The organism is Streptomyces sp. NPDC093252 (genome assembly GCF_040683675.1).
Classification (GTDB): domain Bacteria; phylum Actinomycetota; class Actinomycetes; order Streptomycetales; family Streptomycetaceae; genus Streptomyces.
The window spans coordinates 1-329,455 of sequence record NZ_JBFBEM010000012.1 but is presented as its reverse complement, the minus strand read 5'-3'; the positions used below and the strand labels follow the sequence as shown (position 1 = coordinate 329,455).

The window sequence follows — 329,455 nt, the reverse complement described above, 5'->3', positions numbered from 1 at the left end:
ATGGTGATCCCGGGCGTGGCGATCTTCATCACCGTGCTGGCGTTCAACCTCTTCGGCGACGGCGTGCGCGACCACCCCCCTATCCCGCCTCATATCCGGCCTCAGATCCGAAGCCCTGTCCGCCTCACCCCGGCGACCGCTCCCCCCACCACTCCTTGAGCGCGGCCACCGCCTCCCCGTGCTCCATCGGCCCGTTCTCCAGCCGCAGCTCCAGCATGTGCCGGTAGGCGTCGCCGACCGCGGGGCCGGGCCCGACGCCGAGGAGCCGCATGATCTCGTTGCCGTCGAGATCGGGGCGGATCGAGTCCAGTTCCTCCTGCTCCTTGAGCTGGGCGATGCGCTCCTCCAGCCCGTCGTAGGCCCGGGAGAGCGCGGTGGCCTTGCGCTTGTTCCGGGTCGTGCAGTCCGAGCGGGTCAGCTTGTGCAGCCGCTCCAGGAGCGGTCCCGCGTCCCGGACATAGCGGCGCACGGCGGAGTCGGTCCACTCCCCGGTGCCGTAGCCGTGGAACCGCAGATGCAGCTCGACCAGCCGGGAGACATCCCTCACCAGGTCGTTGGGGTACTTCAGCGCCGTCATCCGCTTCTTGGTCATCTTGGCGCCGACGACCTCGTGGTGGTGGAAGGAGACCCGGCCGTCCGATTCGAAGCGCCGGGTGCGGGGCTTGCCGATGTCGTGCAGCAGGGCGGCCAGCCGCAGCGTGAGATCGGGGCCGTTCCGCTCCAGGGCGATGGCCTGCTCCAGAACGATCAGCGAGTGGTCGTAGACGTCCTTGTGCCGGTGGTGCTCGTCGCTCTCCAGCCGCAGGGCGGGCAGCTCGGGCAGCACCCGGTCCGCGAGGCCCGTGTCGACGAGGAGGGTCAGGCCCTTGCGGGGGTGCGTGGAGAGCAGCAGCTTGTTCAGCTCGTCCCGGACCCGCTCGGCGGAGACGATCTCCAGCCGGGCGTTCATCTCCTTCATCGCCGCGACGACCTCGGGGGCCACCTCGAAGTCGAGCTGGGCGGCGAAGCGGGCGGCCCGCATCATCCGCAGCGGGTCGTCGGAGAAGGACGCCTGGGGGGTGCCCGGCGTCCGCAGCACCCGGGCCGCCAGATCGGCGCGGCCGTCGTGCGGGTCGATGAACGTCCGCTCCGGGAGGGCCACCGCCATGGCGTTCACCGTGAAGTCCCGGCGGACCAGATCCTCCTCGATGGAGTCCCCGTAGGCCACCTCGGGTTTGCGTGAGGCCCGGTCGTAGGACTCCGAGCGGTAGGTCGTGACCTCGATCTGGTAGCCGTCCTTCTGGGCGCCGACCGTGCCGAAGGCGATCCCGACCTCCCAGACGGCGTCGGCCCAGGGCCGCACGATCTTCAGGACGTCCTCGGGGCGGGCGTCGGTCGTGAAGTCCAGATCGTTGCCGAGCCGGCCGAGCAGCGCGTCCCTGACCGAGCCGCCGACGAGGGCGAGCCGGAACCCGGCCGCCTGGAAGCGGCGGGCGAGATCGTCGGCGACCGGGGCGATCCGCAGCAGATCGTCGGGCTCGCGGTCGGCCACCCGGCCCGGGGCGGTGAGATTGTCTTCGTTGGCGTTCGGCACAACTGAAAAGGGTACGTGGCCCCGGGGACGCCCGGCGCCCCCATTATCCGGCGCCCGCAGCGGGCGAAACCGTCCTCCCCGATCTTGCGGAACGGTCCGCGGCACTTCCCCTCAGCGCGCATCGTTACCATGCGTGGACGCACATTCCGACGAGCACTGACGACGACGAGGGACGGGCGAAGCGCGTGGCCGATGCGGCAGACATCCCAGGGACGCGTCCCTCACGTGCCCGCCGATGGCTACGGCGCACAGGAGTCCTGCTCACGGGCGCGCCGCTGCTGGCGGGCCTGCTCCAGCTTCCCGCCGCACCGACCGCCCAGGCGGCCGGGCAGACCTCCCTGCCGACCGCCAGCGGCTCCCGCACGGTCAGTGTCGCGGTGGACTCGGTCACGCCGGGCATCCCGGGCGAGGGCGACACCGTCACGGTCTCCGGGACGGTCACGAACCAGGGCGAGCAGGCCGTCACGGACGCCACCGTGGATCTGCGGATGGGCCCGAAGCTCACCACCCGCTCCGACATCGACGACGCCGCCGAGCGCGAGGGGTACAGCCCGGGCGCCGACGGCACCCCGGTCGGCGGCGACCACTCCCAGGAATTCGACCGGCTCGCCCCCGGGGTCGCCCGGCCCTTCACCCTGTCCGTGCCGGTCGACGAGCTGGACCTGGGCAGCAGCGGTGTCTACCAGCTCGGGGTGGCGCTGTCCGGCCAGACCGCCGCCCAGCAGTGGGAGCAGGTGCTGGGCTTCCAGCGGACGTTCCTCCCCTGGCAGCCGGACGGCACCGACACCCGCACCAGGACCACGTTCCTGTGGCCGCTGATCTCCACGGTCCACATGACGGCGGAGACCGACTCCAACGAGCAGCAGACCCCGGTCTTCCTCAATGACGACCTCGCCCGGGAGATCTCCCCCGGCGGCCGTCTGGAGCAGCTCGTGGCGCTGGGCCGGGAGCTGGACGTCACCTGGGTGATCGACCCGGATCTGCTCGCCTCCGTCGACGCCATGACCCGCACCTACGAGGTGCGCGGCCCCGGCGGCACCACCACGCCCGGCACCCATCAGGCGGTCGCCAAGCAGTGGCTGGCCGACCTCCAGGGCGCGGTGGCGGGCAAGGAGGTCGTCGCGCTGCCCTTCGGCGACCCGGACCTCGCCTCCCTCGCGCACAACGGCACCGAGGTCACCGGCTCGCTCAGCCGCCTCAAGGAAGCCACCGACGTCATCGCCAACACCGTCGAGCCGATCCTCCATGTGCAGCCGGTCACCGACTTCGCCTGGCCGGTGGACGGCGCGGTCGACCCGTCGATCGTGAAGGTCGCCACCTCGGCTGGCGCGGACACCGTGATCGCCCGCAGTGACAGCCTGGAGGAGACCGGCGGGCTCCCGTACACCCCGTCGGCGGCCCGGCCGATCGGCGGCGGGACGACGGCGGTGGTGGCGGACGCGCGGCTGTCGACCGCCTTCGAGGGCGATCTGACGACCGCGTCGGCGGACTCGCTCGCCGTGCAGACCTTCCTCTCGCAGAGCCTGATGCTGAACCTCCAGTCGGACCAGCAGCGCAGCATCCTCGTCGCCCCCGACCGGATGCCGACCGCCAGCCAGGCCCGTGCCATGGCCCGGGCGGTGGCCACGCTCCAGAGCAGCGGCTGGTCCGAGGCGCAGAACCTCACCGCGACCGCCGAGGCCCGGCCGGACCCCGGGGCCACCACCAAGGTGCCGTCCGCCTCCCGGTACCCCTCCTCGCTGCGCAAGCAGGAACTGCCGGCCACGGCGTTCGAGGAGATCGCCACCACGCAGGACAAGCTCGACAACTTCAAGGTGATCCTCAGCGACGAGTCCCGGGTGGTGACCCCGTTCGGGCGGGCCATGAACCGGGAGATGTCCACCTCCTGGCGGGGCCGGGCCACCGAGGCCGCCAGCTTCCGCAACGGCGTGGAGAACTATCTCGACGCCCTGGTCGGCCAGGTCAGCCTGATCCAGAAGTCGGAGACCAAGCTCTCCGGCCGCAGCGCCACCATCCCGGTGACCGTGCAGAACAACCTGGTCCAGGGCGTCGACCATCTGGTGCTGCGGCTCACCTCCACCAGCCCGACCCGGCTGGAGATCGGCGGCAACGCCTACGCCGAGCAGCCGGTCTCGGTCTCCGGCGGGCACAGCCAGTCGGTCAAGTTCGACACCTCCGCCAACGCCAACGGCCGGGTGACGGTGATCGCCCAGCTCTTCACCGAGGACGGCCAGGCGTACGGGGCCCCGGTCACCTTCGATGTGAAGGTCACCGAGATCACCGCGACGGTGATGCTGGTGATCGGCGGCGGTGTCCTGCTGCTGGTGCTCGCCGGGTTCCGGATGTACACCCAGCGCAAGCGGGCGGCCCGCGCGTCGGCCGGGGAGCACCCGGACGACGAGCCCGGCACCGAAGACGGCGAGAGCGACGGCACCGACGGCACCGGTGGTACGGACGGCGACGACAGCGACGGCACCGCCCCGAGCGCCGGAACCGCCGGAACCGGCCCGGCGACCGCACCCCCGGCGGACACCGACCCCGCCGGGAACGCCGTACCCCCCGAGAACCCCGCACCCCCCGGAAACCGTCCTGACTCCCGGGACCCCCGCACGGAGGAGTCCGGCACCCGGCCGGGGGCACACGACCCTCAGCAGCCGAGTGACCCGGGCCCGGACACCGCAGCGGAAAGCCCCGGCCCGTCCCGGACGGGTGAGAGAGTGGACCGTTGAATGTCGTGGCCCGTCGGCCCGGGACGATGAGGTGGGGTAACGATGAACGCGCCGTACGAGGGTGACCGCGGCCGGGCCGCGGGCAGCTCGGGCCACCCCGAGGGCCCGCCGCCCGAGCCCGGCCTGCCGACGCCGCACCAGCAGGCGCCGGACATGTACCTCCAGGACGCCTACGACCAGGACCCCTACCGGGCACAGGACCTCACCGCGCAGGACCCGGTCGCCGAGGCCCTCTACGACCGTGCCTCGCACCCGCCGCCGCCCCCCGGCACCTACCCGCAGGGGCCCCTGTACGGGCAGCCGCAGCAGTCGCCGTACGCCCCCGATCCGCGGGTGTGGGCGCAGACGCCCGCCCCGGAGCCGGAGGGCCCCACCCAGTACCTGCCGCTCGGCGACGACCCCCGCACCACCCAGTACGTCGGGGTCGACGACCTCGTCACCCAGGCCGGTGACCAGCGCCCCGAGCACGACGCCTTCGCGCATCTCTTCCGCGACCAGCAGTACGGCGGGGTGCGCACGGACCATCCCGGGGTACCCGGCCCGGCCGCGGCCCCGCAGCACCCCTCCCACCAGGACTTCCAGGACTTCCAGGACTTCCGGGCCGACGGCTACCACCAGGGCGCCTACGCGCCCGGCCAGGGCGCGTATCCGCAGCCCGCCGCCCCGCAGCAGGCGCAGTACGCCGCTCCCCCGTACCAGCAGGCCCCGCCGCAGCAGTACGCCGAGGTCCCGCAGGCCGCCCCGCAGGGCGCCTACGGCGGCTCCCCGGCCCCCTACCAGCAGCAACAGCCCGAGTCCCCGGCGCCCGAGCCACAGTCGCAGCCGCAGTCGCAGTCGCAGGAAGCGCCCGCCGCTCCGGCCGCGCCGAAGAAGGGCGGCCGGGCGGGCGGCCTGCTGAAGTCCAGCGCCGTGATGGCCGCGGGCACCATGGTGTCCCGCCTCACCGGCTTCATCCGCTCGGCGCTGATCGTCTCCGCGCTGGGCGTGGGCCTGCTCGGCGACACCTTCCAGGTCGCCTACCAGCTCCCCACCATGATCTACATCCTGACCGTGGGCGGCGGCCTCAACTCGGTCTTCGTCCCGCAGCTCGTACGCGCCATGAAGGACGACGAGGACGGCGGCGAGGCGTACGCCAACCGGCTGCTGACGCTCGTCATGGTGGTCCTCGGCGCGCTCACCGTGCTCGCCGTGCTCGGGGCCCCGTACCTGGTGCGGGCGCTGTCGAACCCGGTCGCCACCAACGCCGCCGCCAACGAGACCGCCATCACCTTCACCCGCTACTTCCTGCCCACGATCTTCTTCATGGGCGTCCATGTGGTGATGGGCCAGATCCTCAACGCCCGCGGCCGATTCGGCGCGATGATGTGGACCCCGGTCCTCAACAACATCGTCATCATCGCCACCCTCGGCATGTTCCTGTGGGTCTACGGCAGCGCCGCCGACTCCGGGATGACCGTCGACAACATCCCCCCGCAGGGCGAGCGCCTCCTCGGCGCCGGTGTCCTGCTGGGCCTGGTGGTCCAGGCGCTGGCGATGATCCCGTATCTGCGCGAGACCGGCTTCCGGATGCGGCTGCGGTTCGACTGGAAGGGCCACGGCCTCGGCAAGGCGGCGATGCTCGCCAAGTGGACCATCCTGTTCGTGCTCGCCAACCAGGCGGGCGCCCTGGTCGTCACCCAGTTGGCCACCGCCGCCGTCTCCGACACCAACATCGCCGGTACGGGCTTCAGCGCCTACGCCAACGCCCAGCTCATCTGGGGCCTCCCGCAGGCCATCATCACCGTCTCCCTGATGGCCGCCCTGCTCCCGCGGATCTCCCGCTCGGCCCACGAGGACGACGCCGGAGCCGTCCGCGACGACATCTCCCAGGGCCTGCGCACCACCGCCGTCGCCATCGTCCCGATCGCCTTCGGCTTCGTCGCCCTCGGCATCCCCATGTGCACCCTGATCTTCGGCTCCTCCGGCACCGCCGCCGCCACCAACATGGGCTACATGCTGATGGCCTTCGGCATCGGCCTCATCCCGTACTCCGTGCAGTACGTCGTCCTGCGCGCCTTCTACGCCTACGAGGACACCCGCACCCCCTTCTACAACACGGTGATCGTGGCCGCCGTCAACGCCGGGGCGTCCGCCGCGTGCTTCCTGCTGCTGCCCGCCCGCTGGGCCGTGATCGGCATGGCCGCCTCGTACGGACTCGCCTATGTCATCGGCGTCGGCGTCGCCTGGAGCCGGCTGCGCAAGCGGCTCGGCGGCGACCTCGACGGCTCCCGGGTGCTGCGCACCTACGCCCGGCTCAGCATCGCCGCGGTCCCGGGCGCGCTGCTCGGCGGAGCCGCCTGCTACGGCATCACGCAGTCCCTCGGGCAGGGCGTCCTCGGCTCGTTCGCCGCGCTGCTCGGCGGCGGAGCCGTTCTCCTCGGCATCTTCTTCATCGCGTCCCGCCGCATGCGCATCGAGGAGCTGAACTCGATGGTCGGCATGGTCCGCGGGCGTCTGGGCCGCTGAGAGGGGTACGCGCACAACCATCGTCCGCCGCCGTGTGTCGTGCATAGCGCCGGACTGTGGGCACAATTGGTTTCGGCGTCGTACCAGACGCAACGGATGGGGAGGCAGGGACGACGGTGGCGGATCGGAGCAGGGCTGCCGTCGACGTGGCAGACAACGGCGGCGACGAGCCGCTGACCGCCGAGCCGGACCAGGCGGACCAGTCCACGGCCGACGGGGTGGACCAGCAGGAACCGGAAGCGGAGCACGACGAGGCGCAGGGGAGTGGCGGGAGCGGGCATCCCGGGCCTGCCTCGCCGCCCGAACTGCACAGCGGCCACAAACTCGCCAGGCGCTACCGCCTGGAGGAGTGCGTCACCCGTCTGGACGGATTCAGCAGTTGGCGTGCGGTGGACGAGAAACTCCGGCGGGCCGTCGGCGTCCATCTCCTGCCCGCCGAGCACACCCGGGCCCGTTCCGTCCTCGCCGCGGCCCGTTCCTCCGCGCTGCTGGGCGACCCCCGTTTCGTCCAAGTCCTCGACGCCGTCGAGGAGAACGACCTCGTCTACGTCGTGCACGAATGGCTGCCCGACGCGACCGAACTGACCGCGCTGCTCGCCTCCGGCCCACTGGAGCCGCACGACGCCTACCAGATGGTCAGCCAGATCTCCGCCGCCATGGCCGCCGCACACCGCGAGGGCCTCGCCCATCTGCGCCTCAACCCCAACGCCGTGCTGCGCACCTCCACCGGGCAGTGGCGCATCCGCGGGCTCGCGGTCAACGCCGCGCTGCGCGGCATCGGTTCCGACACCCCGCAGCGCACGGACACCGAGGCGATCGGCGCACTGCTGTACGCCTCCCTCACCCAGCGCTGGCCGTACGAGAGTGACGCCCATGGGCTGTCCGGGCTGCCGAAGGGCGTCGGCCTGATCGCCCCCGACCAGGTGCGCGCCGGAATCCATCGCGGGCTGTCCGAACTGTCGATGCGTGCCCTGGCCAACGACGGCGCCACCGCCTCCCGGCACGAGGCGCCGTGCACCACCCCGGAGGAACTGGTCAAGGCGATCAGCGAGATGCCCCGCATCCGCCCGCCGGAGCCGGCCTTCACCGCCCCGCCCGACTACCAGCGCACGACCTATCAGCAGGGCTCCTACGGCCGGTCGGCGCCGCGCCCCAACGAGACCCAGCCGGTGCACCAGCCGCCGCCCCCGCTCCAGAGCCGTACCGGCAAGGCCCTGAAGTGGGCCGTCTCGGCGCTGCTGCTGGCCGCGCTGGGCCTGGGGAGCTGGCAGCTCGCGGACGCCCTGCTGGAGCAGGGCGGTACGTCCGACGACACCAATCAGACCCAGACGACGGACAACGAGGACAAGACCAACGGCGAGGAGACGAAGCCCCCGCCGCCGATAGAGATCGCCGGTGCCCAGGAGTATGTGGCCCAGGGCTCCGCCCAGGCGACGGACGAGGTGCCGTACACCTACGACGGGGACGCCTCCACCTACTGGCGCACCAAGAGCTTCGTCGACGGACCCGAGATGAACCCGGCCTTCAAGCCCGGCGTCGGCATCGTCTACGACCTGGGCTCCGAGCGGGAGGTCACGGCGGCGGACATCGATCTGCTGTTCAGCGGCGACCACACCAAGGTCTCGCTGTACGCGACGGACTCCATGAGTTCCTCGGTGCCGATCTCGTCGATGACCGAGCTGGGCTCGGTCACCACCAGCGACACCTCGGCGCACGTCCAGATCGAGAAGCCGAAGGCCAGCCGGTACGTCCTCGTCTGGTTCACGGCGCTGCCGCACGCGCCGGGGGACGAGTTCAGCGATCCCGGCTACAAGCAGGCCATCACCGATCTGACGTTCACAGGCTGAGGACATCACGGAGGGGGGAGGCCGGATGGCGGACGGCGTCAGCTACGACGGCGTGAACGACCGGGACCTCCTCGCCCGTCATGTCGAGGGCGATCCGCACGCCTTCGGAGAGGTCGTCCGGCGCCACCGGGACCGTCTCTGGGCCGTGGCCCTGCGTACCCTCGGGGACCGTGAGGAGGCCGCCGACGCCGTACAGGACGCGCTGGTCTCCGCCTACCGGGCCGCGCACACCTTCCAGGGCAAGGCGGCCGTCACGACCTGGCTGCACCGGATCACGGTCAACGCCTGTCTGGACCGGGCCCGCAAGGCCGCCTCCCGCCGGACCTCGCCGGTCGACGACACCGAGCGGCTGGAGCAGCTCCTGGAGCCGCACGAGTCGGCGGCGGCTCCGGCCGAGCGCAAGGATCTGCACCGGGAGCTGATCAAGGCCATGGTCACCCTGCCGCCGGATCAGCGGGCCGCCCTCGTACTGGTGGACATGCAGGGCTACCCCGTCGCCGAGGCCGCCCGGATCCTCGATGTGCCGGTCGGCACGGTGAAGAGCCGCTGTGCCCGGGGCAGAGCCAGACTTCTGCCGCTCCTGAACCATCTTCGGCCGGACAGCCCCGGCGAGGACGAGGAGAGCAACGTACGGAACCGGACGCAGGGGACATCCGTCCCACCGGCAGCGGGACCTCCCGAGGCCGAGTCCCGTCAGATCGGACCGAGTGATTCAACTGCCGTGAAGGGCGGAGGTGGGCGAGCGTGACATCGACGACGGACATGACGGAACACCCGGACGTCAGCGAGATCGCCGACCTCACCGAGGGCCTGCTGACCCGGTCACGGAGCGCGGACCTCCACCAGCACCTGGACATCTGCACACCGTGCGCGGACGTCTACGCCTCGCTGGAGGAGATCCGCGGACTGCTGGGCACGATGCCGGAGCCGCCGGCCATGCCCGCCGATATCGCCGAGCGGATCGATCAGGCCCTCGCCGCCGAGGCCGCCCTCCAGGGCTCACCGGGCAACGGCACGCATGTTTCACGTGAAACACCGGATGCCGCGACTGTTTCACGTGAAACATCGCCCCTCACGGAAACGTCCCTGTCGCCCCCTACGGATACGCCCTCCTCGCCGGTCCCGGAGCCGCCCTCCTCACCCCTGTCGGAAGCGCCCTCGCCGCTCCCGGAATCGGCCCCGTCCTCTCTCCCGGAGCCCTCCCCCTCACCTCTCACGGAAACGTCCCCGCATGTTTCACGTGAAACATCGACCACCTCCGACCGCCCCGCCGGTCAGCCCCGGCCCTCCACCAGCGGCCCCGGGCGCAAGCGTCCCGACCGTGCGAGGCGCCGCCGGGTGACCGTGATCGGCGCCGCTTTCGCGGCGGCGGCCGTCGGGTTGGGCACCGTGCTGCTGTCGTCGCTCATGGGCGGCCCCTCCGGGCCCCAGACGAACGGCGACCCGACGACCACGGCCGCCGACACCTTCTCCGCGGAGAGCCTGGAGCGCCAGGTGACCGATCTGCTCGCCAGGGATCTGGTCCAGGGGGAGACGATGGAAGGTGGCGGGGATCCCCGCACTCCCATGGGCAGTGCCGAGGTGGGCGGCGATGTGGGCTCGCCCCGGGTGCTCCAGACACCCTCGGTGCCCGACTGCGTCCGCAGCGGCATCGGCCATGAGGATCCGGCGCTGGCCGTCGACGAGGGCGTCTACAAGGGAACCGACGCGATGCTCGTCGTCCTGCCCGACGCCAATGACGCCGGCCGGGTCGCGGCGTACATCATGGATTCCACCTGCATCAAGCGGGCCTCGACGGAGATCGCGAAGATCCTCTTCCAGACCTCCTACGCACACCCCTGAGAAGCGCCGGTCACCACCCTCCGTGTGCCCGGACACAGCGGGAATGCTGGACCCTTAGGATCCGTTGGGTGGGAAGAGGGTCCTGAGAAGGGCTCCCACGGGAAACCGACGAGTCCAGAGACGAGGAATCCAGCCGTGAGCGACGTTCGTAACGTGATCATCATCGGCTCCGGGCCCGCCGGCTACACGGCGGCCCTGTACACCGCACGCGCGTCGCTGAAGCCCCTGGTGTTCGAGGGGGCGGTCACCGCGGGTGGTGCGCTGATGACCACCACCGAGGTGGAGAACTTCCCCGGCTTCCAGGACGGCATCATGGGTCCCGAGCTGATGGACAACATGCGTGCCCAGGCCGAGCGCTTCGGCGCGGAGCTGATTCCGGACGACATCGTGTCCGTCGACCTCTCCGGTGAGATCAAGACCGTCACGGACACCGCCGGTACCGTGCACCGGGCCAGGGCCGTCATCGTCGCCACGGGCTCGCAGCACCGCAAGCTGGGTCTGCCGAACGAGGACGCGCTCTCCGGCCGGGGTGTCTCCTGGTGCGCCACGTGCGACGGCTTCTTCTTCAAGGACCACGACATCGCCGTGATCGGCGGTGGTGACACCGCGATGGAGGAGGCCACCTTCCTGTCGCGGTTCGCCAAGTCGGTCACCATCGTCCACCGCCGGAACAGCCTGCGTGCCTCCAAGGCCATGCAGGACCGTGCCTTCGCCGACCCGAAGATCAAGTTCGTCTGGGACAGCGAAGTCGCGGAGATCAAGGGCGACCAGAAGCTCACCGGGCTGACGCTGCGGAACGTCAAGACCGGCGAACTCTCGGAGCTGCCGGCCACGGGTCTGTTCATCGCGATCGGCCACGACCCGCGTACCGAGCTGTTCAAGGGACAGCTCGACCTCGATGGGGAGGGCTATCTGAAGGTCGAGTCCCCCTCGACCCGGACCAACCTGACCGGTGTCTTCGCCGCGGGTGATGTCGTCGACCACACCTACCGCCAGGCGATCACGGCGGCCGGCACCGGCTGCTCCGCCGCCCTCGACGCCGAGCGTCACCTCGCCGCGCTCGCCGACCAGGAGCAGGCGGAGCCCGAGAAGACCGTCGCGGTCTGACTTCACCCCTCTCCCTCCCCACACCTCACGTAAGGAGCCCGCTGTGGCCGATCTGAAGCATGTGACCGACGATTCCTTCGAGCAGGACGTCCTCAAGAGCGACAAGCCTGTTCTGGTGGACTTCTGGGCCGCCTGGTGCGGTCCGTGCCGCCAGATCGCCCCCTCGCTGGAGGCCATCGCCAAGGAGCACGGCGAGAAGATCGAGATCGTCAAGCTGAACATCGACGAGAACCCGGGCACGGCCGCCAAGTACGGCGTCATGTCCATCCCGACGCTGAACGTCTATGTCGGCGGCGAGGTCGCCAAGACCATCGTCGGTGCCAAGCCGAAGGCCGCGATCCTGCGTGACCTTGAGGACTTCATCGCCGAGTGACACCCGCGCCGGGCCGGGCGGGAGCGACTGCGCCGGGGCGATGTTTCACGTGAAACACGAAGGGGCCGACCCTCAAGGTCGGCCCCTTCGTCATGGGCGCACGAACGCGCCCAGGAGATCATCAGAGCGGCCGAAGCACCGGCTCTTTCCGCGCCCCGCCCAGCAGCCGGTCGATCGCCATCTCCACATCCTCCCGCCAGGACAGCGTGCTCCGCAGCTCCAGCCGCAGCCGGGGGGAGGTGGGATGCGGCCGGACCGTCTTGAAGCCCACCGCCAGCAGATGATCCGCGGGAAGCACACACGCGGGCTCGGTCCAGCGGGCGTCCCCGAACGCCTCGATCGCCTTGAAGCCCCGTCGCAGCAGATCCTTGGCGACCGTCTGCACCATGACCCGCCCCAGCCCCTGCCCCTGGTACCCCGGCATGATGAAGGCCGTCATCAACTGGACGGCGTCGGGGGAGACCGGGCTCGTGGGGTAGGCGGTGGAGCGGGGGACGTAGGCGGGCGGTGCGTAGAGCACAAAGCCCACCGGGGTCTCGTCCACATAGACGACCCGTCCGCAGGACCCCCAGTCCAGCAGCACCGCGGAGATCCAGGACTCCTTCTCCATCGCGGCCGTGCCGCCCTTCACCGCGGCTTGCCCGCTGACCGGATCCAGTTCCCAGAAGACGCACGAGCGACAGCGCTTGGGCAGGTCCTGAAGATTGTCCAGCGTGAGCGGTACGAGCCGGCGCCCCATGAAGGCTGTTCCTCGCTTCCTACGCCCGCGGCCTCGCGGGCGGCTGTCAGAGCGCTCCGTTCCCTGAGCAGACTGCCGACGAATCCACCGACCGCCGCCAGCCCCATCCCCGCGCTCATCAGTCCGGCCCGGCTCATCGTGCGCACGGCCACCACCTGCCCTGGAGCGGTCCCCTCGGATGGATGCGCCATACCCGTCCGCATGGTATCCACGATGCGATTCCGCTGATACCGCCAGAAAGCAAAGAGCGGGTCGCGTGCCGGTACACACCGGACACCACCCGCTCCCCCTTCCCTGCTGCCCGGACTTCCCGCCCGCACGATCCGCTTCCGGTCCGGTCGGCCCGCGACGGGGCCGGGCAGAGGGCGCCCGGCCGGTGCGCGGCTCACTCCGTCACGGTCTCGCCGTCACTGTCGTCGCCATCGTCGTCGTTCTCCAGCAGGCTCTGCTGGAGCAGCAGCCGCTCGCCGGGGGCGAAGGTGCTGAGAATGCGTTCCAGATCGTCCGGGGAGGCGAACTCCACGGTGATCTTGCCCTTCTTCTGCCCCAGCTCGACCTTCACCCGGGTCTCGAAGCGGTCCGAGAGGCGGGTGGCGAGGTCATTCAGAGCGGGCGAGACCCGGCCACCGGCCCGCGGCCCCTTGCCCCGCTGGGACTTCTGCGGACGCGACCCCATCAGGGTCACGATCTCCTCGACGGACCGGACGGACAGGCCCTCGGCCACCACCCGGTAGGCGAGCCGCTCCTGCTCCTCCTGGTCGTCCACGGAGAGCAGCGCACGGGCGTGTCCGGCGGAGAGCACCCCCGCCGCGACCCGGCTCTGGACCTTCGGCGAGAGCCTCAGCAGCCGCAAGGTGTTGGAGACCTGCGGCCGGGACCGGCCGATCCGGTCGGCCAACTGATCATGGGTGCAGTTGAAGTCCTTGAGGAGCTGGTCGTAGGCAGCCGCCTCTTCGATCGGGTTCAGTTGCGCGCGGTGGAGGTTCTCCAGCAGCGCGTCCAGGAGCAGCTTCTCGTCGTCGGTGGCCCGGACGATCGCCGGGATCGCCTCCAACTCGGCCTCACGGCAGGCCCGCAGCCGCCGCTCACCCATGATCAGCTCATAGCGGCCGGGACCCACCTGACGGACCACGACGGGCTGGAGGAGCCCCACCTCCTTGATGGAGGTGACCAGCTCCGCCAGAGCGTCCTCGTCGAAGTAGTCACGGGGCTGCCGGGGGTTCGGGGAGATCGCGTCGAGCGGGATTTCGGCGAAGTGCGCGCCCAGCGGCGGCGCCGGAAGCTGCGGCCCCCCACCCCCGAAGACCGACGGCTCCCGCTCCTCTGTTTCACGTGAAACAGGCGGCAGGGTCGCCACCTTCGCGGCGGCCACACCTCGGTCGTTCAGCATCGGTACGGCCGTGGGGGACGTGGATGCGGCGCCCCCCGCCCCGGTCGGCGCCGGGTTCCTCTCGGTCGGGGCAGCGGGGATCAGCGCACCCAGTCCTCGGCCCAGGCCCCTCCGTCGATCGCTCACTGGATCCCCTCCACCATGCTCGGGTCACTCTGGGCGCCGATATGGGCGTGGGTGGCGTCATAGGAGACGCCCACACCCCTCAGCGCGATTTCTCGGGCCGCCTCAAGATAGGAGAGGGCGCCGCTCGATCCGGGATCGTAGGTCAGCACCGTCTGCCCGTAGCTCGGTGCCTCGGAGATACGGACCGAGCGGGGAATGCTGGTCCGCAGCACCTCCTCACCGAAGTGGGTGCGCACCTCGTCCGCGACCTGGGACGCCAGTCGGGTCCGGCCGTCGTACATGGTGAGCAGGATCGTCGAGACATGCAGGGCGGGGTTGAGGTGCCCCCGCACCAGGTCGACATTGCGCAGCAGTTGGCCCAGGCCCTCCAGCGCGTAGTACTCGCACTGGATCGGGATGAGGACCTCCTGGCCGGCGACGAGCGCGTTGACCGTCAGCAGGCCGAGCGAGGGCGGACAGTCGATCAGGACGTAGTCCAGCGGCTGCTCGTATGCCTGGATCGCCCGCAGGAGCCGGCTCTCTCTCGCCACCAGGGACACCAGCTCGATCTCCGCACCGGCGAGATCGATCGTGGCGGGTGCGCAGAAGAGGCCCTCGACATCGGGGACCGGCTGGACGACGTCCGAGAGCGGCTTGCTCTCCACCAACACGTCATAGATGGAGGGGACTTCGGCATGATGGTCGATCCCCAGAGCGGTGGACGCATTACCCTGAGGGTCGAGGTCGACCACCAAGACCCGGGCGCCATGCAGGGCCAGTGAGGCAGCAAGGTTGACGGTTGTCGTCGTCTTACCCACCCCGCCCTTCTGGTTGGCGACCACCATGATGCGGGTCTGCTCAGGACGTGGAAGGCCCTCGCCGGCGCGCCCCAGAGCCTCTACTGCCAACTGGGCAGCACGACCGATGGGAGTGTCGTCCATCGGAGGCGGTGTTTCACGTGAAACATCCTCCCCCGTCGATTCGGTACGGGGACCGGGGACCGGATCGGTCATCGGTCCCGCGAGGTTGGCGTCGGACCGCAAGGATTCACTCTCCTCGACTTCAGGCTCGCAATGAACAGAGCCTCCCATGCCTTCGGGGTGGTGAACCAGTGAGGCCTGATCTTCTGTGGAGAAATCCACCTCTGTGGACAACTCCATGCCCCTTCGGAGGGACCGACCGCTCTCCCTGGCGGAGTTGGTCGTGTCCCGCAGGGCTCCGAGGGGCTTACGGTCGCGCGGTTCGGCCGCAGCGCGGCCCCGACTGATGATGCCGTGCAGCAGTGAGCGACGTTTCACGTGAAACACGATGCACAGCGCCACAGGCCGAACTGTCGCGACACTCCGTCTTACCGGGCTTTGGCACCTTGTGTGGAGTAGGGCACCCCTCGGGGTGATTCACCGCCCATATCCGTTTCGAGCGCACCCGGCACGTGAAGATGATCACCTTCCCGCGCACGTGAGGATGATCACTCCCAACACCGACGCCGTGCACGTCCCGCTCAGCGCCGACGCCGTGCCCGTCCCGTGCGGGCCGCCTTCGCCCGCTTGGCCGCGAACCGTACGCCGCCCGGACTCTCCCCGACCTCGACCCGCACCACCGTGGACTGCGGATCGACCACGCCCTCGCCCACATGCAGGATCGACGTCTCCACCGCGCCCAGCTTGGTGAGGGCGGTGGACGCCGCCTTCAGCTCCTCCTCGGCGGTGTCGCCCTTGAGGGCGAGCATCTCGCCGTAGGGCCGCAGCAGCGGGATGCCCCAGGTGGCCAGCCGGTCCAGCGGGGCGACCGCACGCGCCGTCACCACATGGACCGGCGGCAGCGTGCCCATGACCTCCTCGGCCCGCCCGCGCACCACCGTCACATGGTCCAGGCCCAGCAGCTCCACGACCTCGGTGAGGAAGTTGGTGCGGCGCAGCAGCGGCTCCAGCAGGGTGATCTTGAGGTCCTCCCGGACCAGGGCCAGGGGAATGCCCGGCAGCCCGGCCCCGGAGCCCACATCACAGACCGTGACGCCCTCCGGGACGACCTCGGAGAGCACCGCGCAGTTCAGCAGATGCCGTGCCCACAGCCGGGGCACCTCACGGGGGCCGATCAGACCGCGCTGCACACCCGCCTCAGCGAGCAGCTCCGCGTATCGGACCGCGTCCGTGAAGCGCTCGCCAAACACCGCCCGCGCCTCCTCGGGCGCCGGGGGAAGCTCCGCTGCCTCCGTCACGGGGACCGTCCTTCCATACCGCCGTCGACGCGCCGGGCGCCGACCATCAGGGCTGAGGATGTACCGGGGGACCGTCAGCCCTCGGGTTCCAGGCTGGTCAGGTCCAGGCTGACAAAGTTCGGCCCCGCCTGCGCTACAGACGGGGCCGTGGAACGGGGAACCGCTCAGGCGGGCAGTACGACGACGAACCGCTGCGGCTCCTCGCCCTCGGACTCGCTGCGCAGCCCCGCGGCCTTGACCGCGTCGTGCACGACCTTGCGCTCGAACGGGGTCATCGGCTGGAGCTTCACCGGGGCGCCGCTGCTCTTGACCTCGGCCGCGGCCTTGGCGCCCAGCTCGGCCAGCTCGGCCCGCTTCTGGGCCCGGTAGCCGCCGATGTCGAGCATCAGCCGACTGCGGTCCCCGGTCTCCCGGTGGACGGCCAGGCGGGTCAGCTCCTGGAGCGCCTCCAGCACCTCGCCCTCGCGGCCGACGAGCTTGTTCAGATCACGGCCGCTGTCGCTGATGATCGAGACAGAGGCTCGGTCGCCCTCGACGTCCATGTCGATGTCGCCGTCGAGATCGGCGATGTCGAGCAGACCCTCCAGGTAGTCCGCCGCGATCTCGCCCTCCTGCTCCAGGCGGGTCAGGGTGTCTGCACCCTCGGCAGCGGCGGAGGTGGTGCCTTCCGTCACGGGATGGACTCCTTCTTACTTCTTGGTCGGGGACTTGGGCCGCTGAGGGCCGCCCTTGCGCTGCCCGGACTGGGCCCGGCTGCGCGAGGAGCCGTTGCCGGACTTGGGCGTCTGCTTCCCACCGGCACCGCCCTGCTTGGCACCGGCACCAGAACCGGAGCCGGAACCCGAGCCGGATGCGGCACCGGAGCCGGAGCCGGACCCGCCGGGCTTGGCGTCGGCGGGTTCGTCGGACTTGATGAGCGAGGGCGAGGAGCCCTTCTCCTCACCGCCCGCGGGCTTGGCCCCACCGTGCTGGCGCTGCGACTTCGACTGCCGCTTGGGCTGCTGGCGCTTGGGGGTCGCCGCGGTGGTGGTCGTCGTCCCGTCCTCGTGCTCGACGGTGACGGCGTTGTCGCTCTTGATCACGGTGCCGTCCGCCTGGGCGGCCAGGCCGACCTTGCTGAGACCGGTGATGAACTTCCGCTCGTGATCGTTGCGGTCGCGGCCCTTGGCGACGATCGCCTTCACGATGACCCGCTCGCGCCGGCTGCGGGTCTTGCCGTGGTGCGTGACGTGCTTGTGGAGACGGTCCAGGTAGGCGGCCTGGGCCTTGGAACCCGGCGTCGGGTTGTTGTGGATGACATACATCTGCTGGCCCATGGTCCACACGTTGGTGGTCAGCCAGTAGACGAGGACACCGACGGGGAAGTTGATGCCGAAGACCGCGAAGATGACCGGGAAGACGTACATCAGCATCTTCTGCTGCTGCATGAACGGGGTCTTCACCGAGGTGTCGACGTTCTTGGTCATGAGCTGGCGCTGGGTGTAGAACTGCGACAGCGACATCAGGATGATCATGATGGCGGTGACGACCCGCACATCGGTGATCGAGGAACCGAGCGCCTCGACCTCGGCGGCACCGTCGGTGAACTTCGACGCCAGCGGGGCACCGAAGATGTGCGCCTTCTGGGCACTGGCCAGCAGCCGCTCGTTGATCACACCGATGGTGTCGTTATTGGCGATGCTGTTCAGCACGTGGTACAGGGCGAAGAAGAACGGTGACTGCGCCAGGATGGGAAGGCACGAGGAGAGCGGGTTGGTACCCGTCTCCTTGTACAGCTTCATCATCTCTTCGGACTGGCGCTGCTTGTCGTTCTTGTAGCGCTCCTGGATCTTCTTCATCTCGGGCTGGAGCGTCTGCATCGCCCGGGTCGCCTTGATCTGCTTCACGAAGAGCGGGATCAGACAGATACGGATCAGGATCACCAGGGACACGATGGACAGGCCCCAGGCCCAGCCCGTGTCGGGGCCGAAGATCGCCCCGTACAGCGAGTGGAACTGGACGATGACCCACGAGACGGGTGTGGTGATGAAGCTGAAGAAGCTGGCAATCGTGTCCACTAATCATGCTCCTTGGGCATGGGACGAGGTCTCTGCGGCCGGGCTCGAAGCAGAGGTCTCTTCGGTGGCCGGTTCGGCGGCGGAGGTCCCGCCCTTGCGTGCGCGCCATGCGTTGCGCAGCATCTCGTGCCACCGCGGACGCCTGCGCGGCGGGACGTGGTCCACGCCGCCCAGTGACCACGGATTGCACCGGAGGATCCGCCAGGCGGTCAGTGCCGTGCCCTTGATCGCACCGTGCCGGTCGATGGCCGTGTAGCCGTAGTGGGAACACGACGGGTAGTACTTGCACACCGGCCCGAGCAACGGACTGATGGTCCACTGGTACAGCTTGATCAGTGCCAGCAGCGGGTACTTCATCGCGCGCCCCCTCCCAGCAGCCGCTCCAGGGCGGCATCCAGGTCTCGGGCCAGCTCTGCATGGTCGGCGTCACCCGCACCGGGCAGCGCTCGTACCACTACCAGGCTACCGGGGGGCAACAGGGCGACTCTGTCGCGCATGAGGTGACGCAGTCTGCGCTTGACAGCGTTGCGTACGACCGCGCCACCCACCGCCTTGCTCACGACGAAACCCGCACGCACCGGAGGAGCGCTCTCCCCAGGCGCGTGCGGGTCCGTGGAACCGCTACGAAGGTGGACGACAAGCGTCGGGCGGCCTGCCCGGCGACCTCGCCGTACCGCGGTCGCGAAGTCCTCGCGCCGCCTCAGCCGGTTCTCGGTGGGCAGCACGACGGCATGACCTGACCGGGATCAGGCGGACAGACGGGCGCGACCCTTGCTGCGGCGGGACGCGAGAATCGCGCGGCCGGCACGGGTCCGCATACGCAGCCGGAAGCCGTGGGTCTTCGCGCGACGACGGTTGTTCGGCTGGAAGGTGCGCTTGCTCACTCGGGGGCTCCAGAAAGAAATCGGGGTTCGGCGGGTGCCGTCCTGGCTGTCACCGTGCGCCCACGAGTAGCTCGCGTTACGCCCGAGTGCACCGCTTTCCGTTCACCTGACGTGACCTGTGCCCATCGGAGGCAGGCGGCAGCAGCCATCGACAACTCGACCTGGTTACGGTACGCGCGGCTACGCCATCCGGTCAAACCAGCGGTCATTGAGCGACACTGTCCACAGCCTGGGGACAACAACTTGAACCGCACGGGTCGCCCTGACTACCGTGACTGGACTCCGATTCGTTCCCCCGACCCTGCCCGCGCGGGACCGCCCCGCCCGGCACCACCCGCCCCGTCGGATCCCCGACCCCTCCGCGAACCACACGTTCGTGGGACCCATGAGAGAGCGTGCCCTGTGGCTGACGTACCTGCCGATCTTGCCGCGGTGTGGCCACGAGTACTCGATCAGCTTCTCGGAGAGGGCCGCGGTCAGGGCGTCGAATCCAAGGACGAACGCTGGATCCGCCGCTGCCAGCCGCTCGCGCTGGTCGCGGACACCGCCCTGCTCGCCGTACCGAACGAGTTCGCGAAGGGCGTACTGGAGGGCCGTCTCGCGCCGATCGTCAGCGAGACCCTCAGCCGGGAGTGCGGGCGCCCCATCCGGATCGCGATCACCGTGGACGACTCGGCGGGCGAGCCCCCGCCCACGCCCCAGCGGTACGAGGAGCCCGAGCTGCCGTCCGCCCCCTATGAGGGCGGTTCCTACCAGGAGCCGTACGGCGGCGACGCGTACGGGGACGCGTATAAGGAGACGCCCCGCGAGAACGGCCCCTATGAGGGCGCCCCGTACGACGGCCCCGCGCGGGACACCGACTACGAGGGCTACAGCCGTCCGCGCCAGGACCAGCAGCACCCCGGCGCCCCCGGCGACCAGCTCCCGACGGCCCGCCCCGCCTACCCGTCCGAGTACCAGCGCCCCCAGCCCGGCACCTGGCCCCGCCCGCCCGCGCAGGACGACTACGGCTGGCAGCAGCAGCGCCTCGGCTTCCCCGACCGCGACCCGTACGCCTCGCACGACTCCTACGGCGGCGGACAGGACTACCGCGGGCAGGGCCGCGAGCGCCCGCCGTACGGCCAGCCGGACCGCGGCGGCTACGACCGCGAGCGCCCGCCCTACGACCAGCAGCGGGGCGACTACGACCCGTCACGCTCCGAGTACGAGCCCGGCGGACGCGGCGGCGGCTACGACCAGCGCGACGGGCGCCGCGAGATGCCGGACCCGTCCGGCGGACCTGGCGGACCTGGCGGGCCGGGTGGTCCGGGCGGACCCGGTGGTCACCGAGGTGGCCCGGGACTGCCGTCCTCGGGTGCCTCCTCCGGCCCGCTCGCCGCGCAGCCGGCGCCGGCCGCCGGGCCCGGTGAGCCGACCGCGCGGCTGAACCCCAAGTACCTCTTCGACACCTTCGTCATCGGCGCCTCGAACCGGTTCGCGCACGCGGCGGCCGTGGCGGTCGCCGAGGCACCCGCGAAGGCGTACAACCCCCTGTTCATCTACGGGGAGTCCGGGCTCGGCAAGACGCACCTGCTGCACGCCATCGGGCACTACGCGCGCAGCCTCTACCCGGGCACGCGGGTGCGGTACGTCAGCTCCGAGGAGTTCACCAACGAGTTCATCAACTCCATCCGCGACGGCAAGGGCGACAGCTTCCGCAAGCGGTACCGGGAGATGGACATCCTGCTCGTCGACGACATCCAGTTCCTCGCGGACAAGGAGTCGACGCAGGAGGAGTTCTTCCACACCTTCAACACCCTCCACAACGCCAACAAGCAGATCGTGCTCTCCTCCGACCGGCCGCCCCGGCAGCTCGTCACCCTGGAGGACCGGCTGCGGAACCGGTTCGAGTGGGGGCTGATCACCGATGTCCAGCCGCCCGAGCTCGAGACCCGGATCGCGATCCTGCGCAAGAAGGCGGTCCAGGACCAGCTCAGCGCGCCGCCGGAGGTGCTGGAGTTCATCGCCTCCCGGATCTCGCGCAACATCCGCGAGCTGGAGGGCGCGCTGATCCGGGTCACGGCGTTCGCCTCGCTCAACCGGCAGCCGGTGGACCTGGGGCTCACCGAGATCGTCCTCAAGGATCTGATCCCCGGCGGCGAGGACTCGGCGCCCGAGATCACCTCCACGGCCATCATGAGCGCCACCGCGGACTACTTCGGGCTGACGGTGGAGGACCTGTGCGGCACCTCGCGCGGGCGCGCCCTGGTCACCGCGCGCCAGATCGCCATGTACCTGTGCCGTGAGCTGACGGATCTGTCGCTGCCGAAGATCGGCGCACTGTTCGGCGGCCGGGACCATACGACCGTGATGCACGCGGACCGCAAGATCCGCAATCTGATGGCCGAGCGGCGCTCGATCTACAACCAGGTCACGGAGCTGACCAACCGCATCAAGAACGGCTGAGGGCCGCAACGGGGCGACGCCGTCCGGCGGGTCTCCGGGCGACGCGTCCGGCACGCCTCGACGGGGCGCTGTCCGACGCGGCCTCGGGGGAACGCCGTGCGGTACGTCTCCGGGCGACGCCGTCCGGCGCGTTCGCCGTTGCGGGGTTCTCCGTGATCGGGCGCCGAAGGCACGGCCGGCGGCCGGACGTCCGACCTACCTGACAACGCCTTCGCCCGCCCTGCCGCCCTCTGCCGCGCCTTCCCGCCCTCTGCCGCCGCAGCCGCCCGTGTGCCGTCACGCACCGACGACTCGGCCACCCGCAGCCGCGAAGGGCCTCCCACGCACCCGCGCGCACCACCGAATGAGCCTTCCCCCGACCCCCGCTCCGCCCCCACCCCCTGGCTCCACCCCTCCCAAGCACCCCGTCCCCGAGGCCCGCCCCGTCGTCCCCCCGCCACCCGGTGTTCGAATCCGGGCGAGGTTACGGCCACTCTCCACAGATTCAGTGACTTTCTGCCGTCCACATCCTGGGGACTGCCGAGTTGTCCAGATCCCATCCACAGCGCGGTCTGTTGAAAGACCATCAGACCAGGTCAACCCCCTGTGGATTGGTGGACAAACGATCTCCACAGGCTGTGGACAAGATCGCGGTCCACACCCTGTGCACAAAGTTGTCCACCGGCAACCCACAGGCCCGGAGCCGTTGTCCCCAATGATCGGCGGCTTCTCCACACCTCTGTCCACTGTTCGGCAACGCGACGCGCCTGATCACCGGGTCGAGTGAAAGGCGTCACACAAAGCTGCCGGGTTGGCCTGTGGGAAAGGCGGGTAAAGCTGGGGACGGTTCTGGGGAGAAGTCGCCTCTCCCTGTGCACGGGGTGTGCAGAACTTTCCGTTCTCCACAGCGGACCCCGGTTGTCCACCGCCCCCACCCACAGGCCCAGTGGACAAAATTTCCGCCCTGAGCTGGGAAAACAAGGTTATCCACGGTATCCACAGGCCCTACTACTACTCCCGACTAGAGAGAGCTGGGAATCCGTTTCGAAGCGGGTCCTGTGCACAACTCGCCCTCGGCAGCCCGACCGCCCCTCGTCACGACTTGACCCCGAGAGGCACCTACTGTCAGTGGTGTGCGTCAGACTGTTCCCCGGTGTCCTTCCCGTCACAGGGGTCGATGACACCGCGACAGACAGACGGGCCAGGCAGGGCGAGCAGGCCGGCAACAGCAGGAGGCGGCAACAGTGAAGATCCGGGTGGAACGCGATGTCCTCGCGGAGGCAGTGGCCTGGGCGGCGCGCAGCCTCCCGGCCCGTCCGCCGGCGCCTGTCCTCGCGGGCCTGCTGCTGAAGGCCGAGGACGGCCAGCTCAGCCTCTCCAGCTTCGACTACGAGGTCTCCGCGCGGGTCTCCGTCGAGACCGAGGTCGAGGAGGAGGGCACGGTCCTGGTCTCCGGGCGGCTGCTCGCCGACATCTGCCGGGCGCTCCCCAACCGCCCGGTGGAGATCTCCACAGACGGTGTACGGGCGACGGTGGTCTGCGGCTCGTCCCGCTTCACCCTCCACACCCTGCCCGTGGAGGAGTACCCGGCGCTGCCGCAGATGCCCTCCGCGACCGGCACGGTCCCGGGTGACGTCTTCGCCTCGGCCGCCTCCCAGGTCGCCATCGCGGCGGGGCGGGACGACACGCTGCCGGTGCTGACCGGTGTGCGGATCGAGATCGAGGGCGACCGGGTCACCCTGGCCTCCACCGACCGCTACCGCTTCGCGGTCCGTGAGTTCCTCTGGAAGCCGGAGAACCCGGAGGCGTCCGCGGTCGCCCTGGTGCCCGCCAAGACGCTCCTGGACACCGCCAAGGCGCTGACCAGCGGTGACAGTGTGACGCTGGCGCTGTCGGGCTCGGGCGCCGGTGAGGGCCTGATCGGCTTCGAGGGCGCGGGCCGCCGGACGACGACCCGGCTGCTGGAGGGCGACCTCCCGAAGTACCGCACGCTGTTCCCGACCGAGTTCAACTCCATCGCGGTGATCGAGACCCCGCCCTTCGTGGAGGCCGTCAAGCGCGTGGCGCTGGTCGCCGAGCGGAACACCCCGGTGCGGCTGAGCTTCGAGCAGGGCGTGCTGATCCTGGAGGCCGGTTCCAGCGACGACGCACAGGCTGTGGAGAGAGTCGACGCGCAGTTGGAGGGCGACGACATCTCGATCGCCTTCAACCCGACCTTCCTGCTGGACGGACTGAGCGCGATCGACTCCCCGGTGGCCCAGCTCTCGTTCACCACGTCCACCAAGCCGGCCCTGCTCAGCGGCAGGCCCGCGCTCGACGCCGAGGCGGACGAGGCGTACAAGTACCTGATCATGCCGGTGCGGCTCAGCGGCTGAGCCGGTCGGCGGGCTGCTCGACGGGCCGCCCGGCCCGCGCGAGCGCTGTACGGCGGGGCATACGTTTGAGCGGCTATGCCCACAGATGTGGACAAGCGTCCGGGTTTAGGCTCGGACGCGGGTACGGAAGTGCCTCACGGGTACTCGCGGGGACGAGTACCCCCTGCCACATCGCAACCTAAGGATCACTTGATGGAGCTCGGTCTCATCGGCCTCGGCAAGATGGGCGGCAACATGCGCGAGCGGATCCGCCGCGCGGGCCACACCGTCGTCGGATACGACCGCAATCCGGACCTCGCCGATGTCCACAGCCTCAAGGAGCTTGTGGACACGCTCCAGACCCCGCGGGTGGTCTGGGTGATGGTCCCGGCCGGGGCCGCCACCCAGTCGACCATCGACGAACTGGCCAAGCTGCTGGAGCCCGGCGACATCGTCGTGGACGGCGGCAACTCCCGCTGGACGGACGACGAGAAGCACGCCGCCGAGCTGGCCGCCGAAGGCATAGGCTTCGTCGACTGCGGGGTCTCCGGCGGCGTCTGGGGCCTGGAGAACGGCTACGCGTTGATGTACGGCGGCGCCGCCGAGCATGTCGCCCGGGTGCGGCCCGTCTTCGACGCGCTCAAGCCGGAGGGCGACTTCGGCGCGGTGCACGCGGGCAAGGTCGGCGCGGGCCACTTCGCCAAGATGGTCCACAACGGCATCGAGTACGCCATGATGCAGGCTTACGCCGAGGGCTGGGAGCTGCTGGAGAAGGCCGACTCCGTGACCGACGTCCGGGAGGTCTTCCGGTCCTGGCAGGAGGGCACGGTGATCCGGTCCTGGCTGCTCGACCTCGCGGTCAACGCGCTCGACGAGGACGAGCACCTGGCCGAGCTGCGCGGCTACGCCCAGGACTCGGGCGAGGGCCGGTGGACGGTGGAGGCCGCCATCGACCACGCGGTACCGCTCCCGGCGATCACCGCCTCGCTGTTCGCGCGGTTCTCCTCCCGCCAGGAGGACTCGCCGCAGATGAAGATGATCGCCGCACTGCGCAATCAGTTCGGCGGCCACGCGGTCGAGAAGAAGTAACCAGGGCGAAGAAGTACAGAAGAAGTTACAGATTTAAGTACATACGTACACAGAAGTAGCTGGAAGCAAGCACAGCACCAGCACTGATCCACAGCCTCGGGGGAGGTCGGCGCACCACCATGCACGTCACGCATCTGTCGCTCGCCGACTTCCGCTCGTACGCCCGGGTCGAGGTTCCGCTCGATCCGGGCGTCACCGCCTTCGTCGGTCCCAATGGGCAGGGCAAGACGAATCTGGTGGAGGCCATCGGCTATCTCGCCACCCTCGGCAGCCACCGGGTCTCCTCGGACGCCCCGCTGGTCCGGATGGGCGCCGAGCGGGCCGTGGTGCGCGCGCAGGTCCGCCAGGGCGAGCGGCAGCAGCTCATCGAGCTGGAGCTGAACCCCGGGCGGGCCAACCGCGCCCGGATCAATAGATCCTCGCAGGTCAGACCCCGTGATGTGTTGGGGATCGTACGGACTGTGCTGTTCGCGCCGGAGGATCTCGCGCTGGTCAAGGGGGATCCCGGGGAGCGGCGGCGGTTCCTGGACGAGCTGATCACCGCGCGCTCACCGCGGATGGCGGGCGTCCGCGCCGACTACGACCGGGTCCTCAAGCAGCGCAACACCCTGCTGAAGTCGGCCGCCCTCGCGCGGCGGCACGGCGGGCGGTCGATGGACCTGTCCACGCTCGACGTCTGGGACCAGCACCTCGCGGGCGCGGGCGCCGAACTGCTCGCCCAGCGGCTCGATCTGATCGCCGCCCTCCTGCCGCTGGCCGACAAGGCGTACGAGCAGCTCGCGCCGGGCGGCGGGCCGCTGGCCCTGGAGTACAGGCCGTCCGCGCCGGGCGGGGCGCACACCCGCGAGGCGCTCTACGAGCAGCTCACCGCGGCGCTCGCCGAGGTCCGCAAGCAGGAGATCGAGCGGGGCGTCACCCTGGTCGGACCGCACCGCGACGATCTGAACCTCAAGCTGGGCGAACTGCCCGCCAAGGGCTACGCCTCGCACGGCGAGTCCTGGTCCTACGCGCTCGCGCTGCGCCTGGCCTCGTACGACCTGCTGCGGGCCGAGGGCAATGAGCCGGTGCTGATCCTGGACGATGTCTTCGCCGAGCTGGACACCCGCCGCCGCGAGCGGCTCGCCGAGCTGGTCGCGCCGGGCGAACAGGTCCTGGTCACGGCCGCGGTGGACGACGACGTACCGGATGTGCTGGCCGGGGCGCGGTACGAGGTGGCCGAGGGGGCGGTGGGGCGGGTATGAGCGGCGACGGATCCTTGCCCAAGGCTTCGCGGCACCCTGGAGCGGGGGCTTCCTCCTCCGGGCCGGCCGCTGCACCCTCCGGGCCGGGGGCCCCGTTCCCCGGAGCGGGGGCGCGGGGCGGCGGCTCCGGACCCGGGGCCCGCCCCGCGCCCGGGCAGGTCGGCTCCGGAACCGGGGCCCGCCCCGGACCTGGGGTTTCGTCCCCGGGACCTCCGGGACCTCCGGGACTCCAGGCACCGGGCGCGCACGCCGGACCAGGGCCTTCACGGCCCGGGGCATGGCCTCCGCAGCCCGGCCCCGCCCGGCCCCCCACCCCCTCGCAGGCCGACCCCGTCGCTCCGCAGCGACCCGGCCCGACGCGTGCCCCGCGGCCCGAACCCGGCGCCTCCGCGCGCCCCGCCGCCCCCTCAAGGTCAAGCTCCCCCGGGCCCCCGCAGGCCAGCCCCACCAGGGCGGCGCAGCCCGACCCCGGAGGGGCGGCCCAGGGTTCCGGAGTCGATCTCGCCCGGGTCGCGCTGCGGGCGGCCAAGGAGGCGGCCCGCGCGCGGGGGGACGCGGCGCAGCAGAAGAAGCAGGCGCGCCGGGGCGGTGGTCTGCGCTCCGGCGCGCGCGCCGACGGACGCGATCCCATGGCCCTGGGCGCGGCCATCAACCGGCTGATCACCGAGCGCGGCTGGGAGACGCCGGCCGCGGTGGGCGGGGTGGTGGGCCGCTGGCCGGAGATCGTCGGGGGCGACCTGGCCAAGCACTGTGTGCCGCAGCGCTACGACGAGGACGAGCGGGTGCTGGTCGTGCAGTGCGACTCCACGGCCTGGGCGACCCAACTGCGCCATCTCGCGCCCGCGCTGGTCGCCCGGCTCAATCAGGACCTGGGGCACGGCACCGTACGGATGATCAAGGTGCTCAACCCGGGTGGTCCTTCGCGCCGGTACGGGCCCCTGCGCGCCCCCGGGAGCACCGGGCCCGGCGACACCTACGGGTGAGCGGCCGGGTACGCAGGGCAGGGGCGAGGGCTCCGGTGATGGTCCCGAGGTGCTCGCCGGGCCGCTGATCATGGGCGCGACAGCCCGGAGTGAGCGACCTCACAGGGCCGTGACAGTGATCACCGTGGCCCCCTTCCGCGTGGAGTTGATCTGAGAGTCAGGTCACGCCCACCGCTCCCATGCGACCCGCGCGCCGCCCCCGCACGACCCCTGCGCCGCCCTCGCGCGGGCGGTTGTCCACAGGCTGTGGACCGAATGTCGTACGAATCGCCCAGATCCCCCTTCTTTGAGCGCACACAGTTGCGAATCACGACCTGACCCCGGAGTAGCGAAGGGTTGACATCCGGAAGCGCTGAGTGGCTCCGTGAGCCTCTTGGAGCCCCCTTCCGCATATCGGGACCCGGAAGAGCATGGTTCAGGGCGGCACATGCGGACTCAGGTACCGGCAAACGCCCATCAGTGTCAGTGCTACCGGTAGACTGGGAGCTAATCCCGCCCCAATCGTGGGGACCGCCCGGGAAAAGCTGAGCAACGCTGATCAGGGCTTACCAACGCAACATGCCGCAGCCGCTCCGGCAACCTGCCGACGAGCCTGGCTCGTGCTGTGCCAGAAAGGGCGCTTCGTGGCCGATTCCGGCAACCCCAACGAGAACATCCCGTCCACCGACGCAGGCGCGACCGACCCGGCCGGCGCCGCGAAGGGTGAGGTCACCGCCTCGTACGACGCCAATGCGATCACCGTCCTGGAAGGGCTGGACGCGGTCCGCAAGCGTCCCGGCATGTACATCGGCTCGACCGGTGAGCGCGGGCTGCACCACCTGGTCTACGAGGTCGTCGACAACTCGGTCGACGAGGCGCTGGCCGGTCACGCGGACACCATCGACGTCACGATCCTCCCGGACGGCGGCGTGCGTGTCGTGGACAACGGCCGGGGCATCCCGGTCGGCATCGTCCCCTCCGAGGGCAAGCCGGCCCTGGAGGTCGTGCTCACCGTGCTGCACGCGGGCGGCAAGTTCGGCGGTGGCGGCTACGCGGTCTCCGGCGGTCTGCACGGCGTGGGCGTGTCCGTGGTCAACGCCCTGTCGTCGAAGGTCGCCGTCGAGGTGCGCACCGACGGCCACCGCTGGACGCAGGACTACAAGATGGGCGTCCCCACGGCCCCGCTGGCCCAGCACGAGGCCATCGGGGAGACGGGCACGTCGGTCACGTTCTGGGCGGACGCGGACATCTTCGAGACCACCGAGTACTCCTTCGAGACGCTCTCGCGGCGCTTCCAGGAGATGGCGTTCCTCAACAAGGGCCTGACCATCCGGCTCACCGACGAGCGCGAGTCGGCGAAGGCCGTGACCGGGGCGGACGAGGCGGGCGGCGACGCCAAGGCCGAGGCCAAGACCGTCACGTACCACTACGAGGGCGGCATCGTCGACTTCGTGAAGTACCTCAACTCGCGCAAGGGCGAGGTGGTCCACCCGACCATCATCGACCTGGAGGCGGAGGACAAGGAGAAGGCCCTCTCCCTCGAAGTCGCCATGCAGTGGAACAGCGGCTACACCGAGGGCGTCTACTCCTTCGCCAACATCATCCACACGCAGGAGGGCGGAACCCACGAGGAGGGCTTCCGCGCGGCGCTGACCAACCTGATCAACAAGTACGCGCGCGACAAGAAGCTGCTCCGCGAGAAGGACGACAACCTCACGGGCGACGACATCCGCGAGGGCCTCACGGCGATCATCTCGGTCAAGCTGAGCGAACCGCAGTTCGAGGGCCAGACCAAGACCAAGCTGGGCAACACCGAGGCCAAGACCTTCGTCCAGAAGGCGGTCTACGAGCACCTCACCGACTGGCTGGACCGCAATCCCAACGAGGCCGCCGACATCGTCCGCAAGGGCATCCAGGCGGCCACCGCGCGCGTGGCGGCCCGCAAGGCGCGCGATCTGACCCGCCGCAAGGGCCTGCTGGAGAGCGCCTCGCTGCCGGGCAAGCTGTCCGACTGCCAGTCGAACGACCCCACCAGGTGCGAGATCTTCATCGTCGAGGGCGACTCCGCCGGCGGTTCGGCCAAGTCCGGCCGCAACCCCGAGGTCCAGGCGATCCTCCCGATCCGCGGCAAGATCCTGAACGTCGAGAAGGCCCGGATCGACAAGATCCTCCAGAACCAGGAGATCCAGGCCCTCATCTCCGCCTTCGGCACCGGGGTGCACGAGGACTTCGACATCGAGAAGCTCCGCTATCACAAGATCATCCTGATGGCGGACGCCGATGTCGACGGCCAGCACATCAACACCCTGCTGCTGACGTTCCTGTTCCGCTTCATGCGCCCGCTGGTCGAGGCCGGGCACGTCTTCCTCTCCCGCCCCCCGCTCTACAAGATCAAGTGGGGCCGGGAGGACGTCGAGTACGCCTACTCCGACCGTGAGCGCGACGCGCTCCTGGAGATGGGCCGCCAGCGCGGCAAGCGGATCCGCGAGGACTCCATCCAGCGCTTCAAGGGCCTCGGCGAGATGAACGCCGAGGAACTGCGCGTGACCACCATGGACCAGGAGCACCGCGTCCTCGGCCAGGTCACCCTGGACGACGCCGCCCAGGCCGACGAGCTGTTCTCGGTCCTGATGGGCGAGGACGTGGAGGCCCGCCGCCAGTTCATCCAGCGCAACGCCAAGGACGTCCGCTTCCTCGACATCTGAGTCGGTCCCGAGCTGACCGCACCAGGAAGGATCCCCACCAGCCATGGCCGACGAGAACACCCCTGCCACTCCCGCCGCCCCCGTCCCGCCCGGGACCGAGGGTCCGACCCTGCGCGTCGAGCCCGTCGGGCTCGAAACGGAGATGCAGCGCTCGTATCTCGACTACGCGATGTCCGTCATCGTCTCGCGCGCCCTGCCCGACGTGCGGGACGGCCTCAAGCCCGTCCACCGCCGGGTGCTGTACGCGATGTACGACGGCGGATACCGCCCCGAGCGCGGCTTCTACAAGTGCGCCCGCGTGGTCGGCGACGTCATGGGCAACTACCACCCCCACGGCGACTCCTCCATCTACGACGCCCTGGTCCGGCTGGCCCAGCCCTGGGCGATGCGGATGCCGCTGGTCGACTCCAACGGCAACTTCGGCTCCCCGGGCAACGACCCGGCCGCCGCCATGCGCTACACCGAGTGCAAGATGGCGCCGCTGTCGATGGAGATGGTCCGCGACATCGACGAGGAGACCGTCGACTTCACGGACAACTACGACGGCCGCTCCCAGGAGCCCACCGTCCTGCCCGCCCGCTTCCCGAACCTGCTGATCAACGGCTCGGCGGGCATCGCGGTCGGCATGGCCACCAATATCCCGCCGCACAATCTGCGCGAGGTCGCGGCCGGCGCCCAGTGGTACCTGGAGCACCCCGAGGCGAGCCACGAGGAGCTGCTGGACGCCCTGGTCGAGCGGATCAAGGGCCCCGACTTCCCGACCGGCGCCCTGGTGGTCGGCCGCAAGGGCATCGAGGAGGCGTACCGCACCGGCCGCGGCTCCATCACCATGCGCGCGGTGGTCGAGGTCGAGGAGATCCAGAACCGCCAGTGCCTGGTGGTCACCGAGCTGCCCTACCAGACGAACCCGGACAATCTCGCCCAGAAGATTGCCGACCTGGTGAAGGACGGCAAGGTCGGCGGCATCGCCGACGTCCGTGACGAGACCTCCTCGCGCACCGGCCAGCGCCTGGTCATCGTGCTGAAGCGGGACGCCGTCGCCAAGGTCGTCCTCAACAACCTCTACAAGCACACCGACCTCCAGTCGAACTTCGGCGCGAACATGCTCGCCCTGGTCGACGGCGTACCGCGCACGCTCTCGCTGGACGCGTTCATCCGCCACTGGGTGACCCACCAGATCGAGGTCATCGTCCGCCGTACGAAGTTCCGGCTGCGCAAGGCCGAGGAGCGGGCGCACATCCTGCGCGGTCTGCTCAAGGCGCTGGACGCGATCGACGAGGTCATCGCCCTGATCCGGGCCAGCGACACGGTCGAGATCGCCCGCACCGGCCTGATGGACCTCCTCGACATCGACGACATCCAGGCCAACGCCATCCTGGAGATGCAGCTCCGCCGCCTCGCCGCCCTGGAGCGCCAGAAGATCGTCCAGGAGCACGACGAGCTCCAGGCGAAGATCACCGAGTACAACGCGATCCTCGCCTCGCCGGTCCGCCAGCGCGGCATCGTCAGCGAGGAGCTGGCCGCGATCGTCGAGAAGTACGGCGACGACCGCAAGACCCAGCTCATCCCCTACGACGGTGACATGTCCATCGAGGACCTCATCGCCGAGGAGGACATCGTCGTCACCGTCTCGCGCGGCGGTTACGTCAAGCGGACCAAGACGGACGACTACCGCGCCCAGAAGCGCGGCGGCAAGGGCGTGCGGGGCACGAAGCTCAAGGAAGACGACATCGTCGACCACTTCTTCGTCTCCACCACCCACCACTGGCTGCTCTTCTTCACCAACAAGGGCCGGGTCTACCGCGCCAAGGCCTACGAACTGCCGGACGCCGGCCGGGACGCGCGCGGCCAGCACGTCGCCAACCTGCTCGCCTTCCAGCCCGACGAGGCCATCGCCGAGATCCTCGCCATCCGCGACTACGACGCCGCGCCCTATCTGGTCCTCGCGACCAAGGCGGGCCTGGTCAAGAAGACATCTCTGAAGGATTACGACTCGCCGCGCTCCGGCGGTGTCATCGCGATCAATCTGCGTGAGCGCGAGGACGGATCCGATGACGAACTGATCGGAGCCGAACTCGTCTCGTCGGACGACGATCTCCTTCTGATCAGCAAGAAGGCCCAATCGATCAGGTTCACCGCGACGGACGAGTCCCTGCGCCCCATGGGCCGGGCGACCTCGGGTGTCAAGGGGATGAGCTTCCGCGAGGGCGACGAGCTGCTCTCGATGAATGTTGTTCGACCCGGTACGTTCGTGTTCACTGCCACTGACGGCGGGTACGCGAAGCGGACCCCCGTCGACGAGTACCGCGTCCAGGGCCGCGGCGGCCTCGGCATCAAGGCCGCCAAGATCGTGGAGGACCGCGGCTCGCTCGTGGGCGCGCTGGTGGTCGAGGAGAGTGACGAGATCCTCGCCATCACACTCTCGGGCGGTGTGATTCGTACGCGAGTCAGCGGGGTCAGGGAGACGGGCCGTGACACGATGGGCGTCCAACTGATCAATCTGGGCAAGCGCGATGCCGTGGTCGGTATCGCACGCAACGCCGAGGCGGGACGCGAGGCGGAGGAGGTCGACGGCGGCGCGGCCGGCGACGAGTCCGCGGAGGGTGCCGTCGCACACGGCACCGACGGCGACGAGTCCGTGGCCGGTGCCGCCCCGAGCGGTACCGTCGGCGCATCCGCCGAGGGTGCCGGGACCACCGGCACGGACGAGGGTGACACGCCCTCGGCCGAGTAGCACGAGGAGTGAGTCAGCGTGAGCGGAGCCACGGGCGCCGGGTCGTCGGCCGGTATCCCGGCCGGTAACTCGACCGGCGCGACACAGGGCGGCGGCGGTCGTGGCTCCGCCGCGAGGGGGATGCCTTCGGCGGGGTCGGGGGGGCCGGGGGCGTCAGTGCCGGCGGGGGCTGTGACGGCTTCGGCGCCGGCCGTGCCGCCGGGGGCGTCGAGACCTTCGGCTCCGGTGGCGGGTTCGGGGGCTTCGGGTCCTGTGACTCCGTCCATGGGGTCGGGGGCCTCGGCTTCTTCGGCTCCGGTGGGTTCGGCTTCTTCAACTCCGGCGGGGGGTTCGGCTTCGGCGGGTGGGCAGCCGGTGGCGTATCCGTCGACGGGGGGTCGGCAGGCGGGTGGTCAGACGATGGGCAAGGGACCGGCGGCCTCTGCTCAGGGAGCGGCTGGTCAAGGGTCGGCGGCCTCTCCGCGGATGTCCCAGGCGTCTCAGACACCACGGACGCCTCGGTCACCGGCTCACACACCCCACGACACACCCCACGCGCAGGCGACCACCCCGCAGATCACCGATCCGCACACCACCAATCTGCAAGCGATCAAGCCGGCCAAGGCCGACGCGCACACACCTGACACGCACACACCCAAAACCCATGGATCCCCCGCACATGGATCCCAGGCTCATGGATCCCAGGGGGGAACTGTGACGGACACCCGAGGCACCCAGCAGTACGCGGCGGCCGGCGCCGCACAGGCCGGGGCCCAGCCCGCCGCGCAGGGTGCCTCCCCCCTGCCGGGGGAGCGCCAGAACCAGCAGGCGGAGACGCCGTACCACCCGCCGGCCGCGTACCAGACGCAGGGCGGCGGGCAGGGGCAGCCGCAGGGGGCGGCCCCGGGTCAGACCGGTGCCGGTGCCGGGGTGCGTCGGCCGCGGACCGGGGCGCGCACCACACCGCGGGTGCGCAAGGCCCGGCTCCGGGTGGCGAAGGCCGACCCGTGGTCGGTGATGAAGGTCAGCTTCCTGCTCTCCATCGCGCTGGGCATCTGCACGATCATCGCCTCGGCGGTGCTCTGGATGGTCATGGACGCGATGGGTGTCTTCTCGACGGTCGGCGGCACGATCTCGGAGGCGACCGGCTCGAACGAGTCGAACGGCTTCGACCTCCAGTCCTTCCTGTCCCTCCCCAACGTCCTGATGTTCACGTCGATCATCGCGGTGATCGACGTCGTCCTGGCGACCGCGCTGGCGACGCTGGGGGCCTTCATCTACAACCTGTCGGCGGGGTTCGTGGGGGGCGTGGAGCTGACGCTGGCGGAGGACGAGTAACGGGATTCCCGCCGCTCAACCCTGTGCCGGGTATCCTCCGGCTATCGATTTTGGGACTGCCCCGGTCGTGCGCTAATCTTCAGGGGTCGGCGCGCGGGACATACACCGCAGAGCGCGGCGGGGCTATAGCTCAGTTGGTTAGAGCGCATCCCTGATAAGGATGAGGCCACAGGTTCAAATCCTGTTAGCCCCACCAGCGAAAAGGCCCCCGGTCCGGATGGATCGGGGGCCTTTTGCATGCCGGTAGCCGGGTTCGTTGGTTGGTTGGGCGTGGGCGTGGGCGTGGGCGTGGGCGTGGGCGTGGTGGTCGGTGGCCCTCGTTGCTGTTCGGTCGGGCCGGGGGCGGTCAGGTCGAGGGTTCGTCGTCCGGTCTGGTCGTCGGCTGGTCCGTCAGGCGCATTGAGGTCAGGCCCTTGCTGGGGGTGCGGCGGGTGCCGACCGTGCGCTTGCGGAAGCTGTCTATGGGGGACGGGATGACGTTGTCGGGGGTGCGGAGCGCGGTGATGACCTCGGTGAGATGGGTGCGCATGGCCGATTCCGCCGTGTCCGGATCCCGGCGGGCGATGGCGTCGCGGATGGTCTGATGGGCGTGCCAGCCTTCCGGTTCGGCGACGATGACGATCGAGACGAAGGCCAGCATCGTGCGGTACTGGAGGGGCTCCAGGAGTTCTGTGAGCACCGAGTGGCCGGCCATGGCGAGGAGCGTGCGCAGATAGTGGCCGTGGGCGCGGTTCACCGCCGCTCGGTTGTGCTGGTCGAGCGCCTGGAAGCCCTGCCGCAGACAGTGGTCGAGGCGGGCCAACTGGTCGGGGTGGTGGAACTCGGCCGCCCGCTGGGCCGCCCAGGGCTCCAGCCGGGCCCTCGCCTCGAAGACCTCCACGATCTCGTCGAGCTGCTCGACACCGAGGCGGGGGATGAACGCGCCCCGGTGCGGCTGGAGTTCCACCAGACCGCGCCCGGCGAGATTGCGCAGCGCCTCGCGTACCGGCAGCCGGGAGACGCCGAGCGCGGCGGCGAGGGTGTCCGCGACGATGTGCTCGCCGGGACTCAGCCGCAGATTCAGGATCTCCGAGGTGAGCAGTTCGGTGACCCGTTGTTCGAGCGTGCCGGCGGGGGGCGCGGGCGCGCCGGAAGGGGGCGGGGCGGGTCGGGATGGCATTGCGCCAGTATCACCGACGGTGGGGGACGGGGGGTCGGGGATGCCGTGGATACCGGGGATGTGTGAGAGGGCTGCGGTCGGGGGCGGGTGGGTCATGGGGACTCGGTGTGGTGGCTTCTGACAGTTGCTGGTCTCCGTAGGTCCACGACCGTGGATGCCAGGCGGTGCAGTCGGGTCGGCTGGTGGGCGGTCAGCAGGATCGCGGTGCCCGACGCGGCCGTCGTCCGCAGCAGGTCCTCCACCGTGTCGCTCCACTCCGGGTCCAGATGGGCGAAGGGCTCGTCGGCCAGGAGCAGGTCCGGGGCCGGGAGCAGGGCTCTGGCCAGGGCTGTGCGGCGGCGCATCCCTCCCGAGATCTCGTCCGGGCGCAGCGCCGCGGCGGTGCCGAGGCCGAGGCGGGCGAGGAGATCGTCGGCGCGGGTCGCCTCCAGGGGGGTGGGGCGGCGGCCGAGGCCGTAGAGGACGTTGTCGCGGACGGTGCGCCAGGGGAGCAGGCGGGGGTCCTGGAAGAGCGTGGTGCGGGTGGTGCCGGGGGTGTGGCGGACCGTGCCCGACGACGGGGGCAGCAGGCCCGCGGCCACCCGCAGGAGGGTGGTCTTGCCGGTGCCGGACGGGCCGTCCAGGGCGACCGTCTCGCCTCGGTGGGCGGTGAGGGAGATGTTCTGGAACGGGGTTGTGGTTCCGAAACGGATTGTCGCGTTGGTGATGGTGAGGAGGGGTTCTTCGGACTCTCCGGACCTTCCTCCGGCTTCTCTTCCGGCTTCTCCGCCAGCTCCTTCGGCCTCTCGTCCGGTCTCTCGTCCGCTCTCTCCGCCGGGCTTTCCTTCGGTCTCTCCTCCGGGCCTTCCTCCGGCCTGTCCGGTCTCTTCTCCGGACCTTCCTCCAGGCTCTTTGGTCCCTCCCACCCCTTCTGCCCCTCCGGTGTTCTCACTTCGCACGCTCGTGCACCTCCATGCCGTGACCTGGACGTTTGTCTGCCCCCGCCCGGCGTCTCAACGGCCCGATGTCCCAACGCCCTTGACGGGAGCGAGAAAGATTTTATCCAATGCGACCATGGTAAGCCTAACCTTCCTTCGGGCTCCAGGGCTCCGCTGTGCTGCCGTGCTGCTCACGGCCATGGCCACCGGCTGTGCTGCTTCCGCCGCTGACCAGGACGATGCCGGGGAACCGCCCCGGCTCCGGGTCGCCGCCGCCGGAAGCCTCGCGCTGGCCGCCCCGCTGTCCGGACTGAACGACTCCGCCGCGCTGGCCGACCATCTGTCCGGCGTCGAAACGACCCCGGTGACCACGCCGGACGAGTTCAAATCCCTGCTGACCTCGTCCCGTGTCGACCTGGCCGCGCTGCCGACGATCACCGCCGCCAACCTCTACAACCGGGAGGTCGGCATCTCCCTGGTCGGTGTGGTGGACGCCGATCTGCTCAAGGTGCTGGCACCCGAGGGCTCCTCCGGCTGGCAGGCACTGCGCGGACAGACGGTGTACATCCCCTTCCAGGGCGACGCCGGTGACATCACCTTCCGCAGCCTCGCCACCGAGAACGGCCTCACCCCCGGCGAGGACTTCGAGATCTCCTACACCCGCTCCATCCCCGAGCTGATGACCGCCGTGGCCACCGGCACCGCACGCCACGCCCTGCTCCCCGAGCACTTCGCCACCCTCGCCCGCCAGCAGGCACCCGCCGGTCAGGACGGACTCACCGAACTCCTCGACGTCCAGGAGGAGTGGGGACGCGCCACCGGGGCCGGGTCGCTGCCGCAGTCCGCGATCGTGGTGCGGTCCGGATTCGCGGAGGAGCATCCTGGGCTCGTCGAGCGGCTGCGTACGTACTTCGCCGACAACACCGCCGGTCTCGCCGACGGGGACGTGGACAGCGCCCGTACCGAGGAACTGGCCGAGGCCACCGGCACCGACGCCGCCCTGGTCACCCGGCTGCTGCCCACGCTGAACCTCGGCTTCAGCGCGCCCGGCCCCGCCCGGAACGACATCACCACCCTGCTCACCGAGGCCGCCGACCTCGCCCCCCAGTCCGTGGGCGGACGCCTCCCCGAGGGGCAGTTCTACGGTGAATGACAGCGGGGGCGTGCTGGCCGGGGAGGAACGCCCGACGGGCCCCGGGGTGACCGGGCAGGCGCGACCTGCCGTCGGCGGAGCGGTCCGGCGCCGGGGGAGCCGCCGACGAGGGCGGGGCCGGTCGACGGCACTCGGGTCGACCGGGCAGGAACGTCCGGCGGCACCCGGGTCGACCGGGGACGAGCATCCGACGGGACCCGGGCCGACCGGGCAGGCGCGTCCGGCGGCACCCGGGTCCCGGCGGCGCCCCCTCCCCCGGCGCGCCCTTGCCGCCGTCCTCACCGCTCTCGCCCTCACCGGTCTCTGGGCCCGGGCCTCCGGAGGGCTGCCCGAGGTGGTGCTCCCCTCCCCCTGGGACACCCTGCGGGAACTGGGCGAACTCGCCGCCGACGGCACCCTGTTCACCGCCCTCGGCACCACCCTGCTCCGCGTCCTCCTCGGGGTCTCCCTCGGCGTGGCCGCCGGGGTGCTGGCCGGTGCCCTGTCCGCCGGTTCCCAGGTCGTCGCCGGGATGCTCGATCCGGCCCGGGTGCTGCTGACCGGCGTCCCGCCCGTGGTCACCGTGATGCTGGCCATGATCTGGCTCGGCCCCGGCGGCACGGTCGTGGTGCTGGCCGTGGTCGCCGTCGTCCTGCCCCAGACCCTCGTCGCCACCCAGGACGCCCTCCGGCGGGTCGATCCGGACCTGCTGGAGATGAGCCGGGGCTTCCGGGTGCCCTGGCACTGGCGGGTCCGGCATGTCGTCCTCCCGTCCGTGGTGCCGCCGGTCGTCGCCGCGGTCGCGGTGACCCTCGCCGGAGGGCTGCGGCTGGGCCTGATGGCCGAGGTGCTGGCCGCGCCCGACGGGGTCGGCGCCGCCGTCTCCCGGGCCCGCGGCTATCTGGAGACCGCCGAGGTCTTCGCCTGGGCCACCGCGGCCGTCCTCTTCGCCGTAGCCGTGGACACCCTGGCGCTACGACCCCTCCGGCGCCGGACGGCCACCTGGTTGCCGACCGCCGCCCCCTGACCCATCACCACCCACCCCCCACAGTCTCCAGGAGCCTGTATGCACACCGCCCCTGAATCCGTCGCCGCCGACCCCGACTGTCGGCAGGTCCCTGTTCCCGGCCCCCTGTCCCGGGCCGAGGCCGCCGACGCCGTCGAACTCCTGCTGGCCAAGGTGGCCCGGTTACGGACCCTCGCCGGCGACCGCTACCCCCTCTACGCCCACCACGGCGACTGGATCCTCTCCCGGCGCGGCTCCTGGACCCCCGGTTTCTGGGTCGGGCTTCTGCGGCTGACCGCCCGGATCACCGGGGACCGCCAGGACCGCCGACGCGCCGAGGCCGCCGTCGCGGGGCTCACCGAACGGCTCGGCGACGACACCGTCACCCGCTCCATGACCTTCTGGTACGGCGCCGGAACGGACCGCCCCGACCTCACCCACGAGGCCGCCCGCCGTCTGCTCGCCACCGCCGACCGGGACCATGGACTCGTCCCGATCGGCACGACATGGGAGCGGGAGAACGGCCGGCACCTGGTCGAGGTCGACTGCTGGGGACCTCTCGTCCGTCTCCTGAGCCGGTACGCGGACGAACTCGACCCTGAGTCAGAGGAAGCGACACGGGCGCGGCGAACGGCCGTCGCGCAGACCCGGGCCTGTCTGCGTCACTGTGTCCGGGCGGACGTCAGCGATGGTCGACTCCCGATGATCGTGGAGCGGTTCGGGATCCGTCCCTCACCGGAGATGTCCCCGCAGACCCCGCCGACCACTGCCGCCCGTCCCGCCGCCTGGGCGCTCCTGGGACTCGCCGAGTCCGCCGCCGCCCTGTCCGGGACCGACCCCGCCCTTGCCGTCGACTGCGCCCAGACAGCCGTACGCCTTCGCGCTCGGCCGCTCGGGCAACGAGCGGGCCCGGTGGGGGAGGACTTCGTCTCCGACACCTCCACCGGCTCCTCTACCGGCTCCTTCGCCGTTACCTCTGCCGTTACCTCCGCCGATACCTGTGCCGATAGCTCTGCCGACGCCATCGCCGCCGTCGCCCTCCACCGGCTCCCCTTCTCTCTCCCACTTTCTCCGCCCTCCCCTCTCCTCGCCCCTCGCTTCGCTTCCTCGGCGCGGCTCCGTACCGCGCGACTGGTTCGGGAGCAGCTCCGGGCCGATGGGACGTTCACCGGCACGCGCTATCGCGTCGCTGACGGACGCGTCGCCGAGGTCGAGTCCGTCTGGGGCTACTTCTTCCTTCTTCTCGCGCTCGCCATCGACGCCGAGCTGATCCGCAGCGACGAGTTCTGATCAGAGAGACCCCACCACCCTCCACACACCCCCGTCTCGGAGGTTCCGCCGTGAGTCGGACATCCCTTCAGCCCAGCACCGCGCCACCGCACCGAGCAGCCAGTCCGCTGCCGCTCTACGGATACGCCCTCCATCTGCCCGCCTCCCCGCCACCAGGACTCGCGTCCACGCTCGCCGTCGTGCGTGATCACATCACCCGGTTCGGGGGAGAGACCGTGACGACGAGCGTGGGGGCGGAGCCCTCCGTGGATACGGACTCGGACTCCGTGTGGCTCCGTCTCTCGGCGCCGCATGTTTCACGTGAAACATCGCTCGGCCATCGTGTTTCACGTGAAACATCGCCGGGCCGCCATGTTTCACGTGAAACATCGAACTCCGACGCCTCGCCGTCCCACACCGCCCTCCTCCACCTCCGTGGTTGGGGCGAGCTGGGAAGCGCCGAACTCTGGGGGCCGTACGGCGAAACGACCGCGCAGGCCGTCACCGGGCTGATGGCCGTGCAGGGGAGGGCGACCGGAGGGCCGCGGAGGCTCGGAGTCGACTATCTGGCGGCGGTGGGCGGTGTGGTCGCCACGACAACGCTGCTCGCCACCGCACTCGGTGAAGCGCGCGGCATGCCGATCGACCATGCCGAACTGGGTCTCGCGCATACGGCGTTGTACTCGCTCGGGCAGTATCTGGCCGCCGCCACGACGGACGAGGAACCCGAAGCCGTACCCACCCGGCCCTACTCGCCCGGTGAACAGCCGCCGTTCGTCTCGGCGGACGGGATCCGGTTCGAGGTGGAGGCGCTGGACTCGGCTCCCTGGCAGGCGTTCTGGCGTCAACTGGGCGTCCCGGCACGGCAGATCGCCGAGAGCTGGGGGCCCTACATGGGCCGGTACTCACGGGCGACCGCTCCGGTCGACCCGGCGCTGGCCGAGGCGGCCGTCCGGCACACCTACTCCGATGTCCAGCGCACCGCCGAGATCACGGGCATGAGCGTCAGCCCCGTACGAGCGCTGCATCACCGGATGACGGACGAGGACGTGGTCGAGGACCATGCGCCGTGGGCGCTGGCCGGTGAGCTTGATGTGCTTGACGAGTTCGGTGGGTTCGGTGAGGTCGGGGGCGGACGGAGTGGCTCCCGGTCCGAGGGGGCGCGGCTCCCGCTGGCCGGGCTTCGGGTCGTGGAGTCGACCCGGCGGATTCAGGGGCCGCTGGCCGGGCTGCTGCTCGGCGCGCTCGGCGCCGAGGTGATACGCGTCGAGCCACCGGGCGGCGACCCGCTGCGCGGGATACCGCCGATGGCCGGGGACACCTCGGCCCGGTTCCTGGCACTCAACCGGGGAAAGTCGGTCCACGAGATCGACTTCCGTACGCCGCGCGGACGGCGCGAGGTGCTCGATCTCGTCGCCGATGCTGATGTCTTCCTGCACAACTGGGCGCCCGGCAAGGCCGCCCAGCTCGGTCTGGATCACACCGACCTGGCCGCCGTCCGCCCCGGCATCGTCTATGCGTGGGCCTCCGGCTGGGGCCGGGACGCGCCTGCCGCGCGACTCCCCCTCGGTACGGACTTCATGGTGCAGGCGTGGTCGGGCGTGGCCGATGCCCTGCGCACCGAGGACCGGGCTCCGGCGCCTTCCCTGGTGACGCTGCTGGATCTGCTGGGCGGCTTCATCGCCGCCGAAGGGGTCGTCGCCGGGTTGCTGGCCAGGCGGCGCGGGGCCGGTGGTGTGCGGGTGGACACCTCGCTGCTGGGCGCGTCGCGGGTACTGCTCGGGTCCCGGCTGCGGGGGCGCGGGCAGGTGGGCGAGCGGGCCGGCGCCGCTGGCGATGCGGGGGCGGGCGGTGCCTGGCCGGGTGGAGTCGGATCGGGTGGTGCCCGGACGGGCGATGCCTGGCCGGGCGGAGTCAGCCCTGGAGGTGCCGGGCCGCACGCCGGGGGAGACGCCGTTCCCGTCCGTACCGACCTGCGTGCCCTCCCGGCCGATCCCTTGTTCGGCCAGGTGTTTCTGCGCCGGGGATGTGCCCTGGTGATGCCGCCCTGGAGGTTCTCGTGATGAAGTCCATCGCCCCTGCCTACCCCGACCTCGTGCCCGCGGCGTTGCGCGCCGAGTGGCGGGAGCGTGGGCTGTATCCCGGGGTTCCCGTGTTCGACCTGTTCCGTCAGCGGGCCGCCGCCCAGCCCGATGCCGTCGCCGTCTTCGACGACAGCGGGGAGACCACGTACGGCGAACTGCTCGACGCCAGTCTGCGGCTGGCCGCCGGGCTGCGAGGGCTCGGGGTCCGGGCCGGGCAGACCGTGGCGAGTCAGTTGCCGAACTCCTGGCAGGCGGTCGCCGTGGATCTCGCCGTGGCCGCGCTCGGCGCGATCGTGCTGCCGTTCCCCGCCGGACGGGGCGACCAGGACATCCGCGCCCTGCTGATCCGCTCGCGGGCCGCCGCGCTGATCGTCCCCGCCCGCTACCAGGACGTCGACCCGGTGTCCGTCGCGACGGCCCTCCTCCCCGAACTGCCGACCCCGGTCCATCTGATCGCACAGGGCGGTGGCCCCGACTGCCGTACCGCCGCCCGCTTCGAGGACCTGCTCGCTCACGACCCGCTCGGCGAGCATGACCTGCCCGAGGTGCACGCCGACGACGTCGTACGGCTGCTGGTGTCCTCCGGGACCGAGTCCGAGCCGAAGGTGGTGGCGTACTCGCACAACACGCTGGTCGGCGGGCGCGGACGGTTTCTCGCGCGGCTCCAGGTCGACGGGCGGCCGATGCGGGCGATGTATCTGATGCCGCTCGGGTCGTCGTTCGGCTCCGGAGCGGTCTTCTGCGTGCTGGCCGGGCTCGGGGGGTCGCTGGTGCTGCGGCGCCGGTTCGAGGCGGGGGCCGCGCTGGCGGCGATCGACCGATGTCGGCCCACCCATGTGCTGGGGGTGCCGACCATGTTCCAGCACATGGTGGCGCATCCCGCGCTCGGCTCCACCGACACCTCGTCCGTGGAGTGCGTGATCACCGGCGGCGCGCTGATCGACGCGGCCACCGCCCGGCGCTGCACCGACCATCTCGGACGCCGACTGGTCAGCCTGTACGGCTCGGCGGACGGCGTGAACTGCCACACCGGCGTCGACGATCCACCGGAGATCTCACGCGAGACCCTCGGCCGTCCGGACCCGGACATCTGCGCCATCCGGATCCTGGACGAGGACGGGCGCGAGCTGCCGCAGGGCGAGCCCGGCGAGATCGTCGCCCTGGGGCCGATGACCCCCCTCTGCTATGTCGACGCGCCCGAGCTGAATGAGCGTTACCGCTTGCCCGGCGGCTGGGTGCGTACCGGTGACCGGGGCTGGATCGACGCCGACGGTCGGCTGCGGATGGCCGGCCGGAAGAAGGACATCATCATCCGCGGCGGCGGGAACATCAGCCCGGCCCAGTTGGAGGGGCTCATCGCCGGACACCCCGAGATGCTGGGGGTGGCCTGCGTCGCCGTGCCCGACGATGTCCTCGGCCAGCGGGTGTGCGCCTGTCTCGTGCCGACCGGGGAGCGGGCTCCGACCCTGACCGAGCTGACCGGGTTCCTGCGGGCCGGTGGACTGGAGCCGCACAAGCTGCCGGAGTATCTGCTCGTCCTGGACGAACTGCCGCTGGGCGCGGCCGGGAAGGTCGACAAGAAGGCCCTCGCCGCCCTGGCCGAACGGCACTTCGCCCGACTCGGCGGCCCGGGACGGCCCAACGGGGTGGTGCTGGACGGAGAGCGGGATCTGCGGGGGCGGGGGGTGACGACTCCGGTCGGTAGTGCGGTCGGTAGCGCGATCGGCGGTGCGGTTGCTGGTGCGGTTGCCGGTGCCGGTGCCAGCACGGGCGCGGGGGCGGGGGCACGGCGGATGGCATCTGCCGGGTCGTCCGGTGCCGCGGTGCCGGGGACGGCATCTGCCGGGTCCACCGGTGCCGGATCTCGGGGGATTGCATCCGCCGGGTCCGCCGGTGCCGGGGCGCGGAGCATGACAGCCGCCGCCGGGTCCGGTGCCGGATCTCGGGCCCCGGCGCCCGCCGGTTCCTCCTCCGGTACCGCCTCGCAGGCCACGGAGTCTCCCCTCCCTTCCCGGACCATCACCGAACTGGCGGCCACCGTGCGGGACTTCGTGGAGCAGGAGATCCTCCCCGCCGAGCCCGTGCTCCAGGGCGACGGGCCGGACGCGCGGCGGCTGCTTCTGGAACTGCGGGCCCGAGCACGGGAGGCCGGTCTCTGGGGGCTCGGATTCCCCGTGGCCGTCGGTGGACCCGGTCCGGCGCTCGCGGACTATCTGCTGATCGCCGAGCAGGAGGGCCGCTCGGAATTCGGGCCGTCGGTGCTCGGCGGCGAGACCATCGTCGACGTACGGATGCTGCGGGCGCACGGCAGCCCGCGGTTACAGGAGGAGTACGTGGGGCCGCTGGTCCGCGGTGAGCTGGCGGTCAGCTTCGGGATGACCGAACCCGGCCGGGCCGGTTCACAGCCGCAGGCCGTGGCGACGCGGGCCGTGCGTGAGGGCGACGGCTGGACCGTCACCGGACGCAAGTGGTTCATCTCCAACGCCGGTTTCGCGGACTGCACGGTCACCATGGCCCGTACCGAGAACGGCCTCTCCGCCCTGCTGATCCCCACCTCCGCCCCCGGCTACCGCAGGGTCCGGCCCCTCAAGGTGTACGGCCGGGACACCGGGCAGTGGGAGATCGAGCTGGACCGGGTCCATGTCCCCGGGTACCTGATGCTCGGCCGGGAAGGCGAGGGCCTCACGGTCGCCGGGGAACGGCTCGGCCTCGGCCGCACCCTGCGTTCCATGCACTGGCTCGGAGCCGCCCAGCGCGCCTTCGACCTGATGTGCCGACGACTGCGCGAGCGCGAGGTGCACGGCGGACTGCTCAGCGAGCGCCAGCTCATGCGCGAGCACGTCTTCCTCTCCTACCTCCAGATCAGCGGGGCCCGTGACCTCACCCTGCGCGCCGCCCAGGCCCTCGACCAGGGCAGGGACGCACGGGTGGAGGTGGCTGCCGCCAAGGTCGCGGCCTCGCGGGCGGCGAACGACGTGGCCGACCGGGCGGTGCAGGTGTTCGGCGCCGAGGGGCTCTCGGACGATCAGCCTCTCTCCGCGATGGCCCGACGGCTGCGCACCACCCGCATCCTCGACGGCCCCGACGAGGTCCACATCACCAGCGCGGCGAGCCGGCTGCTCCAGACCTTCGCCTCCGCCCCCTCGTTCGACTTCACCCACTCGGGCAGCGGCCCCCTCCCCTCCGGCGCAGATCCCACTCACCCCAGCGACCCCACCCACCCCGACAGCACTCTCGACCAGCTCCTGGAGGCGACCGCCCCGTGACCCCCCTCAACCCCGCCCCCACCTCCGGCGCCGTCGTGGAGGCCGCCCGCGCGCTGGTTCCCGTCCTCCGGGAGCGGGCCGTGCGGGCCGACGCCGAGCGGACCGTCGCCGCCGAGACCGTCGAGCTGCTCGACGACGCGGGCCTCTTCCACCTCCTCACCCCCACCGAACTCGGCGGCCTGGGGCTCGACTTCGGGACCGCGCTGCGCACCACCGCCCAACTGTCCCGTGGCTGCGCCTCCACCGGCTGGCTGCGGGCCGTCATGGGCGGCAACACCTGGGCGGTGGCCCAGATGGACGAGGCCGCGCAGAAGGAGGTCCTGCGCGAGCCCGGCCGGCGGATCGCCCTCCAGTTGAGGGCGAGCGGCCCGGCGGCCGAGCGCGTGTCCGGCGGCTACCGGCTGCGCCAGGTACGCGGACGGTTCTGTAGCGGCATCGATCACGCCCACTGGATCCTCGCGGGTCTCGACATCGAGCCCGGCGAGCCCGGCCAGGCCGCCGTGCCCCATGTCGTCCTGATCCCGGCCGAGGACCTCACGGTCGTGGACGACTGGCACACCCTCGGCCTGCGCGGCACCGGCAGCCGCTCCTTCGTCATCGAGGAGACCTTCGTCCCCGAGCATCGGGCGCTGCCGCTCAGCGAGCTGGATCCGCTGACCGCGACCCGCCCCCGCCCGGACGGGCCGGTCTACCGGATGGCGTTCACCGCGATCGGCACGGTGGCCCTGACCGGCGTGCTCCTCGGCACCGCCCGCGCCGCCCTCGATCTGTACACCGCGACGGGACGGCACAGCAGCGCCGTCGACGTCCCCGAGCTGACCGGGACCGTCGACGCGGCCGAGGCGCTCCTCCTCACCGATCTCGCCCTGCTCACCGGGGCGGCCGTGCCCGGCGGCAACCGGGAGGAACGGGCCCGGATGCGCCGGGACATCGCCTGGGCGGGCGCCCGCTGCCGGGATGTCGTCAACACCGTGTTCCAGCACGCCGGTTCGGGCGGGGTGTACGACAGCGCACCCCTGCAACGCGTGTGGCGGGACGCGCATGCCGCCGCACTGCATCCGACGTTCGATCTGACCCGCTGGGGCGGGCACTACGCGGCTGTCGCGGCGGCGGAATCGGAGACGGAGTTGGAGTCGGAATCGGAGTCAGGGTCAGAGAGGGCGGGTGCGGTGGAGGGGATGGCTGCGGCGCCCGAGGCCGGTGGGGTTCATCGGGCAACGCCCTGACCCAGCCGATGTTTCACGTGAAACATCGGGCTCCCCGTTGTTTCACGTGAAACGTCAGGCCGTCCCGTGTTTCACGTGAAACATCAAGCGCTCCTTGTTTCACGTGAAACATCGCCGGATCCGCCCCTTCGCCGTAAGCCCACCCCACCCCCACCACCCCGCCACCTCTCGAACCCCTTCCGTCCCCTCCCTCTTCTCCCTCCCCTCCCTCCCCTCCCCCTCCTCCCTCCCTTCCCCTCTCTCTCAAGGAGCTGACCATGAGCACCCCCACCCCTGCCCCCACCCCCCGCACCCTCGATGAACTCAGCGACATCGTCACCCCCTACGCCATCCGGATCGCCGCCACGCTCCGCCTCGCCGATCACATGGCGGCGGGTCACACCAAGGTCGCGGATCTGGCCGAGGCGTCCGGCACCCGTCCCCGGCCGCTCGCGGCGATCCTGGAGTATCTGAGCCGCCGAGGCGTCTTCGCCCGTCTCTCCCCGCAGGAGTTCGGCCTCAACGCCGAGGCCGAGCGACTGCGCGACGACCACCCCGGCGGGCTGCGCTTCCGGCTCGACCTCGATGAGGTCGGCAGCCATGTCGAGACCGCCCATCTCTCCTACATCGACTTCGCCCGCCGTGACGCCGAGTCCGGCTCGGCGTACCAGGCCCGCTACGGCACCGACCTCTGGACCGCGCTCGCCCAGGACCCCGCCCTCGGGGTGTCGTGGGACCGATTCATGAGCATGATCACCCAGATCGCCACCGACCAGGTGGTCACCCGCTTCGACTGGAGCCGTCGCTCCCACCTCGTGGACGTCGGTGGCGGCAGCGGCACCCTGCTCCTGGCCGTGCTCGCGGCCCACCCCGAACTGTCCGGCACGCTGGTGGAGATCGACCCGGCGGCGAGCGCGGCCCGTGAGGCGATACAGGCGGCCGGGCTCGGCACCCGCGCCACGGTCGCCGAACAGAGCTTCTTCGCGCCCCTCCCCGACGGCGGCGATGTCTATCTCCTCGCCCAGGTGCTGCACGACTGGGACGACGCCGACGCGGTCCGCATCCTGCGGCGCTGCGCGGAGGCCGCCGGGCCCGACGGCCGGGTGCTGCTGGTGGAGCGCCTGCCGCATCTCGACACGAGCCGACTGCACGCGAGCTGGATGGATCTGCGGATGCTGATGCTGTTCGGCGGCGGGGAACGCACCGAGGAGCAGTACCGCACGCTGATCACCGACGCCGGGATGTCCCTGGATCTGACCCAGGTGGTCTCCTCCGGGGCGCTGGGCGGCGAGATGGTGCTGCTGGAGTGCTCGGTACGGCGGTGAGCGGAGTCATGCCGAAGGCAGCGTCCTCCGTCCTCGTCCTGGTCGCCCACCCCGATCTGCGCCGCTCCCGCGTCAACGCGGCGCTGGCCGACGCCGTACGCGGTCTGCGGCACGTCACCGTCCACGACCTGTACGGCGCCTACGACACCGCTGGCGGCGATCGTCGCGGTGCCCGCTTCGACGTGCCGCGCGAGCGCGCGTTGCTGGGCGCCCATGACACGGTCGTCCTTCAGTTCCCCTTCTACTGGTACTCGACGCCGCCGCTGCTCAAGCAGTGGCTGGACGAAGTGGTGCCGTACAGCAGGGTGTACGGCGGGAAGGGTCTCCGGCTGGCCGTGACCACCGGGTGCACGGCGCACAGCTACGGCCCTGACGGCCGTACCGGATTCACCATGGCGGAGCTGCTGCGTCCGCTGGAGGCCATGGCCCGGGTCACCGGGATGCGGCTGGACACCCCGTACGTCGTGTACGGGGCGGGAGGGCTCAGCGACGACGCGCTGAAGTCGGCCGCCGAGCGCTACGCGGAGCTGCTGTCGGCGGGATGACGCCCATCGGGATCCGGTCGCCACACGCGGCCGGACCTGGGCAGGGGCTCAGGCTTCAGAAGTAACCAAGATCGCCTGCCGGCGGGACCGGCACAGACGGAACGTGAGGAACAAGGCAAGAGGAGAGCAAACCATCAGCAAGCGAGAGGAGTGAAAGGGGACCAGGGGGAGCCAGAGGGAGGACCTGCTGGGTCCTAGGAGGGCCAGATAGAGCCAGTGGGAGCCGGTGGGAGTCTGGAGCACCGGATCGGGTGGAGCAGCCGGGAGCGATGGATCCGGGCTGCTCACCGCTGGAGCGAGACCGTACGAGCGGCGGCGGTGTCGACGCCGCCCGGGACGCGGCCGACACGGTCGCCCCGCTGAATGGCGTTCCCCTGCTTGCCGATGGAAATCGTCTGACCTCGGTGACCTTGCTTGCCGACCGGGGCCTTCTGGCCGTGGCGACCTTGCTTGCCGATGGGCGCCTTCTGGTCATGGCGCCTCTGCTTGCCGATGGGGGCTTTCTGGCCACGGTGACCCTGCTGAGAGGCGGGAGTCTTCTGGCCGTGCTGCCCCTGTCGGCCTGCGTCGGCCCGGTCCCCTCCGCTGTCCCGGCCCATGCTCTTGCCCGTGCCCGCGTTCTTGCCGCCGCCTGCGGGCTGCGCGGAATGCTGTCCGTCGTCGCAGTGATCGGTGGGAGCGTTGGTGCCACTCCTCGTACCGATGTCGCTGTGGGCGTCCCGGTCGCTTCCGCTGTCGCTGCCGTCCGTGAGGGCGCGATGGCGGCAGCTCGGCGTTTTGCCGTGGGCCTCCGCCCCGATGCGCTGTTTCATCGTGGGTGGCAGGGACCGGGCATGGGCCCAGGCCCAGGGGGACGCCGCCGGCAGTGCCGTGGTGGCGGCCTCGGCGCTGGTGTGCGCGGCCTCGGTGCTCGGGGTCGTCGCCGTCGCGGCGGCGGCCGAGGTGGTGATGAGTCCCAGCGCCGTGCACAGCGCGAGGAAGGCGGTGACGATGGCGGTCCACAGCGTCATGACCTTGTTCCTGGTCATGGCCCCTCACTTTCAGGTTGGGCGATTTGCGTACTTTCCTCATGATGTGTATGGAGGCCGTGAAGTGGTGGACCGACGCTCAGGGCGCGTCGATCGTCTGATGAACACCACACGGATGGGTGCAAGGCCCTGAAAAACCCAGAAAAGGACGCGAAAAATGGAGGAGGCGGCGAAACCGCACACAAAGTGACCGGCCGTAGGGGTGTGATCACCCTCCGGTCCGAATGTCGGCGCTCCCTCCCGACGCGGTCGTATCGGGGCCTCGGGCGCCGGGAGTTGGGGGCCACCGCAGGTCACATACCGGTATCGGCCGGTGTGTATAGTCGGGCGGCAGAGGTCCCCTACGTCAAGGAAAGACGAGGTCGCGCGGTGAAGAAGCTTCTCCTGGTCGTACTGGCCGCCATCGGCGGGCTCCTCGTGTACCGCCAGATCCAGGCGGATCGCGCCGAGCAGGATCTGTGGACGGAGGCGACCGACTCCGTGCCCACGGGTTCGTGAGCATCGACAATCAGTTCTGAGCGATCGGCGCTCGGTGTTCATGCACCGATGCCCGGTCCTGAAAGACCCCGACCGCCCACGCGGTCGGGGTTTTGCGTGTACGGGGCCGTGTGGCGCGGCAGGATGGCCGGGGTACGGAGGACTCGGCGAGTGGTGAGTAGGGGTGGCGCGTGATACGGCGGCGGCGTACGGCGTGGACGGGCGCGACGGCGGCGCTGGGAACGGCCCTTGTCCTGCTGGCTCCCCATCCGGCGCATTCCGCCGGTACTTCTCTGCCCACGGAGGGCGGGTACGGCTTCGCCGAGGACGCCCGTACCGTCGAACCCACCGGGTCCACCACCGGCGCCGAGCGCCTGGAGGCCGGTGTCCCCTACCGCAGCACCCTGCCGTCCGAGGGAAAGATCTACTTCCGTCTGGAACTCGACGCGGAGTCCACCACCTACGTCGCCGCCACCGCCGTACCCCCCGACGACGCCGAGGTGGCCTCCGCCGACGGCATCAGGGTGACGGTGGAGGACACCGACGGCGGTTCGTGCTCGTACGACACGGAGACCATCGGCGCCATCCGCGGCCCGCACCCGATCGTGGCGTGGGGGGTCCGCGAGGCCGGGCCGGGGAGTCATCGCTGCAAGGGCGCGGGTACGTACTACGTCGTCGTGGAGCGGGTCGCCACGGCCTCGTCCGCGCCGGACGCCTGGGATCTGGAGCTGGCCGCGGTCACCGAGCCGGAGCTGTCGGAGCCCGGCGCGACCCGGGCGCCCGAGAGCTGGAACTCGGCGACCCCCAAGGCGGTCACCGGCGATCCGGTCCGCCGCCCCGGCGGCCCGGGCTTCGCCTCGGCGGCCCGGCTCGGCGAGGGCGTCTGGGAGGACCGGATCGTCCCGGGCCAGACCCTCTTCTACGAGGTCCCGCTCGACTGGGGCACCCAGCTCTCCGCGACCGCCGAACTGAGCGGCTCGGCCGAGCAGGGCTCCTACACCTCCGGCGCGCTCGATCTGACCCTGCACAACCCGGTGCGCGCTCCCGTCGAGGACGCCGGCGCCGGTTACAGCGGGCGGCAGGCGTCCGCCGCGCTGCAACCGCTGCCGCCGGTCGGGTACGACAACCGGCACGCGACGGCGGGGCGGGTGAACGGGATGCGCTTCGCGGGCTCGTACTACCTCGTCGTCCATCTTTCCGAACAGGTGGCCGAACGGTTGAGTGCCGGGCCCTTCGGGCTGACCCTGCGGGTGGGCGTCGACGGGGCGGCGCGGCCGGGGCCCGCCTATCAGGGGGAGCCGGTGCCGGCCGACGTCTTCACCGCGGAGGACGCGTCCGACGGCTCCGACGACGACGCGGGGGGCGACGACCTGGCCGGGCCGGTGGCGGGCGGGGTGTCCGGGGGCAGCGGCAACTCCGGTGACTCCGGCACCATGGCCGCGCTCGCGGCAGGCGGTATCGGCGCGGGGACGGTTCTGCTGGCCTGGCTCGCCGTGTGGTCGCTGCTCGGACACCGACGGGGCGCGGGCACCCGACGAACCGGAACGCCGGGCACCGGACGGCGCGGGGCGGGCGCCCGAGGGGGTTCCGGGCGCAGGACCGCCGTCTGACGGGGGTTCACGCGGGCTTGAACTCGAAGGGGCGTGCGACCCCGTACGCGGGGCTGGGCCGTCTGGTACGCGGCGGCTGTCCGCCCCCGGTGGGCGGGGGGCTGGCGGCCGGTGCACGAGGGCGGCTGGCCAACTTACGGGGACGGGCGGCCGGCGTACGGGGACGGGCGGCCGGTGAGGGGGACGGACGGTGGGTGTACAGAAACGGGCGCCGGTGGAAGGGGAACGGGTGGCTCAGATCCGGGTCAGTGCCCAGAAACCCACGGCATAGCAGGCCAGGGCCAGGAGCAGCACGGGGATCGCGACCTTGGCCGGGGGGCCGGTACGGGCCTTGCGTCTGCGGTCCGCGCGGTGCCGCGGAATTGCCTGCGCGGGAGTGGGAACCTGCGGGTCTTGAGCGGTGTATGAAGCAGTAGAGGCTTCGATACGCGGGCGGGGGGTCAGGACGTGGGTGGATTCGAGGGGGTGAAGCGCGGAGGCGTGCAGGGGTTGGGGCTGGGATGGTGGCTGGGGGTGCGGCTGTGGCTGGTGGTGGGGGTGTGGTGGGAGATGCGGGGGAGCCGAGGGCTGCGCGGGCGGCAGCGGCTGAGGTGGCGACTGGGCGGGCGATGGGACAGGCGCCGGGGCAGCCTGGGCCCGCAGCGGGGAGGACGTGGTCGACTGCGGCGGCGGGAGATGGAAGCTTCCCGTGTCCGACATGCTGACCGGCGGCGCGAGAGAGGGGTGCGATACCGGGGCGTGCGGGTCGGTTGTCTGTGGTGCGGGTGCCTGGGGATAGGGGGGATGGGGGGTATGGGGGTCGGGCGCCGGGGGTGGCGGGGCGGCCTCCCGACGAGGATCCCTCCCGCCAGTGCCAGTGCCAGTGCCAGTGCCGATGTCGCCGCCGCCGGTCCGTGGATCGAGGGACACCGACCCGGTCCCGGGCCAGACCCCGAGAGACCCGCCGCCACCCCTGCCCCCGCCCCCGACGCTGCTACCAGCGTCAGCCACTTCTGCCCCTGCCCCCGCCCCCGGACCCGGTCCCGCTCCGGTTCTCGTCCCCGCCCCCGTTCCCGTCCCGGGATCGATCCCCGAAGCCGGTTTCAGCGGCCCCTCCGCGGCGAACCCGCCGGGCAGTGGCCCGAGTTGGTCGAAGATCTCGATCTGCTCGTCGTCGGGACCGGGCTCCGGCAGTAGCTCCATGGCGGAGGCCAGCGCCTTCCGGGCCCCCGTGGCGGTCCGGAAACGGGACTCGGGATCCGGCTGGAGCAGCGTGGCGACGACCTGCCAGAGCGGCTCGGGAATCCCCTGGGGCGCACCCGGGGTGCCATGCTCGGCAAAGTACTGGATCAGCGCCTTGGCGTCCGGCTTGGCCCCTTCCAGCAGATACAGGGCGACCAGTCCGACGGCGAACAGGTCGGCCGGGAAGTCCGGTTCGGCGCCCATCATCTGCTCGGGGGCGAGATACCCGGGGGTGCCGACGACGAGGTTGGTCTCGGTGAGCCGGGGCTCGCCGAAGCGCATGGAGATGCCGAAGTCGGACAGCCGGAGCCGGGGGCGTGCGGTGCCGGTGGCCTCCAGCAGGATGTTGGCGGGCTTGATGTCCCGGTGCACCACACCCTCGGCGTGCACGGCGGCGAGCCCGGACAGCAACTGGTCGAGCAGAGTGCAGACGAAGGAGGGAGGCAGCGGGCCGTAGTCGCCGACCAGGTGGACCAGTGATCCCCCGGCGACCAGGTCCATGGTGAACAGGACCTTGTCGTCGTCGGCGGCCCAACTGGCGGGGGCGAGGACATGGGGGTGGTCGATCCGCAGGGCCTGTTCGCGCACGAAGCGCAGCAGGGAGTGGGCGTCGCTCTGCTGAAGCACCTTGGCGGCGACATAGCGGCGGCGGCGGTGGTCCCACGCACGCCAGACCGCGCCGACGCCTCCGCGTCCGATCGGGTCGACGAGTTCGTACCGTGCGGCGAAGACCTCACCCATGGCTGTGCGTTGCCCCTCCCCTCGGGCGGAACGGCTTGTTCCCCTCTGCTTCCCCCATCAGGAGTGCGATGACCCCTTCACTGCGGCCAGAGTCTGACCTGCGCGGCCAACTCCCGAGGCCGCCCCCCTCAAGAAAAGTCCATCCCCCGTGCACGCGTCCCCCGTGGTCGTGCCGTCGTCCATCCGTTGCCGCCGACGTCCCCCGTAGCGTGTCGGCGTCCCCCGTGCCGCGTCCCCGTCCGCTGCCGCCTGTGTCCCCTGTGTCCCCCGTGCCACGCGCCACGAGGTGCCCCCGCACCTCGGACCACGTGGCCAGAGCCGCGCATCCGCCCACTGAACGGCGTCGACTCCGCTTTCCGACTCCGTCCCCCGACTCCGCGTCCTGATTTATCCGCGTCGTTGGGTGAACCGGAGGCGGAGGTCAGTTCTGGTGGGACTGGTAGTGGGCCACGGCGTCGGATGTGCGGCCGGCGCCGTAGACGCGGAGGAACTCGGCGAGTTCCGGATGGCTGGGGGCCAGCGTGTCCGCGGCGTCGATGATGTCACCCGCGGCGGCCACCGACCGCAGCAGGGACTGGATCTCACGGACCACACGCTTGACCGTCGGAGCACCTGAACTGCTCGTGGTCTGTGTGGTGTTGCTCAGCACCGAACCCCCTTGTGACTTCTTGATCTCGTCCATGCGGTCCGTGGCCTCGGCCGCGCTCACACTGCCGTCCGCGACCTGGCCGGCCAGCTCCTGAAGGAGCTGCACCCGCTGGACCACGGCCGGATTTCCGATCTTCGCCCGCTGACCGCTCATCAACTGGGACAGCATCGGCGCGGAGAGTCCGAGGACCCCCGCGAGACGGGCCTGGTTGAGTCCCAGGTCGTCGATGAGCTTACGGAAGAGCGCCCCCAGCGGCTCCCCGTACCAGTTCCGCTGCAGTTCCCGCGCTCTTGCGGTGGCTTCCTGCTGTGCGGCGTCCATTGCGTCTCCCCATCGCTTTCCCCAAAACGACGGTTCGCTGTCGCGAACCACGACAGGCATCTTACGGAGAGTGGTCGCCTGCGGGGACCCCCCAATCTTTTTGCGAGAAACCGGGGGCGACCCGGTACTCTGGTCAGCGGCGCCTGCCGGGTGTGGTTCGAACCGGTGTGACGCCTCTCTTCCGGGGCCTTAGCTCAGTTGGTAGAGCGCTGTCTTTGCATGGCAGATGTCAGGGGTTCGACTCCCCTAGGCTCCACACCGTCGTATCGGCCGGACACCTCCACGGGTGTCCGGCCGGTTCCGTTTTCCGGTGGGGCGGGGGTCGATGGCGGGTGCGGGGATCGTTGCGGTGATTTGCGCAAACATTTGCAGCTTTGGGGTTCGGGTGGCGACTCCCGGCGACGCGTCTCGTCCGGTGGCTTCCGGGCGGCGTGGGCGGGGTTCTTATATCACCAGGCCAGCGGGGTTTGTGTAGCCGGTGTGATGCGGTGTGTCAATAAGTCTGTACGGAACCTGCACATGTCAGACGTTGCAAAAGTCATCAGGAGCGTGCTCGCAAAACGCCCGCTCGGGGTGAAGGCGGTGAACACCGGTGAACGGCGGTGAACCGCGCCGAAGGGCGGGAGACGGTCAAGTCGCCCGCCCTTCGGAGGCAGTTGGCCGACGCCGGCCAGCCGGACACGGTCGGACGGTCTACCGGCCGTCCTCGTCCCGCTTCGCCGCGTCCTCCTCGGCCTCCTCGGCCTCCTTCGCCTGGACCTCGGGGTCGAGGGCGGACCGGCCGCTGCCGTCGACGGAGGTGAGCCGGCCGGACTCGGGGACCTCGGTCGCGGCCGGGGGCTCGACCAGCCAGTCCGGGTTGGCCTGCCTGTCCCACCACTTCCAGGCGGCGAAGGCGCCGCCCGCCACCAGGCCCACCAGCGCGAGCACCTTCACCGCGTGCCCGGCCCTGGAACGCCGTTCGTGCTTGCGGACCAGTTTCTGGATCTCGTCGGCGGTCACCCCGCCGCGCAGCGCGGCCAGGGCGGCGGAGCCCCGTACCGCGGCCTCGTCCCTGACCGGCACGGCGGCGGCCACCGCCTGCTCGATGCGCGGACGGGAGTACTCGGCGGCCTGCCGGGCGGCGACCCGGGCCTTGAGGGCCGCTTCCTGGGCGGCGTGGTCGACTTTCGGCGGCACATGGGTACGGGCCTGTTCCAGGCGGGGCACGAGATGGGCCTCGTACTGGACGCGGGCCTGGTCGGCGGCCTGCGACACCTTGGGCGCGAGCCGTACGCGTGCCTCGTGCGCGTAGTAAGCGGCCCGGTCCTTGGCCGTGTCGGCGTAGGGCGCCACCACTTCCGCGGCGTGCAGCACGCTGTCCTTCGCCGAGCCGGTCGCGGCGCGCACGCTCTCGATGCGGGTCACGGGAATCCTCCTCCTCGGTGGCGTACGGTATTTCGACTTTCCACCCTTTTACGGATCATGCCTGCTGGACGGGCGGGCGGCATGCGAGGGCGGGCATCCGGGTCACGCGCACGGACGCCGTGCGACGCCGTACGCCGCGCCGGACCGTCCGGACCGTCCATGGGGCGATCGGCGGCCACCGGGAGCAGCCACCCGGAACCGGGGCGGAAGGCGGGCGGAACAGGGGGTAAATCCGGGGCAACAGGAGCTTGTCGTCGACAATGCCATGGATCGTCGCCGAACGCGCCCGTGCCGGGGCGGCCCGTCCGGGTCCAGTTCCCCCCTCCCCCGGATGCCGCCGCCGAGAATCTGCCCGGTCCCCCGGGTACCCCACCCCCGGATGCCCCCTCCCCCCGGCGCGAGCCCGCAGCGGCCGGGCGGCGGGCGACGTGGCGCACGGTCCGTGCGAGGATCGGGGAGTCACAGGAAGACGACGGAAGGCAGATCGTGGCCGAGCAGCTTTACGCCACCCTGAAGACGAACAACGGCGACATCGAGATCCGGCTCTTCCCGGACCACGCGCCGCAGACCGTCAAGAACTTCGTGGAACTCGCCACCGGCGAGCGCGAGTGGACCCACCCCGCCACGGGCCAGAAGTCCTCGGACAAGCTCTACGACGGCACGGTCTTCCACCGGGTGATCGACGGATTCATGATCCAGGGCGGTGACCCGCTGGGGAACGGGACCGGCGGTCCCGGCTACCAGTTCAAGGACGAGTTCCACCCGGAGCTGAAGTTCACCAAGCCCTACCTGCTGGCCATGGCCAACGCCGGTCCGGGCACCAATGGCTCGCAGTTCTTCATCACGGTCGCGCCGACGGCCTGGCTGAGCGGCAAGCACACCATCTTCGGCGAGGTCACGGACGCGGCCAGCCAGAAGGTGGTGGACACCATCGCCACCGCCCAGACCAACCCGCGCACCGACCGCCCGGTGAACGACGTGGTCATCGAGTCGGTCGTCATCGAGAAGCGCTGACGACCGGCGCCTGACGCGGCACGCGGCCCGGGACGACCACGGGGAGCCGCCCGTGACGTCCCGGTGGACGCTCCCTCCGGCCCATCTCGGGTGTTCCCTCCGGGGACCGCCCGAGGTGGGCCGGAGGGAACAAAAAGCCCCGCTCATCCGTAATGATGAGCGGGGCGTCGCATTGCCCGCCGAATGACGGCCTCCGAATGATGCCCGCCGAGCACACGTGAGGGGATCGCATGGACCAGGCGCCGGGCAGCCCGCAGGGCCCGGGGGAGCAGCCGCCCCCGCCCGCACAGAGCCTGCCTGTCTGCTACCGGCACCCGGACCGTGAGACGGGTGTGCGCTGCACCCGCTGCGAGCGGCCGATATGTCCCGAATGCATGGTCAGCGCGTCGGTGGGCTTCCAGTGCCCGGAATGTGTGCGCAATGGATCCGGCACCGGACACGCGCCGAACGCCGCGATGCCCCGCACCCTCGCGGGCGGCACGATCGCGGCCGACCCCCGGCTGCTCACCAAGATCCTGATCGGCATCAATCTCGCGGTGTTCATCGCGGTGCAGGCGCGGTCCTCGCTGCTGGACAGCCTGGTGCTGATCGGCCAGTGGCCGCCGGCGCCCTGGCCGGCCACCGAGGGCGTCGCCGAGGGCCAGTGGTACCGGCTGGTGACGGCGATGTTCACGCACCAGGAGATCTGGCACATCGCGTTCAACATGCTGAGTCTGTGGTGGCTGGGCGGCCCGCTGGAGCAGGCCCTCGGCAGAGCGCGCTATCTCGCCCTCTATCTGGTCTCCGGCCTGGCGGGCAGCGCCCTGACCTATCTGCTGGCGGCGCCCGGTTCGGCCTCCCTCGGGGCCTCGGGCGCGATCTTCGGTCTCTTTGGGGCCACGGCGGTGCTGATGCGCCGGCTGAGCTACGACATGCGGCCCATCCTGGCCCTGCTCGCGATCAACCTGATCTTCACCTTCACCTGGAGCGGTATCGCCTGGCAGGCCCACATCGGCGGCCTGGTCGCGGGGGTGATCGTCGGGTACGCGATGGTGCACGCCCCGCGGGAGCGCCGGTCCCTGGTGCAGTACGGGACCTGTGCGCTGGTGCTGGTCGTAGTGATCGGGATCACGCTGCTCAGATCGGTTCAGCTCGGCTGAGCTGCTGTTTTCCACAGCAGGTGCCCGATCTTGTGCATAGTGTGCGGGAACTGCTGTGCCCCCTGTCACCGACCGGCGTTTATGCAGGTCAGGCAGAGGGCGAACAGACTTGCGACGAGTGGTGTGACGGTCGTACCGGCGTCAACCCGCCAGAGGTTATCCACAGATCTTCGTCTTTTCCCCAAGGGAGATGTGGAAATTCCGTAAGGGCTGTGGATAACTCAGTGGATACCCCTGGGCAGAGGTGCCGCGGGTGCTACTTCCACTGGGTGGAGACACCGAATCCGGCCGCGATGAAGCCGAAGCCGACCACGATGTTCCAGTTGTTGAGCTGGTCGATGGGGAGTGAACCGTCGGTGACGTAGAAGACGACGATCCAGGCCAGCCCGATGAGGAACATCGCCAGCATGACCGGCGCGACCCAGGCCCGGCTGTTGAGCTTGATCGTCGTCGCCTGCTTCGAGGACGGCGGCGGCGTGTAGTCGGCCTTCTTGCGGATACGTGACTTCGGCACGAGGGTCTCTCCTGTCGATGCGCTGCGTGGCCGCGCAGGGAACTCGGGTCGGGCTCGGGGCAGCGTACAAGGGGACACTGAGTGCTCCCCCGGGCGTCCGTTAGCGTAGTGCTTCCGTGGCTCCGAAGGAGATAAGGGTACGTTGAGCAATTCCGCCGACTCCACCGGCACTGGTTCCGCCAGCGGTTCCGGCGCTGCTTCCGGCAGTGGTTCCGCCCACGGTTTCGGCAGTGCTTCCGCCCATGGTTTCGGCGGCGGTCCCGGGAGCGGTCTCGGCAGTGGGCCCGGGAATGGTCCCGGGGGCGGTTCCGGAGGGGGTTCCGGAGGGGGCAACCGCAGGGGCCGGTTCCGGCCGGTGCGGGTGCTCACGGTGGGCGTCTTCGCTCTCGCGGGCCTGATCTTCTTCACCAGCTTCAACACCGCCAAGGGCACCGACATCCGTACGGACGCCTCCCTCCTCAAGCTCTCCGACCTGATCCAGGAGCGCAGCCGGGAGAACGGCGAGCGCGACGAGTCCAACGCGGCCCTGCGCGACCGGGTGGAGGCGCTGGCCGAGCGGGACGACGGCCGCACCCGGCAGGAGGACGACGAACTCGCCGCCCTGGAGCACGAGGCCGGCACCCGGGAAGTCACCGGCGAGGCCCTCACCGTCACCCTCAACGACGCCCCGCCGGACGCCACCGCCAAGCTCCCCGGCTATCCCGAACCGCAGCCCGACTACCTGGTGATCCACCAGCAGGACCTCCAGGCCGTGGTGAACGCGCTCTGGGAGGGCGGCGCCGAGGGCATCAGGGTGATGGATCAGCGGCTGATCTCCACCAGCGCCGTGCGCTGCGTGGGCAACACCCTGATCCTCCAGGGCCGGGTCTACTCACCGCCCTACAGGATCACCGCGATCGGTGACCCCGAGAAGCTCCAGCAGGCCCTCAGCGCCAGTCAGGCGATCCAGAACTACATGGTGTACGTCAATGTGTACGGGCTCGGGTGGAAAGTCGAGGAGAACGGGGCGGTGACTCTGCCCGGCTACTCGGGCACGGTGGACCTGCACCACGCACAGCCCGTGGAGTAGCCAGCCGGGCCAGCCGGGCCAGCCGCGCCAGCCGGGCCAGCCGGGCCAGCCGGGCAGCCGGGCCAGCCGGGCAGCCGCGTCAGCCGTAGGCCCGCCCCGGACCCACCCCGGACCCGCGACGCGGTGGTGCTCAGCGACGGGACGACCTGATTCACGTACCGGATCGGCAAGGGGCCGTACCGGACGCTGCCCGGGGATGTCGAGGTGAGCGACCCCGTGCTGGGGGGAGGCCGGCCACACCCGCCCGGGGCGCTCTCTCACGCTGACCACCTGCGAACCCGAGTGGGGGCGCAGCCACCGGCTGATCGTCTGGGCGCGTCTGGACTCCACCCAGCCTGTGGAGGCCGGGAAACCGGAGGCCCTGCGCCGTTAGTCTGGTGCGGGTACGGCGTGAGTGGTGGTGCCGTGGGTCGACGGAAGGGACGGCATGTACGGCTGGATCTGGCGGCATCTGCCGGGGAACGCGTGGGTGAAGACACTGGTCTCGCTCGTGCTGGTCGTTGCCGTGGTCTACGTCCTGTTCCAGTACGTCTTCCCGTGGGCGGAACCGCTGCTTCCCTTCAACGATGTGACGGTGGACAACCAGTGAGCGCGCGCATTCTGGTCGTGGACAACTACGACAGCTTCGTCTTCAACCTGGTCCAGTACCTCTACCAGCTCGGCGCCGAGTGCGAGGTGCTGCGCAACGACGAGGTCGCCACCGCGCACGCCCAGGACGGCTTCGACGGCGTCCTGCTCTCCCCCGGCCCCGGCACCCCCGAGCAGGCCGGTATCTGCGTCGACATGGTCCGCCACTGCGCCGCCACCGGGGTCCCCGTCTTCGGCGTCTGCCTGGGCATGCAGTCCATGCAGGTCGCCTACGGCGGGGTCGTGGACCGCGCGCCCGAACTGCTGCACGGCAAGACCTCGCCGGTCGAGCACCGGGGCAGGGGCGTCTTCGCCGGACTGCCCTCGCCCTTCACCGCGACCCGCTACCACTCGCTGGCCGCCGAGCCCGCCACGGTCCCCGCCGAGCTGGAGGTCACCGCCCGCACCCACGACGGGATCATCATGGGCCTGCGCCACCGGGAACTGCCGGTCGAGGGCGTGCAGTTCCATCCCGAGTCGGTGCTCACCGAGCACGGCCACCGGATGCTGGCCAACTGGCTCGTGGAGTGCGGCGACCGGGACGCGGTGGCCAGATCGAGCGGGCTCGCCCCGGTGGTGGGCAGGGCCACGGCGTGACCGCGCTGCGCCCCGAGCGCGAGTCAGGGCCCGCCCACGGCGACCACGGAGACAGCTCCGGGTACCGGGCCGGCCCGGCGTTCGACGGCGCGCACCCGGGCGACGGCTACGCGGGCGCGTACGACGGCTCGGCACAGCCGTACGAGTACGGGCCCCCCGGAGGGCCGGGACCGGGGCTGCCGCCCGACGGATACAGCGCTCCCGGTGCCGGTGGCGGAGCCGACCCCGGCGTCGCGGAGACGCAGCTCCTGCCCCCGGTCGGCGCCCACCCCCCGTACCGCCCGCCGCAGACACGCGCCCCCGCACCCGGCCCCCCACCGCAGTACCTCCCCCCGCCCGGCGACGACGAGACCGTCGCCCTCCGGATACCCGAGCCGCCCCCCGCCCGCATATCCGCCTCTGCTGCCCCAACCGCCCCACCCGGCACCGATCCCGCCCCCGGCGGCCGTGCGGCCCGCAGAAAGGCCGCCAAACGGCGTAACGGGCGCCGTGGCGCCCAGGGCGCGGGCACCCCCGCCCCCCACGCCGACGACAACGCCCCCGCCCCCGGAAGCGCCTCCCCCGGCACCCCCGCCCCCCTCTCCCGCGTCGAGGCCCGGCGGCAGGCGCGGGCCCGCAAACCCGGGGCGGCCGTGGTCGCCAGCCGGGCCGTCGGTGAGGTGTTCATCACCACCGGCGTCCTGATGCTGCTGTTCGTCACCTACCAGCTCTGGTGGACCAACGTCCGGGCGCACGCCCAGGCCGGGCAGGAGGCGAGCGATCTCCAGGACGACTGGGCCAACGGAAAGCGCAACCCCGGCAGCTTCGAGCCCGGCCAGGGCTTCGCCATCCTGCGCATTCCCAAGCTGGACGTGGTGGTGCCGATCGCCGAGGGCGTCAGCAACGAGAAGGTCCTCGACAAGGGCATGGTCGGCCATTACGGCGAGGGGCAGCTCAAGACCGCGATGCCGGGCGACAAGGCCGGAAACTTCGGGCTCGCGGGCCACCGCAACACCCACGGCGAGCCGTTCCGCTTCATCAACAAGCTCCAGCCCGGCGATCCCATCGTGGTCGAGACCCAGGACACGTACTACGTCTACAAGATGGCCTCGATCCTGCCGGTGACCTCGCCGAGCAACATCAGCGTGCTGGATCCGGTGCCGAAGGACGGCGGCTTCACCGAGCCGGGCCGGTACATCACGCTGACGACCTGCACTCCCGAGTTCACCAGCAAGTACCGGATGATCGTGTGGGGCAAAATGGTCGAGGAACGGCCGCGCAGTGAGGGGAAGCCCGATGCGCTCATCGGCTAGGGAGTGTCGGACCCGCCCCGGGGCACGGGCCAGGGCAGAAGCAGCCAAGGGCAGAAGTTAAGGGCAGATGACTGTGGCAGCGACCACCGGCGACACCGAGCAGCACACCGAGGCACCCGGTCCCGGACCGGCGTCCCAACCCGGCCGCCGCAGGCCCGGCGGGATCGCCATGGCGGTCAGCGTCTTCGGTGAACTCCTCATCACGGCCGGGCTGGTGCTCGGTCTCTTCGTCGTCTACTCCCTGTGGTGGACCAATGTCCTGGCCGACCGCAAGGCCGGTGAGGAGGGCGACAAGGTCCGCGACAACTGGGCCTCGGACCGCTCCGGCTCAACGGGCGGCCCCGGCGCCCTGGACACCAAGGACGGCGTCGGCTTCCTGCATGTCCCCGCGATGGGCGAGGGCGACATCCTGATCAAGAAGGGCACCGACACCGAGCTGCTCAACGACGGGGTCGCCGGTTACTACACCGACCCGGTCAAGGCCGCCCTCCCGACCAGCGGCAAGAACGGCAACTTCTCCCTCGCCGCGCACCGCGACGGCCACGGCGCCAAGTTCCACGACATCCACAAGATCGACAAGGGTGACGCGATCGTCTACGAGACCAAGGACAACTGGTACGTCTACAAGGTCTACGCGATGCTCCCGGAGACCTCGAAGTACAACGTCGACGTCCTCGCCGCGATCCCCGGGGGGTCCGGCAAGAAGAAGGCCGGCAAGTACATCACGCTGACCACCTGCACCCCGGTCTTCACCAGCCGCTACCGGTACATCGTCTGGGGCGAGCTGGACCGGGTGGAGAAGGTGGACGAGGACCGGACCCCACCGAAGGAACTCCGCCAGGGCTGACGCCCCCCTTCTCCCCGGGCACGGAAGAGCCCCGCCGGTACCTCGCCCGGCGGGGCTCTTCACGTCCACTCACTTCCACGGAGGAACCCGGGCCCAGGAACCCGGTAACCGACCCGGAGGGTCAGTCCCCGTCCCCACCCCCGATGAACCCCCCGCCGTTCCCGTTCCCCCCGTTGTTCTGGCCGAGGCCCGCGGTGGTCAGGGTGATGGGTGTGGCGGCGGGGTCGTCGACCTCCTGGCCGCCGCCCGGGTCCTGGCTGATCACGAACGCCCCGTCGCTCTGGTCGCTGCCCTGGGCGAACTGGATGTTGGTGAAGCCGGCCTGCTGGAGGGTCTGCCGGGCCTGGGCCACCGTCGCGCCGGTGACGTTCGGGACCTGCACCTTCTGCTGCTGCTCCTCGAACTTCCCGATCTCGATCGCCACCGTCGAGCCCGGGTCGACCGGGGTGCCGCCCGCCGGGGTGGTCTTGAGGACCTTGCCGTTCTGGTTCTGGTCCTGGGTCGGGGCCTCCGTGCAGGTGCCGGTGAGGTCGTTGGCCTCCAGTTGGGCCTGTGCGGCCTCGCAGGTCTGGCCGACGACGTTCGGCACGACGGCCTGCTCGACCTCCTTGGCGATCACCAGGGTGACCGTGGAACCCTTCTCCACCTCGGAACCGAGCTTCGGCTGCTGCTCCAGAACCGTGTTCGGCTCCTCGGAGGACTCCCGGGTCTCGGTCTTCACCTCGAACTGGAACTCGTCGGCCTCCAGCTTGGCCGTGGCCTCGTCCAGGCTGTCGCCGACGACGCTCGGCACGACGACCTTCGGGGCGCCGGTGGAGACCACCAGGTTGACCGTCTGGCCCTTGTCGACCTCGGTGCCCTGCGGCGGGTCCTGGTCGCAGACATTGCCCTTGGGCTGGTCGTCGCAGGGCTTGCTGCTGACCGAGATCTCCAGCTCGGCGTTGGTCGCCTGTTTTCTGGCGGCGTCCTCGGCCAGGCCGACGAAGTTGGGGACGGCGACCGTGCTGTTGCCGACGCCGTCGCCCGCGAACACCAGGCGGCCGAGCAGGATCGCGCCGATCAGCACTATCACCGCGGACACCACCAGCAGCACCGTGGAGGTGTTGTTCTTCCGCTGGCGGCGGCGGTCGGGGCGCTCGTCGTAGCCGTAGCCGCCGTCGTCCGGGTTGACCGGCGGGAGCATCGTCGTGGCGCCGCCGTCCGTGGCGCGCAGGGCGGTGGTCGGCTGGTCGTCGGGGTAGCCGCCGTAGGCGACCGCGCCCATCGCGGCGGTCGCGGCGACCGGCTGGCCGTCCAGACACGCCTCGATGTCCATGCGCATCTCGTCGGCCGACTGATAGCGGTAGTTGGGGTCCTTGACCAGGGCCTTCAGTACGATCGCGTCCATCTCCGGAGTGATCTCCGGATCGAAGACGCTGGGCGGCTGCGGCTCCTCGCGGACATGCTGATAGGCCACCGCGACCGGGGAGTCCCCGACGAACGGCGGCCGGACCGTGAGCAGCTCGTAGAGCAGACAGCCGGTCGAGTAGAGGTCGGAGCGGGCGTCCACCTGCTCGCCCTTGGCCTGCTCCGGGGAGAGGTACTGGGCGGTGCCGATGACGGCGGAGGTCTGGGTCATCGTCATCCCGGAGTCGCCCATCGCACGGGCGATACCGAAGTCCATGACCTTGACCTGGCCGGTGCGCGTCAGCATGACGTTGGCCGGCTTGATGTCCCGGTGGACGATCTGGTTGCGGTGCGAGTACTCCAGGGCCTGGAGGATGCCGATGGTCATCTCCATCGACCGCTCGGGCAGCAGCTTGCGCCCGCTGTGCAGCAGCTCACGCAGCGTGGAGCCCTCGACGTACTCCATCACGATGTACGGGATCGAGACCCCGTCGATGTAGTCCTCGCCCGTGTCGTAGACCGCCACGATCGCGGGATGGTTGAGCGAGGCGGCCGACTGGGCCTCCCGGCGGAACCGGGCCTGGAAGGACGGGTCGCGCGCGAGGTCCGCGCGCAGCGTCTTCACCGCCACGGTGCGGCCGAGCCGGGTGTCGTGCCCGAGGTAGACCTCGGCCATGCCACCACGACCGAGCACCTGGCCCAGTTCGTACCGGCCGCCGAGGCGACGCGGCTCTTCCATAGCTTCCTACCAGCCCTCTCCGTCGGTCCCGTCTCGTACACATGTACGGGACGGAGGCTGCCGTCCGGGCCCTACCGTACCCGGATGGGATTGTGTGACCCGGCCAAGCCGGTGACCCGATACCGGACCGGTATCGCACCGCGCACCGCCGCGAAGGGTTCGTGACCTGGGTCACTGCTTGGCGTTGACGACCGCCTCCATCACGCTCTTGGCGATCGGCGCCGCCAGACCGCCACCGGAAATGTCACCGCGATTGGCGTTCTCGTCCTCGACCACCACGGCCACCGCCACGGGTGAACCGGAGTCGGTCTTGGCGTACGAGATGAACCAGGCGTAGGGCTTCTCGCTGTTGTCGACACCGTGCTGGGCGGTACCGGTCTTGCCGCCGACCGTCACCCCGTCGATCCGCGCCGACTTGCCCGTGCCGTCGTTGACGACGGTCTCCATCATCGACTGGAGGATCTGCGCGTTCTCCGACGACAGCGGCCGGCTCAGCTCCTCCGGGTCGGTCTGCTCGATGGTGTCCAGGCTCGGCGCCTGGAGCTTGTCGACCATGTACGGCTTCATCAGCTTGCCGTCGTTGGCGATGGCGGAGGCCACCATCGCCATCTGGAGCGGGGTCGCCGCGGTGTTGAACTGGCCGATCGAGGACAGCGCGGTCTGCGAGGGGTTCATGTCGTCCGAGAACACCGAGGCGGTGGAGCGCACCGGGGTGAACTGCTCGGTGGTGAACCCGAACTCCTGCGCCGTCTCCAGCATCTTCTCGTTGCCGAGGTCGGAGCCGACCTTGCCGAACACCGTGTTGCAGGACCACTGGAGCGCCACCCTGAGGGTCGCGTTCTTGCACGGGATGTTGCCGTCGTTGGGCAGCTCGGTGGTGGTGCCCTCCATGACCCAGGGGTCCGGCGAGTCGGTCTTCTCGTCCGCGTCCGGGTACAGCCCGTGCTCCAGCGCCGCCGCCGCGGTGACCACCTTGAACGTCGAGCCGGGCGGGTAGACCTCGCGCAGCGCCCGGTTCAGCATCGGGTCGTCCGGGTTCTGCTTCTTCTGGAGCTTGCCCCACGCCTCGTCGTCCGAGTCCGAGTATCCCGCGATCGTCGCCGGGTCGTACGACGGGTACGAGGCCAGCGCCAGGATCTTGCCGGTGGACGGCTCGATCGCGGCGACCGCGCCCTTGCCCCGGTCGGCGAGCCCCTCGTAGGCCGCCTTCTGCGCGGCGGCGTTGAGGGTGGTGACGACGTTGCCGCCCTCCTTGGGGTCCCCGGTGATCATGTCCAGGGTGTTGCGGAAGAACAGCCGGTCGTCGTTGCCGGTGAGGATGCCGTCCTCGATGCTCTCCAACTGGTTGGCGCCGAACGCCTGCGAGGTGTAGCCCGTCACCGGCGCCCACATCGGGCCGTCGGTGTAGGTGCGCAGATACTTGAAGTCGCCGCCCTTGGCCTCGCGGTGGCCGGTGATCGCCTTGCCCTCGACGATGATGTTGCCGCGCGGGGTGGCGTACCGCTCGATGGCGACCCGGCGGTTCTTGGGGTCGGTCGCGAGTTCGTCGGCCTGGACGTACTGGAGCCAGTTGTCCCGCAGCAGCAGGGTCAGGACCAGCAGTCCGCAGAAGATCGCGATTCGGCGCAGGGGCTTGTTCATGACGGGCGGACCACCTGGGTCATCTCGGCGTCGGGGTGGGGCGCGGGCGCGGGCGCCGGGCGGCGGGCGGTGTCGCTGATCCGGAGGAGAAGGGCGATCAGTGCCCAGTTGGCGATCACCGAGGAACCACCGGCCGCGAGGAACGGCATCGTCATACCGGTCAGCGGGATGAGGCCCATCACACCGCCGGCGACCACGAAGACCTGGAGCGCGAAGGCGCCGGACAGGCCGATCGCCAGCAGCTTGCCGAACGGGTCGCGGGCGGCGAGCGCGGTGCGCACCCCCCGCTCCACGATCAGCGCGTAGATCATCAGCAGCGCCATCAGACCGGCCAGGCCCAGTTCCTCGCCGAAGGTGGCGAGGATGAAGTCGGAGTTGGCGGCGAACCGGATCAGATCCGAGTGGCCCTGGCCCCAGCCGGTGCCCAGGGTGCCGCCGGAGCCGAACGCCCACAGCGCCTGCATGGCCTGCTCGGAGTGGCCGTACACGCCCTCCTGGCTGAGCGTGTACTCGCGCATCGGGTCCAGCCAGGCGTCCACCCGCTGCTGGATGTGCGACTCGAAGGAGGCCACACCGACCGCGCCGACCGCCGACATCAGCAGACCGAAGACGATCCAGCTCGTCCGCTCGGTGGCGACGTACAGCATGATGATGAACATTCCGAAGAACAGCAGCGAGGTGCCGAGGTCCGTCTCGAAGACCAGGATCAGGATCGACATCGCCCAGACCACCACGATCGGGCCGAGGTCACGGCCGCGCGGCAGATACAGCCCCATGAAACGGCGGGAGGCGAGGGCCAGCGCGTCCCGCTTGACCATCAGATACCCGGCGAAGAACACCGCCAGCACGATCTTGGCGAACTCTCCGGGCTGGATGGAGAACCCGGCGACCTCGATCCAGATCTTCGCGCCGAAGCGGTCGGCACCCAGGCCCGGCACCAGCGGCAGCAGCAGCAGGAACAGCGCGCCCACCATGGAGATGTAGGTGTAGCGCTGGAGGACCCGGTGGTCCTTGAGGAAGATCAGCACCACGATGGCGAGGGCGATGCCCATCGCCGTGTACATGAGCTGGTTCGGTGCCGCGCTGCCCGCCTGCCCGATGTCCTGGAGCAGCGGCGACTGGTCCAGGCGCCAGATGGCGACCAGGCCCAGCCCGTTCAGCAGCGTCGCCAGCGGCAGCAGCAGCGGGTCCGCGTACGGGGCGAACTTGCGGACGGCCAGATGGCCCGCCCCGGCCAGCAGACCGAGTCCGAGGCCGTAGCTGAGCAGGCCCGCCGGTACCTGCTCGTTGATGGCCAGCCCCACATTGGCGTAGGCGAACACCGGGATGGCGACGGCGAAGACCAGCAGCGCCAGCTCGGTGTTGCGCCGGCTGGGCGCGCCGATGGCGCCGATCGTGGACGTGTGCTGCGTCGACGGGTTGGTAGGACTGCTCATCGTGTGACAGGGCCTCTCACGGCGTGCTCACTGCGTACCGCAATTGGAGACGACCTTCTGCTCTTCCTCCGACAGGCTCGGGCCGGGGCTGGGAGTGGTCGCGGGCGGGGACGTGGACTGGTCGGGATTCGGAGACGAGGACTCGGCCGGATTGGTCGAGGAATCCGGCGTCGGCGTCGGGGTCGGTGTCGCCTTTGACGTGAACGAGGAACGGGTGGTTCCCGTGGTGCCGCCGGCCTCGCCCTCGCCGGACGCGGAGTTCTGGGCGCTCTCGGCCGCCTGCCGCTCCGACTGCTTCTTGCACGCGGACGCCTGGAGGGCCAGTTCGTCGATCTTGGACTGGGCGTTGTCCAGCCCGCCCTCGGCGATCGTGGCCTCCACCATCTTCTGCTGGTAGGGCGGCAGGTACTTGAGTTCGATCTCGGGGTGGTCGCGCTCGACATCCGAGAGCGAGACCCAGGCCAGGTCCTGGCTGATCCCCCGGTACAGCGCCACATGCTCGCCGTTGGTGCCGACGTAGTACTGCGTCTGGGTCCAGCGCCAGCCGCCGTACAGTCCGCCGCCGAGCACCGCCAGCGCCAGCACCCCGTACACCGACCGCTTCAGCCAGCGGCGGCCCCTGCGGGGCTTGGCGAAGTCGTCGTCGCCGTAGCCGAAGCCGTCGGTGGGGATGAAGCCGGTGGTGTCGCCGGAGCCGGGCGGGCCGAACTCGCCGCCGCCCTGGCCGGGCACCTGGCGGCGGCCGAGTCCGGAGGCGCGGCCGGCCGGGGTCTGCATGATCCCGTTGTCGGCGAGCTGGCTCTGGTTCTCGGCCACCGCGCCGACCACCACCGGGGCGTCGGACAACTGCCCGGCGAGGGTGTCGGTGGTGTCCAGGTCCAGCACGTCCGCGACGATCACGGTGATGTTGTCGGGGCCGCCGCCGCGCAGCGCGAGCTGGATCAGCTCGGCCACGGTCTCCTGGGGGCCCTGGTAGCTGGCGAGGGTGTCCTCCAGGGTCTGGTGCGAGACCACCCCGGACAGGCCGTCGGAGCAGATCAGGTACCGGTCGCCGGCCCGGACCTCACGGATCGACAGATCCGGTTCCACATGGTCGCCGCTGCCCAGCGCGCGCATCAGCAGGGAGCGCTGCGGATGGGTGGTGGCCTCCTCCTCGGTGATCCGGCCCTCGTCCACCAGCCGCTGCACCCAGGTGTGGTCCTGGGTGATCTGGGTGAGGACGCCGTCGCGCAGCAGATAGGCGCGGGAGTCGCCGACATGGACCAGGCCGAGGCGCTGGCCGGTCCAGAGCAGGGCGGTGAGCGTGGTGCCCATGCCTTCGAGCTGGGGGTCGACCTCGACCATGGCGCGCAGTTGGTCGTTGGCGCGCTGTACGGCCGTGCCGAGCGAGGTGAGGAGGTCCGAGCCGGGGATGTCCTCGTCGAGGGCGACGATGGTGGAGATCGCCTCGGAGGAGGCGACCTCGCCGGCGGCGGCGCCGCCCATGCCGTCGGCGATGGCGAGCAGTCGGGGCCCGGCGTAACCGGAGTCCTCGTTGCCCTCCCGGATCATGCCCTTGTGCGATCCGGCGGCGAAGCGCAGTGACAGGCTCATGCCCACCTCGCCCGTCGGCTCCGGGTACAGCCGGTCGTGTCGAGCCACACTGCCCACCCTCCGGTCGGGAGCGCGCAAGGGTCCCGGGTGGGGACTGTCGCTGCGTGCTCGCTCCGCTCGCGCTCATTCATGACGTGGCACTACTTCCGCAGCTCGATGACCGTCTTGCCGATGCGGATCGGCGCACCCAGCGGAATCGGGGTGGGCGTCGTCAGCCGGTTCCGGTCGAGATACGTGCCGTTGGTGGAGCCGAGGTCCTCCACGATCCACTGGCCGTCCCGGTCCGGGTAGATCCGGGCGTGGCGGCTGGAGGCGTAGTCGTCGTCCAGGACGATCGTGCTGTCGTGGGCGCGGCCCAGGGTGATGGTCTGGCCCTGGAGCGCGACCGTGGTGCCGGTGAGGGTGCCCTCCGTCACCACCAGCTTGGTGGGCGCGTTGCGCCGCGACCGGCCACCGGCCGGCTGCTGGCGCTGGGGCGGTGGGGTCTGGCGGGCCGTCTGCTGCCCCCGCCCCGATTCCCGCCGGGACCCGCGCTGAGTGACGCGCGTCCCGAACAGATCGCTGCGGATGACCTGCACGGCCACGATCACGAACAGCCACAACACGGCCAGAAAACCCAGCCGCATGACCGTGAGGGTCAGCTCTGACATTGCCCCCGGATCACCCTTCGGCTTGCCTGTAGATAACGGTGGTGCTGCCCACGACGATCCGCGAGCCGTCGCGGAGCGTAGCGCGGGTGGTGTGCTGTCCGTCCACCACGATGCCGTTGGTGGACCCGAGATCCTGGATCGTCGAGGGCGTTCCGGTCCGGATCTCGCAGTGCCGGCGGGAGACGCCGGGGTCGTCGATCCGCACGTCGGCCTCGGTGCTGCGGCCCAGCACCAGCGTCGGGCGGGAGATCTGGTGGCGGGTGCCGTTGATCTCGATCCAGTGCCGGGTGCGCGCGCCGCCACCGGGGGAGGCGGGCTGCGGATAGCCGTACCCGCCGCCCTGTCCGGCCGGGCGGCCCCCACCGCCGGGCGGGGGCGCGGCGGGCATCGGAGGGGCGCCTGCGGGCTGCGGCGGATATCCGGGACCACCGGGGCCGCTGGGACCGCCGGGGCCGCCCGGTCCGCCGGGGCGCTGCGGGCCCGCTCCCGGGCCGGGCGGGAGCGTGAGGGGGCCGGAGGGGCCGGGCTGGCTGGTGGAGGAGGCGAGCGTCCGGCTGCGCACCCGGTACAGGCCGGTGTCGAGATCCTCCGCCTTCTCCAGATTGACCTTGATCGGTCCCAGGAAGGTGTAGCGCTGCTGCTTGGCGTAGTCGCGCACCATTCCGGCCAGCTCGTCGCCGAGCTGGCCGGAATAGGGGCTGAGGCGCTCGAAGTCCGGCGCGCTCAGCTCCACGATGAAGTCGTTGGGCACGACGGTCCGGTCGCGGTTCCAGATCGTGGCGTTGTTGTCGCACTCGCGCTGGAGCGCGCCGGCGATCTCCACGGGCTGGACCTCGGACTTGAACACTTTGGCGAAGGTGCCGTTGACCAGGCCTTCGAGCCGCTGCTCGAACTTCTTCAGGACTCCCATGGGGCACCTCCTCCGTCGTTGCCACTGTGGGTACTGCGGGTAGTGCGGGTACTACAGATGGTGCGGGCACTGCGGCCGGCGCGGCGGCCGTCGCGCTCTGTGCCGCGCCGCCCACCGGTACTGCTTACTTGGTACTGCTTACTGATCGTATCCACGCGCCGCTCAATCGGCTGGTTCCCCCTGTCGGGCCGGTCGAAGGGTTTCGACGCCTGCGACCGTTCCCGCTGGAGTGCCTCTTCGAACTCTTTGCGGTTCCGGAGCGTGGTTCTGCCCAAGGATCGTAGAGGCGGACGCGATCCAGTGTCCCGCACCCGGCTGTGGACTCTTCCCGGCTCCCGGGAAGAGCGGGGGTACCGGTACGAGGTTGATACGCGGGGCGGACGGGGCTGTGGCCATGGGCTTCGGGCACCGGTAAGGGATGTGAACCGACCCGGTCCACCGTGCTAATGTTCTGCGTGTCGGAAGGCCCCAGCCCGAAAGAGCCCAGCGCCGGAAGACACACCCAATGCGCGGGTGGCGGAATAGGCAGACGCGCTGGATTCAGGTTCCAGTGCCCGCAAGGGCGTGGGGGTTCAACTCCCCCCTCGCGCACCATGAGAGACCCCAGTTCATCTGGGGTTTTTCTGTTTTTCAGGGGCTGGTGTGACCCACGGTGTGACCAACGCGTCCCCGTCTTCGCCGGTTCGCCGACACCTTCTCCGGGTTCTGTCCCGCCTTCATGATCTACGTCACCTGGCTGTGACGCAGATCATGGATGCGGAAGTCCTCCGGGGCCGAAGCCGGGTCTGCGGTGTGGGGGACGTGCCGCGCACTCTTGGCGTCGGGAGATTTGGCCTGGTTCGAGGGGTGCGACCGGGTCTCCGGAAGCCGGTGGAGGTCACCTGGCATGTCATCGGTCACATCGCACAGCCTCACGTTCCCGATGTGCGGGGTGATGTGTGGCCGGATCTTGGTCTCGTGCCCGGCCGTGGCCGTTCCCTCTGCCTCGGTTGCTGCTCCACTTGTCGAGCCGCGTGCTGGGCTTCCTGCCCGAACGGGCAGGAGTTTTCCGCTTCGCGGTTTGTGCCACTCGCGTGGTGTTCGTTCCATCCTGCAAGGACGCGTTCCTGGGCAAGCGGTTCAGTCCTCAGCGGTTCGCCGTCGGTGTCCGGGTGCCGGACTGTCACCACGTCGTCGCCGGCAAGCGGACGGCGCGCGGCCGGTGTGGTTCTACGGGCTCACCGATCGTTCGTGGGCCTGCGTGATGTTCCGTGACGGTGGCACGGCGCGCGTCTGGCAGTCCGGCCCCCGTCGTCTCTGGGACGAAGCCGAAGCCGCCTACCGGTGGTGGGAGCGGGAAGGGAGACCAGGGCATGAGCGGTTCGGGCTCACGGTGACAGCGGGACGGCAGACCGTCTGGCTGGACGAACCGGAACGCTCCTGGCCCGTCTGAGGAGAGGGCGCGGGTGATGGGGGACGGGCGGAAATCGGCTTGGTCGCGCATGATCGACGGATGACCAACGCATGACCAACAGCGCCCGGAAACATACGGAAACAGGGGGTGCGGACGGGTGCGGGAGGGCCCCGGCGGTGAGGTGTCTCACGGCCGGGGTCCTCCGTGGTGGGCAGGGGGTTGCACGGAGGTGCGCCGCCCGTGTCACCTGCGGGCGAGGAGGACCGCGCCGGCGACGACCAGTCCCACCGCGACGGCTGCCGCGCCGTAGCCCAGGCGGTGTGCCCGGAGTCCGGGGAGGAAGCGGTCGACGGCGTAGCGGCCCGGCCCGGTCAGGGCGACGGCCGCGGCGACGGCCGTGATCAGCAGCTCGAACTCGTAGCCCTCGGGGGCGAAGAAGCCGCCGTCCCACTTCAGGGCGACGGCGTTGAGCAGGGCGCCGAACACCGCTGCGGCGGCCAGTGGGGTCAGCAGCCCGAGCAGCAGGCCGATGGCTCCCAGGGTCTCGCTGAGCCCGGCTATCAGGGCGAAGGTCTCACCGGCGGGGTAGCCGCTCATCGAGAAGAACGCGCCGGTGCCCTCGATGCCGCCGCCGCCGAACCAGCCGAAGAGCTTCTGGGCTCCGTGGGCGAACATGATCGCGCCGGTCGCCAGCCGCAGCAGCAGCAGACCGGCGTCGTAGGCGTGCGCGGTGGCGGCGTGGTCGCCGGCGTGGTCGCCGTCGTGGGGGGAATCGGCCCTGGCGGAGAGTGCGGGGGGTGCCGGGACGGGCGGGGCCATGCGATGTCCTTTCGTGATCGAGTCGTCGTCGTGGCGGGGGTGGGGCGGGGTGGGGGGTCAGCCGACGCCGATTTGCTGCATGAAGGTCTGGGCGTCCCAGAAGAGGAACTCCTCGTCCATGACGCCGCGCTTGTTCCACAGGCCGACGGTGACCATGTTGATGGCGAACTTCTGGCCGGTCGGCTGGATGAAGCCGCCCTGTCCGTCCGGCATCGGGCGGGAGAAGGTGCCCCGGGACACCCCGGTGACGGCGGTGAGGTTGTCCTTGGCGATACGGATCGGGTGCTGGGAGATACGGGTGTCCGGCGCCCAGACGAACTGGGCCTTCAGGTCCTCGATGTGCCGGTCGATGCCGTCGGTGTAGTGGCCGTCGGGCCAGTGGACGCGGATGGTGTCGGAGTGGCTCTCGCCGAGACGGGACCACTGCTGACCGGAGTAGACGACGAAGTCCAGCTCGTCGAACCGCTTGAGGTGCAGCCGTTCCTGGTGGGTCAGGCGCTTCGGGAACGGATATTGCTCGCTCGGGTCCTGGGACGGGTCTCCCAGCAGGTCCGGGTTGTTCGCGGCGGCCGTGGCCAGGTCGGTGCCGCCGGCGACGGCGGTGAGGGCTATCGCGCCCAGGGTCGCGGCGCTGCCGGTACGCAGCAGGGAACGGCGGTCGAACATGGTGGTTCCTCAACTTTCGGGGAGAGAAAGGGAGTTCAGGGGGCCTGAAGGGCTTTGGGCTGTTCCGCCCTGGATTTCGGGCGCACCGAGGTGGGGCTCGGGGGTGATCCCCCTGCCTGTGAGGAACCTACGGCGAAGATATTGAAAGTTCAAGATAGTGCTTGGAATTTGAATCAGTCGGAGGGTGTGCGGGACCGCCCGCCGCCGGGGTACGGGCGGGGGCCGGGCGGGATCCGGGTCAGGCGCGGAGGTAGGCGAGGACCGCGAGGACGCGGCGGTGGGTCTCCTCGGCCGGGGGGAGGTCGAGCTTGGCGAGGATGCTGCCGATGTGCTTGCCGACGGCGGCCTCGGAGACGACGAGTTCACGGGCGATGGCGCTGTTGGACTTGCCCTGGGCGATCAGGCCCAGCACCTCGCGCTCCCGGGGCGTGAGCCGCTCCAGGGGGTCGCGGCGGCGACGCAGGAGCTGGCGGACGACCTCGGGGTCGACGACCGTGCCGCCCGCGGCGACCTCGCCGAGGGCCTCGGTGAACTCCTCGACCTGCCCGACCCGGTCCTTGAGGAGATAGCCGACGCCGGTGCCGTCGCCGGAGTCCAGCAGGTCGGAGGCGTAGGTGCGCTGGACGTACTGGCTGAGGACCAGGACCGGGAGGGTGGGGCGGGCCTCGCGCAGCCGGACCGCCGCGTGCAGGCCCTCGTCCTGGAAGCCGGGGGGCATCCGGACATCGGTGAGGACGATGTCCGGATCGTGCTCGCCGACCGCAGTGATCAGGGACTCGGCGTCGCCGACCGCCGCCACGACCCGGTGGCCGCAGCGCTCCAGCAGGGCGATCAGCCCGTCGCGCAGCAGCACGCTGTCCTCGGCCAGTACTACGCGCAGGGCTCGGTCCACTCGCAAGGGATCTCCACGGACAGGAGGGTCGGTCCGCCCGGCGGGCTGGACAGCGAGAGTTTGCCATCCAGGACGGAGACCCGGTCGGCGAGGCCGGTCAGCCCGGTGCCGGAGGCGGGCGAGGCGCCGCCCCGGCCGTTGTCCCGGACCCGCAGCAGCAGCCGTCCGTCCCGGTGGCCGCCGCTGATCCCGGCCCGGTCGGCGCCGCTGTGCCGGGCCACATTGGCGAGCGCCTCGCACACCACGAAGTACGCCGCCGACTCGACGGACTGGGGGAGCCGTCCCGCGAGATCCAGATCGACGTCCACGGGGACCGCGGAGCGGTCGGCGGCGTCGGTGACCGCGGCCACCAGCCCGTAGTCGGCCAGCACCTTGGGATGGATGCCGTGGATCAGCTCGCGCAGCTCCGCCAGGGCCTTGCCGGCCTCCTCGTGGGCCGTGGCGAGCTGGTCGGCGAGCGGGCCGGGCGGGACGTCCAGGCGGGCCAGGCCCAGCGTCATCGTCAGGGCCACCAGGCGCTGCTGCGCCCCGTCGTGCAGATCGCGCTCGATGCGGCGGCGCTCGGCCTCGAAGGCGTCCACCAACCGGACGCGGGAGCGGGAGAGTTCGATCACGCGGGCGCCCAGACCGGCGTCGCGCGGGGCGATCAGCAGCCGGGTCAGCTCGGCGCGGGCCCCGGCGGCGAGCCCCAGGACATAGGCGCACAGGGCCAGCAGGATCACACCGAGGACGGCGACCCCGCAGGCGGCCGGCCAGCCGGTCACCGTCCACGCCTTGAGGATCTTGGCCTCCTCGCCGCCGCCGATGAACGCCATCTGGAGCGGGGTGGTGACCAGGGAGAGGGGGGAGAGCAGGGCGATGGTCAGCACCAGGGCGTCCACCGGCCACAGCAGCACCGCGAACAGCAGCGCGTACCCCAGTTCCCGCCAGGTGGACTGCTCGCGCAGCCGGGAGCGCAGCCAGGGCCACGCCCCGCGGGCGGGCACCGGGCGGTGCGGGCCGGGTGCCGGGTCCAGGTCGACCAGGCCCAGCCGCCGCCGCTCCAGCCACGCCACCGGCAGCCCCACCAGCGCGGTGAGCACCAGCAGCGGCAGCCCCACCAGCACGATCGCCAGCACCCCGCCGACCGCCACCGCGACCGTGATCCCGACCAGGGTGACCAGCCCGGCCAGCGCCCCGGTCAGCAGATAGGCCACCGACCGCCACGGCCACAGCGACAGCGCGAAGCCGGGGCCGGACATCGCCTGCCAGACGGTACGGGGGTGCATTCCGGCGGTCATGCCGGTCACGGTAGGGCCCCGGGGCGGGCCCGCACCATCGGTCCAGGGGGCGGGACGGGGGTAGGGCCAGCCCTACCCCCGGGTTTCCGCCACCGGTTCGGCAGGCTGCTGCCACCGCAGACTGCTGCCAAGGTGAAGCCGCAATTCCGCCGCGGTCCGGACCGCACCATGACTCGAACGACGCTTCGGCGTTCAGCTCCGGCGCTTCGCCGCGTGCGGTGGGGGGCCGTACCAGTGTGGGGGGACGGGGAGACACGGTGGGGGAACACGCGCGACAGATCGAGTTCCGGCTGCTCGGGCCGGTGGAGGCGAGGGACGGCGCGCGGCGGGTCGCGCTCTCCGGCTCCAAGGTGCACACGGTGCTCGCCACCCTGCTGCTCGCCCGCGGGCGGGTGGTCAGCGACGAACGGCTGAGCGAACTCCTGTGGGGCTGGCAGCCGCCCGCGACCATGAACGCCCAGATCTACACCTATGTCTCCCGGCTGCGGAAGCTGCTCGGGCCCGGTGTCGATCTGGTCCGGCGCCCGCCCGGCTACCAACTCCTCACCGGGGGCGCCCGGATCGACGTCGAGGAGTACGAGCAGCTCGACCGGACCGGGCGGGCCGCCTTCCGGGAGGGGCGCTACGAGGAGGCCGCGGCAGCGCTGCGGGGGGCGCTCGATCTGTGGCGGGGGCCCGCGCTGGCCAATGTGACACCGCAGCTCGCCGAGGCGGAGCTGCCCCCACTGGAGGAGGCCCGCAGCAGCTCCCTGGAGTACCGCATCCAGGCCGACCTCGCTCTCGGCCGCCATGAGCGGACCGTGTCCGAACTCACCGGACTGGTCGCCGAGTTCCCGCTGCGGGAGCGGCTGCGGGCCCAGCTCATGACCGCGCTGTACCGGTGCGGGCGGCAGGCCGAGGCGCTGGGGGTGTTCCACGAGGGGCGCCGGGTGCTGGCCGAGGAACTGGGGGTGGATCCGGGGCGGGAGCTTCGGGAGGTGTATCAGGGGGTGCTGGAAGGGGAGTTGCCGGAGGGGGAGTTGCGGGGGGCGTCGCGGGGGGCTTTCGGGGGGCCGGGGGGAAGGCGGGCGGCGCCCGTGACGCTGGCGCCGCCGCCGGTGGAGTTCATCGGGCGGGAGCGGGAGTTCGAGGAGTTGCGGGCCCGGCTCAGTGGCCCCGGGCGGACCCGGCGGCTGCTGATCACCGGGATGGCCGGGGTCGGCAAGTCCGCGCTCGCGGTGCGGCTCGCGCACGCGGTCGCCTCCGGGTATCCGGACGGGCTGCTGCATGTGCGGCTGCGGGGGGCGGACGGGGTGGCGAAGCCGGTGGCGGTGGTGCTGGGGGAGTTGCTGCGGGCGCTCGGGGAGGGGGCGGTGCGGGGTTCGGGGGTTTCGCGGGGTGCCGGGGTTTCGGGGGGCGGGGCTCATGAGGTGGACGATCTGGTGCTGCGGTACCGGACGCGTACCGCCGGGCGGCGCGTGCTGGTGCTGCTGGACGACGCCGGGCAGGGGCAGGATCTGGAGGCGCTGCTGCCGTCCAGCGATGTCGCGGCCGTGATCGTCACCAGCCGGGGGCGGCTGCCGGCCGTGCCGGGGCCCCGGACGCTGGTGCTGGAGCCGCTCGGTACCGGGGAGTCGCTGGACCTGGTGACGGCGGTCGCCGGGCGGGAGCGGGTGGAGCGGGAGCCGGAGGCGGTGGCGGGGGTGATCGCGGCGTGCGGGGGGTTGCCGCTCGCGCTGCGGGCCGCCGCCACCCGGCTGGCCGCGCGCCCGCACTGGCCCGCGGCGCGGCTCGCCCGGCGGCTGGCGGATCCGCGGTTGCGGCTGGGGGAGCTGGTGGTGGGCGAGGTGGGGGAGAGGGCCACGCGGGGGGTGCTGGAGGCGGCGTTGCGGGAGCGGCCGGTGGTGGAGCAGGAGGTGGTGCGGGCGCTGGCCGCGCAGGGGGGTGGGGCGTTCACCGCGGCTGAGGCGGCTGTGGAGTTGTGTGTGGGGGAGGAGGTCGCGGAGGAGGTTCTTGAGCGGTTGGTGGAGGCTGCGGTGCTGATGATGGTGGGGGTTGGGGTTGGGGTGGGGGTTGGGGTTGGAGGTGGGGGGCGGGTTCGGTATCGGTTTCATGAGTTGATGCGGTTGGTGGCTTTGGGGGAGTTCGAGGGGGTTGGGTGTGGGGTTCGGTTTACGCGGGCCGGGTGAGGGGTGAGGGGTGAGGGGTGGGGGGATTGGGAGGGGTGGGTGGGTGCGGGTGGGTGGGGGCTGGTCGCGCAGTTCCCCGCGCCCCTGGGAGGGGGGTGGTGGGGGTTTGGGGGTGGGTGCGGGGTGGTGGGGGGCCGGTCGCGCAGTTCCCCGCGCCCCTAGGGAGGGGGGCTGGGTGGGTGGATCCCCGCGCCCCTGGGGGGTGGGGGTGGGTCTGGGTTTTGGTGGTGGGGTAGGGCTGGCACTACCTGGAGTGTCTGGGCCGGTGCAATGTGCTGGGTGGGTGTCTCGCGGTTGAGTGGGGGGAGCCGGAGAGACGAGGGGGTGGGTGGTGGAGTACTTCGGGATGTGGGGGAGTGCGGGGATTCTGCTCGCCGTGCTGCTGCTGCCCGCGCTGGAGGCGGCCGTGCCCGTGGTGGGGGCGTTGCTGCCGGGGCAGACGGCGGTGATGGCCGGTGGGGTGCTCGCCTCGCACGGGCACGTCAGTGTCCTGGCCGCTCTGCTCGCCGCACTGGGCGGTGCGCTGCTCGGGAACCTCGCCGGATACGCCGTCGGGCGGCACCGGCACCGGCTGGTGCTGGCGTCGCTGCGCCGGGGCGGGCGGTTCGGCGGCCACATGGAACGCGCCCTCGCACTGATCGAACGACGGGGCGGCTGGGCGGTGTTCGCCGGGCGGTTCACCGCCGTACTGCGCACCCTCGTGCCCACGCTGTGCGGGGCGCTGCGGATGCCGTTGCGGCCGTATCTGCTGTGGACGCTGGTCAGCAGCGCGCTGTGGGCGCCCGCGTTCGTGCTCATCGGGTACGTGGCCGGGCCCGCCGCACCCGGTTGACGCCGGGCCGCGCAGGGTGCTGCCAGTGCAGGGTCCTGCCAGGGCGCGACGGGCAGGACAGGGCAGGACAGGACAGGACATCGAGAGAGGGACGAGTCCAGTGGGGGACAGAGGGATGAGCGACGACGCTGTTCGGTTGCGGGGGGTCAGCAGGCGCTACGGGGCCGGGGACGGCGTGGTCGCCGCGCTGGACGGGGTCACCCTGGGGTTTCCCCGGGCGACCTTCACCGCGGTGATGGGGCCCTCCGGGTCGGGGAAGTCGACGCTGTTGCAGTGCGCGGCGGGGCTGGACCGGCCCACGGCGGGGTCGGTGAGCGTGGGGGACACCGAGCTGACCAAGCTGAGTGAGACCAGGCTGACCCTGCTGCGGCGGGAGCGGATCGGGTTCGTGTTCCAGGCGTTCAATCTGCTGCCCTCGCTGACCGCCGAGCAGAATGTGGCGCTGCCGCTGCGGCTGGCCGGGAAGCGGGTGCCGAAGGCGCGGCTGCGGGAGGTACTGGCGCAGGTCGGGCTGGGCGACCGGGCCCGGCACCGGCCCGGCGAGCTGTCCGGCGGGCAGCAGCAGCGGGTCGCGCTGGCCCGCGCCCTGATCACCCGGCCCGAGGTGCTGTTCGGCGACGAGCCGACCGGCGCGCTGGACTCGGTGACCAGCCGTGAGGTGCTCACCCTGCTGCGGGGCATGGTCGACGGGGAGGGGCAGACCGTCATCATGGTCACCCACGACCCGGTCGCCGCCTCCTTCGCCGACCGGGTGGTCTTCCTGGTCGACGGCCGGGTCAACGGCGAACTGGTCGGGGCCGGTGCCGACGAGATCGCCTCCCGGATGACCAAGCTGGAGGCCGCACCGTGCTGAGCACCGCCCTGCGCACCCTGCGCACCCGCTGGGTCACCTTCGTCGGCAGCTTCGTCGCCCTCTCGCTCGGCGTCGGGCTGATCGCCGTGATGGGGCTGGCCCTCGCCTCCTCGCTGGACGCCCCGGACCGGGGGCCGGAGCGGTTCGCCGCCGCACCGGTCGTCGTCCAGGGGCAGAACACGCTCACCGTGCCGACGCCGATCGGGGAGCGCAGCCAGGATCTCGCCGCGCCCCGGCCCGTGCCCGGGGAGGTCGTCGCCGGGCTGCGGGAACTGGGGGCCGTGGTCGAGGACCGGTCGTTCCCGGTGCGGGCGCAGGGCGGGCCGGAGGAACTGGTCGGTCATCCGTGGGCGGTGGCCGCCTTCGCTCCGTACGAGATCGTCTCCGGGCGGGCGCCGCAGGGCGCGCGGGAGGTCGTCGCCTCCGGGGACTGGGCGCGGGTCGGGGAGCGGGTCCGGACCGACCGGGGCGCGGTGACCGTCGTCGGGACCGTGCGCGGGCTCGGCTTCGAGGACGCCCTGTTCTACGCGGACGAGCGGGCCGCCGAGATCGCTCCCGTCAGTCTTCAGCTCGTCGTGGACGCCGGTGCGGCGGCCGTGCGGGAGGTCGTCGACGGGACGGGCGCGCGGGTGCTCACCGGGGACGGCCGGCGGTTCGCCGACGCCGATCCCGACCGGGACAGCGAGGCGCTCACCGCGATGAACGCCATGTTCGGGACGGCGGGCGGGGTCACCGGGTTCGTGTCGGTGTTCGTCGTCGCCTCCACCTTCGCCTTCGCGGTCGCCCAGCGGCGGCGCGAGTTCGGGCTGCTGCGGACCGCCGGGGCCACCCCGGGCCAGATCCGCCGCATGGTCGTCGCCGAGGCGCTGTTCGTCGGGGTGCTCGCCTCCGCCGCCGGCTGCGTCCTCGGCTCCTACGGGGCGCCGAAGCTCGCCGCCTGGGCCGTGGACGAGGGGCTCGCACCCCGCTGGTTCACCATCGGCGACTACACCTGGCCCTACCACCTGGCCTTCTGGACGGGCCTGCTGGTCGCCCTGTGCGGCGTGGTCGCCGCGTCCTGGCGGGCCGGGCGCACCGGCCCCACCGAGGCGCTGCGCGAGGCGTCCGTGGACACCCGCGCGATGACCCGGGGCCGCCGGCTGACCGGCGCCGCACTGCTGCTGACCGCCGCCGCGACACTGGTCCTGGCCCTGGTGACCAACCCGGGGGAACTCCTCCAGCGCAAGACGTACGTCAGCCGCCCCATGCTGCTGATCACCGCCGTCGCCCTGCTCGCGCCGGTCGTGGTGCGCCCGCTGACCCGGCTGATCGCCTGGCTGCCCGCCCAACTGCCCGGCGCGGCCGGCATGCTGGTCCGGGAGAACGCCGCCGCCGGGGTGCGCCGCACCGCCGCCGTCGCCGCGCCCGTGCTGGTCACCGTCGCACTGGCCGGTTCGCTGCTCGGCGCCACCGCCACTCTCAACGAGGCCAAGGCCACCGAGGTCCGGGACCGGACCACCGCCGACTACATCGTCACCCCGGCCACGGACACCGGCCTCGACGCGGCCACCGTCCGGCGGCTCGCGGCGGTGCCGGGCGCCGAGACCGCCCCCGGGGCGTCCGGCGCGGTGTACGTGCTGGAGGAGGGCGTGGCGCTGATCCGGTCCGACGCGCGGGCCGTGGAGCCGGACGCGCTCGCGGCGACCGCCTCGCTGCCGCTGGCCGCCGGGCGGGTGGACGACCTCGACGACGACTCGATCATCGTCAACGAGGAGTGGGAGCGGCACACCGTCGGCGACCGGGTCGACATCTGGCTCGGCGACGGCACGAGGAAGTCGCTGACCATCGCCGCCGTCATGACCACCGGCACCGGCAACAACGGTGTCTACGTCACCCCGCGCAACGCCCCCTCCGCGCCGGTCGACCGGGTCGACGTCCGGGTGGCGGACGGGGCCGACGCGGCGGCCGTGGGCGAGGCGCTGCGGACGGCGGCGGGGGCGTCCGGGGCCCGGGTGCTCGACCGGGACGCCTGGGTCGCGGCCACCTACCCCGAGACCAACCGCACCACCACCATGGGCTTCTTCCTGGTCCTCGGGATCGCCCTGCTCTACACCGGTATCTCGCTGGCCAACACCATGGTCATGGCCACCTCCGACCGGGTCCGCGACCTCGCGGTGCTGCGGCTGGCCGGGGCCACCAGGTGGCAGGTGCTGCGGCTGGTCGGCGCGGAGGCGCTGATGGTCGTCGTCGTCGGCGGGGTGCTGGGCGCGCTGGTCGCCGGGCTGAACCTGCTCGGGATGTGGGGCGCGCTCGGGCTGCTCTCGGTGTGGACGCCGATCGAGATCCCCTGGGGGACGCTCGGCGCGGCGGTCGGGGCGTGCGCGGTCCTCGCGGTCGTGTCGGCGGTGGTCCCGGCGGGGGTGTCGCTGCGGCGGCGGGCGGTGGAGCTGGCGGGGGTGCGGGAGTGAGGACGGGTGCCGCCCCGGGTCCTCCGGCCGGCGGGGCCGCCCTTTCGCCGGGTTCTCGGGTCTGCGGGGCCGCTCTCTCGCCGGGTTCTCGGGTCTGCGGGGCCGCTCTCTCGCCGGGTTCTCCGGTCTGCGGCGGCCCTCTGATCTGACCCCCCTGGTCCGGCGTCGGCGGTTCATCCCCCGTTCCGTCCGACGCCTCTCCGCGCCGCGCCGAGACCCCCGTCCCGCGGCGCGGGGACCGGCGGCGGGAACGCCTGAGCCGCGTTCTCGCCGCCGGGTTCACCGCGTCCGCGGTCCAGTCGTCCCCAGCGCCGCCCTCAGCAGGGCCTCCGCCGTCGCCGGGAGGCGGGTCGTGCCCCGGGTGCGGGGGGCCAGCAGATAGACCACCCGGCGGGCCGGGTCGCGGTGGGCGCCCATCCCGCAGACATAGCCGTGCACCACGCCCGCCATCCCCCACACCGTGGCGCCGCCGGGGAGGCGGAGGCTGTCCAGGCCCGCGCCGCAGAAGGCGCGTCCACCGCGGGCGTAGGGCACGTCCGGGACGCGGAACATGGGGGCGAGGCTCTTCGCGGGGAGGAGTTCGCCGCCGAACAGGGCCACCAGGAAGCGGTCCAGATCGGGCACGGACGAGATCATCTCGCCCGCCGCGCCGTGCAGGGTCGGGCTCTGCTCGGTGACATCGGTGCCCTGCTCGTGGCCCCGGACGCACGGGCCCGGCAGGGCGGGGTCGGTGCCGGGCAGGGAGGTGGCGGTGAGGGACAGGGGGACGAGGATCCGGTCCTCGATCTCGCGGGCGTAGGGGCGTCCGGTCACCGCCTCGATCAGCATCCCGGCCAGCACATAGTTGGCGCGGGTGATCTGCTGGCCGGTGCCGGGGCGGAAGGCGAGGGGCTCGCGCAGGGCGAGGGCGATCAGCTCGGCCGGGGTGAAGGTGTCCCGGCGGTGGCGGAGGAACCAGGGCGTGTCGTGGTGGCGGACATCGCTGTCGTCGGCCAGGCCGCTGGTGTGGTCCAGGAGGTGGCGGACGGTCACCTCGGGCGGGAGCGTGCCGGGCAGATGGCGGGCGGCCGGTTCGTCCAGGGCGAGGAGGCCCTCCTCGGCCAGCGACAGCACGACCGTCGCCACGAAGGTCTTGGTCAGCCCGCCGATCCGGAACCGGTGGTGCTCGGTGACCGGTTCGCCGGTGGCCGGGTCGGCGACCCCGCGCGCCGCCGACCAGCGCCCCCGCGGGGACTCGGCGCGCACCAGCACCGCGGTGGCCTCGTCGTCCGGGCGCCGGCCCGCCGCCCGGTCCAGGGCGGTGTGCCGGGCGCTCATCGGGCGCGCTCCACGGGCTCGTCGTCGGCGCGCGCCCAGTCGGCGATCATCTCGCCGTCCCCGAGCCCGCCGCCCGCCCGGCGGACGGTGTCGGCGACGAAGGTGTTGATGTGCTTGCCGTTCTCGGAGTTGGTGAGGACGATCAGGCCCTCGCCGCTGCCCGCCCGGGTGAAGGTGCCGACCCGGTAGCCGACCGTCCGGCCGCCGTGCCCGTACTCCAGGTCGCCGCCCGTGGTGTCCACGACCGTGCCCAGGCCGTAGAAGCTGCCGGGGTGCCAGACCGTCAGCATCTGCTGGGCCAGGGGGCGGGGGATCAGGGCGCCGGGTTCGCCGCGGTGGGCGCGGCGGATCTCCCGGGCCACCGTGGCGAGATCGGCGGCGCTCGACCACAGTCCGCCCGCCGCGACCTCGCTGCGGACCCGCCAGCGGCCCGGGATCGGGGCGCCGGACGGGTCGTGGCCCACCGCCACCGGGTGCGGGGCGGTCGCCGGGTGGTCCTGGTCGAAGGTGCTGTCGGCCAGGCCCAGGGGATCCAGGACCAGACGGGCCATCAGCGCCCCGAAGGGCTCGCCGGTGACATCGGTGAGGAGCTGTTCGAGGACCGAGAAATTGATGTTGGTCTTTCTGAAGACGCGGCCGGCCGGGTGCTCGGCGCGGACCGGGGCGTCGGGGGCGGGCGGGCGGCCGGCGAGGATCTCGGGGATCGTCGGCATCGGCTCGGTGGGCAGATGGCTGGTCGGGGCGACATGGCTCAGGCCCGACTGGTGGCTGACCAGCTCGCGCAGGGTGATCGGGGCGCCGCCCGGGACCCGCCAGGTCGTCAGATAGCGGTGGATGTCGGCGTCCAGATTGAGGACCCCGTCGGCGACCAGGCGGAGCACGGCCAGCATCGTGACGTGCTTGCTGACCGAGGCGACCTGGAAGGGGGTGTGCGCGGTGACCGGGTCGGGGCGGTCGGCGGCGGTCGTCCCGAGGGCCGTCAGCAGGGGCGGCGCCCCGTCCCGCAGCAGGGCGACGGCCACGCCGGGGACGCGGTGGGCGGCCATCAGACGGGTCAGGTCGGCGGTGAAGGAGGCGGGCAGGGGCACGGGGCGCCGACCGGGAGAGGGCGGGGCGGGCGGGGTGTCGGGGGTCATGCGCTGTCCTTCCGTCGTCATCAGCGAGTCGACGGCCGCCGCGAGGGCGGACAGCGTGTCGTACTCGTGGAGCATCCGCAGGGTCAGCGGCAGGCCCCTGCGGCGGGCCGCGCCGATCACCCGGACGACCAGCAGGGAGTCACCGCCGTAGGCGAAGAAGCCGTCGTCCGCGCCGACCCGCTCCAGGCCGAGCACCCGGGACCAGATCTCGGCGATGGCCCGCTCGACGGGGGTGGCGGGGGCCCGGTGGGGGCGGTCCCCGCCCGGGTCGGGGGCCGGGAGGGCGGCCCGGTCGGGTTTGCCGTGCGCGGTGAGCGGGATCCGGTCCACGGCCACGATCCGGGCCGGTACGAAGGCGGCGGGGAGGGTGGCGGCGAGATGGTGGCGCAGGGTGTCCGGGGTGGGGTGGGGATGGTCGGCTACGGGGTGGGGCTGGTCCGGTACGGGGTGGGGGCGGCCGGTCGCGGGGTGGGGTCCGTCGGCCATCGGGCGGGGCTGGTCCGGGGTGGTGCGGAGAGGGCCGGTTGCGGGGTGGGGCTCGTCCCTCGGGGGCCGGGGGCCGTGCGTCACCACGTAGGCCACCAGGCGCTGTTCGCCGCGTCCGTCCCGCCAGGGGACGACCAGGGCGTCCCGTACCCCGGGCCGGGCCAGCAGCGCGGCACGGGTCTCCGCGGGGGCCACCCGCACCCCGTTCACCTTCACCTCGTCGTCCACCCGCCCGACGTACCGCAGCAGCCCGTCGCCGGGGCCCACGACGGCCAGGTCGCCGGTGCGGTAGAGGCGGGCGCCGGGCGGGCCGTGGGGGTCGGGGACGAAACGGCCGGCGGTGAGGCCGGGGCGGCCCGCGTAGCCCTGGGCCAGCCCGGCGCCCCCGAGGTACAGCTCACCGGTCACCCCGGGCGGCACCGGGCGCAGCCCGGCGTCCAGGACCCGGGCCGAGGCGTGCGGGAGGGGGCGGCCGATCGGCACCGGGCCGGGGCCCGTACCGGGCGGGACGCGATGGGCGGTGGCGTCGATCGCGCACTCGGTGGGGCCGTAGGTGTTCCACAGGTCCACGGCCGGGGCCAGTTCCCGGACCCGGGCGGCGAGTCCGCCGTCGAGCTGCTCGCCCGCCGAGGCCAGCAGCCGCAGGGACCCGCAGCGCTGCCAGCCGTCCGCCCCGGTCAGCAGCCGCAGCACCGACGGCACCACCTGGAGGACGGTCACCCGCTGGTCGGCGACCGAGCGCAGCAGGGCGGCGGGGTCGCGTTCGGCGCCGGGCGGCGCCAGCACCACCGTGCCGCCGCAGGCCAGCGGGGCGAACAGCTCCCAGGCCGCCGCGTCGAAACCGGCGGAGGTCTTGTGCAGGACACGGTCCTCGGGGCCGAGGCCCTGGGCGCGGATCGCCCAGTCGACCCGGTGGGCGAGGCCCCGATGGGTGATCTGGACGCCCTTGGGGCGGCCGGTGGAGCCGGAGGTGTGGACGAGGTAGGCGAGGTGGAGGGGGTGAGTGGGGTGGTGCGGCTCCGCACCGGTGTCCTCCCCCTCCCCCGAGTCCGCCGGCACGTCGTCCAGATACAGCGTCCCCGGGTGGTCCAGGGCCGGGGGGACCGTGTCCCGCCGGGTGAGGAGGAAGGGGGCGGCGGCGTCGGTGAGGAGGAGGGCGAGGCGTTCGCGGGGGAGCGCCGGGTCCAGGGGGACATGGGTGCCGCCCGCCCGCCAGATCGCCAGCAGCGCGGCCACCAGGGCGGGTTCGCGGTCCAGGAGGACGGCCACGGGGGTGCCGGTGGTGACGCCCCGGGCGCGGAGGTGGCGGGCCAGATGGGCGGTGCGGGCGGTGAGCTGGGCGTAGGTGACGGTGGTGGTGCCCTGGATGACGGCGGGGGCGTCCGGGGTGGCGGCGGCGCGGGCCGCGATACGGGCGGGGAGGGTCGTGCCGCCGGGGGCGGGGGCGGGGGTGCCGAGCGCGTCCAGCAGGGCGCGTTCCCCGGGCGGCAGGAAGTCCTGGGTGCCGGCCGGTCCCTCCGGGTCGTCGGCCATCGCCGTCAGCACCTGCCGGTACATCGCGCCGATCCGCCGTACGGAGGCCTCGGTGAGGACGCCGGAGCGGCTGCTGAGGGCGAGATGTCCGGCCAGGGTGGTGACGGCGAGATCGAACTCCGTGCCGCCCTCCGCGAGGGTCGGCGCCACATCCACCAGTTCCCGGTCGACCTGGCGGAAGTCGAGGTGGTTGAAGGAGACGGTGACCAGCCGGGCGCCGCCCGCCCGGCGCTGGATCTCCGGCATCGGCAGCCGCCGGTGCGGCCACAGCGCCACCTCCCGGTCGAACACCGACCCGATCAGCTCCAGCCAGCTCCCCCGCGCCTGGGCCCGGTCGTGGGCGAAGGGCACGGTGTTGAGGTACATGCCGTGCACCCGGTCCGCGCCGGTCAGCTCCGGGCGGGCGTCGCAGACCAGCCCGGTGGTGAAGGAGCGGGCGCCGGTCAGCCCGCTCAGCACGGTCAGATGGGCGGCCAGCAGCACGCTCTTCAGCGAGGCGCGGGCCCGGCTCGCGACCGTCCGCAGCCGCTCCTCCAGATCGCCGATCGGCAGCCGCACCCGGACCCGCCGCTCCTCCTCCGGTGTCCCCCGGGGCACGCCCCAGCCCTCGGGCAGCACGAACGGGGGGTGGTCGGCGACGATCCCGGCCCAGTACGCCCGGTCCGCCGCCGAGGCCAGGGAGCGCTGCTCGGCGGCGATGAAGTCGGCGTACCGGACGGCGGGCCGCGGCTCTTCCCCGTCGGTGAGGTCCTCGCCGTCGCGGGCCCGGCGGTAGCAGGTCAGCAGCTCCATCAGCAGGTTGGCGAGGCTCCAGCCCTCGGTGATCGCGTGGCAGCGCACCAGCGACAGCCACCAGCCGCCGCCCCCGCGCTCCGGGTGCGCGGCCAGCCGCAGCAGCGGCGGGGCGCCGAGGGTGAACGGGCGGGCCCGCTCGGCGGCCTGGAAGGCGCGCAGGGTCTCGCTCAGGGTGTCCGGGTCCTCGGCGGGGTGCACGGACACCGGGATCCCGGCCTCGGGATGCACCCGCTGCACCGGCACCGAGCAGGACTCCAGGTCGAAGGAGGTGCGCAGCGCCTCGTGCCGCCGGACCACCGCGCGGGCGGCGGCGCGCAGCGCGGACGGCTCGAACGGCCGCTCGTCGCGCACCCGGTAGGAGGTGACCCCGAGATAGCGGCGCAGTCGGTCGTCGGCCAGCATCTCCACCACCATCCCGGTCTGCGTCCGGGACATCGGGTAGGCGTCCGTCAGCCCGTCCGGCAGCCGCTCCCGGTCCTCGGCGCCGAGCAGCGCGAACGGCGCCACCGTCTCGGGCGCGGCGGCCGGTGCCCGCTCCCCGGCGAGGGCGGCGAGCGCGGCGACCGTGCGCCGGTCGAAGACATCGCGGACAGCGAGGTCGAAGCCGTCCTCGCGCAGGGCGCCGACCAGGGTGACCGCCCGCAGGGAGTCGCCGCCCAGGTCGAAGAAGCTGTCCCGGGCGCCGACCCGGTCGCGCTCCAGCACCCGGCGCCAGACGGCGGCGATCCGCTCCTCGGCGCCGGGGCGGGGCGGGACATGGAGGTCGGGGCCGGTGGCGGTGGGCGCGGGCAGGGCGCGGCGGTCGATCTTGCCGTTGGCGTTGAGGGGCAGGGCGTCCAGGGTGGTGAACGCGGCCGGGACCAGGTGGCCGGGCAGCAGCCGACGGCAGTGCGCGGCGAGGCCGGGCACCTGGGCGGGGTCGGTCACGCAGTGCGCGATCAGACGGGCGTCCGCGCCCTCGGGGCGGTCCACGGCGACGAACGCGTCCCGGACCGCCGGGTGGGCCAGCAGCACGGCCCGGACCTCGCCGGGTTCGACGCGGAAGCCGCGGATCTTGCTCTGGTCGTCCAGGCGGCCCAGGAACTCCAGGTGCCCGTCCGCGCGGCGGCGCACCAGGTCGCCGGTGCGGTAGAGGCGGGCGCCGGGGACGGTGGTGTGCGGGTCGGGCGGGAAGCGGTCGGCAGTGCGGGCGGGGTCGCCGGTGTAGCCGCGGGCGATGCCGGTGCCGCCGATGTACAACTCCCCCGGCACACCGGCCGGGACCGGCTCCAGGGCGGCGTCCAGAACGTAGAGGGTGGTGCCGGGGAGGGGGAGGCCGATCGGCAGCGTCCCGGCGGGGGCCGCGTCGGCGGGGGCCGTCGCCGGTACCTCGTGGACGCTCGCGCCCACCGACGCCTCCGTCGGGCCGTACTCGTTGATCAGTCGGGTCCGCGGGGCGAGGGCCCGCCAGCGGTCCAGGGTGGCCCGGGTGAACGGCTCGCCCGCGACGACCAGCACCGGGGCCAGCGCGGCGGCCTGCTCCGGCGTCAACTGATCTGCCAGCAGGTCCAGATGACGGGGGGTGAGCTTGACGAAGCTGTACGGGGATCCGGCGGCCAGGGCGCTGCCCAGGTCGGCCAGGTCGACCCCGGCGGGGACGGTGTGCACGGGCTGTCCGGTGACCAGGGGGGCCCAGAGGTTGGGGACGACGAGGTCGTAGGCGACGGAGGAGAAGAGGGGGGCGCCGCCGGTTCCCCGGGAGGCCAGTTCCCGGGCGGCCCAGGCGATGTGGTTCGCGAGGCCGCGGTGGGTGATCTCGACGCCCTTGGGGGTGCCGGTGGAGCCGGAGGTGAAGATGACGTAGGCGAGGCGGTCGGGGTCGTCGGGGGCCCGGTCGGGCGGGGTGGCCGGGAGGGCGGTGAGGGTGTCGTCGGGCGGGAGGGTGGTGGCGTCCAGGAGGAGCGCGGCGCCCGCCGCCCGGGTGATCAGGGACGTCCGGTCGGCGGGGTGGGACGGGTCGAGCGGGACATGGGCGCCCCCCGCCTTCCCCACCGCGAGCAGCGCGGCGATCAGGTCCGGGCCCCGGTCCAGGCGGACCGCGACCCGGGATTCCGCCCGCACCCCGCGCCCGCGCAGCCAGTGGGCGAGCCGGTTGGCGCGGGCGTCGAGGGCGGCGTAGGTGAGGACGGGGCCCCGCTCGGTGCGCACGGCGGTCGCGCCGGGGGTCGCGGCGGCCCGCCGCTCGAAGAGTTCGAGGACGGAGGGGAGGGCCGCGGCCGGTGCGGCGGGGGTGTTCCAGGTGACCAGTTCGCGGTGGCGTTCGGCGGGCGGGACGGGGGAGAGGTGGGCGGGGCCGTCGGGGTCGGTGGCCATCGCCTCCAGCACCGCGCGGTACAGGGCCGCCACCCGGGCCGCCCGGTCGCGGGTGAGGAACCGGGTGCTGGTCTTCAGGCCGATGCGCCGGGAGACGGTGGTGACGGCGAGATCGAACTCGGTGGTGCCGGGGGCGCGGACGCTGTCCGGGTCGACGGCCGCGCTCTCCAGCCGGCCGAAGTCGACATGGTTCAGCAGGACGTTCACCGGGCGCCGCCCGCCCGCCAGGCGCTGCATCTCCGGCAGCGGGAAGCGCCGGTGCGGCCACAGCGCCGCCTCGTGGGCGAAGGCGCGGGCGACCAGGTCCCGCCAGGTGCGGGCGGTGCCGTCGAAGACGAACGGCACGGTGTTGAGGTGCATGCCGTACACGCGGTCGGCGTCGGCCGTCTCGGGCCGGGTGTGCACCACGACCCCGGCGGTGAACGCCGGGTGCGGGGTGAGCGCGGCGAGCACCTTGCCGTGGGCCGCGACCAGCACGCTCTTCAGGGCGGCGCCGGACGCGGTGGCCAGGGCGCGCAGCCGGTCCTCCAGATCGGCGAAGGGCACCGACACCCAGAAGTGCTCCACCGGCCCCTCGGGATCGCCCCAGCCCCCGGGCAGCGAGAACGCCGGGGGCCCGTCCAGGATCCGCGCCCAGTACGCCCGGTCGGCGGGGCTCTCGAGGGCCCGCCGCTCCCCCGCCACCGCGTCGGCGAACCGGACGGCGGGCGGGGTGTACGGGGCGGGGGCGCGGCCCGCGCACAACGCGGTGTAGCAGGCCAGGAGTTCCCGGATCAGGGAGTGGTAGCTCCAGCCCTCCACGATGCCGTGGAACTCGGTGACCGACAGCCACCAGGCGCCGCCGTCCGCGCGATGGGCGGTGAGCCGCAGCAGCGGGGGCGCGGTGAGGTCGAGGGGCCGGGCCCGCTCGGCGGTGTGGAAGGCGTCCAGGTCGGCGGTGATCTCCTCGGCGCCGAGTCCGCGCAGGTCCCGCACGGTCAGCGGGATCTCGGCGGCCGGGTGGACGAGCTGCACCGGGAGGGAGCAGGTGGTGAGGTCGAAGGAGGTGCGCAGGACATCGTGGCGGGCGGCCAGCAGCGCGGCGGCCCGGCGCAGGGCGTCCGGGTCGAGGGGGATGCCGTCGCGCATCCGGGTGGAGGCCGTGTTCTGGTAGTGGCCTCCGCCTCCGCCTCCGCCTCCGGCGCCTCCGCCCTCTTTGCCTCCGCCGCCCCCGAGGCCCCCGCCCCCGAGGCCCCCGCCCCCGAGGCCGTCGGCTCCGTCGCCGTGGGCGATCCGGTCGACGGTCATGCCGATCTGGGCCTGCGTCATCGGATACGCGTCGGCCAGGCCCTCCGGCAGTCGGGCCCGGTCGGCGGCGGAGAGCAGCGCGAAGGGCCGTACCGGCGCCGTGACGACCGCCCGGTCCCGGCCCGCCGCCAGCGCCGCCAGCGCGGCGACCGTGCGGTGGTCGAAGACGTCCCGTACGGCGAGGTCGAACCCGGCCGCGCGCAGGGCGCCCACCAGGGCGACGGCCCGGATGGAATCGCCCCCGGCGTCGAAGAAGCCGTCCTCCACGCCGACCCGGTCCGTGCCGAGCACCGTCCGCCACACCGCCGCGATCCGCTCCTCGGCCGGGGTGCGCGGGGCGACGAACCCGGCGCCGGTGCCCAGGTCCTCCCGGCCGGGTGCGGGCAGCGCGTGCCGGTCGAGCTTGCCGTGGGCGGTCAGCGGCAGGGCGTCCAGCAGGACCACGGCCGCCGGGACCAGGTGCGCGGGCAGCGAGGCCGCGAGCCGGGCCCGCAGCTCACCGGGGGCCGGGGCCCGCTCCCGGTCCACGGGGACGGCGTACGCGATCAGCCGCCCCTCGCGGGCGACGACGGCCGCCGCGCGCACGGCGGGGTGGGCGGTGAGGGCGTTCGCGATCTCGCCGGGTTCGACCCGGTGGCCGCGGATCTTGACCTGGTCGTCGGTGCGGCCGAGGAACTCCAGTTGCCCGTCCGGCCGTCGGCGGGCCAGGTCGCCGCTGCGGTAGAGGCGGGCGCCGGGCGGGCCGAAGGGGTCGGGCACGAACCGTTCGGCGGTCGCCGCGGGCCGGTGCAGATAACCGCGGGCCACCCCCGGCCCGCCCACATGGATCTCACCGGGCACCCCGAACGGCACCGGGGCGCCGTGCCGGTCCAGCAGATGCACGGCGGTGTCGTCCAGCGGACGCCCGACGACACTGCCCGCGCCGGGGGCCAGGTCGGCGGGGGTGAGGCGGTGGTGGGTGGTGTGGACGGTGGTCTCGGTGATGCCGTACAGGTTCACGAAGGCCACCGCGCCCGGTTCCCTGCGGTCGGCGCGTTCGGTCCAGGGCCGCAGGTCGCCCGGGTCCAGCCGCTCGCCCGCGAAGAGCACCGCCCGGACCCGCAGTGCGTGGTCGCCGAGGGCGGCGGTCAGGCCGCGGAAGGCGGACGGGGTCTGGGAGAGGACGGTGACGCCCTCGGCGGCGAGCAGCGCGAGGAAGTCCTCGGGCGCGCGGGCCACGGCCGCCGGGACGACCACCAGCCGCCCCCCGTGCAGCAGCGCCCCCCACATCTCGAACACGGACACGTCGAACGCGTACGAGTGGAACAGCGACCACACGTCGTCCGGCCCGTACCCCAGCGGGCCCCGCGCCTGCTCCAGGAGCCGGACCACATTGGCGTGGGTGACGGCGACGCCCTTGGGGCGGCCGGTGGAGCCGGAGGTGTGCAGGGTGTAGGCGAGGTGGTGGGGGTCGCCAGGGGCGGTGGGGTCGGTATCGGGGTCCTTGCGGTCGTCGTGGTCCAGGAGCAGCAGGTCGGGGTCCGGGGGGAGCCGGTTCTTGAGGGCCGTCGTGGTCAGTACCGTCCGCGCCCCGGTGTCGGTCAGCAGACGGGCCAGCCGCTCCGGCGGGTGCGCCGGGTCCAGCGGGACGTACGCGGCACCGGACTTCAGGACGCCGAGCAGGGCGGGCAGCAGGGTGCCGTCCCGCTCCAGGCAGAGGCCGACGAGCCGGTCCGGGCCGGCGCCCCGGGCGATCAGGCGGTGGGCGACGCGGTTGGCGCGGGCGTTCAGCTCGGCGTAGGTGAGGGTCTCGGGGCCGGCGGTGACGGCCGGGGCGTGCGGGGTGCGGCGGACCTGCTCCTCGAAGAGTTCGTGCAGGCGCCGGGCGACCGGGCGGCCGGGCCTGCGCGGTCCGGCGGCGGCCAGCAGGGCGGCCCGCTCCCGGTCGCCGAGCAGGCCGAGGCGGGACAGCGGGGTCGCGGGGCGGGCCACGGCCGAGGCGAGCAGCCGGACGTAGTGGTCCAGGAGCCGTTCGGCGGTCGGGCGGTCGAAGAGGGCGGTGGCGTACTCCAGGCGGGCGGCGAGGGTGCCGTCGCGGGCCTCGTTGAGCACCAGGGAGAGATCGAAGCGGGCCGGGGGCGCGGCGGCGGGCACGGGGGTCATGGTGACGCCGGGCAGCCGGTAGGCGTCGGCGGACTCGGTACGCAGGGTGAACAGCACCTGGAAGAGCGGGGTGCGCGAGCGGTCCCGCTCCGGCTCCAGCTCCGCGACGAGCCGCGGGAAGGACACGTCCTGGTGCTCGAAGGCGTCCAGGACGCTCGCGCGGGTGGCGGTGAGCAGCTCGGCGAAGGCCGGGTCGCCGCCGAGGCGCCCGCGCAGCACGAGACCGGTGACGCCGTACCCGAACAGACGCTGCCACTCGGGCCGGTTGCGGGTGGACAGCAGGGTGCCGACGGGGATGTCGTCCTGGCCGGTGTACCGGGCCAGCAGCGTCTGGAACGCGGCGAGCAGCACGGTGAACGGCGTCGTGGTGTGCCGGGCGGCCAGCGCCCGGACGGCGTCGGTGAGGGGGGTCGGCAGGGTGGCGAGGACCGCGCCGCCCCGGTGGTCGCGGACGGCGGGCCGGGGCCGGTCGGTGGGCAGGTCCAGTGGGGGCAGGCCGTCGAGTGCCCGGCGCCAGTGGGCGAGGTTGCGGCGCCCGGCGGGGCCGTCGAGCAGGGTCCGCTCCCAGGCCGCGTAGTCGGCGTACTGGAGGGGCGGCGGCCCGGGGTCGTCGCCGGGGCCGGAGGAGTAGCGGGCGCTGATCTCCTCGGCGAAGAGCTGCGCCGACCAGGCGTCGCAGGCGATGTGATGGACGGTCACCAGCAGAAGGTGCTCGTCGGGGGCCAGGCGCAGCAGCAGACCGCGGATCGGGTGGTCCCGCTCCAGGTCGAAGGGGCGCCCGGCGAGGTCCGCGATCCGGGCGCGGGCCGCCGGTTCGCGGTCGGGGGGCGGGAGGTGCCCGAGGTCCTCGACGGGCAGGGGGGCGGCCGGGCCGGGCGGGTCGACGATCTGGACCGGCTCGGGGTCCTGCCAGCGGTAGCGGGTGCGCAGGATCTCGTGGTGCGCGTGGACGAGGCCCCAGGCGCGGGTCAGGGCGGGCACGTCGAGGGGGCCGGTCAGGCGCAGGGTGAGGGGGACGAGGTACTCGGTGCTGGTGGGGTCCAGTTGGTGCAGGAACCACATCTGGCGCTGCCCGGTCGACAGCGGCAGCGGGCCGTCGCGGCGGACCCGGGCGGGGGCGTCGGGGCGGGCGGCGGCGGGGGCGGTGCCGGAGAGGCGGCGGCGCAGGAGTTCGGCGCGGAGGCCGTCCGGGTCACGGGGTGCGCTGGCGGCCATCGTCGGTCTCCTTCGGCGGGGTGTCGGTGGGGGCGCGGGGGCGCGGGGGCGGCGCGGGGTCGTCGTGGAGGGCCGGGGTGGCCGCCGCGGCGGCGGCCAGCACCGCCATCGCCGCGCCGAGCAGCCCGAACACCGGGGTCGCGCCGAACGCGTCGAGGGCCAGGCCGCCGACGAGGACGCCGAGGACGTTGGCGCCGGTGGCGACGAGCTGGGAGGTGGCCGCGACCCGGCCCTGGAGGGCGTCCGGCGTGGTCCGGATCTGCTGGACGGCGGCGGCGACCCCGAACACCCCGGTGAGATAGCCGCACCCGGCGAACAGGGCGCCCAGGGCGAGGGGGTGGGAGGTCGTCACCATCGCGCCGATCAGCACCGCCCAGTGGGCCAGCCCGCCGATCAGGACCGTGCGCAGGGTGATCCGGCGCAGCCACCAGGTCCCGCCGAGCGCCCCGGCGATGCCGCCCGCGCCGCCCGCCGCGACGATCACCGCGACCGCGCTCCGCGCCCGCCCCTCCTCCTCGACCAGGACGTACAGGGCCAGCGGCAGGATCTGGAGCAGCAGATTGCCGCCCGCGACGAAGCCGAGCGCGGCCCGCAGGAACCGCTGCCGCCACAGCCAGCGCAGCCCCTCGGCGAGTTCGGCGCGCGGCGAGCCCGGCGGTGCGGTGCGCCGCTCCTGGAAGCGGCCCCGGATCAGCAGCAGCGCCGCCAGCGAGGCCAGCCCGGCGAGCGCCGAGAACAGGAACGGGGCCCAGCGGGCGGCGCTCTGGAGCAGCACCCCGCCGGGCTGGCCCAGCAGGACGGCGGCGCGGCCCCGGGCCTCGTTGCGGGACAGGGCGGTGGCGAGCTGCTCCGCGGGGACCACGTTGCGGACCGCGCCGCGCTCCGCGAGCCGGTACACCACGGCGAGGGACGTCTCCAGGAAGGCGACGGCGGCCAGCAGCACCGCCGAGAAGCGGCCCGCCGCCAGCACGGCCACCACCCCGGCCAGCGCCACCGCCCGCGCCGCCTCGCACCCCAGCATCAGCCGCCGCCGGTCGACCCGGTCCACCAGCACCCCGGCCGGCAACTGCACCAGCAGCAGCGGCAGCAGCGCGGCGAACGACACCGCCGACATCACCAGCGGGTCCCCGGTGTGCCAGAGCACGACCAGCGGATACGCCACCCCGGTGACCCGGCTGCCGAGCAGCGAGAGCGCGGCACCGGACCACAGGAGGAGGAAGGGGCGGTTGTGGCGCAGGGGGACGTGGGGGGCGCCCGGGGTCAGCCGTCCCATGGTTCGGCCATGGCCACGGCGATCCTCCGGGGGCCGGTGAAGGGCTCGCGGCCGTGGGCGGCGAGCATGTTGTCGACGACGAGGAGGTCGTCGCGCTGCCAGTCGAAGCGGGTGGTCGCCGTCCGGTAGGCGGCGCGCAGATGGGCCACGGTCTCGTCGGCGATCGGGCCGCCGTCGCCGTAGTAGGTGTTGGTGGGGAGGTCCTCGTCGGCGAAGATCTCCCGCAGGCCCTCGCGGACCTCGGGGGCCAGTGAGGTGATGTGCCAGAAGGTGGCGTGGTTGAACCACACCTCCTCGCCCGAGACCGGGTGGACGCGGGTCACCGGGCGGGTCGTCACGGTGCGCAGCCCGCCGTCCGGCCGCCACTCGGCGGTGATGCCCCTGCCCCGGCAGTACGCCACCACCGCGTCCCGGTCCGTCGTGCCGAAGGTCTCCTGCCAGGGCACCCCGAAGTCGGCGTGGAAGTTGCGCACCACCCGCCAGCCGCCGCGCCGGGCGAACTCCTCCCGCACCGCCGGATGGATCTCCCGGCGCACCGCGCGGATGTCGGCGAGCGGGGTCGCGCCCCGGGTGAGGGCGGGCTCGATGCAGTAGAAGTACAGCGTCCGGGGCCAGACGGCCTGGTAGGAGTTCTCGTTGTGCAGGAAGATCTCCTCGTCCGCCGGGTAGTCGGTGGAGGTGTAGACCTGGCCCTTGATGGTGGAGCGCGGCGAGGAACGCTCGGCGTACGTCAGCGGCTCGCTGCCGGAGAAGGCCCGTACCGCCGCGTCCAGACCGTCGACGCCCCCGACGTCGAAGCCGCGCAGCAGGAGCGCGCCGCGCTCGGCGAGGACCGTGCGGAGCTTGTCGCGGTGGGCGCGGATGTGGTCGAGCACCGGGGTGCCCGGTGCTGCGGTGTACTCGATCGCGGTCATGGGACCGTCACCTCTCGTGAGTGCTCGGTGGAGGGGCCGCGGGCCCCGGGTACGGGCGGACGGCGACCGGTCCGGGCGCACCGGCGGCCGGGTGGGCCAGCGCCGCGAACACCCCGTCGGCCGGCCGGAGGTCCCGCACCAGCCAGGCGCCGGACCCGGGCGGGACGACGACCCGGACCGGACCGGGGTCGGCGGGGTGGACGTCGATGGCGCGCAGTGCGGTGACGATGCCCGTGCCGACCGCCTTGACCACCGCCTCCTTCCGGGTCCAGCAGCGCAGGAAGGCGTGCGCGGGCTCGGCGGCGGCGAGGACGTGGGCCGCCTCGGCGGCGCCCAGCGCGTAGTGCGCCGCCGGGGTGGTGTCCAGGGCGCGGCCCGTCTCGATGTCCACGCCCACCGGCCGCCCCGCCGTCACCGCGAGCGCCCAGTACGGGCCGGACCGGGACAGGCTGAACTCCAGGTCCGTGACCGGCCGGACGAGCCGGGGGCGGCCGTGCTCCGGGTGCGCGCAGCGCGGACAGGGATGCCGCCCGAACTCCAGGGCGGGCGCGGGCACCCCCAGATATCCGGCCAGCACCCGGCGCATCGCCCGGTGGGCGGCGGCGTACCGGGTCGCGGCCGGTTCGGGCAGCCGCCGCGCCCTGCGCGCCTCGGCCGGTGACAGCGGGTCCGGTGACAGCGGGTCCGGGTCCGGTGCGTCCGGCGTCGGCGGGCCCGGCGCCGACGGGTCCGGGGACCGGTCGTCGGGTCCGGGCGGGCTGGGGGTGCGGCCGTGCCAGACGTCCACCGCGTTGGTCCGCTCCCGCAGCCGCCCGTACGCCCTCGCCTCGCTCATCGCCGCCTCAGTCCGACATGGCGACCAGGACCCGGCGGTCGCCGGTGAAGGGGCGGCGGCCGTGGCCGAGGAGGACGTTGTCGATCAGCAGCAGATCGCCGGTGCGCCAGTCGACGTCGACGGCGTGCTCCAGACCCCGGTCGCGGATCTGGAGGACGTACTCGGCGGGGATGGGGCTGCCGTCGGCGAAGGTGACGTTCTGGGGGAGTTCGTCCTCGGGCAGGATCTGCGCGAGCGCGGTCGCGGTGTCGTCGCCGAGGCCGCCCGGGTGCCACTGGTCGGCCTGGTTGAACCAGACCTCCGTCCCGGTCACCGGGTGCCGGGTGGTGGCCGGGCGCAGCGCGGTGACCCGCAGTGTCCCGTCCGCCCGCCACTCCCAGGTGGCGCCGGTCGGGGCGAGGAACGCCTCCACCTCCTCGCGGCTGGTGGTCTCGAAGGTGTCCTGCCAGCTCTTGCCGAAGCCGTACCCCTCGTGCAGGTTCTGCACATAGCGCACCCCGCCCGCGAACGCCTCCCGCACCTCCGCGTCCAGCGACGCCAGCCACAGCGCCGCGTCCACCACCGGGGTCGCCCCGCCGCCGCCCGGCTGGACCTGGCAGTAGAAGGCGAGCCGGGCGGGCCAGGCATGGGCGTAGCTCATCTCGTTGTGCATCGAGATGGTGTATTCCTGCGGATACTCCGTGGAGGTGTAGACATTGCTGCCGACCTTGGTGCGGGGCGAGTTGCCGTGCACATAGGCCAGCCGGTGGGGCAGCAGCAGGTCCAGGACGCCGTCCAACTGCTCCGGGGTGACCTCGAAGCCGCGGAACACCAGCGCCTTCTCCTCGGTGAGCAGCCGGGTCAGCGCCTCGGGGCCCATCGCCGTGAGCCGGTCCACGAGTTCATTGGCGCTGCCCAGGCCCTCGGTCTCGATCTCCAGCGGGGTCCAGATGTCGGTCTGTGTCATCGGGGCGGGTCTCCCAGGGTGTTGGTGGTGAGGGCGTGCGAGGTGAGGGCTTCGGTGATGTCGGTCACCAGGTCCGCCTCGCGGTCCGCGAGGTAGAAGTGGTCGCCCGGGTAGGCGCGCAGCGTGAAGTCCCCGGCGCCGGTCAGTTCGGACCAGGCGAGGACGCCGTCCCGGTCGCAGCCGGGGTCCTGCTCGCCCAGGCAGGCGGTGATCGGGGCCCGGGTCGGCAGCGGGGGCGCGGCGGGGCGGTAGCCCTCGATCAGCCGGTAGTCGGCACGCAGCGCGGGCAGCAGCAGTTCGCGCAGTTCCGGGATGTCGTAGACCTCGGAGCCCAGGGAGCCGAGCCGCCGGACCCCGGCGATCAGGGTGTCGTCGTCGCGCAGATGCAGTCCGGTGGGGCGGGCGCGGTGCGGGGCGGAGCGGGCCGAGACGAACAGCCGTCGCGGGACCACCCCGTGCCGCTGCTCCAGGCGCAGCGCGGTCTCATAGGCGACGGAGGCGCCCATGCTGTGCCCGAACAGGGCGAGCGGCCGGTCCAGTCGGGGCAGCAGGGCGGCGGTGACGGCGTCGGCGAGGGTGTCCATGTCCTCGGCGCAGGGTTCGGCCAGCCGTTCCTGGCGGCCCGGGTAGCGCACCGCGAGGAGTTCGACATCGGCGGGCAGATGGTGCGGCCAGTTGCTGAAGAGCTGGGCGTTGCCCCCGGCGTGCGGGAAGCACACCAGCCGCAGCCGGGGCGGGCCGCCGGACGCCGGGGGGTGGACCCGGAGCCAGGGGTCGTCAGCGGGAGGGAGGGACGGGGGTGGTGGTGTCATCGGCGCGCTCTCCTCTCGGGTCCGGTGGTGTCATCGGGGCTCTCTCGTTTCGGGGCGGGGGGTGTTGAGGACGCTCTCTCGTGTGGGGCCGGGGTGTCGTGGAAGGGGTTTCGGTTCGGGGGCGGGCGGACGTCATCGGTGTGCTTTCGTAGCGGGTCCGGCCGGGTCGTCGGCGTGCTCCTCTTTCAGGTCGGGTGCCAGTGCCGCCGCCACCGCCAGGACCGCCATCGCGACCGCGATGCCCCGGACGGTCGGCAGTGCCCCGAACGCGGCCAGCAGCAGTCCGCCGCAGAACGAGCCGAGCGCGTTGGTGCCGGACGCGATCAGTCCGGCGGTGGCGGCGACCCGGCCCTGGAGGGCGTCCGGGGTGACCCGGATCTGGTGGACGGCGGCGGCCACGTTGAACACCGCCCCGACGAACCCGGTGCCCGCGTACAGCGCCCCCAGGTGCACCGGCACACCCGTCAGGCTCATCGCGCCGATCAGCGCCGCCCAGGCCACGGCCCCGGCGATCAGCAGGGTGCGCTGCCGCAGCCGGTGGTGGATCCGGCCGCCGGCCAGCGCGCCCAGCAGACCGCCGACACCGCCGAGGCCGACCACCACGGCGAGCGTCGCCGACGGCAGCCCGGCCTCCTTGATCCGCAGGATCAGCGCCAGCGACAGCATCTGGAACAGCACATTGGTCACGGCGACATAGCCCAGCGCGGACCGCAGGAACCGCTGCCGCCACAGCCAGCGCATGCCCTCGGCGACCTCCCGCCGCAGCCGGGCGGCACCGCCCTTCGCGGGCCGCCGCTCCTGGAAGTCCTTCCGGATCAGCAGCAGCGACAGCCCCGACAGCAGATACCCGACCGCGCCCGCCCCGAACGGCAGCCAGCGGGCCGCCGCCTGGAGCAGCACCCCGCCCGGCTGGCCGAGCAGCCCGGCGGCCCGCCCCCGCGCCTCGTTCTGCGCGAGCGCGGCCGGCAGATGCGCCGGATGCACCAGATTGCGGACGGCGCCCCGCTCGGCGAGCCGGTAGAACACGGCGAGGGACGCCTCCGCGAACGCGGCGGCGGCCAGATGCGCCACCGTCATCCGCCCGGCCGCCAGCGCCAGCGCCACACTGCCCACCACCGCCGCCCGCCCGCCCTCGCACCACAGCATCAGCCGCCGCCGGTCGACCCGGTCCACCAGCGCCCCGGCCGGCAACTGCACCAGCAGCAGCGGCAGCAGCGCGGCCGTGGACACCACCGACATCGCCAGCGGCGACCCGGTGTGCCAGAGCACGATCAGCGGATAGGCGACGGTGGTGACCCGCGCCGCCAGGAACGACAGACTCGCCCCCGACCACAGCAGCAGGAAGTCGCGGTTGCGGCGCAGCGGGCCGTCCGGCGGGGCGGGCGGCGCCCCGGGGGCGGCGCCCTCGGCGACCGTCATGCCCGGCACCACTCCAGGACCGCCATCGCGGAGTGCATCTTGTTCTCCGCCTGCTCGAAGGCGATGCTCGCCGGACCGTCCAGCACCTCGGCGGTCACCTCGTCGCCCCGGTGGGCGGGCAGATCGTGCAGGAACACCGCCTTCGGGCTGCTCTCCCACAGTGCGGCCGTCACCTGGAACGGGGCGAACACCGACCGCCAGTGCGGGTCGGGCTTGCTGGTGCCGGTGGTCTGCCAGCGGGTGGTGTAGACGGCGTCGAGCCCCGCGGGCAGGTCCGCCATGTCGTGCCGCTCCCGGAACACCGACCCGTACCGCCCGGCCTGCGCCGCGGCCCGCTCCCGGTAGGCGGCGGCCAGCCCGTAGCCGGGCGGGGTGCGCAGCTCCAGCTCGGCGCCGGGGAAGCGGGTCAGGGCGAGGGCGAGCGCGGCGGCGGTGTTGTTGCCCTCGCCGACGTACAGCACCCGCAGGCCCTCGACCCGGCCGAAGTGCCGGTACAGGGTGGTCAGATCGGTGAGCGCCTGGGTGGGGTGCTCCTCCGCGCTCATCGCGTTGATCACGGCCATCCGGTCCTGCGCGGCCCAGGCCCGCATCTCCGCCGGGTCACCCGCCGTCCGCGCCACCAGCACCTCCAGCATCCGGGACATCACCCGCCCGGTGTCCTCGCTGGTCTCCCCGGTGTTCAACTGGAGGTCGCCGGGCCCGTACGACACGATCCGCGCGCCCAGCCGCAGGGCGCCGCTGGAGAAGGCGGTCCGGGTGCGGGTGGAGGTCTTGCTGAAGTAGACGCCGACGATGTCCCCGTCCAGCGGGGCGGGGCGGCCCGCCGTACCGGCGGAGAACGCGGCGCCCCGGGCGACCAGCGCGGACAGATCGGCGTCGGACAGGTCGTCGATGGAGATCAGATGCCGGACGGATGCTGCCATGGGTTCCTCCAGGGAGAAGGGCGGGGCGGGATGCGGGTTCCGGGGCGGGCGGACGTCATCGCGGCTCCCCGGCGGAGCGGCTCCCGGCGGCGCGGTCCTCGTCCGTGACGACCGGGGCGAGGACCTCCGGCAGGGCGCCGCCGCTGCCGGGCGCGTCCGGGCCGCCCGCCGCGCGCCAGCCCCCGGCCAGCCGCCCGGTGCCGAACGCCCCGTCGTCCCGGCCGAGTTCGGCGGTGAGGTGCTTGACGACCGCCTTGCCGGAGTCGGCGTTGGTCAGGGCGACGAACCCGGTGCCGCCGTGCAGCCGGGAGATCGCCATGGTCCAGTAGCCGGACGGCTCGCCCCCGTGCCCGAACTCCAGGTCGTCGCCGCTGTCGTCGACGATCGTGCCGAGCCCGTAGAACGTGCCGGTCTCCCCGGCGAGCAGTTCCCGGGCCAGCGCCTCGGGCACCAGCGCGTCCGGTGCGCCGAGCAGCGCCCGCCGGACGGCGACGGTGAACCGGGCCGCGTCGGCGGCCGTCGTCCACAGGCCCGCCGCGGCCAGATGCGCGCGCCGCCGCCAGCCGCCCTCCAGCGGGTCGCCGTGGGCGTCGTGCCCGAGCGCCACCGGGAGTCCGGCGGTGAGCGGGCGGTCCTGGTCGAAGCCGCTGTCGGCGAGGCCCAGCGGATCGAGGACCGTGCGCCGGGCGAGCGCCTCGAAGGGCTCCCCGGTGGCGTCCTCCAGCACCTGCTGGAGCACCCAGTAGTGGGTGCTGGACTTGCGGAACACCTCGCCCGGCACCAGTTCGCGCCGCACCGGGGCACTGCTCACCGGGGGCCGCCCGGTCAGCAGGTCCCGCAGCGACGGCAGCGGCTCGCCCGGCCGGAACCCGACACTGCGGTGCCGGGCCAGGCCCGCCCGGTGGCCGAGCAACTGGCGGACGGTGACCGGGCCGGGCGCGGCCGGGTCGTCGGCCAGGTGCCAGGACATCAGATGGCGGGCGATGTCGTCGTCCAGGCCGAGGACGCCCTCGTGCGCCAGCCGCAGCGTGATCAGCGCGGTGACGTGCTTGCTCAGCGAGCCGACCTGGAACAGGGTCCGCCCGGTGACCGGTTCGGCGCCGCCCGCGCGCAGCACCCCGTGCCCCTCGACGGCCGTGATCTCGCCGTTGCGGAGCACGGCGAGGGCGGTGCCGGGGACGTTGTGGTCGGCCATCACCGACGCCAGCCCCTCGACGGCCGTTCCCGCCGGGGCGGTTCCGATCAGCGCGGCGGCCTGCGCGACCGCCGCCGGGTCGTTCCCCGACGCCTGCCCGAGGAGCCGGGCGAGGAGTTCGGCGGGCACCTGGACGGTCCCCGAGGGGGCGCTTTCCGGTGCCGGTGCCGGTGCCGGTGCCGATTCCGATTCCGGTTCCGGCCGGGCGGCCCGGATGTCCTCGTCCACCGCCGCCGCCAGCTCGCTCAGGGTGTCGTGCTGGTACATGCGGTAGATGGAGACCGGCAGTCCGTCCGCGCGGGCCGCCGCCAGCACCTTGATCATCAGCAGGGAGTGCCCGCCCAGCCCGAAGAAGCTGTCGTGCACGCCGATCTCCGCGACGCCCAGCACGTCCGACCAGATGGCGGCGAGGGCCCGTTCGGTCGGGGTGCCCGGCGGCCGGTGCTCGGTGCCGGTGCGCAGGGCGCCCCGGTCCGGGACGGGCAGCGCCCGCCGGTCGACCTTGCCGTTGGCGTTCAGCGGCATCGCGGCCAGGGCGACCGAGGCCGCCGGGACCATGTACGCGGGCAGCCGCTCCGCGCAGTACGCGGCCAGCTCGTCCGGCCCGGCCGTCCCGGTGCCGTCCGCCGTCCAGTAGGCGACCAGCCGCCGGTCCCCGGGCACCGGCTCGTGCACGGTGACGAACGCCTCCCGCACGGCCGGGTGGCCGCTCAGCACGGCCTGGACCTCACCGAGTTCCACCCGGTGGCCGCGGATCTTGACCTGGTCGTCGATCCGCCCGAGGAACTCGACGGCCCCGTCGGAGCGGTGGCGGACCAGGTCCCCGGTGCGGTACATCCGGGTGCCCGGCGGGCCCCAGGGGTCGGGGAGGAAGCGGTCGGCGGTGAGGTCGGGGCGGCCCGCGTACCCGCGCGCCACACCCGTGCCGCCGACATACAGCTCCCCGGGGACCCCGACCGGCACCGGGCGCAGGGCGTGATCGAGGACGTGGGTCCGCATACCGGGCAGGGGGCGGCCGATGGGGACCACCTCCTCGCCGGACGGTTCGGTCACCGGGTGGATCGTGGCGCCGACGGAGGTCTCGGTGGGGCCGTACTCGTTGATCAGGCGTCCCGGGCCGAGGATGTCCAGCGAGCGGTCGGCGGCCGTGCCGGGCAGGGCCTCACCGGCGACCACCATGACCGCCGCCAGCTTCTCCGCCTGCTCGGACGTCATCTGCTCGGACAGGAGCTGGAGATGACCGGGCGTGAGCTTGACGAAGCTGTAGGGCGCCCCGGCGGTCAGCGCCCGGCCCAGCTCACCCGGGCCGGTGTCCTGCGCCACCGTGAACACCCGCTGCCCGGTGACCAGGGGGGCCCAGAGGTTGGGGACGACGAGGTCGAAGGCGACGGAGGAGAAGAGGGGGGCGCCGCCCGTGCCGCGCCCGGCCAGCTCCCGGGCGGCCCAGGCGATGTGGTTCGTCAGGCCGCGGTGGGTGATCTCGACGCCCTTGGGGGTGCCGGTGGAGCCGGAGGTGAAGATGACGTAGGCGAGGCGGTCGGGGTCGAGGTCGGGGCCGCGCTCGGGGCCGCGCTCGGGCGGGGTCGCGGGGCGGGCCGGGGCCGCGTCCGGGGTCAGGACCTCGACGCCGGGGTAGCGGTCCGCGTACTGCGGGGCGGTGAGCGCCACCCGGGCGCCCGAGGCCGCCAGGATCGCCGCCACCCGGCGCGCGGGGTAGGACGGGTCGACCGGGACGTACGCCCCGCCCGCCTTCCACACCGCGAGCAGCGCGGCGATCAGCTCCGGCCCCCGGTCGAGCTGGACCGCGACCCGGGCCTCCGCGCCCACGCCCCTCGCCCGCAGCGCCCCCGCGAGCCGCTCGGCGTGCGCGTCGAGCTGGGCGTAGGTCACCGTCCGCTCCCCCAGGGTCACGGCGGGGGCGTCCGGGGCGAGGGCGGCCCGCTCCTCGAAGCGGCGCAGCACGGAGGGGGCCGTCGCCTCCTCGGGCGGGGTGGCGCCGGCCGCCGGGAAGCCGGGCTCGGGCAGGGGCACCGCGCGGGCGTCGCCGTCCGGGTCGCCGGCCATCGCCTCCAGCACGGCCGCGTACAGCGCGGTCAGCCGGTCGGCGTCCGGGCGGGACAGGGCGTGGGTGTGGGTGGTCAGCACCAGGTACCCGGCGACCGCCGACACCGCGAGATCGAACTCGGTCGCCGCCTCCCCGGCGCTGTCGGCGAGGTCCACCCGCCCGGCGTCGACATGGTCGAAGTCCTGGTAGCTGAAGCGGACGTCGAGCAGCCGGGGCACCCCGGCCGCGTGCTGGATGGCCGGCATCGGATGGCGCCGGTACTCCCACATGCCCGCCTCGTGCGCGAACACCTCCCGCACCAGCTCCGCCCGGCTCCGCTCGCGCCCGGCGTCGAAGGCGAAGGGCAGGGTGTTGAGGTACATGCCGTAGACGCGGTCGGCGCCCGGCGCCTCGGGGCGGGCGCTGAAGACCAGCCCGGAGTGGAACCGGCGCTCCTCGGTGAGCAGGCTCAGCGCGGTCAGATGCGCGGCCAGCAGCACGCTCTTCAGCGGCACCCGGGTGCGGGCGGCGAGCGCGCGCAGCCCCGCCTCGTACGGCTTCAGCTCCACCGCCACCCGGTAGCGCTCGCGGGGGGCGCCCCGGTCGCCCGCCCAGGCCGCGGGGAGCGCGAACCGGGCGTGGCCGTCGGTCACGGCCCGCCAGTGGGCGCGGTCGCGCGGCGAGTCCAGGGAGGCCAGTTCGGCGGCGACGAAGTCGGCGTAGCGCACGGCGGGGAGCGGGGCGCCGGACGGTTCGGCCCCGTCCCGGATCCGCCGGTACTCGTCCAGCAGTTCCATCAGCAGCGCGCGATGGCTCCAGCCCTCGGTGATGGCGTGGCAGACGGTCAGCCCGAGCCGCCAGCCGTCGTCCTCGACGTGGGCGGTCATCCGCAGCAGCGGGGCCCGTTCCAGATCGAACAGGTCGGCGCGTTCGGCGGCCAGGAACTCCGCGACCGCCCGCCGCCGCCCCTCCTCGTCCAGACCGCGCAGATCGGCGACGGCCACCGGGATCGCGGCGTCCGCGTGCACCACCTGGAGCGGCTGGGCGTGCCCTTCGAGATGGAAGGAGGTCCGCAGCATCTCGTGCCGCCCGGTGACGGTCCGCACGGCGGCGCGCAGGGCGTCGGCGGCGAACGGCTCGGCCTCGGTGATCCGGAACGACGACACATTGTGGTAGGCGTGCTGGGTGCCGTCGGCCATCATCTCCAGGACCATGCCGAGCTGGACCTGGGTGAGGGGGTAGGCGTCGACCGCGTCGGCCGGGAGCGCGGCCCGGTCCTCGGGGGCGATCAGCGCGAACCGGGCGACAGGGGTGTCCACCTCGGTGCGGGCGGGGCGTCCGGTGAGGTGCTCGGCGAGCCCGGCCACCGTCCGGTGCTCGAAGACGTCCCGGACGCCGACGTCGAAGCCGCCCGCGCGCAGTCCGCCGACCAGGGCGACGGCCCGGATGGAGTGGCCGCCGATCTCGAAGAAGTCGTCCTCGACGCCGATCCGTTCGCGGCCCAGCACCTGCGCCCACACCCGGGCGATCCGCTCCTCGGCCGGGGTGCGGGGCGCGGTCGCCGCGACGGTCTCCGGCGCGGGGCCGGGGGCGGGCAGGGCACGCCGGTCGACCTTGCCGTTGGCGTTCAGCGGCAGCGCGTCCAGCGGCACCAGGGCGGCGGGCACCAGGTAGTCGGGCAGCCGCTCCGCCAGATGGGCCCGCACGGCGGCGGGTTCGGCGGTGGCCGGGGCGTAGTAGGCGGCCAGCTCCCCTTCGTGGACGGTGACATACGCCTGCGCCACGGCCGGGTGCCCGGTCAGCACCGCCTGGATCTCGCCGGGCTCGATCCGGTGGCCCCGGATCTTGACCTGGTCGTCGATCCGCCCGAGGAACTCGATCGCCCCGTCGGGGCGGTGGCGGACCAGGTCGCCGGTGCGGTAGAGACGGGCGCCGGGGGCGGTGCCGTACGGGTCGGGGAGGAAGCGGTCGGCGGTGAGATCGGGGCGGCCCGCGTAGCCGCGCGCCACTCCGGTCCCGCCGATGTACAGCTCGCCGGGGACCCCGACCGGCACCGGGTGCAGGGCGTGATCGAGGACGTAGGTCCGGGTGTTGGGCAGCGGGCGGCCGATGGGGATCACCTCGTCCCCGGCGGCGGGTTCGGTGACCGGGTGGATCGTGGCGCCGACGGAGGTCTCGGTGGGGCCGTACTCGTTGATCAGCTCCGTGTCCGGGGCCAGCGCCCGCCAGCGCTCCAGGGCGGCCCCGGTGAACGCCTCGCCCGCCACCACCAGCACCGGCGCCAGCTCCCGCGCTTCGGATGCGGTGAGCTGCCGGGACAGGACGTCCAGATGCCCGGGGGTGAGCTTGACGAAGCTGTACGGGGCCCCGGCGGTCAGCGCGCTGCCCAGGTCGGCCAGGTCGAGGTCGTGGCCGACGGTGTGCACCGGCCGGCCGGTGACCAGGGGGGCCCAGAGGTTGGGGACGACCAGGTCGAAGGCGACGGAGGAGAAGAGCGGGGCGCCGCCCGGGCCGCGTGACGCCAGCTCCCGGGCCGCCCAGGCGACATGGTTCGTCAGGCCCCGGTGGGTGATCTCGACGCCCTTGGGGGTGCCGGTGGAGCCGGAGGTGAAGATGACGTACGCCAGCCGGTCCGGGTCGTCGGTCCGGGCCGGTCGGGTCGCGGGGAGGCCGGTGAGGTCCGGCAGTTCGGTGAGGGTGACGGCCGCCCCGGCGGTGGCGGCGATCGCGGCGACGCGGGCGGCCGGGGTGCCGGGTTCGACGGGGACATAGGCGCCGCCCGCCTTCCACACCGCGAGCAGCGCGGTGACCAGCTCCGGGCCGCGCTCCAGCGCCACCAGCACCCGGGTCTCGGCGCCGACGCCGAGCCGCCCGAGGTGGTGGGCCAGTTGGTCGGCGCGGGCGTCGAGGTCGCCGTAGGTCGTGGCCCGTCCGGCGTGGCGGACGGCGACCGCGTCGGGGGTCCGCGCCGCCCGCTCCTCGAAGCGGGTCAGGACGTCGGTGGTGTTCTCGGCGCGGGCGGTGTCGTTCCACTCGGTGAGCTGCCGCTCGCGCTCGCCCGCCGGGAGGAGGGCCGCGCGGGCGTCGCCGTCCGGGTCGGCGGCCATCGCCTCGACCACCCGGCGCAGCATCGCGGCGAGCCGGTCGGTGCCGGCCCGGCTGAGCAGGCGCGGCGAGGCGGTGAGCACCAGATGCCCGATGCGGGCGGAGACGCCGAGGGAGAACTCGGTGGGGCTGTCGTCGATGCTGGCGAGGTAGTCGACCCGGTCGTGGTCGACCTGGTCGAAGTCGTGGTAGCTGAACCGCATCTCCACCAGCCGCTCGCCGTCGGCGAGTTCGCGCTGGATGACGGGCATCGGGAAGGCGCGGTACGGCCAGAGGGCGACCTCGCGGGCGAAGACCTGGGCGACCAGGTCCCGCCAGGTGGCGGCGGTGCGGTCGTGCGGGAAGGGCAGGGTGTTGAGGTGCATGCCGTGGACCCGGTCGGCGCCGAGCACCTCGGGGCGGGCGTTGCACACCAGCCCGGTGAAGAACCGCTCCTCCTCGGTGCACATGCCGAGGGTCTTGAGGTGGGCGGCGTGCAGCACGCTCTTCAGGGAGGCGCCCGCCCGGGTGGCGAGGGCGCGCAGCCGGTCCTCCAGGTCGTGGAAGGGCACGGCGACGCGGTGCGGGGCGCCCTCGGCGTCCGGGTCGCCCCGCCAGGCGGCGGGCACGGACAGCCGGGCGTGGTCGTCGACGACCTTCTGCCAGTGGGCGCGGGCCCCGGCGGAGCCCAGCGCGTCCCGTTCGGCGGCGATGAAGTCGGCGAAGCGCGGGCCGCCGGCCGGTGCCTGGGCCCGGTTCGGTGCCTGGGCCGGCATCTGGGCCGGTGTCCGGGCCGGTATCTGGGCCGGTGCCGGGTCGCCGCCGCCGTCGTCGTCCCGGGCCGTCTCGTATTCCCGCAGGATCTCCATCAGCAGGGAGTGATGGCTCCAGCCGTCCAGGATGGGGTGGCACTCGGTGTTGGTGAGCCACCAGCTCCCGTCCCCGGCGACATGGGCGTGCAGCCGCAGCAGCGGCGGGGCGGCGAGATCGAACAGCGCGGCGCGCTCCCGGGCGACGAACGCCGTCAGCTCGGCGAGGAGTTCGCTCTCGGGGAGGTGGGAGAGGTCGGTGACCCCGACGCCCATCTCCGCCTCGGCGTGCACCAGTTGCATCGGCACCGAGTAGCCGGTCAGGGCGAAGGAGGTGCGCAGCACGTCGTGGCGGGCGGTGACGGCCGCGGCGGCGGCCCGCAGCGCGGCGGCGGAGAAGGGCCGTTCGTCGCGGATCCGGAACGCGGTGGCGTTGTGGTACGGGTGCCTGCCGTCGTCGGTGAGCATCTCGACGACCATGCCGAGCTGCACCTGGGACAGCGGGTAGGCGTCGGCGAGGCCCGCCGGGAGCCGGGCGGTGTCCTCGGCGCCGAGCAGCGCGAACGGGGCGACCGCGCGGCCGGGGTCGGTGGGCGCGGGCCGCCCGGTGACCAGTTCGGCGATCCGGGCGACCGTGCGGTGCTCGAAGACGTCCCGGACGGTCAGGTCGTAGCCCGCCGCGCGCAGCCGGCCGACGACGGCGACCGCGCGGATGGAGTGGCCGCCCAGGTCGAAGAAGCCGTCCTCGACACCGACCCGCTCCACCCCGAGGACCTCCGCCCAGACGGCGGCGATCCGCTCCTCGGCGACCGTGCGGGGCGCGACGAAGGTGTCGGTGCCGAGCGCGGCCCGGTCCGGCGCGGGCAGGGCGCCCTTGTCGAGCTTGCCGTTGGTGGTCAGCGGCAGCGCGGGCAGGACGACGACGGCGGCCGGGACCATGTAGGAGGGCAGCCGGGCGGCGGTGTGGGCGCGCAGGGCGCCGGGCTCGGGGTCCGTGCCGTCGGCCGGGGTGACGTAGGCGACCAGGCGGGGGTCGCCGGGGGTGTCCTCGCGGACCTGGACGACCGCGTCGCGGACGGCGGGGTGGGCGGCGAGGGTGGCGGCGATCTCGCCGGGCTCGATCCGGAAGCCGCGGATCTTGACCTGGTCGTCGATCCGGCCGAGGAACTCCAGGGAGCCGTGCGGGCGGCGCCGGGCCAGGTCGCCGCTGCGGTAGAGCCGGGAGCCGGGCGGGCCGTACGGGTTCGGGACGAACCGTTCGGCGGTGAGGCCGGGGCGGTGGAGGTAGCCGCGGGCGAGCCCCGCCCCGGCCACGCAGATCTCGCCGGGGACCCCGAGCGGGACCGGGCGGCCGTGCCCGTCCAGCAGACAGATCCCCAGGTCGGGCAGGGGGGCGCCGACGGGGCTGGTGTGCGGGGCGGCGAGATCGGCGGCGCTGATCCGGTGGAAGGTGGTGTGGACGGTCGTCTCGGTGATCCCGTACATGTTGACCAGCGCGGTGCGCTCCGGGCCGAAGCGGTCGGTCCAGGGCCGCAGATCGGCCGGGTCGAGGCGTTCGCCGCCGAAGACGACCGCGCGCAGCGCCAGCCCTTCTGGGGCGGTCGCGGTGAGCGCCCGGAAGGCGGTCGGGGTCTGGTTGAGGACGGTGACCCGCTCACGGGCGAGCAGCGCGGCGAACTCCTCCGGCGCGCGCACCACCGCATCGGGGACGACCACCAGCCGCCCCCCGTACAGCAGCGCGCCCCACATCTCCCACACCGAGAAGTCGAAGGCGTAGCTGTGGAACAGGGTCCACACGTCGGAGGCGGTGAAGGCGAAGTGCTCGTGGCCGCGGTCCATCAGGCGGGACACATTGGCGTGGGTGAGGGCGACGCCCTTGGGGCGGCCGGTGGAGCCGGAGGTGTAGATCGTGTAGATGAGGTGCTCGGGGCTGCCGGGGGCGTCGGGGGCGGTGGCGGGGCGGGCGGCGAGGGCGGCGGCCTCGGCGGGGTCGTCCAGGAGCAGGGTGCCCGTCTCGCTCCCGGCTCCCTCGATGACCCCGTCGAACAGGGGGGCGTGGGCGCGGGTGGTGACGACGAGGGGGGCCCGGGCGTCGCGGACGATGTACGCGAGCCGGTCGGCGGGGTTGGCCGGGTCCAGCGGGAGGTAGCCCGCACCGGACTTGAGGATGCCGAGGAGGGCCGGGATCAGCTCGGGGCCCCGGTCCAGGGCGAGGCCCACCAGGGTCTCCGGACCGGCGCCCCGGGCGATCAGGGCGTGGGCGATCCGGTTGGCGCGGGCGTCGAGCGCGGCGTAGGTGAGATGGGTGTCCCCGAAGGTGACGGCCACCGCGTCCGGGGTGCGGGCGGCCTGCTCGGCGAAGCGTTCGTGGACCCGCCGGGTGACCCGGACCGGGCGCGGGGCCGGGCCGGTGACCAGGGCGAGTTCGGGGGCGTCCAGGATCTCCAGCGCGGACAGCGGGGCGCCGGGGTCGGCGGCGACCGAGTCGAGCAGCCGCAGCAGATGCCCGCGCAGCCGCTCGACGGTCGCCCGGTCGAACAGGGCCGTGGCGTACTCCAGATGCCCGCCGAGGGCACCGTCGGCGCCCTCGCGGAGCTGGAGGTCCAGATCGAACTTGGCGACCCGCCCCGACCCCGCGAACGGCTCGGCGTCGACGCCGGGCAGCGCGAACGCGGCCCCCCGGTCGCCGTGCAGGGTGAACGCCACCTGGAACAGCGGGGTGCGGGACAGGTCCCGCTCGGGGGCGAGGGCCTCCACGATCCGGGCGAAGGGCACGTCCTGGTGGTCGTAGGCGTCCAGGACGGTGGCGCGGGTGCGGGCCAGCAGCTCGGTGAACGCCGGGTCGCCGGAGAGGTCGCCGCGCATCACCAGGCTGTTGATGCCGTACCCGATGACCTGCTGGAGTTCGGGGCGCCCGCGCCCGGAGACGACGGTGCCGACCGCGAGGTCGTCGCGGCCGGTCCAGCGGGACAGCAGGGTCTGGAAGGCGGCCAGGAACAGCATGAACGGGGTGCAGTCCCGGTCGGTCGCCAGGGCGCGCAGCCGGTCCGCGAGCGCCGGGGGCACGGTGAACGGGACGGCGTCGCCCGCGCCGTCGCGGACCGCCGGGCGGGGCCGGTCGGCGGGCAGGTCCAGCGGGGCGAGCCCGGCGAGCCGGCCGGTCCAGTAGCCCAGGTGCCGCTCGATCACCGCACCGCCGGCGCGCTCCCGCTGCCAGGCCGCGAAGTCGGCGTACTGCACGGTGAGGGGCGCGGGCGCGGCGCCGCCGTACAGGGCGCTCAGCTCCCGCCCGAAGACCTGGGTGGACCAGGCGTCGCAGGCGATGTGGTGGAACACCACGGCGAGGACGTGCTCCTCGGCGCCGAGCCGGATCAGCAGCCCCCGCACCGGCCGGTCCCGGGCCAGGTCGAACGCCCGCCCCAGCTCCGCCTCCACCAGCTCCCGCACGGCGTCGTCGTCACCGGCCGCCGCGTGCTCCAGGGGGTGGGGGCGGGGCGGGTCGATGAGCTGGACCGGGGTGTCGCCGCGCAGCGCGTAGCGGGTGCGCAGGATCTCGTGCCGGTCCAGCACCCCCTGCCAGGCCCGCTCCAGCGCGGCCACGTCCAGCGGGCCGCGCAGCCGCAGCACCAGCGGCACCAGATACTCCCCGCTGCCCGGCTCCAGCCGGTCCAGGAACCACATCTGCTCCTGCCCGTGCGACAGCGGCAGCGGGCCGTCCCGGTCGGCGCGCGCGATGGTGTCCCGGCGCGGGGCGGCCGGTCCGCCGCCCGCGAGGCGCCGCCGCAGCAGTTCGGCCCGCAGCGCCGCCGCGTCACCGGCGTCCGGCCGGTCCCGCCGGTCGTCCCGCCGGTCGTCCGGGCGGTCGTCCGGCCGGTCCAGGGCCCGGGTGTCCTCGGTACCGTGCTCGGTGCTCATGCCTGGTGCTCCTTGGTGGGTTCCGCGGGGGTGGCCGGCGGCGGGCCGGCGGGGTCGGTGGGGTGCACGGAGTCGAGGAGTTCGGCGTCGGAGAGCGCGGCGATCTCGGCCGTGATCCGCTCCTCGACGGTGGCCGCGAGCCGGGCCACGGTCGGGCCCTCGAAGACCGTGCGGACGGCGAAGTCGATGCCGAACTCCTGCTGGATCCGCGAGATCAGCCGGATCGCCAGGATCGAGTTGCCGCCGACGCGGAAGAAGCTGTCGTGCGCGGACGGCCGGGCGCCGAGCAGTTCGGTCCAGATCGCGGCGATCCGCTCCTGCACCGGCCCCGACGGCTCCACCGGGACCTCGCCGTCCGCCGGGCCGCCGCGTACCGGCTCCGGCAGCGCCCGGCGGTCGACCTTGCCGTTGGCGTTCACCGGGATCGCGTCCAGCGCGGTGAAGGTCGCCGGGACCATGTAGGCGGGCAGCCGGGCCGCGCAGTGGGCGGCCAGGTCGGGCAGGGCCGCGCCGGGCCCGGCGGGCACCGCGTAGCAGGCGAGTTCGGGTGCGCCGGACGCCGGGCGGCGGACGGTGACGACGGCCTCGCGCACCTGCGGGTGGGCCTCGACCACGGCCCGGATCTCACCGGGCTCCACCCGGTGGCCGCGGATCTTCACCTGGTCGTCGACCCGGCCGAGGAACTCCACGTTCCCGTCCGGGCGGTGGCGCACCAGGTCGCCGGTGCGGTAGAGGCGGGCGCCGGGGACGGCCCCGTACGGGTCGGGCGGGAAGCGGTCGGCGGTGAGGTCGGGGCGGTGCGCGTAGCCGCGGGCCACGCCCGTGCCGCCGACGTACAGTTCGCCCGCCACCCCGACCGGGACCGGGCGCAGCGCCGGGTCCAGGACGTACATCGTCATCCCGGGCAGCGGGCGGCCGATCGGCAGCACGTCCGGCGGCGGCACCGGGCCGTCGTCCGGCACCGGGTAGACGCTGGTGCCGACGGACGCCTCGGTCGGCCCGTACTCGTTGATCAGCCGCATCCCGGGGGCCAGTGCGCGCCAGCGGGTCAGGGCGGCCCGGGTGAAGGGCTCCCCGGCGACCACCGCGACCGGGGCGAGCGCGCCCGCCTGCGCCGGGGTCAACTGCTGGGCGAGGATGTCGAGATGGCCCGGGGTCAGCTTGAGGAAGCTGAACGGGGCCGCCTCCGCCAGCCGCTTCCCCAGCTCCGCCAGATCGGTCTCCTGCGGCAGCAGGAACAGCCGCTGCCCGCTGGTCAGCGGCGCCCACACATTCGGGACGACGAGGTCGAAGGCGATCGACGAGAACAGCGCCCCGCCCCCGCAGTCGCCCCCGGCCAGCTCCCGCACCGCCCAGGCGACATGGTTCGCCAGACCCCGGTGGGTGACCTCGACGCCCTTGGGGGTGCCGGTGGAGCCGGAGGTGAAGATGACATAGGCCAGGCGGTCCGGGTCGCGGGTGCGGGCGGGCGCGGTCGCCGGGCGGGCGGCGATGACGGCCGCGTCCCGGTCCAGGCACAGCACCTTCAGCCCGCCGCCCGCGTACCGGTCCGCGTACGCCGCCGAGGTGACCAGCGTCCGCACCCCGGCCGCCGCGCACATCGCCGCCACCCGCTCCGCCGGGTGCCCCGGGTCGACGGGCACGTAGGCGCCGCTCGCCTTGCCGACCGCGAGCAGCGCGGTCACCAGGTCGGGGCCCCGGTCCAGCAGCACCGCGACCCGGGACTCGGCGCCCACGCACAGGGTGCGCAGATGGTGCGCGAGCCGGTTCGCGGACACCTCCAGCTCGCCGTAGCGGACCGTGCGGCCCGCGCCCTCCAGGGCGGTGCGCTCCGGGGTGGCGTGGGCGTGCCGCTCGAAGCGGTCCAGGACGGTCAGGCCGTCGCCGGCCCAGGCGGTGTCGTTGAGCCCGGCCGTCAGCCGGTGCCGCTCCGCCGCGCCCAGCAGCTCCGCCTCGCCCAGCGGGGTGCCGGGGTCGGCGGCCACCGCGTCCAGCAGGGTCAGGAAGTGCCGGGCCATCCGCTCGACGGTGGACCGCTCGAACAGCGACGCCGCGTACTCCAGCACCCCGTCGAGACCGCCCTCCGGGGTCCCCCGCATGAACAGCGACAGATCCGTCTTGGCCACCTGCCACGCCTCGGTGAACGCGGCCAGATCGGCGTCCCGGGTGACGACGCTGGTGACGCCCTCGCTGTGCAGATCGAAGGCGACCTGGTAGAGCGGGGTGCGGGACAGGTCGCGCTCCGGCTGCACCTCGTCCACCAGCCGCTCGAACGGCAGCTCCTGATGGGCGAACGCGTCCCGCGCCGCGTCCCGGACCCGCTCCAGGGCCTCGGTGAAGGGCACCCCGGGCCCCAGACCGCACCGCACCACCAGCGAGTTCAGGAAGAACCCCACCATCGACCCGGTCTCCGGCCGGGTCCGCCCCGCGACCGGCGTCCCCACCGGCACGTCCCACTGCCCGCTCCACCGCGCCACCAGCGTGGCGTACGCGGTCAGCAGCGTCATGAACGGTGTCGCCCCGTGCGCCCGCCCCAGCGCGGTCAGCGCGGCGGCCGTCGCGGGCGGCACCCGCAGCGGGACGACCGCTCCGCGCGGGTCGCGCACGGCGGGCCGGGGCCGGTCGGCGGGCAGCTCGATGGGGGTGAGGCCGTCCAGCACGGACCGCCAGTGCGCCAGCTCCGCCCCCATGGCCTCCTCGGTGAGCCGGGCGTGCTGCCAGGACCCGTAGTCGGCGTACTGGAGCGGCAGTTCCGGCAGTACGGCCGGACGCCCCTCCAGTCGGGCCGCGCACAGCTCGCGCAGCTCCCGCTCCAGCAGCACCGTCGACCAGCCGTCGCAGGTGATGTGGTGGAGGGTGAGCAGGAGCAACTGATCGGCACCGGCCCCCTCCGGGCGCCGATCGGCCCCGTCGGGGTCCGCGGCCCCGGCGCCACCGGCCCCCTCCGGGCCGGGGTCCCGCACCAGCAGTCCCCGCCACAGCGGCCCCGCCGCCAGGTCGAAGCCGCGCGCGAACTGCTCCGCGAACAGCGCGGCCACGCCCGCCCGGCCGCTCTCCTCGACCCGCAGCTCGATCCGGGAGGTGCCCGGCGCGTCGATCACCTGCCGCGCCTCACCGCCCTCGGCGGGATAGCGGGTGCGCAGCGGCTCGTGCCGGTCGGCCAGCGCGTCCAGCGCGGCGGCCACGGCGTCCGGCGGCAGCGCCCCCGGCAGCCGCAGGAACAGCGGGGCCACCCACTCGGGGCTGCCCGGGTGCATCCGGTCCAGGAACCACAGCCGCCGCTGCCCCGACGACAGCGGCAGTACCCCGTCCCGCCGCACCGGCACCACCGCGTCCCCGTCCGCCGGTTCCGCCTCCCCGGCCGGGCCCAGCAGCCGGGCCTGCGCCTCGACGGTCGTCGCCGTGAACAGCCCGCGCAGCGGGAGCCGGGCGCCGGAGGCCGCGCGCAGCCGGGCGGCCAGCCGGGTGAGCTGGAGCGAGGTGCCGCCCAGCGCGAAGAAGTCGTCGGCCGCGCCCACCCGGTCCCGGCCCAGCAGCTCCGCCCACACCCCGGCCACCAGTTGCTCGGCGGGGGTGCGCGGGGCGGTGAACTCCGGGGCGCGGGCGGCCCGGGGCACCCGGGGGTCGGGCAGCGCGGCCCGGTCCGCCTTGCCGCTGGGCAGCAGCGGGAACGCCTCCAGCACCCGGAACACCGACGGCACATGGCTCTCCGGCAGCCGCCCGGCGAGGAACGCCCGCAGCCCGGCCGCGTCCACGTCCCCGCCCGCGGTGACATGGGCGGCGAGCCGCTTACCCCCGCCGCCGCCGTCGCCGTCGCCGTCGGCCTCGTACGCGGTCACCACCGCGCCCGTCACCGCCGGGTGCGCGGTGAGCGCGGCCTCGATCTCGCCGGGCTCGATGCGGACGCCGTTCACCTTCACCTGGTGGTCCAGGCGGCCCAGGTACTCCAGGGTCCGGTCCGCGCGCCAGCGGACCTGGTCGCCGGTGCGGTAGAGCCGGTCGCCGGGCACGGTGGCGTACGGGTCGGGCACGAACCGCTCGGCGGTCAGCTCCGGCCGTCCCGCGTACCCGCGCGCCACGCCCGCCCCGCCCACATGCAGCTCCCCGGGCACGCCCACCGGCACCGGCGCCCCGGCCGGGTCCAGGACCAGCGCCCGCATCCCGGGCAGCGGACGGCCGATCGGCACCGGGCCCTCGCCGGGGCCCGTCTCCACCGGGTGGGCGGTGGCGTCGATCGAGCACTCGGTGGGCCCATAGGTGTTCCACACCTCCAGCTCCGCCCCGGCCAGCTCCCGCACCCGCGCCACCAGCGGGAAGTGCAGCGGCTCACCGGCCGAGAACAGCAGCCGCAGCGCCCCGCACCCCGCCCACGCCGCCGCTCCCTCCGCCACCAGCAGCCGCAGCACGCTCGGCACCACCTGGAGCACCGTGATCCCGTGCGCGGCGACCGCCGCCAGCAGCGCCGCCGGGTCCCGCTCGGCGCCCGCCGGGGCCAGCACCACCGTCGCCCCGCTCACCAGCGGCGCGAAGATCTCCCAGGCGGCGGCGTCGAACCCGATCGTCGTCTTCTGCAACACCCGGTCACCCGGCCCGAGCCCGTGCCGCTCCACCGTCCAGCCGACCCGGCCCGCGATCCCGGCATGGGTCACCACGACCGCCTTCGGCCGCCCGGTCGAGCCCGAGGTGAACACCGCGTAGGCCGCGCCCCCCGGGTCGGCGGCGGGCACCGGCAGCGGGGCGTCCGGCCGCGCCGGGTCCGGCAGCGCGCCCGGGTCCAGCCGACGGGCGCCCGCCTCGGCCACCGCGGCGGCGGCCTCCCGCCCGGCCAGCACCAGTTCCGCCCCCGAGTCCCGGAGCAGCCCGGCCAGCCGGGCGGCCGGCTGCGCCGGATCCAGCGGTACGTAGGCGGCCCCGGCCCGCCACACCCCGAGCAGCGCCACGACCAGGTCCACGCCCCGGGGCAGCGCCACCCCGACCGGCGTCTCCGGCCCGGCGCCCAGCTCCCGCAGGCAGCGGGCCACCCGGCCGGACACGCGGTCCAGCTCCTCGTACGTCACCGCCCGCCCACCGGCGACGACGGCGACGGCGTGCGGGGTACGGAACGCCTGCTCGGCGAAGCGTTCCGGAAGCAGTTCGGCGTTCACGGCAACTCCTGTCACAGACCTGGGTGCGGGGCGGGCGCGGGGGCGTCAGGCGGCGGACGAGTCGTGCATCCGGCGGCGCAGGCTCAGCGGGCGCATGTCCGTCCACACCTCGGAGATCCGGGCGAGGCACTCCTCGCGGGTGCCCTCGGTGCCCTCGGCGTGCCACCCGGCGGGGAGCTGCCGTCCGGCGGGCCACAGGGAGTACTGCTCCTCGTCGTTGACCACCACCTGCTGACGGGGGCCCTCGGGCTCGGCGGGGGGCTGGGCGAGGGTCGGGGCGGGGGTCTCGGCGGAGGTCTGGGAGGTGGTCTGAGAGGTGGTCATGGGGGCTCCTTCGGAGGGTGCGGATGGGGAGGAAAGGGGTGTTTCTGGGGTGGCGCTGGGCGCTGTCTGCCGTGGCGGCGGTCCGGGGGTCCGTCAGTCCGGCGGTCCGGCGGTCCGGCGGTCCGTGGGTCCGGGGGTCCGGGGGTCCGGGGGTCCGTCAGTCCGTCAGGAAGTCGTCCACGCGGATGCCGAGCCCCCGCCGTTCGGCCTCCTCGCGGACGAACTCGGCGAGGGCCACGTCCAGGACGCCCAGGCCGAACGGCGAGTAGATGACCGGGCGGGTGCGGTCGGCCGGCAGGGCGGCGGTGCCGCGCAGCAGGGCGCCGATGGTGGCGTGCACGAACTCCCGGCCGCCGCTGACCTGCTGGGCGAGGTCGAGGGAGGTGCGCTCCCGGCAGACGTGATCGGCGTCGTCCACCACGTTGATCGCGCCGAGGATCGTCTCCGGGGTCAGATCGCGCAGCGAGATGTGCAGCACGGTGGTGTCCGGGCCGCAGGCGGTCAGGTCCAGGTGCGGGGTGGCGGCGGTGGTGGCCAGCGAGATCAGCCGGTGCCCGGCGAGGGCGGCGGGCAGATCGGTGACCGGGTACGCCTTCACCCCGGGGGCCGCCTCGGCGGCGCGGATGGTGAACGCCTCGGCGCGCGCCGGGTCGGTGTCGTAGAGGGCGGCCTCGCGCAGATCGGGCAGGGCGGCGGTGAGGAACCGCAGGATCTCCAGATTGATCACCCCGCAGCCGATCAGCAGCACCGCGTGCGGGGCGGGCCGGCCCCGGGTCAGCTCGGCCGCGGCGAGGGCGGCGGAGGCGGCGGTGCGCCGGGCGGAGACCACCGCGGCCTCGGCGAACGCCACCGGCCGTCCGGTGTCCAGGGAGTTGAGGACCAGCGCCGCGCTGGCCCGCTCCGCCCCGGCGGCGACATTGCCCGGGAAGGAGGCGATCCACTTCATCCCGGCGACGGGCCGCTCCCCGCCCCGGTAGGCGGGCAGCCCGATGATCCGGTCCCGGGCGTGCCGCTCCTCCGGGAAGCGCAGGAAGGTGGAGTGCGGCAGCGAGGTCAGCCCCGCGTCGTGCAGCCGGTAGGCGTCGGCGACGAGGTCGATGACCTCCCGCTCCCGCCCGGACAGCACGTCCGTCACATCGGCACGGCGCAGGATCAGCATGGGGGTTCCCTCTCTGCGGGGTCGGGACGCCGTCCGGACGGCACCTTCGGTACTCGGCCGATGGTGGGTTCCGGCCCTATATGGCCCCTATACGGGCCGCACGGCCTCGACGTCGTAGAGCGGGGTGCCGGTCAGCAGCGGGTCCTGGGTGACGCGGACCTCGAAGCCGTGGCCGGTCAGCAGGGCCCGGATCCGGGACAGCCGCCCGTCCGCGTCGTCGTGCACCTCGGCGACCACCGCCCCCACCCGGGGCCAGTGCCCGGCCTCGATGCCGGTCAGCACCTCCAGTTCGGCCCGCTCCACATCGACCTTCAGCAGCTCGACCCGGTCCACCCGGTGGCGGCGCAGCAGCTCCGAGACGGTGACCACGGGCACGGTGAACTCCACGCCCCGGTGCAGTTCCCCGACCAGTTCCGCCGCGTCCTCGGCGTCGACGCCGCTGTTGCGCAGGTAGGCGAGGGTGATCTCGTCGTCGGCGGCGCGGTCGGCGTGCAGCCCGGAGTTGCCGGGCGCCTGCGGGTAGTAGGTGAACGTCCGCCGGCCCGGCCGGTCGGCGACGGCCGTGCGGTCGGCCCGCCAGCCCGGGGCGGTGTGCTCGGCGAGATTGCGGGTCAGGCAGGTGTGCAGGGCGGGCGCGGGTTCGGCGGCGACGATCCGCACCCCGGGGCGGAGCCGGGCGCAGTACACCGACATCAGCCCGATGTTGGCGCCGATGTCGAGGACGGTGTCGCCGGGGCGGAGCCGTTCGGCGGCCCGGTGGTAGAGGCCGGGCGGCAGCATCTCCCGCCACATCGCCACGGCGGCGGGCCCGTTGGTGCACCACACGGCGGGTCCGCCGGGCAGCCGCTGCACCTCCGGGACGTCCTCGACCCTGCCGGTACCGGCATCGGCACCGGTAGCGGCATCGGTACCGGTAGCGGCACCACCGACCGTTCCGGTCATCACGCACCGCCCGTCCCGAGCGCCAGCAGCGCCCGCAGATCGTCGTCGCCGACCAGCGCCACGGCGGCGACCGGGGTGTCCGGTGCGTCGAGGGAGGTCTCCAGCAGCCGGAGCCAGGTGGTGCCGAACCGCTGGGGGGCGGTGGCGTCGAAGAGGTCGGTGTTGTAGCGCAGGACGGCCCGGAAGCCGGTGGCGTCCTGGAGGATCTCCACGGTCAGATCGAGCTGCCCCTCCTGCTGCGGGACGTCGTACAGCTCGGCCCGCAGTCCGCCGAGCCGGACCGGGCCGCCGCCGCGCAGGGTCTCGTACAGGCCCTCGACGGGCAGCCGGTCGGCGGCGACCAGGGTGCAGGAGATCCGGAACAGCGGGCCGCCCGCCGGGCCGCCCGGGATCAGCTCGACGGGCAGGCGGGCGTGCGCGAGACCGGCGCGGAGCTGGTGCCGCGCGGCGGTGACCGTCTCCAGCAGGGTCGTCGCCGGGGTGAACCGGGCCGCGACCGGCAGGGCGTTGACGTAGTAGCCGACGGCCTCACGGGTGCCCGGGGTGAACCGGGTGGTGGCGGGGCAGCCGATCAGGAACGCCGGTCCGGCGCCGGAGCGGTGCAGGGCCGCCTGGAAGGTGCCGAGCAGCCAGGCGAACGGGGTGATCCCCCGCCCGGCCGCCGTCGCCCGCAGCCGGGCGGCGGTGGCGGTGTCCAGGGCGACCTCGTGGGTGGCGCCGTTCAGGGTCCGGCGGGCGGGGCGGGGCCGGTCGGCGGGGAGTTCGGCCGCCGCCAGCCCCGCGCACACCGTCCGCCAGTGCCCGGCGGCCCGCTTCCCGCGTGGCGAGCCGACGAACTCCGCCTCCGCCCGCACCTGCGCGTCCCACCCGGCGGGAGTACCCGGGAGCGCGGAGGTATCCGGGAGTGCGGTGGCGCCCGGGAGCGCGGAGGTATCCGGCAGGGCGGCGGCGCGCGCGCCGGTGCGTGCGCCGTAGAGCGCGAACAGGTCCCGGACCAGCAGCCACTGGCTGGTGGCGTCGCTGACGAGGTGGTGGGTGACGGTGACCAGGACGCCGTCGTCGGGCGCCCGGCGCAGCAGCACCGCCCGGAACGCCGACGCGGCCAGTCGGAAGGGCTCGCGGCCCGCGTCCGTGGCCGCGCGCAGCAGCTCGGGTGCGCCGCTGCCGGGCGGCAGGTCCCGCACCTGGAGCCGTACCCGCTCCGGGGGCCCGGCGTACCGGACGGGGCCGTCGGCGGCGGCCGGGAACCGGGAGCGCAGCAGCTCGTGGCGGGCGGCGAGGGCGTGCAGGGCGTCCTGGAGGGCGTCGACGCGCACCGGGTCGCGCAGCCGGACCGCGAGCACCACGTTGTACGCGGAGCTGTCCGGGTCGAGCTGGTGGGCGAGCCAGAGGGCCTCCTGGCCGGTGCTCAGCGGCAGCGGCCCGCGCTCGGGCACCGCGGGGGTCCGTCCCGTCGTTCCGTCGTCCACCCGGTCACTCCTTCCAGAGGTGGAACACATCACCGAAGTTGGCCCGCACCCAAGTGTCCGAGTAGATGGTGCTCAGATAGCGGTCGCCGCCGTCGGGGAAGACCAGTACGCAGTGCGAGCCGGGCGGGATCCGGTGCCGGATCTTCCACAGCGCGGCCACCGTCGCCCCCGAGGAGCCGCCCGCGAGGACCGCCTCCCGGGCGATCAGCCGCCGGCAGGCCACCACGCACTCCAGATCCGAGATGTGCACGACGTCGTCGGCGGCGTCTGGGTCCATCAGCGGTGGCACCACCGAGGCGCCGTGCCCCGGGATCAGCCGCTGGGTGGACTCCAGCCCGAAGATGGCGCTGCCCAGCGCGTCCACCGCGACGACCCTGGTGTCCAGGCCGCGGGCGCGGATGTGGTCCCGGCAGCCGCGCAGGGTGCCGAAGGTGGAGACGGAGGCGAAGAGATAGTCGACCTTGCCGTCGAGGCTGTCCACGATCTCCCGCATGGTCGTCTCGTGCGCCCGGGGGTTGTCGAGGCTGGCGTACTGGTTGGGCCAGTAGGCGTGCGGGATCGACGCGACCAGCTCCCGCACCCGGCGCAGCCGCACCGGGAGGAACTCGCCGGTCACCTGGTCGCGTTCGGTGACGATCTCGACCTCCGCGCGGAACGCCCGGAGGATGGCGAGGTTCTGCTCGGTGGTCTTGCCGTCCACCACGCAGACGAAGCGCAGCCCGAAGTAGCGGCAGATCTGGGCGAGTCCGACGGCCAGATTGCCGGAGCTGGACTCGACGATCACCGAGCGGCCGGGCTCCACCTCGCCGCTCTCGATCGCGCCCAGCAGCATGCCGAGCGCGGACCGGTCCTTGATGGAGCCGCCCGGGTTGAAGCGCTCGATCTTCCCGAAGACCCGGGAGGAGAAGTGCGGTATGAGCCTTTCCAGTTCGACCAGCGGGGTGTTCCCCACGGTCGACAGAATCCCTGGGAACACCCCGGGGAGGGTTTTCTCGGGCATGGCTGGCCCCTCCCTGTCCTAGGACGCGTCCCGGTGGGCCAGCTCCGTGGCGAGATGGGCGGTGATCGCCTCGATCGTCGGGTGGTCCCAGGCCAGGGTGGGTTCCACGACCAGTGCGTAGCGGTCCTCCACATCCCCGCAGAGGGTGAGCGCGTACACCGAGTCCAGGCCCAGTTCGGCGAGGTCGGCGCCCGGGTCCACATCGGTGGCGGGTCGCTCCAGGTAGTAGGCGACCCGGTCGACGAGCCAGGTGTGGATCGCCTCGGGCGCGGTGTCGGCGGCGGACGCGGTGTCGGTCATGTGAGTCAACTCCGTGAACGGACGGTCGGACGGTCGGACGGCGCCCGACCGGAGAGCCGGGTGCGGAACAGATCGAAGGTGCGGTGGCCGTGGCGGCGGGCGGTCAGCTCGGTGAACAGCGCGTCGGCCAGCGGCTCGGGCAGCGGCCCCTGGACCAGCCCGAGGCGCTCGCCGAGCCGGTGCAGGGCGGCGGTGACCCAGCGGGGGTCGGCGAGAAAGGCATCGGGACCGGGGTCGGAATCGGGACCGGCATCGGGACCGGGGTCGGAATCGGGACCGGAATCGGGGCCGGGACCGGGGTCGTGCGGGTCGTGGGCCGTCCGCCAGACGCCCAGGCAGGCCGCCCCCGCCGTCAGCAGCGCGTAGCGCTCGGCGAGCAGGAAGGCGCGGCGCCCGGCCACCGGGGTGCGGTCGCGCGGCGGGAGTGCCTCCGCCCGGCGCGCCAGATCGGCCAGCGCCCCGGCGAACCGCCCCGCGAGCGCGGCGAGTTCGGGCGGGCCGGAGGCGGCGAGGGCGTCGGCCCACTCCGGGAGCCGGGCGGTGAGCCCGTCGGCGCCGCGCGAGGTCAGCTCCAGACGCCCGAGGTCCAGCGGGGGCAGCGGACCGTGCGGCCGGAACAGCTCGGCCCCCGCCCCCGCCCCCGCGCTCGCTCTCCCCGCCACCGCGGGCCGCCAGGACCGCTCGGCCAGCCGGGCGAGCTGCGGCACGATGTTCGCCAGGCACACCGCGCCCCCGGCGTGCGCCAGCGACACCACCGGCAGATCCCGCGCCGCCTTCTGGAACCCGGCGTGCGGCCCCTCCCGCAGATAGCCGCGCGCGCCCAGCAGCGTCCCGAGCCGGTAGGAGCTGTCCTGGAGCAGCTTCGGCACCAGATACTTCACCGCCGCCGACCGCACCCCCGCCTCCTCCGGTACGAGATGCAGGGTGCGGGCGGCCACCGTCGCCAGGGCGTCGCAGACCAGCAGATCGGCGAAGGCGGCGGCGAGGTGCGAGCGCACCGACGGCAGCGCGTCCATCGGCGCCCCGTACAGTCGGCGCCCGGCGGCGAAGTCCAGCACGGTCCGCATCTGGCTGTCGCCGATGCCGACGACCATGCCCGGCAGCACGCACCGGGTGACCTGGAAGACCTTCAGCACGGTCTCCAGGGCGGCGCCCTCGGCACCGAGCAGGGCACCGCCCGGGACCGGCACGGAGTCGAAGGAGACCCCGCCCAGCAGACAGCCCCGCACCCCGGAGACGGGATGGCGCCCGGAGCGGTCAGTGCGGTCGGTGCGGTCGGTGCGGTCGGTGTGGTCGGTGCGGTCGGTGCGGTCCTCGGGATCGTCGGCCAGGTCGATCAGGAGATGGGAGTGGCCCCGGCTGCCCGGCCGGTCCGAGGTCCGGGCGAACAGAACGGCGGCCTCGGCCCGCCCGATGTTGTTGACCAGGTGCTTCCCGCCGTCCAGGACATACCCGCCGCCGGGCGCGGGCCGGGCGGTCAGGGCGATCCGGGCGAAGTCGCTGCCGTGGTCGAGTTCGGTGTACGCGGCGGCGATCCGGCCGCCCCCGCACAGCAGGTGCGCCGCCCACCGCCGCTGCTCGGCGCTGCCGTCCGCCCAGATCGGCAGCCCGGCGATGAAGCTGGTGACGCCGTTGCCGATGGCGAGGGAGGCGTCCCGCCGGAACAGCGCCCGCAGCAGCAGCGCGAACCGGTCCGCCCGCGCGAACCGCCCCCCGAACTCCTGCGGCACGAACTCGGCGCCCAGCCCGAACGCCGCGAGCGCCCGCTCCCCGTCCGCGAGCAACTCCCCCCGCTCATCGGCGGCGAGGACGGCCCGCAGCCCGAGCGGGTTGCCGGGGTCGTGGGCGTCACCGAGCAACTCCTCCATCCGGGCCAGCCGTTCGAGGGCCGGGTCCGGGGGAGCGGGGGTCAGCAGATCCGTCATGTCGTGGTCCCGGTGGGCTGGAGGAACGGAGTGAACAGGGACGGGGACGGGAACGAGCCGTCCGCCTCCCCCGAGGGCAGGGCGTCCAGCGCCGGTCCGTCGAGGTCGTCCAGGTCCGGGGCGCCGGTCAGGCGGCGCAGCAGCCGGGCGAGGACGGCGTCCAGCCAGACCGCGTCCCGCCACAGCGGGCCCCCGGCGGAGCCGGTGTTCTCCAGCCAGAGGTGGAGCGCGGCGGCACCCGCGTAGAGCAGGGCGTAGCGGCGGGCGGCGCCGAAGGCGGCCTCCGGGACGGCCCGCGCGGTGTGGCGGTGGGCGGCGAGTCCGGTGTGCAGCTCGCCGGCCAGCGCGAGGAGTTCCCCGGCCCGGCGGGCGACGGACGGCGGGGCCAGCGCCGCCGTGCGGGCCACCGCGTCCGGCAGCGACTGCACCACGCCGGACCCGGACCGGGCGTACAGGCTCAGCCGCCCGGGGTCCAGCGGGGGCGGCGGCGCCGGGTCGCGGCGGGCGGCGGCGGCCACCGCGCCGGGGTCGGCGAGCCCGCGCTCCCAGCCCCGCACCAGCACCGGGAACTGCCCGATCAGCGCGGACAGGTTGACGGCCGTACTGCCGTCGAAGATGCCGACGATCCGGTGGTCGCGCTCCAGCTTCTGGAAGGCCCCGTCGGCGAACCCGTCCACCAGCATCGCGCGGGCCCCGAGCACCCCGCGCAGCGCGCCGATCACCTCGTCGCCCAGCGTCGGCACCAGATACTTCACCAGCGCCGACACCGCGCTCTGCTCCTCGGGCAGGGTGTGCAGGGACCGGGTGGCGACCAGGCTCACCGCCTCCATGGCCAGCAGATCGGCCCGGCACTCGGCCAGGGTGCGGGCGGTGTGCGGGAGGTCGGCGAGGGCCCGGCCGTAGAGCCGGTGGCCGTGCGCGAAGCCGGTGGCGATCCGCAGGGCGTTCTCGGTCATCCCCAGCGACATGGCCGAGCACAGGGTCCGGGTGATCTGGAAGCCCTTCAGGACGATCTCCAGCCCCTCGCCCTCCGCGCCGACCAGGGCGTCCGCCGGGACCTCGGCCCCGGTGAAGGCGACCCCGCTGATGTCGGCGCCGCGCACGCCGTGGGTGCGGACGGCGGGCAGGGTGCGCCAGGTGCCGTCGGCGAGCCGGGCGCGGTCGACCAGGAGGAGGGAGAAGCCGCGACTGCCGCCCTCGGGCCTGGTCCGGGCCAGGACGCACCACAGATCGGCCCGGGAGGCGTTGTTGATCAGCCATTTCTCGCCGTGCAGCCGCCAGCCGTCCGCGGTCCGCTCCGCGCGCAGCTCCCCGGCGAGGAGATCGCCGCCGTGGTCGCGTTCGGTGACGGCGAGGGAGACGACGGCCCCGGCGCGGATCCGGTCGCCCAGGGCGGCGGCCTGCCCGGGCCGTCCGGCCACCCAGACCGACACCGCGCCGAGGTAGGTCTTGTGGTGGGCGAGCGCGGCGGTGAAGTCGCGGCGGGACAGGGTGCGGATGAGGTGGAGCAGTTCCTCGGCGGACCGCAGCTCACCACCGTGCCCGGCGGGCACGAACCAGCGCGGCACCCCCAGCGCGTCCAGCTCCCGGCAGGCCGCGTCCGGGAACGCCTCCGCCCGGTCGAGAGCACCGGCCCGCGCGTGGGAGAGGGCACGGGCGGGGTCGCGGGGGTCACCGAGGCGGGTGTCGAGGGCGAGGGGGGTGCTCAGGGGCGGGGTTGGGACCGGGGTTGCGGTCGAGGCCGAGGCCGAGGTTACGGCCGGGGCCGGGGTTGACGTCAGGAGCGGGGTGGGGGCGGTGTTTGGGGGCTGGGGCTGGGGCTGGTCTGGATCCGGGGCCTGGCCCGGGGTCGCTGCCGTGCCTGGCGTCGGGGTCGCGCCGGAATCCCGGGTCGCTGTCGTGCCCGGGGTCGCTGTCGTGCCCGGGGTCGGGGTCGCGTCCGGGGTCGGGGCTGCGCCCGGGGTCGCTGCCGTGCCTGGCGTCGGGGTCGCGCCGGAATCCTGAGCCGCTGTCGTGCCCGGGGTCGGGGTCGCGCCCGGGGTCGCTGCCGTGCCTGGGGTCGGAGTCGCGCCCGAATGCCGGGCCGCTGCCGTGCCCGGGGTCGGGGCTGCGCCTGGGGCCGCTGTCGTGCCCGGGGTCGGGGTCGCGTCCGGGGCCACTGCCGTGCCTGGGGTCGGGGTCCCGCCTGAATCCCGGGCCGCTGCCGTGCCCGGGGTCGGGGCTGCGCCCGGAGTCGGGGCCGCGCCCGGTGTCGAGGCCGCGCCCGGAGTCGCGCCCCCGCCCGGATCCCGGGCCGGGGGCGTGGTTCCCGTGCCGACCGGGGACCGGAACGCGGTGCTCAGCGTGGCCGACAGCTCCTCGTGCAGCGGTGCCAGTTCCCCCGTCTCGAACAGGGTCCGCATCCGGACCCGCTGGATCTTGCCGCTGGTGGTGCGGCTGATGCGGCCCGGCCGGACCAGCACCACCGCGCCGACCCGCGCCCCCAGACCCCGGGCGAGCCCGGCCCGTGCCCGGCGGGCCAGGTCGGTCAGTTCGGCCGGGCGCAGGCCCCGGCCCCGGATCTCCTGCACGGCGACGATCTCCTCACCGCCGCCGTCCGGGGGCGTCGAGGCGAAGACGGCCGTGGGGAGGTCGGTGAAGCGGGGGTCGAGGGCGCGCAGGGCGCGTTCGAGGTCGTGCGGGTACAGATTCCGGCCCCGGACGACCAGCGTCTCCTTCAGCCGCCCGGTGACATAGAGCCGGGCGGAGTGCAGCGCGCCGAGGTCGCCGGTGCGCAGGAAGGGGCCGTCCCCGGCGGCGGTGCGGGCGCCGAAGACCCGCTCGGTGGCGCCGGGCCGGTTCCAGTAGCCGAGGGCGACGCTGCCGCCGCGGATCCAGATCTCCCCGACCGCGCCGCCGGACAGCTCCGCCCGGGTCCCGGGGTCGACGATCCGGACGTCGAGGCCGCGCACCACACCGCAGCTCACCAGGTCCCGGGCCGGGGTGTCCCCGTCGGCGCGGGTGAGCCGGCCGCGGGCCAGCGCGTCGGCGTCGGCGCGCAGCACGGCCGGCGGTTCGGCGGCGGGTGTGCCGGAGACGTACAGGGTGGCCTCGGCGAGGCCGTAGCCGGGGAGCAGGGACTCGGGGGCGAAGCCCGAGGCCGCGAACCGGTCGGCGAACCGGCGCAGGGTGCCCGGGTCGATCGGCTCGGCCCCGTCGCAGGCGTACCGCCAGCTCGTCAGGTCCAGTCCGGCGGTCTGCTCCTCGGAGAGCCTGCGGGCGCACAGGTCGTAGGCGAAGTCGGGGGCGCAACTGATGTCGGCGCGGTGCCGTTCGATCAGCCGCAGCCAGCTCACCGGCCGTTTCAGGAACTCGGTGGCCGCCATCAGCACCGCCGTGCCGCCCAGGTACAGCGGCATCAGCATCATCGCGATGAGCCCCATGTCGTGGTACGGCGGCAGCCAACTGCACCAGGTCAGCCCGCCGTGCCAGCCGTGGCTGTCGCGCATCAGCCGCAGGTTGTGCACCAGCGCCCCGTGCGACACCATCACGCCCTTCGGGTCGCCGGTGGAGCCGGAGGTGTACTGGAGGAAGCAGAGGTCGTCGGCGCGGGGCGGACGCCCTGCCCAGCGCGCCGGGTCCCCGGCCGTCTCCGCCTCCTCGACGGTGGCCACCGCGAGGCCCGCCCCGCTCCCGCCCCCGTCCCGCCACTGCCGTACGGCCCGCTCCCCCTCCCGGTCGGTCAGCAGCAGCCGGGCCCCGGTGTCGGCGGCGATCGCGCCGGTCCGGGTCTCCTGGCGGCCGAACCCGCCGGGCAGCGGCACCGGTACGGCCACCGCCCCCGCGTACACGCACGCCAGGAACGCCCGCAGGAACCCGGTGCCGGGCGGGCAGGCGACCAGCACCCGGTCCCCGGCGGCGACCCGGCCGCGCAGCCAGTGGGCCGCCGCCCGCGCCCGCCGGTCCAGCTCGCCGTAGCTCAGCGTCTCGTCCGCGCTCCCCGGGACGCAGAACCGGATCGCGTGGTGCGCCGGGGCGTCGGCCGCCCGGCGGCGCACGGCATCGGCGAAGCCCTCGAAGCCGCTGCTCTCCAAGCCGCCGCTCTCGAAGCCGCTGCTCTCGAAGCCGCTGCTCTCGAAGCCGGTGCTCTCCGAGCCGCCGCTCTCGAAGCCGGTGCTCTCCAAGCCAATGCCCTCGAAGCCAATGCTCTCGAAGCCGGTGCTCTCGAAGTCGGTCACCCCAACTACTCACCCTCTGCGGCAGGTCGGGCCGCGTTCGATCGGTCGCCCGGCAGCGGACGGCTCTCAGCACACCCCGGTGCGCTATGCCGTTCCTATATGTCGGCTACGAGGTGAAATCTCCCGGAGAGGGGTCAGCCGCAGCCGCCCGCGTGCCCGTCGTCCACCGACCGCTGTCCCCCGGGGAGCGGCTCCTCCCGGTCGTCCGGCCCCGGCACCCGGTCCGCCAGCCCCGCCACGAAGGCCGGAAGCCGGTCCACCCCCCAGTACTTGTCGTAGTGGTCGGTGAAGAACGGCACCCCGAACACCCCGTCCCGCTCGATCTCCAGCAGCACCCGGACGCCCTCCGCCCGCCGGCCGGGGTCGTCGGCGGCCGAGGCCAGCTCACCGCCGTCCAGGCCCAGTTCCGGACCGAAGCCCTTGATCACGGACCGGTCGCAGATGTCCTCGCCCCGCTCCCAGCGCGCCCGCGCGGCCAGCGCCACGTACTCCCGGCCCCTGCCGTGCGAGGCCGCGACCAGATAGCCCAGGTGCGGCACCTCCCACACCGGGTCCCGGTCCACCGGCCAGGTGAACGACAGCCCCCGCCCGGCGGCCAGCCGCCGTACGTCCTGGAGGATGTACCGGTGCTTGGCCGCCGACATCGGCGAGTACGGGAAGGTGCCGCCCGCCGCCGCGAGCAGCCGTTCGCTCTCCGCGTCGGGCTCGAAGAACGGCACCCACTCCACCGCCGCCGCCACCGCCGGATACCGCGTCAGCAGATCGTGCCGGGCCAGCCAGGAGTAGGGGCTGCGCAGCGAGAAGTAGAACCGGGGCGGACGGCGGCGCCGGGCGCCACCGGCACGGGCACCGCTCACAGCGCGATCCCGCCGTCCACCTGGAACACCTGCCCGGTGACATAGGACGCCTGGGGCGAGATCAGGAACGACACCAGCGCGGCCACGTCCTCGGCCGTCCCGAACCGCTTCAGCGGGATCCGGGAGCGCATCTCCTTCGCCGTCCGCTCCGGCAGTCCGGCGGTCATGTCGGTGTCGATGAAGCCGGGCGCCACCGCGTTGGCGCGGATGCCGTGCCGGCCGGCCTCCTTGGCGAAGGACCGGGTGAACCCGATGATCCCGGCCTTGGACGCCGCGTAGTTGGTCTGGCCCGCGTTGCCCGCCACCCCCGCCACCGACGACAGGGTGACGACCGCGCCGCCGCCGCGCCGGATCATCGGGAAGGCGACCGCCCGGCACAGGTTGTAGGTGCCGTCGAGGTTGGTGCGGACCACCGCGTCCCAGTTCTCGTCCTCCATCAGGACCAGCGGCTGGTCCCGGGTGATCCCGGCGGAGGTGACCGCCGCCGCGGGGGCGCCCAGCTCCTCCTCGGCCGCGGTCACGAAGTCCCGTACGGCCGCCCGGTCGGTGACGTCCAGGCGCCGGGCCAGGACCCGGCGGCCCAGCTCCCGCACCTGCTTGCCCACCACGGCCGCCGCCTGGTCGTCGGAGCGGTAGCAGAACGCGATGTCGTACCCGTCCCGGGCCAACCGCTCCACCACCGCCCGCCCGATCCCGCGCGAGCCCCCGGTCACCAGCGCCACCGGGGCGGCGGTCCCTCCGCCGTCCCTCGTCCCGTCCGTCATGACCTCGTTCCTCTCGCTCCTCATATCGTCGACAGGGCGGGCTCGGGGCCCGGCAGGAGCGTGGCCACCTCGCGCAGCGCCACCACGAACGACCCCACCCGCAGCACCTCGCGCCCGCCGGCCAGGGTCGCCCCCGCCAGCACCGCCGTCTCCCCGGCGGCCTTCACCAGCCGCACCCGGTGCTCCAGCACATCGCCGGGGAACACCCGGGCGCCGAACGCCACGTCGTTGATCGCCCCGGCCAGTTCGACCTTCCCGGCCAGCACATCCGGGTTCGGCTGCTCCCACACCGACAGCAGCACCGCGGACTGCGCCCACGACTCCACCACCAGCGAGAACGGATAGGCGTAGGCGTCCCGCCCGGCGTCCTGCCCGAGCGCGTCGTAGCAGGACTCGGTGCCGGACACCGCCTTCAGCGCGGTCAGGCTCTCCCCGGGGACGACCCCGGTGACCCGGTCCACCAGCAGGATCGGCCCGCGGTGCGGGATGGTGCTCTTGATCCGCTCCAGGCCGTACGACGTCGGTGCCGGTGCCGGTGCCGGTGTTGATGCCGGAGCCGGAGTCGATGTCGATGTCATGTGCCGCTCTCCTTCCCGTCCCCGGCCGGGGCGTCGTCCGCCGGGCGGACCCGGTAGCGCAGCCGGATGTCGGCGACCCGCCCCCGGTTGGTCGCCACGGCCGCCCTGAACAGCAGCCCGGCCACCCCGTCCGTCAGGGAACCCGCCCCCGGCGACACATCGGCCCGCACCCGGTCGCCGGGCAGCACCGGGCGGTGGAAGCGGCAGCGGTCCATGGCGACGAGGTCCAGTTCGGCGTCCGGCGCCGGGCCGTTGCCCCGCGCCCACTGCCGGACCGTGCGGTCGGCCGCCTCGATCAGGAACACCCCGGGCAGCACCGGGAACCCGGGGTAGTGCCCGTCGACGACCGGCCCGTCCACGGGCGCGTCGAACGCGGTGACCGCCCCCTCCGGGCCGCTGCGCAGCACCTCCAGCGGGCCCAGCGGCGATGCGGCGCCGTCGCTCATGACGCCTCCCCGAGCTTCGCCGTGAGCAGCTCGTAGGTCCCCTGGAGGGAGGTGATCGCGGTGAGTTCGCGCTCGCCGAGGCGGACCCCGTACTCCTTCTCCAGCCGGACGATGATCTCCAGCGCCATCAGCGAGTCGACGTCGAGATCCTCGGAGAAGTGGGCGTCGTCGGTGACCTCGGCCACCTCCAGGTCGAGGACCTCGGCGACCAGGTCGCGCAACTGCTCCTTGTCGAGCCGGGGCGCGGCGGTGGTGTCGGTGTCGGACATCGGGCTCACGGTCCTTTCGGGAAGGGATGGGTGTGCGGGACGGATTCAGGAAGCACTGCCGGTGCGCAGCAGCACCGCGCCGGTCTGGCCGTCCGGATCGACGGAGGTGACCAGGACGGGCGAGTCGCCCGCCGTGACCGCGGCGGCGAGCTGGACGGCCGCCGAGGCCGCCCCCAGATCGCCCAGGAGCCTGCGCAGCCGCAGCCGGGGCGGCCGGTGTTCGCCCAGGAGCCGGGCCAGCGCGGCGTCCTCCCGGGCGCCGAGCGGTCCGCCGCAGTCCGAGGGCACCACCAGGGCCACGTCCTCGGGCCGCAGCCCGGCCTCCTTGAGCGCCTCCGCCACCGACCGGGCGACGGCCTCGTCGGCGCGCTCGGGGTCGGTGAAGGCGATGAACCGGGCGGCGAGCAGCGCGGCGAGCGGCTCCCGGCCGTGCGCGCGGGCCCGGCCGCGCGGTTCCAGCAGGAACAGCGCGCAGCCCTCGCCGAGCGGACCGGCGGGCTGCCGGTGCGGGGCGCCGGTCCGGGCCCGGTACTCCAGCCAGGCCCGGTCGGTGGAGAACTCCTCCACCGCCCCGCACAGCACCGCCTCGCAGTGCCCCTGGCGCAGCAGCCGGGCCGCGTAGTTGAGGGCGAGGAGCCCGGTGGGGGCGCCGCCCGCGACGGTGGTGTTGGGGCCGCGCAGGGTGTGCCAGATGGCGCTCTGCCCGGCGGCCCGGTTCATCACCGTGTTGGGGAACAGCGCCGGATCGACGTGGTACGGCTTGTCGCCGGTCAGCGAGGACCGGGTGAAGTCCATGATGCTCTGCACACTGCCGTGGCCGGTGCCGAGCACCATCCCGACCGCCTCCGGCACATCCGCGGCGAGCCCGCCACCGGCGGTCTCCAGCAGCATCCCGGCGGTGGCGACGGCCAGCCCGGTGGCCCGGTCCATCGCCCGGGTGCCCTTGCGGCCCAGCACCGCGCGGGGGTCGAAGCCGGGGACCAGCCCGGCCCGTTCGTAGGGGCCGAGTCCGGCGGGCCGGTCGGCGGCGGTCGCCGTCACCGCGTCCAGGTTCCCCCGCACGCCCTCGGTGAACGGCCCGGTGCCGAGCCCGTACGGGGTCGCCGCGGACCAGCCGGAGACGACCAGGGTGTCCGGGTCCGCGCCGGTGGCGAGAGTGACGCTCATCGCTGTCTGCTCCTGGGGTTCGGTGGGGTTCGGTGGGGTTCGGGTCCGGGAGGGGTCCGGTCAGTCGCCGGGGTGGCGGCCCCACGCACCGGCCGCCGCGTGCAGTTCGCCGCCGTCGACGCCGATGGTGTTGCCGGTCAGCCAGGAGGACTCGGTGCGGGAGAGCAGGGCGACGGCGTCGGCGACGTCCTCGGGGCGGGTCAGCCGCCCGTGCGGGTTGTCCTCGGCGGCGCGGTCCACGTAGGCGGCGTGCTCGGGGATCCGGCGCAGCGCCGGGGTGAGGGTGGTGCCCGCCCGCAGGGCGTTCACGGCGACGCCGTGCGGGGCGAGTTCGCAGGCGAGCTGGCGCACATGCGACTCCAGGGCGCTCTTGGCGGCCGAGACGGCACCGTAGCTGGGCAGATGGCGGGAGGTCCCGGCGCTGGTGAGCGCGTACACCTTGGCGCCGGGGCGGAGCAGTCCCGCGGTGTGCAGGTCCTGGGTCCAGTGGACGAGGCTGTGCGCCATCACGTCGAGGGTCATCGCGAGCTGGCGGCCGGTCACCGGCTGCTCCCAGCCGGGGCGGGGCAGGAACGGGACGAGCGTCCCGAACGCCAGGGAGTGCACCAGGATCCGGATGCCGCCGGTGGCGCCGGTGAGGTCGGCGAGCGCGGGCACCAGCCCGTCCCGGGTGGCGCGGGCGGCGGCGTTGGCGTTGACGAAGTGCGCTCTCACGCCCCGGTGTTCCACCTCGGCGACCAGGTCCGCGACCTCGTCGGCGCGGGCGGCGGTGTCGAAGTGGACGCCCGCGATGTGGACGCCCTCCCCCGCCAGCCCGAGCGCGATGGCCCGCCCGATGCCGCTGGACGCCCCGAGGACCAGGCACCAGCTCCCTTCCAGCGACTTCAGCATGCGACGGCTCCCGAGGTGGTGGAGGTGGACAGGGGGACGGAGGAGGGCGCGGGGCGGACCCGGGTCAGGGCGATCTGTCCGGTGCCGGTGGCGCAGACCACCAGCGCGTCCGGGTCCGGCCCGCTGACGGCACGGGCCAGCAGGAGGGCGGGCCGCAGGCATCCGATGCGGGGCGGCTCCGCCGGGGGAGCCGCCCCGGATCCCCCGCGGGCGACCGCTTCAGCGACCGTCTCCGCGCCGCCCCCGGTGGCGGGGGAGCCGCCCGGCGTGGCGGCGGCCCTGGTGATCGTTTCCGCGCCGACCCCGGTGGCGGGGGAGCCGTCCGGCGCGGCGATGGCCTCGGTGACCGTCTCGGCGACGCCCCGGGCGGCGGGGGATCCGCCGGGCCCGGTGACGGCTCTGGCGATCGTTTCTGCGCCGACCCCGGCGACAGGCGGCCCGCCCGGCCCGGCGGCACCCCCGGCGATCGTCTCCGCGCCGACCCCGGTGGCGGGGGAGCCGCCCGGCCCGGTGACGGCCCTGGCGATCGTTTCCGCGCCGACCCCGGAGACTGGGGACCCGCCTGGCCCGGCGACTGTCTTCGCGCCGACCCCGGTGGCGGGGGAGCCGCCCGGCGTGGCGATGGCCTCGGCGGCTGTCTCGGCGACACCCCGGGCGGCGGGGGACCCGCCCGGCCCGGCGGCGGCCCTGGCGATCGTCTCCGCGCCGACCCCGGTGGCGGGGGACCCGCCCGGCCCGGTGACGGCTCTGGCGACCGTTTCCGCGCCGACCCCGGTGGCGGGGGATCCGCCCGGCCCGGCGGCGGCCCCGGCGACCGTTTCCGCGCCGACCCCGGCGACAGGCGGCCCGTCCAGCCCGGCGGCACCCCCGGCGGCCGTCTCCGTGACACCCCGGGTGACGGGGTAGCCCAGCTCGGCGAGCGCTTCCGTGACGACCCCGGCCACGGGGGACCCGTCCAGGTCGAGATGGACCCGCACCGGCACCCCGCCCAGCTCGGCCAGGGCCGCCGCCAGCAGTCGCCGTGCGCGCTCCCGGCCCCGGGCGGTGTCCGGCGCGTCCGGCGGTACGAACAGCGACCGCGTCCGGACGACGGCCCGTGCCGCCCTCGCCGTGGCGGCCGGTTCCAGCGCCAGCACCACCGCCCCCTGCTCGCCCCGGCCCCCCGCACCGGGCGGCGGTTCCTCGACGGCCGCGAGCAGCAGCCGGTCCGCCCGTCCGGCGGCCACCGCGAGCGCGCCGGTGGCCAGGGCGTCCAGTGCGGCGGTCCGTTCGGTGGCGACGGTCAGCGCGAACCCGGTGGCGCCCAGCTCCGCGGCCGGCCGGTTGCCCAGCACATTCACCGCGAAGTACGGCGCCGAGGACGGCGGTATCGCCGCCGCGCCGGAGCCGGTGACGGCCGCGTCCAGCGCGTCGAACAGCCCGGCCGCCCCCGCGTTGGTGGCCAGCAGCAGCGCGGGCCGCCCGGTGGGCACGCCCCCGTCCGCGAGGGCGCCGCGGGCGGCGGCCAGGACGTACTGGGCGGCCCGGGGCAGGTACTTGTAGCCGCGCGGCCCGAGCCGCTCCCGGTGGTCGAACCAGCCGTCGTCCACCGCACCCGTGCCGGTGAGCGCGCGCACGGCGGTGTCCCCCCGGGGCGAGACGACCCCGACCCCGGTGACGGCCAGCTCCCGCGCACCCGCGTTCATACCGCCCCACCCCCGCCCGACGACAGCACCAGCGACGCGTTGTTCCCGCCGAACCCGTACGCGTTGACCAGCACCCGCCGCGCCCCGGCGGCGAGCCGTACCGGTGCCTCGGGGAGCGGGACCGGGCACGCGGGGTCCTGTTCCTTCAGGGGCACATTGGGCGGCACCAGGCCGTGCCGGACGATCAGCGCCGCCGCGACCGCGCCCAGCGCCGCCGACGCCCCACCCGCGTGCCCGAGCAGCGCCTTGAGGCTGTAGAGCGGTACGCGGTCCAGCGCGGCGCCGAGCACCCGGCGCAGGGCACGGCTCTCCAGGACGTCGTTCAGCCGGGTCCCGGTGCCGTGCGGCACCACGCAGCCGACGCCCTCGTACCGGCCGCCGAGGGCGGTCCGCATGGCGCGGACGATCTCCTCGCCGTCCTCCCGGGGCGCCGTCGGGTGCCCGGCGTCGCAGCTCCAGCCCGCGCCCTCCAGTCGGACGGCGTCCGCGCGGCGTCCGGCGGGTTCCAGGACGAGGATCCCGGCGCCCTCCGCGAAGACGGTCCCGGCGCGGTCGGCGGCGAAGGGGCGGCAGCGCTCGGGGTCCACGGCGCCGAGCCGGTTGAAGCAGCCCAGGGCCACCCGGGAGTACGCGTCCGAACCCCCGGCGAGGACCACGTCCGCCTCCCCGGCGCGCAGCAGATCGGCGCCGACGGTCAGCGCGTACGCCCCGGCGGCGCAGGCGTTGGCGATGTCGTGGGCGGTGCCGAACAGGCCGAGCCGCCCGGCGAGCCCGGACGCCAGCCGGAACGGGGGCCGCCAGGCCCCGCCGTCGCCCCGGCCGGGTTCACCCCCACCCGCCTCGCCCCGGCCGCGTTCGTTGGGGCCGGGCTCGCCCATGCAGGAGCCCAGCACCACCGCGACCCGGGCGTCCGCCAGGTCGCCGGGCGCGTACCCGGCGTCGGCGAGGGCCTCGTCGGCGGCCAGCGCGGCGAAGGCGGCGGCCCGTTCGACGCCGGGCGGGGAGCCGGGGACGGGATCGGGGACGAGGCCGATCAGCGGGAGGTCCATCCGGGCATCCGGGTCCGGCGCCCGGTCCGGCAGCCGGATGCCGGCCTCCGTCATGGCCCGCCACAGGGTGTCCGCGCCCGCCCCGTGGCAGGTGACCGCGCCGACCCCGGTGACGGCGATCCCCGCCCCGTCCCCCCGGCTCATGCCGACCGGCCCTCCAGGGCCGCGGTCATCCGGTCGTCGAAGGGCACCAGGGACCAGTCGCGCCGGTTCTTGATGACCGCGTACCCATGGGTGATACGGCCGGTCGCGGTCTGGATCAGCCGCCCGTCGCGCACCACATAGGTGTCCATGCGGGAGTCGTAGGTGAAGCCCTTGAAGACGCTCTCCACGGTGAGGACGACATACAGCTCCTCCTCCATCCGCGCCTCGTCCAGGATCGTGATCCGGGAGTGCGGGACGACCGGGATCCAGTTCCGCTCGTCCAGCATCGTCTTGATGGACACCCCGCGGTCGGCGACCAGCCGGTCCTTGGCCTCCTCCATCAGCCGCAGATAGCCGGACATCTGCTGCCGCTCGGTGAAGTGGCAGTACCAGTAGGGGATCCGGAAGGTCCAGGCGTGCGCGTTGCGCCCGGCGGTCAGCTCCTTGAGCAGGTCGCCCGCCGCGGGGTCGGCCGCCACGGGGGTGACCGCCCGGTCCGGCCGGGCGGACAGCCGGTCGACGGCGAACGGGGCGAGCGCGGGCGGCACCGGCAGCTCCCCGCCGCCGCGCGGATCGAGCCGGAGCTGCACCCGGACGGTGGAGGTGACCGCCTTCAGCAGGGTGTCCCGCCGCACGTGCAGGGTGACCGCGAAGAGGAGTTCGCCGTCCCGGGCGCGGCGGTGCGGGGCGACCTCGGCGACGGCCGTGTCGTCGATGTGGAAGGCGTGCAGGATGCGGGTGTCGAGGTCGACCAGGTCCGTGCACAGCCCGTAGTCCTCGTAGAGGGTGCCGGGGGCGAGCCCGGCCTGCCGCAGATGGTTCAGCACGGCCTCCTCGACCAGGTAGTTGACATGCTTGAAGCCGATCCAGGTGCAGATGTTGGAGCCCTCGTAGCGGGGCCGGATCTCCAGCCGGCTGGGTTCCGCGAGCGCGGGGACCGAGGCGGCGGAGAGGTCAGCGGTACGCGTGGTCACGTCAACTCCGGTGCGTAGGGGTGAACTGGTGGGTGGCCGCGAGGGCGGCGCGGGCTCCGGGCAGGGCCTCGGCGAGCAGCGCGCGCACCGCGTCCGCGAAGGGCCCGGGGCGTTCGGCCATGGCGAAGTGGCCGCAGCCGGCCAGCAGCCGCAGCCGTCCGTCGGGCAGCGCCGCGGCGAGGGCGCGGGCGTCGTCGGGCGGGGCGGCGATGTCGTCGGCGCCCGCCACCACCAGCACCGGCAGCCGCAGCGCGGCCACCTCCAGCCGGGGCGAGCGCAGATAGGCGCCGAAGAACTGCTGCCAGCCGTACGGTCCGATCCGGTCGCGCACCCGCAGGGCCATCGCGGCGCGCAGTTCGGGCGAGATCCGGTCGCCGACCGCGATCCGCAGCCCCTCCTCCAGGATCCGGTGGAAGCCGTTCAGATAGCGCTCGGCGTCCTGCCAGCGGAAGTCCTCGGGCGCGGCCCGGTAGAAGGGGGCGACGACGACGGCGGCGCCCGGGCGGTGCTCCTCGGGGCGCCGGACGAGCGCCTCCAGGGCGGGCCCGGCGGCGAAGGAGTGCGCCACGATCGCGTCGGCGCCGCCGGGCACCCGGTCCAGGGCCCGGGTCACCTGGTCGGCGGGGTCGTCGTCCCGGCTCCACACCGGGTCGCCCTCGGTGCCCCAGGGCAGCACGGCCTCCCAGACCTCGACCCCGGCACCGGCCCGCCGGGTGAACTCCTCCCACACGGTGGGGCTCCCGGCCAGCCCGTGCAGCAGCAGCACCCGGACGCCGCCCGGGGCGGCCCGGCGCCGCCGGACCAGGGCGTGCCGGTGCCCCCCGGCCCCGATCACCGTCCGCCGCCGGAGGCGGAAGCGGAAGCGGAAACGGAGGCGGAGGCGGAGTCGGAAACGGAGTCGGGCACGGGCACGGGTGCGGGCGGGTGCGGGTGCACGGGCGGGGTGAGGAGCAGGGCCGCCGCCGCGTCGTCGGCGCCCGCGTCGCCGGTGCCCGCGCTGGCCAGGACGGGCACGGCGCGGTCCGCCAGCCAGACCGTGGCCGCCACCGTCTGGAGCACCCCGAGCGCGCCGGACGCGGAGCCGTACAGCGCGGCCAGATCGTGCACCGGGGCCCCGCCCGCCGCCGCGCCCAGGGCGGGGGCCGGGGCCTGGAGGCCCTCGGGGTGCTCCGGCACGCACCACAGCCCGACCGGCCCCGCCCTGCGCGACCGTACCTCCGCGACCGCGTCGGCGTGCCGGGCGCGGCGGGCGTAGGGGCCGGTGGCGGCGAGCGGCCGGACCGCGCGGGCCGCCGCCGAGGCCGCCGACTCCAGCACCAGCGCCGCCGCCCCGTCGAAGAGGCCGGGCGCCGCGTCCGCCGGGGTCGCCGTCACATGGCGGACGGCCGCGTTGTCGGGTTCGACGCCGATGACGAGGACCCGCTCCACGCGCCCGGCGGCGATCAGCAGCCGCCCCCAGTGCACCGCGTCGAGCCCGGAGGTGGGCCCGTTGCACAGGGTCAGATTGGCGCCGCGCAGCCCATGGGTGATGGCCACCCAGGAGGCGACGACATTGCTGGAGGTGGCGGGCAGCATCATCGGACTGGTCGCCAGATAGGTGCCGGCGGCGATGGCCGAGACCGTCTCGCAGACCGTGTCGGCGTTGCCGTGGTTGGTGCTGACGACCACCCCGGTGCTCCCGCCCGGCACGGCCGGGGTGCCGGCGTGGTCGATGAGGGCCGCGTCGGTCAGGGCGTCCCGGGCGGCGACCAGGGCGAGTCGGGTCGCCCGGTCCTTGTAGCGCAGGCCGCGTCCGGTGAGCCGGGACACCGGGTCGGGTGCGGTGCGGTGGTCCGGGGGCGGCGGCCCGAGCAGCCCGCCGGGACCGGCCAGCCCCCGGATCGCGGTACCGAGCCCGGTGATCACCACGCCCTCGGCGGAACCGGACAACGCCCGTGCCCGCTCACCCACGCCCCTCACCCCCGTTCCCGTCCTCGGCAGAGCCCTCCGCCTCGATGACCGCGACCGCGTTGAGCCCGCCGAAGCCGAAGGAGTCGATCTGGGCGAGCCGCAGCGGCCGTTCGGCCTGTTCGGCGGTGCCCCGCACCAGCCGGAAACCGGCCACCGCGTCCACCGGATCGTCCAGATACACCGTCGGCGGGACGGTCCCGGTGCGCAGCGCGTCCACCGCCGCGACCAGACTGTGCAGCCCGGACGCCCCGGCGGTGTGCCCGGTCATCGACTTGATCGCGGTCATGTACGGCGACGGGCCCAGCCCCGCGAACACCGTGCCCAGCGCGGTCGACTCGGCCTCGTCGTTGAGGGGCGTGCCGGTGCCGTGCAGCATCACCAGGTCGATGTCGGCGGGCCGCACCCCGGCCCGCCGGTGGGCCTCGGTCACCGCGGCGGCGATGCTCTTCGCGTCCGGCGCCGACGGGTGGTACGCGTCGCAGTTGACGGCGACGCCGCGCACCCGGGCGTGGACCCGGGCGCCGGGTCCGGGACCGTCGGCGGAGCGGCGCAGCACCACCGCCACCGCGCCCTCGCCCTGGAGCATCCCGCGCCGGGCCCGGTCGAAGGGCCGCACCCGGTCGGGCGCCTCGGGATAGCAGCGGTCCAGCAGCCCGTAGGTGCTCTCGGTGAGGGTGTCGACGCCGGCCACCACGACCGTGTCGGCGGCGCCCAGGTCGAGCAGGTCGCAGCCCAGGGCCAGCGCGTACAGCGACGCCGAGCAGGCGTTGGCGACGGTGTGGGTGTCGGCGGCGCCGAACCGGCGGCGCAGCATGGTCCCGAAGTGCAGGTCGGCGGCGTCGAAGGGGACGCCGTCGCGCCAGGACAGCTCCACCGACCGCAGTTCGCGCAGGGTGGTGCCGACCAGCACCGGCACGGCGGACAGATCGCCGCCGAGTCCGGCGTCGGCGGCGGCCTGGGCGACGGCCCGCTCCAGCCAGCGGGTGGCGCGCAGCGGCTCGTCGACGCCCTCGGCGGGCCGGTCGTCGATCTCGTACGCCATCTCGGCCCGGAAGCGGGTGCGGTCGTAGCCGCGCAGCGGGGCGAGGCCGCTGCGCCCGGCGGTCAGCGCGGCGAAGATCTCCCCGGGGTCGCCGCCGATGCTGGCGACGGCGCCCATCCCGGTCACGGCCCAGCTCATGCCGCGCTCCGCTCACGGCCGTCGCGGCAGGCGCCCAGGATCAGCACGGCGTTGTTCCCGCCGAAGGCCAGGGCGTTGTTCTGCACGATGTCCAGCTCCGCCGCCACGGCCTCGTTGGGCACGCAGTCGACCGCGCACTCGGGGTCGGTCTCGCGGTGGTTGATGGTGGGCGGGATGAACCCCTCGGTGAGGGCCAGGGCGCAGGCCGCGGCGGCGACCGCGCTGGCCGCGCCCATGCTGTGCCCGATCATCGACTTGATGGAGACCGTGCGGGGCATGGCGTCGGCCCCGAACACCCGGCGGATCGCGCCCGCCTCGGTGACGTCGTTGGCCTTGGTGCCGGTGCCGTGCGCGGAGACGAAGTCGATCTGGTCGGGGGTCACGCCCGCGTTGCGGTGGGCGATCTCGATGGTGCGGGCGATGCTGTCCCGGTCCGGCGCGACCGGGTGCAGGGCGTCGCAGGCCAGCCCGTAGCCGAGTACCTCGGCGTAGATCCGGGCGCCGCGGGCCAGCGCCGAGTCCAGGCTCTCCATCAGCAGGATCCCGGCGCCCTCGCCGGTGAGGATGCCCTCGCGGTCCTTGTCGAAGGGGCGGCACACCTCGGGGGCGACCGTGCCGAGCCGGTAGAACCCGGTGAACGTCTTGCGGCAGGCCGCGTCCGCGCCCCCGCACAGCGCGATGTCGACGTCGCCGCTGCGCAGGGCGTCGTAGCCGTAGCCGACGGCGTAGTTGCCGGCCGCGCAGGCGGTCGGGATGGTGACCGCCTCGACATCGGTCAGCGCCAGTTCGCGCACGATGCCCGCGGACAGCCGCCCGGCCGGGATCCGCCGGGCCACCGCGGGGTCGTAGCTCTGCGGTCCGCCGGCCATGGCGGCGGCGGCGAGCTGGTCCAGGTCGTGGGACTCGCCGTCCGTGGTGCCCACGGACACCAGGGACCGGCGGGCCCGTACGTCGTCCTCGGCGAGCCCGGCGTCCGCGAGGGCCATCCGGGCGGCGGCCACCGAGAACTGGCCGGCCCGGCCCAGTTCCTCCGGCCGCTGCCCGGTGATCCAGTCCTCGGGCCGGAAGTCGGTGACCTCGCAGCCGTTGGCGTGGGCGAAGCCCTCCGTGTCGAACACGGTGATCGGTGTGACCCCGCTGCGGCCGGCGCGCAGTCCGGCGGCGAAGTCCCGCACCCCGACGCCGATGCTGGTGACCACCCCGAGTCCGGTGATCACCACCCGGCGTCCGGCGGTGTGCGTCGAAGCGCTCATGCAGCTCACCCCTGCTCTGGCTGTCGCTGTCGCGGTCGCGGTAGCGGTAGGGACCTGGACAGGGGGTGCTCAGTGCCGGGCGGCCTCGGCGACGACGGCGTAGACGCCCTCCAGATTGACCATCCGGCTCAGTTCGGCCTGGTCGATGGTGACCTTCTGGGTGCGCTCCAGGGCGGCGAGGATCTCGATGGCGCGCAGCGAGTCCGCGTCGTGCTCCTCCTTGAAGAGGCTGGTCTCGGTGACGTCGTCCTCGTCGATCTCCAGAATGTCGCAGACGATCTCCTTGATCTCCTGCTTGCGGTCGGCGTCCAGGCCGTCCGTCAGGCGCACGTCGCTCATCTCGGCTCCAAAGAGGGATCGGTTCCGGAGTCGGGGTGACTCCGCCATCCAGCGATGGAGAGAGGGTGGAATCGGCCGCTATACGGGGCCTATATGCGGGCGGGTCGGCGCTCGGGTCTCGGAGGCGGCGGGTCTCAGAGGCGGCGGTCTCGGAAGCGGCGGGTCCCGGAGGCGGCGGGTCTCGGAGGTGGCGGGTGTCAGAGGCGGCGGGTGTCAGAGGCCGCCGGCCGCCGCGGCGGTGATCCGGCGGCGGGCGCGGCCCTTGGCCGGGAGGTCGGGGTAGTCGGGGAGGTCGTCGGGGCCGTCCAGCCAGCCGAGCTGGGCGGCGCGCAGTCCGGCCTGGAAGCGGCTGCGGGCGCCGAGCCGGCTCATCAGCTCGGCGGTGATCCGGCGCCCGGTGCGCACCGAGACGCCCAGCTTGCGGGCCACGACCTCGTCGGTGAGCCCCTCGCCGAGCAGCCGCAGCACGGCCTGTTCCTGGGGGGAGAGTTCACCGAAGCCGCGCTCGCGGTGCTGGGGCCGTCCGCTGACGAAGGGCAGGGCCTCCTCCCAGACCCGCTCGAAGAGTTCGCACAGGGCGACGATGATGCCCCGGCCGTGCAGCACGAGGGCGCCGGCGGCGGAGTCGTCCGGGTCGATGGGCAGCACGGCGTGGGCGCGGTCGAAGACCAGCATCCGGGAGGGCAGGGAGGCGGCGGTGCGGACCTGGTCGCCGTGGGCGTGCAGCCAGCACAGGTGCTCCACGGTCGCCGGGTCGTTGTGGACGCTGTCGAGATAGACGCTGCGCATGACCACCCCGCGCCGGGCGAGCGCCTCGCACAGGGGCTGGCTGGCCCGGCGGCTCTCCTCGGTGTGGGAGCCGGCGGCGGCGAAGGTGAGCAGTTCCCGGGAGCAGTTCTGGGTGAGGCCCTCGATCCGGGAGCGGGTCTCCTCCAGCCCGTTGAGCCGTTCGATGACGGCGCTGCGCAGATCCTGCTGGGCGGCGTTGTGGTCGTCGATGAACCGGGCGATCTCCACCCGGGCCTCGTTGAGCTGTTTGTGCCGTTCCATCAGGTCGTTCTCCTGGTGGGACAGCAGGGCCTGGAGGGCGACCTCGGGGCTGACCGCGCGCAGATTCTCCGGCCCGCCCCAGGAGGGTTTCACCAGGGACAGCCGGACGCATTCGTCGAGACCGGAACGGACGAGTTCGGGCGGCCAGCCCAGGGAGGCGGCGAGTTCGTTCACCGTGCACCCCGGCTGGCGCAGCATGGAGCGGTAGATCTCCGCTACATGGGACGGCAGGCCCAGCGGATCCAGCATCGATGATCATCCCCCTCTGACCACACACGTTGCCGCGCGCCATTATGTGGACGCTGTAATTAGTGTGCAACGGAAATGTGCTCAGACGGTCGGGGGCGGACAAGTACGGGACAAGTGCGGGACACATGCGAAAGGGCCCACTCAAGGAGCAGGCCCTTTTGAGACATTTCATGGCCGGGTATCAGCCATAGGTGGTTTTCAGTGGAACCTGTCGGTTCGGCTCGCGTCGGGGTGGATCAGTCCCAGATCGGGTCGTCCGTCACGGGCGGCGTACCGCCGGGCAAGGTGTCCCAGATCGGATCGAAAGCCATGATCCCGCTGATCGTCCCCCGGTCGTCGGCGACGGCGTTCGCGACACCCGCGCTCCCGAGCGCGGCGGTGATGCCGAGGGTGACGGCGGCGGCGTGCAGCAGCATCCTGCTCATAAAGTAACTTCCCCCTTGATTTCCGGTACCTGCATTCCCTGCAATTTCGCGTGGAATTCCATGGAACACAAGGCCGGAGACATTCCCGCTGGGGGTTCCCCGTCCCGGCCCGCGTTCACCCCCGTATTCTCGCCGGGCCCGGCCGCGCACCACCATGAGGGGTGATATGCAGAAACCTGCGCTGGCAGTGTGCTGACACCGGAACGCAATCCCCCGCTTTGCTGCCGGGGAAAGGGGGGCCACCGGGACCGGCGGTTGACCTGGAACTTCACCGGCGGCGGATGGCTGGAACTGACTGTTCCGCGCCCGCCCCCGGGCCGCCCCCCGCCCGTCCCTGCGGCCCCGTCGAACACCCGTATGACCAAGGCCCGTGCAGGTTCATGCCAGCGGACCCGGACCCCCGGTCCGTCCCGCCCCTCCCGTCCCGCCCCGCCCGCCCCGCCCCGGGTCTGACGGGAAACGGCCGGCGGTTGTACGGTTCCCCGACGAGTCGACGGACGAGTTGGCGCACGAGTCGACGGACGTGTCGACGCAACGAATACCCGCGGGTGTGCGCGGGCGACGGGGGAGGCGATGGCCATGGGTGAGGCCGAGGCGCGGATTCCGCGGGTGGCCGGTTTTGCCGGGCCGCCCGCGCGGGGACAGGCGTCGCCGAAGGAGGCTGGCCGGGCGCTGCGCGAGCGGGTGCCGCGGCGGTCGCACGCCCTGCTGGACATCGACGCCGGGCGGCCCGGCGCGGTGGCGGCGGTCGAGGAGTCCAGCCTGGGCCGGATCCCGGAGCTGGCCCCGATCCGGGTGGGCCGGATGGCGGCCACCCCGTTCGCGTTCCTGCGCGGCTCCGCCGGGCTGATGGCGTACGACCTCGCCCGGACCCCGACGACCCGGATCGGCGCCCAGATCTGCGGCGACGCCCACGCCGCGAACTTCGGTCTGTACGGGGACGCCCGCGGTCGGCTGGTCATCGACCTCAACGACTTCGACGAGACCGCCCACGGCCCCTGGGAGTGGGACCTCAAGCGGCTCGCGGCCTCCCTGGTGCTGGCCGCGCGGGAGGCGGGCGCGGGCGAGGACATCTGCCGGGCGGCGGCGCGGGACGCGGTCGGCGCGTACCGGCGGACCATGCGGCTGCTGGCCCGGCTCCCGGTGCTGGACGCGTGGAACGCCATCGCCGACGAGGAACTCGTCTCGCACACCGACGCCCACGATCTGCTGGGCACCCTGGAGCGGGTCTCGCAGAAGGCGCGGGCGAACACCAGCGGACGGTTCGCGGCGAGGTCCACCGAGCCGACCGGGGACGGCGGGCGGCGGTTCGTGGCGGCGCCGCCGGTGCTGAGCCGGGTGCCGGACGCGGAGGCGGCGGCGGTGGTGGCGTCGCTGGCCGGGTATCTCGCCTCCCTGCCCGAGGACCGGCACCCCCTGCTCGCCCGGCACGCGGTGCACGATGTGGCGTTCCGGGTGGTCGGTACGGGCAGTGTCGGGACCCGCTCGTATGTCGTGCTGCTGCTGGACCATCGCGGGGAGGCGCTGATACTCCAGGTGAAGGAGGCGCGGCCGTCGGCGCTGGTGCCGCATCTGCTGACCGCCGGGTTCGAGGTGCCCGAGGTGGCGCACGAGGGGCGCCGGGTGGTGAGCGGGCAGAAGCGGATGCAGGTCGTCAGTGACATCCTGCTCGGCTGGACCACGGTGGACGGACGGCCCTTCCAGGTCCGCCAGTTCCGCAACCGCAAGGGCAGCGTCGACCCGCACGCCCTCTCCGCCGACCAGCTCGACGACTACGCCCGGATGACCGGCGCGCTCCTCGCCCGCGCCCACAGCCACAGCGCCGACCCCCGGCTGCTCTCCGGCTACTGCGGCAAGAACGAGGAGCTGGACGAGGCGATGGCCGCCTTCGCCGTCGCCTACGCCGACCGCACGGAGGCGGACCACGCGGACCTGGTGACGGCGGTGAAGTCGGGGCGGGTGGCGGCGGAGCGGGGGGTGTGAGGGCAGTCGTCCCCCGGCCGGGGCCCGTGGCCTACGCTGAGCGGATGACGACCCCGGAAGCTGAGGACGCGCGGCCCGAGGCGCGCCTGGAGAAGGCCGTGCGGGCGGCCGAGCAGGCGCTGATCGAGTACGAGATCGCGGTGGAGACCTTCCGGGTCGAGGTGGACAACTTCTCCCGGCTGCACCACCAGAGGCTCGGCCCGATGTACGCCCGCCTCGAAGAGCTGGACGCGCAGATCGCCGAGGCCCGTGCCGCCCGCAGCGGTACCGCCGAGGACCTGGCCACGGCCCGGGAGCTGCGGGCGCGGGTCATGCCCATGCCGGACGTGGAGGAGCTGTTCCACGGCTGGATGGACGGTGAGGGGCTCTTCCCCGAGGCCGTCGCGATGCTCACGGACCAGCCGGTACGGCCCCCGCAGCGGGTCCGCCCCAGCGACGGGGCCCGCCGCCGCTACCGCGAGCTGGTGCGCAGCGCCCATCCCGATCTCGCCCAGGACGAGGGCGAGCGCGCCCGCCGCGAGGAGTTCCTCACCCGGGTCAACGCCGCCTACGCGCGCGGCGACGAGACCGAGCTGGCCGAACTGGCCGAGGAGTGGGCCGCCGGACCCCGCCCCCAGGACCTCGCCCCCATCGGCAGCGAGGAGCTGTACGCCCGCCTGGAATGGCTCGCCCGGCGCAAGGAGCTGCTCAGCGCGGTCGCCAAGGAGCTGGAGGAGAGCGCCATCGGCTCGATGCTCCGGCTCGCCCCGGACGACCCGGACCGGCTGCTGGACGAGATCGCCGACCAGCTCATCGCCGAGGTGGCCCGCCGCGAGGCCGACCTCGCGACCGAGACGGCGGCGGCTCCGTAGGGTCCTCGCGATCGAGACGGCGGCTCCGTAGGGGCCCTGGCGGTCGGGACCGCACCGTCCCACCCCGGTCCGGTAGCGTCGGTTCCATGAACTTCGGAGCTGGTGTGCCCACCGTGCAGGTCGGGGACCTCAAGGACGGCGACTTCCTGGTGGACGTACGGGAGGACGACGAGTGGCGGGCCGGGCACGCCGCCGGGGCGCTGCACATCCCGATCAGTGAGTTCGTCGCCCGGTACGGCGAGCTGACGGAGGCCGCCCCGCAGGACGCGCGGGTGCATGTGATCTGCCGCTCCGGCGCCCGCTCCGCCCAGGTCACCCAGTACCTCGCCCAGCAGGGTGTCGACGCCGTCAATGTGCACGGCGGGATGCAGATCTGGGAGGCCGAGGGCCGCCCCGTCGTGACGGACGGCGGCACCCCGGGCTTCGTCCTCTAGGACCCGCCCCGCCCCAGGCACCGGAACCCCCTGTATCCGCCTCCCCAGCGGATGGGCCGCGAGCGGCCCGCCGAGGGCCTCCTCGTGGGCGCCGGGCCGATCCCGGCCTGGCCTGCGGGGGTGTGCGGGGCGGCGCCCGGCTGAGTACCGTTCGCGTTCGAGCACGGTCGGCGCGCGGTGCGGGACGGACGGACACGGAATCGGGGCGGGGCGGAATGGACGCGGACGAGGCGGCACCCCAGGGGCCGGGTGCGCCCCCGGCGGCACCCGAGAAGCCGGGTGCGCCTCCGGACCCGTCCCCGTCGGCCTCCCGGACGCCGGGGCCATCCCCGGACCCGTCCCCGTCGGCCCCCCAGCGTCCGGAGGCATCCCCGGACGCGCCACTGGACGCACCCCCGCCCCAGCCGCCCCGGAGCGACCCCGCCCCTGACCCCGCCACGGGTACCGCCATCGGTACCGCCACCCCCGATGGCCCCGGCATATCCGGCATAGCCGGCCTCCCCCTCCCCTACCGGATCGGTGTCGCCCTCGCGCTCGCCGCCGTGGCCGTCGCCGTCTGTGTCCACCTCGGGATGGTGTTCCTGCACGTCGCCCCGCCGAACACGGTGAGCAAGCAGCATGCCGCCACCATCGACGACTGGGTCTACCCGGAGTTCGAGCAGAACTGGAAGCTGTTCGCCCCCAACCCCCTCCAGCAGAACGTCGCCGTCCAGGTCCGCGCCCAGATCCGCACCCCGGACGGCGCCGTCCGCACCACCTCCTGGTACGACCTGTCCGCCGCCGACGGCCGCGCCATAGACGGCAACCCGCTGCCCAGCCACACCCAGCAGAACGCGCTCCGCCGCGCCTGGGACTACTACGCCGCCACCCACGACGGCGACAACCGCGTCACCGGCCCGCGCGGCACCCTCGCCGAGACCTATGTCCGGCGGCTGGTGGTGCTGCGGCTGGTGCGCGAGGGCGCGGCGGGGGAGGGCGGGTCCGTGGAGCGGGTCCAGGTGCGCTCCAGCACGACCAATGTGGCGCCGCCGCCCTGGAGCGAGGAGGAGATCTCCCTGGACCCGGTGCACCGGGTGCTGCCCTGGTGGCAGGTCCCCGCCGGAGAGCGCACGGGGGACATGGGATGAACCGTTTCTCGCTCGCCGTCTCCCGCGCCATCTGCCGGGTCACCGAACGCCCGCTCGGCCCGTACCAGAGCGCGGTGATCCGGATCGGGTTCGCGGCGACCTGGCTGCTGTTCCTGCTGCGCGAGTACCCGCACCGCGCGGAGCTGTACGGCCCTGACGGCCCCTGGAGTCAGGAGCTGGCCGAGGAACTCGTCGGCATGAACGGCGCGTTCACCGCCCTGCTCTGGTCCGGCAGCCCGCTCTGGTTCGAGACGGTCTACGCCCTCGCCGCGCTCTCCGCCCTGCTCCTGCTGCTGGGCTGGCGGACCCGCACCATGTCGGCGCTGTTCATGGTCGGGGTGCTGTCGCTCCAGAACCGCAGTGTCTTCGTCGGCGACGGCGGTGACAACGTGCTGCATCTGATGTGCCTGTACCTGGTCTTCGTGCGCTGTGGCCGGGTCTGGTCGCTGGACGCCCGCAGGGCCCGCCGGACGGCGGCGGCCCGCGCCCGCGGGGAGCGCCCCACCGACCGCACCGGCCCCGCCCTCTGGACCCTCCTCGCCCTGGCCCTCCTGTCCGTGACCGTCTCGGGCCGGCTGGACAGCGAGTGGACGGTGCCGGTGCTGCTGTGGGGGGTGCTGGCCGGTACCGCCCTGTGGTGGGCCGCCGGGCGCCTCCCGGAGGGCGCCCCGCCGCGCACGCTCCTCGACATCCTGGCCAACATCCTGCACAACGCCGCACTGCTGGTGATCATGGCGGAGGCGTGTCTGATCTACGCCACCGCGGGCTGGTACAAGATCCAGGGTTCGCGCTGGCAGGACGGCACCGCCGTCTACTACCCGCTCAACCTGGACTACTTCTCGCCCTGGGCGGCCCTGGGCGACCTGCTGACCGCCAGCGGCACCCTGGTGATGCTGATCACCTACGGGACGGTCTTCGTCCAGATCGCCTTCCCGTTCGCCCTGCTCAACCGGCGGGCGAAGAACGTCCTGCTGGCCGCGATGATCACCGAGCACGCGGTGATCGCGGTGGTGCTGGGCCTGCCGTTCTTCTCCCTGGCGATGATCGCGGCGGACCTGGTCTTCCTCCCGACCCCGTTCCTACGACGCCTGGGCCGCCTGACCTCCCGCCTGACACCCCGCCGGGCAAGAAAAACGCACGAGCCCGAGGACAAGGACAAGGCCAGGGACAAGGCCAGGGACGAGAAGGAGGACACCCCCACCACCCCCGTAGGCTTCCCGGCATGAACGACCCGCTGAGCGTCTGGCACCGGGCGGCCGACTCCTCGGTCCTGCTGGACGGCTTCCACGCCCTCAAGCACGCCCTGCGCTTCGGTGCCGCCGTCCCGGTGGCGGTCACCACGGACCGTACGGCGACCCTGGCGCTGGCGGCCGACCTGGCACCGGACCTCACCGGCCGTCTGGCCGCGCTGCTCACCGAGGTCCCGGAACCGGCGTACCGCGCGCTGGTGCCGCGCCCGCATCCGACCGGCGTGGCCGCCCTCGCGGTACGCCCGCCGCGGGCGGCCCAGCGGGAGCGGCTGGCCCGGCTGCCCCGCCCGGCCCCGGTGGTGGTCCTCGACAACCCGCGCAACCTCGGCAACGCGGGCGCGGTGATCCGGCTGGCGGCGGGCTTCGGCGCGACGGGCGTGATCACCACGGGCACGCTGGACCCCTGGCACCCGACGGTGGTGCGGGCGGCGGCGGGCCTGCACTACGCGACGGCGGTGGAGCACCTGGAGGTGGCCGACCTGCCACCGGGCCCGCTGTTCGCCCTGGACCCCGAGGGCGAGGACCTCCGGGATGTGAAGCTCCCCGACGACGCCGTCCTCGCCTTCGGCTCGGAACGCACGGGCCTGTCCCCCGAACTCCGCTCCCGCCCGGCCCATCACCTGGCTCTCCCGATGACCCCCCAGGTCAGCAGCTACAACCTGGCGACGAGCGTGGCGATGACCTTGTACCACTGGAGCCTTGGGAATCGCCCCGCCTGAAGGGGCCGGGAGCTTCCCGCGCGGGGGCAAGGGGCCTACGTGCGCGGCAGATTGGCCCCCGCTCCAGCAAGGGCCGATCGCCGTTCCCCCTCCATACGTCGGGGGTACCGTTCTGAGTGACCAGGTCAGAACGGAGTCAGTATGCCCCGGCACGTGGACGATCACATCGGCGCACGGATTGCCGACTACCGGAAGCTGCGCCAACTGACGCAGACGGGACTAGCGCAGCGCGCTTTCGTTTCTCGGGGAACAATCGCCAAAATAGAGGCTGGGCTAACCCCTGCGACACCGACAACTGTTGCGGCGGTGGCGCGAGTGCTTGAGGTTGACGTAGCAGTGCTGAATGGGCAGCCATACATTTCGGAAATGCGACAGGACAAGCTAGATCGCATGATCATGCCACTGTCTGACGCGCTCGATCTGTACGACCTCGGGCCTGATCTGGAGATCACCCCTCGACCGATTGCCCAGATCGCAAATGATGTCAGGGAGCTATGCATCGCTGCCTGCGCGACGGAATATCGGGGTGTGGGATCCAAGCTGCCCGGCCTCATAGGTGAGCTGACAACGGCCGTGAGCCTACTCCCTAGTGGGAGCGACCGTAGCGAAGCAGCGACGTCGCTTAGTTGGGCCTATTGGGTGGCTTACGAGTTTGCCTATCGGCTGGGTTATCACCAACTTGCCATGATCGCCCTGGAGCGAATGGGATGGATGGCGGAGCAAGCGCAGGATCCCTTGTTGCTGGCACTCCGCTTGGGCAAGCGCAGCAGCATGCTGCTGCGACGTGGGAACAATCAGTTGGCGTTGAGGGTGTTGGAGCGGGGGCACCAGTTGATTGATCAGCATGACCACCCTGAATCGATTGAAGCGCTGGCGGTTTCGGGGACTCTGCGCCTGGCTGGCGCTATCGCGGAAGCGCAAGCGAAGAACGAGGATTCGGTGAAAGGTCAACTTGAGCTTGCGCGCAAAGCGGCAAAACAGATTGGCCGGGACGTACCTCGCGTCTATTGGACGTCATTCGGTGTGACGAATGTGGCTCACTTCGATGTCGCCACAGCGGTTGAGTTGGGAAATCTCGGAGACGCAATGAAATCAGCCCGCAGGCTCCGCTTCCCTGTCGACCACCCCAGAATGCGTGTGGGGCGATATCATATCGAAATGGCCAGGGCTTACTCGCAAATGGGAAAGCCTGACTTGGCGGAAAAATCCCTGCACGATGCAAGGGAAGTCGCCCCCCAACAGGCTAGGTACCACCCGTTGATGCGGGAGACCATCGCTGTCTTGGTGCGTCGGCAACGAAAGGCGCCACAGGGGCTTGCATCGCTTGCGGCGTGGGTCGGCATGTAGTCCTGTCAAGGGCCGCGGTGTTCCCGGATCGGGAACACCGCGGCCCTTCCATGTCGGCACTCTGAGGTGAGCACAGGAGACCCCCGCGACCGCTCGAACGGTCCGGGGGCGTGGCCAACCTGAGAGAGCAGGTCAACATGGTGAAGCTTATCCGCCCGTTCGTGGGCTGGGTGCTGGGTGTCTTACTACCGGGGAAGGGGAAGCGTCGGGCGGGTACCCGTCTGGTCCCTGAGGCTCCCGTGCAGCGTTCGGACGCGCCTCGTCCGGGCGTTGCACGGGACCGTGCGCCCAGGTCGCCGTTGGTGGTCCGCCCGTATGTGATCGCTGCGGACCGGGAGCGGGGACGTCAGAAGCGGCGCAGGGTCGCCCTGGTGCTGGCTGCCGATTTCGGCGTGGATCTCGACCGGCATGTGGTCGGCGCCGAAGGGGTGGGGGCGTGACCGGGCCGACCGGGGGTGCCCCGGATGAGGACCGGATGTCGTCCGAGTGCGCGGTTGCGCAGCGTCCGGAGTACGCGGACGGGCACGACCGGTGCCGTCTCCTGGAGGACATCCCGATGCCCCACAGCGGCGGCAAGGTGACCCTGGTCCCGCGCTGCACGTGCCCCTGCCACGACCGGACCGGGGAGGGGGCGCGGTGAACGCCGGTACTCCGCCCACGCCGGGCAACTCGCGCATGACGGTCGAGATCTACCGGGTGGGCCCGGACGGCACGCGGACCGGGCCCACGCGGCGGCGCACGTACCAGCGCGGTCCGGGGCCGCTGACGCTGGTGTCGGACCGGTGGCCGCCGTGCCGTTGCCCGCGCTGTCTGTCGGGTCGGGGCCCGCGGCCCTGAGCGGCGTCGAGACGTGCCGAGAGCGCCGGCTGCCCCTGCCGGACGGGACGGCAACGCCCTGGGCGTACGCGTCGCACGGGCCTCCATGACCTACCACGCCCGTGCCGGGCACCCGAACACCCGACCGCCCCTTCGCGGCTGGGCATGACCCCACAGAAAGTGCGCGAGATGAGCAACGACGACGACCTGTTCGGCCTGATCGGGGATCTCGGAGCGGCGGTCAACGCCGCCAAGGACTCCGACCTCGACCCCCAGTTGCGGGCACTCGCGCAGCAGGCCGCCGAGAAGGCGGCGGCCGAGCTGGCGCGGCACAAGCCTGACAACCCCCAGTAGACCCCCGTCCGGCCACCTGACGACGGCGGTGGCCGGACGGTTCCACAGGTCCGGCAAGCAGCACGCCATCGACTTCGCCGCCGCGTAGTCGCTAGCTCAGCGCGCGGCGCAGCGTCGCCAGCGGGTCGAGGTCCGGGAACGTGCGCCGGATCTCGATCTGCGCCTGCCCGATGAGGTCATCGAGCAGCACGGGCGCCGCGCCGTACAGCAAGTCGTGCAGATACGGCACGACGGCGGATTCGTCGGCGGGCAAACACACTCTCACCCTCAGCGGCGCACCCTCGCTCTTGTACCGTCCCGCCGGTAGTCCGACCTTTTCCGGGTGGACGCACACCGGCGTCCCGTCAGCCGTGTACCGGTGGCCGTCAGCGGGACGGAACGGGCATTCCCCGGTCGGACGCTCGAAGACGTCGAACTCCCCCACAGGGAGACGGCGCGAGGGGCAGATCCCGCAGGCGAGGTGCAGGACATCACCGTTGACGAAGGACTCGGCCACGCAGCGAGCCTAGTCCTCCGGCAGGACCGGGAGCCCTTGTTCCCGGACGGGACCCAGCGGACTTTGACGGGTATCGGCTTCCTCGGGACTTCTGTGTGTGCGGCACTCCATCAGACAGCCTTGCGCGGTACGTCTTGCCGCAACATCTCGCGTGCTCGCTCATGAAGGGCCCGTGCGGCAGGATTCTTGAGGAACGGTTTGAGCGATCTTCTCATTGACTTGATTCTCTGATCAGCACGGCCGGACTGTACGAACGGGTAGTCGTCCATTACCTGACTCCACGTCGCACACGCAGCTTCCAGATGGCCCATGCGCATCTGCCGTTCTGCGAGTGTTGCCCCATCCAGGACTGCCCGGCGACGATGACGCTTGTTCTGCAAAGAGGCATATCGCTTCAGCGACTGCACAGAACCGGCCGTATCCCCCATCCCGTATTTCACTTGTGCGATGTCGTACTCCAGAACGGCGTCCCGGTAGTGTCCCATTACCACCCTGCTGGAAGCACTGGTCCTGCCGATCTCCGTTTCCGCTTCCCGAAGGAAGGTCAACGCTGACCTTTGGTCGCCTGTCAACGCGCTGGCATATGCACGCTGTCCCGCCAGAAATGCCCGCAGGTTGGACTCGATCGACTTTCCTTCATTCATTGCCGCAGAAGTCAGCCCAAGCGCAGTTCGGTTGTGCCCCAACTGAAGGGCCTGGGAACTCATGCCATGGAGTGCAAGGGAGTATGCATTCCTGTCGCCCGCCGCCCTCGCCAGTTCCATCGCCTTCAGATAGTAGCGCTGCCCTAGATTTTGCTGCCCCTCATCAACGGCCATATACCCTGTCAGATAGCAGAGGTCGGAGGCAGCGGAGAGCATTTTGGCGCGCACAGAGTCCGACCCTTCCGCGGTCAGATACGGTGCAACCGTGTTCACGATGAACGCTGCCGCTGTCGGGCGGGCATCCCGGCCGCCAAATTGGTAATCAAGATCGGAGAACTGTTGCGTCATGGCAACAACCATCGCGATCTCGCCATCCCCAATGCGTCGCACCTTGCCCGATTCAGCGGCCGTGATTCTCTCCACGGCATCATGCCAGTTGGGAATCATCATTGCGGTCGAGAAAATACCGGCGCCGAGCACGCTGCGACGAGCCGCGTCCATATCAAGCCTCCCAAGTTCGACGAGTTCCTGAACTATCCCCATTTCTGAGGTTGCGGGTACGGCGGGTGCAGGGAAGCCGGCTTCGGTATGCGAAACCGCCCGATTCAGTCGGCGGGCCAACGCCTCAAGGACAATGGGGCGAACTGGCTCACGAGGTAAGTGTCCCTTGAGCCATTGATTTACGGACGGCTCTTTGTACTTGAGGTGCATACCTCTTTCTGCGCCGATCCGATTCACCGACAGCGCGAACTGCCGTTGCGTCCACCTGGCCTCCCGATGCAGCCTGTCCAAATTCAGATTGGGAGTCTTCATTGACTCTCGCCCCCCGGCGCTGGCGTGGATCTTAATTTCTTAAGCCCTGGTACTGGCTCAACGGTACCGCTCTGCGTCACGAGCCAGTTGCCTAGAGTCATGAGAGCGACATGTAAGGCGTGCGGGGAGTCACCGGACACGACAGGTGATCCGGCTACACCCCTACTGCCGGGCGACCAGCACGGCGTACCTCCTCCCCCCGCGCGAGTCCCCCACTGCCCGTGGCTTGAGCCACCAGCAGCGGGAAGGGGTCCGACTCGTGCGCGCACCCCCCCGCCGCGGGGGTCGGGACCCACAACCACCCTCCCCCGGACAAGGAAACGCACATGGGCGCCACTCTCCCCAAGGGTTGGACGTACTTCCAGTCACAGCCCTCCCTCCAGGGCGAACCCGCGCACTGGTATGCAACCCCGCCGTACGGCGCGCACGTATCCGTGCTGCACGAGAAGTACGGGGCGCGCAAGTCCAGCGACCCGGCATGGAGACTCGCTCACACGGTGTACGCGTCGACCTGGACGAAGCTGTGCCAGGAAGCAGCCGAACAGGTCGCGCTGTACGAGCAGCTCACCGAGGGCGAGCGGTGAGCGTCCCCGCACGACGCGCGGACTACTGTGCGAGCGCGCTTCCGGCCACCGCCACCGCCACACCGGTCCCCGACGTCCGTGCCAGTGCGGCACTCATGAAGTCCGGCAGACCCGATTCCGATCGGGCGGCGAACGGCGCCTTGCGGTTGAGTGCATCCGGTGCTGCTTGATCTCGGCACCCCTCGGTCCGGCCCCGTGAGCGTCGAGACGCGCCGGGAGGGCCGGCTGCTGCACCAAGTGCTCCGCGCTGCCGGACGGGACGGCAACGCCCTGGGCGTACGCGTCGCACTGGCCTCCATGACCTACCACGCCCGTGCCGGGCACCCGAACACCCGACCGCCCCTTCGCGGCTGGGCATGACCCCACAGAAAGTGCACGAGATGAGCAACGACGACGACCTGTTCGGCCTGATCGGGGATCTCGGAGCGGCGGTCAACGCCGCCAAGGACTCCGACCTCGACCCCCAGTTGCGGGCACTCGCGCAGCAGGCCGCCGAGAGGGCAGCGGCCGAGCTGGCGCAGCACCGGCCCGACAACCCCCGATAGACCCCCGTCCGGCCACCTGACGACGGCGGTGGCCGAACGGGCCCGCAAGGCACCCAAACGACAAGGAGAGTGCAGAAGCAAGCTGCGGCTACGCAGCCCCGACCCCTCCACTACTCAGAAGTATTGAGGCCAGCCTACGGAGGCTGATCGATGACTGACCCGCCCAAGCCCCTGGCACTGCACATGCCCCTACTCCAGCCTGCCCCCGTCGAGGGGTGCGCCGTCTGCGGTGCGGCGGCGACCGCTCGCGACTCCGCCCGGAGACTGGGCAGCGCCGTCAGCGAACGGGCGGCGGACGAGACGATCCGGCAGCACCCGCACCGACGCGCGACAGACCAGACCGCCAACGGCGACGGCGACAGCCAGACCCTCGCCCGGTTACGGGAACTGGTCCGTGAGGACAACCGGAAGCGCCGGGAGGGTGGCCGCCCGCTGTGACAAGCCGCAACCCCGGTCCGGCGCCCGCGCGGGCGGCCCGGCCGCACCCGTTCTTCCGCACCCCGCACGAGATCGTCATCGGCACGGTCGTCTTCGATCTCGACTACGAGATGCCCGGCACGGTGCGAAATCTCGACGGCCGCTGGGTCGATCTACAGCGCCCCACGGGACTCGTCTGGCGCGTGCACTTCACCCGGCTGAGGCGGGGCACGGAACGCGAGGTCCGCGAACTGGTCGCCCTGGCCAAGCTCCAGCGTGCACGCGAGCGGGGGCGGTGGTCGTGAGGCGCTTTCGGGATTTCGCCGCAGCGGTTACCGGGCCACTGCTGATCGCCGTGCTGAGCGGGTCCTGCGGATTCGCGCTCTGCATGGTGCTCCGCACCTGAGTTCCCCCCACGAGTGTCGGCAGAGAGCCGATGAACCAAGGCCGGTGCGCGTCCACCGAACGGCCACACCGGCGAGTCCGGCCCGTGCCGGACATGGGCATCCCCCCTTGTAGCTCAGTGGTAGAGCGCGAGCACCTCGCACAGCGCCGGCTCCCCGCTTTCGTTGCCGTTCGCAGGGAGCTTCGAGGCTTCGAGGCCCCGGTTCGATTCCGGGCAAAGGGTCTGCCCGCCCTGCAAGGGCACGGTCCAGGAACACTCGAGCGCCACCAGGGCGGGCGCCCGATGCACCACAACTCGGATCAGAGGAGTGAGAGCGTGACCGCACCTTTTCTTGAGGCGCCGGCCGACGGAGACGCCCCAGTGGCGCCCCGGTTCCTTTGGCTGGACCTGACCCGCAACTGCCAGCTCGAATGCACCCATTGCTACAACGCCTCAGGCCCCTCCGGCAGCCACGGCGACATGAGCCGTGAGAACTGGCTGAGCGTCCTGGACCAAGCTGCGGGGTATGGCATCCGACTCGTGCAGATGATCGGAGGCGAGCCGACCATGCACCCGCACTTCGCGGAACTGGTGGAGCACGCACTCGACGTCGGCCTCAAAGTCGAGGTCTACAGCAATCTCGTTCACGTCGAGGCCGACTGCTGGCGGCTGCTCCAACGTGAAGGCGTGAGCCTCGCCACGTCCTACTACGGGCCTCCGGCCCAGCACAACAGCGTCACGAAACGCCCCAGCCACGCCCGTACGCTCACGAACATCAAGCGGGCCGTTGCGAAGCGCATCCCTCTCCGCGCATCCGTAGTCGTCCTGGACCCCTCTGAGACCGGAGCGGAGGCCACGGCGGAGTTGCACGCGCTTGGCGTGAAGGACGTCCGCGTGGACCACACCCGGCCGTTCGGCCGGGCAGCCGAGGGGCGGAAGCCGCACACCGGTGGTCTGTGCGGGCGATGCGGCGACGGGCGTGCATCCATCGGACCGGACGGACAGGTCTCCCCCTGTGTCTTCTCCACCTGGATCGGCGTGGGCAACGCCCGGCACACCCCGCTGGCCGCTATCCTCGGCGGGCCCGAAATGGCGGACGCCCAAGCGGCAATCCGGCAGGGACGGGGGCTGACCCGCTCGATGAGCTGCGGGCCTGACAGCCCGTGCGGCCCCGATGACCAACAGCCTCCCTGCGGGCCCGAAACCGACGACGAGTGCACCCCCGGATACCCGGGAACCGAGTGCAGCCCGAGGAACTGAAGGATCATGAGTGCCGAGCCCGAGCCCGAGCCCGAGCCCGAGCCCGAGCCCGAGTCAGAGATCAGGGCCCTGATCCGGCCCCACACGGGCGTGGTGCGCGACATCCGGCGCACGGTGCGGGGGTTCAGCACGGACCTGACGGCACGGGTGGACGCCGTGAAGGGGCGCTTCTTCGTCAAGGCGGTGCGGAACCGTCCCGGTGGGAGAGCGGACTCGTTCGCCAGAGAGGCGCTGATCAACCCCTCCGTCCGGCAGTTCTCCCCCCGACTTCGGTGGGAGGTGCAGGACGCCCGTTGGATCGTGCTCGGGTTCGAGTGGGTCGAAGCTCGATCCGCCAGTCTGCTGCCGGGCTCGGTGGATCTGCCGGGCGTTGTCGAACTGGTCGATTCCATCGGTGGAATCGACGTGCCCCGTCAGGCCCGGGACTGGGCCGAGACCCGCTGGGACCGTTTCGCCACCAGCGCGGGCGAGGCCGCCTGGTTCCAGGGTGACGCGTTGCTGCACACGGACGTGAACCCGAGCAACCTTCTCGTGGGGGAGCGACGGTTGTGGCTGGTGGACTGGTCCTGGCCGACCAGGGGTGCCGGTTTCATCGATCCGGCGATTCTGGCGCTCCAGCTCATCGCCTCAGGGCACAGTCCGGCCGAAGCCGAGTCGTGGGCGGCCCAGTGCAAGGCGTGGGGCAGGGCCGACCGGAAGGCGATCGATGCCTTCGTGGCCGCTACGGCGCGCATGTACCGCTTCCGCGCCGCCAAGAGCCCTGACGCATCGTGGTTGGCGGCCATGGTGGTGGCGTGCCGAGCCTGGTGCGAGCGCCGAGGCGTGCGTCTCGCTGAGTGACCGGCCTCCTCGCGCCAAGGCCGTGGCCCGGACGTTTCGGATGTCCGGGTCACGGCTGCACCTGCAAGGTCACCCTTCCCGCCGTACCTCGATCACCCGGAACCGGCTCGCCACGAACGCCCCGTCGGTCAGCGCCGCGTTCGCCGCCGGGTTGCCGCCGGAGCCGTGGAAGTCGGAGAACGCCGCTGTCTGGTTGACGTACACCCCGCCGGTCAGATTCAGGGACAGTTGCGCGGACTCCTCCAGGCAGACGTCCTCGACCGCCCGCTCCACCTCCGCGTCCGTCGTGTACGCCCCGACCGTCATCGCGCCCTTGTCCCGTACGGTCCGCCGCAGCAGTTCCACCGCGTCGGCCGCGGAGTCGACGGCGACGGCGAAGGACACCGGCCCGAAGCACTCCTCCAGGTACGGGGCCTCGTCGTCCGGCTTGGCCGCGTCCAGCTTGACGATCACCGGCGTGCGGACCACCGCGTCCGGGAAGTCCGGGTGCGCCACCTCGCGGGAGGCGAGCGCGACCTCGCCGAGGCCCGCCGCGCCCTCCAGCCGGGCCCGGACGTCCGGGTTGACGAGCGCGCCGAGCAGGGCGTTGGCCCGCGCGTCGTCGCCGAGCAGCCCGGACACCGCGCCCGCGAGATCGGCGACGACCTCGTCGTACGTCCTGGGGCCCTGGTCGGTGGCGATGCCGTCGCGCGGAATGAGGAGGTTCTGCGGCGTGGTGCACATCTGGCCGCTGTAGAGGGAGAGGGAGAAGGCGAGGTTGGCGAGCATGCCCTGGTAGTCGCCGGTGGAGTCGATGAGGACCGTGTTGACGCCGGCCTTCTCGGTGTAGACCTGGGCCTGGCGGGCGTGGGTCTCCAGCCAGTCGCCGAAGGCGGTGGAGCCGGTGTAGTCGATGATCCGGACCTCGGGGCGGGTGGCGAGGTCCTTGGCGATGCCCTCGCCGGGGCGCTCGGCGGCGAGGGCGACGAGGTTCGGGTCGAACCCGGCCCCGGCGAGCACCTCGCGGGCGACGGCGACCGTCAGCGCGAGCGGCAGCACCGCGCGCGGATGCGGCTTGACCAGGACGGCGTTGCCGGTGGCGAGGGAGGCGAACAGGCCCGGGAAGCCGTTCCAGGTCGGGAAGGTGTTGCAGCCGATGACCAGGGCGATGCCGCGCGGGGCGGCCGTGAAGGTCTTGGTGAGGGCGAGCGGGTCGCGCTTGCCCTGGGGCTTCACCCACTCGGCGGTGCCCGGCGTGCGGGTCTGCTCGGCGTAGGCGTAGGCGACGGCCTCCAGGCCGCGGTCCTGGGCGTGCGGGCCACCTGCCTGGAAGGCCATCATGAACGCCTGCCCCGAGGTGTGCATCACCGCGTGCGCGAACTCATGGGTGCGGTCGCTGATCCGCTTCAGGATCTCGATCGACACCAGCGCGCGCACCTCCGGCCCGGCGTCCCGCCAGGCGCGCTGCCCGGCCTTCATCGCGGGCAGCAGGACGTCGAGGTCCGCGTGCGGGTAGCTGACGCCCAGCTCGATGCCGTACGGGGAGGTCTCGCCGCCGACCCAGTCGTCCGTGCCGGGCTGGCCGAGGTCGAGGCGGGTGCCGAGCAGGGCGTCGAAGGCGGACCTGCCCGCGGCGGCGTCCAGGCTGCCGTTCTCCCCGTACGCCTTGGGGTGCTCGGGGTGGGGGGACCAGTACGCGCGGGTGCCGATCGCCTCCAGGGCCCGGTCGAGGGTGGGGCGATGGCGGGTGATCAGTTCGTTCGCCGAGAGGGCGGCGGCGGGCGGCATGGGGGACCAACTCCTCGTCCTGGGCAGAAACAGGGGCAGAAACAGGGGCGGGGGCAAAGGACAGGAAGGGACAGGAAAGGCACGACAGAGCTAGAGTAACCGAACGATCGGTCGGTACAAGGGGGTCCGGCGTATCTGTGGACAACCCGGTGCGGGAGGATCGCGCACATGACAGCACTCGACCTCAGCAGCCCCGTGGCCGTCGCGGGCGCCGGCACCATGGGCCAGGGCATCGCCCAGGTCGCCCTGGCCGCGGGCCATCCCGTACGGCTGTACGACGCCGTACCGGGGCGGGCTCGGGACGCGGCCGGCGCGATCCTGGCCCGGCTGGACCGGCTCGTCGCCAAGGGACGGCTGGGCGGCCCGGAGCGCGACGCCGCCCGCGCGCGTCTGCGGCCCGCCGAGGGCCTCGCCGAGCTGGCGGACTGCGCCCTGGTCGTGGAAGCCGTCCTGGAGGACCTGGACACCAAGCGGGACCTGCTGCGGGCCCTGGAGGACATCGTCACCGAGGACTGCCTCCTCGCCACCAACACCTCCTCCCTCTCCGTCACCGCCCTCGGCGGCGCCCTGCGCGCCCCCGGCCGCCTGGTCGGCCTGCACTTCTTCAACCCGGCGCCGGTGCTGCCGCTGGTCGAGGTGGTCTCCGGGTCCGCCACCGACGTGTGGTCGGCCACGCGCGCGTACGAGACGGCCCGCGCCTGGGGCAAGACCCCGGTGGCCTGCGCCGACACCCCCGGCTTCATCGTCAACCGCATCGCCCGCCCCTTCTACGCCGAGGCGTTCGCCGTCTACGAGGCCCAGGGCGCCGACCCGGCCACCCTGGACGCGGTGCTGCGCGAGAGCGGCGGCTTCCGGATGGGCGCCTTCGAGCTGACCGACCTGATCGGCCAGGACGTCAACGAATCCGTCACCCACTCGGTCTGGACCGCCTTCTTCCAGGACCCCCGCTTCACCCCCTCCCTCGCCCAGCGCCGGCTGGTCGAGTCCGGCCGCCTCGGCCGCAAGACCGGCCAGGGCTGGTACGACCACCGCCCGGACGCCGAGCCCGCCGAACCGCACACCGCGGAACCGGCCGCGCCGCCCGCGTATGTCGTCGCCGAGGGCGATCTCGGCCCGGCCTCCGAACTGCTCGCGCTGATCCGCGAGGCGGGCATCCCGGTCCGCGAGGAGGACGAGGACCACGGCACCCGGCTGGTCCTGCCCGGCGGCGGCCAGCTCGCCCTGGCCGACGGACAGACCTCCGTCGAGTTCCGGGACGTCGTCTACTTCGACCTGGCGCTCGACTACCGCAGGGCGACCCGCGTCGCCCTCTCCGCCTCCCAGGACACCACCACCCGGACCCTCGCCGAGGCGACCGGCCTCTTCCAGGCGCTCGGCAAGAAGGTCAGCGTCCTCGGGGACGTCCCCGGCATGATCGTCGCCCGCACGGTCGCCCGGATCGTGGACCTCGCCCATGACGCCGTCGCCAAGGGCGTCGCCACCGAGGAGGACATCGACACCGCGATGCGGCTCGGGGTGAGCTACCCCCTTGGCCCCTTCGAATGGAGCCGCCGCCTGGGCCGCAACTGGGCGTACGCCCTCCTGGACGACCTCCATCTGCGCGATCCGTCCGGCCGCTACGCGCCGTCCCTCGCGCTCTACCGCCACGCCTACGCCACCGACAAGCGGGAGGGCAGCACCTCATGACCGCCGCCAAGCGCGACACCTACACCCCCGATACCCTCCTCTCGGTCGCCGTCCAGGTCTTCATCGAACGCGGCTACGACGGCACGTCCATGGAGCACCTGTCCCGCGCGGCGGGCATCAGCAAGTCCTCCATCTACCACCATGTCTCCGGCAAGGAGGAACTCCTGCGCCGCGCCGTGAGCCGCGCCCTGGACGGCCTCTTCGCCATCCTGGAGGAGCCCCCCGCGCGCGAGGGCCGCGCCGCCGACCGCCTCGAACACGTCGTCCGCCGCATGGTCGAGGTCCTCATCACCGAACTCCCCTACGTCACCCTGCTGCTGCGCGTCCGCGGCAACACCGACACCGAACGCTGGGCCCTGGAGCGCCGCCGCGACTTCGACCACCAGGTGGCCGAACTCCTCAAGGCCGCCGCCGCCGACGGCGACGTACGCGGGGACATCGAGGTCCGTCTCGCCACCCGGCTGGTCTTCGGCATGGTCAACTCCATCGTGGAGTGGTACCGCCCGGACTCGCGCGGCGCGGACGCCCATGAGGTGGCGGAGGCGGTGTCGCGGCTGGTGTTCGAGGGGCTGCGCCGACAGCAGACCTGAGGGCCTTGAGGGCCTTGAGGGCCGTGAGGGCTTTGGGGGTGCTGGGGGTCCTGGGGGTCCTGGGGGGGCCTTGCGAGTGTGACGGCCGTGGCAGCCCTGACGGTCGTGGAAGAGGGCACCAATGGGCAGGGTGCGGGCGGCTGTGACGCAGGACATTGACAGGTGTTCCGGGCGCATGGATGGATGACGGGATCGACTGTCCGTATCCGTCGGCCCCCCGAGGGCACCGACGGCCCCAGCGACGGAGACACCCGTGAACGCAGTTCCCCGACCGGCGGCGCGCCGGTCGCAGGGCTGCCCCACGGCCCCCGCGCATCTGCTGAGCCTGTTCGCCGCCGACCGGGCCGTCGATCTGCTGCGCGTGAACAGCGCGCTCTGTACCGCGCGGGGCTGAGCCCGCGGCCCGGGACCGACAGCGTGTCCCGGCCGGCCCCCGCCTCCCCGGCCCGCGCCGGGTGAAGCGCGTGCGCGGCGCGTTCGGAGCGCCGCCGCTTCCAGCCCCGTCCCGGTACCGCCACGCCAGTGGCCCCGGTCGATGGCGCACCGCCCCGGTCCGGGGCACACCCTTCCCCACCGGGAGCGAGCGAGGGCGGTTCTGCCCGCCGGAACTCCTCCTGAACGGGACTGACGCCATGCCCTCGGACGACCTCAACAACCTGTTCCTCGTGCTCACCGGCCAGCGGATGCCCGAAGCCGACCCGGCGCTGATGGAGCAGTACCTGGTGCTGCCCCAGCGCGAGCTGGAGGAACAGCTCGGGCAGGTCGAGGAACTCCTCACCCGCGTTTCCCAGTCGGTGTCGGACCAGACGACCGGCGAGTTCGGCGAGGCGTACCTCCGGGCGATGCAGTCCCTGGCGTCGCCGGAGGGGCTGTCGGTGCTGGCCGGGCTGCGGGACACGGCCCGCGAACTCGGCGACACGGCCCAGGAGTCGGCGTACCAGGTCGCCTACACCAACCTGATGATCATCCTCCAACTGGGCCTGTTCCTGGTCGAGTTCGCCCTGACCTTCCTGATGGCGATCTGGAATCCCGCGGGCGCGCTGCTGCGGCAGTCGTTCCTGAAGGCGCTGTACCGGGCGATCCTCAAGAGCCTGGTGGCCCGGGTGGTGGCGTCGATCCTCGTCCAGGAGGTGATCCAGGTCGGCCTCGCGGTGGCGATGGACCGGCTGGCCCAGTGGATGCTGGCCCGGCAGGGGATGCACACCACCCAGGGCAACACCTACCTCTTCCAGGCGATCGGGTTCGGCGCGGTCGCGGGGCTGGTGGCGGTACCGATGCAGTTCGCCGCGTCCTGGCTGGCGCAGAACCTGAACAAGGTGCTGAACCGGAACCTCCGGGGCTCGGTGTCCGGCCTCGTGGACGAGGCCCTGACGCCGGGCGGCGGTCCGAAGGGTTCGGGGGGCGGCGGGGGCGGCGCGGGCGGTGTGCTGCCGGACAGGGTCTTCGCCCGTGACCTCGGCGACCGGGTGACGGACACGGTGGGGCTGCTGGCCCGCGGCGCGGATCCCGACCCGGTCGGCGGCACCTTCGTACGGGACATGGGCGAGATCTTCGGGCGGCGGTTCGGCGACGAGCTGGGGGACGGTCCGGCGCGGGAACTGGGGGAGGGGTGGGCGTCCGCCTTCCTGACCCACCTCGGGCGGGACGACCTCGGCGACGCCCTGCGCCGGGCGCTCGACGGGGGGCTGCCCGCGTCCTACGGGAGCGGTGTCACACGGGCGCTGTCGTCCGGGGTGGCGGATCTGCTGGGCCGCAGCCGGCCGGCCAAGTTCCTGGACTTCGTCGTCCAGGGTGTGGTGGGTGACGGTCTGACGGGGCTGGGCGCGGAGATGGTCTACAACGCCATCGCGTTCCGCCAGTTCAGCGTGAGCGGGGGTGGGTTCCTGACGTCGATCACCAGTGAGCGGACGGCGTCGGCGCTCGATCTGAAGGCGACGTGGCTGGCGGGGAAGGTGCGGACGGCGTTCGAGGGGGGGCTTTCGATCGGGACGCCGGGGGCGCCGGGGACGCCGGGTGCGGGGACGCCCTCGACGACGGCTTCGACGACGGCTTCGGGGCCTGCGCCGGCTTCGACGCCGACGCCTGCGCCGGTTCCTACGCCGACCTCGGTTTCCGAGCCGAGCCCGACTTCGACTCCGGTTCCGGTTCCGGTCCTGACCTCGACCTCGACCTCGACGCTGACCTCGACTCCGGTCCCGACTTTGGCTCCGGTTCCGGTCCCGGTCTTGGCTCCGGTTCCGGTTCAGATCTCGACTCCGGCTTCGACTCCGGTCCTGACGTCGACTTCGAGCCTGCCCTCGGTTCCGGTCCCGGTTCCGGTCCCGACTTCGACTCCGATTCCGGCCCCGACATCGGCCCCGGCCCCGACTTCGACTCCGACTCCGACTCCGGCCCCGAGTCTGACCGGGGTTTCGACCCCGATCCCTACCCCTACCTCAGCTCCGACCTCAGCTCCGACCCCGGTTCCGACCCAGGCTCAGATTCCGACCTCAACGACCCAGACGCCAACGACCCCGACCCCAACCCCGACTTCCACCCCGACCCCCACCCCCACCCCCACGCCAACCCCGCCCCCACCCTCGCCCCAGCCCGCAAGCGCCACCCCGGCGGCCGAACCCACCCCCGCAGCGCCCGCAGCGATGAACACCGGCCCCGGAATCACCGAGGGCATCGATGTCGGCGCCCTCCGCCCCGGGGGCGTGGACGGTGACCCGGGCGGCCCGGTGCCCCCGGTGGTCAGCACGGACGTGGATGACAGCGGACCGCTCCCCGGCGACCGGCGCCTCACCGCCGCCGTCGACGCCGCCGCACACAGCGCCCGCACGGAATTCGACGCCCGCACCTCCTCCCCCACCCCCGCTCCCACCCCCACCCCCGTCCCCTCCTCCACCCCCACCCCCCTCGCCCTCATCAACTGCGTGATCCTCGTGGAGCACCTCGCCCGCCACCTCTACCCCGCCAACAGCCTCGACCTCTTCCAGCGCCCCGACCGCACCCCCGGCGGCACCGGCATCCGCCTCCCCGCGACCCTCGACGACAACCACCTCGGCACCAAGCGCGCCGCCCCGCGTCTCGCCCCCGGCCCGGTCTGGACCACCGTCACCCAGGGCAGCACCCTCACCGACGCCCTCGCCGCCGCCGGTCCCGGCTCGACCGCGCTGATCCTCGCCCAGAGCACCACCGGCCCCGGCCACGCCTACGCGGCCCACCAGACCGACACCGGCACCCGCTGGATCGAGATGCAGGCCGAGGGCGGCCCGAACATCGACCACCGCTCCCGCGACCGGTTCCCCCCAGGCACCCAGGCGGTCGTCATCGGCCCCGACGGCACCATCCGGCCCGACGCCCTGCCGAGCGTCCCCCGCCCCACCACCAGCACCACGGCCGACGCCCTCACCGACCCCCCGGCCACCCGCGCCCACGGCGCCCTGCCCCCCTCCACCCGCACCGGGCCCGGCATACTCCCCGCCCTGCGGGCCGAACTCCGCTCCCTGCTGGACGACCGCCCCGGCACCCCACCCGGGACGCCGACCGGCCACCACCTCCCCGACACGACCGCCCTCGCCGTGGACCGGGCCGCCGAGCGCCTGGATCTCGTCGCCGCCCTCGGACTCACCCTCCCCGGCGCCGATCTCACCGCGCTGCGCGCCGCCGTGGCCCAGGCCGCCCACGACCCGGCCCCGAACCCCACCCCGGAGACCGTCCAGCGGCTGGAGACCGAGGCCGTGTCGGTGACCGACCTCGCCGATCAGCGCCTGCGCGGGTTCCGCCGGGAGAACCTCCCGCTCGCCGAGGTCTACGGCATCACCCCGCACCACCGTTTCACCCCGCAGGACGCCGCCGCCGTGGCCCGCCTGGAAACCCTCGCGGCGCCGACCCCCGACGACCACCACCCCCACCACCGCCGGCGCGCCCTCCTCGCCCTCGCCGAGCGGGCCGGCATCGGCACCAGGACCGGCGCCGTGGTCGACGCGGTCCTCCCGCACGCCCGGCTGTCCCGGCTGCTTGCCCTCGGCAGCCTCGCCTTCACCCTGCACGGCCGGGACTTCGACACCGGGCACCTGGCCGTCCTGCACACCCTCACCGACCCGCTCGCCGCCACGCATCCGCGCCCCCGCGACCTCCAGAGCCTCGTGCGCGGCTATCTGCCACCCACCGACCACGCCCCCGTCACCCTGGCCGACGCCCGGGCCCTGACCGAGCTGGTCGCGGCCCGGCCGGAGGGCGCCGGACGCCTCACCCCCGCCCGGCTGCGCGCCCTGTGGGAGACGGCCACCGAGACCGCCCGTACGGACGCGGCGGCCGTCGCCGGGTCGGCGGCACTCGCGGTCGAGGGCACGGACCCCTTCGCGGCCCTGTCCGAGCAGGCCACCGAGGAGCACGCCACCCTCCGGACGTCCCTCGCCGAACTCCAGGTCCTGGCCGGGCAGCCCTGGCGTCCCGGCGAGCACGACCGAACGGTCCGGCTGCGCGGGCTGTCGGCCCGGCTGCACGACCGGGTGGAGGACTTCCACACCGCGCGCGCCGAGGAACTCGACTCCTCCGCCCGCCCCCGGCTCGACACGGCCCGCGACCACCTCCCCACCGACCGCCGGACGGAACTGGACGCCCTCACGGACCGCTGGGACGAGGCGACCCACCGCCGCACCACCCCTGCCACCGCCTCCACTGTCCACGACCTCCTCGTCCTCACCACCGAACTCGACTCCCTCACCACCGAACCCGAGCCGCAGCCCGTACCGGAACCGGCAGGTCCCACCACCCGCCGCCTCCCCGGCCGCGTCCTGCACGCCCTGCGGCACACTCCCGAACAGCCGCTCCCCTGGGGCGAGTGGGGCCGGGTGGCCCGTGTCGGACCGTTCCCGCTCGACGCCCACGAGGAGTTCGCCACCTGGGGAACCGCCCCGCTGCCCGAACCCCTCCGCGCCCCCGCCCGGACCGCTCTGGCCACGACCCTCGCCACCCTGGGCACGGTGGCCGCGGGCCGCCTCCTGGCCTCGCCCGAAGGGCTCCCGCTCACCCTCCCCGGCCTCCGTCACCCGGTGACCCTCCGGCTCCGGATCGGCGGCCTAGACGGCGATTCCGGCGCCCACTACCGGCGCCCCGAGGACATCGGCTCCGCGCAGACCGGGGCCCGTCCCTCCCAGGCCCTGGATCTGCCCCAGATCATGAACCCGTCGACGTTCGACGGCTTCGGCGACCACCGGTCCGTCTCCCTGCCGCTCGGCCCGGTCGCCACCGCCACCGGCAACCCGCGCCTGCCGGGCTTCGCCCTCGGCCCCACCCTCTCCGCGAACGGCTCCCGGAGCCACGGCACCTACACGGGCGCGGTCATCCAGACCGTCCGCCAGGTCTGGCACCAGCAGTTCGCGTACTTCGAGGCGACGGACAGCACCTGGGCGATCTCCTACCCGAACCCGAACCCGAACCCGAACGAGAACCCGAACGAGAACCAGAACCCGGCCCCCGACGCCCCCCTCACCACCATCACCCTCCCCACCCCCACCCTCCTCGCCTTCCCGGACGACGAGTCCCCCCTCACCACACCCGAAGGCCCTTCCTGGACCACCGAGGTCCGCCCGCCCCTGACCCTGCCCTCCCCGTCCCCGCCCGCCACCTCCGCCGCCTTCCACGCCGTGCTGGGCCGGGTCACCACCCTCACCGAGGCCCTCTCGGTCGACGGCGGCCCCCGCCCCGCGGCGGCCCGCGTCCTGGCACGGTTCCCGGCCGCCGGACCCACCCTCGTCACCGCCGTACAGGATCTGTTCTCGGACGACTTCCTCTACCAGGTGCACGAGCACGTACTCGGCGCCGGATACACCTCCGCGGTCTTCCCCGTCACGGGTACCGGCACCGGCGACACCGGAGGGGACTGGGCGGCCTTCCGGCTGACGTCCCAACTGGTCTCGGCGCAGCACATCGACCTCAGCTCCGGCTATGTCCAGCAGGACGCCCGGCACCTGTTCTGGTCCGGGGAGTCGGAGGGCGCGAGCAGCGGGGTCTCGCTGGGGCTGTCGGGCGGTCTGACGCCGCCCAGCGCCACCACCGCCTCCGGGACCGTTCTCAGCGGGGGAGTGCGGGGCTCGCTCGGCGGCTCGCTGTCGGCCGCCCGCTCGCTCGCCGCCTCACGCGGCGGCGGGGACTGGCGGTACGTCGCCTATCCCAGCGACACCCATGTCTACCGGCTCCGGCTGGACCTCACCACCGACGTCCGGTCGTCCGTCCGGACCGCCACCGGCACGGTCACCCACGCCCTGACCGTGTACGTACGCGTACCCGAGCGCGACAGCGCCCGCTTCGAGGAGGAACTCTCCGCCGCGACCACCACCCCGGACGCACCGACCACCACCCCGGACGCACCGACCACCACCCCGGACGCACCGACCACCACCCCGGACGCACCGACCACCACCCCGGACAACGGGACACCGCCCCCCACCACCCCCCACCCCCTCCCCCCGCCCGGTGTCCTCCACGGGCTCAGCCGCGGCACCTCCGTCGTCGATCTGCTGGCCGGTGCCGACCGGCTGGTCCCCACGGCCCTCGCGGAGATCGACCACGCCCTGCGCGACCCGCGCCTCGCGGCGGTGGTGGCCCCCCTCCCCGCCCTCACCCGGCACACCCTGGAACGCGAACTCGGCCAGCGCTTCTCCCTGGCGGCCCTGCTGCCGTACACCAGCCAGGCTATCAGCGACCGGGCCGGTTTCCGGCGCGGCTTTCCGGTCGTCGGCGGCGACGTGTGGATCGACGTACGGCTCACCATGGCCCCCGCCGGACCCTGGAGCACCGACCGCATCCCCTGGGCCCGGATCGACCACTACCCCATCTCCTACAGCGACCTGGGCGCCCGTGAGCGGGTGGCGGCGCAGTTCGGCGGCGGGGCGGGCGGCGGTCTGACGGTCCGGCCCCCCGGGCTCGCCCTGACCAGCGCGGGATTCTCCGGCCAGTACGGGGGCTCCCTCGCCGGTTCCTCGGCCCTGACCGTCCGCGCGGGCGCCTGGGCGTCGCTGGGGTTCGTCTACGAGGGCCCGGCGCTGGCGATGACCGTCCCGGCGGTGTACCGGCTCCAGGTCGCCGTGGACTTCGTCCCCCGCCAGCCCCACGGCACCGCGTACCAACTGGGCCGCCACCTCCTGGACCGTATCGGCGACACCGTGACCCGCCGCCCCACCACCGCCCAGCCCCAGCAGCCCCCGACCCGTACCGTCCACCGCACGGCCGAACTCCCCGGCCTGATGCGCCACGTCATGGCGGAGGGCCTGGCCCCCAGAGGCACCACCCCGCTCCCCCTCCCCACCCCCACTCCCACCCCCCTGGGCTCGGCGGTGACCCGCCGCCTCCCGCCCCTGTCCCCCGGCACCCCCACCCCCGTCCCGCCGCCCCCCTCCTGGTCCCGTCTGGCGGGCGAGACGGCGGAGGTGCTGCGCCCCGACGACCTGCCGGTCGAGATCCTCGGGATCCGCGCGCTGCGCGCCACCGCCGAGGCGCTGCTGACCGAGGCGGGCATCGCGCCGCACAGCGCGGCCGACGGCCTCGACTCCCTCAACGAGGACGATCTGATCGGCCGTTCGATGTGGGGCGGGGGACCGGTGGCGCACACCTTCACCGTCGTCCGGGCGGGAACGTTCGGGGACCGCCACGCGGTGGTCACCGTGGCGGGGCGGCCGTACTCGCTCACCCCCGAGCCGGGCCGGGTGGAGCTGCGGCAGAGCGACATCATGGACTCCGAGCCCGCCCTGGTCCTCGGCGGTACGCGGAGCGTCTCGCACTCCGTCTCGGGGCGGCTCGGCGATCTCGCCGGGCAGGAGGCGTCCGGGGGAGTGTCGGGGAACCGCACCCTGCGCAGTGTCCAGAGCACGGCCATCGAGTCCCACGAGGTCCTCACCGGCCGCTGGATCTCCCACGAGCCGCGCCCCTACACCCCCCACCGCGGGCACATGCTGTGGACGACGACCGTCCGCACCTGGCAGGGCAACATGGCCGGGAGCTGGTCGGCGGCGGAGCACCGGGCGCAGACGCTGGTCGAGGGCGGGGTGGTGGTCCTGCGCCCGGAGGCGCGGCAGCCGTCGCAGCCGCCGCCGCCCGGGGTCCCCGAGCGCCTGTCCCCGGCGGAGGTCCCCCTGATGGCGGCGGGGGACACCCTGGAATGGACGGGCCCCCATCCGGGCGGGGACCTCAACCCCGTCCTGGCGATGGTCGGCGAGGTCCTGGCCGCCGTGGACAGCCGCCTCCTCCACACCCAATGGCACACCCCCACCGACACCACCGGCACCACCGGCACCACTGCGCCCCCCACCGGCACCACTACGCCCCCCACCGGCACCACTGCGCCCCCCACCGGCACCACTGCGCCCCCCACCGGCACCACCGGCGACGCGCCCCCCACCGGCCCCCGCCGCACCGGCCTGCCCTCCACCCTGCACACCATCCTCGGCCACGACGCCCTGCTCGCCCACCGGGACACCCTCCTCGGCCCCGGCCTGGTCCTGCACCTGTCCCACTCCCTCCCCGGCCTCACCGCGCAGTTCAGCCTCGTCCTGCGGGCCGCCCCGCCCCCCGGCGGCGAGGGCTACACCTACCGGGGCACCACCGACGCCGAGGTCTCCACGTACCGCCTGCACACCCACCGCAGTGTGCGGTCCGGCACCGCGACGCTCGGCTACGGCGCGGGGGCGAGCGCGTCCACCTCGGCGATCCCCGCCACCCCGGAGGTGAGCAGCTACGCCGGGGCGGGCTTCGACGGCAGCCGCTACCGGTCGAGCCAGTGGGGCGCCGGGGACATCCTGCGGCTGCGGGACGTGACGGGGGTGACCGGCGGCAGCCACCGCTACGAGGGGCGGCTGCGGATCACGGCGACGCTGTACCGCGACTACGTCCCCTCCAAGGCGCTGCACGCCCTCAGCCTCGGTCTGGCGTCCCCGGCCCTGACGCTGGGCCGCAGCCTGCGCCTGACCCTGGCCCCCGGCACGACCACCCCCACGACGGCCACGGGCCACGTGGACGTACGGGACGGAGTCCTGATCCCGGCGTCACTGAGCCCGACCACCGCCCTCCCCCACACAGCCGTCCGCGTCGACACCCCGGAACCCCGGGACACCCCGCAGGACCCCCACCAGGGCATCGAGCTGGCGACCCGCACCCCCCAGGATTCGCGCCCCCTGCCCGTGACCCGGGAGCACATCCTGACCCGGGGTGTCCTCCCGGCCGGAGTGGACGCCCAGGCGCTGCGCCGGCTCTTCGACGACTCCCTGACGGCCCTCACCACCCCCGGCGCCGCCCCCGCGGCCGTCTCCGAACTCCTCACCGCCGCCGGACTCCCCTTCGAGGCGTTCGCGGCGGTGCTCGGCCGCCATCAGGTGATGGCGGGCTTCCACCTCACCCTCGGCGACGGCCACACCTTCCCGGACCTGATCCGGGACAACGGCCCGCTGACCACCCTGCGCGGCGCACTCCACATCCGGCACCGCTTCTACGACCCGGTCCCCCTGGGCTGGGTCACCGCCCGCCACACCGCCGAGACCCTCCGGATGTCGGAACACGTCCTGTCCTACGGTTCGGGCGACGACGGCACGCTCTCCGCGAGCGGCGGCCCCAGCTTCAGCACCGCCACCCACACGGTCCCCGTCACCCCCGGCGGCTCCCTGGGCCAGAACCACGACCACGGCGGCGGGGCCTCCGAACGCCTGGTCCAGCCGGTCGCCGTCCGCCGGGAGACGCCCTACCTCCGCGTCAACGCGGGCCTCCTGGTGACGATCCGGGTGGACGCCGCCCAGCGGCAGGGCCCGCTCGCCCACTCCTCCGGCTCCACGCAGCTCACCTACCGCCTGGACCGGGCGACGGAACTCCTCATCGACCCGGAAACCGCCCTCACCCTCGGCGTCCCCCTCCCCACCACGGGCATTCCCACCCCCCACGGCCGCTACTTCCCGCACCTGCCCGACGGCCCCGACCTCACCCGCCTGCGCGCCGCGCACGCCCTGCCCCGCTACGGCGACTGGTCCCCCGTGGCCGCGGACTACGACCCCCACACCGACCGCGTGGTCCTCACCACCTCCCCCTCACAACCGACGCCCCTGACCCTGGATCCGGAACAACTGGCGGCGGCCCTCCTGGACGGCACCGACGCGCAGGACAGCCGTCCCGTCATCCTGGTGGCGGGCGGAGTCTCCCCCGCCTTCGCCGCGGCCCTCGCCCGGGCCCTGGGCCGCGATGTGCTGTCGACCACGGCGGGGATCCGCCAGGACACCGACCTCCACGCCCTCACCCCGGACGGCCTCCCGGCCCCCTGGACCCACTACCGCCCGGACGGCACCACCACCACCCACCACGGCGACTCCCTCACGGAGGTGATGGAACACCGACTCGCCCCACCCCACCGGACCCACCGCACGCCTCCGCCACCGGGCACGACGACCCCGAACCCACCCGTGTGGTGGCGCCCCCCGCCCCCGCCCCCGACCCCGGCGTCCGGCACAGCGGACCACATCGAGGCGATCCTGACGGGGGCGGTGTCCCACTGAGGGCGCGGGCGCCATCCGGCGGTGTCCGAGTCGGTGGGGCCACGGCCTACGTCCAGGTGATCCTGACGGGAGGACCCTCCCGCTGAACACCGTCACCGTCACCGTGACTGTCCCCGTCCCCGGCGCGGCAGCGGACGCAGCGGCACGGGGGCCAGCCCTGCGAGACGGCGGTGAGCGGGCCGGGGGCGGCCCGGTACACACGGCGCCGGGTGCGGCCGACCCGCTGCCCGTCGGGGCGGACGCGGTACGTCTCGATGGTGATGCGGGAGGTTCCGGGTTCGGGAGGGAATCCGGCGTTCACCGGGCGGGCTCCCCGTCGGCGCGGTGCTTCCCGGTGCCGGGTACCGGGCCGCCGAGTCTCCGGTGCAGGGTCATGGAGACAACGGTGACGGAGACAACGGTCATGAGAACAACCGTCATGGAGACAATGCGCACTGTCGTCAGCTCCTCGCAGGCTGATGGCCACGCCCCCGGACCGTTCGCGCGGTCGCGGGGGTCTGCTTCCGCTACTGCTTCGCTGACTCAGCGTGCCGAAACGGCAACGCTCCGCTGTCCCCAAGGTGGGGATGGCGGAGCGTTGACCGGAGGGTGAGGGCCGTGCTAGATGCCGCTCCAGGTGGCGAACGCGCGGAGCTGGTCCGGGGCGCGCCTGCGGGCCCGCAGCAGCGTGCCGACCGTCTCGTGCACGTCCGGGTGGTAGCGGGTCAGTTGCGGGGCTGTCCGGCGGGCCTGCTCCAGGGAGTCCAGCGCGGCGTCGTGGTGTGCGGTCCAGGCTTCCGCGTTCGCCTTGCGGATCAGGAATCCGGCGACCCTGGTGGGCTGGTAGGAGTCGGGCAGACGGACCCCGGTGGCGACGCGCAGCGCCTCCTCGTGGTCGTCCCGGTACATCGCCACGTCGAGGCGGCCGAGCGAGACGTTCAGGTCCCCGAAGGCGAGGGCGTACCGGGTCCCCGGTGGATCGGCCGCCGCGTCCGCCGCCGCACCGGCCTCGGCCAGTTGACCGGCCTGCCCGAGCCACTCCTCGGCGGCGGTGTGGTCGCGCTGGACGGCGGACAGGGCCGAGGCCCGCAGCAGCAGCGTGCCGCGCACCGCCATGGTGGACGGGTCGCCGTCGTCGTCCAGATCCCGCAGGGCCCGTTCGACCAGGGCCACGCCCCGGTCGGGGCGGGACGCCTCGGCGTGGGTGATGACCGCCCGCTCGTAGCGCTCCACCGCGACCTGACGCGGATCGCCGGAGTGCGGGGCGGCCATCGCCATCCGGGCGAGCGCCAGCCGTGCGAGGTCCATGAAGCCGAGCCGGTAGGCGATGATCGCCGTGGTGCGCGCCACCTCCGCCTGCATGTCGTGGGCCCGTTCCCGGTCCCGCCCCGGCGCACTGTGCGTCTGCACGGCGACCGCCGTGTCGGAGATCAGCTCCGGCAGCGCCTCGGCGGCGGCGCCGAACTCCCCCCGGGCGCGCAGCTTCGCGACGCGTGCGGTGCGCTCCGCGAGGTCGTCCGGCGAACACGGCGGGGTGTCCTCCGCCGGCGGGATGTCCCACGCGTCCAGGGCGCTGGCGATCGGCGCGAGCAGCCGGTCGAGCCGGTCCTTCTGAAGCATGTGGATGTAGGGCTGTCCGTGCAGCACGGACAGCGTGACGCCGAGTGCGCGGGCCACCGACGCGAGGACCGAGGGGCTCGCGGGCTGCTCACCGTTCTCGACCCGGGACAGTTGACTGGTGGATACGTGGGCCGTCCGGCCCAGTTCGGCGAGGCTGAGGTCCCGGATGGCGCGGAACTCCCGGATACGGGTTCCGACGTGCCTCTCTGTCTGGTCGGGCATGCTGACTCCCCTGGCGTACTGACATCTCGCAATGTACGCCTGGATCACGGCCGGGAGTACCGCCAACTGCCCACACCACGGACAGGGTTGCCGCGCCCGCCCTCCGGCCCGGCAGCTCCGTCCCTCTCCTCCGCGCCCCGCACCAACACCCCCGCCGGCCAGACCGGAATCCCCGCCCCTCACCCCGGCGGCTCAAGATTCTCCTCCTCGAACACCAGCAGCGTCCGGGTGCTCAGGATCTCCGGGAGCGCGTGCAGTTGGGTGAAGACCAGCTCCCGCAGCGCCCTGTTGTCGGCGACATGGACCAGCAGCAGGACATCGAAGTCGCCGCCGACCAGGGACATGTGCGCGGCGCCGGGCAGTTCGCGCAACTGCTCGCGGACCGTGCGCCAGGAGTTCTGGACGATCTTCAGGGTGATGTACGCCGAGGTGCCCTGCCCGGCGCGTTCATGGTCGACCCGGGCGCCGAAGCCGCGGATCACCCCGTCCTCCACCAGGCGGTTGATCCGGGCGTAGGCGTTCGCGCGCGAGACATGCACCCGCTCGGCCACCGACCGTATCGACGCGCGGCCGTCCGCCTGGAGCATGCGCAGGATGTCCTGGTCGATGGCGTCCAGCGGGCGCGGCGGCGGGATCTCCGCGTCCGGGGCGGGCACGGCGGCCATCGGGGGGTCGCCCGAAAGGTCCCCCGGATGGTCCCCCGGAAGGTCTCCGTTCTCCGGGCCGTCGGCCATTTGTTCAGATGACATCTGCCCCCGCCTCCGTCAGGTGGACGTACTGCGTCCATCTCAGGCTGTGGAGAACCGTTTGTCCACAGCCTGCGGCCGTCCGTAGCCAAAATGTGCCGACTACCGAACAATCGGTAGGGGAGGCGCCGCTCCCCACATCGCCGCTCCCCACCTACGCCCCACCTACGCCCCACCCACGCCTCACCCACACTCCACTCACGCTCCACTCACGAGGAGGTGCCGCACATGACGGTCATGGAGCAGCGGGGTGCCTACCGGCCAGCACCGCCGCCCGCCTGGCAGCCGCGCACGGACCCCGCCCCCCTGTTGCCCGATCCCGAGCCCCACCGTGTCCTCGGCACCCCCCGGGCCGCCGGGACGGACCCCGCCCTGCTGCGCCGCCTCTACGCCGAGACGGTCAAGGGCCGCCGGTACAACGCGCAGGCCACCGCCCTCACCAAGCAGGGGCGGCTCGCCGTCTACCCGTCCAGCACCGGGCAGGAGGCGTGCGAGATCGCCGCCGCGCTGGTGCTGGAGGAGCGCGACTGGCTCTTCCCGAGCTATCGCGACACGCTCGCCGTCATCGCCCGAGGGGTGGACCCCGTAGCGGCCCTCAGCCTGCTGCGCGGCGACTGGCACACCGGATACGACCCCCGCACCCACCGGGTCGCCCCGCTCTCCACCCCCCTCGCCACCCAGCTCCCGCACGCGGTCGGCCTCGCCCACGCCGCCCGCCTCAAGGGGGACGACGTGGTCGCCCTCGCCCTGGTCGGCGACGGCGGCACCAGCGAGGGCGACTTCCACGAGGCGCTGAACTTCGCCGCCGTCTGGCGCGCCCCGGTCGTCTTCCTGGTCCAGAACAACGGCTTCGCGATCTCCGTCCCGCTCGACAAGCAGACCGCCGCCCCCTCCCTCGCCCACAAGGCCGTCGGGTACGGCATGCCGGGCCGCCTGGTCGACGGCAACGACGCCGCCGCCGTCCACGAGGTGCTCACCGACGCCGTACGCCGTGCCCGCGAGGGCGGCGGTCCCACGCTGGTCGAGGCGATCACGTACCGCATGGAGGCGCACACCAACGCCGACGACGCCACCCGCTACCGGGGCGACGCCGAGATCGAGGCGTGGCGCGACCACGACCCGGTGCTGCTGCTGGAGCGCGAGCTGGAGGCGCGCGGTCTGCTCGACGAGGCCGCGAGGACCGCCGCGCGGGAGGCCGCCGAGGCCCTCGCCGCCGATCTGCGGGCCCGGATGAACGCGGACGTGGTCCTCGACCCCACGGATCTCTTCGCCCATGTGTATGCCGAGCCCACCCCGCAACTGCGCGCGCAGGAGGCCCTGCTGCGCGCCGAGCTGGCCGCGGAGCACGAAGGGGCACCGGAATGACCACCGTGGCACCGGCCGTGAAACCGGCCACCATGGCCCAGGCCCTCACCCGCGCCCTGCGCGACGCGCTCACCGAGGACCCGGCCGTCCATGTCCTCGGCGAGGACGTCGGCACACTCGGCGGAGTCTTCCGGGTCACCGACGGGCTCGCGAAGGAGTTCGGCGACGACCGCGTCACGGACACCCCCCTCGCCGAGGCCGGCATCCTCGGCACAGCCGTCGGCATGGCCATGTACGGGCTGCGCCCGGTCGTGGAGATGCAGTTCGACGCGTTCGCCTACCCGGCGTTCGAGCAGCTCCTCAGCCATGTCGCCAAGATGCGCAACCGCACCCGGGGCGCCCAGCCCCTCCCCCTCACCATCCGCATCCCCTACGGCGGCGGCATCGGCGGCGTCGAGCACCACAGCGACTCCTCCGAGGCGTACTACATCGCCACCCCCGGCCTGCACGTCGTCACCCCCGCCACCGTCGCCGACGCCTACGGGCTGCTGCGCGCCGCCATCGCCTCCGACGACCCGGTGGTCTTCCTGGAGCCCAAGCGGCTGTACTGGTCGAAGGACTCCTGGAACCCGGAGGCGCCGCGGAGCGTTGAGCCGATAGGCCGCGCGGTGGTGCGGCGCTCCGGCCGGAGCGCCACGCTCATCACGTACGGCCCGTCGCTCCCCGTGTGCCTCGAAGCCGCCGAGGCCGCCCGGGACGAGGGGTGGGACCTCGAAGTGGTCGATCTGCGCACCCTGGTGCCGTTCGACGACGACACGGTCTGCGCCTCGGTGCGGCGGACCGGGCGGGCGGTCGTGGTCCATGAGTCGGGCGGGTTCGGCGGACCGGGCGGAGAGATCGCGGCCCGGGTCACCGAGCGCTGCTTCCACCAACTGGAGGCACCGGTGCTGCGGGTCGCCGGGTTCGACATCCCCTATCCGCCGCCGATGCTGGAGCGGCACCACCTGCCCGGCGTCGACCGGATCCTGGACGCCGTGGCGCGTCTGCAATGGGAGGCCGAGAGCTGATGGCACAGGTGCTGGAGTTCAAGCTCCCCGACCTCGGCGAGGGGCTCACCGAGGCGGAGATCGTGCGCTGGCTGGTGGAGGTCGGCGAGGTGGTCGCCGTCGACCAGCCGGTGGTGGAGGTCGAGACGGCCAAGGCGATGGTCGAGGTGCCCTGCCCCTACGGCGGGGTGGTCACGGCCCGCTTCGGCGAGGAGGGCACGGAACTGCCGGTGGGCGCTCCGCTGATCATGGTCGCGGTGGGGGCGGACGCGGGCGGCTTCGCCGGGGGGCCGGGGGCGGAGGGTTCCGCCGGTCACGGGTCCGGCGCGGGCTCGGGATCGGGCTCCGGCTCCGGCGCTGCGGCAGATGCCGGTGCCGGAGTCGCGGCCGTGGCTGGCGCTGGTGCCGGTGCCGGTGCCGGGGTCGTGGTCGGCGTCGGGGGCACCCCGCCCCTCGCCCCCGCCAACGGCACCCGCCCCGCCGCCGGGGACTCCGGCGGCGGCTCCGGCAACGTCCTGGTGGGCTACGGCACCACCGACGCCCCGGCCCGTCGCCGCCGCGTCCCCCCGCCCGCGCATACCGCCGTGGCCGCCTCACCCCGCCCCGAGGCGGCCACGGCGGCCCCGGCGGCTCCGGTGGCCCCGGCCGAGGGGCCCGTCCCGGTGATCTCCCCGCTGGTCCGCCGCCTCGCCCGGGAACACGGCCTGGATCTGCGCGAGCTGACCGGCTCGGGCCCGGACGGGCTGATCCTGCGCGCCGACGTGGAGTACGCGGCCCGCGCCGCGCAGGTCCGCGCCCGTGCGCCCCAGGTGACGGCACCGCCGGTCCCCGCCCCCGTCGCGGATGTCTCCCGCGTCCCCCTCAAGGGCGTCCGGGGCGCCGTCGCCGACAAGCTGTCCCGCAGCCGCCGCGAGATACCGGACGCCACCTGCTGGGTGGACGCCGACGCGACCGAGCTGATGCGGGCGCGCGCGGTGATGAACACGGCGTCGGGACCCAGGATCTCGGTCCTCGCCCTCCTCGCCCGGATCTGCGTCGCCGCCCTGGCCCGCTTCCCCGAGCTGAACGCGACGGTGGACATGGCCGCGCGGGAGATCGTCCGGCTGGACCGGGTGCATCTCGGGTTCGCCGCCCAGACCGACCGGGGTCTGGTGGTCCCGGTCGTCAAGGACGCCCAGAACCGGGACGCGGAGGGGCTCACCGCCGAGTTCGCCCGGCTGACGGAGACGGCCCGCGCGGGCACCCTGACCCCCGGCGACCTCACCGGCGGCACCTTCACCCTCAACAACTACGGAGTCTTCGGCGTAGACGGCTCCACGCCGATCATCAACCACCCCGAGGCCGCGATGCTCGGCGTCGGCCGTATCGTCCCCAAGCCCTGGGTGCACGAGGGCGAGCTGGCGGTCCGCCAGGTCGTCCAGCTCTCCCTCACCTTCGACCACCGCGTCTGCGACGGCGCCACGGCGGGCGGCTTCCTCCGCTTCGTGGCGGACTGCGTGGAGCAACCGGCGGTGCTGCTCCGCACCCTGTGAACGGAGAAGGGCGGCGTCCACGCCGTTCCCTGTGATCACCCCGGGCCGCATACTCGGGGGGTGACCTCAGCGGAGCGTTCCGGCAGCGGGTACGAGGGCGCGTCCGGCGACACGTACGGCGACACGTACGGCGACGCGTCTGACGCCGCGTACGACGCCGTCGTGCTCGCCGGAGGTGCCGCGCGCCGCCTCGGGGGTGCGGACAAACCGGGCGTGCGGGTGGGCGGCCGGGCCCTGCTCGACCGGGTGCTCGCCGCCTGCGCGGACGCCCGGACCACCGTCGTCGTCGCCGACCCCCGGCCCACCGCCCGCCCGGTGTCCTGGGCCCGCGAGGACCCGCCCGGCGGCGGCCCGCTCGCCGCCCTCGGCGCCGGAATCCGGCACACCACCGCCGACCGCCTCCTCGTCCTCTCCGCCGACCTCCCGTTCCTCCGGGACACCACCGCCCGGCGGCTCCTGGACGCCCTGACCGGCTCCGGCGCGGACGCGGCGCTGCTGACCGACCCCGACGGCCGGGACCAGCCGCTGGTCGCCGCCTACCGGGCCGCCCCGCTGCGCCGCGCCCTCACCGACCTGGCCGCCGGACACGACGGCACCCTCACCGGCCTCCCCCTGCGCCGCCTCACCCCCACCCTGCACCTCACCCGGATCGCCGACCCGGTCGCGTCCTTCGACTGCGACACCTGGGACGACATCGCCGCCGCCAGAGCACGCATCAGGGAGCATGGGCTCGTGCTGGAAGAATGGATCTCCGCAGTCAAGGACGAACTCGGCATCGAGCTGGACGTCGACTTCCGCGCCCTGCTGGACGTGGCGCGGGACGCCGCCCACGGCGTGGCCCGGCCCGCCGCGCCGCTGACCACCTTCCTCGTCGGCTACGCCGCCGCCCGGGCCGGTGGCGGCCCCGAAGCCGTCGCCGAGGCATCCCGCCGGGCCACCGCCCTCGCCCTGCGCTGGGCGGAGGAGAACGCGGACCCCGAGACCCCGGCCGCCCCCGCCCCCGGCAGCACGGGCGGCGCCGGATGACCGCCCCCGCCGACGACTTCGACGTCGACGAGGTGCTCGCCCTCGTGAAGCGCACCGGCCACCCCCACGCCCACCCCCACCCGAGCCCGCGCACGGTCCCGGCGACGGTCACCGCGGCAGCCCCCCGCCACCGCGCCGCCACCCCCTGGCCCGAGGCCCGTGAGACCGCCGCCCGCGCCGCCCGCCCCGGCCCCGGCGCCCCCCGCCGCACCCCCGCCCCCGTCCCCCTGGACACCGCCCTCGGCCGCACCCTCGCCACCCCCCTCGCCGCCCTCACCGACCTGCCCTCCTTCGACACCTCCGCCATGGACGGCTGGGCGGTCGCCGGACCGGGACCCTGGACGGTCCGCGAGGACGGCGTCCTGGCCGGGCACGCCCCCGCCGCGCCGCTCGCCGACGGCGAGGCCGTCCGGATCGCGACCGGCGCCCGGGTCCCGCCCGACGCCACCGCCGTCCTGCGCAGCGAGCACGGCCGGCCCGACGACAAGGCCCGGCTCCACCCCACCCGCGAGATGAGCCACGGCCAGGACATCCGCCCGCGCGGCCAGGAGTGCCGCACCGGCGACCAGTTGCTGCCGCCCGGCACCCTCGTCACCCCGGCCGTGCTCGGCCTCGCCGCGGCGGCCGGGTACGACACCCTCACCGTCGTCCCCCGCCCCCGCGCCGAGGTGCTGATCCTCGGCGACGAACTCCTCACCGAGGGCCTCCCGCACGACGGGCTGATCCGCGACGCCCTCGGCCCCCTCCTGCCCCCCTGGCTGCGCGCCCTCGGCGCCGAGGTCACCGCGCTCCACCGTCTCGGCGACGACGCCGACGCCCTCCACAAGGCCATCACCACCAGCGACGCCGAACTGATCGTCACCACCGGCGGCACCGCCGCGGGCCCGGTCGACTTCGTCCACCCCACCCTGGACCGGGTCGGCGCCGAACTCCTCGTGGACGGGGTGCGGGTCCGCCCCGGGCACCCCATGCTGCTCGCCCGGATCGGCCCCGGCCGCCATCTGGTCGGCCTGCCCGGCAACCCGCTCGCCGCCGTCTCCGGCCTGCTCACCCTCGCCGAACCACTGCTGCGCACCCTGGCGGCCCGCCCGGCCCCGCAGCTTTACGGCCTGCCGCTCCGGGACGCCGTACAGGGGCATCCGGACGACACCCGGCTGGTGCCGGTGCTGCTGCGCGGGGAGGCGGCCGTACCGCTGCGCTACCAGGGCCCGGCGATGCTGCGTGGCATCGCGGCGGCCGACGCCCTGGCCGTCATCCCGCCGGGCGGGGCGGAGGCCGGGCAGAAGACGGAACTCCTGGACCTGCCCTGGACCGGGACGAGCCTCACGCCATGTTTCACGTGAAACACACCCCCCCAAGCCCAGCCCGCCCCCGACCCGGACCCCGCCCCGCGGCTACTCCACCGCCGGTACCGGCCTGCTCACCGTGATGACCCGGTCGCCGGGGCGCAGGGCCGACAGGCGCTGGTCGGTGTAGTCGAGGACCTGCTTGCCGCGGACCGCGGCCACCACCAGGTCCGCGCAGTCGCGCGGGGAGCGGCCGATCTCGTCCTCGCGGACGCCCCGTTCGATGAGGTCCAGCCCGCTGCCGAGGGTCATCAGATCCTCCAGCAGCCGGGCCACGGACGGGCTGATCATGGACACCCCGAGCAGCCGCCCGGCGGAACTGGAGCTGGTGACCACGGTGTCGGCGCCGCTCTGCTGGAGCAGCGGCACGTTCTCGTCCTCGCGCACGGCGACCACGATGGTGGCCCGCTTGTTGAGCTGCCGGGCGGTCAGGGTGATCAGCGTGGCCGTCTCGTCCCGCTGCGGAGCGACGATCACCTGCGCCGCCGTCTGCACCTCCGCCTTGCGCAGGGTGTCGGTGCGGGTGGCGTCCCCGGTGACGGAGACCAGCCCGTCGTCCGCGGCGGCGCCGGTCGCCTTGCGCTGGGCGTCCACGACGACGATCTGCTCCCGGGGGATCCCCTGCCCGGTCAGGGTCTGCACGGCGTGCCGCCCCTTGGTGCCGTAGCCGATGACCACGACGTGGTCGCGGGTGCGGGAGCGCCAGCGGTGGATGCGGACCTGCTGGCGGGTGCGCTCGGCGAGCACCTCCAGGGTGGTGCCGACCAGGATGATCAGGAACATCACCCGCAAGGGGGTGATCACAAAGATGTTGGTGAGCCGGGCCGCGTCGCTGACGGGGGTGATGTCGCCGTAGCCGGTGGTGGAGAGGGTGACGGTGGCGTAGTAGGCGGCGTCGAGGAGATCGACCGAGCCGTCGGAGTTGTCGGTGTAGCCGTCGGCGTCGACATAGACGATCAGCACGGTCAGCCCCAGGACCAGCATGGCCAGGGCGAGCCTGCGCAGCACCTGCTGGAGGGGCGGGCTGGTGCCCAGGGTGGGCATCATGATGGACCGGCCGGCCTCGGCGTCGTCGCGCGCCTCGACCCGGGAGCGCGACCACAGGCTGCGGAAGATGGACAGCCCGGTCCGGTGGACGCCGGGTCGCTCGTCCCCGCTCATCGTGTGCCCCCTGTGACGGTGTGCGTCGCCGAGATCGTTGCGGTCGGCACCATGGTGCTGGACGCTACCTCACGGTCCGGGCGGCGGCGCGCGGCGGTGGGGGAGCGGGACAGTAGGTTCGGGGGCATGGATCCAGGGCGTTCGGAGGCTTGTCGTGCGTGATCACGTGGTTGTCGTCGGCTTCGGCACCAAGGGGCGGTCGGCGATCCGCGCGGTGTGCGCGGCCGGGGTGCCCAAGGACCGGGTGGTGGTGATCGACCCCAGCGGCAAGGCCATCGCGGCGGCCGAGGCCGAGGGCTACGGGGGTGTCGCCGGGGACGCCACCCGCAGCGCGGTGCTGCTCAAGGCGGAGGTGCAGCGGGCCGGGAAGATCATCGTGGCCCCGCAGCAGGACGACACGGCCGTCCTCGTCACCCTCACCGCCCGGCAGTTGAACGCCGAGGCGAAGATCGTCGCCTCGGTGCGCGAGGAGGAGAACGCGCCGCTGCTGAAGCACTCCGGCGCCGACGAGGTGATCACCAGCGCGGGCGCGGCGGGCCGCCTGCTGGGCCTGTCGGTGCTCAGCCCGGCCGCCGGTCTGGTCATGGAGGACCTGATGCGGCAGGGCAGCGGACTGGACATCGTCGAACGGCCGGTCACCCGCGCGGAGACCGGCCGCCGCCCGCGCGAACTGGACGACCTGGTGGTGAGCGTCGTCCGCGGCCACCGGGTGCTGGCCTACGACGACGAGGCGGTCGGGGCGCTGGAGCTGACCGACCGGGTGATCACCATCGTGCGCACCGAGCCGACCACGGACGAGGCCCCCGGCTGGATGACCCGGGGGCCCGAGCGGCGTCCGTGACGCGGAGGCCGAAGGGCGCTACTTGCGGTTGTAGAGCCGCATGGTGACCGGCCCGAAGATCAGCACCAGTACGGCGGCCCACCCCAGCGACCAGGCGATGTCGGCGCCCGGCCAGTCGCCGTCCATCAGCCCGCGCACCGCCGACGCCAGATGCGTCACCGGGCTGTTGTTCACGAACGCCTGGAGCCAGCCCGGCATGGTGTGCGGGTCGACGAAGACATTGGAGAGGAAGGTCAGCGGGAAGATCACCATCATGCTGACGCCCATCACGGACTTCTCGCTGCGCAGCAGCAGCCCGAACATGGTCCAGATCCACGAGAAGGCGAACGAGAAGACGATCAGCAGCGCCACCCCGGCGAGGATCCCGAGCGGCCCGCCGTCCGGCCGGTAGCCGATGATCATGCCGACGGCCAGCATCACGACCGACGCCATCAGATAGCGCAGGGCGTCCCCGAGGAGATAGCCGACCATCACCGCGGGCCGCCATATCGGCAGCGAGCGGAACCGGTCGAAGACCCCCTTCTCGATGTCCGTGTTGACCGCGACACCCGTGTACATGGTGATCATCACGACCGACATCACCAGGATGCCGGGCAGCAGGAACTGGATGTACTCCCGCGGCGAGGACGCCAGCGCCCCGCCGAACAGGTACGTGTACATCAGCACCAGCATGATCGGGAACGCGGTGACGTCGAAGAGCTGCTCGGGGACGTGCTTGATCTTGAGGATCGCGCGCCAGCCGAAGGTCAGCGACGCCGACCAGGCGCTGGGCCGCGGTGGTCGCTCCTTGGCCACCAGCAGATGCGCCAGCGACTCGGCGCTGACCGGCGCCAGATCCTTGGTCTCCGTGGTCGTCGCGGTGCTCATGCCGCCACCCCGCCTTCCGTCGTGGCGGCCTTGGAGACGCCGCTGCCGTCATCGTCCTTGCTGGTGGTGTGGGTGTCGTGCCCGGTCAGGGCGAGGAAGACCTCGTCCAGGCTGGGCTGGCCGAGGGAGAAGTTGTCGACCGTGATCCCGCTGCGGGCCAGTTCCGCGAGCGCCCGGGAGGCCCGCTCGGCGGCCCCCTGGCCGTTGCCCGCGCCGCCGACCCGGGCGGTCAGCGCCACCGGGTCGGGTTCGAGCTGCACCTCCGCGTCCAGCGCGATCCGCAGCACCTGCCGCGCCTCGTCCCGCTGGGCCGCGTCCCGCAGCCGCAGATGCACCGAACCGGCGCCGACCGACGCCTTCAGCTCGCCCTTGGTGCCCTCCGCGATCACTTTGCCCCGGTCGATCACCGCGATCCGGGACGCGAGCTGATCGGCCTCGTCCAGATACTGCGTGGTCAGCAGCACGGTGGTGCCATGGGCGACGACCGCGCGGACGATGTCCCAGACCTGGTTGCGGCTGCGCGGGTCGAGCCCGGTGGTCGGCTCGTCGAGGAAGAGCAGATCGGGCGTGTTGAGGATGGAGGCGGCGATGTCGATGCGGCGCCGCATACCGCCCGAGTAGTTCTTGACCTGCTTCCCGGCCGCCTCGGTCAGCCCGAACGCCTCCAGGAGCTGGGCCCCGCGCGCCTGGGCGGCCTTCTTGCCGTGCCCGAGGAGCCGCCCCAGCAGCACCAGGTTCTCGGCGCCGGTCAGATCCTCGTCGACCGAGGCGTACTGCCCGGTCAGGCTGACCCGCGCCCGGACCGCGTCGGCCTCCCGGACGACGTCCCGGCCGAAGACCTGGGCCCGTCCGCCGTCGGGCCGCAGCAGGGTGGCGAGCATTTTCACGGTGGTGGTCTTACCGGCGCCGTTCGGGCCGAGGACGCCGTAGACCGTGCCGGTGGGCACCGCGAGGTCGACACCGTCGACGGCCCTGGTCTCGCCGAACGTCTTCACCAGGCCGGCGGTCTCGATCGCGAGGCCGGAGGTCGGCTGGCTCATGGTGGGTTGTCCTTCCGGAGGTCCTTTCACGGACTTGGGTCACGCATGGGGAGACCTTTACCGTGACCCAGACTCATCGGTTTCGCACAGTCTTTTCCGCCGGGACGGGACCAAAGACGGAGGGCCGGGCGGGGGGCGTAGGGCCGGGGGACCAGAGGGGGGCCGTCCCGGCAGGGGTCGGGGACGCCCGTCCCGGCAGGGGGTCGGCGGGCATCCGTCGGACCGGTACCCCCTGTGCCCCGGTACCCCCTGTGCCCCGGTACGCCCTGTACCCCCTGTACCCCTTGTCCCCCCAGCGCCCTCTGTGCCCCGGCACCCCCACCCCACCCCCACCCAGCGGTAGCGTCCCCTCATGCATGCGATCACGATTTCCGAACCCGGTGGGCCCGAGGCGCTCGTATGGGGCGAGGTCTCCGATCCGGTGCCCGGTGCGGGCGAGGTGCTGGTCGATGTCGTCGCCAGCGCCGTCAACCGTGCCGACATCCTCCAGCGCCAGGGCTTCTACAACCCCCCGCCCGGCGCCTCCCCCCACCCCGGCCTGGAGTGCTCCGGCCGGATCTCCGCGCTCGGCCCCGGTGTCTCCGGGTGGTCCGTCGGCGACGAGGTGTGCGCGCTGCTCGCGGGCGGCGGCTACGCCGGGAAGGTCGCCGTCCCGGCCGGCCAGCTCCTGCCCGTCCCGGCGGGCGTCTCCCTCGTCCACGCCGCCGCGCTCCCCGAGGTGACCTGCACGGTCTGGTCCAACGTCTTCATGCTGGCCCACCTGCGGCCCGGCGAGACCCTGCTCGTGCACGGCGGCTCCAGCGGGATCGGCACCATGGCGATCCAGCTCGCCAAGGCCGTCGGAGCCCGGGTAGCGGTCACCGCCGGGACCCGGGAGAAGCTGGCGCGCTGCGCCGAACTGGGCGCCGACATCCTGATCAACTACCGCGAGCAGGACTTCGTCGAGGAGATCGCGAAGGCCACCGACGGGACGGGCGCCGATGTCATCCTCGACAACATGGGCGCGAAGTACCTCGACCGCAATGTCCGCGCCCTCGCCGTCAACGGCCGCCTCGCGATCATCGGCCTCCAGGGCGGGATCAAGGCGGAACTGAACCTCTCGGCGCTCCTCGGCAAGCGCGCCACCATCAGCGCGACCTCACTGCGGGCCCGCCCGCTGGACGAGAAGGCCGCGATCGTGGCCGCCGTACGCGAGCATGTCTGGCCGCTCCTGGAGAACGGGCAGGTCCGTCCGGTGGTCGACCGCGAGCTGCCCATGAACGAGGCCCCGGCCGCGCACCGCCTGCTGGAGGAGAGCACCCATATCGGCAAGGTCCTCCTGGTCACCCCGGCATAGCGCGGGGCGCCGCGCCCCTCCTCTCACCCCCGGCGCAGCCGCAGCCCCAGAAAGGCGAGCCCGAGCCCGATCCCGATCAGCATCAGCCCGCTTCCCAGCGGCAGAATCCGCACCACGGGCCCGGTCCGCCGCCCGGTGTCGGCCACTTCGGCCCCGTCCAGCCCTCCGCCCCCGACCCGCGCGGGGCCGGTCGAGGACGGGGCCGAGGGCTCCCCGGAGGACGCCGCCGGGAAACTCGGCGAAGGAGAAGGCGAAGGCGAAGGAGAAGCGGGAGGAGCCGGAGAGGCCTCCCCCTCCCGCCCGGGCCGCTGCCGCCCCTCCCCCGGGACACTCCCGGCCCTGCTCTCCGCCCCGGAGGGCACCCCGGACGCCACCACCACCGCCACCGGACCCCGCCCCACCCCCTCACCACCACCACCCTGCGCACAGGACACCCCCACCCCCACCACACACAGCCCCACCGCCCCGAGCCCCACCCCCACCCGGGACCCGACCGTTGGCCTGGACGGCGAGGGACGTGTCACGGGACAAGCGTCACATCCCCGGCCCGGACCGGCATTTCCCCGGCGTCCGGGCGGGCGATGCGGCGGATCGGCCCGCACGGGGGGCAGGGCGGTGATGGGGTGGGGGTGTGCGAGAGAATGACGGCATGGAGATGCCGAGGAACGATGGGTCGCCGGAGAACAACCAGCGGATCCTGGTCGTGGGCCAGGACGGCATGGCTCTGGGCGGCGGCGGAGATGACGAGGAATCCCGCGAGATCCCGGTCACCGAGATGGTCGAGCAGCCCGCGAAGGTCATGCGCATCGGCAGCATGATCAAGCAGTTGCTCGAAGAGGTGCGGGCGGCTCCCCTGGACGAGGCCAGCCGGGTGCGGCTGAAGGAGATCCACGCCAGCTCGGTCAAGGAGCTGGAGGACGGTCTGGCGCCGGAGCTGGTCGAGGAGCTGGAGCGGCTCTCCCTGCCCTTCACCGACGAGGGCACCCCGTCCGACGCGGAACTGCGGATCGCGCAGGCCCAGCTCGTCGGCTGGCTGGAGGGTCTCTTCCACGGGATCCAGACGACGCTGTTCGCCCAGCAGATGGCCGCGCGGGCCCAACTGGAGCAGATGCGCCGGGCGCTCCCGCCGGGCATGGGCCCCGAGGGCCCCGGCGAGGACCCGCGCACGGGAGGCCCGTACCTCTAGAACACCCCCCGACCACCCCAGGGCCCGGCCCCACGGCCGGGCCTTTCCCATGCCCACCCGGAGCCCGGAGCCGGGGAGCCCGGAACCCCGGAACCCCGGAACCCGAACCCGGAGCCCGACGGACCCCGGAACCCAGACCCGGCGTGACGCGCCCCCTAGCGGAGCGTCACGCCGGGTTACCCGTCGACACACTCAGTTGGATCTCCGGCATGTCCTGCGGGTCCACATCCGTGCCCGGGGCCGGGAACTGCTTCATGACCGCGCCCTCGCCGTAGGTGTTCTCGTCGACGGTTTCGAGCTGCTGGCCCCAGCCCGCCGCCTGGAGGCACTGCTTGACCGAGTCGATGTACTTGTACCGGAAGTCCGGCATGCGGACCTTGTCCGGGTCGTTGTACGCCTCCTCCGGCTCCGTGCACTCCGTCGTCTCGATCGTCTTGGCCGTGTCCGGCCCCCGGTACCCCGGCTCCTGCTCCGCCGACGCCGAGGCGCTCGCCCCGCCGCCGCCCGTCGTGTCGTCCCCCGTACCGCCGTCGCCGCGCAGCGCCAGGACCGCGATCAGACCGCCGACCGCCAGCAGCGCGACCACCACCGACCCGATGATCACCGGCCGGTTCCCCCGGCCCCCGCCCCCGCCCCCACCGCCCGGCTGCTGCTGCGGGCTGATGGCGTACGCGGGCGGTGTGGCCGGTGTCCCCCCGTAGCCCGCGGCCGGTGTCTGGTAGCCGGCCTGCTGCTGGGGATAGCCGTAGGCCGGAGCGGCCCCGTACGGCTGGGGGTGCTGCTGCTGGGGCGGGACCGGCTGGTACGGCGTCTGGACCGCGCCGTGCGGTGCGCCCGGCCCGCCGCCCGTCTGCCCCACCGGCGGGAACACGGCGGAGCCGACCCCCGCACCGCTCTGCGCCGCGGCGCCCGGCACGATGCTGGGCGGCGCGGCGTGGAAGGACCCCGCGACCCGCAGACACTCGTCCCGCATCGACTCGGCGGTGGGGAAACGCTCGTTCGGGTTCTTCTTCAGCGCCCGCGCGATCAGCGCGTCCACGGCCGGGGGCAGCGCGCGATTGACGGCGGAGGCCGCCACCGGCTCCTCCTGCACATGCGCGTACGCGATGGCCAGCGGCGAGTCCGCCTCGAACGGCAGCCGCCCGGTGACCAACTGGAACAGCATGATGCCGACCGAGTAGAGATCGGAGCGCGCGTCCACCCCGCGGCCGAGCGCCTGCTCGGGGGAGAGGTACTGCGGGGTGCCGACCACCATCCCGGTCTGGGTCATCGACGTCACCCCGGACTGCATGGCCCGCGCGATGCCGAAGTCCATCACCTTCACCACACCGCGCTTGGTGACCATCACATTGCCCGGCTTGATGTCCCGGTGGACCAGCCCCATCTCATGGCTGATCTCCAGCGCCGCGAGCACATCCGCGGTCACCTTCAGCGCCTGGTCCGCGGACATCGCCCCGAACCGCCGTACGTCCTCGTCCAGCACGGACCCCAGCGGACGCCCCTCGACGTACTCCATGACGATGTACGGGGTCGTCATCCCGTCGACCTCGTCCTCGCCGGTGTCGAAGACCGAGACGATATTGGTGTGCGTGAGCTTCGCCACCGCCTGGGCCTCGCGCCGGAACCGCTCCCTGAACGCCTGTTCGCGGCCGAGTTCGGTGTGCAGGGTCTTGATCGCGACCTGTCGGTCGAGCACCGCGTCGTAGGCGAGATGCACCGAGGCCATACCGCCCTGGCCGAGCAAGTCGCGCAGTTGATAACGTCCGCCGGCGAGCGCCCGCCCCGCGTACCGGCCCTGTGCGCCGTCCTGCTGGCTCATCGTTCCGCGTCCCCCATCGGCACAGGCGACAGTGGCCGTGCCCCCGCGCTTCACCGGTGATCGAATGTGTTATTCCCGGCCAAGTCTGCCCCAGGCCACTGACACGTCAAGCGCGGTGCCCGTTCCGTGACCGTACGCGAAAGAAGCGTCGCGGAAGCGTTACAGCCCCCCGGCCCCGGGCGCACAGGATTTGCACGACGATATGGCCGCGGGGTTTCATGACCGGCCCCGCCGGTACCGCGGACCCGCAGGCACCGGACGGGTCCGGGCCGGGTCCGGGCCAACCGTCTCGCACCTCCGGCTCCCCCGGAGGCTGTAGCGTGGCCGACGGAGACCGTAACAACACCGCGCGTTCCGCGGGCAGAAACGACGGCGAGGACTGATGGCACAGCAGCGCGCTCAGGGCCCGTCCGACCCCGAGGCGGCTGGCGGCGGTATGTCAGACGCGCCGGACCTGTGGGGTAACGGCGGGCTGGTCGGCGACGGCCGGTACCGGCTGACCGGCAGACTCGGCCGGGGCGGTATGGCCGAGGTGTTCGCGGCCGAGGACGTACGCCTCGGGCGCACGGTCGCCGTGAAGCTGCTGCGTTCCGATCTCGCCGAGGACCCGGTGTCCAAGGCCCGCTTCACGCGCGAGGCGCAGTCGGTCGCCGGGCTCAACCATCACGCCATCGTCGCCGTGTACGACTCCGGCGAGGACATGATGGGCGGCCAGAGCGTGCCGTACATCGTGATGGAGCTGGTCGAGGGGCGCACGATCCGGGATCTGCTGCTCAACGCCGAGGCCCCGGGGCCCGAGCAGGCGCTGATCATCGTCTCCGGGGTGCTGGAGGCGCTCGCCTACTCCCACCAGCACGGCATCGTGCACCGGGACATCAAGCCCGCCAACGTGATCATCACCGACACCGGCGCGGTGAAGGTGATGGACTTCGGCATCGCCCGCGCCCTGCACGGGGCTTCCACGACGATGACCCAGACCGGCATGGTCATGGGCACGCCCCAGTACCTCTCCCCGGAGCAGGCGCTCGGCAAGGCCGTCGACCACCGCTCCGACCTGTACGCGACGGGCTGTCTCCTCTACGAACTGCTCGCGCTGCGCCCGCCGTTCGTCGGCGAGACCCCGCTGTCGGTGGTCTACCAGCACGTCCAGGACATCCCGACGCCGCCCTCCGAGGTCTCCGACGCCTCCCCGCCGGAGCTGGACGGCCTCGCCATGCGCGCGCTCGCCAAGGAGCCCGACGACCGCTTCCAGACCGCCGAGGAGATGCGCGGCCTGATCCAGTACAGCCTCCAGATGCTGTACGACCAGGGCGGCCACACCGGCACCTGGAACACCGGCCCGGTGGAGGCCCACGACGGCCGGCACACCCCGCCGATGGGCACCTCCGGCACCGCGGTGCTGCCGCATCCCGGCGACGGCACCTCGCAGATCCCGCAGCCGATCATCCCGTCCTACGGCGGCGGTGGCCGGGACGACGGCGGTTTCGAGGGGCACGGCAACCGCGGTCGCGGCTCCGGCAAGCTCTGGATACTCGCGGTGCTCGGCGTGATCGCGATCGTCGCGGGCGTCGCCCTGGCGCTGAACAACGGCAACACCGCGGGCGACGGCGGGGGTTCCAGCCCGTCGCCCACCACCTCGCGCAGTGTCGAGGAGGAGAGGTCGTCCAGCCCGTCGCCCAGCGACGAGGAGTCCCGGCAGCCGACGAACACCGGCACCCAGGAGAACAACGGGGGCGGTGGCAGCGACTGGGACTACACCCCGTCCCAGCAGCCGTCGCACACCCCGTCCCAGGAACCGTCGAACGAGCCCACGGACACGGAGCCGACAGACACGGAGCCGACGAACACCGCGTCGTCGGACCCGGGGAGCCCGGACCCCGGCAGCCCGGACCCGGGGAGCCCGGACCCCGGCGGCACGGAGCCGGGAACGGACAGTGGCGGAATCGGCCTCCCCGGCGGGCCGGAGGGCGCCACCGGCTGACGGGCCGGGCGGCTCCGACAACTGATCACGCGCGCGTGGCACCCCGAACCGGGCTCCACGCGCGCGTGCCGCGTTCGCGGGCCTGCCCGCCCACTACCGGTGCAGGTTCTCCTGCGATCTGCCGGCGGGGCCGAGCCGCGCCCGCAGCCCGTCGTCCGTCGAATGGACCGTCGCGAACTGCGGGGTCACCCGCAGATAGACCGGGCTGTAGGGCTCGCCGTCCACGACGCGGGGGGCGGGTCCCAGTCGGGAGAGTTCGCCGGGGGTCGGCTCCGCCGCCTCACAGGCACCGACGATCTGCACCGACCAGTGCCCGTGCGGCCCATCCGGCCCGCCTTGCCCATCCGCCCCGCCCGGCCCATCAGTGCTGTCCGGCCCATCCGAGCCGTCTGTCAGCGGCGTCCCCAGCGGCCCCAGGCTGTCGGCGCCGTACGCCACCACCTGGCCCTCGCACGCCTGCGGGTAGCCGCCCCGGCCGGGCAGCCGCAGCAGCACCCGGCCGTCGCTCACGATGTGCCGCGCGGGCACCAGGAAGGGCAGCGCCCGCATACTGGCCGCGACCCGGCCGTAGGCGATACGGCCGAGGAGATCGGTGGCGAGGGCCAGCTCGGCCGGCGTGTCGTCGGTGGGCATGCCCACCACTGTGCGTGAGCGCGCGATGCGGCGATAGGGGCGGCGGCCCCGAAGGGCCCGGGACGTAAGTCCCGAAGCGCCGCGCCCCCCGACGGGAGTTCCTACGGCCTCTCCGCCTGCATACGCGCCACATAGGCAGCCGCCTGGGACCGCCGCTGCATCCCCAGCTTGGAGAGCAGGCTGGAGACATAGTTCTTGATCGTCTTCTCGGCGAGATGGAGTTCCTCGCCGATCTGCCGGTTGGTGAGCCCCTCCCCGATCAGATCGAGGATCCGGCGCTCCTGGTCGGTGAGGCGGGCGAGCCGGTCGTCCCCCTTGGCGCCGCCCCCGTCGCGCAGCCGCTCCAGGACGCGCGCGGTGGCCACGGGGTCGAGCAGCGACCGCCCGGCCGCCACGTCCCGCACCGCGGTGAGCAGCTCGCTGCCCCGGATGGCCTTCAGTACATAGCCGGAGGCACCGGCCATGATCGCGTCGAAGAGTGCCTCGTCGTCGGCGTACGAGGTGAGCATCAGGGCGTTGATCGAGCGGTCCGCGGAGCGGATCTCACGGCAGACCTCGACCCCGCTGCCGTCCGGGAGCCGTACGTCCAGCACCGCCACATCGGGGCGGGTGGCCGGGATGCGGGCCAGGGCCTCGGCGGCGGTACCGGCCTCGCCGACCACCTCGATGTCCTGCTCCACGGCGAGCAGCTCATGCACGCCACGCCGGACCACCTCATGGTCATCGAGGAGAAATACCCTGATTTTTCCGTCTTCACCCACGGCGTCAGTGTCACACACGAACCCTTCCCGTGCCCGGGGTGCGCGGGATAACGTGCCGTTGTTCCGGCCCCCTGCGACGCTGTGACCAGGAATTGTTCCCGGCTGACCCGATTTACTTGGAAATCCAAGCAAAATCCCAGGTCAGGTGGGGTTTCACAGAAATGTGGAGCACTGGGTAACGTGATGGTCGCGGGGTGCTCGCCGGGGCACCTGTCACGCCGATTTCCGACCGGCCGCACACACCCCGTGCACCGGCAGGACGATGGGCGAGCCGCACTGGCTACCCGGCGAACCCGGGAAGCCGGACCGACGGAGGAGCACACGTGACCGTGGAGAGCACTGCCGCGCGCAAGCCGCGACGCAGCGCCGGTACCAAGAGCACGGCCGGTAAGCGATCGACCCGGACGTCACCGGGAGCCACCGAGCCCGAACTGGTGCAGTTGCTGACACCCGAGGGCAAGCGCGTCAAGAACGCCGCATACGACAAGTACGTCGCCGATCTCACCCCCGAAGCGCTGCGCGGCCTGTACCGCGACATGGTGCTGACCCGCCGGTTCGACGCCGAGGCGACCACCCTCCAGCGCCAGGGCGAGCTGGGGCTGTGGGCGTCGCTGCTGGGCCAGGAGGCCGCCCAGATCGGCTCCGGCCGGGCGCTGCGCGACGACGACTACGTCTTCCCGACCTACCGCGAGCACGGGGTCGCCTGGTGCCGCGGGGTCGACCCGACGAACCTGCTCGGCATGTTCCGGGGCGTCAACAACGGCGGCTGGGACCCGAACACCAACAACTTCCACCTCTACACCATCGTCATCGGCTCCCAGGCGCTGCACGCCACCGGCTACGCCATGGGCATCGCCAAGGACGGCGCCGACTCCGCCGTGATCGCCTACTTCGGCGACGGTGCCTCCAGCCAGGGCGATGTCGCCGAGTCCTTCACCTTCTCCGCGGTCTACAACGCGCCCGTCGTCTTCTTCTGCCAGAACAACCAGTGGGCGATCTCCGAACCCACCGAGAAGCAGACCCGCGTGCCGCTCTACCAGCGCGCGCAGGGCTACGGCTTCCCCGGTGTCCGGGTCGACGGCAACGACGTCCTCGCCACGCTCGCGGTCACCAAGTGGGCGCTGGAGCGGGCGCGCGAGGGCGAGGGCCCGACGCTGGTCGAGGCGTACACGTACCGGATGGGCGCGCACACCACCAACGACGACCCGACCCGCTACCGCCACGACGACGAGCGGGCGGCGTGGGAGGCGAAGGACCCGATCCTGCGCCTGCGCCGCTACCTGGAATCCTCAAACCACACCGAAGAGGGATTTTTCACGGAACTGGAGGCGGAGAGCGAGGCGTTGGGCAGACGAGTGCGCGAAGTGATCCGGACCATGCCCGACCCGGACCGCTTCGCCCTCTTCGAGCACGTGTACGCGGACGGACACGCGCTCGTCGACGAGGAGCGCGCCCAGTTCGCGGCGTACCAGGCGTCGTTCAGCGATGTGGAGGGGGTCTGAGATGACGGTCGAGAAGCTGGCGGTGGCCAGAGCGATCAACGCGTCGCTGCGGCGCGCGCTGGAGTCGGACCCCAAGGTCCTCGTCATGGGCGAGGACGTCGGCAAGCTGGGCGGGGTCTTCCGGGTGACGGACGGCCTCCAGAAGGACTTCGGGGAGAGCCGGGTCATCGACACCCCGCTCGCCGAGTCCGGCATCGTGGGCACGGCCATCGGCCTCGCCCTGCGCGGCTACCGCCCGGTGGTGGAGATCCAGTTCGACGGTTTCGTCTTCCCGGCGTACGACCAGATCGTCACCCAGCTCGCCAAGATGCACGCACGCGCCCTGGGCAAGATCAAACTCCCGGTCGTCATCCGCATCCCCTACGGCGGCGGCATCGGCGCGGTCGAGCACCACTCGGAGTCCCCGGAGTCCCTGTTCGCCCATATCGCGGGCCTGAAGGTGGTCTCCCCCTCCCATGCCTCCGACGCGTACTGGATGCTCCAGCAGGCCATCCAGAGCGACGACCCGGTGATCTTCTTCGAGCCGAAGCGCCGCTACTGGGACAAGGCCGAGGTCGACACCGAGGCCATCCCCGGCCCGCTGCACAAGGCGCGGGTGGTGCGCCCGGGTACCGATCTGACACTGGCCGCCTACGGCCCGATGGTCAAACTCTGCCAGGAGGTCGCGGACGCGGCGGCCGAGGAGGGCAAGTCCCTGGAGATCCTGGACCTGCGCTCGATCTCCCCCCTGGATTTCGACGCGATCCAGACCTCGGTGGAGCGGACCCGCCGCCTGGTCGTCGTCCACGAGGCCCCGGTGTTCTTCGGCTCGGGCGCGGAGATCGCCGCCCGGATCACCGAACGCTGCTTCTACCACCTGGAGGCGCCGGTGCTGCGCGTGGGCGGCTACCACGCCCCGTATCCGCCGGCCCGTCTGGAGGAGGAGTACCTGCCGGGCCTGGACCGGGTGCTCGACGCCGTCGACCGCGCCTTGGCGTACTGAGGAGAGGGTCGTGACGACGATGACCGAAGGGTCCGTACGCGAGTTCAAGATGCCCGATGTGGGCGAGGGGCTCACCGAGGCCGAGATCCTCAAGTGGTTCGTCCAGCCCGGGGACACGGTGACGGACGGCCAGGTGGTCTGCGAGGTCGAGACGGCCAAGGCCGCGGTGGAACTCCCCATCCCCTACGACGGTGTGGTCACCGACCTGCACTTCCCCGAGGGCACGACGGTGGATGTGGGGACGCCGATCATCGGGGTCCGGGTCGGGGAGGCCCCGCCCGCGGACCCGGCGCCCTCGGTGGAACCGGCGGCTCCGGAGCAGCCGGAGGAGCGCCAGGCGGTCCTGGTCGGCTACGGAGTGGCGGCGTCCTCGACGCGCCGCCGCCCCCGCAAGCAGCAGCCCGCTGCCGCGCCGCCACAGCCCGAACTGAACGGCCACGGCACACCGCCCTCGCCTCCGGCCCAGGAACTCCCCGCCCCGAACCGCCCGCTGGCCAAGCCCCCGGTGCGCAAGCTGGCGAAGGACCTGGGCGTGGACCTGGCGTCGGTGGCCCCGTCGGGCCCGGACGGGATCATCACCCGCGAGGACGTCCACGCGGCGGCGGCCCCAGCACCCGCGCACCCGGAACCCTCCGCCGTACTACCGGAACCCTCCCCCACCCCCCCGGTGTCCCCCCTGGAAACCCGCATCCCCGTCAAGGGCGTCCGCAGGGCGACGGCGGCGGCGATGGTGGGTTCGGCGTTCACGGCCCCGCATGTCACGGAGTTCGTGACGGTGGATGTGACACGCACGATGCGCCTGGTGGCGGACCTGAAGGAGGACAAGGACTTCGCGGGCCTGCGGGTGAACCCGCTGCTCCTCATCACCAAGGCCCTCCTGGTCGCCATCAGAAGAAACCCGGAGATCAACGCGTCCTGGGACGAGGCGAACCAGGAGATCGTGGTCAAGCACTACGTCAACCTGGGCATCGCCGCGGCCACCCCGCGCGGCCTCCTCGTCCCGAACATCAAGGACGCCCACATCCAGACCCTCCCCCAACTGGCCCGCTCCCTCGCCGACCTGGTCGCCACGGCCCGCGACGGCAGGACGACCCCGGCGGCGATGCAGGGCGGCACGGTCACCCTCACCAACGTCGGCGTCTTCGGCGTCGACACCGGGACGCCCATCCTGAACCCCGGCGAGTCCGCGATCCTCGCGGTCGGCGCGATCAAGCTCCAGCCATGGGTCCACAAGGGCAAGGTGAAGCCCCGCCAGGTCACCACGCTGGCGCTCAGCTTCGACCACCGCTTGGTGGACGGCGAGCTGGGCTCGAAGGTGCTGGCGGACACGGCGGCGGTACTGGAGCGGCCGAGGCGGTTGATTACCTGGTCGTAGGGGTGAGAGGGGGAAGGGCGCCCGTCCGGAAGGACCGGTGCCCCTTCCCCCGCCTTCGTCTGTCGGCCGACGTGTCCCAGATGGGTATGCCATCTCCCTCGCACGGATTTCCTGTGCCCCGGCATGCCCCGGCACAGCCGACTCTGTCCTAGGACAGCCCTAAGGGAGACGCCATGCCCGACGCCCCTCACCCGTACATGCAAGTCGCCGAGCGCATCCGGCGTCGCATCCTTGATGGTGCGCTCGGGGAAGGGGAGAAGCTGCCGCCCGTGCGGGAGTTGGCCAAGCGGGAGGGCGTGTCCGTTGCCACCCTTGGCCGCTCCCTCGATCGGCTCCAGGTCGAGGGGTACATCACCACGTCCCGCCGGGGAACCTTCGTCGCCAACGCGCCCGAGGTCGCCCCCTCCGGCTACGACCGGATCACGCGCGTTCTGCGTACCGGATCGGTGCTCGCCGAGGGCGAGACGATGATCGTCACGAAGGCGGAGCTGATCCGGCCGCCGCAGTACGTCGCCGAGATCTTCGATCTGGAGGACGGCGCCCAGGTCGTCCACCGCGAGTGGCACACCGGCAAGGGGCAGCAACGTACCGGCCTCTTCGTGACCTGGCATCCGGCTCACTTCGCCGCCGCCGTGCCCGAGTTGCTGTCGACGTCCCGCGCGTCCTCTCCCGGACTGCTGCCGAGGATTCAGCAGGCCACCGGCAGGCGGGTGGTGGCGGGACGCGACGATCTGCACGGGCGGGACGCCGACGCCCGGGAGGCCGGGTTTCTCGGGGTGCGTGTCGGCTCCCCCATCCTGGCCGGTGCCCATCGGCTCTGGGACGACGAGGGGGTCGTCGAGTACGGGGAATGGTGTCTGCCCTACCGGCTGGCCGTCGGCTATGAGTACGGATTTGAGGCGGCGGTTCCGGAGGTTTCCTGAGGTCCAGAGGCCCAGCGGTGTCGTCAGCGGGCGTCGAAGGCCCAGAAGACGCCTACCTCCTCCGGGGAGACGACGATGAAACCGAAGTCGCCTGTGTAGTCGGTGAAGGGCCACCAACCGGAGACGCGGTCGCCGAGTTTGGTGACGTTGGTGTGGTAAGTGGCCTCGTCTCCGTAGCGGGCCAGGAGGAGGTGGGCGTCTGCGGCTCTGCGGGTGGCCGTTTCCGGGGTCCGGGGCGGGTACGACTCCCATTCGGCGGCCATGATCTCCAGCAGTCGGGTCGCGTGCTCCCTCGTCGTTTCCCGCAGGTGGTCGGCCAGCGTGTCGGGGGAGAGCGGGCGGAACGGGAAGGACGTACGGCCCTCCTCGTGCGTGTCCCAGTCGAGGGTCCGCCAGCCGCGCGGGTCCTCGGTCCGGCGGTTCAGGACGGTGAGCGCGTCGCTCCGCCAGTCCGCCGGTGTTCTCGGGCCGGTCGCCACGAAGGTGTACACATCGTCCAGGAGCCGTACGGCGGCCGACTCCCAGGCGTCGCGGGTCGGGTCCGTTCCGGAGGTCACCGCGCCGCCGCCTTGCCCAGCCAGTGCCCCTCCGTGCTCCACCCCACCAGGCTCCGCCCCCCGCCCCCGTCGGGGGTGCCGCCGTTCAGGGTGCGGTCCAGGCCCGTGAGGGCCGGGGTCAGATGGGGGGCGCGGTAGACCGAGGCTTCCCAGAGGAGGTCCAGGGTCCTGGTCTGCTCGGACGGGGTGGCGAGGGAGAGGAAGTAGAGCATCTGGCGCCAGGCGTACGCCGTGTCCTTGATGGTGGGGAGGGGGCGCGGGCTGCCGGGCAGGCGGGACGCCAGCCGGCAGACGTGGAGGAAGGCGCGGTGGGCCAGGTCGGCCCAGTCGCCGGGCGGGGTGGCGCCCGCGCGGGCGGTCAGGACGGCCAGGTTGTGGGTCGTGAGGATCTGCGCCTGCTCGATGATCTTTCCGTTGGCCGCCACCGAGCGGGAGGCGAAGGGGGTGCGGGGGTGCCCGGGGGGCGCGGTGTGGAGGGTGCCGAGGGCGCCGCCCCTCGTCGCCTCCGCCCTGGCGCGGCACAGGTCCGCGAACGCGGGGGACGTCGTCGCCCGCCCGGACCGGGTGAGTGTCGCCGCCTCCTCGATCGCGGAGTTGCGCAGGGACCCGTAGTCGATCGCGTAGTAGCGCTCGTAGAGGGTGCCCCGGAGGTGTTCCGCCGCGATCCGTGCCGCCACCATGAACTTCGGGCTGAACGTGCCCATGAAGATGTCCGCCGCCAGCTCCTCCGTCAGCGGGGCGCCGAGGTCGGACTCGCGCGCCAGGACCGACAGTTCGCGGATCAGCGGGTTCGGGAGGATCGTGCCGGGGAAGGCGGTGACGGCCAGGGTGGTGAGGCGGCGGAGGGCTGTCTCCGGGGGAGACCCGGGCGTGCCCGAGCGCGGTCCCGTCCGTTCCGGCGCTACCGCGCCCACCCACGGCAGTTCCTCCACCCGCACCTGGCGTTCCAGGTTGAGCAGCAGCAGGGAGCGGCGGTTGCGGAAGGCGCGGTATGTGGCGGCGGACAGGGTGCGCAGCGCCGGGTCCGGGTACGCCTGTGCCGTGGTCGCCGCGACCAACTGCGGGACCAGTTCCGCCAGCGCCTCCGCCGACGGCACCATCCCCCGCTCCACCAGCACCTCCAGCGGCGCGCTCAGCGCCGACTCCACCGGGCGCCGCAGCGCCGCCGGGACGGCGGTGGCGGGCGGCAGTCCGGTCGCCGCCGCCTCCGGGGCGGTCACCGGGGTGAGCAGCGCCGCCGGGTCCGCGATGCCCGCCTCCGCCGGGAGCGCCGCGAGCCGCTCGACCAGCAGTGCCGCCAGGTCGTGGTGGGACGGCAGTGACGCCTGGGCCGCCTGGTCGCGGCGCAGGGCGGTGTGCTGCGCAGAGCCCGGCAGGCCCCGGCGGCGCACCATCGCCGGGACGGCGGCCCGCAGCAGGCCCAGCTCCCTGGGCGGCACCCGGCGCCCCTCGGCCGCCTTCTCCAGCGCCGTCCGCAGAATCCACAGGTTCTCGCCGCGCCTGCGGTGCTTGGCGCAGTGCGGGTGACGGGCCGCCAGGTCGCGGTAGCGGGCCAGCAGCAGCGCGGCCCGCCGCTGCCAGTCCGCGTCCGGACGGCGGGCCAGCACCTCGCCGTCCTCGGCGGTCTCCAGCCAGTGCGCGAGCAGTTCGTCACCGAACGGCGCCCATACGGCGAGCGCCTCGCGCTGGGTCTCCACCGCCGTACTGGGCCGCCGCGCCGCCAGCGCCCGGGACGCCTCCCCCGCCGTGGACCGGTGCACGGTCGCGGCATCCGGCGCCGGGCGCTGTGCGGGGCGGGGGGTGAAACGGAGCCGCTGAGCGAACGGGGCCAGCTCCGCCACCAGGTCCAGCGCCGCGTCCGTCCGGCCCGCCCGCGCCAGCCACGCCACCGTCAGCAGCGCCCCCTCCTCCGGTACGGCCACCTCGTAGTGCCCGCTGTCCAGCAGCGCGCCCAGTTCGGTGAGCCCGGCCTCGGTCAGGAAGTGCGTGAACAGCGCCCCGCGCTCCGCCGGTATCCCCGCCCGTGCCGCCGCCCGGGTCTCGTACGGCTGGAGGGGGCCGCCCGCGCTCGGTTCCCCGGTGGCGAAGCCGCCGCGCACCACCTGGGGGGTGACCCAGGCGGGCAGGCCGCTGACCGGGGTGCGGGAGCCGATGAGCAGCTTGCCGTTCGCCATGCCGGCCAGGACCGACCGCCAGGCGCGGCCCTTCGCCTCGGCGCGCTGCCGGGTGGCGGGGTCGGGGTGGGTCCGGGCGGTCCGCAGGGCCCTGGCCAGTTGGCCGTAGCCGTATCCGGGGTTGGCCTCGGCGGCGGCGGCGGTCGTGGTGTTCTCGTCGGTCGCGTCGGTCTCGTTCATAGCCGGCGTGGCGGGTTCCGCCCCCGCGCCCTCCGGGTGTAGAGCCCGGTGCTCTGCTGCTGAGCTACACGCCGTCGGATCCGACGCTAGAGGTGGGGCAGGTCGGTCGACAATCGTATTTTCCGGGGTGGGGGCGCGGGGTTGGTGCGGGCGTCGGGGATCCGTCGCACCGGCGACGGATCCCCGTACCGCGCCCCCGTACCGCGCCCCGCCCCCGTACCGCGTACGGTCACGCGCCCCCGACCGCTGTCGCCGTCCGGGGTCAGAGCACCGCGAAGCCGTAGTTGAGCAGCTTCTTCGCGTCCGACTCGCGCTGTGCGGCGGACGTGGAGGTCAGGACCGTGCCGATGACGGTCTTGCCGTTGCGGGTCGCGGCGAAGACCAGGCAGTACTTCGCCTGGGTGCCGGAGCCGGTCTTGACCCCGATCGTGCCGCTGTAGTTGCTGAGCAGGGTGTTGGTGTTGGTCCACGTGTAGTCGCGGTAGCCGCCGCTCTTCGTGGTCACCCGCTGCTTGGTGGACTTGGTCTTCACGACCGTGCGGAAGGTGCTGCTCTTCATCACATTGCTGGCGAGCTTGGTCAGATCGCGCGGCGTGGAGTAGTTCGAGCCGTTGCTGATGCCGTCGAACGAGTCGAACTTGGTGTTGGTCATGCCGAGCTGCTTGGCCGTGGTGTTCATCTTGCCGATGAACGACTTCACCCGGGCCGCCCGGGTCGAGCCGCTGCCGAACTTGTCGGCGAGCGCGTACGCCGCGTCGCAGCCGGAGGGCAGCATCAGCCCGTAGAGGAGCTGACGCACGGTCACCTTGTCGCCGACGATCAGCCGGGCCGAGGAGGCGTTCTTGGAGACGATGTAGTCGCTGTACGCCTTCTGGATCGTCACCTTGGCGTCCAGGTTCAGATTCGGCTGGGCGAGGACCACCTTGGCGGTCATGATCTTCGTCGTGGAACCCGTGGCGGCCTTGGTGTCGGCGGCCTTGGTGTAGAGCGTCTTGCTGTTCGCGTTGTTCATCACGTAGCCGCCCTTGGCCACGATCGAGGGCTTGGTGACGGCTTGCGCGGGAGCCGCGGAGAAGGCGGCGGCTGCGAGCATCGCGCCGGAGGTCACGCTGACCGCGGCGGCTCGGCGGAGCCGGGTGCCCTGAATGCCGGTTTTCAAGTGAGATACCCCGATGAAGTTGAATTCCCCTGTTATGCGGCCTTGAGGGAAAGGGGAAGGAAAAGGGCCGCACGTGTGTGACTCGTGAGAAGGGCGAACGGTTGCGCGCCGGATGAAGAAATCTCGGCGCATCGGGCGTCGGCGGCCGAACTGTGGCGGGGCGGGGCGCGGTCCGCATGCTGGACGGGGGCTCCTTGATGCGTACGTGTTGTATCTATCCTGTCGGCATGCCGTCCTCCTCCGTCACCACCGCGCCCGAAGCGCACCAGGAACCCCGGGAGCACCCGGAACACCGGGAAGACCACGCACACCAGGAGAAGGCCCCGCCGCGCCGGATCAAGCAACCGCCCGCCGCGGAACGGGTGTACGCCCATGTGAAGGACGGCGTCCTCGCGCGGCGCTACGAGGGCGGCGCCCTGCTCACCGAGGGCGAACTGGCCGAGGCCGTCGGGGTGTCCCGCACCCCGGTGCGCGAGGCGCTGCTCCGGCTGGAGGCCGAAGGGCTGATCAAGCTCTACCCCAAGAAGGGCGCCCTGGTGCTGCCGGTCTCCGCGCAGGAGATCGCGGATGTGGTGGAGACCCGGCTGCTGGTCGAGGAGCACGCCGCCCGCAAGGCCGTCCCCGCCCCGCCGGGGCTCATCGAGCGGCTCGCCGCACTCCTCGAACGGCAGCGGGCGCAGGCCGAGGCCGGGGACTTCACCGCCGCCGCCGTCACCGACCGCTGCTTCCACGCCGAGATCGTCCGCAGCGGCGGCAACGAGATCCTGTCCCGGCTCTACGACCAACTGCGCGACCGGCAGTTGCGGATGGGCGTCGCCGTCATGCACTCCCACCCCGACCGGATCGCCAAGACCCTCACCGAGCACGCCGAGATACTGGACGCGCTGCGCTCCGGCGACGCCGAGGCGGCCGTCGCGGTGGTCCACCGGCACGTCGGCTGGTTCTCCCACCTCGCGCGGGGTGAGGTGCGGTGAGCGCGGACTCCGGTCCAGCGGAGGGGGAGCCGGGCTCCGGTCCGGCAGGGGGTGGCTCGGGCTCCGGTCGGGCCAAGGGCGGCCCCGGTTCCTCCGGCGGCAGCGGCATCTCCTCGTCCGGCAGCGGCTTCCTGCCCGGTGACCCCCCTGGCGGGCGCCGGGCCGTCGCCGTCTGGTGCACGGGCGTCGCGGTGTACTTCGTCGCCGTCATCTTCCGTACGTCGCTGGGGGTGGCCGGGCTCGACGCCGCCGACCGGTTCGACGTCAACGCCTCGGCGCTGTCCACCTTCTCCATACTCCAGCTCCTGGTCTACGCCGGGATGCAGATACCCGTCGGTCTGCTGGTCGACCGGCTCGGCACCAAGAAGGTGCTGGCCATCGGCGCCGTCCTGTTCACCGCCGGACAGCTCGGCTTCGCCCTCTCCCCCTCCTACGGCACGGCCCTCGCCTCCCGCGCCCTGCTCGGCTGCGGCGACGCCATGACCTTCATCAGCGTGCTGCGGCTCGGCAGCCGCTGGTTCCCCGCCCGCCGCGGGCCCCTGATAGCGCAACTCGCCGGACTGGTCGGCATGGCCGGCAACCTGGTGTCCACCCTCGCCCTCGCCCCGCTGCTGGACGGCATCGGCTGGACCGCCGCGTTCGCCGGCAGCGCGGTCGCCGGAGTCGTCGTCCTGGTGCTCCTGCTGCTCTTCCTCAAGGACCACCCCGAGGGCCACGACCCCGAGCCCGCCCCGCATCTGGGCGCCGCCTACGTCCGCCGTCAGATCGCCGCGTCCTGGCGGGAGCCCGGCACCCGGCTGGGTCTGTGGGTGCACTTCACCTCCCAGTTCCCGGCGATGATCTTCCTGCTGCTGTGGGGGCTGCCGTTCCTGGTGGAGACGCAGGGGCTGAGCCGCGGCTCGGCGGGCGCCCTGCTCACCCTGGTCGTGCTCTCCAACATGGCGGTCGGCCTGGTCTACGGCCAGATCGTCGCCCGGCACCACGGCGCCCGGCTGCCGCTCGCCCTCGGCACGGTCGGCGCGACGGCCGTCCTGTGGGCCGTCACCCTGGTCTGGCCCGGCGCGCATGCCCCGCTGTGGCTGCTGATCACCCTGTGCGCGGTGCTCGGGGCCTGCGGACCGGCGTCGATGATCGGCTTCGACTTCTCCCGCCCGGCGAATCCGCCCGAACGTCAGGGGACCGCCTCCGGCATCACCAACATGGGCGGTTTCGTCGCCTCGATGACGACGCTCTTCGCGGTCGGGATGCTGCTCGACGCCTCCGGCGGGAACTACGGCATCGCGTTCTCCGCGGTGTTCGTGCTCCAGGCGCTGGGGGTGAGCCAGATGCTGCGGCTGCGGGGGCGGGTGGCACGGATCGAGCGTGAACGGCTGGTCGCGAGCCGGGTGTCGTCGGTGCATGTGCCGGTCTAGACACAGGGGTTGGACGCAGGGGTTGGACGCAGGGGTTGCGGTTCTGGGGGCTGCTGCCCCCAGACCTCCGCTGCGGCCCGCGCGCGAGCCTCGCCTCGTCCTCGAACGCCGGACCTCGCCTCGTCCTCCATCCCCGGACCGGCTGTCCGGCTGTCCGGCGTCGGGCGGAGCCTACTTCGTCACCGTGAAGTGCTTCAGGATCGCCGCCGTCAGCTTCGGGTCGCCCTCCAGCTTCAGCCGGTCGGCGACCGACTCCACCGTGATCCGGCCGCAGGCCAGCCGGACATAGGTCTCCCAGTCGAGGCCGAGCGTGGCGGCGGGGCCGAGCGCGGGCGCGGTCTCCAGGGTGCCCCGGCCCTGGATGTCGACCCGGATCGTGCGCAGGAACTCGATCGGGCCGCTCACATCGAAGACGATCGCCGAGCTGCGCGGGGCGTCCGCCTTCCCGGCGACGATCTCGGGCAGCGCGTCGAGCAGCACGTCCCGGGCGACCTGGGCGCCAGGGGAGTCGAGATTGCCGGGGACACCGAGGGCGGTCCGCAGATCCTGCTCGTGCACCCACATGGCGAAGGCGTGCTCGCGCATCGACTCCTCCAGCGTCAGTTCCGCGCCGAGCGGGCCGCGCACCTTGGTGCCGGGGTCGCGGGACTCGTTGCGCAACTGGCGGTTGCGGCGGATGACGGTGTACTCCAGTTCGGCCGTCATCTCCGGGGAGGTGTGGTGGCGGCGGACGTCGACCTGCATCTCCATGTAACGCTGGTGGTCGTTGGTGACATGGAAGAGGTCGCGCGGCAGGGTGTGGATCGGCCGCGGGTCACCCAGCATCTCGTTGTTCAGGCCGATGACATGGGACACGACGTCCCGGACGGACCAGCCGGGGCAGGGGGTCCGGCGGTTCCAGTCGGCCTCCACGAGCGGCTGCACCAGCTCGGATATCGCGTCGATGGAGTGCGTCCAGGCGTCGGCGTAGGGCTGGAGGGTGGGATGCAGACTCACGGAACGGGACCCCTCGGCGGTCGTGTCACGGGCAGGTGGTGGCGGCATTGCCGGTGGGAGGTGGCTGTCGGCGGCGTCTCGGTGTCGCGGTCTCCGTCGGTCCTTCGCTGGGCTCGAACCGGGGAGGACCCCCAAGTTACGCTGCTGGGAGGCAGCCCGGCAGTGCTTTCGTGTGACGATCGTAGGCCCGTGTGGACGGCTCGAATGCCAGGACGGTGGTAGTGTGCGCGCCTCTCTCCTCCAGATCGCAATAGACGAGGGCGAATCGGTCGATTCGCGTAGGGAACGGGTCGCCGCGCTGGTCAGAGCGGAGGCGGGGGCCGCCGACCTGGTGGTGCTGCCGGAGCTGTGGACCATCGGGGCGTTCGCCTTCGAGGAGTTCGGCCGGGCGGCCGAGCCGCTGACCGGGCCGACGCACGAGGCGATGGCACGGGCGGCGGCGGACGCGGGGGTGTGGCTGCACGCGGGGTCGATCCCCGAGCGGGCCCCCGACGGCACCCTCTACAACACCTCGCTCGTCCTCTCCCCCTCCGGTGAGCGAGCGGCGGCCTACCGCAAGATCCACCGCTTCGGGTTCGACAAGGGCGAGGCCGTGCTGATGGGGGCCGGGCGGGAGCTGGTGACCGTACGGCTGCCGGAGACCGTGATCGGGGTGGCCACCTGCTACGACCTCCGTTTTCCTGAGCTGTTCCGCGGGCTGGTGGACGCCGGGGCCGAGACCCTGGTGATCCCGGCGGGCTGGCCGGAGCGGCGGCGGGGGCACTGGACGCTGCTGGCCCGGGCACGGGCGGTGGAGAACCAGGCGTTCGTCCTCGCGTGTGGAACGGCCGGGACGCACGCCGGAGTTCCCCAGGCCGGTCACTCGATCGTGGTCGGCCCGTGGGGGGAGGTCCTAGCGGAGGCCGGAACGGGGGAGGAGGTGCTCCGGGTGGAGTTCGACCCGGCGCAGGTGGCCCGCACCCGCGAGCAGTTCCCGGCACTGAAGGACCGGGTCCTGGGGATCCGGCCCCCGGACTGACCGCCCCCGGCCGCCTTGTCCTGAGCGCCCCCTGCCCCCGCCCCCCACTCCCCCCACCCCCCTCACCCCCGCTCCCTGTCCGCCAACTGGATGACGCACACCGTCACCGCGATCAGCAGCGCCGGATCGGCGTCCTCCCGGACCACGTCCACCCCGTAGGTCTCCCGGACGTGCAGAAAGCGGCGGGAGACGACGGCGAGCAGCTCACCGTCGTACTCGATGGCGAACTCGCGGTCGAGGATCTTGCCGCTGACGTCGAGTTCGGTGCCGTCGGTGAGGGCGACCCGGTAGTGGTTGCGGAGCAGGGAGAGGCGTTTGCGGCGGATGCGGGCGAGGGGCTCGCCGTCGCGCTCGATGACCATGGTGTCCCGCAGCGCGAACATCTTCTGCCGGATGTCGATCAGTACCCGCCCCTGCGGATCCTTCAGCTCGAACGTGTCCCGCAGCCGCAGCGCCTTCCCGTCGACCAGGAACGCCCTGTGGCCCCGGTCGTCCTCGATCCAGTAGTCGTCGCCGATACCGAGCAGCCGCTCGCGTACGAGGAATCTCATGCGGAACGGGTTCCCCCGCGGCCTCCGTCCACCGCCGTGACCCTGCGTTCACACCCGAATGGCAAGCTTGAAGGATGAACGACGAAGCCGCCCCGGAGCCCACCCCCGCCCCCACTCCCCACCGCAGGGCGCGGGTCAGGGCGCCCGAGCTGCTCGGCGACGGCGGCTGGCTGAACACCGGCGGTACCGCCTACACCCTCGCCGACCTGCGCGGACGTATCGTCATCCTGGATTTCTGGACGTTCTGCTGCATCAACTGCCTGCATGTCCTGGACGAACTGCGGGAGCTGGAGGAGAAGCACCCGGACACGGTCGTGGTGATCGGGGTGCACTCGCCGAAGTTCGTGCACGAGGCGGATCACGCGGCCGTGGTGGACGCCGTCGAGCGGTACGGCGTCGCGCACCCGGTGCTGGACGACCCGCGGCTCGCGACCTGGAAGCAGTACGCGGTGCGGGCCTGGCCGACGCTGGTGGTGATCGACCCGGAGGGGTACATCGTCGCCCAGCACGCCGGTGAGGGGCATGTGCACGCCATTGAGCGGCTGGTCGCGGAGCTGGAGACCGAGCACGCCGCCAAGGGCACCCTGCGGCGCGGCGACGGCCCGTACATCGCCCCCGAGCCGGAGCCGACGGTGCTGCGGTTCCCCGGCAAGGCGCTGCCGCTGCCCGGCGGAACGTTCCTGGTCAGCGACACGACCCGGCATCAGCTCGTGGAGCTGGCGGCGGACGGGGAGAGCGTGCTGCGCCGGATCGGCGAGGGCACGCGCGGCCTGGCCGACGGCCCCGCCGACCGCGCCCGCTTCCAGGAGCCGCAGGGGCTGGCCCTGCTCCCGGACGGCACGGTCGTCGTCGCCGACACCGTCAATCACGCGCTGCGCCGCTTCGACCCGGCGACCGGGGCGACGACGACCCTGGCGGGGACCGGCGCCCAGTGGATGCAGGGCGACGCCGTCTCCGGTCCGGCCCGCGAGGTCAGCCTCTCCTCGCCCTGGGACGTGGCCTGGTGGCAGGGCCGGGTGTGGATCGCGATGGCGGGCGTGCACCAGTTGTGGGCGTACGACCCGGACGCGGGGGCGGTGGCGGTCACCGCCGGGACCACCAACGAGGGGCTGGTCGACGGGCCCGGCACGGAGGCGTGGTTCGCCCAGCCGTCCGGGCTCGCGGCCACCCCGGACCGCCTCTGGCTGGCCGACGCCGAGACCAGCGCCCTGCGCTGGGTGGACCCCGACGGCTCCGTCCACACCGCCGTCGGCACCGGCCTGTTCGACTTCGGCCACCGCGACGGCCCCGCCGACCGGGCCCTCTTCCAGCACCCGCTGGGCGTGACCGCCCTGCCCGACGGCTCGGTGGCCGTCGCCGACACCTACAACCACGCCCTGCGCCGCTACGACCCCGCCACCGGCGAGGTCACCACCCTCGCCACCGATCTGCGGGAGCCCAGCGACGCGGTGCTGGCCGGGGAGGACCTCCTGGTCGTCGAGTCCGCCCGCCACCGGCTGACCCGGCTGCGCCTGCCGGAGGAGGCGGTGCGCGTCGCCCCGGTCGCCCACCGCACCGCCCGCGAGGCGACGGACGTGGCGCCCGGCGCCCTCCGCCTCGACGTGATCTTCCAGGCCCCGGCCGGCCAGAAACTCGACACCCGGTACGGCCCCTCCACCCGGCTCCTGGTCTCCTCGACCCCGCCCGAGCTGCTCCTGAAGGGCGAGGGCGCGGACACCGACCTCACCCGCGCCCTGCGTCTGAACCCGGATGTCCCCGAGGGCGTGCTGCACATCGCCGCGATGGCCGCGTCCTGCGACGACGACCCGGCCAACCCCTACCCGGCCTGCCATGTCCACCAGCAGGACTGGGGGGTGCCGGTGCGGCTGGTGGCGGGGGGAGCGGGACGACTGGCGCTGGTGCTGGCGGGGCTGGACGAGGAGCCCGCCCCGTAGAGCGGCCCGATGGCCGGGCGTCTGGGCGTCGTACGGTGCCGCTGTGCGTCAGCCCTCCAGAAACGCGATCAGCGCATTCCCCAGCATGTGCGGATCATCCACCCCGCACAGCTCGCGGGCGCTGTGCATCGACAGGATCGCCACGCCGATGTCGACCGTGCGGATGCCGTGGCGGGCGGCGGTGATGGGGCCGATCGTGGTGCCGCAGGGCATGGAGTTGTGGGAGACGAAGGACTGGAAGGGGACGCCTGCCTTCTCGCAGGCCGCCGCGAACACCGCCCGGCCCGAACCGTCCGTCGCGTAGCGGTTGTTGACGTTGACCTTGAGGATCGGGCCGCCGTTGACCCGGGGGTGGTGGGTCGGGTCGTGGCGCTCGGCGTAGTTGGGGTGGACGGCGTGGCCGGTGTCGGAGGAGAGGCAGATCGTTCCGGCGAAGGCGCGGGCGCGGTCCTCCCAGGTGCCGCCCCGGGCGAGTACCGACCGCTCCAGGACGCTGCCGAGCAGCGGGCCGTCGGCGCCGGTGTCGGACTGGGAGCCGTTCTCCTCGTGGTCGAAGGCGGCGATCACGGGGATGTGGGGGAGGGCCTCGCCGCAGGCGGCGACCGCGGTCAGGGCCGCCGTCGCGGCGTGCACGGACAGGAGGTTGTCCATGCGCGGGCCCACGACCAGCTCCTGGTCCCGGCCCAGCAGCGCGGGCGGCTCGACGGGGTGCGTCATCAGGTCCCACCCGGCGACCGAGCCCGCCGCGAGCCCGGCCTCCTGCTCCAGGAACGCGATCAGATCGCCGTCCCGGACGTCGTTGCCGAGCCCCCACACCGGCTGGAGATGGCGCTGCTTGTCCAGTTTGAGGCCCTCGGACGACACCGAGCGGTCCAGATGGATCGCGAGCTGCGGGACGCGCAGCAGCGGGCGGTCCACGGTGACCAGCCGTGCCGTGCCGTCCCGGAGGGTGAGGCGGCCGGCGATACCGAGGTCCCGGTCCAGCCAGGAGTTCATCAGCGGGCCGCCGTAGATCTCCACCGCGATCTGCCGCCAGCCGTGCCCCCCGGTGTCGGGCAGCGGCTTGACCCGCAGATTGGGGGAGTCGGTGTGCGCGCCCACGATCCGGAACGGGGTGTGCGGTGCCGCCCCCTCCGGTACGTACCAGGCGATGATCGCGCCGCCGCGCAGCACATAGCGCCCGCCCGTGCCCGCGTCCCAGGCGTCGGTCTCCGCGACCTGCCGGAACCCGGCCTTCTCCAGCCGCTCGGCGACGGCCGCGACGGCGTGGTACGGCGACGGCCCGGCCGCCAGGAACGACATCAGGTCTTCGGTGTGGCCGCGGTCGAGGCGGACGGGTTCGCTCATGGGTTCACCTTAACGACGTACCGGGGCCCGCTTCCCTGGGTGGGAGCGGGCCCCGGTGAGGACGGTGTGGAGACCGGCCGGTAGGCGGGTTCAGGGGGCGGCCGGGGTCAGAACGCGGCCTCGTCCAGCTCCATCAGGTCCAGGTCCACCGTCTCGGAGATCTTGCGGGCCAGGGTGACACCCGGCAGGACGTTCGCCGCGAAGAACTTCGCCGCCGCGATCTTGCCGGTGTAGAAGGGCACGTCCTTCGCGGACGCCGTCGGCAGCTTCTCGGCGGCGACGGCCGCGCCGCGCAGCAGCAGATAGCCGACGATCACATCGCCGGAGGCGAGCAGCAGCCGGGTGGTGTTCAGGCCCACCTTGTAGATGTTCTTGACGTCCTGCTCGGTGGCCGCGAGGTCGGTCAGCATCAGACCGACGATCGCCTCCAGCTCGACGGCCGCCTTCGCCAGGTGCTCGCGCGCCCCGGCCAGCTCCGCGCCGCCGGTGCCCAGCGCCAGGAACGTCCTGATCTCCTCGGCCAGCGAGTTCAGTGCCGCGCCCTGGTTGCGGACGATCTTCCGGAAGAAGAAGTCCTGCCCCTGGATCGCCGTCGTCCCCTCGTACAGGGTGTCGATCTTGGCGTCGCGGATGTACTGCTCGATCGGGTACTCCTGGAGGAATCCGGAGCCGCCGAGGGTCTGGAGCGACTGGGCGAGCTGCTCGTAGCCCTTCTCGGAGCCGTAGCCCTTGACGATCGGGAGCAGCAGGTCGTTCAGCGCGTGCTCGGCGGACGCGTCCTCGCCGGACGCCTCCTTGGCCAGGATGGCGTCCTGCACGGACGCGGTGTGCAGCACCAGGGCGCGCATGCCCTCCGCGTACGCCTTCTGCGTCATGAGGGAGCGGCGGACGTCGGGGTGGTGGGTGATGGTGACCTTGGGCGCGGACTTGTCCATGAAGTTCGCCAGGTCGGGGCCCTGGACGCGCTCCTTGGCGTACTCCAGGGCGTTGAGGTAGCCGGTGGAGAGGGTGGAGATCGCCTTGGTGCCGACCATCATCCGGGCGAACTCGATGATCCGGAACATCTGCCGGATGCCGTCGTGCCGGTCGCCGATCAGCCAGCCCTTGGCGGGGTGGCGGTCGCCGAAGGTCAGCTCGCAGGTGTTGGACGCCTTGAGGCCCATCTTGTGCTCGACGTTCGTCGCGTACACGCCGTTGCGCTCGCCCAGCTCGCCGGTCTCGACGTCGAAGAGGAACTTCGGGACGAGGAACAGGGACAGGCCCTTGGTGCCGGGTCCGGCGCCCTCGGGGCGGGCCAGGACGTAGTGGAGGATGTTCTCCTCCAGGTCGTGCTCGCCGGAGGTGATGAAGCGCTTCACGCCCTCGATGTGCCAGGAGCCGTCCTCCTGCCGGACCGCCCGGGTGCGCCCGGCGCCCACGTCGGAACCGGCGTCCGGCTCGGTCAGCACCATCGTGGAGCCCCAGGTCCGCTCGACGGCGATCGAGGCGGCCCTGCGCTGCTCCTCGGTGCCCTCCTCGAAGAGGATGCGGGCGAACGCCGGGCCGGAGGAGTACATCCAGATCGCCGGGTTGGCCCCGAGGATCAGCTCCGCGTACGACCAGATCAGCGAGGGCGGGGCGGTGGTGCCGCCGATCCCCTCGGGCAGGCCGAGACGCCAGTACTCCGAGTCCATGAACGCCCGGTAGCTCTTCTTGAAGGAGTCCGGCACGGGTGCGGTGCCGGTCTCGGGGTCGAAGACGGGCGGGTTGCGGTCGGCGTCGGCGAACGACGCGGCCAGTTCGTTCTCCGCGAGCCGGGTCAGCTCCGAGAGAACGCTCTTCGCGGTGTCGGTGTCCATCTCCTCGAACGGGCCGGTGCCGTACAGCTTGTCGCGTCCCAGTACTTCGAAGAGGTTGAACTCGATGTCGCGGAGATTCGACTTGTAGTGCCCCATGGCGATGGCTCCGTAGAGATCGGCGAGGCACTCACTCCTCGCGCCCCGTTCACATATCCAGTGCTGACTACGATGATGCTACCCGCCGGTAATAAGATGCAACCCCCACCCGGCCACCGGTGAGCGGGGTCCTTCGGGCCCCCGGCCCGCGCCCGCTCGGTACGCTTGCGCGCATGTACGGATACGGGCAGCCGATGGACAACGGTGGCGCGCAGTACGCCCAGCCGCAGCAGATGCCCGGCGGCGTCGGGGGCTACGGGCAGCAGCAGCCGCTGTATCCGGAGCCGTCCCCGCCCTCGCTCGCCGACGCGGTGCGCGCGTTCACCACCGGGCAGATGCCGGCCGAGGACTTCCAGCAGGTCTTCGCCACCTCGAAGGTGTACTGCCCGCGCGGCGACAACCCCGGCTTCCTCGCCCTGCACAACACCCAGCAGCCGGTGATCCCGATGTTCTCCTCGCTGAAGGAGCTGCGCCGGTACGCGGGCAAGGAGTCCAAGTACTTCGTGATCACCGGTTCGGAGGTGATCGATCTGCTGCCGACCGGCTACGGCTTCGTCCTGGACATGGAGGGCGAGCACCGGATGGTCTTCGACGCCAAGGCGGTCGAACAGATGGTCGACTTCGCGATGCGGCGGATGTACGGCTGAGCCGACCGTCACCGTCTCGTCGCGGTCCGCGACTGTTTTCGGAGCCCGGAGGGAATGCCCTCCGGGCTCCCTCCGTTACAGGTGGCAGAAAGTTCAACCATCAACTAAAGTGAGCGCGTACACAAGGAGGTACCGACATGCCCGCTGTAACCGTCGAGAACCCGCTGACGCTGCCCCGAGTGGCCGCTTCCGCCGACGCCGTGGCCCGACCCGTGCTCGCCGTCACCACCGCGCCCGGTGGCTTCGAGGGCGAGGGCTTCCCGGTGCGTCGTGCCTTCGCCGGGATCAACTACCGCCACCTCGACCCGTTCATCATGATGGACCAGATGGGCGAGGTGGAGTACGCGCCGGGCGAGCCCAAGGGCACCCCCTGGCACCCCCACCGCGGCTTCGAGACCGTCACCTACATCATCGACGGCATCTTCGACCACCAGGACAGCCAGGGCGGCGGCGGCACCATCACCAACGGCGACACCCAGTGGATGACGGCGGGCTCTGGCCTGCTGCACATCGAGGCCCCGCCGGAGCACCTCGTCGTGTCCGGCGGTCTCTTCCACGGCCTCCAGCTCTGGGTGAACCTCCCCGCCAAGGACAAGATGATGGCGCCGCGCTACCAGGACATCCGCGGGGGCCAGGTCCAGCTCCTCACCTCCCCCGACGGCGGCGCGCTGCTCCGCGTCATCGCCGGTGAGCTGGACGGACACGCGGGCCCCGGCATCACCCACACCCCGATCACCATGATCCACGCCACGCTGGCGCCGGGCGCGGAGATCACCCTGCCCTGGCGCGAGGACTTCAACGGGCTCGCCTACGTCCTCGCCGGGCGCGGCACGGTCGGCGCCGAGCGGCGCCCGGTCAAGCTCGGCCAGACCGCGGTCTTCGGCGAGGGCTCCTCGCTCACCGTCCGCGCGGACGAGAAGCAGGACGGGAACACCCCCGACCTGGAGGTCGTCCTCCTCGGCGGGCAGCCGATCCGGGAGCCCATGGCGCACTACGGACCCTTCGTCATGAACACCCGTGACGAACTCCAGCAGGCGTTCGAGGACTTCCAGAAGGGCCGGCTGGGCACCATCCCGGCCGTGCACGGGATGACGGAGGGCGGTTTGTAGGGCTCGCTGGAGCCGCATGTGGACGGGTTCGGTCCGGGCGGGGCCGTCCGCGCTCTACCGTCGTGATGCTCGTCGGCGGCTGCGTGACCACCTGTGCCAGTGGCCTGTGAATATCCGTTCCACAGTCATCGTCAGTGCCAGTCCTGCGACGGCGAACCCGCAGGACTGGAAGAACAGGCTGCTGAGACCGGACCCCCAGAACGCCAGGCAGGCTGAGAGGCTACCGACTGTGAAAACCCCAGTCCCTATGAGCCCAAGTAGTACATAGAGCGGTGCAAGGGCATTGCGTAGGCTCCCAGTCGACTCGGACGGTGATCGCGCACCGTGAACGTGCACTGTCACGTGCTGATCGCGGCCAGCCTGATACACGTGCCCTTCGTCCTCAGCGTGGGCATGCATCTGCCAGCGGGAGTGTTCGTTGCCGGGTTGGCCCTCGGCCTTCATCGCTGGTTTCTCCTCAGGCTGGCGGACAGCATTACGTACTTGGGACGGGATCACAGAGGGCCGAGCCAACGAGCCATCTCAAGACCAAGGTCTCCGATGAACTTGAATAGGGCGTCAGCGGGGTCCCGAATGGCGTAGTAGAAGAAGATGCCGACGCTTACGGGTACGTACAGCCAGGGAACCGCATCGATCAGGTGAGAGCTGTAGGAGAGGCGCTCACGAAGAATGGTGAAGCCGGTGGCACCGACGATGACAGCTCCGAGGGAGAAGACCACGGGCCACCAATGAGACGGGTCGGTCCTGTCTGTCCATACGGCGCGTGTGCTGGCACCCGCGATCGCGAGCGGAAGGAGTGGGACCAAGGCGAGTAGCACGCTGAGTAATGTCTCCCAGGTCCCGTCCCAGGGACTTCCTCCCTGGTCGGTGTACTCCCAACCGTCGTCCCCTTGATCGCCATAGTCATCTGCATCGGGCGCCGCGCCATGAAAGTGATACTCCGTGATGTGCTGGTCGCGGCCCGCTTGGTAGACACGCCCCTCATCCTCTGCCTCGGCGTGCATGTGCCAAGGAGCGTTGTCTTCGTCGTCCCAATGGCCTGGGCTCATCGTCCGCTGATGAACTGGTTTCCGCCTGCTTGGTTCACCTGACTGTGATCGTGGGCCTCTGCGTGGAAGCTGATGTTTGCTGGGGATGTGCTGGCCTCCCCTAGCCGCGACAGGAATGCCTCGAACTCCGCTGCAGCCGCTGCATCATTCAGGAAAAGCGTCAACATGCGCCCTTGCCATGCGGACTGAAGAGCCTGTCGGACCTGCTCGACCTCGCTGGCCGGGGTGGAAAGAAGAGTCGATCGGGTCGTGTCGAGGTCCTGTTCCAGTTCACTGGCAGAGTCGGGGCGAAACTGTCGCCACAGAGTGACAACCCCTGATCGAAGCGTGCTCCATCCGTCTGTCGCCATGGCCGATACCACGGCTGTACCGCTGGCGGAGGCCAAGGCAATGAGCGTCGGGTCCACGGTTTCCCCTCCTCAGTTGTATCCACACGTTCGACTGATAGTGAATCAGTAACTTCGCCGTCTGGGTGGCACTCAAGAGAATGATCAACGAGCCGAGGGGCTCGACACATCATCGATGGCGTAGGCGCAGGGAACTCGCCTGGGCGGAGCGGAATCGGCCGGGTTTGTGGTCATGTCCTGCCCGGTGAACTGCGCTCGCTATGTCCATCCGTTCAGTGACACCTGTGGACCGTCGGTGAGGTAGCGGTCGAGGGCGCTGGCGGTCGTGTCCACGAAGGCGCCGGGGATGGCGTCGGCATCGACCCAGCGGACCTGGGAGTGCTTGCGGGGTTCGCGGTTCTCGGGTTCGCCGGTCCATTCATGGGCGGCGAAGACGATCGTGAGGAAGCCGTTGGGGGCTTCGACGCCCCAGGCGCCGTGGATGATGTGGGCGACATTGAGGGACTCGGGCTTCACGGTGAGGCCCGTTTCCTCGTGGAGCTCGCGGACCGCCGTTTCGGTGATGGGCTCGCCCGGCTCGCTCTTGCCGACGGGAAGGTCCCACAGGCCCTGGGCGAACTTGGCGTTCTCGCTGCGCTGGAGGAGGACGACGCGGTTGGTGGCCTTGTCGTGGACGATGACGGCCGCGACCAGCAAGGTCATTGATTCGAGCGCAGGCTTGAGGGCTTGGGAGCGGTCGTCGGTCTGTTGGGCCACGATGTTCCCTTCGTCGGGCGGGTTGTTGGGCATGTTAGGCGAGGGCCTCGCGCGCGCGGCGGGCGAGATCGGCAGCACCCGGGACGCGGCGGCGCTGGTAGACCGCGAGGGTGGACCGGATCGAGGTGATCGCCTTGCGGGTGCGGTCGGAGGTCATGCCCTCCATGAGGACGAGGGCTTGGGTCCAGGCGGCGACGGCTTCGTCGGCGCGGGTTTGGGCGGCAAGGCTGTCGCCGAGGTCGGCGTGGGTGAGGGCGTGGACGCGCTTGTACTTTTCGGGGTCCCAGCGGGTGAGGGCGTCGCGGTGCTGCTGTTCGGTGCCGATGTGGTCGGCGAGGTCGGTCAGGGTGCGGGCGGTGTGGCTGGCTACGGTGCCGGCAGCGGGGCCGCTGACGCGGGAGTAGCTGGGCTGGTGGTCGTCGTCCCGGAGGAGGGCGTCTTCGGCGGCGAGGAGGGCACGTGCGGCCGACGGGCTCTCGTTGGTGGCGGCGTAGGCGCGGGCGTGGGTGATGTGGAGGAGGGCCTCGGTCTGGCCGTCAACGTGGCCGAAGCCGCGTCGCAGGGCGCCTTCGACGAGGTCGACGCAGTGGTGGGGCTGTTTGAGGCTCAGGGCCTGGTGGGCGAGGGCGCGCATCATCCAGGCGGCGTGGCCGTGGGGATCGGCTTCGCAGGCGAGTTGGTAGCCGACCTGGTAGTAGCGCTGGGCGGCGCCTTCGTGGCCCAGGTCGTGGTGTTTCCACCCGGCGAGGTAGGCGAGTTCGGCGACGGCGCCGAAGGCGGCCCGGCGTAACGGCTCCGAGGGGAAGCGTCCACGGAGCATCGGGGCGGCGGTGTCGGCGAGGTAGGCGGTGACGGTGGTCAGGCCGTGGCCGCCGCCGAGGCGTTCGTCGGCTGCGCTGAAGGCCGCGGTGATGTGGCGTACGACGTCGATGTCCTCGGCTCCGATGAGGGAGCGGCCGGTGCGGGCGCGGAGCATCCGGGAGGTGGCTTCGTGGTCGTGGAGGAGCGGCATGGCGACGCCGGCCGTTGTGAAGGCGGCGATGGCAAGGAAGCGGCGGCGTTCGACGTCGGCACGGCCGAGGTCGGTGACTGTCTCGACCGGGTCGCCGTTCGAGGTGGCCTCGGCGTCGCGGGGCTGAAGGCCGATCTGGGCCTGGGTGACGACGTGGCCTAGGCGGCGGGAGAGGGCTTCGGCAAGGTACTGGCCGGCCTGACCTGAGGGCGCGCGGGTGCCGTTGGCCCAGTGGGAGATGGCGGACTTGTTGGTCTGGAGGAGTTCGCCGTTCTCGGCGGCGATGCGGCGGACGTCCTTGGCAAGGGCTTCGTACGTGCATCCGGCAGCCTGGATCGTCTCGAACAGGCGGGAGTTGGCATCGGTCGGCGCTGGCACGTTCCTCCGTCCCGGAGCTGTAAACCGCGTATACCGCTTGGGCTCGGTCACACCGTACCCACTCTGCGTAGCGGGCGGTTCACTTATCGACAGCCGCCCCACTCTCGGGCCGGGCGGCCCCCACGTTTCTTACGCCCTACCGGGCTCGGGCATTCCTATGCCCTGACCCGGACGATCAGAGACGGAGACACGGTGACCACCATCGACACCGCGACCATCACGGTCGAGCTGCCCGACGCCTTCGACCCGCGCTGGAGCCGCTTGCCCGGCATCCAGGTGGACGGTCGGCGCATCACCATCGACCCGGCCGAGTACTTCTTCCGCTTCGAGTCCAACACCTGGCTCGTCGCTGACTGGGAGCTGGTCAAGGGCCAGCTTCTGGACGTCGACGAGACGACCGAGAGTGCGGTCGAGCAGTTGGCGCTCGACTTCGTCAAGAACCACGGAGAGTCCACCTCCGACGCCGCCCGCGTCCTGGCCACCGCGTACGAGGTGTACGCGTACCTCCTCCGCGACGAGCACCTCACCGGCCTCGGCCTCCCGCAGATCACCGCCGACCACCTGCGGATGCTCCGCGAGGCCGCCACGCTCATGGCGCTCAACAAGGTCGAACTGGACGGGCACATCGCCAACGTCGGCCCATGCTGGTTCTTCCCCGCCGCCACCTCCGTCGTCTTCGACCTGGACGACGAGACGGGCGGGATGCTCGACGAGGTCTACCACGGCGGCTGGTTCAACGAGCACCGCCGCGTCGAGTCCATCAAGGCCCACGCCGCCCTCGGCGGCCGGCTCGTGCACGGCTGCCAGTCCGTGCCGGACCAGTCCGGCGGCGTCGTCGCGCCCTACGGTGCCTCGATGGCCAACTTCCGTGACGACCTCGCCGCGTTCAAGGCGGGCTGGATCGAGCAGGTCTACGCCCACCGCGTGACCACGGCCGAGTAGCCCTCACCCCCGTACGGCTTCGGGGCGGACAGGCACGTTCGCCCGCCCCGGAGCCCACCAACCCCTGGAGACAGCCCCATGGACCAGAGCCTGACCGCCGCCCTGCTGGACGACCTGTGCGCCCTCATCCGCAAGCCCCTTCCCAAGCGCACGGAGATCCGCGTCTGGGGCCTGTCCGGAGTCGAACGCGTCACCTTCCCCGACGGCACCACGGCCGTCTTCAAGTACGCCAAGGAGCCCTTCGACCGCGAGGCCCACACCCTGCGGATCGCCCACCAGCGCGGGCTGCCGGTCCCCGAGCTCCATGCCACCGCCATGCAGGACAAGTGGCTCGGGATGCTCATGGACGATCTCGGCACCCCGGTACGGGACGCCGACGACCTCGACGGCGTCGCCGCCGCCGTGACGCTCCACACAGCCCGCCCGGCAATCGGCCTGCCCTTCCTGGACGGCGCGGGACTCGCGGCCCTGCCGAGCCAGGCCCTCGAACACCTCCAGCGGCTTCGAAAGGCCGACCGGTGGACGGACTGCGACGACATCGAGACGGCCCTGGGGAAGATCTCCGCAGCAGCCGAGGCCCGTACCCAAGGGGCAACGCTCGATCCATTCGGCTGGGTGCACTCCGAGTTCCACCCCACGAGCGTCCACATCGGGGAGGAGGGCTGGCACCTCCTCGACCTCGCCCGCGCCTTCACCGGCCCTGGCCTGATCGATCTCGCCTCGTACCACGGCACCACCGACGCGCCGAGCCCAGTCCGACTGCGGGCGTTCCTGGAGCAGTATGTCGCCGCAGGCGGGCACGAGGACGCCCTCGCCGCCCGTGGCGGCCTGACCGCTGAGGCATGGGCCCTGGGCTGGCACCGCATGTGGGCCGTCGAGTGGTTCATGGAGCAGGCCATCCGCTGGATCAACGACCCGACCAGCGACCCCGCGTACATCCCCGTCGTCCGCCGCCACCTCAGCGACGTGGTCCAACTCCTGGAGGTCTAGGTGCTCGCCCAGATCTCCCCCTGGTACGCCCACGCCGCCCAGCGCCTCGCCACCGCCCCTGCCCACGCCCTCACACCTCCCGCACGGATGGAGTGGAGCACCCACCCCGGTCTGGGCCCCGGCGCGGAGATCCTCGGCCGGGACCTGCGCAGCAAGCGCATCCTGGAGCTGGGCTGCGGCCCCGGCCACAACGTCGCCCACCTCGTCCAGCACCACCAGGCCCGCGTCACCGGAGTCGACCTCGTGGGCCTCCAGGTACGGCGGGCGCGCTCACACTACGGCCACATCGACGGCGCCGCCTTCGCCGCCGGCCACGCGCTGCACCACCTCCAGGCCACCGGCCAGACCTTCGACGCGGTCTACTCGGTCTTCGGCGCCGTCGGCTTGGTCGCCCCTGAGCTCCTGCTCGCCGCTATCTCCCGCCACCTCGTGCCCGGCGGTGTACTGGCCTTCTCCGTACCGCACCCGGCACGGGCCGGAAGACATCCTTCGACGGACGACCGCCCCCGCGAGGACTACGTCACCCTGCCCGACCGCACCCGGCTGCCCATCGCCCGCTGGGAGTACGACGCCGACCGCTGGGCCGCCCATCTCTCCCGGACCGGCATGCGGATCACCTCGGCCATCGAGCTGCGGCACCCGCGCCTCGACCCGTGGCCCACCACCTTCCTGATCACCGCCCGGAAACGCTGACCGACGGAGGCAGCCATGTCCCTGCCCTACCTCCTCCTTGACATCGACGGCGTCCTCGTACCATTCCCGGCGCCCGACGGCAGCACCCCACGCACCCACGTCCGCCACACCGTCCTGCCCACTGGCCGCGACCCTGACAACCCGGTATCGATCTGGCTCCACCCTGCCCACGGCCCGTTGCTCGCTGGCTTCCTTGCCGGTGGTCTCGTCGCCCCCGTGTGGTGCACGAGCTGGCGCAAGGACGCCACCGTCATCGTCGGCCCGCTCCTCGGACTGCCGGAGTTCCCGTATCTCGACCTCCCCCGCCCTCAGATCACCACCAGCCACCCGAATGGCTACCTCTGGAAGCGTGACCACGTCGAACCGTGGCTCGGCGGGTCAGCGGTTGCCTGGGTGGACGACGACTTCACCCACCTCGACCACGCCTGGGCCGCCGAACGGACCACCCGCGGATGTCCCACGCTGCTCGTCGAGCCGGACCCGTACGTCGGCCTTCAGGAAGCACACCTCGTGCAGATCCAGGAATGGGCCTCCCGCTACCGGATGGCGACGGGGTCTCCCGAAGCCGCGTAGCCAGGCCGGACCCGTAGGCCCGTCGCTTTCCTCAGTGGGGCTCCGCCTAGGCGTTCCGGTGGGCGATGAAGCGGGCTACCGCGGCGTCCAGTCGGGCAGCCGTCCTCCTCACGCCTTCCAAGACGGCGCGGGCTTCGGTCGCCTCCTCTCCGGAGTTCAGGGGCCCGTCGGCCGATCACCGGCTGACGCCCAGTCATCGCCCTTCATCGCGCCCTCTCGGCGGAGCCCCGGCACTCACCCGGGCGGGCCGTCCGGACAGGACAGCCCGCCCGCCGCGTGATCCGCTGAAGGGATGCGCCTGCTACCCGAGCCCGTACGCCGCCTCGCCGCCTGGTGCGCCGTCATCCTGCTGGCGGTGGCCGTGGCCTGGATCGGGATCCGGCTCTGCTCGGTGCTGCGCACCGCTGTCGTCCCGGTCCTGCTCGCGCTGCTCGGCACGGCGCTGCTGCGCCCCTTCCACCGGCGGCTGGTCGGGGCCCGTGTCAACCGGTCGCTGGCCGCCGCCCTCACCTGCGTCGCCGTGGTCGCCGTCGTCGGCGGCGCGGTCTATATCGTCGTCGCCGCGCTGATCGACTCCGGCGACCAGATCATCTCCTCCCTCAAACAGGCCGCCACCTCGCTCGCCCAGCACTTCGGCGCGGCCGGCACCTCGCTCAACGACCTCGCGACCAACTCCCGCGATCTGCTCAGCAAATTCGGCGGCACCGCGGCCTCCGGGGTGATCAGCGGGGTCAGCGTGGTGGGCGAGACCATCGCCCTGGCCGTGCTGGCGCTGCTGCTGGTCTTCTTCTTCCTGCGCGACTCCGACCGGGCCGCCGGGACGCTGCGCTCCCTGTCGCCCCCCGGGACCGCCGACACCATCGAGGCCATGGCCCGGCGCGCCTTCCGGGCCGTCGAGGGCTTCATGCGCGGCACCACCGTGATCGCCTTCATCGACGCCGTGTGCATCACGATCGGGCTGCTGATCCTGCGGGTGCCCGGCGCGATGGGGCTGGGCGCGCTGGTCTTCGTCGGCGCGTACATCCCCTACCTCGGCGCCTTCATCTCCGGGGCGGTCGCGGTGCTGGTCGCGCTCGCCGACCGGGGGTTCGTGATCGCGCTGTGGGCGCTCGGGGTGGTGCTCGCCGTCCAGGTGCTGGAGGGGCATGTCCTCCAGCCGGCCATCCAGAGCCGGACGGTGCAGATGCATCCGGCGGTGGTGATGCTCGCCATCACCGCGGGGGCGTCGGTCGCCGGGATCCTCGGCATGCTGCTCGCCGTCCCGCTCACCGCGGCGGCCTTCGGGGTCATCAGCGAACTGCGCGACCACTACGCGCCGGGGGCGGGTGCGTCGTAGGACCGTGCGACCGGTCCGTCGTGGGGGCGCCCCGGTCCAGGAGGGCAGGGACCCGGACCGGGGCGGTTCCCGTGAGGGGCGTACGGCGGTGGAGGTTCCGGACCTCGCCGGGTCCGGGGACGGGGCATCCGGCCCGTCCCGGGTCCTGCGGCGAGGCATCCGGCCGCCGATTCACGGGCTGCGTCTTCGACGATACGGACGGTGAGGGGATGGGTGCTGTGTGTGAGGGGTCAAACGCCCGGAACGAGGGAAACGGGTGCGGACCCGTCACCCGGGGTCACCTGGCGTGCGCCCGGGGCACGGTGCGTGACGGGGGCGGCCCCTGCTCATGCGGTTGGGTCGCCGGGTCAGCCGGCCTCGTCCTCGTCGGGGAGGCCGTAGTCGTCCAGCTCGTCCATCTCGTCCAGCTCGTCCAGCTCCAGGGCCAGGAGGTTGTCGGCGGCAGGCGTGATCCCGGGGGCGTTCGTGCCCTCGGCCTCGCGGAGTTCGAACCAGATGCTCTTGCCCTCGCCCCGGGGATCGACGCCCCAGGCGTGCGCCAGCAGCTCGATCAGGATCAGACCGCGGCCGGAGGAGGCCAGCTCCCCGGGGCGGCGCTTGTGGGGCAGGTCCTCGCCCGCGTCCGTGACCTCCACCCGCAGCCGCCGCCCACCGGGCTCCCCGCTGATGTCGGCGACGAGCAGCGCGTCGGTGTCGGTGTGCACCAGGACATTGGTCAGCAGCTCGGAGACCAGCAGGACGGTGGAGTCGACCTGGTCCGCCGACGCCCAGTCGTGCAGCAGCTCCCGGAGCTGCTGCCGGGCCACCGCGATCCGCTCCGGCTCGGCCTGCGCGACCGTCAGCATGGTCCGCCGGACCGGGGTGAGGACGGCCGCCGGACCGCCGAGCCCCGGGGCGTCGCTCTGCCGGTGCAGGAGCAGGACGGCGATGTCGTCCTCGCGGCGGTCGGCCAGCGGGCCGGTGGTGTGGTGCGAGGACGGCCCGTGCACCGCCTGGACCAGGGCGTCGGCGAGGGTCTCCAGATCGCCGGTGTGCTCCTCCAGGGTCGCCCGGATCCGCTGCCAGCCGGTGTCCAGGTCATGGCCGCCGGTCTCGATCAGCCCGTCCGTGCACAGCGCCAGCGTCTCCCCGGGCTGGAGCGCGAAGGTGGTCGTCGGATAGTCGGCGTCGGGGTCGATGCCCAGCGGCAGCCCGCCCGAGGTGGCCCGCCGCAGCACGGTCCCGTCCGCCATCCGGATCGCCGGGTCGGGGTGGCCCGCGCGGGCGATGTCCAGGACGCCGGTCGCCGGGTCGGCCTCGACATAGAGGCAGGTCGCGAAGCGCGGGTCGGCGCCGGAGTCGTCGTGGTGGGAGCCGATGCCGTGCAGGAAGCGCGAGGCGCGGGAGAGGACCGCGTCCGGGCGGTGGCCCTCGGAGGCGTAGGCGCGCAGCGCGGTGCGGAGCTGGCCCATCAGCCCGGCGGCGCGCACGTCATGGCCCTGGACGTCCCCGATGACCAGGGCGAACCGGCGGCCCTCGCCGGGCAGCGGGATCACGTCGTACCAGTCGCCGCCGACCTGGAGGCCGCCGCCGGTCGGGACATAGCGGGCGGCGACCGTCATTCCGGGGATCTTCGGGCCGAGCGTGGGCAGCATGGAGCGCTGGAGGCCGTCGGTCAGCTCCCGCTCGGACTCGGCGACCCCGGCGCGGGCCAGCGCCTGGGCCAGCATCCGGGCGACCGTCGTCAGCACGGACCGCTCGTCGGGGTTGAAGGCGACCGGGTAGGCGAAGGCCGCCATCCAGGCGCCCATGGTCCGCCCGGCGACCGTCAGCGGCAGAAACGCCCAGGACTGGCGGCCGAAGCCCGCCGCGAGGGGCCAGGTGACCGGGTAGCGGGACTTGTACTGCTCGGGCGAGGAGAGATAGACGGCCCGGCCGGTGCGGCAGACCTCGGCGGCCGGATAGTCGGTGGCCAGGGACATGTGCGAGAAGGGGTCCTCGTCGCCGGGCTGCTGTCCGTGGTGGCCGACGATGGTCAGCCGGTCGGCCTCCACCCCGAACACCGCGAGCCCGTCCGGGGTGAACCCCGGCATCGACAGCCCGGCGGCCACCCGCAGCACCTCGGCCGTGGACCGGGCCTCGGCCAGCGCCCGCCCCGCGTCCAGCAGGAACGCCTCCCGCGAACGCCGCCAGTCCCCGGTGACGGCCCGCCGCCCGGCCGGGGTGCCCGGGGTCGGCTCGGTGACCTCCTGAAGCGTCCCGATCAGCTCGTAGGCCCGTTTCTCCGGGTCGAAGGACGGCTTGGAGCGGCTGCGGACGATCCGGATGATCCGGCCCCGCTCGTCCATGACCCGGATCCGGACCTCGGCGAGGGTGTCCTCGGCGACCGCGAGCTGTACCACCCCGGTGATCTCGTTCCAGTCCACGGGGTGCAGCCGGGCTCTGACCTGGGCCTCGGTCAGGACGCTCGGTTCCGCGGGCAGCCCGAGCAGCCGGGCGGCCTCGGCATCCACCGTGACCTGCCCGATCGAGGTGTCCCAGTGCCACAACCCGGTGGCGAGGGCGGCGAGGACCTGCCCCACTGCCGGCAGGGGCTCACCAGTGCGCATTGCCCCACTGTAAGAACAGCCGATCGAACAGTGCCACTGATGCCGCCCGCCAGTGGCGTACGGCACGGTCGTCCGGGGGCGGGCACGGGGGCCGTAATGCAGGGGAGGGGCGGTCCGGGCGGCCGGTACCCTGGGGGGCACCCCGGAGGCGATGTTTCACGTGAAACACGGTGAGACAGACCCTCCACCACCCGCACTTCCCCATAGACCCGATCTACACCCGTATACACCCGTATACACCCGATATACCTCCGATCAGCGAAGGCTGGATGAACGACGATGCATCGGTACAGGTCCCACACCTGCGGCGAGCTGCGATCCTCTGACGTCGGCACCGACGTCCGGCTCAGTGGCTGGCTGCACAATCGGCGCGACCTGGGCGGCATCCTCTTCATCGATCTGCGCGATCACTACGGGATCACACAGTTGGTGGCCCGCCCCGGCACCCCCGCCTACGAGGCCCTGGACAAGGTCTCCAAGGAGTCGACGGTCCGGGTCGACGGCACGGTCGTCTCCCGGGGCGCGGAGAACGTGAACCCCGATCTGCCGACCGGTGAGGTCGAGGTCGAGGTCGGCGAGGTCGAGCTGCTCGGCGCCGCCCAGCCGCTGCCCTTCACCATCAACGCCGAGGACGGGGTGAACGAGGAGCGGCGCCTGGAGTACCGCTTCCTCGACCTGCGCCGCGAGCGGATGCACCGCAACCTGATGCTGCGCACGGCGGTCATCTCGGCGATCCGGCACAAGATGACCGCGCTGGGCTTCAACGAGATGGCGACGCCGATCCTGTCGGCGACCTCCCCCGAGGGCGCCCGCGACTTCGTCGTACCGTCCCGGCTGAACCCGGGCAAGTTCTACGCCCTCCCGCAGGCGCCGCAGCAGTTCAAGCAACTGCTGATGATCTCCGGCTTCGACCGCTACTTCCAGATCGCGCCCTGCTTCCGCGACGAGGACGCCCGCGCGGACCGCTCGCCGGGCGAGTTCTACCAGCTCGACGTGGAGATGAGCTTCGTCGAGCAGGAGGACGTCTTCCAGCCGATCGAGCGGCTGATGACGGAACTCTTCGAGGAGTTCGGCGGCGGGCGCACGGTCACCTCCCCCTTCCCCCGCATCCCGTTCCGCGAGGCGGCGCTGAAGTACGGCTCCGACAAGCCGGACCTGCGGGCGCTGCTGGAGCTGGTCGACATCACCGATGTCTTCGAGGGCTCGGAGTTCAAGGCGTTCGCGGGCAAGCACGTCCGGGCGCTGCCGGTGCCCGCCGTGCAGGACCAGCCCCGCAAGTTCTTCGACCAGCTCGGCGAGTACGCCATCGCCCAGGGCGCGAAGGGCCTGGCCTGGGTGCGGGTCGGCGCGGACGGCGCGCTGACCGGCCCGATCGCGAAGTTCCTCACCGAGGAGAACGTCAAGGTCCTCACCGAGCGCCTCGGCCTCGCCCCCGGCCACGCGGTCTTCTTCGGCGCGGGCGACTTCGACGAGGTCTCCAAGATCATGGGCGCGGTCCGGGTCGAGGCGGCCAGGCGCGCCGGGCACTTCGAGGAGAACGCGTTCCGCTTCTGCTGGATCGTCGACTTCCCGATGTACGAGAAGGACGAGGAGACCGGCGCGATCGACTTCTCCCACAACCCCTTCTCCATGCCCCAGGGCGGCCTGGAGGCCCTGGAGACCCAGGACCCGCTGGACATCCTGGGCTGGCAGTACGACATCGTCTGCAACGGAGTCGAACTCTCCTCCGGCGCGATCCGGAACCATGAGCCGGAGATCATGCTCAAGGCGTTCGAGATCGCGGGCTACGACCGGGACACGGTGGAGGAGAAGTTCGCCGGGATGCTCCGCGCGTTCCGCTTCGGCGCCCCGCCGCACGGCGGTATCGCCCCCGGCGTCGACCGGATCGTCATGCTCCTCGCCGACGAGCCCAACATCCGCGAGACCATCGCCTTCCCCCTCAACGGCAACGCGCAGGACCTGCTGATGGGCGCCCCGACGGAGCTGGACGAGGCCCGGCTGCGGGAGCTGCACCTTTCGGTGCGGAAGCCGCAGCCGAAGTAGGACGCGCGACGGCGAACGCCGAACGCCCCGCCCCGGCTCGCGCCGGGTGCGGGGCGTTGTGCTGCCCGTGGTGGATCAGCGGGCGACGAACTGGGTCAGGATGGCCTGGACCTCGTAGATGTCGACGCCCTTGGTGAAGGTCTTCTGGACCGGGGTCGGCGAGCCCGAGACCCAGATCTTCAGTTCCGCGTCAAGGTCGAACGTGCCGGCCGTCTCCACCGCGAAGTGCGTGATGCTGCGGTACGGGATCGAGTGGTACTCGACCTTCTTGCCGGTGATGCCCTGCTTGTCGACCAGGATGAGACGGCGGTCGGTGAACAGGATGGTGTCGCGGATGAGCTGGTACGCGGCGTGCACCTGCTCGCCCTGGCCCAGGAGCCGGGTGTAGTCCTGGGCGGCCTGGGCCGGGTCTATGGCGTGCGCGTTACCGAAAAGAGCCATGGTGGTGTCCCCCCATTTGAATGATCGTCCGGAATGTATATCTTGCGGGCGGGGGGTTTGGCCATGGGGGATCGGGTACCGGTTGGACCCCGGTGCCGGGTGGTCGGTCCCGGTGGTCGGTGGTCGGTGGCCAGCGGTCGGTGGTCGGTGGCTAGCGGTTGGTGGCCAGCGGTCGGTGGTCGGTGCCTGGTGTCCGGTGGTCGTCAGGCGGATTCGGTGGGCTCGCCGCCGAAGCGGTCCTTGTAGGTCTCCAGGTCGTCGTCCGTCAGCTTGGCGAACAGGACCGGGGGGACCCTGAAGGGGGTGCCGGGCGGGAGGGTGGTCAGGGACCTCGCCTCGGCGGGGGTGACCCAGGTCGCGTCATCGCCGGGCAGGGTGAAGGCCGCCCGCATCTCCGCCGACGTTGACGGGATGATCGGCTCCGAGACCACCGCGTAGAGGTGGATCAGGTTCATGGCGGTGCGCAGGGTGAGGGCCGCGGCCGGCTGGTCGGTCTTGATCTCCAGCCAGGGGGCCTTCTCCTCCAGATAGGAGTTGCCCGCCGACCAGAGGGCGCGCAGCGCCGCCGCCGCCTTGCGGAACTGGAGGGCTTCGAGCTGGGTCTCGTAGTCCGACAGGAGGCGGGCGATCTCCTCGCCGAGCTTCGCCTCCGCCTCGCCGGGCTCGCCGCCCGCCGGGACCTCCTCGCCGAAGCGCTTCCTGGAGAAGGACAGCACCCGGTTCACGAAGTTGCCGAGGGTGTCCGCCAGGTCCTTGTTCACCGTCGCCGTGAAGTGCTCCCAGGTGAAGGACGAGTCGTCCGACTCCGGGGCGTTGGCGATCAGGAAGTAGCGCCAGTAGTCGGCCGGGAGGATGGAGAGCGCCTGGTCGGTGAAGACGCCCCGCTTCTGGGACGTGGAGAACTTGCCGCCGTAGTACGTCAGCCAGTTGAACGCCTTGACGTAGTCGACCTTCTTCCAGGGCTCCCGGACGCCGAGTTCGGTGGCCGGGAACATCACGGTGTGGAAGGGGACGTTGTCCTTCGCCATGAACTCCGTGTAGCGGACGGGGTCGGGGCCGGTGTCGGCCTCGTACCACCAGGACTTCCAGTCGCGGGTCTCACCGTCGGGGGCCTGGTCCGACCACTCCTTCGTCGCGCCGATGTACTCGATCGGGGCGTCGAACCAGACGTAGAAGACCTTGCCCTCGGCGGCCAGCTCCGGCCAGGTGTCCGCCGGGACGGGGACGCCCCAGTCCAGGTCGCGGGTGATCGCGCGGTCGTGCAGGCCCTCGGTCAGCCACTTGCGGGCGATGGAGGAGGCGAGCTGCGGCCAGTCCGCCTCGTGGGCGGCCACCCACTCCTCCACCTCGTGCTGGAGCTTGGACTGGAGGAGGAAGAGGTGCTTGGTCTCGCGGACCTCCAGGTCCGTGGAGCCGGAGATCGCCGAGCGCGGGTTGATCAGGTCCGTCGGGTCCAGGACGCGGGTGCAGTTCTCGCACTGGTCGCCGCGGGCCTTGTCGTAGCCGCAGTGGGGGCAGGTGCCGACGACATAGCGGTCGGGGAGGAAGCGGCCGTCCGCCGGGGAGTACACCTGACGGATCGCGCGCTCTTCGATGAAGCCGTTCTCGTGGAGGCGGCGGGCGAAGTGCTGGGTGATCTCGCGGTTCTGGGGGGAGGAACTGCGGCCGAAGTAGTCGAAGGCGAGGGCGAAGCCGTCGTAGACCGCCTTCTGGGCGTCGTGCGCCTGCGCGCAGAACTCGGCGACGGGGAGGCCCTGCTCCTTCGCCGCGAGTTCGGCGGGGGTGCCGTGCTCGTCGGTGGCGCAGATGTAGAGGACGTCGTGGCCGCGCTGGCGGAGGTAGCGGGAGTAGACGTCGGCCGGGAGCATGGACCCCACCATGTTGCCCAGGTGCTTGATCCCGTTGATGTACGGAAGGGCGCTGGTGATGAGGTGTCGAGCCATCCGGCTGCTCCAGGTTCTCTGCTGGTCTGTGCTGGTGAGGGGTGGGGAGGTGAGGTGGGGAGGGGTGGGGGTGTGTGGTGGTGGGTCGGTGAGCCTTCAAATCGTAGCCGACAGGGGTGGGCCGCCCGCTTCTCGATTTCCGGGGGACTGGCGGAGGGGGAGGAGGGGCGGCCCGGGGGAGTGGGAGGGGTGGGGGTCAGGGGCGCCAGTTCCTGAGGATGCCCTCGTGGACTTCCTTGTCGGTGAGTTCCAGGGGGGTCTCGCCGGCCAGGAAGTAGGAGGTGTTCGGGGTTTTGAGCTTGCGGAGGTAGTCGAACGCCTTGTTCTCCGGGTCGCCGAACGCGACGAAGGAGAAGTGGATCTGGGGGTGTGACTTCGCGGCGGCGGTCAGGGCCTGGGTCGCGGGGGTCTTGGCGTCCGGGGCGCCGTCGGTCTGGAAGACGACCAGGGCGGGGTGGGCGGTGCCTGTTTTGTCGTAGTGGGTGAGGATTTCTTCTACGGCTGCGTGGTAGCTGGTGCGGCCCATGCGGCCGAGGGTGGGGTGGACTTCGTCGATCTTGGTGTGGTGGTCGGTGGGGGTGAGGTCGGTGGTGCCGTCCAGTTCGGTGGAGTAGAAGACGACGTGGACGGTGGGGGTCGGCTCCGCCGGGGGGAGGTGGGGGTGGGTGGTGAGGGCGTAGGTCTGGGTGGCGAGGGCCTGGGCTGAGCCGTCCTTGTAGTACGGGCGCATGCTGGCGGAGCGGTCCAGGGCTAGGTAGATGTGGGTGGGGGTGAGTGTGGGGGCGGGGGTGGGGGTGGTTGTGGGGGTGGGCGGCTCGGCTTCGCCGTCGCCGGGTGTTTTCCCACCCGCACCGCCCGTGCGGGTGGCGATGGCGGGTGCGGGGTGTTCCTGTGGGGCGGGCTCGCCGTTGGCGGCTGCGGGTTCGGGGGTGGGGGTCGGCTCCGCCGGGGTGGGGGAATCGGGGGTCGGGTCCGATGCCTCGGGGGTCGGGGTCGCTGATTCGGGGGTCGGGTCCGATGCCTCCGGGGTCGTGGCAGTGGTTTCCGGGGTGGGCTGTGGGTCCTCGGTGGGGGCGGGGGGCTCCTCGGCGACCGGGGTCGGCGGCTCTTCGGTGGCTGCCGGGTCCTTGACCTCGGGGGTTGCCTCGGCGGCGGGGGTCTCGGGCTCGGTGGCGGGCGTCTCCGGTTCGGGCTTTGCCTCGGCGACCGGCTCGTCCAGCTTCTCGGCGGCTGCCTTCGGCTCGATGGGCCCGGGTTCGTCCACCGGCTCGGCCTTCGGCTCTGCCGCCTCGGGGCTGGCCTCCGGCTCGTCGGCGGCCTTGGGCTCGGCCTCCGGCTCGTCGGCTGGCTCGGCCTTCGGCTCCGCCTGGGCAGGCTCCGTCTCCGCCGGAACGGCCTCGGTCTCCGGCTCGGCGCTCTCGGGCTGCTCCGCCTCCGCGATCTCCGCCTCGGCGGTGACCGGCGTCGCCTCCTGCGGTTCAGCGGCGACCGGCGTGGGCTCCTCGGCCTCGGCCGCGACCGGCGTCGCCACCTCCGGCTGAGTAGCTGCCACCTCCTCCGTCTCAACGGCGGTCGGAGTCGTTTCCTCCGCGTCACCCGCGACCGGCGTTGACGCCTCTGCCTCACCAGCGACCGCCGCTGCCTGCTCCGCCTCACTCGCGGCCGGAGTCGAGGTCTCCGCCTCACTCTCGACCGGCGTTGACGCCTCCGCGTCACCCGCGGCGGCCGGAGCCTCCTCCTCCGTCTCGGCGGCGGCCGGAGTCGCTTCCTCCGTCTCGCCTGCGGCCGGAGTTGCTTCCTCCGTCTCGGCGGCGGCCGGAGTCGCTTCCTCCGCCTCGGCGGTGACCGGCGTCGCCTCCTCCGCGTCACCCGCGGCCGGAGCCGCCTGCTCCGCCTCAGTGGCGACCGGCGTCGCCTCCTCCGACTCACCTGCGGCCGGAACCGATCCCTCCGCCTCGCCCCCGACCGGCGTCGATCCCTCCGCCGCGTCCGCCCCCGGCGTCGCCTCCGCCGCGTCCGCCCCCGGCGTCGATCCCCCGGTGCCCTCTCCCCCCACCGGCTCCGCCGGCCTCGGGACCGTGACATTGTCGAAGGCCGCCGAGACCAGGTCGTGTGCCTGTGGGGAGGACGACCGGGGTTCCGGGACCTGGACCGGGGTCGGTTCCGGGGACGGGGAGGGGATCGTGGGCGTCTGCGCCGGGGCCTGGGTCTGCGTGCGGGTCCGCGACTCCGTTTCCGTGTCGCCGCCCCCGCCCCCGCTCCCGCCCGCTTCCGCCGAGGTCTCCGCTCCGGCGCCGACCGTTGCCGCCGTTGCGGTGTCCTCCGTCGGGGGTGCCAGGGTGCTCGTCGCGGGGGTGCCCGCACCCTCCGGCTCGGCGGATCGCGCTCTGCGTGAGCGGCTGAATGCGTTCCGCAGGAGAGTGAGAATGCCCATGTGCGCAACCCTTCGCGTGAGTTGATGCCCGTCGATCCCTGGCCAGGACGGACACGTAAGGTTAGCGGCCCGATGGGGTGATCTTGGGGAGGGATCGGGTGGGCCGCCTCACCCGCACCCGCCACCCGCATCCGCCCCCGAACTCGCCACCCGGACCCGCTGCCCGGCGCCGGTGTCCGCACCCGCGCCCACCCACGCCGCACCCTCCCCCACCTGCGCCGCACCTGCCCCGCTCCCGCCCCCCACCCCGCCCCCCACCTGCCCCGCTCCCGCCCCCCACCCGCGCCGCACCCACCCCATCTGCCCCGCACCCGCCTCCCACCCCCCTGCCACACCCGCCCCCTGCCGCACCCACCCCCACCCCACCCCACTCTCACCCCCACCTCCGACATGTACATGTCGGCCATACATGTGACTGATCTACGCGCCTAGCGTCACCCGTCGCTCGGATACCTTTACTTCACTCGCCGTTCACGCGTCGGCTCCGCTCCCGCACAAACGTGCTCCTACCGTCCGTCACGCTGGATAAATGGGGAAGCAAGGGGAGAACCACGTGCGTATGCAGTTGCCCATCATCAGGACCTCCGACGACTCGCACCCCGGGGGCCGTTCCGCGCTCACCTGCCGCTTCCGCTGCGGGGACGCCTGTTTCCACGAGGTGCCCAACACCACCGCCAATCCGTACGTCGGCGATGTCATCGCCACCGCGCTGAGCCGCCGTACCGTGATGCGGGCCGCCGCGGTCGTCACCGCCGCCGCTGCCGCGGGGACCGCCGTGTCGACGGCGGTGGCGCCGGAGGCGCAGGCCGCGCCCGCCGAGGGGTGGGGCGGCGCCAAGGACCGGTCGGCCAAGGGGCTGCGGTTCACGCCCGTCGCGCCGAACACCCACGACGCCGTGACCGTCCCGGACGGGTACCGGCAGAACATCGTCATCCGGTGGGGGGAGCCGATTCTGCGCGGCGCCCCGGCCTTCGACCCGGACAGGCAGACCGCCAGGGCGCAGGCCGGGCAGTTCGGCTACAACAACGACTTCCTCGCCCTGCTCCCCGTGCCGGGCGAGCGCGGGCGGCAGATCCTGGTCGCCAACCATGAGTACACCGACGAGGTGCTCATGTTCCGCGACTACGACTCCGCCAACCCGACCCGCGAGCAGGTCGAGATCGCCTGGGCCGCGCACGGGCTGACGGCCGTCGTGGTGGAGGAGGATCGGAGGAGTGGGAAGCTGACCATCGTCCCGCGGCATTCGCTCAATCGGCGGGTCACCGCCACCACCGAGTTCCGGGTGACCGGGCCCGCCGCCGGGTCGCCGTTGCTGCGCACCTCCGCCGACCCGACCGGCACCAAGGTCCTCGGCACCCTGAACAACTGCGCGGGCGGCGTCACCCCCTGGGGCACCACGCTGCACGGCGAGGAGAACTTCAACCAGTACTTCGCCAACGCCACCCGCCCCAACGACAAGCGCTACGGTCTCGGCGCCGCCGCCAGCGAGCGCAAGTGGGAGCGTTTCGACAAGCGCTTCGACGTCGCCCAGGAGCCCAACGAGCCGCACCGCTTCGGCTATGTCGTCGAGCTGGACCCCAGCGACCCGGACTCCACCCCGCGCAAGCACACCGCGCTGGGCCGCTTCAAGCACGAGGGCGCCACCGTCCGGCTCACGGACGACGGCCGCCCGGTCGTCTACTCCGGCGACGACGAGCGCTTCGACTACTTCTACAAGTTCGTCGGCAGCAAGCGGATGAAGAAGGGCAGCGGGCGCAGCGTGCGCGAGCACAATCTGTCGCTGCTGGACGAGGGCACGCTGTATGTGGCGAAGCTGACCGGGGACTCGCCCGCCATCGAGATCGACGGGAGCGGCAAGCTCCCGGCCGACGGTGAGTTCGACGGGTCGGGTGAGTGGGTGCCGCTGGCCACCGCGACCAGCAAGGGCGCCGTCTCGCACGTCGCCGGGATGACCGCCGACGAGGTGTTCGTCTTCACCCGGCTCGCGGGTGACAAGGTCGGCGCCACGAAGATGGACCGCCCCGAGGACGTCGAGCCCAACCCGCACTCCGGCAAGGTCTACCTCGCCCTCACCAACAACTCCAACCGCGGCATCGGCACCAACGCCAAGGCGGACGAGGCCAACCCGCGCAACGCCAACAAGCACGGGCACATCCTGGAGCTGACCGAGCGCTGGAACCGGGCCGACTCCACCAGCTTCGCCTGGACGCTCTTCCTGGTCGCCGGTGACCCCAAGGACCCCGCGACCTACTTCGCCGGGTTCCCGAAGGAGAAGGTGTCGCCGATCTCCTGCCCGGACAATGTCGCCTTCGACGACCACGGCAATCTGTGGATCTCCACCGACGGCAACCAGCTCGGCTCGCACGACGGCCTCTTCGGCGTCGCCACCCGCGGTGACCGCAAGGGCGAGCTGAAGCAGTTCCTCACCGTGCCCAAGGGCGCCGAGACCTGCGGCCCGATCATCCAGGACCGCCGCGTCCTGGTCGCCGTACAGCACCCGGGCGAGCTGGACGGCGCCTCCGCGGAGAACCCGCTGAGCGCCTGGCCCGACGGACCCGGCAGGATCAACCGCCCGGCGGTCGTCGCGGTCTACCGCACCGACGGCAGGGACATCGGCGTCTGAGGCAGCCGCAGAAGGTCCGGGGGAAGGGCTGGGACCGGCGTCGCCATCTGCCGTACGGCGTCGTGTTCCAGCCACTCCCGGTACGCCGGGGCGAGTCGGGCGACCTCCCAGTACGCCTCCTCCAGCGCGGGGAAGACCCCGTCCAGCTCCGTCTCGGTACGGGCCGCGGTCAGCAGCCGCACCCCGATCGGGTCGCCGCGCAGCGGCCGTACGGCCATGTCGGGGCCGGCCGCGGTCGGCTGGCAGACGGTGATCACCTCGCCGGTGGCGACCAGCGCGCCGGCCGTGTGGTAGTCGCCGTGCTGGACGAGCGGGCTGACCCCGGCGGCCCGGAACATCCGCTGCACCGCGTCCCACTCGCCGTCCACCGACGAGTCGATCATCCAGCGGTCCCCGGCCAGGTCACGCGGGTCGACCGCGGTCGTCGCCGCCGCTGCCGGATGGTCGGCGGGCAGCGACACGAACTGCGGTTCGCGCTCCACCAGCACCCGCAGCCGCAGCTCCGGCGGGATCCGCAGCGGGCAGCCCTCCACCTCGTGCACGAAGGCGAGGTCGAGCTGGCCGTCGGCGACCATCCGCAGCAGGGCGTTCGGCGAGACGTTCATCTGGAGGGTGGGGTCCTGGCCCTGGCCGCGCAGCCGGCGCAGCCAGCCGCCCAGGGCCTTGCTGGCGGTCGAGCCGATCCGCAGATCGGTGCCGCCCGCCGCCGCGGCCCGCGCCTCGGCGACCAGGGAGCGCATCTCGGCCACCAGCGGGCGGGCCCGGCTCAGCACCAGACGGCCCAGGGGAGTGGGGCGGCAGCCGGACCTCGCCCGCAGGAACAGGGCGCCGCCCAGCTCCTGTTCGATCCGCCGCAACTGGGTGCTCAGCGACGGCTGGGCCACGCCGAGCTGGCGGGCGGCCCGGTGCAGACTGCCCGTGTCGGCTATGGCGCACAGTGCGCGGAGGTGTCTCACCTCAAGCTCCATGCCCTCGGAGGCTAAGGCGGAAGCCGGGGTTGCACCAGACGTACAAATCCGCTGCAACGGACGTCAACCGGGACTCCGGGCGCGGTGGTCGCTCTCCCGATAGGGTGGTGCTATCACCTGCTGACATCATCACAGCGGCCCCACAGGCCCGGAAACTCTCGTGTTGAACGACTCACCCCCACCAAGGAGTCTTCGATGCGTATCTCGTCCCCCGGCTCGTTCCCCGGCTCGTCCGCTCCGCTCCGTACGGCGGTCGTCCTCGCCCTCGGCATCGCGACCGCCGGGTTCGGTATGACGGCCCCCGCGGCGGCGGCCCCCGCCCCGCTGGAGTCCCCGAGTACTTCCGTCCCCGCCCACTTCCTGTCCAAGTCCGCCGAGTCGGACGCCAGCCGCGCCTTCTTCGAGGCCGTGCTGAAGTCCGTCGCCGAGCAGCGGGCCGCGAACCCGAGGTCGGCCGCGGCGGTCACCGTCACCTACGACGCCTCGCGCGCCCCCACCTTCGCCGCGCAGATCGCCCGCTCCACCCAGATCTGGAACAGCTCCGTCGCCAACGTCCAGCTCCGGCAGGGTTCACCGGCCAACTTCAGCTACCGCGAGGGCAATGACCCGCGCGGCTCCTACGCCTCCACCGACGGGCACGGCAGAGGCTTCATATTCCTCGACTACCGCCAGAACCAGCAGTACAACTCGACCCGGGTCACCTCCCACGAGACCGGCCATGTCCTCGGTCTGCCCGACAACTACTCGGGCCCGTGCAGCGAGCTGATGTCGGGCGGCGGCCCCGGCACCTCCTGCACCAACGCCGTCCCCAACGCCACCGAGCGCGCCCGCGTGGAGCGGCTGTGGGCCAACGGTCTGGCCGCGGCCATGGACAAGGTGCTGGAGAAGAGCCGCTAGGGAGGGGGCGTCGGCCCGCCCCCTGTTCCGCCGCCGTCCGACGACAGCCGTCAGATGACCGCCGTCCGACGACCGCGGCACGAGCGACCTCTTTTCCGGCAGCCCCCCACCCGGTACGGCCCGCCCCCTGCACGGGGCGGGCCGTACCCGGTTGAGGGGACTCACGGGCGGGGGGAGGTGATCGCGCGGGCCGCGGCGACCTCCTGGCGCAGGGGCTCCAGCACACTGCCCGCGGGCCCGGTGAGATCGGTGCGGACCGGGTACAGCACCTCCACCTCCCGCAGTCCCTCGGACAGTTCGCGCAACTGCCGGGCGATCTGCTCGACCTCCGCCGGGGCGGGCGGGTCGGCGCCGTGCTTGACGCGGACCCGGGCGGCGGTCGTGGCGTCCACGATCCGCTCCACGGCGACGACCAGCGGCCACCAGGCGGCGGCCCGGCGTCCGGTGGGCGGGGGTTCGGTCAGCGCGCGCTGGAACTCCGTCCGGACGACGGACAGATCGCGGTAGAGGCGGCGGCGCATCCGGGCGCGGGCGGCGGGGTCGGTGTGGGCGCCGAAGGCGGCCTCGACATACCCGGCGCTGTCGGCGACGGCGTCCGCGACCCGGGCGCCGACGCGGGTGTGCCAGCTCTCCGGCCAGAGCAGATACCCGGCGATCAGCGCGATGGCGCAGCCCATGAGGGAGTCCAGCAGCCGGGGCAGCAGCAGGGCGGTGCCCTCGCGGTTGAGGGTGTCGGACAGCAGCAGGATCACCGGGGTGATGGCGGCGGTCTGATACCCGTAGCCCCGGGGGGTGAGGGCGGGGATCAGCGGGGCCAGGACCAGCATCACCGGTACGTCCCACCAGCCGCGCGGCACCTGGGAGAGCACCGCCGCCGCGACGACCAGCCCGGCGACCGTGCCGAGCGCGCGCAGCAGGGCCCGGGAGAACACCGAGCCGAAGTCGGGCTTGAGGACGAAGGTGATGGTCAGGGCGACCCAGTAGGAGCGGGGGACGGGGACGAGGGAGACCAGGGACTGGGCGATGCCGATGCACAGGGCGAGGCGCAGCCCGTAGCGCCAGGAGCCGGCGGAGAGGACGGCGGAGCGGGCGGCGCGGGCGGCCCGTACCCGTGGTCCCGCGGGGCGGCCGAGTCCGTCGCCCATGCCGTTCCCGTAGGGGTCGACGTCGGGGGAGGTGACGACCTCGGCGGCGTGCCGCAGGGCGTGGTCGAGGGCGCGGGCGGTCTCGGTGCGGGGCTCGGGGAGGGTCAGCCCTATCGGGCCGCGGTAGCCGGTCTCGACGGCGTCGGCGAGATGCCGGGCGGTGGCGGGGATGCCGGGCGGCAGCGGGGTGCCCGAGAGATGGGCGGCGGGGGCGGCCTCGACGACCGGGGTGATGGCGTTGAGCTGGGCGATCAGCCGGGTGAGGTCGGCGCTGCGGCCGTGGTGGCGGGTGCGGTGGCCGAGGACCAGGTCGTATGCCTGGTTGAGGGACTGGGTGGCGGTGTGCCGGGCGTCCTCGTAGCCGTCGGCGCCGCTGGTGGCGAGGAGCGCGGCGACGGAGCGGTAGGCGTCGGCGACGGCGGTGCGTTCGGGGACTCCGGAGCGCAGCGGCCAGGCGATCAGCGCGAGCAGCAGCACGAGCAGCCCGCCGCCGGTCATCAGCAGTGGCGCGGCCCACCAGGGCCCCGGCATCGGCAGGCCCGCGCCGATGACGGTGTTGAGCAGCAGGAGCAGCCCGGAGACGGAGGCGACGGCGCCGATGGACGAGATCATCCCGGAGACCAGGGCGACGGCGGTGACGGCGGCGACGGTGGACCAGCCGTGCCCCTGGACCAGCGCCCCGAGGGTGATGCCGATGGCCCCGAAGAGCTGCGGGATGGCGATGTTCAGGATCCGCATCCGGTAGGCGTCGGCCGTGTCGCCGATGACCCCTGACAGCGCGCCCATGGACGCGAGCGCCCCGTACGCGGGCTGCCCCACCGCGAGCCCGACGGCCAGCGGCAGCGTCATGGCGACCGCGGCGCGGGCGACGGCGGGCCGGTTGACCGGCGCCTGCTGCGGCCTCAGATTCCGGACCAGCCAGTCGGGAGGGGTGAGGCCGCGGCTGCTGGGGGGCTGGGGAGGCATGGGTCATTATGGCCACGGGGGCGGTATCGGGCCGGGTGGGCGGACTGGCTGAGGGGTGGATTGGCGGACGGGTGGACGGGTGGACGGGTGGACCGGCTGACCGGCTGACCGTCGGACGGCTGACCGGCTGACCGGCGGACGGGCTGCGGGTGAGGGCTACTCCGGTGCGTGGAGGGTCAGCTCGGCAAGCACCGCCCGGTGGTCGGTCCCGGCCGGGTCCAGGAAGCGGGTGGCGCGGGCGGAGAAGTCGCGGGAGACGAGGACGTGGTCGATCTGCGCGCCGAGCGGGGGCGCGGTGCGGGCGGGCCAGGTGGGGGTGCGGTCGTGGCCCGTGAGCCGGGCGGCGTCTCTCATCCCGGCGTCGAGGACGCGCCGGAAGGCGGCGTGGTCCTGGGTGGCGTTGAAGTCCCCGGCGAGGATGGCGGGCGCGTCGGCGTGGGCGCGGGCCCAGTCCCGCAGGACGTCCAGCTCCTCCCGCCAGACGTCGAGCCCGGCGGGCAGCGGGGGCATGGGGTGCGCGAGCTGGACCCGTACGTCGTGCCCGCCGACATCGGCGACGGCCCCGGGCATGCCCAGGGTGCCGGGGAGGGGTTCGGCGGGGGTGAGGGGGAACCGGCTGAGGATGAGGGACCCGGCGGAGCCTTCGCCTTCGACGGCGGCGCGGTAGGGGTATGTATGGGCGGGGTGCCGGTCGCTGGGGCGCCGGTCGGCGGAGTGCCGGTCGGTGGGGTGTGCGTCGGCGGGGTCTTCGCCGGCCAGTTCGGCGCGCAGGCGTCCGTCGCAGTGCCGGTCGCACTCCTGGACGAAGACCAGGTCGGGCCGCTCGTCCCGGACGAGTCCGATCAGCGCGGCGGTGCCGCCGCCGAACTCGACGTTGGAGGTGAGCACCCGGACGGTGGCGAGGGGCGTCCCGCCGGGCCGCTCGACCGTCCCGTACGGCTCGATGTACCAGGCGAGCAGCCCCAACAGGGCGACACCCCACACCACCCCGGTCCACCACCGGGCGAGCCCCGCGAGGAGCAGCCCGAGCCCGGCGGGGGCGAGCAGCCAGGGCAGGAAGGCGAGGAGCTGGGGGACGGGGGTGACGCCGTCGGCGTCGGCGAGCCGGAAGCCGAGCACGGCGGTGACGGGGACGAGGAGGAGAACGGCGAGAACGAGCCGGGGCCCCCGGCGGGGCACGCCGGGCGCGTGGGCGCCGGGGGGCGGGGGCGCGGTGGTGGCGGTGTCCACGGCGGGGGCCCTTCGTGCTCGCGGGGGTGGGGCTCGGGTGTTCTCCGGGACCTTGCTCGGGTGCTTCTCGGATCGTTGGTGGGTGCTTCTCGGGTGCTTCTTGGTGGAAGGACGTGGGGGTGGGGGCGGGGGGTTGCGCGGGGCACCGGGGGCAACGGACGGTGCTACGACGCGAGACGGGCCATCGCCTCCCGGACGGCGGACAACCGCGCCCGGTTCTCCTCCACCCACTGCGGCCCGACCTCGACCGGCACCCGCACCGCGACCCGGGTCGACGGCGAGTCCTGCACCGTCACCTCCACCGGGTCGTCCGGTATCACCTCGACCCAGGCGGTACGGTCCCCCGCCGGCCACTCGGCCCCCTCCTCGGCCTCCAGGGCGTCGAGACACCGCTCCCACTCGTCCAGATCCTCCACGGACACCTGGATCCCGACCCGCCCGGCGACGAAGCCGCTCTCCACGACGATCTCGGCCGCGTAGTACCGCTCGTCCCCGACGAGGAGGGGGTCGGCGCAGATCACCTCGACGGAGACGCTCTGTACGGGGTCGCCGAACCGGAGGAGTTCGAGTGTCGGTGTTTCGCCGACTGTCATGACTGCCCCTTGTGCACTCGTCGGACCTGATCGCCGCTGATCCTCTCCTGGGCGGGTGCGGCGGGGGCACCGGGGGCGGGGGTCCAGTCGGGGGTGAGGGCGCCGGATGCGAGCAGGGCCCGCCTCAGGGATTGGCGGGTGGGGCGGAGGTTGGGGGGCACTCAGCGTGCAGCAAGCCGGACCCCCGGGAGTCCGGCTTGCTTGCGGAGATGCTTGAGCATGGCGGCCAGTTCCAGCCCCGACCGGTCAGGCTGATCAGGCTGGAAGGCCAGCGTTCACGTACTCCTCGAAGGGCACCGACTCCGCGATGGCGATGCTCTGGTACTCGACAAAGGAGGAGACATCTCCCTCGAACACTTGGCGGTTGATCTGTGTCCCGTCCGCCTCATAGTTCATGAGGATCACCTCCGACCGGTCGAACATCCAGAAGTCCTGAACGCCCTCCAGAGGGTTTGGTCGGTCGGTCACATCGAGGATGCGAATGTGGTCGCCGACCCGGGCGTGCACCCGGTAGTAGCGGCTGAACTCGAAACGCAGGTAGGCGGAGAGCGGTCGGGTCACGATATGCACGCGGCCGTAGTGCTTTCCCTCGCCGCGATGGCGTGAGACGCGTTCCGTGTACGTGGAATCCGTGTAGGGCTCCAGCGGCCGTCCTTCGCGGAAGGCTGCGAATTCCTCGGCCTCTTGGGGCACGAGGTACTGCGGGAGGGTTTCGAGTCGCCATGCTTCGTGTTTGATCTCCTCGAATCGACGACTCCAGCTCTCGCCGGACAAGAGCATGCGCGGCCCCCTTCAAGGCTTGAGCAAGTGGTCAGGCACTGGTCCCGAGATCACCAGTGGCGCGGGCCATCACCATGAGTACCGGTGATGCCGGGGACGGCTGGCTGCGGCCGATGTCCTGGTAGCCCCAGGACCGGTAGAGGGCGTGGACCTTTCCGTCTCCGGCCGCCGGGTTCACCATGAGGGTGACGTAGGGCTCCTTGCGGGTGGCGAGCAGGGTGTCGTGGAGGCGTCTGGCTGTGCCGGTGCCGCGCCATGCGGGGCGTACCCCGATTTCTTTGAGCGCTATCGCCGGGTGATTGGTGAATTCGGTCGCAGGTTCCGGTGAGGTGCGCTGCCAGTAGCGGTTGCCGTGTTCGATGGTGTTGCCGTAGGCGTAGCCGACCGGGAATGCGTTCGCATACGCCAGGACCGCAGTGAATCCGGGCTCGTTTCCGTGCCGGTCCAAGCGTTCACCGAAGGCGGTCACGGCGTAGTTCGGGAGATGGAGCAATGGTGCACGCACCTCGGCGTAGACGTCGATCAGGTCGCCGCGAATGTCGTCGAGTGTGGTGAAGGCGCGGAACTCGATCGTGGGTGTCGTGGTCATCGGGTGGTCCTCCAAGCGGCGACATGCTCGGTCCAGTCGTGGACGAGAGGGCTTCCAGGTGCCTTGGCGCGCAACGCGGCCCCGAACTCCTGAAGCATGCGGGACACCCGGGCGTGCTGGGTAGCGGCATCGGCTGGCACGGTCATGGCGGTCGCTGTGGAGGCGTCGGCATCGCCTTGCGCGAGCTGGGCGTGGGCGAGGCGGGTCGTGGTGATCGCCCGGGACCGGATCATGTGGGGCCGGAGGGCGACCAGGCAGCGGTGGGCGTGGTACTCGGCCGTCGGGTGATCGCCGAGCGACAGATACGCCGAGAGGGACAGCGAGTCCAACTCTGCCTGGTCGTAGAAGGCCAGCATCCATACCGGCCGGAAGTCGTCGGATTTGGCGCGGAGCATGGCGTCCTGCGCCTGTTCGAGAGCGCGGCGGGTGCCGGTGCGGTCCTGCGCGGTGCCCAGGATGGCCGCCTGCCGGGCGAGGCCGAGAGAGGCAAACAGCGGGTCCCGGCGGGTGATGTGCAGGCCGCGGGCCACGTCGTTCGCGGCGAGGGCGTCCGCGGGGCGGCCCATGTGCCGGTACATCGTCCCGGCGTGGCTCCAGATACGGAACTTGATCGCCTGGTCGCCGGACATCTCCGCGAGGGACTGAGCCTCACGCATGTGCCTTGTCGCCACGTCGTACCGGCGGCCGTCGATCGCCGCCCACATCGCCGAGGAGCGGAACGCGGCTGCCGCCGCGTACAGATTGCTGCGGACGCGTTGGGCCGCACTGCCCGCGTTCTGGAGGTTCAGAGCCTCGTCGGCGAGCGCGGCGGCTCGCTGTTCGATGCCGAGCTGTCCGCCATGGCGGTGGTCGCTGGCGATGATCTCGGCGAATCGGTGCTGTAGACGCTCGACGTCGCTCATGCCGATGCGGCGGGGTGCCGCCGTGCCGGGAGCCGCTGCGGCAGCGGCAGCCGCCGCGATGCCGCCGACGAGCGAGCGCCGATTCATGTCGGGGTCCTCCTGCGCGGGGTCGGGGGCGGACGGCATCCGGCCCCGGGGTACGAAGCCGAGTGCGGTTGCAGGCAGTCCGGAGACGTCCTCAAGGGCTTTGCGTGCTGCCGACTTCGGCCATCGGACCCGGCCCGCCTTCCATGCCCGTACCGAGGAGCCGTCGAGTCCGCCGGGGCGGCCGGTTAATCGCTCCTGGGCTGTGTTCACGGCCTCGGCGAGGGTGTTGGAGCTGTGCCCGTGCTCCTTCATCCACGCCTCAAGTGCCGTGTTGCGCGCGGTGTTCATGTACTCAACGTAGCCGTGTGATCCCCGGGCGTCAGGTGGAAAGGCCGTGATCGCCCTAGGGTGTTCCTCGCGATATCCCTCTCATCGTCCTAAGTGTCCTGGTGTGGAGGGGGGTTACCTGGTCATCGGACGCCCTAGTGGGCGCCGACGTCTACCGCGAGCACCACTGCCGAGGGACCGACGATGGCGAAGACCAGCGCACAAGTTGCACCGCAGCGATACCAGGAGCGCTACCCGGCGACGCCGGAGGCCGCCGCTCGGGCGCGGCGGGACATAGTCCTCGCGCTGGAGACCTGGGGGCTCTCGCTCCTGGCCGATGCCGCCCGGCAGATCGTCTCCGAACTGGTCGCCAACGCGGTCGAGCACACCGACGCACCGCACATCGGTACGTCGATCACCCGGACCGGCGACCGGTCCGCGCGCCTCGTCGTGACCGACAACTCACCGACCAGACCGGTCGCTGGCTCGCCGGACACCGAGGACGAACACGGCCGGGGGCTGCTGCTCGTCGCCGCCCTCGCCCACACCTGGGGCTGTGATCCGGTGCATGGCGGGAAGCGAGTCTGGGCCGAGTTGCGGGCGGACGGTCCGTGACAGCCGTCGGCACGGCGGACGGCACCCTGCCGTCCCTGGACCAGCTCGGTCCACGGCAGCAGATGGCCATCGACTGCGCCCGCTGTGCCCGCCGCCTCGGGATGGACGGCCGGGTGTGGGGTGAGGTGCGGTACCGGGGTCGTCCGTTCAGGCTGTGGGTCTGTGTGCCGAATTGCACTGCACCGCGCAGGTAGCCGCGCGCCCAACGGACCAACCACCTGTCCTCCGGGCGGACCGAGCACCCGTCGTGTCGGGTCCCGGAGTTCAATCACCGCACGAAAAGCCCCTTGCATAAGGAGACTTGAGCATGAGCTTCGTAAGCGTCGAGATCATCCCACCAGCCCCGTGGGGGCTGCGCCGCATGGTGCCGCTGGCCAACGGTTCACCCTCGTCATGGCGTTACGTCGGGATCGACCGGGCCACGCAGACCGGCCGGTGGGTCGGGGACGACGGTGAGATGACGCCGGCCGAACTCGGCAAGCACGGTACGAGTGTGAACACCTACCCGCCGACCCAGATCAGCAAGGACGGGAAACAGGATCCGGATTCCGGTCATGACGCGACCCAGGACTAGGGAGAGCACACCATGGACAGGCGCCCGGTTCTGGTCTGCACGGAGTTCGAGGACGCGACCGCCGATATGGTCATCGCGGAGCTGAACCGGCGCCGGGTGCCCGTCCTCCGGTTCGACCCGGGGCGGGACTTCCCGGCGTCCGCGACACTGGCCGCGCAGGTAGGGCCGGTCGGCTGGTGCGGCCGACTGTCGGTGGGGGAGCGTACGGCTGATCTGTCCGCCGTACGCTCCCTCTACCACCGTCGGCCGAGCCCCTACCCGACAGGGCGCGGCGAACAGGCGGTCCGGTTCGCCGCGCATGAGAACCGGCGCGGCCTGGGGGGCGTACTGGGAGCGCTGCCGGGGTGTCTGTACCTGAGTCACCCGCAGGCCATCGCACGGGCCGAGTACAAGCCCGCGCAGTTGGCCGTCGCGGTCGATGTCGGATTCACGGTCCCGGCGACCCTGATCACGAATGACGCAGGGGAGGCGGGGGCGTTCTGCGCCGGGCAGCCGACTCTCTACAAACCTCTCCATGCCGGAGCGTACGAGGTCGATGCCCGGCCTGCGGGCATCTGGGCGGCTCCGGTCGGGCCGTGCGAGATTGACGACGCGGTGAGTCACAGCGCCCATCTGTTTCAGGCGCAGGTGGCCAAGGTGGCGGACATCCGGGTGGTCGTGGTGGGCGAGCGGGTCCTCAGCGCTCGGATCACCGCGCCGCCCGGGGTGGTGGACTGGCGGGCCGAGTACCGCAACCTGACCTATGAGGCGGTGGCCTGCCCGGAGGAGACGAAGGGGATGCTGCTGCGGTTCCTCGCTGGCTTCGGGCTGCGATTCGGCGCCTTCGACTTCGCTGTGGACGCCGACGACACATGGTGGTTCCTGGAGTGCAACCCCAACGGCCAATGGGCCTGGCTCGAAAGCACCGCCGGGCTTCCTGTGGCCCACGCAATTGCCGATCTGCTGGAGAACGGAGCGAGCCGACATGACTGACCCCCTTTCCTCATCCTCGGAACACGCACGGGCGGACCTCGCGCGTCGGCTGTCCGGGCCCGGCGTTCTGCGCAGCCCCGCGTGCGGGGCGGCAGTCCGTTCCGTGCCTCGTGAGGCGTTCCTCTCGCGGGGCTGGTTCGAGTACGAGGAAGGCGGCTGGTACCGGCCCGCGACCGTCCATGCCCCGGGCGGGCTGGCCCGGGTCTACGAGGACGACACGCTCGTGACCCAGGTTGCCGGAGGTGTCTTCCCCGACCAGGTCGAAGGGCGGATCGCTGCCGCTCCGTCCTCTTCGTCAACCCTGCCGAGCCTGGTCGTCCGCATGCTCGAAGAGCTGAGGGTGTCGGAGGGGGCACGCGTTCTGGAGATCGGCACCGGCACCGGCTACTCAACCGCTCTGCTGTGCAGTGTCGTCGGCGAGGACAACGTCACCACGGTCGAGGTCGACCCCGAGGTGTCCGCCCGTGCCGGAATCGCCCTTGCGGGGGTCGGGTTCCGGCCTGGGCGCGTCGTCGCCGACGGACTGCGCGGCCACCAGGAGAGCGGCCCGTACGACCGTGTCCTCGCCACCTGCGGTGTCCATACCGTGCCGTCCGACTGGCTCGCCCAGACCCGGCCCGGCGGGGACATCCTGGTCACGGTCGGCGGGTGGATGAACGCATCGGAACTCGTCCGGCTCACAGTCGGCGATGACGGCACGGCCGACGGCCCGGTGCTCGGCGGGCACGTCTCGTTCATGCTGGCCCGCCCGCAGCTTCCACCCCCGCTGGGCATACTGCCGGGGCTCGATGAAGGAGCCGCGGTGCCTGCCGGGATCGGTGCGGATGTGCTTGACGACTGGACCGCCCGGTTTGTCGCGCAGTTCGCCGCGCCACGCGCACAGCGGCTCACCCTGGACCGGGACGGCCGGACCGAACACATCGTGATCGATGTGGACGCCAGGGCGTGGGCGGTCCTGTTTCAGGACGAGGATGACCGGTGGCTGGTCAGACAGGCGGGCACGGTACGTCTCTGGGACGCGATCACCGGGCACCTCGCCGGGTGGCAGGCCGACGGATCCCCGTCCGCCGACAGGATGCGCCTGCACGTCGGCCCCGGCGGGCAGCACCTCACCTGGATCAGGTGACAGCCCGCCGGGGCGCGCCCCCGTCACACCTCGGACCTCTCAGAACATCGTGTTGTCGTTCGCCGAAGTCTCCGGCACCGCCTGCACGCTCTTCCAGTGCTCGACGATCTTGCCGTTCCGCACCCGGTACATGTCGATGACCGCCTCGCCCCGCGTGCCCGGCACCGCCGTGACATGGCTGTGGACGGCGACCAGGTCGCCCTCGGCGATGACCCGCTTGGTGTCGTAGGTCAGTTCGGGGTTCTCGGCGAGGTACGTGCTGACGCCCTGCTTCACCGCCGCCGCGCCGTCGCCGAGTTCGGGGGCGTGCTCGCGGACATCGGGAGCGACGTACCTGTCCACCGCGGTGACGTCCCGGCCCTTGTACAGCCGGTTGACGTACTTCTTCACCAGCTTCTCGTTGCGCGCCGTCTCCCGCTTGGAGACCGGCGTGCCCGGCTGCGGGGAGCTGAGCGTCGAGAACATGTCGTTCCCGCTCACCGTCGTCGCCGGGACCGGCTGCACCACGTCCCAGTGCTCGGCGATCTTGCCGTCCTGGAAGCGGTAGATGTCGAAGAGAGCCACTCCCCGTGTCCCCGGTACCTGGACCGGGTTGCCGTGCACGATCACCAGGTCGCCCTCGGCCACGACCCGCTTCACGTTGTACTGGAAGTTCGGGTACTGCGACCGCATCCACCCGGCGAAGCCCTTGAACGCCGCCGCCCCGTCCGCGATGTTCGGGTTGTGCTGGATGTAGTCGTCCCGGATGTACTGGTCCACGAGGCCGTAGTCGCCGTTCGGGATCACACCCGTCAGGACGCGTACGGCGACGGCCTTGTTGTACTCGGTGTCGTACGACGACGGCGTGGACTTCGCCACGGCGGCGGGCGATGAGGCGCGGGCTGCGGACGCTGCGGGGACCGCGCCCCCTGCCAGGGCCGCCGTGACGACCAGGGCGAGCGCGGCGACCCGGGTCCGCGGGCGAGAGACGTGCATGGGGGAGTTCTCCGTTCGAGCGGATGGGGGAGGGAGAACGGGGAGAAGCCGGGGCTTCACCGCGGCGGCTTCCCGATTCCCGATCCCTCTCACGCTCTCCCGCCGGACCGTCCCCTGCCCAGACGATCAGCCAGGTCTGCCTCTTGTGCGGTTTCCCTCTGCACATACGGACACCGGGCCGGGACCGGCTTTGGGCGATCATCCGGCGTGACCTGTTCGGTCGCTGTCCGGGCACTGTGCAACGGCTGTCCGCGATCGCAATCATGATGCCGGGTGCCGGGTGCCGGGTGCCGGGTGCCGGGTGCCGGGTGCCGGGTGCCGGGTGCCGGGTCATGGGGGAGGGGGCAGGGGGCAGGGGTCCCGGGTTCCGGGTCCCACGTGAGCGGACGCGTCACCGCACCACGTCGAAGACCTGCTTCTGGATCCCGTTCCCGTACGCCTCCTGCTCCACCAGCCGCAGCTTCTGCGTGTCCTTGTCCGTGGCGCTGAACAGGCGCTTGCCCGCGCCCAGCAGCACCGGGAAGACCAGCAGGTGGTAGCGGTCGATCAGGCCCGCGTCCGAGAGGGCGTGGTTCAGGGACGCGCTGCCGTGGACGATGATCGGGCCGCCCTCCGTCTCCTTCAGCGCCGCCACCTCGTCCAGCGAGCGCAGGATCGTGGTGTCGCCCCAGTTCGTGACCAGGTCGGTGTCCTTGAGGGTGGTCGAGACGACGTACTTCGGCATCGGCTTGTACTCGGCGAACTCCTCCATGTCCGGCCACACCGGGCTGAACGCCTCGTAGCTCGCCCGGCCCAGGAGTATCGCCGCCGCCTCCTGCTGCTCCCGGCCCTTGATCTCGTACGCCTCCGGGAGGAACTCGAAGTCCTTGAAGGTCCAGCCGCTGTTGCGGTAGCCGGGCTCTCCGCCCGGTCCCTCCATGACGCCGTCGAGGGAGATGAAGGCGGTGCTGATCAGGGTGCGCATGGGGGCTCCTCAGGGCTAAGGCTACGGCTGCTGCCGCGCTGGTTCCGTGGTCGGTTCCGTGGTCGGTTCTCCTCCAGGATCGTGCCGACAAATAAAATTGTCAAGACAGTGGGAGTTTTCGGAGAGAGGGAGGGGCTGCGGCGGGGGAGGGGGAGGGGGAGAGGCGTGGGGTGCGTACTGGGGTTTCGGGGGGAGCGCCCCTCTCCGCCGTGCGAACCGGCACGCCAGCGCCACCACCCCGCCCAGCGCCAGCAGCAGCCACGACACCGTCCGCAGGGTCGCCGTCAGGGCGTCGTACACCGCCCCCGCCGCCGGTTCCGGCATGCCCGCGGGGAGGTCGGCCAGTGTCAGGCGGCGGCCCAGGGCCACCGCCACCCCCAGCACCGCACCCCCCGCCGCGACCCCCAGCGACATCGCGGTCAGCGCCCGTCTGCGGCGGGCGGCCAGCGCGATCCCGGCGACGGCCAGCGCCACCGCCGACAGCGGCAGCCACACCGCGGCGACCTCCAGCACCCGCAGCCCCTTTCGCAACGGGGCCAGATCCGCCGCCGGGAGCACCGCCACCTCGGCATGCTCCACCGGCATCCGCGGGCGGCCCACCAGTACGTTGTCCTCGGCCAATTGCCGTTCCACCGCGTCCGCGACCGGCGCCAGATCGACGGTCACCGGGCCCCGCTCCCCCCGGTTCACCGCGTCCAGCACCGCGTCATGGGTCGCCCGGTTCGCCTCGTCCCACCCCGCCTGGAACGCGTCCGTCCGGGTGAAGGAGCGCACCGCGTCCCGCAGGAACGGCGCCAGCCCGCCGTTCCCCGCCCGCTCCGCCAGCCCCGTACCGAGGGTGTCCGCGACCACGGCCTCCACCGCCGGATCCGACGCCAGCGGCGCCACCGTACGGACATAGCGGTCCCCGCTCACCAGCCCGTACGTCACCCAGCTCGCCAGCACGGCGGGCGGCACCAGCAGACAGGCCAGGACCAGGAGCGCCGCCGCCGCACGGCCCCGCAGGCGGGCGGTGCGGGGGCGGGTGCGGGGGCGGCGCGGCGGTCTCGGCGGGGGCATGGCTCCAGGCAACGCGGTGCCGGTGCGGGGCGCGAGCGCTGTACGGCCGTACGGTCGTACATTGCCCCAGCGCCCGGGAGACGCGGTCAGGAGACGCGGTGGCCCTCCGCGTCCTCGTGCGTGTAGTACCGGTAGAAGAGGACCACGAACACCACCGCCGCCACCGCCAGGGACATGAACACCGACCGCAGGATGCTCGCCCCGGCCTCGCTGTACAGGAACCCGAACGCGCAGCCGCCGAACGCCGCCCACAGCACCGCGTGCACCTCGCGCCGCAGCTTCGGGGCCGTGCGGAGCAGGGCGTAGGACAGCGCGGCGAAGGCGAGGGCCGCGACAAAGCCGAGCAGGACGTTCCAGCCGGTGATGGGTCCGCCGGAGCGGTTGTTGGCGGCGACCCAGTAGCCGTAGATCAGTCCGGTGCCGGCGGGGACCGCCCAGAGGGCGATCCGGTGGGTCCGGGCGCTGAGCACATCGGGCAGCCGGGTTCCGGTCCCGGTCCCGGTCCCCGGGGTCGTGCCGGGTGCGCGGGCGGGCCCGGGTGCGGGTGCGGCGTGAGCCATGAGCGCGCTCCTCTCTCTTCGCCCCCGCCTTCCAGAGCACACCTGCGGGCGGCGACAGGCAAGTCCAGCGGTGGGCGGGACCCGGACTCGGATCCGGACCCGGTAGGGCGGTCATGAGGGACCTATGGCCGGATGCGCGGGCGTCCCCGGCGTGTTTCGCTGGCCCTATGAGGTCCGGTGGCGACCGGGCGCTGAGACCCGTGAGCAACGACGGGACCGGTCGGCGCCCGCTGGACCGGCTGCCGTGGACGGGCCGGTCGGGACTGTGGCATCAGTACCGCACCCTGCGCGTCCGCGGTCGCAGCGTGACCTGGGTGCCACCGCTGCTGCTCCTCATCGGCATCGTCACCATCGACTACTGGACCGGCACCGAGTTCCGGATCATCTCCTGGGTGGTGCTGGTGCCCGGCATCGCGGCGGCCCTGTGCCAGGTCTGGACGACCGCCGCCTTCACCGCGCTGGTGCTGGCCACCTATCTCTTCGTGGAGGCATTCTGGCCCGACCGCTTCACGCCCCGCCTCTCCGACTTCACCCTCATCGCCATCGGCGGCGTCCTGGCGACCCTGGCCTGCGCGGTCCGGGTGCGCGGCGAGGAACACGTGCTGCGGATGCGGGACGTCACCGAGACCGTCCGCCGGACCGTGCTGCGCCCCCTGCCCCCCGGCTGGGGCGGGCTGGAGCACGCCGAGGTGTACCTCGCCGCGGACACCGAGGCCCGCGTCGGGGGCGACTTCTACGACATCCAGCCCGGCCTGCACGGCACCCGGGTGCTGCTCGGCGACGTCCAGGGCAAGGGGCTCGGCGCGGTCGAGGCCGCCTCCGCGCTGCTCGGCACCTTCCGCGAGTCCGGCTACCACGAACCCGCCCTCACCACGGTCGGCGAACGCCTCGGCATCCGTATGGCCCGCCACCGGGGCCGGGTCCGCGACCTCGGCCGCGACGACGAGGACCGGTTCGCCACCGCCGTCCTGCTGGAGTTCCCGGAGGACGACCCGGACGCCCTGCTCCTGATCAACTTCGGCCATGAACCGCCGCTGATCGTCGGCCCCGGCGGCGTCCGCGCCCTGGAACCCGGAGACTCCCTCCCGCTCGGCCTCGCCGAACTCGAACCCCCCGCCACCGCCCGCCCCCTCACCGCCCACCGCATCGCCCTCGCCCCCGCCGAGACCGTCCTGCTCACCACCGACGGCGTCACCGAGGCCCGCGACGCCGACGGCGTCTTCTTCCCGCTGACGGACGCCGTCGCGGCGGCGGTCCGCGCCGATGTGCGCTGCGTCGAGCCGGGGCGACTGGTGACGGTGGTACGGGAGGGGGTGCTGCGGCACTGCGGGGGGCGGCTCGCGGACGACACGACGGTGTTCGCGGTGCGGCGGGGGTGGGGGCGGATGGGGGGTGGGGGGTCGTAGGGGCGGGCGCCGGGCGCCGGTCCCGGTCCCGGTCCCGGTCCCGGTTACGGGGTCCGGTTACGGGGTGAGGGTGCGAACCGGTCCGGGCGGCGCAGCCGGGGCAGACCCCGGACCACCGCGATCCACACCTCCTGCGCCAGATCGTCCGCGAGATGCGGATCCCCGGTCATGCCCCGGACGTACCGCCGCACCGGGGTGTGCCAGGCGTCGACCAGTTCGCGGAACGCCGCCCGTTCGCCGAGCTGGCAGCGCACCACCACCCGGGTCAGCGCCTCGTCGTCGGCCACGCGCACACTCCTCTCGGACGGTGTCGTACACCCGGACAGTCGGTGCGCAGCACCGGCAGGTTCAGGGCGACTTGGGGATTCGCGGAAGGCGAGCGCGTTACCGTGCTGGGTGGTACGTGATCGTGGAGGAGGGGCCTCATGGGTGGAACCGTGCTGCTGATCGCCGGGGCGCCGGTGGGGCGGGGGCGGCTGGTGGAGGCGGCCGGGGTGCTGCCGGTGCTGTCCGCCGTGGCACCGGGGGTGCTGGCGGGGGCGGAGTCGGCCCATGTCGTGGAACTGGCCGATCCGCTGGAGCCGCAGGCGGTGCTGACCCGGCTGCGGGCCGCCGCCGCCGCGCCCGACCCGCTCACCCTGTTCGTCGCCGGGCAGCTCCAGCTCGACCGGCGGCAGCGGCTGCCGCATCTGGCGCTGGCCCGCACCACCCCGGCGACCGTGCGCTACACGGCGTTCCCCTGGCACTGGTTCCGGGAGGAGCTGCGCCTGCGCACCCCCGGCAGCACCACCCTTCTGCTCGACCTCCACGCCGACCCCGAGTGCTGGCAGCACTTGGGCGAACACCCCCTCGACCTCGGCGGGGGACACGCGGTCTACGGGCGGATCGCGCCCCCGCCGGGCCGCCGTTCCGTCGGGCAGCCGTCGTACATGAGGGCCGTCGCCACCATTCTGCGCAGCGGGTACCGGCCACCGCTGGAGCAGCTCCATCAGCAGGCCCTCGCCCGGATCGCCGAGGAGAGCGAGGGGGCGCGCGAGCCGGGGATCGTGCTCGGGGTGGGGCCCGAGGTGTCGGGGGGTGTGTTCGGGGCGGGGCCCGGGGTGCCGGGGGGCGTGTTCGGTGGCGTACCTGGTGGCGTACCCGGTGGTGTATCAGGTGGGGCACTTGGGGGCGTGTCCGGCGGCGCATCCGGCGGCCCACTCGGATCCCCATCCGGCGGCGCACCCGGTGGGGATCCGCACTCCGCGCTGGCGGACGCGGTGCGTGCCGGGCGGCACCGGGACGCGGACACGCTGGCCGAGCGGTGGGAGCAGGCGGCGGTACGGGCGCACGGGGCGGGGTCGGGGGAGGCGCTGCACTGGGCGGAGGTGCGGGCGGATCTGGCGATGCTGGCGGGGGACCCGGTGCGGAGCTGCCGGACCTGGCTGACGGTGGCGGCGGCCCGGCTCGGCGCGGGGGAGGCGGCGGACGCCCCGGCGGTGGAGGCGGCCGTGGACCGGGCGCACCACCAGTGGGGGTGCATCCGGGACACGACGCGGGCCCGTGAACTCGGGCCCGCGCTCGCGGAGTTGCGGGGCAGGGTTCCGGGGCGGCGGGCGGGGGCGCTGGACCATGTGCGGCGGCAGTTGGCGGAGTTGCAGGGGGCCTGAGGCGCTCCTCCCGGGTGGTGGTGGGCGGCTGCGGAGGCATCAGGGGTCAGGGGGCAGGGGTCAGGGGTCGATGTCAGCCGGAGGGGTTCGGGGCGGAGGCGCGGCGGGCCGTGTCCCGGTGGGTGACGGCCCGGGTCACCTCGTCGATCGCCGTGCGCAGGAGGTTGCCGTAGGCGCCCGGCGGGAGGCTGGGGGCGTAGCGGCGGGCCTCCGTGAGCTGTGCGGCGGCGGCCTCGAACGCGCCGAGGCGGCGGTAGTTGTCGGCGAGATTGAGGTGCAGGGAGGGGCGGAAGGCGTCGCGTGCCAGCCCGGGGTGGTGCCGGTCCAGCCGCTCCTGGGTGAGCGCGTCGGCGGCGTCCAGGGCGCGTACGTCCCAGGCGAGGGCCTCGGCGGGGTCGTCGTGGAGGTCGGCGAGATGGTGGGCGAGGGTGCAGCGGTGCAGGGCGTCGCCGGTGACGCCGATCTCCGTCCACAGGGTGTGGAGGGCGGCGCGGGCGGCACCGGGGTCGGCGGGGGCGGTCGCGAGGGCTGTGGCTATGGCGGCCATGGTGGGGTCGAGGGTGGGTTCGGGGGCGGATTCGGCGGCAGGGGTGGGGGTGGGGGTGCTCATGGGGTGGGGGTGGTTCCTTTCGTGCGGTCTCGGGGGCTGCCGGGCTCCCGCCGGGCGGGGGCGGGTTGGCGTACGGGCATCGCCCAGGTCGTGAGGTCGCCCCGGTCGGCTGAGCGGACGGTGGCGGGGGCGCCGGGGCCGCGCAGGTCGAGCAGGACATCGGGGCCGAGGGCGGTGCTGATCGCCGGATAGAGGGTGGTCACGGCGAAGGCGATGTCCAGGCGGGCACCGGTGACGGCGGAGAGCGGCGGAGTGGGCGCGCCCGGTGTGAGACGCAGGGTGATGACGTCCTCCGGGTGGGTCTCCAGGGCGCGCAGGAAGGGCTCCTTGGCGAGGGTCGCCCGCGTGGTGACCTCGGGCAGCGCCGCCACCATCGCGTGATGGTCGGGGAAGGCGTCGGGCAGGGCACGGCAGTACGGGTCCTCCCGGCCGGTCCGGCCCAGCCGCAGCCGTACCCCGTCCGGGGCGGCCGTCTCGACGCGGACCAGCGGGCTGCTGCGGATCCCGGGGACCGCGGCCCGCAGATCGTCGCCGTCCAGGGTGGCGGCCCAGGGGACCCGCGTCGCCGGTGCGGCCGGGGCCAGGGTGCGGGTGGCGAGGCGGTAGCGGTCGGTGGCCGTGAGGGTGACCGCCTCGGGGGTGGCCTCCAGCCGCACGGCGCCGAGGACGGGGTGGCGCGGGTCGTGCGCGGTCGCGGCCAGCACCTGCTCGATCGCGTCGGCGAGAACGGGGCCCTTCAGGGCGGCGACGGGGTGTGCGGCGGCGGTGCCCTCCGGGCCGGTGAGCGCGGATTTCAGCCGGTCGGCCCTGCGGCGGACGTCGGCCGCCTCGCCGAGCACCCGGACGACATGGGCGTCGATGAGCCGGGCGGCCTCCTCGGGTCCGGCGTCCAGGATCACGGCGATGTCGGGCAGCGGCAGCCCGATCTCGCGCAGCCCGCGCAGGGCGACCGCCCGGGGCACCTGGTCCGGGGCGTAGTGGCGGTAGCCGGTGACCGGGTCCACCTCGGCGGGCGGCAGCAGCCCGGAGTCCGCGTAGAAGCGCAGGGCACTGGGGGTGAGACCGCTCCGGCGGGCGAAGCGCCCGATGGGCATCAGGGGGTCGGCGTTCGGCACCCGGCCATGGTCGACCTTCGACCGGGTCGAAGGTCAAGCGGGGGGAGGGGGTGAGGGGGGGAGGGAGAAGGCCGGGGGCCCGGGGGTGCCGGGGGTGCCCTGGGGCCCGGGGGTGGCGACCCCGGCCCTACCGCCGTACCGACTGCGTCACCCGGTCCCCCCGGTCCGGTGACGCGTCCCCCTGAGCCGGTGTCGATGTCGATGCCGGTGTCGGGGTCGCCTTCGCCGGGCCCGCGTTCGCCGCCGCGATCAGGGCCGTCGTGGCGATCAGGGCTGCGGCGAGGGCCCTGGCGTAGGGGGCGGGAGGGCGTCCGTTGCGGGCGGGGGTACGTCCGGGCACGGGAACCTCGCAGGGGGGTGAACAGGGGGGTGACAGTCGCGTGTTAAGCGCCCTTAATCCAGGGCCTAACGTAGAGGTTCGGGACGGTCGACCGGAAGAGGGGCAGGGGGAGTTACGCCATTTCGCCGATGGGCGGGCGAGCGGGTCACCGGTGCGGGGGCGGCGAGGCGGGGGCGGCGAGGCGGGGCGGAGCCCAAGTCGCCTATGGGTAAGTGGACTTACTGGCATGATTAAACGCATGGCGAACCGGGACGACCCCGAGACCATCGGGCGCAGGGTGCAGCGGCTGCGGCACGAACGCGGGCTGACCCAGCGGCAATTGGCCGAACCGGCGTACACCCCCGCCTACATCTCGACCCTGGAGGCGGGCCGGGTGCGCCCCTCCGACGAGGCGCTGCGGCATCTGGCCGACCGGCTCGGCGTCGGATTCGACGAACTCGCCACCGGCCGCCCCGCCCGCCTCGCCACCGATCTGCGCCTCAGGCTCACCGAGGCCCAGCGCACCCTGGCCACCGGCGCCGCCGAGGAGGCCGCCGAGCAGTACACCGCGCTGCTCACCGAGGCCACCGCCCACGCCCTCCCCGCCGAACAGGCCACCGCCCTGCTCGGGCTCGGCGAATGCGGTCTGGACACCGGGGACATAGTGGCCGCCCGGCGCTCCTTCGAACGGGCCGAGCAGGTGCTCGGCGAGGCCGATCTGCCCCTGCCCGCCCGCGTCCCGGCGGTGCGCGGCCGGGCCGTCTCCCACTACCTCGCCGGCGAGCTGCGCTACGCGGTCTACCTCCTGGAGTCCACGCTCGACGAGCTGAACCGGGGCGGGCTCCACGACCCCGACGCGCTGCTGCTGCTCTACGCCAGCGTCATAGGGCCCTACATGGACATGGGGGCGCACGCGCGGGCGGCGAAGGCGGCGGAGTTCGCGCTCGCGGTCGCCCCGCGGTCGGGGGACCCGGCGCTGGTGGCCCGGATGCACCGGCAGGTGGCCCGCACCCTGCTCGCCGAGGGCCGTATCGCCGAGGCCGACGCCTCCCTCGCCAAGGCCGCCGAGATGTACCGCCAGCTCCAGATCCGCACCGAACTCGCCAACTGCCACTGGATGCGCGGGTACGTCTGCGCCCAGAACGGCGAGCTGGAGCGCGCGGAGGCCGAGTTGCGCCAGGCACTGGACATGCTGTCGGCGACCCGCGCCGCGCTCTACCGCAGCCAGGCCGCGGTGGAGCTGGCGGACGTCCTGCACCGGCGCGGCAAGTCCGGCGAGGCGGCGGCGCTGCTGCGGGAGGTGCTCGGCGACCTCTCCCCCGAGCGCGGCGCGGTCCACGCGGCGGCGGCCCACCGGCTGCTCGGCATCATCGCCGAGGACGCCCGCGACACCGAGGCCGCCGAGGAGCACTACGTCCGCGCCCTCAGTCTGCTGGAGCGGGCGGGCGCGGCCGGTGACCTGGCCGACCTGTGCCGGATGCTGGGTGATCTGCTGCGCCGCACCGGCCGGGTGGAGGCCGCGCTCGACGCCTACCGCACGGGCCTCGGCCACCGCACCGCCCCGGGGACCACGACCCTGGGCCCGGCACCGGCACAGCCGCCGCTGTGAGCCGGTGAGGCCCGCCCACCCCCTCAGACCTGCGCCCGGCCCTGCTTCCGCACCTGCGCCAGGCGCTCCGCGCCCAGTTCCGCCGCCGTCCAGGTGGACTCGGTCAGGATCTCGCCCAGGCCGCCGTTGGTGATGGTCAGGGCGTCGTCGCCGACGCGGACGGCGGCCACCTCCAGGGTGAGGGTGACCGGCTCGCCGCCCAGGTCCCGGGTCACCTCCACCCGCAGGCCCTGCCGGGCGTCGCCCGCCTCCGGCAGCGGTACCCCGGTCACCGTCACCGTCCGCCGCTCCCCGCCCGGCCCGGTCGCCACGAACTTCGCGCAGTCGCCGCGCGGCAGCTTCCGCAGCCACGTCAGGGCCCGGTCCACCTCGGCCGGGGCGCGGCTGGTGACCTGGTAGCGCAACTGCCCGTCGGCGTAGTCGTCGTCCAGCCCGATCGCGGCCCGTGCCGGGACGCCGAGCAGATCGTCGGCGTACAGCGCGTCGAGCAGCCGGCGGCAGTGGGGGGTGGTGGTGGCGGCCTTCAGGAAGCCGTCCCGCCAGGTCGCCGCGCCCCGCGTCGGCATCCACGGCTCGCCGAGGTCGGTCTCGCTGATCAGCGCGGAGCGCGCTTGCGCGTCGGTCAGGGCACGCACCCCGTCCGGCGCGGGTGCCTTCCCGGCGGGCTTCGACGCCTTCGCCGCCGGGCTCTCCTTGAGATACGGCCGGGGCGGCGCGGTCTCCTGGTAGGCGCAGCCGCTCGCCACCAGCAGCAGGGTCGTCCCGAACGCCGCGGCGAGGACCAGGGCACGGATGGCCGGAGGGCTGGGGATCGGGGGTGCCATCGGGTGCCTCCAGGGGGCGGGGCCGGGGTCTCCACGGCACCACCACCCCCGCCCGCCCACCAGCGCGCCGGTCCGTACGGGTGACCGGCGCCCCTACGCCGCGCCCTCCCCGCGCACCGCCGCCAGATACTCGGCGATGGCGTCGCGGTTGCGGGCGAGGAAGTCGATACGGGCGGTCATCCGGGTCAGCTCGTGCTCCAGGGTGGCCAGCATCTCGGGGGTGGCGTCGGAGAAGTAGATGGTCCGGGGCTTGTCCAGACAGGGCAGGATCTGCTTGATGATCCGGGTCGGCAGCCCGGCGTCCAGCAGCCCCCGGATCTGGAGCACCCGGTCGACATGCCGTTCGTCGTACTCCCGGTAGCCGTTCGCGGCCCGGTCGGCGGCGATGAGACCCTGCTCCTCGTAGTAGCGCAGCAGCCGCCGGGAGGTGCCGGTGCGCTGCGACAGCTCTCCGATACGGATACGGCTGTGGACGCGGCTGTGGATTCCGGGGCGGGCCGGGGGGCTCTGGGGCGGGTGCATGGCGGCGGCGTCCTCCGGGTGGGTCGGTTGAGGGGCGGATGCGGTGGGTTGGACGGGTTCGGCGGGTTCGGCGGGTTCGGCGGGTTCGGCGGATTCCCTGGATTCCGTGGATTTCTTGACCCTCACATGAGTGTGAAGGTTCGAGCCTAGGTGAGGGCACCGCCCACCGGACCGGCTCAGCCCTCCGCACCCGCATCCATCACCCGAGGTGAACCCCGTGGAACAGCAGCTCTACGACTACAGCCCGATCACCGACCGCCCCCCGCTCCACTGGCCCGGCGGCGCCCGGGTCGCCTTCTACGTGGGCCTCAACATCGAGCACTACCTCCTCGACCGCCCCGCGACCAGCACCTTCCCCGACACCGCCGCCTTCGTCCCGGACCCCCTGAACTACGGCTGGCGCGACTACGGCCCCCGGGTCGGGATCTGGCGGCTGATCGAGAGTCTCGACCGGCACGGGATCCGGGCGAGCGCGCTGCTCAACTCCGACGCCGGGGAGCGCTATCCGCAGATCGTGGCGGCGGGCCGGAGCCGGGAGTGGGCCTGGCTCGCGCACGGCCGGAACAACTCCACCTTCCAGACCGGGATGACCCGCGAGGCCGAGCGGGAGTATCTGACCGGGGTGGTCGACAGCATCGAGCGGACCACGGGCGTCCGCCCCCGGGGCTGGATGGGCCCGGCCCTCACCGAGACCCTCCACACCCCGGAACTCCTCGCCGAACTCGGCCTGACCTACGTCCTGGACTGGACCAACGACGACCAGCCCTACCCCCTCCGGGTCCCCGGGATGCTGAGCGTCCCGTACACCGTCGAGCTGAACGACATCAGCCTCTTCCTGGGCAAGGGCTACACCGGGCCGGAGTTCGTGCGGGCGGTCAAGGACCAGCTCGACCAACTGCGCGCCGACTCGGCGGCGGAGGCGGGCGGAAGCGGCCGGGTGATGGCGCTGGCCCTGCATCCGTTCGTGATCGGCCAGCCGTTCCGGCACCGGTATCTGGACGAGGCCCTGGAGTACATCGCCGGGCACCCGGATGTGTGGCTGACGACGAGTGACGAGATCGCCGGCCACTACGCCGGTGCCGCCGCCCGTACGGACCCGGCGTCCTCCCCGGTGACGGCGGCGACATAGAGATCGACGTACCGCTCCACATCCACCTCCAGGGCCACGTCCACCAGCGCCTGGGGGCGGGTGCCGTCGTGGATCTCGGACTCGCCGTGCCGGGCGCGGAGATCGACGATCGTCTGACCGCGGGTCGGGCCGGGGCCGAGGGAGACCTCGACGGGGAGCCGCCGGGTGGTGATCCCGCCGGGGTCGGCGACCGCGCACACCGCGCCCGCGTCGCCGAGCCCACCGGCCGGGTCGTCCCCGTCCGGGCCCTCGGGGTCGGGGGCGGAGGGGCGATGGGCGAGCAGTTCCCCCGCCAACCGGGCGCCCGGCTCGTCGCTCTCCCGCAACCGCCGTACCACCCGCCCCGGGACCTTCACCCGCATGAACACATCCAGCCCGTACATGGTGATCGGCACCCCGGCGGTGAGGAGGACGGCGGCGGCCTCGGGGTCGTGCCAGACGTTGAACTCGGCGACGGGGGTGGCGTTCCCGGCGGCGACGGCCCCGCCCATCCACACGATCCGTTCGATGTGGGCGGTCACCTCGGGGTGGGTGCGCAGGAGCAGGGCGATATTGGTGAGCGGGGCGGTGGGGACGAGGGTGACCGGGCGGGGCGAGGCGAGGATCTCGCGCCGCAGAAGGGAGACGGCGTCCAGGTCGCAGGGGGTGCGGGTGGGGGCGGGGAGGCCCAGGTCGCCCATGCCGTCCTCGCCGTGCACATGCTTCGCCGAGCGCGGCTGCTCGATCAGCGGGCGGGCCGCTCCGCGGGCCACGGGGATGTCGGGGGCACCGGCCTGCTCCAGCACGGTCAGGGTGTTGCGTACGACGCCGTCGACATCGGTGTTCCCGGCGACGCAGGTCACCGCGCGCAGATCCAGGCCCGGGTGGCGGACCGCGAGGAGCAGGGCGAGGGCGTCGTCGACGCCGGTGTCGCAGTCGATGATCACCGGGATGGGCTGACCGGTCACGCGTACTCCTTGGACATGGGTTGACTTGGGTTGAGATGAGTTGACTTGGGTCGACTTGGAGTGGCTGGGTTTGACTTGGATCGGCTCGGGTTGGGTCGGGTTGGGCTGGGTGGGTCGCCCCCGGCCTCGGGCTGACCCTCGGGCTGGCCTCCGGGTGGCCTCGGGGCGGACGACGACATCCTCTCCCCATCCTTTCCCTTCCCGCACCGGTCCCTCGCGGACGCGACGCCGACGTGCGGGGCACGGACCCGGGGGTGATGCTGGTGGGGTCCGGCACGGCCGGGGGCCCGGATGGACAGCGGGTCCTCGACCCCTGATACCGGAAGAGGTGCGTCGACATGACCTCTGGGAGGCGCTCTCGCGGACTGCTGTGCGCCGTGCTGCTGCTCCTGGCGACCCTGCTCGCCCCGGCGGCGTCGGCCACCCCCGCGGCCCCGACCCCCGCGGCCCCGACCCCCGCGGCCCCGACCCCGTCCCCGACCCCGTCCGGCACTCTCGATCCCGACCTCACCGCCCGCCTCGACCGGGCCATCGCGGACGTCCAGCGCGAGGCGGCCATCCCCGGGGTCGTCGTCGGCCTCTGGATGCCGGGCAAGGGGGACTACGTCCGCGCCACCGGGGTCGCCGACAAGGCGACCGGGCAGCCGATGGCCGACGACCTGTACGTACGGATCGGCAGCGAGACGAAGACCTTCACGGTGACGGCCCTGCTCCAGCTCGTGGACCAGGGCCGGGTGGGGCTGGACGACCCGGTCTCGCGGTACGTCCCCGGCGTACCGGACGGCGACCGGATCACCCTGCGCCAGCTCGCCGGGATGCGCAGCGGCCTGTTCCCGTACACCTCCGACCCCGGGTTCGACCACACCCTCCTCAGCGACCCGGACCGGCGCTTCACCCCGCGGGAGCTGCTGGCGTACGGCTTCAAGCATCCGAACACCTTCGCGCCGGGGGCGAAGTTCCAGTACTCCAACACCAATCTGATCCTGCTGGGTCTGGTGGTGGAGAAGGTGACCGGGAGGCCGGTGGGTGAGGTGATCGAGGAGCGGGTGGTGGCCCCGGCCGGGCTGCGGCACACGCTCTTCCCCGACAACGCCGCGATCCCCGACCCCCACCCCCAGGGCTACACCAACCAGACCCTGAACGGGTCCACCACCGTCTCCACCAACTGGGACCCGACGTGGGCCTGGTCGGCGGGCGCGATGATCTCGACCCTGGACGATCTGCGGAGCTGGGCGAGGACGGTCGCCACGGGCACCCTGCTGACCCCGGCGACCCAGGCCGAACGCCTCGCCACCCTCCCCACCGGAGTACCCGGCACCGGCTACGGCCTCGGCATCTTCGACAGCGGCGGCTGGATCGGCCACAACGGCTCCATCCCCGGCTACGAGACGGTGACGGTGTACCTCCCCGCCGAGCGGGCGACGCTGGTGGTGATGCTGAACACGGACATCACCTACCGGGGCCAGGAGCCGTCGTCGCTGGTGGCGCGGGCGGTGACGCAGGTGGTGACGCCGGATCATGTGTACGGGCTGCCGGTGCAGGGGCGGTAGGCGGGGCGGGGAGCCGGGCCCCGGCGTTCGTCGCGGGTGCTCAGGAGGAGCGCGGCGCTGGAGGAGCGCGGCGCCGGACCAGGGCGCCGCGCCGGTGGGTGGGCGGGGAGGGTCGGGTACCCGGGCGGGATCATCGGCCCCGGGCCCGTACAGGACTCCCCGTCCTCCCGTGTCCCCCGTTCTCCCCGTGTGTTCCCCCGGATCCGTGGAAGGCCGGCATCCGCTCCGGGTGGTGCTCCCGGCCCGATGGGCGGGGACGGAGCGTGACGCGGGGAACCCCGGATCACCCGGGCGAGCGCTCCCACGCCCGCCGCGCCCCACTGTTGCCCCGAACGGCCGTACGCCGCCATGCTGTTGCGGCTGACCGCAAACGCTCAGTTCACCGGGGGAGAGCGACATGCTCCGCGTCCACTTCACCGCCGCCGATCTCGCCGCGACGCGGATGTGCCGGGTGTCCGATCCGCTCTGGGACATCGCGATCAGCCTGCACCGGCTCCAGACCCGCCAGGGCCGCTGGGCGCACGCCGACTGGTACCGGGCCACCCGGGAGCAGTTGCGGGAGAAGGGGCTGGAGCGGGCCGTGCGGCAGGTGCTGCTGCCGCTGTACCCCCGCGCCGCCTACTTCCCCGACTTCCTCACCCCCTTCGCCGCCACCGAGGGGCTCGACGCCGGGCTTGAGGCGGTGCTCGCGGCGCCGGAGAGCCGGGTGCGGGAGGAGATCGGGCTGCTGGACGAGGTCGTCGGGGCGCCCGACTGGACCGCCCGGCTCGGGGAGCGCGCCGCCCGGGAGGACCTCGTACGGCTGCTGCGGGCCTATCACGACGTGGCCGTCGCCCCGTATGCCGATCGGGTGCACGCGCGGGTGGAGGCCGAGCGGGGGGTGCGGGCGAGGGCGCTGCTGGACGGGGGCGCCGAGGGGATGCTCGCCGGGCTCGGGCCCTGGGCCCGGTGGGAGCGGCCCGTGCTGCATGTCGAGTACCAGCCCTCCGTGGACCGGGATCTGCGGCTCGGGGGGCGGGGGTTACTGCTCGTGCCGTCGTACTTCCTGCTTCAGCGGCCTCTGTCGTTCGCCGATCCGGGGCTGCCGCCCGTGCTGGTGTATCCGCTGGTCCACGAGGCGCCCGCCCGGCCCCGGGGGGCCGCGCCGCTGGCCGCGCTGGTCGGGTCCGCCCGTGCCGGGGTCCTGCACGCCGTCCGGCACGGCGCCACCACCGGCGAGATCGCCCGCGCCGCCGGGGTGTCGCTGTCCGCGGCCAGCCGGCACGCCACCGTGCTCCGCGACGCCGGGCTGATCAGCAGCGTCCGGCAGGGGGCGGCCGTGCTGCACACCCTCACCCCGGCCGGCGCCTCCCTGCTCCGGTCGGCGTCGGCCCCGGCCGCTCACTCCGGCCACTCCGACGACCCCGTCGAGCGCAGCACCCCCCACAGCGACGGCTGACACGGACGCACGTCAGCGCCGCCCGCCCGGGCACCCTCCGTACCGCCCCCGCCGCCCGCCCGGGCACCTCCGTACCGTCCCCGCCGCCCGCCCGGGCACACCGCCGAGAACGCGCCCGACGCCGGCCGATCCCGTACCCGACGGCCCTGATCGACCGTCACCCGTGGCGCGGTCCTGGCCTCTATCCCAGCCACACCGTGGTGTCCGGCCCCACCCGCCCGTCGCCGGTCAGCGGACCGCTGGTCAGCAGGACCTCGCCGGGCGGGAGGGGGACGGGCGCGGCGGAGAGGTTGGTGAGACAGCGCCAGCCCTCGGTGCGGGCGAAGGCGAGGACGTCCGGCCCGGTCCCCGGCTCCGCCGCCCAGACGAGGGACTCCCCCTCGGTCAGCTTGCGGCGCAGCCGCAGGGCCGCGCGGTACAGCTCCAGCGTCGAGCCCGCCACCCCGTCCTGCGCCTGCGCCGAGAGGGCCCCGAAGCCCGCCGGCTGCGGCAGCCACGCGCCGCCCGCCCCGAACCCGTACGACGGCCCGTCCACCGTCCAGGGCAGCGGCACCCGGCATCCGTCGCGGCCCTTCAGGGCGTGCCCGGTCTGCTCCCACACCGGGTCCTGAAGGGCGTCCGGGGGCAGATCGGCGACCTCGGGCAGGCCCAGTTCCTCGCCCTGGTAGAGATAGGCCGAGCCGGGCAGGGCCAGCATCAGCAGGGTCGCCGCGCGGGCCCGGCGCAGCCCGGCCGCCGGGTCGACGGGCGGTTCCTGCCCGCCGGACAGCAGCCAGGCGTCCGCGCCGGTGCCCGGGGGCAGCATCAGCCGGGAGGCGTGCCGGATCACATCGTGGTTGGACAGCACCCAGGTCGCCGACGCCCCGGCGGCGCGGGCGGCGGCCAGCGACTCGGTGACGACCCGGCGCAGCGCCCCCGCGTCCCAGGGGGTCTGGAGATACTCGAAGTTGAAGGCCTGCCCCAGTTCGTCCGGGCGGGCGTACCGCACCCGGCGCCCGCTGGGCACCCAGGCCTCGGCGACCGCCGTCCGGGGCGGCCGGTAGCGGTCGAAGAGCCGCCGCCAGTCGCGGTAGATCTCGTGCACCTCGTCCCGGTCGAAGAACGGGTGGGTGCCGGGCGGCAGCCGGGTCAGGGCGGCGTCGCCGCTGAGCGCCGGATCGCCCAGATCGCGCAGGGGGTCCCGGAGATCCTTGACCAGGGCGTGCGCCACATCCACCCGGAAGCCGTCCACGCCCCGGTCCGACCAGAACCGCAGGGTGGTGCGGAAGTCCTCCCGGACCTCCTCCCGGTCCCAGTTCAGATCGGGCTGCTCGGGGGCGAAGAGATGCAGGTACCACTGGCCGCCGTCCGGCAGCCGCCGCCACGCGCTGCCGCCGAACACCGACAGCCAGTCGGTCGGGGGCAGTTCCCCGTCCGCCCCGCGCCCGTCCCGGAAGACGTACCGCTCGCGGGCCGGGGAACCGGGCGGCGCGGCCAGTGCCTCCCGGAACCAGGCGTGCCGGTGCGAGGTGTGGTTGGGCACCAGGTCCACGATCACCTTCAGCCCGAGCCGGTGCGCCTCGGCGGTCAGGGCGTCGAAGTCGTGGAGGGTGCCGAGGCGGGGGTCGACGGCCCGGTGGTCGATGACGTCGTAGCCGCCGTCGGCCAGTTCGGACGGGTAGAACGGGCTGAGCCAGAGCGCGTCCGCGCCGAGCCCCGCGATATGCCCGAGCCGCGCGGTGATCCCCCGCAGATCACCCGTCCCGTCCCCGTCGGCGTCGGCGAAGCTGCGCGGATAGACCTGGTAGACGACGGCCTGCCGCCACCAGTCGGGGTCCCGGGAGGAGAGATCGGGCCCTTCGGGGGGTTGGTGGCCCTCGGGGGGTTCGGGGCCCTCAGGGGGGTCCGAGTGCTCGGGGGCCTCAGGGTGCTCGGGGTGTTCGGTCACGCCCGGAAGTCTGTCCAGCCCGCCGGGACGGTGAAACCGCAGGCACGCGGGGGAAGGCTGCGGGCGTACGGGACCTCTTGCGGGAACCCCCGGTACGGGGACCCCTTCCGGGGGACCCCCGGTCAACCCGGGCAACCGCCCCGCCCCTGGTCGAAACCCGCGCACGGCCCGTTCCCGCCGGTTCACCCGCCCCGGCACTCCTCGCGCCATTCACGCTCGGCATCCGTATGCCTACGCTGTGATGGTCGGTATGGACGGCATCGGGGGTCGCATGGGGTTCGGGTTCGGGCAGCGGCGTGGTGGGCAGTTGCCGGTGGAGTTGACCAGTTTCGTCGGCCGGGGCGCGGAACTCGCCCAGCTCCGGACGGCGCTGGAGCAGTCGCGGCTGGTGACGCTGGTCGGCCCCGGAGGGGTCGGCAAGAGCCGTACGGCGCTCCGCGCGGCCGGGGCCGCCGCCCCGCGCTACCCGGACGGCGTACGGCTGGTGGAACTCTCCGCCCTCCGCGACCCGGAGCTGATCCCGGCCACCCTCGCCGGGGTGCTGGAACTGCCCGAGCAGCCCGGGATGACCCCGCTGGACGCGGTGGTGGAGCATCTGCGCGGACGGCGCCTGCTCCTGGTCCTCGACACCTGCGAACACCTGGTGGACGCCTGCGCGATGCTCACGGACATCCTGCTGCGCGAGGCGGGCGGGCTGACCGTCCTCGCCACCAGCCGCCAGCCCCTGGACGTCCCCGGCGAGCACTGCATCCCCCTCGCCCCGCTGGCCCGGGAGGACGCGGCGGACCTGTTCGTGCAGCGGGCGGCGGCGGTGACGGCCGGGTTCGCCGGGACCGGCGCCGACCGGGAGCGCACGCTCGCCCTGGTGGACCGCCTGGACGGCATCCCGCTGGCCCTGGAACTGGCGGCGGTGCGGCTGCGGGCGGTCCCGCTCGCCGAACTGATCGCCCGCCTTGACCGCCGCTTCGAGGTGCTGACCGGGGGCCGCCGCACCCGTCTCACCCGCCACCAGACCCTCCGTACCGCCATCGACTGGTCGCACGACCTGTGCACGCCCGAGGAACGCCTGCTGTGGGCCCGCCTCACGGTCTTCGCGGGCTCCTTCGAACTCTCGGCGGCCGAGCGGGTCTGCGCGGACGCCGAACTGGGCGCCGAGCAGGTGGTGGAGGCGCTGATCGGGCTGGTGGACAAGTCGGTCGTCCAGCGCATCGGCGAGGACGGCGGGCGCTACCGCCTGCTGGACACCATCCGCGAGTACGGCGCGGGCCGCCTGGAGCGCGTCCCGGACGCGGGCCGGGGTGTCCGCCGCCGCCACTTCACCCACTACGAGCGGCTGGTGTCCCGGTTCTGGGACGAGTTCCTGAGCCCGGAGCAGGTGGCGCTGCACCGGGCGGTGCGGGAGGAGATCACCGACATCCGGGCGGCCCTGGAGTGGGCCTGCGCGGGCGACGAGGGCCGGGCCAAGGACGCGCTGTGGATGGCGACCCGGCTGGGCCCCTACTGGCGGGCGGCCGGCACGCTCTCCGAGGGCCACCACTGGATCGACAAGGGCCTGGCCCGCGTCCCCCAGGACTGCCCCGAACGGGCCTGGGGCCTCCAGATGACCGGCATCTTCGGCGTCTGGACCGCCGACCTCGACACCGCCCTCGACCGCTTCCCCCGGGCCCACGAACTCGCCGTCCGCATCGGCGAGGACCGCGTGGAACGCTCGGCCGCCGCCTACCTCGGCGCGATGACCGCACTGGGCGGCGACATCGAGACCGGCCTGGCCGAACTGGAACGCAACCGCCTGCGCATCGTCGAATCCGGCGACGGCCTCGCCATCGGGGTGGTCCACTACGAGGCCGCCCTGCTGCGCGCGGTCCTCGGCGACACGGACGGCGCCCTGGACCTGTGCCGCACCGGCCTCGCCTACCTCTCCGGGGTCGGCGAACGCCAGCTCTACGCCTCCACCCAGAGCACCCAGGGCATGATCCTCTGGCTCAGCGGCGACCACGAGGAGGCCGAACGCTGCTTCCGGGACGGACTGGAGGCGGCCGGGGAGATCGGCGAGGTGCTGGTGGCCGCGCTGGCCTGTCTGGGCCTGGCCTGGTGCGCGGCGCAGCGGGACCGCCCGGTGCGGGCCTGCTGGCTCCTCGGCTACGCCCAGCACGCCCGGCGCCTGGGCGGCGACCCGGTGGCGCTGCTGCCGAGGCTGCTGGAGGAACTGGAGTCGGTCGACAAGGCGGTCCGCGCGGCGCTCGGCTCCGCCGAGTACGAACGGTGGCGGGAGGCCGGGGGCCGGATGTCGGGGCAGGAGGTCCTGGAAGGAGTCCGCGCGGACATCGATGTCCCGATCCCCCCGCAGCCGACGGCTCCGCCGGGCGTCCGTCTCCCCGCCCGCTCCCCCGACTCCCTCACCCGCCGCGAACGCGAGGTGGCCGCGCTGGTGGCGCAGGGCCTGTCCAACCGGGAGATCGCCGAACGCCTGGTCATCTCCAAGCGGACGGTGGACGCGCATGTGGAACACATCCTGGCCAAACTGGGGATCGCGTCCCGCACGGAGATCCCGGAGATCCCGGCGACGACCTAGCCGCTCGGCGTACGTACGTATGGGCCGCCCGAGCGGTACGTGTACCGATCTTCCCGGCTCCTGGCCGTCCCGCCCCCGCGGGCACGGCAGTCTGGTGTGAGCCGCCCGGGGGACGGGCGTGCGGGTCGCCGGCAGTTGGTCAACCCCCACGGCTGTCATGGCAAGGCCCCCGCACCACACCTCCCCTCGGCGGCACGCAGCGGGGCTGCCCCTGGTCGGCGGGGCAGCCCCGCTTTCATGCGCTCCCCCGGCCCCCGGTGTCCATCCGGAAGAAGACGGTCTTGGAGGCGGGGCCGGGACCCCCGTGGACGGTCGTCGTCCCCCACCGGTCGGCACAGGCGTCCACCAGCAGCAGCCCGCGCCCGCGCTCCGCTTCAGCACCGGCTCGGCACAGGGTCGGCACCCCCGGCAGATCGTCCCGCACGGTGACGGTGACGGAGGCGTCCGAGACGGTGACCTCCATGTGGATATCGGGGGTCCGGGTGTGCTGGTAGACGTTCGTGACCAGTTCGCTGGTGCAGAGCCGCGCGGACTCGGCGAGGGCGGCATGCCCGGTGGAGCGGAGCAGGGAGGCGACCAGATCGCGCAGTACCCCGGGGGCGGTACGGGCGTTGGCTGTGGTGAGGCGGTAGGAGGTGGGGGGTGTGAGGGGCATGGGGGTGACTCCCAACGCGGTTGTGGCTGGGTGGTGTTGGGAGAGACGGTAGCGTATGCGTAGCACGCTTGTTACCGACATTCAGAAATGGTTTTACGGCCTCGTCGGCCGACAGAATGGGGAGCCTGATGCCACCGAGGAAAGTGCCGACCGCGCGGCAGCGCCGACTGGGTGCGGAGCTGCGCAAGATCCGCGAGCACTCGGGGCTCACACTCATCCAGGCCGCGACCGAACTGGGCACGGACCGGACGACCATGAGCAACATCGAGTCGGGCCGGTTCGGGGTGAGCAGCGAGCGCGTACGCACCTGGGCCGCGCACTACGGCTGCCCCGACGCCGAGTATGTGGGAGCCCTCGCGGGCATGGCGGAGGAGCGGGGCAAGGGGTGGTGGGAGGACTATCGCGGGGAGTTGTCGGCCGGGCTGCTCGATCTGTCGGAGATGGAGCACCACTCCGCGGCGCTACGAGTGGTGCAGATCATGCATATGCCCGGCCTGCTTCAGACCGAGTACTACGCCCGCGCCGTGTTCTCCGTGGCGGTACCGCCATTGAGTGACACGGACCTGCGGCGACGGCTCTCGCACCGGCTGAAGCGCCGTGATGTCCTGGATCGACCGAAGGCGCCGAGCTGTACTTTCCTGATCCATGAGGCTGCTCTACGGATGGTGTTCGGCAGCCGGGCCATCGCCCGATCCCAGCTCACCCACCTCTTGGAGGAGTCCGAACGGGACAACGTGTCCGTGCGCGTTGTGCCCTTCGCCATAGGCGGTTTCCCCAATGCGGGAAGTTCGACACTCTATGCATACGGGGCGGTTCCCCAGCTCGACACGGTCCAGACGGACACCCCGCACGGCCCCGCCTTCCTGGACGCCGAGACCCGCTTGTCCAACTACCGGGCTGTCCTGGACCGGACCGAAGAGAGGTCGCTCGACGCCGGTCAGTCGCGTGACTTCATCCACGAGATCGCCCAACAGGTCTGAAGACAGGAGAACCATGAACATCCAGTGGCAGAAGTCGTCCTTCTCGACGGACGCGGAAGGCAACTGCCTCGAACTGGCCACGCACGGCGGCGAGATCCTCCTGCGGGAGAGCGAGGACCCGGAGTCGATAGTCACGACGACCCCGGCGAAGCTTGCGGCGTTTCTGGCCGGGGTCAAGGCGGGGGAGTTCGACCACCTGGTCTAGAGATGGCTCGGGCTCTTTCATCGGTCGGCAAGCAGCATGGAGGTGTGAGAGACATGACTCTGCACTGGCAGAAGTCGTCGTTCTCGACGGACGCAGAGGACACCAACTGCCTCGAACTGGCCATGCACGGCGGCGAGATCCTCCTGCGGGAGAGCGAGGACCCGGAGTCGATAGTCACGACGACCCCGGCGAAGCTTGCGGCGTTTCTGGCCGGGGTCAAGGCCGGAGAGTTCGACTACCTCGTCTAGACCGGGCCGCAGCTCCGGCCGGCGGATCATGGCTGGTCGGGCATCGGCATGAGGCCGTACGACGATCGGCACGGGCGGCAGGCGAACAAGGTGCCGTGCGCCCCGGGCCCCGATCCCTGCTCGATCACCTCGATCAGCCGGACGCCCCGCGCGTAGTTCTGGTGCCACGCGCACCAGCCGTACCCGGAGGGGTCGCGCGGGGCTGCCGCTGAGGATTGAGGGCTCTCGGCCATGGCGACTCCAACCGGTCGGGCATCCCCGGAGGGAGCCGTCGTGCCCATCGACGCTAGGCACGTACCAAGCGTCGGCTCCAGCAATGTGCACCGATGTTCACCTCACTCGATGTCTCCTTGACCGGCGTCAGCGGACAGTGAACCGTGATGTACATCGCTGAACACCAAGACCGCCGGAGGCGATCGTGGATATGGGACCGGGCGGTCCCGCACGGCGAGTACACGATCACCTAGCGGAAGGCACCCGGCCGGCTCATGCCCCTGTCCCCGTCGTCCTCGGCCCAGGCCGCGCGCGAAGCCGTCGCGCAACGCCTCAAGGAGCTGCGCGCCGATGCCGGGATCTCCGGGTCCGAGCTGGCCGGGCGGTGCGGCTGGTCCCACTCCAAGACCTCCCGGATCGAGGGCGCCCGCACCCCGCCGTCCGCCGACGACATCCGGCGGTGGTGTGCGGCCTGCGGCGCCGCCGGGCAGGCCGCCGACATCGTCGCCCAGTCCCGTACCGCCGAGTCCCTGTACACGGAGTGGCGGCGCAAGGTCCGTACCGGGCTGAAGCAGCTCCAGCGGAGCTACGTACCGCTGTTCGAGGCGACCACCCTCTTCCGGGTCTACTCGCCGACCATGGTGCCAGGACTGCTCCAGACCGAGGGCTACGCACGCGGCCTGATGACCTCGATCACGCGTTTCCGGGACGTCCCCGACGACACGGCCGACGCGGTCGCCGCCCGACTGGAACGGTCCCGTGTCATTCATGCGCCCGGCCGCCGATTCGTCCTCGTCATCGAGGAGGGAGTGCTCCACCACCAGCTCGGCGACCACGACGCCATGGCCGCCCAGCTCGGCCATCTCCTGACCGCGGGCGCCCTGCCCCAGGTGTCGCTCGGCATCATCCCCGCCGCGACGGCCGCGCGCCCCATGTGGCCGCTGGAACTGTTCCACGTGTACGACGACACCCTCGTGTCGATCGAACTGCTCGCGGCCCGGGTACAGGTGACCCAGCCGTCCGAAGTCGCCCTCTATGTCGCGGCATTCGAGGAGCTGCGCCGCATGGCCGTCTACGGGGCGCAGGCCCGCGCACTGATCCTGCGGGCCATCAAAGCCCTCCACTGACCGCCGGCAGGGTCGAGCGGACTCAGGTGGCCTACGCCTCCCCGACCCCCGAGATCTCGTACCGCCTCACCTCCGCCCCCAGGATCCGGGCCGACTGCTCCGGCTCCGGGCCCGTGTCGCGGAAGTGGGTGAGGGCCTCCTCGGACTCCCAGCGTTCGTAGACCTGGATGCGGTCCGGTTCGAGCGGGTCGGGGGAGAGGGTGAAGTCGAGGCAGCCGGGTGTGGCGCGGGCCTGTGCGATGACCGGGACGCATCCGGTCAGATAGGCGTCCCGGTCCTCGGCCTCCACCCGCAGGTGTCCGGCGATGATGAGCATGGTGTTTCCTTCCCGGGGGTGGAACGGGGTCGTCGGAGGGGTGGACCGGGGTGCGGGGGCGGACTCATCGGTCACGACGGACACCGCCTGCACCGCTTGCCCCGGAGCGCGCTCCAGCACCGGCCGTCCGCCGTCCGCCGTCCGCCCCGGACGACGAGCATGCGCTGCCGCCCGCGGGGCCCGGGCGTGGCTGATATCCCGTCGTTTGCGGGGGAGTTGAAAGGATGCCGACAGGTGTGGGCGTAACGGGCGGCGGGCAGGGAGACCCCGGACCGAGAGGGGAACCATGCCGTCACCCGAGCCACCTTCATCCCGAATACGGCGCCCGCCGGCGCGGGCGCCCGAACCACAGCCGGTGGCGGGGCCGCCCACCGCCGCCGCCGTCTTCCTGGTGCTCACCCTCGAACCGGGCGGAGCCGCCGTCGCGCGGGAGGTGCTGGGCGCGGTCGAGGGGCTCACCCGGTCCTTCGGATTCGGCCACCCCGAGGGGCGGCTGACCTGCGTCGCCGGGATCGGCGCCACCGCCTGGGAGGCCGTGTACGGCAGTCCGCGTCCGGCCGGACTGCACCCCTTCCGGGAACTGGCCGGGCCCCGCCACCGCGCCCCCGCCACCCCCGGCGACCTGCTCTTCCATCTCCGCGCCGACCGCCCCGACCTCTGCTTCGCGCTCGCCGCCGAACTCGTCCGGCGGCTCGGCGACGCCGCCCGCGTCCAGGACGAGGTGCAGACCTTCGCGTACTACGACTCCCGCAACCTGCTGGGCTTCGTGGACGGCACCGAGAACCCCGTCGGCGACCTCGCCGCCGACACCGCCCTCGTCGGCGACGAGGACCCCGCCTTCGCGGGCGGCTCCTACGTCCTCGTACAGAAGTACCTCCACGACGTGGAGGCATGGGGCAAGCTCACGGTGGAGGAGCAGGAACGGGTCATCGGGCGCACCAAACTGACCAATCTGGAACGGGACGACGCCCCCGGCTCCCATGTCGACGTCAACACCCTCACCGCGCCCGACGGCACCGAACTGCGCGTCCTGCGCGGCGCGATGCCCTTCGGCCGCCCCGGACACGGCGAGTTCGGCACGTACTTCGTGGTCTACGCCCGCGATCCCGAGGTGCCCGCGACCATGCTCCGCCGGATGTTCCTCGGCACGGACGGGGCCGCCGCGCCCGATCCCATCCTGGACTTCTCGCGCGCCGCGACCGGCACCGCCTTCTTCGCCCCTTCCGCCCGGTTCCTGAAGGAGGCAGGCGGGGACGGGGACTGACGGCCGTCGGCCGACGACTGCCTACCCGGCGCGGCCGTCCTGGCCGCCCAGGGCAGATCACCAGCAGGCGGAGACCTTCGTCGGCCGGTCGGTCGTCACCAGGTCGGGCGGGCGCTCACTCCGCCGTCCACGACCAGGTCCGTGCCGCTGATCCAGCTCGCCGCGTCCGAGCAGAGGAAGACGCAGGCGTTGCCTATGTCCTCGGGGCGCCCGAGGCGGACCAGGGGCGCGGCCTCGGTCCAGCGGCGCACTCCCTCGGGCCAGTCGGCGGCCAGCCCGGGGCGGTCCACGAGGCCGGGGGAGACGGTGTTGACCCGTATGCCGTCGGGCCCGTACTCCAGCGCGGCCGAGCGGGCGAACATCACCAGCGCGGCCTTGGCGGCGTTGTAGTGCGCGTGCCCGGTGGCGGGGCGGTGCGCCTCGATGGAGGCGATATGGACCACCGCACCTCCCCCGCCCCGCTCCCGCATCACCCGCGCGGCGGCCTGCGTGCACAGGAACGCGCTGGTCACATGGGCGTCGTACATACCCCGCCAGTCGGCGCCGGTGAGATCGTCGAGGGGGGTGACGGGCTGGATCCCGGCGTTGTTGACCAGCGCGTCCAGCCGCCCGCCGCGCCAGGCGGCGCTCTCCTCGACCAGTCTCCGGCAGTCCGCTTCGCGGGTGAGGTCGGCGCCGACGGCCAGGGCCCGGCCGCTGCCGCCGTCCATCGCCCCGATCCCGGCGACCAGCGCGTCCGCCCGCTCCCGGCCCCGGTGGTAGTGCACGACCACATCGGCCCCGGCCCGCGCGAACTGCCGGGCGATGCCTCCCCCGACCCCACCGCTGGCCCCGGTGACCAGCACGACCCGGCCGCGCAGATCGGGGTGGGGGGAGGGCGGGGAGGGGGAGGAGGAGGGTGGGGAGGGGGAGGGGGAGGAGGGTGGGGGTGGGGTGTGGGGTGGTGCGGGGTCGCGAGGGGTGTCGGGCATGGGTGCGGGGCTCCGGGGGTGGGGTGGGGTGGCGCGCGGTCGGGCCCGGCGTCCGGCGGGGGCAGGGGCGGGGGCGGGGGACCTTCGGGGCCGGTCGTCCGGCGGCGGCAAGCGGGGGCAAGCGGCGGCAAGGGGCCTCGGGCCCCGCCCGTCATCCGGCCGGGGTGTCGTCGTCCGGCCCCGTCATCCGGCCGGGGGCGTCGGCGCGGTGCAGGGAGCGGATCAGGTCGGCATGGCGGGCGTGGTGGGACGCGAGGCGCTCCACCTCCTCCGTGTCGGCACCGTCGTAGTCCTCGGGGAGGAAGCCCGGGGCCATCGTCGTACCGAAGAGCGACCAGCGTCCGCCAGGGGCGACCCGGGCGCCCATCCAGGCTCCCGCGGGCACCACGGTCTGCACCTCGCCTCCCGGGCCGCCGAGCCGGGTCAGACGGTCGGTGCCGTCCGGGAACAGGGTCAGGAGGGTGAGGGGGTCGCCCTCGTAGAAGTGCCAGACCTCGTCGGTGGGGAGGCGGTGCAGCGCCGAGAAGTCCCCGGCGGAATCCTTGGTGGAATCCCCGGCGGAACCCTCGGCGGGACCGTCGCCTCCGTCGCCGCCCGTCAGCAGGACGATGATGGCCGTGCCCGACGGGCGGCCGTCGGGGCCGGGCGGGCCGGCCCACGTCTGCCGGAACAGCCCGCCCTCGACCGGCAGGGGCCGCAGCCCGTAACGGGCGGCGACCTCCTCGGCCGAGGGCGCTCCACCGGAGCGGGAAGAGCCTGCGGGGCCGGAGAAGCCAGCGGGCCCGGAGGAACCGGAGGGGCCAGCGGGGCCGGTCAGAGTCCGAACTCCTGCGGGGCCAGACCCAGCACCCCGCACGCCTCGCGCAGCACCTGCTCCTCCGCCGGGGCCACATAGCCGTCGGCGCCCGCGACCACGATGCCGGTCTGGATGACGGCCCGCGCCTCCGTGGGCTTCTTCCCGGCCTGGGCGATCACCTGGAGGACCTGGGTCTTGCCCTGCGGGAAGTCGAAGGCCAACTGGTCGACATGCTTGTTGAACCGCTGGCGCAACTGCTCCGGCGGGAAGTTGGCCAGCACGTCATTGGTGAGGATCAACTGCTCCACATGCTGGCGCTCGGCCGGGTCGACATGGCCGTCGGCCGCCGCGACCAGCGCGCACATCGCCATGCTGGCGTCCCGGTAGGCCCCGCTCTTCAGCTCGGCCTTCAACGAGGTGAGCTGCGACTTGAGCGCGCTGACCAACTGGGCCTTGGAGCCGCCACTGCCGCTGGACGAGCCGCCGTGCCCCCCGCCGTGCCCGGACTGGCCCTGGCCCCCGAATCCGCCGAGGCCACCGCTCTGACCCGGCTGCCCGTGCCCACCCTGCCCGCTGGAGCCGCGCCCCTGTGCCTGCTGCTGAAGGCCCTTGGCCTGATCCTTGATCCGGTCCCACATCGCCATGCCAGCCACCTCGGCCTCTGCCGTCTTCCGTCATCACACTTCTGTCGTCGTTCTGGCAACGTCTGCCCGCCCAGAGGAGTTCCCTCACCTCCCGCGCCCCGCCGAACCCCGATCAGCCGCCCGCATCCGGGCTACGCGTCCCGCGCCCGCCCCACCCCCTCACCCACTCAGCCCCCACCCACTCGTGCCACCCCCCGCGCCGGGCCACCGTGGCACTACCGGGCCGGACCCGCGGACCGGTGGCAGCACCGGCACCCGGAGGCACCCATGGCGGACGGCAACGGCGCTGACGACCGGCCCACCCCCACCCCGAGCCCGAGGCCGACACCTGGCCCCACCCCGAAACCCACCTCCGACGACATCACCGACCTCCGCTCCCGGCTCGCCGCGCTGGAGCGGACGCGGGGCGAGGAACCGGCTCCCCGGCACCGGGCCCGGTCGGCGCTGGCCGCCGTGCTCATCGTGCTCGGCTGTCTGCTCGCGCCGCTCGCCATCGTCGCGACCTGGGCCGCCGACGAGGTCGGCGACACCGGCCGGTACGTCGACACGGTGGCGCCGCTGGCCGGGGAACCGGCCGTCCAGGACGCCGTGGCCAACCGGGTCACCGACGCCCTGATGGCCCACATCGACCTCTCCACCCTGCTCTCCGGCGCCCCCCGCACCGACCGGCCCCGGCTCGAAGCGGCCCTCGGGAAGCTCGGGAACTCCCTGGAGAGCGCCCTGCGCAGCTTCGTGTACGACAAGGCGCGCGAGGTGGCCGCCTCCCACGCCTTCCAGACCCTGTGGACGGACGCCAACCGCCGCGCCCACGCCGCCCTCGACAAGGCCCTCACCGGCAAGGGCGGCGGTGCCGTCGAGCTGAACGGCAACACCGTCACCCTCGATCTCGGGCCCGTCGTCGACCAGGTGAAACAGCGGCTCGTGGATGCCGGACTGACCGTCGCCGGGCGCATCCCCGCCGTCCACACCGACATCACCCTCGTCACCTCGGACGAGGTCGGCAAGGTGCGGACGTACACCCGGCTGCTCCAGCTCGCCGGCAACTGGCTGCCGGTGCTGGCCGTGCTGCTGATCGCCGGCGGGGTGCTGGCCGCGGTGCGGCGGCGCCGGGCGCTGGTCGCGGGGTGCCTCGGCGCGGCCGTCGCCGTCCTGGTGCTCGGCATCGGGCTCGACGCCTTCCGGGCCGTCTATCTCGACGCCCTCCCGGCCGGGGTCTCCCAGCCCGCCGCGGGCGCGGTCTACGACACCCTCACCCGCTATCTGCACACCGGGGTGCGGGTGGTCGCGGTGCTCGGTGTGGTCGTCGCCCTCGCGGCCTGGCTGTCCGGTCCCGGGCGCCGGGCCGCGCGGGTACGGGGGCTGTGGCGCGACGGCATCGGCGCGGTGCGGGGCGTCGCCGACCGCGCCGGGCTGCGGACCGGGCCCGTGGGGCCCTTCGTCCGGCGCCGTCGGGCGTGGATCGTCTGGGCGCTGGTCGTGGTGGCGGTGGTGGTGTATCTGGTGTGGTCGTATCCCACCGGGTGGGTGGTGGTGGGGATCGCGCTCTGCTTCGTTCTGGCGCTGGCGGTGGTGGAGTTCCTGGCGGCCCAGCCCGCCGAACCGGCCGGGCCCGCCGAGCCCGCCGAGCCGGTGGGACCCACCGGCCGTCCCGAGCCCACCGAATCGGCCGAGCCGGGCGAATCGTCCGGGCCGGGCGAATCGTCCGGGACCGCTCGGGGCGGCGGCGTTCAGTAGCGGAGCGCCCGCCCCACCTCCGCCTTCACCGTCCCGGAGAGATTGTGGGTGCTGCGGGCCGTCGCGGTCGCCGACTTCCCGGCCGCCACGTCGGAGACGGTGACGACGACCAGGTCGAGGAGATTGCCGCCCGCGTCCTTGAAGTCCACCTCGACGGCGAAGGACTTGGTGGCGTCGGTGGTGTTGCGGGCGGTCACCTCGACCGTCGTCCGGCCGTCGCTCGCCGTGGCCGGGGCGGCGAGGGAGACCTCGCTCCCGGCATCGACCCCGCCCTTGACCTCGTCCAGCTTGGTGCGGGCCTCGGCACTGGCCGACGCCAGGGCGTCCGCCCCCTGCGACGCCAGGGACTCCGCCGCCGAGGCGGCGCTGCTGGCCGCGCCGGTCGCCCGGGAACCGACGGACGAGGCCGCCGACGCCGCCTTGCTCGCCACCTCCGACGGGGAGGAACCGCTGGAGCAGCCCGCCGCACCGCCCGCCGCGACCGCCGCCGCCAGCAGGGCGAGGGCCGCCCGCCGTACCCGATGACCTGCGTGTGCCCACCGTTGTGTCACTGCGCGCGCTCCCTGCTCTGCCCACCCCCGGCCGGTGCTGTCCCCACAGTGATGCGCCACCGGACGCCCTCCGCACGCGCGGGCACCGCGCCCCGTCACCCGAACGGCCGTCCGCGACTGGCCGGACCACCCGATCGGCCGCACCGTCGAAGGGTCGGAGCACCGCGCCGACCCGGGCCCGCCGCCCCCGGCAGGGCCCGCCGTCCGGTGCCCGGGAACGGAGTCCCGCCATGACCGCACAGCCCCACTCCGGAGCACCCTCACCCACCGGCTCCCACGCGCCCAACAGCCCCTGGGCCACCGGCGGTGTCACCTTCGCCGGGGTGCTGATGCTGCTCAACGGCCTGCTGGTGATCTTCCAGGGCATCTCCGCCATCGCCGCGGACGACATCTACACCCGGGTCGGCGACTACGTCTACAAGATCAACCTCACCGGCTGGGGCTGGATCCTGCTGGTGCTCGGGGTGATCTCGGTGATCGCGGGCTGGGGCATCCTCTCCGGCGCCACCTGGGCCCGGGTGGTCGGTATCGCGCTGGCCTCGCTGAGTCTGGTCGCCCAGTTCCTGTTCCTGCCGTACCAGCCGCTGTGGTCGGTGTTCATGATGGCCATCGACGTGTTCGTGATCTGGGCCCTGGCGATGTACGACCCGCAGGCGCCGCCCGCCCGCCCCGACCAGCAGCCCTGACCGCCCCCAGGGGCCCGGGGCGGCCCAGGGGGCTTGGGGGCCGCCCCACCGGACGGTGAACCCACACCCCCACCTGGCGCATTCGTTCGAGTCACGCCCCTCGATAGGGTGAAACACCGTCAATCCTGCGACGCGTGATCACCCATCTGAAACGCGCCGCACTGCTCCTCGCCACCACCCTGCTCGCCCTCACCGCCGCCGCGCCCCCGGCCGTGTCCACCCCCCTGTCCCCGGCCATGTCCCCTGCGGGGGCCCAGGCGCGCACCCTCTCCCTCGCGGCGGCGGTGCAGGTGCTGCCGCCGGCCGCCGAGTCCCGCGCCGGTTACGAACGCACCAGCTTCAAGCACTGGAACGCCGGCCGGATCCCGTCCGACGGCTGCAACACCCGCGCCGAGGTCCTCCTCGCCGAGGCGGTCGAGGCCCCGCAGGTGGCGGCCGGCTGCAAGCTCTCCGGCGGGCGCTGGTGGTCGTACTACGACGCCCGGTGGATCACCTCCGCGTCCGCCCTGGACATCGACCACATGGTGCCGCTCGCCGAGGCATGGGACTCGGGTGCCTCCCAGTGGACCGCCGAACGCCGTGAGGCGTACGCGAACGACCAGGGCGCCGACCCGTCCCTGGTCGCCGTCTCCGCCGCGTCCAACCGCAGCAAGTCCGACCAGGACCCGGCCGAGTGGCTGCCGCCGGCCGTCGAGTCGACCTGCCGCTACACCGCGGAGTGGGTGGGCACGAAACTCCGCTGGGGCCTGACCGTCGACACCACGGAGGGCCACGCCCTGGCGCAGGTCGCGGAGGGCTGTCCGGCGACGACGGTGACGTACGACCCGGCGGCCTAGCCGACGGCGTTGGCGACGACGGACGGGCTCAGCCCCGGAAGACCTTGTCCCGGTGCCAGTCGCGGTGTCCGGCCGCGACCGCCGGGGCTCCCGGCCGGGGTCCGGTCAGCGCCCGCCCGGCGAGGTCGAGGACCTGCCTACGGGCGGCCTCTCCGGCGCCCGTGAACGCGGCCGAGACCAGCACCCGGTGCCCGCCCTCCGCCGCCTCGTCCTCCCCGGCGCCCACCATCCCGAGCACCCCCTTGTCGAAGAGCTTGTGGTGCAGCGCGCACAGACTCAGCGCGTTGTCCAGGGTGTCCGGTCCCTCGAACGCCCACCACCGCACATGCGCCGCCTCCAGTCCCACGGAACGGCCTTCGAGCCGCCCGTCGTAGCCGCAGAACGCGCACCGGTGCTCGTACGCCGACAGCACCAGGTCCCGGATCCGCGGGTCGCGCCGCTGCACCCGCCCGTACCCGTACCGGTACCGCCGCTCATCCGCCTCCGCCCCCACCGGCTCCGGCAGCAGGCCCACCGCGTCGCACAACTCCTCGTGCAGCGAGGGCGGGAAGTGCCGGTCCAGCAGCAGCCGCACCAGATCGCCGAGCAATCGCGGCTCCCGCTCCAGCGCCCCGCGCAACTCCGGTACGAGCCGCCCGGTGGCCCCCGACTCCCGCAACGCCCGCACCCCGGTGCCGGGACTGCCCGGCCCGAGGTCGGTCCGCACCTCCCACAGCCCGTCACTCACCAGATGATGGAAGGGGTAGGCCGGGGTCGTCGGGCGGGGCGGCCCGAACTCGGCGAGCAGCCGCCGCAGATCGTCCTCGACCGCGCCGTACCGCAGCCCGGCCCCCGCGTCCTCCCGGAACCGGGCGAGCGCGTAGAGCAGCAGCAACGGTTTGTGCGGGGCCCGCGCCCCGTCCCGGCTCCACTGCCGCAGCCGCGCGGCCCGCTCCAGCCAATCCATTCTTCTCCTCGGAGGGAATCCTCGCCTTTGGGCGGGGAGGGAATCCGGTCTCAGGACTGCTCTGACCCGCAGGCTACGACGGATGTTTTTGCTGCTCGATGTACTGACGGACGATCGACAGCGGAGCCCCTCCACACGATCCGGCGAAGTAGGAGCCGGACCAGAACCGGCCGTGCGTGATGAAGCGGTTGACACGGCCGGTGAACTCCTGGCGCAGGTAGCGCGAGGACACACCCTTGAGCGAGTTGACCAGGTTCGAGAGGGCGACCTTGGGCGGGTAGTGCACCAGCAGGTGCACATGGTCGCCCTCCCCGTTGAACTCGATCAGGTCCGCGCCGAAGTCCGTGCACACGTTCCGCATGATCTCCTCGCAGCGCGTCAGCATCTCGTCGTTGAAGACCTCACCCCGGTACCTGGTCACGAAAACCAAGTGGCAATGAAGGTTGTGGACGACGTGACGACCACGGCGAATATCGGCATTTGGTTCCCAGCGTGGTGACATACACCAAGCGTAGTATGATCGACGGATTCGACCGGAAGGAGGTGGGCTGGATGATCCGTGCGTACAAGTTCCTCATGCGGCCCACCGTGGGCCAGGCCGCCGCGCTCGCCGCGATGCTGGCCGATCACTGCTCGCTCTACAACGGCGCGTTGCAGGAACGCCGTGACGCCTACCGGCACACGTCGAAGACGAGCATCGGATACGGCCGGCAGTCCGCACAGCTCAAGGAGATCCGCGCCTTCGACCCGGAGCGTCAGGGCCGCTGGTCCTTCTCCTCCCAGCAGGCGACGTTGCGCAGGCTGGACAAGGCGTTCCAGGCGTTCTTCCGTCGGGTCAAGGCCGGTGAGACGCCCGGCTACCCGCGTTTTCGGGGTGTCAACTGGTTCGACACGGTGGACTTCCCCAAGGACGGGGACGGCTGCCGCTGGGACTCCACTCCCAACGACCCTGTCACCCGCGTCCGGCTCCAGGGTGTCGGGCACGTCAAGGTCAACCGGCACCGGCCGGTGGTCGGCAAGGTAAGGACCGTGTCCGCCAAGCGCGAAGGCAAGCGCTGGTACGTCGTCCTGACCGCCGAGCAGCCGCAGCCCGAGCCGCTGGCCCCGACCGGCAGCGTGGTCGGCATCGACATGGGCATAGCGTCGTTCCTCACCACGTCCAACGGTGAGCACGTCGACAACCCACGCCACGCCCGCAAGGCCGCCGCCGAGCTGGAGGCCGCACAGCGGGCACTGTCCCGGTATCCGCGCCGCAAGGCGAAGGACCGCACCGGCAACCACCAGCGGGCTGTGGAGCGCGTCGCGGCCCTGCACGGCAAGGTGCGACGTCAGCGCCTCGACCACGCGCACAAGACCGCGCACGCCCTGGTCGCCGAGCACGATTTCATCGCGCACGAAGACCTCAGGATCCGCAACATGATCAAGACCGTCACACCGAAGCCCGACCCCGGCAAGCCGGGCGCGTTCCTGCCCAACGGGTCCGCCGCCAAGACAGGTCTGAACCGCTCGATCGCTGACGCCGGTTGGGGGGTGTTCCTGACGATCCTGCACGCCAAGGCTGAAAGCGCCGGACGGGACGTGATCGCCGTGGACCCCCGCAACACCTCCCGGACCTGCCCCGAATGCGGGCACGTCTCAGCGGAGAACCGGCCCACACAGGAGAAGTTCCACTGCATCTCGTGCGGCCACACAGCGCACGCCGACGTCGTGGGAGCAACCAACGTTCTACGGGCCGGGCTGGTCCGTCGCGACGCCAACCCGGCTTAGCGAGAAGCCACCCCGTTCACGGAGTGGAGGAGTCACGGCCGATGATGCTAGCCGTGCGCGCGGCGGACCGCCCCGCCCCGGGCCCCTTCTGCTCCTTGCCGCTACGCCGATCCCGTCCCCCGGCGGCGCAGCCACCAGGCGCCCCCGCCCAGGGCCACCAGCACCGCCGCCGCGATGCCGATCACCGCTCCCGTCGACATGCCGTCGTCCCCGGCGTCCGTGTCCGCCGCCGCCTGTTCGGGGGAGGCCGTCACCGAGGGGGCGGGCTCCGCCGTGCTCGGGTCGGTGCTCGGGCTGGGGCTCGCGGCCGGGCTCGCCGGGATGGGGGTCGCGCCCGCGGCGGCCGGGGCCAGCTTCAGGGTGGGGGCCGGGTGGCCGTGGCCGCCGTCCTCGCCGGTGTCCTCCAGCTCGATCCACCGGTCGATCTGGCCGTCGGCGTACGACTGGAGCGTCTTGAAGACGAGTTCCTCCGCGTCCGGCAACTGGCGGACCGTCACCGAGAACGCGGCGTCCGCGCCCACCGCCAGCTCCGGCCCCGACACGGTGTAGCCCCGGCTGGTGGCGGCGTACGACCAGCCCTCGGGGCCCTTGTCGAAGGTGATGTCGGCGGGGGTCAGGCCCTCGGGGAGGATCACCTCCAGCTTGCTGATGCCGGACGTGTCGGACTCGGACGCCGCGTGGAAGTCGAGGGTGACGTTCTCGGCGAGGGCGCGCGCGTTCTGCGCCTCGACCTCGGTGTGGGCGAACGCCGGGCCCGTGGCGACGGCCACCGCCGCCACCAGCGTCGCGCCCAGGGTGGTCAGCCGTCGCGCGGTGGTGCGGTGGGGCGGGGTGGTGGGGTCGGTGGGACGGGACACGGCGGGCTCCGGGGGTCGGTCGGTTGTGGGGCTCTCGGGTGGGGGCCGAGCTGTCGGGTGGACGGGTGGGGGCTGAACTGTCGGGCGGGTGGTGGCGGTCCGCGGTGGGGCCGTCCTCTCAGGAGTCGGGCGGCGGGGGGTCCGAGTTCCCGGGGTTCCGAGTGACCTGGGTCACGCGTCCGTGGGCGAGATCGCGACGCCGGGCGGGGTGGCCGGGCGGGGGACAGGGGGGGCGGGTGGGGCGAAGGGGGCTGCGGGGGACGGGGGGCGGTGAGTTCGGGGTGGGGGAATTCCCTTTTTCTGAGGGCCCCTGAGGGGCGCGGGGTTCTTCAGCGCTTTCATTCCGGGTCCCGCAATACCCCGAAAGTGGCGGACCCTCGGTCAATGACCGGCCGTAAATATGAACATACGTCCAGGGCTCTGGGGAATGAATAACGCCGTGAATCCACGCCCCCGGTGACCAGAAATCGTGCTTTCGGCGCCGCCCAATACCGGGGAAACTCGAAGCAGCCCGAGAGGTCGAAATGGATGGAGAAAGGGGGTGAGGTGCCGGATGATTCCGTTGGATCGGTTTCTCGCCGACTGTCTGCACGAGGTGCGGACGGCCGGGGAGGACGGCGCCGTCCCGGTGCCCCCCGACGCGGACGGACGGCGCGACGCCCGGCACAGATTCGTCGCCGCCGGCCTGGCCGCCCTCCGCGCGGACCACGCCGGAGCGGGCTGGACGCAACTGAATCTCGCCCCGCCGGACGCGTCGGCGTACCCCGCGCTCTACGCCCGGCTCGCTGAGATCGCCCGGGAGGAACTCGGTTCCGGGGCCGCCGTGAATTTCTTCTTCATGCACAAGCCCCCGGGAATGCGGGTGCGTTTTCAGGCGTCCGCCCCGCGCACCACCGAAGAACTCCACCGGCGCGTGACCCGGCGCATGGCCGAACACCCCGAAATCTTCGGCAATCCCCGGCGCGCGGTCTACGAACCCGAGTCCTATCTCTTCGGCGGCCCCGGCGCACTGCCCTGGGTGCACTCCCTCTTCACCGCCGATTCCCTGGCCTGGCTGGATCATCACGCCGCCCGCCCCCTGACCGCCCCGGCCGACTGGCGCCACTCCCTCACCCTGCTGCGCGAACTCCTCGACGGCCTCGGCATCGTCGGCTGGGAGCACCGGGGCGTCTGGGGCACCCTGCGCGAGGAGGCGGGCCGCGCCCTCGGCGGGGAGGCGGCCCGGCAGCGCGGGGTGGACCGGGCGATCGACGGCATCCAGCGCCTCTGGCGCCTGGACCGGGACCGGCTGACCGCCGGACTCCCCGAACCCCGGCGCCGCGCCCTGGACACCCACCGCACCGCCGTCCACCGCGCCGCCCTGGACTGGCGCGAGCGGTACTTCGACGCGGGGGACGACACGGGGGACGGGGCAGGTCCGTCCATCGGTCCCCGCCGGGCCGCCGCGTACTGCGTCGTCTTCCACTGGAACCGGGCCCGCTTCTCGGCCGCCCTCCAGCGCCTGCTGACCGAGGCCCTGGCCACCGAGGGCACTCCGACCGGGGGCACTCCAACCAAGGGCACTCCGACCGAGGGCGCTCCGACCGAGGGCACCCCCGCCGAACCGGCTCCGCCCGCGCACCGACCGGTGGTGGGGGTGAGCGGCCATGACCGATAGCCGTACGGAGACCGGGTGTACGGGTGGCCCGCCGAGCGGGTGCGCGGGTGGCGGGTGTACGGGGGGTGGCTGTACGGCCGGGTGTACGGGTGGCGGCTGTCCGGACGGCTGCTCCTGCGCCCCGGCCCTGACCCCGGCCCAGTCCCCGACCCCGTCCCACCCCCTCCCCGCCCACGGCACCGCCCTCCTCCGTGCCGCCGGGCTCCCCGCCTCCGTCTGGGCCGCCGCGGGCAACCCCGCGCTGTCCGCCCGCGCCGCCGCCCACCACCGCGCCCGGCACGACCTCGCCGACCGGGCCCGCGCACTCGCCGACGACCTCGGCACCACCGTCGTCCCCCGACTCCCCGCCGGCACCCCGGCGCGCGGCGCCGTCCTGGCCCTGCGCCGCCGTCTGCACGCGGGCGCCGCCCCCGGCCCCGCCGACGACCGGCTGCTGACCGGCGTCCCCGAGGTCCCGGCCGCGCTCCGGCACCGGGCCCGCGAACTGTCCGCGGCGGACCGGGCGCTCGCCGAGGAGTACGAGGCGCTCGGCGCCGCCACCGCCGAGGAGTGGGAGCGGGTCGGCGCGCTGTGCTGGGACGCGGTCCGTACCCGGCCCGTGCTGCGGGTCTTCCTCGACTCCACCGCCCCCGAACTGACCGGCACGGCCGGGCGCCGGCTCGCCCGGGGCGAGCACTGGTCGAGCCCGCGGCTGCGCAAGACCTGCACCTTCCTGTGGCGGGCGCTGGCCCGCGCGGCGGCGAAGACGACCCCGAGGGACTGGGTGGGCCAGCTCGCGGCCCTACCGGTCGTACCGGGTGCAACCGGCGTACCGGGTGCACTGAACCTCCCCCTGCTCCCCCCGGGCGCCCACCTCACCGACCTCGCCGCCGAGGTCTCCCACAACGTCCACACCCTCCGCACCCGCCTCACCGCCCTCGACCTCACCACCGCCGACCCGGCGACCCTCATCACCGTCACCGCCCTGCACTTCACCACCCCCGGCACGGAATCCACCCCCGGCACGGAGTCCACCCCCGGCACGGAGTCCACCCCCGGCACGGAGTCCACCAGCGGCAGCGCCACCCCCACCCCCACCCCCGGTCACCTGACCTGCGCTGTGCTCGACCCCGACCGCCCTGGCACCCTCCGCCGGGTGCGGCTCGTCCGGACCAGGCCGCTGGACGCCGTCGTCGCGCGGCTCGCCGCCGGGCCCCGGCCCCTGGGCGAGATCGAGACGGAGCTGCTCGGGGGGATGACCGGCGACCGGGCGGACACCGCGAGACGGGCGCTGCGGGACTTCCTCGCCCATCTGCACCGGCTCGGCGTCCTGGAGAGCTGCGCCGTGCCCCGCCGGGTGCGCGGCAACTGGACCGCGCCCGGCCCCGTCCTGCCCCACCCCACCCCCTGGCCCGGCGGCGCCCCGGCCGTCCCCGCCGACTGGTTCCTCGACTCCTACCGCCGCGCCGAGGCCCCCGGCCCCCGCCGCCCCCTTACCGTGCCCGCCGAGTCCCCCGGCCCCCGCCGCCCCCTCACAGCGCCCGCGGAGGCCCCCCGCCCCCGCCGCCCCCTCACCGTGCCCGCCGAGGCCGCCGACGCCGTCCAGGCGGCGCTGCGCACGGTCGCCCGGATCGACGCCCTGCGCCGGGCGGACACCCCCGGGACCCCCGGCGACCGGCCGGACCCCCTGCCCGGCCTCACCACCGAGCCCCGCCCCCTGGCCTCCTTCCTCACCGCCCTGGACGAACCCGGCCCCGGCGAGGAGCGGCCCGCGCCGACCGCGACCGCCGCCGCCTCCCTCTACTCCGGCTGGCCCCCCGCCCGCACCCCCGGCTCCGGCTACGCCCAGCTCCTCGCCCATCTGGCCGGGCGGCTCGACGCCGGGTCCGTCGACCTCGACGACGCCCTGCTCGACCGGCTCGGCGCCCCCAAGGCGCAGGAGTCGCTGCCGCCCTGGCCGCTGGACTGCCTCGTCCGGCCCCTCGCGGCGGACGGCGGGCCCCTCGCCGTGCTGGAGTCGGCGTCCCCGGCCGGTGTCCTGGACGCCCGGTTCGCCGACACCCTCGACGCCCTCACCCCCGGCGGCTACGGCAACACCGCCCGCTACCGGGCCTTCCTCGCCGCCGTGGAACGCGCCGCGCGCGTCCGGTTCGTGGAGGTCCTCGTCCCGCCGCTGGCCGAGCGCGCCGCCAACGCCGTACGCCGCCCCCTGCTCACCTCGCTGTGGACGGGCGACCCGGACCCGGCCCCGTACCACGGCACCACCTCGCCGGACGGGGCCCGGCACCTGCCGCTGGACCGGATCACCCTGCGCCGCGAGGGCGACCGGGTGATCGCCGAGGCGGACGGGGTGCGGATCGTGCCGCTGCACCACGCCACCCGCACCCCGGTGCCGCCGTACGACCAGGTCCTGCGGGTGCTGCTGACGGCCCGGCACCCCGGGACCGCCGCGATCCTGCGGCTCGACGGGCTGGCGGCGGCCTTCCCGGCGGCGGCCCGGGTGCCCCGGCTGACGGTGGGCGGCGGACGGGTGGTCGTCGCCCCGGCCACCCACCGGGTGCCGGACGCGCTGCTGTGGGACCCCGAGGCCGACGACCGGGACAAGCTGATCCATCTGGCCGCGCTTCGCGCCCGCACCGGCATCCCCCGCCACGGCTTCGTCCGGCCGCACCCCGCCCCGGGCCGCCCGTCCGAGTCCCAGACCCCGATGGACTTCGACGCGCTGCCCGCCCTGCGCACCCTCGACCGGCTGCGCGCCCGGCACGAGGGGGGCGGACTGCTGATCGAGGAGGCGCTCCCGGCGCCCGGCGCCCACCTCCTGACGGACCCGGCCCACCCCGGCGACGGCCCCGGCGCCGCCCAACTGCTCCTGAGATCCCCGTACACCCCCGACCTCCTCCCCGGCAGCGGCGTCGACGCCCTGGTCGACGCGGCAGCAGCCGCGCTGCGCGGCTGACCCCAGAACGCCCCGGAATCCGACCGGGGTCGGCACCACCCCAAAAAAACCGCTCGAACCGAATGGAGAACGTCATGCCTTCCATCGACACGAACGACCTCGACAACCTCATCACCGACCTGGAGACCCGGATCACCGACACGGAGCTGGGTGAGACCGCCGCCGCCAACACGGTCGGCATCTGCACCATCCTGGTCTGTAGCGTCCTCAGCGTCTGCTGATCCCGGCTCACGCCCTCACTGACTCACGCCCTCAATGAGCCACGAACTCACTGACCGACGGACTCACTGAGCCGCTGAGCCGCGGGTGCGCCCTCGACTTCAGTCGCCGGCGCACCCGCCCCAGCCCCCCCTCGCAGCCCCCCGCCTCGCAGCCCCCCCCGCAGCCCCCCGCGCAGCCCCCCGCGCCGTGAACTCCCGGGAGAAGCACGCCAGATGGCCCCACCCGCCACCACCACCGCCCCCGGGGCCACCGCCCCCGGGGCCACCGCCCCCGGGGCCACCGCCCCCGAGGCCACTGCGCTCACCGCGCTCGCCGTCACCGTGCTGCGGGACTGGACGCGGGCCAGAGCCAGAGAGCGACCGGCCGCCGCCCCCGACACCGCCGCCCCCGACACCACCGCCCCACACACCACCCCCGACACCGCCGACCCGGGCGTCCCCGCCCTCGCCGCGCTCCTCGCCACCGCCCGCCCGGACGACCCGGAGACCACCGCCGTCGCCGCCGCCGCGGTCGCGAGCTGGGCCCGTACCGCCGGACGCGGCTCGGGCCACCCCGGTCTGTTCAGCGGCGGGCTGGCCGGCACCCTGGCGGGCCTGCGGCTCGGCGCCCTGCTGCACCCGGCCCTGGACCGCCCGGCCGACCGCCTCCACGCCCATCTGGCGGCCCCCCGCCCCTACCGCACCACCGAAGTCACCATCACCGACTACGACTTCATCATGGGCCCCGCGGGCACCCTCCAGGCGCTGCTGCTCACCGACGCGGCCCCGCCCCCCGCCCTCCTGGACCATCTCACCCTGCTGTGCGCGGATCCGGACCTGAGGCGGCTGCGCGCCGGACGCGACGCCCGCTTCCCCGAACTGGACTGGCTGGAGGGCCGGGTGAACACCGGCATGGGCCATGGCGCCGCGGGCCTGCTGACCGCCCTCACCGCCGCCGCCCGCCGCACCGGGGACCCGCCCCCCGCCCTCACCCGCGCGATCGGCCACCTCGCCCACTGGCTGACCGCCCAGTCCTTCCCCGACGCCCGCTCCGTCACGAGCTGGGACGGCGCCGGACTCGACGGCCCCCCGCCCCCGGGCGCCCGCGCCCGCCAGGCATGGTGCTACGGCGCCCCCGGCATCTGCTGGGCCCTGTGGGACGCGGCGGACGCGACCGGCGACCGGGAGACCGCCGACTGGGCGGCGGGGGCCTTCACCACCCTGTGCGACCACTACGACGAGTCGTTCCACCTGTACGGCGACCCGCCCACCGACCGCCTCGGCTGCTGCCACGGCGCCGCCGGGGTCCTCGCCGTCGCGGACGCCTTCCACCGCCACGCCCGCCACCGGGGCGCGGCGGCCCTGCGCACCCGCCTCACCACCCATCTGACCGACCGCGCTGGGGAGCTCCCCGCCCTGGCCGCCGCCGACATGGGCCTCCTCGGCGGCGCCCCCGGCGTGCTCTGCGCGCTGCTCACGGCGGCGGATCCGGAGGGCCGCTCCCGCACCTGGCTGCGCTGCCTGGGCCTGCGCTGACGCCCAGTGGTGCCCCGTCACACCTCCTGCGGCTGGAGGAACCGGGCCAGCAGATCGTCCAGCGAGACCAGGCCGGTGAGCCGGCCGTCCGCGTCACGGACGACACCCAGCGAGGCCCGCCGGGTGCGCAGCAGCTCGATGGCGTCGGCGACCGTGGTGGTTTCGGCCAGCTCCGGCACCGGACGGGCCAGGGCGCGGGCGTCGGAGGTGCGGCCCTGGGCGCGGGCGACCAGGGCGTCCCGGGCGTGCACCGAGCCGAGGACGGCGCCGTCGGCGTCGCGGACCAGCAGCCGGGTCCGGTCGGAGCCGGCCGCGACCCGCAGGACCGTGTCGATGCCGTCGCCCGCGTCCACCGAGGTGATCCCGGCGGCCGGGACGCTCAGCGCGCTCACCGGGGTCTCGGGCTCGGTGAGGGTCCGGGTGAGCAGGTCCGAGTCGGTGCCGCTGATCAGGCCGAGCCGCTCGGACTCGGTGACCAGATGGGTGAGCTGCTCCCGGTTGTGGACCGAGGCCAGCTCGTCGCGCGGGGTGACCCGGCACAGCCGTACCAGCGCGTTGCTGATCCGGTTGAGGACCAGGATCAGCGGCCTCACCAGCCGCACCACGCCCCGGAAGAGCGGGGAGAGCAGCATCGCCGACCGCTCGGGGTGGGCGATGGCCCAGGACTTGGGGGCCATCTCCCCGACGACCATGTGCAGAAACACCACGATGATCATCGCGATGGCGAAGGCGACGGCGTAGCTGAGCGCGCTGGGCAGGCCCAGGCGGTGCAGCAGCGGGTCCAGTTCGTGGGAGATCGCGGGCTTGGAGACCGAGCCCAGTCCCAGGGTGCACACGGTGATGCCGAGCTGGGCGCCGGCCAGCATCAGCGACAGCTCGCGCATCCCGGCGAGCGCCGCCCTGGCACCGCGCTCGCCCCGCGCGACCGCCTTCTCGATCCGGTGCCGCCGGGCCGCGACCAGCGCGAACTCGGCGGCGACGAAGAAGCCGCTGCCGATGAGCAGCAGCACGGTGACGAAGAGGGCCATCGGGAAACTCATGACAGGCCGTCCTTCGGGTCGTCGTCATCGCCGTCATGGCTGTCATGGCTGTCATGGCTGTCATCGGCGTGATGGCCGTGATGGCTGTGATGGCCGTTGTCGTCGTCCGGGGGCTGCGGGAGGTGTACGAGCCGTACCCGGGCCGGGACATGGCGGTCCAGGGTGCGGACCTCGATGGCGGCCCGGCCGCCGCCGGCCGGCAGGTCCACGGTGAGCCGGTCGCCGATCGCGGGGAAGCGGCCGAGGCGGTCGACGATCAGTCCGGCGACGGTGTCGTAGTCGTCGTCCTCGGGCAGGGTGATGCCGGTGGCCTCCGCGATCTCGTCCAGGCGGCGGCGGGCGTCCACCAGCCAGCCGCCGGTGGGGTCGGGGACGGCGGGCGCGGTGACGGTGTCGGACTCGTCGGCGATGTCGCCGATCAGCTCCTCGGCGATGTCCTCGTACGTGACGATCCCGGCGACTCCGCCGTGCTCGTCCAGGACGACCGCGAACTCGTCGTCCAGCTCCCGCATCCGGGCCACCGCGTCCGGCAGCGGCAGGGTGTCCGGCAGCAGCAGCGGGCGCCGGGCGAGGGTGCGGGCGGTGGTGCCGGTGAGCCGCCCGGCGGGCAGCGCCATCAGCTCCCGTACGCCGAGCACCCCGGCGATGTCGTCGGGGTGGTCGCCGAGGACCGGGTAGTTGGAGTGGCCGTGGCGGCCGATCAGGCCGATCGCGTCGGCGGCGGAGGCGTCCTCCCGGACGAAGACGGCGTCGGCGCGCGGCACCATCACCTCGTCGAGGGTCCGCTCCGAGAACTCCAGGGCGTGGTCCAGCAGGGCGGCGGTGTCCGGGGGCAGCTCGCCCCGCTCGTGGGACTCGCCGATCAGATGGCCCAGCTCCTCCAGGGTGGCCCCGTGGTGCAGCTCCTCGACGGGCTCGATGCCGATCCGGCGCAGCAGCCGGTTGGCGGCCCCGTCGAAGATCCGGATCACCGGCCCGACCATCTTGAGGTAGGCGAGCGTGGACGCGGACAGGGACTTCGCGAGCCGGTCGGGCACGGCGATGGCGAGGTTCTTCGGCGCCAGCTCGCCCAGCACCATCTGGACGACGGTCGCGCCGACGAAGGCCAGCACCACGGAGATCGAACCGACCGCGCCCTCGGGCACCCCGATCCCGGTCAGCACCGGGCCGAGCAGGGCGGACACGGACGGTTCGGCGATGAAGCCGACGACCAGTCCGGTGACGGTGATGCCGAGCTGGGCGCCCGACAGCATGAACGACAGCCGTCCGAGCACCTTCAGCGCACGGGCCGCCGCGCGGTCACCGCGCTCGGCCTGACGGGCGAGGGCGAGCCGGTCGGCGGAGACATAGGCGAATTCCTGGGCCACGAAGTAACCCGTACCGGCGGTGAGCACGAGTACGGCCAGCAGCCCCAGCCAGGCTTGAACGGCACTCATCGAACACCACCCCGCCGGGTGCCGCGCTCTGCGTCCTGACTGCTATGGCGGGATGGTCGGGGACTGTGCCCCGGGGGGTCCGTCGGTCTGGCGGACAATGCGGCCACTCCTCAGTTTGCTGTGGAACCTTGCAAACGATTCTGGCCACCATCGGGTTCCCGGGCAGCCCGGGACACCCCGCCGGACGGGCGCGGTGCACAGCGCCCGTCCGGCCGCGGCGGCGACGACGACACGCACGGTCACCACCGCCGCGTTGTGGAGGAACCGGGCGTGGTCCGGATTCCCTAGTGCGCGGCGTCCCGCACCACGACCCCGGACCCGGACGGCAGACCGGCGGTCGCGGCGGCGGCCGAGGCGTAGTTCTGCTCGACCCGGGCGGCCTCGGCGGCGTTCGGGGTGACGCTGTTGCAGCTCACGCCACCCGTGGAGCCGGACATCAGGGAGGAGCAGGGTCCCGGCTTCACATCCGGCAGCCCCAGGCTGTGGCCCAGCTCATGGGTCACGATCCGGACGACGTTGTAGCCCGCGGTGACGCCCTCGCGGCCGACCCAGACGGTGACCGTGCCGGTGGTGCGGACCGGGCCGAGGTTGGCGCGGGGCCAGCCGTTGTCCGCGGTGACCCGGATGTTGACCCGCTGACCGGCGGTGGCCTTGACGAGCCGGACATTGCTCACCGAGCTGTTCCAGATGCCGACGGCCTGCGTGACCTGCGGCTTGAACTCCGCGGCGGTGCTGTCGTCGTAGGTGAGCGTGGTCACGGCCGCGACGGCGGCCGGAGCAGCCGCGGCGGGCACGGCACCGAACGCCACGACCGGAACGGCGAACACCGCGCCGACGGCGATACCGGTGAAGGTACGTCGAAGCATGATCCGATTCCTCACTCTGCGGGCCCCTGTGGGGGGTGTGGGGGATGGGGGGTGTGCATGGAGCGGGGGTGGAGACGGGTGGGGCGGGGTGGGGCGGGGTGGGGCGGATGGAGGCTCAACGACGTGTCCATGACAGCGCCGGGAAGGATGATAGGGCGGGCGGGACGCGGGGGGAACCGGGCCCGGCCAGAAGGGAGTTGGGTCACCCCGGGAACTCAACCCCCCGTCCGTCCGACTCCTGAGGCACGCCCCTCGATCGCCCCCAGCCGAGCAGGAGTCGTCACGATGCAGCCAGAGATATCGCCGGAGCAGTCACCGGAGAAATCGCCGGAGCCACAGCCTGAGGCGTTGGCGGGGACCGCCGAGCAACCGGCGGCGGGGACGCGCCCCGTCGATCGCCGGGTGACCCTGCGCTCCGACCTGCGGGCGGCGATCCCGGACGCGGGCGCGGCCGTCGCCGTCACGGCGGCGGTGTTCGTCTTCTTCTGGGCGCGGATGGAGTCGGGGACCTCCGACACGGTCGCGGTGATGCCGTTCATGAGCGACCCGGCCGAGTACTGGATGTATCTGCTCAGCCAGGCGTTCGGCTGGTCGGGCCTGCTGTGGGCGTGGGGCACGGTGATGCTGGGCCTGGTCCTGTCCGGCCCCGGTGTCGGCCGCCGCCACCGCACCCTGGAACGCTGGCACCGCACCACCAGCCTCACCACCATGGCCCTGATGGCCGCCCACGCCCTGATGTTCGCCGCCGAACTCGTCCGCTACGAGGAGAAGCTCGGCTGGGCCGCCCGTCTGTGGACCGGCTTCGCCGACTCCTTCGTCCCCGGCTGGTACGACTCCGGCACCGGCCGCACCGCCATCCCCATCGGCCAGGGCGCCCTGTACCTCGCCATCCCCCTGGGCCTGCTCTTCTACGTCCGCCACCGCATCGGCACCACCACCTGGCGCCGCCTGCACCGCTTCGTCATCGTCGTCTATGTCCTCAGCGTCTGGCACACCCTCCTCTACGGCACCAACGTCTGGTACGGCTCCTGGCCGCGCACCGCCCTCTGGCTCCTCCAGATCCCCGTCGCCGCCCTTCTCCTGCTCCGCCTCCTGCGCCCCGCCCGCCCCTCCGAACGCCTCCCCGCCCCCGGCGGGAACGTCCGCCTCCCCGCCTGGACCCTCCGCGCGGCGGGCCGCCTCACCGCGGCGGCCGTCGTCATCGCCCTGGCCGCCGTGGTCGTCACCGGCCGGGACGGCGGCCGGGACCGCCCGGCCGAACCCCCGACGACCCAACCGCACGTCCACGAGACGGAGTAGACGGGGCGGGCGGAGCGGACGGGGTGGGCGGCGCGCACCGGCGTACAGTGGCCCCAGGCCGTGACTGGCGCTGAGGTGGAGCACCACCGGGGAGCGGCCCGACCGGATGTCGTGGCTGCCGTGCGCCTGGGCGAGTGGTCCGCACTTGCCCGGAGGGCAACCACCATGTCCCAGCCCCAGACCGACACCCACACCACCGCCCGTCTCATGGACGGCACCGTCCCCGCCCGCCGTATCGTCGCCGAGGCGACCGCCACCGCGGCGGAGATCGCACGGCGGACGGGCACCACTCCCTGCCTCGCGACCGTCCTGGTAGGCGAGGACCCCGCCTCCGCCACCTATGTCCGTATGAAGCGCGCCCGCTGCGCGAAGGCGGGCATCCGCTCCCGGCACATCCCGATCCCCGCGACCACCACGACCGCCGAACTCGTCGCCACCCTCACCGCCCTCTCCGACGACCCCGACGTCCACGGCATCCTGCTCCAGCACCCCTGCGGCCCGCACATCGACGAGCGCGCCGCCTTCGAGGCCATCGCCCCCGCCAAGGACGTCGACGGAGTCACCACCCACTCCTTCGCCGCGATGAGCTTCGGCCTCCCCGGCGGCTTCGTCTCCTGCACCCCGGGCGGCATCATGCGCCTGCTCGCCGAGTACGAGGTCCCCCTCGCCGGGCGGCACGCGGTGGTCGTCGGCCGCAGCGCGATCCTGGGCAAGCCGGCCGGCATGCTCCTGCTGGCCCAGGACGCCACGGTGACGTACTGCCACTCCCGGACGGCGGACCTGGCGGCGATCGTGCGGGAGGCGGACATCGTCGTCGCGGCCGTCGGGCGGCCCCGGCTGATCGGCGGCGCCGACCTCAAGCCCGGCGCGGTGGTGGTCGACGCCGGGTACAACCCGGGCAACATCGGCGACGTCGACTTCGACACCGCCCGCACCCGGGCCGGGCTGATCACCCCGGTGCCGGGCGGGGTTGGCCCCATGACCATCGCCGTGCTCCTGGCCCAGACGGTACGGGCCGCTGCCGCGCAACTGGGCGTGCGGGGCGGTGTCTGAGGGGCGGCGCCTCGTTGATTGACAGAGCTGGCTAATGTCGTTAGCTTGAATGTATGGCTAATGACGTTAGCCTGCTCATCGACCGCCGCCCCACCAGTTCCCCCTTCCCCCTTCCCCCTTCCTCCCCCCGGAGATCCCCATGGACGACGACCGCCCCTCTCCCCCTTCCGGAATCTCCGGAACCCCGGGAATCTCCGGAACCCCGGGAACCCCCAAAACCCACCACCTCCACCTCGACGGCGGCACCCTCGCCTACGACGTGGCGGGAACCGGACCGCTGATGGTGCTCGCGCACGGCATGGGGGACGGCCGGGCCGCCTACCGGGCCGTCACTCCGGTGCTGGTGGCGGCCGGGTACCGGGTCGCGACCGTCGATCTGCGGGGCTGCGGGGAGTCCAGCGCCCACTGGCCGGAATGGAGCCGTACCGCCCTCGCCGGGGACCTGATCGCCCTGATCCGGCATCTGGGCGGCGGCCCGGCCGTGCTCGTCGGGCACTCGATCTCCGGCGGTGCCGCCACCATCGCCGCGGCACGCGAACCCGCGCTGGTCTCCGCGGTCGTGGAACTGGCGCCGTTCACCCGTGCGCAGTCGGTGCGCCCCGGCGATCTGCGGGTGAGGCGGTTCCGGCGCGGCATGCTGCGGCTGCTCGGCGCCGGGCTGTTCGGCAGCGCGCGGCTGTGGCGGTCGTATCTGGAGGTCGCCTATCCCGGGGTGCGGCCGGACGACTGGGGGCGGCGGCTGGACCGGATCGACGCGCTGCTGCGCGAGCCGGGGCGGATGGCGGCGCTGCGGGGGATGGGGCGCAGTGACCCGGCGGACGCGGGCGCGCGGTTGGGCGCCGTACGGGCGCCGGTGCTCGTCGTGATGGGCACCGCGGATCCCGACTGGGCCGACCCGGGCGCCGAGGGGGCGGCGATCGTGGCCGCGCTGCCGTCCGGGCTGGGGCGGCTGGAACTGATCGAGGGCGCGGGCCACTATCCGCACGACCAGTACCCCGAGCGGGTGGCGGAGCTGATCCTCGCCTTCGTACGCGAGGAGCGCCCGCCGGGTGGTGATGTCAGTATCTTGTGATCTCCTGTCAAGAATTTTCATGCACTCTTCTTGTCTGTGCACGAACAAGTCCATAGTTTGATGCTCGCCCGTACCTCGAAACCAATCCCCCATGGCCATGCGAGGAATCCGTGAGCATCTCCAGGCGAACCGTCATCAAGTCGGCCGTCATCGGCACGGCCGCCGCCGCCACCGCAGGCACCCTCACCTCCGCCCCCGCCGTCGCCGCGTCACCGCCGGGCGATGTCGTCGGCAAGATCACCGTCGGCTATCAGGGCTGGTTCGCCTGCATCGGCGACGGCGCCCCCATCAACACCTGGTGGCACTGGAGCCAGAACGCCTCCCAGCCCCCGTCCCCCACCAACACCACCCTCGTCTCCTGGCCCGACCTGCGGGACCTGACCCGGACCTACAACACGGCGTACGCCAACCTCGGCAACGGACAGCCCGCGGCGCTCTTCTCCTCCTGGGACCAGCAGACCGTGGACACCCACTTCCAGTGGATGCGCGACCACGGCTGCGACACCGCCGCGCTCCAGCGCTTCAACCCCTTCGGCGCCGAGGGACCCACCCGCGACGGCATGGCGCAGAAGGTCCGGCAGTCGGCGGAGGCGTACGGCCGGAAGTTCTACATCATGTACGACGTCACCGACTGGACCGCGATGCAGAGCCAGATCAAGGAGGACTGGACGAACAAGATGCGGGCGCACACCGCGTCCGCCGCCTACGCCCGCCAGAACGGCAAACCCGTCGTCTGCATCTGGGGCTTCGGCTTCAGCGACCCCGGCCGCCCCTTCACCCCCGCGCCCTGCAAGGACGTCGTCGACTGGTTCAAGGCGCAGGGCTGCTACGTCATCGGAGGCGTCCCCACGCACTGGCGCAACGGCATCGAGGACTCCCGCCCCGGCTTCCAGGACGTGTACCGCTCCTTCGACATGATCTCGCCCTGGATGGTGGGCCGGATCACCGATGTGGCCGGCGCGGACCGCTTCCTGCGCGACCTCAACACCCCCGACCTCGCCGACTGCGCCGCCCGGGGCGTCGACTACCAGCCCTGTGTCATCCCCGGCGACCTCCAGTCCGGCCACCGCCGCCACGGCGACCTGATGTGGCGGCAGTTCTACAACCTCACCGGCCTCGGGGTGCAGGGCTTCTACATCTCCATGTTCGACGAGTTCAACGAGGGCAACCAGATCGCCAAGACCGCCGAGACCCAGGCCCAGATCCCCACCGGGTCCGGCATCCGCGCCCTGGACGAGGACGGCACGGCCTGCTCCTCCGACTACTACCTCCGCCTCACCGCCGACGGCGGCCGGATGCTCAAGGGCCAGCTCGCCCTGACCGCCGTACGCCCCACCGTCCCCTACCCCGGCGGCCCCCAGCCCCCCACCGGCGACCTCGCCCTGCGCCGCCCCGCCACCGCCAGCGGCCACACCCAGGTCTACGCCCCCGCCAACGCCGTCGACGGCGACCCCGCCACCTACTGGGAGAGCGTGAACAACGCCTTCCCCCAGTGGCTCCAGATCGACCTGGGCACGCCCCTCACCATCACCCGCCTCGTCCTCACCCTGCCCCCCAACCCCGCCTGGGCAACCCGCACCCAGACCCTCTCCGTCCTCGGCTCCACCAACGCCACCACCTTCACCACCCTCTCCCCCACCACGGGCCGCACCTTCAACCCGTCCACGGGCAACACGACCACGATCACCCTCTCCGCCCCCGCGACCACGCGATACGTCCGTATCCACATCACCGCGAACACGGGGTGGCCCGCCGGGCAGTTGTCGGGGGTGAGTGTGTACGCCACCTGAACGGGGGCGGGAGCCCTGATTCGGCGACGACAACCCCGGTGCTGCCGGGGCCGGGGTTGTCCACGCCCGCCGTAGCTCTCTGTAGCTCGATACCCGGACACGCCTTGACTCCCGTCAACGCCTACTTGAACATGCCTACTGGACCAGTCCACCAGTCGACGGGAAGTCAGTTATGGCACTGCCGAAGTACGACCAGATCGCAGCCGATGTGCGGGGGCGCATCGTCCGGGGCGAGATCAAGCCGGGCGACGCGCTGCCATCCGAGCGTGAGTTGACGGAGCGTTGGCAGGTCGCGCGTGCGACTGTGGTGCGGGCGCTTGAAGTTCTCCGTAACGAGGGTCTTATCGAGACACGGCAGGGCACGGGAAGCAGCGTCCGGCAGCGGACACCCCTCGCTCGCACGGCCGGCGAGCGATACCGAACGGCCGTGGCCACCGGCCACATCTACACGGCCGGTGAACACGCCGACATCCTCGGGGCGGACATGGTGCCCGCTCCGGACGATGCGGCAACGGCACTCGGCGTCAACCCGGGCGACCAGGTGGCCCGCAGGGAGCGGGTGACCTTCGAGGGTGAGCAGCCGACCTCCATGAGCTACTCGTGGTTCACGTCCGCCGTCGCCGAGGCCGCACCACGGCTGCTTCAGCGTGAGCGCGTACGGGAGGGGACGACCCGCTACGTCGAGATGCAGACCGGCCGACGACCGCACACCGGTCGCGACTGGTGGACTTCGCGACTCGCGACGGACCGGGAACGGGAGTTGCTGAAGCTCCAGGCTCCGGCGGCCGTGGCCGAAGTGCGCCATGTCTCCTACGACGCGGACGGCCAGCCGCTGGCCTACGAGGTGGCCATTACTCCGGCGGGCCGATGGGCGCGCACGGAGGAGTATGCGATGTCTGACTGATCGGCAGATGTCGAACTGGTTTACGGGCCCTCGCCGTTGGCGGGGGCCTTTTCTGCGCCGGTCTTGACATGACTAGTCCACCGGTGGACTATGCATGTGTGCGGTGAGTGACGACGTAGTGACGCGTCACTGATTTCGCCGTGGTGATGTGCGGCTTCCATAAGACCCCCGCGACGGGCCAACGTCCGGGGGCGTGGTCAACCTGGAGAGCAGGTCAACATGATGCAGCCTATCCGCATGCTCCTGGCTTGGGTGCTGGGCGTCTTACTGCCTGGTAAGGGGAAGCGTCGGGCGGGGGCCCGTCCGGTTTCTGAGACGTCCGCGCGGTGTCCGTACGTGCCTGGCTCCTGTGCCGCCGTGAGGGGTGGCGTGCGCCGGTCGCCGTACGGGCTGTGCGGCCTGCTGGACGAGGCCAGCACGGCGTTGACCCGGCCCTATGCGCTCGCTTCTGAGGGCCGGGGAGGCACGCGGTGAACGTCGGTACCCGGCCCGAGCCAGGCGACTCGCGGATGACGATCGAGACGTACCGGGTCGGCCCGAACGGCACTCGGAAGGGCCCCGTCGTGCGGCGGGTGTTCTACGGCGTTCCCGGGCCGCTGATGCTGGTCTCCGACCGCTGGCCGCCGTGCCGCTGTCCCCGCTGCCGGACCGGCGTGGATGCGCAGCCCGGCACTCTCGGGTTCACCGGACGGGAGGTGTGACGCGATGTTCCCGGACAAGAGACAGCATCGTCGGCGCTGCGGTGCACGGAGCCGGATGCCGGTCGATCTGGGCGCGTTGATGCTCGCGCACCTACCCGGCACCAGTGATCCCCGGGAACTGGGCGATGCCGGCCATGGGGAGGTGTGGGTGGAAGACGGCGTGCCTGGGAGCGTGGCCGCCCCGGAGGACGTGGCCTGCGTGCTCCACGACGGGCATCAGGGCTGCCGTACCTTCGAGTACCGGGAGGCGGGCGGGTTCGAGTGCCTCGCCGAGGGTGACCCGCGCGGCACTCCGTAACACCCGTGTTTCGGGAGGGGCCCCGCACCCCGAGTGGGTGCGGGGCCCCGAGCCAGGGTCGGCCGATCTCGCCGGGCGCGACTGCTGACGCGGCACGCCTGCGGACCGCAACGCGATTGTCCTCGAACCCCGGACCGAGGACAGCACCGGCGTACCGTGGTGGAGGAGCGTCCCTCACACGCACTCGGTGACGACGTCTGCGGCAGGCACTTGGCCGCTGGAGTGACTCGCGTCCCCAACTCCGTTGTTACCGGGGCTAGAACGCGTAGGGGTCCTCCTTGAGTGCATCAGCGATGTGATGGAGGACGTCCCGCACCCCCATTGGAGCGCCCGGCAGTTCGTCACCTTCACGGGCCACGGCTGACAGCAGATTCAGGCTGACCACGGATGACATTTCGTTGATGGCGTGGATGAGTCTCGTCCCCTCCTCCTCTGCCGCCTGCCATGACTTCTCCTTGAGCAGACAGGCCAGCAGACGTACAGCGGCAACGTTCCGATACCCGACCTCAGCAGTACCGGCAGGGGTCAGTGCCCTCTCCAGGATGGGGATCGCCTGACGTGATTCCCCGGATTCATGCAGCGCCCTGCCCTGCTGCCGGTCAATCTCCTGCTCCGTGATCCACCATGCCCAGTGCGGCCCGTCCTCCGGTGCGCCTTCCTGAAGGAGCGAGCGGGCACGCCCGAAGGTCCTTTGAGCCTCCGAGCCGAGCCCCGATCCGGCAAGGCCCTGTGCCTCCCTGGCCCGGAAAATGGCCTCAACGGTAGGTACGAGCGGCCCTCTGTCGAGGACGGACCTGGAAATCGCCAATTCCTCGCGCGACCGCCCGACCCAGCCCGACAGCATTGCCTGATTCTGTAGGGAGATCAGCTCGATCGAGCGATCGCCGCACAGGTTCGAGAGAAACAGGGCCTCCTGGTTGAAGCGCCACGCTGCGTCGAACCTCCCCGCGTTGAACAGAGCCCACCCGGAAATCTCAGCCAACTCTGCCGCGGCCGACTGGATGTCGCGCTCTTCCCTCTGGGTATGAATGCCTTCGCCTATGCGGCGATGCACCGACTTGTAGGAGCTGGCGGCCGTTTCGGCGATGGGTAGGCCGTTCATCTTGTTGTCGAGGGCGATGAGATGCCGGGACATTTCGCGAATGGTGTGAGCGAAATCCCCTGCATGCTCCTGCCGCAGGACAGGTTGGTGTTCGCTCGATCGTGCTCCAGCGGTCCGCCGCTCTCGCGCAGCCGCCTCTGTTAACTCGCCTTGTGTGCCGAGTAGTTTGTCGAGTCCTTTTGCCAGGGAGAGGGACGGTCGCTGTTTTCCGTTGAGTACCCGGCTCAGATACGACACGTCGTAGTTCAGGATTCTGGCGGCACCCCGCAGGCTCACGCCCTGAGCGGCCAGGGCCGCGCGCGCCCGGGTCGGAAATTCGTCCATGGCCACTCCGGAAGGTGTTGACCGTTGACTGTCGAGTCTAGTCAACGCCGGTCAACTCCCGCAGTTCGCGGCGGTTCGACAGCGTGGGGAGAGCAAGGACCCCCGCGACGGGCAAACGTCCGGGGGCGTGGTCAACCTGACAGAAGCAGGTCAACATGCTGAAGCCTATCCGCCCGCTCCTGGCTGGGGTGCTGGGCGTCTTACTGCCGGGCAAGGGGAAGCGCCGGGTCGGTGCCCGTCCGGCCGCGCAGCCAGTCGCGCGGTGTCCGTACGCGCCCGCTGCCTGTGCCGCCGCCTGGTCTCGTGCGCCCCGGTCCCCGTACGGGCTGTGCGGCCTGATGGACGGGGCCGGTACGGCGTTGATCCGCCCGTACGTGCTCGCTGGCGAGGGTGGGGAGTGGGCCCGGTGAACGGCGGCGTCCGCCCCGAGCCGCGCGACTCGCGCATGACCATCGAGACCTACCGGGTCGGCCCGGACGGCAGGCGGAAGGGTCCTGTCGTCCGGCGTGTGTTCCGAGAGGTTCCCGGGCCACTGATGCTGATCTCCGACCGCTGGCCGCCGTGCCGCTGCCCCCGCTGCCGGGCCGGCGTGGGCGCTGAGCCCGGCGCTCCCGGGCCCGCCGCAGTGGGCGACCCGCGCGGCACGCCGTAGCACCCGCGTCCCGGGACGGGCCTCGCACCCGCGTTCCAGGAAGGGCCTCGCACCCGGAGTCGGTGCGAGGCCCCCGAGAGGCGGGTGCTAGCCGAGTGCCCGGTAGGTGCTCCAGCCGCTCGCGATTTTCGTCCGTGCCCCGAACGACCCCTTCCCGTCGCCGTTGTTGCGCCACAGGGTGCCGCCGGTGTCGCGGGAGATCAGGTCGGGGCGGCCGTCGTCCGTGATGTCGCCGACGCCGATGACCGCGTTGTAGGAGCCGCCCCAGTTCGTCAGCACCTTGGTGCGGGGTGCGAAGGTGCCGTCGCCCTTGCCGTTGTAGCGGTAGACGGTGTTGGACGAGTCCTGGGCGAGGAGGTCGGGCCTGCCGTCGCCGGTGAGGTCGCCGGTGCCGATGATTTTCTTGTAGTTCTTCCAGTTGTCGTAGAGCTTGATGCGGGCGGAGAGCTTTCCGGTGCTCGTGCCCTTGTAGAGGTAGACCGCTCCGGTGGACGCGCTCCGGACGATCAGGTCGGGCCGCCCGTCGCCGCTGACGTCGCCGGGCGAGGTGAGGGCGTTGTACTGGGTCCAGCCGCTGGTGCCGAGGGTGGTGTACGGCGTCGATGGCTTGGGCGCGGCTCCGCAGCCGGGCTTGTACAGGCGCAGCGCGCCGCTGCTGTAGCGGACCAGGACGTCGTTGCAGCGGTCGCCGCTGAGGTCGCCGAAGGGGACGGCCGTGATGGTGGTGGGCCAGCCGGTGCCGGTGAGTTTGGTGCCCAGCTTGCCCGTGCCGGTGGAGGTGTGGAGGGTCAGGCCGCCCGAGGAGGTCAGGGTGAGGAGGTCGCCGCGGCCGTCGGGACCGTCGGGGCCGCCGAAGTCCCGGCGGACCGCGGCCCCGCGGGCCAGGGTGCCCTTGCCGCTGGTCACCGTGATCGGAGTGGCGGTGCCGATGCCGGTCGCCCGCAGGGTCCAGGAGAAGCCGCCGGTGGGGAAGTGGGCTCCGTTGGCTGTCGTGCCGTTCCAGGTGACGGCGGCGCGGGCGGGGGTTCCGGTGCCGGTGAGGGTGCGGGTGGCCCTGCCGTTCGCACCGCTCTGGAGGGAGGTGAGGGTGAGCGACCAGGAGGTGACCGGGCGCGAGAGGACCCAGCGGCCCTGGAAGGGGGTGCCGGGGGCGACACGGTCCCCGGCCGAGGAGTCGAAGGCGGTCACGGGGGAGGGGGCGATGCCGGTGGTGGCGACACGGGTGCGGTCGTAGTCGTCGAACCAGGCGACCAGGCCGGTGTACTCGTCGACCGTCCAGCGGAACCGGCGGTCCATGGGTGCGTCTGTGCCCGTGCCCGTGCCCGTGGTGGGCAGGCCGGTCGCGAGGGTGCGGGTGGTGCCGGTGGTCGCCTCGGTGAGTACGAGGGTGTTCGCGCCGTGGTCGTGGCGGACGGTGAAGCCGTCGCCGAGCAGGACATCGCCGGGGGCGACCGCCCTCGCCGTACCGGCCTTGCTGTCGTACACGCCCGCCGAGGCGGTCCCGCACGCCCAGTACACCCAGCGTCCGGCCGCCTGGAGTTCGCTGGGCACGCAGGCCAGTCCCGGCACGGTCACCGTGCTCAGGGTCCGCTGCCCGGGGAGGTCGTACGAGGTGAGCTTGCCCGGGGTGGTGGTGGCGCTCCACAGGGTGGGGCCGTTCAGGGCGGCGGCCCGCACGGACCGCTTCAGGAGCTGGCCCTGGCCGAACTCGCCGACGTACTGGGACGGGGCGGTGCCACCGGAGTCGTAGACCGCGTAGTCGTCGGAGACGTCGACGATGCGCCCGCCCCGTCCGCCGAACTCCAGGGCGCCGCCGGTGCCGAGCCGGACCAGCCGGTCCTCGGTGCTGCCGGACTCCGGGTTGCCCCCGCCCCCGTCGAGGTGGACGTCCTCGGCGTCGAGGTTGCCCCAGAGGGTGTTGCACAAGGTGCCGGGGTAGGCGCAGCGGGCGGCGGAGACGCGTGCGTCCGGTACCGGCTCGGATGCGGTCAGGGTCGTGGCGTTGTCGGTGGTCAGGCTGCGGAGGGACGTGGTGATCGCGCCGGCGGTCGGGTCGTGCTCGGCGACCCGCAGGCTGCCGCGGCTGAGCGCGATGCCCCGCTTCGTGTTCTCGGTCGCCGGGATCTGCCAGACCTTCCGCATGAGCGGGGTGCCGTCCGCGTCCTCGGTCACCCGCCACACCCACCAGTCGGCGGCGCCGGTGCCGCCGGTGACCAGCGCGCCGCCGCCGCCCGCCGCGAGCGTGTGGTTCCCGGCGCTGGTCAGCAGGGTGCGCTGCACCGAGGGGTCGTTCACATCGACCGCGAGGAGGCGCGAGCCGAGGGCGGGGGAGGTCAGGGGCAGCAGCAGCCAGTCGCCGACGAGGACCGGGTCCCCGTCGAGTTCGCCCGGGTTGGCGGGCAGGCGGACGACCCGCTCGGCGGCGGTCGGGTCGGTACGGGACTTCAGGTGCAGCTCGGCCGTGTTCGGCGCGTACCAGCCGATGCGGTCCTCGCTCAGCAGCGGGTGGGTGGTGGCGGGGAGGCCGGTGAACACCTTGGTGCTCACGGCCGTGGCGAGGTCGATGTAGTAGAGCGTGGTGCGTCCGCCGTCCGAGCCGAGCACACCCGCCGAGTCCGCCGCGTGGACGCCGTTGCTGCCCAGGTTCGTCGCCTCGCCGGTGACCCGGCGGACCCGCCACTCGCCGCCGGTGCGGTCGAGCAGCGAGGAGGCGGTGACGATCGTGCGTCCGGCGAGGGCCCGGTAGGTGCCCCGGGCGCTGTCCCAGGTGACGGCCTCGGAGCGGCTCGTCGCCGGGTCCCAGAGGGTGATCTGCGCGGTGGGCGTCGCGGTCGGCAGGGCGACCAGGTCGGAGTCCGAGCCGAACCAGGCGGTGCGGCACGCCGAGTCGACGCCCGTGCAGCCGGTGCCCGGGAGGTAGACGGTGCCGTCGGCGTTCTCGACGGTGACGGTCCCGCCGGTCGCGTGGTCCGTCCACAGCAGCCCGGTCCGGCCGGTCTGCCGGTGCAGGAATCCCGTGTCGCCCTCGATGAGGGGGCGGTCGGTGCGGGGGGTGGTGGAGGCGGGGGCGGTCAGGGTGGTGGTGGCGGTGGTGTGGGGGGTGGTGGCGGTGATGCCGGTGGTGGCGGTGGTGGCGGTGATGCCGGTGGTGGCGGTGGTGGCGGTGATGCCGGTGGTGGCGGTGGTGGCGGTGATGCCGGTGGTGGCGGTCGCCGGTGGGGCGGCGGCGGCTTGGGGGTCCGGCAGGGTGGTGACGGGCGTGGTGGCGATGGACGCGGCGGTGACGGTGACCATGACCGCGAGTGAGGAGACGGCGGCGGCGAACCCGCCCCGTCTCGGGGCGTGTCTGCCCACGTGTGGATTCCTCCCCTGTGAGGGCCCATGCCCTCGCACAAGTGGCCGAATCGTAGCAAGGGGGGTGGCTGGTCGCCCCGGGGCGGGTGGGGGCCGAACTGCCGCCGAGGGGCAGGTGTTTGCCTGTCGGGGGCGGCGGGCCCGCCGCTGGGGGTAGGGCGACTCAGTGGGCCCGCCCGCCGTTGCCGGAAGGCTGACTCAGTAAGCCCGTCGGCGTCGGTAGTAGGCCACGGTGACCACCGCGAGGAGCGGCCCCCAGGCCAGCAGTGGCAGATAGCAGGCGGTCATCAGCCAGTAGTGGCCGCCCTCGGGGGATCCGGCGGCGCCCATGTTGTCCGCGTCGTTCCAGCTCAACGCGCCGGTCACCGTGATGAGGGTGACGAGGGCCGCGCCGAGCGAGGCGGGGATCACCGCGACCGGTACGGGAATGCGCCGACCGCCCAGGAACGGTACCCAGCCCGGTAGTTCCTCGCCCCAGCGGTGGATCAGGCCCAGGGTGAGCAGGCCGAGCACCTCGGCGAACAGACTGAGTCCGATCAGATAGGGGGACCCTTCGCCGGGGAAGTTCTCCGGGCCCAGGACCTCATCGGTGAATCCGGAGTCCCAGCCCAGGGCAACGGCGATACGCCACAGCCCGGACGGCACCAGGGTCAGTGCGGCGGCGTGTGCCACCAGGCGGATGGAGCGGGGGACCTGCGGTGCGGGCGGTCGGGTGGACGCGGGCGGGGTGTCAGTCATGGTGGCCCGCTCGTCCGGGCTGCGCGGAAGGGCGGGCTGCGGCAACCTCTCGGGGGCGGCGGTGGCGGCGGGGGTCGCTTGGGCTGCGGGGGCGGGTTCGGCCGCGTCCTGCCCGAAGCGGGCCGCGATGGTCGCCGTGACTCCGGACGTGAGGTCGCGCATGCGGAACTCCCTTGCTCTGGGGTGTGTCGGTGTCTGTGTCGGTGTCGCCTTGATCGGTGGACCGGCTTGCTCGGCTCGATCGGTGGATCGGTGGATTGCCTTGATCGGTGGATCGGCTCAAGCCTCACCGTCGGCGCCTCTGGATCCCATCCGCCGGTCGGCACAGAGATCGCGCGGTCGGCCGGTCGCTCTCCGCCGTTCGGCAGAGAGCCCCGCCGGATCGGTGCCCCGTACGCTGATCACCATGGGGGAACCGACCGGGCCCGCCGTCACGGTGCTGGGCGCTGTGCCGTTCATCGCGGCTGCTGGGACGCTGGTGTGGGCCGTCGCCCGCCGCCGTGCCGGGGTTCGTGGGCGGCTCGGCCGACTCGCCCGCCCCGCCGCTGTCTGCGCGGCCCTCTCCCTGATCACCGGCTTCGCCGTACCGACGGCCGGGGGCGATGGCGATGCCGGGGCCGGGGCCGGCTGGAAGCTGGCGGAGAGCGCCGTTCTCCTGCTTCTCCTGGCCGCCGTCACCCGCTGGTCGCCGCCGCGTGAACTCCTGGTGGTCGTCCCGCTGATCGCCCTCGCGGTGACCCTCTGGCCCCTGCCGCTGGTGACGGGGGAGTCCTTCCTGGAGGCCATCGGGATCGCCGCCTTCTGGCTGGTTCCCGTGATCGCGGCGGTGGCGGCCGGTGCCTACCCCCGCCGTCAGGAACTCCGGCGCCGGCGTGCGGTGGCCGAGACCCGCAGCGCCCTGCGCCTCCACCTCTCCCGCGACCTGCACGACTTCGTCGCACATGACATCAGCGGGATCGTCGTCCAGGCGCAGGCGGCCCGCTTCGTGGCCGCCACCGATCCCTCCCAGGCGGTGCTCGCCCTGGAACGCATTGAGAGGGCCGGTCTGAGCGCCCTGGCCGCGATGGACCGCACGGTGCAGATGCTGCACGGTCCGGAGGAGTCCACCACCACGCGCCCGCTGCCCGATGTATCCCAACTACCCTCCCTCGTAGCCGACTTCACCGCAGCAGGGGGCACCGAGGCACGTCTGGACCTGCCCCCTGAGGCCGCGCGGGCGCTCTCCCGCGCGGCGGGCGCCGCCGCGTACCGCATCGTCGTCGAGGCGCTGACCAACGTCCGCCGGCACGCCCCCGGCGCCGCCCGCGCCGACATCGTGTTCCGGGTCACGCCCACCACCGTGGAACTCCGGGTCACCAACGACCGCGGCACCCGCCCCGCCCCGGTCCGACGCCGTGCCGCTCGTGGCGGCCTCGGCCTCCCCGCCCTCACCGAGCACGCGCGAGCCCTCGGCGGCACCCTCTCGGCGGGCCCGCACGGCGACGGCGGCTGGCGGCTCACCGCCGCCCTGCCGGTCACACCCCCGGATGAGAACTGAACCGACACAGAACAGAACAGAACAGAACGGAAGAGGCAGCATGATGGCGCCGTCCACCCCGACCCGGATCCTCATCGCCGACGACCAGGACGACGTCCGCAGCGGCTTCCGTCTGATCCTCGGCTCCCAGCCCGACATGACGGTCGTCGGCGAGGCGGCGGACGGTCTCACCGCCCTTCGGCTCGCCCGCACCCTCGCCCCGGACCTCGTCCTCGCCGACATCCGCATGCCGGGCCTGGACGGCCTCGAACTCACCCGCCGCCTCTCCGGGCCCGGCGTACCCGACCCGATACGTGTCCTCGTCGTCACCACCTTCGACCACGACGACTACGTCGGCACGGCGCTGCGCGACGGCGCCTGCGGCTTCCTGCTCAAGCGCTCGGGGCCGGGGCTGCTGATCGAAGGGGTCAGAGCGGCGATGGCCGGGGATGTCCTCATCAGCCCCCAGATCACGGTCCGCCTGCTCCGGACCCTCGCGTCGGCTCCCGCAGCGGCGGCGCCCACCACCCTGTCCCCTCTCACCGCCCGGGAGGGGGAGATCGCCCGCCTGGTCGCCGAGGGGCTCACCAATGCCGAGATCGGCGGGAGGCTCTTCATCTCGGCGGGCACGGCCAAGACCCATATCGCGAACATCCAGGCGAAGCTGAGGGTCCGCAACCGGGTGGGGATCGCCGCCTGGGCCTGGGAGAACGGGCTGGGCGGCGACGGGGGCTGATGGTGGGGGGTGGGGAGTGGGGGGGAGTGGTGGGGCTGATGGTGGCGGCCTGCCGGGGGACTACCGGGCGGGTGCGTGCTCGGTCCCCTTGCCTTGCCGTCCTCACGACAGCCCGTGATGCTGGCCGGGTGCCAGGACAGAGCGGGCGAAGGCGGCGGCAGGAGAACGCGGGGCAGCGGCTTGCCGCTCTCGCGGCGCCGGACGCGGGACAGTGGACGGTCGTCGTTGAGACTCCGGACCGGACGGAGATGCTTACCCGGTTGCGCCGTCTTCAGGAAGCAGGGGTCGACGGGGCGATGATCCGGATCGACACGCTGTGCGGGCGCCTGGCGCTGCCGACCGTCTACCGGCTGAGCCACTTCGTGACGGCCCGCGCCCCCGCCCGGGAACCCGGACACGGGCACTGAGGTCATCGATCCGGTCGCAGGGCGGGGTGTGGGTGAGGGGGAGGGGGGGGAGGAGGGAGGGTGACGGATGCGGCGTGGTTGTCGCCGCCAGGCGGCCCTGAGCGAGGTCCGGTGGACGGCACCCCAGCGCCCAGCGGTCGCGCCCGGCCGGGTGGGCGATGTCTCCGCGCTGCCGGTGCTGCGCCGCCCCCCGTGCCGGGCGGGTGGTGGGGGAGGCCCGACCCCGTCCGCGGGAGGCGGCGTTGGCGTTGGTGCTGGTGGTTCAGTCCGTTCGTAGCAGGGTGTGCAGGGGGCGGGTGGCGGCCTGGGGTGCGGGGCGGGTGAGGTGCAGGGCTGTGTGGAAGTGGCCCTCGGTCTCCTTGCCTCGGGGGTCGTCGCCGGTCGCGGAGACCGCGGTGACGGCGTACCGCTGCTCGGCGTCGTCGGTGAAGCGTCGTTGGGGGTAGGTGCGGGAGGTGTCCTTCTCGGTGGTCATGCCCAGCCCCGCGAGTCCGTCGGCGATGTGCCGGTAGGAGCCGGTGCGCAGTACGAAGGCGGCGACCCAGGGCCGTTCGGGCATGTTCTGGAGCAGTGGCCGGAAGGTGCGGGGGGAGAGGAAGCTCGCCCCGCCCGTCACGGTGATCAGACGGGTGCCGCGGGTGGCCCGGTACAGGGCGGGGCTGGGCGTGGCGGTCTCCAGGTTCTCGGTGAACCCGTCGTCCAGGAGGCCGGCGGCACGGGCGTAGTCGACGGCCGGTGCGGAGATGTCGAGGCCGATGACGGGTACGGCGTCCGGCCGGCGGCGGGCCGCGTAGTAGGCGCGGTCCCGGTCGGCCAGTTCGGCGGTCGTCAGGTGGGCCGCCTGCGGGGTGGTGTAGTGCTCGAACAGTTCCTGGAGCGTCACATCGTGGTTGAGCAGGGCGGCGTTGATGCCGTAGGAGCAGCAGATGTCCAGGACCGTGGCTGTCGGCCCGCCCCCGGTGCCGCCCGTGTGGTGCCCGCGGGGCCGGGGGAAGCCGGTGAGGGGCAGGAGGCTGCGGAAGACGCTCTGTGCGTGGTGGGGCGTCTGGTACCCCAGTGCTCCCAGGGTGCGGAAGTAGGGCCTGGGGTCCGGCTGGTGGTAGATGTCGTCGAAGCGGGTCATCCCCACGGGTGTGCCCGGTACGTGGCCGTTGCGAGCGGTGGTCATCGGGGCCTCTCTGTCCGGTTGGAGCAGGCATAGCGCACCGCGCCTTCGGCGGGGAAGAACGCCTTCCACCGCCCGTACGGACTTCGGCCACGGGGCGCCCATCGGCCCCAGGAGAGCGAGCTGCGCGGAGGAGCCGGAACTGCGGGGTGCCGGGGCGAGGCCGGTGTAGACGGCGAGGCTGGGCTCGGTCAGCGCGGCGGCGTCCGTGCGGGTGGGTCGTCGTCGGATCCCACGACCCGGTCCTCCGGGTGTGAGGGCAGCCAGGTCGAGGGCAGGGTGACTGTTGCGGGAGCAGGAGTGCCGACAGCGCCGAGAAGCCCACTCGGAACTGGACCCGCCACACTCCCGAAGTGAACCGTGCTGCCGGAGAACACCGCGCCGCTGAAATCCACCGCGCCCCTGGAGAACTCCGCGCCGACGAAGTTCACCGCGCCGCCGGAGAACTCCGTGCCGACGAAGTGCACCGCGCCCCCGGCGAACACCGCCCTGCCGAAGTACACCGTGCCTCCGGCGAACACCGCGCTACCGAAGTGCACCGCGCTGCCGGAGCACACCGCTCTGCCGAAGTCGACCATGCCGCTGGAGAACTCCGCACCGCCGAAATGCACCACGCCGCCGGAGAACACCGCTCTGCCGAAGTCCACCATGCAGCCGGAGAACACCGCGCTGCTGAAATCCACCGCGCCGCCGGAGAACACCGCCCTGCTGAAGTCCACCGTTCCGCTGGAGAACTCCGCTCCGTTGAAGTCCGCCGTGCCGTCGGAGAACTCCGCACCGACGAAGTCCACCGCGCTGCCGGAGAACATCGTGCTGCCGAAGTTCACCGTGCCGCCGGAGAGCGTCACTCTGCCGAAGTCCACCGTTCCGCTGGAGAGCACCGCTCCGCTGAAGTGCACCGCGCCTCCGGAGAGGACCGCTCCGCCGAAGTCCACCGTGCCGTCGGAGAACATCACCCCGCTGAAGTCCACCGTTCCGCTGGAGAGCACCGCCCCGCTGAAGTTCACCGCGCTGCCGGAGAGCACCGTTCTGCTGAAGTCCACGGCGCCGCCGGAGAGCACCGCTCTGCTGAAGTCCACCGTGCCCCCGGAGAACACCGCGCCGGTGAAGTCCATGGGGCCGTCGATGGTGACGCCGGTGAGGTCGAGGTCGCAGCCCTGCCAGGAGCGGTGGGTCCCCCGTGGGCGTCGGTAGTGGTCGCCGATGAGGCGCATGATGGTGTGCCGGACCTTGCCGAAGGCCAGGTAGCGGTGGTGTTCCTCCCGGTGACTGGGGTCATTGCCGGGGTCGGGGGCGAAGGGGAGCTGGAGATAGGCGCACAGGACGTCGATGCAGGTCTGGCGCAGGCCCCGGTCGGGGGCGTCGTCGGCGAGGCCGGCCAGGGCGTGGACGCCGCCGAGGCGGACGGCCGGGGAGCCGGATCCGAGCTGCTCGACGGCGGCGGTGAAACGTTCGGTGTGCAGGCGGGTGGCCTCGCGGTGGGCTCCGGCCTCATCGACCCGCTGGCGGCGGTAGGCGACGACCAGGGCCACGAGCGCACCGGCCCCGGCGACCACGCCGAAGGAGAGCTTCACCAGGTCGAAGAGTGTCCTGGCATCAAGCTGCGCCGTACGGTCGATCTCCTGGACATCCAGCAGGAGCACCAGGCCGAAGAGAACGCCGCCCGCGACCAGCATCGCGGCGGCGAAGGTCACGGTCAGGGCCCTGCCGACCCGCCACAGCCGTAACTCCCGATCATCCAGGGGCGTCCGCAGGTGCGCGCCCGGTCGCTGCCTCCGGCTGACTCTCATGACGACCGAGACAGAACCTCGGGCCCCACGGTTGCAGCCGGATACGGGTCCGGCGCTGAAGCGCCCATTACGTGCCTGGATCAGGCCCAGGTCCGGGGAGAGGCGGTCGGCCGGGCGGCCGTGGGCCTGTGTACGGCGGCGTACTTACCGCTGATCACGAGGGGCAGGGGGCGCCGGTGGCGAGCGGAGACCGGCTGAGCGGAGACCGGCTGAGCGGAGACCGGGCGCGCGGAGACGGGATGAGCGGAGACCGGTCGGCCCAGCCGGAGCCGGGGCCCGCCCACCGCTCCGGGCGAAGCCCTCGGCGTGCAGCCAAAGAGCGGTGTCCCGGGCGGTGGAGGCGTATGGAGGACGCATGGCGACGATCGCATCCGATGGCCGAAACGATCGTTGCCGGGCGCGTGGAGGTGTACGTAGGGTGCGGTTGCGGTCGACCACCTCACCCTGACCCCCGGGAGCACCTCGGTGGAGGCATCCACTCAACTGGCCGACACGCTGCGGCGCCTCGGCGTGGTGAACTCGGCGCCGTGGTCCAGGTCCATCTAAGGGACAGCGGCGGGAGGATGGCGGATCTCGTGGCCCAGCTTCACCGGGAGCTGGGGGTGTCCGAGTACTGGGCCCGGCAGGTGTGCGGCGGAAGGAAAGTGCCCAGCCTTGAGTTCCTCCATGGTCTGGTCCGGTTCTTCCGGGTGGACGGGGGAGAGGCGTTCTTCACCGCCTCCGCCGACGAGGCCCTCGACGGGCCGCCTCATCCAGCTCGCGTTCCGGGCCTTCCCGCCCGGTATTCCCTTCTCCGGGATGCGCCCGGGCTGCGGTGACCGCTCCCTCTGCGCCACCGGCCTCACCATGAGCATCCGCTGGCGGGAGGCGCCCTCCGGACGACGTCGACGCCCCCTGGCCGCAGACGCCCCGCCACCACGGATCGGCCCCGAGGTCCGCGACCGGATCGACGCCATATCCCGGGCACTCCACCATCCCCGGACCCTCGACTCCGTACGCCGGAGGATGACCCGAACAGAGAGCGTGACCCGCCATGACTGATCTCTCCGCCCCCCGCAGACCCGCCGCCGTGGTCATCGGCGCGAGCGCGGCCGGGCTGTTCGCCGCCGCGGTTCTCGCCGAGTTCGCCGACGTCACACTCGTCGAACGGGACACCCTGCCGGACGGGCCCGAACCCCGCCGCGGAGTCCCCCAGGCCCGCCACGCCCACCTCGTGTGGAGCGGCGGCGTACGCGCCATCGACGACCTCCTGCCCGGCCTCGTCCAGGACGTCCTCGCCCGGGGCGGACGACTCGTCCACATCATGCGCGACATGGTCTCCCGCGCCCCCAACGAGGTGTGGTTCCGCCGCTTCACCAACACCCCTCACCGCATACTCCTGTGCTCCCGCGACCTCCTCGACGCCGCCCTGCGCGACCGGGTCCTCGCCGACAGGCGCATCACCCTGCTCCAGGACTCCACCGCCGTCGCGCTCGACGCCACCGCGCGCCGCGTCACCGGCATCCAGGTCCGTACCGGCGACGACCTGCTCCGCCTGCCCGCGGACCTGACCGTCGACGCCTCCGGCCGTGGCTCCCGGACCCCCCAATGGCTGGAGGATCTCGGACTGGGCAGCGTCACCGAACGCGAGGTCGACGCCGGTGTCACCTACGCCACCCGCCTCTTCCGAGCCCCGCACACCGGCACCGGCATCGCCTTCCCCATCGTCAATGTGCAGGCCAACCCCGCCAAAGCACCCGGCCGGGGCGGCATCATCCTCCCCGTCGAGAACAACCGCTGGATCGTCACCCTGTCCGGCACCCGCGGTGGCGAACCCACCAGCGACCCGGAAGCCTTCACCGGCTTCGCCCTCGGCCTGGACGACCCCGTCATCGGATCGCTGATCAAGAACGCCACCCCGCTCGGCGATGTCACCATCTCCCACGCCACCGCCAACCACCGCCGCTACTACGAGAACCTCACCCACTGGCCCGACGGCTACACCGTCCTCGGCGACGCCATCGCCTCCTACAACCCCGTCTACGGACACGGCCTGACCGTCGCATCCCAGGGCGCCCTCGCCCTCCGCGACATCCTCCGCTCCACCCACCTCACCACGCCCGGCACCGCCCGCCGACTCCAGCGCGCCGCCACCCGCCCCGTCGCCGCGGCTTGGGACCTCGCGGTCGGCCAGGACGCCTTCTACCCCGGAGCCACCAGCACTCCGCCCACCCGCATCGAGAGACTCCTCGCCCGATACCTCGACCGAGCCGTGGAAACCGGCGCCACCCACCCCCGCGCCCTCGCCGCCCTCCTCGACGTCATGAGCATGGAGAAGCCGGCCACCCGCCTCTTCTCACCGGACATGCTCATCCCCATGCTGCTCGGCCCCAGGAAGCCTCAACTCCGGTCGGCACCCCTGACCGACGAGGAACGCCGGGCCGCCGCACACTGACCCGGTTCCGTACCGCGTCTTCCGAGGCCACCTGGGCGGGGCGGGCCGCTACGGACTAGGGTGGCATGTCGGACAGCGGGAGCGGAGCTGTGACATCCCGTGCCGAATTCGCCCCCGGGGCGGGACAGTGGGCCGATGGGCCGGGAGAGTCGTATGGAGAAGAGTCCGGACACCGAGCTGCTCGGGTCCATCAGGACCGTGATCCGCCTGGCCCGCATCGTCCAGCAGGCGTGTGAGGAGGCCGGGCTCACCCTGGCCCAGTACCGCGCGCTGAACAGTGCCGTGGACGGCGGGCAGCGGGCGTACGAGCTGGCGCGCTACACGGCGGTGAGCCGCCCCGCGGTGTCGGCGCTCACCAATGGCATGGTGCGGGCCGGTCTGATCGAGCGCAGCGAGACGGCGGGGGACGGGCGGGGGGTGGTCTTCTCGATCACCCAGCACGGCGTCGACACCCTCCGGGGCGCGGAGGGTCTGCTGGTGCAGCGGATCAAGGACGTTCTCGGGGAGACCGGGGATGCCGTCGAGGCTTTCAGGGCGCTGCGCGTGGAGGAGATCGAGGCCGCGCTCGACATACAGGCCGAGAAGGACTTCGGCGGGGGCGGGCGGCGCGCCGGGGCCGGGCGGGCGAAGAACGGCTGATGCGTCACGGCCCGTCCAGGGCCGCCCGCCCGGGTGACCAAGCTGCGGAGTGCGTCAGTCGCCGGGCGGTCCGGCATCGGTGCCCAGATTCTCCGGCCCCCCCGGATCTTCGACGCCCGGTTCTACGGCCCCCGCTGCTCCGTGCCGCCGAGCCGCTCGGGGGACGTACCCTCTCCCGGCCCCTGGTCCCCTTGGCCCCGCTGGTCCCCCTGGTCCCCCTGGTCCCCCTCTGTCGTGGGCTCCTCCCGCTCGGTTCCGCGCATGGTGGTGCGCAGGGGGGTTTCCCGGAGGGCCAGGGAGGCGGCCAGACCGACCAGGGCGATCACCGCGGACACCAGGAAGACGACGGCGAGGGCGTCCTGGTACGCGGTCTGTGCCGCCTCCCGCAGGGCCGGGTCCGGTACGGGTCCGCCGCCCGGCTCCGCCGCCGCGGTGCCGGTGAGCCCGGCCACGCGGTGGGTGACCACGGCGCCGAGAAGGGACACGCCGATCGCGCCCGCGAGCGACCGGAAGAAGGTGACGGTGGCACCGGCGGCACCCACCCGGTCGGTGTCCACGGAGTTCTGCGCCACCAGGACGTAGTTCTGCATCACCGCCCCGATCCCCAGCCCGACCAGGACCGTCGCCGCGAGCAGCAACGGCAGCGGCAGGGGACCGGCACCGGTCACGGCGGGCAGGGCGAGCAGCGCCAGCCCGGTCACCAGCAGGGCGGAGCCGCCCACCAGGAACACCTTCCAGCGCCCCGAGCGGGTGATCAGGGTCCCCGAGCCCAGGGTGCCGGCGAGGGTGCCGAGCATCATCGGCATGCCCAGCAGTCCGGCGGTGGTCGGCGCGTACCCGAGGGCGAGCTGGAAGTACTGGCTCAGGAACAGGATCACCCCGAACATGACCACCCCGACGGAGACGCTCCCCAGCGCCACCAGCCGGGTGTTCCGGTCCCCGAGGACGGACCGGGCGATGACCGGTGCCGGGTGGTGACGCTCCACCCGGGCGGTGATCGCCCCGACGAGCACGGTGGCGCCCAGGAACACGGCCGTCTCCCGGGAGACCCAGGCGAACGCGTCGCCCGCGAACGTCACCCACAGCAGCGGCAGCGACGCGGTGACGGCGATCAGCGCCGCCCCCGTCCAGTCCGTCTCCGCCGTGCGGCGGGGGGTCTCGGGCAGCACCAGACGATGGTGCAGAAGGACCAGGCTGACCAGCGCGAACGGCAGGACGACCAGGAAGCACCAGCGCCAGCCGAGCCACTCGGTGTCCACGACGACCCCGCCGACGAGCGGGCCGCACACCGTTGCCCCGGCCATGACGGCGCCGACGTAACCGGAGTAGCGCCCCCTCTGCCGGGGTGGGACCAGGGTGGCGATGACGGCCTGACTGGTGGCCGTCAGACCGCCCATGGCGATGCCCTGGACCGCCCGCATCGCGATGAGCGGCTCCATCGACGGGGCGAGCGCCGCGCCCGCCGAACCGGTCACGAAGATCACGAGCGCGAGCTGGACCAGTGGCCGCTTGCGGTACCGGTCGGCCAGGCGCCCCCAGATCGGGGTGCTGACCGTCATGGTGAGCAGGGAGGCCGCCACCACCCAGGTGTACTGGGCCTGGCTGCCGCCGAGTTCGGCCAGGATCGCGGGCAGGGCGTTGGTCACGATCATCGTGCTGAGCACGGAGGAGAACAGCGCGAGCAGCAGTCCCGTGAGGATCCGCATGACCGTCCGATGGGAGATCGCGGGAGGAGCTGCCGCCGTCATGGCGTCCGGGCCGGGTGTTTCGGGTGATCCGGGTGATCCGGGTGATCCGGGTGATTCGGGTCTTTCGGAAGCGGAAGTGGATTCCGTAGGGGATTCCATAGGGGATTCCATGCCTTGCTCTGAGGTCGTGGGTGAGCCCTCCCGGGGTCCGTTCCGGGCCGGGACGGACCGCTGGGGCTGGGGAGCCGGGCGTGATCAGGCGACCAGGGCGCGCACCGCGGTGTCGAGCAGGGTCAGATGGGTCCGGACGTCGGCCTCGGAGGTCTGCGGGCACATCAGCGCCATGTTGTGGAAGGGGGTCAGCAGGACGCCCCGGTTGAGCAGGAAGAGATGCAGATAGTCCTCCAGTTCGGTGTCGGTCGCCCGCTGCGAGGCGGTGCCGTTCAGCGGTGCCGGTGCCATGAAGCGGTACTCGGCACGGGCGCCGAGGCGGGTCACCGACCAGGGCAGCCCGTGGGTGTGGATGATCCGCTCCACACCGGCCGTGTACCGGGTGGCGAGCGCGGACATGTGCGCGTGCGCGTCCGGGGTCAGTACCTCGGTGAGGGTGGCGCGGGCGGCGGCGAGGGAGAGCGCGTTGCCCGCGAGGGTGCCGCCGACACCGCCCGTGTCCACCAGGTCCAGGTCCGCCCTGGCCCACAGTTCCGCGGCGAGCGGTTCGCTCAGTCCGTACGCGCCGATCGGGATGCCGCCGCCGATCGCCTTGCCGACGGTCACGATGTCCGGTTCGAGCCCCCAGGCGCCGGTGCAGCCGCCGGGTCCGGCCGAGACGGTGTGGGTCTCGTCGTTGATGAGCAGCACACCGGCACGGCGGGTCAGTTCGCGGACGCCGTCGAGGTAGCCCGCCCCGGGCAGGACGATGCCCATGTTGGTGAGCGCCGGCTCCATCAGGAGCGCCGCGACATCCCCGTACGAGAGTTCCCGCTCCAGCGCTTCGAGGTCGTTGAACTCGACGACCCGGCTGGTCGTCGTGGGGTCGACGGGGGCGCCCACGTTGCCGGGCCGGGAGCGCGGGCCGTCCGGGCCGGTGACGACGAACGACTCGTCCACGCTGCCGTGGTAGCTGTAGCTGTTGACCAGGATCCTGGGGCGGCCGGTGAACGCGCGGGAGAGCCGCAGCGCCCAGCGGTTGGCGTCGGTCGCGGAGAGCGCGAAGCTCCAGCGGGACACCCCGAACCGGCGGGCCAGTTCCGCCGCGACGACCGCCGCGTCCTCGGTGGGCATCATCGTCGTCGCACCGCCGAGTTCGCCGTACCGGCGGGCTACCGCGGCGACGGTCGGTGCCGGGGAGTGCCCGGCCATCGCCCCGGTGTCGCCGAGGCAGAAGTCGATGAGTTCATGGCCGTCGAGGTCGACGACCGTCGCTCCGGAGGCCCGGCGCAGATGGAGCGGGAAGTCCGCCGCGCTCTTCGCCATCCAGGTCATCGGCACACCGCCGAGCAGATGGTCCGCCTTCGCATGGGCGGCACGGGAGCGGGGGTTGCGGTCCCGGTAGGTGCGGCGCTCCTCCGCGAGCAGGGCGGACAGGCGGGCGCGGTCCACCGGGTTCTCCGGGTTCTCCGGGTTCGCAGTCGTCATGTGATGTGCGTCGTTCATCTCGTTCACCTTGTCCGTGGGGGTACCTGGCCGTCGTCGTCGCCCGTCCGGTCGCGGAGCCGGGCGGTCTGCGCCGTGTCCACCGCTCCGGTGTCGTCCAGGGCCACCCGGTAGATCCGCCGGGCGCGGTCCGCGCTGATCCAGCCCTCGCGGACGTCCAGGGCCACCGCCCGGGGGTCGCGGGTCTCCGGCGGGCCGTATCCGCCGCCGCCGCTGGTGCGGGCGACCAGCCGCTCCCCCTCCGCCACCCGCACCGGGCCGCAGATGTCCAGATCGCTGAGGTGTCCGTCGCGGTGCCGCAGATGCTGGGCCGAGCGCGCGCCGGGCAGTCCGCCGCGGGCGCCGCTCATCGGATGGACGGACCCGTCGTTGGCGTACACCGCCTCCAGGTCGCCGCCGACCGGGCCGTACTCGACGGTGAGTCCGGGGGCGCCGCGCATCCGTCCCGCGCCCTCGGTGTCCTGGGCGAGCCTGCGTTCATGGATGACCAGCGGCTGCTTCAGCTCGTCGATCTCGACACTGTCGAGCAGCAGGGTGCCGCCGCTGCCGAGGTCGTCCATCGTCAGCCAGCCGTCGCTGAACGGGCCCGCCGCTCCCCCGTTGGTGCCGGTGAAGATCTGGTTGACGAACGGTTCGGCGCCGCCGCCGCGCCGGTCGACACCGGAGACGACCGCCTCCGACGGGGACATTCCGGTGCCGACCTCGGCCATGCCGATCCCGTCGCCGAGATCGGCGAAGGCGCGCTGCACGATGTTGCCGAGCCGGTTGGCGAGGTTGGTCGTCGCGACCGAGCAGCTCACCGGGTGCCGTGGAACGCCCACCACGCAGTTCTCCCGCAGTCGCACCCGCACCCGGCGGAAACTGCCCTGGTTGTGCGGAACCGTGTGGTCGATGCTGTTGAACACACCGATCAGCGCGGCCGTGCGGGAGGACGCCTCACTGAGGTTCAGCCCGCTGGGCACACAGTCGGGGTTGTCCCGCAGATCGACGTCGATCACGCCCCCGACGGGATCGACGCGGACCTTCGCGCCGATGGTGACGCCGTCCGGTACCCCGGGGAACGGGTCGTGCCGGGTCGTCACGGTCGTCTCGCCCGCCGGGAGCGCGGCGATGGCCGCCGCCATGCGGGACTCGCCGTAGTCGAGCCAGTCGTGGGCGAAGGAGTCGAGGGCGTCCCAGCCGACCTCCTCGGCGAGGCGCAGCAGCGACCGCTCCCCGATCCGGGCGCTGCCCAGGACGGCGAGATAGTCGCCGCGCCACTGGTGCGGGACGCGGATGCGCATCTCGCACATGCGCAGGATGTCCGTCCGGTCGGTGTAGTCCTCCTGGACGCGCACGACGGGGAAGATCAGCGCGCCCTCCTCGTAGACGTCCCGGGCACCGGCCATGTACGTCGTCGGTACGGAGTTGCCGCAGTCCGCCTGGTGGGCCTTGGCGAGCACGGTGAACCGGTGGACGCCCGCGTCGTCCACGACGGGCACCAGGATGGAGTGATCTGCGGCGTGGGTGTTGCCGTGATAGGGCGAGTTGTGGAGGAACGCGTCGCCCGCGCGCAGTTCGGGATGGAACTCCAGCAGGGAGCGGGCCTGGAGGTCGGGGCCGCCCATGACATGGATCGGCGGGCTCTGGCCGGTCATCAGCACCCCGCCGTCGGCGGTCAGCACACAGCAGGAGAAGTCCCGCGCGGTGTTGAGCACCCCTGAACGGCCGCTGCGGGCCAGTGTGTTGGACATTCGGCGGACGATCGCCTCGAACCGGTGGGCCAGGACGGCGAGCCGGGCCCCGTCCCGTACTCCGGCTCCGGCGCGCGGGGCGCTCTGCTCGGTGGTCATCCCGTCTCCTCCCGCCGGCCGGAGCCGGTCTGTTGTTCCGCGCCGGTCCGCTGTTCTGCGCCGGTCCGTTGACCCGCGCCGGGTGGCCGGTCCGCTCCCGTCCGCTCGGTGGCCTCCTTCGCCGGGTGGATGACCAGGGAACCGGAGTCGCTGATCACGCCCGTGCTGTCGTCGGCGACGACCACCGTGGTGAAGGGCGACTCGATGAGCACGGGGCCCCGCAGGACCTCGCCGGGGGCGATGCCCGCCAGGGGCCGTACCGGAACGGCGGTCATGCCCCGGCCGGGCACATGGGCCCGCCGCACCCCGGCCGGGGCGGCCTCCCCGGGCCGGGCGGTCAGCACGCCGGTACGGCCGGGCAGCGGCACCCGCGCCCTGGCGCCCCAGCCGACCACCTCGACCGGTGAACCCTCGTCCGTGATGCCGAGGATGCGCTGGTGGACGGCGTGGAAGTCGGCCTCGAAGTCCCGGACGGCGTCCGCCGTGGCGAAGGACCGGCCGCGCAGCGGCACCTCCAGTTCCCAGATCTGCTGCGGGTACCGCGCCTCCGCGAACAGGGTGACGGTCATCTCCGCCGGGTCCGCGCCCACATGTCCGGCGAACTCGCCGCACCGCACCAGCAGAGCGGCCAGCGCCGCGTTCACCCGGTCCGCCTCGAAGGCACTGGTCACCGCCGGGACCGTCGCCGTGTACACCGCCCGCAGATCGGACATCAGCGCCCCGGACGCGGCCAGCGCCGCGCCGACGGCCGGTACCACCAGGGTGCGGCAGCCCAGCCGCCGCGCGACCGCCGCCGCGTTGAGCCCGGCGGCGCCACCGCCGCCGACGAGGACCGCCCGGGACGGGTCGATGCCCTGCTGGAGGGTGATCTCCTCGATCGCCCGGACCATGTGCTCGGTGGTGAGTTCGAGTACGGCGTGGGCCGCGGCGACCGGTTCGACGCCCAGCGGCCGGGCGACATCGGTGGTGATCGCCGCGAGCGCCGCCGCCGGGTCGAGCACCATGGCACCGCTGGAGAAGGACGCCGGGTCCAGATACCCCAGGACGAGGGCGGCGTCGGTCACCGTGGCACGGGTGCCGCCGCGCCCGTAACAGGCCGGGCCGGGCACCGAACCCGCGCTCGCCGGGCCGACGTGCAGCAGGCCGCCGGGGTCCACCCAGGCGATGCTGCCGCCGCCCGCGCCGACGCTCTTGACGTCGATCGACGGCAGCCCGGTCATGTGTCCGGTGATCTCGCCGCCGACCCAGGCCGACCGGGTGGCGGGTATCTCGCCGTCGCGGACGAGGGTGACGTCGTAGGTGGTGCCCCCCGCGTCGGCGACGATCACCGTGCCCGCGCCGAGGTCCGCGGCGGCGTACGCGCGGCCCGCGACGGGGGCCATGGACGGCCCCGAGTTGATGGTCAGCACCGGCTTCTCGGTCGCGTCCCGGACATCCATCACCCCGCCGAGGGAGGTGACCATCAGGATCCGGCCGGTGAGCCCGGCGGCCCGCAGCCGCCCGGTCAGTCCCTCGGTGTACCGGGACATCAGCGGTTTGAGCGAGGCGTCGATCGCGGCGGACGAGGCCCGCCGGTACTCCCGCAGCGACGGGTTCAGCGCGTGGGAGAGGGTGTGGGGGACGCCGGGCAGCCGCTCGCGCAGCACCTCGGCGACCGCGAGTTCGTGCACGGGGTTCACCGTGGACCACAGCAGGCACACCGCCACGGCCTCGACCCCGGCGGCGGCCAGTCGGTCGCAGATCCGGCCGAGCCCGTCGTGGTCGAGCGGGCGCAGGATCTCCCCCGAGGCGGTGATGCGCTCCGGCACCTCGAAGGTGAGGGAGCGGGGCACATAGGGCTCGGGGAACGGCACGGTGAAGTCGAAGGGGTCCGGCCGTCCGCCCTCGCGCAGCAGGAGCACATCGGGGTGGCCCTCGGTGGTGAGGAACGCGGTCCGCGCGGTGGTGCCGGTGAGGACGGCGTTCAGCCCGCGGGTCGTGGCGTGGACGAACGTCCCGACACCGGCGAGGAACCGCTCCAGGGGCAGCCCGTCGGCCTCGGCCGCCCGGGTGAGGACCTCCAGGATGCCGCGTACCGGATCGTCCGGCACGGTCGGCGACTTGAACAGCCGCAGCTCGCCGTCCCGCTCGACGACGAGGTCGGTGAAGGTGCCGCCGATGTCGACGGACACCCGGGCCGCCGGGGGGAGAGGAGGGTGGTCGTACATGGTCGGTCTCCGCTTCTCGGTGCTCACGCTCAGAAGCCGTAACTGGACACGGGTTCGCGGGATGTTTCGGCGGCGGGCGTCGTCCCCTCCAGCGGGGGCGCGGACGCCGCGCACTCCTCCAGATCCCGCAGGAAGTCCGCGATCCGGCCGTCGTTGTGCGGCATGGGGACGACGACGAGGCTCACCGGCCCCGGCACGGCCCGCGCCGCGAACATCCAGCCCCGGCGGCGCAGTTGCCCGGCGGCGGGCCGCAGATCGAGGGTCCGGGAGTGGATGAGGGTCATATTGATCCGCGACCCCGGGTGGACATCGAGACCGGGCACCGCCCGCACCCCGGCCACGAGTTCGTCGCGCATCGCCATGGACTTCAGCGACACCGCCGTGTAGCCCGGTTCGCCGAGCAGCTTCGCCATCGCCCAGGCGCCCGCGATGGGCCCCGCGCCCCGGGTGCCGGACATGGTGCCGTTGGGCGGACAGATCTCCTTCGCGGACGCGAGCAGCGACGCGTCCCGGAAGAGCAGTGTTCCGGCGGGCGGCGGGGCCATGCCGTTCTTGTGGAGATCGGCGCTGATCGAGCAGACCCCGGGGACCCGGAAGTCCCAGTCGGGGAGGGCGGTGTCATAGCCGGAGCGCTCCAGGAACGGCAGGATGAAGCCGCCGAACGCCGCGTCGACATGCAGAAACAGCCCATGGCGCTCGGCGATCGCACCCATCTCCGCGATCGGGTCCACACTGCCGTACGCCCAGGTCCCGGCCGTCGCGATGAGGGCGATGGTGTCGGGGCGGACGGCGGCCTCGACGGCCCCCGGATCGACCTGGTCCAGCCGCCCCCGGGGGGCGGGCACCACGATGGGGTCGAGGTCGAACATCCGGCAGAGCTTGTGGAGCGAGTAGTGGCCGTTGTCCGGGAAGACCACACTTCCGCCACGGCGTCCGGCCCGCTGCTTCGCGGTGAGGATCGCGCACATGTTGGACTCGGAGCCGCCCGAGGTGATGAACCCGGCCGGCGCCGCGGCGCCCATCAGCCCGCCCAGCCACCCGACGACCTCCGCCTCCATCTCCCGCGCCCCGCCGCCGGTGATCCAGGTCTCGCCGTGCACGAAGCGGAGATACGCCCCGACCGACGCCTCGCGCACGGCGTCGCCCCAGGGGAGTTCGGGGGTGGTGACCAGATGGGGGCCCTCGTCGAAGAGGTTGCGGGGCATCTCCGGAAAGCGGGAGACCTCCTCCAGCCGCCGGAGTTCGGCTTCGAACCGGTGCGGGTCGACGCCGCTGGGGAATGCGCTCATGTCGTGTCCTCGTGCTCGCTCTCGAACGGGGGTGGGTGTCGGGTCCGGGGGTGATGTGCGCGCCGCTGGTGGCGCGGGGCGGGGGTGGCGCGGGGCGGGGGTGGCTGGTCGCTGGTCGTGGGGCGCCGGTCACGGGTCGTGGGGCGCGGGTCGCGGGGCGCCGGTCGTGGGGTGCGGGCCGTGGAGCGCGGGCGCCGGTCGGGGGTCGCGGGGCGGACGCCGCTGGCGGGCTACTGCGCGGTGAAGCCGCCGTCGACGGCGAGGCTGGCGCCGTACACGTACGACGAGGCGTCCGAGGCGAGATACACCACCGCCGGACTGATGTCGGCGACCTCGCCCACCCGGCCCGCCGGGGTCGTCGCCACGATCTCCTTCTCCAGCTCCGGGGTGATGAGCCCGGCGTTGATGGGGGTGTGCACATTGCCGGGGGCCACCGCGTTGACCCGGATTCCGGCCGGTGCCAGCTCGGTGGCGAGCGCCTTGACCATCAGTTCCACCGCGCCTTTGGAGGCGCAGTAGGCCGAGTCGTCGGGCGAGCCGACCCGGCCGGACATCGAGGAGACGAAGATGACGGAGGCGCCCCGGGTCAGATGGGGACGGGCGGCCCGGGTGAGCCGGAACGGCGCGCGGACATTGGTCGCCCACTGTCCGTCGAACATCTCGTCGGTGGTGTCCGTCAGCGATGCCTGGGTGTAGACGCCCGCCGAGTGCACCAGGATGTCGAGCCGCCCGAACCGCCCGACCGCCGCCTCGACGACCCGGCGCGGGGCGTCGTCCTCACGGAGATCGGCGGCGACGGTCAGATGCGCGGCTCCGCTCGCGGCGACCGCGGTCGCGGCGGCGGTCAGCCGGTCGGCGGAGCGGCCGACGAGGACGACATCGCAGCCTGCGGCACCGAGGGCCCGCGCGATCTCGGCGCCGATGCCCGAACTCGCGCCCGTGACGACGGCTGTCCTGCCGTGCAGGCCGAACGGGTGGGGCGGCGTGGTCGGTGCCCCCGCGGGGTGCGAAGACGAAGACATGGCCAGTCCTTTCAGAGGTGTACGGGGTCGGGGTCGGGGTCGGGGTCGGGGTCGGGCTCCCCGGCCGCCGCCGCGATGTCGTGCCGCAGATGGGCGCGGCCACGGAGGAAGAGGAGCCCGGCGGCGAAGGCCGAGAAGGCCACGGCGCAGGTGATCGCGGTCCGGGGTCCGAACGAGTCGGAGAGGAATCCGGCGAAGACGGAGCCGAAGAAGCCGCCCATCAGGAAGGTGAAGACGGGCAGGAACGCGAACGCCTGGGCCCGCAGCCGGTGCGGTGAGACCGCCGCGACCAGCGGACCGACACACACCAGGGCGATGCCCACGCACATCGAGGCCAGGACGTAGGCGGTGAGCATCAGCCAGGCGGGCCCCAGCCAGATCCCGCCGCAGATGATGACGCCGTACCCGAGGATCGAACCGCCGGCGATGACCACGGTCGTCTCCGGCGTCCGCCGGAACACCCGGTCGAAGAAGTGGCCGCCGATCACCATGGCGCCGATCACGGGCACCTGGGTGAGGGAGAAGATCACTCCGCGCTCGAAGGCGTCGAAGTGGTACGCGTCGCCCAGCAGCAGGGACATCTGGACCGGCACGGTGAACAGGGCCAGCCCGAGGGCACCGATGCCCAGGCACATGGAGAGGAACGTCCTGACCCGCATCATCTGCCGGAAGCCGTGGAGGATCCCGACGGGGTGCTCCTCCCACGCCGGACCGGTTCCGGATGTGGTTCCGTCGCGGCGCGGTTCCTTCAGGAAGACGGCCGCGGCGATGGCCAGCAGCGCGTACGGCACGGCCAGTCCGATGTACGCCCAGCGCCAGGATTCGTCGCCGTCGCCCGCGAGACCGGCCAGCGATCCGGCGAGCGCGGGTCCGACGGCCTGGCCGATCGGGGTGGCCGTCGCGTGCAGGGAGTAGATCCGGCCGCGTCCCTCGACGGGGTAGGCGTCGGCGATCAGCGAGCCGAAGACCGGGTTGGAGTAGGCCGCGGCCAGGCCGGTGAAGGCGTAGGCGGCGAAGAGGTGCCAGACGTTCTGGGCGAGCCCGGCGCCGATCAGGGACAGGGTTCCCACGACGGCCGAGATCACGACGAGGTGCTTGCGGTTGACCCGGCCGGCCAGCCAGGCCATGGGTATCCCGCCCAGGACCAGGGCGACTCCGGTGAACCCGGCGGTGGCGACGAACGCGGCGTCGGAGATGCCGAAGGTGTCGCGGATGTCCGGGGCGAGGGTGCCGGTCGCCTCCCGGCTGAGCTGTTCCATCACGACGAGGGGCACGGCCAGCAGACAGATGCTCCACCCGCCGCGCCGGAGCGTGTCGCGCAGTCTCATTCCGACGGGGTCGACGGCGCCGGGGGCGACCGAGCCGGGGCCCGCGGGCGGTCGGGGCGCGGGCGGGGCGCCGGGGGCGGCGACCCGGGGAAGGGGTTCGGACATGGGCGTACTCCCTGAAGGGTCCCTGGACGGGGGGAAGAAGTGAGGGGGGACGCGGGGAGTGGGGGGCGCCTTCCCGGCGGAGGGGAAGGGCACAGAGCGCAGGCCCTGGAAGCCGGAAGCCGGAAGCCGGAAGCCAGAAGCCGGAAATCGGAAGCCGGAGTCGCAGTCGGCGGTGGGCCCTGGTGCCGAGGGCGGACCCTGGGGTCGGGGATGGACCCTGGGGTCGGGGGGCGGGGCCGGAGCGGAGGACGGGCCCCGGAGCGGAGGAACGGAGGACGGGCCCCGGAGCGGGGCGGGGCCTAGAGCCGCCCGTCCAGCCAGTCGAAGGTGAACTCGGCGGCGGTGGCGGTCCCGCCGTTCTGGCAGTGCAACTGCGCGGTGCTGTCCTCGTCGAACAGCATGAACTCCTTGGGGCAGGTCAGCGCGTCGTACAACAACTCCGCCTGACCCGTGGAGAACCGCTCCTCCGCCCCGTCCATCACCAGGGTCTCGCACTCGATCCCGGCCGCGACATCGGTGAGGTCGCAGGCGTCGAACGCCTCGAAGAGTTCGTACGGTGTCGTGGTCCCGTGCTTCCACCCGGAGTCACGCAGGAACCACTCCGCGAGCGGCATCTTGGAGCCCAGCGAGGCGACGGCCCCGTTGAACACCTCGGGCCCGCCCGCCAGCGCGTCGCCGAGCGCGTCGGGGAGCCCGGACCGGATGGCGTCCCCCCAGTGCAGTACGCCCGGGTTGGCGACGCACACCTTGAGTCTCTTCTCGAAGGCGGCGGCGCGGGGCGCGAGATAGCCGCCGAAGCTCAGCCCCATCAGCCCGATACGGTCCGGGTCCACTCCGTCGAAGGTGACGGCGGTGTCCACGATCGGTGTGACGACCTTCTCCCAGTCGTAGCGGAACGGCAGCTCGTTGAGCCGCAGGGTCAGTCCCTGGCCGGGGCACTGCACGGACAGGCAGTGGTAGCCGCGCCGGATGGCACCGTCGTAGACCCAGCGGGTGTCCTCCGGCCAGGCGTCCCGGCCCTGGAAGAAGATCAGCAGCGGCGCGGGACCCTTGGCCACCGGACTGCGGTAGAGGTACGAGTAGAGGAAGCTGCCCTCGTACGGGATGCGCACGGGCTCCCCGGGATACCCCGACAGCGCGAGATAGCGGTCGTAGCAGTCGTAGGCGCTGATGGCGTTGGCGCGGACCCGGGGGTCCTCAGGGTGGCTGAAGTGCATCAGGGAGGCCCGCCAGTAGGTGGCGGCGCGGAGATAGGCGTCGCCGGCGGAGACGTTCCGGCCGCGCTTCTCGGCGGCTTCGGCGCGCTGCTGGAGGGTGTCGGCGCGTTCGCCCCACGCCTGGACCCAGCTCTCCTCGTCGTCGACGCGTATGCGCCGGGCGACCTCCAGGCATTCGCCCAGATCCGACATGCCGAAGAACATCATGCTGAGCTGATGCTTGATCTGGTCGTCCATGACTTCGCTGTCGATGAACTGGTGGGAGGTCCACCGGGGTCCGGCAATCAAAGGGTTCGGCCATGCGTCGGCAGGGAGGGACACAGTGTTTCTCCTTTTGTCGTGCGGGGTCCGTCCGGGCGTACCCGTGGGCGATGTCGCCGCGAGGTCCGGACGAAGGGCCGGACTATCGGGGATTCAGCACGGGCGGGATGCGCCCGGCCCAGGGGCGGGCGGCTTCCAATTGCGCGGCCAGGCGGTACAGCAGCCCCTCGTTGCCATAGGGGCCGACGAAATGGGTTCCCACCGGGACACCGGCGGAATTCCAGAAAAGGGGCACGGACATCGCGGGCTGCCCGGTGACATTGATGAGCACCGTGAACGGCAGAAAGGCGGCGGAGGCACGCAGTCCGCGGGTCGGGTCCTCCGGCGTCGAGGTGAAGGAGCCGAGCGGCGGCGCGGGCGCCCCCGCGGTGGGTGTCAGCCAGACGTCGTACGGCTCCTGAAAGGCGGCGAGCCCGTCGCACAGCGTCTGGAGTTCGGCGAGGGCGTCGAAGTACGCCCCCAGTCCGGTGGTCCCGGACCGGCCGTTCTGGATCATCGCCCAGGTGCCGGCCTCGAAGTCCTCCTCACGGGCCGTCCGGCCGAGGGTCCGCTCCATCCGCGCCACGTCCCAGGCGAGCCCGGCCGACGACACCGCGCTGAACGCGCTCCCGAACCTCCCGGCGTCCAGTGCGGGGGTGCCCTCCTCGACCTGGTGCCCGAGGTCCTCGCAGAGGCGGGCCGCGTCCTCGACCGCCGCGAGACAGTCGGGATGGAGCGGCGAGCCGGTGGGTGAGCGGCGGCTGAAGACGATCCGCAGCCGCCCCGGATCGCGTCCGGTCTCCGCCAGATACGGCCGCTCGGGCCGCGGCGCCCGGTACGGGTCCCCGGGCAGGGGCCCTGCGGTGGCGTCGAGCAGGGCGGCGCAGTCCCGCACGCTCAGGGTCACCGCGTGCTCGCTGAGCACGGCGATCCGGGGGGAGAGCCCGGCCGCGCGGCGGGCCGAGGAGATCCGCAGCCGGGTCGGCTTCATCCCGAACACCCCGCAGTTCCCGGCCGGGACCCGGATGGATCCCCCGCTGTCGCTGGCGTTGGCCATGGGCACCATCCGCGCGGCGACGGCCGCCGCCGCGCCGCCGCTCGACCCGCCCGCCGACAGCGCGGTGTCCCAGGGGTTGCGGGTGGGCCCGTGCAGTTCGGGTTCGGTGGTGGGCAGGAGTCCGAACTCGGGCAGATTCGTCTTGCCGCAGATCACGAGACCGGCAGCCTTGTAGCGGCGGGTGAGTTCACCGTCCTCGGCGGGCACGTAATCCGCGAGGAATCTGCTCGCGGAGGTCATCGGCGCCCCGGCGTATCCCACTCCGCCGCCGTCCTTCAGCAGAAAGGGAACTCCGGTGAAAGGCCCTTCGGGTAGCGCTCCGGAGGCGGTCGAACGCGCTTGGTCATACATGGTGTGAATGACGGCGTTAATCGCTGGATTGGTCCGGTCAATGCGCTCGATGGCGGCTTCCAGCAGATCCTTCGGCGATACCTGCCCGGTACGGATCAACTCTGCCTGACCCAGCGCGTCGAACTCGGATGGATCGCTCATAGGGCGGTCACTTCCCCCCTACCCGAAAGTAGTTAAATCCTTTAACCATGCCGGGAGCATGCCTTGCCGCCGGGCGATCCCGCAAGGGGTTGGGTGGGGAATCTTCGATCTACGAGGCCGCCCCCGGAAGGAGTCCGCGCGCGAGCCCGGCGAGCCCGGCGGTGCCGCGGCCCGGCACCTGCACAACTAGGTTGTGCACAACTCAATCGTGTGCTCTACTTACATCCGTCGGCAGGGAAACGGGCCCCAGGCCCCGAACCCCGGGCCCCGAACCCCAGGGCCCAAACCCCCACCGGCACCCACGACTTCGCCCCGCCCCACCCCGCCCACTCCACCGCACCTATGAGGAGCCCCGCCATGAACGCCAAGCCCACCACCACCCGCCGTGTCCGTCTCGCCCTGGCCGCCGCCACCGCCCTCGCCTCCGCCGCCCTCCTCACCCCCACCGCCGCCAGCGCCCTCACCGACCACACCGCGTCCCCCGGCGGTACCAGGCCCACCGTCGTCCTCGTCCACGGCGCCTGGGCCGACGGCTCCGGCTGGAACCAGGTCACCCAGCGCCTCCAGCGCGACGGCTACCGCGTCATCGCCCCCGC

At 72.8% G+C, this 329,455-nt stretch carries 255 protein-coding genes, 3 tRNA genes, 6 pseudogenes and 1 riboswitch; of the genes and pseudogenes, 127 read left to right on the top strand and 137 right to left on the bottom strand.

Annotated features, from left to right (window positions below; all coding sequences use genetic code 11):
- Positions 1-124: 124 nt before the first annotated feature.
- Positions 125-1,573 (bottom strand): CCA tRNA nucleotidyltransferase, encoded by a 1,449-nt coding sequence (locus tag AB0O01_RS25735; protein WP_365316866.1) that lies wholly within the window; start codon positions 1,571-1,573, stop codon positions 125-127.
- Positions 1,574-1,758: 185 nt separating this feature from the next.
- On the opposite strand from AB0O01_RS25735, the gene AB0O01_RS25730 reads away from it, so the two are divergent.
- The 7 genes from AB0O01_RS25730 to trxA all read left to right on the top strand — a co-directional run bounded on the left by AB0O01_RS25730 (position 1,759) and on the right by trxA (position 11,976).
- Complete coding sequence (locus AB0O01_RS25730) at positions 1,759-4,302, top strand: DUF6049 family protein (protein WP_365316865.1); 2,544 nt, start codon at positions 1,759-1,761, stop codon at positions 4,300-4,302.
- 42 nt (positions 4,303-4,344) lie between these two features.
- The gene (gene murJ / locus AB0O01_RS25725) at positions 4,345-6,807 is read left to right on the top strand and encodes a murein biosynthesis integral membrane protein MurJ (protein ID WP_365316863.1); all 2,463 of its coding nucleotides are present in this window, start codon (positions 4,345-4,347) and stop codon (positions 6,805-6,807) included.
- A gap of 116 nt (positions 6,808-6,923) precedes the next feature.
- Entirely contained in the window at positions 6,924-8,654 is a 1,731-nt protein-coding gene (locus AB0O01_RS25720) for a protein kinase family protein (protein WP_365316861.1), read from the top strand.
- 25 nt (positions 8,655-8,679) lie between these two features.
- Positions 8,680-9,402 (top strand): RNA polymerase sigma factor SigM, encoded by a 723-nt coding sequence (gene sigM / locus AB0O01_RS25715; RefSeq protein ID WP_365316859.1) that lies wholly within the window; start codon positions 8,680-8,682, stop codon positions 9,400-9,402.
- Positions 9,399-10,496, top strand: coding sequence for a hypothetical protein (locus AB0O01_RS25710; protein ID WP_365316857.1), 1,098 nt, complete (start codon positions 9,399-9,401; stop codon positions 10,494-10,496). Before sigM ends, AB0O01_RS25710 begins: the two co-directional genes overlap by 4 nt.
- Positions 10,497-10,631: 135 nt before the next feature.
- Positions 10,632-11,603: a thioredoxin-disulfide reductase gene (gene trxB / locus AB0O01_RS25705; protein WP_365316856.1), complete on the top strand. Its 972-nt coding sequence runs from the start codon at positions 10,632-10,634 to the stop codon at positions 11,601-11,603.
- 43 nt (positions 11,604-11,646) lie between these two features.
- A complete protein-coding gene (trxA, locus tag AB0O01_RS25700) occupies positions 11,647-11,976 on the top strand; it encodes a thioredoxin (RefSeq protein WP_362752538.1) in 330 nt (109 codons plus the stop codon).
- Positions 11,977-12,097: 121 nt separating this feature from the next.
- On the opposite strand, the gene AB0O01_RS25695 is transcribed toward trxA, so the two are convergent.
- The 9 genes from AB0O01_RS25695 to rpmH form a co-directional block, all read right to left on the bottom strand.
- Positions 12,098-12,715: a GNAT family N-acetyltransferase gene (locus AB0O01_RS25695; protein ID WP_365316853.1), complete on the bottom strand. Its 618-nt coding sequence runs from the start codon at positions 12,713-12,715 to the stop codon at positions 12,098-12,100.
- Positions 12,716-13,100: 385 nt separating this feature from the next.
- Positions 13,101-14,231 (bottom strand): ParB/RepB/Spo0J family partition protein, encoded by a 1,131-nt coding sequence (locus AB0O01_RS25690; protein WP_365316851.1) that lies wholly within the window; start codon positions 14,229-14,231, stop codon positions 13,101-13,103.
- Positions 14,228-15,301: a ParA family protein gene (locus tag AB0O01_RS25685; protein WP_365316894.1), complete on the bottom strand. Its 1,074-nt coding sequence runs from the start codon at positions 15,299-15,301 to the stop codon at positions 14,228-14,230. Before AB0O01_RS25685 ends, AB0O01_RS25690 begins: the two co-directional genes overlap by 4 nt.
- Before the next feature lie 410 nt (positions 15,302-15,711).
- Entirely contained in the window at positions 15,712-16,428 is a 717-nt protein-coding gene (gene rsmG, locus AB0O01_RS25680; protein WP_365316850.1) for a 16S rRNA (guanine(527)-N(7))-methyltransferase RsmG, read from the bottom strand.
- Between the two features lie 164 nt (positions 16,429-16,592).
- A complete protein-coding gene (locus tag AB0O01_RS25675; protein WP_365316847.1) occupies positions 16,593-17,102 on the bottom strand; it encodes a R3H domain-containing nucleic acid-binding protein in 510 nt (169 codons plus the stop codon).
- A gap of 15 nt (positions 17,103-17,117) precedes the next feature.
- Positions 17,118-18,485, bottom strand: coding sequence for a membrane protein insertase YidC (yidC, locus tag AB0O01_RS25670; protein WP_365316846.1), 1,368 nt, complete (start codon positions 18,483-18,485; stop codon positions 17,118-17,120).
- Between the two features lie 3 nt (positions 18,486-18,488).
- Entirely contained in the window at positions 18,489-18,842 is a 354-nt protein-coding gene (yidD, locus tag AB0O01_RS25665; protein ID WP_365316845.1) for a membrane protein insertion efficiency factor YidD, read from the bottom strand.
- Positions 18,839-19,210 carry a ribonuclease P protein component gene (gene rnpA / locus AB0O01_RS25660; protein ID WP_365316843.1) on the bottom strand — a complete coding sequence of 124 codons (372 nt, stop codon included), beginning with the start codon at positions 19,208-19,210 and terminating at the stop codon, positions 18,839-18,841. The genes yidD and rnpA overlap by 4 nt, the downstream gene beginning before the upstream one ends.
- Before the next feature lie 21 nt (positions 19,211-19,231).
- On the bottom strand, positions 19,232-19,369 hold the full coding sequence (gene rpmH, locus AB0O01_RS25655) for a 50S ribosomal protein L34 (protein WP_003956500.1): 138 nt from the start codon (positions 19,367-19,369) through the stop codon (positions 19,232-19,234).
- 402 nt (positions 19,370-19,771) lie between these two features.
- Here rpmH and dnaA point away from each other — a divergent pair, with 402 nt between their 5' ends.
- The 9 genes and pseudogenes from dnaA (at position 19,772) to AB0O01_RS25610 (ending at position 34,391) form a co-directional block, all read left to right on the top strand.
- Entirely contained in the window at positions 19,772-21,814 is a 2,043-nt protein-coding gene (gene dnaA, locus AB0O01_RS25650; RefSeq protein WP_365316841.1) for a chromosomal replication initiator protein DnaA, read from the top strand.
- A 1,223-nt stretch (positions 21,815-23,037) separates the two neighbouring features.
- Positions 23,038-24,168, top strand: a complete 1,131-nt coding sequence (gene dnaN, locus AB0O01_RS25645) for a DNA polymerase III subunit beta (RefSeq protein ID WP_365316840.1) — start codon at positions 23,038-23,040, stop codon at positions 24,166-24,168.
- A 192-nt stretch (positions 24,169-24,360) separates the two neighbouring features.
- Positions 24,361-25,236 carry a phosphogluconate dehydrogenase (NAD(+)-dependent, decarboxylating) gene (gene gnd / locus AB0O01_RS25640; RefSeq protein WP_365316838.1) on the top strand — a complete coding sequence of 292 codons (876 nt, stop codon included), beginning with the start codon at positions 24,361-24,363 and terminating at the stop codon, positions 25,234-25,236.
- 119 nt (positions 25,237-25,355) lie between these two features.
- A complete protein-coding gene (recF, locus tag AB0O01_RS25635) occupies positions 25,356-26,477 on the top strand; it encodes a DNA replication/repair protein RecF (RefSeq protein ID WP_365316837.1) in 1,122 nt (373 codons plus the stop codon).
- Between the two features lie 488 nt (positions 26,478-26,965).
- A pseudogene (locus AB0O01_RS25630) lies at positions 26,966-27,460 on the top strand (DciA family protein); the annotation flags it as partial.
- A gap of 599 nt (positions 27,461-28,059) precedes the next feature.
- Complete coding sequence (gyrB, locus tag AB0O01_RS25625; protein WP_365316835.1) at positions 28,060-30,144, top strand: DNA topoisomerase (ATP-hydrolyzing) subunit B; 2,085 nt, start codon at positions 28,060-28,062, stop codon at positions 30,142-30,144.
- A 43-nt stretch (positions 30,145-30,187) separates the two neighbouring features.
- Entirely contained in the window at positions 30,188-32,878 is a 2,691-nt protein-coding gene (gene gyrA / locus AB0O01_RS25620) for a DNA gyrase subunit A (RefSeq protein ID WP_365316834.1), read from the top strand.
- 555 nt (positions 32,879-33,433) lie between these two features.
- Positions 33,434-34,195, top strand: a complete 762-nt coding sequence (locus AB0O01_RS25615) for a DUF3566 domain-containing protein (RefSeq protein WP_365316892.1) — start codon at positions 33,434-33,436, stop codon at positions 34,193-34,195.
- A 119-nt stretch (positions 34,196-34,314) separates the two neighbouring features.
- Positions 34,315-34,391 (top strand) — tRNA-Ile (locus AB0O01_RS25610).
- 150 nt (positions 34,392-34,541) lie between these two features.
- Here the strand turns inward: AB0O01_RS25610 and AB0O01_RS25605 are convergent.
- Both AB0O01_RS25605 and AB0O01_RS25600 read right to left on the bottom strand, forming a co-directional pair.
- Positions 34,542-35,354 (bottom strand): GntR family transcriptional regulator, encoded by an 813-nt coding sequence (locus tag AB0O01_RS25605; protein ID WP_365316833.1) that lies wholly within the window; start codon positions 35,352-35,354, stop codon positions 34,542-34,544.
- A 92-nt stretch (positions 35,355-35,446) separates the two neighbouring features.
- Positions 35,447-36,259, bottom strand: coding sequence for an ATP-binding cassette domain-containing protein (locus tag AB0O01_RS25600; protein WP_365316831.1), 813 nt, complete (start codon positions 36,257-36,259; stop codon positions 35,447-35,449).
- 196 nt (positions 36,260-36,455) lie between these two features.
- Here AB0O01_RS25600 and AB0O01_RS25595 point away from each other — a divergent pair, with 196 nt between their 5' ends.
- The 8 genes from AB0O01_RS25595 to AB0O01_RS25560 all read left to right on the top strand — a co-directional run bounded on the left by AB0O01_RS25595 (position 36,456) and on the right by AB0O01_RS25560 (position 48,103).
- Entirely contained in the window at positions 36,456-37,424 is a 969-nt protein-coding gene (locus AB0O01_RS25595; RefSeq protein WP_365316829.1) for a hypothetical protein, read from the top strand.
- The gene (locus AB0O01_RS25590; RefSeq protein ID WP_365316827.1) at positions 37,417-38,430 is read left to right on the top strand and encodes an ABC transporter permease subunit; all 1,014 of its coding nucleotides are present in this window, start codon (positions 37,417-37,419) and stop codon (positions 38,428-38,430) included. The genes AB0O01_RS25595 and AB0O01_RS25590 overlap by 8 nt, the downstream gene beginning before the upstream one ends.
- A 39-nt stretch (positions 38,431-38,469) precedes the next feature.
- Positions 38,470-39,699, top strand: coding sequence for a hypothetical protein (locus AB0O01_RS25585; RefSeq protein ID WP_365316826.1), 1,230 nt, complete (start codon positions 38,470-38,472; stop codon positions 39,697-39,699).
- A 50-nt stretch (positions 39,700-39,749) separates the two neighbouring features.
- Positions 39,750-41,741, top strand: a complete 1,992-nt coding sequence (locus AB0O01_RS25580) for a CoA transferase (protein WP_365316824.1) — start codon at positions 39,750-39,752, stop codon at positions 41,739-41,741.
- Positions 41,741-45,028, top strand: coding sequence for an AMP-binding protein (locus AB0O01_RS25575; protein WP_365316822.1), 3,288 nt, complete (start codon positions 41,741-41,743; stop codon positions 45,026-45,028). The genes AB0O01_RS25580 and AB0O01_RS25575 overlap by 1 nt, the downstream gene beginning before the upstream one ends.
- Positions 45,025-46,254 (top strand): acyl-CoA dehydrogenase family protein, encoded by a 1,230-nt coding sequence (locus AB0O01_RS25570; RefSeq protein WP_365316819.1) that lies wholly within the window; start codon positions 45,025-45,027, stop codon positions 46,252-46,254. The genes AB0O01_RS25575 and AB0O01_RS25570 overlap by 4 nt, the downstream gene beginning before the upstream one ends.
- 257 nt (positions 46,255-46,511) lie before the next feature.
- On the top strand, positions 46,512-47,558 hold the full coding sequence (locus AB0O01_RS25565) for a methyltransferase (RefSeq protein ID WP_365316818.1): 1,047 nt from the start codon (positions 46,512-46,514) through the stop codon (positions 47,556-47,558).
- A gap of 8 nt (positions 47,559-47,566) precedes the next feature.
- Positions 47,567-48,103: an NAD(P)H-dependent oxidoreductase gene (locus AB0O01_RS25560; RefSeq protein WP_365316816.1), complete on the top strand. Its 537-nt coding sequence runs from the start codon at positions 47,567-47,569 to the stop codon at positions 48,101-48,103.
- Positions 48,104-48,846: 743 nt separating this feature from the next.
- Here the strand turns inward: AB0O01_RS25560 and AB0O01_RS25555 are convergent.
- Positions 48,847-49,131 (bottom strand): annotated as a pseudogene (locus tag AB0O01_RS25555) (DUF6344 domain-containing protein); the annotation flags it as partial.
- Between the two features lie 369 nt (positions 49,132-49,500).
- Here AB0O01_RS25555 and AB0O01_RS25550 point away from each other — a divergent pair.
- Both AB0O01_RS25550 and AB0O01_RS25545 read left to right on the top strand, forming a co-directional pair.
- On the top strand, positions 49,501-49,629 hold the full coding sequence (locus AB0O01_RS25550) for a DLW-39 family protein (protein WP_217788237.1): 129 nt from the start codon (positions 49,501-49,503) through the stop codon (positions 49,627-49,629).
- A 170-nt stretch (positions 49,630-49,799) separates the two neighbouring features.
- Positions 49,800-51,218 (top strand): hypothetical protein, encoded by a 1,419-nt coding sequence (locus AB0O01_RS25545; protein WP_365316814.1) that lies wholly within the window; start codon positions 49,800-49,802, stop codon positions 51,216-51,218.
- Between the two features lie 234 nt (positions 51,219-51,452).
- Here the strand turns inward: AB0O01_RS25545 and AB0O01_RS25540 are convergent, their stop codons facing one another.
- The gene (locus AB0O01_RS25540) at positions 51,453-53,180 is read right to left on the bottom strand and encodes a serine/threonine-protein kinase (RefSeq protein WP_365316813.1); all 1,728 of its coding nucleotides are present in this window, start codon (positions 53,178-53,180) and stop codon (positions 51,453-51,455) included.
- A 421-nt stretch (positions 53,181-53,601) separates the two neighbouring features.
- Positions 53,602-54,150 carry a DNA-binding protein gene (locus AB0O01_RS25535; protein ID WP_355739182.1) on the bottom strand — a complete coding sequence of 183 codons (549 nt, stop codon included), beginning with the start codon at positions 54,148-54,150 and terminating at the stop codon, positions 53,602-53,604.
- Positions 54,151-54,333: 183 nt separating this feature from the next.
- Between AB0O01_RS25535 and AB0O01_RS25530 the strand changes: the two genes are divergently transcribed.
- Positions 54,334-54,406: transfer RNA gene (locus tag AB0O01_RS25530), tRNA-Ala, on the top strand.
- A gap of 437 nt (positions 54,407-54,843) precedes the next feature.
- Here AB0O01_RS25530 and AB0O01_RS25525 read toward each other — a convergent pair.
- Positions 54,844-55,557 (bottom strand): DUF5324 family protein, encoded by a 714-nt coding sequence (locus AB0O01_RS25525; protein WP_365316812.1) that lies wholly within the window; start codon positions 55,555-55,557, stop codon positions 54,844-54,846.
- A 486-nt stretch (positions 55,558-56,043) separates the two neighbouring features.
- On the opposite strand from AB0O01_RS25525, the gene AB0O01_RS25520 reads away from it, so the two are divergent.
- On the top strand, positions 56,044-56,571 hold the full coding sequence (locus AB0O01_RS25520) for a peptidylprolyl isomerase (RefSeq protein ID WP_365316811.1): 528 nt from the start codon (positions 56,044-56,046) through the stop codon (positions 56,569-56,571).
- Between the two features lie 230 nt (positions 56,572-56,801).
- Complete coding sequence (locus tag AB0O01_RS25515; protein ID WP_365316810.1) at positions 56,802-57,710, top strand: rhomboid family intramembrane serine protease; 909 nt, start codon at positions 56,802-56,804, stop codon at positions 57,708-57,710.
- 256 nt (positions 57,711-57,966) lie between these two features.
- On the opposite strand, the gene crgA is transcribed toward AB0O01_RS25515, so the two are convergent.
- Entirely contained in the window at positions 57,967-58,224 is a 258-nt protein-coding gene (gene crgA, locus AB0O01_RS25510; protein WP_365316808.1) for a cell division protein CrgA, read from the bottom strand.
- 142 nt (positions 58,225-58,366) lie between these two features.
- Here crgA and AB0O01_RS25505 point away from each other — a divergent pair, with 142 nt between their 5' ends.
- From AB0O01_RS25505 to AB0O01_RS25480, 6 genes and pseudogenes are all read left to right on the top strand, one after another.
- A complete protein-coding gene (locus AB0O01_RS25505) occupies positions 58,367-59,293 on the top strand; it encodes a DUF881 domain-containing protein (RefSeq protein ID WP_365316806.1) in 927 nt (308 codons plus the stop codon).
- Between the two features lie 99 nt (positions 59,294-59,392).
- Positions 59,393-59,666, top strand: a pseudogene (locus AB0O01_RS25500) (sortase); the annotation flags it as partial.
- A gap of 54 nt (positions 59,667-59,720) precedes the next feature.
- Positions 59,721-59,882, top strand: coding sequence for a hypothetical protein (locus tag AB0O01_RS25495; RefSeq protein ID WP_365316804.1), 162 nt, complete (start codon positions 59,721-59,723; stop codon positions 59,880-59,882).
- Positions 59,879-60,517, top strand: coding sequence for an aminodeoxychorismate/anthranilate synthase component II (locus AB0O01_RS25490; protein ID WP_365316803.1), 639 nt, complete (start codon positions 59,879-59,881; stop codon positions 60,515-60,517). Before AB0O01_RS25495 ends, AB0O01_RS25490 begins: the two co-directional genes overlap by 4 nt.
- The gene (locus tag AB0O01_RS25485) at positions 60,514-61,809 is read left to right on the top strand and encodes a class E sortase (RefSeq protein ID WP_365316801.1); all 1,296 of its coding nucleotides are present in this window, start codon (positions 60,514-60,516) and stop codon (positions 61,807-61,809) included. Before AB0O01_RS25490 ends, AB0O01_RS25485 begins: the two co-directional genes overlap by 4 nt.
- 73 nt (positions 61,810-61,882) lie before the next feature.
- Positions 61,883-62,656, top strand: coding sequence for a class E sortase (locus AB0O01_RS25480; RefSeq protein WP_365316891.1), 774 nt, complete (start codon positions 61,883-61,885; stop codon positions 62,654-62,656).
- A 121-nt stretch (positions 62,657-62,777) separates the two neighbouring features.
- On the opposite strand, the gene pknB is transcribed toward AB0O01_RS25480, so the two are convergent.
- The 6 genes from pknB to AB0O01_RS25450 all read right to left on the bottom strand — a co-directional run bounded on the left by pknB (position 62,778) and on the right by AB0O01_RS25450 (position 71,011).
- Positions 62,778-64,781, bottom strand: a complete 2,004-nt coding sequence (pknB, locus tag AB0O01_RS25475) for a Stk1 family PASTA domain-containing Ser/Thr kinase (protein ID WP_365316799.1) — start codon at positions 64,779-64,781, stop codon at positions 62,778-62,780.
- Positions 64,782-64,952: 171 nt separating this feature from the next.
- Positions 64,953-66,422, bottom strand: a complete 1,470-nt coding sequence (locus AB0O01_RS25470) for a penicillin-binding protein 2 (RefSeq protein WP_365316797.1) — start codon at positions 66,420-66,422, stop codon at positions 64,953-64,955.
- Positions 66,419-67,858 carry an FtsW/RodA/SpoVE family cell cycle protein gene (locus tag AB0O01_RS25465; RefSeq protein ID WP_365316795.1) on the bottom strand — a complete coding sequence of 480 codons (1,440 nt, stop codon included), beginning with the start codon at positions 67,856-67,858 and terminating at the stop codon, positions 66,419-66,421. Before AB0O01_RS25465 ends, AB0O01_RS25470 begins: the two co-directional genes overlap by 4 nt.
- Positions 67,859-67,885: 27 nt before the next feature.
- On the bottom strand, positions 67,886-69,499 hold the full coding sequence (locus AB0O01_RS25460; protein ID WP_365316794.1) for a protein phosphatase 2C domain-containing protein: 1,614 nt from the start codon (positions 69,497-69,499) through the stop codon (positions 67,886-67,888).
- Positions 69,500-69,591: 92 nt separating this feature from the next.
- The gene (locus tag AB0O01_RS25455; protein ID WP_365316792.1) at positions 69,592-70,101 is read right to left on the bottom strand and encodes an FHA domain-containing protein; all 510 of its coding nucleotides are present in this window, start codon (positions 70,099-70,101) and stop codon (positions 69,592-69,594) included.
- Positions 70,102-70,111: 10 nt separating this feature from the next.
- Complete coding sequence (locus AB0O01_RS25450; protein WP_365316791.1) at positions 70,112-71,011, bottom strand: DUF3662 and FHA domain-containing protein; 900 nt, start codon at positions 71,009-71,011, stop codon at positions 70,112-70,114.
- A 507-nt stretch (positions 71,012-71,518) separates the two neighbouring features.
- Between AB0O01_RS25450 and AB0O01_RS25445 the strand changes: the two genes are divergently transcribed.
- Both AB0O01_RS25445 and AB0O01_RS25440 read left to right on the top strand, forming a co-directional pair.
- Positions 71,519-71,605 (top strand) — tRNA-Leu (locus AB0O01_RS25445).
- A 500-nt stretch (positions 71,606-72,105) separates the two neighbouring features.
- Positions 72,106-72,443 (top strand): annotated as a pseudogene (locus AB0O01_RS25440) (protein-L-isoaspartate(D-aspartate) O-methyltransferase); the annotation flags it as partial.
- Between the two features lie 204 nt (positions 72,444-72,647).
- On the opposite strand, the gene AB0O01_RS25435 reads toward AB0O01_RS25440, so the two are convergent.
- The 4 genes from AB0O01_RS25435 to AB0O01_RS25420 form a co-directional block, all read right to left on the bottom strand.
- The gene (locus AB0O01_RS25435) at positions 72,648-73,079 is read right to left on the bottom strand and encodes a DoxX family membrane protein (RefSeq protein ID WP_365316890.1); all 432 of its coding nucleotides are present in this window, start codon (positions 73,077-73,079) and stop codon (positions 72,648-72,650) included.
- Between the two features lie 201 nt (positions 73,080-73,280).
- Positions 73,281-73,889, bottom strand: coding sequence for a hypothetical protein (locus AB0O01_RS25430; protein WP_365316790.1), 609 nt, complete (start codon positions 73,887-73,889; stop codon positions 73,281-73,283).
- A gap of 238 nt (positions 73,890-74,127) precedes the next feature.
- Positions 74,128-74,787: a response regulator transcription factor gene (locus tag AB0O01_RS25425; RefSeq protein ID WP_365316788.1), complete on the bottom strand. Its 660-nt coding sequence runs from the start codon at positions 74,785-74,787 to the stop codon at positions 74,128-74,130.
- Complete coding sequence (locus tag AB0O01_RS25420) at positions 74,760-76,049, bottom strand: sensor histidine kinase (RefSeq protein ID WP_365316888.1); 1,290 nt, start codon at positions 76,047-76,049, stop codon at positions 74,760-74,762. Before AB0O01_RS25420 ends, AB0O01_RS25425 begins: the two co-directional genes overlap by 28 nt.
- A gap of 269 nt (positions 76,050-76,318) precedes the next feature.
- Between AB0O01_RS25420 and AB0O01_RS25415 the strand changes: the two genes are divergently transcribed.
- From AB0O01_RS25415 to AB0O01_RS25400, 4 genes are all read left to right on the top strand, one after another.
- Positions 76,319-78,229: a BTAD domain-containing putative transcriptional regulator gene (locus AB0O01_RS25415; RefSeq protein ID WP_365316786.1), complete on the top strand. Its 1,911-nt coding sequence runs from the start codon at positions 76,319-76,321 to the stop codon at positions 78,227-78,229.
- 331 nt (positions 78,230-78,560) lie between these two features.
- Positions 78,561-79,061 (top strand): DedA family protein, encoded by a 501-nt coding sequence (locus AB0O01_RS25410; protein WP_365316784.1) that lies wholly within the window; start codon positions 78,561-78,563, stop codon positions 79,059-79,061.
- A gap of 115 nt (positions 79,062-79,176) precedes the next feature.
- Entirely contained in the window at positions 79,177-79,914 is a 738-nt protein-coding gene (locus AB0O01_RS25405; RefSeq protein ID WP_365316783.1) for an ABC transporter ATP-binding protein, read from the top strand.
- Complete coding sequence (locus tag AB0O01_RS25400) at positions 79,908-82,361, top strand: FtsX-like permease family protein (protein ID WP_365316782.1); 2,454 nt, start codon at positions 79,908-79,910, stop codon at positions 82,359-82,361. Before AB0O01_RS25405 ends, AB0O01_RS25400 begins: the two co-directional genes overlap by 7 nt.
- A gap of 279 nt (positions 82,362-82,640) precedes the next feature.
- On the opposite strand, the gene AB0O01_RS25395 is transcribed toward AB0O01_RS25400, so the two are convergent.
- The 36 genes from AB0O01_RS25395 to AB0O01_RS25220 form a co-directional block, all read right to left on the bottom strand.
- On the bottom strand, positions 82,641-83,678 hold the full coding sequence (locus AB0O01_RS25395; RefSeq protein ID WP_365316781.1) for a serine hydrolase domain-containing protein: 1,038 nt from the start codon (positions 83,676-83,678) through the stop codon (positions 82,641-82,643).
- Positions 83,675-94,624, bottom strand: a complete 10,950-nt coding sequence (locus AB0O01_RS25390; RefSeq protein WP_365316779.1) for an amino acid adenylation domain-containing protein — start codon at positions 94,622-94,624, stop codon at positions 83,675-83,677. Before AB0O01_RS25390 ends, AB0O01_RS25395 begins: the two co-directional genes overlap by 4 nt.
- Complete coding sequence (locus AB0O01_RS25385) at positions 94,602-95,897, bottom strand: MFS transporter (protein ID WP_365316778.1); 1,296 nt, start codon at positions 95,895-95,897, stop codon at positions 94,602-94,604. Before AB0O01_RS25385 ends, AB0O01_RS25390 begins: the two co-directional genes overlap by 23 nt.
- Complete coding sequence (locus AB0O01_RS25380) at positions 95,885-96,811, bottom strand: TauD/TfdA family dioxygenase (RefSeq protein WP_365316777.1); 927 nt, start codon at positions 96,809-96,811, stop codon at positions 95,885-95,887. Before AB0O01_RS25380 ends, AB0O01_RS25385 begins: the two co-directional genes overlap by 13 nt.
- A gap of 7 nt (positions 96,812-96,818) precedes the next feature.
- Positions 96,819-97,646, bottom strand: coding sequence for a 4'-phosphopantetheinyl transferase superfamily protein (locus AB0O01_RS25375; RefSeq protein WP_365316775.1), 828 nt, complete (start codon positions 97,644-97,646; stop codon positions 96,819-96,821).
- A gap of 7 nt (positions 97,647-97,653) precedes the next feature.
- Positions 97,654-98,592: a TauD/TfdA family dioxygenase gene (locus AB0O01_RS25370; protein WP_365316773.1), complete on the bottom strand. Its 939-nt coding sequence runs from the start codon at positions 98,590-98,592 to the stop codon at positions 97,654-97,656.
- Positions 98,589-99,404 (bottom strand): alpha/beta fold hydrolase, encoded by an 816-nt coding sequence (locus tag AB0O01_RS25365; RefSeq protein ID WP_365316771.1) that lies wholly within the window; start codon positions 99,402-99,404, stop codon positions 98,589-98,591. Before AB0O01_RS25365 ends, AB0O01_RS25370 begins: the two co-directional genes overlap by 4 nt.
- A 132-nt stretch (positions 99,405-99,536) precedes the next feature.
- A complete protein-coding gene (locus tag AB0O01_RS25360; protein ID WP_365316769.1) occupies positions 99,537-100,823 on the bottom strand; it encodes an MFS transporter in 1,287 nt (428 codons plus the stop codon).
- Positions 100,820-101,746, bottom strand: a complete 927-nt coding sequence (locus tag AB0O01_RS25355) for an ornithine carbamoyltransferase (RefSeq protein ID WP_365316768.1) — start codon at positions 101,744-101,746, stop codon at positions 100,820-100,822. Before AB0O01_RS25355 ends, AB0O01_RS25360 begins: the two co-directional genes overlap by 4 nt.
- 55 nt (positions 101,747-101,801) lie before the next feature.
- The gene (locus tag AB0O01_RS25350; RefSeq protein WP_365316766.1) at positions 101,802-112,793 is read right to left on the bottom strand and encodes an amino acid adenylation domain-containing protein; all 10,992 of its coding nucleotides are present in this window, start codon (positions 112,791-112,793) and stop codon (positions 101,802-101,804) included.
- Complete coding sequence (locus tag AB0O01_RS25345) at positions 112,790-117,937, bottom strand: amino acid adenylation domain-containing protein (protein ID WP_365316764.1); 5,148 nt, start codon at positions 117,935-117,937, stop codon at positions 112,790-112,792. The genes AB0O01_RS25350 and AB0O01_RS25345 overlap by 4 nt, the downstream gene beginning before the upstream one ends.
- Before the next feature lie 45 nt (positions 117,938-117,982).
- Positions 117,983-118,261, bottom strand: coding sequence for an MbtH family NRPS accessory protein (locus AB0O01_RS25340; RefSeq protein ID WP_365316762.1), 279 nt, complete (start codon positions 118,259-118,261; stop codon positions 117,983-117,985).
- A 157-nt stretch (positions 118,262-118,418) separates the two neighbouring features.
- Positions 118,419-119,420, bottom strand: a complete 1,002-nt coding sequence (gene sbnB / locus AB0O01_RS25335; protein WP_365316761.1) for a 2,3-diaminopropionate biosynthesis protein SbnB — start codon at positions 119,418-119,420, stop codon at positions 118,419-118,421.
- A gap of 87 nt (positions 119,421-119,507) precedes the next feature.
- Positions 119,508-120,362 carry an FkbM family methyltransferase gene (locus AB0O01_RS25330; RefSeq protein ID WP_365316759.1) on the bottom strand — a complete coding sequence of 285 codons (855 nt, stop codon included), beginning with the start codon at positions 120,360-120,362 and terminating at the stop codon, positions 119,508-119,510.
- Positions 120,362-121,831, bottom strand: a complete 1,470-nt coding sequence (locus tag AB0O01_RS25325; protein ID WP_365316758.1) for a condensation domain-containing protein — start codon at positions 121,829-121,831, stop codon at positions 120,362-120,364. The genes AB0O01_RS25330 and AB0O01_RS25325 overlap by 1 nt, the downstream gene beginning before the upstream one ends.
- Positions 121,832-121,835: 4 nt before the next feature.
- On the bottom strand, positions 121,836-122,831 hold the full coding sequence (sbnA, locus tag AB0O01_RS25320) for a 2,3-diaminopropionate biosynthesis protein SbnA (RefSeq protein WP_365316757.1): 996 nt from the start codon (positions 122,829-122,831) through the stop codon (positions 121,836-121,838).
- Between the two features lie 18 nt (positions 122,832-122,849).
- Complete coding sequence (locus AB0O01_RS25315; RefSeq protein ID WP_365316756.1) at positions 122,850-123,131, bottom strand: acyl carrier protein; 282 nt, start codon at positions 123,129-123,131, stop codon at positions 122,850-122,852.
- 5 nt (positions 123,132-123,136) lie between these two features.
- A complete protein-coding gene (locus AB0O01_RS25310; RefSeq protein WP_365316755.1) occupies positions 123,137-125,056 on the bottom strand; it encodes an acyl-CoA dehydrogenase in 1,920 nt (639 codons plus the stop codon).
- A complete protein-coding gene (locus AB0O01_RS25305; protein WP_365316754.1) occupies positions 125,053-129,273 on the bottom strand; it encodes an AMP-binding protein in 4,221 nt (1,406 codons plus the stop codon). The genes AB0O01_RS25310 and AB0O01_RS25305 overlap by 4 nt, the downstream gene beginning before the upstream one ends.
- A gap of 134 nt (positions 129,274-129,407) precedes the next feature.
- On the bottom strand, positions 129,408-130,130 hold the full coding sequence (locus tag AB0O01_RS25300; protein WP_365316752.1) for a 2-hydroxychromene-2-carboxylate isomerase: 723 nt from the start codon (positions 130,128-130,130) through the stop codon (positions 129,408-129,410).
- On the bottom strand, positions 130,127-130,894 hold the full coding sequence (fabG, locus tag AB0O01_RS25295; RefSeq protein WP_365316750.1) for a 3-oxoacyl-[acyl-carrier-protein] reductase: 768 nt from the start codon (positions 130,892-130,894) through the stop codon (positions 130,127-130,129). The genes AB0O01_RS25300 and fabG overlap by 4 nt, the downstream gene beginning before the upstream one ends.
- Before the next feature lie 20 nt (positions 130,895-130,914).
- Positions 130,915-131,472, bottom strand: a complete 558-nt coding sequence (locus AB0O01_RS25290) for a 3-hydroxyacyl-ACP dehydratase (protein WP_365316749.1) — start codon at positions 131,470-131,472, stop codon at positions 130,915-130,917.
- Positions 131,469-131,918 carry a hypothetical protein gene (locus AB0O01_RS25285; RefSeq protein ID WP_365316748.1) on the bottom strand — a complete coding sequence of 150 codons (450 nt, stop codon included), beginning with the start codon at positions 131,916-131,918 and terminating at the stop codon, positions 131,469-131,471. Before AB0O01_RS25285 ends, AB0O01_RS25290 begins: the two co-directional genes overlap by 4 nt.
- The gene (locus AB0O01_RS25280; protein WP_365316747.1) at positions 131,915-132,187 is read right to left on the bottom strand and encodes an acyl carrier protein; all 273 of its coding nucleotides are present in this window, start codon (positions 132,185-132,187) and stop codon (positions 131,915-131,917) included. The genes AB0O01_RS25285 and AB0O01_RS25280 overlap by 4 nt, the downstream gene beginning before the upstream one ends.
- A 45-nt stretch (positions 132,188-132,232) precedes the next feature.
- Positions 132,233-133,354: a beta-ketoacyl synthase N-terminal-like domain-containing protein gene (locus AB0O01_RS25275; RefSeq protein ID WP_365316746.1), complete on the bottom strand. Its 1,122-nt coding sequence runs from the start codon at positions 133,352-133,354 to the stop codon at positions 132,233-132,235.
- A 60-nt stretch (positions 133,355-133,414) separates the two neighbouring features.
- Entirely contained in the window at positions 133,415-134,245 is an 831-nt protein-coding gene (locus AB0O01_RS25270; protein WP_365316744.1) for an SDR family oxidoreductase, read from the bottom strand.
- Positions 134,239-135,930 carry a hypothetical protein gene (locus AB0O01_RS25265; protein WP_365316743.1) on the bottom strand — a complete coding sequence of 564 codons (1,692 nt, stop codon included), beginning with the start codon at positions 135,928-135,930 and terminating at the stop codon, positions 134,239-134,241. The genes AB0O01_RS25270 and AB0O01_RS25265 overlap by 7 nt, the downstream gene beginning before the upstream one ends.
- Positions 135,927-137,123 carry a beta-ketoacyl synthase N-terminal-like domain-containing protein gene (locus AB0O01_RS25260; RefSeq protein WP_365316742.1) on the bottom strand — a complete coding sequence of 399 codons (1,197 nt, stop codon included), beginning with the start codon at positions 137,121-137,123 and terminating at the stop codon, positions 135,927-135,929. The genes AB0O01_RS25265 and AB0O01_RS25260 overlap by 4 nt, the downstream gene beginning before the upstream one ends.
- On the bottom strand, positions 137,120-138,097 hold the full coding sequence (locus tag AB0O01_RS25255) for a hypothetical protein (protein WP_365316740.1): 978 nt from the start codon (positions 138,095-138,097) through the stop codon (positions 137,120-137,122). The genes AB0O01_RS25260 and AB0O01_RS25255 overlap by 4 nt, the downstream gene beginning before the upstream one ends.
- 1 nt (position 138,098) lies before the next feature.
- Positions 138,099-138,932: an alpha/beta hydrolase gene (locus AB0O01_RS25250; RefSeq protein WP_365316739.1), complete on the bottom strand. Its 834-nt coding sequence runs from the start codon at positions 138,930-138,932 to the stop codon at positions 138,099-138,101.
- A complete protein-coding gene (locus tag AB0O01_RS25245; RefSeq protein WP_365316738.1) occupies positions 138,929-140,047 on the bottom strand; it encodes a beta-ketoacyl synthase N-terminal-like domain-containing protein in 1,119 nt (372 codons plus the stop codon). Before AB0O01_RS25245 ends, AB0O01_RS25250 begins: the two co-directional genes overlap by 4 nt.
- Complete coding sequence (locus AB0O01_RS25240; RefSeq protein WP_365316737.1) at positions 140,040-141,227, bottom strand: beta-ketoacyl synthase N-terminal-like domain-containing protein; 1,188 nt, start codon at positions 141,225-141,227, stop codon at positions 140,040-140,042. The genes AB0O01_RS25245 and AB0O01_RS25240 overlap by 8 nt, the downstream gene beginning before the upstream one ends.
- Positions 141,224-142,480 carry a beta-ketoacyl-[acyl-carrier-protein] synthase family protein gene (locus AB0O01_RS25235; RefSeq protein ID WP_365316736.1) on the bottom strand — a complete coding sequence of 419 codons (1,257 nt, stop codon included), beginning with the start codon at positions 142,478-142,480 and terminating at the stop codon, positions 141,224-141,226. The genes AB0O01_RS25240 and AB0O01_RS25235 overlap by 4 nt, the downstream gene beginning before the upstream one ends.
- 69 nt (positions 142,481-142,549) lie before the next feature.
- Positions 142,550-142,819, bottom strand: coding sequence for an acyl carrier protein (locus AB0O01_RS25230; protein ID WP_365316735.1), 270 nt, complete (start codon positions 142,817-142,819; stop codon positions 142,550-142,552).
- 213 nt (positions 142,820-143,032) lie between these two features.
- Entirely contained in the window at positions 143,033-144,118 is a 1,086-nt protein-coding gene (locus tag AB0O01_RS25225; protein WP_365316733.1) for a LuxR C-terminal-related transcriptional regulator, read from the bottom strand.
- Positions 144,119-144,354: 236 nt separating this feature from the next.
- Positions 144,355-144,543 carry a hypothetical protein gene (locus tag AB0O01_RS25220; protein ID WP_365316731.1) on the bottom strand — a complete coding sequence of 63 codons (189 nt, stop codon included), beginning with the start codon at positions 144,541-144,543 and terminating at the stop codon, positions 144,355-144,357.
- A gap of 579 nt (positions 144,544-145,122) precedes the next feature.
- Between AB0O01_RS25220 and AB0O01_RS25215 the strand changes: the two genes are divergently transcribed.
- The 10 genes from AB0O01_RS25215 (at position 145,123) to AB0O01_RS25170 (ending at position 153,424) form a co-directional block, all read left to right on the top strand.
- Entirely contained in the window at positions 145,123-146,526 is a 1,404-nt protein-coding gene (locus tag AB0O01_RS25215; protein ID WP_365316730.1) for a DUF2252 domain-containing protein, read from the top strand.
- A 44-nt stretch (positions 146,527-146,570) separates the two neighbouring features.
- Positions 146,571-147,377, top strand: a complete 807-nt coding sequence (locus tag AB0O01_RS25210) for a hypothetical protein (protein WP_365316729.1) — start codon at positions 146,571-146,573, stop codon at positions 147,375-147,377.
- Between the two features lie 104 nt (positions 147,378-147,481).
- A complete protein-coding gene (locus tag AB0O01_RS25205; RefSeq protein ID WP_365316887.1) occupies positions 147,482-147,811 on the top strand; it encodes a rhodanese-like domain-containing protein in 330 nt (109 codons plus the stop codon).
- A 215-nt stretch (positions 147,812-148,026) separates the two neighbouring features.
- Entirely contained in the window at positions 148,027-148,938 is a 912-nt protein-coding gene (locus AB0O01_RS25200) for a DUF5819 family protein (RefSeq protein WP_365316727.1), read from the top strand.
- Entirely contained in the window at positions 148,935-150,164 is a 1,230-nt protein-coding gene (locus AB0O01_RS25195; protein ID WP_365316725.1) for an HTTM domain-containing protein, read from the top strand. Before AB0O01_RS25200 ends, AB0O01_RS25195 begins: the two co-directional genes overlap by 4 nt.
- Positions 150,161-150,907, top strand: coding sequence for a TrmH family RNA methyltransferase (locus tag AB0O01_RS25190; protein WP_365316724.1), 747 nt, complete (start codon positions 150,161-150,163; stop codon positions 150,905-150,907). The genes AB0O01_RS25195 and AB0O01_RS25190 overlap by 4 nt, the downstream gene beginning before the upstream one ends.
- A 153-nt stretch (positions 150,908-151,060) precedes the next feature.
- Positions 151,061-152,254 (top strand): helix-turn-helix transcriptional regulator, encoded by a 1,194-nt coding sequence (locus AB0O01_RS25185; protein WP_365316723.1) that lies wholly within the window; start codon positions 151,061-151,063, stop codon positions 152,252-152,254.
- Positions 152,255-152,571: 317 nt separating this feature from the next.
- The gene (locus AB0O01_RS25180) at positions 152,572-152,694 is read left to right on the top strand and encodes a hypothetical protein (RefSeq protein WP_365316721.1); all 123 of its coding nucleotides are present in this window, start codon (positions 152,572-152,574) and stop codon (positions 152,692-152,694) included.
- The gene (locus AB0O01_RS25175; RefSeq protein ID WP_365316720.1) at positions 152,691-152,894 is read left to right on the top strand and encodes a hypothetical protein; all 204 of its coding nucleotides are present in this window, start codon (positions 152,691-152,693) and stop codon (positions 152,892-152,894) included. The genes AB0O01_RS25180 and AB0O01_RS25175 overlap by 4 nt, the downstream gene beginning before the upstream one ends.
- 365 nt (positions 152,895-153,259) lie before the next feature.
- Positions 153,260-153,424: a hypothetical protein gene (locus AB0O01_RS25170; protein WP_365316718.1), complete on the top strand. Its 165-nt coding sequence runs from the start codon at positions 153,260-153,262 to the stop codon at positions 153,422-153,424.
- A gap of 91 nt (positions 153,425-153,515) precedes the next feature.
- On the opposite strand, the gene AB0O01_RS25165 is transcribed toward AB0O01_RS25170, so the two are convergent.
- The gene (locus AB0O01_RS25165; protein WP_365316716.1) at positions 153,516-153,920 is read right to left on the bottom strand and encodes a hypothetical protein; all 405 of its coding nucleotides are present in this window, start codon (positions 153,918-153,920) and stop codon (positions 153,516-153,518) included.
- 110 nt (positions 153,921-154,030) lie between these two features.
- A complete protein-coding gene (locus tag AB0O01_RS25160) occupies positions 154,031-155,377 on the bottom strand; it encodes a tetratricopeptide repeat protein (RefSeq protein ID WP_365316714.1) in 1,347 nt (448 codons plus the stop codon).
- A gap of 326 nt (positions 155,378-155,703) precedes the next feature.
- Between AB0O01_RS25160 and AB0O01_RS25155 the strand changes: the two genes are divergently transcribed.
- The 7 genes from AB0O01_RS25155 to AB0O01_RS25125 all read left to right on the top strand — a co-directional run bounded on the left by AB0O01_RS25155 (position 155,704) and on the right by AB0O01_RS25125 (position 159,408).
- Positions 155,704-155,961, top strand: coding sequence for a hypothetical protein (locus AB0O01_RS25155; RefSeq protein ID WP_365316712.1), 258 nt, complete (start codon positions 155,704-155,706; stop codon positions 155,959-155,961).
- Between the two features lie 195 nt (positions 155,962-156,156).
- Entirely contained in the window at positions 156,157-156,321 is a 165-nt protein-coding gene (locus AB0O01_RS25150; protein ID WP_365316710.1) for a hypothetical protein, read from the top strand.
- Positions 156,322-156,341: 20 nt separating this feature from the next.
- The gene (locus tag AB0O01_RS25145) at positions 156,342-156,506 is read left to right on the top strand and encodes a hypothetical protein (protein ID WP_365316709.1); all 165 of its coding nucleotides are present in this window, start codon (positions 156,342-156,344) and stop codon (positions 156,504-156,506) included.
- 150 nt (positions 156,507-156,656) lie between these two features.
- On the top strand, positions 156,657-156,944 hold the full coding sequence (locus tag AB0O01_RS25140) for a hypothetical protein (RefSeq protein ID WP_365316707.1): 288 nt from the start codon (positions 156,657-156,659) through the stop codon (positions 156,942-156,944).
- Complete coding sequence (locus AB0O01_RS25135; RefSeq protein ID WP_365316705.1) at positions 156,941-157,228, top strand: hypothetical protein; 288 nt, start codon at positions 156,941-156,943, stop codon at positions 157,226-157,228. The genes AB0O01_RS25140 and AB0O01_RS25135 overlap by 4 nt, the downstream gene beginning before the upstream one ends.
- A 416-nt stretch (positions 157,229-157,644) precedes the next feature.
- The gene (locus AB0O01_RS25130) at positions 157,645-158,568 is read left to right on the top strand and encodes a radical SAM protein (protein WP_365316703.1); all 924 of its coding nucleotides are present in this window, start codon (positions 157,645-157,647) and stop codon (positions 158,566-158,568) included.
- Positions 158,569-158,574: 6 nt separating this feature from the next.
- Positions 158,575-159,408: a protein kinase gene (locus tag AB0O01_RS25125; protein ID WP_365316702.1), complete on the top strand. Its 834-nt coding sequence runs from the start codon at positions 158,575-158,577 to the stop codon at positions 159,406-159,408.
- A gap of 69 nt (positions 159,409-159,477) precedes the next feature.
- On the opposite strand, the gene paaN is transcribed toward AB0O01_RS25125, so the two are convergent.
- Positions 159,478-161,175: a phenylacetic acid degradation protein PaaN gene (gene paaN, locus AB0O01_RS25120; RefSeq protein ID WP_365316700.1), complete on the bottom strand. Its 1,698-nt coding sequence runs from the start codon at positions 161,173-161,175 to the stop codon at positions 159,478-159,480.
- A gap of 168 nt (positions 161,176-161,343) precedes the next feature.
- Between paaN and AB0O01_RS25115 the strand changes: the two genes are divergently transcribed.
- The 4 genes from AB0O01_RS25115 (at position 161,344) to AB0O01_RS25100 (ending at position 173,971) form a co-directional block, all read left to right on the top strand.
- Positions 161,344-162,861, top strand: coding sequence for a 3-hydroxyacyl-CoA dehydrogenase (locus AB0O01_RS25115; RefSeq protein WP_365316699.1), 1,518 nt, complete (start codon positions 161,344-161,346; stop codon positions 162,859-162,861).
- Positions 162,858-163,451, top strand: coding sequence for a TetR/AcrR family transcriptional regulator (locus AB0O01_RS25110; RefSeq protein WP_365316698.1), 594 nt, complete (start codon positions 162,858-162,860; stop codon positions 163,449-163,451). The genes AB0O01_RS25115 and AB0O01_RS25110 overlap by 4 nt, the downstream gene beginning before the upstream one ends.
- A gap of 253 nt (positions 163,452-163,704) precedes the next feature.
- Entirely contained in the window at positions 163,705-163,845 is a 141-nt protein-coding gene (locus AB0O01_RS25105) for a hypothetical protein (protein ID WP_365316696.1), read from the top strand.
- A gap of 238 nt (positions 163,846-164,083) precedes the next feature.
- Positions 164,084-173,971: a hypothetical protein gene (locus tag AB0O01_RS25100; RefSeq protein ID WP_365316695.1), complete on the top strand. Its 9,888-nt coding sequence runs from the start codon at positions 164,084-164,086 to the stop codon at positions 173,969-173,971.
- A gap of 46 nt (positions 173,972-174,017) precedes the next feature.
- Here the strand turns inward: AB0O01_RS25100 and AB0O01_RS25095 are convergent, their stop codons facing one another.
- From AB0O01_RS25095 to AB0O01_RS25085, 3 genes are all read right to left on the bottom strand, one after another.
- Positions 174,018-174,272: a hypothetical protein gene (locus AB0O01_RS25095; protein ID WP_365316693.1), complete on the bottom strand. Its 255-nt coding sequence runs from the start codon at positions 174,270-174,272 to the stop codon at positions 174,018-174,020.
- 299 nt (positions 174,273-174,571) lie between these two features.
- Positions 174,572-175,792, bottom strand: a complete 1,221-nt coding sequence (locus AB0O01_RS25090; protein ID WP_365316691.1) for a helix-turn-helix transcriptional regulator — start codon at positions 175,790-175,792, stop codon at positions 174,572-174,574.
- A gap of 179 nt (positions 175,793-175,971) precedes the next feature.
- On the bottom strand, positions 175,972-176,457 hold the full coding sequence (locus tag AB0O01_RS25085; protein ID WP_365316885.1) for an Lrp/AsnC family transcriptional regulator: 486 nt from the start codon (positions 176,455-176,457) through the stop codon (positions 175,972-175,974).
- A gap of 309 nt (positions 176,458-176,766) precedes the next feature.
- Here AB0O01_RS25085 and AB0O01_RS25080 point away from each other — a divergent pair, with 309 nt between their 5' ends.
- From AB0O01_RS25080 to AB0O01_RS25060, 5 genes are all read left to right on the top strand, one after another.
- The gene (locus AB0O01_RS25080; RefSeq protein WP_365316689.1) at positions 176,767-177,903 is read left to right on the top strand and encodes a thiamine pyrophosphate-dependent dehydrogenase E1 component subunit alpha; all 1,137 of its coding nucleotides are present in this window, start codon (positions 176,767-176,769) and stop codon (positions 177,901-177,903) included.
- On the top strand, positions 177,900-178,910 hold the full coding sequence (locus AB0O01_RS25075) for an alpha-ketoacid dehydrogenase subunit beta (protein ID WP_365316687.1): 1,011 nt from the start codon (positions 177,900-177,902) through the stop codon (positions 178,908-178,910). Before AB0O01_RS25080 ends, AB0O01_RS25075 begins: the two co-directional genes overlap by 4 nt.
- Positions 178,910-180,421: a dihydrolipoamide acetyltransferase family protein gene (locus tag AB0O01_RS25070; protein ID WP_365316685.1), complete on the top strand. Its 1,512-nt coding sequence runs from the start codon at positions 178,910-178,912 to the stop codon at positions 180,419-180,421. The genes AB0O01_RS25075 and AB0O01_RS25070 overlap by 1 nt, the downstream gene beginning before the upstream one ends.
- 162 nt (positions 180,422-180,583) lie before the next feature.
- Positions 180,584-181,447, top strand: coding sequence for an NTP transferase domain-containing protein (locus AB0O01_RS25065; RefSeq protein WP_365316884.1), 864 nt, complete (start codon positions 180,584-180,586; stop codon positions 181,445-181,447).
- Complete coding sequence (locus AB0O01_RS25060; RefSeq protein ID WP_365316683.1) at positions 181,444-182,790, top strand: molybdopterin molybdotransferase MoeA; 1,347 nt, start codon at positions 181,444-181,446, stop codon at positions 182,788-182,790. Before AB0O01_RS25065 ends, AB0O01_RS25060 begins: the two co-directional genes overlap by 4 nt.
- Before the next feature lie 51 nt (positions 182,791-182,841).
- Here AB0O01_RS25060 and AB0O01_RS25055 read toward each other — a convergent pair whose 3' ends face one another.
- The gene (locus tag AB0O01_RS25055; RefSeq protein WP_365316682.1) at positions 182,842-183,954 is read right to left on the bottom strand and encodes a potassium channel family protein; all 1,113 of its coding nucleotides are present in this window, start codon (positions 183,952-183,954) and stop codon (positions 182,842-182,844) included.
- 154 nt (positions 183,955-184,108) lie between these two features.
- Between AB0O01_RS25055 and AB0O01_RS25050 the strand changes: the two are divergent.
- A pseudogene (locus AB0O01_RS25050) lies at positions 184,109-184,795 on the top strand (NAD(P)-binding protein); the annotation flags it as partial.
- Between the two features lie 18 nt (positions 184,796-184,813).
- On the opposite strand, the gene AB0O01_RS25045 reads toward AB0O01_RS25050, so the two are convergent.
- Together AB0O01_RS25045 and AB0O01_RS25040 are read right to left on the bottom strand one after the other, a co-directional pair.
- Positions 184,814-185,662: an ABC transporter permease gene (locus tag AB0O01_RS25045; protein WP_365316680.1), complete on the bottom strand. Its 849-nt coding sequence runs from the start codon at positions 185,660-185,662 to the stop codon at positions 184,814-184,816.
- Positions 185,659-186,702: an ATP-binding cassette domain-containing protein gene (locus tag AB0O01_RS25040; protein WP_365316678.1), complete on the bottom strand. Its 1,044-nt coding sequence runs from the start codon at positions 186,700-186,702 to the stop codon at positions 185,659-185,661. Before AB0O01_RS25040 ends, AB0O01_RS25045 begins: the two co-directional genes overlap by 4 nt.
- Before the next feature lie 352 nt (positions 186,703-187,054).
- On the opposite strand from AB0O01_RS25040, the gene AB0O01_RS25035 reads away from it, so the two are divergent.
- The gene (locus tag AB0O01_RS25035; protein ID WP_365316676.1) at positions 187,055-188,038 is read left to right on the top strand and encodes an NAD(P)H-quinone oxidoreductase; all 984 of its coding nucleotides are present in this window, start codon (positions 187,055-187,057) and stop codon (positions 188,036-188,038) included.
- Between the two features lie 23 nt (positions 188,039-188,061).
- Here the strand turns inward: AB0O01_RS25035 and AB0O01_RS25030 are convergent, their stop codons facing one another.
- Positions 188,062-188,184, bottom strand: coding sequence for a hypothetical protein (locus AB0O01_RS25030; RefSeq protein ID WP_365316674.1), 123 nt, complete (start codon positions 188,182-188,184; stop codon positions 188,062-188,064).
- A 503-nt stretch (positions 188,185-188,687) separates the two neighbouring features.
- Here AB0O01_RS25030 and AB0O01_RS25025 point away from each other — a divergent pair.
- Positions 188,688-189,224 carry a bacterial proteasome activator family protein gene (locus tag AB0O01_RS25025; protein WP_365316672.1) on the top strand — a complete coding sequence of 179 codons (537 nt, stop codon included), beginning with the start codon at positions 188,688-188,690 and terminating at the stop codon, positions 189,222-189,224.
- 166 nt (positions 189,225-189,390) lie between these two features.
- Here AB0O01_RS25025 and AB0O01_RS25020 read toward each other — a convergent pair whose 3' ends face one another.
- On the bottom strand, positions 189,391-191,043 hold the full coding sequence (locus AB0O01_RS25020; protein WP_365316670.1) for a protein kinase: 1,653 nt from the start codon (positions 191,041-191,043) through the stop codon (positions 189,391-189,393).
- 379 nt (positions 191,044-191,422) lie between these two features.
- Here AB0O01_RS25020 and AB0O01_RS25015 point away from each other — a divergent pair, with 379 nt between their 5' ends.
- On the top strand, positions 191,423-193,024 hold the full coding sequence (locus tag AB0O01_RS25015) for a protein kinase (RefSeq protein ID WP_365316883.1): 1,602 nt from the start codon (positions 191,423-191,425) through the stop codon (positions 193,022-193,024).
- A gap of 93 nt (positions 193,025-193,117) precedes the next feature.
- On the opposite strand, the gene AB0O01_RS25010 is transcribed toward AB0O01_RS25015, so the two are convergent.
- The gene (locus AB0O01_RS25010; RefSeq protein ID WP_365316668.1) at positions 193,118-193,657 is read right to left on the bottom strand and encodes a pyridoxamine 5'-phosphate oxidase family protein; all 540 of its coding nucleotides are present in this window, start codon (positions 193,655-193,657) and stop codon (positions 193,118-193,120) included.
- Positions 193,658-193,758: 101 nt separating this feature from the next.
- Positions 193,759-194,418, bottom strand: a complete 660-nt coding sequence (locus AB0O01_RS25005) for a response regulator transcription factor (protein ID WP_365316667.1) — start codon at positions 194,416-194,418, stop codon at positions 193,759-193,761.
- A gap of 323 nt (positions 194,419-194,741) precedes the next feature.
- Here AB0O01_RS25005 and pdhA point away from each other — a divergent pair, with 323 nt between their 5' ends.
- The 4 genes from pdhA (at position 194,742) to AB0O01_RS24985 (ending at position 199,200) form a co-directional block, all read left to right on the top strand.
- On the top strand, positions 194,742-195,920 hold the full coding sequence (pdhA, locus tag AB0O01_RS25000) for a pyruvate dehydrogenase (acetyl-transferring) E1 component subunit alpha (protein ID WP_365316665.1): 1,179 nt from the start codon (positions 194,742-194,744) through the stop codon (positions 195,918-195,920).
- Between the two features lies 1 nt (position 195,921).
- Positions 195,922-196,902 (top strand): alpha-ketoacid dehydrogenase subunit beta, encoded by a 981-nt coding sequence (locus tag AB0O01_RS24995; protein WP_365316664.1) that lies wholly within the window; start codon positions 195,922-195,924, stop codon positions 196,900-196,902.
- 10 nt (positions 196,903-196,912) lie between these two features.
- On the top strand, positions 196,913-198,277 hold the full coding sequence (locus AB0O01_RS24990; RefSeq protein WP_365316662.1) for a dihydrolipoamide acetyltransferase family protein: 1,365 nt from the start codon (positions 196,913-196,915) through the stop codon (positions 198,275-198,277).
- A 173-nt stretch (positions 198,278-198,450) separates the two neighbouring features.
- Positions 198,451-199,200 (top strand): GntR family transcriptional regulator, encoded by a 750-nt coding sequence (locus AB0O01_RS24985; RefSeq protein ID WP_365316660.1) that lies wholly within the window; start codon positions 198,451-198,453, stop codon positions 199,198-199,200.
- 23 nt (positions 199,201-199,223) lie between these two features.
- On the opposite strand, the gene AB0O01_RS24980 is transcribed toward AB0O01_RS24985, so the two are convergent.
- The 3 genes from AB0O01_RS24980 to AB0O01_RS24970 form a co-directional block, all read right to left on the bottom strand.
- Positions 199,224-199,757: a hypothetical protein gene (locus AB0O01_RS24980; RefSeq protein ID WP_365316659.1), complete on the bottom strand. Its 534-nt coding sequence runs from the start codon at positions 199,755-199,757 to the stop codon at positions 199,224-199,226.
- Positions 199,754-202,111, bottom strand: coding sequence for a hypothetical protein (locus tag AB0O01_RS24975; protein ID WP_365316657.1), 2,358 nt, complete (start codon positions 202,109-202,111; stop codon positions 199,754-199,756). Before AB0O01_RS24975 ends, AB0O01_RS24980 begins: the two co-directional genes overlap by 4 nt.
- A gap of 262 nt (positions 202,112-202,373) precedes the next feature.
- Complete coding sequence (locus AB0O01_RS24970; protein WP_365316655.1) at positions 202,374-203,270, bottom strand: D-alanyl-D-alanine carboxypeptidase; 897 nt, start codon at positions 203,268-203,270, stop codon at positions 202,374-202,376.
- Positions 203,271-203,497: 227 nt separating this feature from the next.
- On the opposite strand from AB0O01_RS24970, the gene AB0O01_RS24965 reads away from it, so the two are divergent.
- Positions 203,498-204,244, top strand: a complete 747-nt coding sequence (locus tag AB0O01_RS24965; RefSeq protein ID WP_365316652.1) for a GntR family transcriptional regulator — start codon at positions 203,498-203,500, stop codon at positions 204,242-204,244.
- 131 nt (positions 204,245-204,375) lie between these two features.
- Positions 204,376-205,656, top strand: coding sequence for an MFS transporter (locus AB0O01_RS24960; RefSeq protein ID WP_365316881.1), 1,281 nt, complete (start codon positions 204,376-204,378; stop codon positions 205,654-205,656).
- Positions 205,657-205,827: 171 nt separating this feature from the next.
- Here AB0O01_RS24960 and AB0O01_RS24955 read toward each other — a convergent pair whose 3' ends face one another.
- The gene (locus AB0O01_RS24955; RefSeq protein WP_365316650.1) at positions 205,828-206,652 is read right to left on the bottom strand and encodes a maleylpyruvate isomerase family mycothiol-dependent enzyme; all 825 of its coding nucleotides are present in this window, start codon (positions 206,650-206,652) and stop codon (positions 205,828-205,830) included.
- A 223-nt stretch (positions 206,653-206,875) separates the two neighbouring features.
- Between AB0O01_RS24955 and AB0O01_RS24950 the strand changes: the two genes are divergently transcribed.
- Positions 206,876-207,670, top strand: a complete 795-nt coding sequence (locus tag AB0O01_RS24950) for a carbon-nitrogen family hydrolase (RefSeq protein WP_365316648.1) — start codon at positions 206,876-206,878, stop codon at positions 207,668-207,670.
- 62 nt (positions 207,671-207,732) lie between these two features.
- Here AB0O01_RS24950 and AB0O01_RS24945 read toward each other — a convergent pair whose 3' ends face one another.
- Positions 207,733-208,221, bottom strand: a complete 489-nt coding sequence (locus AB0O01_RS24945) for an LURP-one-related family protein (RefSeq protein WP_365316646.1) — start codon at positions 208,219-208,221, stop codon at positions 207,733-207,735.
- A gap of 74 nt (positions 208,222-208,295) precedes the next feature.
- Here AB0O01_RS24945 and AB0O01_RS24940 point away from each other — a divergent pair, with 74 nt between their 5' ends.
- Positions 208,296-210,155, top strand: coding sequence for an NHL domain-containing thioredoxin family protein (locus tag AB0O01_RS24940; protein ID WP_365316645.1), 1,860 nt, complete (start codon positions 208,296-208,298; stop codon positions 210,153-210,155).
- 48 nt (positions 210,156-210,203) lie between these two features.
- On the opposite strand, the gene AB0O01_RS24935 is transcribed toward AB0O01_RS24940, so the two are convergent.
- Together AB0O01_RS24935 and AB0O01_RS24930 are read right to left on the bottom strand one after the other, a co-directional pair.
- Complete coding sequence (locus AB0O01_RS24935) at positions 210,204-211,502, bottom strand: M18 family aminopeptidase (protein WP_365316643.1); 1,299 nt, start codon at positions 211,500-211,502, stop codon at positions 210,204-210,206.
- Positions 211,503-211,609: 107 nt separating this feature from the next.
- Positions 211,610-213,436 carry an acyl-CoA dehydrogenase gene (locus AB0O01_RS24930; RefSeq protein WP_365316641.1) on the bottom strand — a complete coding sequence of 609 codons (1,827 nt, stop codon included), beginning with the start codon at positions 213,434-213,436 and terminating at the stop codon, positions 211,610-211,612.
- A 173-nt stretch (positions 213,437-213,609) separates the two neighbouring features.
- On the opposite strand from AB0O01_RS24930, the gene AB0O01_RS24925 reads away from it, so the two are divergent.
- Together AB0O01_RS24925 and AB0O01_RS24920 are read left to right on the top strand one after the other, a co-directional pair.
- Complete coding sequence (locus tag AB0O01_RS24925) at positions 213,610-214,083, top strand: SseB family protein (RefSeq protein ID WP_365316639.1); 474 nt, start codon at positions 213,610-213,612, stop codon at positions 214,081-214,083.
- 137 nt (positions 214,084-214,220) lie between these two features.
- Entirely contained in the window at positions 214,221-215,192 is a 972-nt protein-coding gene (locus AB0O01_RS24920) for a pirin family protein (protein ID WP_365316637.1), read from the top strand.
- Positions 215,193-215,686: 494 nt separating this feature from the next.
- Here AB0O01_RS24920 and AB0O01_RS24915 read toward each other — a convergent pair whose 3' ends face one another.
- The 4 genes from AB0O01_RS24915 to AB0O01_RS24900 all read right to left on the bottom strand — a co-directional run bounded on the left by AB0O01_RS24915 (position 215,687) and on the right by AB0O01_RS24900 (position 218,734).
- Entirely contained in the window at positions 215,687-216,196 is a 510-nt protein-coding gene (locus AB0O01_RS24915) for a hypothetical protein (RefSeq protein ID WP_365316635.1), read from the bottom strand.
- 41 nt (positions 216,197-216,237) lie between these two features.
- Entirely contained in the window at positions 216,238-216,648 is a 411-nt protein-coding gene (locus tag AB0O01_RS24910) for a hypothetical protein (protein ID WP_365316634.1), read from the bottom strand.
- 198 nt (positions 216,649-216,846) lie between these two features.
- Complete coding sequence (locus tag AB0O01_RS24905; RefSeq protein WP_365316632.1) at positions 216,847-217,377, bottom strand: NUDIX domain-containing protein; 531 nt, start codon at positions 217,375-217,377, stop codon at positions 216,847-216,849.
- 1 nt (position 217,378) lies between these two features.
- Positions 217,379-218,734, bottom strand: coding sequence for a tetratricopeptide repeat protein (locus tag AB0O01_RS24900; RefSeq protein ID WP_365316630.1), 1,356 nt, complete (start codon positions 218,732-218,734; stop codon positions 217,379-217,381).
- Positions 218,735-218,926: 192 nt separating this feature from the next.
- Here AB0O01_RS24900 and AB0O01_RS24895 point away from each other — a divergent pair, with 192 nt between their 5' ends.
- The 5 genes from AB0O01_RS24895 (at position 218,927) to AB0O01_RS24875 (ending at position 223,268) form a co-directional block, all read left to right on the top strand.
- Entirely contained in the window at positions 218,927-219,676 is a 750-nt protein-coding gene (locus tag AB0O01_RS24895) for a hypothetical protein (RefSeq protein ID WP_365316629.1), read from the top strand.
- Between the two features lie 78 nt (positions 219,677-219,754).
- Positions 219,755-220,666, top strand: a complete 912-nt coding sequence (locus AB0O01_RS24890; protein ID WP_365316628.1) for an aminoglycoside phosphotransferase family protein — start codon at positions 219,755-219,757, stop codon at positions 220,664-220,666.
- Positions 220,667-221,359: a class I SAM-dependent methyltransferase gene (locus AB0O01_RS24885; RefSeq protein WP_365316626.1), complete on the top strand. Its 693-nt coding sequence runs from the start codon at positions 220,667-220,669 to the stop codon at positions 221,357-221,359.
- A gap of 15 nt (positions 221,360-221,374) precedes the next feature.
- The gene (locus AB0O01_RS24880; protein WP_365316624.1) at positions 221,375-221,932 is read left to right on the top strand and encodes an HAD domain-containing protein; all 558 of its coding nucleotides are present in this window, start codon (positions 221,375-221,377) and stop codon (positions 221,930-221,932) included.
- A 292-nt stretch (positions 221,933-222,224) separates the two neighbouring features.
- On the top strand, positions 222,225-223,268 hold the full coding sequence (locus AB0O01_RS24875) for an AI-2E family transporter (protein ID WP_365316622.1): 1,044 nt from the start codon (positions 222,225-222,227) through the stop codon (positions 223,266-223,268).
- 347 nt (positions 223,269-223,615) lie between these two features.
- Here AB0O01_RS24875 and AB0O01_RS24870 read toward each other — a convergent pair whose 3' ends face one another.
- Positions 223,616-225,856, bottom strand: a complete 2,241-nt coding sequence (locus tag AB0O01_RS24870; protein WP_365316620.1) for a SpoIIE family protein phosphatase — start codon at positions 225,854-225,856, stop codon at positions 223,616-223,618.
- A 279-nt stretch (positions 225,857-226,135) separates the two neighbouring features.
- On the opposite strand from AB0O01_RS24870, the gene aspS reads away from it, so the two are divergent.
- Positions 226,136-227,899, top strand: coding sequence for an aspartate--tRNA ligase (gene aspS, locus AB0O01_RS24865; RefSeq protein ID WP_365316618.1), 1,764 nt, complete (start codon positions 226,136-226,138; stop codon positions 227,897-227,899).
- Between the two features lie 75 nt (positions 227,900-227,974).
- Here the strand turns inward: aspS and AB0O01_RS24860 are convergent, their stop codons facing one another.
- The 3 genes from AB0O01_RS24860 to AB0O01_RS24850 form a co-directional block, all read right to left on the bottom strand.
- Positions 227,975-228,340 (bottom strand): PH domain-containing protein, encoded by a 366-nt coding sequence (locus AB0O01_RS24860; RefSeq protein ID WP_355748045.1) that lies wholly within the window; start codon positions 228,338-228,340, stop codon positions 227,975-227,977.
- Positions 228,341-228,543: 203 nt separating this feature from the next.
- Positions 228,544-230,283, bottom strand: a complete 1,740-nt coding sequence (metG, locus tag AB0O01_RS24855; protein ID WP_365316616.1) for a methionine--tRNA ligase — start codon at positions 230,281-230,283, stop codon at positions 228,544-228,546.
- Positions 230,284-230,479: 196 nt separating this feature from the next.
- Positions 230,480-232,717, bottom strand: coding sequence for a VWA domain-containing protein (locus AB0O01_RS24850; RefSeq protein WP_365316614.1), 2,238 nt, complete (start codon positions 232,715-232,717; stop codon positions 230,480-230,482).
- Between the two features lie 559 nt (positions 232,718-233,276).
- On the opposite strand from AB0O01_RS24850, the gene AB0O01_RS24845 reads away from it, so the two are divergent.
- The gene (locus AB0O01_RS24845; protein ID WP_365316612.1) at positions 233,277-235,340 is read left to right on the top strand and encodes a PhoX family protein; all 2,064 of its coding nucleotides are present in this window, start codon (positions 233,277-233,279) and stop codon (positions 235,338-235,340) included.
- Here AB0O01_RS24845 and AB0O01_RS24840 read toward each other — a convergent pair.
- Positions 235,307-236,308, bottom strand: a complete 1,002-nt coding sequence (locus tag AB0O01_RS24840) for a LysR family transcriptional regulator (RefSeq protein WP_365316610.1) — start codon at positions 236,306-236,308, stop codon at positions 235,307-235,309. The genes AB0O01_RS24845 and AB0O01_RS24840 overlap by 34 nt on opposite strands.
- 195 nt (positions 236,309-236,503) lie before the next feature.
- On the opposite strand from AB0O01_RS24840, the gene snpA reads away from it, so the two are divergent.
- Positions 236,504-237,205 (top strand): snapalysin, encoded by a 702-nt coding sequence (gene snpA / locus AB0O01_RS24835; protein WP_365316608.1) that lies wholly within the window; start codon positions 236,504-236,506, stop codon positions 237,203-237,205.
- 161 nt (positions 237,206-237,366) lie between these two features.
- Here the strand turns inward: snpA and AB0O01_RS24830 are convergent, their stop codons facing one another.
- From AB0O01_RS24830 to AB0O01_RS24805, 6 genes are all read right to left on the bottom strand, one after another.
- Positions 237,367-239,316 (bottom strand): FUSC family protein, encoded by a 1,950-nt coding sequence (locus AB0O01_RS24830; RefSeq protein WP_365316606.1) that lies wholly within the window; start codon positions 239,314-239,316, stop codon positions 237,367-237,369.
- Between the two features lie 156 nt (positions 239,317-239,472).
- Positions 239,473-240,495, bottom strand: a complete 1,023-nt coding sequence (locus AB0O01_RS24825) for an endonuclease/exonuclease/phosphatase family protein (protein ID WP_365316880.1) — start codon at positions 240,493-240,495, stop codon at positions 239,473-239,475.
- A gap of 215 nt (positions 240,496-240,710) precedes the next feature.
- Positions 240,711-241,139: a DUF5959 family protein gene (locus AB0O01_RS24820; RefSeq protein ID WP_365316604.1), complete on the bottom strand. Its 429-nt coding sequence runs from the start codon at positions 241,137-241,139 to the stop codon at positions 240,711-240,713.
- 255 nt (positions 241,140-241,394) lie between these two features.
- Positions 241,395-241,919, bottom strand: a complete 525-nt coding sequence (locus AB0O01_RS24815) for a DUF6879 family protein (protein ID WP_365316602.1) — start codon at positions 241,917-241,919, stop codon at positions 241,395-241,397.
- Positions 241,920-241,950: 31 nt separating this feature from the next.
- Positions 241,951-242,508: a GNAT family N-acetyltransferase gene (locus tag AB0O01_RS24810; protein ID WP_365316601.1), complete on the bottom strand. Its 558-nt coding sequence runs from the start codon at positions 242,506-242,508 to the stop codon at positions 241,951-241,953.
- Positions 242,505-243,785 (bottom strand): XRE family transcriptional regulator, encoded by a 1,281-nt coding sequence (locus AB0O01_RS24805; protein WP_365316599.1) that lies wholly within the window; start codon positions 243,783-243,785, stop codon positions 242,505-242,507. Before AB0O01_RS24805 ends, AB0O01_RS24810 begins: the two co-directional genes overlap by 4 nt.
- Positions 243,786-243,968: 183 nt before the next feature.
- Here AB0O01_RS24805 and AB0O01_RS24800 point away from each other — a divergent pair, with 183 nt between their 5' ends.
- The 4 genes from AB0O01_RS24800 to tgmC all read left to right on the top strand — a co-directional run bounded on the left by AB0O01_RS24800 (position 243,969) and on the right by tgmC (position 247,051).
- Entirely contained in the window at positions 243,969-244,379 is a 411-nt protein-coding gene (locus tag AB0O01_RS24800) for an ATP-binding protein (RefSeq protein ID WP_365316598.1), read from the top strand.
- A 307-nt stretch (positions 244,380-244,686) separates the two neighbouring features.
- Complete coding sequence (tgmA, locus tag AB0O01_RS24795; protein WP_365316596.1) at positions 244,687-244,953, top strand: putative ATP-grasp-modified RiPP; 267 nt, start codon at positions 244,687-244,689, stop codon at positions 244,951-244,953.
- Between the two features lie 12 nt (positions 244,954-244,965).
- The gene (gene tgmB / locus AB0O01_RS24790) at positions 244,966-245,925 is read left to right on the top strand and encodes an ATP-grasp ribosomal peptide maturase (RefSeq protein WP_365316594.1); all 960 of its coding nucleotides are present in this window, start codon (positions 244,966-244,968) and stop codon (positions 245,923-245,925) included.
- The gene (gene tgmC, locus AB0O01_RS24785) at positions 245,918-247,051 is read left to right on the top strand and encodes an ATP-grasp peptide maturase system methyltransferase (protein ID WP_365316592.1); all 1,134 of its coding nucleotides are present in this window, start codon (positions 245,918-245,920) and stop codon (positions 247,049-247,051) included. Before tgmB ends, tgmC begins: the two co-directional genes overlap by 8 nt.
- A gap of 39 nt (positions 247,052-247,090) precedes the next feature.
- Here the strand turns inward: tgmC and AB0O01_RS24780 are convergent, their stop codons facing one another.
- The 4 genes from AB0O01_RS24780 to AB0O01_RS24765 form a co-directional block, all read right to left on the bottom strand.
- On the bottom strand, positions 247,091-248,026 hold the full coding sequence (locus AB0O01_RS24780) for a nuclear transport factor 2 family protein (protein ID WP_365316590.1): 936 nt from the start codon (positions 248,024-248,026) through the stop codon (positions 247,091-247,093).
- 391 nt (positions 248,027-248,417) lie between these two features.
- Positions 248,418-248,990: a dihydrofolate reductase family protein gene (locus AB0O01_RS24775; RefSeq protein WP_365316589.1), complete on the bottom strand. Its 573-nt coding sequence runs from the start codon at positions 248,988-248,990 to the stop codon at positions 248,418-248,420.
- A 21-nt stretch (positions 248,991-249,011) separates the two neighbouring features.
- Positions 249,012-250,049 (bottom strand): hypothetical protein, encoded by a 1,038-nt coding sequence (locus AB0O01_RS24770; RefSeq protein WP_365316588.1) that lies wholly within the window; start codon positions 250,047-250,049, stop codon positions 249,012-249,014.
- Positions 250,050-250,135: 86 nt separating this feature from the next.
- Positions 250,136-250,609: a hypothetical protein gene (locus AB0O01_RS24765; RefSeq protein ID WP_365316586.1), complete on the bottom strand. Its 474-nt coding sequence runs from the start codon at positions 250,607-250,609 to the stop codon at positions 250,136-250,138.
- A gap of 200 nt (positions 250,610-250,809) precedes the next feature.
- On the opposite strand from AB0O01_RS24765, the gene AB0O01_RS24760 reads away from it, so the two are divergent.
- On the top strand, positions 250,810-252,015 hold the full coding sequence (locus tag AB0O01_RS24760; RefSeq protein ID WP_365316584.1) for a PP2C family protein-serine/threonine phosphatase: 1,206 nt from the start codon (positions 250,810-250,812) through the stop codon (positions 252,013-252,015).
- Between the two features lie 44 nt (positions 252,016-252,059).
- Here AB0O01_RS24760 and AB0O01_RS24755 read toward each other — a convergent pair whose 3' ends face one another.
- Positions 252,060-252,302, bottom strand: a complete 243-nt coding sequence (locus tag AB0O01_RS24755; RefSeq protein WP_365316582.1) for a sigma factor — start codon at positions 252,300-252,302, stop codon at positions 252,060-252,062.
- A 138-nt stretch (positions 252,303-252,440) separates the two neighbouring features.
- Between AB0O01_RS24755 and AB0O01_RS24750 the strand changes: the two genes are divergently transcribed.
- The gene (locus AB0O01_RS24750; RefSeq protein ID WP_365316580.1) at positions 252,441-253,664 is read left to right on the top strand and encodes a hypothetical protein; all 1,224 of its coding nucleotides are present in this window, start codon (positions 252,441-252,443) and stop codon (positions 253,662-253,664) included.
- 73 nt (positions 253,665-253,737) lie between these two features.
- On the opposite strand, the gene AB0O01_RS24745 is transcribed toward AB0O01_RS24750, so the two are convergent.
- The 3 genes from AB0O01_RS24745 to AB0O01_RS24735 all read right to left on the bottom strand — a co-directional run bounded on the left by AB0O01_RS24745 (position 253,738) and on the right by AB0O01_RS24735 (position 255,729).
- Entirely contained in the window at positions 253,738-254,274 is a 537-nt protein-coding gene (locus tag AB0O01_RS24745; RefSeq protein ID WP_365316578.1) for a tetratricopeptide repeat protein, read from the bottom strand.
- Positions 254,271-255,368, bottom strand: a complete 1,098-nt coding sequence (locus AB0O01_RS24740; protein ID WP_365316878.1) for a MerR family transcriptional regulator — start codon at positions 255,366-255,368, stop codon at positions 254,271-254,273. Before AB0O01_RS24740 ends, AB0O01_RS24745 begins: the two co-directional genes overlap by 4 nt.
- A 148-nt stretch (positions 255,369-255,516) precedes the next feature.
- Positions 255,517-255,729: a hypothetical protein gene (locus tag AB0O01_RS24735; RefSeq protein ID WP_365316575.1), complete on the bottom strand. Its 213-nt coding sequence runs from the start codon at positions 255,727-255,729 to the stop codon at positions 255,517-255,519.
- Positions 255,730-255,967: 238 nt separating this feature from the next.
- Between AB0O01_RS24735 and AB0O01_RS24730 the strand changes: the two genes are divergently transcribed.
- Positions 255,968-257,317, top strand: a complete 1,350-nt coding sequence (locus AB0O01_RS24730; protein WP_365316573.1) for a helix-turn-helix transcriptional regulator — start codon at positions 255,968-255,970, stop codon at positions 257,315-257,317.
- 23 nt (positions 257,318-257,340) lie between these two features.
- On the opposite strand, the gene AB0O01_RS24725 is transcribed toward AB0O01_RS24730, so the two are convergent.
- The gene (locus tag AB0O01_RS24725; protein ID WP_365316571.1) at positions 257,341-258,141 is read right to left on the bottom strand and encodes a hypothetical protein; all 801 of its coding nucleotides are present in this window, start codon (positions 258,139-258,141) and stop codon (positions 257,341-257,343) included.
- Between the two features lie 93 nt (positions 258,142-258,234).
- Positions 258,235-258,603 (bottom strand): MerR family transcriptional regulator, encoded by a 369-nt coding sequence (locus tag AB0O01_RS24720; protein ID WP_365316876.1) that lies wholly within the window; start codon positions 258,601-258,603, stop codon positions 258,235-258,237.
- A gap of 277 nt (positions 258,604-258,880) precedes the next feature.
- Between AB0O01_RS24720 and AB0O01_RS24715 the strand changes: the two genes are divergently transcribed.
- Positions 258,881-259,792 (top strand): polysaccharide deacetylase family protein, encoded by a 912-nt coding sequence (locus AB0O01_RS24715; protein ID WP_365316569.1) that lies wholly within the window; start codon positions 258,881-258,883, stop codon positions 259,790-259,792.
- Here AB0O01_RS24715 and AB0O01_RS24710 read toward each other — a convergent pair.
- Positions 259,732-260,739 carry a nucleoside hydrolase gene (locus tag AB0O01_RS24710; RefSeq protein WP_365316568.1) on the bottom strand — a complete coding sequence of 336 codons (1,008 nt, stop codon included), beginning with the start codon at positions 260,737-260,739 and terminating at the stop codon, positions 259,732-259,734. The two genes, AB0O01_RS24715 and AB0O01_RS24710, sit on opposite strands and share 61 nt — an antisense overlap.
- A gap of 338 nt (positions 260,740-261,077) precedes the next feature.
- Here AB0O01_RS24710 and AB0O01_RS24705 point away from each other — a divergent pair, with 338 nt between their 5' ends.
- Both AB0O01_RS24705 and AB0O01_RS24700 read left to right on the top strand, forming a co-directional pair.
- Positions 261,078-262,289: a serine hydrolase domain-containing protein gene (locus tag AB0O01_RS24705; RefSeq protein ID WP_365316566.1), complete on the top strand. Its 1,212-nt coding sequence runs from the start codon at positions 261,078-261,080 to the stop codon at positions 262,287-262,289.
- Between the two features lie 397 nt (positions 262,290-262,686).
- Positions 262,687-263,727 (top strand): winged helix-turn-helix domain-containing protein, encoded by a 1,041-nt coding sequence (locus AB0O01_RS24700; protein ID WP_365316564.1) that lies wholly within the window; start codon positions 262,687-262,689, stop codon positions 263,725-263,727.
- Between the two features lie 181 nt (positions 263,728-263,908).
- Here the strand turns inward: AB0O01_RS24700 and AB0O01_RS24695 are convergent, their stop codons facing one another.
- A complete protein-coding gene (locus AB0O01_RS24695) occupies positions 263,909-265,654 on the bottom strand; it encodes an alpha-amylase family glycosyl hydrolase (RefSeq protein WP_365316562.1) in 1,746 nt (581 codons plus the stop codon).
- A gap of 271 nt (positions 265,655-265,925) precedes the next feature.
- Between AB0O01_RS24695 and AB0O01_RS24690 the strand changes: the two genes are divergently transcribed.
- The gene (locus AB0O01_RS24690) at positions 265,926-268,226 is read left to right on the top strand and encodes a LuxR C-terminal-related transcriptional regulator (protein ID WP_365316874.1); all 2,301 of its coding nucleotides are present in this window, start codon (positions 265,926-265,928) and stop codon (positions 268,224-268,226) included.
- A 235-nt stretch (positions 268,227-268,461) separates the two neighbouring features.
- Here AB0O01_RS24690 and AB0O01_RS24685 read toward each other — a convergent pair whose 3' ends face one another.
- Positions 268,462-268,881, bottom strand: coding sequence for an ATP-binding protein (locus tag AB0O01_RS24685; RefSeq protein ID WP_365316561.1), 420 nt, complete (start codon positions 268,879-268,881; stop codon positions 268,462-268,464).
- A 128-nt stretch (positions 268,882-269,009) separates the two neighbouring features.
- Here AB0O01_RS24685 and AB0O01_RS24680 point away from each other — a divergent pair, with 128 nt between their 5' ends.
- Genes AB0O01_RS24680 through AB0O01_RS24670 form a run of 3 tightly spaced genes read left to right on the top strand, consistent with a single transcriptional unit; the run spans position 269,010 to position 270,314 of the window.
- Positions 269,010-269,861, top strand: coding sequence for a helix-turn-helix transcriptional regulator (locus AB0O01_RS24680; protein WP_365316559.1), 852 nt, complete (start codon positions 269,010-269,012; stop codon positions 269,859-269,861).
- A 13-nt stretch (positions 269,862-269,874) separates the two neighbouring features.
- Positions 269,875-270,066 (top strand): DUF397 domain-containing protein, encoded by a 192-nt coding sequence (locus AB0O01_RS24675; protein ID WP_365316557.1) that lies wholly within the window; start codon positions 269,875-269,877, stop codon positions 270,064-270,066.
- A 53-nt stretch (positions 270,067-270,119) separates the two neighbouring features.
- Positions 270,120-270,314 (top strand): DUF397 domain-containing protein, encoded by a 195-nt coding sequence (locus AB0O01_RS24670; protein ID WP_365316873.1) that lies wholly within the window; start codon positions 270,120-270,122, stop codon positions 270,312-270,314.
- 26 nt (positions 270,315-270,340) lie between these two features.
- Here the strand turns inward: AB0O01_RS24670 and AB0O01_RS24665 are convergent, their stop codons facing one another.
- The gene (locus AB0O01_RS24665; protein ID WP_365316555.1) at positions 270,341-270,547 is read right to left on the bottom strand and encodes a hypothetical protein; all 207 of its coding nucleotides are present in this window, start codon (positions 270,545-270,547) and stop codon (positions 270,341-270,343) included.
- 255 nt (positions 270,548-270,802) lie between these two features.
- Here AB0O01_RS24665 and AB0O01_RS24660 point away from each other — a divergent pair, with 255 nt between their 5' ends.
- A complete protein-coding gene (locus AB0O01_RS24660) occupies positions 270,803-271,654 on the top strand; it encodes a helix-turn-helix transcriptional regulator (RefSeq protein WP_365316553.1) in 852 nt (283 codons plus the stop codon).
- A 31-nt stretch (positions 271,655-271,685) separates the two neighbouring features.
- On the opposite strand, the gene AB0O01_RS24655 is transcribed toward AB0O01_RS24660, so the two are convergent.
- Entirely contained in the window at positions 271,686-271,970 is a 285-nt protein-coding gene (locus AB0O01_RS24655) for an antibiotic biosynthesis monooxygenase (protein ID WP_365316551.1), read from the bottom strand.
- A 286-nt stretch (positions 271,971-272,256) separates the two neighbouring features.
- On the opposite strand from AB0O01_RS24655, the gene AB0O01_RS24650 reads away from it, so the two are divergent.
- Positions 272,257-273,234 carry a Dyp-type peroxidase gene (locus tag AB0O01_RS24650; RefSeq protein ID WP_365316550.1) on the top strand — a complete coding sequence of 326 codons (978 nt, stop codon included), beginning with the start codon at positions 272,257-272,259 and terminating at the stop codon, positions 273,232-273,234.
- A gap of 95 nt (positions 273,235-273,329) precedes the next feature.
- Here the strand turns inward: AB0O01_RS24650 and AB0O01_RS24645 are convergent, their stop codons facing one another.
- The 3 genes from AB0O01_RS24645 to AB0O01_RS24635 all read right to left on the bottom strand — a co-directional run bounded on the left by AB0O01_RS24645 (position 273,330) and on the right by AB0O01_RS24635 (position 275,645).
- Positions 273,330-274,205 (bottom strand): SDR family NAD(P)-dependent oxidoreductase, encoded by an 876-nt coding sequence (locus AB0O01_RS24645; RefSeq protein ID WP_365316548.1) that lies wholly within the window; start codon positions 274,203-274,205, stop codon positions 273,330-273,332.
- A 151-nt stretch (positions 274,206-274,356) separates the two neighbouring features.
- Positions 274,357-274,905, bottom strand: a complete 549-nt coding sequence (locus AB0O01_RS24640; RefSeq protein WP_365316872.1) for a cupin domain-containing protein — start codon at positions 274,903-274,905, stop codon at positions 274,357-274,359.
- A 113-nt stretch (positions 274,906-275,018) separates the two neighbouring features.
- Positions 275,019-275,645 carry a tellurite resistance TerB family protein gene (locus AB0O01_RS24635; RefSeq protein ID WP_365316546.1) on the bottom strand — a complete coding sequence of 209 codons (627 nt, stop codon included), beginning with the start codon at positions 275,643-275,645 and terminating at the stop codon, positions 275,019-275,021.
- 267 nt (positions 275,646-275,912) lie between these two features.
- On the opposite strand from AB0O01_RS24635, the gene AB0O01_RS24630 reads away from it, so the two are divergent.
- On the top strand, positions 275,913-277,379 hold the full coding sequence (locus tag AB0O01_RS24630) for a hypothetical protein (protein WP_365316544.1): 1,467 nt from the start codon (positions 275,913-275,915) through the stop codon (positions 277,377-277,379).
- Here the strand turns inward: AB0O01_RS24630 and AB0O01_RS24625 are convergent.
- Complete coding sequence (locus AB0O01_RS24625) at positions 277,373-277,876, bottom strand: FxLYD domain-containing protein (protein WP_365316870.1); 504 nt, start codon at positions 277,874-277,876, stop codon at positions 277,373-277,375. The genes AB0O01_RS24630 and AB0O01_RS24625 overlap by 7 nt on opposite strands.
- A gap of 284 nt (positions 277,877-278,160) precedes the next feature.
- On the opposite strand from AB0O01_RS24625, the gene AB0O01_RS24620 reads away from it, so the two are divergent.
- On the top strand, positions 278,161-278,616 hold the full coding sequence (locus tag AB0O01_RS24620; RefSeq protein WP_365316542.1) for a hypothetical protein: 456 nt from the start codon (positions 278,161-278,163) through the stop codon (positions 278,614-278,616).
- A gap of 236 nt (positions 278,617-278,852) precedes the next feature.
- On the top strand, positions 278,853-279,452 hold the full coding sequence (locus AB0O01_RS24615) for an HNH endonuclease family protein (protein WP_365316869.1): 600 nt from the start codon (positions 278,853-278,855) through the stop codon (positions 279,450-279,452).
- Between the two features lie 28 nt (positions 279,453-279,480).
- Here the strand turns inward: AB0O01_RS24615 and AB0O01_RS24610 are convergent, their stop codons facing one another.
- Positions 279,481-280,398, bottom strand: coding sequence for a phosphorothioated DNA-binding restriction endonuclease (locus tag AB0O01_RS24610; protein ID WP_365316541.1), 918 nt, complete (start codon positions 280,396-280,398; stop codon positions 279,481-279,483).
- 73 nt (positions 280,399-280,471) lie between these two features.
- On the bottom strand, positions 280,472-280,900 hold the full coding sequence (gene tnpA / locus AB0O01_RS24605) for an IS200/IS605 family transposase (protein ID WP_365316539.1): 429 nt from the start codon (positions 280,898-280,900) through the stop codon (positions 280,472-280,474).
- Between the two features lie 50 nt (positions 280,901-280,950).
- On the opposite strand from tnpA, the gene AB0O01_RS24600 reads away from it, so the two are divergent.
- Entirely contained in the window at positions 280,951-282,165 is a 1,215-nt protein-coding gene (locus AB0O01_RS24600) for a transposase (RefSeq protein ID WP_365316867.1), read from the top strand.
- 101 nt (positions 282,166-282,266) lie between these two features.
- On the opposite strand, the gene AB0O01_RS24595 is transcribed toward AB0O01_RS24600, so the two are convergent.
- The gene (locus AB0O01_RS24595; RefSeq protein WP_365316537.1) at positions 282,267-283,022 is read right to left on the bottom strand and encodes a DUF1775 domain-containing protein; all 756 of its coding nucleotides are present in this window, start codon (positions 283,020-283,022) and stop codon (positions 282,267-282,269) included.
- 553 nt (positions 283,023-283,575) lie between these two features.
- On the opposite strand from AB0O01_RS24595, the gene AB0O01_RS24590 reads away from it, so the two are divergent.
- The 4 genes from AB0O01_RS24590 (at position 283,576) to AB0O01_RS24575 (ending at position 289,350) form a co-directional block, all read left to right on the top strand.
- Positions 283,576-284,679 (top strand): thiopeptide-type bacteriocin biosynthesis protein, encoded by a 1,104-nt coding sequence (locus AB0O01_RS24590; protein WP_365316535.1) that lies wholly within the window; start codon positions 283,576-283,578, stop codon positions 284,677-284,679.
- Positions 284,669-287,614, top strand: a complete 2,946-nt coding sequence (locus tag AB0O01_RS24585) for a lantibiotic dehydratase (protein ID WP_365316533.1) — start codon at positions 284,669-284,671, stop codon at positions 287,612-287,614. The genes AB0O01_RS24590 and AB0O01_RS24585 overlap by 11 nt, the downstream gene beginning before the upstream one ends.
- Before the next feature lie 74 nt (positions 287,615-287,688).
- On the top strand, positions 287,689-287,835 hold the full coding sequence (locus tag AB0O01_RS24580) for a hypothetical protein (RefSeq protein WP_365316531.1): 147 nt from the start codon (positions 287,689-287,691) through the stop codon (positions 287,833-287,835).
- Positions 287,836-288,048: 213 nt separating this feature from the next.
- Positions 288,049-289,350, top strand: coding sequence for a lanthionine synthetase LanC family protein (locus tag AB0O01_RS24575; RefSeq protein WP_365316529.1), 1,302 nt, complete (start codon positions 288,049-288,051; stop codon positions 289,348-289,350).
- Positions 289,351-289,367: 17 nt separating this feature from the next.
- On the opposite strand, the gene AB0O01_RS24570 is transcribed toward AB0O01_RS24575, so the two are convergent.
- From AB0O01_RS24570 to AB0O01_RS24560, 3 genes are all read right to left on the bottom strand, one after another.
- The gene (locus tag AB0O01_RS24570) at positions 289,368-290,390 is read right to left on the bottom strand and encodes a hemolysin family protein (protein ID WP_365316527.1); all 1,023 of its coding nucleotides are present in this window, start codon (positions 290,388-290,390) and stop codon (positions 289,368-289,370) included.
- The gene (locus AB0O01_RS24565; RefSeq protein WP_365316526.1) at positions 290,387-291,826 is read right to left on the bottom strand and encodes a hemolysin family protein; all 1,440 of its coding nucleotides are present in this window, start codon (positions 291,824-291,826) and stop codon (positions 290,387-290,389) included. Before AB0O01_RS24565 ends, AB0O01_RS24570 begins: the two co-directional genes overlap by 4 nt.
- 284 nt (positions 291,827-292,110) lie before the next feature.
- Complete coding sequence (locus AB0O01_RS24560; protein ID WP_365316525.1) at positions 292,111-292,692, bottom strand: snapalysin family zinc-dependent metalloprotease; 582 nt, start codon at positions 292,690-292,692, stop codon at positions 292,111-292,113.
- A gap of 285 nt (positions 292,693-292,977) precedes the next feature.
- On the opposite strand from AB0O01_RS24560, the gene AB0O01_RS24555 reads away from it, so the two are divergent.
- From AB0O01_RS24555 to AB0O01_RS24525, 7 genes are all read left to right on the top strand, one after another.
- Positions 292,978-293,991 (top strand): ferric reductase-like transmembrane domain-containing protein, encoded by a 1,014-nt coding sequence (locus tag AB0O01_RS24555; protein ID WP_365316523.1) that lies wholly within the window; start codon positions 292,978-292,980, stop codon positions 293,989-293,991.
- A 50-nt stretch (positions 293,992-294,041) separates the two neighbouring features.
- Positions 294,042-294,130, top strand: a riboswitch (ZMP/ZTP riboswitch).
- A 26-nt stretch (positions 294,131-294,156) separates the two neighbouring features.
- The gene (locus tag AB0O01_RS24550) at positions 294,157-295,044 is read left to right on the top strand and encodes a bifunctional 5,10-methylenetetrahydrofolate dehydrogenase/5,10-methenyltetrahydrofolate cyclohydrolase (RefSeq protein ID WP_365316520.1); all 888 of its coding nucleotides are present in this window, start codon (positions 294,157-294,159) and stop codon (positions 295,042-295,044) included.
- Positions 295,045-295,183: 139 nt separating this feature from the next.
- Positions 295,184-296,116, top strand: coding sequence for an alpha/beta hydrolase (locus AB0O01_RS24545; RefSeq protein WP_365316518.1), 933 nt, complete (start codon positions 295,184-295,186; stop codon positions 296,114-296,116).
- Positions 296,117-296,226: 110 nt separating this feature from the next.
- Positions 296,227-297,906, top strand: a complete 1,680-nt coding sequence (locus AB0O01_RS24540) for a discoidin domain-containing protein (protein ID WP_365316516.1) — start codon at positions 296,227-296,229, stop codon at positions 297,904-297,906.
- Positions 297,907-298,078: 172 nt separating this feature from the next.
- The gene (locus AB0O01_RS24535) at positions 298,079-298,810 is read left to right on the top strand and encodes a GntR family transcriptional regulator (RefSeq protein WP_365316514.1); all 732 of its coding nucleotides are present in this window, start codon (positions 298,079-298,081) and stop codon (positions 298,808-298,810) included.
- A gap of 509 nt (positions 298,811-299,319) precedes the next feature.
- Entirely contained in the window at positions 299,320-299,511 is a 192-nt protein-coding gene (locus AB0O01_RS24530; RefSeq protein WP_365316512.1) for a hypothetical protein, read from the top strand.
- Positions 299,512-299,566: 55 nt separating this feature from the next.
- A complete protein-coding gene (locus AB0O01_RS24525) occupies positions 299,567-299,809 on the top strand; it encodes a hypothetical protein (protein ID WP_365316510.1) in 243 nt (80 codons plus the stop codon).
- A gap of 256 nt (positions 299,810-300,065) precedes the next feature.
- On the opposite strand, the gene AB0O01_RS24520 is transcribed toward AB0O01_RS24525, so the two are convergent.
- The 3 genes from AB0O01_RS24520 to AB0O01_RS24510 form a co-directional block, all read right to left on the bottom strand.
- A complete protein-coding gene (locus AB0O01_RS24520) occupies positions 300,066-301,235 on the bottom strand; it encodes a helix-turn-helix transcriptional regulator (protein WP_365316508.1) in 1,170 nt (389 codons plus the stop codon).
- A 739-nt stretch (positions 301,236-301,974) separates the two neighbouring features.
- The gene (locus tag AB0O01_RS24515) at positions 301,975-305,241 is read right to left on the bottom strand and encodes a VCBS repeat-containing protein (protein ID WP_365316506.1); all 3,267 of its coding nucleotides are present in this window, start codon (positions 305,239-305,241) and stop codon (positions 301,975-301,977) included.
- 198 nt (positions 305,242-305,439) lie between these two features.
- On the bottom strand, positions 305,440-306,141 hold the full coding sequence (locus tag AB0O01_RS24510; RefSeq protein WP_365316504.1) for a hypothetical protein: 702 nt from the start codon (positions 306,139-306,141) through the stop codon (positions 305,440-305,442).
- Between the two features lie 244 nt (positions 306,142-306,385).
- Between AB0O01_RS24510 and AB0O01_RS24505 the strand changes: the two genes are divergently transcribed.
- From AB0O01_RS24505 to AB0O01_RS24495, 3 genes are all read left to right on the top strand, one after another.
- Positions 306,386-307,516, top strand: coding sequence for a histidine kinase (locus AB0O01_RS24505; RefSeq protein WP_365316502.1), 1,131 nt, complete (start codon positions 306,386-306,388; stop codon positions 307,514-307,516).
- Between the two features lie 40 nt (positions 307,517-307,556).
- Positions 307,557-308,231, top strand: a complete 675-nt coding sequence (locus AB0O01_RS24500) for a response regulator transcription factor (RefSeq protein WP_365316500.1) — start codon at positions 307,557-307,559, stop codon at positions 308,229-308,231.
- Positions 308,232-308,491: 260 nt separating this feature from the next.
- Positions 308,492-308,638 carry a hypothetical protein gene (locus tag AB0O01_RS24495; protein WP_365316498.1) on the top strand — a complete coding sequence of 49 codons (147 nt, stop codon included), beginning with the start codon at positions 308,492-308,494 and terminating at the stop codon, positions 308,636-308,638.
- Positions 308,639-308,900: 262 nt separating this feature from the next.
- Here AB0O01_RS24495 and AB0O01_RS24490 read toward each other — a convergent pair whose 3' ends face one another.
- Together AB0O01_RS24490 and AB0O01_RS24485 are read right to left on the bottom strand one after the other, a co-directional pair.
- Complete coding sequence (locus AB0O01_RS24490; RefSeq protein ID WP_365316496.1) at positions 308,901-309,806, bottom strand: hypothetical protein; 906 nt, start codon at positions 309,804-309,806, stop codon at positions 308,901-308,903.
- Between the two features lie 188 nt (positions 309,807-309,994).
- Positions 309,995-311,497 carry a pentapeptide repeat-containing protein gene (locus tag AB0O01_RS24485; protein WP_365316494.1) on the bottom strand — a complete coding sequence of 501 codons (1,503 nt, stop codon included), beginning with the start codon at positions 311,495-311,497 and terminating at the stop codon, positions 309,995-309,997.
- 671 nt (positions 311,498-312,168) lie between these two features.
- On the opposite strand from AB0O01_RS24485, the gene AB0O01_RS24480 reads away from it, so the two are divergent.
- The 3 genes from AB0O01_RS24480 (at position 312,169) to AB0O01_RS24470 (ending at position 314,666) form a co-directional block, all read left to right on the top strand.
- On the top strand, positions 312,169-312,411 hold the full coding sequence (locus tag AB0O01_RS24480; RefSeq protein WP_365316493.1) for a hypothetical protein: 243 nt from the start codon (positions 312,169-312,171) through the stop codon (positions 312,409-312,411).
- Between the two features lie 215 nt (positions 312,412-312,626).
- The gene (locus AB0O01_RS24475) at positions 312,627-314,027 is read left to right on the top strand and encodes an FAD-dependent oxidoreductase (protein ID WP_365316491.1); all 1,401 of its coding nucleotides are present in this window, start codon (positions 312,627-312,629) and stop codon (positions 314,025-314,027) included.
- A gap of 153 nt (positions 314,028-314,180) precedes the next feature.
- On the top strand, positions 314,181-314,666 hold the full coding sequence (locus AB0O01_RS24470) for a helix-turn-helix domain-containing protein (RefSeq protein ID WP_365316485.1): 486 nt from the start codon (positions 314,181-314,183) through the stop codon (positions 314,664-314,666).
- Between the two features lie 122 nt (positions 314,667-314,788).
- Here AB0O01_RS24470 and AB0O01_RS24465 read toward each other — a convergent pair whose 3' ends face one another.
- The 9 genes from AB0O01_RS24465 to AB0O01_RS24425 form a co-directional block, all read right to left on the bottom strand.
- On the bottom strand, positions 314,789-316,372 hold the full coding sequence (locus tag AB0O01_RS24465; RefSeq protein WP_365316484.1) for an MFS transporter: 1,584 nt from the start codon (positions 316,370-316,372) through the stop codon (positions 314,789-314,791).
- Between the two features lie 237 nt (positions 316,373-316,609).
- A complete protein-coding gene (locus AB0O01_RS24460; RefSeq protein ID WP_365316482.1) occupies positions 316,610-318,010 on the bottom strand; it encodes a transaminase in 1,401 nt (466 codons plus the stop codon).
- Positions 318,011-318,015: 5 nt separating this feature from the next.
- The gene (locus tag AB0O01_RS24455) at positions 318,016-319,842 is read right to left on the bottom strand and encodes a hydantoinase B/oxoprolinase family protein (RefSeq protein WP_365316481.1); all 1,827 of its coding nucleotides are present in this window, start codon (positions 319,840-319,842) and stop codon (positions 318,016-318,018) included.
- Positions 319,839-322,076, bottom strand: a complete 2,238-nt coding sequence (locus AB0O01_RS24450; protein WP_365316479.1) for a hydantoinase/oxoprolinase family protein — start codon at positions 322,074-322,076, stop codon at positions 319,839-319,841. Before AB0O01_RS24450 ends, AB0O01_RS24455 begins: the two co-directional genes overlap by 4 nt.
- 2 nt (positions 322,077-322,078) lie before the next feature.
- The gene (locus tag AB0O01_RS24445; protein ID WP_365316478.1) at positions 322,079-323,338 is read right to left on the bottom strand and encodes an aminotransferase class V-fold PLP-dependent enzyme; all 1,260 of its coding nucleotides are present in this window, start codon (positions 323,336-323,338) and stop codon (positions 322,079-322,081) included.
- 230 nt (positions 323,339-323,568) lie between these two features.
- Entirely contained in the window at positions 323,569-324,360 is a 792-nt protein-coding gene (locus tag AB0O01_RS24440) for an SDR family oxidoreductase (RefSeq protein ID WP_365316477.1), read from the bottom strand.
- Positions 324,361-324,371: 11 nt separating this feature from the next.
- A complete protein-coding gene (locus AB0O01_RS24435) occupies positions 324,372-325,793 on the bottom strand; it encodes an MFS transporter (RefSeq protein ID WP_365316474.1) in 1,422 nt (473 codons plus the stop codon).
- A 299-nt stretch (positions 325,794-326,092) separates the two neighbouring features.
- Positions 326,093-327,247, bottom strand: coding sequence for an alpha/beta fold hydrolase (locus AB0O01_RS24430; protein ID WP_365316472.1), 1,155 nt, complete (start codon positions 327,245-327,247; stop codon positions 326,093-326,095).
- 166 nt (positions 327,248-327,413) lie between these two features.
- On the bottom strand, positions 327,414-328,859 hold the full coding sequence (locus AB0O01_RS24425; protein ID WP_365316470.1) for an amidase: 1,446 nt from the start codon (positions 328,857-328,859) through the stop codon (positions 327,414-327,416).
- A gap of 357 nt (positions 328,860-329,216) precedes the next feature.
- Between AB0O01_RS24425 and AB0O01_RS24420 the strand changes: the two are divergent.
- Positions 329,217-329,455: pseudogene (locus AB0O01_RS24420) on the top strand (alpha/beta hydrolase); the annotation flags it as partial.

Coding starts and splice junctions, on each gene's coding strand:
- AB0O01_RS24665 (WP_365316555.1), bottom strand. CDS start 270,547: ATGGCCGAGAGCCCTCAATCCTCAGCGGCAGCCCCGCGCGACCCCTCC.
- AB0O01_RS25240 (WP_365316737.1), bottom strand. CDS start 141,227: ATGAGCTGGGCCGTGACCGGGATGGGCGCCGTCGCCAGCATCGGCGGC.
- AB0O01_RS25355 (WP_365316768.1), bottom strand. CDS start 101,746: ATGGCAGCATCCGTCCGGCATCTGATCTCCATCGACGACCTGTCCGAC.
- AB0O01_RS25210 (WP_365316729.1), top strand. CDS start 146,571: ATGACGACCCCGGAAGCTGAGGACGCGCGGCCCGAGGCGCGCCTGGAG.
- AB0O01_RS24845 (WP_365316612.1), top strand. CDS start 233,277: ATGCAGTTGCCCATCATCAGGACCTCCGACGACTCGCACCCCGGGGGC.
- AB0O01_RS25190 (WP_365316724.1), top strand. CDS start 150,161: ATGAACGACCCGCTGAGCGTCTGGCACCGGGCGGCCGACTCCTCGGTC.
- AB0O01_RS25455 (WP_365316792.1), bottom strand. CDS start 70,101: ATGTCAGAGCTGACCCTCACGGTCATGCGGCTGGGTTTTCTGGCCGTG.
- AB0O01_RS24870 (WP_365316620.1), bottom strand. CDS start 225,856: ATGCGCACTGGTGAGCCCCTGCCGGCAGTGGGGCAGGTCCTCGCCGCC.
- AB0O01_RS24610 (WP_365316541.1), bottom strand. CDS start 280,398: ATGGATTGGCTGGAGCGGGCCGCGCGGCTGCGGCAGTGGAGCCGGGAC.
- AB0O01_RS25235 (WP_365316736.1), bottom strand. CDS start 142,480: ATGAGCGCTTCGACGCACACCGCCGGACGCCGGGTGGTGATCACCGGA.
- paaN (WP_365316700.1), bottom strand. CDS start 161,175: ATGCCGCCCGCCGCCGCCCTCTCGGCGAACGAACTGATCACCCGCCAT.
- AB0O01_RS25215 (WP_365316730.1), top strand. CDS start 145,123: ATGGGTGAGGCCGAGGCGCGGATTCCGCGGGTGGCCGGTTTTGCCGGG.
- AB0O01_RS25380 (WP_365316777.1), bottom strand. CDS start 96,811: ATGACCGCGATCGAGTACACCGCAGCACCGGGCACCCCGGTGCTCGAC.
- AB0O01_RS24520 (WP_365316508.1), bottom strand. CDS start 301,235: ATGGACGAATTTCCGACCCGGGCGCGCGCGGCCCTGGCCGCTCAGGGC.
- AB0O01_RS25435 (WP_365316890.1), bottom strand. CDS start 73,079: ATGTTCGCCCACGGAGCCCAGAAGCTCTTCGGCTGGTTCGGCGGCGGC.
- AB0O01_RS24945 (WP_365316646.1), bottom strand. CDS start 208,221: ATGAGATTCCTCGTACGCGAGCGGCTGCTCGGTATCGGCGACGACTAC.
- AB0O01_RS24635 (WP_365316546.1), bottom strand. CDS start 275,645: ATGGCGATGTGGGACCGGATCAAGGATCAGGCCAAGGGCCTTCAGCAG.
- AB0O01_RS24570 (WP_365316527.1), bottom strand. CDS start 290,390: ATGAGTTTCCCGATGGCCCTCTTCGTCACCGTGCTGCTGCTCATCGGC.
- AB0O01_RS25265 (WP_365316743.1), bottom strand. CDS start 135,930: ATGAACGCGGGTGCGCGGGAGCTGGCCGTCACCGGGGTCGGGGTCGTC.
- AB0O01_RS25140 (WP_365316707.1), top strand. CDS start 156,657: ATGACTGACCCGCCCAAGCCCCTGGCACTGCACATGCCCCTACTCCAG.
- AB0O01_RS25010 (WP_365316668.1), bottom strand. CDS start 193,657: ATGCCCACCGACGACACGCCGGCCGAGCTGGCCCTCGCCACCGATCTC.
- AB0O01_RS25085 (WP_365316885.1), bottom strand. CDS start 176,457: ATGGCCGCCGTGCCCGCCCCGGACGCGGAGATCCCGCCGCCGCGCCCG.
- aspS (WP_365316618.1), top strand. CDS start 226,136: ATGCATCGGTACAGGTCCCACACCTGCGGCGAGCTGCGATCCTCTGAC.
- AB0O01_RS25535 (WP_355739182.1), bottom strand. CDS start 54,150: ATGGACGCCGCACAGCAGGAAGCCACCGCAAGAGCGCGGGAACTGCAG.
- AB0O01_RS24645 (WP_365316548.1), bottom strand. CDS start 274,205: ATGCCCGACACCCCTCGCGACCCCGCACCACCCCACACCCCACCCCCA.
- AB0O01_RS24995 (WP_365316664.1), top strand. CDS start 195,922: ATGACGGTCGAGAAGCTGGCGGTGGCCAGAGCGATCAACGCGTCGCTG.
- metG (WP_365316616.1), bottom strand. CDS start 230,283: ATGGCTCGACACCTCATCACCAGCGCCCTTCCGTACATCAACGGGATC.
- sbnB (WP_365316761.1), bottom strand. CDS start 119,420: ATGCTGATCCTGCGCCGTGCCGATGTGACGGACGTGCTGTCCGGGCGG.
- AB0O01_RS24905 (WP_365316632.1), bottom strand. CDS start 217,377: ATGCCCAACAACCCGCCCGACGAAGGGAACATCGTGGCCCAACAGACC.
- AB0O01_RS25145 (WP_365316709.1), top strand. CDS start 156,342: ATGAGCAACGACGACGACCTGTTCGGCCTGATCGGGGATCTCGGAGCG.
- AB0O01_RS25560 (WP_365316816.1), top strand. CDS start 47,567: ATGCCGAAGGCAGCGTCCTCCGTCCTCGTCCTGGTCGCCCACCCCGAT.
- AB0O01_RS25100 (WP_365316695.1), top strand. CDS start 164,084: ATGCCCTCGGACGACCTCAACAACCTGTTCCTCGTGCTCACCGGCCAG.
- AB0O01_RS24740 (WP_365316878.1), bottom strand. CDS start 255,368: ATGCCCATCGGGCGCTTCGCCCGCCGGAGCGGTCTCACCCCCAGTGCC.
- AB0O01_RS24615 (WP_365316869.1), top strand. CDS start 278,853: ATGTCCCCTGCGGGGGCCCAGGCGCGCACCCTCTCCCTCGCGGCGGCG.
- AB0O01_RS24965 (WP_365316652.1), top strand. CDS start 203,498: ATGCCGTCCTCCTCCGTCACCACCGCGCCCGAAGCGCACCAGGAACCC.
- AB0O01_RS25160 (WP_365316714.1), bottom strand. CDS start 155,377: ATGAAGACTCCCAATCTGAATTTGGACAGGCTGCATCGGGAGGCCAGG.
- AB0O01_RS24690 (WP_365316874.1), top strand. CDS start 265,926: ATGGGGTTCGGGTTCGGGCAGCGGCGTGGTGGGCAGTTGCCGGTGGAG.
- AB0O01_RS25330 (WP_365316759.1), bottom strand. CDS start 120,362: ATGACCGGAACGGTCGGTGGTGCCGCTACCGGTACCGATGCCGCTACC.
- AB0O01_RS24725 (WP_365316571.1), bottom strand. CDS start 258,141: ATGGCACCCCCGATCCCCAGCCCTCCGGCCATCCGTGCCCTGGTCCTC.
- recF (WP_365316837.1), top strand. CDS start 25,356: ATGCACGTCACGCATCTGTCGCTCGCCGACTTCCGCTCGTACGCCCGG.
- AB0O01_RS24550 (WP_365316520.1), top strand. CDS start 294,157: ATGTCCCAGCCCCAGACCGACACCCACACCACCGCCCGTCTCATGGAC.
- AB0O01_RS25565 (WP_365316818.1), top strand. CDS start 46,512: ATGAGCACCCCCACCCCTGCCCCCACCCCCCGCACCCTCGATGAACTC.
- AB0O01_RS25280 (WP_365316747.1), bottom strand. CDS start 132,187: ATGTCCGACACCGACACCACCGCCGCGCCCCGGCTCGACAAGGAGCAG.
- AB0O01_RS25200 (WP_365316727.1), top strand. CDS start 148,027: ATGGACGCGGACGAGGCGGCACCCCAGGGGCCGGGTGCGCCCCCGGCG.
- AB0O01_RS24660 (WP_365316553.1), top strand. CDS start 270,803: ATGCCCCTGTCCCCGTCGTCCTCGGCCCAGGCCGCGCGCGAAGCCGTC.
- AB0O01_RS25540 (WP_365316813.1), bottom strand. CDS start 53,180: ATGGGTGAGGTCTTCGCCGCACGGTACGAACTCGTCGACCCGATCGGA.
- AB0O01_RS25285 (WP_365316748.1), bottom strand. CDS start 131,918: ATGAGCGACGGCGCCGCATCGCCGCTGGGCCCGCTGGAGGTGCTGCGC.
- tgmA (WP_365316596.1), top strand. CDS start 244,687: ATGAGCTTCGTAAGCGTCGAGATCATCCCACCAGCCCCGTGGGGGCTG.
- AB0O01_RS24810 (WP_365316601.1), bottom strand. CDS start 242,508: ATGACCACGACACCCACGATCGAGTTCCGCGCCTTCACCACACTCGAC.
- AB0O01_RS24820 (WP_365316604.1), bottom strand. CDS start 241,139: ATGACAGTCGGCGAAACACCGACACTCGAACTCCTCCGGTTCGGCGAC.
- AB0O01_RS24425 (WP_365316470.1), bottom strand. CDS start 328,859: ATGAGCGATCCATCCGAGTTCGACGCGCTGGGTCAGGCAGAGTTGATC.
- AB0O01_RS24830 (WP_365316606.1), bottom strand. CDS start 239,316: ATGCCTCCCCAGCCCCCCAGCAGCCGCGGCCTCACCCCTCCCGACTGG.
- AB0O01_RS24565 (WP_365316526.1), bottom strand. CDS start 291,826: ATGAGTGCCGTTCAAGCCTGGCTGGGGCTGCTGGCCGTACTCGTGCTC.
- AB0O01_RS24555 (WP_365316523.1), top strand. CDS start 292,978: ATGCAGCCAGAGATATCGCCGGAGCAGTCACCGGAGAAATCGCCGGAG.
- AB0O01_RS24860 (WP_355748045.1), bottom strand. CDS start 228,340: ATGGCTCTTTTCGGTAACGCGCACGCCATAGACCCGGCCCAGGCCGCC.
- AB0O01_RS25155 (WP_365316712.1), top strand. CDS start 155,704: ATGGGCGCCACTCTCCCCAAGGGTTGGACGTACTTCCAGTCACAGCCC.
- AB0O01_RS25220 (WP_365316731.1), bottom strand. CDS start 144,543: ATGAGCAGGATGCTGCTGCACGCCGCCGCCGTCACCCTCGGCATCACC.
- AB0O01_RS25495 (WP_365316804.1), top strand. CDS start 59,721: ATGTACGGCTGGATCTGGCGGCATCTGCCGGGGAACGCGTGGGTGAAG.
- AB0O01_RS25195 (WP_365316725.1), top strand. CDS start 148,935: ATGAACCGTTTCTCGCTCGCCGTCTCCCGCGCCATCTGCCGGGTCACC.
- AB0O01_RS24590 (WP_365316535.1), top strand. CDS start 283,576: ATGATTCCGTTGGATCGGTTTCTCGCCGACTGTCTGCACGAGGTGCGG.
- AB0O01_RS24505 (WP_365316502.1), top strand. CDS start 306,386: ATGGGGGAACCGACCGGGCCCGCCGTCACGGTGCTGGGCGCTGTGCCG.
- tnpA (WP_365316539.1), bottom strand. CDS start 280,900: ATGTCACCACGCTGGGAACCAAATGCCGATATTCGCCGTGGTCGTCAC.
- AB0O01_RS25060 (WP_365316683.1), top strand. CDS start 181,444: ATGACCGCCCCCGCCGACGACTTCGACGTCGACGAGGTGCTCGCCCTC.
- AB0O01_RS25035 (WP_365316676.1), top strand. CDS start 187,055: ATGCATGCGATCACGATTTCCGAACCCGGTGGGCCCGAGGCGCTCGTA.
- AB0O01_RS24765 (WP_365316586.1), bottom strand. CDS start 250,609: ATGGCTCACGCCGCACCCGCACCCGGGCCCGCCCGCGCACCCGGCACG.
- tgmC (WP_365316592.1), top strand. CDS start 245,918: ATGACTGACCCCCTTTCCTCATCCTCGGAACACGCACGGGCGGACCTC.
- AB0O01_RS25275 (WP_365316746.1), bottom strand. CDS start 133,354: ATGAGCGTCACTCTCGCCACCGGCGCGGACCCGGACACCCTGGTCGTC.
- AB0O01_RS24490 (WP_365316496.1), bottom strand. CDS start 309,806: ATGACCACCGCTCGCAACGGCCACGTACCGGGCACACCCGTGGGGATG.
- AB0O01_RS25270 (WP_365316744.1), bottom strand. CDS start 134,245: ATGCTGAAGTCGCTGGAAGGGAGCTGGTGCCTGGTCCTCGGGGCGTCC.
- AB0O01_RS24685 (WP_365316561.1), bottom strand. CDS start 268,881: ATGCCCCTCACACCCCCCACCTCCTACCGCCTCACCACAGCCAACGCC.
- AB0O01_RS24620 (WP_365316542.1), top strand. CDS start 278,161: ATGACCGCACAGCCCCACTCCGGAGCACCCTCACCCACCGGCTCCCAC.
- pknB (WP_365316799.1), bottom strand. CDS start 64,781: ATGGAAGAGCCGCGTCGCCTCGGCGGCCGGTACGAACTGGGCCAGGTG.
- fabG (WP_365316750.1), bottom strand. CDS start 130,894: ATGACGGACGGGACGAGGGACGGCGGAGGGACCGCCGCCCCGGTGGCG.
- AB0O01_RS25420 (WP_365316888.1), bottom strand. CDS start 76,049: ATGCACCCCCGTACCGTCTGGCAGGCGATGTCCGGCCCCGGCTTCGCG.
- AB0O01_RS24930 (WP_365316641.1), bottom strand. CDS start 213,436: ATGGGGCACTACAAGTCGAATCTCCGCGACATCGAGTTCAACCTCTTC.
- AB0O01_RS24750 (WP_365316580.1), top strand. CDS start 252,441: ATGGGTGGAACCGTGCTGCTGATCGCCGGGGCGCCGGTGGGGCGGGGG.
- AB0O01_RS24445 (WP_365316478.1), bottom strand. CDS start 323,338: ATGAGCGCATTCCCCAGCGGCGTCGACCCGCACCGGTTCGAAGCCGAA.
- AB0O01_RS25360 (WP_365316769.1), bottom strand. CDS start 100,823: ATGACGGTCGCCGAGGGCGCCGCCCCCGGGGCGCCGCCCGCCCCGCCG.
- AB0O01_RS25470 (WP_365316797.1), bottom strand. CDS start 66,422: ATGAACAAGCCCCTGCGCCGAATCGCGATCTTCTGCGGACTGCTGGTC.
- AB0O01_RS25075 (WP_365316687.1), top strand. CDS start 177,900: ATGACCACCGTGGCACCGGCCGTGAAACCGGCCACCATGGCCCAGGCC.
- AB0O01_RS25605 (WP_365316833.1), bottom strand. CDS start 35,354: ATGCCATCCCGACCCGCCCCGCCCCCTTCCGGCGCGCCCGCGCCCCCC.
- AB0O01_RS24500 (WP_365316500.1), top strand. CDS start 307,557: ATGATGGCGCCGTCCACCCCGACCCGGATCCTCATCGCCGACGACCAG.
- AB0O01_RS25685 (WP_365316894.1), bottom strand. CDS start 15,301: ATGGGAGGCTCTGTTCATTGCGAGCCTGAAGTCGAGGAGAGTGAATCC.
- AB0O01_RS25290 (WP_365316749.1), bottom strand. CDS start 131,472: ATGACATCGACATCGACTCCGGCTCCGGCATCAACACCGGCACCGGCA.
- AB0O01_RS24670 (WP_365316873.1), top strand. CDS start 270,120: ATGACTCTGCACTGGCAGAAGTCGTCGTTCTCGACGGACGCAGAGGAC.
- AB0O01_RS24940 (WP_365316645.1), top strand. CDS start 208,296: ATGAACGACGAAGCCGCCCCGGAGCCCACCCCCGCCCCCACTCCCCAC.
- AB0O01_RS25350 (WP_365316766.1), bottom strand. CDS start 112,793: ATGAGCACCGAGCACGGTACCGAGGACACCCGGGCCCTGGACCGGCCG.
- AB0O01_RS24920 (WP_365316637.1), top strand. CDS start 214,221: ATGCCCGCTGTAACCGTCGAGAACCCGCTGACGCTGCCCCGAGTGGCC.
- AB0O01_RS25025 (WP_365316672.1), top strand. CDS start 188,688: ATGGAGATGCCGAGGAACGATGGGTCGCCGGAGAACAACCAGCGGATC.
- AB0O01_RS25430 (WP_365316790.1), bottom strand. CDS start 73,889: ATGTTCGACCGCCGTTCCCTGCTGCGTACCGGCAGCGCCGCGACCCTG.
- AB0O01_RS24880 (WP_365316624.1), top strand. CDS start 221,375: ATGTCCCTGCCCTACCTCCTCCTTGACATCGACGGCGTCCTCGTACCA.
- AB0O01_RS24430 (WP_365316472.1), bottom strand. CDS start 327,247: ATGGACGACCAGATCAAGCATCAGCTCAGCATGATGTTCTTCGGCATG.
- AB0O01_RS24805 (WP_365316599.1), bottom strand. CDS start 243,785: ATGAACACCGCGCGCAACACGGCACTTGAGGCGTGGATGAAGGAGCAC.
- snpA (WP_365316608.1), top strand. CDS start 236,504: ATGCGTATCTCGTCCCCCGGCTCGTTCCCCGGCTCGTCCGCTCCGCTC.
- AB0O01_RS25045 (WP_365316680.1), bottom strand. CDS start 185,662: ATGAGCACCGCGACGACCACGGAGACCAAGGATCTGGCGCCGGTCAGC.
- AB0O01_RS24745 (WP_365316578.1), bottom strand. CDS start 254,274: ATGAGCACCCCCACCCCCACCCCTGCCGCCGAATCCGCCCCCGAACCC.
- AB0O01_RS25080 (WP_365316689.1), top strand. CDS start 176,767: ATGACGGTCATGGAGCAGCGGGGTGCCTACCGGCCAGCACCGCCGCCC.
- yidD (WP_365316845.1), bottom strand. CDS start 18,842: ATGAAGTACCCGCTGCTGGCACTGATCAAGCTGTACCAGTGGACCATC.
- AB0O01_RS24925 (WP_365316639.1), top strand. CDS start 213,610: ATGTACGGATACGGGCAGCCGATGGACAACGGTGGCGCGCAGTACGCC.
- AB0O01_RS24630 (WP_365316544.1), top strand. CDS start 275,913: ATGGCGGACGGCAACGGCGCTGACGACCGGCCCACCCCCACCCCGAGC.
- AB0O01_RS24560 (WP_365316525.1), bottom strand. CDS start 292,692: ATGCTTCGACGTACCTTCACCGGTATCGCCGTCGGCGCGGTGTTCGCC.
- AB0O01_RS24850 (WP_365316614.1), bottom strand. CDS start 232,717: ATGGGCATTCTCACTCTCCTGCGGAACGCATTCAGCCGCTCACGCAGA.
- AB0O01_RS25315 (WP_365316756.1), bottom strand. CDS start 123,131: ATGACCGACACCGCGTCCGCCGCCGACACCGCGCCCGAGGCGATCCAC.
- AB0O01_RS24575 (WP_365316529.1), top strand. CDS start 288,049: ATGGCCCCACCCGCCACCACCACCGCCCCCGGGGCCACCGCCCCCGGG.
- AB0O01_RS25170 (WP_365316718.1), top strand. CDS start 153,260: ATGAGCAACGACGACGACCTGTTCGGCCTGATCGGGGATCTCGGAGCG.
- AB0O01_RS24730 (WP_365316573.1), top strand. CDS start 255,968: ATGGCGAACCGGGACGACCCCGAGACCATCGGGCGCAGGGTGCAGCGG.
- AB0O01_RS24780 (WP_365316590.1), bottom strand. CDS start 248,026: ATGCACGTCTCTCGCCCGCGGACCCGGGTCGCCGCGCTCGCCCTGGTC.
- AB0O01_RS25125 (WP_365316702.1), top strand. CDS start 158,575: ATGAGTGCCGAGCCCGAGCCCGAGCCCGAGCCCGAGCCCGAGCCCGAG.
- AB0O01_RS24705 (WP_365316566.1), top strand. CDS start 261,078: ATGACCTCTGGGAGGCGCTCTCGCGGACTGCTGTGCGCCGTGCTGCTG.
- AB0O01_RS25465 (WP_365316795.1), bottom strand. CDS start 67,858: ATGAGCAGTCCTACCAACCCGTCGACGCAGCACACGTCCACGATCGGC.
- AB0O01_RS25310 (WP_365316755.1), bottom strand. CDS start 125,056: ATGACGGATCTGCTGACCCCCGCTCCCCCGGACCCGGCCCTCGAACGG.
- AB0O01_RS24455 (WP_365316481.1), bottom strand. CDS start 319,842: ATGACCACCGAGCAGAGCGCCCCGCGCGCCGGAGCCGGAGTACGGGAC.
- AB0O01_RS24435 (WP_365316474.1), bottom strand. CDS start 325,793: ATGTCCGAACCCCTTCCCCGGGTCGCCGCCCCCGGCGCCCCGCCCGCG.
- AB0O01_RS24535 (WP_365316514.1), top strand. CDS start 298,079: ATGGCACTGCCGAAGTACGACCAGATCGCAGCCGATGTGCGGGGGCGC.
- AB0O01_RS24580 (WP_365316531.1), top strand. CDS start 287,689: ATGCCTTCCATCGACACGAACGACCTCGACAACCTCATCACCGACCTG.
- AB0O01_RS24510 (WP_365316504.1), bottom strand. CDS start 306,141: ATGCGCGACCTCACGTCCGGAGTCACGGCGACCATCGCGGCCCGCTTC.
- AB0O01_RS24975 (WP_365316657.1), bottom strand. CDS start 202,111: ATGAACGAGACCGACGCGACCGACGAGAACACCACGACCGCCGCCGCC.
- AB0O01_RS25115 (WP_365316699.1), top strand. CDS start 161,344: ATGACAGCACTCGACCTCAGCAGCCCCGTGGCCGTCGCGGGCGCCGGC.
- AB0O01_RS24815 (WP_365316602.1), bottom strand. CDS start 241,919: ATGCTCTTGTCCGGCGAGAGCTGGAGTCGTCGATTCGAGGAGATCAAA.
- sigM (WP_365316859.1), top strand. CDS start 8,680: ATGGCGGACGGCGTCAGCTACGACGGCGTGAACGACCGGGACCTCCTC.
- AB0O01_RS25575 (WP_365316822.1), top strand. CDS start 41,741: ATGAAGTCCATCGCCCCTGCCTACCCCGACCTCGTGCCCGCGGCGTTG.
- AB0O01_RS24465 (WP_365316484.1), bottom strand. CDS start 316,372: ATGCGGATCCTCACGGGACTGCTGCTCGCGCTGTTCTCCTCCGTGCTC.
- AB0O01_RS24770 (WP_365316588.1), bottom strand. CDS start 250,049: ATGCCCCCGCCGAGACCGCCGCGCCGCCCCCGCACCCGCCCCCGCACC.
- gyrA (WP_365316834.1), top strand. CDS start 30,188: ATGGCCGACGAGAACACCCCTGCCACTCCCGCCGCCCCCGTCCCGCCC.
- AB0O01_RS24470 (WP_365316485.1), top strand. CDS start 314,181: ATGGAGAAGAGTCCGGACACCGAGCTGCTCGGGTCCATCAGGACCGTG.
- AB0O01_RS25585 (WP_365316826.1), top strand. CDS start 38,470: ATGCACACCGCCCCTGAATCCGTCGCCGCCGACCCCGACTGTCGGCAG.
- AB0O01_RS24700 (WP_365316564.1), top strand. CDS start 262,687: ATGCTCCGCGTCCACTTCACCGCCGCCGATCTCGCCGCGACGCGGATG.
- sbnA (WP_365316757.1), bottom strand. CDS start 122,831: ATGCCCGAGAAAACCCTCCCCGGGGTGTTCCCAGGGATTCTGTCGACC.
- AB0O01_RS24935 (WP_365316643.1), bottom strand. CDS start 211,502: ATGAGCGAACCCGTCCGCCTCGACCGCGGCCACACCGAAGACCTGATG.
- AB0O01_RS24675 (WP_365316557.1), top strand. CDS start 269,875: ATGAACATCCAGTGGCAGAAGTCGTCCTTCTCGACGGACGCGGAAGGC.
- AB0O01_RS25110 (WP_365316698.1), top strand. CDS start 162,858: ATGACCGCCGCCAAGCGCGACACCTACACCCCCGATACCCTCCTCTCG.
- AB0O01_RS25070 (WP_365316685.1), top strand. CDS start 178,910: ATGGCACAGGTGCTGGAGTTCAAGCTCCCCGACCTCGGCGAGGGGCTC.
- AB0O01_RS25695 (WP_365316853.1), bottom strand. CDS start 12,715: ATGGGGCGCCGGCTCGTACCGCTCACGCTGGACAATCTTCAGGACCTG.
- AB0O01_RS25365 (WP_365316771.1), bottom strand. CDS start 99,404: ATGACACCACCACCCCCGTCCCTCCCTCCCGCTGACGACCCCTGGCTC.
- AB0O01_RS24915 (WP_365316635.1), bottom strand. CDS start 216,196: ATGCACGCCGAGGCAGAGGATGAGGGGCGTGTCTACCAAGCGGGCCGC.
- AB0O01_RS25230 (WP_365316735.1), bottom strand. CDS start 142,819: ATGAGCGACGTGCGCCTGACGGACGGCCTGGACGCCGACCGCAAGCAG.
- AB0O01_RS24650 (WP_365316550.1), top strand. CDS start 272,257: ATGCCGTCACCCGAGCCACCTTCATCCCGAATACGGCGCCCGCCGGCG.
- AB0O01_RS25040 (WP_365316678.1), bottom strand. CDS start 186,702: ATGAGCCAGCCGACCTCCGGCCTCGCGATCGAGACCGCCGGCCTGGTG.
- AB0O01_RS25090 (WP_365316691.1), bottom strand. CDS start 175,792: ATGCCCGACCAGACAGAGAGGCACGTCGGAACCCGTATCCGGGAGTTC.
- tgmB (WP_365316594.1), top strand. CDS start 244,966: ATGGACAGGCGCCCGGTTCTGGTCTGCACGGAGTTCGAGGACGCGACC.
- AB0O01_RS25260 (WP_365316742.1), bottom strand. CDS start 137,123: ATGAGCCGGGGGGACGGGGCGGGGATCGCCGTCACCGGGGTCGGCGCG.
- AB0O01_RS24655 (WP_365316551.1), bottom strand. CDS start 271,970: ATGCTCATCATCGCCGGACACCTGCGGGTGGAGGCCGAGGACCGGGAC.
- AB0O01_RS25450 (WP_365316791.1), bottom strand. CDS start 71,011: ATGGGAGTCCTGAAGAAGTTCGAGCAGCGGCTCGAAGGCCTGGTCAAC.
- AB0O01_RS24875 (WP_365316622.1), top strand. CDS start 222,225: ATGCGCCTGCTACCCGAGCCCGTACGCCGCCTCGCCGCCTGGTGCGCC.
- gnd (WP_365316838.1), top strand. CDS start 24,361: ATGGAGCTCGGTCTCATCGGCCTCGGCAAGATGGGCGGCAACATGCGC.
- AB0O01_RS24890 (WP_365316628.1), top strand. CDS start 219,755: ATGGACCAGAGCCTGACCGCCGCCCTGCTGGACGACCTGTGCGCCCTC.
- AB0O01_RS25225 (WP_365316733.1), bottom strand. CDS start 144,118: ATGCTGGATCCGCTGGGCCTGCCGTCCCATGTAGCGGAGATCTACCGC.
- AB0O01_RS24530 (WP_365316512.1), top strand. CDS start 299,320: ATGACGATCGAGACGTACCGGGTCGGCCCGAACGGCACTCGGAAGGGC.
- AB0O01_RS25340 (WP_365316762.1), bottom strand. CDS start 118,261: ATGACCACCTCTCAGACCACCTCCCAGACCTCCGCCGAGACCCCCGCC.
- AB0O01_RS24600 (WP_365316867.1), top strand. CDS start 280,951: ATGATCCGTGCGTACAAGTTCCTCATGCGGCCCACCGTGGGCCAGGCC.
- AB0O01_RS24525 (WP_365316510.1), top strand. CDS start 299,567: ATGCCGGTCGATCTGGGCGCGTTGATGCTCGCGCACCTACCCGGCACC.
- AB0O01_RS24545 (WP_365316518.1), top strand. CDS start 295,184: ATGGACGACGACCGCCCCTCTCCCCCTTCCGGAATCTCCGGAACCCCG.
- AB0O01_RS24585 (WP_365316533.1), top strand. CDS start 284,669: ATGACCGATAGCCGTACGGAGACCGGGTGTACGGGTGGCCCGCCGAGC.
- AB0O01_RS24840 (WP_365316610.1), bottom strand. CDS start 236,308: ATGGAGCTTGAGGTGAGACACCTCCGCGCACTGTGCGCCATAGCCGAC.
- AB0O01_RS25390 (WP_365316779.1), bottom strand. CDS start 94,624: ATGGCCGCCAGCGCACCCCGTGACCCGGACGGCCTCCGCGCCGAACTC.
- AB0O01_RS24680 (WP_365316559.1), top strand. CDS start 269,010: ATGCCACCGAGGAAAGTGCCGACCGCGCGGCAGCGCCGACTGGGTGCG.
- AB0O01_RS24800 (WP_365316598.1), top strand. CDS start 243,969: ATGGCGAAGACCAGCGCACAAGTTGCACCGCAGCGATACCAGGAGCGC.
- AB0O01_RS25375 (WP_365316775.1), bottom strand. CDS start 97,646: ATGAGCGAGGCGAGGGCGTACGGGCGGCTGCGGGAGCGGACCAACGCG.
- AB0O01_RS24440 (WP_365316477.1), bottom strand. CDS start 324,360: ATGTCTTCGTCTTCGCACCCCGCGGGGGCACCGACCACGCCGCCCCAC.
- AB0O01_RS24985 (WP_365316660.1), top strand. CDS start 198,451: ATGCCCGACGCCCCTCACCCGTACATGCAAGTCGCCGAGCGCATCCGG.
- AB0O01_RS25370 (WP_365316773.1), bottom strand. CDS start 98,592: ATGACACAGACCGACATCTGGACCCCGCTGGAGATCGAGACCGAGGGC.
- AB0O01_RS25020 (WP_365316670.1), bottom strand. CDS start 191,043: ATGAGCCAGCAGGACGGCGCACAGGGCCGGTACGCGGGGCGGGCGCTC.
- AB0O01_RS25385 (WP_365316778.1), bottom strand. CDS start 95,897: ATGGGACGGCTGACCCCGGGCGCCCCCCACGTCCCCCTGCGCCACAAC.
- murJ (WP_365316863.1), top strand. CDS start 4,345: ATGAACGCGCCGTACGAGGGTGACCGCGGCCGGGCCGCGGGCAGCTCG.
- AB0O01_RS24475 (WP_365316491.1), top strand. CDS start 312,627: ATGACTGATCTCTCCGCCCCCCGCAGACCCGCCGCCGTGGTCATCGGC.
- AB0O01_RS24460 (WP_365316482.1), bottom strand. CDS start 318,010: ATGAACGACGCACATCACATGACGACTGCGAACCCGGAGAACCCGGAG.
- AB0O01_RS25055 (WP_365316682.1), bottom strand. CDS start 183,954: ATGAGCGGGGACGAGCGACCCGGCGTCCACCGGACCGGGCTGTCCATC.
- AB0O01_RS25515 (WP_365316810.1), top strand. CDS start 56,802: ATGGACCAGGCGCCGGGCAGCCCGCAGGGCCCGGGGGAGCAGCCGCCC.
- AB0O01_RS25405 (WP_365316783.1), top strand. CDS start 79,177: ATGAGCGACGACGCTGTTCGGTTGCGGGGGGTCAGCAGGCGCTACGGG.
- AB0O01_RS25395 (WP_365316781.1), bottom strand. CDS start 83,678: ATGAGCGCCCGGCACACCGCCCTGGACCGGGCGGCGGGCCGGCGCCCG.
- AB0O01_RS24775 (WP_365316589.1), bottom strand. CDS start 248,990: ATGCGCACCCTGATCAGCACCGCCTTCATCTCCCTCGACGGCGTCATG.